The following is a 461,373-nucleotide window of genomic DNA, read 5'->3' on the forward strand; positions in this document are numbered from 1 at the left end:
AACACTTTGTTTTGACTTATCCATACCAAAGAGTCTATATTGTAATTATTTCCTTTAAAATCAAGGATAGAAATTATCATGAAACAAAGTCATTGGATGGTTTTGGCGTGTTGTTTAGTCCTTACTGCGTGCATGAGCAGTGGCACGAGTAGTAAGTACACTAAAAGTCTCGAAGAGCATGTCGCTCAAGGTCATGTTGGCCATGGTGGCGGTGGTGGTCGCTAACACTAAAATCTTTATTACTCAATCCTAAAGATTCATATGAGCGCTCATCCTATAAAGTCTAAGAACTATTAATCTATTCGGGCACTAAAAATTGAGATAAAATGATGCGCACCACATCATAGTGGACGGGCGAATGCAAAGGATGGCTGTCATGGCAGAACAATGGCACGAAAAAGCACCTGCAGATATGGTGTTGTTGTTTCAAACCGACTTATCTTTAGGACTATCTGAAAAAGTAGCAGAACAGCGGCTAAAAGAAGTAGGACCTAACCTGCTGAGTCAACAGAAAAAAACATCCCCTTTCGTCATTTTTTTGCAGCAATTTGCAAGTGTGGTGATTTGGGTACTTTTAGGTGCTGTTGTTGTGTCTTTTTTGTTGGATGAAAAAGCCGATGCCATTGCCATTTTGGCCATTGTCATTTTAAATGCCATCATCGGATTTTTTTTGGAATATCGCGCTGATAGGGCAATGCTTGCGCTTCAGCAAATGGCTGCTCCCAAAGCAACAGTGCTTCGCGATGGCCATGCGAAGGTGATAGCCGCTTCTGATATCGTACCAGGTGATATTCTTCTTTTTGAAAGCGGTGATTTAATCGCTGCCGATGCTCGCCTTTTTGAATTATCAGCGCTTAAGGTTAATGAGGCGCCACTCACGGGTGAGTCGATACCCGTTGCTAAAAATCTGGATGTTTGCACTGCCGAGACGCCTCTAGCCGATCGTAAAAACATGGTGTTTATGGGCACCTCTATAGCCGATGGCACCGGTCGCGCGCTTGTCGTGGCGACTGGTATGCAAACGGAAATGGGGCACATTGCCAAAATGCTGGGTGAAGCGTCTCGTGATGAAACGCCTTTGCAGAAAAAACTCAATCAAGTGGGTTCTCGTCTATTGTGGCTTTGCTTTTTCATTATCATTGCCATTTTTGGCTTAGGTCTTTTACGTAATATCTCTCTATTCAGCTTATTCATGAGTTCAGTCAGTCTTGCAGTGGCTGCAATTCCTGAAGGCTTGCCTGCCGTAGTAACGGTGGCTTTAGCACTCGGCGTGCAACGTATGGTACGGCGTGCCGTACTGGTAAGGCGATTATCGGCGGTTGAAACACTCGGCTGTTTACAAGTCATTTGCACGGATAAAACAGGAACATTAACCGTGGGTGAAATGACCGCACGTCAGCTTGTGACAGCAAGTGATGTTTATAGTATTCATGGAGAAGGCTATAACCTCTCGGGAGGATTTACTCTTCAAGGTCAAGAAATTAATGTGTCAGAAGACCCGTTGTTGCAAGCTACTTTGCATGCGATGGTGGCTTGCAATAACGCGAGTTTTGAGAGCCAAGATGGACAGGTAGCTACTGTGGGAGACCCAACTGAAGTGGCCCTTTTGGTTGCAGCAGCCAAAGGAGGCGTTTGGCAAGGGGAACTGCAAGCCTCTTATCCTCGCATCAAAGAGTTACCCTTTAGCTCCGAACGCAAACGCATGACGGTCGTGTGTCGACAAGACCATGAACACATCGCTTTTGTGAAGGGGGCACCAGAAATTATCTTGGAGCGCTGCACCCATATTTTAACCAAAACAGGCATTAAAAAAGTAACGCCGAATGATAAGGCGCGCATGAAACAATCCTGTGAACTCATGGCCAGCGAAGCATTGCGACTGTTAGCTTTTGCGAAGCGCCAATTAGAGCCTACAACTTTAGAAGAAGAGGAAGAGATTGAACATAACCTGGTGTTTTTAGGTCTTATTGGTCTTCAGGACCCACCTCATGCGAGTAGCAAGGAATCCATCAGTCGCTGTAAAAAGGCTGGTATTAAACCAGTGATGATTACAGGAGACCATCCTGATACGGCAAGAGCCATTGCCAAAGAGCTTGGCATTTTGGAGGCAGGTGACCGATTGCTCACTGGCAATGAACTTGAAAACATGTCGGAGGAAGAATTTAACCATTGCGTCAAAGACATTGCTGTCTATGCTCGTGTGACTGCGGAGCATAAATTAAAAATCGTACGGGCCTGGAAAAAACAACAAATGGTGGTGGCGATGACAGGCGATGGGGTGAATGATGCGCCTGCTTTAAGAGAAGCTTCGGTGGGCATTGCCATGGGGAAAACAGGGACTGCTGTAACTAAGGAAGCCTCTGACATCATCGTCATGGACAATAACTTCACCTCGATTGTGGCAGGTATTGAAGAAGGTCGCACGATTTACGATAACATTGCCAAAACGCTTGCCTATTTATTAGCAGGCAATAGTGGGGAGTTACTGGTTGTGTTTGTAGCACTTTTAATCGGCTGGCCATTGCCGTTGCTTCCTATCCAATTATTATGGATTAACTTAGTAACCGATGGTTTGCCGGCCATTGGCTTAGCTACCGATATGTCAGAGCCAGGGATTTTGAATCGTCCACCCAGAGCCACGCAAAAATCCATGATGGATATGGCGTTTTTCAAACGAGTAACCTTTGTGGGTTGTTTAAAGGCTTTAGTAATCCTTAGTGTGTTTGCTTATGAATATTTAATCGATAAGGATTTAATTCAAGCCCAAGATGCGGCCTTTTCTGTTTTAGTAACCGCCGAGCTTTTATGGGCCTTTGGAGCGCGAAGCGACACCAAAAATATTTGGCAAGTAGGATTGTTTTCCAATTTAAGACTCTTTTTTATTGTGAGCATCAGTTTTTCCCTGCAGGTCTTGATTCATCATATCCCGGTATTGCGCGAATTATTTGGGATACAACCGGTCTCATTCACCCAATGCCTGGTTTGGATTCTATTAGGCATGGTGCCTTTGTTAGTGATAGAAGCTCAGAAACGGCTAAGGAAGGCACCCAATGAAGCATTTTAGTGCTAAAAAAATGATTTGGACTATTCTCTTAGGTTTCTGTTGTTTTGCAGGGCCAGTATCTTATGCCAAGACACCGCCTGCTTTATCGCAGCTAATCAATGAGGCCACTCAAAACAACCCTCAAATTCGTGCGGCACGCGACCGACTACTGGCAGCAATCCATGTGATTCCACAGGCAAAAGCGTTACCCGATCCGAAGCTTAATGCAGGGTACATCAACATGTCTGAGAATATCCCTATGGATGTGGATCCAAGACGCGAGCAAATGTTGGGTGGCCAACAAGAAATTCCTTTTCCTGGCAAACTCATTGTGCGAGGAAGGATAGCAACGCTCGAGGCCAAAAGAGCGGAAGCAGAATACCAAGCCACTAGTTTCGCCGTCATTGCTGAATTAAAACGGCTCTATTACGATCTTTATTTTGTCAATAAATCCATCGAGATCGTACAAAGAAACCAGGAACTTCTTCATGAAATGGAAAAGAGTTCCGAAGCCAATTACAGTGTAGGGAAAACACCCCAACAAGATATTTATCGTGCCCAAACTGAGATTTCTCGTCTACTGATGCGTTTAGTCATCTTAAAGCAACAACGGGGATCCCTGCAGGCGGATATCAATCGCCTTTTAAATCGTTCCTTAGAAATTACAATCCATACACCAGCAGTGCTTCCTGTAACGCCAATGGGGCATAATTTAGAGTATTTTTACACGCTCGTTAAGAGCCGAGCACCGCAATTAATCATGCAGCAACGTGCTGTTCAAAAAGGACGACAAGCCATCCGCTTAAGTAAAATGGAGTATTTCCCGGATGTGGAAATCGAAGGGGGACGACTTCATGATACGGGAATGCACACCAAAGGCTATCAAGTGTTGTTAAAAGCAACGGTTCCACTTTATTTCATGCAAAAGCAAAATCATGCCGTGCGCGAATCACTTGCGCGGTATAATGCGGATATTGAGGATTTGCAGACCACCTATCGTATGCTTTCCTTTCAAGTGAAAAATGCCTATTTGTTGGCAGAGCGCTCGGCAAAACTCATTCATCTGATTCAACATACCATCATTCCACAAGCCACTTTAACATTTACTTCATCGCAAGCCACCTACGGCGTGGGTAAAGTGGATTTCTTAACGATGCTGAATAATTTATTGACGCTGCAAGAAAATGAATTGGAATGGCACGGTGAACTTGCTGAACATGAAAAAGCGATCGCGCAAATCGAAGAAAGCACAGGGACGTTCTTATGAATTTTAAGTTAATAATCAAGAGTGCGGTTATTTTGAGTTTACTTTCGTTGTTGCAGGTAACTCAGGCGCAACAGGCCATGGATAATCATGGCAAGATGGACATGAAACAGTCCACTCAAGGAAATGAGATTGTGATTGATCCGGCTCGTTTACAAGCCATTGGCATTACGTCAGAGCCGGTGCGTCGCCAAGTGGTTGAAAAAATAATCCGTACCGTGGGGCGTGTTGAAGCCGATGAGCGGCGTGTTGCCCATATTCATGTACGCTTTGATGGGTGGATTGAGAACTTATTCATTAATTTTACCGGAGAAAAAGTCAAAGCAGACCAAGCTCTTTTTACCGTTTACAGTCCTGAATTGGTCGCCACCCAGCAAGAATATTTGCTCGCCCTTAATGCCCAAAAAATATTAAGCAAAAATACGACATCGAGTGCGGCTCGTGGTGCGCAGTCTGCTTTTCAAGCAGCCCACCAAAGGTTGTTGCTGTGGGGGATTTCCGAAAAAGACATTGAGCAATTAAGACGTACGGGCAAAATCACTCGGACGATGACGATTCATTCCCCCATCCAAGGTACGGTTCTTAAAAAAATGGCGCTGGTGGGCATGCGCATTGAGCCAGGAGATGAACTCTATACCATTGCTGATTTATCACGCTTGTGGGTTTTAGGGGACATTTACGAATATGAGCTTCCTTATATTCGTCTTGGTCAAATGGCTGATTTGACCCTTACCTACTTGCCCAATGAATTATTTAAGGCCAAGCTTGATTTTATCTACCCTACGATTGACATGAAAACACGTACAGCCAAGGTTCGCTTTGAAGTGGACAACCAGAAGGAGCAATTAAAACCGGGCATGTATGTGAATCTGGAACTCAAAGTACCTTTGGGTGAACGTCTTGTGGTCCCTAAAAATGCTGTTCTACTCACAGGTGAGCGCGCAGTGGTGTTTATTTACCATGGCAATGGCAAAATTGAATGGCGGGACGTGACCTTAGGGGTTAGGGCAGGGGATTTGCTTGAGATAATCAAAGGGGTTAAAGAGGGCGATCAAATTATTACGTCTGCCAATTTCCTCATTGACTCAGAGAGCCAGTTGAAAGCGGCCATGGGAGGTATGCAACATCAATAGACTTTCTTACCGAGCCTCTACAATAGGAAAGAAGCTCTAATAAAGAGGCGTGATTTGGCCTTGGAATAAAGGGATTTTATGGTTGAACGGATTATTGAGTTTTGTGCACGCAATCGTTTTATTGTGTTGCTTTTTGTGCTCGGGTTTTCTTTCATGGGCTATATGGCCTTGAAGAATACCCGTATGGACGCATTGCCTGACATTTCAGACACTCAGGTCATTGTGTATACGACCTGGATGGGACGTTCGCCCGATCTCATCGAAGATCAAGTCACGTATCCTATTGTAACTGCATTGTTGTCAGCACCAAAAGTAGTAGCTGTGCGGGGATTTTCTGATTTTGGCTTTTCTTATGTCTACATCATTTTTGAGGATGGTACGGATATTTATTGGGCGCGAAGTCGGGTCTTGGAATACATGAGTCAGCTGTCTGGAAAATTGCCCGAAGGAGTGACTCCTCAATTGGGCCCTGATGCGACACCGGTGGGTTGGATTTATCAATACGGCTTGGTGGATGACAATGGCAAGCATAACCTGGCTGAGTTACGCACATTTCAGGATTGGTATTTGCGCTATTGGTTAAGAGCGGTTCCTGGGGTGTCTGAAGTAGCCAGTGTGGGAGGTTTTGTCAAGCAATACCAAGTCAATTTGGATCCAGTCAAAGTCCTTGCCTACAACCTATCGGTTCCTGAGATTGTTGAAAAAATTCGTATGAGTAATAACGACACCGGTGGTCGAGTCATTGAGTTTTCGGGCGTGGAGTACATGATTCGTGGTCGCGGATACATTAAGTCTACTGAGGATATTGAAAAAATTGCCGTGGGCACCAATGCCAATGGCACACCGATTTTATTACGTGATGTAGCGACTGTTCAGCTTGGCTCGGACATGCGCCGCGGGGTGGTCGATTTAAATGGCCAAGGCGAAGCCGTGGGTGGCATTGTCATCATGCGCTTTGGTGAAGACGTGCTGCAAGTGATTGGTCGCATCAAGGATAAATTGAAAGAATTAGCTTCGGCAATCCCGGAAGGGATAAAAATGGTTCCTGTGTATGACCGAAGTCATTTAATCCGGGAAGCGATTTCCACGGCCAATTGGAACTTGATTGAAGAACTGGTGGTGGTTGGGTTACTCATTATTGTGTTTTTAGGGCATTTTCGCTCGGCATTGATTCCTATTATTACTTTGCCGCTGGCGATTTTGATTTCGTTTATCCCCATTTATTTCTTACATGTCGGACTGAATATCATGTCCATCGGAGGCATTATTGTCGCCATTGGCGATATGGTCGATGCGGCCATCATCATGGTCGATAATGCCCATAAACGCTTAGCGGATTGGGAAGCAAAAGGAAGCCCAGGTGATCGCACCCAGGTGTTAATCGATTCGGCGAAAGAGGTGGGGCCTGCCATTTTTTCATCCCTTTTGGTCATTGCCATCTCCTTCATGCCCGTTTTTACCTTGGAAGCTCAAGAAGGGCGGCTGTTTTCGCCCTTGGCTTATACTAAGAATTTGGCCATTTTCATGAGTGCTTTACTTGCCATCACCTTAATTCCTGTCCTATTGCCTCTTTTGGTGCGTGGTCGAATTATCCCTGAACAAAAACATCCGATTACTCGCTTGATGCAAACCATGTACGCGCCCGTGTTGAAGCTTGCTTTGAGGTATCGCAAGTTCGTAATGGGAATTGCCATTGTATTGGCTATGGCCACCATTCCTCTTTATAAACTCATTGGCTCTGAATTCATGCCCCCTCTTTATGAAGGGACGATTTTGTATATGCCGGTTACTTTACCGGGTATTTCGGTGACGCAAGCGACGGCTTTGCTTCAAGAAATGGATAAGAAATTAAAAGCATTTCCAGAGGTGGCACACGTTTTTGGCAAGACGGGAAGAGCCGAAACGTCTACCGACCCTTCTCCATTTAATATGATGGAGGTGATTGTGGAGTTAAAGCCTAAAGAATTTTGGCGCAAAGGAGTGACTTATGAAAGCCTGGTGAAAGAGATGGATGAAGCGTTGCAATTCCCAGGTGTGAGTAATGCTTGGACCATGCCCATTAAAGCGCGTAATGACATGCTCACCACAGGAATTCGGACTGCTGTAGGAATAAAAATTTTTGGCCCCGACATTAAAAAAATTGAAGCCATTGGCAAAGAAATTGAAATGGTGGCCAAAGAAGTAAAGGGCACCAGTACGGTTTATGCCGAGCGGGTGGCTGGAGGCTACTTCCTTGATTTTCAAATTAATCGGGACCAGTTGGCTCGCTATGGTTTAACCATTATGGACGTTAATCGCATCATTGAATCGGCCGTGGGTGGTGAAAACATTGCCACCACGATCGAGGGGCGTGAGCGCTACCCAGTGAATGTGCGTTATTTGCGAGAATTGCGCGATGACCCCGACAAGCTCAATCGTATTTTAGTCAAAACACCCAGTGGTGCGGAGGTACCCATCGCGCAATTGGTGACGCTAACTTTTCGTTCAGGACCTGCCATGGTTCGCGATGAGAATGGCATGTTGGCGGGTTATGTCTTCATTGACATCAGCGGCCGAGACATTGGCGGCTATGTGGAGGAGCTAAAGCAAGCAGTCAAAGTCAAAGTGAAATTGCCTCCAGGTTATACATTGGCCTGGTCGGGACAATATGAGTTCATGCAACGGGTTTATGAGCGACTTAAAATTTTTGTGCCACTGACCTTAGCTATTATTTTTGTTTTATTTTACTTTACCTTCCGCACCATCACTGAGACTTTAATGGTGATGCTAGGCGTTCCCTTTGCTTTATTTGGCGGCTTTTTACTGCTTTATGTATTAGGGTATAACATGAGTATTGCGGTTTGGGTAGGGATGATAGCGCTTGCAGGAGTTGCTGCTGAAACCAGTGCTGTGATGCTCGCTTACCTTGATTCCGATTACCATGAACAAAAGGAAAAAGGGGGGCTCAGAACCTTGTCCGATTTGATTCAGATGGTGCAACAATGTGCAGTCTCCCGCATTCGTCCCATGGCTATGGCGGGTCTTGCTAACATCATTGGCCTATTACCGGTGATGTGGGCTACAGGCATTGGAGCCGATGTGATGAAGCGTCTTGCCGCTCCTATGGTCGGTGGGGTTTTTTCAGCGCTACTGCTGACCTTAATTGTGATTCCTGTGGTTTATGTGATGTGGCGGGGCCAAATGGATTTGAAAAAAACAGCAGACTTAACGGAGGCAAGATGAAATTAACTTTTTTAGGAGCAACTGAGACGGTTACTGGTTCTAAATATCTTTTGACCGTCGGTTCTAAAAAAATCCTGATTGATTGCGGTCTTTTTCAAGGCTATAAAGAATTACGATTACGCAACTGGGCTCCTTTACCTATTGACCCCCATGATATCGATGCGGTGATTATCACTCATGCGCATATTGACCATACGGGTTATCTTCCCTTGCTCGTCAAAAATGGATTCCAAGGCAAAATTTATGCAACACCGGGTACCAAAGCACTGTGTTCCATTTTGTTACCCGACAGTGGTCATCTGCAGGAAGAAGAAGCCCGCTTGGCCAATAAGTATGGATTCTCCAAACACCAACCTGCTCTTCCTCTTTATACTGAAAAAGAAGCTCATACTGCATTGCAGTATTTTGAAACCATTGATTTTGATACCCCGCATCAATTATTCCATGATTTCAGTTTTGTGTATCATCGTGCTGGTCACATTGTGGGTGCGGCCATGGTCAAAATAAAAACCCAAAAAGGTTCCATTGTATTTACTGGAGACATTGGCCGTCCTTATGATCCCGTTATGAAAGCCCCTGCCTTCATTCAAGAAACGGATTATCTGGTGATGGAGTCCACCTATGGTGACCGATTGCATGATGCCACAGATCCTTTGCCTCAAATGGCTCAGGTGATTAATCAAACCGTTAAACGAGGGGGCTCAGTCGTTATTCCTGCGTTTGCAGTAGGGCGTGCGCAAAGTCTTCTTTATTTTATTTATGAACTGAAACGACAAGGGCAAATTACCAAAGACCTTCCTGTCTTTTTAGACAGCCCCATGGCCATTGATGCCACTCATTTACTCTGCACTTATAAAGAAGACCACCATTTAACTGCAGAACAATGTCGTGGACTATGCCATGTTGCCACCTATGTGAACACACCTGAGGAGTCCAAGGAGATTGACCGTCATCACATGCCGCAAATCATCATAGCGGCCAGCGGCATGGCGCAAGGCGGCCGCATTCTGCATCATTTAAAAGCCTTTGCGCCTAATCCTAAAAATACCCTACTTTTTACTGGCTTTCAGGCGGGTGGCACTCGTGGTGCTCGAATTGTGAATGGGGAGAAGCAAGTCAAAATTCACGGGAGTTTTATTCCGATACAAGCTAAGGTCGTAGTCATGAGCAGTACATCGGCTCATGCCGACTACCCGGAATTGTTAGAATGGCTAACTCATTTGACTAATCCGCCTAAAAAGGTTTTTATCACCCATGGGGAGCCTCACAGCGCCCAATCGCTAAAACAGAAGATTGAGAAGCAATTAGGTTTTTCTTGCACCATTCCTTCTTATCTGCAAACGGAGGAATTGTGGTGAGTAAGCAAACCTCTCATGGGCTTCGGTTAAAACATTTAGGGATTAAAACCTATCACGAAGCTATTATTTACATGCGCGAGGATTGTCATGTTTGTCATTCGGAAGGATTCGAAGTACAGACCCGTATCCAAGTGACTTTAGGTCAGCGCTCTATTATAGCCACTCTTAATGTGGTGACCTCAGAGCTACTTCAGCCTGGTGAGGCTGGTTTGTCGGATTACGCCTGGGAGTCTTTACATGCCAAAGAAGGCGATGAAATTCAGGTCTCCCATCCAAAACCCTTGGAATCCTTAAGCTATGTGCATACCAAGATTTATGGCAAAGAACTGTCTTATGAACAAATGAAGGTCATCATTGATGATGTGTTAAGCGGTCGTCTTTCTGATGTACAAATCTCCGCTTTTCTAGCGGCAAGTGCCTCAGGACGTCTAACCAGTACGGAAGTGATGAAGCTCACCAAAGCCATGATTGATAGTGGTGATCGCTTATCTTGGCCTTCACCTCTGGTCGTTGATAAACATTGTGTGGGAGGATTGCCTGGAAATCGCACCACTCTGATTGTGGTTCCCATCGTGGCTGCCTTTGGGTTGATGATACCTAAAACGTCGTCGCGTGCCATTACATCACCTGCGGGGACTGCGGATACCATGGAGACTTTAGCTCCAGTCCACTTAAGTCCCCAAAAGATGCGCCAAGTGGTTGAACAAGAAAACGGCTGTATCGTATGGGGTGGGGCTGTGAGTTTAAGTCCTGCTGATGACGTGCTCATCCGTGTGGAACGAGCTATTGATTTAGATAGTGAAGGGCAATTAGTAGCTTCCATTCTTTCTAAAAAAATTGCAACAGGTGCTACACATGCGGTCATTGATATTCCCGTAGGACCTACTGCCAAAGTCAGGAATCAGTCTATGGCGCTCCTTCTGAAACAATTGCTTGAGGAGGTAGGTAACGAGTTAGGGCTTGTTGTCCATACTTTATTGACCGATGGTTCACAACCGGTAGGATATGGCATTGGCCCATCATTAGAAGCTCGCGATGTATTGGCGGTGTTGCAAGGATTGCCTGATGCACCCAATGATTTGCGTGAACGAGCGTTGACGCTTGCGGGTGCTGCGTTAGAGTGTTCTTCGAAAGTACAACCGGGTTTAGGGAAATCCATTGCGAAGCAATTATTGGAAAGTGGACAAGCCTTTAAGAAATTTCAGGCCATTTGTGAGGCTCAGGGTGGGATGAGGGAATTGACAAAGGCACGTTTTACTCATCCTGTTGTGGCTGCAAAGGCAGGAAAAGTCTCCCTCATTGATAATCGAAAGCTTGCAAAAATTGCCAAGCTTGCTGGTGCGCCAAAATCGAAATCGGCGGGTATTGACCTCCATGTCCATGTCGGCGAATCCGTTGAACAAGGTGAGCCTTTGTTTACAATTCATTCGGAGTCTTCAGGGGAGCTCCATTACGCCTGTGATGTTTTACGTGACAAACAAGACGTAATTCTTTTAGGAGAAAGCCCTTGAAGCCCTTATTATTTTCATTATTTGACTCATCAGAAATCGCCAGACGATTACAAGAAGTTCTGCAAGTGGACGTGGGGGATGTGACTTTTCATCGCTTTCCAGACACGGAGTGGTACTTAAAAATCAATTCAGAGGTTAATAATCGCAGTCTTATGGTGGTGGACAGCTTAAACGAGCCGGATGAAAAAATACTCCCTTTGTTGTTTTTTGCCAAAACGGCTAAAGAGTTAGGGGCTCGAAAAGTTGGCTTGATTGCTCCTTATCTTTCCTATCTACGTCAAGATAAACGCTTTCATCAGGGTGAGGGGATTACTTCACGTTATTTTGCACAGATGTTATCCAGTTCATTCGATTGGTTGATGAGCATTGATCCGCATTTACACCGTTATCACTCGTTAGATGAAATCTACTCGATCCCCACTTTTGTTTTGCATGCCACATCGATGATTGCTACATGGATTAAACATCATGTTCCTAAGCCAATTCTAATTGGTCCTGATATGGAAAGTGAACAGTGGGTTGCCGATATTGCAGAAAAAGGTCGTTTTCCCTATGTGATTTTGGAAAAGATTCGGCGTGGTGACAAAGAAGTGACTATTTCAGTACCCACTATTCCTGAACTCGAATCCTCGACACTCGTGCTTGTCGATGACATCATTTCCACCGCTAGAACCATGGTAGAGACGGTGAAGCAGTTACAACAAGCAGGGGGCAAGTCCATCGTTTGTATTGGTGTGCATGCGCTGTTTGCAGAAGATGCTTATTCTTTATTATCTGAGATGAAAGGGGTGCAAGTTATCACGTGTAATACCATTCATCATGTCACCAATGCGATTGATGTGAGTGATTTGGCTGTGGAAGTTCTAGTCAAAAACAAACTGGCCGCTTTAAAAAGTAAGCTAAATAAGTTGATTATTAACAAGGAGTAATCCATGTTTAAAGCCTTTAGAATGATTGCAGTGCTTATTGGGTTAATCGGAGGACTATTCTTTTTGAGTTCCTGCGATGGAGCAGTGAAGCATGGCTCCCAAGAGGTCGATGGCGGCTATGGAGGACACAGCGCGGGCGGGCATGGTGGTCATGGCGGCGCTGGCCATTAAGCCTGTTCGCTGTCTCGGTAAATCAAGTCAAAGCGTACTCACACATAACAGGTAGGGCAAACCATGAAACACGACCATCACCAAGGGCATACCCATACTGACAAAGAACCTGCTTGCTTTCACAAAGAGCATGGCCTCCACAAGCGGCAAGACACGGCTTCTAAAACCGATGGTGCCGTTATCTATACGTGTCCCATGCATCCAGAAATTCGCCAATCAAACCCTGGCATTTGCCCGATTTGTGGTATGACTTTAGAACCGGAATCGATAACTACTGAGGAGGGAGCGAGCCCTGAGTACCTCGACATGAGATGGCGATTTTGGGTAGGGTTGGTTCTTACTTTTCCTATTGTATTGTTGGAAATGGGAGCCCATGGATTTGGGCATTTCATCTCGGCCAATATCTCAAACTGGATTCAATTGCTATTAGCCACACCTGTGGTATTGTGGGGTGGTTGGCCTTTTTTTGTGCGTGGTTGGCACTCTCTAAAAACGCGCCAATTAAACATGTTTACTCTAATTGCCATGGGCATTGGGGTGGCTTGGGCTTATAGTGTAGTGGCTGTTCTGTTTCCTGGGATATTTCCCCTTGCCTTTCGCAGTCAATTCGGCACAGTGGCTGTTTATTTTGAGGCGGCGGCGGTGATTACGACTCTGGTCTTATTAGGGCAGGTGCTGGAATTAAAAGCACGAGAACAAACTGGCAGCGCCATCCGTGCCTTGCTGAAATTAGCTCCTGAAAGTGCCCATCGCATTAAAGAGGATGGCAGCGAAGAAGAGGTATCTCTTGATAAGGTGCACGTTGGCGATAAGCTTCGTGTTCGTCCTGGTGAAAAAATACCGGTGGATGGGGAAGTGCTGGAAGGACGAAGTTTTATCGATGAATCCATGGTGACCGGCGAGCCTATTCCTGTTACAAAAGAAGCGGGCGCCAAAGTGATTGGTGCAACAATCAATCAGACAGGCAGTTTTATCATGAAAGCCATGCATGTGGGCAGTGATACCATGCTGGCACGCATTGTCCAAATGGTCAGTGAGGCGCAACGAAGCCGTGCGCCGATTCAGCGATTGGCGGATACCGTCTCAGGTTGGTTTGTGCCGGCGGTGATTTTGGTTGCGGTGTTGTCTTTCATTCTGTGGGCACTGTTCGGCCCGCAGCCAGCCTTTAGCTATGGATTAATCGCTGCCGTTTCCGTACTCATCATTGCGTGTCCTTGCGCGTTAGGCTTAGCAACACCGATGTCCATCATGGTCGGAGTGGGAAAAGGCGCTCAGAGTGGCGTTTTGATTAAAAATGCTGAAAGCTTGGAGCGCATGGAAAAGGTCAATACGTTAGTGGTTGATAAAACAGGTACCCTAACGGAGGGGCGTCCTAAACTGACGCGTATTGTCACTGATGATGAGTTTGATGAAGAGGCCATTTTGACGTTTGCGGCGAGCATCGAACATCAAAGTGAGCATCCGCTCGCCACTGCCATTGTCATGGCAGCAAAAGAAAAACAATTGTCATTGGGGACGGTTGAAGATTTTGAAGCACCTACTGGAAAGGGAGTGATAGGTAAAGTAAATGGCCATCGTATTGCCGTTGGTAATGCACGATTAATGCAAGAGTATGGCAGTGATAAGCTTGCCCTTTTTGAAAAAGCCGATGAACTTCGCAGCAAAGGCGCATCAGTCATGTTCATGGCAGTGGATGGTAAAACGGTTGCTCTTTTGGTGGTGGAAGACCCCATTAAATCGACTACTCCTGAAACAATACGTGAGTTGCAGCAAAGCGGCATCGAAATGGTTATGCTCACCGGAGATAGTAAGAAAACAGCAGAAGCGGTGGCAGGTACCCTTGGTATTAAAAAAGTAGTGGCTGAAATCATGCCTGAAGATAAAAGCCGCATCGTGAGTGAATTAAGAGACAAAGGTTTAGTGGTTGCTATGGCGGGTGATGGGGTCAATGATGCCCCGGCCTTGGCAAAGGCGGACATTGGTATTGCCATGGGAACGGGTACTGATGTGGCCATCGAAAGCGCTGGTATTACCTTGTTACATGGGGATTTGCGTGGCATCGTTAAAGCGCGTCGTTTGTCAGAAATGACCATGAGCAACATTCGTCAAAATCTTTTCTTTGCATTTATTTATAATGTACTGGGTGTGCCCTTAGCTGCGGGGGTTTTATACCCACTAACTGGCTTACTCTTAAGTCCGATTATTGCAGCAGCAGCGATGGCACTGTCTTCTGTTTCGGTCATTGTTAATGCGCTGAGACTACGACGGATAAGGCTATGAACAAAAGATGAAAAAAACGGTTGTTAATAGAAAAAAAACAAAAGAGATCTATACTAATAGGAAGCAGTCGGTTGTTCATAAGGCAAAATCATGGTGTTCCCAGCTATTATGATTGTGGTTGGTATTGTCTTTCTAATCGGTGGTGCCTATTTAATTAAAAGCGTACTGCAACAAACGAGCCATTATCGTTGGCAGTGGCTCGTTTATCTTGTTTTTATTGGCGCATTTATTCTAAGTTATTCGGCCAGTATTTTTTATGGTCTCTTGGTTGATCCCCATTGTCTTAATTATTTTTATGGCAGTGTGTTTTTATTAGGCGCTACCTATGTTTATTTGTCTTGTCGTCTTATGACTAAGACCATTCAAAAGATGGAAGTAATGGATGATTTAAAAAATCGCTATGAACTATTAAGGCATCATGTCAAATACGATTCGCTGACTGGTTGCCATAACAGAGAGACTCTTTTTGAAATGTTGAACACACGGTTTCAGCAAATTAAGAGCAGTGATGGATGGGTTATTGTCCTTTTTATTGATATGGATAAATTTAAGGCGGTTAACGATCGTTATGGTCATGATGTGGGAGACAACACGTTGGCAGCATTTGGACAACTCCTAAGGCAGCGATTGCGAAAGGATGATATTGTGGCTCGTTATGGTGGTGATGAGTTCATCGCTGTGATGGAACACATCTCCTTGGATGAAGCGAAAAAGATTGCAGAAAATCTTATTACAGTAGCTAAGCAATCCTTCAAAAAAGGTATTTTATCGAAGCTTAATCTAGGCTGCTCCATTGGCATCACTCAGATGAATCCTCACTCGGCTTCAGTGAATAGCGTGATTAAAGAAGCGGATTTGGCGTGTTATGCGGCAAAGCAAAGAAAAATCAATGGTTCCGTTTGTGTCTATAATCCGATGCTTGCAACAAGGAACGATACGATTGATTTGGGTATTCATCAAATTGCCGAATAAAAAATGAAAACACACAAAACAGTCGTCTTACTGCAGTGCATTAAGCACGCTATTAGCGTGCTTTTCTGTTTTTTTGTTCTACCTCGTCAATTAATATACCACTCTTGTTTAATGGCATTGGGTGGGAGATACTAGAGAATAAAATAATAAAAAGAAGGGATTAATTCATGATTCATTTTCAGATGAAACGCACCATCCTATTGATGGTTTCTGTACTCCTTGTGGGCTGTTCTTATAATGCCAAGTTAACTCCTGAGGGAGAAAAAGTGACCCTTCTCCAATCAGGTAAGCCTTCCAAAGCCTGTGCTTTTTTAGGGGAAGTCAGAGCCTCCGATCGTAATGGCATGAGCCAATCCTATCAATCCCATGATCATTTGATTAAGGATGAATTAAATATCTTAAGAAATGAAGCAGCTCTATTAGGTGCTAACAGGGTTTTAGTGACTCAACATCAGCAAACTTATGAAGGCAATCCCAAAAATGATTTCGTAGCGGACCATTGGATGGTAGGTCGAGCATACCGATGTAAGACGAATTAAAAGTTATTTTGAATCTTATTATTTATGGAAATTAATTCTATGAAGTGGTTTTTTGGTTGGGTGATGCTTCTATTACTGTGTTCCTCTCTGGCTACAGCAGGCAACGTATTAACCCTTCAAGAAATAACTCAAATTGCTCTAGCGAACAACAAGGATTTAAAAGCAGCCCGTTATACTGTTTCTATCGCCAAGGCGCGTTTAATCCAAGCAGGTCTTTGGCCTAATCCAAGTCTTAATCTTTCCAATAACGACGATCGCTTATTTAATGACGAAGGGGAATATTCACGCAGTGCTGGTTTTAGCCAAGCATTTCCTATTTCAGGACGTATTGCAAAACAAAAGACAGTGGCGCGCTTGGATGTGTTAAAAGCCATGGCAGAAATTAGGGAAGCAGAGCGTCAATTAAGTAGCAAAGTAGCGAATGCGTATTATGCTGCTGTGATTACCGAGCGTCGCATGCAACAGGTGAATTACTTATTACGGATAAACCACGAGCTTGTTGATGTGATTCATAACCGTTATCACGCGGCTGAAATTTCAAAGCTGGATGACAATGCAGCACGCATTGAGTATCTGAGGATTGGACAAGAAAAACATCTTTTGCATAGTTTTAGTATCAGTCAATATGCCCTACTGAATCAATTGATGGGGCGGAAAGCCAATTCTCCTTTATCTCTTAAGAGGGATGTCATCACAGGTAAAAAACTTCCTGAGTTAGCCTTCTTAAAAACATTAGCCCTTAAAAATCGTCCTGATCGTCAGGCCATCGCTTTATCGATTCATCGTGCCAATGCCGACAGGCGTTTGGCAAAAGCCGAGCGTTTTGCGGATTGGACGGTAGGGCTTGGTGTTCAACAAGATAAAATTGTGGTGGAAGAGGGACCACCCCAACCCGCTGATCGCACCTTGGGGGTCACGCTTTCTGTGCCTCTTCCTCTTTTAAATCGTAATCAGGGGCGAATTTTAGAAGCCAGTCACACAGGAACTCAAGCGATGATGGCATTACGTGCCTTGGATTTAGTTATTGAAACTGAAATAGCCAGTAACTATGCCCAACTGAAAGCACTTCAAATGAGTCTTAGGGAAACGCAAACTGTTTCTCTTAAATTAGCAGTTGAGAATGTCAAACTGGCACGTGATTCTTATGAGAGCGGACAAATTTCTTTTTTGAATGTATTGCAAGTGCAAAAACAACAAAATGATTTGCAAACAACATATCTCAATACTTTAGAAAAGTATTTGCAAGTGTATGTGGCTTTATGTACGGCTATTGGTCCAGGTAAAACCAATGGGTTTTGCTCTTATTTAGCGTATCAAAGGAATGGGGATAGCAAATGAGATGGTGGCAGCAAATGAGAAGGATGGCATTAATTAGTCTGTTTCTTAGTCTACTCTTTCCTATTCAAGGGTGTTTTGCCCATGGAGAAGAAATTGAAGTGAGCGAGGGAGGAGCCAAAGGCCCCGTTCATTTAACACCAGCACAAACTAAAATGCTTGACATCAAGGTGGTGGAAGCAACCAATCGCCCCATGGCGCAAATGCTTGGTTTAAATGGCCAAATTCAATTGTTACCTGATGCCCAAGCCGATGTCAGTATTCGGATTAGTGGGAGCGTGACCGCCATTGATGTGAATTTAGGGGATAGCGTCAAGGCAGGGCAACGTTTGGCCACAGTACAGTCAAGGTTAGTAGGTAATCCTCCTCCAAGTGTCGCCGTCACAGCCCCCATTGCGGGTATTATTGATGCGAGAAATATCAATTTAGGTCAAGCGGTTGAGCCGAACACGGTTCTTTTTCACATCAGTAATCGCGATAAATTATTAGTCGTAGCCCAAGTGTATGAAGAAGATTTAGGTAAGGTTAAGGTAGGGCAAGAAGTGACTATTCATGCCTTAAGTTACCCAAAGAAGGTTTTTGCAGGACAAGTAACTTTAATTGAACCCAATCTTGACTCCTTAACTCGTACCGTGAATGTGCGCATCACCTTGGATAATGAAGAGAAACTCCTAAAGCCCGGGATGTTTGTACGCGCCAACGTCATTTTAGCTCGTAATGAGGCAGCACTTGCCGTACCTAACGCGGCTCTTTTACAGGCGGATAATCAGCAATTTGTTTTTGTGCAAAATGGGGATACTTACGAGCGAGTGGATGTTCAAGTCGGTGCTGTGGATGATGACTTCTCAGAAATTACCGATGGCTTGGTTCCTGGCGACCTCGTTGTCACTCAAGGCAATCGTGAGCTTTATACATTATGGCTTAGTGGTGGTAGTAAATTTCAATCCGGCAGTCATGAGGAGCCCCAATAAATGTTTACTCGCCTCATTGCCTGGTCTTTACATAATCGCCCTTTGATTTTGGCGTTAACGATTATTCTTTGTTTACTGGGTGGTTATACCCTAAAACGAATGCCGGTGGATGTTTTTCCTGAATTTGCACCACCGCAAGTGGTAGTTCAAACCCAAGCGCCTGGCATGGCAACCCAAGATGTGGAAACCCTGGTGACTTACCCTTTGGAAAGCGCTATTAATGGAACACCAGGGGTAGCTAGTGTTCGCTCAAAAACCTCCGTTGGATTATCGACGATTACCGTGGTATTTGATGATAAAACGGACATCTACCGCAATCGCCAACTGGTTAATGAACGTATTCAACAAGTAGTAAACCGCCTTCCTCCGGGGGTTTCATCACCGGTGATGCTGCCCGTCACCTCAGCGGTCGGGTGGTTGCTTAAATATGCTTTGGTGAGTGGCAGCGCAAGCCCAGAAACACTGCGAACCATTTCTGACTGGACTATTCGTCCGCGCCTCTTAGCTTTAGGCGGGGTGGCTTCTGTAGTTTCCTTAGGCGGGGAAGTCAAGCAATATCAAGTGCGGCTTATTCCTTCGCGCATGCTGGCCTATGGCATCACGGTTGAAGAAGTGCGCCAAGCGTTGACAACAGGAAATCAAAATGTGCCTGGTGCTTTTGTCCATCAAGCCGGTACTGAATTCGTAGTGAGCACCATTGGGCGGATTAAAACGCTTAAAGATATTAAAAAAACACTGATTGTAGTCCGTAATGGGGTTCCTATTACCATTGATAACGTGGCTGCAGTCGCTTTCGGTGGTGAAATTAAACGGGGTGATGCGTCTTATAATGCAGAACATGCGGTGATTGGTACTGTTTCTAAAATTTATGGCGCCGACACATTAACCACGACACATAAAGTGGAACAAGCTTTAGCGGATATCAAAAAATCGTTGCCAGCAGGGATTGAATTAATCACCGAGGTGTTTCGTCAAGCCAATTTTATTGAATCGGCTATTCATAACTTAACGAAAGCCCTGATTGAAGGAGCAATTATCGTCATTGCAGTATTGTTTCTTTTTTTAATGAATTGGCGAGCTTCTTTTATTACGTTTTTGTCCATGCCGGTTTCTTTTATTGTCGGCATCCTGGTGCTTCATTATTTTGGTTTTGGTATCAATTCGATGACCTTGGGTGGGATGGCGATTGCGATTGGGGAAGTGGTTGACGATGGCATCATCACCGTTGAAAACGTGGTCCATCGCTTAAGGCTTAATCGCATGAGCGATAAACCGTTACCCGCGATTGAAATTGTTTTTGATGCGGTTTTGGAAATTCGAAGTTCCGTAGTTTATGCGACCATTATTATTAGCCTCGTGTTTTTGCCCATTTTCTTTCTATCAGGAATCCCTGAGCGGATTTTTAGTCCTTTAGCCATTGCTTATATCGCATCAGTCTTAGGTTCTCTTGTTGTCTCTATTACTATGGTGCCGGCCCTTTGTTATCTCCTTTTAGTGCGAAAAAGTGAAAAACAGCAAGAGAATAAAGTGGTGATGCATGCTTTATCTCAAGAGGAACGTTATCATTTGACGGAAGAAGAAGCAGCCAAACAATCTCAAGCGGAAACTCGTTTTGTGATTTGGCTAAAAAAACATTTTTTAATGGGGTTAAATTGGTCATTGGACCATTGTAAAACGGTCGTGACTATCGCGATTGGCGCATTTGTTTTTGCTTTAGCTTTACTTCCTTTTTTTGGGACTTCCTTCTTACCTGAGTTTCATGAGGGCAATTTTATTATTGTGATGAGTACGTTGCCAGGAACTTCGCTGGATGAATCCATGCGCTTAGGCAATCAAGTCAGTAAAACCTTGTTGAAGTATCCGCAAGTGATTTCCATTGCTCAACGGGCAGGCCGCAGTGAATTGGACGAAGATGCCCTACCACCCAACATCAGTGAGTTCGATGTGCGCCTGGATTTTGGCAAAGACAAGAGCATATCTCCGGATGAATTATTGCAACGCATTCGAGCGGATTTGGCAAACATCCCAGGAGCGCTGTTTAATGTAGGTCAATTTATTGCCCATCGTATGGATGAAGTGCTGTCGGGGGTCAGAGCACAAGTCGCGGTAAAACTCTTTGGTGATAATCTTGCGACATTAAACGAACTGGGTCAATCAGTCGAAGCCCTATTAAAAACCGTACCAGGAATAGTGGATGTTAACAAAGAGCAACAAATTAATGTACCCCAGTTGGTCATTACCATTGACCGAGAAAAAGCCGCGCGTTATGGCATTAATGTGGGGCAAATTTCTGAGGATGTTCAAGTTCTTTTGAATGGCGTAACCGTGTCGAGTATTCTCGAAGGGCAGCGAACGTTTGATTTGTATTTGCGCATGAGTGAAACAGGACGAGATAGTGTTAAAGCCATTCAAAACATGCTGATTGACGCTCATGGAACGGAGAATCAGAAAACTAAAATTCCTTTGCGTGCGGTAGCTGATATTCGCCTAGAACCCCAGCCTTTTGCAATTAATCGGGAAAATGTGCAGCGTGTTTTGGTGATTGCTTTTAATGTGCAAGAGAGGGATTTAGGTAGTGTGATTCAAGAAGTGCAACAACGGGTTAAGGAAAAGGTGACCTTGCCCAGCGGTTATTTCATCCAATACGGCGGTCAGTTTGAAAGTCAGCAGCAAGCCTCTCGCGTGATTATTCTTTTTGGTGCACTTGCTGTTTTTATCATGTTAATCCTGCTTCATAAGGCTTTCGGAACATTTCGTGAGGCACTGCTTGTGATGTTCAATTTGCCTTTGGCTTTGATTGGTGGGGTCATTTCTTTGTTTCTTGCCGGTGCTAACATGAGTGTGGCGGCTATGATTGGTTTTATCACCTTATTTGGAATCGCGGCACGTAATGGGATTATTTTAGTGAGCCACTACAATCAATTGCGTGTCCAGGGACAACCACGTGAGCAAGTGGTCATTCAAGGAACCCTCGATCGCTTAGTGCCCGTACTCATGACCGCCGCAACAGCAGCGCTTGGCTTAATTCCTCTGTTATGGGGTTCGCCTGCAGGAAAGGAACTGGAGCGTCCTTTAGCTCAGGTGCTTTTGGGAGGATTATTTACTTCTACTGTACTCAATATGTTTGTAGTACCTACGGTGTATAATGCTATTGAAGTATGGCGAGAACAGCGGATGCAATTCAATAAAACGGAACAAGGAGAAACAACATGAAGCACGTTACTTTGAAACAAAAAAGTCATTTTTGGTTAGGGCTTATCACCAGTGTTTTGTTGGTTTGTGGGTATTCTCAAGCAATGGCTGATTCTACTGAAGAGTCAACACAATCCATTCCCAAAACGATTCCAGCCATTTGGGAGGCTGTAGATAAGCATGCGGCATCCATTAATCAAGTGCTTAGTAGTGATGATTTAACGACAATACACCAGCATGCATTTGCCATTCGTGATTTAGTCAACGCATTACCTGCATTAAGCAAAGATTTGTCAGAGGAGCAGAAAAAAACACTGCAGCAAAATCTAAGCTATGTCAGTCAATTGGCCACTCGTCTTGATAAATCAGGCGATGCCAATGATAAAAAAGGGACACAAGTCAACTGGCAAAAATTACAAAAAGTGTTGGCGCAGCTGCGTTCTTTGTATCCTTCGGATGCCCCTAATTAATTAAGGCATCGGTTGTAATATATCCTGTGATTCGCAGTTTATTACTGATTCACATTTGTCCTATATAGCCAAACAGGTGCAAATGCGTTTTGCCCAGAGGGATATTGCAGTTGCTAAAATGAGATCAGACTTGTCAAGTATCCGTTCCCCATTACTGAGGAGTGGTTACTTGACTAAATATATTGATGTAAAATAACGTGCGCGGCATATTTGTTTCGTCTCTTCTGCAAAGATAGCTAAAAAATAGGCTTATGCAAAACAATAAATTAGGATAAGCATACATGACTCAGGTGATGAAAGAGAACAATAGAGTTAACGCAAGTTTAACAGCGCTTTCCGTGATGAGCAGTTATATTCAATCTATAAATAAGCCATTAATACCTTCTGAATTTTATATCGAACTATGTTTAGCCCAACACATCATTTCATCAGTGGTTGATTTCGAATCTTATGGCTGCTCTTATGGAGATGAAAACAGTCTAAAAAAACTGTTACATTATTTACAACATAATTTTTTTAATAAAACAGTTACTCCTGGTTATCACTCCATGATATTAGCTAGAAAACTAATGCTGAAACACAAGGTAGAAATGGGTATTTTATCTAACGGTGTAAGACAAGTTATTTTTCTAGGTGGTGGCTATGATGTACGAGCGTTTATCTCATCAATAAAATTTCCAAACGTTCAGTTTTATGAATTGGATAGGGGACAAACTCGTCAAATAAAACTGAAAGCACTCTTGAATATTCCAAAGGAAATTGGAATCCGACAAACACCAGTTGATATAAGAATTAACCATACCCACATTTTTAATGAAAATTTCTTTTGTGTAGACTGTGATTTTTTAGAAGATAATTTAGAAGAAGTTCTGTGTGCTAATGGATTTAAGAAAGGAAGCAAAACATTAGTAATCGCAGAAGGTCTTACGATGTATTTAAATGAAAAGGGAGTAATGCAGTTATTAGCAGGGTTGGCTAATCTTCTTGAGGAGCATGATGAATTCATATTGAGTTTTATTCCTAAAATAATTAATTCTTTTTCAGAAGACATGCCAATTGAATCTAGAGAACTGCATTGTTTTTCTTTACCGCCTGACGAGGTTAGTCGATTTGTAACAGCTTATGGTTTTGAGGTGATTCATAAAAATTTATTTAAAGATCTTCTGATGCTCATGGGGGATATAAACAATGCGAAAAAACATGAAAACAACCTAATTTTAAAACAAGAGCATTATTATACATTGAGAAAATGCACTCATTTACTTAAAGCAAGCAGCAAGACGATTCATGAGATTCCTGATTATCAATTTTCAATTCCATTCAATTGCTGTGCATAAGTGACAATATTGGTAGGCAGTGTTTGCAAAATGGCATTAGGCCATATCAACTTCTTCCTCTAGTAGTTCGCCAAACCATTTTTTTACGGTTTCTTCTCCTAGATGGTCATAAATATAGAATAAATATCGACTGAAATCGACTTCAAATTCATTGTTAGGTATTGGCTCGTTGTCTGAAGCGGGTGTATGATGTACATACTTTCCAAAAAATTGATCACAAAAAGCCATATAATCCTTTGTAAAAAGAAGGAAAGTATGCCACATGTCATCAATATCCAACATGTCAGGGTATATTCCACAGGAGAACTTTAATTCGTCATTTTCTGGAAAATGACATAAATCTTCTTTATGTTTTTGAGAAATCCATAAGTATTTCAATAACTCTGGAAAGGCTTCTTCGGCTTTTAATTTATTATTGGGATAATCTTTTTTATACCTATTTAATACTTGTGTGTTTTTATATTCTAATAATTTATCAATTGGCGTTGTCATAACAATGACCTCTTAATAAGATAAATACCATTCACCTAAGTCATGAGGTGAATGGTATCTTTTTATAATACTGGTATTACCAACAACAAAGATTACGTCCTTTAGTATTTTTCATTTTTTTTGTAACAATTGTCCTTATGAGATCTGACTTATTCATTTTAGCTCCTTTTAAATGACATGAGATGGAATGATTTTTAACATTCCGACATTACAATATTATGCTAGCTAATTGAAGTCAAGTACGGTGCTTTTGTATAGTTAACGAGTCGAATGGTGCGATAAATGGTGTTAACAACCTTGATTTAGGGTTAATAGAAATACTAGGACAGGTTGATTTTTGTTGCGTAGCCTGCTTTGAAGTAATAGTGAGGTAGGGGAGAATCTCAGGTTCTCTATCTTATCACTCTAGCAGGTACTGTGATGGAGCCGGTGTATAAGTCTGATACTTGTCTGGATAGAAATGTTCTAAAAATCATCATAAACTTCTTTTCGATGTTTTATTGCAATAATAACGACGGTATTTGTTTCTGCTTCGATGCGGTAAACAATCCTATAATCACTAACTCGCAAACGTCTATGTCCTTTAAGGCTATATCGCAGTGGCTTACCGAAACCGATAGGATCAGCCATCAAACGCTCTTCGATGGCTTTTTTTATGAGCTTTTTGGCTGAAGTTGACAAACTAGGCATGTCGTTTTTAACAACATCTTCTATATATTCAATTTGATACAGTTTACTTCCAGGCGTCATCATGCTTCACTCTTTTTACTGTAGCATGATCACGAAATTCAGCAATGGCAGACAATACTTTATCTTCACGTCTTTCCAATGCCTCCATGATAAGTTCTTTAGCCAAGCCTGAAATCGATTTATGTTCTAGCTCTGCAAGGTAGGCAAGTAACCCTGCTGTTGATTCCTCAAAAGTAATATTTATTCTTGGATTTTTAGTAGGCATGATATTGCTCCTAAATTGGTGCCTAATATAAGTGTAACACTTTTGCATCACCTGTCAAATAGTAATACTAATAGAAACATTTGATTGAGTTACATATCATTCTATATAACTCGGGATAAATTTTTTAATCGAGAATCTACCACTATTTATTATGGAAATTGCTATCAAACTTCCTTCAACGTTAAGTTTTTTCTTTTATTACCTAACTCAAATTTTTTATTAGTATTTTTTTCGTTGCCACAAAAGATAAACCACTGGAATAACAATCAGAGTGAGTATGGTGGCACTAGCCATCCCGCCAACCATCGGTGCAGCAATACGTCGCATCACTTCAGAGCCCGTGCCGCTTAATAGCATAATCGGCAATAAACCTCCAATAATGGCAGTCACTGTCATGATTTTGGGCCGTAGGCGCAGGAGTGCTCCTTCGACTACGGCGGTATACACATTATCTTTGGTAAGAGCACGCTGCTCTTGCTTCGCTTGCCGCTGTTGCTTTTCCAAGGCTTGATTAAGAAATACCAGCATGATGACCCCTGTTTCAGCGGCAACGCCCGCCAAAGCAATAAAGCCAACTCCTACGGCAACGGATAAATGATATCCCAATAAATAAAGTAGCCAAATGCCGCCGATTAATGCCAAGGGCAGGGTTGCTAAAATAATGATGACTTCACCTAAGCGACGAAAATTAAGATACAATAGAAAGGCAATAATAGCTATTGTTAAAGGAACAACAAGGGATAAACGCTCTTTGGCACGCTCTAGGTATTCATATTGCCCGGACCATGCCAACGAATAACCTGCGGGTAATTTTACCTGTTGCCTAATAATATTCTGAGCTTCTTTCACATAAGAACCTAAATCGCGTCCTGCAATATCCACATAAACCCAACCATTGAGTCTGGCGTTCTCACTGCGAATCATATCAGGTCCTTCGGTAATCGTAACGGTGGCCACTTCACTTAAAGGAATAGTGGCTCCTGTTGGAGTGACAATAGGTAGTGAACGTAAGTTTTCCAAAGAATCGCGAATCTCACGAGGATAACGCAAGTTAACCGGATAACGTTCCCGCCCTTCAATCGTTTGTGTCACATTCATTCCACCCACGGCTGTTTCAACAATTTGCTGAATGTCTTCAATATTTAACCCATAACGTGCCGCTTTGACGCGGTTGATATCTACTGTCACATAACGGCTACTAGCTACTCGTTCAGCAAAAACAGACGTTGTGCCCGGTACTTTCTTCAATACAGTTTCAATTTGTTGACCAATAGATTGAATGGTTTTTAAATCAGGTCCTGCAACTTTAATCCCTACTGGCGTTTTAATCCCAGTTGCTAACATGTCAATGCGAGTTTTAATGGGCATCACCCACGCGTTGGAAAGCCCTGGCAACTTGAGACCTGACTCCAGTTCATCACGCAATTTATTCATAGTCATTCCGGGACGCCATTCATTTTTAGGTTTGAATTGGATGGTGGTTTCTATCATCGATAAGGGAGCCGGGTCCGTTGCTGTTTCAGCACGCCCAATCTTACCAAATACTGTTTTAACCTCAGGGACAGTTGCAATCAATTTATCAGTTTGTTGTAAAAGTTGCTGTGCTTTACCTGCCGAAATGCCTGGAAAAGTGGTTGGCATGTAGAGTAAGTCCCCCTCATCCAGTTCTGGCATAAATTCACCACCAAGATAAGAGACAGGCCAAAATCCAATAAGCATGATGAAGGCTGTGATTGTTAATGTTGTTTTGGGTGTTTTCAAACTCGCTTGTAGAATCGGTCGATAAACAGCCATTAAGGCACGATTGATTGGATTTTCTTGCTCCGCCTTTATTTTGCCACGGATAAGATAACCCATTAACACGGGTACTAAGGTAATTGAAAGTGCTGCAGCAGCTGCCATCGCATAGGTTTTGGTATATGCAAGCGGTGCAAACAACCGTCCTTCTTGAGCTTGTAAGGTAAAAACCGGTAAGAAACTCACGGTAATGATAAGTAAAGAGAAAAATAAAGGTGGCCCCACTTCAAGAGCTGCTTGTTGCATCATTGGCCAGCGATTTTCTGAAGTAATGGCATTATGCTCTATGTGCTTGTGGGCATTTTCAATCATGACAATGGCCGCATCCACCATGGCGCCAATGGCAATAGCAATACCCCCTAAGGACATAATATTGGCATTAATCCCTTGCACATGCATGATTATCAATGCGAGCAAAATAGCAATAGGTAAGCTAATCACAATGATTAATGAAGAGCGAAAATGGAATAAAAAAACCACACAAATTAGAGAAACAACAATAAATTCTTCAATTAACTTATCCCTTAAAGTATTAATCGCTCGTTGGATTAAACTTGAGCGATCATAGGTAGTAATGATTTCCACGCCTTTAGGAAGACTTGCTTGCAATTGATTGAGTTTTGCTCTGACACTGGCAATGGTTTGCATGGCATTTTGGCCTGAGCGCATGACAATAATGCCCCCCACTACTTCCCCTTCGCCATTTAATTCGGTCATACCGCGTCGTATTTGTGGACCTAGTTGTATATGAGCGATTTCTTTTAGCAAAATGGGTATGCCATTTTTACCTAAACCTACTGGAATTTGCTCAATGTCCTGAATGGATTGCAAATAGCCTTTGGCTCTTATCATGTATTCTGCTTCGCCCATTTCAATGGTGGCGCCTCCTGCTTCACGATTACCTCGCTGCACCGCTTGCTTGACCTGGTCGAGAGTCAAACCGTAGGCGCGTAATCGGTTGGGATCTAAAGTAATTTGATATTGCTTCACCATGCCACCTGCGGTAGCTACTTCAGCAACACCAGGTACTTTTTGTAATTCAAATTTGAGAACCCAGTTTTGTAAACTGGTGAGTTGCGACAAATCATGTTGGCCTGTGCGATCAACAAGCGCGTATTCATAGACCCATCCAACACCTGTTGCATCAGGCCCTAAAGCTACTTTTGCCCCAGGTGGTAATTGATTGGCAATTTGGCTTAAGTATTCCAGAACCCGGGAACGTGCCCAATACAGATCAACGCCATCTTTAAAAATGATATACACATAAGATACTCCAAAACCTGACTCACCTCTTACTGTAACAGCACCGGGTACTGCTAACATGGCGGTGGTTAAGGGATAAGTCACCTGATCTTCAACCACTTGTGGTGCTTGTCCGGGAAATTCTGTTTTAATAATCACTTGGACATCCGATAAATCGGGAATGGCATCAACAACGGTGTTATTGATGGTGTAGAGGCCTCCTACTATCATCATTACAGTGACGAGTATCACTAGAAAACGGTTGTTAATTGACCAACGAATGATGCTTGCAATCATGGTTTTTGTCCTTTGGGGTTCGTGGATTTCATCCCTGAGGATTTGGCTTTTTCATTTTCTTCAGGTGTTTCCAAGCGCTCCAAACCCGCTTTTAAATTCGACTCGGAATCAAGCAGAAATTGTCCGGAAACAACGACGTTTTCTCCTACCTTAAGGCCCGAAAGAATTTCGACTCGATCACCCGATTCCATACCTGCTTTGACTTGGCGAACTTGAAAACGTCCCTTGCCTAAGGCCACTATCACTCGATCACCTTGTGGACTTCGAATCAAAGCCTCAAGAGGAATACTCAGTACATTGGATTTCGGATTGACCAGGATAGAAATGCTGGCATACATATTAGGTTTTAATTGATTATCGGGATTATCAAAACGAAATCTTACTTTGACGGTGCGAGTCATGGGCTCTAATCGAGGGTAAATGTATTCTACCCTACCTTTCCATTGTTTTTGTGGGAACGCTGATATTCGAGCTTCGGCTTGGTCACCTATCTTGACCCAATTGGCTTGTTCTTCAAAAATTTGGGCAATCATCCAAACGTTGGCAAGATCAACTAAACTCATTATTTCCACATCCGGTGTAACTCGCATACCTTCCCGAATATTAAGAGCGGCAACAATGCCATCTTGTGGAGCATAAACAGCTACTAATTGATTCGATTGATGATTTTTTTTGATGTCTTCAATTTGTTGTTCAGAGATGTGTAAGGCTTGTAATCGTTTATAAGACGCTGTAATTAAGGATTGATTATTGCCTTCTAAGGCGATTAGATATTCTTCTTGGGCAGTTACTAATTGGGGTGAGTAATATTGCAACAGCAATTGGCCTTTTTTAACAGAATCACCTACTGCCTTGACCACCAGATTTTTCACCCAGCCATCAGCATAAGTATGAATATGACTGATTTGATTTTCATTAGGCTCTACAAACCCCACTGTGTCTATATGTCTTGCTAATGTTGTTTGTATCACTGGAACGGTACGTACACCAAGATTATTGACTACAGATGGTGAGATTTGAACTGTTGCTTTTTCACCTTTTTCTTGGTTGTCGTCTGGATAGACCGGAACAAGTTCCATGCCCATGCGCGATTTTCCGGGTCCTGGGTAATGAATCATTGGCTCCATGGGATCAATCCAATAGAGTGGTTTTTTGTTGGTTGCCTCTTGTGAAGCTTTTCCAGTAATGATGTTAGTTGTCCAACGCCCCAGGAACACTCCCAAAATAATGGAGATTACGATTATGAGTACTAATTTCTTGTTCATAGGGCAACTCCTTCTAAATACAGTAGTGTTGCACGGGATTTCAGGCGCTCAACTTGTATCTGTACTTGTTCCAGTTGAATGGTTAATTGGCTGCTGTAGGCGCGTAGCACGGTGGTTAATTCAGTGGTTGCACTTTGATAAGCCAATAAAGCCGCTTTGGCATTTTGTTTTGCTTCAGGAAGCAATTGCTTTTCATAGATGACCTCACGTTCTGAAAGACGCTGCCATGTCGCATATTGCGCACTGAGTGCCTGAAGCAAATCTCGATAATGTGTTTGTCTTTCAAAGTGGCTCGCATTGAGTCGGTTGTAACTGGCATTTAATTGCTTATCTTGTCGATTAGCAGTAAAAACAGGCAGATCCATTGTAACTTGAGCGGTCAACATATCCGAGCGAGGCATCCTGTCTGGCATGACTCCTTGCCTGAAGCCATAACTCACACCAAGTAACCAACCTGGTTTATATTGTTCTTTGGCATACGCGACCTCATAGCGGGAGGCTTTCACATTGGAGGCATCGGCTTGTAACAAAGGATGCTTTGGTAATCGGGCTTTTAACTGATTCAATGGTGGTGGCCGAGACCACGCAGGCATTGAAAGAGCTAATGGGCGATTGACAGGATTAATCCCAATCCATCGACCTAGTTGTGCGCGTAAAATATCAAGTTGCTGCTGAATTTGAATGGCCTGATCATTGAGTCGTGATAATTCCAATTCCACTTGAATCACATCGGATTGATTAATTTTACCGTTACTGTATTGAGATTGCGTGACCTTCAGTAAATCCTTATATAACAACCGATTGGCGTGAAGAACCTGCAAGGCTTTCGTCCAATAATACAGATCTAACCAAGTTTCTCGTACGTTACGTAACAAGGTGATGACTTGATCAAAGGCTTTTTTAAGCTCTACTTTCGCTAACGCTTGTGTTTGTTGGGATTTCATCTTTAAAGAGTGACCCCGTGGAAATTGCTGTTGCAAACCGACCTCTACCATGGTCATCATGTCTTGGGTAAAACTGAAGGTATCGGTAGGGACATTAATCGTACCTGCCAGTAATTGTGGGTCGGATAATTGGCCAACGGCGACGGCTTGCTGTTGTAACGCTCGACTGTTTGCTTGTAAACGTTTTAATTCAGGGGAGGTGGCAAGCGCTAAATGTTCTGCTTCGGTTAACGTCAGGGGTGTATTGGCAATTGCAAAGGCTAGCCCTCCCCAACATAGGCAAATCATGGTCATGATTCCTTGAAGAAAACAGGTTGTTTTCATACGATAACCTTTAAAAAATTAATGGAACTAAAGTTTGGTTCATCCAATGTCCATTTCGCATACTTAAGAATGAGAGACATCACAGTGCTTATCGATTGCGCTTGTTTGACTAATGAATCGGATAATCTAACCTATTGATTTATAGGATGCTCTTCTACCATTTTATATAAATATTAAATAGTATATTGTCGTAAATCCTTACTTATCACAATTTTTTATTGAGTTTTTTAATTTATTTTGTCGAGAAAGGGCAACCCGTACAATAAAAAATCAGCGGCAAACCCCTTGTGTTAGCTGTGAGAGAATTGGGTTTATTTATATTGCAAATAAAAAAGCAACAAGCAACATTTTTGGTTCTCATTTTCATTGGATAAAATTGGATTTTGTCCTATGTTGAGTGCAAACGGGCCAGGTAAAATGTTTATAAATTAATTTGGTTTTAAATCCAAAGTAATGACATCGTCTGCTTTCCCACTTTTGGGGATGATAGTCACTGTGCCTTTTGTAAAAGAGCCAACCTGGTAGCTTTCTTCTTCTAGGGTCACGGGGTTTCCTTTTTGATCCCGTGCGGAGGATAAATCCGCAACTTGTGCTAACTCTTCAAGACTAATCGAGGAGCCGCGATACAGGTGTTTCGTTTGGTTTGTAGTGTCAGTGGCTTCAGTGGTTCCATGACCCAAGGTCACAAAGGATATGGCGAGCATGGTTAATAAATACAATAGAAAATTGATTTTTTTCATGAGATTCATCCTAATCAAATGAGGTATTACCATAATAGATTATCTACGGCGCAACAACAAACGGTTACGACTGGATTATTTGTTATTTAATCTCCCTTAATCACTTCCTTGAGCAGTCGTTGACTTTAATAGGTCTTGTCCATATCAGTCATCCAATGGAGAGAAAATTTTTGTAAAAATCTTATCCCTAGTCCACAATAGATAAAGAGGTGGGTTATTCAGGATGGTGGTGATGCATGGGCAAGGAAAATACCGATTCGCCTTATCAAATGGGGCATGATTTTTTTTCTTATCAACTGGATTGTTGGCAGCGTTCTATTTTGTTTTGGAATACTTTGCGTGAACGCGCCAATAATATGATGGAGCACGAACAACAAGGGTTGCCACCACTGCTTAATTTCAAATATGAATTTGTTTTGGATGGGAAATCATTGGAGCCTAAAACGAATTATGCATTGGTTAAAATTCTTGAAGTCGGTGATGTGTGCTTTGAAGAATGTTTTGATCCTCATGCTCATCCAGTTATTATTGTGGATCCCAGATCAGGCCATGGGCCAGGGATTGGTGGTTTCAAACGGGACTCTGAAGTAGGCATCGCGTTACATAGTGGTCATCCTGTGTATTTTGTTATTTTTTATCCTAATCCGGTGTCTCATCAAACGCTCGCCGATGTCCTGATGACTTTGCGCCATTTTGTTGAAAAAGTCCAAGCCTGGCATGAAGGCAAAGCCCCCATTCTTTATGGCAATTGTCAAGCCGGTTGGATGCTGGCTTTATTGGTCTCTGATTGCGTGGGATCGGTTGGCTTGACGGTCATGAATGGCTCACCAGTTTCTTATTGGTCCAACAGCGAAGAAGAAGCCAATCCCATGCAGTTATTGGGTGGACTCTTGGGTGGTTCCTGGAGTGCCCGCTTCCTATCGGATTTAAAAGAAGGAATCTTTGATGGGGCCTGGTTGGTCTCTAATTTTGAGTTACTCAATCCCACCACGGCCATTTGGGATAAGTATTATGGCTTATTTGATGAAATTGATGGGGAGCGTGAGCGATTTTTGGAGTTTGAACGTTGGTGGAATGGTTTTTATCAATTCAGTCAAGAAGAGATAATGGCCACAGTGAATAATCTTTTTATTGGCAATCAACTAGAGCGTGGTGAAATGCGGATTCATAAAGGATGTGTTTACGATTTGAAACGCATTCAAAGCCCTCTTGTTCTCTTTGCTTCCCAAGGCGATCAAATTACCCCACCGAGGCAGGCTTTACATTGGATAAGAACCATTTATCCTACGACACAAGCCTTGAAGAAGGCCAAACAACGAGTGGTTTATCTGCTTCATCCTTCCGTTGGGCATTTAGGAATCTTTGTGTCGGCTAAGGTCGTTCGATTGCACCATCGTGCTATTTTAGAGCATAGTGATGCCATTGAGCAATTGCAGCCAGGGCTTTATGAAATGATAATCGTTAACCCAACGGGCGATCCCGATTGCAGTAAAGAACAATATCATGTGCGTTTTGAAGCGCGAGAACTTACAGAACTTTGCACAACGAGCTCCACGCAACCGTTTGACAAGGTTCGTCAAACATCCGAAGCCAATGACTCAATTTATCAAAAAGTTATCCAACCTTCTGTGCAGAGCTTAAGTAACCCTTTTTTATCCTGGTGGCTTGAGAAAACGCATCCCATGCGCCTAAGTCGCTATGTGTTTTCTGAAAAAGTGAATCCACTGATGAAAGCAATCGAACTATTAAGCCCACCCATTCAAGCCAATCGCCGCATGGCTACACAGAGCAATTGCTTTAAAAAAATAGAGCATGGTGTTGCGCAGATGATGAGGGATTCGTTGGAATCCTCCCGAATCATGCGTAATGAGGTGATGACCAATTGGTTTGAAGCCCTTTATAAGGATCCCGATTAACAGGCGAGGACGTTAATTCATAGAGCGTATGGCATCAAACTCCTCGTCAAGGTCCATTTCATTTTCTAAGTCCCTGGCTTCATGAACCTCTTTCTCATCAAAAAGAGATTTAGTTTCTCTAATTTTTTCTTCGTGGTCATTCTCTGCAAAACAATCCTTAGCGTTCATAACAATTCCTTCAAGATTATTGTTCTTGTTCTTGCCAACGACTAAAAACAACCCGGTTTATTGTTGCTATTTTTATCTCTGGCATTTAGCATAACGGATAACAATTCAATTGACAAAAATACTAAATAAGAAATAAAAAGGGGGTAACTGAATAGCCATTTGGCTATTTTTTTATAAGAAGAAACGAGGGAATAGGATGTTGGTTCCCCAAACTGGAATAAGAAACGCATCGACCATGATAGAAATTATCCCTAATTGGCACCCCATTTTTGTCCATTTTACCGTGGCCTTATTTTCTGTTTCGGTGATTCTTTATGCTTTAATCTATTTCGCCTCTAATACTCGATGGAAAATCAACCCGTTTATTGTCGAATTGGAAATCGTGGCGCGTTGGTGTTTATGGCTGGCCGCATTGAGCACGATTGCCACCGTGTCGGCTGGATTTTATGCCTTTTATACGGTAAAACATGGTGCTATGGTGCACGCCGTAAAAGTGATTCACCGCAACTGGGCACTAACTACCTCGAGTGCTATTGTACTTGTGGCTTTCTGGATGGTTTGGCGTTATATTAAACACCAAAAACCGACGCTGGTCTTCTTAATGGCGTTGCTCTTTGTCCAGGTGTTGCTGCTCACGACGGCTTGGTATGGAGCGGAATTAGTCTATCGGCATGGGTATGGTGTTCTGCCTGTCACAGCAGAAAAGACAGTATCACCGCATTAATACGATTTTTATGGAAGGATGGAAACATGTTACAAAAGGATTTGCGTTGTCTAATAAGGAATTATTGCTTTATTTTTTCCTTTTTACTGCTTAATTCTTCTGCTTTGTTTGCCCAGCATGAGCAACATGGTGCCTCAACACAACCGTTACCTTCTCCCAAGACTACATCGTCTCAATCGAAACCTGCACAATACAAAATGAAACAACCTATCGCTAAAAGCCAACCTGTTAGAACAGTGAAACCTCTCACTATGACAGGTGGAGCAAAGCGTACGGTTAATTTGGTGGTTGCTTATAAAACGGTGAATTTTGCAGGCAAACTAAGACGCGCTATTGCTGTTAATGGGCAAATTCCAGCACCGACGTTGCATTTTAAAGAAGGGGATGATGTCACCATCAATGTGTATAACCATTTGGATGAGGGAACGTCCATTCATTGGCATGGTCTTTTAGTCCCTTGGCAAATGGATGGGGTGGACGGGGTGAGTCAAAAACCAATTCCTCCGGGAGGCGTGTTCCATTATCGCTTTAAGCTTCACCAAAGGGGAACCTATTGGTACCACGCCCATGCCAAGGTTCAAGAACAAGAAGGGTTGTATGGTACTTTTATTATTGATCCACCCAATCCTCCAAGCTATCACTACACCAAAGATTATGTGGTGGTCTTATCCGATTGGAGCAACACTCGCGCCGAGCAAGTGCTTGCGAATTTAAAAAAAGACGGCGACTATTACGGTCCTCGATTTCCCCTACAACCCTCGCTTATGAAGTTTCTTCATGATTATCGTAAAGCTTCTCCTGAAGAGCGTAAAAAATTAATCGCTGATTATAAAATGATGCAACAAATGCGCATGAGTATCTATGATTTAAGTGACGTGGCTTATGATGCCTATTTATTAAATGGTCACCCAAAATCTCATCCTTGGACTGCCCCTGTGAAGGTAGGGGATAGGGTGCGACTGCGCTTCATTGGCGCAGGAGCAAGCACCATCTATCGTGTTAAAATTCCTGATGCCAAAGTGGAGATGGTGCACATTCAAGGAAATGATGTGAGCCCTTATCCCATTGAGGATTTTTGGATTGCACCAGGTGAAACCTATGATATCCTGGTGACCATTCAAAAAAACAAGCCTTACATTATTTATGCCGAGTCGATTGACACGCTGGGCAAAGCTTATGGGGCCTTAGTGACCCATCCTAATCAAGTCGTCAACTATCAGCACGTGACTCCTTTCCCTGAACCACTTCCTGTCACAAGAGAAATGATGGCCAACATGATGATGTCTATGAATGGCGGGGGAATGGGTGGAAATCAACAACACGCCTTGATGAACAAAAAAACATCATCAACGGCGATGAAACCCTCCATGACCATGCCTTCGCACTCTCAAGCAATGAGTTCGCAAAGTGCTAATCATTCGATGTCCTCTAAGACTATCCAAAAGAAAATGGACAAGGCATCCAATCATTCCGCTCACACCTCATCAATGAAGTCCAAATCCTCATCGACCTCGATGAACAAGAGTATGGACATGCCAGGTATGAATCATGGGGCAATGAGTCAGAATAAGACGTCTAACTCTGCTCAAATGAAATCTGACTCCTCGTCGACCTCAATGAACAAGAGCATGGCCATGCCAGGTATGAATCATGGGGCAATGAGTCAGAGTAAGACGTCTAACTCTGCTCAAATAAAATCTGACTCTTCGTCGACCTCAATGAACAAGAGCATGGCCATGCCGGACATGAATCATAGCGCAATGGGCCAGAATAAGACGTCTAACTCTGCTAATGACACGTCTATGAATAGGAACATGAAGTCTGACAGGCCTATGGAGCAGGGCATGTCGATGAATGGCTCCATGAACATGAAGATGCCCATTGAGCCGACCATCATAGGCGATAAAATAGAGCCACCTGATTCGGCAAAAGCCACCACCTTAGGAACCAAATACCAAGAGTTAAAAGGGGCAGTGAAAACCAATAATCCGAATAAACCAGTCGATGGGATTATTAAAATGGAATTGTTTGGCTACATGGACCGTTATATCTGGTTTATTAATGGTCTACCGGAATATAAGGCCAAACCGATTTTGATTGAGCCAGGAAAGCGTTATCGGATTATATTTACCAATAATTCGATGATGCGTCACCCCATGCATATTCACGGCCATTGGTTTATTTTACGCAATGGTCATGGGGCTTACGATCCGTTATTGCATACCATTGAAGTCCCTCCAGGAGCGACTGCCGTTGCCGATTTTGATACTGAAGCCAGCGGTCAATGGTTTTTCCATTGCCACCATCTTCTGCACATGACCGCGGGCATGGCGCGCGTATTTCAATACACCACCATCATTGAGATTGCCAACGGCACTCGAAAGCCAGACAATTACGCCTATCAGCAAGCCTACATCAATCGGCCGGTCGTACGAGAAGACGAAGTCATGCCACTGGATGCTTCTCTCATCAAACACCCTGCAGGACATCATCAAGGCTTCTATCGTTCAAGCTATATCGAGCTGGGCGAAGACCCTTTTCATAATGCTCAGGAAATGACGTTTAGAGGCCTCTATGGCCCAGATTACAATAAGCTCCAGTTGTATACTGAGGACGCTGAAATTTATAAAGGAACCGTTGAAAACGCAGACATCGATGTGTTCTATTGGCATTTGATTAGCCAATTTTGGGCGGTTAAAGGAGGAGTCAATTATTTTTATCGCCCGGGAGGCCCTTATTGGCAACCTGGTATTGGTATTGAAGGGTTAATGCCTTGGTATATTGATACCAACATTAGAACGTATTATCGTGATGGCAGTGTCAAGTTTGACATTCAGTTAGCACGGGCTAACCAGCTGACCAATAACTTCTTCTTCCTCACAGGAATTCGCAGCATTTTGGCCACTCATACCGTCGTCAAAAACGAGATTGGCAATGGCTTAAACCAAATGCGTTATATCCTGAGACCTTATTATCGTCTTAAGCCAGGACTTAATATTTTTTCAGAGTATGAGCATGATGTAGAGTATGGTGCTCTTAAGAGGATTCTTCGAAGTCAGGGAGAGCCTACCACTCAAGATACAATCACGTTAGGAGTTGCTGTTCTTTTTTAAAAAAGCCAAATATACATTGGAATTATTTTATGAATTCATAGGAATAAATAGTCACCTTCATGATATTAATCCATCCATGAGGAATATATCACCTATCAATGACCTTGTTCATTGGGGTGTTGAGCTTTCTCTTCCCAAGAAAATCCTTCCTCATGTCTTTAGGATGGGGACAATTTATCTGACAATACTGGGTTAAATTATCCTCAGTTTTGTAATTTAACCCAGGGTCCTGGATTTTTTAATGATTGATCTGCAGGTCATCATTTTCAAATAATGGAGTTTGCTTAATTTCTAAATTTCTTTGTTGTAATTGGTCAACTTTCACATGGGGACAGTAATAGGCATTAGCTATTACGGAATGGATATTAATAGTTGTTAAGTTTTTTGATCCCCTTACATATCTCTTATGAGCTTCACTTGGTGTATGGGTTACAAGAACGATAACATTTGCTCCTAACTTCGCACCTTCATTTTTTAAAAAATTATTATCATCTTTTTCTAGATCTTTTAAAGAGGTGCGGATATCCACAACTTCATGTACATTTGGGTTTTTAATAATCCCTAAGAAACGGCAATTTCCTGTAGGATAGGAAAAATATAAGTTAACATTTTTCGCATCTGCATTTACTTGACGTAATCCACCACAGCCCGAATTCAAAAGAAGAATCATAAAGCTAATTATTAAATAAACAATTTTCATATCTATAATTCCTTTTATTTAGCGTGCTTTTAACATACCCATATAAGACTATTACTTACTTTGATTATGAATAAAAGTATTAATTGTAAAAATATAAAATTAATGTCGCTTTCAATTGAGTAAAATAAATTTCGCCATTTTGTATAGTGATGGTTAAAATGCGTACCTGATTTGCGAGCTAAAGTCCCTTGTCACTTGCCATGATGTTTTCGGCTACTTCTTTCTCTTGTTTTTGATAGGTGGTAATAATCTGCTTAAAATAATTAATCCGCTGTTACTAATCATTGGTCGTTGTTGATGGGGCACAAGAGGCCAACAGAAGCATTTTGCTGAATAAGGCCATTACCCCAATAACGGCTTTAAAAAATCTCTGTTTTGGCATATATCCATGCTACTTGCAATGAAATAAAGTGATTGTGAAATCAATAGAAAAACAATCCATCTCATCTTATAAATCTTTCTTAATAATATAGCACCGTTTAGAAACAAGTAGTGTCAGTTATAACTACTTATTGAAAGAAAAATCAGCTGTCTTTAGGCATTTTAATTAATACGCCTAATCGAATCATTCGTCTCTATTAATTTTACCGGTATTGGCATCTACTCTTAATTTTACTATCGTATCTTCTTTGCCAAGGGCTTTCACTTCGTACTGGCTACCATGAGATTCTATTTTGTAAATAGAATGATAACCAGCCCCTTCAATTTTCTGGGCGGCTTCTAATAGGGATATTGGATATTTTTGAGTGTTTTGATTTTTGATGAGATCGCCCGTTTGTGGATTCATTCGTAATATTATCTGATTTCCTTGTTCATCAAGGGCTTCTACTTCATATAATCCGTCATCAAACTCAACTTCTTGTATAGTATGGTAACCCTTACTCAGCAAGTGTTGCAGGATTTGCGACATGGGCAATGACCGAGTTGGAATGTCATCAGCGATAGCAATTTGTGTCATACAGGATAAAATAAATCCACTGCAGACCGATGGAATAATCCGTTTTTTCATAGTTGCTCCTCCTTGATTAAAATGAGCGCAATGATGCTCGATGTGCTTTGATGACGCAAGTATCTCATGATTTAAGTTCTTCCGAGACCATTTTTTAGTCGAGTATATCTTAGCGATACCAGTAAAAAAACCATTATACTCAATAACTCGTATCAGTAATCTTTCCATTTGATGCCTCAGGATTTGGCTAAAAGCGTTTTAAATGCCACAATCAACAGACTGTCGCTTACTATTCAATAATCAAACTTAATAAAAAGGAAGAAAATACATGAAACACTTCACTTTAGTAAAAAAATTAATGGAAGTTCTTTTAGTTTGTTTATCCTTTTTATTGTTTTCCTGCAGCGCTTCCGTTTCTAAAGAGGACTCAAAAAGTAACACGCCGGTTAAGAAGCGATTTGGTGGCTATCATCCTCATGTCCATGGGCGTGGAACTCGTTAGAAAGGACCTAATTAACACTAATTAGTATAGACAATTAGTGCATGGGTATCGTATGAAAGTATTTGTTATACAAGGACAAGTAAATTCCATTTCTTTCAATTTGTTTTAGGGCTTGATTCATTTTGTTAATTAGCGCCATCGAATTTTTTTTAGCCATGATACCATAACCTATTCCAATCGGAATGGTGTCCCCAACTCCTTTAAATAACCGGTTGTTATTTGCTATCCAATAATCGGCAGAAAAATCATCCATAAGCAGAACATCCACTTCATATTGATTTAAGGCGGTTATTAATTTATCTGTCGAAGGGTATTCTTTAATCGAGTTGGATTTGAATTTCTGAGTAATTAATTGTTTAAAGAGAGAGTCCCTGATAATACCTGTTTTCTTATGGGTAAGCTTTTTAAGGCTCTTGAGCGAATTGTTTTTGGTGGTGACAAAACGTGCTTCACTGGCTAAATAGGGAAGACTAAAAAGAAAGGCTTGTTGTCGTTCGTCGGTAATAGTAATTGCTGCAATGGCGAGGTCAATTTTACCTGGCATTTAAGTCCGTAAACAGCGCGTTAAACAGCATGGGCTTGAAATTGACGCTGGATGTTGATTTGTTTGCACAATTCCGTCATGAGTTCGATATCAAATCCAAAAAAATGATTTTTATCTGCGCGTGAGTCGTTTGCTACAATCCCAATGGTTAATGATTGAGCCCTTAGTTCAGCGGTAACGAGTATTTATAAAATAAAGAATAATCGTATCACCATGGGATAAAATGACGAGGGACCATAAAACGCAGTGTATCTCAATTTGAGAAAAATTTCAGTGCATTAGCATCAGATTGTCTTGATTTTAGCAATAGGGTGTATCAAGACACGAAATCAAGGTACAATGAAACAATAAGGTTTGACATGGATTTTCTTAAAAGGTAAGGAATGCGTTATTTTTCACGTCTCGTCATTTTCATGATGATGTACTTCGTTGTTTGCGAAGTACTGGCGGCTACCCCCTTTACTTTTAAACAGGCTTTGGACACGGCTTATCGAAATAATCCTGAATTGCAAGCCGAAATGGACAAAGCAAGGGCCATGCGGGGTTACTTTATTCAAAGTGGCCTTTATCCCAATCCGCAACTGACTTTAACGGCGGAGAATTTCGGTGGCTCTGGCGCCTACTCCAGTTATGAATCTGCGGAAACCACGTTTTCAGTCACTCAACCGATTCCTTTAGGCCATCGACTTCAGTATTTGAAAAAAGCAACCTATGCAGACTATCTGGCGTCTCTTGCCAGCATCAGAGTTCAGCAAACAGCGCTGTATATGGCTGTGGGTGTGGCTTATGTGGATGCGCTATACGCCGGTCAATGGCATCAAGTGACCAAAAAACTGACTCGACTGAATCAGGATATTGTGGCGGCTATTGAGCGCCGGGTTAAGGCAGGTGCTGGGGCAGAGCTGGATTTGCGATTGGCGCAAGTACGATTGGGCGAGGCCAAAATCCAGGAAAATAAAGCAGCACGGGACGCTTTGTTGCAGCGAGCCAAGCTTGTGCGCTTGTTAGGTGATGGGTTAAGAGTGGATAGGCCTTTGGTGGATAAAGGGTTACCAGGTGTTTCAGTCAATTGGACTGAATTAGTAAAAAAATTACCGCAAAGCCCTCAGCTACTGCAAATGCAACTGCAATTGCAAGCCAAGCGCAAGACGATTACCGCCGTTAAAAAATCCGTTTGGCCGGATTTAAACATTCAATTGGGAGGTCGTCATTTTTCTGATGACGGCAGTAATGCGGCCGTTATGTCAGCTTTTGCAGAAGTGCCAGTATATAATCGAAATCAAGGCAAAATCATGACAGCAGAAGCGCAATACACCCAGACGGCCCATGAATTTCAAGGAACGCGTCTTGATGTGCGTCAAAGTGTCTATGCGGCCTTTTTACAAGCCCAGCAAAACCACTATGAAGCCAATTTGGTTACGGATTCCTTATTGCCTTTGGCACGTAAAGCGATAAAACTGGCTCAAGAGGGCTATCAAATGGGACGTTACACGTACATTGAATTATCAACCGCACTCAATTCTTTGTATGAAGAAGAGCGGCATTACCAGCAGGCTCATGCCGATTATCATAAAGCCTTAATTCAGATGACAGGACTTTTAGGACTGGATAATTCTAAGAAGGAGAGCAAATGACATTCCTAAAGCCATTTAAGCCATCCATTCTGCTTCTTATTCTTTGGTTTGTTATGGGGGTTTTTTCCTGGGCAGGGGAGGGCTCTCATGCTATGGAAGAAGGCAACCATCAAGAAATCATGGAAAAAGGCCCTCAAGGTGGTCGCTTATTCAAGGAAGGTGATGTAGCCCTTGAGCTTTTGATTTTTGAACGGGGTATGCCTCCTCATTTTCGTGGCTTTGTTTATGAGAAAGGTGAACTGATTATACCAACCAAGGCCCGTTTAGTTGTTTATCTCACCCGATTTAATGGTAAAAAAGAGACCATTACCTTCATTCCCGTTGAGAATTTTTTACAAAGTAATGAAGTGATTGGAGAACCCCACTCCTTTGATGTCACGATTCAATTGGAGCTAAAGGGCAAACGATTGTCCTGGCATTATTCCACCTATGAAGGACGAATCAAAATAGCACCGGCTATTTTAAAAGCGGCTGATATTCAAACTTCGGTTGCTGAAAGCCAAACGATTAAAACACAATTAAAAGTGGTCGGAAAGATTGCCCCCAATCGCGATACACTTGCTCCGATTTACCCTCGTTATTCTGGGATTATTAAAGCGTTGACTAAAAATTTAGGCGATGAGGTCACTAAGGGCGAAGTGTTGGTCACCATTGAAAGTAATGAAAGCCTGCAAAATTACAATATTACCGCACCCATAACGGGGACCATTGTACAAAAGTATGCTACCAATGGGGAGCAGGCGCAAAACACGAAACCCATTTATGAAGTGGCTAATTTAACTACTGTGTGGGCTGACTTTACCTTATACCGCAAAGAAACTCCTCGGGTAAAACAAGGAATGGAGGTTGTTGTGACAGGAGATGAGGGAAAACCAAAGTCCACCAGTGTCATTTCTTACATTGCGCCTTTGGGAATTGAAGACAGCCAAACCACTTTAGCACGTGCTGTACTTTCTAATGAAGAGCGTCTCTGGTTGCCAGGCATGTATGTGAATGGCGCGATTACCATTAAAGAAAAAACAGTTCCGGTTGCCGTTCTTCTTTCTGCAATACAGCGTTTGAATGATAAGGACATGATTTTTGTGCGGCAAGGTGATTATTTTGAAGCAACACCCGTCATTTTAGGCGAAAAGGATGAACAATGGGTGGAAGTGGTGTCAGGTCTTGATGTTGGTCAGCCTTATGTCAGCAAAAACAGCTTCTTTATGAAGGCAGAACTTGGCAAGGAAGGCGCAAGCCACGAGCACTAAGGATGGATGATGCTTGAGAAAATTATTCGTTTTTCCCTAAAACATCGTTGGTTTGTCTTATTATTTACGGCAGTGATTGCCGCTTTGGGTGTATACAATTTTCAGCGCTTGCCTATTGATGCGGTGCCTGATATCACCAACGTGCAAGTGCAAATTAATACCCAGGCTTCTGGCTACTCACCTTTTGAGGTGGAGCAGCGCATCACCTTTCCTATCGAGTTGGCGATGAGCGGCCTACCTAGTCTTGATTATACGCGTTCTTTATCGCGCTATGGCTTATCGCAAGTCACCGTGGTCTTTAAAGACGGCACTAACATTTATTTTGCAAGACAGCTCATTAATGAGCGTTTGCAGGAAGTAAAGGATAAATTACCTCCTGAGGCCGAAACAACGCTGGGGCCGATTTCAACAGGTCTCGGCGAGATTTTTATGTATACCGTGACGAATAAAACGAATGTGCCTGCCAGTCAACGCTACAATCCTATGGAGCTTCGCACCATTCAGGATTGGATAATTAAGCCACAACTGCGCAATGTCGAAGGTGTTGCGGAGGTCAATACCATTGGCGGCTATGAAAAACAATTCCACATCACACCTGATCCAATGAAACTCGTTCGATATCGTTTGAGTTTAAACGATATCGTGGAAGCATTAGAGCGCAATAATGCCAATGTCGGCGCGGGTTACATTGAATCCAATGGCGAACAACATTTAATCCGTGTTCCAGGACAGGTTAAAAACATCGCGGACATTGAAAATATTGTCATTGCCAGTTTTGAAGGAACGCCGGTTCGTATTCGGGATGTAGCAGAGGTGGCATTAGGTAAGGAATTGCGTACAGGGGCGGCTACTGAGAACAGTAAGGAAGTGGTTTTGGGTACGGTGTTTATGCTGATGGGGGAAAACAGCCGCACTGTGTCTGAGCGGGTGGCTGCCAAAATGAAAGAAATTAATAAAACACTGCCTGAAGGTGTTGAGGCAGTCACTGTGTATAATCGAACCTTGCTAGTGAATGCCACGATTAATACGGTAAAGAATAATCTGCTCGAAGGGGCGCTATTAGTTTGTGTCATTCTATTTTTGTTCTTAGGCAACGTTCGTGCCGCACTTATTACAGCCATGGTAATTCCCCTGTCCATGCTGTTGACCATTACCGGGATGGTCACTAATAAAATCAGTGCCAATTTGATGAGTTTGGGGGCCCTTGATTTTGGTTTGATTGTCGATGGCGCGGTCATTATCGTTGAAAACTGCATTAAACATTTAGGTGAACAGCAGCATGCATTATATCGTGTGTTAAATTTGGAAGAGCGTTTAAAGGTTATTGCGTATGCGACCACCGAAGTCATTAGGCCCAGTATTTTTGGAGTATTTATTATTACGGTGGTGTATTTACCAATTTTAACGCTCACCGGTGTGGAAGGAAAAATGTTTTTGCCTATGGCTGAAACAGTGATTATTGCGCTGCTCGCTTCCATGCTGTTTGCTTTGACGTTTGTTCCCGCAGCCGTCGCTATTTTTTTACGAGGTCGTGTGCAAGAAAAAGAAAACTGGTTAGTGCATTACCTCTCACTAGGTTATGCCAGAGTGTTGCGTCGCTGCTTTCACGCCCGTTTTCTTGTAATTAGTGCCGCGGTAGTTTTAGTGGTCGTTAGTCTTCTTGTTGCTTTTCGTTTAGGTGGGGAATTTATTCCGAGCCTTGATGAAGGGGATATTGCCATGCATGCGATGCGAATTCCTGGAACGAGCTTGACTCAAGCCATCACCATGCAGCATTTAGTGGAGGAGCGGGTAAGCCAATTTCCTGAAGTAAAGCGAGTCTTTGCAAAATTAGGGACAGCAGAAGTAGCCACCGACCCCATGCCACCTAATGTGGCTGATACGTTTATTATATTAAAACCTCGCAAGGATTGGCCTAATCCTAAAAAAACCAAACAAGAATTAGTGCAGGAAATGGAGCAAGCAGTAAAACAAATTCCTGGTAATAATTATGAGTTTACCCAGCCGATTCAAATGCGTTTTAATGAATTGATTTCAGGAGTACGCAGTGATGTGGCCGTCAAGGTATTCGGTGATAATATGGATACCTTACTGCAAGTGGCAGAGGCCATTAGTGCTCAATTAAAAAAAGTACCCGGGGCTGCTGATGTAAAAGTAGAGCAAGTCAGTGGCTTGCCGCTTCTGACCGTTGCGATTAATCGTGACGTTTTGGCGCGCTATGGGCTACAAATTGGTGCCGTACAAGATGCTATTGTCATTGCAACGGGTGGCAAAAGAGGTGGCGAGCTCTTTGAGGGCGATAAACGCTTTGATTTGGTAGTGCGATTGCCGGAGGCCTTGCGCTCAAACCCAAATGTGTTGCGCCAAGTCTTTATCCCTTTACCTCCTTCCAAAGACAACGAGCGGCATTTTATTCCTCTGAGTGAAGTGGCTACTTTAGTGCGCAGCGAAAGCCCCAATCAAATCAGTCGTGAAAGTGGCAAACGTCGTGTTGTAGTCAGTGCGAACGTACGAAATCGAGATTTAAGTTCTTTTGTGAATGAAGCAAAACAACGTATTGAACAAAACGTCAAAATTCCCACTGGCTATTGGGTGACTTGGGGTGGGCAATTTGAGCAGTTGCAATCGGCCTCCCAACGCTTGCAAATCGTAGTGCCTATCACTTTATTAGGCATTTTCCTGTTGCTGTTTATGAGTTTTGGCAGAGTAAGGGATGCTCTTTTGGTGTTTACTGGTATTCCTTTGGCATTAACTGGCGGAGTCTTTGCTTTGTGGTTCCGAGGCATTCCTTTGTCTATTTCAGCCGGTGTTGGGTTTATTGCTTTATCAGGGGTGGCTGTGTTAAATGGTCTTGTCATGATTACCTTTATTAATAAATTACGTGAGCAGAAACAAGTGTATTTGAAAGATGCGGTCTTACAAGGCTCGCTGGCGAGGCTTCGTCCTGTTTTAATGACGGCCTTGGTTGCCTCCTTAGGCTTTGTACCGATGGCCTTAGCGACAGGCACTGGTTCTGAGGTGCAGCGCCCTTTGGCGACCGTAGTGATTGGTGGAATCATCTCCTCTACTTTTCTCACTTTGTTAGTGTTGCCAGGTTTGTATTACGTCTTTCATGAGCGGCGTTACCGTAACAAATTACCTATTAAAAAAGCCGGCGAAGACACTTGATTAACATGGAGATGATCTCTATATTTTCTCGTTGGAATTAAGGCTTCCTGGGCAAGACATCCAGAAAGAGGACTATCACAAAGACCACTAAGGCCACAAAAGCAAGATAAAATCCTATGTTTGCAATGAGTTTCATGCGGTGAATAGAGCTTCCTTTGGCAAGAACTATCAAAACCAGTCCTATTGAAAAAATTATCCCCGCTGTAATAAGAAAATTATGGCTTGCCCAGTCGAGCATCGTTGTTTCTCACGATTTGATGGTATTTACTTAAGTATAGATGTCACTGGGTTCTTTTATGCAAGCAGTAATGAGTGGCTTCAGTGCTTATTGTTCTTTGACAATTCCTGCTAATGAACTATATTAACAGTTAAATACTTATCTAACTGTTTAATTATTAATTATGTTAACTCAAGACCAGATTATCAAGTTAAGTGACATTTTGCATTTAATGGGCGAAGTCAATCGCCTTAAACTTCTTATTGAGTGCTTAAAAGGGCCGAAATCGGTTTCGGATCTGGCAGAGCAATTGCAGCTCTCTGTCCCTTTAACCAGCCATCATTTGAGTCTGTTGCGCTCGGCACGGCTCTTGATGGCTAATCGCGAAGGCAAACACATTTATTACAGTATTTATGATGCGCATGTACGCTGTATTTTAGAGGACATGCTTAAACATTTTACTGAAGAGACGGAGAATTAACATGCGTTTGCTAAAACAAGAGGATTGGGGTCGTTATTCGGTGAGCCATGCTTCGATAGGAATGAATTGTCTGCGATGTCGAACTTCTCTTGCTCCGGGGGCATATTTTTACAGTCAATGTGGGAAATCATGATGACAGCTCCGCTCACCTTAACCACTTTTTTTGTTGCAGGACTTGATTGTCAGGCTGAAGAACAATTAATCAGGCGGCAATTGCAAGCTATCCCTGAAGTGGAAAAGATGGATTTTAATTTTATTGCTGAAGAAGTAACGGTTCATCATCGATTACCCACCATTGAACCTATACAACAGCAGATAGAAGCCTTAGGGATGAGCGTGCGCGCCAAACAAAGCACCCCTAGCGACAAGGTTCAGGAAAAACTTAAATTTGATGCCTCTTGGCAGATTCTTGCATTATCAGGTCTATTGGCTCTTTGCTCCGAAATAGCAGCTTATCTTTTGGCAACAGAGCAATCTCTATGGGCCATTATTCCTGCCTTACTGGCCATTATTCTCAGTGGACCTCCTACTTTTAAAAAAGGTTGGCTTGCTTTGCGCACAAAAGCCATGAACATTAACAGTCTAATGCTCATTGCCATAACAGGGGCTATCTTTATCGGTGATTGGCCTGAGGCGGCTATGGTTACTGTTTTGTTTGCATTGGCGGAACGAATAGAGCGTTATTCCTTAGACAAAGCACGTCTGGCTATTCGAAGCTTGATGCAGATTGTTCCTGATGTGGCTCAAGTGAAAACAGCTAATGGTCAATGGCAAACTTTACTGGTCGAGGAAGTGCCACTGGGTGCTGTTTTTAGAGTTAAGCCTGGTGAGCGTATTCCATTGGATGGTGAGGTGGTTTCAGGTCAAAGTACAGTCAACCAAGCTCCTATTACCGGGGAATCCATGCCAGTGAGTAAGCAGATAGGTGATTCTGTTTTTGCCGGCTCTTTAAATGAGCATGGGGCTTTTGAAGCGAAGGTGAGCAAAGCGTCAGGCGATACGCTGCTCGCTAAAATTGGTAAAGCGATTGAACAGGCGCAAGCTGAGCGGGCCCCAACGCAACGATTTGTTGACGAATTTGCAAGATACTATACGCCTATTATGGTATTGATTGCTGTTCTTGTCGCTTTAATTCCTCCTTTCGTGTTGGGATATTCTTTTTATGATTGGATCTATAAGGCGTTGACTTTATTAGTTATTGCCTGTCCTTGTGCCCTGGTCATTTCAACACCAGTAACAGTGGTGAGTGGCTTGGCTGCCTCTGCCAAACATGGGCTTCTCATCAAAGGAGGAAGCTATTTAGAGACGGGTTATCGCTTACAGTTAATTGCACTGGATAAAACTGGTACCTTAACAGAGGGCAAACCGGTGGTAACCGATTTTATTACTTATGATAAAAGTCAAACCAATGAACACTTGTTGTTGCTTGCTGCAAGTCTTGACAGCCACTCCGAGCACCCCGTAGCTCATGCCCTAGTGGCATATTGGCAGCAAGAGCATCCTGATAAATCATTGCTTTCAGTGGAACGGTTTTCAGCGCTTCCTGGGCGAGGCGTGAAAGGTGCCATCCAGGGGGAATTGTATTATGTAGGCAATCATCAATTAGCAGAAGACAACAAAGTCTGTTGTTTAGAGGTTGAGCAAGAATTGAAACGACTGGAAGAAGAAGGAAAAACTACTGTTATATTAAGCAATAGCACTACGGCCTTGGCTATTTTTGCAGTGGCAGATACGCTTCGAGCCAACAGTCGAGAGGCGATTGAATCATTGCATCGACAAAGGATAAAAACGGCGATGTTAACAGGTGATAATGCTCTAACCGCTCAAGCCATTGCCAAACAAGTCGGCATTGATGAAATCCAAGCTAATATATTACCAACAGAAAAAATGCAGGCTATCAATAAACTCTTAGAACAATATCAGGCTGTGGGCATGGTGGGAGATGGCATTAATGATGCACCTGCTTTAGCGAAAGCCACTATTAGCTTTGCGATGGGTAAGGGAACAGATACCGCTTTAGAGACAGCGGATGTGGTATTAATGAATGATAATTTAGCCATGCTTCCTCTGTACATTGACTTAAGCCGGAAGACAGTGCGAATTTTATGGCAAAACATTAGTCTATCCTTGGTTATTAAAACGGTGTTTTTTATTTTAGCACTTGGAGGAATGGCTACCCTTTGGATGGCGGTTTTTGCTGACATGGGGGCTAGTTTGATTGTGGTTATGAATGGGCTACGATTGTTGAATTCAAATAAAACGAAGAATCATTAATACAATCGCTTTGATTGCTTTTTCAATATGTTATGATGAGATAAACCACTGTTTTTGTATTTGTTGAAAGGGAGAGGTAGATGAATAATACTGGATTTAAGACAATTTCCTTTTTGATTGGAGTATTGTTTTAGGATGTAGCTTAATGTCCTGCACTAAAACCACCGCGACAGAAACGCATCCTGAAAGCGGTTACGAGGGAGGTTTTGGTGGTGATGGAGGGCATAGGCACCAAGAGCATTAAAACCTCTATAGTCAGATAAGGATAGATTATTATGGGAGTTAATACTTTGACTATAGTATTGCTATTGGCATTGATGGTATTATGCCTTGGCCTTCTTGCCTTTCTTTGGAAAAAAAAGAAAAATTTGCGCTTTGTTATAACCATATTAATCTTCCTTATCCTAGCTGCCATTTTTTTACATGGTGTTTCCTTCCAATTGCATTAGGTCTTTTTTATTCATTTTAGGAAATTATACGATGATAAAGATTAGTATAGGGGTTCTAAACGCTAACCGTCGAAATTTCCGTGCAATAATTAATCATCCCAAAATTCTTTAAATTTTACGGAAGCAATTTCTGTGTACCTTACGGTATGTTGAATATTTTTATGACCCAAATAATGTTGAATACTGCGAGTATCCCGACCGTCATTAGCTAGTTTGAAGCCTGTTGAGTGGCGAAGCATATGAGGGTATGTCGCCAAGCCAAGTTCTGCTTTTTCTCCTGCTCTTGCGATAATTTTTCTAAAAGTATCTGCAGTAATAGGTGCTTTACGCTCCGTCATAAAAACATAATCGGTTTCTGGGTAATCGCGTTTTAATTGACGCAGAGCCCGAATCTCTGGGCCAAAAAGAGGGTGACTGGCTGGGATTCCATTTTTTTTGCGAATCACATGAAGTAGACCTTGTTTTAAATCTATTTGAGACCAACGTAATGAGATCAATTCAGATACGCGTAGTTCATGTCGATAGGCAATTAAAATCATTGTAGAGTCACGTAAGCCATGCCGCCCCAATTGCTTTGCAGACGCAATAAGCTTATCCACCTCAGCTGGAGTAAGGTATTCTCGTGCTCTGCGCTCACTATTTTTTACTTTTTTAGGCGGTTTCATGATTCACTTTTATACACTTTCCCTAAAAGAGTTATTGGTGTCACTTCCAGGCATCCAAACAACATGTTTATTTATAAGACAATTCACGATTTAATTTTAGCAAACTTTCCGATAAAGGTATTCTTTAGGGAGAGTTTTTTAGTAACATATTGTCTCTTTTTTAATTAAGATTTTTTATCATGCGTGCAAGCAATGAAAGATTAACCATTTTATCTGAGGCAGAGCAAGCTGCTTTGTATGAGATCCCTGATTTTGATGATGTTCAGCGCTCGAACTATCTCAATCTCACCCCTGAAGAACAAATCTTGATGCGTAGCCGTGATAATTTATCAACTAAAGTCCATTGCGCTATTCAAATAGGTTACTTCAAGGCGAAACATCGGTTCTTTCCATTTAAGTGGGACGAGGTACAGGAAGATATTGATTTCATTATGCAGGAATATTTTCCTGAACAACAATTTCTTCCAACCCCTATCAGCAAACACCAATATTATGCACAATGCACTGCGATTACGACGCATTTTGGTTACCAGTCTTGGTCAAAAGAGTTTGAACCATTATTGACTGCCCAGGCACAACAGATTCTTCGCCGTGATGTTAGTCCACAATTTATCGTCATCGAATTACTAGCCTTTATGCAGAAAAAGAAAATCTTGCGTCCTGGATATACCACTTTGCAAACGATTGTGAGCAAAGTCTTAAATGCTGAACGCAATCGGCTAGAGGTAATTCTTAGAGAATCCCTGACGATAGATGATAAATCCGCTTTGCAAAAATTGTTGCTAGAAAAAGAAGCCCAAACGCTTTCTGGATTAGCAGATCTCAAGCAGGATACCAAGGATTTTAAAGCACGCATGATCAGTGCTGAGCGCGAAAAATCGATTTCGATAAAACCCCTGTATCAGTTAGCTAAATCGCTCTTGCCTACACTTAATCTTTCTCAGCAAAATATTCGCTACTACGCAAGTCTTGTTGATTATTATGATGTCTATGAATTACGGAAGAAATTAAAATCTGAGCAGACCTATCTTTATCTTCTGTGTTATCTCTCTTTACGATACCTTCAGTTGAATGATAATTTAATAGACGCTTTTTTCCTGAGCCTCAAGCAATTTGAAGCAGAGCTTAAAGAAAAAACAAAAGATGCCTATACGGACTACGCGGTAAGCAAACAAATTGATTCTTTTGTTATGCGTCGATTTGCACGGTTATTTATCAACCAAGAGCTACATGATCAACTCAGCTTTGGCGATGTACGCAAAAAAGCATTTGAAACCATTATCCCTGAAGAAGAGCTTCGCCATAAAATACCCGAAGAAAATGAGGAGGAGCTTAAGCCTATCGATTTTCAATGGAAACTGGTTGATACTTTATTTCATCGATGTCAGTTGCAGTTACGACCATTAATGATGGCCATTGATTTCTCAAGTACTGCAGATGAAAGTCCTTGGCTTAAGGCAATTACCTGGCTTAAGGAGCTATTTGGTGCCAACAAAACGATAAACCAATATCCAGTCACCGCAAACCCCGAAAAAACCAGGCAAAAACGCTTGGAAAAATACTTGTTTGATGCGAATGCCAAGGGTGAGAAAAAATTCCATGCCGATCGCTATGAATTTTGGATTTATCGTCAACTGAAGAAACGGCTTAAAGCAGGAGAATTCTATTTGGCAGACAGTGTACAGAATCGCTCGCTTTAACAAGAGCTTAATTCAGCCAATGACAAAGGGGCGCTAGTGGAACCCTTAGATATTCCAGCATTGAGAAAGCCTATTAAGGACTTACTAGACGAACGTTGTGCTGAATTGCGATCAGAATGGTTGAAATTTAATACTGATTTTACTCAAGGTAAGCTCAAGCATCTGTACCATGATGAACAAACTCAAACGCTCCATCTAAAAAAATCGAGTGATGACAAACGCGATGAAGATGCTCAACACCGTTTCTATGAACAATTGCCCTTGTGTGATATTACGGATGTACTTCGATTTGTTAATGAACGGAGTCGTTATTCATCTGCTTTTACCCTCATACAACCTCGCTATGTTAAATTGCTTGCCGATGAAAACACTCTGAATGCAGTGATTATCGCTCAAGCGTTGAATAACGGCAATCTTAATATGGCAGAAATTTCTGATATTCCTTATGCCAGTTTGTTGGACGTTTACCAATCCCGTGTGCGATTGCAAACATTAAAAAAAGCCAACGATATGATTGGGGATGATATTGCACAAATGCCTATTTTTCCTGATTACTCGTTGGATATGGCTATTCTTTATGGTGGTGTTGATGGCCAGAAATTTGAAGTGGCAAGACCTACACTGAAAGCAAGGCGTTCAAAAAAATATTTTAAAAAAGGGAAAGGCGTTGTGGCTTATACGCTGCTAGTCAACCATATCCCGCTGCAAACTGAACTGATTGGTGCTCATGAACATGAAAGTTATTTCACTTTTGACATTTGGTATAATAACACCAGCAGCGTCATACCTGATGCCATTACAGGTGATATGCATCTTATTAATAAAGCTAACTTTGCTGTGATGGACTGGTTTGGTGGTAAACTGTGCCTTAGATTTACCAATTTGCAAGCCCAGCTCAAGCATCTTTACTGTGATGATGATCTATCACAATATGCAGATTGGTTAATCAAGCCCGTAGACAAAATTGATCGCCAACTTATTGAGGATGAATGGCCTAATCTGGAACCGATTATCAAAGCGTTAGGCTGTAAAGAAATCACTCAAAGCATTCTGATTAAAAAATTATGCACGTACAGCGCCTCAAACAAAACCAGAAAGGCATTATTTGAATACGATAAATTGATCCGTAGCATCTATACCCTGAAATATTTGCAAAACAGAAAATTGCAACGAGACATACATCGTTCTCAAAATCGGGTAGAATCCTATCATCAACTACGTATGGCTATTGCAACCGCCTATGGTAAAAAGCAATTATCAGGCAGGGGAGATCGTGAAATTGAGATCAGCAACCAATGTGCCAGGCATTATTGCTAATGCCATTATTCATTATAATTCGGCAATTCTATCCAAGCTCAAACTCAAATATGAAGCTGAGGGAGATCATAAGGCATTAGCACTGTTGAAGAAAATTTCGCCTGTAGCTTGGCAACATATCCATTTTCAGGGACACTTTATTTTTTCTGGTGATAAAATCATTGATCTCGATGCAATAATAAACAAAGTTTTTTTGCATGGAGTAAAAAAGAAAAAAGTGGTTGAATTTAGTCCGGAAATTTCGACGGTTAGCGTTTAGAACCCCTTCAACGTCTTTAAAGTCCACATATTGCCGCTCCTTGTAAAAGAGCTGATTAAGCTACTCTAAATCCAATACTTATCTATTTAAGTATAGACAAGATAGCACTGAAGTTCATAAATTGATCAATTTATGAAATGATACCTGACTGGCGCAATCCTTTAGAAGGATGAACTATACTAATACAAATTACTGAGTCAAAGGAGTGCACATCATGTCGCCTGCATTTGGGCACCACCCGAAATCACCAAAACCACAAAAAGAGAAGGGCTTCTGGAGTTCTCCTTCCGGTCTAATGGCCATCATCATTATTGGGATTATTGGCTATTACTTGATTGTAGAGCATGGTGCTCACATAGCAAGCTTTTTAGGCGCTTCACCATTGGTGCTGTTAGTCTTACTCTGTCCATTGATGCATCTTTTTATGCATAGAGGACATGGGGGGCATGGAGAGAATCATCACCATAAATCGGATGACGAGGACAACGATTCTTCTGAGAATAAGGACTAATCGAAAATGGAACATACTTCTTATGCCTATGGTTTGTGGTTATTAGTCATTGTCAATTCGGCGATTTTCATTTTGTTTGCATACAGTTTTACCACCACGTTTAAAACAAGGCGAGATTGGCGCGCCTTTGGTGCATTTTCTGCGTTTGTTATCGCTTATTTTACCGAAATGTATGGTTTTCCTTTAACCATTTATTTGCTGTCAGGATGGCTTTCTAAATATTATCCTGGAATGGATTTATATGGTCATGACAGTGGCCATTTACTCCATACCTTGCTTGGCTTGAAAGGTGATCCCCATTTTGATGTCTTTCATATCTTAAGTTTTGTCTTCATTATCGGCGGTCTTTGGATGATTGCATCAGCCTGGGGTACTCTTTATCGTGCTCAAAAGGCGCATCAACTTGCAACCAGTGGGCTGTACGCCAAAATTCGTCATCCGCAATACGATGGGTTTATTCTGGTGATGATTGGTTTTTTATTGCAATGGCCAACCATTCTGACCTTAATCATGTTTCCTATATTAGTTTATATGTATGTTCGTCTCGCGCGTAGGGAAGAAAAAGAGGTTTTGGCGGAGTTTGGTGAGGAATATAAACACTATGCTGCAGTTACTCCTGGGTTTATACCTCGTATTAGTAAACAACAAGACAGCAAAGGAGGTGCACCATGATGTTTATGTTTCACAGTGCCGAGATGCTCGGCCTTATCGCAATAGCGCTTGGAATCATGTTGGTCGTCTGGGCATTACGTAATGAAGGAAAAAGTATTGGATTAGCCAAAATATTTGGATGGTTGATTGTCATTATCGGGATTCTAGGGGAGCTATGCAGTACTTATTATGCGATTAAATACTGGTATGCAGGCTATTTCCAGATGCCAATGATGTCAGGTGAAGCATTCTTATTTCATGTGGCTCAGATGTTGTCTCTTATTGCAATAGCATTGGGTATTATTTTGATAGCATGGGCGTCACATAACGAAGGACGTGGTATTTCGCTAGCAAAAGTCTTTGGTTGGTTCATCGTTCTCTTTGCGATTTTGGGCATGACTTGTAGTGCTTATTATGCCACTGTGTATTGGTATAAAGGATATATTCAAACACCTGCTGGTATGCCTATGTTGTTGCAACATCAAATACCGATGCAGAAACAGTCACCCAATCAATAGTCCTGGTAAGTGCCATAACAAATTGTTACGGCACCTATAAAATTTTCCGTTGTAGAGAAAGAGTCCCTCAATGATGCTTATAAAATCCAACTCCTTTAATATCAGTCCACAACGTGGTTTGGTGGCAAAGGAAACATTGATCGACACGGGCTTCATGCTCATGAGCCACTTTTTTTGAAATCATATTAAAATGTTCCATATAATGACTGGGTGGCGCTTGATGGCATTGAGCACAATCCATTGAACTCGGAGATGGGTGCCTAAATTCAGAGAGGCTCCAATGAGCCGTTTCATGACAAGCAGAACAATCGTCGCCAAATAACTTAAAGTGCTTGTCTTTGTTTTGATGGCAAGAGGCACAGCGTAAAGTCAGTTCTTGAGGTGATAAATGGGGGTTGACCAATACGGTTGGCCTATTGGATTCATTCTGCGCTAAAAAGAGCGTCACCTGATTAATAATCAACTGTTCTTCTTCATCATTTGCATTTGAAAAGGCACGAAGTTGCTGAAGTCCTAACGAAACCAAAGCATTGTGATCCATCTGCGTAATACGTGCCGTTCTGCCCTGGTGCTCTCTATGACATTCAACACAACTGCCTATGTTGGCATGAAAGGAGGTTGGCTGGCGTTTTAACAGAGATTCGTTGTTGGCATGGCAGACGATACAGTTCGCTGCCTCAACCCCTTTCACTGGAGTGTGACACGCAGTGCAGTTGTGACTTAAAAACGAGTGGGCTTTGGAAAGTTCTCCGGGGCTTGCCATTCTTTGCCACTCCGCCACGTTCGTCAAACTGCTCACCTCATCTCCATGAGAAGACAGATAATAGGCCATAAAAGACAGTGCCGCGATTACGGTAAGGGCAGCGAGGGTAGCCCATCTCAGCTTCATTGAAACCACCTTAATCCAAAATAAATTCCAGACCAAACGTGCAAACCCAGCAGAACATACAATACCAGTGCTGTAATAATGTGACAGGTTAACCATTTTTGAAACAGGCGCTTGAAGTGCTCGTGAAAACGTATGGCGTATTCCAGCTCAGAGATGGCATCTGCTAAACACAAAGCGCGTACTTCTGCCGACTTGATTAACTGACCATCCAGTGCGGTGTCTTCAAGCAGCCAGGAAAGAAAGCGAGCTGTCATAAGATGTAATTTCCCGATGTTTTGCTTGGAGCGTGCGCTTTCTTGTAATTCTTGAGCTACGATTTGGTATTGCTTTTGTAATCCCAAAAGGATAGTCTTTTTTTCATCGATTTCCTGAGTCATAAAGCCCATGAGATAACGGCCAATAAAACCACTGAGCGTGACAATGAGCGTCATAGCAGTCAAAGCAATACCTAAAGCGCTATTAAATTTATGCCCTGTATGAATCAAGACTAAAATCGAGCCGATAATACCTGTGTAAATATGCCACGACAACAGGGTATTCATGGACACATAGTGTGTTACCCAATTTTTCAAAAATGAAATACGTTTAATAAAGAGGTAGAGTAGCGGAATGAGCATCAATATCGAGCCACTCACGCCAAAAACGCCACCCCAAAAGCTCCCGGCAAAACGAGAAGATGTATGGACTGCAAAGCCTAGCCATGTGATAAGCATTAGAAGTACTAACCCCAAAACCATCATTCGTCCTTGCGCATTCATTAAGCATCCACCTCAATGTTTTGAGTCGCTTTGGCCTGACAGGCTAAGATAAGCCCCTGTTGTTTGTCTTCCTTTGAAAGCGCATCTTCACAAGCCATGGTCACTTCCCCTGACAGCAAGGTCACTTTACATAACCCGCATTGCCCGGTTCGGCACGCATTATCAATAGCAATCCCATTGGCTTCAGCGATTTCAAGAAGGGTACAGTCCGGCAGAATTGGAACCATTTTTTCAGATTTCCGAAAAGAAATCATCGCACGGGTTTCGGCTTTGATGGTGACTAAGTCTTCTTGAGCTATTTCTGGTTTCTTTTCTGGTCCAAATGCTTCTGTTAGAATCAAATCAGCGGGCACTTTAAGCTCTTTTAAGCTACCAAGGATGGCTTCCATCATCGCAGGAGGACCGCAAACGTGGATACGATGTGAGGCAATATCAGGGACAAGATGGCTGATAATATTCTTGGTAAATAGGCCTTGTAACCCCATCCAAATGGTTCCCTCTGAACGCAGCATCGACGCATACACATGGAGATTGAGGTATCTTTCTTGAAGTTGCTCTAATTCTTCGCGAAAGAGAAACTCACTGGTCGTGCGGCAACAGTACAGCAAATAAATGTCATTGTGCCATCCAATATCGGTGAGGTAGCGGATGATACTCATCATCGGGGTAATACCAACCCCGCCACAAATCAATACGATGCTCTTTGCCTCTTCACCAGTAAAAGTAAATTTACCATTAGGCCCCATCACCTCCAGTAAATCCCCTTCCTTAATTTCGTCATGCAAATAACGGGAAAACAAGCCTTGTTCTTCCCGCTTGACCGTAATGGCGCAATAATGCAATTGGGTTGGGGTGGAGGCCATGGTGTAACTGCGTCTTATCGTTTTACCATTAATTAAGGCGGTGAGCGTAATGAACTGGCCAGGATAATAGGTAAATGGCAAAGCCACCTCATGGGTTGATGCCAAATGATATGTTTTGATTCCTGGTGCTTCTTGAAAGATACGGCAAACACGAAGTTGTCCTTCCCATTTCTCTTCCGGTTCGGTGAGTGATCTCATGACCGGAAATTGCGGGACTGGACATTTATGAGCGGGGCAGGTAGGAGGCATAGTTGGGGCAGTTTCTGATGGCACTTTAGAAACTTGAGAGGATTTAATGGGCTCTACTGATGTTAAGGAAGGGGTTGGTTCAGGTGCTTTTGAGAATTGGGGTGGTGTCTGCGAAGATACAGCCGCATTTTGTTTGGTTAAGCGATCGAGCAGAGCAGCAGCTCTTCTCATTTTGAAAAAATACATCCAAATCATGACCAAAAAAAACAGACCAAATAGAGCGATAATCGTTAAATGAAAAAAAGGCCCACCTAAGACACTCTCGGCTTGCGGACTACTTGGAAGAAGATTCATTTCTCGTTTAAACCACTGCAAGGCGATGTCGCTTGGATTTTTTCCTTCAGACAGTGCGCGAAGTGCGGCCAGTGCACTCTCATATTGCGCAATCCCTTCCCGTAATTTCTCTAAAGCTTCTTGCATTTTAGCGTAATCGTTATTGTTGGATGCCAACAAAAGCTCGTTAAGTCCACCTTTCATGAGCGCCATGCCGGATGTGATGCGTTGATGTGCCTTTTGTTGAATTGCAAGGCGTTTTTCGGGGGATAATGTGGGTAAACTCATTAAAGAGGGGTAAAGTTCCTTAGAGGGAGTCCCTATATTTTTCATCATACCACTCATTCCCTCGCCTTCTTTTTCTCCTTGATGATGGGCAGCATGGTCTTGTGCTGTGAGTTGAGCAAAGGAAACAGAAGCCATCGCCAACAGGAAAGAAATAGATACTGCTTGAACCCATAGAAATAGGAAAAACTTTTTAATGTATTGAAACAGCATCCTTTCCCTCCAAAGCGCACTGAACAAGCTGAGATTATTTGTTTTCCTGCCTCTTATTAGTTTATCCCATATTCTGTAACAAATTTCCAATAACTTAAAAGGGTATGATTAGGAATTCATGCAGTCATTCATTCCATGGATTAGAAACTCAACCAAATCAGTACGTTATTTGCTCTATTTTGAGGTTCTGTCTATTCTATAATAGAAGCTTTTTTAAGAGATGTCCTATGTGGAATCTTAAAAAAGTGAAGGGACGGCACGCTTTGATACTTTACAGGGATCAATCGGTTAAGTGCTAATTCTGACATGGTAGTGAACATTATGATGCCAGGATGGAGGAATTTCCAATGGCGAAGCAGTGGATGGTTTTAATAGGGTGTGTGGTCTTGAGTTTATTGACGACTGCTTCGTTAGCACAATATCGAAATGGTGTTTTTTCAGTGGAGTACTCAAAGGCCTCCCCTATAAAAAATATCCCTCTTAAAAAAGCCACATTAATAATCAAAATCTACTATTATGGATATCCCAAAGGGCATTTCTCAGTGGTCACGGATGAAAAACAACATTTTATCATGGGTTATGATGATAAGTATCAAATCGCTCTCGAACTCATCGCCATTTCGGGACAGGAACAATATAAGGCCTTATGCCGTGGAGAATCGAAACCAGGGCAGTTGAAATTAATAGTCGTCTGTAACCCGTATAAGAAAAAGACCTTATAAAGAGGCGGTGTGACTTTTGCCTCATAGTGCTCTATGTGAACTCATGACCAATAATCGCTTGGGCGCTTTGCAAAATATTCTGAATTTCTTCCGTAATTTCTTCTTGGCGCATTAAATTAAGACGATGGTTTAATGCATTTTTTTTATTTTCTAACCGATCTAATGCCTGGTTTAAATGAAACAGTCTTTGATGATTCTCCGCAAAAAACGATTGATAAAAAATCGCATAACACATGGCCAGTAAATAATGCTCCACCAAGTCAGCGAAAAACTGGTCTTTGGAACCATTCAAAACAGGTGGCACAGAAAAAGGAGGCGCAGGACTTATATCCAACTCTTTAAAGGGCTGCCAGGTTTTTACTTGAATTTGATTGTGCTCTTCCTCATTGAAGAGAACAGTCCATTGCCAAGAGTGCCATGTCTTATTTCTTTGCAATAAGGCTCTTTCTAACGTGTGTAACACGTTTGAAATCACGGCTGGGATTTCTTCAATGGCATTGGGTCCATCGATTGTTGCCATGACACGAGAATCATTAGCCATTTTTAATGCTAGTTTATGCCCTACAAGAACGAGTGCTGGTTCCCATTCAGAATGTTGCTCGTTGTGCGCGTCTAACTGATGAAGTACATTATCATTAAAAGAACCACAAAAGCCGCGTTCTGAGCCAATAAGAATAGAAACTAAGGGAGGATTTTCTTGTTGATTCATGGGGGGCATGGGATAGAAACTTAAAAAATCATGGCTCACCTCACGAATGGTTTTAATGACGTTGTCCTGCATGGAAAGACATTGAGTGATTTTGCCCAGTTCAATGAAAGAAAGATTTTTCATGGCCGTCATAATGTGGCCAATTTCTTCTAAAGTATGAACATGTTCTTTGAGTTTGGTTCGTTTCGTCATGATACCATCCGGGTATTAAGTGATACTCATTGCTTTGGAGTGGATAATGAGTCCGTTCTATGCCATTAGCCATTCTTTTATCGCTTTTTTCCATTGTTCTCGTGGGCTTCCCAAGGATAAAGTGCTTTGTTTTATTTCTTCCTCTATTTTTTTGAGCATTTTGGGGATGTCTTCTAAATTCAATTCGTCAAAGAAACCCTCATTGTAAGCAATAAGCCATGCGAGTTGAAATTCAATGGGTAGTGGTGAAAAACGTTCTTGTTTTAGAATTTCTCTTAAAACTCGCCCTTTTTGAATCTGCTTTTGCATTTTGGCATCCAGTTTCGCCCCAAAGCGGGTGAACAGTTCCAAATCAAGAAATTGCAGGTAATCCAGTTTCATTCGACCGGATTCTTTTTTAATTTGCGGATGCTGCGCTTTACCACCGACTCGTGAGACCGATTTGGTGATATCAATGGCGGGAAGAAATCCAGAAGAGAATAAGGATTCATCAAAAAAGATTTGCCCATCAGTGATGGAGATGAGATTCGTTGGAATATAAGTGGCCATTTCACCTTCTTTGGTTTCGATAATAGGCAACGCCGTCATACTACCGCCGCCCAGAGCAGGGGAAAGACAGGTGGAGCGTTCTAATAAACGGGAATGCAGATAAAAAATGTCCGCAGGAAATGCCTCACGTCCAGGAGGTCTACGCAGTAAAAGGGACAGTTCACGATAACTATTGGCATGAGCACTCAAATCATCATAGATCACCAGGGCATCTAAGCCCTTTTTCATCCAGTGTTCGGCAATGGCGCACCCTGCAAAAGGAGCCAGATAAAGTAATCCTGGTAAGGCCGTCGCTTGGGCTACTACAACAGTCGTATAGTCCAATGCATTGGCTTCTTTTAATAATTGAATGGTAGAGCTTACCGTGGAACGTTTTTGGCCAATCAACACATAGACACAATACACTTTTTTATCTTTTTGATTCATCACAATGTCAAGGGCCAAAGCACTTTTACCAAGCCCATTATCCCCAATCAGTAACTCCCTTTGTCCTTTTCCAATGGGAATTAGATTATCAAGCATCTTATTTCCTGTGTACAATGGTCGATTCACAAAGTCACGGTGAAGAATAGGTGGGGACAGCCTATCCAGTAATCCTTGTTCTTCATGGGGCGGAATCTCACCGCCGTCTAATGGATGGCCTAGAGGATCAATCACTCGCCCAAGCAGTTTATCACCTACAGGAATACTCAATACGCGTTTCAGAGGAAAAATAGGGGTGCCTGCCTTTAATTTTTTGGTTTGTACCAGCATCACAGCGCCAACCAGCTCTTCGGTGAGGTGGAACACCATCGCGATACAGCACTCATCCTCTGAAATAAGAATTTCATCGATGGCAGCCCCTGGTAAGCCCTTAATCCAGATAATCCCATCTCCAACAGAAACCACCCGCCCTTGTTCGGATACCTTGATTTGAAATTGATAGCGCTCAAGGCGTTGTCGTTGCTTCTCAAGAAAAGAAGGGGTGTTAGACCAATTCATTTTTTGTCTCTATAAAGAATTTTAATTCATCACGAAGATTGGCTTGCAAGCACATGGGGCCCATTTGAAGGGTTAATCCCGCGAGAAGCTTTGGATTTTCCGTAAAAGAGACTGTAATTTTTTTAGGTGACAATTGTTCAATAACTTGCAAGAGATCCTGTTTCTGATGTTCTTGGATGGGGTAGGCCGTTTGTATTGAAACGGTTTCTTCTTCAGGCACAGTATGGAGCCATTGCCATTGTTCTGTCGGAATATGATGGAGCTCCTCAATGGTTTTTTTGATGATTTTCTCTTCAAGATGGGCATCCGCAAAAGGCATTAACAATTGTTCAGCAAATTTCCCAGCCAAAAGAAATGCTTCCTTGGCATTGTTTTCAATGATGGCTGCGGCTTTTTGCATTTCATGGGAAAAAATCTGCTCTTTTTCTTGATGCAATTGTTTTTCAAACTGGAGTCTTTCTTCTGATTTCCATCGTTCCATCGCCTCATGCCACTCGTTTTGTAGGGTCGCTTTCTCTTGTTGCCAATCGGCAAGACGATGTTCATAGGTTGTTTGCAATTGCGTTGCTTGCCTGTGCAGTGTTTGTGCAGTCTCTAATTGTTCTTGCACTCTTTTTTTTCGTTCTAATATGGTTTTTTGTATGGGCGCATAAAGAAAGCGTTTCAAAATCCAAATGAGAATAAGAAAATTAATGAGTTCTAATGAAAAAGTGGTCCAAGAGAGTTCCATTGGTTTTATCCCTGTTGCGTTACAAAATAAGACAATAATGGATTTCTAAAGAGGATAATCAAAACAATCACCAAACAATAAATGGCTAACGATTCGATCATGGCCAAACCAATAAATAAGGTTCTGGTGATGGATTTTTCGGCTTCAGGTTGCCTTGCCAAAGCATCTAAGGCGTGACTAATCGCGCGCCCCATGGCTAGAGCCGGCCCTATAGTTCCTATGGCAATGGCTATTGCTGCAATAACGGTTGACGCTAAACTAAACCAACTTATGTCATTCATAACGATTCTCCTTGGCTTTTAAGCTCATGGGCTTGAATGCCCCCAGCAATGTAAATTAAGGCCAGCATGCCAAAAATATACGCTTGGATGATGGCTTCAATAATATGTAAAATGAGTATTGGAATAGGGACTAAAAATCCGGCAATCATGAGGACAATCAGGGCGGTTAATTGCAAGCTCATGATATTACCAAACAAGCGGACGGCCAATGCTAAGGTTCGAGAGATTTCGCTGATTAAATGAAAAGGCAATAAAAAAGGAGTTGGCTTAATATAATGTTTCAAATACTCTCGCCACCCCTCGGCACGAATTCCAAACCAGTGTACCGATAAAAAAGTCATTATCGCAAGGGATGCCGTCACCGATAAATCCGCCGTTGGTGAATAAAATCCCGGAATAACACCAATTAAATTGGAAACAAGGATAAAAATCCACAAGGTGGCTACAAAAGGAAATATCAGCTCAACGTGGTCAGGCAATACTTCTTTTATCGCATCGTACATGGTGCTCAAAACACCCTCCCAAATGAGTTGGTACGTGCTTGGCTGTAGGAGAGAGCATTTGTAAGTGGTACTCCATGCCATGATGAATAAGGAGATCATAATGAACCACGTGGTTAAGACACTTTGTGTGATGGGTAATCCACCGATTGAAAAGGCAAAATGCGCTAAGAATCCTTCTTCTCCCACGGTTAGTCCTTAATTAAAAGATACACGTTAATGGCGCCAATAATCACCCCAAGGAGGATTAAATTGATGGTCCAACTCATGGAATACCCTTTTATTTTCTCATCGAGCCAAACCCCGAGATAGGCTCCTGCAATGATGGGTAACACAAAAACAAAGCCTAAAGTACCCAGGTAAACTGTTTGGGCTAATAACGTTGATTTTCCTTTTTTAGCTTTATTGATTTTGCGGACGTTTCGTTTCACTTGTTGTTCCAGTTCCTTGTTTGAATTTTTAAATTCCATAGCTGTTCTGCCGGTTTAATTCCCATAAACGCTTTAACATTTCTTCATCCAAACGATGCACGCTTTCTTTAGTGCGCAATAGGTTGTTTTCTTCCCAATGTAATTCTTCCTCCAGGACCCTTTGTATGGCTTGGTATTCTTGATGTCGCACATAATGTCTTGTCGCAATATGCAATTGATTGTCAATGAAATAAACCACGGCACCTGGTAAGGCTAAGTACTCCGTCTCTTGATTCTCATCACGAAACCAGGCCAAGCCGAATTTTAAGCACGTCATCATGCGGCTATGATGAGCTAAAATCCCAAATTGCCCAGAAGCATCCTCACCCACAAAACTGATGACCTTATCGATTTTTTCATATTGTGTGGCACTCTTAAGATGGATAGTAAAAAGCTCCATGTCCGTCGTTATCTCCCTTTATCCATGGCACCCCTCATGTAACACTCTTCTTCTGAAAATTCATCGTAATCGCCTCTTAGAAAGGATTCGCAATCAGTTAATGTGTGTTCTAATGAAACCGATTTCCCTTCCATTCCTGTTTGAAGCTTGGTGACATGAAAGGGTTGGCTAAGATAGCGTTGCAGTTTGCGTGCTCTTAACACAATAGCACGGTCTTTAGGAGAAAGCTCTTCAATCCCCATCATAGAAATCATGTCTTCTAATTCTTGATAACGTTCCAGGTGTTCTCGTACGGCTTGTGCAATGGAATAATGTCGCTCGCCCAATAGGATTTTATCCATAAATTGACTCTTGGAAGCTAAGGGATCCACGGCGGGATAAATGCCTTTGCCTGCTTGTGCGCGAGAGAGTACTATGATGGAATCCAAATGAGTAATAATCCCGGTCACCGCCGGATCGCTCATATCATCAGCCGGAACATAAACCGCTTGTACCGAAGTCACTGCTCCTTTTGCAGTCGATGTCATGCGCTCTTCAAGTTCCGCTATCTCAGTCATTAAGGTGGGTTGATAACCGACACTAGCCGGCATTCGGCCAAGTAACCCCGAAATTTCACTGCCGGCTTGCACAAAACGATAAATATTATCCACAAGAAAAAGAACCTCATGGCCCAACGTATCACGCAAATATTCCGCATAAGTTAATGCCGATAACCCTGTGCGAAAACGCACTCCCGGTGATTCGTCCATTTGACCAAACACCATGAGGGTTTTATCCATTACGCCTGCGGATTTCATCTCATGCCACAATTCATGTCCCTCCCGAATACGCTCACCAACACCAGCAAAGACGGAGGTTCCTTGATGCAATTGAATAATGGCATGCATCAATTCCATCAGGAGTACGGTTTTTCCAACTCCTGCACCACCAAACAATCCTGTTTTACATCCTCTGACGAAAGGGCAAAGTAAATCAATGACTTTAATTCCAGTCTCAAGAATGGTTTCTTGAGTGCTCGTCATTTCAAGTGGCGCGAAGTTGGCCAGAACATCACGATATTCATGGGTTTCTAATGGCGGGGCTCCGTCTAACGGCTCACCAAAAATATTTAAAAGGCGGCCCAAGCATTCTTTTGAAACGGGAATTCGTAAGGAAGTGCCTTGGTCATAAACTATTAAACCTCTTTGCAATCCTGAGGCACGGTGGAGCGTGATGGCTCTCACATGATGCTCATCAAGGTGCTGACACACTTCCAAAATGTATTCATCACTGTCCGTGTAAGTTTTAAGAGATTGATGCAAAGGAGGTAGTACATCACAATGTATCCGGACAACAGGGCCATTGATTTCGATTATCCTGCCGATGGGAGTTCCATGAGTTTGAGCAACAGCCGTGTTTTTATCCATCATTTTCCAATTGAATTCATGACCCATGAATTAGGTGTCGTCCTATTCTCTCTATTTTTACATCACTTTATGGAATTTTAATATAACAGAGTTTGAAAACAGATAGCAAAATGCTAATTAATAACAGCTCGCCTGAAAGTATCTAAAAAACAAACACTGTGTGAGATCTCATTAATCAGCTTCTACATAGGTCACTTTGCCACATGATACATCAAGCCACGCCTTTAAATAGAGTTCGACGAAATAGGTAGGTCCTGAATGGGGACAATCTTAATGAGCTACTGACCTATAATAGGGCTCATAGAAATCTCATAGAGCCCTGGTGATTGGTTTAAGTGCCCTAGCATAGGCCTCTTATAGAACATTTATTGGTTTTTCATCATGGGGCATCCCATCATTTGTCTATCCATCATCATCTGCATCATTTGCATCATCATTTGCATCATTTTCGTACGCTGCTCCATCGTTTCGGGTTGTTTAGCTGCATCATCCTGCATACTTTTCATCATCTTCATGCCTTTTTGCATCGCATGCATGCCTTCTTCCATCATGGGCATTTGTGTTTGCATCAACGATTTCTTTTCTTCCGTTGTTTTTGCATTCATAAGCTTATCATGCATCTCCTGCATTTGTTTTAGTGCTTCTTGCATTTGTTTCATTTCGTCTTGCAGTTGGGTTGACTGCTGATTAGAGCTTTGCATTCCCATGCTATTCGTATTATTCATTTGAGAACCAGAAGACATGTCTTCTGCAAAGAGTGGTGTGGCAACCAAACTGCAAGCAGTCAATAAAATGAATACATTCCGTTTTAACATAATGAAATCTCCTTATTATTTTTTCAATGAATTGTTTGGACTGAACATCCTACTATAGCACTACATGAACAGGGGATGAAAAGCAAAAAACATACCTGCTCAGGTTAGTGCCAACCTATTCCTCCCGTGTTGTGTCCTTCATAAGTATGAGAAACACGGTGTGAATTATTGGTCGTTGTTGATGGGGCGCAAGAGATCAACAAAAGTATCGCGCTCATTATCCCAATAACTGCTTTAATAAGCCTCTGCTTTGGCATATCCATGCTCCTTGCAATGAAATCATGTGATGGCTGAATCAATAGAAAAACAACTAACCTTATTTTATAAATCCTTTTTATAATATAGCACCGTTTAGAAATACGCAGTGCCAGTCATGACTACTTGTTGAAAAAATCAGTTGTCTTTCGGAATAGGGAATCTATACCTCGCCAAGCTTAATATAAGTTCAAATTATTATTTGAATTCACTGCCAAGGATGTGAATAGATGTTGGAGTTAAGGAATACGATAAGTAGGGTATTTAATTATTGCGAAGATTCTACCATTCTTTTATGAAGAAATTTTAAGATTATTCAAAAGGAAAAAATTTTTGGCTAAAAGTATTTTTAAATGCCACAATAAAAAAGACCATGTTCTTAACATCCAATAAATAAGCTCAAAAAGGGAAGAGAATAAGTATGAAGCATTCGACTTTAGTAAAAAAATCAATAGGGCTAATTTTCATTTGTTTGTTCTTTTTATTGTTTTCCTGCAGTTCCTACATTCCTAAAGAGGACTCAAAAGGTAACATGCCAGTTAAGAAGCGATTTGGTGGCTATCATGGCTATCATCACCACAGACATGGGCATTGACACCATTAGAAATGACCCAATGAACACTCATTATTAGTGATAATTAATGCCTGATATCGTATGAAAATATTGAGTATATGAAAACAAGTACTTTTGTTATAACTTTATTAATTTTCCTTATCCTGCAAGCATTTTTTACATGGGTTTTTATTTCAACGGCATTAAGAATTTCCCACTTCTTTATCAAGCATTAGATTAGCCCCTTACTCATTATGGTTTATGAGGCTGAGTTTTTAGTTATTTTCCTCTTGAAGCTCACATAAGTTGAGGGCGGGAACAACTCATTTGGTGTGACTTCTAATCCTTTAAGAATTTTTAGAAGATTTAAAATGGTTATATTGGCTTCGCCACGTTCCACAGTCCCGTAGTAACCCCGATTCATTTCGATGAAATTGGCAAAACCCTCTTGAGAAAAACCTTTCTCTTTTCTGATTTTGCGAATTTGTTTGCCTAGTACAATTAAGTCGGTTTGTTTTTTCATTCAAAAAGCATATGTGCTATGCTTCATATATAGCCACACGGTATGTCTATCATTTTTGAGTTTTGTTTAGGAAATGGTAAAAATAAAATCCTATTTTGTTATTTTTAACATTGTTAATTTTTAACACGGTAAATAATCGTTATTTGAACTATATTGATACGATTAGGAGAAGAAAATAATACCTGGCTCACTGGATAGTTATCAGGAATTAAAGTAGGTTAGAGTTCTTTAGTTAAATTGAGCGGACTCATGAGGAATTCATCTGTAGGTAAACCAATTTTAGTATTGAGAAATGACGTGCTACTTAATTAAAAGGGATTTAAAGATTTGTTTTATGCTGGAGACCATAGATGAAAGGTATCGTTTTTACCTCCTTAAATGACATGATTATAGAACAATTTGGCATAGAAACCTGGGACCAACTCGTATCCTCACTAGACCTTCCAAGTGGTGGAAGTTATACAGCAGGCGGCACTTACTCGGATACAGAATTTCAGCAATTGATTCAGGCCATTGCGAAGAGGACCAATCAGCACGCTTCTGTTTTTTTAGAGGCCTTTGGTGAATACATGTTTCCTATCTTATCAAGTAAGTACGCAATTTTTTTAAAAAAGGACATGACATTAAAAGAATTTTTAAAAAGTATTGATGGAACAATTCATGTGGAGGTAGAAAAGTTATACCCGGATGAAACGTTACCTACCATTAGTTATGAAGAGCCCACTGCAAACCAATTGGTTATGGTGTATCGATCGCATAGAAGACTCTGTCATTTTGCAATGGGGCTCATCCAGGGAGCAGCGCAACATTTTAAAAAGAAAATTACCATTAAGCAGACTCACTGCATGTTAAAAAAAGATGATCATTGTCGTTTGGAGATTACCTTTGAGTGATGAGAACAAAGCATTATTTGAGCGCTCTTATTATCGCGAAAGAAAAGCTCGCGAGGAAGCCGAATTATTATTGGAAAATAAGACAAGGGAACTTCATTTACTGAACCAGGATTTGGAAAAAAAGAATTCTGAACTGCTAAAAACGCTAAAAGACTTAGAAAGCGTACAAAAGAAATTATCGAAATTAGCCCATTTTGATGTATTAAGCCGATTACCCAATCGATTGCAGTTTGAACTGGATTTAAAACGTGAGATTGCTAGGTCAAAAAGATACGGTCGTCATCTGGCTCTGTTAAGCATCGATTTGGATTTTTTTTAAAAATGTGAATGATCGCTTTGGTCATGATGTCGGTGATGGTCTATTGCGTGAAGTAGCGAAGCGTCTTTGCTCAAGTCTTCGCGAAGAAGATTGTGTGGCTCGATTGGGAGGAGATGAGTTTGCAGTGATTCTGACAGAAATTAATAATCCACAACAGGCAAAATTAGTGGCCAATAATATGATTCAAACGATGGGTCAACCATTCCTTATTAAAGGCCATACCGTCATGATTGGACTAAGTATAGGAATTGCTTACTTTCCTGATGCTGGTGAGGAGGCAATAACCCTTCGTAAGAATGCCGATATTGCTTTATACAACGCCAAAGAATGTGGTCGAAATAATTGCCAAATCTTCACACCGTCTCTTAGAAAACAATATTCAAAACGCTTGGGAATAGGAACCGAGTTGCATCTTGCTTTGGAGCGACAAGAATTTTTTCTTGTTTATCAGCCCCGGGTTGACTTAAAAACGAATTCTATGGTTGGAATGGAGGTCTTATTACGTTGGCAACATCCCAAGCGGGGCGTTGTTTTTCCTGATGAATTCATTTCCGTTGCAGAGCATTTTAACTTGATTATTCCAATTGGTGAATGGGTCTTACGAACCGCGTGTAGGCAGTATGTGGATTGGAAAAAGAGTTACGCTCCTTTCAACTGCACCCTGGCGATTAATATTTCGCTTCATCAATTTCAACACAAAGGGTTTATTTCTTCTGTGAAGCACATTTTACAAGAATATCAAATGCCATCGGATTGGTTAGAGCTTGAAATTACGGAAGCAACGGCAGTCAATTTTTTGGGAAAGATTGAAGATACATTAAGTACGCTTCGCAATATGGGGGTAAAGCTTGCTTTTGATAATTTTGGCTCAGGCTATTCTTTTTTATCTCACTTAAAAAATTCACCAGTCCAATCCATCAAACTGAAACAAACCTTAATTGAAGATGCTCATCTCAGGGAAAATGATAATTTAATTATCAAATCGACGATTGCTTTGTCGCAAGAGTTAGGATTGAATGTGGTTGTGGGTGGTGTCGAAACAGAAGAACAACTCAATTTTTTACGGTCAAGTCACTGTTTCGAAGTGCAAGGCTATTACAGCAGTAAACCGTTAACAGTAGGACAGATGACGCAATTTATCGAGGAAAGGAACTCCAAAGGGCTGTAGCTTTATGTTGTTTCATTCCTATCAAAAAATAACACCAGTTAGGTTACCAAAAATAATTTAGCCTAAAATGGATAAGTTAATAAGCCCCGCTTTATTGACCAAAATCGATGGGTTAAATTTTGTGCTATGCTGTATTATATCGTGTTGATTATAGAGCATAATATCAGGGATGTCGGCCATGAAGGGACTAGAAAAACAATGCTGTCCTAAGAAAAGAATACTCACTCAGAGTCAAGAATTGCAAGAAGGGGTAGATTTCTCGTGTTGTGCACCGGCTGATAGAGGTACTTCCGATAACTTCTTTCCATTTTTCACTCGATTAGTGCAAGCCAACTTGGCTAAATGGACGGCAGGAATAAGTCCTGCTGCCATCGGTTCTTCTTATTCCACCTGGCTTTGGCAATTGGCCCAATCCCCTGGGGTTTTGTGGGAACTTGCTTTTTATCCGGTTTTTCATGCCAAGGATTGCATTAATAATATCGTTTGTGTTGAGCGTGCTGCGGATGGTAAAGACGTGCGTTTTAAAAAAGACAGTTGGCAGCCTATGCCTTGGCGTTTATTCGCCGAAGGGTTTTTGCAGATGGAAGATTGGTGGCGACGCGCCACAACGGACGTGCCAGGATTACCCAACCAAGTGGAACGTACTGTTTCATTCTGGGCGCGCCAATGCCTTGATGCCCTATCCCCTTCCAATTTTGTTTGGTCTAATCCTGATTTATTTCATGAAGCCATGCGCACTGGGGGACTTAATCTCATCCAAGGCGGCCAAATCGCGCTCGAAGATTGGTTAGAAAAGCTAACCGGTGCACCACCTACAGGTTCTGAACATTTTATCCCAGGGAAACAAGTAGCTATTACTCCAGGGCGGGTGGTCTTTCAAAATCATTTAATTGAGCTCATTCAATATGAAGCCCAAACGAAAACAGTCTATAAAGAGCCGATACTCATCTTACCAGCCTGGATTATGAAATATTATATTCTCGATTTATCATCACATAACTCCTTGGTGAAGTGGCTCGTAAGTCAGGGACACACCGTATTTATCATTTCTTGGCGAAATCCTGACAAAGAGGACCAGGATTTGGGGATGGATGATTATTATCGGCAAGGAGCTATGGCTGCATTTGATGCGGTATCGACTCTTTTTCCAGAAACTAAAATCAATCTGATGGGGTATTGTTTAGGAGGTACCTTGGCTATGATTACGGCAGCTGCGATGGGCAGAGACAAGGACGAGCGTTTAAACAGCTTGACACTCTTGGCAGCCCAAGGGGATTTTACTGAGGCTGGGGAATTAATGCTCTTTGTAACTGAAAGTCAAGTGGATTTTCTTAAAAGTATGATGCGGGAACAAGGGTATCTGGATACCAAGCAAATGGCTGGTTCTTTTCAGATGTTGCGTGCTTATGACTTAATTTGGTCCAAAATGGTTCAAGATTACATGCATGGAATGCGACGAGGGATGATTGATTTGACCGCTTGGAACGCAGATGCCACCCGGATGCCTTACAAAATGCACAGTGAATACCTTGAAAAACTCTTCTTAAGGAATGATTTTGCCGAAGGGCGTTATACAGTGGAAGGAAAGCCTGTGGCTGCTGAGAATATTAAGTTACCTGTTTTTGCGGTGAGCACTGAAAAAGACCATGTAGCACCCTGGCAATCCGTCTATAAAATCCATCTTATGACTGAAGGGGATGTGACCTTTGTTCTCACTGGTGGTGGGCATAATGCGGGCATCATCAGTGAGCCGGGTCACCCAGGACGCTCTTATCGTGTTCATGAGCAGAAACAAGGCGAGGCTTACTTAAATCCTGAGAGCTGGCTTGCGATGGCAGAGAGGCGGGAAGGTTCCTGGTGGCGAGAATGGAATGAGTGGCTAGTCCAGCAAAATACTAAAAAACGCATTGCATCATCGGTCATGAATCCCTCACTGCCAGAGGCACCAGGAACTTATGTGCTTCAGAAATAAAACGCTCTTCTTTGAACAATAGGAGCGCTGTATATTAGTAAGCGTCCGATCCAATAAAGCCGCATCCATTTGCTTAGCAAATCCTCTAGGTGGATGGCGGCCACCCTATCAATGTTTAAAATAACAGTGCTCAATGGACTTTTGAGTGAGTTACATGTATTGCCCACCATTAATATCAAAATTGGCACCAGTAATAAAACCACTTTGCTCCTCTGCAAGGAAGGCAACAACACGAGCAATTTCTTGGGGTTTGCCTAATCGTCCCACAGGAATTTGGGCAACAATCGCTTCTAAAATATCGTCCCTTAGAGAGGCGAGCATCTCAGTATTGATATAGCCAGGAGAGACGGTATTCACTGTAATGCCTTTTTTTGCGACTTCTTGTGCCAGACTTTTGGTAAAACCGTATAATGCGGATTTAGTGGCCGCGTAATTACACTGGCCGAATTGACCTTTGCGTCCATTCACAGAAGAAATGGTGATAATACGTCCATAACTATTATCCAACATATTGGATAACACGGTTTTCGTCATATTAAAGACACTATTCAAATTGGCATTGATGACATCCTGCCATTGTTCTTGAGTCATTTTTTTCAAAGTGGCATCGTGTGTCACACCGGCATTGTTCACTAGAATATCGATTTTGCCGTATTTTTCGATGACCAAGTCGGTCAGTTTCTCACAATCATTGAAGGAAGAAATATCGGCATAGACAATGTCGATATCAAATCCTTGCATGGCTTGTTTTTTCTGCCATTCTTTCGCTAAGTCATGATTGCCCTGTTTGAAATAACAGGCGATGACTTGATAATCTAACTTTTGCATTTCTTGGCAGATGGCAGTACCTATACCACCAGTACCACCTGTGACTAAAGCAACTCGTTGGTTCACTTCCTTCCTCCTTGATGGTTTTATGCAGAAAAAATAGTTTTATTGTTATTAGGATGGTATTAGCATAAGCCTAATGGCGTTATTTAATCACTTCTACTTCTTCAGCCTGAGGTCCTTTCTGTCCTTTTCCCATTTTAAAAAGAACGGTTGCCCCATCGGGAAGTGTTTTAAAGCCGTCACTTTGAATCGAACTAAAGTGGACAAAGTAGTCTTTGCCACTGCTTTCAATAAAACCAAAACCCTTGTCTTTATTAAACCATTTGACTTTACCACGAATTTTGTTAGTCATTTTTTGTTTATTTCCTTATAATCAAGTGGGTTATATAGTGTCATGCGACGCTGTTCTTTTTGTCAATACTTGCTAACCAGAAAGCTTTTAGTGGTTTAATGAGTGGAATCAGTGGCTTTTTCAGTGTTCCCCTCTACTTTTTTCAACGAAACCACTTTATCACATTGAATCTCAATGGTATTTGTTTTAGTAGCAGATACTCCCCAACATCGTATTCTTTTTCCCTCTTTCTCGATGAATAGCACGTGAATAACCAAATTTTTCCCATAAGTGTTGTCGATGGTGATGTCTTGAGTCTCATTCGTCTTTGTCAGGAGTCTTCCCAGTGAATTGCCATTCCGGTGGAACTCTATTAATACTTCAGTATTGGATAAGGATATATTATTTATTTTGGAGTTCTTGTGGTATTTGATGTGATAGGATTGCGTGCCGGCGCAGGCATTAAGTGTCGTGCACGAAAAAATTACCGCAAAAATAATTTTAAGAAGGACTATTTTTTTTATTTTAAATGACGTGATATCGTTCATGGGATTCCTATTCTTATTCTTGCTCATCTATTTTTACTATTTTGTCATAAAATTTTTACATGCCCAATCTTTAATAGCATAATTCCTTTTTGTCATAATAGAGCTCAGTCAACAGAATAACTTATTATGAGGTTGGAGACTCATTTTAGTTTTTATTAACGACTCTAACAAGGATTAGTTTAGTATGCGTTTACGTCTTGTCATCTTAGTTTTAGCCGCAATTATTATTGGTGTGGGAAGTTATTCTGGGATAGTGAATGTCATTAAAGAGCCCATAGAAAATGTGATAATAGGGTATAAAAGCCCATCAGCCTGGAATAATCGTGGTGTAGATTATGTGATTGGCAAAAGAGTAGCACAAAATGACTCTGAAGCTGTAAAATGGTTTTGCAAGGCAGCGAAACAAGGCGAAGTCATGGCCCAGCGCAACCTTGGCTTGATGTATGCTGCAGGCAAAGGGGTCCCTCAGGATAATGGCAAGGCTATGCAATGGTTTCGTAAAGCCGCTCTTCAAAATGATGCCGTGTCACAATTAAATCTTGGTGTCATGTATCAAAAAGGTATGGGTACTCAGCAAAACGATAGGGAAGCAATCAAGTGGATTCATAAAGCAGCCGCACAAGGATTTCCAGAGGCTGAACGTAGTCTTGGCATCCTATATTCCATTGCTGAAAATGGGCAACAAAATTATGTCGAAGCTTTTAAATGGCTTCACAAGGCAGCTGAGAAAGAAGATGCCATAGCCCAATATAATCTTGCAGTTATGTATGTCACAGGCAAGGGGGTTCGGCAAAATGATACGGAAGCAGTTAAGTGGTTTCGTAAAGCAGGCAAACATGGCGATCTCATGGCTCAACGAACACTTGGATTAATGTACGCAACGGGGAGCAATGTTCAACAGGATGATTTTCAAGCGATGAAATGGTTTCGTCTGGCCGCGAAACAAGGAGATGCTGTGGCTCAATATAATATAGGTATGGGCTTTCTTAACGGCAAAGGGGTGATTCGAAATCACACAAAAGCTCTGAAATGGTTTCATTTAGCTGCTAGTCAAGGATTGCCCCAAGCTCAATATGTGCTTGCTGCACTTTATCATGATGGAGTGAGTCTTCCTCAAAATAGCATGGAAGCAATAAAGTGGCTCCGAAAGGCTGCTGCGCAAGGTCACTTGCAAGCTCAAGAGCGCCTGCAGGCTCTGGTTAGACAGGATTAGCTGTGAGGCGGTTCCTCTTTCATTATCATACGAGTTAGTATTTATCCCCCTATGCTGAAAATAACGATTTGATTATTTCAATGAGAAATTATTTAAACATAATAATATTTTCGTTCACGATTTTGTAATGCTTATTTAATTGTAATGGGATAAGCACAGCTCGTCATTTCAGAGATTAACACCTTTACAGTCTGAGTTGTTATTTTCTATCTAGGTTCTAGATATAAGCCGTTTAAATTTCTGAAAATTCATTTAGGTTAAAATTGATACACCTAAAAGTTAGAATCTGCCTCATTTATTGGGAATATTTTTGCAACACTATCATTAAGTAATCTGAGCGGTACTTTTATCCGAAGCACATTGCCATGCGATGTTATTATTTTAGCCTTTAAGTGTCGTTAAAGAGCATCTCTTTTCAGGTTTTATGGTTCTGTAAATTATTATTATAAACATTGTTGCTATTAGCGTAAAAACTAAAATTGATGGTGACGATGCAACGCCGGTTTTTTTTACAAGTATCATAGAAAGTAATGGAGCGAGGCCAGCGGATAAACTTGCTGCAATGGAATATAGTATTGATAAAACACTACAACGTAATTTAATCGGGAACATTTCAGCTAACATTACTGGTACTGTTGCATAATATGCTCCTGCTGGAATAGCAATTAAAGCTTGACTCAAAATTAACTGATAAAATATTTTGTGCGATAAGAAGTTGAAAAAAGGTTGAGATAGAACTAGAAATCCTATACTTGCTGCAACTACGATTTTTTCTCTACTAATTTTATCAGATAGATTCCCAATCAGAGGAAATACTCCTAGAAGTACCATTAAAGAAATGATGTTGGAAATGATAATTTCATGGTTTTGAAAATTACCATATAAACGAGCTTGCATAGGACCATAAATGTAAATTTGAAATGTAGTTGTTACACCCAAACAACTTAAAATAAACACATAAAGAGATTGTATTTTATTGTTTTTGATATAGGTTACCGATTCAGAAAGTAAACTCTTAAATTTAGGCTTTGGTCTGTCTGCATAGTATACGATGTATTCCATACTCTCGGGGATACATAAACGGATGTATAAACCAATCGAAGATCCTAAAAGCGCAAGCACAAAAGGAACACGCCAGATCATCCAGTCCTGTTCAGGATAGTGACTGGTAAAATAAGTAACAATCAATACAACTAAAGACGCTATCAGCATCCCTGACATAGCGCCAAAGGATGCCCAGCTTCCTGAGTAGCCCTTTTTTGAGGCTTCGGCATTCTCAACTAGGTAAGCAGAGGAGTTTAAATATTCTGCACCACAGGAGAAGCTCTGAATAATTCTTAACACTAATAAGGTAATAGCAGAAAATGTACCTATAGTACTGTGAGGGGGGATAAACCCGATAAGGGTTGTTGATATGCCCATTGTTAGGATAGAACCTGCAAGGATAATTTTTCTGCCATAGATATCGGATAGTAAGCCCATTATCATAGCCCCAATAGGTCTGGCTAGGTATCCAGCAAAGAAAGTAAGAAAGACGAGAAACAAACCCTTGGAGACATCACCAATCAGGTATTTGGCAATGTAAACTGAGAGTAGGCCACAAATAGCCATGTCAAAGGATTCAATTAAATTACCCAGTGTACCTGCCAGAATGATTCGGGTTTGGTGCTTCATGCGATTATCCTTTACTTTGCATTGCCGATAGAGTGGTTAGTGAATCTTGATCTTCCACTCGGTCTAAAAATAAAAATCCATCCAGGTGATCAATTTCATGTTGAAGAATGCGGGCTTCTAAACCGGAAGCTTTTTTGGTAATTCTATTTCCATCTATGTCAAACCCTGAATATTCAATTTCCATGGCTCTTGGAACTTCACCCATTAATTCACCACAATTAAGGCAACCCTCGTAGCCAGTTTGAATTTCTTGAGATAGGATTTTTAATGAAGGATTAATTAAGGCTGTATCAGGAATTGGGTATTCTGGTTTTCTCCTTTTGGTGTAATCAGTACCAAATACAATAACTCGTTTGCTGATGCCAATTTGGGGGGCAGCTACGCCTACAGCCCCCTTGTCAGCCATTATGCCAAACATAGTCTTAATAAGCTCTTTTAACCAACTGCTACCAAATTCTGATTCAGAAATTGGATCAGCGGTTTGTCTTAAAATAGGGTTGTTTTTATCAAGGAGTGTGTTCATGGGGCACCTGATTGTTGATGATTAATGTCAGTTTGGGTTTTGTCGTCATGCAGGGCTGTTTGTCAGGGAAAATTAAATACTCTTGAATTCGCCTTAACGCAAATTTGCCCATGGCTAACAGTTTTTCGCAATGAATCGAGCTTTTGTTCTGGATATATGGATTTATCCGTTTTAATCCAAATGAAAAGATAGCTTTATAAGAATCATATTCAGTGGGGATGGAGATACCTGTTATAAGTCTAGGTTTTATTTGTTTGTATTTTACAATTGATTCTGTGCAGCCTATATGTGGTAGTTCGCTCCATAATTTCGGTTGATCCTGGCTGAGGAATTCTGGTTGATAGCAACCGTCAAATAGCCAGAGACTTTGCTCAATTAAATTTTGCTCTATGGCTGGGTTCGAGGATATGAAAAAGATCTGTCCTGCCTGGTTAATAAGGGCAATAGAAGCATAGTCAGTTTCTACTTGCCCTAGTACATCTGAAAACACCCTGCGTATTGTGACAAAGTGTTCAAACAGAAATTCCTTGGCTTTGGGGTGAAGCTTTACTTCCACAGCTGTTACATCCATATCTACAAGTTTTTTAAACTGCATGACTGTGCTTTTTTCTCTTTTCTTCATAAGAAGAAATTGAACCAATGGCCAAGTCAATGATTTTTAGTAAATTATTTTCCGAAGTGTCAATTGCTTTGACTTCTTTGATCAATCCTAACACAAAATCGGCGTAATCGTCATTACTTCCCTGAGAGATAGGGTATAAATGATGGCTTTGTTTCAAGATGTAATGAAGCAATTTTTCATCGACTTCATTCTTCTTCGTTGTTGCATTTTCGTCTTCCCCAAATAGTAACCAGCCTGGGTTTACTTGAAGATGGAAAGCCAGTTGTTTGACTTTTTCATAGTCTGGTAAAGCATCTCCTCGTATATAACGGCGGCAGATTTGTTCAGAGGCACCAGTAAACTCAGCCAGGGTTTTAATACAGATCCCATTTGGCGAGCGAGAGGCCGTATATCCTCTATCTTTGAGGGCGCTAATCAAGCGGTTAGCAAACGATTGATAGGGTCCCTTACTCATAAAATTATCCTTGTAATCGAACGTCATAAAAAATTATCATATAAAACGATATCATTCAATATCATATCGTATCTTAATATAAATTTCTTTAAAACACATATTGATAATAAAATTAATATTGTTTTAATATAAGTTTCGTCAAATGATTCTAAATGTTAATTTGACGTGAATTGGACTTTAGTACACATGATTTACAGGAGTATTTTTCATGTCCCATAATAATAAAATAGGTATTTACAAGGGGATTATCCAGTATTTGCTAGATGCAACTAACTATCCGTTGCAGCGAATTGCTAACTTATCTAACTCACCAATTGCATATTTGCAATTGATTTATCACCATAACCGATTGCTTCAAAATAGAAGTGTAGAGCTAAATTTGCTGAAATTATTCATTGTGTTTATCGATATGGAAATTAAACGAGAGCAGAAAGCTGAGAAGCTTTTTCCAGCTGACATGCATTAGGAGGCTTTAAGATGCAGTTTTCTGATAATAAAATGCCAAAACAGATTTTGTTTATTACTGATTTAGAGGAGCTTCTTGGTCGTAACCGTTTGACATTAAGGCGTTGGTGGACTAGCGGAAAATTTCCACAACCAGTTAAACTAAATGGCACAACACTGGCATGGCACTCTGAGACAGTTAATCATTGGATTCAACAAAACATGCGATTATCTTAGCATAATAGCCCATATTATGTGGGCTATTGAACTTCTTTCCACAATGGATGATCTAACCAGCTCCTTGGAATTCCCATGCTTTCATGCGCCCAATCATATTTTTCAATAATAGGCTGAATAAGTTTCTCGGATGATATTGCCCAATCTTTGCCATTACCCGCAGTGGTTAGTAATTTTCTGATGATCAACAAGATAATATATGAGCGATCATTTCTTGGTGTAATAGGAGGTAGCCAAAGTTCATTAATCGCATCAATTTTGGGTTTAATGGCTAAATCTTTATTCCAAAGGCGGCTATGATGAGCACATATATTTCTTACATAAGTTAGAAAGTATAGCCAATTGGCTAAAGTTTTTGGATGTAACTTATAACCCTCAGCAATTATCCTTTTGTCTTCATTTTTAAGCCCTTTAAATAAGACCGACAATGCACCAAAGGATAAAACCTCTATTGCCATCCATATTGGTAAGTTAGGATAGCCCAGATATTTATTTTTATAATGCTCAATAAAGTACTCTCTGGAACGCTCTATCTCGTTATTAATTTGTGCTAACCAGGTATTATGTTCAAATTGCTGATGGAAATTTTGAGGATTCGACAAAGCAAATGGTCCATAACTATGAGCAAGGTGATAAGCAATACTGGTTCTTACTGAAATTTCAATTCGCTCTAATCCATCCATTACTAACAATCTTAGTTTACGATCAAACTCATAGAGATCTATGACATTTTCAAATGTAACATTATCTTGAAATTGTTCGGTGATATTTCCTGTTGTATCTGAACGTTTAAAGGGTAAACAGTAGGCACTAAGCCGATAATAGTTGGTATTAGAAAGGCTTTGCAGGGCTGAAGGCCAATTATTTATAATAAGCCCTTTTGCTTGAAGTTTTTCCAGTTGATCTTGGAAACTCAGGGCTGGCTTTAGATATTTAATGAGAGGATTATTCATAGCAATACGCATAAAAAAACCGCCAAGGTTACGCAAGGACTAACATCCTCTAGGCGTGGCGGTTGTGTTAAGTTAATTATAGAGCAGTTCATATGATTTTTTCAATCCTTTGATGAGATTAATCTTGCAATATGGTTTGCCCAGGAATCCAATGCCTCTTTGCGTTGGGGTAGCATCTCATTTTTATTATAAGTAGCCATAATACGAGGCATTTTGTGGCCAAGACATTTTTCTATCACCACGGGATCAATATTTAGTGACTCACCCAATTGTGTCGCAAAGGTTCTTCTTAAGTCATGGGCAGTCCATTCAGGAATTCCCACCCGATTCTGAATTCTTTTAATTGCGCGTGGAAGGGCATCTTTGGACATAGGAACATCGATTGTTATGCCTGGAATTACAAAAGGGGAGACAGATTGTTCTTTAAACTGAAGTAGTAATTTTTTTGTAAGTTCACTCAAGTGTATTTTTACAGTTATTCCTCCTTTTGAATGCTCGGGAGGAATAGTCCATAAAGATTGCTCAAAATCAAATTGATGCCATTGTGCCAGTCGGATTTCACCTGTTCTAACACCAGTAAGTATAATAACTTTAATTGCTAACCTGGCTGATTCAGACATTTGGCTTTTATCGCTTTCAAGGAATTTCCATATTATTCTTATTTCTTCGGGCGATAGTACCCGCTCCCTGGGCTTTTCAATACCACCGATATCACGTGATCGTATATTGGTAGCTGGATTATATTGAATATAACCACGACTCACTGCATAGTTTAGAACTTGTTTAATAGTGCTGAGAATGCGATTCGCATGAATTGGCGCTCCTCGTTGTACTATTTTGTCAAGGGCGATTGTAATATCTTTGGTTTGTAACTTATCAAGTACAGTATCGCCTAGTAGAGGAATTATTTCTGAGTCAATCTGATATTTGATAGGGCGTGGTTGCTTTCTATTTTTAACGGCATAATTTTCGTACCAAGACTGTATTAATTTTGAAAAGGTATTGTCTTCTTTTAATTTTTCTAGCTTGGTATTTTCTATAGGATTTATACCTTGCTCTTTTAAACTTTGCGCTTTAGCAAGATATTCACGAGCCTGTTTTAGACTAATAGCTGGATATTTTCCTAAGGTCATTTTTTGACGTTTACCATTCATACTAAAACGGTAAAACCAAGATTTATTACCACTTGGCATTACTCTAATACCTAATCCAGAAGATTCTATTTTTTCAAACCAGGTGGTCTCTGGCGCGAGATTTTTAATATAGCTATCGATAAATTTCATCTACACAGTCCTTTTTATTTTGGTACCATTTTTGGTACCAAAATTTATGTATAGGTATATTATCAAATGATACTAATTGAATTGCTAAAACTCAATTATTTCTTATAAATAAAGGGTTTTTTGCTATTTTTGAAATTAAATGATATTGTTTGATATCGGTATAATAAAGTTTCGTAATCAATAGGTCCGCGGTTCGATTCCGCGCAACGGCATAGTAAAATCAATAGGTTATCGATATAAAAATTTAAAAAAATCTTTTTATGGGACACTAAAGGGACAGTAAGTGCCAGCTAAGCGTCTCCATCTTTCAGCTTTATAGGCTTCCAGTCTACAGCTTCATTTGAGTTAAAAATAAACAGCTCTCTTTCTTGAGCTGAATCATTTATATGAGCTAACTGTTTTATATTTTTTTTGAAATTCTCATTTGGCGCGCTGTAACACCCTACAAATATCCTCTTAATTTCTGATTCTTGTATGCTTTCAATGATGTGTTTATCTGACTTATCGTTTATGGAAAAACCAAGCAAGAAAAGATCACCCTTTAAATTTTTTAAGGCATCAAGACAATAGCGTAGATAGGAATGGCCACCAATTTTGTCAGCTTTGTGCGCAGAGCTACCTTCAAGAACGATTAATGGTTGCTGACCTGATATTAGCGAACTTTCTAATTGATCTAAAATATACCCTTCGTTGTTACTTTCAATTTTCAGATAAAAATCATCGATCTCAATAATGAATAAGCTTCCATGAAGATAGAATATTTGTTGTTCTCGATAGTTATGCTCAGGCTTCCATAGTAAAAGTCCATTTGTACTTTTACCTCGACTGAATCCATCATCAGTTGGTAACGTTGAAATATCAAAGTCTTTCAACTCAAATAAACTTAAAATTGGTGAGTTTCGCTCCATAATTATCCAGTAGAGAAGAAGATCATAATTAGTTGTAAAAATTTTACTGAATTTTGATAATAGCCTTAGGCATGAAACATAAGTTTGAAACTCAATAGAAGCTTTATATCTAGGATGTACAGAGCTAATAGTATTTAAGAATGAAGCAATTAAGTTTTTCCTGTCATTTTTGATTGTGGATAATAGTAATTTGCTGTTTGAATAATGTTTGGCAATTTCTATGGTAATATTTAAATGTGCTAACACCTTTTCAAAATCATCAGTATTGAGTGCGTCAAATATTTTTTTCATGTCATTACTTATTGGCTTGCCCTCTTTGCCTGATAACTCTTGCGATTTATTGTATAAGTTTTTGTAATTAAATTCCTCACATAAACTAATGCTAAAGCCATTGCCTAACAATATAGTTCTATTATTAGTTTTGTTTAATGCTTCCTCGAACGAAATAACTTTTAATTCGGCCATCCATTGCTCACCATAAATATGTTACATATGACTAATTATAGATCACATGGGTGGCATATATTTCATATTTATTTGGTAATTAAAGTTGGATTGTCCCTAATATGTCCCAACATTCTATAAAATTTTTATAACTATATGTATTTTAAATATAAAAAATATATGGCCAAATGATTTAGTATCAATGGTTGCTGTTTTTTATGCTTTGTTGTAGTCTCTGCGGGAAGGATGGATTGGTGGCGGCAACCACCAACCCTAATCAACATTAACCGTTACGGGGCTAATGGTGACTGATTACAACTATAGCATATCAGTTGCCGACCTCCATTAAGGAGTCAGCATGGCGACTATTGAAGAACGAACATCTAAAAGCGGTGAGAAAACATACCGTGTCAAAATCAGGCTTAAGGGCGAGAAGCCTCAGGAAGCTACATTTAAACGGAAATCTGACGCTAAAAAATGGGCTGGTAGCATCGAAGCAGCTATTAGAGAAGGCCGTCACTTTCGTTCTGTGGAGGCTAAACGCCGAACGTTATCCGAACTTATTGATAAGTATATCGATAATGTCCTGCCTCATAAGTCTGAATCAATGCAATCTGCTCAGAAGAACCAGCTGTTATGGTGGAAAGAAAAGGCTGGCTATTATTTGCTTGCTGATTTTACACCTCAAATTATTGGAACTCTGCGTGAAGAATTAGCGAAAGGCACAACAAATCGAGGTAAAAAGCGTACTACTGCGACCGTTAATCGTTACCTAGCTGCGCTGTCACACGTTTTAAGTACAGCAGTTAATGAATATGAATGGCTAGAAACAAATCCCCTGCTCAAAATTAAACGCCAGCCTGAAAGCCAAGGAAGGGTTCGCTACTTGGATGATGACGAGCGCAGCAGGCTTCTTTCAGCGTGCAAACAATCCAGCAATCAGCAGCTATATACCATTGTGGTACTTGCCTTATCTACAGGGATGCGCAAAGGAGAAATACTTAATTTAAAAAGGCGTGACGTATTTCTCAATGAAGGTTTTGTTGTTATTGATAAAACTAAAAACAAAGAGCGGAGGCGTGTGCCTATTATCAGCCATGCTTATGAGGTTTTATCTAATCAATTGAAAATTGTTCGACTGGATACTGATTATGTCTTTCCCAGCAAGGATGGCAAAAAGCCTATTGATATAAAACGACCTTGGGAGGTAGCCGTATCAGTCGCCAAGCTTGATGATTTTCGTTTTCATGATCTCCGTCATAGCTGTGCTAGTTATCTCGCCATGAATGGTGCTTCACAACGTGACTTAATGGAGGTGCTTGGGCATAAGACTGTTCAGATGACTAAACGATACTCACATCTCAGTGACAGCCATATTAGTTCTGTTGTTGGCAGTATGAATGAGAAAATATTTGGTGAGGTTGAACAATGAGGGGGCTTAAAAGCCGAGTAAAGGCTTTAGAAACGGATATCATGAGAAGAAAAATAGCAGTGCGTGCTAAACAGGTTATGGCACTTTATAGTCAAGTTTGTCTTGGTAATTCTTTCCAGATTAATGTGGCAAAAATAACAACGCCTGTTGAGCTAATAGATTTAGCCTGGGTTTTAGCAATTTGTTCTTTACGCACATTAAATTTTAAAAGCACAGCATTGATTGCTTTAAAAATAAATACATACAATAAATTAATGACTATGGTTAATGAGCTTCCATTAGAAAATAAACTGGAGCAGAAAATCGTTAATGAAGTTCAACTTCATGATAAAAATTCACTCCAAGAAATACGCAGTTACATCCTTCCTCCTGGGGCTGTCATTAAATTCTTGTCATTGGAGTCTGGTTTTATTGGTTTGTGTATTAACTTGGCATCAGAAAATACTTGCAAAGCATTAAAAGATGTAAAAGAAAAGACTTTGAACAGTAGCGTGACTAGTAAGCAGTTACCTGAAACTAACATTCAAACTAAAATATATGACGGCAGGCCATCTGACAAAAAAAGCTCAAAATGTGAATTTATAGTTAGAGAGCTTGAGGATATTGCAGAATCATTTGACATGAAAATTAATCGCGAAACCTTATGGAGTCAATTAAAAATAAAATGTAATGGTGAGTCAAGGTTTCAGATAGAGGGAAAAAAATATATCGTCGAAAAAGCGACTGAAAACAAATGGGATAGGGAAGGCTTAAAATACCATATGGATGATGTTATAGAATGGCACAAGCAGAATAATCCACAATTTTATTCATGAGCTGATTAAAAATTACCCGAAATATCAGAAAAGCTAGAAAAGTCAGAAATAATCCCCAATAAAAAACCCAAAAAAACATACTTCCTATCAGGCGACCGCGATAAAAAGCAGTCATTTTTAGTAACCAAACCTGAATGGTGAATTATGTTAAATCAAACTCAAATACCTTCTTTATCAACAGTCAAACAATTCTGCAATAAATACCCTGCGTTCACAGAAGGAGGACTCAGGGATCGGATTTTCTACGCTGATTCAAATGGCTTAAAAAAATCCGGCGCAATTTTGCGTAACGGTCGCCGTGTCTTAATTGATGAAGATAAGTTCTTCCAATGGTTACGGGGGAATCAAGCATGACTAATAAACATGTTGGAATAACATCCATGGTATTAAGGGCTTTGCTTGAAGGCCAAAGATTAAATCGAAAGGATTTTAATAATGGATCTTTGCATTCATGGATATCGACCATTCGAAACCAGAGGTATATACCTGTCGAGAGCATTGAAACAAGCGATCGTACTTTTGATTACTTCATGCTGTCAGAGGAAATTGAGCGCTACATTAATCCAGTCTTGCGTGAACAGCAGCGCAAAGAGATGAGGGAACATATATTCGGACGGAGACAACAACAGGCGAAGAAGAAGTTAGAGCAGACCAGTGTTGCTATCCAGACAGATAAAACTAAGGCCTGCAACGAGATTGTTAGTGAAGAGGTGGCAGCCTCAGAGCTAACAGGTGGTGGGTCTGATGAGTAATTTTATAACAATATTACATGCAATTGAAATCGCATCTTCTGTTCAGGGGGTGCGACAAACAGATCAATACACAAATATAAGCGGCGAGGACTTGTTAGCGAAGCTTTCATCGGTTGAGCATGGTGAAAAGGATGGAAGTCATTTTCTACGCACCGCTCTTGAGTATGATGATAATGGGCAGTGTATGCCTCGTGGTGATGGCAACACACATAGCTTGGCTAGGCTTCTCATTATCGATTGTGATAAACGAATAGATTGTAATGGGCAGGAACATGAGGGGGCGCCGGATCCATTACTTATTCATCAAGCTTTGAAGCGCAATAACATCGGACACATTATTTATGGGACGCATTCACATTACGCTGGTGGAAAAGGCAATCGATATCGCATTATATTGGGTACAGAGCAGCCATATGATAAGGAGCAATTGTCAGCCACATTAGAGGTGGTAATGCTGGTGATTAATAAAAACCTTGATAATGATTTGCTCGCACTAGCCAAAGAGAACAATACCTTTTCACAAGCTTGGTATTACCCACGAAAGCCGAGTGGCAGTGTGGTTTCTCCATTGTACTTTGAGTACCTAGAAGGCGATGTAGTCACAGTCTCTAATCCTCAAGAATTGCCACCAACAAGCCATGTAGTTCATTCTTGGAAGCAAGAGCAAGCTGATGAAATATCCCCAATAGCCGCATTTAATAAGCAAAATAAGCTGACCGATCTTTTGGTTCAATATGGCTATGTTCGCAAGTTAATAATCGGTGAACGTGAGAAATGGTTATCACCAAATTCATCGTCTGGAATTGCTGGTATCACCGTCAAAGCTGACAAATTTTTTAGTCATCACGATGATCAATTTAATAATGGCTATTGGCATGATGCGTTTGATTTAATGCGAGGTCATGAAGGGCTATCAGTCCATGATGCTGTTGCTAAGACTGCCCAGTCAATAACTGCGCCAGATGGGAGAACAATAGACCAGTACAACAAAAGCCTCTTTAAGCAAAAGGATAACAAGCCAGCAGCTAAGATTGAGTTTAATGAGTATCAGCCATTTAATGATGACTTATTACCAGTTGAAAGTGTGCCTTATGATGTTCTTCCTGAGGTTCTGGCTGATTTTATCAAAGATCAGTCTGATATTCGTGGGTGTCCTGATGATTTTATTTTGGTTTCGTTATTAGCAAGAATGGGTTGTGTTTTTTCTGGAAAAATCAGATTGGAGCTTACAAGAAATACGGGCTGGAGTGCCTCTCCAAATTTTTTTTGGGCGATGATTGGTGAACCTTCATCAGGTAAGTCCAACGCGCTAAGTGCTACCAGCAAGCCTATTCAGATACTTAGCGCAACTGCTAGGGACAATTATAGAAAAGAGTTAAAGACATACGCACAGCATAAGGAACTGCTTGAGAGTAAGATCTCTGCGGCTAAAAAAGGGATGGAACAAGAGGCTAAAAAACCAAAGCCTGATGGCTCGGTTGTTTCAAGGTTTGAGGAATCTTTTAAAGCATTACGAACAGAGCTAGATGAGCTTGAGGAGACCAAACCAACATTGAAAAGATACACCGTTACAAAAACCACGGTAGAAAAATTAATACTTATATTAGAAGAAAACCCTGATGGGGTAATGCTAGAAGTCGATGAGCTATCCTCTTCGTTTGTTAAGCTATCAAAGGATGAACACGCTGATGAGAGAGGTCTATATTTATCTGGTTTCACAGGCGATATTCAATACCCATATGACACGGTTAATCGAGGCACCGTATTTATTCCAAGGTTACTGCTGTCAATATTTGGCGGGATACAGCCAGCAAAGCTCAAACGCTTCCTTAACGATGCCAGAACAGGTTATCAAGATGATGGATTGATTCAGCGGTTTCAAGGGGTGGTTTATCCAGACAGAAAGGCTACATGCTTGAAGGACAAGGCGCCATCATCCCATTTAGTTAATGCCATTAATCAGATGTTTATTAATCTGGATAATATTCAAACAGGTGGTGTTCTTAGTTTTGATAATGATGCTCAGGTATTATTTGACGTATGGCGTACCAACATGACTGAAAGAGCACAAAATATGGGGCAGCCATTCGAAGCACACCTAGTTAAATCGTATGAATTTATAGCTTCATTATCAGTCTATCTTTATCTGGTTGAAAACAATGGCCAGTTAACGCAAGGGATGAAAATAACAGCAAAGCAAATCTTGAGTGCCATTAAGTTAGGAGAGTATTTTTTTAGTCATGCCAGACGGATGTATGGTTTGGTTTACAAAGACCACTTGCCAGCCCGTTCGCTATCAGAAAAGCTAGCCAAGCTTGTACTTTCTTCTACAAATACAGGGAACTTTGATCCTGTAATTGGACTTCACCATTTTACCCGCAGTCAAATTAGATCAAAGGGGTGGACTGATTTAACTACGAAGGAAGAAAGACGAGAAGCAGTTCAAGTATTGGTTAAGTACGGTCACATTTCAAAAGCACATGGGAATCGGCACTACCTAAATCCAAAGCTTTTGGAGGAGTGAATTTTAACAAATTTAAATAATTCAACCCTACATACCCTACAAATGAATAAAATATAGTCAAATGTAGGTTTTGTAGGTTTAGTTTTGGTGGATTAGGTTAATAACAACAAACTGAGGTGGTTATGAAAAATGTTACTTCGTCAAAAGCTGACCTTCAAGTTCCTAGCAACACGAATCATGGGGCAAATGAAAAATTTAACCAGCATATTGTTCATAGTAATGCCATTGCAACGAATGATATCAGGAAAGATACGTTTGATATGAACAAAGCTAAGGAGAAAAGTAAAGATGCTATGGTGGCTCTTGGAGCTGTTGGTGGTCTGCAATCAATGCTTACAGCTCAAATGCTTTCTATTCATGAGTTGCAACAAAGGACAATGGCCTATGCCAATGGTGTTGATCACCTTGAGTTGAAAAAATACTACACCAACGCAGCAGTTAAGTTGTCGAATTGCTTTGTTCAGCAGGCTAACGTCCTCGCAAAGTTACAAGGTGTGGGGGGGCAAAAAATAATTGTCGAGCACGTTGATGTACACCAAGGAGGTCAAGCAATTGTAGGTAATATTCAAGGGGGGCTGGGTAATAAGGAAAAAAAATGAAATCGACCTCAAGAACCGAGAAAAAACACTACGCTTTTGATAATGCCCCAAGATGTGGCGCAAGAACAAAATCGAATCATGGAAAACCTTGCCGATGTCCTGCAATTAAGGGCAAAGCCCGTTGTCGTGTTCATGGTGGCGCGAACGGCTCAGGAGCTAAGATAGGCAATATGAACTCATTGAAGCATGGTGAGTCGACTGCGGATGCCAAGGCGTTCAGGCGTGAGCTAAGGCAAGCTATACAATATAACAAGAAATTAATCCAAGAGCTTGACTAGTTGTTTCCGATTGAAAATATAGAAACCAAATCTCAATCTGGCTAAGGAGTGAGAGGGGGGGGGTGGGGTTTTGATGCTGTTAGCATAGTCCGGTGGCCCGTAACTTTCTGAGTAATCCTGCCAGTCCATTTGAATACAATAAAGTAATAACTAGATATGCCGACACAGTATTTATTAATTAACATATTGGCTTGTTTGTATGTGGAAATTTAAATGGATTTGGGTATTATTATTGTGTTTAGTAGGCTCAGGGATATTCATTGCAATTAAATATCAAATTAAAGGCAATGATTTAGTTGTAATGTTTTCATCATTTTCTGGTGCCTTATTGGCTTTTATTTTTAGTTATATCCTATATGGTATTAAAGCTGAATCGGAGAAAAAATTATCTGTACACAAAGCTAAATATCTAGTTGATAAAATTTCAAAATTCAACGTTCAGGTTTTGAAGCATATAAACAAACATATCGATCAAAGTCTCAAGGATTCAGATAAGCTAAAATGGGTTGAGATACCGCGCTATACAGATTTTTCCCCTCTACCAACCATTGATATGGTAAGCTTGATGTTTCTTGTTGATCAGAATGAACAGACATTAGATAAAATTCTTCTTGTAGATCTAGAGTATCAATCAATACTCCGTAATCTTGAGGATAGAAACAACCTTTGTTCATTATACCTTGGAAAAATTCAAGAATTTGAACAAAAAAATCTTCGAACATTAAGTACACAAGGCTCATTGAGTCCCTTGAAATTAAACACAGAACAATTAATTAGTATTGTTGGACCAAAATTATTTATGGAGGTGTTGAGTATTACTGAGTATCTAATAAGAAACGTAAATAATTTAGAAAAGGATAGCAAAGCAGCCTTAGCAGAAATAAATAAACTGTGACTTAGCAGTGGGACAATCAAGGGACACTTACCTACGAATAAAGCCAATTAATTACGAAAGTTGGCAACAAAGAAAAAACTACAATTCATTGATTTTATTATTGTTATTTGTCATGTATCATTGCCATTAATAGCGCGATCTGGGATTCGTAATCAAGAGGTCGGAGGTTCGACTCCTCTCAGCGGCATAGTAAAATCAATAAGTTACAAATTGCGATTTAAAAATTTAAAAAATTTGGTACCGTTTTTGCTACCATTTTTCAAATGTAATTGATAGACATTAATTGATATCAATACAACGGTTATTTTGGGGCATTCTCAAATATTAGTCGCATTTTATCAAGCCCAAAGTTTCTAAACACATAACCTCTTCGTTGAACGGGTCTTTCTAAATTTATTCGATCTAAATGAGAACAAAATATAATGTAAATAATCATTTTGTGAGTTTATTTGGATCATAGTGTAAAAAAATACTACTTAAGCCAATTGTTTTGGTGGAATAATAAAACTATAATCCGAAACTGTTATTCAAGGATATTAATAAGGAGATGTTATGAAAATATATAGTCATTTGAAATTTAATTGATCGTATTTAAAAGCAAAATCGACGGCCTCAGCAAGGGACGAAAATTGATGAATAAATTTTCTTATTTTGCTTTTAAGATTAGCCCAGATTTGCTCTATAGGATTGAAGTCTGGGGAGTAAGGCGGCAAGAATAATAGGGAACAACCAGCGTTTTTAATCAGTTCTTTTGCTTGTTCTGATTTATGAAAAGTAGCATTATCCATAATAATAATGTAGCCAGGACCGAGTGTTGGCAATAAAAAATTTGCTAGCCAAAAATTAAATAAATTAGTATGACAAGTACCTTGATAACACATGGGGGCAATAATTTTTTTGTTGACCAATGCGGCGACAAAACTTTCTCTAGCGTAGCGCTTGCCAGAGACTTCACCAAGAACTTTTTGTCCTCGAAGTCCCCAGCCGTACTGCCTTGAGATAAAGGTATCAATCCCGGATTCATCAACATACACAAGCTTCTCTGTGGAATACTGTTTTATTTCTTCAATGAAAATAGCCCTTTTTACTTCATCTCTTTCTGTATAGAGCGTGGACTTTTTTTTCGTGTGATTTTAAGGCGACTTAATGCTTTGGATATGCCTGAAGATGTAACGTTAAAGTGTGCAGCAATTTCATTGAGATAAGCATCAGGGTGCTGCCGAATATAGTTCTTTAGTTCATCATCATTAATTTTGTAGGGTGAATTTGGTCTTGGTTTACGCCCAACAGTACCCGTTGATTTTTTTGTATTTTTCCAGCGATAGATAGAGCAATGACTTATAGAAAATAGCTGACACGCCTCTTTTATTTTCCCGCCGAACTCTATAAAACTCAAAACTTTTTCACGAAAATCTGTTGAATAACTCATGAGGACAATGGAGATAGAATAAAATCAATATTATATCATTTAAATTTCAAATGACTATAATATCAAGGTGTCCCCTTTGTTCCACTTGTACCACTGAAATTAATTATGGGTTGCCCTCATTAAAGGTAAATGGAGTATAATTTAAATATGAAAACATCTTCAGAAACTAATTCTCTTTTTCAGGATAAAGAAAATCCCAATAATACAACCCTTGATGCTATAGAGGAGTTAGAAAGTGGTGGAGGAAAGAAGTTCTCATCTTTTAAATCAATGATTGATGATTTGGAAGATGATAATAATTGAATTGTTTGTGGATTAATCTAGATCTCGAATTAAATTAATAATTAACTGTATCATAATATCCTTCTGAGCTGGATCACTTTGTGCAACCAGCAGGGCAATAGCGACTAATGCATTGTCATTAATTTTAACATCTCCATTTCGTTTCAAATGATGTTGATTAAGCTGCAAGAACCAGACAAACATAAATGCACCAATTCTTTTGTTGCCATCGGAAAAAGGATGATTTTTTATAATAAAATACAATAAATGCGCAGCTTGCTCTTCAATGCTTGGGTATAAATACTCTCCGCCGAAACTTTGAACTATATTACCCAGAATACCTTCAAAGCTGTTGTCTTTAGGTTGACCAAATAATTCAGTTGCTTGTTGTTCTGATATTAAGTTCTTCTTTAAATCGTGGATTGCTTTTATTGCGGTAGGGTAATTTATTTCACAAGTTATATTGGTATTTAAATGACCCTCTGGAAAGTTACCAGTGTCATATTGATTTAGTAGAATGAAGCTATGATTGTAATTGGTTAATACAGCTAGTAATCCACTTGCCTCTGTTTGGTTCAGATCGGTTGATAATGCTTTTTGAAATAACGCTATTGTTTTCTCCAGCTCTTTGATTTGTTGCGTTTGCTTTTTTAATTTGTTTTGATTTAATGCATATCCTTTGAGAAGGTACTCTTTCAGTACTTTATTAGCCCAGATTCTAAATTGAGTCCCTTGTAGAGATTTCACCCGATATCCAACAGAAATAATGACATCTAGATTATAATGCTCAACATCACGTGATACCTTTCTTTTTCCTTCTTGTTGAACTATCCGGAATTTCCGGATGGTTGAACCTGATACAAGTTCATTTTCAAGAAATATATTTTGAATATGCTCGTTTATTGTACGTATGTCTTTTTTAAAAAGTTCAGACATCTGTCTTTGAGATAACCATACAGTTTCTTCTTCAAGAGGCACTTCAAATTGAAAACTGCCATCCTCTGCTTGGAATAGTAAAATTTCGCTCATAACCGCTTACTCTGAAATGAATAAAAAACTTTATCATGTTTAACTCACTAACCCAATTTATTTAAAAAAATTTAGTATTTATAAATCCCGAGAATTTTCTAAGGGCGCAATATACATTGCTCTGCAATGTATAAATATTGAACCATCTCCACATGAAAAAAATCCACTAAGCGTTATGCTATATTTATAAAATATTATGACACGGGGTAATCATGGATGATAAGTTTGTTAATTTATCCGTTGGATATTTATCGAATATTACAAAAATCAATTTACTTCTAGTTACTGCAAGCAGTATTTTTAGCCGTAACTTTGATTAAATAACTAAGTTATGCAATTGTTTGTTAATCAGAAACATAACGTTTTGCGTTATACTTGCTAATAATATGAATAAATTGGCATGGCAGAGTGATTAGCGATTTTAGCTGTAAGGAAACAAAAAAAATATATGATGGCACGGTGTCTTGAAAATTTCCGCAAGATATTCAACAACGTGCTAGAAGAAAGTTAAGAATGCTAAATAATGCCAAAGTTTTAGATGATTTAAGGATACCTCCAAGTAATCATCTTGAGAAATTAGTTGATGATCGGGCAGGGCAACATAGCATAAAGATAAACGATCAGTGGCGCATTTGTTTTGTTTGGCAAGATGGCATCGTAACTGAAGTTGAAATTGTTGACTACCATTAGGAGTATATGATGATGAAGTTACAAAATATCCATCCAGGTGAAATCTTATTAGAGGAATTTTTGCTACCAATGGGTATCAGCCAAAATAAGCTTGCTAATGATATTGGTGTTCCTCCAAGGCGTATTAATGAAATTGTTCATGGTAAGCGCTCTATCACAGCAGATACTGATTTAAGATTATCCCGTGCATTAGGAACGTCTGAAGGCTTTTGGTTGGGATTGCAAGCTGATTATGATTTAGAAGAAAAGAAAGCTAGTCTTAAAAGTAAGTTAGAAAAAATTAAGTCTTTGATTTCCTTTGAAGAGACTATTAGTAAATATGCTAGTTAACAAATAAAAACTTGAATTCATTTAGAGCACTCAACAAGTTAAGTGAATAAAAGTAGTTATTAAAAGGAAAGGGTTAAAATAAGCCGTAAGGTTTTGCATCCCAAAAACGGCGTGTTGTCTTTTCTATAACAACAGAAAGTCTATTGTTCTAGCTATGACGAAAGGTAGTTCTTTTCACCATCCCTAGGGCCAGATCTTGCTTTTTGTCAATTTTAAGACAGTAGGCAAAAAACAAGATTTGACCTCTAACTGCGATTTTTGAAGTTCCTGTTTGCAAGCAAACAGGCTGCCCTAGCTATGAAAATATTTTGATCAATGCTATTATCTGCTCATTTTTTAACCTTGAGTAGATAAAATAATGTTTATAATGATTCGAAAATTATTGATCATCCTTCTTAGTATGTCACTAACTGCATGTTCGGTGGTTATGGCAGCAAAAGGCAATGGTGTTAATCCGAAAGATTTGGGAAACTGCAAAACTCGTTCGTGTTTGATTGCTGCTGGAGCTATCCCAATTGATCATACCAAGGGTAAAAAAGGAAGACTCTCTTCTGAGAATTTTCGTGCAACTATGCCCACCGGATCGGCTGCTCGTGCAGCAATGCATGGTCTCCTTGATGTAGGTACATTAGGTCTTTGGGAAGTTGCAGGTACCCCAATTGAAGCTGTTAAAGGTAAAAAAACAGGCTATGTAGTTGCTGTTAAATATGATGAGGATGGTAGTACTATTAAACACATGTCTTTTCATTTCTAAGGGGTGACCCTTGAACGGCGAAAATGCTTAGGGTCAGATCTTGCTTTTTGCCAACTTCTAGTCAGAAGACAAAAAGCAAGGCCTGCCACGAGATATGCTCTTAATTCAGAATATGGAAATGCCAGGATGTTAGCCTTATTCAAAATTAGACAGTGATTAATAAAGCCATATTTTATTAATCATAATTATGCTATATTTTGATTAATAAAAAGAGAGGTTATTAATCATGAAATGGAATTGGCAGCTGGAGAATTGGCCTAATTTTACTTGGAACTCCGATAAATTAGTTGCGTATGAACAGTCTTTTACTGAGAGTGCGGGTATTATTATTGGCTCTTCCCAACATATATCTCAAGAAGGTAAGCAAAATTTATTTATTGATTTAATGTGTACTGATGCTTTGGATAGCTCTGAAATTGAAGGGGAGCATTTAAACAGAGACAGTGTTCAATCTTCTATTAAAAAAGAGTTAGGCTTGTCTACAGAAGCCCCTAGAGCCAGCTTGGCAGAGCGTGGGATCGCTAAAATGATGGTTAATTTATACCAAACGATTTCTAGTCCCCTAACACATCAGGTTTTATTTGAATGGCATCAATTTTTAATGGGTAATAGCCATCATTTGGAAAATATTGGTCAATATCGTAGCCATGAAGAAGCAATGCAAATTGTTTCTGGTCCTGATTATGATCGAAAAATCCATTTTGAAGCGCCTCCTTCAAAATGTGTTCCCGCTGAAATGGATCAATTTATTAATTGGTTCGAAAGGAGTTCTCCAACCAGTTCAGCGCCTTTACCCGCATTAACCCGAGCAGGAATAGCTCATTTATGGTTTGAGAGTATCCATCCTTTTGAAGATGGAAATGGAAGAATAGGGCGAGCTATAGCAGAAAAAGCTTTATCGCAAGGATTTTCAAAACCGATAATGACGGTATTGGCAAAAATATTATTAAAAAAGAGAAAGGAATATTATCAGCAATTAGGTTTGGCAAGTAAAACCTTAGACCTGACATCTTGGCTTTTATGGTTTGCTAACATTGCTCTGGAGGCGCAACAAAGCACTTATATGTATATTGATTTTCTTATTAAGAAATCTGTTATTTTAAGGGAAGCCGAAGGGAAAATTAATCCAAGGCAAGAAAAGGTGTTATTAAGATTATTTCATGCTGGGCCTGAGGGATTTGTAGGTGGTTTAAGTGCTAAAAATTATATGAGCATTACTGGTGCAACGATCGCTACAACAACCAGAGATCTAAATGACTTGGTTAAAAAAAATATTCTCAAAAGAACCGGTGAGCTTAAAGCGACTCGTTATTTTTTAAATCTCGAAAAGTTTTAAAAAGGATTTATTGAATTTGGTACGCAGTGCTTAACAAATCTAAAAATTACTATTATTAACAGCCGGTTTTTCTTAATTTAAACCTAATAAATCCATTCATAATGTCTTGGCATGAAATTTTTATATTTTTAATGAAGGATGTAGGACTGGAAATTTTACTTGCATTAGATGGTACGGAATATACAGAGGAAAATAGTTATTGGTATAAGATAGAAGTATTTTTAGTCGAGCCAACGGAAGAGAGGCCTCATGGTATTAGATATAATCTAACTCTTCATGATAATTACAATCAACGGATTCTGGAGTTTAATAATGCACATGGTATTAAAGTTAAAGGAAGTAGTCGATATTCGGGATGTATTATTAAGTATGATCACGTTCATACCTCAATAAATGATAAGGGAACTCCTTATGAGTTTGAAAGTGCTGAACAGCTTTTGAGAGATTTTTTTCAAGAAGTGAATTCCATTATTCAAAAATTGAATAATGGAGATAAAAAATGAAGACATTACAAGTTGGTATTATGTCACGAGATAAATTTCAAAGACGTGCTATTGAAATTGATTCTGGACACTATAAACCTAAGAAAAATGAACCTAAGATTTGGTTTAGTTCAATCAAATCATTATGTGAAGTATTAAATGAAAATAATATGAGGTTATTGAAAATAATCGATGAGAAAAAGCCTGAGTCAATTAAAGAGCTTGCTGCCTTAAGTAAACGTGAGCCTGGTAATTTGAGTCATACACTTAGCACAATGGCTCGCTACGGAATTATTGAAATGAAGAAAATTGGAAAAAATTCTAAACCAATTGCTAAGGCTTTAGATTTTAATATTCAATATAGTGCTGCTGGATAATATATATTCTTTAATTTTGAATTATCCAGAAGCTCAGGATATAACTACAACTATAAAGATATTTAATTATGACTACGAAAATAGCGTAAGCTCGAGTTTGTAGTAACCTGAAAGATGCTAGTGAAGAAAGCCTTAATCTGTTAGGTATAACTCCTTCTCAAACTATTAATGCATTGTATGAACAAATTGTTAAGTGTAACGGTTTGCTTTTTGAACTAAAACTGCCAAATAAATTATCTCGTGATGCAATTGAAGAGTTAGAAAAGGGTGGTGGCAAATCATTTTTATCTTTTAAATCAATGATTGAAGATATGAATGATAAGAATGCTTGAAATAGTTCTTCCAGAGCAGCTTAAATGATATCTTAAAAAATAATTAAATAAGCCAAAAGCAAGTGATATAAATTAAGAAACTCTATTTTTCTCTAAAGAAATTAATTCCCTTAATTGTTCAGGATGGTTTTTTAGTATGGTTAACAAAAGGCTAAAAGGTTTGGGAACAGGGTTAATTCCATTTTCATAGCGATTGAATGCATTTACCCCATCACCAAAAATATCGCTGGCTTCTTTTTGTTTTAATTTTAGTTTTTTACGTATTTGTTGAACCTCACCAGGGGTAAGGATACCGTCAATTTTGGCTTTATGGGTTTGGATTTCAGTCTGTACCGCTTTATTATCTTCTGGTGTTATGATGCCTTCACCACATGAATCACTCCCATACACTTCAAAACATCCTTAGTAACAACCTGCATCGGTTTTCGCAATCGCTCTAAGTCAACAATAGTATAGTCCGCAGTCATGTGTATTTAGGGGCAAGCACATAATACTTTTATTGCTCCAAAATAATCGATAAAGACATCTTGCTATTCATCTTCTTGATTTAAATGGATGAATTTGATTATAAATATACTAAAAAATAAAAACATGCTCATATTGGTATTATCTTGCCCATGTTTTGCTAAAATTACTTATATATGTCTTGAAAAACGCAATCACCAAGAGTCTATTCCATTGCTTCTAAAGCTATAGATGGAATCATAACAAAAAAACACTCAATAAGACCTAATAATTATTAATAGGAAATGTAATGAAAAAATATTTTATCTATACGAAACATCTTGGAATGCGATTTATCACAAAAAGAGATTCCAAGTATTTACAAATTATTGATAAGGATCCAGTGGTCAAAAAATTTTTTCCTGAAGGCACATTAACCGATGAAAAAATTAGTGAGTTCATCAATGAATGTATAGTTTCTTGCAAGAACGAACACTTGCCTTGTTTAGTCATTTTTCAGCTGAAAGATGATGACTTTGTTGGAGAAGCCTATTTTGGTCAGCTAGAAACAGGAGAGTTTAAAGTTGGTTATCTTCTTCATGAAAAATACTGGAATAAAGGTTACGCGACTGAAATATTGGAAGCGTTACTGACTTGGGCTAAAAATCATATCGATACAGAATATATTATTGCTTTTGCTGATATAGACAATACTGCTTCATTTCGTGTCATGGAAAAATGCGGAATGAAGTATTATAAAGATGGTCGTCATTTGAATATGGATTGTCATTATTATCGAATAAAAAATCGATAAATTTAAATCTTTTCATTAACCGTTAAATCTTCGCAGAAAAAAGTAATCACATTACGCAATACTTTTTCACAGATGTTGAGTTGCTCAATAGTGATAAATTCATTGGCACTATGCGCCTGTTCAATATTTCCAGGACCAAAAATAATTGTAGGAATTCGAGCATTTTGAAATATTCCTGCTTCTGTAGTATAAGAAACTTTAGACCGTTCCTCGATTCCAGTAACAACCCGCACTAACCTGGTAATTGATGATTCTTCTAATGCATTAAATCCTGGTGAATCTGAAATTTCATCAAAATAAATAGCTGCTTCTGAATAGGTTTCTCTCATTTCTAGTAATAAATCATTATTAATATAGTTTTCAATTTGGTTGCGAAAATTCTCAATCGGAAATTGGTCAATATAACGAAGCTCTAGAATAAATTCACACGTTCCTGGAACTATATTAGTTGCAGTTCCTCCACTTATTATGTTGGTAGTAATTGTAGTGAAAGGAAAATCGAAGTCATTATCAAATGGACCATTTTTTTCCATGTATTTTGCAAGCGTATTTATATAACAGATTAAACGACTCGCATATATAATCGCATTACACCCCTCGGAGGCAAGAGAAGAATGAACGGACTTTCCTTGTACTTGACAGTGATAAAGTCTTCTTCCTTTCTCACCAATGATTGGACGCAAATTAGATGGCTCCCCAACGATACACCCTTCAGGTCGGATTCCCATTTTTTGCAAATAATCCACTAAATAATCTACACCAATACACCCAATTTCTTCATCACAAGTAAAGGAAAAATGAATGGGTTTTAAGAGTTTTAATTTTTGCAAATCAGGGATAAAGGAGAGCAATACAGCTATAAATCCTTTCATATCACAAGTGCCACGCCCATAAATTTTACCGTCCTTTTCAGTAGCAACAAAAGGGTCTGTTTTCCATATTTGCCCTACAACAGGAACCACATCAGTATGACCTGTCAGTAAAATACCGCCTTCAGTACTTCCATTACTTGCGGGTATGGTGGCGAATAAATTAGCTTTTGATTTTACTTGTCCCGGAATAATTTTAGAATTAATATTATGTAATTTAAACCAATCCTCAATTGCCTTAATTAATTGCATATTTGAGTTGCTTGAAATGGTATTAAATGCTACGAGCTTCTCAAGCCATTGTAAGGTATTCATTTAATTCCACCATTTTCACCAATACATAGTAGTACGTTATCAATTAATAATAGATAGTATTAACCTAAGTTACAAATAAAGGCGGAGTAAAGGGGCAATTATAGGGAAATTTAAACCAGCGATTGTTAAGGAAATAAAATTGTGGATCAGTAAAAATTAAATCTCTAGTTTGAAATGCGTTTTGAAGTACTAGAAGTTATCTTATTGATTATTGCAACTGGTTTGACGATATCTTCCGGGAATGGCTTTGGAATAGTCGCTTTATTTGCAGTAGGTGTCGTCTTTTGTTTATGTAATAAATTTTGTTGTTACATTTGCTCATCAAAACAACTATCTTGCCCTGTTTGTGATATACCTCATTCTTATCACTCCGAAGAATCCATTCAAATACAGGAAAAGGAAGAAAATGAAGCAAAACAATTCATGAATAATGAAGGTGAAAATCAAACCAATAGGAAAAGATAGCCTATTCCTATATTAAAGAAAGTATTACATTCGATTGTCTAGTCTTTAATTTCGATTACTCATCAATTTGGGAGGGGACTCAAAAAAGCTACGTTCAAAAATTACAATTATCTAACAAACTAATTAGCCTCTGGTAGGGGGCATAAAATTAATGTATGGAATTAAGAATTTCATTTAACTTACGTAAGACATCTCTTATTGAGGAAAACCGGGTTTGTTTGGGGCTTGAGAAGGGTTTGCTGGCAAGTGTTCCACCTCTTCATAATTCTCCAAATACCTAATAATTTCTTGAAGAGATTCCCTTATTTGTTCATTTTCCATGATTTATCGACCATTACACCCATTCATTTAATTATAGATCAATAAAACAGCTTTTTGAACATAAATTAAGCTATAATTAAAGTATGAACTGTTTCTTTAAGGAAAGCCATCATGCTAGGAACAATTTTACTAATTCTGCTCATCCTGTTGCTTTTAGGTAGCGTACCGAGATGGGGATATAGCAGGAGCTGGGGATATACACCGATGGGTCTTATTGGACTTATACTGGTTATCTATCTGATACTTGTTCTACTAGGTAAAGTACCTATTGGGTTCTAATTGGAAATAGCCTTAAACAACCAGAATATGCCATATAATGAATAAATTTATAGGAAAGCAAAGTATCCAATAAGGAGAATAATGTGGTAAGGAGGTTGGGTTAAGCACAGATAATGAGGCTCTCATGTTTTTTGGTATTTTAAGCCTAACGCTTTGGGGATATGTTTTAGCAACTGTTGTTCTAACTCAAATCACTATTGCCGCGGTGACTCTTTATTTGCATCGTTATCAAACCCATCGTGCTTTAACCATGCATCCAATAGTAGTGATTTAGTGTCAGATCTTGCTTTTTGCTTTCTCTAAAATTCACCAAAACTACTTTTATAAGCACGAATTGTCAGTTGCAGATTAATATGATAACCCACTTAAAGAATGACTATAATTTAATTAATAAGTATGTATTAAAAATGAACGGAATTGTGAAAAAACAGATGAATAAAGACCTTCAGCGTCATATATACAAATATATTATGCCCAATAGATGGCGAAGTATAGCCGAAATTATGACAACCATCTTTTTACTCCTGTTAGGACTAACTGCTTTGAATTTTGCTATGCAAAACTCTATTTGGCTCTTATTCCTGATAATAGTCATACCCCTTGGCTTACTTTATTCCCGGCTTTTTATTTTGCAACATGATCTGGGGCATGGGAATCTTTTTAAAAAAAAGAAGTATAATGATGCAGTAGGTGTTTTCATCGGTATAGTGCTTCTTACACCTTATCATTTTTGGAAGAAAGCACATGCGATACATCATGTCAGCGGAGGAAATGCTGAAAGGCGTCCTTGGATTGGTGATATCGATTTATTAAGCGTCCAGGAATATAGAGAAAAAGTCCGGTGGGAAAAATTATTATACAGGCTATACCGCAACCCATTTATTATGTTTTTTTTGGGGAGTATATATGTTTTCATGATAGATCATCGTTTTTGCCGGAAAAGAAAAGGCTTTGGGAGAAAAGAGGCGCAAAGCGTTCTGACGACAAATATAGCTATTATTATTTTATATGGCTCAATAATTGCATTGATGGGGGTAAAATTTTATTTGTTAGCTATACTGCTACCACAATGGTTAGGCGGTGTTTTTGGTATTTATTTATTTTATATACAACATAATTTTAAAAACAGGTATTTTGTTTCTGCTAAATATTGGAATTTACAAGATTCAGCGTTGTTAGGAAGCACATTTTATGATTTCCCTCAGCCTATACGATGGTTGACAGCAAATATAGGTTATCACCATATTCATACGTTAATACCACGAATTCCATTTTACAGATTACCGCAATGCCACAAAGAAAACGTATTTTTTCATATCGTTCCTACGTTTCGATTAAAAGATATGACAAAAATGATTTCCTTAAAGCTCTATGATGAAAAAAAGAGCAAAATGATAACCTGGAAGGAATATAGAGAATTGAGGTGAATTTCTCATTATGATTCTGGTGCTATAAAATGTTAAATGAATATAGAAAAGTCATGCCCTAATATTGATAAATATGCATTCTTCTTTAATCAAAAGAATGCACATTAAATCAAAACTATTAATTACTTTTTGACTTCGCAAGTAATTTTGGTGCAATCACGACAATTTTCTGCAGCAAAAGAAAATGCTTTCGTTGCGGGGAGTGCAGTCGTTGACATTTGTTTGTCTGCAGCAATATCAGAGGCAACTTCACTGGTACTTGCATTAGTAGTACAAATCCAATTAGCTTCCATATCTGTTTTACTGGTCGCAAAACCATTAGCGGATACTATAATGAAACTACTACCAATTAAAGACAAGAGTATATTTTTCATTATTTATTCCTTTAAAAAAATTAGTTATTTTTTAATTTATCCTGGAGTTCCTTAATTATCTTTTCAGCTTCTTCTTTAGAATAGCCATAATACTGTTGCAACTTACCATAAATTTCCTGATGAGATCCTTCAATTTGTTTGAAATCATCATCAGTTAATTTACCCCATGTTTGTTTCATTTTTCCCTTTACTTCTTCCCACTTACCTTCAAAGATATCCTTATTCATTTTAAATCTCCATAATGAATTGAGAATGAAACTGTCCATTTGGAATATCAATTAAACATCCCAAAGTAACAATCCCTCATTTTTGTGAGCTAAAGAATCATTAACTTCAATTAACTGGCTTTTTTGTGTTAACTGGCTTTTTTGTGTTTAAGATAAAATTGTTCAATTGAAGTTGATACATTAGGTGAAGTGAAATTTGGCCAGTTGTCTTTATCAAATCCAGGAGCATCTTTTAGTCGCTCTTTATCCAAATCCAGAATAAAGCAATCTTCTTCTTCATTATAAGTAAACATACTCCAGGGAATTGCAAAAAACTTATTACCAAATCCCAAAAATCCGCCAAAATCTAAAACAAGGTAACTTACTTTACCCCGGGCTTTATCAATCACCACTTCATTGATTTTACCAAGATTTTCCCCAGCAAGGTTCTGGACATCAACTCCAGTCACTTCACTTGCCTTTACTACTTTTCTAAAAGTCATGATAATTCCTTTTAATAGCAATAAATAAATTATTTATTTATCTATTTAAGTATAGCCTATATTGTTCCAAAATGAACAATATTATTTCAATTTGTCGTAAATCCATTAAAGTGTCACATTAATTCAGCAAAACTACTTTTATAAGCACGAATTGTCAGTTGCAGATTAATATGATAACCCACTTAAAGAATGACTATGGAGTTGCCTCTATCAAACCGGACCAGAAAATTATCCCTAAGCAGCTTTTAAAAACTGCTTGGAGACATCATATTAAGCTCTTTATGAGGAGCATTTTCATTGTAATCGTGAAACCATTGAGGAAGTTGATGCATAAAATCAGAGGCATTTAGAGCATCATAAAAAGCAACGTAATTTCGTTTAAATGTTTTAACGAAAGCCTCAGCCATACCATTTAATTCAGGGCTACAGGGAGCGTTAACAGACATCAAAACCTAAATTTTTAGCAAATTCCGCAGTATCTTTGGCGACATAGCAGGGTCTGTTATCACTCTGCCATTGAATTTTGTGAGGCAGGCGATTAATCACCCCAAAGCGATACTCTACAGCTTCAAGCATTAAATCACGTATGGCTGCTCTATCAATGCTTACCGTAGAGGCGAGAAAACTTAAAGCTTCTCTGTCGCAAGTACCATACAAGAACGAGTAGAAGGACTTAGAATAGCTACCGACTTGATGGAGATGTGATCAAGAGACAGCCCAAATACAGGGCACTCATAATTAACAGCAGAATACCCTAACACGCGTTCTATAATTTTCAAAGTTTCTAAACCCATAAGCTCTTCGTTGTATTAATTTCATGTTTCGATGAAATCCGGGTCTTTTGAATCACTCATGATTTACATTTGGCGGGTTATGTATTTAAATATATGCCATCCAGATCGTTAATGTTGCAATATATGTTTTTTGATGACACTTATTTGGATTATAAAGCAAGAGTTAGTTACTCTGTGTTTTGCGCTAAAGATTTTAATGAAACAGCTGCTTTTATCAAGGCTAATCGAATTTTAATGACTAGCACCGAGTTAGCCGCTTATATGCTAAAACCAGAAAATTATAAATATTCCATTATTGCTAGAATAAAGAATAACATTGTGGGCATTGTCTTATTCACGGATTTTGAATCGGAAGTATTTATTAATCACCTCTTTGTAAGTCCTATACATCGTTTTAAAGGGATCGGCTCAAATTTATTGAAAGAATTAAAAGCTTTTATGGGACAAAGAACAGTCTCTTATATAGATACAAGTAACAACTATATGCCTTGGATGGAGGTTTTGGATGTTTCCAAGAAAGCTGCAGTTATTAATCAATTAGGCTCATTTTATAAATGTAGTAGGTGAAAGCTAAAGTAGTCTTACTGTCCCCTTATAAAAACGTATTCGACTTTACTATCAAGAGATTTAATGGTTTGTAAATTCATTTGTATAATGTTTTGGATGGCTATTCCAATTTCAAACTAAATTTCTTGCCTCAATTGAAGTTTTCTTTTGTAAGTTTTTTATGCTTTCTTAACTCATGTAAGAATCATTGTGTGTATTGAAGAGCAGTGGCTTGGCGTACATGTATCAACAGCAAAAATTGCCGGCATCAGTTAAAGCATCATTAGGTATTCGTGCACCACCAACCAAGGTAGTTAGCCAAATGACACTATAAGCAAAGAGTAAAGGGCCATGAAATCATTATGAGGCTTATTGTCGACCCTGATTTATAAATGGGCACAAATAGTGCATAAAAATAAAGTAGTGCGGGGATGGTATGGGACATTGCTCATGAAAATGGTCTGGGTGTTAATAAAAAATAATAGTTTTTTGCTACTATTTTAAGCTCTGTACTTTTGAAAAACAGGAAATAGGTGGTTTAAAAAATTCCTATGCCACTTTTGATTAAGCAGACCAATACAAGAAATTTTAAGAATACTTGTCTAAAATAAAATGTAATATGCCTTTTACAAAGGGTCCAGCATGAAAGTAATTTCTCTTGAGTAATTGTCAATTTATTTGTTTAACAATGTTAACCTACTGAGGCAGTTCATGATAGATACGATAATCTTTGATTTTGACGGTGTAATACTTAACAGTGAACCCATGCATTTTGAAGCGATAGTCCAAGTACTGAATCAATCAGGGATTAGTCTTGATTATGAAGAATATATGACCCATTACCTTGGATTAAGCGATATCAGTGTGTTTCCCAAAATACTGAATGATAAGGGTCTTGCATTCTCCTCAACTGAAATAGATCAACTTATAGAACGCAAGGTCAGAGTTTATAATGAGTTAATCGAGAACAGTGAGCAATTGCCTATGACACTGGATTTGGATTGGTTTTTAGTTCGAGTGGCGAAACAATATGGAAAAATCGGTATCTGCAGCGGATCCAATCGTCATTCAATAATAAAAATTCTTGAAAAAATTCATTGCGGTCGTTTGGCTTGCTATTTTAAAACCATTGTAAGTTCAGAAGATGTAAGTTTGGGTAAACCGTCTCCAGAAGGTTATTTGTTAGCAGCACGTCGTCTGCAATCGAATCCTGAAAACTGTTTGGTTATAGAGGACTCGGAACATGGTGTAGCAGCTGCCAAAGCGGGAGGAATGCAGGTTGTGGGTTTGTTGACGACGCTAAGCAAGGATCAGCTGGCCAATGCGGATATGATTGTACATGATTTTAAAGAGCTGGCTCATTTGTTGAACCCTGACTAAAAAGGTTACACTGATTTAGGATCAGATACTGAACGATCCCGTCAAATATTTGTGCAATCATATTCTTCCCAGTCCATAACTCCTTCTGTGATTGAGTCAAAGACATTAATAAACCCTTTTTTCCTAATTTGGTAATAATCCAAATTCCTTAAAATATGAATTTCCAAAAATGTGATACTCGCTACTGTTGTATCGCGCACTGTATTTGCTTGATATAGGTTGGGCTTTAGCCCGACAATCAATTTCTTTATCCTTAATATGTTTATGAATAAGGAAAAATGTTGGGCGATGCGCCTAACCTACGCTTGCTAAAGCTGTGAGCACTCGTCTTAAAAATCTACCTAATAATATTGATGAGTATTTATCAACTTTAGAAAACCAGGGTTTGACTTGGTTTACTTGATTTTGTTTTTCTGATAATCAACAAATGATCAAGAAAGTCAGAAAATGGATGACAAATGCTCAATGGACTCATGTATTTTTAATAGGGATATATTATGCTAGCGCCAAAAGCTACCAGAAAAGCTCCAACCCACTGGTATGGAGATATCTTTTCGCCAATAAAGTAAGCAAAGATTTGTGCAAAAACTACTGAGGTATTACGGAGAGTAAGGGCAAGTCCCGCTTCAGAATGACTCAAGCCGATTAAAAATAGTAAGAAGGATAATGCGCTTATCATTCCTCCTAGAGAAGTTATTTTCCAATTTGATTTGACTTGTTCTTTGAATACTTGCCTTTGTTTTTTCTTCATCAAAAGAAAAACACAAGGTAAACCTACCCATAAAGCCGCAGAAAAAAGTGCGGCTGGGTTTGCGCCATATGCCAAAGAACGACCGTAGCATAAATGATAACCCGCAATACATATACCACATAGAATGGGGAATAATAATTGCATTGATTCATCATTGTTAAAGGTTTGACTTGTAAGTATCAATCCAAAAAGGACAGAGGATACGCCCAGGATATTAAATAAATTTATATTTTCACCAAGGAAACATGCAGAGATAAACCAGACAATTATCATGGCGCTCCCTCGCATAATAATGTAGGCTTTTCCAAGTGAAGACTGACTAAGACTGATAGCTAATGTGATTATATAACCTCCTTCAAATAAACCAGAGGTTAGCGCCCATAAAAAGGAATCAGATGTTTCAAACAAAGGACCAGAGAAAAAGGGAATAAATAGAAGTGAAAATATAGTTGCAAAACTCATAATTCCCAATACTTCGTAGTAGGGTGTTGAGTTACGTTTGGCAAAGGTATTCCATGCTGCATGGAGTATTGCGGATAAAATTATAAATATACCAGAACTCATTTCAGTTCATTTTGAGTTAAATAATCGATTATTGTAACATTCAATCAATAGGCTATAGCATAATTTCTTTAAAACTAAGAGAAGATTAAAGTAGTAAAAAAGCCTCCAAAAAGAGCTGCCCCGAACTCGCGTGTGGCCCTCGTCCTGGTAAATGCTTGTCTATATGTTTAGTAAGAAAGCACTCAAAAATTTGACATATTCGAAAATATTCTTCAACACAAAGTTTTATCAAATTATAAGTTGCTATATGACCCAGGAGATTTTTTTTTGAAGTCAACTACAGATGGCACAATGCATTACAAAGTCTATACTTAATGTTATTAGAAAAATAATGAACTAAAAAACTCTGAGGATAAGAAGAACAAGATAATTTTTTTGTAAAACACTTATAAATTTTAATCAAAATGCAACAGGAGTTTTACGATGCTTGGTCAAGGAAGATTTAAGAAAGTTATTGCTTTAATGTTCTCGTTGGGCTCAATATTCATTTTGGCTTCTTGTACATTATCATCCAATGCAGGTAATGCTTTACAGGCTGATGGTCAATCGGCTGCACATGAACACCAAAAGCATAAAGGGCATGGGGGATATGGGGGTGGTCGTGGGGGTGGTGGTGTTGGAGGACGTTAGAAGCAACCGGGAATCAGTTTATTTGTCTTTAAGCTAAAAATTTATCCTGTTATATTATGGATGCTTATATTTTAAAATTTAAAAAGAGTAATTTTAGTTAACTGGGCATTTTATGGAAGGAACCTATGGAGCGTAGTTCGTATGATGAGAATAACAAATTATCTGTATTGGGTATAATTTGTTTGATTATATTTTTAGTTTTCTTGTTCTTTAGTATGTTTATAATGCCTTTTTTAATCTGGGAATTGCATTACAATGTCCCTGACTTTGTCAGCAACATGATAGCATACATGGAAGATGAGTATTATTATTCTTCACCTGTTAGTAAAACTCTTGTCTGGTTGGTTTTTTTTATACCTTGCTTAATTACAGGGTATTTTTCCTATTACATTTCTCGCAATATTGATAAGAAAAATTTGCTGAAAGACACCAATATTGATCAAGAACAATTAAAAGAAGCTTCTTCAGCGACCAATGAACAGATTAAGGAATCAGCAAGTTTGGGATTTAAAATTCTTATTCTAATGGTGGCTATTATTTTAATCATTTTCTTATTACAAGAATTCTTTAAGTTCACATCATAGCTTGAAGTATTCCGGTGTTTTCTGCAGACATAGAGAAAAGATGTGCTTGAAAAGTTCTTAAGGTAAAAATTTCCCTCAAACAGATGGTAAATTAACTATAAATATTTTGATTTGGATTTTTTATGGAAAAAAGCATTAAGCGCTCTTCTGATACCCTTTTAGAAATCGCAAGTCATCAGGAGTTAAAGGGGGAGGTCACTTATAAACGCATTTTGCAAGTGCTTGGAGAGCGTGCCTTTGGAATTGTGCTTTTATTTTTTGCGTTGCCCAGCGCGCTGCCTTTCTCATTTATTCCTGGTATCTCCCTGATTTTTAGTGTTCCAATATTGCTATTTGCATTTCAAATGGTTTTTGCTAGAAAAACAATGTGGCTACCCAAAATTATTGCAGAACGAACTATTCACCAGGAAACAATTACCAAGTTTATACATAAAACTGTTCCTTATTTGATTAAAGTTGAATATTTTTTAAAACCCAGATTGTTGTTTATGACTTCCCGCTTTATGGAAATAATCAATGGAATTGTTATTTTCTTCCTTGCTCTATTATTGATGTTACCAATTCCATTTAGTAATTTTATTTTTGCCACGTTGTTAATTATTATTAGCTTGGGATTGATAGAAAAAGATGGGCTATTTCTCATTATAGGGTATCTTGGGGTTATGATTTATGCAAATTTTGTCTATCTGTTTGTCTTGACAGCGATGAAACATTGGCTTGGTTGATTGATAGAAAGCTTATATTACTAATTATCTAATATAAAGGTGAGCTTATTCATGTTTGGAAAAAACTGTATCAGGGCTGCTCTTGTTGAGCTTCGACAGGCTTTAGCCAATTGAGATGAATTTAGTTATCAATTCTTTCAATGGGATACTTGGCCTTCCATGTCTTTGAAATGATGATGTAAAGCTTGCTTTATCACAAGCTCTCATCAATCGGTAACAGCACAATGATCCATAAATAAAAAATAATAGGCGTGCTATCGAAAAGACTTCTAATAAGTGTTTTTTAGATTCAAAATTCATATAGTTTTTAAAACAAAAATTCTTGAGCTTTAGATAGGCATGATCTTTGTCTGTTAGTGCGTGATGTTTTTTTATTTGTTGCAACCAATTTAGCAAAGAAAAAAATGGATGCGAAATCACTATTTCACCCAAATCAATGATTGTGATATCTTGCGATACCTCATCTATGAGTGTGTTATTGTCATTAAAATCAGGTTGAACAATTGTTTGTTTGATAGAATAGCCAGATAATTTTTTACACAAATTCAAAACCTTCGGAAGTAATGCTTCCAATTTGCCAATTTCTATTTCTGATAGTCCATCTGTTATTAATATGTCTTTTTGGGACAGCAGTTGCATGTATAAATCCGGTAATTTATCCAGGCGCCAGTCGGGAACTCCAATATCAATAAACACGTCCACATGATCTGCAACACTCAACTGAAGTAATGTAAATTGGTCAACAGCTTTGTGAAGCAATACCTCATCGAATTTCTTTTTTAGAATTTCTCTTAATGGTTTGCCTGCATCTTTCATTAAAAAACAATTTAATTCCGTGTTGTGTGCGATAATTTTGGGAACAGGGGCATGAAATTGATCTTGCAAAGTTTGGATAATGGTTGCCTCCAGTGCAAGCTGTTCTGGTGTATGTTTCAAATAAATGTAACCATCAGTTGTTGCAAAACGAGCGACATAAGACCAAGGCGTATCTTGCACAGTTTCTGGCAGATTGCTTTTTAGTATATAACCATGAGATGAAAGGAATTGGCAACCCCATTGGATAATTTCTCTATTCAGATGAATTGCCATAAATAACCTTTTTATCTAATTCTTACTTTCTATGTTTCTAATAGAACACTTGGTTATTCCCAATAGGAAAGATCCGTCTTATTTTAAAGAGTCTGGAATAATTCGCCAGCCATACATAATTAGAAAATTGTATCATTAGCAGTAAAGCAAGTAACCGCTTCATTTGATTCTTCTTATTAAACATGTAATTATCTGCATCTTTTTTAACGATGGTTATGAAAACAATGCGTTTATTGAAAGGGATTCTTTTTACATTTTGTGGGATTATTTTTTGCTTTAATTCTCATGCTGCTTTGGAGCATGACAAACTGGTTAATTATATTTCTCTTGGTGAATTCCCCAGGGAAACAGCAAAAATTACCTTAAAAAAAACGCCACCGTTAGAGACACTTTCAGTACATTATGATCTGCAATTATATAAAATTAATTATAAAACCCTGGCACCAGATGGAAGTTTGACTATTGCCTCAGGATTAGTTGCAATGCCCATTAATCCTATGGGGCAAGTGGGAGTTGTTAGCTATCAGCATGGCACCCGATTTGAACGCAATGATGTGCCTTCCAGAAATAATGAAAAAAACTATATATACCTTGCTGCCTATGGTAATAGCGCGGGATATATGACGGTGATGCCTGATTATCTTGGTTTGGGCGATAATGATTTAACACTTCATCCTTATGTTCAGGCAGAAACTCTTGCCAGCAGTAGCATTGACATGTTGCTTGCCGCTAAGGAGTTAGCAAACGGACTTCATTACCCAATAAGTGATAAGTTGTATCTGGCAGGCTATTCAGAAGGGGGATTCTCAACAATTGTTATGTTTGAAATGCTTGCAAAAGAGTATCCTGATTTACCTGTCACTGCGGTTGCCCCAGGTTCAGCTCCTTATGGTTGGGAAGAAACCATGCATTTTGTGATGTTGGAACCAGGACCTCGAGCTACAGCCTATCTGGCTTATTTCTTTTATGCGCTGCAAACTTATAAGAATTATTGGTCTAATTTTGATGAAATTTTTGTTCCACCTTACAATACGCTTATTCCAGAATTGATGGATGGATATCATACTGTCGCTGAAATTCTCCAAGCCTTGCCACAAAATCCCCTGCTTATTTTTCAACCTGATTTCTCTAATGGAATTATTAGCAAGTCAGATCCAAATACCGAGATTTTAAAAATTAATTTCAACCACTATGACTTTAAACCTACAGCTCCTTTGCTATTGGTAGGTACTAAAGGTGATCGTGATGTACCTTATGCCGGAGCTGAAATGGCTTATCATTCTTTTAGAAAATATAGTGATTTTGTGTGGATTAAATCCGTCAGTGACACATTGGATCATGTCCAGGCGCATCCTTTTGTACTTAAAGAACAGGTGGATTTTTTTAAACAATTTGAGTGTCAAGAGGCGATGAGTCAGTAAGATCACTTATAGCGAAACTCAGCGAACATAGCCTTGATGTAGCAGTCAAGCTTAATGAAAATGGTTTAAGAATGATCTTAGGCAGCCGACTATGGAGCCAGGGTGCTCCTGTTGTACGGTTAGTGATTGATCCATAGTTGCATCATAAATTCGCTTATAACTTAATGCCGCAAAAACACCATTGAGTTTGTTGGCAATTTTTAGCGCATCTAATAAAGCAGTTTCGTCATGTAGATCTAACCAACGAGTAATACATTGTCGTTGCAATGTTTCATATATTTTGTCGGTTTGTTTTATTTGATAAAAGTAAGTCATGTTCCACAAGCAACCATTTAAAGAAAAAAATGGGTGGGCGGTAACAGTTTCTCCCCAGTCAATGATGCTTATGGCTCCTGTCTTTTGATTAAGAACCATGTTGTTTTCATGAAAATCGCAATGATTAATCGTTTCTGGAATTTGGTATTTGGATAATGACTCACATAAATTAATGCAAATTTCATATGCTTTGTTTAAAAGTATAATTTCATCTGTTGATAGACCATCACTTATTAATAGCTCTTCTTGTTGTATCAGCTGGTAATAAAGTGAAGGAAATTTTTCAAGCCGCCAATCGGGAATACCCAATCTTATGAGTTGTGGTAGTTTGTTTTCTAATGTTCGTTGAATTTTAGTATAATTTAGAATCCCTGTCTTAAGCATTTCCAAATCAATTTTTTCTTTAAACAGATTTCGTAAGGTCTTCTCGCCACAAGACAGCATCAAAAAGCAATGTAAATGCTCGTTTTTAGCAATTATTGTTGGGATATGGCGGCATCGTTGTTCATGAAGACAGGTTATTGTTTGGGGTTCCAGGTACAACATTTCCGGTGTTTGTTTTAGATAATATACATTGTTTTTGGAAGTGGTAATTCTATGTACTGTTGAATAAGAGGTTTCAATAATTTTCTGTTGATTAATGATTTTAAATTCATCGCTTAGCTCCAGATGCTCAAGAGCCCATTTTAAGGCGAGTTCATTTTCTATTTGCTTTTGATTCACAGTTGGTTCGTAACTAATAGTCTTTAATATGAATTTAATGTATAAAATAGTCCAAGTTCAAGCATTATGCCTGTGTTATTCTTTGGGTACGAATATTAGTCGGATGCAAATGTAAATTTCTTACTCTCTTCGCCAATACGGTTGTGCTTGCTAAACTATAAATATAAGTGTTATTGATGTGGGCAAGATGAGTGGTAGAGGAGTTATGGTATGACGAAACTAATCGGCATTTTATTTTATCTGTTCATCATTACAAATGTGATGGCCTATACTTCTCAATTTAACAAATCAGAGCAGCTTAAGAAACTGACTCCATTGCAATATCAGGTAACCCAAAATGGGGCAACGGAAAAATCATTTGATAATGCTTACTGGAACAATAAGGAGGAAGGTATCTATGTTGATATAGTATCAGGAGAACCATTGTTTAGTTCTACTGATAAATACGATTCAGGAACAGGTTGGCCCAGTTTTACAAAGCCAATCGATACATCGTATTTGGTTTTTCACACCGACAGAAGCTATTTTTTTATTGTGCGTACGGAAGTTCGCTCTAAATATGCAAACTCTCACTTGGGTCATGTCTTTAAAGACGGGCCAGAACCAACCGGATTGCGATATTGTATGAATTCAGCTGCCTTGAAATTTATTCCAAAAAATGAAATGGGGCAAGCTGGGTATGGGCAGTACCTTTATCTATTCAATAAAAAATAATCTGCCCCTTTTTTCCAGCAAGTTAGCCTATAGAACCTTATTGAACTCAATGAAGGTTATTACTGAAATAGCCTAAATTTGCCTTATTATCCTCAAATTATAGCCTGGCTGAGGGTAATATACTTAATGATCCAATTTTAGTGTCAATTAAATCAATGAGATTAAACATCAATTGATTAGCTCTTTCGTTCTTATTGAGTAAAGTCCATTTATCCTCGGCCAAATGCCTCGATTCAGTGCGGTAGTAATCTGAGAGAAAGCCATTACCTATGTTTTCTTGCTTGATGCGTAAAAGAGCATATTTTTGAATCAGCGGATGATCACTCTTCGCTACCTTCTGACAAAAATCACGAAATGAAATGGACATCTTATCCTGATAATTTTCTATGTAGTCTTTCTGTATCATTTCAAAGAGAGAGGAGTGTCCAGTATCAAGCTTCGAATCTTCCTGTAGAGAGCGTAATATTCTTGTCAGCATTTCGTTGTATTGTGCCGGGCTTGCTTTTTGCAAGGAATTTTTTCCTTCCAGTAAATCTGTTTCATCCAACTCAACGGAACTCATCAAGAATTGAATGCATTCCATCGCTTCTTCATAGTGAATTGTGGTACCGTAACTTGAGCAAGCCAGTCTAAATGCCCGCACAGTCGGTTGAGCTCCCATCTTGTATAAGCGTAAAGCCAAATCTTCATGACCTAGCCGCAATAAAAATTCAGCCGGTCGCATCGCTTCGAATTCAAAATTATCTTGATTGTTGATAATTAATAATTGTTCATCGTGAGGGGGTTTATTTTCAATATAACTAATGAAGTCATGCAGTAAGTGGATAATTTCAGGATCACCTAAACTGGCTGCTATCAAACTTTTGAGAGGGTTATTGCCAGATTTGGGGTGTATTAAATTGAGGTAAGGAGATTGATCTATGGCGGTAAAATCGACCCCTTTAATCATTAACTCTCTAAACAAGGCAACCATTTGAGCAGAAGAAAAATTTAATTCATTGGTAGCAATGATATTTGCCAGGGTTGTCGTCAATTCAATGTCTTTATTTCCAGGATTTGGGTAACCATATTCTCGTTTGGTTGCGAAAGTTGTCCAATGGGGAGGAGTACGTTCCTCGCCTTCAATTATCGTGTGGCTTTTAACCCTGATTCTTTGATTTAAATAGTCACGACTGTGACTGCGAATGCAGGATATAAGCAGGTGATATTTCTCATCCTTGTCCACTGGGGCATTTAACAGGTCTAGTAATTCGCTATCTTTAATGATTAATGGGTCGTCTACCAATATTTGTGGTGAGTTGGCTTTGTTATCATGATGAAAAAAACTTGGAATCTTTTCTCCCATTTTATTATTTCGCATAGTTAAGAACCTATTTCAAAAAGTTTAAAAGCGATAGCTAATGCAACAAAAGCCTCGAACCAATGTTTATTTGTAACAATCAACAGATATATTTTTAGTCCTATTTTAGTCATGATGATTTTATATTGATTATATTGTTTATATTAGTCAAGAAGATTTTCATGCATCTGATCAGGACTTACAAAAAAACCAAGGTCAAAGCAAAAAATGTTTTTAAGCTAAATTATCGAATTAAAAACTTTCCTTATCAAAGAGCTTGGAGTTTTTCGTCCTGCTGATGAAAAATTGGGGGTTTAAAACCTGGTTAGAAATCCATGGAGTGTTTGACAGCAGGCATGGATAGTATGAGGTGAAAACTGCGGTTCAGTTGTTACAGTCCTATGCCTGTGAGTGGTTGATTTAATATCCAGTGCCAGGGTAATCATTCTATTGAAAATAAAATTAAGGCAGTCAGTGCGAAAACCATCCCTAATCCTTGTTTTATGCTTAATTCCTGTTTGAGAAAAATCATACAGAATATTAAAGTAATCATGGGATACATAGAGGTAACCAAAACTACCGGCATGGTGGGACCATTGCGTAATGCCAAAATAAAAAAAATACAGGCAATCCCGTTAGCCAGGCCATTGAGTAAACCATAAGTACTCCCTTTAACAGAAAGCTCGGGTTTAAAACCCAATAAAATCAAAGCAATAATTCCAGAAATTAAAACTCCTATACTTGAATAAAAAGTGATGGAAAGGGGATTAATAAAATTAGCAGCTCTTGTCCCCCAATATCCCCAGGCACCATAAAGAAATAATGCAGCCAAAGAAGGAAGGTACCAAGTACTAAAATTCATAATTATATCTTATCAAGCAATTTGTTTGAGGTTTGTTCAGGATAACTGTTCATTAGTGAAAATAATACTGTTTATTACTAAATTTTATTTATTATCATGATGAGCTGTGGTTTATAAAAACGCTCATTACCAATGTAGTTTATTTTTCTGAATAAATAATAACCAAAAAATCCATGAATGGACATTTATGGATTGAAAGGCTAGTCTGGCTCAGATTTTACAGAATAATAGTCTTCAATTAGTGTGAGTTCCCCTAATTTAGAAATTTTTACTTCTTCTTCTGCATGAGTGTCACAGTGATCAATATAATCGTGGAGTAAACTGGCAATATGTGCTACCAAACGATGAGAGGACATTATGGAAAGGTGGCCGTGGCGATCTAAAATATGTAGCGAGTCTGGGTATTTATCAACGTATTCTTTTATATACCCTGATTCTCCAGGTACAATCGCATCTTCCTTTGCAATAAAAAAATGGTACGCACTAATGGAGTGTTCTACTATCTCTTGTTTAAGTTGTGTAAGAAATTCACTATCAATTTCCATTTCTTTAACGGAATCAGAAAACCATGATAATGGTTGTACAGCAAGGTAAGAGCCATTAAATGGAGTCCCCACTGTAATCATCAGCAGGACTTCAATGCAGGCTTCTTTAGCTAAAAACTCTGCAAAATAAGACGCAACCAACCCACCTCTAGAGTGTGCTATTAAAATGATTCGTTGATGATGATTGGCCTTTATTTTGTTTTTGAGTTGTTCAGCAAAAAATTTGATACTTTTTCCCTGGTAACGTTGATCAAAGTCTAGTAAATTCAGAGAGCAAATTTCATCAGGAAGTCCGGCCTTGATCAAACGTTCAGCAATACGCTTAAATGCCGCAGGTTGATCAGCTGTACCATGAATAAAATAGATCGCTGCCCCTGTATTATTATCTTGTTCGTTTTTGTAATTAGGATTTTGATAGGACTGATCGCCAGAAGGAGAAGTTAACCAATAATAAGTATGAGCAAATATACCCGTGGTGGAAATGGGTTGTTTGGCTTTTGCAGTATTGAGAACGCGCTTCAACATAGTTAAATTCCTTTTTTATTGTGGAGCGTTGGGTTCCGAAAGTCGGAGACTGTTATTAATTTCTGATCAATATAGCTTAACATGGGGCAATTTTAAACCATGTTTTAATGAGTTATCAGAGTCAGTTATTCAATGAATGGGGATTGAGTTAAAAATTCATTCATATTCTCTATTGATTTGTTTTCATCGTTGTATTCCCAGTCAGGAGCAAAGATTGTTAATAAAAAAATAGATGTATCTTTTAAAGACTACAGGATGTTTTATAAGAATTTTCAAATGATTCTGCCAGGAGATGAGAAATGGCATGTCTATTCAGATCTCTGTCTCTTCTGTATTTTAAACTAACCGCAGGTTTTTCAAGCGATTGACTGAGGAATTTTTTTAAATCAGCGTTAAATTTCTCAAACAGGGATTTATTACTTGTCAATAAACCTTTTATTTGGCGTTCTAAAGCTAAGGCAAACCACGGAGTAGTGTGGGGAATGATCGCTTCGATAATTTTTTGCAGTCTTTCTTTATCAGCACTGCTGTCTTTTTTAATTTGAGTAATGATTACTGCAAAATCGGAATGTCTTTCGAGTGTGGCATTAGAAATGATTATTTCAAATTGTCTGGGGGATAATACTTTGGCGGCCATTTTACAATAAGGTTCTTGAGTATTTCTAAAAATATCCCAAAATTTGTTATCTTCTATGGAGCTTATTAGTTGAGGCTCCGATAAATTTTCTAAAATAATTTTTAGGCGATTTTTTCTGTTCTCTATGAAAGATTTATGATTTATTGTCTTGGATTCCATCATCCAAAAGTGTTTCAGCATATCCTTATAATCAGGTGAAGCAGCTCTTTCTACTATCATTTTAATTCTGTGATCTGGCAAACTATTCAACTCTTCAATTATCTTTTTCTCATTGATAATGTAGGTTGTAGCATTCAGCTCGCAAAGGAATGCTTCAAATGCTTCATCAGTCCAATTTTCTTTTACTGCAGCTATATTCGTAGATATAGGTTTGGGGATAGTGGGTACAGAAGACCATTTTGAGAGAGGGGGTTGCATGGGGGCTGTATTGGATGGCAGGGTAGGCATGGACTGGTAACGTTTTCTATATGCTTGAGTATTCATACCAATATGATGTTCCGCTAATTTCGTGAGTTTAATCTTAAAAGAAGCGGAATGAGGTAAATGAGCAATCTGGTCTATTAAGGCTATTTTAACTTTTGTGGTGGCATGAGGCATAATAGAAACAAGTTTACCTAACAAATAAGCGCTTGGTTTCAGTTTTTTTATCATTAAATTGAGAATGTCATGCCTTTTGATATTTGCAGCAAACGATGCCAATTGTTTCCGATTTAATGTGTTAGCTGCAGCCTCAATGTAGGAGTCTTTATTTAAAAGATTTAAAAAATCAGGTGAATCAAAAGAAGCTTTTAACTGTTCTTCTGAAAGGGCTTTCAGCATCACCGCAAATTTATCTTTTCTGTTTTCCCTTTTTGATGGCTCAAATTCAAAGCCACTAAAATAACGCCACAAATAATCCAGATCGCTTGAGCCAAACTTCCCTTTTTCTTTAATTGGACTGAGTCTACTGACAAATAATTTAATGTCTTTATGAGTCATCTGGTTCAGTCTGTTCCAAAATTCATGTTTTAATAATTCTGAGTTTTTCATTATCTCAATTAATTTTTCAATATCTTTTTCCTCTACAGGAGATAAGTTTTCATCCTCCCTTTCCGGGATAGCCAGTGCCTCGTCTTGTGCTATGAGCTCATTGATTTTTGCTGTAAATGCCATAAGTTTTTCAGAATTGTTGGAATCATAGGATTCAATTGTTTTAAATGATTTTGTTTTTAATTTCTCTTTAGGTTTTGTGAAAAAAGTATTCTGCGTATGAAGAGTATTGGGTTTGATAATTGGCTTGGTGTCGGTCGAACTATACGGTTCTTCTAACTCTTTTTTAAATAATGATTTTTGTTCAGTCGTTTCTTGTATCTTATGGGTCGCTTTTGTTATTTCTCTTCTAACGGGAATGATGTCAATTGAGCCTTTAAGGACAATTTTTATTCTATTAAATACAAAATTAAAAAGCTCTTTTCCGAAAATCATACTAGTGGCCAAATCAGCGACCGCTCTAAAACAAAATAACGAAAAGGTGAAGATAAACCTTACGCTGCTAATAAAATCAATGGTGATAGAGTCGAATTGAGCAGATGGGTTTCTTTTTTTTTGAGCTGAGACATGCTGGCGAGACTGTTTTAAAAAATATTTCATTATATTAACTAATATCCGTATGGTTAAATTTAATGTAAAAGCAACAGCTTACTCTATTAACTAAATCATCCTGAGAATTCGTTAATAGAATTGAACTCATGCAGAATATGTATATTGATGGATTTGTGTTAAAACATCAAGCACTCCATATTGACTTCTTTGAAGTCAATATGGTTTATTTTGTATAAAATACAGTTTCAAGCCAATTATTAATGGTGATTATTTTTTAGGTTTTCTTTGTGATTTTGGCTTGCTGTTTTCACCAACCGTTGTTCCAGGATGTTTCTTTGCAAACTCTTTGGTGACGTATCGTCCAGTTCCTGCATCTCTATATTTTGTCATTTTAAACTCCATTTTAATCTGTGCCAATGGAAGTATAGCAAATACAGTTAGCAAGAGTAGTTTTGGTGAAAAGAGGCTGTTCTACTTGCTCATCCCATACTAGTATGTAAACTAAAACCCTTATTGGATGTAAGGGATTAGACATGGTCAGATTTTTCAAAGACAGGGAAATTGAATTCAAAGATTCACCAGAGGAATATTACAAAAAACTGTGTAATGCTCTAAAAACCACTATGTCAGTTTGTATCGCCAGCACTTCTGCATTAGTTATTAATGAACTAAGCGCAAAAATCCATAAAAATAGAATGACTCAATATGAGGAAAATAGCTCTGTTGCTATTCATGGTATCGGTGAGATAAGAGTTTTCCTGCTCAGGATATTTAAACATCTTGAGGATAACAAGATTGATTTTCTGGATGGGAGGGCGGCAATAAAAAATACAATGTCAAAGGGGATGGCAGGAAATTGTGAACACCAGGCTTTTTATCTTGCTGCCTTGCTGAGACAACAAAATATCCCTGCGCTTATTTATGATATTGAAGACATTAATCATACTGTAGTTATCGCTGAAAATTATCTCCTTGATCCATGGATAGGTGAGATTTATGTGCTTGCCCATACGGATCTCAGGCAGTTTTACGGATCGTCACTGAACATGAAAGCCTCATGGCTAAATCGATTATTGAGTAATAAAAAATTCAGCTATCCTGAAGAGCTCACTCTCCAAACATTAAAAGAATATTTTGTACAACAAGAAGACCAATACAAAATCGGACTTAACATTTTAGATAATAAAATGGATATGGAGCATCAAATACCTTGTGAACTATCTTATTAAAAATTATGTGATTAAACCAGCGATGTCGGGCAAGGTGCCCGACACTTGCAACGGTTAGTAATACAGGTTGGGTTTAATGTGAGTGCCCAGGAGTATGATCATGCTCGCCTTCATTTTCCTGCCCAGGTTCATGGCCGTGATTCTCAGGTACCAGGAGTATGTTAAAAAATAATAATGTCATTTGTTGTTGATTATTATTATTCATGGGTGGTACCAAGGAAAACATCAGGAGAGGTAGCGGGATCGGCATTGCATTATCCTGTTGTTGACCAGGATTATTTCCATGTTGTCCAAAGAACAGCGGTTGATAAAAAAAGAGATGAGGATTTTGCCCTGCATGAGCAAACTCATCCTGTAGCACCTCTCGTGCCCAGTTTTCAGTTAACTCTCTCTTAACGGAATCACTAAATTGCTTGGGTTCAGTTTTATCAGGATCAATTGCAAAAAATTCTATTACCTGTTCTTTGCTTATGGGCTGATTGGTTAACTTATCCTCTTCAAAAAGGGACTTGTTACTCGAATGATCAATTAATGATTTGGCAGGGATTGGCCAGTATTTCTCCGCGTGGGTAGTTGGATCGCTGGGGAGATGTTCCAATCCTGATGAAATTGCTTTAACGCTGAATTTATTATCACCAATCCGAACCAAGTAAACGATCGTGTTTTCATCCAGCACAGTATCTTCTTGCATAATAGGATCAAAATAAGTTGGCATAATAATAGTCCTTTCGCTGTTATTTAATCTCAATAGTAACTTATAGGATCAAATTGGCTTTTGCAATACTTTTAATCCATTATTTGATCACATGAAAATAACAATTGCTTTGAATCAGGAGACAAAGTTATGTGTAAAACGAATATTTTTGAAAGACTATTTATTATTTTCAGAGTATCGAAAATATGGATTAATCGTGTTTTCTGGAAACCTGTTGATTAAGGTAAGGGCTGACAGTTTACTCTAAGTCAATTGCATTAAACGCATTTTAATAATAAATATTAATCTTTTAATAATTCTATCGACATCAATTGCCCCTCAGACAAAGGTTTTCCCTGTGTACCAGCACAAGAATCTATGGTTAAATTTTTTCCTGCTGTTGCAATGCAATAATACATGTATCCTGTTTTATCTACCATCAATATAGGTACTTTTTCTTTAGAGTTTTTTTCAGGGTTTTTAAATTTTATGCGTATTTGCAAATTTTGTAAGCTGTGTATTTTCTCAGCTTCTGTTTCAACACATGGGACATAGTTTCTAAGATCAGTGGTTTTGTCGTAACATTCCTCTAATACCTTAATAGCAGTATTCATAACTTGGTTAGCCATTAAAAATTTATAGGGGAAAATAATCAAATAAAAAGTAAAGATTAATCTTAATATCATTATAATTAACCTCTAAAATATTCCATATAGGTTAATTATAATGCAATATTTATAAAATGTGTCTCGTTTTACCTTGGTTTGCAAGTTATAGGTTTTATAGATGCTTAAAATTACCATTAATAAGTTCATTAATGGAAATTATTGGTCGTGCAAAAATATTACAAGATTAAATGAAGTTTTATTGTTTCATCATCATGGCTTGGCAATGTGCACTTATCTTCTGACCTATGAAAGTAACCAATTATTCGCTGAATTTAATTCAGGAAATCATGGCTGGCTTTTTGATAGGTATTCAAAAAATTATCCTGGACAACTACGGCTTTGTTATTGACAGCTTCAAGTGTTTGTGGTTTGTTAATCACCCCAGTTTTAAATTTCCAACCTTTGGGAAGCTGAAGTTTGGTGCCTAATTGTGTGAGGGTATTCATTGTTTGTGGATATTTTTGAACACTGTAGGATTGCATTACAAAAACTTGTCCAGTGGGATCAATCAATTCAAAAACAGGTTTGCCTGCTTGGTAGATCCATGTTGTTTTTCGTTCTACTTCATGGAATTGATATGGTTTGTTTTTAAATAAATCCATTAAACCAAGATGCAAGATGCCTGCTTCCCGCATGGGAATTCCGCTAATTGTTTTGATAGCAGGATTTATCAAAGTAGTGTTTTTGAATCCGTCAATTACCCAATATCGCGGACCATTAAGATGAACAAAAGAAGAACCGGTTTCTTTTTTTACCACAGACACAGAAACCTTGCTCCATAATTGCTCCGGGCAATCATTTAATCCCCAAGTGTTATAAACAGCATAACTTGATATGGTTTTTGAGAGGATGATTTCACAATATCGTTTGCCTCGCATTTTGGATGTTTCTGCTCCATAAGAAAGCAGGGGAACAAAGAACAAGAATAAGGGAATCCCTATAGAAAAAGAATACGAAAATTTTAGACTGCGCATGACTATCTCCTTGTCATTTGTTATCTCTATTTGCACTTTAATTAATAAAGACTATTCTGTCTATGGTTTGAGAAACGCCCAAATAGAGTATAGTTCAATACGATTCGATGGTTAGTATTGGCGTTGAAATTGGGGGTATCATTAACTCGACTTAGCTACTTTACCGAGAACTCATCGCCCCAGAGAAAACAATTAATACTTTGAGTTATCATTTCTCTTTGACCACCTAACTAGCCCTTCGAGATACATGCTCAGCAAGCTTCTATGGATGAACAGTTCTCGGTAAAGTGGCTAAAGTCGAGATCAAGAAAATCTTGGATGTATTCAGGCTTTTTGATTGAAATTCATTAGGTAATAATTTAAATGGTATTTGAATTAAAAATGAAATTCATTAACTCTTTCAAGAAGTTATCTCTTAAGCCATCAAAGCTTTCCAGTTGTTTGGCTGCTTGTTCTTTTTGCCCTGTTTGAATTAACTGAATGATTATATTTCCCACCTCATGTTCCTTGTGATGCAAATCACACACTTTTTTAAATTGCTTGTTTTCTTTAATTGTTGGTTGATTTTCAAGAAGCCACTGCTCTATTGGACATGCTTGAAGTGATAATTCAGGTTTTGGGGATTGATCATTTTCTAAATAAAGTCTGATTGATTGAAAGGTAAGATAGTGTTTTATAGAGATATTAACTAATTGATTTAATGCAGCATGCGAAAACCGATTTTCTCCCCATTCTGGACCAAGTTTCCAATTTTTTATCCATGCAATTAATTTCTTGGTAGGTATGGGTTTGGCAATAGCGTATCCCTGGATTAGACTGCAACCAAATAAGCTTAATAATTTCCCATGAGCTACTGTTTCAACCCCTTCTGCAACCAGGGCGCGACCAAGTACTCTGCAAAATTCTATCATTATTTTCAGGATGGCTAAATCTTTAGGATTATCAAAAATATTAATGATAAAACTTTGATCAATTTTGACTTCAAATGTATTAAATTCTTTTAGAAAGGTTAAAGAAGCATAGCCTGTCCCAAAGTCATCCAAAGAAAAATTAATTCCTTTAGTCTTGCACTCGGCTATTATCTGAGATACTAGCGTCAAATCTTCAATGGCTTCCGTTTCAAGGATTTCAAGCACGAGCAGGTGATGAGGAACGTTTGGGTATAGTGCCAATGTGTCAAACAGTTTTTTTACAAAATTGGGTTGCTGCAGTTGATAAGCACTCACATTAATGTTGATGGGGATTGTTATGTTGCATGCCATTAACTGTTCAATCTGCTGCAATACCTGATTAAGCACCCAATCACCAAGCTGTAGAGAAACAGGATGATTATTGAGGTCGGATAAAAATTGTTTGGGAAGCAATAAGCCTTTCTCTGGATGTTGCCAACGAAGCAGCGCTTCCAAACCAACCACTTGAGCTCTATTTAGTTCTACAATAGGTTGATAATAAACTTTCAGTTCATTTGACTGTATTGCTTTAGAAACAGATTCAATGCGTTTATTAAATTCTATAATTCGCTCTTCAACCTGCGGATCAAAAAACTCAAAAATATTGACACCGCTGATTTGAGCCTTACGGCGGGCAATTTCTGATTGCTGTAACAAATCCTCAGCACTGAATGCACTATTTTTATAATACGCGGTTAATCCAATGATCGTTTGCAAAATAATAGTTTGGTGATGGGTATAATAAGGACAAGAGAGTTTTTCTATCATTCTTTGCGCAACCGAAGCCATCACTTCAATTCTGCTTTTGATAAAATAAACAACAATAAATTCACTTAAACCAATGCGTGAGAAAAACATCTTTTTAGGTGAAGTGCGATCAATACGGTTAACTACTTCCAATATGATTTTATCGCGAATATTCGGGGGGAAATCTAGCAAAGAGTTTTTGCTGTTTGAGTCAAATACTCTAATATTGAAAACGATGAGTTCTTTATTTTCTTCAGACAATCCGCTGATAAGCGTCTGAAGTCGTTGGGTGAGTAAAAATTTATTTGGTAACCCGGTTAAATAATCATAATATTTGAAATTCTCAATTTGTTGTTCTTGTTTTTTTACTAGCGTTAGATCATGATAATAAGCTATGTAGTTTATTACGTCCCCATCGGTATTTTTAACCGATGAGATGGCTAAAAAGGCAGGAAATAACCTTTTGTTTTTCTTTTTAGCCAGGAGTTCGCCACTCCACTGCCCTGTTTCAGTCAGTGTTTTCCATAGCTCCTTGTAAAATTTCTCGTTTTGCTTTCTTGAATGCAAGATTACCGGTTTTTGGCCGATTACCTCCTTTTCTGTATATCCAGTCATTTTTATAAAAGCACTATTCGCTTGAAGTATATTGCCTTCCAGATCGGTGATGATAATGCCTTCAAAAGCCGAACTAATGCCCTTACTTGAAATTTTCAAAAGTTTTTCTTTTAATTTGAGCTCTGTAATATCAAAGAGAGAAATAATCCATACCAGGCGATTTTCCCAGATACTTTTCCTGACTGTCATATGTGCGGTCAAAACTTCATTGTTGAATTTTAAAATTTCAACTTCTTGTGTTTCATTTGCCGCCATCGGATATAAAAAATTAGTACCAACAAGTTCTGTACGGCTTACACCAAACATTTGCACTACATAATCATTCGCATAAAGAATTTGCCCTTCATTATTAATCACCAATATCCCAATTGCCATTTTTTCAACCAGCTGATACCAGAAGTTTTGATTATCTGTATGGTCGTTTGATATCACGATATCACCTAATCCATTTCCAGTACGGAAATAACCTTTTGTGAGTCGGATAAATCACCGATAATTCGGCGTTCAGGCAAAGGCTCTTTTTTGATTAATAGTGGAGTTGCCAGAATTTTTTCTTCTTCCGCTATCCCCTTGTTTTTACATAGATCCACCACATCAATATCACACAAATCAGCAAGCTTGGGATGTGAGCATATCGATTGCAAATTAATAATAGCACGTTTGGATATAGCACTATTGCCAATCACAAACAGTTTTAGCTTAATTTGAGTCATTCAATTACTCTCTTAGCAATTTATTGGATTCCATTCGCTTAATCAGCTCTTGTTCTTGAGCGAGTAAATCATTTTTTTTAGATATCAGTTCATTCTTTTTAGCCAAATAGTTTATTTTCTGTATTTTATATTGAGCACTTAGTTGTTCTTCAAGGCTATGAATTTCATGTTCAATGCGTTTAATTTCTTGTTTTCTATGGTTTAGTTCTTGTTTTTCTCTTAAGATACAGGCTGATTTTTGAGAGCCAAATATCATTTGGTTATCACCAATATAAGGTTCTTCAATGCGAATCCCTTTATCAGTGACATAAAATTCTTTGATTTGGTTGGATGTTTTTATACCTCGTGCCTTGGCAATGTGGAGCAACCTATTGAATTCCCCATTACTTTGCTCATTGGATAAGCGAATCCAGGTTTCTGTTAAGCTGGACAAACCCAGTATGGTTACCTCGTTGGAATAATCAGGTATCAGTTCAGTAAAAAAAAGGGTTTTATTGAGCGATTTCATATAAGAAATGAAACGTATGAATAATCTCTTGACTTCCATTGCATTACCCAAATCCAAAAGTGATGAGATGGGATCCAGTATCAGGACATCAAATTGCTTTTCCTCTGTTAATTCAATGATTGAAATAATATGATCTTCCAGTCCCATTTCCACAGAGCGCCTTGAATAGATTTGTAATTTTTTTTTGGTGATGTATTTCATTAAATCAATGTTGATAGATTGAGTATGATGAATTAAATCGCTGGGTGACTCTTCGAATGAAATGAATAATACTTTCTTTCCTTGTCGAGCGGCGGATTGGGCAAAACTTGCTGCAAAAAGTGTTTTTGCGGTTCCTGAGCGTCCGCTGATTATTACTTGCGATCCTGTTTGGTATCCTTTATCGCCTAACATCTTATCCAGGATTTTTATACCCGTTTTGAGATATTCACCAGAAATTGTTGTATTTAGTTTCGTGCTGGTTATAGGAAGCAATGAAATGCCATTATGAGTAATAGAAAAGGGATACTCATTAGTGCCATGAGATGAACCACGGTTTTTAATGATTCGCAAATAGCGCGTCATCAAATTGTTCTTTATTTTTTGTTTCAGTTCAATAGCACAATCAACCACATATTCATCATAGATATCTGTTTGTAAAATAGTTTGTGTTTCAGCCATTGTTGTGAGAACGGTAAGATTTTTTTGCCGTGTCCACTGAAACAACCTTAAAAGCTCATAGTTGGGATCATAGTTTTTAATGCCTAAAATAATGGATTGAAGTGAGTCGATAATTAAGGTGTTCGCTTTGATTTTCTGTTGTGCCTGCTCTATACGCAGGAGAAGGGCATTGATGTTGAATTCTCCAGCCACTTCATCTGTCAATACAGGTGTAAAATCAAGAATTAAAAACTTACCCTCTTGCAAAAATTTTTTACTTTCAATATTGAATCCATCCATATGAGAAATAATTTGCTCTGGCGATTCATCGCAGGTGACATAAATAACGCTGTTGTTTGATTTAAGTTGTTCGTGGGCGAAAAAAAGAGTGAAAATTGTTTTTCCTGTTCCAGGGCTGCCTTTGAGAAGGGTTGGTTTATTCTTTAAATAACCGCCATTTAAAATGGCATCTAATCCCTTAACTCCTGTGTTTGTTTTATTGGTATTCACATTTTATCCTTTTAACGAATGAGTATCTTATAATGCCGCAATTCATGCGCCAAACAAGATACTACTTGTTTAATTATAGTACTATATGTTGGTTTCATGGAGTTTTTTATTTGGTTGTATTTAGGTTGGATTGTTTGAATAAAGAATAAAAATTTTTGTTTTTCATTCAATGAAATACTATTTTTTGAAATGCCAAAATAATCCTTCGAATCAGTCACCTCAATTGGCAAGTAGTTGAATTATTTCATTTAGACTAAAAAATCAATTGTAAAAAAACTGACAATTTTCATATAGCTTATTGTTAAATAAAAAAAAATGATGGTAGATTAAATTTTTTTCAATTAAATAAGGGGGAATTGATGCGGTATTCATTATTGGTTTTAGGTATTTTAACTGTGATTACAGCAAGTTTTGGTGCCAATGCTTCTTTAAACCCATCTATAGCTCAACCCACAGCATGCATAAACTCGCAGTTTACTGCAACGGGAAATCAGCACTGGAAATCAATCGTTTTAAAATTAACCAATAATTGCAAGCAGGCAGTTGATTTTCAAAACTCAACGATCTCTTTTCAAACAACGAATGCTTTAAATACCTCCTTCTGGGGAGATTTCTCTCCTTTATCTTACCCGGATAATGCCTTAAATATTGCTTCTCAACCTCAATCTGGTGGAAACTATTTAGCCACTTTAAACCTGCATTTTCCCAGCTATCCAGGTGCTAATAGCAAGTTGCCTGTCGGAAATTCTATTTCCATTAAATATGGGGCAACCACTGATAGTCATATTGAAGGAACAGCAAATGTTTATTTAAGTACAACGGTTGAATCAGGAAGCATCCAATTGATTAATGCTGCTGTAAAACCAACAAACGTGTCACAAGGATATGCTTTAGTGCATGTCACCATGAATGGTCAATCAGTCAGTGATGTGCAATTACCATGGGAAACTTCAAAGACTCTATCTGGGCTTGCCGTAGGCAATTATACCATTTCTGCTGAAACGGTTACTGACAGTAATGGTAATCTTTATTTGGGGCAAGCCAATCCCAGCATGGTGAATGTGATTGCAAACCAAACAACGAGCTCGACTATTAATTATGCTCGGGTACAAGAGACAGGCAAGATCAAGATCCATGTGCAGAACCTCCCTGGCGAATTAAGTAACTACAATGAAAATCCAACTGTTCTCCTTACTCAGAGTCAATCTGGAAATTCACGCTCACAACCAGTTGTTTGGGGGAACACAACAACTGTTGCTGAGTTGAAAGAGGGGAGTAGTTATCAATTCTCAACTTCTGCAATTCAATATAACGATTACAATTGCTGGCCCACTTTCACACCATCTTCATTAGTGGCAGGTGCTAACAGTGTTCCAACTGCCAATTTAACCTATCAGTGTGCCCAGGTTGTTAAAGAGAACGTGACACTTAATGTCAGTGGCGCTCCATCCTCGCTAGCCTCATTGAAAATTATCTTAACCCCCAATGATAGTTCGCAAACAGTGGAACAAACAGTAGACCTGGTCAATGGTGTTGGTTCATCTGTCCTTCCTTTAACGGATGGGGTTATTTATACTCTTTCAAGTGAAGCTGTTCCCGGCTATACAGTACAATTCTCCCCCCAACCATTAACAGTTACAACAAACGCAGCAGTGAGTATTACTTTAACTCAGGTGACTACCGAAAAAGGACGTATTATTGGTTACATCCCTGGTTGGAAAACGCCACCCACTGCCCAGGAATTAGCGAACGCAGGCTATACTCATGTCATGATTGCTTTTGGCGTGTTTAGTACCAATACTCCGGGTGTTATTGTTCCTGCTTTTGAAACAATAACCAAAGAATATATTCAGTCTCTTCATCAAGCCGGGATTAAAGTTATTCTTTCTTTAGGTGGTGCGTTAACCAGTATTCCCAATACAACAGTAGATTTTCACCAGGTTTTAGCGGCCTCTTCTTCACCAGAGGTATTTAAACAAACATTTATCAACTCTTTAAAGGAGTTAATTTCTCAATATGGTTTTGATGGGTTTGATATAGATATTGAGCATGGTATTAACGCTGGCGGTTCCTTTTCTCAACCACAAGGTGACATTGCTGTCTTAGCAAGCATTATTAATACGATGTACAGTCAAAATCCTTCTCTGTTAATTACTCTAACACCTCAAGTGGCTAATATTGCTGCAACAAGCGGTTTCGACCAAACCTGGGGGAATTATGCCTCCTTAACTATGCAAACCCATCAGTCTTTAGCGTGGGTAGGTATCCAGCTTTACAATACAGGATGTGCTTTCGGAATTGATCAAGTATGCTATGGTCCTACACCAACTGATGCCCCTGATTTTTCGGTAGCTATGGCTACCGATTTATTGGAGAATTGGCCAGCAACGGTCAATGGACGTCCTACAGGATTTCAACCTTATATTAGCTATTTAAGACCTTCCCAAGTGGTAATCGGTTATCCTTCTTCAAATGCTAATGGTGGAAGCGACGGTTCACCGGTTACTCCGACAACTACAATCAAGCGGGCTATTCAATGCCTTAGCACAGGGATTGCCAGTAATATCAGTTGTGGGGCTTACATTCCGCCAAGAGCTTATGGGAATATCGGTGGCGTATTTAACTGGGAAGTGACTTATGACAAAAACAATCAATTCAAGTTTGCATCAGAATTGAAAAATTGTGTTATGAATAGTGTTTGTGAGTAATCAATTTGACGGGTCAGGCTCTTTGAGCCTGACACTTAAATCTTGAAATATTGTTTATCATGTATTAGGGCGTGTTGACAATTGGCTCCCAACGCCTACGTGCCGCGACTTGTTCGCGGCATCCAGGAGATGGTCAACTTGAAATCGGTCCTTCGAATAAGTGTGTAATTGATTGATAAATAAGAGTAAACTCGTATTATAACGGTTCTAACCCCAAGTACAAAACGAGCTTGCAATGCTTAGACTTATGCTCAATGATGAGCTTTGGTCGAAGCTGAGGGAGATCATGCTACAGCATAGGATTTATGACAAGCCCAACCTGCGTATGATAGTTGAGGCGATGTTATATCTTATGCGAGTTGGTTGCCCTTGGCGAGACCTCCCGGTAGATTTTGGATGGTGGAATTCAATTTATCAGCAATTTAATCGATGGTCATCGAAAAACAAATTGATGCGAATTTTCAAGACTCTTGTGCAAGAGCCTGACCTGGAATGGGAGTTTATAGACGGCAGTATTGTCAAAGCCCACCAACATTGCGCCGGTGCACCTAACAAAACAATTGAAGCCATTGGTAAATCGGTCGCTGGCAATACAACAAAGATCCATATGGCTGTGGATGCCTTTGGTTTTCCAATTTCATTTCAGTTGACTGGCGGTGAAGTACATGATGCTAAAGGTGCACCGGACTTAATCAGCTCTTTACCGATAGCAACTTATACTATTGCGGACAAAGGTTATGACAGCGAAGAAATTCGAGAACAAATTAAGCAAAAATCTTCCATTCCAATTATCCCCAGAAAGAAAAACTCTAAAACAGGTAATGCTGAAGTTGATTGGGGTTTATATAAATATCGTCACCTAGTTGAAAATATATTTGCCAGACTTAAACAGTTTCGTGCTATTGCAACAAGGTACGATAAGTTAAAACGGAATTATGCTTCAATGCTAGCAATGGCATGCTCATATATTTGGCTTCCTATGTAACCCACATAATTTGAATGATATTATCGAACCGAGTCCAAAACTCGATAACAAGGAAGAAAAATGAAATCATTTTATGCCTATATTAAGGCAAGTAAGCGCAATGGCACCCTATATGTTGGCTCAACATCTGATTTAATTAAGCGGGTCTGGGAGCACAAAAATAAAGTGATTCCAGGGTTTTCAGCACGGTATAATGTACATATCTTGGTCTATTATGAAGTGCATGAAACGTACATAGAAGCTGCTCGTCATGAGAAACGTTTCAAAAATTGGTGCAGACAGTGGAAGTTAAATTTAATTGAAGAGTTAAATCCAGAATGGCGCGATCTTTATGAAGAAATCTGCAGCTGATTAGATCTCATGGATGCCGCGAACAAGTCGCGGCACGTAGGCGTTGGAAGCCAATTGTCAACACACCCTATCTGTTTGATCCAATATATTTTAATTTTGTATAATCATTCTCTCAATGAGAGAGCTTAGCGCAGATTTTTTCCATATCGCGATCACGCAGGTGTCTATCTTGAGGAAATTTGTAATTGGCAACCAAACTTTCTTTAGAAATTTCAAATACTTTTCCATCAGCTAAATTAGTATTTAAAGTTTCTCCACCAAATAGGGTAATGCGTTTTCCATCAAAACGAGAATTGAAATATTTTTTCCAAAATACATCCGATCCTGGTTGAATCATCATATGAATGCCTTTATCCATTTTAAGAGCATATTTAATGGCTCTTGAGGCGAGTTCACTCCCCAATCCATGTCCTCTGGCATTATTGTCAACATAAAGCTGGTCTATTTCTAGCAAGTTTCTGCTTTCTAACCTGGCTGATGAGGCAATTTGAACATAGCCGTGTATCTCTCCTGTTGACTTGTGTTTTGCGGATATCTGTATATTGCCGTTTTGCATAGTTGAGATTTCAAATTTGTAAATAGCCATATTTTGCCCCCATAAAAGACCAGATAATTTTCACTTAGTATAACATATAATCTATTTTGCGGACTTCGATTAGATGAGTGCAGTTAAGCAGTTATTCAGAATTGTCAATCGCACTGAGAGTTTGAGATGCTATGTCTTTGATGATATCACTGTCAAAATAGTTAGTTAAAATAACAACAGTCAATTGCCGGTCTGGAAAATAGTAGTACTGGCCTTGATATCCTGAGCTTGCTCCATTATGGGACCAGGCTATCTCCCCATTAATTTCTTCACGTCCTATTCCAAAACCGTAATCATCTGGAAAGGTAAGCATCATTGTTAAATAGTTTGGAGATAAAAGTATTTTATCTTTCAACAACGCCTGGACAAAGATATTAATATCTTCAGCAGTACTAATTATTCCACCATCAGCCAAGCCGAAACCATCATCATAGTCTGTTACGTCAACCACTTTGCCATCTTCCAAGGTATAGCCATGTGTTGATAAATAATGGTGGTCGTCATCAAATTCTTGCTTTTCTATATATGTATTTTTTAAACGAATAGGTTTCAGGATGTATTTCTTAATTGATTCAGCATAGGATTCTCCGGTTAAGTTTTCGATAATTAATTGCAGCAACAAATAATTAGTATTGCTGTACTCATAAGCTGTTCCTGGCTTAAAGTCAGGTTTTTGATCGTAGACTAGTTTAATGCATTCTTCTGGTGTCCATTCCTTGTCTGCCATAGTATCAATGAGATCACTGTAAGAATCATAATCCGTATAATTAGGAATGCCGCTACGCATTTGCAGTAATTGTTGCACTGTTACCTCATCTCCATTCGGTATACGTTCAATATCTATACTATCTGGCAATAAGTCTGCAATATGATCATCAAGATTTAACTGTTTATCTGCTACCAGTTTTAAGACAGTTACAGCCAAAAATGTTTTACTCATGCTTGCAAGACGAAAACTGTCCGTAATATTCATTGAAATATCATTTTCCTTATCTGCCAACCCTGCCGCGACGGAAATTGTGCCCAAATCAGGACTTGATATCAGTAATACTGCTCCAGGGGTTAATGAGTCTGCAAGGTTGTCTTTTAAGATGGTATGTAATTGCTTGGTTAAGGAAGGGCTCGCAAAGGCAAGTGGACAGTTATTAAAGACAATAAAAATGAAAAACGTATAAATCAATTTCCACTTGCATACATAACGGCTCATTGCAACTCCAATGTGGCAAGGGTTTTCTCACCCACCAAATGAGCTATATCTTAATTCTAGTCGATTTCAGGATAATTTCTTTACTTCCTGTATAAAACAGATTTCTCCTCCAGGTTTCAAATGAATCAGGGAATACAAAAGCCGATGTCTTGATTTTTGTTTGTGTCTTCGTCATAGTGCGAAACCGAGATTAACCAACGGTGGCAAGATACAACAAGAATTTTTTACGAAGCCTCATGTTTACTTTAACTCAAGGAGTATGAATACATGGTCAACAAGATTTGCCTGAGTTTCGCACTATTAATTAGCGCACCCTCCATTTTATTAGCACAAGACAAACTTATTTTTGCTGTGGACATTATTCGTCATGGCGACAGAACGCCGATTGTTGCTTTGCCTACTGTAAATTACCAATGGCAAGAGGGGCTTGGCCAGCTTACGGCAGAAGGTATGCAACAAGAATACAAAATGGGTGTGGCCTTTCGCAAAAAATATATTGAAGAGTTGCATTTGTTACCTGAACACTATGAATACGGAACCATCTATGTCCGCTCTACGGATTATGCACGTACTCTGATGAGCGCCCAGTCATTGTTAATGGGGCTATATCCACCTGGAACTGGGCCATCAATTCCTGCAGGGACCTCCGCTTTACCTCATGCTTTTCAACCTATTCCCGTATTTAGCGCACCGTCTAAGTACGACGAGGTTATCATTCAGCAGGTAGATCGTAAGGAACGGAAAAAGCTAATGGAGCAATATGTTTTTTCTACCAGGGAGTGGCAACAAAAAAATAATGAATTGAAAGACAAATACCCATTATGGAGCCGTCTGACTGGCATTAATATTGATACTCTGGAGGATCTGGAAACAGTTGGTCATACCTTATATGTTCATCAAATCCATAATGCTCCTATGCCGGAAGGATTAGCTTCTAACGATATTGAAACAATTATCAATTCTGCTGAGTGGGCTTTTATGGCACAAGAAAAACCTCAACAAATAGCGAATGTTTATAGTTCAAAGCTGATGACTAACATAGCTGATTATCTGAATTCCGGAAGTATGAAAAAATCTAAACTGAAATATGTTTTGCTATCTGCTCATGATACTACAATAGCCAGTGTATTAAGTTTTTTAGGTGCTCCTTTGGAAAAATCCCCACCTTATGCCTCAAATGTTAATTTTTCTCTCTATGATAATGGAGCAAATTATTACACAGTAAAAATTACCTATAATGGTAATCCGGTACTTATTCCTGCTTGCGGTGGCTCAGTATGTGAGTTACAACAGCTTATAAATTTGGTACATGATTCTAAAAATTGAGTGTAATCACTCATCCTGGAGGCATTTGGCTTGGGTGAGTAATCCTAACCATCTCAAACTATCTGTTGTTGCAAAACAGCAATAGCAGATGGTTTAAAGTAATTCAAATAATCGATCAATTCCAAAAGATCTGGGCGCATGAATGGGATACTCTAATAATCAAAACTCTGTTCAAGATAAGATTTGTTGCGGTCGTGCTCGGAATGCAACCCTTGATAGAGTACACACAAATCTGGATGGAAAAATTTATAAATTAAATATGACCTGACAGATACCTTTGAATAGCTGGTAACTGTCAGATCAAGCGTGAATAACTACGTCTTATATTTAGCTAAGATTAGATTTTAGGTTTATTTTGTAGATCCGGTTCTTGATTTGGATTAATATTCACTGGTTTAGAAAATAAACCAAACCGGTATCTATTAATATCTATTCCTTGATTTAGAGGAATGTTTAATTCTTGATTTGCATCAATATTTAACTCTTGATTTAGATCAATATCTTGTGCATTAAAAAATAACCCAAACCTGAACAGTGCATCTACCTCGCGTAACTTCTCAGCAAGAGCTTTTTCGATACTAACACTATCTAGTTGAGTATATTTTTTTTGAGCTAATGCACGGTCCTTTATTTTTTGCAGTTCAGATATTACAGACTTTTTGTATTTATTAACTGATTCTATAGGGTCATCAAAATTCACAGATTCTATAGGGTATTGACTAATCTTATTCACGTAATATTTAGTTAAATCTAGATGTTCAATAACTGCAGGGCGAGCAGTTGGTGCTGAAGATAGGAATGATCTTATAAAATTGGTCGGTTTTGATTCTAGGTCAACACATGAAATCATTGTTTTTTGTTCGCTAAGGGATAAGGCAGCAAACAGATTGGAAAAACCACTAATCCTTTCATATAGTTTAACGCATTTGCCAATAGTTCTTAAATCTAATAATTTGCCATTTACTTCGCTCATTTTTCGTATCATCTGATACAGTTCAACATCGCCAAATACTTTTTGTCCTATTTTTTCATGGGCTTTTAATAGTTTTTTCTTAAGATCATGTTCATAAGGTTTGGTACTAAATACACCAAAGGAACAATCTCTTTGTTGGATTTCATTTAAACTATAAGTTTCTCGCTTCTGATTATCCCATGGATTGACCAATACAAAATCATACCCACCCGCACTTTTTGGATTAGGAATAATTCTATCAATCCTCAAAGCATGTCCGTCATGTGTTTCCCCATTAGCATCAATTTGACCATATTTCATAGAGATATAAATTGGCTCTAGTGGAGCTATGGTTTTTAATCGTATAATGTTAAGAGCATTCCTGGTATTGTAAGTCATAATACCTAATAAATTACCGACAAATGCTGATGAGCTCCCTTCATATCTTTTTTCTAATCTATTATTATGAGCAAGAATACTTGCCAACGGTAGTTTTTGGTTCCAATCCGATATAAAGTAATAAGAGCTTAAGCGTTCTAAAATTTTTATGGCCAAAGAATTACTTCTTACTCCGTAGGTAGTTTGGTCAATTTCTTGTATTTTCTTTTTGTCAATAAAAAACACGTCTTGATTATTGATCGGATCGTAATGATATTTGTATTTACCCTGCAATTTATCTTTTTGTAAATTTTTACTCAGATCACCAGATTTAAATCTTACTTCAATGCCTTCTTCTGTTTCTTTAAATAATGATTTGATGGTTGCATAACCTTCAGGCCCTGAATTTAGTATACAATCCAAAGCCGCCAAAAGATAACAGTCTCCAGTTTGACCTTGGCGTATAGTTACGAAACCGTCATTTTTTGGGAATAGTGGTGTTGTCATGATTTAATCTCCTAAAAATTTTAAGTTGAAAATTTAAGTTACTCGTATAAATTTTCTCGATTTAAACTCTATGATTACTTGTGCTATTACAGGACCGATGAATGTTCTTCATTTCGATGAGTTAATTGAATAATCAACTCACTTTCTTTCTAAAACAGCTAACCAACTATTCATAGATAATTGTATGATAATTAATCAATATTAACTAAATGTTTTCAAAAAGATCGCTTTTGCGACAAAATAATGCGGAATATAACTCTATTTAAGGTTTTGTGATCAAAAAAATACATAAATTTATCATTGTAGATGTTATCCGAATTTTCAGTACCAATAGATAAATCATGAACTCTGTTTAATTCAAAAAGGCAGAATCCCATAATACTCTGACTTATTAGGTTATGAATGGCATCAACCTCAAGAAGACAAAAGTCAAACCAATGGAACTTGAGAACACTTCCGTAAAACTATTTTACAAAAGCTCTATCAAGTACCATTCGGAAGGAAAATTTACGAATCGGGAAAATAGCCCATTTTTCATAAGTTAAGATTATCTTAATATTTTTGTTTTATAATTAATCACTGTTTAAAAAAATTATCACTAAATTGGGAATGGTTATGTCTAAATTAAGAGCATTGGAAAAAGAAGCGAATGAATTGGCTCTCATTCTTGATCAGGCGCTGTTGAGTCAGTCAACAGAAGTTAAAAGAAGAGCATTATCTCAATTTGAAAATTCAGAATTAATACAAAACAAAGATCAATTACGGATTTTTCTTGACCCAGAGCATCCTATTGTGAGCTTAATCAAACTTGCTACAAAGACTTTGCCAGAAAAAATAGAAAATCTGCAAAAAAAGGTGCGTTTGCTCGAGATCCAATTGACTGCTGAAAATGACGAAACCCTTGATGAATCCATTTCTGATTCTGAAAGTGTTGATTACGATAACGATATCGAAGAAGAGAATGTTGTTCCTGTTACTGTTACTCATCAAGAGCATGTCAGTGAGACCGACACAAGAGCTGTGGCTATTGCACGATTGAGAGAAGCGTTGAAACCTTATATCGATTCTACTCAAGAAAGGACATATGAACACTATTATGGAATGGCTGGAACACTGTTCAGTTTTTTTGGAGCAGCAGGTTACAGTAAGACTGACAAACTAAACGCTATCACCAAATTATTTCAAAATCTTGAAACAGAAGGCGCTGAGCCACTCAATGATACGGATAAAGATATACTAACTACAGGAGTACTTGGTACTACCTTGATGCCGTTGTTAGAAGATGAGCATATCGGTAGTGAATTGAAAGCTTTACTATCGATAAAAACCGATAACGTGAATACAATCTAAAAACTCATATTTGATCAGGAGCTTTCCTATTCATTCGATGTCGGATCAACGATCCGACATCTTAGGCGAAATTCCTGACATATGAAAATCTCTTAACGAGACTCGATTTTAAAGCGTACCTTTTTATCTGGGCTTTTAAATCATTGATTTTAGATCAAATAGTTAAGCCTACTTAAGGGTAAGAACAGACTGCTCAAGGCTATGTTCTGGATTTTCCTCGGAAAATGTTTTAGAGTTTGCATTTCGTGCAAAATGTAAAGCTAAATATCCACCTACCAAAGGTATCAAGTAGCTCAAAAGTCCTATCGAATGATATACCATAGTGTATAAATCAGTTTCAACTTCACATGCGTCAACGGTACCACCCCATCGAGGAGGATCTCCCCAGTAGTATTTATAGCAATCTGTCCTAAACGCATCCGGGTTCTTATCTAGACCTACCTCTCTGGGAAACCATTCAAAAAAAGTGCCCATAATTTCCAATCTCCTGAATAGATTAATTCTTATTATTCTTTGATGCTTGAAATACACAACCAGCCATCCCATTTCCGTATGAAAATAAGCACTTACCGCCCCGATAAAAATCAGTCTGTCATAAATAGTTGCTGGATGAGCCATCAGCATATACTGAAACAAATGTTAGAGCAATATCATAAGAAAACCGTTACATAGATAGGGTGTTAAATTTTCTCTATAGAGAAGATGATCACCGTTTCATTTCGTTAGAAAACGGGGATATATGAAATATCTATGACAAATTGCCAGGGCGTGTTTAAATAAAATATTTATAGATTCTCTAATTAATTTTATACTAAACAGCCACAACATAATTAAACAAAATTGGCCTAATCTGACATAATAAACCAATTGATGTCTTATTTTACCCAATAAAAAATTAGATAATAAATACAATTTGTGATAACTAATTAGTCATGCTTGATGTGATGGCTGAACTATCAATACCTAAATATCTCGCTGGATAAAGACGAAAATATGTATTTATTAAATTTGCAATATCATGGCCTTATGTTTCAGGAAGTGCTTTATACAAGATACCGAGAGGAGTATATTTTATTATAAGACCCTCTTCAGGGCTGTTTCAGGCGAATAGAAACAATGCATTATAAACGGACTCCAGAGAAGCTTTGTAGAGCAGGAATCGTAATTTGATTAAGATATTTATCGATAAAAAAATGCAGCTGCTATTCAGTTGCCTTATTTTTTTTATCTTCACTACTCATGCTAAAGCATTTGAAACACGTGATGTATGGGATGTTTTGCGCAATGAATTTAAGATGAATCATGAAATCCATCGCCCAGAGGTTCAAGATCAAATACGCTGGCTGCTGGATCATCCTGGCTTTGTGACCAAGGTCTGTAAACAAGCTGAACCCTATCTCTATCATGTAACTCGAGAAATACAAAGACGAAATTTACCAGGTGAGCTGGCATTACTCCCAATGATAGAAAGTGCTTACGACCCTTTTGCTTATTCAAAAGTTGGTGCTGCAGGTTTATGGCAAATAATGCCAGTGACGGGAAATCAATTAGGCTTAATACAGGATTGGTGGTTTGATGGAAGACGAAGCATTAATCATTCAACTGAGGCAGCTCTGACTCACTTGATGCATTTAAACAAAGTGTTTAACGGAAACTGGATACTCTCCATCGCAGCTTACGATGCTGGCGAAGGAGCCATAGGCAGAGCTGTAAAAGCAAATAACCCTAAGGGAGGTAGTGTCAGCTTTTGGAATCTGGATGTACCTAAAGAAACACAAGTTTATGTCCCTCGATTTTTAGCTCTGGCTGAAATCATGAGCAACCCTCGGGCTTATAAAATAAATCTGCCTGCAATGCCATTTCGACCTTATTTTGAAGAGGTGAATATTGGCAGTCAAATTGACTTGAATCATGCGGCCAGTTTAGCAGGCATTTCGGTTAATGAATTAACCAAATTAAATCCAGGCTATAATAGATGGGCTACAGCACCCTATAAGCCCTTCACTTTGCTTATTCCTATAGCAAAAGTGACTCAGTTTTATTTCAATTTATCCCATTCACCTGTCGATAAACGAGTGAGCTGGAGAAAACATCTCGTTCTTCCGAAGGATAGCTTACAAAGTATTGCCAGACAATATCATACGACCGCTTCATTAATAAAAAAATTAAATCGTCTGTCAGATGGCTCTATACGACCCAATCAAGTCTTGTTAATTCCGAGTAATAAGAATACTCCTGTATTACCTTTCCATGAAATTTCAAAGTCAAAATTCTTAAGGCAGACGCCAATAAAAGGTAAAGTGTACAGAGTCATACATATTGTCCAACCCGATGAAACGTATAATACACTCGAAAGGCTTTATAAAGTGGCAACTCAAGATATTATGAAATGGAATCATATTGGGGCGGGAGTGGCATTAGTAAAGGGTCAGCAGTTAATTATTTGGAAAAAATCAAGTAATCTTAAATAGAACAAGGCTTTAAAAAAAACCTGATTTTTGTGTTTTAATCGAAAATCTAAGTACCTATTATATATTTTTATACAGCAATTTTCACAATAACCAACTAATGATGCAGATTATATGCAGAGTTTGCACCAAAATATTCGTTGTAGATATGAAGGTAGGACCCATCTTTTTCCATCTCCAACAAAATGTGATTGATTTTATCAAGCAACGCCGATTTGTTTTTAAGGGCTATGATCCCATAGCCGCTTCCTATCGGTATTTTATCGCCAATCAATTTTAATTGCTTGTCTTCAGTCGGGTTTAGATTGTTCACGATGAATCGTGACGCTTGATAGTTGATTAAGATGGCATCAATTTCTTTTGCTGTTAGTGCATTTACTAATTCTGCAGGATCTGTAAACTCTATAAGAGTATTGGTGGTTTGGTATTTTTTTAAAAGTGGAGATTGCTGAAAATTAATCTTAAAGAAACCAATTTTTTTAAAATTGATATCATTCAAGGTATTAATCGAGTTGTTTTTTAATGTTAGAAACTGACCATCGCTGGTTAAGTACGGTAAGCTGTACCGATAGTTGTCAGGTAATGATGTCGTGATAGGGGTTGAGCTAAAAACAATATCAAAAGTACCTCGATCCAAGCCTTTTAACTCACCTTCTTTAGTAATAGGGATGTATTCGCATTTTTCTTGCAAACGGTTGCATATTATATTCATCAGGGCGACAACGAAACCATAATAGTGATTCGCTTTGTCTGATTTTGATGAAAAAGGCGGGGCAAATTGCAAAATACCCACCTTGAGTGATTCACTATGAACAAGAAAATTGCTTATAAACAACAGTATAAATACTATCCGTTTCATAAATTGGGTCTCTTGTAAATTAGTCCATTTTACTGAGAGGTTTATTCTTTTTTAAATTATAGGGCATTAGCGTTCATTTTGGATCTATTTTGCATAGCAATTCGAGTGGAATAAAATTTAAAATATTGTTAGTCACGCAATCAAGAGCCTTTCCGAGGCAGGACTTGAAAGGCATGGGGCAGTATCAAGTATAGGGATATGGTCAAATCCAGTGTTACAGCCCTTAACCGTGTTCCACAATCTATGAATTACAATAAGAAAAATCTTCTTCGTCTTTGTGATCTAATAAAAATGGCTGTATAACAATTTCACTAATCGTCTTTATATCATTCCACATGTTGGTTTCTGCACAGAAATTAATGGTGTAACTAATTAAAACCGCTGAATCCTTTTTGCTAAGCTTAGGATGATCCCCTTTTGAAATATCAGATATTAGAGTTGAAAATTTATGGCTTCCCCTGATCCTTCTTAAATTGTTTTCCGCTACCGGCTGATCTTCTTTAAGTTGCTCCTGGTAGTAGCCTAAAATGACTTGGAGGTATTCTTTCAATAAACAAACATCACCATATAAACAAGGATAAGGGCCATTATTTTGTACTGCCTGATTGAGGCGATTATAACGAGCATCGAGATCCTGAAGGAATTCTTTATTGTTACTTATCCTTGAGTTGAATTTGTGATGAGAACGAAGGATACTTCTTTCAACATCAAACAATTGTTGAAAATTAAATATAATCTTTGAAATTTTTTTAAGATAATCTGTTGTGCATAATATTTGATAAGCTTCCTGGCTGGTTAATGGAATTTTTTTAGAAAACATTTTCATACGCATGATGTGATCTCTGGTTAATTTAGATTTAATTTAAATCTAAATGATTAAAATTAGGCATTTTACAACATTGGATTAGATAAATAAATAAACATAATGATTTTTATATATTCTTTTTGACTTTTGTAGTTTTAGCTGTAGGTTACATAACCAATTTTGGCTATATTGCTCTAGTGAGCATGGACAAATTATTCAATTAAATCAATCGCGTACCAAATATTTGGCTGAATTTTTTTGTGTACTCTATACTTAATGAATCGATTCCAATAATAGTTATATCTATGATTCTAAAGCCGGGCAAATTATTGGTGGCTACTGCTTATCCAGATCCACCGTTTGATATTGAGCAAGGGGATGGTTTTGATGGTGATTTAATAAAAGAAATTTGTCGAATTTTAAATTTACAGCTAGTCCAGATCAAATATGAGGGAGAGAATTTTAATGATATTTTTTCAGGTTTGGCTAATAAAGAATACGATGTTGTAATTTCAGGAACGACCATTACACCAAACCGCTCAAAACAAGTACTTTTTTCGAACCCTTATTTAGAGTTTAATCAGGGTATCGCGGTTAATACTGAATTAAAGCCAAATGTTTCTTCTTTTGAGGACTTGAAAGGTTTGGTTGCTGGTATACAGAAAGGTAATACCTCAGACGAAGTAGCTAAGGATTTATTCCGTAAGAACATACTCAGTGATATTAAATATTATGCATACAATGAAATAGAATTGGCCATACAAGATCTGGCTGCTGGTAAAATTGGTCTAGTCATTAAATTATATCCTGTTATTTCCTGTTTAATTCAAAACTATCCAAACCTGGCCGTTCCTTTGCAGGCTGAAACACACGAAAAACTTGGTATCGCGTTTGCTAAAGATAATTTTAAACTCTGTGATAAAGTCAATATTATCCTGGCCGATCTTGTACAAAATGGTACTTTAAGTCGCTTGCAACATAAGTGGATACGTACCACCTAGGGCAAATTAAGCCAATGTCAGTTTCAACTCAGGAGATAACCTTATTTAAAGACAGGACTTACGATAAACTCCAATCTCTTTGTTAAAAAATGTTTTTAACTCGGTCATTTAGTTTATGTAAACTCCCTCATTAAAAACATTTTTTGCCTCGACCTTGGAGTTTTTCGTAAGTCCTGAAAGAATCTTATTTTTCTTGAATCGTGCTGCAAATATTTTTTTCAGATCCTCTTGAACTTTTATAGAGATAAGTTAATTATCAGGTTGAGCTCTAAAGATCCAATAAAGTGTTATTGGTGTACAAAAGGATTTATAAGATGAAAATATTGAAAACCACCGAAAAAAAATCGCGAAAACCCACTCCTAAAGAGAACAGAGCTTTAGCGCTTCAATTGGTACAAAATACTGAGCCGGACAGAACGTATTATCTGAGAAGCACAGTAGAAGGAATAGGGAATTTTCTTTCTACCCGCATCAGGGAACTTTATAACACTTTAGCCATGACTTTTTCTTTAGACTCTATGGATTGGAGCAGTTTTAAAAAATATATTTGGCCAACGATATCCTCTGGGGCAGCATTGCTTCTTGGGGATTATCTAACCCGATCCATGAGCGAATATCAAACGGGAAGTCCGGAATATGATTTTATTTTTAAATTTCTTTTTGGTACAGCGATATTAGGGTACTGTGCTTTAAACCGGATAACAGACAGGAAATTTAAATCCCAGGTTGAATTGTCTGCTGCTGTGGCCAGTGAAGTCATGGCAATAACCTACATGTACAGTTCGGTTTTTAAAGGAACCACCTATTTATTGAATGATAGTATTTCTGATGAATATTCATTAATTGCCGGGCTGGGAACCAGTGCCTTGGTGGTTCCCAGCGGGATCTCTTATCTAACACAAAAAATACAAGAGATTTTAGTGCGAATTCAATACAATCGCGGAGCACAGCGTTCGGATACTGCGGTGATTTCAAGCGGGCTTACACCGATATCCAATCTGTATTTTCAAATCAACCACTTTATCGCCAGCGAGCTTATGATAAGTTCACGGGCATTTCAATTGGGCCTCATTTCTCACAATATCCGTTATGCAGACAGAATAATGCAGAAATTCCGTAATTTGCCTGCATTATTAGCTGATTTGGCGCCATCGACTATAAAAAAGATGCGTATCCAGCAACAAAAGCTTGAGCATGATTACGAATACAATCATAAGTTACATCAAGTTTTACGCTTTACAGCAGATGGTCCAATGTTTATAAGTATCCCCAGGTATCGATTACGCACAAGGGATTTGGTTTATTGTGATAGCAGCATCGATTTGACTTGTGTACCTCTCTCTGGAGAATTGGTTGCCCTAAAGCGTGATTTGAAAGGGGAATTTACGCAAACGCTCGAGCAAAAAAAATTCAGCGTTAATCTTAAAGCACAAAATGGGGAAGATGTTTGGGTAGAACATGAAACCAAGCCTGATTTTACCTCACATTATAACAAAATAGATTTGCATGCAGTCAGAGATGGCAAACAGGCAGGAGTGTTGGTAGGTGATAAGTTAAACTTGTATGGTAATGACAATGTTTTTATTCAAATTAAACCTGAGAAAGAACTTTTATTAAGCAGTAACTATGAGAAAAAAGCGGTTATTAATGAGATTATTGCCGAACGAAAACAAAGAAGTGTTTTATATTCTATTTTAGGCTCCATCATTATGGCTGCTTTTTTACAAAGGGATATTACTGCAATGCCTGCAGAAACCTTAAGGCTTATGTTTACACTTTTTCAGACTATGATTCCCTTTTCTGAAGCCTTTTTACGTGAAACTGTGAATAGCCGTTTGATGAAAAAATTGAATAGCAACCTGGGGGAACAACCTTTTGGTACCATAGACGCTCTTCGTGTGGTTGATTTATGTAATGCTCTTGGTGGTTATTATCGTGACAGATTTCCCAATGGTGTTGCCATTATTTCGGATAAAACCGGAACTCTTACAACGACAAGGATGGATGTATTAGGGTTATGGACTAATGATATGGCGCCTGAGGTACAGAAGACATTAAAGGAAAAAGAAGGCTTGCTCCTGCCAGAAAAAACACAATGGCTGCAAACTTTTGAAGTATTTTGCAATGCGTTTACAAACAATAAAAAAGAATTGGAGCCTGAAGAGCATGCCATTTTGGAATTATTCAAATCTTTATTGAATAATCAGCAATGTTTGGAAGTTGCTATTCATGGCAATAATCATTTTAAAAAAGTGATTGCCACTCAGGAAACCAGGAAAGAAATTGAGACTTTTCATCTGGGTTTATATCGTACGTTTGGCGGGCGCTTTACTTTGGTCCAAGATGGTTCAAATTATTATCTGGCCTTTTGTGGGGTTCCTAAACAAGAGGCATTTAAAGAAACTCCTTTATTAAAAGCCTATACCACCATGCAAAGTCGCACGGGTGTATTATCTCGTGATTGGTGTTTGGCTCGAGGTAAGCTCAGTGAACGAGAGTTTGCAATTCTGAAAGAATTATTTGGTAAGGATGATAAAAAAGCGATTGAGCATTTTATTTTGGAAAATAGAGCCTTACTCGAAAATTTGGGGTATTACGGTACTTTTATTATTGATAATCCTGTAAAAAAAGGGGCAGAAAAATTTATTGCTCAATGTCGGGAAATATCCGTTCCAGTTTTTGTAGCGACAGGAGATACGACCAAAGCAGCAGAAAATATTGCCAAAGTATTGTGCCCGGCGAATGCAGGGAAAATTCTTACTCTGCGTGCTGATCAGGTTGATGAAAAAGGGGTTGAGCTTTTAAATGAAGAAAATTATCCATCTGATTCCACGGTCATATTTTCAGGTATCAATGAAGCGATATTGATAAGATTTCAAAAATTGATGGACAGGGAAGGGGGAAAACGCCCTGTCATTATTTTTGCTGAAATGAGCACTGAGGGAAAAGGTATTTTAGCTCGTTATCTTAAAGACCATCATTATTTTGTTGTTGCCAACGGCGATGGTACCAATGATGTCATGATGATGAAAAATTCGAATGTGGTGATAGCGCATCATTCAGATGATGGAACTTTTGCTCCAGGAGTGGATGGCTTATCCAATATCAGTGAGGAGCAGCTAAGACGGCTGTTTGGTTCGCAGAAAACTTTTTATGAACTGTTTGACATTAATCTACCCAAAAGTCTGTTTGTTCAAAAATTTGCTCCTCTAGCCAACTCGCAGGAAAAGCCAACCATGGCTCTGGCGCTCAAAAGTGGAAAAATGACGTTTGATTTGGCTAAAACAGTTGGAGCAGATGTCACAGAAATGAATCAGCAGCATTGGTATAGTGTCGTTTTTGACTTATTGTGGTTGTGGATTGCTTTTTATGAAATAAATGAAAGTTCCGATTTGCCAATGGATAATCGGAACATCAATGCTTCAAGATTGATTTCCAATACTATGGGGATTGCTTTGATAATCGCTGTTTTTCAATCCCTGGCTAATTATGCTCTGTTTAACGAATCTACGAACTTAACCAGTATGCTGCTTATGTTAACTTTTTTGCCTTTCATTCTTAAAAGTGTTTTTTCAGGCTTTAGAATGGTTCAGGACAGTTTATACCCAAAGGTGGAAATAACAGAAATTGAAGACGAGGAAGAGACAAGTTCTAATAGCTCCATTTTGAGTTATTTTGGAACTTTTTTTTCACGCAAGCCTGCAAAGCAATTGGAAGGTTTAAACTGTGCTCCAGCATTAAAATAGCTCCTTTGCATAACGGGGCTGTTTTATTTTGTCGCTCGGTCGTAAATATTTCTGTGATGCTTATTGACCTCATGCAAACTATGCTTTTTTTTAATTTTAAAGATAATCATACAATTTCTTATGATTAATTTTTCCACTGTTGGTCAAGGGCATCTCATCAATAAAGTAAATTTTTGCAGGTACTTTATATTGAGCAATTTGCTCAAATAAGAAAGAATACAATTCTTCTCTTATCAATTGACTCCCATTTTTCACGACTACAAAAGCAATTGGTATTTCTCCTTCCTCTTTGTCAGGCACACCAATCACAGCTGCTGCATTAATAGACGGATGTTTATAAATTGCTGCTTCCACTTCTCCCGGCATAATATTGGATGTATTGCGGATAATAATGTTTTTAATCCGACCTTTATAATAAAAATAACCTTGCTCGCCCTGTGCTCCGCAATCCCCTGTTTTAAACCAACCTTTTATGAATGCTTCGCAGGTTTTTTTAGCATTATTCCAATAACTATGCATCACCATATCGCCTTTTACCTGGATTTCTCCTGTTTCACCACAAGGTACTTCCTCTCCATTTGCGTCCACAAGACATAATGTGACTCCTGGTACTGGTTTGCCAATACAGGATTTTTGAGTCAAATCAGGGGTTCTGCAGACAGTTAACCAAATGGCTTCAGTCATTCCATAACCTACTTGAATTGCTTTACCAGAACAAGCCAGAAATTTGTCCTGAACTGCTACGGGTAGTGCATCCCCACCTGTATAAATTCCGCGAAATGATTTAAACGTTTCTGTATTACAGCGTCCAGAGTCTAATAATTTGATATAGGTATCAATGTGATGTACGGCGAGCGTTGGCTTTTCATGCTCGACGGTCGCAAGATACCAATCCATATCAAAACCATCATTAACTAATGCGGTGCCTCCTCGTGATAGTGCAGAGAATGTTTCAATAAATCCACTCACATGACATTGTGGTTCACAAATTATCATTTTGTCTTCAGCGGTAATGTTTTCCAGAGCTAATGATGTTGAGTCGAGCATTGCGTCAATGGAAGAAAGCGTGTGAACAACTCCTTTGGGTTCTCCTGTTGAGCCGGAGGTATAAAAAATCACTGCAGGCGCTTTATAATTTATGCGATGTTTTGGGCAATTCACTGGTTCACTTAATAATTCATTAAAAGATAAATAGGGATGATTATGAGTTTCACCCAGCACAAAAATTTTTTTAATTCCTGTCGCTGACCAATTGATTTTTTCTAACAAAAATAACTTGTTTGCTTCGATAATTAAATAAATTGGTTGGGCATCTTGCAATACCTTTTCCAACTCAGGTGGTGCATAGCGACGATTAACTGGCATGGCTATACATCCCGATTGAAAGCAGGCCAGATAAATGGCTATGATTTCAAGACTATTGGGCAACATAAAAGCGATTCGGTTTCCTGAGAGTGTTTCATTTTCAAAGTGAGTTGCAAGATGATTTACAGTATCAAACAATTTCTTATAGGATATGGGTTTGCCTGCAATAGCCATAGAATATTTTTTCATATCGCATGCGATCTCTGAAAAAATAAGCTGTTCTATTCCTCTTTTAGTCATGATGCTTGCCTGCTTGATTTGTTACTTTTTATATTATGGGTAATAATTAATAATTATGGGCTAAAAATGGGAAAAAATGGATTTTATAAAGCGCACTATCGAGCTAGCTCGAGAGAATGTGGAAAATGGTGGTAGGCCATTTGCTTGCCTTATAGTTCAGAATGGAAAAGTTCTTGCTGAGGCGACCAATACGGTGGTGCAAACCCATGATCCTACAGCTCATGCTGAAGTTAATGCAATACGCATTGCTACAGCGAAATTAGGCTGTGAGCATTTATACGATTGCGATTTTTATATACTTGCTCATCCTTGTCCTATGTGTCTGGCCGCAATGTATTATTGTAGTCCCAGGAAAGTGATTTTTATCACGACGAGAGATGAATATAAAACCTATTATGTTGATGATCGAAAATACTTCACTCTTGAAAATTTTTATCAAGAGATCAATAAGCCATGGAGAGAGCGTAAGATGCCTATGGAGCATAGACCAGACAAAGAGGCGATAGAAGTGTATAAATTGCACCATAGAAAAAGATCTTAGAACCAGCTAACGGTTTAATGTTTAAAATAGTTTGATTTTCAACCTTTAAAAAAATTTTTATTTTCAAAGTATCATATACTTGCTTAATCACTTTCACTACATCTTGTCTAGCTTAAGTAATTTCTTCCAGTACCTGTGGCACAGAGAAAGCGATCTCAGGAACGCAGGCACGAGTTCTTAAGTGATTCCACAAAAAATCCAGATGAGTATAAAACAGAAAAGGATAAAACGAATCTCCCTTGCGAAATCCAACCAAAGGAGGTTAGCTGGTAAGAGAAGTCTTGTTGGGTAATCCCCCGATTTTAATTAAATTAGTGGAAAAATTAACTCATTCTATTCGAAATGAAAATTTTGCGCCACGCATGGGTGGTGATGAGTTTATTGCTATTATTTCTGAAATTAAGAACTATGAAAGTGCAACAACAGCCACACAGAAAATCTTAAAACATTATAATTTATCTGGAAATAAAATTGAAGGTAGTATCCGTATAGGAATAACTGTTCCAAAAGACGGCAAAAAATAGATGACATTATCCATGTTGTCTTCTTAATGCCCTGTGCATTCATTCGGAGAAAAAATGGTAGCATAGTAATTGTTCTCATAACCCTAGGTAATTTTCTTTTCAAGGTGGTTGCGTGAATTATGCGTGGGATATAAGACACCTTCAGAATTATCAAACACTTGTTATTAATTTGATACCAGTAAAATATGACTCCATGGGAAGCTAAGTGCCATTAAAATTAACACCCTAATTTGTAATTTTGGTTCACTACTCTAAAATAATATTAGGAGCAAAAAATTCAAAGTGAACAATATTAAATGTTGTAAGGATATTTTGGATGTGCCCAAAACATCGATTATTGCAAGAGGACGTAATCCGTTTGGGGTTAATGACGCCTTACTCTGGAGTAGCAAGTATTTATGGCCAGGAAATTGCAATAGCAGCTAACATTGCCTGTTTAGAAATCAATAAAAAAGGTGGAATTCTTGGGAAACCACTTGAATTAATAATAAAAGATGATGGAAGTATGCCTGGACAAGCGGTTATTGCTGCCAGTTCTTTGGTTGATAATTATCACTGCCAAGCACTTATTGGTAATTTATTATCTAATTCTCGTCTCGCTGTAGCTTATAAGGTTTGTTTCCCCAGAAAAATCATTTATTTGAATTTTTCCTTTTATGAAGGAAGTATATTTAATCAATATTTTTTCAATTTTTCCGCACTACCTAATCAACAAATTACAAAAATGATCCCTTATCTTATAGAAAATTTCGGATATAAATTTTATTTCGCAGGCAGTAATTATGAATGGCCAAGAGGCTCAATTGCTGCAGCAAAAGAAATAATACTTAAAATGAAAGGAGAAATTATAGCTGAGGATTATTTTGATTTTGGTATGGCTAAACCATTTGAGATTGCATCAGCAGTAGTGAAATCTGGAGCAAATATTTTTATGCCCTTTTTTGCTGGTATTGATCAAATTGCCATGCTAAAAGCAATTGTTGATGAGGGATTGCGAGATAAAGTTACAGTAGCTATGAGCCATTATGATGAAACGATGATGTCCAGTATGCCTGAGCACTATCGACATGGATTTTATAGTTGTAATTCCTATTTTATGTCAGTTAAAACTTTTGAGAATGAGTTTTTTTTAAATGAACTGCTAAACTCACCAGGTATTACTGGATTATGGCCTAAAGGGAATGGAAAGATATCGAATTTTGGCGAAGGTGTTTATTTATGTATTAAAGCCTATGCCAATGCCATTAATCAAGCTAATTCTTTTGCTGAAAGCGATGTATTGAATTCTTTAAGCACAGTTCAATTAATGGCTCCACAAGGATTTGTTAAAATGGATGAAAGAACTCATCATGCTTATGTGAATTGCTACCTGAGTAAATCTAATAACGATGGAACTTTCTCAATAATAAAATCATTTGGGTTAATTGAACCGCAAATTCCAAAACGCTATCAGAACCTCCATATATCAACCAAGGAAGAAAGGAACCCCCATACTGAGAATCACTTCGCCCCTGATACCTCAATCCAGTTAAACATATTTAAAGAGATTGAAAGTATTCTTACCGATATTCCAACAAGCATTATAATAACCAATAGTCAGGGACAAATCATTTATGTAAACAAAATTACTACCGATAAATTTGGTTATAATGAAAATGAATTAATGGGCCAATCCTTATTCTTTTTATTTTCTCCCCAGGAAAGAGAATATTATAAAAACAATATCAATTCTTTTTTACTTTCAAAAGATCGATTTAATATTAAACTTGGTCATAAGGAAATGGTTATAGGCTATACAAAAGATGGTTGCTCAATTTTCCTTACAGGATCTGTTTCGAAAAGAAAATTAGATCAAGATATATATTTGTTTTTATCTTTAAATGATATAACCAAATCTCTAGAAGAAAAGGAAAAGTATTTATGGTCTGCTACACATGATCCTTTAACTAAATTAATCAATAAATCCTTAATGATTAGGAGAATTAATTCATCTATTCAACGCTCTAAGAAACAAACGCAACTCTTAGCGATTTTATACATAGATTTTCTTCATTTTCAGTTCATCAGTAATATCTTCGGTTACCAAACAAGAGAATTGTTAATTACAGAAATGGCAAACCGTATTTTAAAACAACTACGATCAGGAGATACTTTAGCGAGATTTGGAGAAGATCGATTTGTCATTCTTTGTGAACACATAAAAAGCCAAGATGAAATTCTGGATTTATCAGATTCAATTATCAACACTTTCAAGCATTTTATTACAATAAAAAAACAAAAAATTTTTATGGCTCTTAATATTGGCATTTGTTTTAAAACAAATGAAATCTCTGCAACAAATTTGTTAAGAAATGCAGAGTTCGCGCTTTATGAATCGAAACAGGGCGGAAAAAATAAAAAAGTTCTATTTAATGACGCAATTTATAAACAGTTGAAAAATGAGCTTGCTTTAACAACTGAATTGCAATTAGCAGTTCAGAATAAAGCATTATCTTTCAAAATACAACCTATTGTATTTGATGGAAAAGAGAGGATTATCGGTGGGGAGTTACTAATTCGATGGATATATAAAGGCAAATCCATACCTCCGGACTTATTTATACCGATTGCAGAACGTTCAGGTGTTATGCACGAAATTGGCTATTGGATATTAGAACAAGGCTGCTTAATTCAATCCCAATGGCAAAGGTATACACATTCAACTCAAACACCATATGTATCAATCAATCTTTCTAGTAAGCAATTAGAAGATTCCCTTTTTTGTCAAAGCGTAAAAAAAATTTTAAGGAGAACCTCCGCTAATCCCAAATGCATTATCTTGGAAATCACTGAATCTACATTGATGGAATATCCTCAAACAAAAGGAGTGATAAAACTGTTAATGGAAATGGGTTTTCAATTTGCGATTGACGACTTCGGTACAGGATATTCTTCTTTAAAGCAGCTAGTTTCTGTACCCATTAATATCCTAAAGATCGATAAATGTTTTGTTGATAATATTATTGTACATAACCAATCGTTATTACTTCTCAAATACATTATAAAAATGGCTCACTTATTTAATTCAAAAGTGATTATAGAAGGGATCGAATTAAAAAAACAACTGGAGCTCTTAAGAATACATAAACCAGATGGATATCAGGGATATTTATTTTATAAACCTTTATCTATTTTAGAATTCAATAGTAAATTTTTTACTTGATAACATTTTGTTTTTTGCAGAATGGTTATAAGAATTTAACTAACTACCTAATTGATAAAATTTTATCAATTATCATTGTTCTCTCCCGGAGAAAGTTTCTGCATCAGCATTTTTGTTAATCAAAATTTAGCCGTTACAAATTTCTTATGATCAAAATTTAGTATTATGAGGGTAAGTGTAGGAAATGAGTCTGGAACGGTCTATCCAAAAAGCTTTAAAAATTCCAGATCAGGATGAGAGAGATAGTCAATTTGCCTTGTTATGGTTCTTCCAATTTAACTCAAACTAACTTCTACATGATATTCTGGTGGCTATTACAACGCGCTTATTCTTATGTCGGATGTTAATTGTTTTTAGACTAAAAAATCATTAATCTTAAAGCGTATAAACTTTCACTTTATGAATTCTTCCTTTGATAGTGATTTCTCCTAACTCTATAAATTGAAACGAGGTAAGGTCTGTTGCAATATACGTGTATTCACTGATTAGGATATCTGTGTTGAGTTTTTTGGTGGCATTTTCTATTCGGGAAGCTAAATTGACAGTATCACCAATAGCTGTATATTCCATATGTATATCGGTTCCAATATTTCCAACGATGGCACTGCCTGTATTGATACCAATACCAATTTGTATTTCAGTACCTAATATTTTTGCCCAATCGGCATTGAGTGATTTCATCGCTTCTCGCATTTTTAATGCCGCATGAATAGCATGGTCTTCTTGATAGGCGTCATCATCAGGTGAGCCAAAGATCGCTAAAAAACCATCTCCAAGATATTTATCCAATATCCCATGTTGTGATGTAATGGCTTCTATCATTTTCTCAAAAAAATGATTTAAAAAATCGACTACCAATTCAGGTTTTATACGTTCTGAAATGGTTGTGAAATTGCGTATATCGCAGACCATGATAGTGACTTTACGCCTCTCGCTAAATACTTGCGGTAACTCACCGGATTTCACAATTTTTTCTGCTAAAGCATGAGAAATGAAACGTGTTAAGCTCACTTGCAACATGTTACGCTGTCTCAATCCTTCAGTCATTTCATTGATTACTCGACCCACTTCAGCAAATTCATCTTTTGTCTTAATGTCGAGATGTTGTTCAAGATCACCTTGAGCAATATTTTTGAGCGCCGTTGTTATTTTTAATAAGGGTTTATTGAACCACTGAAAAAGTAACCAACCTAAAAACATGGCAAATAAAAATGTTGAGATAAAGACGGCAATACCTGAGTAGAGCAAGAAATGAAATCTTTGGTTAACCGAATCGGCGTTTACATCTACTCGGATATTTCCAATGTATTTACCTTGTGCGTCTTTTATTGGGTATAAAGCGGTCAGCCATGTACCCCAGATGTCTTCAACAAATTCAGGCAGAACGATAGGGAGTTCATAATTTACATTAATTGTTTGCCCTGATTCAGTCTTAAGTTTCATGACTGTACCCAATTCAGTTTTATCTATAATGTTTTCTTCAGGATCTACAGCAAATCGAAGTACCTTGGGATTATTAGGGTCGGAAAATAAACTATATATGAAATTGACATAAACATCTTTACGGCGATTTGCGTTACGTACTTCAAGAAGTTTTTTTTCAAGATCTTTGTAAAGGGGTGAGTTTGCAGAGGTATCCAGATTAAATTTCTGAATATCCTCCGGATTCATCAGAACGGCTGTTGCCGCAGCTATCGATAAAGCTGATGAGCCTACTTCTTTGTATACTGTTTCTTTACCATATTGATAAGATAAAAACAGAAATATGCCGTTAGTGATGATTACAATCAGCAGCAAGCCAAGAAATAACTTAGTCCGAAATTTCATTATTTATCCACCATGAGCAGATTAATTATAAGTATTGGATAAAGGCCTTGAGAAGTAAAGATAACAGATTTCTGGAGATCTTTACCAATCTCCAGAATGACGTGGCTTTGGATAAAATAATACTTCTCAAAAATATAATTTATTTAAGACAGGATAATGATTATTTGGGGCCATTGGAGCCAGGAACAAGCCAATCATATATCGCAGCGGCGCCGGTCACTGTATTATTAAAAGCATTTTCGATTTCAGCCTCACTGGTTCCACGCTGCTGGAAGAGACCAAGTCGCGTCACTGAATTTTCAACTGGCCGTTTACTTTCCCCTACTTCGTGAGAGGCATAAAGTACTGCGGAAGTAGCGAATAGAGATGCAAACAATCCCCATCTCGAATCGGCATAATAAAATGGCCATAAAAGCAGATTTGTTATTCCTACCACTATACCTGCTTTTTTAAGCTCTTCTCCACTTGGTTCATTTTTTTTTGGCATATTAATTCCTTTTTAGACAAAATTTCAGTTCAAACTATATTCCAGATAATAAAAATTGCAAGTAAAATTAACGGAATAGATGAATAATCTTGCTAATTTCATGCAATAGAAAACTAGGTTTGCTGGTGAGAGTATTAGGATGCAGAATAAATCGTTTAAACCATTTATCTCGGTGCAGAGTAACCTCCGTGAATTCCCTTCTTGGAAAAAACAATTTGCCATAACTGCAACATTCTTGCATCAAAAGCGCCTGCACAAGAGAGTAAATAATAATTCCACATACGAAAGAACTTATCGTTATAGTGGGATTTAATTTGGTCCCATCCCTGGTTAAAATTTTCATGCCATGCCATTAAGGTTTTATAATAATCAGCTCCAAAATTATGCCAATCCTCCATAACGAATAATTTTTCGGAAGCTTCCCCTATTTGCATGATGGATGGAGTCATTCCGTTGGGAAAAATGTATTTTGAAATCCAGGGCGTGGCTTTTGTAACGCTTTCATTTGAGCCTATAGTGTGTAATAAGAACAAACCATCATCCTTTAAGCATTGATGAACAATCTCCATGTATTTTCGGTAATTCTTGTAACCAACATGTTCAAACATCCCTAAGGAAACTATACGGTCAAATTTTTCATTTAAATCCCTATAATCCTGGAATCGGATTTCAACCGGCAAATGGGCACAGCGTGTTTTAGCTAGCTCATATTGTTGCTGTGATATGGTTATGCCGACTACGGAGACTCCATAGTTTTCAGCAGCATATTTTGCCAGTCCTCCCCAACCGCACCCGATATCCAACAATTTCATATCGGGTTTAAGACAGAGCTTTCTGCAGGTTAGATCGAGTTTATCGAGTTGGGCTTGCTCCAAATTTTCAGCCTTTTTCCAATAACCACAAGTGTAGTTCATATTGCTATCCAGCATAACCTGAAACAGATCATTTCCTCTATCGTAATGATGTCTGCCAACTTGTAGGGAACGTTTTGGGGTTTGCAGGTTCAATATTTTGGATAAAAGGACTTTAAATGCCAGTTTAAAATTGACTTTAATTTTGGATTCAAGATTTGCATTAATCAGTTTTGAAATAAACAAATCAATTCGTTGACAATCCCACCAACCATCCATGTAGCTTTCACCTAAACCTAAATCGGCATCACGTAATATTCTGGAGTAGAACTCATCATTATAAATTTGTATATCCCATGGTGTCTGGCCATTTATATTGATATTGGCTAGCTGGAGCATATAATTGACAAACGTTTTGGCTTTGTTTTTTTCAATGTCCATATCAAACTCCCTTTTTCTAAAGGATATTTAAACACTCAAAGAACTTACGTAACATAATTAGCCACTCAAAGCGTCCATAATGGCCGTAACAAGATAATAAATAATAATCAGAACAAACAAGACGATCGAAATCAAGGGCAAAATAATGGTAAAGGTACGAATCAGTCCTGCTGAAATTTTATTTGAACAAAAATTAGCAGAGCCCCAAAATGCTTTGAGTAGCCAAATGTAAAAGACTATGCCATAGGAGAAGAGAGCCAAGGCTAATATATTATCCAGGGATAATGGTTTTGATGTCATTAACAAAATGGCAAATAAAATATAAAATCCAATGTAGGCTATGCCTCCTTCAAGCAAAAAATAATCGCCACCTGACGCAAACAGAACTTCAGAAAATTTAAGTTCTCCGTTCCAGCCCCGTTTAAAGTAACGAAACATATAGATCCTGTCATTTTATTTATAATTTTTATTATAAACCATGCTTAAAAAATGGATTAAAATACTTTGCAATGATTTGAGTTTCTTTTACTTCATTTCTGCCTCAATAACTAAAGTATTTATTAAGTCACCTGCCGACATATGCCTGCATAATTGAGCCGATTGTCCAGCCCATAATGACATAAAATCAATATTATCGTTTTCCTTTGCTTTTTGCCTCATTACCTGGGTTAATGCATTTTGAATGGGATAGTCGAGGATATTTATTTTCCGATTATCCATGCAAGTAATGAATTTATTTCGAATTCCACGAGCCAACTTTCCCGAAAAAGCACGTGTTAATACAGTATTGTCTTGTTGCTGTGATAATAGGCTTTGCTTGTATTGATGAGAGATGCCAGCTTCAAAACAGCTTAAAAAAGCGGTTCCCATTTGCACACCAGAGGCACCGGCATTCATGGCAGACATTATTCCTTTCCCATCCATGATTCCCCCAGCGGCTATCACTGGAATTTTTATTTTATCTATTATTTGGGGTATCAGATCAGATAGTTGAATCAAAGCATCTTCCGCATTACCGATGAAAGTGCCTCGATGCCCTCCTGCTTCACTTCCCTGTGCAACGATGGCATCAATACCGCTTTCTTCAAGTATTATTGCCTCGTGTATAGTGGTAGCTGTTCCTATTAAAAATGTCCCATTTTTCTTCAAGTGTTTTATCCACATGGGCTCTAGTATACCGAATGCATAGCTAAAAACAGGGATTTTTTCTTCAATCAGGATTTGCATTTGGTCAACAAAAGATTGGGAGTAGGGCCTACTCACGGGACTGATTTCAATGTTTAGCTCAGTGCAGCACAGATTAATATCATCACAAGCTTTTTGAATTTGTTCTCGTGTTGCATGATGAGCTTCGGGAATAAAAAGATTAACTGCAAAAGGTTTATTTGTTAATTGACGGATTTTTCTAATCACTTGTTTGATCTCATTGGGTTTCATATACCCCGCGCCCAGAGAGCCTAAACCACCACTGTTAGAAACTGCTGCAACTAACTCAGGAGTAGTGGCTCCTCCTGCCATAGGTGCTTGAATAATAGGAAATTGAAAACCAAGTTTTTCAGTTAATCCTGGATCGCGCATAGTAGGTAAACCCCAAAAAATTGGATAGAACGCTTGCAGTATTTAATTTATTTTCCAAAAAAATACGAGTTGCGAGATGTTCTTTGGAATTATCTAATAACCAATAACTAAAAGTGGATAGATAAATGATGGTCAATCCGGTTTCTTGTATGGCGCGTTGAGGGAAGGCCTCTCTAAGGCCAGCTGCTTCACGCCACCACTGAACAGTTTGGCTGATACGTTTGATGGCAGGCAATTGAAGATGAAGATGACCGGGCTCTAGCTTATGTAATATCATTTGCCGAATTACTTTTTGCTTCCCTTCGAAAGCACTTAGCCAATTCATTAATAAATCATACAGTTTTTCTTTGGCTGTCAGCAAATCAAATTTCGGTTTTAAGACAGCATTGAGCATGGTTTCGTCAGCACGATCAAAACAGGCATCAATAATTTGATCTTTTTCAGCAAAGAAATATCGTATTGTGTTTAAATCAATATTTAATGCTTTAGCGATATCAACCAATCTCACTTTTTCCCAAGAGCTATCCTGGGCAATATTTATTGCTGTATCGATGATTTCATTTTTTAGTGTAGGTGCTACTTTTTTCATGGAACACCTCCTTGTCTCTTATTAGTTCATTACTAATTTTATATCAAGTTTAACTATTTATAGTTTGGTAGTTGAAATAAAAAAATACTGTTGGTTATTTCAATTAGTCTATGCCACACTTATTTTTACAATATTGGAGTATTGAATTAAAAATGAAGAAAGTCATTTTATACTTGTTTGTCGCTGTAGGAGTTTATGCTGTCCTTCTATTTGCATACAACGTACTAATCAATCGAGCCGGACAAACACTATATAAGGGTGCTCCAGTAGTGGGGAGCGCTTATCCAACTGTTGAAAAAGTCAATGCGGTACCAGATGATTTTGGTGCTAGCAGCAGCAATTCCCCCGCTACAGATCAAGTCATGAGGGGAATGATAATCCGTAATGCGAATATCACTCTGCAGGTTAATGATCCAGCAAAAATTATTGATGCCATTATGCAGATAGCCGAGCGAGAAGGAGGATATGTGGTTAACTCCAACTTAAGACAGGATAGTTTCTATGTTGGTGGAAATGTAGCTCAAATCAGTATCAGAGTACCAAGTAATCGTTTAAACAATGTGTTGCAAAATTTAAAATCTTTGGCTGTTAAAGTCATTGAGGAATCGATTGCGAGTGAAGACATCACTCGGCAATACGTCGATCTTGAAAGTGAACTGAAAAATTACAGAGTCGCTAAAGATCAATTAAATAAAATTATGCAAGGTGCAAAAAATACTTCTGATGTACTTGCTGTCTATCAACAACTGAGTGAAACGCAGAGAAAAATTGATGTTATAGAAGGGCAGATTAAGTACTACAAGGAATCTATCGCCTATTCACTAGTTACAATTTACTTGCAGATTGATCCTGCGATAAAAAATGCACAAAATACTACATGGCAAATCTCTGAAGTTGTGATGAAATCTTACCAGGCTTTAATAGCTCAACTACGACAATTCACTTATGGATTTATTGAATTTGTTATTCTGTTTATCCCAATGATTTTATTATGGGGGATTGTTGCTTTATTAGTATTTTGGATAGGTAGGGCTGTTTATTCTCGTTTTAAACGATAGAATTTACTGTGTAACTCAGATGTTGATTTAAGAGAGAGATAAATACTCCCAACAGGATAGTTGGGAGCGAAAATAATCCTTTAGTTTAAACTTTAGGACGCATATAATTGTCATTAGCCAGATCAAGGCTTATTGGTTTGGAAGTTTCCTTGTCATATAGTCCATAATTTTTAGCTACTCTGTCCCAGAAATACATACCACCTAGGACCACCGTTGTTGTTGCTGTTACTCTCGCAGTATCAAGTGCCGCTGTCCTGGTTGCTCCGCCTAAGGTCTTTAACATACATTTCCCAAAAAATGATAACATATTTTCCGTCCTGATTAGTTAATAATAATCCTGTTAATTATTCATCATTCATTCTAAATGAATTTCTGCCTAATGCAATACATTCACCTGTTTTTATGGCTAAAATTAAATCAAAAAAATCTGTTTTAGTGTAATATTGATAAAATAAGTACAATTTATATTGTAAAACGTAATTTTGGCTATTAAGTCACAATGATGAAAAATAACATCCTTGTTACTCTTAATTATTTCTTGGTAGGAGATGGGGATGTATTCTCTGACTCAAGCTCTTCGACTCGTCCAGGCCAAATCTTTTTCAAAGGATCAGGACCCATATATTCATCCATACCAAAAATGAGGGCAAAAGTGATAGCTGCTTGAGGAGCTCTTACCGCCACCTGTTGCAAATAGTTAACTTTAAAAAAGGTCATGAAAGCGTCTTTAAGACCAACCGCTTTTACATGTGATTTCATTTGACCAAACATTGTATAGGGTGACACGGTAATTAAACGGTTATTTTCAGCTACTTTGGTTTGCAACAATTTATTATCAGCATAGGCGTTAGGGACGGTTGTAAACAATGTCGCAATGACACCAGAAGTAGCGCCTCCTAATATTTTGTTATACAAGTCCTTATCAAACTTATAAAATGAGCTGACATAATCTCCTGCAAATCCTATCAACGCGAAATTGACCCCACCAGCAAATGAGCGAGAACCCCAGTTGACTGTAGTTAATTTCCAAAAATTGGATAAGGACCATCTGAAGTTTTCAGCATTAATCACTCCAACATTTTGCAACCTTCCCTTGCCACTTAAACCATTACTGACCAGCAGATCAGCCTGAGAAAAGAATATTGTTCCCAACCAACGTTGACGGAATGGGGCTTCAAATTCTTCTTCTTCTGTTGCTTTGTTAGTTTGTTTATGGGTTACAGCCACAGCACCGCGTTTTTGGCCTGCAATAGCATAAGGCAGGAATCCACGGTACATGCCTCGGAAAAGTCCTCCACTCAATCCAGATGGGGTTCCAGTTTGTGAAAATTGCAATTTGTTTAGCAAGTATTGAAATGGTTGGGTTCCTGCGGAGACAGTAAAAGAAATAACTCCAGTTTTAAATACTAAATTGGCCATATCATATGGTGTAAATACATAGGATGCATTACCACTTTTTTTCTCTCTACGTTCTTGCATTGTAAATCCTCTCTGAATCACTTAAATCAATGTGCTGCAATGATAACAATTTATTATTAAGCAAATATTAACTGGTATGAATAAAAAAAATTAAGTGTGAAGATAATATGAAAAAAGTGATGTAAATAAGACCATAAAATGGATTAAATTTATACAAATTAAGCATAATTGTTTTCTTTTTGAGTATAAAATATTCAAATGGCTTTGCTTTCTAAATTTTAATTCATTGAGTTAATGAAGTACTTCATCTGGATATTTAGCACTACTTCACAATAGAAAACTAAAAAGCAAGTTTTAATTGTTCCCAATATTGATTATAAAGCGCCAGTGTTTCTTCGCCGATGTCGCGTTGAAAATAACCCTTCTTTAGTATTTTGTCTGGCGGATAAACCACTGGGTTATTTTTGATAACTAATGGCAATAAAGACCTTCCTGCTGCATTGGTAATTGCATGTCCTTCTTTTAGTGCAATTTGAGCGCTTGTCTCTGGTTTCAGAATATAATTAATGAATTGATACGCCTCTTTGAGGTGAGGTGGATTTTTAGGGATAGCCAAACAATCCACCCAAATCACAAAACCATCCTGAGGATAAATAAACTCAATGGCTTTATTTTCTGTATGTGCTTTGAAGGCATCGCCATTCCATGCTGATCCAAGGAAAGCATCTTCATCTATCATGATGGCTTGAATGCTATCACTGGCAAATAACTTAATATTAGGTATCAAGTGCAAGAGATGCTCATAGGCTGCTTTTATGTGGTTTGGATTGGTATCATTGGGATCAAACCCCAGGCTCATCAAAGCTATAGCAAATATTTCGCGTGAATCATCAAGTAACATTAACTGATTACGCCACTTTTTATCCCATAAGCCTTGCCAGGTTTTTGGCGGGTTCGCTACAGAATTATGATTAAAGAAAATACCGGTTGCTCCCCAGATGATGGGTATACTATAACGGTTGCCCGGATCATAATCATTCTTGACAAATTGTTCATCCAGATTATGAAGATTCGGAAGTTGTTTGTGATCGAGTAATTGCAACATACCTTGTTTTTGCATGCGCTCTACAAAATAGGCGGAGGGGAGGATGACATCGTAAATAGCCTTTTGACTGGCTCTTAACTTGGCGTACATGGTTTCATTGCTATCATAAGTCGAAAAATTAACTTTAATTCCTGACTCTTGTTCAAATTGTTGAATGACTTTTTTAGGGATTTCACCTCCCCAGGCATAGACATTGACGACAGGATTGGAGAATGCCCTAAATGTAAGAAGAGCAAGCAACAAAGTAATAATTTTCATATCAATTTACCTGACAGGCGATGAGAGATAATAACGAGAATCATTGATAAACCAAATGTAATAGAGCACAGTGCGTTGAGTTCAGGAGTGACTCCAGCACGGACTAAAGAGTAGATGGTCAAAGGCAGGATAGTAAAATCAGGGCCTGCCACAAAATAACTGATAATGACGTCATCAAATGACAAAGTGAAACTTAATAAAAAAGCGCTTAAAACGGCAGGCCACAATAAAGGGAGTAAGACTCGCGTTAAAGCATAATAACGACTGGCGCCAAGATCGAGGGCACCAAAATAAATATTGGGATTTAAAGTATTTATTCGCGAATTAATGGTTAGGATAACAAAAGGAATTGAGAAGGTAATATGCGCGGCCAAAAGACTCAAGAAGCCAAGGGGCACTTGGGTAATATTAAAGAAAATCAATAGGGCAACACCCAGGACTATGTCGGGAATAATAATAAGTAATAGTAATAAGGTGTATAGGATCTTACGGTGTTTTGTACGAAATAAAAATAAGTTGATCGAGGCCAATAGACCCATTGTTGTAGCGATTAGAGAGGATGTAAGACCCAGGATGATGGAATTGAAAACGGCAGACCACAAGCCGCGGTCATGAAATAGTTCTCTATACCATCGCAAAGAAAAACCATGCCATTGTAATGAAAATTTGGCATCGTTCACTGAATAGAGCACCAGTATGGCAATGGGGATATAAAGAAAAGTATAAACTAAAGAAAGAAACAGGCGTTGTGTCATTGTTTTCATCGAATGACCTCATTGTTCTGTCGCCGAAAAATGAACATTAAAATAAGCAGGACGGAAGTTAATAACACACTGGTAGCGGCTCCCTGCGGCCAATCGCTTAGGACAAGAAATTGATTTTGGATTAAATTACCTAATAAAATGGAACGAGCGCCGCCTAATACATTAGGAATGTAAAATAAAGTCATTGCTGGCAATAGGACCAGCAAGCAACCTGATAAGATTCCAGGGGCTGTGTTAGGCAAAAATACTCGAGTAAATATCGACCATTTGTTTGCCCCTAAATCTTTGGCTGCCTCGATTAACCTGAAATCGAAGCGTTCCATATTCGTAAAAATGGGTAGGACCATGAAAGGAAACAGATTGTAAACCAGGCCAATAATGACCGCAAAATTGGTATAGAGTAGTGACAAGGGAATATCAATCAAGTGTAATTTCAGCAATAGGGCATTTATTACGCCTTTGTATTTAAGGATAGCAATCAAAGCATAAGTTCTTATTAATGAGCTTGTCCAGAAAGGTATGATAATTAACAGTAATAAAACAGATTGATGCTTTGATTTAATCATTAAATAACTAAAGGGATAAGCGATAATCAGGCAAAGCAGGGTAGTGATAGTGGCTATCAGCAAGGATCGGAAAAGAATTTTTGCAAAAACAGGGGTGAACAAGTCAAAATAATTTTCCAATGTAAATGGCAAGGTAACGAGATGAATACTGTCTTTTGATAAAAAACTGGCAGCCAGCACCATCAACAAGGGAATGAAGCCAAAAATAATTAACCAAAGATACAATAAATACAATGCGAATGATTTAGCCTTCATAAGGCAATAAAACCTCCCAGCCAGGCAACCATTGTACCCAAACGGTTTCATGGAGAGTGTATTCCAGCTTATCATCGTCTTCGTCAAAAAACTCGGAAGCATTGATGATTTGGCCTGATGACAATTCCACTTTGAGATCAACCGTAGAGCCTTTATAAATGATATCAACAATGCGCCCAGGTAACATTCCCTCTGTCTTTTCGACTTCAGATAAGCTCCAAACTCGAATATCCTCTGGGCGAACGATCAAATGAAGTCGATCGTTAACTTGATAATTGCCAGTGTTTTTACAGAGTAGTTGTATTCCTTCAATGTTCGTTATGATGTCTTGATCTTTTACTGACTGAACCTGAATATCGAATATATTCGCTTCGCCAATAAACATGGCAACATGCAGGTTTGCAGGTGTTTCATAGACTGCTTTAGGTGTTCCAATTTGTTCAATGTGGCCGTGATTAAAGACGACAATACGGTCAGACATTGATAAGGCTTCTTCCTGATCATGTGTTACAAAAATAAACGTCATATTCAAAGTTTTTTGTAATTGCTTCAATTCGGATTGCATCGCCTTTCTAAGCCGATAGTCAAGGGAGCTTAATGGTTCATCCAACAACAGCACTTGAGGTCTGTTGATGATAGCTCGGGCAATGGCAACACGTTGTTGTTGGCCTCCACTTAATTGCTTCACATTTCTTTCTGCTAACAATTCAAGTCGCACAAGTTTTAATGCATCAAGGACGCGATCTTTGATTTCCTGGTTAGGAGTTTTTTTGCAGCGCAAGGCAAACGCGACATTTTCAAAAACGGACAAATGAGGGAAAAGTGCATAACTTTGAAAGACAGTGTGCACATCCCTTTTTTGAGGGGGTAACTGATTAACACATTGGCCATTAATAAAAATTTCACCTTGGGTTGGTTGCTCAAAACCGGATATAAGACGAAGAAGGGTTGTTTTTCCACAACCTGAAGGGCCAAGCAAGGTTAAAAATTCACCGTCATTGACGTTTAACGACACATTATTCAAAATCGGCGTATTGCCGTATGATTTATAGATCTGACGGATTTCAATGAGCGGTGTTGTCATCTGCTTTATTAAATAAAAAACTACAATTATGTGCGCTGCGACTTATATTGTCCAGTCAATCACAAACTTTGTGCCCAATATTAAAAAATTAGTCAATTATTGTCTATTTTTGCGCTCTGTGTATGAGCAAAAAAATCGGTCATATACCCTTGCGCGGGCATTACCGATTTTTTTGCTTATGCACAGAGATTTCGCGGCAGATATTGTGACTTAATCCAGTAGATCATTTAAATTTTCCAATCATCAGGATTGTCATGAGGTAAATTTCTGAAATGTTCCAGGAGTGCATTCATTCCCTCGCGCCCTGTTGTATCTTTTTTATTTTTTGCAACAAATTGCTTTCCAAAAAGATTGCTTTGATAACATAAATCAGGATTCTCCATGTCAATGACTTCTGCAAATACCTTGGCCACTTCGGCTGCAGTTTGAAAAACAGTATTCTGATGGAACCATAGGTAAGCTTGTTCCATAAAATTTTTATAGTATTTCTCAACAATATCAGTACGAGAGCCTTCAAATCGGGTCAATTCGGTTGCAATTGGTCCAGGTTGGAAATTAATTACTTTGATATTCCATGGAGCCAGCTCAATTGCTAAGGATTCTTGTAACCGTTCAAATGCTGCAAGTGCCGAAAAATAGATTGCAACCCCTGGAATATTAACGGGAACAGAGGTAAAAATCGTTGAGGTGGTTGTCAATAAGCCTTTTTTTCTTTCTCTCATTACAGGGATAAATCCCCTGATTAAAGCCAAGGGGCCAAATACTTTGGTTTGATAAGTTGTTAATACATCTTGTGTAGTTGCGCTCTCAACAGGGCCAATAACCACATTAGCAGCATTGTTAACTAATACGTCAATGTATTGATATTGAGTTAACACTTCTTCAATAAAACGGTCAATTGAAGTTTGATCGCAAAGATCCAATGTTTTTACATCGAAATTACTGGAGTTTGTGCTCTTTGCTTTGTTAATTTGGCTCGTTTGAAGATTCCTTACCGTTGCAATGACTTGATGCCCACGTTTTAGCATTTCACAAGCAAGATGATAGCCTACACCGGATGGTTTTGAACAACCTGTGATCACCACTATTTTTTTATCCACCTTACTCATGTTCCTATACTGATGTTTTTTCTTCAGCAATAACCTGATTATAGCCCTTTTATTTATTTTTGATTTTCCAAATCCTTAATTGAAAAAGCAAAGAAATATTGGTTTAGAAAATAAGGGGATAATCAGTTGACATGTGGTTTATTACCGAGATTGATTGTTCTTGCTTTGACAAGGATTGAAAGTGTTGGGGGCAGGGGATTTAAAAACAACCCTGTATTTACCTAAGGTAAATACAGGGTGTCCCTTGAAAAGAGGGTAGGCATATTACATTGTAAAACGGCTTGACTCTTCGTTTTCTTCTTCTTCCGTTTCTTCATGACTATGTTGATCTTCGTCTACTTTTTCTTCGCTCTCAGATTCAGAAGATGAAAATTGTGATTCTTCTGCTTTCTTCGCATCTGTTTCCGCTTCCAATTCGTCATCAACATTTAAGTTCATGCTTTGCATCAAGAATTGCAGTGCCAATAGACTCATTATTTCCGGGCTGCCATTCATAGTAGCAAATACTAATGTATCATCCGCCTGAATATCCATAACATGGAAGTGAGCGTGGCCATGAGGGCATGGCATGACCATGGCATTAGGAGTAAAACCAAAAAGAGTCAATATACTGCTTCTTGGTTGTTGATTTCCTTGCTGGTTTCCCTGTTGATTTGTTTGTTGATTATCTTCTTCAGAACGTCTTTCAGTTTTTGGTGAAGCGGTGGGGGTTAAAGGCATAATCATTACTCCTAAACTAAAATTAAATCCAAAAAATACTGCCCAAAAAAGATAATCTAAATTAAGAATCTATCTTTTCGCCGACAAGTTTACAATTAATTTACAGAGTTTGGTAGAGTAATTAAACAATTTTTTCGTATTGCAATAAAAGACAAAATTATTTTTACATTGAGTATGAAATCTTTAAAAAATGAATTAAAATGTTTCAATATGATGCTAAAAACAACAAAAAATCTCTGCTTAGTTATTTTTTATTATACTTAAAGATAATCATCAAGAGGAGATAACATTTTGGCTGATTCCAAATCATCAATTCAAAGTATTTTGGAAGTAGATAAACGATTTGATGAAAAATATTATAATTATTTAATTAATGATAATTATTTACCTCCAGCAGAGGCCGCAGTCATAGCCAATGGATTATCTATATTTAAAGAAGAGTTTGAGAGTGGAAACTTATTCAAACAGATAGAAGACAATGATGAGTCTTTTAATCATGAACAAATTCTTCAGTATTATTTAGAGTTAGCTCTTACTTGTGGGCGCCTTGATATCATTCAATACCTTATCGATGAACTACATGTTTCTTTATCCCAGGAAAAACTATTACATTTTTTATTTTTGCACAGTCCTTATGAAGGAAATAAATATTCTCAAAACATGGTAGAAATTTATAATTATTTGAAAAATAAGAAGGAAATTAAAGACAATAATCAGCTGTTAGAAGAGATTTTTTTAAGGGAAGCTAAAGAAGGTCATTTCAACGCAGTAAAAGCGATTATAGAACTTAATATTATACCTGATATCAATGTGACCGACTCTGATGGGCATACGGCATTTTTTTACTGTATTTTAGAAAGCAAGAAAAAGCGATTTCCCTTTAATCCTAAAGAATTAGGAGATGAGGATTTTGTTTTATCAGTTCGCGATAAAGAAATTCTTGAATTGATGAATCTGGTTGATGCAGCCATTTTGGCGATGGAAAATCGAGATGAAGAAAAACTGGTGAAAATCAGGAAAGTACTTGCCGATTCTATAAATAAAATTCCTGAGACATTGATAGAGGATTGTTTGTCGCGAGCAATTGAGTTGAGCGATGTCAAGATGATTCAACTTCTGTTACCTGTTTGTAATCCTGAGCTAAAGTTCTTGATGTTAGGTAAGGTTAACTCTATTGAAGTCGGTATGCTACTAATAGAGTATTTTATAAGAACCGGATTTGTTGTACCCGAAGCAAGAAGTTTGGAAGGTTATGCGCACAGGTTAGGGTTAAATGAATACACCGCCGGTGCTGAACAGACAAATAGATTTTTGCTCCATGCAGTCAGTAAATATGCCAATCAGACAGATAATAGTGAAGATTTCAAACCTATTTTAAGGGCACTACAAAAGACAGTGTTATTAAACGCTATTTTGAATGTGGAAGTAGTACGAAAAATTTTATATCAAACGTATTTGGAGGGCGAACCGTTATTGCTTACTGCAGGATGGACTCAACATGGTGTTGGTTTGTCCATATTTTTTGATAAAAATCTAAATAAAACTTATATTGTATTGTCTAACCGAGGACAAGGAGGAATAACTTCGTGTCTTACTGAACATGATTTAATTGAGAAAGAAGCTTCAAAAGCTGGTTCAGTTATCTATGAGATAAACGGTAAACTGGATGAAGAGTTTTTCTCTCATTTTGAAATAGGTGAAAATAAATTGGGTCTTTTTCGATATGGGAAGAAATCATTTGAAAAAGATATCAGGAAATGTCTTAAAGAAGCACGGATTTTACAACCTTTTATTTTTGCGTCCGCACAGAGCTACGCCACCTGCGGTTATGTTAATACGAAACAATCCATACGCGGTTTATTATGTGTTTTTGGTATGACAAGAGGCGATTCTTTTAGTGAAGAGTTAATTGATAAAATGAGTCGTCAATATAAAGAATTTACAACACATGATAGAAATGTAGCTTGTTCGGAGTTAATTGAAGATTTTCAGATGAAAATCAAGTTTGCTTCCAAGTATATTTTGAAAGAGTATCAAAATTTCATTGTCAAATTGATTTTATCGCATTGCACGTCCGACAAACCAGAAGACATGGAGCGAGCCAAACGATTGTTTGCAGTTTTACCAGAAGATATACAGGAAAAACTGGTTTACCTGATACCTTGCCATGTCGTAGCACACAAAGCGGATAAGTCATCAACCCTTCAAAACCTGAGCCTCTTCAAACATCACGAAGAATCTTCCTCCCAAAATGACTGTTTTTTATATAGACCGGTTACAGTAGTTGCTGATTCCGTGGATAACTTACTGAATAAATATCATGAGATGAATACACTGCTTAAATTTTTAGAGTCTCAGGGCTATACAGAAAAAGATATTCCCAAAATTGTTTTGGAAAATAATTCAGTACGTATTCATACAAAACCTGATAGAGATTTTAAATATAAAGTAAAAGATCTTTTTCCCAAAGATATCCAGGTTGTTAATGTACAAGGAAGATATGAATTTATTCTCAAGGATTTGCAAGAAGTAAATTGTGTGTTAAACAACTTAAAAAGCAAGACTTCCGATAACCAAACCGATTCAGATCTTCGGATCTAGGACTTGATAGAACATTTGTTTAACTGTTTTATTCTTCATGTGAATCTTTGATACAGCTCTTAAGTGCGACTAGGAAGCAATATTTTAAAGAATTACATAAGGATCCCTCATGAACCCCTACCAACAATTAGAACAACATTTTAAAAAATATTACGATTTTGAAAATTTAGCAGCGATTGTTTCCTGGGATGAGGCGACGATGATGCCAATAGGTGGTGGTCAGGCACGGGCGGAAGCTCTGGCAACCTTAAGTGCAGTGCAACATGAGTGGTTAACCAATAAAAAAGTAGGTGATTGGATAAAACAGGCAAAAGATTTACAAGGTTTAACAGTATGGCAGCAAAAGAATCTTTATTGGATTGAAAAACAGTATCAACAAGCAACCTGTATTCCCGCATTATTGATTGAAGAGTTTACGAATGAATCTTTGATATGTGTTCAGGCATGGCGAGAATTACGGGCTAAAAATGACTGGTGCTCATTTAAACCGTACTTAAAAAAGTTATTTGAAAAAGTAAAAATGATGGCTGATATTAAATCACAACGATTTAATAAGCCATGTCTGGATGTTTTAATTGATGAATATTCTCCTGATTTAGACTGTAAGACCATAACTCCTGTTTTTAATGCTCTGAAACAAGAAATACCTGCCTTTATTCCCAAGATTATCGAAAAGCAAAAAACACGGAGAATTAAAGCGATTTCAGGTGATTTTTCTGCTGAAAAACAAAAACAACTTGGAATTGAAATCATGTCCCGACTGGGGTTTGACTTTAATCATGGCCGATTAGATGTTAGTCATCATCCGTTTTGTGGGGGTATTTCAGATGATGTTAGAGTGACTACGCGTTATAACGAACAGGAATTTTTATCTTCCTTAATGGCAATTACCCATGAAACAGGTCATGCCCTGTATGAGCAAGGCTTGTTAAAAGAATGGAGTCGGCAACCTGTTGGCCATTCATTAGGGATGTCTGTGCATGAGAGTCAATCCTTGCTTATTGAAATGCAAATTTGTCGAAGTTTGGACTTTATAAATTTTTTGGCTCCTATTGCAAAAAAATACTTCAAAGAAGCTCAAAATATAACCGAAGAAAATCTTTATTTTCATTGTACGAAAGTACAACCTGATTTAATTCGTGTTGATGCAGATGAAGTGACTTATCCGCTGCATGTAATACTGCGTTACGAAATCGAGCAACTATTGTTTTCTTCGGAGATTACCATTGATGAGTTACCAGAGGTTTGGGATACCTTCATGAGAAAATATTTAGGCTTGTCAACCAAAGGGAATGACAAAAATGGTGTGATGCAAGATGTTCATTGGCCGTCTGGAAATTTTGGCTATTTTCCCGCTTATACTTTCGGTGCGTTAATTGCCGCTCAATTGTTTTCGGCGGCCAGAAAAGCTATCCCTGATATAAATGATCAAATCAAATTAGGTGACTTTAAATCGTTGTTAATTTGGCTTAGGGAAAATGTTCATCAAAAAGCAAAGTTATTTTCTTATCAAGAGTTATTGCGTCAAGCAACAGGCGAAGAGTTAAACCCGCAATATTATTTAGCGCACATTAGAGAAAGGTATTTATAGAACAGGGTAAAGTTAGATAAAATTTGTGGGTTGTGTCAATTTAATCAAGGGGTTGTCAGATGTTACTTTTTAGTTTAGCAATGTCCAAACACAAACTTACTTTTACTAAACTGTCTGAGTGTATGGAATATTTAGAACTTGCCGCAAAATGGGCAGAAGACGAATGGGGATATATTCGTAATAAAGGGGTAGAGTTTCGTAAAGAGGTTTTATCTGATTTAAAGGAGCATACCTATATAGGTACCTTTAATGGGAAACCCATTGCTATGTTTGTTTTGTTCGATAAAGACATGAGCCTGGAATTGAATACTGGAAAGTTTAAACCGCCGGTCGTGAGTGAGTTAATGTATGTCTATATTGATAAATCTTATCGAGGTCTGGGTTTTGGAAAGCAAATTATTGATGAAGCGAAACGGTTAGCTCAATATGCACAGTCGGAATACATTATGTTAGATACTTTAAAGCCTTGCTTGAACCGATTTTATGAAAAGAGTGGGGCAAAAGTGATTGCAGAAAATCAATTGTTTTCGCACCCAACTGATGTATTGACAATAAAGATATAAGCTGTGCTCTCTGTCGTGTTTAAGTAATGATCTTTTTATATGGACATGAGCATATTATTGTGCTTAAGTAATCTCATGCTCCATGAAGTAAAATAATTGGCCATTAGAGCGCCTTTCTTTTTGGTTAATTATTTCTCTTTCATTCTAAAGTCAAATGCATTGTCGAACCGCTTAAGGTGGAGTATACCCTATAAAGAAGGGGGAGGAGGCTGTATTTTTTCTTAATTGTTTTATATAGCACCTGTATAGGGATTTTTGGAGTGATGATATGGCATTAAGTAAAGAAATTCAGAGTAAAAGTTTAAGCTCATTAATCCAAAAATATGCCAAACAACTTAATGAAACAGACAAGAAACTCATAGAGCTTATCAATAATCTCGCTGCAACAGATGATATTCCTTTGTATGCCCAAAACCAAAATGTTATCGATTTGTTAATTAAAACCATTAAAGACAGCTATTCTGAACAAAATCCAGATTTGGAGGGAACTTCTTATTTCATTTATGGATTGATAACTAAAGAGATGGAGGCTCAATCTGAAATAAATCGCCAAAGACATCTTATGCAGGGACGTTTTGATGAAACAGCATTGCATTTAAGAACAGAGCGTGATCAAATGCAAGACCATGATATGACTCTTCTCATGCCAAAATCTCAAGGTCGTATCGTTGTGATGGCAGTTCTCAATCGTCATGATCCTCATTCCGCTAATGCGATTATAGACACTTTGGCAAGTGATGTATTCAATCCCGAAGTTCATCACATTATGATACCTGTTGGACCTGGACATTGGCGAGGGGTCTATTTAAGCAAATCGCGAAGGAGTATTAGCGATATAGTTTATGATCTTGAATTATTTGACCCTTATGGGCCTGGGGGTGCTGCTGTACTTGATGATTATGTACTGGATTTATTAAACCGATGTGGAATTCCCAAAGAGCTTGTGAACATCCGTCATACGGGCCCGAAACACCCACAAGGCGATGCTTACTCTTGTGGGGATTTTACTTGCGCCTATAGCCATAAGAAAATGAAAGAATTTGGAGCTCCAGAGGGTAGTTATAATCCAATTCTTATCGATACACTGGACAATTTAGGCAATGTAGATAATGTGCTTCGCATGGCAACACGTGAAGAAACGCGTGCTCTTGTTGAAAAAGACAGGGGAAGACAGCACATTCATCCTGCCGTTCAGTCTATGCGGGCTGCAGATAAAAAAGAGCCAATATCGTCTATTGACAAACTTAAAGCAGGAGGAAAAGGGATATCCTCCGAAATTGAAAATGCTAATAGATCAAAAAAAACAACTATTCGGCAAACTGTTAAAGATAAAGAAAGTCAATTATCACCGGCTATGCGAACAGGTCTTTTTATAGGTGGGGGTACATCCGCCTCAGGAGGAGTAGGGGCGATTGTTGGCGGACTCATAGGTTTTTTCCTTTTGCCAGGACTGGGTGTATTAATGGGAACGATAGCGGGAGCTTTTATTGGTGCAGGAGCAGGTTTGTTGATATCAGGTATTATAGCCAGTGTATTTTGGAATAGAACTCCATTAAATATTATAAAAAACCTTGAGAGTAACACCGAGATTCAAGGCATCGATTTAAAATCAGGCTCTGCGGGTAAACCTGATAAAGAATGCTCAGAAAAGGACGAGGAGCCTATGCACTGTCCCCCTTTATTTTCCACTCCCACTACGCAAGAGAGAGCTGCATATGATATGACCGATGAATTGAATTCAATCGGTCCTAAAACTTAGTAAAAACCAGTCAAACATTTATTCTATGGATACTGCTGTCAAGCAGAGGTGAGTGGCAGTGAGGATGAATTATTAGCACACCCTATAAAAGTTTCAATCCAGCATTTGTGGGCATTCTTTTAACTATAGGATTAACGTGCTAATATAAATCATTTAATATAAATTGTGCCCGAATTTCATGAAGCTGGAAAAATACTTCCCCTGGTTAAATGAGGCATGGCAATCTTACTCACTTTGCCGCTCTTCTCTGTGGTGGCCTTTAAGCTATCTTCTATTAACACCACTTGCTGTCTTTATTGTTTTTGGATTAATTATTCCATTAGGGTTAAATCAGTTGGGTTGGGTTAGTTTTGACCATGCGTTTATTAATTATCCTTATCTTTTGCTAGTAGCAGGGTTACTTTATTTGGCTTTTTTCCCCTTTCTCGATGGACTATACCAGATGATTAAAGCCCATCTGGATGGCAAGCCTATCAACATGAATACTGAGGATATCGATTTTATTAACCCTGGTACTTCCAAAGTAATGGGCATATCTATGGGCCCCATTTTATTAACTATTATTATCATGGAGAAAGTTGGTTCTGTCTTTAAACCTTTTCAAGCATTGGTGCTGTTAGCCTATGTATTGGCTATTTTTACGCCTATTTTAACTGTCAACAACCCGGAATCACCTTTGAAAAAGGGATTCGAATGCATGCAATTTGCTCTTGCCAATAAAAAATTGGTAAGTAAGGTTTTGGGATTACGTCTTTTGATTCTTCTATCCTTGTTCTTTCCCTGGATTATTATAGGGATTACTGGTGAGCATGTCATTTTAAAGGTTATTACCATCATGGCGGGAGTGCCTTTATTTTTTTATTCTTTAGCTAAATTATTGCCTTTTTACTTCTTTTATCCAGCCTATGTTTATCATCAGGCAAAACATCAAAACAGGTATGAGAATGTTTCTCATGGATAACTGGCTCCTTTTCTAATTTTAAAAATTCACTGTCTGATTTTCGGCTTCACCATTTTAAAGAAGATTTATAATAATTAGTAAGAAAGCTTGTCAGGAATGGTGATGTTTGAAATTAACGATCAAAGAAAAAAGGAATATTATACTGCTCTGTTGAGTAAAAATACCTACTATGAAGGAGTTTTTTATGTTGGAGTGAAAACAACAGGTGTTTTTTGTCGACCAACTTGTCCTGCAAGAAAACCAAAATTGGAAAATTGTGAATTTTTTCATACCGCTCAAGAGGCTCTATTAGCCTCTTACAGGCCCTGTAAACGTTGTCAACCTCTGTCACATCCAAATCAAGTTTCTGATTTGGTCAAACATTTAGTTGAAGCAGTTGAGGCTAATCCTGAAAAAAGATGGAAAGACAGTGATTTTGCAGCATTATCAGTTGATGTTGCAACAGCAAGGCGCCAATTTAAGAAAAGATTCGGAATGACATTTGTAGCTTATGCTCGTGCCAGAAGAATGGGTATGGCAATGAAACAAATCAGAGAAGGTGATTTAGTGATTAATGCGCAAATTGATGCTGGATATCACTCAGGAAGTGGTTTTAGAGATGCTTTTACGAAGATTCTGGGAGCTGCACCTTCTCATTTTAATGAACAGAACAAAGTTTTTAAGGCTTCCTGGTTAGATACACCTTTAGGCCCTATGCTTGCTGTTGCAGATGAAAGCGCTTTATATTTACTTGAATTCGTCGATAGAAGAGGATTGGAAAGAGAGATTGAAAGGCTGAGAAATAAAACCAAAGCAGTAATTATCCCGGGAGATTCCCCAATCTTAAAGGCTATACAAAAAGAGTTGGAGCTTTATTTTTCGGGAAAACTAAGGCAGTTTAATACGCCTATCCATTTAATTGGCAGCCCTTTTCAAAAAAAGGTATGGCTCGCATTAATCAATATTCCCTATGGAGAAACAAGAAGCTACCTGCAACAGGCACAAGTAATAGGTAATCCTTCAGCTTACAGAGCGGTAGCCAATGCTAATGGTGCCAATCAATTAGCTATAGTGGTTCCTTGTCATCGGATTATCAATACTAATGGTGAATTGGGGGGATATGGGGGTGGTATAAATCGTAAACAGTGGTTACTCGATCATGAAAAACGTCATAATAATGCTATTGAGGTTCAAGAAAATGGTATCGAATGAGTACGGACTTACGATCTCCCCCGATGAGGTTTTTCGCAAGTCCTGTAAGTATGGTCTACTTACCATAAACTTAATTTATTGTTTCATCCCTGGTTTGCTTAAGTTCAATAAATCGGCTTGTAAAATTTCAGGTAATTGATGTAAAAAATTCTCATTCTCTATTAAATAGGTACAAACTTTTCTCATGTTGGAAGACAAACGTATTAAATCTATTGACTGTAACAAAGATCTGGCTTTTATGGATTTTTCATTACTATAACTGATAAGGTGATGGGCCTCACCAAAATAGGCATGAAACTCTCGAATTTCTTCTTCACTAAAACCTAAAGTATCTTTTGCTTGCTCTGCAATTTTAGCAATTTCTCTAACGGTATGATATTGATACTTATATTGCATTAAAAATAGCAGACCATGATTAATAGCATTTTCCAGCGTATTATCACCTGAAGCCGCAACGAAATGTTGCGGTATGTCATAGAGCAATTGATAGTCAGTATCATTAAGCATAATACCAGTAATGATGGTCATTTGTTTACCTTCAGGATTTAGATTTATTTCTTCTTCAGTGGGTTTTTGACCAGCGTAGTTATAGATAGTAATTGAGCGGATACCTGAATTTGCAAAAACGTTATGCCAAGGGAAATGTTTGTCAAACAATAAATCAGTGAACTGTGAGTAGCGTCTCCCTGTGTCTTCATCATAATAATTTTTCTTAAATAGATTTTGATAATTGTTTAAATAAAAAATGAGATTTTTTCTTTCCGCATTTAATTTATGGTTGGTGGCAAAAATACTGATGAATCCAAATATTGTATCGATATCTTGAAGGTAACCAGGAATAAAATGATTATTTTGTAAAAAAACGTTTGTTGTTTCTTGTGAAATAGGCTCTTCATCAATTTGACCTAACAATATATGTTTAATTCTTTTATCACTGATTTGTTGCAAAGCTTCTCTGGCTTTTTGAGGAGAGTTAAATAATCCCCCAGTTAATTTTAATCCGGCTTTTCCTGCTCCCAGTCCCATTATATAGACGCGATCAGCTTGATATCTTGATTTATCAATACGTTTTTCAGGATCTGAAACAAGAGATGGTTTGTCATAAGTAGCGTACAAATCAATTTCGGCTATAGTGATTGTTGGTGGTTTGTCTTTGCAAAACTCCTGGATAACCAGTTTATAGGAGGTATTCAATGCAATATCAATGATTCCAATAGTATGCTGTAACTGTTTTCGTAATGGTCTATTTTTTTGAATTTCTTGTCGTAAATCCTCATGACCATTAATGGAGTCGTGGATCAGAATCTTGTGTGCGACATTCAAACTTTCCAACTGCTTTTCTATATACACAGATTGGGGATTGCCCGGCTTGTGACTGTTGATAACAATACAAATCAATTCGGTCTCTTTTAAAACCGGAGTGTTATTTAAAAAAAATACAAAATCAAGCAAATGCCTGAAATCACCAATCCCATCGTGATGCACATAATTAAGCAGAGTAAGGCTTGATTGTGCTTGTTGAGAAAAGAATGTTTTATCGTGTGCCATTATTCTGCACAAACAGTAATCATATAATAAATATAGCCAATATTAGTCAGTAAATATCAACTAATTTAAAATCTTTTGATCCTGTGCTTGAGAGTTTTGGTTATGAAATCTGAAGTGTTCTCTGATTATTTTGCCCCAAGCACAGGAAGACGTGGGTTCTTTTTAGCAGGAATCTCATAGTAATTCATAAAATTTTTGCGGTGAATTACTGCTGGATTGTTTTTTGCAATATGTTCTCTTGTTGGAATTCTTCTTTCTCAGGTTTTGAAGAAAAAAATCGGTTACGCACAAATTGATAGGACGATTGAGTTATTTTGCTGCTTAATACACTGGCTCCAATAGAACTTGCCATCATAAGGGATGTATTAAGTAAATTAAAAGGAGAGCTTAATATCCCCCAAGCTATAATTGAACCTGTTGTGAGATAATTGACATTCGTTTTATCAAATCCAAAATGCTCAGTCAGTAAATATGTGCTTATCGGTAATCCCAAAGCGATTCCTGGTGAAGTGCCAATAGCGATTAGAGTTAAAGCTCTAATGCCTTGAGAAATCCAGTAAATCTGTTGCGGTGAATAATGATGATTTTTTAGATAGTCACTTATTATTTCATCGGTGAGAGTAAGCAGGAACGAAACAAGAATGCCTTGCTTTGCAGCTTCCAGCATCATTTGATATAACTCATCAGGAATAAGTCCACTCCAATCATTAGAACTATTTTCTTTTTTTTCAGAATGTCTTGTCTCCCTATTTGTGAACGGTGTTTCGGTTTTAATGCTTTCTTCTGAAATTTTAAATACTTGTTCGTAAATCTCGGGATTCGCTGGGGTTGCTTTGAAATGCAATGAATCAGGCCTTGTATAGCCTTGAGCTGGAGCATAGGGGTTATTCAAAGAGCATTGATCTGCCGTACAAAAGTAGGTTTGAGTTTTAGGAGGAGCAAAACTGTTTGTTTGAGGGACAAATACGGTATTTTGGTTATCTTCTTGTTCTTCATCTTTATTAATTAGTAAATGATTACCTCTTTTGGCGTACATTACTTTCTCCAAAATCAAAAAGGGTTTATGAATTGACAGCTTTATCTTTTTCTCTATTTTTTCCAGAGTGTTTGATGCTGGCCAGTACTTCTTCTGCTGCGCGTATCCCCGATAGATAAGCGCCATGCACAGTACTGGGATCTGTGGTTGAGGTAGCTTCTCCAGCAAAATAGAGACGGTTAGCTACAGGTTGAGCGAGAGTGCCAATAACACTCTTATCAACGTTTACCGGCAAGTAAGAATAACTGCCACGTGTGAATGGATCACTGCCCCAATGAGTTTTTTTATTTTTAACTGGTTTCGGGATGTCGTTTCCATAAATTCGTCTTAAATGTTGCATCACCCATTCGGTTAAATGTTCTTTTTCCATATCACGCGCCAGTTTGCCACTTGTAAATACGATGAGTACAGGTTTTTTTGTGTATTTGTAATAATTAAAGATATTGAATGCTTCTTGTTTATCTTGGGGCAGCATGCCAATCCATTCGCTGTCTTTATCCCAAAAAACCTTGTCGAATAGCAAATACAATTTCTCATAACTTCCCATCCCTAACTTGGATATCGCTGTGCGCTTATCCTTGGGCAAGTCGGGATGAAATTTGATTGTATTGGCTTTGAGCACGCCTAATGGTACGGTAATAATGACTTGATTGGCATGGTACTTATCATGTTGGGTGATGATGTCGACACCATCAGGTCCGTAATTAATTTGGCTAACTACTTGGTTTAAATGAATAGGAATATGCTGAGTGAATCGGCGGAAAAGTTGAAAATAGCCTTCAGGTACAAGGGCATTTTTTCCAGAAGCGATGGATGCCTCGGATACTGAATGGACGTTGCGTGATAATTTAGTCAAATTATCAGCAAATTCGTAAGTATAGATGTTTTCCAAGGCATAACTCAGTAAGGCAAGTTGCTCCGAGGTAAGTTTTTTTTGTTTTGCAAAGGTAGTTAGGTTTTGCGCAAACGAGATCATTTCACTGCGAGTTTGGCAATATCTTAAGAACTCTCTGGTTAAACTTGAAAACAAGCGTCGTGTCTGTTTTGATACTGGTTTCCCTTCACTGTTATATAAAGCATAATTGGTCAGCATAGCTACTGGATCAGAGTTGCTATAACTATTGATAATAATCGACTGTTTGCCAATCAACGGCATTAATGGGTTATTTTCAATGGCATGAATCCAGGATGCTCCCAAATCAGTGGCGAAACCCCAATCATAGCTGGTATATACCCTGCCTCCAAGGCGGTTTTTTGCTTCAATAATAAGTACTTTTTGCTGTGCATTATGTAAATGATGCGCTGCGGTTAATCCGGATACTCCAGCACCAATAATTATTGTGTCATAATGATGATCGGCCCAAGACGATTTTATAATAGAGACTAATGTGAACGCGCAGATAATTTGTTTCTTTGCTAAAAGCAAACTGGCAAATTTTATTATTGATTTATAAGACTTTTTCTGTTTGCACAATTTTTTGATGCAAATAAACTGTAATAATTTGTTTTGCATGTTTTTCTTCCTACATCGCTATTTTAATTTATAGGTTTAGCCGGACAAATTGATTTGCCCAACCAAGCTTCGCATCTAACCTCGACTGGCTAGAATTTTGTATTTGCTTGGCTGCATGCGAGTGCACAAGATTGAATTATGACGATCAAGTCGAGAAAAAAGTCTGGTATGACACAGTAAATCCTTGTTATTGAATTGATGCATATTAAAAAAAGTATCAATATTTGTAAATAATAATCAGCATAGCAATTAACTTGTCTGTATGAAGCATCCAGTTATTTGGTTTTTATCTAAAAAATGATGTCTAGGCAGGATGAATTAATTTTGTTGATATACAATTAATGTAATTCTCGGATTTTTTTAATTTTAGAGCATAGTAGTCAAGAGTATAGAGTTCATGAAAAATAATAAATCCTCATGGTTAAAGTGGGTGTCAGAAATTCAGGCTATTGCACAAAATGGCTTAACTTACTGTGGAAATGAATTTGACAGGGAAAGATATATAAGGCTCAGAGAAATCGCTGCTGAAATTGCTGCTTTGAATTCGCAGAACTCTTTTCAGCAGATTAATGAAACTTTCTCAATAGAAAGAGGCTATGCAACTCCCAAGTTAGATGTTCGGGCATTTATTCTCAAAGAAAATAAACTATTATTAGTTCAGGAAAGAGCGGATTCTCTATGGACGCTTCCTGGAGGGTGGGTGGATATCAATGAATCACCCTCTGAGTCTGTTATAAGAGAAACAAAGGAAGAAACTGGGTTTGATATATCAGTGATCAGGTTATTGGCTCTCTGGGATAAACAAAAACATGATCATCCCCCGCAATGGCCGCATGCATATAAATTCTTTTTTCACTGTGAAATCATATCAGGAGAAGCAAAAGAAAACTTGGAAATTTCTAAAATTGATTTTTTCGAGGTCAGCAAGTTACCCCAATTATCAACTCATCGTGTTACAAAGAATCAGCTTGAGAGATTATATGAAATAATATTTTCTTCGGAAAAAACTTTGTTTGATTAATTAATCAAGGAGTTTTCCTGTGCTGGTGATAGGATTCTGTATGAATAAATGTGAGAGAAAAAATGCGTATAGCTGTGTCAGGAACACATTCAGTAGGTAAAAGTACTTTTGTTTGGGATTTTATAAAAGCGCACCCTGATTATATCAGAGAGGAAGAACCTTATCGGGCATTGCGTGCTAATTACAATATTAAATTTGGTAAGGATTCAACTCGGTTTTGTAACGGGATTCAGCTTTACCAAAATATCAGCAGGGTCAAACAGTATCCTAATTCCTCCAGTAAAGTCATATTTGATCGTTCGCCCGTTGATTATATTGCTTATTCCTTATATACCGAAAATTACCATAAAACGGACTTGGATATGGCATTTGTGGAAAGTTTAATTGAACCTGTAAAAGAATCATTGGAATTTATTGATCTTTTAATATTTGTTTCCATCAATGAAAAGCACCTTGTAGAAATTGAAGATGATGGTATTCGTCCACTTGATGAATCATATCGTTCTGAAGTAGATGCTTTTTTTAAACAAATCTATTTTGAAAATAGATATCAAATCATGCCAATAAAGAATACTCCCAAGCTTGTTGAGTTGTGGGGATCACGAGAAGAGCGAGTAGAAAAAATTTCTCAACTATTAAAATAGCTATAAAGTGGAAAATGTTATAGCTATTCTTCAGATTGTGTCTTTTGTCTCTCAGTTATTCATTATAAATTTATTTTAATGTTTGCTTTTTTAAAGATTGTTATGTACTGTAAAAAGACAGTATATGTTCTGACTTAGGCAGGGAGTTGGTTTTGAATATCTTCTGGATTGTAAGCTCCCACTAAGTAAGTTTAAGTGTCTTTATGGAAAAACAGACTCTTGATGCTTTGAGCAAGTACTGCGGTGACATAATGGCTATTAAGGGAGAAGAGCATGATGAGAATGTTTAGTACTCGTAGAAACCCTTCCACAATAATGCGCAAAGATCTTTCATTAACTTCCCGCCCCTTACTACAGGTACCTCTGCTTAAGAGTGCCGTTAACCCTCAAAGTACTTTGAAAAACAAAGAGTTATCGGAACGTAAATATACTGAAACTTTACCGGATTCAAGGTTTTTTTCAAAATTAAAATTGGCAGAACAGGATCAATTTAGTCACAGAAAACGTAAGCGATTTAATTATCAAAAGAATTTTAGTGCGGCACTTTCTTTGCCTTACTCAAGAAAAGAGTTAGATGTAAATCGGGATGAAAAAGATACACTACTGTCAATGGTGAAACAGTATGTCATTGAACATGCTAATCGACGTGTTGACTTATTTTTTTATACATTGATAGCTTATTATAATACAGAAATCGTTCCAACAAATGGTTATACCGACCTTCAACATGGTAGGGGGCGTAATACCAACAGAGGCAGAAGTATCACTGAGGCCTGCCATAGCAGTCTTATTCCATCATTACTTGATAGTACTATCTATCAAAATAAGGGAAGCTTAAAACATAAAAGTCTTCTTTCCGGAACTCACTTCCTGGACAGTTTGAATGCAACGGTAGAATTACCCCCCTTTGTAAATGATTTCGATGATATCCTGGAAAAAACTTGCAGGAAAAAATGCCTGAAAATCTTGCATGAAGTATCACTTGGAAAAATCAATCCGATAGAAGGTTTAACTCTTTTCCTAAAAATGATGCAGGATATTTTGAAAAAATTTAAACAGGAAGCAGAAAGTGAAAGTCAATCTGCACTGTTGCAGAGTTCTTTGATAAGGAAAAAATTCATAAGCCCGAACCTGATTGATTTGGTTATTGATGGCACATTATTAACCACATTTTCGGACAGCACACAGAGCGCTTCAGATGATTACATTCAACTTTTACTTAGAATGACATCAGAAGAAAAAACGTTTTGCGAAACGGATGAAAAGGGCAAAGTCGAATTGTATTTGGCAAAAATAATGGAAATACAAAATGAGATTTTGACATCGAAAAATGGTGAGTTTGTTCCTCGATATTAAGATGGAATATTTAAATTTTCATTTGAAATTTGATGCCAGGTGAACTCTTGTTTTAACAGATACTCACCTGCCAACTAGTGATTTCTGGCTGTGCTATAATTTAAAAAGTTCTTATTTAATAAGGGATTAACATGTGCTCAATTGGAGAGTATTTGGCAAAGCGGCTGGAGGAATTAAATATTTCTGAATATTTTGCTATACCGGGTGATTACAATCTTATTTTACTCGATGAAGTCCTGAAAAACGAAAAAATAAAAATGATTAATTGCTGTAACGAGTTGAATGCAGGATACGCTGCTGATGGCTATGCCCGGGTAAAAGGGGTCTCCGCTTTATTCGTTACTTATAGTGTGGGTGGACTTAGTGTTGTTAATGCGGTTGCAGGAGCGTATGCCGAAAATCTCCCCATTTTGGTTATATCGGGTGGCCCAAATACTAATTCCATACAGGATGCTGAAATTCTCCATCACACGCTGGCGACTGAAGATAATTTGTATGTAAGAGACATTTTTTCTCGAATTACTGCCCATGTCGTTTGTATTCGAAAGCCAGAGCAGGCTGCCATGCAGATAGACGAGGCTATAGCAATCGCAATCGCTAAAAAAAAGCCGGTCTATATTGAAATAGCGTGTAATATTGCTAACTATCCTATCTCCAAGCCTACTCAACGCGCATTTAACACCTATAAAATTAGCGACAGTTCGTCTCTGGCTGCAGCAGTAGAGCATGCTGCTGAAAAATTAAACTCCGCTCTAAAGCCCAGCTTGATTGTAGGTAGTAAGGTTAGGCATTGTAATGCAATCAATTCTGTCAGCGAGTTGGCAAAGTGTACTGGATATGCTATGGCGGCTATGCCCGATGCGAAAGGATTTATCTCAGAACAGCATCCTAACTTTATAGGTATCTATTGGGGACCAGTCAGCTCTTCTGGATGCGCCGAAATTATCGATTCCAGTGATGCCTATCTGCTTATTGGGCCTAATGAGAATGACTATACTACAGTTGGGTATGTATGGGGAATTAACCCCCACAAATCAATAAAGACCACCAAGGGAGGGGTTATTATTGGTGAAACAGTTTATACCAATATCTTCATGAATGATTTTCTCAGAGAATTAAGTAAAAAATTAAAATTTAATGATGCTTCATACAAAGCTTATAAACGAATTGCTGAAGAAACTGTCGTTTATCCAGAGTTAGATCAACCAGACGCTCCATTAAGCAGCCGTTATTTGTTTGGTCAAATTCAGAAAATGCTTTCTGACAAAAAAGCTTTGTTGGCTGAAACAGGGGACTCTTGGTTTAATTGTATGCGCCTGTCTTTGCCTGAAGGTTGTCCTTTCGAAATTCAAATGCAGTATGGTTCTATTGGTTGGTCAGTAGGTGCTTTGCTAGGCATGCAGGCTGCTTTGCATAATCAAAAAAGAGTGATTGCCTGCATAGGAGATGGTTCATTTCAAATGACTGCCCAGGAAATATCAACCATGATACGTTACGGGTATAAACCAATTATTTTTTTAATGAATAATGCTTGTTACACTATTGAAGTACAAATTCATGATGGTCCTTATAATGTCATTAATAATTGGCGTTACGCTGAACTGGTTAATGTATTCCGCGGGGAACAGAGTAATGCAAAATCTTTTATAGTTAAAACCAACAAGGAACTACTCACTGCAATTAAACAGGCAGAAAAAACAGAAGCGCTTTGTTTTATTGAAGTGTTCCTAGACAAGGATGATTGCAATAAAAACTTGTTGGAGTGGGGCTCAAGAGTGGCAAATTATAATAGCCGTCCTCCTCGTAGATAGATCTTGGGTAGGAATTATAAGAATTGCCTACCCTGATATTAATGATTTGACGTGTTTTTATTTGGAGCCCAGCTCTATTGAGAAGGCAATGGCCAGCTTTGAAAAGTTAGCTATATGTTCCAGATTCAAAAAGTCCATTGTATCTGAAGAGCTGCCGATATAGGGGTTAAGGTTTTTAAAGTCAGATTCAACTGCATAGGTTACGGGTATATTTTCTTGACTCCAAGAAATATGATCACCGCATTCGTAATTACACTGCGAAAAATTAACTGGTGTATGGATGTAATTTTTTATTAATTTTGCAATATATTGGTTCAGATCATGGTTTGTATTGTCGGTAAACACCCACATGGTTGAATCATCTGAGTTAGCGCGAAACCCTGTCTTGTTGAGTTGCAGTACGGCTTTAACAGGAATAGATTTTTCTTGAAAATATTGGACTACGTATTGAGACCCTGCCAAATTCCTGTCACTGGCAGCATACCAGATAATATAAATCGGATGCTTGAATTTCAGCTTGGAGGCTAACAAAACACGAGTGCTTTCCATAATGGCAGCAGCACCACTACCTTCGTCAGCACCAGGCATGTATCCATCTAAAGTATCCATTGGCGCACCAATGACTATAGCGGGTGTTTTCAGTTCTTTACCAATGACTGTCACCAGGGAAGGTTGTTTATACCAGCCGGCTTTAACAAAAAATGTGGCAGTATCGCTACGATTGTACTCCGTTATCATTGCATCAATCTGAGATTTTAACCAATTCGCTGCAGCCACTCCTGTGTCCTTGGTTGCAGAACGATTGCTGTAGGATGTCAAGTGGTTTAATGTCTGCCAAATGTTGTCAGCAACTATCTCTTTTATTACGGCATTTACTTCTTTTTGGTGTTTGATCTCATAGATGGTTTTGTTTTCTTGAGATTTTTTAAGGGCTTTTAATGCGCTGTTTTGCAGAATGTTCTCCGCTGATTTTCTTTTGGCGGTCAACAGGGTATCAGAGAACTTATCCGTTACGTCGATAAAATCACCACAATTTACTTGTTCTGCTAAAAGAGTCATATTTTCAATATCGTTGCCAGGCAGATCAATGATTTTGAATTGCTCATTTTCAGCCAAGACATCATGTGCAATAGTCATTTTTGCAGCAAGGCATTGAGGTACTTGTAATTGAGCATGAACTGGATGCGGTGTTCCGAAAATAGAATTACTCACTAATACAATATTTGCAGTAATCCATGTCAAGTATTCAAGCATTTACACTCCTAAACAGCTGTAGAATCTATATCGATTCATGGGTAAAACACATTATTTTAAGTATTAAAAAATAATTTTGGAGAGTTCGTTATTTTTTCTTCCCATTGTAAATGACTAATTCACTTGTCATGTGTTTTATCTCCAAAATGTTGTGGGCAAATATACTACAAAATTGGCAAAATTAACACCTTTATTCTTGAAAAATTTCTCAGTCTTTAGTTGGTGAATATGAAGTTTATTTTATCTGATGAGGCAATCATAAGCTCATTTGCTGGTTTTGCTTTCATCCTGAATAAGTTTGCACTTAACTCAATGCAATAATTGAATTGATATTCTTGATTAAAAATCATTTTAAGTTTATCTATAGAAAGAATAAATTAATCAAAACAATAGAGATAATAGTGGGTCATTCCATTATCAATAAAAGGCGAAGTATAAAAATAATTCTGATGATATTTTTTGGAATAGTTACATTTGCCAAGGCTTATGCTTATTCCCCAGATACCAGCAATCCAATACAGATAAATCGTTCTTCAGGTGAAATGAACTCCAGGCATCGTGGAGAGGTTATTGTACTAATTCATGGATTAATGCGTACCTACGTGAGTATGAAACCATTAAAATCATATCTGGAAGCTCGGGGATATCAGGTCTATTTGTACAAATACCCCTCCGCCAAATACAATATTCAAGAGCATGGAGTGTATTTAAATCAATTTATTGCATCAATACTCGAGAATAATCCGGCAATAAAAATTCATTTTGTTACTCATAGTCTTGGTGGCATTATTGTAAGGGAAGCGTTATCCAAATTGCCTCAGAAACAATTAAAACACGTAGGTTATCTCATTATGTTGGCTCCTCCTAATCAAGGCTCTAAGCTGGCAAAGTTATCCATTAAATTATTTCCGATGATTACCTACTTCATAAAACCTTTGGCTGAATTAAGTTCCGAGCAAACATCCTATGTGCACCGTGTTCCTGTACCTGATATCAAAATGGGGATAATCGCTGGGCGGTTTGATGCCAAAGTTCCGCCAGACTATGCTCGTTTGCAGGGACAAACAGAGCAAGTCATTATTAACAATACCCATACTTTTATTATGTATGATTCAAAAGTAAAAAAACTTGTTCTGAGTTTTTTAGAAAAAGGGAAGTTTGAATAGTATTTTTGGGTTTTAGTCAGGGGCTAATATTAGCTTATGAAGTATGCTATCTAGCTTTTGTAGTCTATTATCCAGTCATAAATATTGACATCATAATTAATTATTACTAGATTGTATATATATTATACAATATGATTGGTAATATATATGAAAGAATTAATGGCTTTTATTCATGATCTCTATGAGGATCGTACTGGGAAATCTGTGAAATTTGAATCCAAGAGGAGGGATCTCATTGTATCTCCTTTGATGAGTAAAGACGATGCCCAGGCATTATTTAAATCATTAAAACAAATACTCCCTGAAGAGGCACGATTAAAGGTACGTGAGTCAAAGCAAGAGCCAGGTCAGTTTCGTGTCGTTCTTTTTAATTCTGAAAAGATTTTTTCGTTTTATGCCAAGCGTGCTGCTGAACTGTTAAATCGATTTAGACCATTACCGATATCTACTTCGGAAGAGAAATATTACAAATGGGAATATAATCCTTCATCAAAGCTAATAGAATACCGTGTTACTTTTTCTGTTCTCGATCTTGATAAGAAAGAGAAAGCTACAGATACTGATGAGATAGCTAAAGAATTAAAAGTGGCAGATCAATATAATAAGAAACTGCAGTTAACCTATCCTGGACTCACAATTCTTGGATGTAATTCAGACGATGGAGGGGATGACAGGTTTTTCCTGGCCTTAAATTATTCGCATTATAAAGCGATTAATAATCCTCCCAGTTTGCGCGATATAGGGATTGAGTTTTTTAGAAAACATACCGAGCATTATACCACAGAAGTTTCTAAAAATTTGCCAAAAGAGGTTACCGATGAGTTGCCTGATGCTAAACCGTCTTCTGCTAAACCTTCTTCCACTGGTAGCTAATTGTTATTGAGTATATATGGTTACAGGCGGAGAGAGACAGATTTTTACATTAAGCTTGTTATAAAATAAACGTGGATTTAAACTATGTTATTTTATATTCATCTCGGTTACGTCAATTGATTGGATTGAAAGATAGAGCTGACATTTCCTTTTGCTCAATTCTATGAAATATTCGCTTAGCTTTGTATAGTAGAGTTACATTCTGGTAACTAAATAGCTTGATAAAAACTGATACTTAAATTACAGAGGAATCAAAGGAAGAGAACATGTTTTCACCCAGATATAAGGGAATATTGTATTTATCTTTAAGCTCTATCATATTAAGTGCAGCCAATCCGGTTATAGCAAAACTGATCATACTTGGTAATGAACATTTGGTGAATGGCCGTAATCCAATATCCTTTTGTAACGTGCTTTTTGCAGGAAACCTTGTTGCCTTACTCACTTTAATTGTAATTCATTTTAGAGATCTCAAGAATTTTAAACCAGAACATTTAACAGGAAAAAATTGGTGTTTGCTCTCGCTCGCGGCTTTATTTGCAGGTTTTTTAACCCCTACTTTATTTTTCTTTGGATTGATGTATGCCAGTGTGATTAATGTTATTCTTATTTCAAATTTGCAGATCCCCATGACTTTATTGGCTGGCTGGATCTTTTTTGGTGAGGTGCCTAATACTCGAGTTACTGTTGGGGCTTTTTTGGCCACTTTGGGTATATTCGCAATAGTTTTTCTGCAGTATTGGTTAACTGTTTCAGTTAACCATGCTCCAACCCCTGGAGTTAAAACAGGTCTTCTTTATCCCTTTTTTAGTTCTATTCCTCATGTAGGTGAAATTTGCATTTTTTTAGCCGTGATTTCGAGTACTTCTTCAACTATTATTGGCTTTCATGCGCTTAGAAGATTGCCTGATTATGTATTTGGTATACTTCGAATGTTGCTAGGAGTAGTTTTTTTCTTTTTTATCGCAATTATTTTGTTTGGGTGGAGCCACTTTTCGGACTTGTTCTCACCATTTTTATGGAAGTGGATGTTATTTTATGGAAGTGTTATTGTTGCTCTGCGATATTATTTTGATATGCTAGGCACGAAGTATGCGAGTATTGCCGAAATAGCGATTAGCTCATCATTAGTTCCCTTAATATCTATAATTTTTACCTATTTTATTCTGGGAGAAGTTCCAGGTATTTCTCAAATCATTGGGGGAGGTTTGATTTTATTCGGTATATATGTTGCATTAACCGGGAAATTACAATCCCTTAAGCAAACCAAAGTTTTAGAAAAACCTTCCGGTTTTTCTGGTGTTTAGAATGTCTATTTTACATAAAAGCCTTACTTTTGCTAATATCTTCATATAAGCAAGAAGTAAGGCTAATGTTTAACTGCGTTAATCAGTATCTATAGCAACGCAATTGTCCCCACATGTTACGCCAACAGCCTGGATGTGCAGGTGCCGGGGTTGCAAAGGCACCTGGATAGTTTAGAACACAAGTACCATTATGAATGGCCCTGTGATAACCTTCCCCGCATCCCTGAGCCGCATTTGCCACTGATGTAAAAGACACAGCCATAAAGAGAAGGCTTGTCACAGCAGCATAACGTAACACCCTCGAAAAACACATGGTATGCACATTCATTGTACTCTCCTTATATTGCTTCAATTATTTTTTAGCATACAGCATAAGTATAGAGTCAATTTTTAAATTATGCCTAAAATATGATCATAATTTTTGGTTGGTGATCTTTAGACTCTATAAATTAATCCATTCTTTATATTCCTTGATGCACTATTTTGATGTACACAGCTATTCACTTTATTTGAAATGGATTCAAATGATGAAATAGTGTACTGATAATTATTAGCTTAAATTCAGAGAAGATTAATCATTATAAATTCTTGCTGACAGCAGGATAATTTCCAGATCTGAACTACAATAAAAATAGCTGGACAGATAATTGAGTAGGAAAATGGATCGCTTTCAAGATCGTTATCAAGCTGGACAATTATTAGGAGAGAAGCTTAAGCCTTACGCGAACCGAAATGATGTCATAGTGCTTGCACTACCTCGTGGAGGAGTGCCTGTAGCTGCAATGATTTCAGAGGTAATAAATGCTCCATTGGATTTAATGATTGTTCGCAAACTTGGTGTTCCCGGGCATGAAGAATTAGCTTTTGGTGCTTTGGCCAGTAATAAAATAACAGTTTATAATGAAGAGTTGCTGCAGTATTTACAACTTTCTCAAAAAGACATCAATCAGGTCATTTCTCAAGAAGAAAACGAATTAGCAAGGCGGAATAGAATTTATCGTGGTGACAAACCTTTTCCCGATTTAAAAAATAAAATCGTAGTCCTGGTTGATGACGGTATTGCCACAGGAGCTAGTATGCGTGTTGCTGTTCTTGCTTTACGTAAGGAATCACCTAAAAAGATTATTGTGGCGGTTCCTGTAGCACCTGAGGATATGAACGACATAATGAAAAATGTTGCGGATGAATATGTTTGTCTTATATCCCCCCTGTCTTTTAACGCTGTGGGTCTTTGGTATGAGGATTTCTCCCAGACAGAGGATGAAGAGGTATTATATTTGCTTAATAAATCATACGGTAGGTCATTATAAAAATAACAAGTTCTGCTGTTTCAAAAATAGAACAGGACTTACGAAAAACCCCAATCTCTTTGTTAAAAAATGTTTTTAATTCGGTCATTTAGTGTATCTAAACTCTCTCATTAAAAACATTTTTTGCCTTGACCTTGGGGTTTTTCGTAAGTCCTGTAGAAATTACTTCCCATGCATATTTTAATGATTATGGGGTTAGTGAGTTTATTCATATGCTTTGTTTTTTGAGGTGTGAATTACGAGCATATTGTGAGGTCAAGGTGTTTTATCAAACTTCAAAAGTCTTAAGACTTTATATCCATTTGCAAACACCTGACTTCATAAAAAGGTTACAGATTTAAATAATATTGCATTAAGCAGTATATTGAACCCCAAACAAGATAGCATTCATCATGGGGTTTTCATCGTCAATGCTTAAACTGGATCTTAGTGTGTTAGGATTGAAAACTGCTGTTGTTCCTGGATTTGCGCCAAGAGCGAACAAATAAGAGCCAGTAATAGCCCAGTTGGAGTCAAAGTTATAAGCAACTCCCAGCTTCGCTGCTGGTAAGACAGCAGTCCTGTTCGTTTTCATATCGAAATTATCCACTATAGGGAATATTTGCGGAGTAAAAAAGGCACTTGTGTCTGTTTGCATATTTTGAATGAGCGCTCCTGCCTTGGCAGACCAACTAAAATAGTTTTGAAAATAGGTAATGCCGAGTAGGGCATCAAATCCACTCAAGGTATGCTTTATCGTTAAGGCTGCAGGTACCCGGCCTAAAGCTCCTGGAACACTTGGATTAATAGTAGTTCTACCATAGTAACCCCAGCCCACTTCGCCTGTGAATCCATATTGATCATCTATCATACTAAGCACACCGACAGCCAGGCGGCCACTATAGCCTTGTTTATCTTCTGTCGAGGTGAGCGTATTGTTGGTGCCAACTATAGTGAAATTGTATCCATCAATAGAACTCCAGGTGTACCCACCCTCAAGTGATGCAAAAGTAGAGCAACAAGAATTGGAATCACCCATACCACCAGCATGGACAAAAGTACTGGACAGGGCAGAAATTAAGGGGAACAGGATAAATTTTTTCATGATTTAGTAACTCATTCCATGTTTATTATTATAAAAGTGAATAATTTAAATCAGTTAGAAAGGAATTACCAGTAAAATTAATATTGATGTTGGCTTCCTATAAATCATGGCAATTTTTTTTGTATTCTACTAGTATGTGTTTTTCTCTAAATATATTCTTGTAAGGAAACATGAATACATCGAATACCTCTTTTAAAACTCTGGGAGCAATATGCATTGGCAATGCTATGGAATGGTATGATTTCATGATCTATAACTTCATGCTGCTTTTTATTGCTCAAGCTTTTTTTCCAAGTCATAATCGTGTGATTTCCCTATTAGCAACAATGGCAAGTTCTGGAGTAGCTCTGGTAATAAGGCCTCTGGGTGGTGTTTTTTTAGCAGTTTGGGCAGACAAACATGGGCATCATAAAGCCTTAATGCTGGTTTTTTATTTAATGGCTGCCGCAACCATGCTGATTACTTTTACACCCTCCTACGCCGCAATAGGTTTGTCGGCTACTTGTGTTATTGTCTTTGCACGATTGTTGCAAGGCCTTGCTACTGGAGGGGAATTTGGAATCTCCAGCTCTTTATTAGTTAGCTTATCCCCAAGCGATAAAAAAGGGTTTTACACTTCTTTACAAATGGTAGGCCAGCTCTTGGCAATATTAATGGGTTCTTCAGCGTGCCTTATGTTAACTCTCTATTGTTCCAATGAAACCTTATATCAATTTGCCTGGAGAATACCTTTTGCTTTAGGGCTTTTGATTCTACCTTTAGGATGGGTTTTAAGGCGTCGATTGCAACGAGAGTTCACATGGAAGAAAGAGCAAAAGGGGACAGGACAATTATTTACTTTGGTAAAGCAACAAAAACGTTCCTTGTTGATTGCTTTTAGCCTTGTAGCAGGGTGCACAGGCTCGATTTATACCTTATTCAGTTATATGCCTACCTATTGTAAATTGTATTTGAATTTATCGTTGACAGAGGCGTATTTAGGAACTGCAGTTGGAATTTTAGTCAGTATTCTTACTATTCCTTTTTTTGGATCACTGTCGGATAGAATAGGCAAAAAAATAATTATGTTATGTGCTTTGGTTTGTTATTTTGGATTAATTTATCCTTTGCTTTTCTTGCTGAACCAACATCCTGGTATAAATATTCTCATTTTGGTTGAAAGCATTTTAGGTTTGTGTATTGGTGCCTATTTTGGGGTGTTGACCATTACGGTGAGCTCTTTATTTCCACCATCAGTGCGATCTACCTGTTTAGCAGTCAGCTATAATTCAGCTGTCATGTTGTTTGGTGGTTTTGCTCCATTTATTATCACAGCATTCATTGAATATACTAAAAACCCTATGGTTTTTACTTATTATCAAATGACAACAGTCTCTATCAGTTTGATGGCAGCTCTTTCTTATAAGGAAGAGAGGGAGTTATCTGAGCATCACCCAGAACATCTCGTTGCAATTTAAAAGGTATGAATATGACGACTTTAGATTGGTTAAAACATCTCATTTCTTTTGATACTACTTCGCGAAACTCTAATCTATCACTGATTGAATATTTAGCGAACGGGTTAAATGATTTTAAAATTAATCCTGTCTTAATTCACGATAGTAAAGAGCAAAAAGCTAATCTATTAGCCACGTTACCAGGAAAACAGGGGTGTTTGGAGGGAGGAATCATTCTCTCTGGTCATACTGATGTTGTTCCTGTTGATGGTCAAACATGGGATAGCGATCCTTTTCAAGCCACTCTCAAAGATAACAAAGTGTATGGTCGTGGCGCGTGTGATATGAAAGGATTTATTGCGGTTGTGATGGCATTAGTCCCTCAGTTGAAAGAAATGAATCTGGATTTTCCAGTTCATTTTGCGTTTTCTTATGATGAGGAAATCGGTTGTCTTGGTGTACCTTCGCTGATCGATAAAATATTGGAACTCAATTATCAACCTCGTGCTTGTATTGTAGGTGAACCAACTTTAATGAAGCCTGTTGTGGGTCATAAAGGCAAATATTCTTATCGCTGTCAAATCCACGGTGTTGCGGCTCACTCTTCATTAACGAATCAAGGATGTAATGCTATCGAGCATGCTGCAGGTTTTATAAGCTACCTTCGCGGGATGGCTAATGAATTTAAACAACATGGAAATCGGGATTTTTCTTATGACGTTCCATACACCACGCTTACTACCAATCTGATCAAAGGCGGTAATGCTTATAACACTATTCCAAGTTTGTGTGAGTTTGTTTTTGAGTTTAGAAATTTGTCTGCTGATAGTTCTGAGGAATTAAACCAGAAAATTATGTCCTATGTTAAGGAAGAGCTTGTTCCTAACCTGCATAATGATCACCCTGAATCTAATGTTAATCTTGATACCATAGCAAAAGCTCCTGGTTTGGATACGCCGATTACAGATCCAGTAGTTAGAGCAGCTCAAACAGTTTGCCAGAGTGATAAACTGATGAAAGTAGCTTACGCTACAGAAGCTGGACTATTTCAACAGGCAGAAATTCCGACTATTGTATGTGGTCCTGGTAGTATCGAACAGGCCCATAGAGCCAATGAATATGTTGAGGTAGAGCAATTACGTTTATGTGAGGAATTTATAATCAATATGCTGCAATCTCATTTTTGAGCTCTTATCAGATTGGTAAGTAAAAAATCATCGTTATTTGATACTGATTTTACTAGAACTTTTACAAGGTATTCACAAAGATATACACAGATTTTGTGGATAACATGATTAGATGAAGTTTGCTTAGTTTTAAATAAAAACATATAATTATCATTTACTTATTGAAATAAGTGTTTTTTTATATTGTCATTTATCGCAATGATTTTATTTTATCTACAATCTTTAAAAGGCTAAGCTTTGAGGTAATTAACTTGCTTTGAGAGTTTATCTGAGTTGCCTTCAATCAGGATTAATTACAAAAGATGCTTCTATCGTAAGTTGTTACTCAATAATTATAATGCTTTTTTTATTGCGAGAGAAAATTACGTGTCCAAATTTATTTTTGTCATTGGAGGAACAGGGACCGGCAAAACGACTGTTTCAGAAGAAATTAAATCAATAGCAGAAGCGCAACATTTAACGGTTGCGATATTGAATCTGGATCATTATTACTTGCCCAAAAGTATGATATATCCGGATAAGCCAAAGAATTTTGATGTGCCTGAAGCCCTGGAACAAACGTTAATTCAACAGCATTTGCAGGATTTAGAGGCTGGTAAAACCATATTCAGACCAACCTATGATATGGCAAGTAGTGACAGGGTATTGAATGGGCAAATGAAGATTATTCCTGCTGATATCATTATTGTCGAAGGAATTTTTGCTGGTGAATATTTATCCTGTTTAAGGAATCAAACAGAAAAACTTAAAATTTATTTGCAATCCAACCAAATAAATGACAATTACACCAGAAAGGAAGACAGAGATATAGTTGACAGAAAAAGATCATCGACTCATGTCAATATTGCGAAAAAAAATCAAATGGCAGGATTTTTTAGATATGTCGCTACCCATATGATTTCTTCAAATATGGTCATTGATAATCCTTGGCTTCCTCAACAAAATATGACCAGTATCGAAAAAATTCCTTTGATTGCAGGCTGCAACTTAATAAAGTTAAATGAATTCTTATCCTCAACTGATTGTCAATTTTTATATAAAACATATAGTTAAGATAAAACTTATTGCCCCTGAGGTAGATTGAGGGCAATATGAAATATGATATTTAAAATGGAGTTAAAATTCCAGTGACTCCTTGTTGGGGTTACAATGCTCTTCATAGAGATCTTCTAATTCATGATAAGTATCTTGTAATGCTTCTACATCATAATGGTTTGATTTTGCTTTTTTTATTAAATTCTCATAATCTTGGATAATGAAATAATAGTCATCTGATAGATCAATCTCTTCTTGATGCTCGAAGCCTTTAAGTTCGGCTAATAGGTCTTCAAATTTTTCTTTTATATTATTGAACTCTTCTTCCGTGCCAGACACCGGTGCTTGAGCTTCCTTTTTATTCATCCATTGAATAACCAAATATAAGGCGATAACGCCGATGGGTATCAGTGCGATTAATCCCAAATAGCCTATAGAATTTTGTGTGGGTGAACTGGGCTGGGTTGTGCATTGATTATTATCAGGTGAACAAGGAGTAGTTGTATTGCCAGGCAGGGTGGCGAACAGAGGTTTGTAAGCATTGGGTGAGGGGGGGGCGGAAGTGAATAGATCAACTGTTGGTATAGGGCTAGGTACTAACTTGAGTGGCTCAGGTGGTTGAGGAAGTGGGAGTCCTTTCAATTCGTGTTGGATTTTCATCCAATCATGCATGGACAACATCAATTTATTAAGCGCTTGAGTTTGTCCGGCTATTGCTTCAAAGGATGTTTCTTTTAATTTAGGTTGATTTAAATGGCTAACGACTTCATTGACCCGGCTTTTTAAAGCCTTATTCGTTTTTTTGAGGTCAGAAGAGCTGGATGGAAATTGAGAGAGTGTGTCCTGATTTTTAATAAAAATCTTTAGTTTCTCTTTTTCATTAGTAAGCCAATTTTTCCAGAAGGATAAATTTTGTTCCTCTTGTATTGCTTTATGATAGGCTTGAGTGTTCGCATCAATTATTTCATCAATATGTTCTGACGATGAGTCAATAAAACTATCAATTTGTGTCAGAAGAGATTGCATTTGATGTTTGAATTGATGAACAGTATAGACTTCACCAGCCTGCCCCAGAAGATCCATGATTTCCTGGATGACCTTCTGAAATCGTTCCAACTCGTTAAGATCAGAGACTGCTTTGGCATAATGATCAAGGATCTCATCTTTCATGGTGATTAATTTGAAGTGAGGGCAATCACTTAATTGCTCTTTAGTCAAATGAAGTATTGGCAGGGGATCTGCAACTAATTCATTTGATTTTTGTGCACAATGTTTGGCTGCTTGGGTTGGATAGGAAGCGGAGTCACTGATTTTATCCAGTTCAAATTCATAGGAGTGGGGATTGACTGGATTGGCATTCAGAGCATAATGCAAGATTCTATTTCGTTCACTGGATAATTTTCTGATGTCTTTTGATAGCTCTCCCAGTTTATCTCTAAGAAGTTGTGTTTCCAGCATATGATCCAGATGTGGATGAATTTTATTATCCACTGCTTTGCGAAAATTGGCTAAAAATAATCGGTCCGATCCAACCAGAGGCGAAATATTTTTTTCAATAGTACGCAGGTAGCGAGTGACTGACTCAAGTTGATCTTTTACTTGTTGTATATTGTTGTTCTGACTTAGCCCTTTTAAGATATTGTTTACATCAAGAAGAACAAAATTCATGGGTTGGTTTAAATGTTCTGGAGGTAGCTCTCTATTCCTTAATAAAAGATAGTCACCCACTTTTTGCATTAAGTCATAAAGTTGTGGCCATTGGAGGCGCTGATTATCAATGGGTTGGACATGGAAATCATCGAGGCTTAACACATGTCTTGGCTTGTAGGCATTTGAATAAAACCAGGCATGTTCATAAAGATTAACCAATGCTTGATCGTCGCTGGCAAACCAGGAGCTGGGATTATTAAGATAATCCGGATGAATCCCTGAATTGGAACGAATTTTTAAAATCCACTCTCTGAAGTTTAACTCTTCCTCTGTGTAGCAACTTTCAGAATGAATCCAAAAGCGTCCTTTTTTAGGTAACGGTATATATGAAGCTTCAAGCTCTCTCTTTTCCTTTCCCATACTTCTCACTCCTTGAGAAAGCAAAAAAAAACTTAAGGTAATTCCAGATTAACACTAGATTAGCAATAGCTTTTTTTGCTGCCGATTAATAATATCCATAACCAACTGGGTAATTTTTCTTCCAATTTATTTGATAACACTGTTTAAGGAATTATGCAATAGTTAATCAATTGTTTTATTTTAAAACAACTTGAATTCTTGCAAGAAAGAAAATGGATGTGCCGTTTCTTTCACCTGCTCCTGTTTTTTGATAAATTACAATTTTAATTTTAACGGATTGTTTATGCCTTCTTTTGATATCGTTTCTAAAATGAATGAAGTGGATTTGCGTAATGCAGTAGATAATGCGGTTCGTGAAGTGAGCACAAGATTTGATTTTCGTGGAGTAGAGGCTACTATCGAGCTGAAAGATCTTACTGTTACTTTACGTTCTGAATCAGATTTTCAGGTGCGTCAGCTTGAAGATTTATTTAGGAATCATTGTTCCAAACGTAACGTCAGTACCTCAGGAGTGGATATAGAAGAGGAACCTGTTCATAGTGGAAAGTTCTATACTCTTACTATGACTTTTAAACAAGGCATTGACCAACCTACTGCTAAAGAGATAGTGAAGTACATTAAAGACACCAAAGCCAAAGTTCAAACCTCTATTCAGGGAGATAAAGTGAGAGTGAGTGGAAAAAAGCGAGATGATCTTCAGGAAACCATTGCTTTATTAAAAAAATCAAATATTGAATTGCCTTTGCAGTATGAAAATTTTCGTGATTAATAAATATGAATTCGATATAAAAGGCAAAGAAATGCCTTTTATATCTCTCAATGAACGATATCAAGTAAAATAAATGCATAGTGTTTATACGAAATTCACTCTCAAAGAGCCAGTACATGGTTCTAATCAAAGTCTGTTATTGTTGATTAATGAAATTGCTTTTGCGTTAGATTTGGTTTTCCCGAACTTGGTATAAGCCATTGAAGTGAACTCATCTGCAGTCAAGGGTTTGCTCAGGAGGAAACCTTGTCCAAAATGACATTTTCTTGACACAAGATATTTTAATTGAGGTATGGTTTCAATACCCTCAGCAACAATACTCATTCCCAACTCATTAGCTAATTTAATAATGATGTCTATGATGACTACTTTTTCATGTTCGTTATATATATCAGAGATAAAGGTTTTATCAATTTTTAAGCTGTCAATGGGGAGAGTTTTTAGTCTGTTAAGAGAGGAGTATTCTTTGCCAAAATCATCCAATGACAGCTTTATTCCCAAGCCAGAAATTACATGAAGCATTTCAGAGATTTCATCTTGATCACCCATTAAAGCATTTTCAGTAATTTCGAGTTCAAGATATTCTGCAGGGTATTGATATTCTTGTAATATTTTTTCAAGAATTTTAGGAAATTGTGGATTTGTTAATTGCACAGGAGAAATATTAATGGAAAAGGAAAGCATCTTGTTGTATTGATTAGCCCAGCGCATTAATTGTGCACAGGATTTTTGTAATACCCATTGACTCAGTTCTGTTATTAATCCCGTGTTTTCAGCTACAGGTATAAACTCATTTGGAGACACATTTCCCAAGGCTTCATTATTCCAGCGTAAAAGAATTTCTGCACCAATAATCTCCATATTAATCAGGTTAAACTTGGGTTGATAATACAGTTCAAATTCATCATTTTGTAACGCTTTTCGAAGATGAGATTCCAACTCGGATTCCCTATGTTGTGAGTAACCTAGTTGTTCAGTATAAAATTGATACGTATTTTTACCGGAGTTTTTTGCTTTATACATGGCCAAGTCCGCTTTTCTTAATAGATCTTCTGTAGTATTCCCATCGCCAGGAAAAATAGATATACCTATGCTGACTGTTACGGTGATCAATTTGCCATTGATAGTGTAGGGACTGTTTAATTCATTTAAAATTCGTTCTGCCAAATGGCGTGCACTTGAGGGCGACTCTATGTTTAGAGAGATCAAGGTAAATTCATCTCCACCTACCCGGGATAAAAGATCACCCTTTCGAACTAGTAAAACCAATCGATTGGCGAATTGTTTTAAAAGTTCATCGCCATGAAAATGACCAAATGTGTCATTTATTGCCTTGAAATTATCTAAATCAATGAGCAGTAAAGCCAGTGAAGAGTTGTTTCTTTGGGCATTGGCAATGGATTTATCAAGCAATTCTTCAAATTCCCTACGATTAAATAGATTGGTCAGAGGATCATGAGACGCCATATATTTTAATTCTTCTTGTTTTATTTTTAAGTTTTTTTGCCCTTCCAGTACTGCCGAATAAGAAAAAACGTAATTAATTACAAAACAGGTGCAAGGGATGAAATAAACAACCACTTTGAGAAAATAAGCGATATTAAAGGCACTGTCATAAGGAGTGGTTGATAATAACATGATGTAGATAGCCAATACGACTTGGGTAAGCGACATATAGAATACAGAATCAGATAAAATAGTCGGGTAAGACGCATAGGTCTTCGGGTAAACAATAATCATCAGCATAAGATAGATAAAGACAGATATGAGTTCAAAAGGCCTGGAAACATATGAATCATAAAGCCACATATCGGGAATTTGAATTATTACAGCGGCATAATAAATGACTGTGATAGCAGCTAATACCAAAAAAGTAGTCAGTAGAATAAAAGTCAGCAATCGTACGGGTTTATTATCGTTTGCATGGACCAGTAAAGAAAGTCCGATAATTAGAATTAAGCCACTAACACTGTTTGAAAAAACCCAAATTAAGGCATCCAGGTTATTCTTATCCGCTGCTTCCAAGGCTAAGCCATCAATAACCAAGGTATGAAGTGCTTCAATGGAGCCAGAGAATAGAATGGCAAGACCAATGATTAAAGCAATTTTATCATTACTCAATCGATATTGAGTAAATGCTAATAAGACAGTCACTGCAGCAAGAGAAAATCCTGACCATTGTAAGAGAGTTTGTCTGAAGTAACCTCGAATTTGAGACTCTATGAGTTGAGACCCGGCTATATTGCCATTATTTATTGTAATTGCCAAATTACTAAAATCTAAACCCCAGTTTAAACCTATGTAGGGTAGACCTAACAGTAAAATAATAATTAATACTAAAAAATGGGGCACACGTTTTAGAGTGGTTTCATTGAATACAAATGAATTATCCATTTTTTGTATCTCAAAATTCCTGTATTTTAAAACTAGCATAAAATATGCCTATTATTGGCAAAATTGCTAATTTTATGTCCTGTTAATGTGAGCCTGCTGGTCTCGTTAAAAATATTTTGAATCAGGGCTTTATAAAAATAATATTTTTGGCTGAATTTCTATTTGAGCATTGTAAATGAGTTTTTCACTTTATTATTTCTGTTGAATAGCGAAGAGCTCTCATTTCTGAAGACCAGAAATTTTCTGAAAGCCCCATTTTTAATTTTAAATGATTAATAAATTCATCCTTTGTTTTAATAGATTCCCATACGGATGGTAAAAATGTGGCTTGATAGGAACCATAAATTAACACTAAACCATCGATACCAATTTGCAATTGTGATTTGAGCTCTTCTTCACTGGTAAAGTGTAAAGGAGATAATGGTTTAATTAATGAAATAGTTAGTGACAGATCTTTTAGCTCGGATGGTTTAATTTGAGGGAAGCGTGGATCAGCAATTGCTGCCCGAATGGAATTGTAGACGACGTTATCAGCTAATGGCTCTTTAGCTAAGAGGCTTCCCATGCAACCTCTTAGCATGCCATTCTTTTTTATTGTAATGAAGGTGGGGATTCGTATCTGCAATAATTGATTATAATCATTGTAATTAATAGTTAATGCTTTATTTTCTTCTGTTTGTAATCGTATTGTTTCTTTCGCGATGTACTTCAATTCATCTGCGCAATGTTCTGAAAAATTAAGTTTTTGGTAGAAGTGATAAGCGGCATACCCTACTACTCGTTCTTTATCCCCAGCCGTATCGCCTGAGTTGCGTAAATCGAGCAGACGACTGTAAATATGATTTTGGCGAGCAAAATATAGGAAGCCACGCAGTGGAAAATAACCGCAAGCGGCATCGTGAAGTATTTCTTCACTATTTAAAGTATCTATGGAAAGACAAGTCTTTTTATCTTCTCTTTGAGCTATGTGGTAAGGAAGATAATGACTTAAATCAGAGCTGATAATCAGGAGGGTATCATCACCACCCCATATTCGCGCTATTAGACGAGCTACGTCTTGGGGATTTGATTCTCCAACAACTAAAGGAAGTATTTTAAATTTGGAGAATATCATTTGGCAGAAAGGCAATTGTACTTCCAGACAATGTTCGTTTTGGTGAGCTTCAGGGAGTGAATAGACATAGGGTAGATCTATAATTTGAGTTAGTAACTCTTTATCTTGTTCAATTTCTCCTAAAGGTGTAGCAAATTTATCGACAGGGTCATAGGCTATACCTTTGAAATACAATCTATGCGCAGGGCCTAATATTATAATTTTATTGATGGCATCTTTCTTATCGCGCAAAGAAGCATAAGCAGAAGCTGCTACAGGCCCTGAATAGACATAACCAGCGTGCGGAACCATTATGGCTTTTGGAGCAGGCTTGTGAATTGGCGCTTTGTCCAGCAAATTTAATACGGTTTGTTTTAAAATCAGGGGATCGTCGGGATAAAAATAGCCTGCTACGGCTGGTTGACGGACGCTCACAACAACACTCCGGAACAACTGCAGATACTATACTTATAAATATAGACCAAGAGTTGATTGTGAGCTATTTGATGTTTGATACTATTCCAACCAAATACTGGCATAAGCTGGAAGATGGGCGTATACAATGTGATGTTTGTCCTCGTAATTGTAAATTGCGTGAAGGGCAGCGAGGTTTGTGTTTTGTTCGTGCCAATCTTGATAATCAAATAAAATTGACTACCTATGGACGATCCAGTGGTTATTGCATAGATCCTATTGAAAAAAAGCCTTTGAATCACTTTTTGCCGGGTAGTCCTGTATTATCTTTCGGAACCGCAGGATGTAATCTGGCTTGTAAGTTTTGCCAGAATTGGGATATTAGCAAATCCAGGGATATTGATACATTGGCGGATACTGCCATGCCGGAAGATATTGCAAAGGCCGCTCAAAGTCTGGACTGCCTAAGTGTGGCATATACATATAATGATCCGGTAATTTTTATGGAATATGCTATTGATGTTGCAAAGGAATGTCATAAGCTTGGCATTTATTCTGTAGCGGTTTCTGCAGGGTATATTAACCCTGATCCGCGTAAGGAGCTTTATACTTACATGGATGCTGCCAACATCGATTTAAAATCCTTTAGTGAAGATTTTTATTATAAAATCACCGGTTCTCATTTACAACCTGTCCTGGATACGCTTGTCTATTTGAAGAAAGAAACCAGTGTATGGTTTGAAATTACTAATTTGGTGATTCCAGAAGAAAATGATTCGGATGCCGAGCTTGAGAGGATGTCTGAATGGATTATGACTAACCTGGGGCCTGATGTTCCTTTACACTTCACGGCGTTTCATCCAGATTGGAAAATGATGGATAAAGCTCCGACTCCATTTTCAACTTTACAAAGAGCCAGAGAAATCGCAATCAAGACAGGTTTACATTATGTATATACGGGAAATGTTCACGATACAACCGGCAGCAGCACTTATTGTCCTCATTGTAAATTACCCGTGATTGTAAGGGATTGGTATCGAATATTGGATTATCGGGTGGATGATACTGGACATTGCTTAAATTGTCGTACGCAAATTGCAGGAGTATTTAAGGGAGAAGTTGGTCATTGGGGCCCAAGAAGAGTAATGGTTAAATTAGGTTGCTCTTAATCTTCACATAATAAATTTTTAGTATTATATGCCATGTTTTTGTACATGGTGAATTAATATGAGATTTCAAGATTCTGACTTTGAAGAACGTTATAATACAATGTGGAATAAAATTGCAGTGTCTGCTGATGTTCAAATAAGGCAATTATTTGGCGCCAAAGGATTTTTTAGTGAACAGCAGCCCAATTACTATCAACTCCTTGTAAACTATGCTCAAGCGGCCAAAAATATTGTCGATAATTTAAATCGTCAATCTCCCATGTTTGATGACAAAGAATATGTTGAAGGCTATATGATTGCTACTCTCCAATCGGTATATAAAGATTTTTCTCAATATAAACCGAGAATTGCAGGGCGTTATGGAGAGCACTCAAGCTGTGTTGAACTGATTAACAAGACCTTGGATTGGGTACAATCCTTTGATTTAAAATTAGAAAACCTCTCTGAATCTGATGATGAGATGAAAATTACTTTCTAATTGCAAGCTATCCTGTATTACGAGAAGTCTGTAATGCGGGATAGCAACATTTCCTTATTACATCTTACTCCTAATAGATGCACTTTGCTTGTGTGGCACCAGAGCGTCAATGTTTATTCATCATCAATTGTGCTATAATTGAACAATTATTGCAGGGAGGTATGATGAAACAATTGGTTGTTGCAGGCTTTTTCTTATTACTTCTAACTTCCCCTTTATCAGCGCTGGATGTTGATACCTATCGTAGTTCACAAAAACAATTCAATACAGAGGATAAGGCGGAACAGGGTGATGCTCAAGCACAGTTTGAATTAGGGCTCAAATATGAAAAGGGCGATGGAGTAAATAAAGATTTAAAGAAAGCGATTTATTGGTATCAGAAAGCTGCAGATCAAGGACACGCTGAGGCACAAAATAATCTCGGTGTATTGTATCTTAAAGGAGAAGGGGTGCCCCAAAACAGTCAGCAAGCAATGCATTGGTTTAAGAAGGCTTCGGAACAGGGTTTGGCAATTGGTCAAAATAATATAGGAATTCTATATGAAAATGGCTTGGGTGTTAAAAAAGATCTGAACCAGGCTTTTCTCTGGTATCAAAAGGCTGCAGCAGGTGGAAATTCGGACGGACAATATAACCTTGCCGTTATGTACATGTATGGCAATGGTATACCAAAAGATATCAAGAAGGCGATTCACTGGTATATCAAAGCAGCAGAGCAAGGAGATCTTGATGCTCAAAATAATCTTGGTGTTCTTTATGAGCGAGGCGAAGAGGTTCCAAGAGATTTAAAAGCAGCTATTAGTTGGTATACCAGAGCAGCAAATGAAGGCTCACTGATTGCTCAAACTAACCTTGGTGTATTGTATATGACTGGTGATCCTTCCATTCAAGATGGCAAGAAAGCAATATATTGGTATGAAAAAGCAGCGGCACAAGGTGGGGAAAAAGCTCAAAATAATCTTGGGTATATTTATGAACAAGGAATTGGTACAGAAAAAGATATGAAAAAGGCTATTTATTGGTACGAAAAGGCTGCAGAGAGCGGGTTTACTCTGGCTCAAAATAATTTAGGTGTTCTGTATTCCAATGATGGCGATTTGCAAGACTACAAAAAGGCTTATTCATGGTTTAAAAAAGCGGCAGATCAAGGATTTGCCGAAGCCCAAAATAACCTGGGTTTAATGTATATGAAAGGTCATGGATTGCCAGTTAATTTTCATGAGGCAGTCTTGTGGTTCAAGAGAGCGGCAGAACAAGGATTGCCTTTGGCACAACATAATCTGGCTGTTATGTATATGAAGGGATTGGGAATAAAGAAAGACAATAAACAAGCCATTAAATGGTACCAAAAAGCAGCTGAAAAAGGATTGGATTTGGCACAAAACAATTTGGCAGTTATGTATATACGAGGCGAAGGAGTAAAAAGAGATTTTAAGAAGGCCATGTTTTGGTATCAAAAGGCCGCTGAACAGGGACTGGATTTGGCACAAATCAATCTGGGTATTATGTATCTTGATGGCATGGGTGTTAATAAAGATTTGGCTAAAGCAAAATACTGGATTGGAAAGGCCAAGGACAGTGGGTCTCAGGATGCACTAACCATATGGAATGAAAATAAATTATGGAAATATTAGTGAGCATTGCCAATGTGCCTTAGTTGAGGTATTGCGCAAAATGATCAAGTATGGGTATATAATTAAAATAAGCTGAATAATCTAATGGATTAGAAAAGGATGTCTGCTACTCGCCAAATCAATAATCCGAAAATAAGACAATGGCGAATATTGTTAGTTTATAATATTTACAGAATAGTAAGTATTTTTCTATTTTTAGGCATCTATTACTTTAGTTATATCAATAAGTATTATCCTTTATTATTTCTATGCATTGCTTTTTCCTATTTAATATTGGCATTAATTTTCCTTTATTTTGGACATAGAAAAATTTTAAGTTTTGATAAGCAGGTGTTTTTATCGGGTACGATTGATGTTATAGCCATTTCCAGCATGCTAGGTATCATTGGTAATTTGGAATCCGGTTATGGAATATTATTAAATGTAACTATTGCTGCTTTAAGTATTTTAGTTCCTGGCCGATTGGCCATCTATTTTGCATCACTAGCCAGTTGTTTATTGCTATGCGGCAATGTGTTGCAATTTTTTATTTATAATCAAAAAGACTTAAGCACTTTTTTTTATAGTGGAATCTATGGGGCTGGTTTTTTTGCTACCGCTATCACTGCTTGGTACTTATCCAATTGGGTCAGAATGTCGGAGAATCTGGCCAGACATCGTAGTCACGAATTAGCAGGAATGCAAAGACTTAATGAATATATTGTTGAACGATTGCATTCAGGCATTATTTATGTTGCTGAAGGGAAGCGGATTCGATTGATGAACACTGCTGCCCGCCAATTTTTTAATGTAAGTAAACATCATGCAATTCAAAAATTGGATCAGTTGTCTGATTCACTTGTATCCAAATTTGATGATTTTCTATTAAAAACAACGAAGAACGAACGTATGGCCCAAACTATTATTGAAGATCCTTATCTTAGGGTTCATTTTTTTTCTACCTCTGTCGGGAATAAGTCTGAAGTACTCATTATTCTGGAAGACATGACGGATATCGCTCAACAAGCACAACAACTCAAATTAGCTGCTTTAGGTCGTTTTTCGGCAAGTATCGCTCATGAATTGCGTAATCCCTTGGGGGCGATTGCTCATGCTATTCAATTGTTTGGAGATAATGAGAATTTAAACGAAGAGAATACTCGTTTAAAACAATTAATCATGAACAATTGTGAGCGAATGAACAGGGTGATTAAAAATGTATTGCAGCTTTCAAGGCGGCAGAAATCTCAACCACAGGTTAATGAACTTGTAACATTTTTAGAACATTTTAAACAGGATTTTACTCACAATAATCCCTGTAATCTTACAATAAAATTACCTGTCAATAAGCCGTTATCGGTTGTTTTTGATAAAAGTCAACTGGAGCAGATTTTAGTTATATTGTGCGAAAATGCTATTCAACATGGAAAAGATCATGAGGGTAATGTGAATATAGTCATTGCAGCCAAATCTTCTTCGAATAAAATAATTTTGACGGTATGCGATTCTGGACCGGGTGTACCTCCTGAGCACAGAGACAACATCTTTGAACCATTTTTTACCACCTTGCGAGGTGGCACTGGGATGGGGCTGTTTATTGCCAGAGATTTATGCGAAATTAATCAAGCCAGGCTAAATTTGATAAAATCAAATAAGGGAAGTTGTTTTGCGATCACTGTTAATCCATCGGATGAACTTTTAATATGACTAAAAGCAAAGTGCTCGTTATAGATGACGAACCAGACATAAGAGAGTTATTAACTCTTACTTTATCGCGCATGGGCTTAGCTTGCGATGCGGTGTCTGATTTTAAGCAGGGCTTAGAACATATAAAACAAAATTATTATTCTTTGGTTTTAACCGACATGCGTTTGCCTGATGGAGATGGTATAGAAATTGTTAAATTCATTCAGAAATACAAACCACAGTTGCCAGTTGCTGTCATTACCGCTTATGGAAATGTCGAGGGTGCGGTCAATACTTTAAAGGCTGGGGCATTTGATTATGTATCCAAACCCGTAGACTTAAAGATGCTTAGAGATCTAGTCAAGACCGCATTATCCATGCAAAATCCGTCTACCGAAAATCCTGATGAAGGTTTATTGGTTGGTGAGAGTTTGGTAATGCAACAACTTCGTGAAAGCATCCATAAATTAGCTCGCAGTCAGGCACCGGTTTTTATTCAAGGTGATTCAGGTGTTGGGAAAGAACTTGTTGCTCAGCTGATTCATGCTAATGGTCCCAGAAAAGATAAGCCATTTATTCCTGTAAATTGTGGTGCTATACCTGGTGAGTTGATGGAATCAGAGTTTTTTGGCCATAAAAAAGGGAGCTTTACAGGAGCGATTTCTGATAAAACAGGGTTATTTGTTGCGGCTCATGGTGGCACTTTGTTTCTTGATGAAATCGCCGAGCTTCCTCTCGCCATGCAGGTTAAATTACTACGTGCAATTCAAGAGAAGGCAATTAAACCAATAGGTGAGTTATATGAAATTCCGGTGGATGTACGCATTCTAAGTGCGAGCCATAAAAGTTTGATTGAGGAAATCAATGCAGGGAAGTTTCGTCAAGATTTGTATTATCGAATTAATGTGATTGAATTGCGTGTCCCAACTTTAATGGAAAGACTTTCTGATATTCCTTGCCTGACGGAGGCGATATTAAAAAAATTATCTAAAAATCAAAATAGAAGCCTGGTCAAAATCAATCCAGCCTGTTTTGAAATATTGAGTCATTATCATTTTCCAGGGAATGTCAGAGAATTGGAGAATATCCTCGAGCGTGCCATGGCTATGTGTGAGGAAGAGATCATAGAACCAGGCGATTTACATTTGCCTAGAACGACAATAACCCCAGTTGTTGCTGCATCCCCAGTGTCAACTAACTTAAATGGTTATCTTCAGGATCAGGAAAAGGAATTAATTCTAGATGCTCTTGAGAAAACAAAATGGAACAGGACAGCCGCTGCACAACTATTAGGTGTCAGCTTCCGCACTCTCCGTTATCGATTAAAAAAACTGGGCCTTGATTAGGTCTTAGCTATGAAGATTTTCAAGGGATAAAATAGACCTCTTGCATAAAACGTTTCTGCTTTGTTCACTTACAGCATGTAAACTCCGCTTCTTAAAACGTTTGCGCCTTGCCCTAAAACAAAATAATCAGGTTATGCAAGGTCTAATAGAATTGTTTTTCATCTGTGTTTGAAATCTGTCAATTCATGGTATAAATTTATATAACGCAATGAACTCTTGTTCAAAGCGAAAAAATATAATTGATTAAAATTAAGGAAGAAACAATGAACTCATGGAATAGTGTTGTTTTTTTAAAAACTAAAAATGCATGGTCAGATTCTGCTGCGATAGCAAAGATGAACGGTGTTCAAAGTCTTTGGTCTACCTCTGGGGACTGGGATTGGTGTATAAAACTTGACTCCAAGCATTCAAGCCCTGAGGAAACTGCTTTGTTTGTTAAAAATTTAAGAAATGCCGATTGGGTTGCAGAAACCAAAACCAGTTGGTGGAAAGAAGTTGCTGTAAAGTAATTTAATAAGACAGATCGATTGGGAAATTATAATGATATTTATTGTAATTTCCCATCTGGTCATGAGCTATTTCAAGTTAGATGTCACTAATACTCATTTCCATCTCATTCTCATTCTCATTCTCATTCTGACTAATTTTCAACCATAAATTTTATTTCATCAATTTTTGCTGAAATTCTTGCAGATAAATAAGCATCTTTTCTAGCCAGCTTCTGCGCTACTTTTAATTGGGCAATGGCTCCTCTTTTTTGTCCCTCAAGTAGTAAGCATTGTGCTTGAGTAAAATAGGCATAACTTTTCTGATGAGATTCCGCTTGAGCTCTTGCCAATTCCCGGCAAAGCGGCAAGTCTTCCTTGTATTGTCTACTGCCCTTAAGAAGAACGGCTGTAGCTTTTTCAGGTTTATTTGCGGTTAACAATCCTTGGGCATAAGCCATCAGAGCGGCATAATTGTCAGGAAAATTATTTTGTAATTCAGCAAGACGGGCCAGTGCAGATTGATATTGTGATAAACCTAATTCGGCCTGAGCCATAGCAATTTGAAAATTGAGATTACCATTATCCTGGAGCAGTAAAGAATTTAATTTTTCCGCTGCTTTCTGGAAGTTGTTATTATTTAACAAAGCGAGTACGTACCCATATTGGCAAGCAGTGGCAGGATTTTTTTTATGACAATGATGTTCATAATAATCAAGAATTTGTTTATTGTTCGATGCGACAGAAACCCTGATTAATTCTTTAAATAAGGCATAGTCCAAAGAATCAGTATAATGTTTTTTAGGCAAACGGCTGGTTCTGTTTTCAGCCTCGGCAATCCTGTCAGCATCCAAAGGGTGAGTTCGCAGTATCGCTGGAATATTGGCAGTGTAATAATAACGGGAATTTTCCTGCATTTTATTAAAAAATGCAGCCATGCCTTGAGGATTGAATCCTGCTTTAATAAGCATATCAATACCAATTCTGTCGGCTTCTTTTTCCTTTGAACGTGTAAAATTGATGTTATCCTGGGAAAATCCTGAAACGGATGCCATCATGGCCCCCATTCCAACCGTTGGATTCAAGACACCTAATGCCGCAGACGCCAGAATAGATGCTAATAATGGGACACGCATCTGTTTTTGATGCTCTATAATGCTGTAAAGATGATGTAAGCGAACATGGGCAATTTCGTGAGCCATTACTGCAGCCAGTTCACTTTCATTGCTGGTTGTTAAAATAAGTTGGGTATTAATGCCTATATAACCTCCTGGACCAGCAAAAGCATTGATTTCTTTGGATTTAACAATAAAGAAATAAGGTGTTTTGATACGGCCATAATGTGCCAGTTTTTTACCGATGTAGTTGATGTATTGACTAGCCAAAGGATTGCGCTCTACGCTGTCCGATTGATTAATAAGTTGAATAAATTCTTTTTCTAATTGCTCCAGTTCTTTGGTGGTATAGGGTGAAAGACTGCCGGCATGAGTTGTTGATGCTAAAAAAAAGAATATAACCACCAAGCCCCAGTGAAATAATTTAGGTAAGATGTTTTTCCTGGTTAACTTATAATTTAAATTCAATTTAATCATTAGGCTACTCAATAATTGAATAATTTGTTATCATTCGACCACATTAAGAAGGTGGTTAATCTATGCACGAACAGTTCCTGCTTGCAGCACTTGAACAAGCCAAACTGGGGAGAGGCTTTTGTGCCCCCAATCCCAGCGTTGGGGCGGTTGCTGTGCAAAATGGTAATATTATAGCACAGGCATGGCATAGAGGTGCAGGTACACCGCATGCAGAACAATTATTGTTATCACAAATTCCACCCAAAACACCAGGGGTGAAGCTCTATGTTACGCTGGAACCTTGTAATCACTGGGGTAAAACCCCCCCTTGTGTTGATGCTATTATTAGTCATGGTATAGAAGAAGTTATTTTTTCCTATTTTGATCCTAATCCCATTGTTGCCAAAAGTAATTCTTCTGCAAAATTACGAGAACATGGAATACAAGTCAGACATATCCCTATAACTGTAATCGATGAATTCTATAAAAGCTATGCCTATTGGACAGTGACTCATAAACCAAGAGTCACGGTTAAAATAGCACAAACTTTTGATGGTAAAATTGGAAGATCTAAGGGGGAGCGGCTGGTTTTGTCCAATGGATTATGCGAAAAATTCACTCATCAAATGCGTGCTGCCAGCGATGTAATATTAACAAGCGCCAAAACTGTTCAAATGGATAATCCAAGAATGAACGCCAGACTAGATAGTGGGGTGGTAGCAAAACCAGTTGCCATTATTGATCGCGATTTAAGTTTGTCCGATGACGCAATCATTTTTTCGACAGCAAAACATTGTCATATTTATCATCAAGCACAAGCAAATCAGGCGAAGACTTACCCTAACAGCACTCATTATGCGATGCCTTTGCATAATAGATTGATGGATTTGGACGCAATAATAACTCACCTTGGTCAACTGGGATACCATGACGTATGGGTTGAAGCGGGTGGGGCCATTTTTTCTGCGTTACATAGTAAGGGATTGGTGCATAGAACTTATTTGTATTTAGTTCCCCGCAGTTTAGGAGATCAGGCTATATCAGCTTATCAACAACAGGGGATTTTTGAAAAAGCTCATACGGTGAGTTGGAATGCTATGGGTGACAATATGATAGTATGTTTGGATTGGCAGGAGGATGAGTGTTTACCGGATTGATAGAAAATACAGGCAAAGTATTAGTGAACAGGCAAGGAGAAAATTCTAGTCGTTTAGTCGTTTCTTCAAGTTATCAGGATTTGAAACCCGGTGAGAGCATCGCTGTAAATGGAGTTTGTTTAACCCTGTTACCATCCGACTTGCCTGATTTGTGTTTTGATATTTCACCTGAAACCCTGCAGGTTACCACACTGTCAAAATTATCATCTGGCGACATTGTTAATCTTGAAAGAGCTATGCTGGCATCAACCCGCTTTGGCGGTCATTATGTATCGGGGCACGTAGATACCAAGGTTAAAGTTAAATCCATTCAGGCTGTTAATGAATTTATAGCAATGGATTTGGAGGGTTTTATTCCAGAACACAAGTGTTATCTGATACCCAAAGGTAGCATCACAGTAAATGGCGTAAGTTTGACTATTAATACTGTGTCAGAACAAACCATTGGACTTATGCTGGTACCACATACACTTTTAATGACTAATCTCGGTTCGTTAACAGTGGGACAGCAAGTCAATATTGAATTTGATTATCTTACCCGTATTGTGGCCCATCAGCTTCAAACCATCGGGAAATTGAACCATGAGGTAGTGTCATGAAACATTCATTAGCAACAATAGAAGAGGCAATAGCGACGCTTAAAGCCGGTAAAATGATTATTCTAATGGATGATGAAGATAGAGAAAATGAGGGTGACTTGGTCATTGCTGCTGAGCACGCCACTCCCGAAGCCATTAATTTTATGTCTCGTTTTGGTTGTGGTTTAATTTGTTTGCCTATGGCAGAAGAGTTGATAGACAAGCTCCAATTGCCTATGATGGCGCGGCATAACAAATCGCCATATGGAACTGCATTTACTGTTTCGATTGAGGCGGCTAACGGCGTTTCCACCGGTATCTCAGCAAGAGACAGAGCTCGAACAATCCAAGTGGCTATTGATCCACAAAGTGGACCATCTGATATCATTTCGCCTGGGCATGTTTTTCCTTTAAGAGCCAGAAAAAAGGGAGTTTTAGAAAGACCAGGCCAAACAGAAGGCAGTGTTGATTTGGTAAAACTTGCCGGATTGACCCCAGCCGCAGTGATTTGTGAAATCATTAATGAAGATGGAACAATGAGCAGACGCGATGAATTAGCTCTTTTTTCAAAAAAACATCAAATACCTTTGGTCACTATTAAAGATTTAATTCACTACCGAATTCGTCATGAAAATCTTGTTCATGCCGTTGCAACCACTCGGATTCCTTTGGAGGGAAATGGTGTTTTTACTATGACTGTTTTTGAGAATCAGATGGATTCTGCTGAACATTTTGCTTTGGTTAAACCGCCTTTGTATGGTAATCAAGTGCCATTAGTCCGCATTCATTCCGAGTGCATTACGGGTGATGTTTTTGGTTCCAGAAAATGTGATTGCGGAAAGCAACTGGAGCTGTCTTTATCCCAGATAGGAGCAGAGGGGGGCATATTAATTTATTTGCGTCAGGAAGGCCGTGGAATAGGTTTGGCAAACAAATTAAAAGCGTATGCTTTGCAAGAAGAGCAGGGGCTGGATACAGTTGAAGCCAATCTGAAATTAGGATTACCTGCTGATGATAGAGATTACGCTGTAGCTTACCAGATGCTGAAATATTTGGGGGTTGAAGCACTAAGGATGCTAACCAATAATCCTTTAAAAATCGCTTCTCTTGAGCGTTATGGAATGAAGATTACTCAACGTATTCCTTTAGAAATTGAGCCTTCCAGGGAAAATCATAGTTATTTAAAAACAAAAAAAATAAAGCTGGGGCATTTATTAGCCATTGATTAGGATAAAAATGAGAGAAATAAAAACAATTGTTAGTGATAATGTCACGTTTCCAATAGCAATAGTTGTAAGTACTTTTAATGAATTGATAACTTCTGCATTAAAACAAGGAGCGTTAGATAGATTGACTGAACTGGGCTTTAAATCGAATGACATTACTTTAGTTGAAGTTCCTGGCGCAGTCGAAATTCCTTTTGTTGCGCAATTACTAGCGAAAAAACTACAAGTGGAAGTCATAGTGGCACTTGGAGCAGTTATCCGTGGTGAAACTTCTCATTATGATTACGTCTGTGAGCAGGTCAGTCAGGGATGCCAAAGAGTTATGTTAGATTATAATATCCCGGTTATCTTTGGAGTATTGACTACTGAAAATGATGAACAAGCTCTGGAAAGAGTGGGGGGGACACACGGCCATAAGGGGAGAGAAGCGATAGATTGTGCGGTTTCTATGCGTTCAATTAAGCAACAATTGCAATAGTTCTATTAATTTTGCTCAAATTTCTGTTATTTATATTTTCATTTTGATAGAATTGAATCCCGTTTACATGCAAATTAAATTGAGCACCAAATTGGTGGATTCGGCATTTTGAGCGGGGTCAAAAAATGACAAAATATATTTTTATTACTGGCGGGGTTGTGTCTTCTTTAGGAAAAGGCATAGCAGCCGCATCTCTTGCAGCTATTCTTGAAGCTCGCGGTCTTCGCGTTACATTGATAAAGCTTGATCCCTACATTAACGTTGATCCTGGTACTATGAGTCCCTTTCAACATGGTGAGGTTTTTGTAACTAATGATGGAGCGGAAACTGATTTAGATTTGGGACATTATGAGCGTTTTGTTAAAACAACAATGACCAAGCGTAATAATTTCACATCGGGAAAAATTTACGAAAATGTAATTAAGAAAGAAAGACGGGGAGATTATTTAGGGGGAACGGTTCAGGTTATTCCTCATATTACTAATGAAATCAAGCGCTGTATCAAATTAGGCGCGGATGCCTTTGATGTGGCTATGGTTGAAATAGGGGGAACTGTTGGTGATATTGAATCGCTCCCTTTTCTTGAAGCAATTAGGCAGATGCGTATTGAGTTAGGTTCACAACGTGCAATTTTTATTCATCTTACTTTGGTTCCTTATATTGCTACTTCCGGGGAAACCAAAACCAAACCAACACAACATTCGGTAAAAGAATTGCGTTCTATTGGTATTCAACCAGATGTATTGATTTGTCGTTCAGAAAAACCATTATCTATGGCAGACAGGGCTAAAATCGCATTATTCACTAATGTTGAAAAAGAGGCCGTGATTTCTCTTGAAGATGCAAATAGTATTTATCAGATACCTATGATTTTACATGCACAGTATTTAGACGAAATTGTTGTTAAGAAATTAAGTTTGGAGGCTAAGCAGGCTGATTTGAGCGAGTGGCAACGAGTAGTTGATATGCAAGCTGTTCAAACGATGACAGTGAAAATCGCTATGGTGGGTAAATATACTGAATTGAATGATGCCTATAAGTCGATTAATGAAGCTTTATTACATGCGGGAATTCATACTGAAACAAAAGTAGAGATTATCTATTTTGATGCTGAGCTGATAGAAAAACATGGTGCTTTATTGCTTGAATCCGTTGATGCTATTCTGGTGCCTGGTGGTTTTGGTGAGAGAGGGGTGGAAGGCAAAATCAAGGCTATTCAATACGCTCGGGAACATAAAGTTCCTTTTTTAGGGATATGTCTGGGGATGCAAACAGCCGTTATTGAATTTGCCAGAAATGTAGTCGGTTTAACAGGAGCTAATTCGACTGAGTTTAATAAAGAAACGCTATATCCAGTACTTGGCTTAATTAGTGAGTGGATGGATGCTGATGGCAGCAAGCAGACCAGGGATGAAAATACTGATTTGGGTGGAACCATGCGTTTGGGTGGACAATACTGTCATCTTGCAGAAGGTACTCTGGCAAGAAAGGTTTATGGCAAACCACAAATTGTAGAGCGCCATAGACATCGATACGAAGTTAATAACAAGTATGTGGATAGTTTAGTAAAACACGGCTTAATTATTTCAGGACGATCGGCAGATAACTCACTGGTTGAGATGATAGAATTAGCGGATCACCCCTGGTTTTTAGCCTGTCAATTTCACCCTGAATTCACATCAAATCCAAGAGATAGCCATCCTTTGTTTAAGAAGTTTGTACTTGCAGCTCGTATTCATCATCAAGAAAAGGACAAAAAATGAGATTATGTGGTTTTGAAGTAGGATTGGATAAGCCTTTATTTTTGATTGCCGGTCCCTGTGTTATTGAAAGTGAAGAATTGGCTTTAGAGACCGCGGGTTACTTAAAGGAAATGTGCAGTCAATTGAATATCCCTTTCATTTATAAGTCCTCTTTTGATAAAGCAAACCGTTCATCTATTTCCAGTTACAGAGGACCAGGTTTTGAAAAAGGGTTGTCAATTCTTGAAAAGGTCAAATCGCAAATTGGTGTACCTGTTTTGACTGATGTTCATGAAGACACGCCCTTATTTGAAGTGTCCAGTGTCGTTGATGTGTTACAAACACCAGCTTTTTTATGCAGACAAACCAATTTTATCCAAAAAGTTGCTGCCATGAATAAGCCGGTTAATATTAAAAAAGGACAGTTTCTTGCTCCTTGGGAAATGAAACATGTTATTGCGAAGGCAAAGGCGCAAGGCAACGAGCAAATTATGGCGTGTGAACGGGGTGTCAGCTTCGGTTACAATAATTTGGTTTCTGATATGCGTTCCCTGGTTATCATGCGCGAAACAGGTTGCCCAGTTGTTTATGATGCAACCCATTCGGTTCAATTACCTGGAGGCAATAATGGTGTATCCGGAGGGCAGAGAGAGTTTATTCCGGCTCTTGCAAGAGCAGCCGTTGCTGTTGGTATTTCTGGGTTATTTATGGAAACTCACCCTGATCCGGACAAAGCATTAAGTGATGGCCCCAATAGTTGGCCTTTAGGCAAAATGAAACAGCTTTTGGAATCATTGAAGGCAACGGATGAAGTGTACAAAAAGTATAGAGATGACTTTTAAATTGAATAACATCCCGTGCAAAAATAAATACAACACGGGAGTACTCCTCGTTTCAACCCCTGAATTTATTTAATTAGTAATACTGGTTTTAATTTGATTTAAAAGAAATATGGCTGGCTTAAATAAAATCATGTTGCTCTTAATGTTTTCTTGATGGGTAAAATGTTATAATATTCACATTATGAAAATATTGGAGCCAGTTGTTATGCCCGGTATTAAAAAATTCAATTTAACTTATCAACAAGTACCTAAAGTATTTTCATTGCCTGAAAGTGTCTTTTTATCCAAAGATGTTGAATTAATTCCTGAAGAAGTATTGAAACAAACCAAAATACAAAAAAATGCTGTTACTAAAACAATTGGGCAAATTGATAAAGATCTTGATAGAACCTGTTACGTGGATTTTGATGGACTTACTGTTGCGCAATTAAAATTGGATTGGTTAACTATCAATCCTCAAGGTGAGTTGGTGCTATCAGAAGGTGTTTATCCATCCTTTTCTCAGGGAGACAATACAGGTGCGGTAATAGGAGAAATTCTTCAAACCAAACACTTTTCATTACCTTTGTCAGAAGATGATCCTGAAGCATTCATGGAAGTAACAAGAGACACATCAAGAATTTGTTTTTCTTATAAAAACTCTGCCGGACAACCCTCAGGATTTTCCTTAGTTGCTGCTCCAAATGGTGATAGTGAAGGAAAACATAAAGGCTGGATTATTTCAGTGATTCAAAATACCGTTGGGAATTACAAGAACAGGAAAGTAGCAGTTCTTGCTTCTCCAAACTATGTTAGGTCTGAAGCTCAAACTATAGTTGACATGGATAATCCTGATGCTATTGAAAAAGAATTAAAGACAATTATTAATAATGATAAAGTCGCCAGTTTAATAAAAGGTATTTTTAAGGAAGATGGAACACTCAATGCTGATTATATTCGACAGTTGGCTTCACGGATCAAAGCGAATCGAAATATAGACGATCGTGATCGAAAATCTGCACAATTCAATATCCTCATCGAATTGGCAGAACAATTGGATGATGAAAAATTAAGACACTATATCAATTCAATAAAAATTGATATGGCTGCAGATATTGAATTTTTCAAAGATGACATTTATGAGCAGCATCTAAGTGAGTTATCCAACAAGATTGCCTTATCGTTCAGTAAAATGCCTTCTGTAAATAAAAAAACTACTGAGATAAGCAGAATATTAAATAATATTTCCTCGCGTTATGCACAGATTAAAATGATCGAGGATGCTGAGAGAAAAAATCCTGAGTTAGCTCATATTTTTAAGGCACTGGCTCAAAAAATACAATCTGATTTGCATGGTATAAAATTTGATGGAACACGTCAGGATAATCGAAATATTTTGCTCTTAAGTCAATTTGAAGTCGCAAGTGTTGAACAGAGGATTAGAAAATACTATCAAACCAACCCTTTGATAAAACAGTATATTATAGATAGAGATAAAGCGAATCACGATTTAGTCATTGAATTATGCAAGTTATCTCCTCCAGGAAATGAGGGTTTTTTCACTAGAAATAGAGACTCATTTGGATTTGGTATCTTTATGGGTCTAATAGTTGGAGTCAGTGCGGCATTATTTTTGACTGGCGTTCTTGCCCCGATTGGAGTAGCTCTCATTGCTGTTGGGGTAGCCCTGGTTACTACAGGATTGGTAGGAGGGTTCGACATTTATATCAATGAGAAAGAGCGTGCTAAAGAAATATCGCGTTATTCTCATGAAGTAAAATGCTTAAGAACGGCTCATAAAGAGCATTTGGTTCGTTTAGAAAACAGTATACATGAGCAAATCAATCTTTCTGATTTCCTAAATCCTGATAAACCAGAGTTTTTATCAGGCGTCAAAGTCAATAAGAAAAAACCGCTGACTCCAGAGAAAGTGGCCCATGCTTTATGGCTACAGGATAAAAGTGCCCGAGATACTTCGGTAGCAAAAAATCGATTTTCAATATGGGCTGCCAAGCAGGAAAATCTGGATTTTGGTATAGAGGAAGTCGAAAGTGTAATCAAACAAAGATATGTAATGAAATCATAAAAAAATATTCAGAACGCAACGAAGCAAAAATTTATGATTCTTCTGCAAAACATAGCAAACGACTCAGCTGATTGGATAATAAGGTAAGAAAATATGCTGACTGATGCTCAAATGCAACAAGCTATTAATAATCTTAATGTTTTCATTGCAAACTATAACTTACCATTATCCTGCTTTTCTTTTGAAAATGAACGAGTAACAAGGAACTGGTTTTTCAAATCAGATGCAACGCATACTGTTGCTCTGAGTGCTTATTTAAAGAAAATTATCGATGAAGTTTCGAGCGATGAAGTAGATAAGACTAATCATTTGTATGCCAGCTTGTTTATTACCTTACAGAATTTTCTTCATTTACAACCGAACCGGATAATTGAAGATTTAAATTTGAATTTGGAGAATAAAAAATATCTCAAACGCAAAAACTTGATTATCAGTCGATTGAGTCATTTGCACGCCGAGAATCAATTCAAAGATGATCTGAGACAGCATCTTCTTCCTGAGATTCAATATGATATGCGAACCGGGCATTATACCTCGCCAGACGATGAAAAAGCACACCAACATGGCTCAGAAGCCCAGAGAATTTTCTTCTCTACTCAATGGGAAAGAGTTAAGGCCTTGTGCAATTGGTTATTGGCTAAAATGGGTATCCATGTTTTTGAAACTGCTCGTTATAAAGAACATGACTATTTGGATAGTGAGGTCTATGCCAATGATCCAGCGATTGAACCAGGGGTAAGTCAACAACAAACAGCGACTCATTACTGGATTGGTCATGCGTCAAATCTAATAACCATACCTGCTAATGAGTCACCATTGCATGTAGTCACTGATCCTGTTGAAGGTGATTTGGCTCCATTTCTATATCCGCGTATGACAGAGGAAGGTTGTTTAATTGATGGCACGGGCAGTAAAAAATTACCAAAAATTGATATCGTAGTGATTTCTCACAATCACCATGATCATGTCAGTAAGTCCACATTGAAGCGTCTTGTAAAACAGCAACCGAAGATGATAGTTCCGGAAGGTGATGAATCATTCTTTATAGGTATGGGATTTACGGATGTTGTAGGGCTGAAATGGTGGGAGCAAGCAAAGATCACAGATTTCCAAGGGAACGAATTATTAAGGGTAACTGCAGTCCCTGCCAGGCATTGGTCGGGTCGATCGCTGACTGATGCTCATCGCTCCGCATTTAATGGTTATGTGCTGCATGCAAATCAATTGGAAGGAGATATTTATTTCGCTGGTGATACAGCCTTAATGGATGACATGGTATCACAACCCATTTTTGAAAAATTCAATATCGTTACCTCTATTCAACCCGGTGGCCCCGATGAGCGGCGTGAAGATATGGAATCTACTCATCAATCTTCTGCTGATGCAATCCTTATGCATTTTAAAATATTGGCTGCACAATATCAAAAAATGAAAGAGAAGAATGACAATTTATCTCTTGATGAGTTTTTAATGAAAAACCAGCATCTTAAAACTCTGTATAACCATACGGCTACCTTCAAATTAGGAAATTTACGCCTGAAAGACACCTATTACAGTTATCAGAGAATGGTTGCTGCTTTCAGGGAGGACGCTCAATGGCGGGCTGATCATTTACCGAAACATGAGCAAAAGGTCTATGATTATATTCAATTTTTGATGAACAAGATGGTTTTCAAAAATAATCAACGGCTTAACAATCAGCAAATTGCTGATTTGATTTTAGGCAAGGTTGTGATTCCCAAAATTGGTCAAAGACAACCACTTTATTTTAACGAAAAACCAACAAAGGCAAGAGCATTTCAATACCGGGATCTGATTACCAATCGTCGTGCTTTACTTGAGTTTGACATGCTGCTGCAAGAATCGATAGATGAATCGAATAAACTCTTTAATGTAAAGCAACTTATTTTAAATCTATTGAGGGCATATCAGAGTCCCTGGCATGCCTTTTTTTCCAGAACGCATCTTGGAGTAGGGAACTACGAGCAGGATATCTGCAATTGCCAGAGTAATAGTGATTTACTCAATGTATTAAACCGTATAGAAAGAAATATGGGCAAAAAAAATCAGCATGGTCACATGCAGAGTCTAATTTATTATGCTAAATGGGTAATCGATTTTTCCAATCAACATCAACATGACACTTTAATGAAATTTAAAGAGTATTTTGCTTGCCAACGGGTAAGAAAATTGGCTGATCAAGAAATTCATCATACTGGGAGAATAATGGGTTTTGGGGATCGCCATACGAAGCAGCAGCAATTTAGAGTGCTTTCAAACCAATTGGCTGATTTGCCTGAAGATATTACAGAATACAGAGAAGCTGTTGATAATTGGCTTGCTAAACGAGTTAATGATAAGCAATCTACCCAACAATTGCTAAGTGAAAATCGGTCATCGATTTTTGCAAAAAAAGTAACCCATGGAGAAAATACCATGCTCCATATCAAAACAACTCTTGATATAGCCCTATCAAGTTAACAGATACATTATTAATCCTAGTCGTAACCGTTCGCGGGAAAGACAACTCAAATAAATAGGCTTTAAACAGAAAAATTTGCATACCCCGTGAACACTTACTCTTAGTCTTTTGTATTCAAGGTCTCAATGCTATGCATTTACTTTTTATGCTTAAATAATAGAAATAACCTCAAGGAAAAATAGTTTTTTGGGGATACCGGGGTAGTGTCGTTTGGCGGAGAGACAGGGATTCGAACCCTGGGAAGGTTGCCCTTCAACGGTTTTCAAGACCGCCGCAATCGACCGCTCTGCCATCTCTCCGGGCGAGAATACTATCTTAACGTCTATCATTTTGCAAATGTTTTTTAATAGATAAATAAAAGAATAATAGGTTGTTCGCAAATTAACTAGTCCTAGGTATAATGTCCCAAACTTTCCAGTTGCTGTTCTTGTAAATACAGCAGATATAATTGATAGGTGTGCTTTATGAAACGAATTCATGTGTTATTTCTTATTGGGTTAATTATTGGAATATCATCCTGTGCGAAATGGGGAAAAGAGGATGAAGATAATAGCCCCTATAAAGGCATGACGGCTAAACAGCTCTATACAGCAGCGCAAACCTCTTTAAAAAAGGAGGAATATGCTACCGCTGCCAAACAGCTGGAAGCTATGGAGTCTATGTATCCTTTTAGTGATTACACTGAAAGTTCTCAAATGCAACTTATTTATGCCTATTATAAAGACGAAGATTATCCTTCTGCTGCAGCAACAGCCGAGCGTTTTATTCATCTTTATCCACGTGCAAAAAACGTCGATTATGCCTATTATATGAGAGGCTTAGCTAACTTCCAGCAAACACGCGGTGTATTTGCCAAAATGCTTCCTATGGATGAATCCTGGAGAGACCCTGGAACACAGACTCAAGCGCTGGTTGATTTTGCTACTTTAATTCAGAAATTCCCCGACAGCAAATATAAGGCTAATGCCCTGCAACGTATGATTTATTTACGAAATATGTTTGCTCAGCACGAACTCAATGTCTCTCTTTACTACTTCAAACGAAAAATGTATGTGGCAGCCATTGAAAGGGCCAGTTATTTAGTGAAAAACTACCCTCAAGCCCCCAGCGCTCAAAAGGCTTTGGTTGTGATGTACGAATCCAATAAGGCTTTAGGGCTTAACAAGGCAGCAGAGGACGCTATGGCTGTTTACAAGGCTACTTATCATACTTCCAATATGGTCAGAATTAATTCTTGATGAGTATAAAACTTGATAGAGTCTATTTTCATTTAGTCTTTTTTTCTTGAATCCAGAGGGAGCCCTGTTAACAACAGAGTTCCCTCGATAGCTTCCAGGTTAAAATGATACCACTTTATACAGTGTAATCTTCGGCAACTTTTTCAATTTGAACCGACTGCATTTCAGTAGGATTAACAGTTTTAACAAATATCTTCATTAACCCGTTTATAAGCTCTCTTAATTCTCCACTTAATAAGGTCAACGCAGCATCTTGTCTCTGATATTCTTCTTCCAGTTGCCTGATCTCATTAAAGTCGTCGATCAGATAATCAAGGCTTTTCAGTTTTTTAAAAGTAAAATCATGCGTCAAGGTGAATTGAATGCGCTCTTTCCAGATTAATGAGATTTCTGCAGTCCCCATGCCTTGAGCTAATAGAGTCAGGATTTCTTCGGCAGGTAATTCGTAGCCTTTGCAATGGACTCGTTTTTTTTCATCTTCAAGAGAAAAGAGTAAACAATCGGACGCTAATTGAAAATCATCAGGGAGAGTTGCTGGCGAATGGATCCATTCTGCGAATCGCAAGGCAAGATTTTCAGTAAGATTTAATGGTTCTATCACAATACCAGGGATTGATTTACGCAAAAAAGCGGTTAACTGAGATGCCTGATTATTGCTTGAAGTATTAATCATTAATCTCTGACTGACACTATCAAGAATCGCTAAAAGTTTTTTTTGAACACAGAAGGATTTAGGCAATAGTTCAAATTCAAGATCCTCAGCCATTTGAGCCTTTTCTGCACGTTTTACCGGTCGACCTTGAGTTGTTTCTATTTGCTGAATTTTTTCCTTGAGCATTTTATTAATGACTCCTCGAGGGAGGATTCGCTCTTCTTTACCCAGGCAAATAAGCGTGCTGCCAGCTACTTCATGAACCATTTCTTGCTCAAATGCAGGGACCCAGCCATAGGTGAAGCGAGCATGAGGGGGGCAGGGTTTAAGAGCTTCTTCAGTCAAAGAATGGTTTAAGTCACACCCACCTTCGAGTTTGTATTGGAATATCAGTGCATTATTGAACCACATAATCAGTCCTTAAAATAAATTTGGGATGTTATCACGGATAAAATTTTACTGCGATGCTCAGAGGCTGTTGACATTTCTACTATCTTGGTCGAAAAGCCTTGATTTTCTGTGTTCCGTTACTCACATACTTCTATGTATGCTCCACTAAAGTGCTCGAAAATCAAGGCTTTTCGATTCAAGTGAGCGAAATGCCAACAGACCCTGGCCCTAAACTTATAAAATGCAATAGGTACCTATTGCTATAGTTCTATTGTAAGGTAATTTATAGAATTCAATATTTAAATTGGCTGAATAATTTCGCATCAAAAAGGCAAACAGTTTTTCTTGCCAATAAAAACTTAGTGATCTTTTTTCTTTTGAAGCCATAATATTGGGTATTTCAACCATAAACGTTGCGGTATCAACATCAAACTTAAAGGGAAGTAAATTTTTATTACAAGCTTTCTCCAGACTTCTGGGGATATTAATTGTTTCCATAAAACCATAATGTATTACTAATTTACATACTTTTTCGTCAAGGCAAACAATTTCATAGCGTTGGCTGTAATGCACATAAGGAATATTATCAACAATATAATTTACAATTAAAACATTTTCCGGTACTGAACGGTTTAGTTTAAGAAAATGGAGAAAACTACCCCCACTTTTATCATAAACATCGGTAATAAAAATCGCCGAAACGCCGGGCAGTTGATTTAAACTTTTATATTGTAATTGTTTTAAAATTTTAGAGATATCTTCTTTGTTCATATAAAAATTATCTCTTAAATACTCTAATCCATATCGCCAACTGTACATAATGAAGGCTATAAAGAATGCTAAAACAATTGGAACCCAGCCACCCGTAATGAATTTGTGGGTATTGGCTCCTAAAAAGGCTAAATCAATCAAAAGGAATATGCCAAAGAGGAACACAACATTAAATGTTGACCATCTCCATATTGAAACAGCGGCATAAGCAACCATAGCATCAACCAAAAGCATTTCAAGGTTTACTGCAATTCCATAAGCGTGAGCCAGGTTATCTGAGGTTTTGAAAGCCAGGCAAAATGCCATAGTACCTATAAATAAAATAAAATTGATTTGCGGAACATAGATTTGTCCTGAATGTAGCATGGATGTCTGCACAATTGGAATTTTGGGACATAAACCTAACAACACAGCTTGTTTGGTTAATGAAAAAGTTGCTGTAATCACTGCTTGAGATGCGATAACTGTCGCAACAGTTGCAATAATGATTAAAGGCAGAGAAAACCATGGTGGTGCAATCATGAAAAATGGATTGCTTATTTCTTCAGGGCGTACTATCAGGTTAGCGCCTTGGCCAAAATAATTTAATAGCAGACAGGGAAGCGCTATAAAAAACCAGCTGAATCGGATTGGGTTTTTACCAAAATGACCTATGTCTGCAAATAAGGCTTCTCCTCCTGTTACTACAAGGAAAATACCGCCCAGCAAAAAGTATCCTCGCAGTCCTTCATCAACCAAAAATGCAATGGCATAGTAGGGGTTGATCGCTTTCAAAACCGTTGGATGTTCAGCAATTTGCAATATTCCTAATATGGCAATGGTTATAAACCAAATAAGTATAAGCGGACCAAAAAGGTAGCCTATTCTTGCTGTGCCTTTGGCTTGTATAGTGAACAGTAAAATAAGGATTAAAGAAGCTATTGGAAGGACATAAGGGTAGAGCTTATCAGAAAGAGTTCCAAGACCTTCTACAGCACTAACAACGGAAATGGCCGGTGTTAGCATACCATCACCTAATAACAAACCAGCTCCGAATATGGCGACTATGTAAAATAGAGGTTGATATTTGGTACTCTTATGCTTCATTAAGGCAAGAAGTGCTAAAATTCCTCCTTCCCCATCGTTATCAGCCCTAAAAATAATCATTAGGTATTTAAAAGAAACAACGATAATTAATGACCAAAAAATGAGCGACAATACGCCTAATATATTGAATTGATTGATAGGAATGCCAGATAAGGTAACCTTTAAAGCATACAGTGGGCTAGTACCTATATCACCAAATACAACACCTAGAGCTCCAAGGGCAAGGCCATAAGTGAATCTGTTTTTTTTCATTTCATAAGAGGAATAACGCATTTGCTATCACCAAAAGGCATTAATCGCCAGTACATAGGTCATATAATGTGAAGTATTGATTCCACTCACGGGAAACCAAACCCCACCAATTACTCCAATGTTTTCATTGAAGTTGTATTCTATTGCCGGAGCTAGTGCTTCTTCTCTAAATGAGCCGTTGCCAATAACTACTGGGGCAGCATCCAAATCACTGACATTGACCGGAGGGCTTCCAATGCTGCTAAAATTTAAAATACCGTTAAACCGAGTGGCTTTACCAGTTGCAATATAACCTTCCATTACGGCAACCCAGTGTTGAGTAAGAGTAAATTCAAAGGCCAGGTCTAAGTTATTTTCAATGCCGGGTTTAACCGTCCCATGAGTATTTATTGAACCACCATAACTGCTTAGTCCATCAACATGAACATTGCTGGAAAAAAGACGTGATGCAATAAATCGTGTTCTTAGATAATGGGTTTTAAAAACTTGCAATAAATATTGAAAGTCTAAGCCCACTAACGTTTGGTAGCTTCCAAGACCAGTGGCATCAGTACCAAGTAAAGCCGGATTCAATTGGTCATAACGTCCAGTGGGTATTGTTTCCTGTAAAAGGACACGAAAATCGATTCTTTTAGGGGAACCCTTTTGCTCTAGAATTTGTATTCCCAATGCAGTTGAAACATCAGCCAAATGGTTCTCATGGACTCCGCGTGTCGAGTTGAATAAATAAGGCACGGTCAACTGCACATCCAGCCAGTCCGTAAAACCATGAGTAAGTATTGGGTTGGCGGCAAAGGTTTTAAACTTGGGTGTGGATATCCGTTGTCCAGATGCGTTGTATTGCCCATTAGTAAAGACATCAATGCCATAAACTTCGAGGTTAGTATGGCCCTTGGGGACGGTATGTCCTGCGGGCGCCAATAAAGGTCCGGTGAACCAGGGACCGGCATAGGTAACGCTCACTGAAGATGAAAATAGAAAAATGGTTAGGTATTTTGTAAATTGCCGCATATTTGTCCTTCTTTCCATTGCAAGTATAATTCTTGATAGTGTAGATTAACTGACTTTTAGGTTTTGGGAAATAGAGAATGAAAGCGAAAGTTATTTTAGTGAACGGAAAGCAAAACACTGTATTAAGAGGTCATCCCTGGATTTTCCCCAAAGCCATAGCTCAATATTCTGGCAAGCTAATTACAGGTGAATTGGTTGAGATAATTGGCTCTGAAGGTGAGAGTTTGGGTTTCGGAGCCTATAATGAGCACTCTTTATATAGAGTAAGGGTTCTTGCTCTCTCCAATGAACAGATAAATAGTTTGGATTACAAGTCTTTAATTACCCATAGAATCAAGCAGGCTAGTCTGGTTCGACAATGTCTTGATTTGCCAAATGCACAGACTAATGCTTATCGATTATTCAACAGTGAAGCGGATGGGCTCTCTGGTTTAACAATTGATTGCTTCAATAACTATTGTGTTATAGCAAGTTCTGCTTATTGGGTAGAATTGAATAAATCGATTATTGTGCAGGTAATGCAAGAGTTATTTCCGCATAATCACATCATTTGGCTTCCTCAAAACAAGCCATTATCTCAAGATGGCTGGAAAGAAATTCATACAGAGAAAAGCCAGGATAATACTCAGGTTTTGGAAGAAGGAGTTCTGTATCATGTTGAATTCGCGCAAACCCAAAAAACGGGATTGTTTCTTGACCAAAGAGAAAATCACAAGAGGATAGCAAAACTATCCAGAGGAAAAAGAGTCTTGGATCTTTATACTTTTACGGGAGGATTCGCTTTACACGCAGCAAAAGCGGGTGCTCTTCATGTTACTGCAGTTGATAGCTCGGCACAGGCAATAGAGCAAGCTAAAAATAATGCTGTTTTAAATCACTTAAATGCCATTGAATTTATTAAAGCAGATGCCAGAGAATATCTGAAAATGGCTGGTGAATATGATGTAGTGGTTCTTGACCCACCAAAACTGGTTCCTTCACAAAAACATTTACAGCAAGCTAAAAATTATTATCGATTTTTACATAGAGAGGCATTTAAATATATGAAACCTGGAACTTTGATGATGACTTGCAATTGTTCCTCAGCGCTTTCATCCCAGGATTTTTGTTCCTTAGTAAGTGCCCAAGCTGTTGCAATGGGAAAGCAAGCACGTGTTTTAGGTGTATACGGGCCGGCAAGCTGCCATCCTACCTTGGCAGCATTTCCAGAGGGAAATTATTTAACTGCTATTTTATTGGCATTGGTGTAAAGATCTTAATGCTGAAATCATAGATGTTGGTAGATTTGTTTTCTGTATAACATTTGATTAATTTGGGCTTAATATGTATAATGTGCGTTTATCGCAATAGAATAAATTAATCATCATCTAATGAATTCAGCATTGAAAACTAAGTCAATTATTTTATCTTTTTTTCTTATTTTGGTGACAACGGTAACTTGCGCCACGGAAGTGAGTTTAAGAGATAAAATTGGGCAGATGTTAATATTAGGATTTCAGGGCAAAGTGGTTGATGAGAAATCACCTATTGCTCAGGCAATTGAGAAGGACAATATTGGTGGTGTTATCCTTTTCGATTTTAATCAGCAGTCACAAACTTTTGATAAAAATATAGAAAGTCCAGAACAAGTCAACCAATTAAATAATCAGTTACAAATACTAACGCAAAAAGCCAATCGTAAATATCATAGAGATAATTTACCATTACTGGTTTCAGTTGATTACGAGGGGGGGAATGTTAATCGATTGCATCCGCGTTATGGATTCCCCGCAATGCCTTCGGCAAAAGACGTTGGTTCCATGTCTCTGGAAAGAGCTGATGCATCAGCAGAATTGATGGCAAATACTTTAAAATCAACAGGATTTAATTTGAATTTTTTCCCTGAATTAGATGTGAATATAAATCCTGATAATCCTATCATAGGTAAAAAAGGCAGGAGTTTCTCTTCGATACCGGAAATTGTCACTCAATATGCGCAACTCTATACAGAGCAATTTATAAAACATCAAATACATTGTTCTTATAAACATTTTCCGGGACATGGCAGTTCATTATCTGATTCACATTTGGGTTTTGTGGATGTGAGTGATACCTGGAGTGAGCAAGAATTAATTCCATTTTTGCAACTATTGTCTCAACCCAATCATTGCGATATGGTGATGATAGCTCATATTGTGAATAGAAAACTGGATATGACAGGACTTCCTGCCAGCCTTTCTTACCAGATCATTAACGGATTATTACGTCGTGATTTAAAATTTGACGGGGTTGTTATCACCGATGATATGCAAATGAAAGCAATAACGAATTATTATGGATTAGAGACTGCTGTGACTCTCTCAATTAATGCAGGAGCTGATATGTTAATATTTGGTAATCAATTGGTAGAAAAATTTCAAGACTCAAAGGAAATCATCGATATGATCGAGCAAAAGGTTCGCTCTGGAGAGATTTCTGAACAAAGGATTAATGAAGCTTATCAGCGAATTGTAAAAATGAAGAAGTCTTTTTAAGGTGGCATTGAATGAAAAAAGTGCTGAAAAAGGAAGAAGCAGCTAATAAAAAATTGGGGGTTTTGATTTATGAAAGCGTCCAGCCTATGGATGTTATTGGGCCATGGGAAGTTTTTGCAACCTGGAAAACTATTCTTGATGCCCCTATTGATATGTTTCTAGTGGCAGAAACCAGCAATGAAGTTTGTTGTGCAAATCAAATAAGCCTGAAACCTCATTGTGAATTTAATAATTCTCCACAATTTAATTATTTGCTGGTTCCGGGAGGATTTGGCAGACTAAAGCAAGTAAATAATCCAAGTTTGATTTCTTTTTTGAAAAATCAGGCTCAAAGCTGTGAATATTTGCTTTCTATTTGTACTGGAGCATTTTTATTGCATGCGGCAGGGCTATTGACTAATCATGAAGCAACAACTTATTGGCGTGCTATTCCTGAATTAAAATCTTTTGATGATGTCCAATTGGTTGAAAAACGTATCGTTAAGTCAGATAAAGTTTGGACTACTGGTGGAATTTCCAGTGGCATTGATATGGCATTTGAGTTTATTTCAACCATTGCCGGCAATGACGTCGCTGGAAAAGTACAGTTGCTTTTTGAATATTTCCCTCATAACAAGCTGTATTGTAAGCCTGCTATGGTGAGTGAGTTGCCTTCTTACTATACAGCTAAAAAGGAAGAGGCTGTGTCGGAAATGAATTTGCCTGAGTACATTAAAGAGTTCTTCAAGAAAAGTTAATTTCTTAATAGTAGTTTAAAAAATTAACTAGTCATGATTAATAATCACTGGAGATCCCGGTTATAGAGATCTTCCTTGGGATAGACAAACTACTTAAAATTTAAGTATGGACACTTCTGTCTCTTGCTTGCAAACACAGTAAAACATCATAAAAACTTAATTCACAAGCTTTTAAAAGCACTAATAAATGATAAATTAAATCGGCTGTTTCGTTGATAAGTTCTTCTTTATTGTTACTAACAGCAGCGATCACTGTTTCTACCGCCTCTTCTCCTAATTTTTGAGCGCATCTATCGGTTCCAGAATCCAAGAGTTGGGCTGTATAACTGTTTGGATTTTTTTCCTCAGCACGTTCATTAATTAATTCAATCAAACCATCAACAAAACCAAGAGTATAATTATTATGTGGTTGATAACAGGTTGAGTACCCTAAATGACAAGCAGGTCCTTTAGGAATGACCTGGATCAAAAGACTGTCATTGTCGCAATCGGCACTAATATGTTGCAGAGCCATACTATTGCCAGAAGATTCCCCCTTACGCCATAATCTTTTTCGACTTCTGCTGTATAAGGTCAGTTGCCCTGTAGTTAATGTGGCAATTAATGCTTCCTGATTCATATAACCCAGCATCAATACCTTGCCATTTTCTGCATTTTGGATTATTGCTGGTAATAGTCCATTCATCTTTTGCCAATCAAGAGAGTTAATGTCCAAGTCACTCATAGTCTTACCTCAATATTCTCTGTTCGTAATGCTAATTTTATGTCACTGATTACCAGTATTTTGTCATGAAAAACGCTTGCTGCCAAAGCCCCACTGACATCAGATTTCTTAAATACTTCAATAAAATCATCAATTTTTCCAGCACCGCCTGATGCGATAAGGGGAACCTGGCATAGGTTTATCATTTCAGATAGCTGCAAAATATCATATCCCATTCGCACACCATCGGATTGCATGCAATTAAGGACTATCTCGCCAGCACCGCGGTCTTGAATTTCAAGTATCCATTCTCGAGTTTTACGTTTTGAGTTGATACTTTTATTTTCATTACCGGTATACTGATAGACATAATAATCATCAACTATCCACTGACTATCAACCCCTACGACCACACATTGCTTTCCAAACTCTTTGCTCAATTCATTAATCAATGAAGGGTTTTCCAACGCAGGGCTGTTGATTGAGATTTTATCTGCTCCGGCATTTAATATTAATCTTGCTTGATGCAAGGTTCGGATGCCTCCAGCCACTGTAAATGGAATATTGATAGTAGCAGCTACTTTATTGACCCAATCAGGACAAACAGAACGGTCATCGCTACTTGCAGTAATATCATAAAATACTAATTCGTCGGCACCTGATGCTGAGTAGTGAGCAGCCAAAGGGAGTATGTCTCCAATTATTCTATGGTTGCGAAATTTTACTCCCTTGACAACCTGATTATCACGAACGTCAAGGCAGGGAATGATTCGCTTGGTTAACATAATAATTCCTCTAAATTCACATGATCTTGATAAAGCATTAAACCAAGGATTACGGCGGATATTCCTAATGAATCCAGAGTTGTAATGTCCTGCAAGTGGCGAATTCCTCCTGAGGCTTGCCAGGCAATCTGAGGAAAATATTCGACTGCTTGTTGGTACAAATCGAAATTAGGTCCATTCATCATGCCATCGCATGCGATATCTGTACAAAGTATGTGTTTTATCCCAAAGTTTTCGTAATAGGACACTAATTCCCAAAGACTGCTTGTACTATTATTTTGCCAGCCATTAATTGCAAGAAGTGGAACTTTTGTATCAACACGAACATCCAGAGCAAGAACAATATTTTCGGGTTTAATCTTTTCAATGATTTGTATTGTCAAATCAGGATTTGTAATAGCAATACTGCCAATAACCAATTGTGAAATTCCTGCATTAGTGCATGCCAAAGCCTGTTCTATACTCCTGATTCCACCTCCCGCTTGAATTGCTATCCCTGTATTTTGCATGGAACAAATGAGATCCAACTGTTGCATTTTCCCGCTACGCGCACCATCCAAGTCTACTACGTGAAGGCGTTTTGCGCCTAACCTGGCAAAATACAATGCCCTTTCTATGGGCAAAATATCAAATTGCGTAACTTGATCAAATCGTCCTTGTTTTAAGCGAACACACCGTCCAGATTGCAAATCAATAGCTGGAATAACTAACATGTAGACTCCAAAGATAAAAAATTATTTAGTAATACCATACCAACATCAGCTGATTTTTCTGGATGAAATTGCATGCCATAAAAATTATCTTTTTTTACGACGGCAGTGAACTCTTCATGATACTGACATCGAGCCAATGCATAATCTTCTGCTTTTAGAGCATAGCTATGCACAAAATAAACATAATCACTATTATTTAATCCTTGTTGTAATGAGGATATTTTTTGCCAATGAAGATTGTTCCATCCCATATGAGGAACAGGATGATTTCTTTCTGCTTTTAATAACTCTGCAACTCCAGGAATCAAACCTAGGCAAGGTACGTCGTCTTCCTCACTGAATTCAAGCAATAATTGCATTCCAAGACAGATTCCAAGAAGCGGTTGGGTTAAGGTTCTTAAAACGTCTATTAGCCCATTTTGCTGCAAAGCCTTCATACCAGAGCGCGCTGTTCCAACACCAGGTAAAATGACATGGCTTGCTTTTTGTATTTCTTCAGCATCATGGGTCAGCGCAAAATGGCACCCCAATCTAATCAAGGCATTTGTTAGAGAAGTTAAATTATTTCCACTGACATCAATTACAGCAATCATAATACACCCTTGGTTGAAGGTAGATAATCATTTGTTCTTGAGCATGCCTGGCGTAAGGCTCTGCCTAATACTTTGAAGCAAGCTTCAATCATGTGATGATGATTGGTGCCTGTTACCTGGATGTGTATTGTTGCCGCCAACGCACTGGATAGCGATTGGAAAAAGTGAGGAACCATTTCTGTTGCCATACCACCAACAAATTCACGGGTAAACTGGCCTTTGAAATCACAAAAGCTTCTGCCACTGATATCGATTGCAATGGTAGCTAATGATTCATCCATAGGAAGGGTATAACCATAACGATTAATCCCCCATTTGTCACCAAGCGCTGTTCTAATTGCTTCCCCCAACGCAATCGCTGTATCCTCAATTAAGTGGTGCTCATCCACCTCTAAATCTCCTGAAGCTTGCAATTGCAAATCAAAACCTCCGTGCTTTGCCACTTGCTCCAACATGTGAGTGAAGAAGGGAATAGGTGTGTCTATGACGCTGGTTTGATCGGTATCCAGTTGAACTGACAAATGTATTGCAGTTTCCTTTGTTTTTCTCTGCACAGAAGCTTTACGAGAATTGTAGATGATAGCTGAAGCCACCATTTCCCATGTATTTGTTTTTGAAATAGGCAAGAAATTAACGCCCAGATTATCAGCAAATTCTTTATCAGTATCTCGGTCGCCAATTACCCATGAATAATGTTTAGCAAATGCAGTCTCTTTTAGATAGCGTTCGAGCAGGCCAGTTTTAGGTTTTCTACAAATACAATTGTCTTCAGGGGTATGAGGGCATATAAAAATCTCATCAAAAATAATGCCTTGAGAGGAAAACAGATCGAGGATAAATTCATGGCAAACAGCAAAATCTTCTTCCGGAAAAGCCGCAGTTCCTATGCCGTTTTGATTGGATACCATAATGAATGTAAAGCCGGCTTTTTGTAATTGCAATAGGGCTGGTATTACACCAGAAGTTAATTTAATTTTATCCAGAGAATCGACTTGAAAATCAAAAGGTTCTTCAACTAAAGTACCATCGCGGTCAATAAATAAAATCTTTTTCATAATTTAATCCTGCTACATCGGCGTTAAATAAGGATAAGGCATCAATCAATAATTGATTTTGTTCATCGTTACCCACTGTAATACGAAGATGATCATGCAATAAAGACGATGAAGGAAAATCTCTTACTGCTATGCCATGATGGGCAAGCCAAGTGGTCAATTGTTTTGAATATCGGGTTTGAATGAGAATGAAATTGGTTTCCGTAGGATAAATTTTTTCGATGATTGGACTATCGGCGAATTTTTTTACAATCATGGCACGGGATGATTTGATTTGCTCAATAGTTTTTGTGAACCAATCGCTATTATTCAAAGCTCTTTTAGCCAGCTCCATACTAGGAGTGGCAATGGAATAGGGGGCAATGATTTTATTAAAAGCTTGAATAATAGGACTCTGGGCTATAATGCAGCCTAAACGTAATCCAGCCAGCCCAAAGGCTTTCGACAAGGTTCTTAAGACAATCAGATTTTCAAACTCTCCAATTAAGGACGTAGCGCTTGAAGCGTTTGCAAACTCTATATACGCTTCGTCCACAACAATGATCGACTGATTCGTATACAGTTCGCATGTCTTGGCAATTAGATTTAAATCCACCAAATTACCGGTCGGGTTATTAGGACTGCAAAACATGATAACCTTGCAGTTCGGTTTCCAGCTATTTTCAATTTGATCCAGGGTGAGGCGAAAATTAGTCCTTCTATCCAAAGGACATTCGATCAATTCTGCTTGTTGTAGCCGAACATAAAAAGCGTACATAGGAAAAGTAGGGGAAAATTGCATGAAAGCGTCTTTTCGTGCAGTTAAAAAAAGTTTGGTAACCAATTCAATGCCATCATCACTTCCTCTGGTGAGTACTATTTGATCGGAATTGATTTGATAACGTCTTGCTAATTGCTTTTGCAGATCCATTTGTAAACCGATGTTTGGATAATAATTTAAATTATGCCCATCCATAGTAACTGGGGCCCAAGGCAGTTCATTAGCATGTGATCGGTAGCGAGCATTCTCTCCACCTGGTATATAATTTTGGCCATTTAATAAATCTGGACGAACTAGATTAAGTATGGACATTTAAACCTCCAGAGCATTGAGTCTTACTTGAACGGCATTGGCATGAGCTTTCAAACCCTCAATTCCCGCCAACATCATTGCCGCTGGGCCTAAATTGCGGATACCCTCCTGATTTATAGATTGCACGGTAAATCGTGTCATAAAATCAAGGGTAGATAATCCGTTATGGTTTTTGGCAAAACCACTGGTAGGTAACACGTGATTGCTACCAGTAACATAGTCTCCCATTGTCTCTGCTGCCCAGGGGCCAAGAAATACTGTTCCGGCAGCCATAATTTTCTCAACCCAAGTTTCGGGTTTTTTACTGTTAATAATCAGGTGTTCCGGAGCATAGGAGTTAATAATATTCAACTGTTCCGATGGATTAGGACATATAATGATCATGCTATTGACGAGTGATTGTGTAATAAATTCTGTTCTTGACAAATAACTCATCTGAATTTCCAGCTGTTGGTTAACCTGATTGGCCAATTCACAATCATCGCAAATTAAAAAAACCTGTGAATCCGGACCATGCTCAGCTTGGGCTAATAAATCAGCGGCAATGAATGCCGGGTTTGCTTGATTATCTGCAAGAATCATGACTTCAGACGGTCCGGCTGGCATGTCAATCGCAGCCCCATTTGGGTCGATTGCGACTAAAGTTTTTGCCTGAGTGACGTAGTTATTGCCCGGCCCGAATATTTTATCTACTTTGAGTATACTTTCAGTGCCATAGGCCATAGCTGCTATGGCTTGAACTCCACCTACAGAATAAACCGTGTCGATACCACATAATCTTGCGGCTACCAGGATATGCTCGTTAATTTTCCCTTCCGCGTCAGGGGGAGTACAAAGCACTTTTGTTGGACAGCCCGCTACCTTTGCCGGTATGGCCTGCATGAGGAGTGATGAAATTAAAGGTGTTTTATTTCCTCCTGGCACATACAAGCCAACTCTTTGAATTGGTCTGTAGACATTGCGGATTGCAATTCCTGATGCAGTCGAAATCTCGGTATTTTCAGGTAACAAAGACTGGTGATATGATGAGATTGTTCCAATGGCTTGTTTTATAGCAGTGAGGGCACTTTGCGATATGCTTGCTTGTTCAATTTTTTCCTGCGGAACTTTTAAATATTGTAAATTGGCTCTATCAAACCGTTTGGTTAAATCATAAAGCGCTTTATCTCCTGATAATTGAACCTGATTTATAATTTCAAGCACATTTTCTTTTATTGCAGAATTTTGTCGTGGCCTTGAAAGGCACAGTTTTTTATCGTTTTCAGACAGTAATTGCCAGTTTTTAATCGTTAACATATGAATTACTCCAGCATTTTTTCAATGGGTAATACCAGGATGGAGCTTGCACCTAAATATTGAATTGTCTCTAAGGTATTCCAAAACACACCTTCACTGGAGACTACATGCACTGCAACTTTTTCATTGTTGCCCGGTAATGGAAGAATGGTTGGGGACTCAGCTCCTGGTAATTTCTGTGCAATTCGCTCAAGGGCGGATTTGGGTGCATGAAAAACTATATATTTTCTTTCTTGTGCTTGCTGGACAGCCTGAACTCTTCTGGCAAGCATAGCAAATAATTCTTGTATATCAGGTTCTAATTGCCTATGAGTTTGGATAAAGACAGCCTGACTGTTGAGTACAGTATCTACTTCTTTGAGTTTGTTATCTTCGAGTGTTTGGCCAGTAGATACCAAATCACATATCACGTCAGCCATTCCCATTCGTGGAGCCACTTCAACCGAGCCAGATAATGTCAGGATTTCCGCACTAATTTTTCGTTCAGCAAGATAATTGTTCAGTAAATTTGGATAGCTGGTTGCGATTCGTTTCCCATCCAGGCTTCCAGTACCTTGATAGTCGAATGCTTCAGGTACTGCTATCGATAAACGACAAGTACAACTGCCTAATGCCAATATTTTTTTAAAGGCTTTATCAGGTCTGTTAAGAGAAGCTTCCAGCAGCACATTCTCCCCCACTATGCCACCATCACATAAACTGTCGAATACCAGAGTAGGGATGTCATCATCGCGAACAAATAGTAAATCGATTGGAAAATTATCAACATGGGTTAATAATGCGTTTGGCTTAATACGAAACTTTAAACCACAACGTTGCAGGAGATTTAAAGATTCATCTGATAATCGGCCTTTTTTTTGTAAGGCCAGGCGTAAACGATTTTTCACAACTTCTCCAATCTTTCGGCTATTAAACGATAACCGCCTGTACCAAAACTTAAACAACGCGCAACTCGCGTGATGGTTGTTACACTGACCCCTGTTTCTTCATGAATCGTTCTGTATGGGATGCCCTGGCGTAGCAAAGGAACGACTTGCCATCGATCAGCCATAGATTCTAGTTCAGCAGGAGTACATAAGTCTGTAAAAAACTGCATGGCTTCGTCTTCGTTTTTAAGCAAGCTGATGGCTTGCATCAAATTAGGCAGCGCAGATTTATTAAAAGATCCATGTATTTTCATGTTAATGTATTAACGTATTGTAACATGTTGATGATGATAATGATTATCTTTAGCATTGTCAATAATTTAGTGAAAAAAAATTCTGGATGGGGTAGAGTATACAGGTCTCTTTCCGGGAAACTGGATTGACCGAAAATCAAAAGGCAGAAGTAAATATTTTTATCAGAGACTGTCGATATGATAAATCCTGAGGAAATGTCATGAAACCACTTACCAGAGATATTGTATTTACCCTTTCATTTAAAATGATATTGCTCGTTTTATTATGGTATTTCTGTGTCAGAGGAATGCATCCTGAGTTGTCTAGTAATAAAGAATGGTTGTTAGGAAAAGAAGAACAAACAGTACTTACCCCAAATAACAAGAGGTAGTTTTATGATTCCAGCTGCTGAAGTTGTTGATTTATCAAGGTTACAATTTGCATTAACCGCACTATATCATTTTCTATTTGTACCCCTTACGTTGGGGTTATCGGTTATGTTAGCTATCATGGAGACAGTTTATGTAATGACTGGCCGTGATCTCTGGAAGAAAATGGTCAAATACTGGGGTGTTTTGTTTGGGATTAATTTTGTTTTGGGAGTTGCAACCGGCCTGACTATGGAATTCCAGTTTGGTACTAACTGGGCTTACTATTCACATTATGTTGGAGATGTATTTGGTGCTCCATTGGCGATCGAAGGGCTAATGGCCTTTTTTCTCGAAGCTACCTTTGTGGGTTTATTTTTCTTTGGCTGGAACAGATTGTCAAAATTGCAGCATCTGACCTCAACATGGTTATTAGCTTTAGGCACTAATCTTTCAGCATTGTGGATTTTAATTGCTAATGGTTGGATGCAACATCCTGTAGGCGCCTATTTTGATTACCAAACGATGAGAATGGAGGTCAGCAGTTTCTACGAAATGCTGTTTAATCCTGTTGCTCAGGCCAAGTTTGTGCATACCATCAGTGCGGGATATGTGACAGGAGCCATGTTTGTCTTATCCATAAGCGCCTATTTTCTTTTGCGGGGACGAAATAAAGCGTTTGCCAAACGCTCAATGACGGTCGCAGTTTCTTTTGGTTTGGCTTCGGCATTGTCTGTTGTGGTACTGGGCGATGAGAGCGGTTATGTTGCCAATGAAAACCAAAAAATGAAGTTGGCTACTATGGAGGCGATGTGGCATACCGAGAAAGCTCCCGCCAATTTGACTGTTTTTGGAATACCAGATGAGAAGACTCTAACGACAAAATATGCAATAGATATTCCTTATGCCCTTGGTATTATTGCCACGCGTTCGTTCAATACTCCTTTACAAGGTATTATTGAATTAATTGAGGAAGGAAAATTAAAAATCAAAGATGGGATGATCGCATACGATGCATTGAAGGTTTTACAGAAAGATCCAAAGAATGAACAAGCTAAGGCTGTTTTTACAAAACATAGCGAAAATCTTGGTTATGCTTTATTGCTCAAGAAATATACTGAGAATGTGACGGATGCTACTGAGGAGCAAATAAATCAAGCAGCGCACGATCTCAAGCCTAAAGTCCTGCCGATGTTCTTTTCTTTCAGAATTATGGTCGCGTGTGGAATATATTTTATACTTCTTTTCGCAACCGGATTTTATTTATCGGTAAGACATCGGCTGGAAAAAACACTCTGGTACCATAGGGTTGCATTTTACTCTTTACCTTTACCTTGGGTAGCGGCTGAATTAGGTTGGATAGTAGCAGAATATGGTCGTCAACCCTGGGTTGTTGAGGGTATTTTACCTACTTTTATGGGAGCCTCCTCTTTAACATCAGGACAAGTAATGACATCAATCGCGGGCTTTGTATTATTTTATACTGTTCTTGCAATTGTTGAGATTTACTTGATGGTCAAATACATACGTCTTGGCCCAGATGGTATGAATCATCATTGATGAAAGGAGAATCAAATGCCTTTGGATTATGAAACACTTAGAATAATTTGGTGGTTGTTAATAGGTATTTTGCTTATTGGCTTCGCTATTATGGATGGATTTGACCTTGGTGTGGCAATGTGGCTTCCCTGGTTAGGCAGAACAGATATTGAGAGACGGATTTTAATTAACAGCATTGGCCCGACATGGGAGGGAAACCAGGTTTGGTTTATATTAGGTGGAGGCGCTATTTTTGCAGCTTGGCCCACTCTCTATGCCTTATCATTCTCGGGCTTTTACATTGCGATGCTGGTTGTTCTTTTAGCCTTGATTTTAAGACCCGTTGGTTTTAAATACAGGTCAAAGCTGGATAATCCCACATGGAGAGCATTTTGGGATTGGGCTTTGTTTGTCGGTGGATTTGTTCCGGCTTTAATCTTTGGGGTAGCGGTTGGAAATGTCATACAAGGTGTTCCATTTTATTTTGATGAGAGTTTAAGAGTATTCTATACGGGAAGCTTTTTTGAATTGCTCAATCCGTTTGCTTTAGGATGTGGATTATTATCTGTGCTCATGCTTGCCATGCATGGTGCTTTTTTTATTCAAGTAAAAACGGTAGGGACTTTGCAAAATAAAGCAAAAGATAGAGCTCGATGGAGTGCTATTTTAGTTATTCTGCTATTTATTGGATTAGGGATTTGGGCTTATTATGGTATTGATGGTTATGTTTTAAAAGGAACGGTTCCTCATGATGGGCCATCAAATCCTTCCTATAAGGATGTTAGTATTCAAGCTGGGGCATGGTTTAACAATTATAAAGATTATCCGCTGTCATTTTTAGTACCTGTTTTATGTGTAGTATCTGCTTTTTTAGCGATTATCTTTGCGAATAAAAGTGTGTTTGCTTTTGTGCTGAGCGGATTGAGTGTGGGTACTTTGATTGCAACGGTAGGGGTTAGTATGTTTCCTTTCATATTACCTTCTTCCTCAAATCCTAAATACAGTTTAATCGTTTGGGATAGCTCTTCTAGTCAGGTTACTTTGTTCATTATGTTGGTGGCAACGGTATTATTATTACCTGTTGTGCTTGCATACACAGCCTGGGTTTATCGAGTGTTACGAGGTAAGGTAACAGAAAGTTCTATTAAAGCAGAGCAAGATTCTGCATATTAGGAGGTTTTGCTATGTGGTATTTCTCCTGGATTTTAGGCACAGGACTGGCTTGTGTATTTGCGGTGCTTAACGCAGTATGGTTGGAACTTAGAGAAGAAGATGTGAAGCAGTAGACGAAGACAATCTAAGTGTTAAGTTGCTGAGTTTCATGGATAGCTCAGCAACTTAACACACAATGAATATGGCTTTTTTACTATTTTTTGAGGAAAATCTGTAATCCTCAGAACTTATGAAAAACTCTAAGGTCGAGGAAAAAAATGTTTTTAATGAGAGAGTTTAGATACACTAAATGACCGAATTAAAAACATTTTTTAACAAAGAGATTGGGGTTTTTCGTAAGTCCTGATCCTAATATGCACCATAACGCTCGTGATAGGACTCCAGTTTTTGTACCTGTTCGTATTGATTGTCATTTTTCAGAAATTCTATTAGATCAAACAAATTGATAATTGAATAGACTTCAATTCCTTGCTCCCTGATTTCTGTCAGGGTTGATTTCTCAGTTAATCCTCGTTCGCATCTGTCCAGAGCGATAATGACTCCACGAAGAATTCCTCCATTCTCTTTAATCAGGGTTTGTGATTCTCTGAATGCTGTGCCCGCTGTAATCACATCGTCAATGATCACTGTCCTTCCTGTTAGCGGTGAACCAATTAATTGACCGCCTTCTCCATGAGTTTTCATTTCTTTACGATTAAAAGTTACTGTGATGTTCCTGCCTAATTCAGCCAAGGCCACTGCAGTTGAGGTAGCGAGTGGTATACCTTTGTATGCTGGTCCAAACAAGTGTTCAAAAGAAACCTCTTGTTCTAAAAGGGTTCTTGCATAAAATTGACCTAACTGACGTAAGGAATCACCATGATAAAATAAACCAGCGTTAAAGAAATAGGGACTTATTCGTCCTGATTTTAAAGTAAATTCACCAAATTTAAGTACTTGACACTCCAGAGCTAATTTTATAAAAGATGATTTGGTATGATTCATTCTGGTTTCCTAATACAAAATTTTATTGAAAACAATCACATATTTTAAAAAAATCCTTAACAATCAACAAAAAACTGATATGCTAATCATAGTGCAGGATTTATCCTTGCATGGAAAAGGGTTTATTATAGCGTAAATTGCTAATTAAAGAGTGATTTATTTTTTCACTTTAAGTTGCGCTAAAGTGAACTTTTATTTATTTTAAATAACAATTTTGATGTATCTGTGTAAGTCAAAGGGGAAATGCGAATGTCGCAAAGAGAAACAGGCCATGTTAAATGGTTTAATGAAAAAAAAGGATTTGGTTTTATTGTTAATCAGAAAGGCGAAGATATTTTCGTGCACTACAAAGACATTCAGGGAGTTGGTTTTAAAACTCTGCATGAGAATGATCCAGTGACCTTTGAGCTTGATAGAGGACCTAAGGGTTTGAAAGCACAAAATGTTGTAGTGGCCAGCGAATCAGTACACACAGAAGAATAAGCCAGATGATTTTATCTGGTGAGGCTATGTTTTACTTTTTTAAAGCCTCGTTAAAGTACTTAAGAGGATGTTTATAGAAAACCTGAGAGTTTGACATAAAATCTGGTAATTTTATAGTCTACTACCGAGTCAAAAAGTACAGCCGTCCTACATCTAAAAATGAAGGGAGACGGAGGCTGTCTTGAGGACGAGTGAAAGTTAAGAGAATGGTCTGGGGCGATTCTGCTTCAGAGTGCAGCGTCGAACTCTTAGGCTTATCCACGTATACAATCAAAACATAAACCAGCAGTGACATGTTGTTATACGTTCATTAAGTTTCAGATAGGAAGTCTTCATTGATCAATTCAATTCATTTTTTTGATGTTATCTTTTAGTACCTGCTTTAATAATTTTATTTTTGTTGTTAATTCAATCGCTTATCATTTTTCTATTGAAAGCAACATTTTTTTTGTCTATAGATTAATAAATAAGATCTAAAATCATTCATTATCAAAATATAAGGGAGGTTAAAAATGTTACTTCCTATTCAGGTGACATTCAGAAATATGGATCCATCAAAAGCAGTTGAAAGCAGGGCTATAAAACTCGCTAAAAAGCTGGATTGCCTTTATGACAAGATAATGGGATGTAGAGTGGTTATTGAGTCTCCTCATCGCCATCATAATAAAGGAAAGCTTTATCATGTACGTATTGATCTTACAGTTCCTGATGCTGAGTTAGTTGTGAGTCGTGAATCATCAGACAAGCATGCGCATGAAGATGTTTATGTTTCGCTGAGAGACGCTTTTAATGCTATTGAGCGTCAGCTTAAGAGTTATGCAAATCAACGGCGAGGCCATATCAAGCGTCATGAGGATTCTATTCGTGGTGGGAGGGTTCTTGAGGTATGCCCGATAGCTGATTATGGCTACATAGAAACAATAGATGGGCGTTTGATACGATTTACAGGTCAAAGTGTCGTTGATTATGACATTAATAAATTAGAAGTTGGTGACCGAGTTCGATTTGTTGAAACTGTTAAAAACACACAGGAAGCTGCTGCAAGTACGGTTTACGTTGAGGGTAAACGCCATATTATGAATTAATAGGGATATCAGAGTCCTATTAATAATTTGCAGTTTACAGAGGGTAATTGTTTAAGTGAAGTGACTGCTTCCAAACAAATGATTCAAAATTTTAAATGAGAGTAATTGATAAAGATCATTTTGAAAGAATCAATTAGCATCGAAAAGGAGTTTGTTATGCCAGTTGCAAAGCTTAAACAATTTCTAGACAGCCATAAGATAAAATATTTGTCCATAGCTCATTCCCCAGCGTATACCGCACAAGAAATCGCTGCCTCTGCCCATGTTTCAGGAAAACAGTTGGCAAAAACAGTTATTATAAAAATGGATGGACGTTTAGCGATGGTAGTATTGCCTGCAAGTGACCATATTAAATTTATAAAACTTAAAGAAGTTATTGGTACTTCAGAACTTGAGCTTGCTACTGAATCAGAGTTTGAAGGACAATTTGCGGAATGTGATGTTGGCGCCATGCCCCCATTCGGTAATTTGTATGGTTTACCAGTATTAGTATCTACTAAACTAAGTGCACAGGACAATATCTTATTCAATGCTGGTTCTCATTCCGAATTGATACAGCTCTCTTTTCGTGATTTTGAAAAACTGGTAAAGCCCACATTGGTGACGCTATAGGCTATAGAATGAGGTAATTTGCAGTATCATTATAAATTATTCAGTTGGATTTCTTAAATTATCAAGAACGCGATGGGTTAGTTCTTGGAATGTTGTTTTTTCATCCTCTGAAAAACCAGCCAGAATCTCATGATTAAGTGTTATGGAACATTCCTCTAGTTTTTTTTGCAGAAGTCTGGCTTTTTCTGTAAGAAAAATATGAACGACTCTTCTATCTATTGAGCTTGGTTTTCGTGTAATAAATCCATCTCTTTCCATTCGATCCAAAGTTCTTACAAGGGTAGGTTGTTCCACTTCAATCAATTGAACTAATTCTGATTGGGTCAACCCATTTTCATTATACAGTTCCATCAATATATAAGTGTAGGCATGATTTATAGCATAAGGTTTAATTAATTCATTGGCTCGCTTGATTAACAAACGATGTGTTTTTTTGAGCAGAGAGGAAAGATGCATAAATTTCTCATAATTAAATAGCTTGCTATATAATAACAAGCTATGTTAATATTCGCAAGTTGTTTTAGGAGACCTCTATGAAAAGTTTACCAATCTATCAAGTGGATGCTTTTGCTTCAAATTTATTCAAAGGCAATCCTGCTGCTGTTTGTCCTTTAGATAAATGGTTAAGTGATGAGACTATGCAATCCATTGCCGCTGAAAATAATTTATCTGAAACAGCTTTTTTTGTTCCAGAAGACGAGGGGTACAGGATCCGGTGGTTTACCCCTAATGAAGAAGTAGCATTGTGTGGCCATGCCACTCTGGCCAGCTCTTATGTAATTTTTAATCAATTGGGATTTTCAGGGAAAGACATTTTATTTAATAGCTTGAGCGGTAAACTATGGGTTAAAAACACAGTTCAAGGATTGGTTATGGATTTCCCAGCTCTACCTTATGAAGAACTTGATTTCCGATCAGAACTACAGCATTTGAATTTAAAAAAGCCATTTAGGACACTGAAAAGCCAATTTGATTTGATGTTTGTGTACGAAAATGCAGAAGAAGTGAGTGAGGCAAAGCCTGATTTGAATGCAGTAGCTCATCTTGACTACAGGGGGTTGATTTTAACCGCCCCAGGAATATCAACAGATGTTTATTCCCGTTGTTTTTATCCTGGTTGTAATGTTCCTGAAGATCCAGTAACAGGGTCAGCTCATTGCGTTATTGCACCTTATTGGTGTCAACGGTTAAGAAAGAACCATATAACTGCTTTACAAGGAGGTCTAAGACAAGGTGATCTTTGTTGTGAAGTGAAGGAAAACAGAGTGTTACTCTATGGAAATTGCCATCTTTATTTAGAAGGAAGAATATATTTACCATGAAACATTTGACAACCTCAAGACTTTTGTTAAGAGCCTGGAATGAAGAAGATACTATGCCTTTCTACAGAATGTGTCAGGATCCTCAGGTCATGGAGTATTTCCCTGAATTGTGGCCTATGGACATGGTGAAAGATTTTATTATGAGAATGAATGAACAATTATCTCAAAAGGATTTTACTTTGTGGGCAGCTGAAGTGACGGACAGTAAGCGGTTTATTGGTTTCATAGGATTAAATTCTCCGACGTGGAATGCTCACTTTACTCCTTGTGTAGAGATAGGATGGCGTTTGGCAACTGAGTTTTGGGGGCAAGGCTATGCTACAGAAGGGGCAAAAGCAGCACTTGAATATGCTTTTCAGGATATGCGTATTCCCGAAATAGTTTCTTTTACTGTGCCTGATAATTTCCGTTCAAGGTGTGTTATGGAGCGGATTGGTATGACCAGAGACTGCACAGGAGATTTTTTACATCCTAAATTAGCCTCTGATCACAGGTTAGCGAAGCATGTTTTATACCGTATACAGAATCCTTTATAAAAGGTTGATGGATTTTAAATACATTCCTGACTGAGTATTAGACAAGTTGACTTAACAATAATTTTAATGCCAATGCAATTAAAATAGCGCCTGTAATCCGCTCAATCCAATAGCTAATTCTTTGAAATTTCGCACGCGTATTTTTTCCAGAAAGACTGAATGCAACAAAAGAGAACCATAATAATGTTTGCAGAAAGAGGATATTTGCCAAGAATAATTTGGTGGAGATTGAAATTTCTTTGGGCATAAGCACTGAAAACAAACTGATAAAAAAGAGCATGGCTTTGGGATTCAATAAATTCGTTATAAACCCATTGAAAAAAGCCTTGCTTGGTTTTAAATCGTTATAAGCTGAATAATCTCCCATTTTGTCTGCATTTGGCTGAGACCTTAAATTTTTAAGGCCGATATAAAAGAGGTATCCCGCGCCTAGATATTGGATGATATAGAGTAATATAGGGGTTTTGGTAATAAGCAGGCCTAATCCAAGAAGAGTGTAACTGATATGAACCAAACTGCCTAAAGCTATTCCTAAAGCGGTTAATAATCCGCTTCTTCTGGAATAAACCAGGCTATTTTTAACTGTAATCGCAAAATCGGGCCCAGGACTGATCAATGAAATAAAAACTAAAATAATTAAGGGTAGGAGTAAAGTAAATTGATGCCATTGTTCCATAGAGACTCCGAATTTTTATTAAGTTGTTTCAGCTAATATCCTAACTAATTTTTATTTAAATGCACTTTTTAATTTTATATTTGCTTAATGTAACACTGCTTATATCACTTAAATTTTCTAAATGTTTTCCTCCACTGGTTTAGAAAGAGGGCTATGCGAATTAAATGGATTTACTCACTTTCAAACCAAGTGATTTAATAAAAATATGCAAAATATGGAATTATTTTAATGTTAATTTATAATTAATGCAATTATCAATGTAATTTATATAGTGAGAGAGCCAAGATGATTAATGATCCAATTGATTTGCTTAGACAATATTCAAGAAAATTGGTACGGGAATTAGGCATGTTGCAATTAAATAAATTAGATGCAAAGGAGCAGCCTTCTTATTGGCATACTTTAATTGAAATAAATAAAGAACCAGATATTACTATTTCCAAATTAAGTCAATCGTTATTAATTTCATTACCTACTCTGTCGCGAATAGTGGCCTCTTTAATTAAAGATGAGTTGATAACGGTAAACGAGGGGCTGGATAAGCGAGAGCGCTTTTTAAGAAGCACTCACAAGGGTAAGGAAAAGGTAAATTATATTGATGAATATTCTAATACTAAAATTAAAAGAGCATTTCATTTTTTAACTGACGAAGAGAGGGAACAAATAATTACTGCAATAGGGAGATATGCTCAAGCTTTAGAGCAAAGTCGTTTAATTCGTGATCATATTAAGATTTTACGCTTATCGACTTCCAGAACTTTGCGTAAACAAATTGTTAATATGATTGAAAACATTCAAGTGAACGAATTTCACCTTTCGATTACTCCTGAAATCAATGCATCAATTCTAAAAGCCGAAGAGGAGTATTGCTATTATAACAGCTGTAATTTTTGGTATGCGGTGGATGAGCAAGGGGATATTATCGGTTGTATCGGCTTAAAGAAGTTAAATAATGTTGAAGGGGAAGTAAAAAAATTTTTTATTGCTTCGAAATACCGAGGGTTAGGCTTGGCTCAAAAATTAATGCTGACTTTAGTTAAAAATGCGATGAAACATGGATTTAAAAAGCTGTTTCTGGGAACAGTGGCTCAGCTAAACGCAGCAAGACGTTTTTACGAAAAAAATGGGTTTGCTCTCGTTAATAAGGAATTTTTACCTAAAGAGTTTAAATTGTGTCCTTTGGATACTCATTTTTATTATTGCGAAACAGATAAGCTGGATAAAAGCTTAAGAGACTTGATATGAATACACTAAAGGATTTGTAATTTAATATACGAACAATTTTTAAAGGTATGACATGTTATGGTAGTAGGCTCAAGGTTATGCGTTAATTTTTTTATATTTACAGGAGGGCCTGGTTCTGGCAAAACTGCTGTATTAAATGAGTTAAATACCCGGGGTTATTTAACTGTTGCTGAAGCAGCACGCTCTATTATTCAAAAACAGCAGGCTGACGGTGGTGATGCAATACATACCGGGAATAGAAAAGCATTTCGTGACTTGATGCTCGAGCAATCGATTGCTGATTATTGCAGGATGCAATCAGAGGAAAAAATTGTATTTTTCGACCGGGGAATCCCTGATTTGTATGCTTACACCAAAGCATTTTGTGAGGAGACAAGCAAAGAAGTGAATGATGCCGCTTTACGATTTCGCTATAATAAAACAGTCTTTATTTTTCCTCCCTGGCCTGAAATTTATGAAAATGACGTGGAACGTCAACAAGATTTTCACGAAGCATTGCAAACTTATTATGCTATAAAAGAGGGGTATGTTGATTGTGGGTACGCGTTAATAGAGGTGCCAAAACACCCTGTTAAAGATAGGGCTGATTTTATTTTTCAAACAATAAGTAAAATTAATTGGTTTGTACCTGATTGAATCATCCTCAGATTATCTCCAAGTATTATCTGATAGAACTTTAAGCGGACTAGGAGTAACAAATGTTTTAAATTCCATGTAGCAGTTTGGAGTGTTCACAAACAATTTTTTCGCAAATAACTACAAGAATATAATGAAAAATTTTCTATATAAAACAAAAAATCTAAGCTTACTTTTAGTTATCAGCGCATTACCAAAAATTGCAATTGGAGATGTCTCGTCTACAGCGCTACAAAATGAACCTCCAGATATTGGTAATTTTGCTTTACCTGCATCCCAGCAGCCTGGTCCTTTTCTTTCGTTTGGCCAATCTCTGATTGATAAAAACCAGGTACAATTTTACGTTTCACCGAACTATTTGCATTATAAAAAAGAACATTATCTGACTATATCTCCTTTCGTCGTGTATGGTGTATCTAATCAAGCCTCCTTTTTGGTTACAGAGCCAGTTGCAGCAAACTATGTTAATGAAACATCGCGTTCAAATGGCTTGGGGGATACCTACATTTTTCAAGTACGTTGATCAAATGACTTTTGTGGGGGCTTTGACGGCTCCAACCGGTTCAGCTAAGAAAGATCCATCGACCGGCTTTGGTTCGCTCAGCTATTTTTTAGGAGGTACTTATAATCGAATGTCTGTAGATTGGTTTGGTCTTGTTTCTTCTGGATTAAATGTCATAACAAAACACGATGGTATGAAATTAGGAAACCAATATTTGTATCAATTTGGTCTGGGGCGAAATATTAAAAGTGAAACTGGAAAATATATTTTTTTTGGTTTGGTTGAAGTGAACGGAGTCTATACTGGAAAAGATAAGTTCATAGGTGAAATTGATCCAAACTCAGGTGGCAATCTTGTGAGTATTATTCCTTCTTTGTGGTTCTCTACTAAAAAATTGTTTTTTCAGTTAGGAGTGGCTCTCCCCATTCTTCAAACTCCAAATGGGGAGCAGAATAAAATTCATTATAATACTGTTGCGACAGCAGGAATAACATTTAATTAAATGTTTTAATATTAAGCATTTAATAATTGAATTATAGAAGTATCAAACTCAGGGAAAACTCCAATTACAACAGCAGCAGCAAGCATCATGACACCCAAATAACGGAATATAGATTTGTTTAAATGCGAAATAAGGAGTCCAAGACCTACCCCAATGCTTAGTAAAACTAATGAAGAAATTAAGCAGCCTACTATAAAAAATGGTATATTTGATAAATTATGTTCGGTTACCATCGCATTTCCCTGGAAAATAGTGAAAAGGCCAATAAGCCCTACTGTCAACAATAAAGATACGCTAGGACGCCATGATAATAAGGCTGCACAAATTATAAGAGAAGCTAAAATACCATATTGTAGTAGTGGGATTGCGATGCCAGAAACGTTTAATATACCACCTAACACCATAGCTACAGCAAAAACCAAAGGAACGCTCCATAAGGCGCGACCTCCTATTTGTGCGGCGATAAGTCCTACTGCCAAGGAGAACAGCATGTGATCTATCCCGTGTATAGGCATGCTCAAACCTTGCAAAAAGGGATCATTTCTCATAAATTCAGCATGATGCGCAAATACAATAGACGGCATTAGAACAGTTGCTACTGCAACAAAAACTGTACGCAAGGAAACTTTAAACATGAGCTTTCTCCCTTTAAGTGCCTGGTATTGAATCAACTGTCCAGTCAATTCTTGGAATGGCAACTCCTATCATTGTATCTCTGGTTACAATGGTTGCAAGTTTTTCTTCACTCCAATCTTCTGTCCCTTCAGGGCGCATAGGTAAAATCATAAACCGTGTGCGTTGATTGGAGTCGTGAACTCGCACTTCCACATCAGGAGGGATGATAGTTCCAAATTCGGCTAATACTTGACGTGGCCATCTAACTAAACGACGTCTGTAATTAGGTCTTTCATACCAAGCTGGAGCTATGCCTAATAAAGGTCTTGGGTAGCATGAGCATAAAGTGCATACCATAGTGTTATGAAGCTTGGGTGTGTTTTCACAAACAATTAAATGAGTATAATCACTAGGGGTGCCTTCGCCTGTTGGTTTTAACCAGTCGATTCCCAGTTCTTTACAAGCTGCGACCCCATCAGCGAGCAAACGCTTCTTGAATTCAGGATCTACCCAGGCGCGAGCGACAACTCGGGAGCCTGAATAATAACCAAGGTTATCATACCATTCTGTAAAGCGACGGTGATCTTCACGTGAAAACAAGCCCTTTTCGATCGCAAGTTCACGAATGGCAGTTTCAAGAATAGTAAACTCTATCGCTTCATCATGTTCCTCTATGGGTTCATGTAAATGCTCCTCCTTCATTACTTTTTCTCCTTTTTCTCATTCTCTTTTGCTGGTTCAAGCCATCTCTCTGAGAATTCTGTCTCTAAGGTATCAATTGGGCTACCGCCATAATCTTCCCATAATTCATTTAACTTAAAACGAACCAAGTAAAATCTCTCACGGCGTCCTTCATATCGCCCCCACGCTTCATCTTCGGGAATAACCCATTCTGGCCGTAAAAGAACAATCTCTCCTGTATGTCCTCGGGTGTAACCTTGGGTTCTAGTATGAAACAAAGAAGGCAAATTACTCACCGTTACACGATCGCCTATTTTGTATTTATCCATCTAGATCTCCTCACGCTTTCTAACTTCTGCCATTTTGTTCATTAATTCATCCGGGGTGATATATCCTTTATCAAGCAGCATTTTAGCCATTGCGAGTAACCATCTTGCATAATAAGGTGTGCCAAAATAAATGGTTTCACCCAAATCGTTTTCTCGTCTTCGCCGTTCTTCTGCAACCCAATGACCGCGCCAAGCCAAGCATTCCGCTGTGCAATGAGTATTCTTTTCCCATAGAGTAGGCTTATGTGTTGATTTATCGAGAGGACCATCTGGTTGGCCGCCAACGTCATGAACTACGTGTAATACAGCTTCCGCATGCTTTTGCGTAATAGTAAGCGGTATATTCAGTTCATTATATCTAACTGGTGTATGTGATCTGATTATGTCTAATAGAGCTGAGTAATCATTAGCTGAGTTCTTGTTCATGATTGTTCCTAAGGATGCATTGATTTGTATTCGTACAAAAAATGTCCATATATATAAATATAGATCAATTGCAGGAATTTTTCCGAATTAGATAACAAATTAGATAACAAGACCCTTGGGGGTATTTACCTATAAGGCACTGGAATTAAGGGGCTGAGCACTCTCTTGTCAAGTCAGTTTCTATTTATATTGAGTGAATACAATTGATCGTTGCATGGATAATATTTTCTGAGTTTTCTCAGGTTATTGTCATTTACTTTCGATCGATACAGCAATATGCTTGTTTACTTTAATTTTAAAGCATGACTGGAATTTGAATGACAGCAGATTTTATTGGTCTTCTTGAACAAAGAAAATTTTTGCCCCTTTTTCTGACCCAATTTTTTGGTGCTTTTAACGATAATGCTTATAAGTTAGCGATGTTGACTATGATTAGCTATCATTTAAGCCATACACAAGAGCAGTCAGAATATTATCAGGCTATTGCTGGTGCTTTATTCATACTGCCTTTCTTTATCTTTTCTGCTACTTCCGGACAATTGGCTGACAAATATGATAAAGCTCTATTGACTCGCCTGGTTAAGGTGCTTGAAGTGTTATTAATGATTATTGGAGGCATTGCGTTATATAGTGGGAGTATTTTCTTGATGATGTGTACCTTAACTGGTATGGGGGCGCATTCTACCTTCTTTGGACCTATCAAATATGCAATTTTACCAGATCACTTGCCTAGGAAAAATTTATTGGCAGCTACGGGGTTAATAGAAGCCAGTACTTTTATTGCTATTTTATTAGGCACTACATTGGGTACTTTAACCGTAGGAGGGAAGGAGGCTACTCCTTATATCGCGATTATTATGACCTTAAGTGCTGCTTTTTCTGGCTTGGTTTCCAGCTTATTTATACCTCCGGCTCCATCAGCACTTCCTGAGTTAAAAGTCGATTTTAATTTATGGCGAGCTACAGTGAAGATGTTAAAGGAAGCGAAAAAAGAATATGGAATTTTTCTATCCATATTAACGATTTCATGGTTTTGGTTGATTGGCGCTGTCATGCTAACCAAATTACCTGATTACACCCATTATGTTTTGGGGGCCAGTGCTCATGTTTTTGCTCTATTTCTTGCCTTATTTTCAATAGGTATTGCTTTGGGATCGATTACAATAAATTGGTTATTGAAAGGACAAGTTAATCTTTCTGCTGTCCCAATGGCCATGCTTGCATTTACCTTTTTTGCTTTTGATTTGTATTGGGCATCTCCTGTAGATCATGATTTAAAGACCCCCTTATTTAACTTACTTAATTTTTTTACTTCTTTTAATCATTGGCGAATTGCTTTTGATTTATTTATGTTAGCATTTTGTGCAGGATTATTTGTGGTTCCATTATATACTTATTTACAAATTATAAGTCCAGTTGAGAACAGGGCTAGAACGATTGCAGCGAACAATATTTACAATGCGTTGTTTATGGTGATGGGAACTTTGTTAGTAATGCTTTTGTTGTTTTTTAATTTTTCAATTCCCCAGGTTTTTTTGATACTTTGTCTTTTAAATTTGGTTGCTGCATTGTTCTTGTTTCTTGGGTTAAGAACTTTGAGCAGAAATGCAGAGGAGCTGGTTTAACAATAGATCTCTTGCATAATCCGCCTCTTTCATTTTATTGCCGCGTTACAAACGTTTATATGGTGCTCATTTACCACATGTGTACTCTGCTACTTAACACGTTTGCGCCTTTGCCTAAAAACAAAATAATCAGTTCATGCACGAGCTCTAATCTGATAATCATACCGAGTAAGATGATTTTCTTATTTTGGCGCTTATCCTGCCAGGCAGGGGGAGAAGCGCGTCGTTTGTTTTTAAATTTGGTGTTTTATTCCTGTTTCAACCAATCTTTTGCAGGTAAAAAATCAGTGTATAATTTTTCTTCATCACTGCCTTTCTCAGGATGCCAATTGTATTCCCAATGGACAATAGGAGGAAGGGACATCAATATAGACTCTGTCCTTCCGCCGGATTGCAGGCCAAATAAAGTGCCTCGATCGTAGACTAAATTGAACTCTGCATAACGGCCTCTTCGGTAATTCTGAAACGCTTTTTCTCTATTACCAAAAGGAATATCTTTACGACGAGCCACTATGGGTTCATAGGCAAGAATAAAATGATCACCTATGCTACGCATGAGATCAAAGCTGTGAGCAAAACTGATTTCATTGTAATCATCAAAAAATAAGCCTCCAATACCACGTGCTTCATTCCTATGTTTAATAAAAAAGTAATCATCACACCAACGCTTGAATTTTGGGTAAATAGTTTCTCCAAAGGGTAAACAGGCGTTTAATGCCGTTTGATGCCAATGCTCACAGTCTTCAACAAACCCGTAATAAGGTGTTAAATCAAATCCTCCACCAAACCACCATACTGGTTCGGAATTCTCCTTTTCAGCAACAAAAAATCGAACATTGGCATGTGTTGTTGGCACATAGGGGTTCTCTGGATGAATGACCAGAGAAACCCCTAATGCGCTGAAATGCCTTCCTGCCAATTCCGGTCTTTGTGCGCTGGCTGATGCAGGTAATTGCTCACCTGACACATGTGAAAAGTTGACTCCGGCTTTTTCAAATACATGCCCATTAGCCATGACTCTGGTTTTTCCTCCACCTCCAGCAACTCGCTGCCATGAATCCTCATGAAATCTGGCTTTGCCATCCAGTGACTCCAGTGAGACACAAATTGTATTTTGGAGTTGAAGCAGATAAGATTTAATTTGTTCAATCGCATGAGAAGGAAGTGTCTTCGAGATTGACATGATGAGACTCCACATAGGGAATTACCACTTGGAGCCCTCATTTTCTCATTTTTTGGTTATTGGCACAATGTTTGCTTTGTTTAAATAGGGTTTTTATCATTTTTTATGTTTCTGTGAAGTTTGGAAACAAGTATGAAGCCATACATGGCTTTGGAAAATTGGCATAATGTCAAACGATGATTAGGACTTAAATAACAATAAGACAGGAGTAAATATGGCCATTAATCTTGATTCTTATTTTGGGATTCATGCCAAGGCATTGATTGCAAGAGATGAGAGAGCATCAGTTCTTGCTAATAACATAGCCAATGTTAATACACCGAATTTTAAAGCCAGGGATGTTGATTTTAAGGAGGTGCTGGCAGCCACTATGGGCGGTAATAGCCAGCAACTAAAGACTACTTCGGACCAGCATATTAATACCAATGCCGATTTTACGACACATTTGAAATATCGAATGACACATCACGCTTCTTTAGATGGCAATACTGTTGATAAAGATATGGAAACTACCGAGTTTGCTCGCAATGCGTTGAACTATCAAGCCAGCTTGAGTTTCCTAAATGGCAAAATCAAGTCCATGTTGACTGCATTGAAGGGGGAATAATCATGTCATTAAATACAATTTTTGACATTGCAGCTTCTGCAATGACCGCAGAAACAGTGCGTTTGACTACCAGTGCTGGCAATATGGGCAATGCGAATGTTGAAGCAAGCAGTCCAGAGGAAGTCTATCAAGCCAAATATCCTGTTTTCAAATCAGTTCAGGAGAACGCAAATCAATGGATGGGGGAACAAATTAAAGCTGGCGTTAAACTGGATGGGATTTATGAGAGTGACGCAGAACCGCACAGAAGATACGATCCAAATAGTCCAATAGCCGATAAAGACGGGTTTGTCTATACTTCAAATATCAATTATGTTGAGGAAATGGCAAATATTATTTCCGCTTCTCGCTCTTATCAAATGAATATTGAATTACTTAATACAACCAAACAACTTATGCAAAGGACGTTGCAATTAGGCGAATAAGGGGAAGGGAATGACTACCAATTCAGTAAATGGTTCCAATTCAGCAGGTGGTTTAGGTTTGAATCAAATTGATTCAGGACAAAGACAAAACTTGGGGCAGCAAGATTTTTTGCGTTTGATGGTGGCTCAAGTTCAAAATCAAGATCCTCTGCAACCACAGGTAAATGGGGAGTTTCTATCTCAACTGGCTCAATTTAGCACCAATGATGGAATCACAAAAATGCAAGAATCACTACAACAGCTGGCTTCTTCTCTACAATCTAATCAAGCGCTTCAAGCATCCGCTTTGGTTGGCCGCAAGGTGTTAGTAAACAGCAATACGCTGAACCTGGGTTCAGAAGGAGATGTAAAGGCTGCTATTGATATGGCACCTGGTGTATCCAATCTTCGTGCTGCAATCTACACGGAATCTGGCGAGTTGATAAAAACGATTCCCTTGGGGCAACCACAACCGGGGTTTTTCCAATTTAGTTGGGATGGTACTGACCAAAGTAACCAACGCTTGACCTCAGGAAAATATACAATAAAGGTCAGCGGTACTTATGGCGGGCAAGAAGTGGCATTGAAAACTATGACGTCAGCTAATGTCGATAGTGTCAGTCTCGGTCAATATGGTGAAGATCTGAAGCTTAATTTAGCAGGCGTAGGTTCAGTCTTTTTAAATGAGGTAAGGCAAATATCAGTATAAATCAAGATTTCAGTCAGCGTGGCCTTATCGTAGCGATGACTTAGGTCATAAGTGCATTGCTTATAAAGCGGTCAAGAGCAAATGCTAAAAAATTATAAAGCAGGAGGCTATTATGGTTTTTAATACAGCATTAAGTGGAATCCAGGCATCAACCAGAGATTTGGAAGTAATAGGTAATAACATAGCGAACTCTGCCACAATAGGATTTAAAGGCTCAAGAGCTGAGTTTGCAGACATTTATTCATCCAGCGCTTATGGCTCTGGCGGCAACGCAGTAGGCGGAGGTGTTAAACTGTCGCGTGTACACCAATCATTTGCTACAGGAACATTGAGTACTTCAAACAATACTCTTGATCTGGCTGTGAATGGTTCAGGTTTTTTTATATTGAGTGATCAAGGAGCCAAGATTTATACTCGAGCCGGGCAATTTAAGCTGAATAATGAGAACTATATAGTCAATGCAAATAATCAACGGTTGACTGGTTTACTCACTGATTCTAACGGTGCCATTACAGGAGCATCGGGTGATTTAAGAATAAACACTGCGAATATTACTCCCAGAGCCAGTTCAAATGTCTCTGTAGGTGTGAATATGAACTCTCAAAGCAAAGCGCCGAATGTGGATTGGGTTGGAGGGGCTAGTCCGGCAACCGATACTTATAACAATGTCACCTCGTCCACAATCTATGATAGTTTAGGAAATTCACATGTGTTGAGTATGTATTTTATTCATGCGGATTCTACAGCGTTAGCTGGTGCACCTAATGCTGCATCACCTGCTGGAACAGAAAATCAATGGTATGTAGCATTCCAGATAGACAATCAAAACGTTCCTGCTAACGTGGGAGCTCAAAATACCAATAATTTGTTCCGAGCTAACTTTAACTCTGATGGCTCGTTTGCGGGAGTATTCGATACTTCAAACGCCGCGTTACCCAATAATTTAATTCCTTTGTCATTCAATTTAAACAATGGATCCAGTCCTTTGAGTTTAAATATTGATTTATCGGATAGTACTCAATTTGGCAGCCCATTTGCCGTTCAATCGACTTATAATAATGGCTATACTACAGGAAGTCTTGCTGGGCTGGATATTGATGATTCAGGAATGATCTATGGCCGTTATACTAATGGACAATCCTTGGCAATGGGACAGATTCAGCTGGCTAATTTTGCAGATCCAGAAAGTTTACAAAATATAGGCAATACCAGCTGGGCTGAAACTACTTCTTCAGGACAGCCATTGGTTAGCGCTCCTGGGAGTGGCGGTTTGGGTTTAATTAATTCAGGAAGACTTGAAGAATCCAATGTGGACTTGACTGGTGAATTGGTCAAGTTAATTAGTGCCCAGCGCAATTTTCAGGCGAATGCTCAAACTATTCGTACTGGCGATGCGATTACTCAAACGATCATCAATATTCGTTAGGAGGTAATCCATGGAACCGATCCTTTATAATGCTATTTCTGGTGGTCGTTCAGATTTTAAAAGACAGGAAATAATCGCCAATAATTTGGCGAATATTAATACCCCTGGATTTAAGGCGGATTTATACCAGGCACAGACGATGTACATGAATAATGCGAATGGAAATAACCAATTCAATGCACATTCATTTATCACTCAAAATGCTAATGGAGTAGACACTTCTCCTGGAGAGATTATTACGACAGGCAGAGATTTGGATGTAGCTATTGATGGGGATGGGTGGATGGCCGTTCAAGATAGTAATGGTCGTGAAGCTTATACCAGAGGGGGCAGTTTGCGTTTGAATCCTAATGGACAGTTAATTACTGCCTCGGGTAAGGTGGTTTTAGGCGATGGAGGACCAATTTCTATCCCGCCTGCTCAATCCATAGAGATAGGTTCTGATGGAACCATATCGATTGTGCCTTTAGAAGGTGATGCCAAATCCCTGGCAATATTAGACAGGATTAAATTAGTGACGCTGGATAGAAATAATATCTATAAAAATGATGAGGGCTTGATACAGCTGAAATCAGGTGCTGCAGTTGCTAATAGTAACATTAAATTGCAAAGTGGTGCATTGGAGGGGAGTAATGTCAAAGCAATTGATCAAATGGTAGCTATGATCAGTGCTGGTCGGGAATTTGATGCCCAAATGAAGCTATTATCAACAGTTGATGATAATGGACAAAAATTGGCACAACTATTGCAAGAATAAACGTAATTAATTTAGTTATTGTTTCAGTCAGGCTAAGCCGCTTTCCAGTTGTTAGGAGTCACAGATGATTGTAAGAGCGGAAGATGTTATTTATGTATTTGCAAATCTGAAATGATAATTAAGGCCGAAATAATAACAAGAATAATAGCAGGAGGCCGTTATGGAACCAGCATTATGGGTCAGTAAATCAGGTTTGGAAGCCCAGGATAAGAATATTGCTACTATTGCGAATAATCTTGCTAACGTCAATACAACTGCTTTTAAAAAGGGTAGAGCTTTATTCGAGGATTTAATTTATCAAAATCTTCGCCAGGCCGGCGCACAATCTTCACAAAATTCACAAATTCCTACCGGTATAAACATGGGGACAGGAGTGCATCTGGTTGCAACAGAAAAAATATTTAGTCAGGGCAGTCTTCAGAACACGGAAAATGCTTTGGATGTCGCAATCGAAGGCCGAGGTTTTTTTACAGTGTTAATGCCAGATGGCACACAAGCCTATACACGTGATGGAAGCTTTAAAACGGATAGTACAGGTCAGATCGTTAATAGTAATGGGTATCCTCTTCAACCCAACATTACGATACCACCACAAACGACAAAAATTACTATTGGAACAGATGGCACAGTTAGTGCCTTAGTAGCGGGAAACAATGCGCCATCCGTTATAGGCAATATCCAATTAACCGATTTTATAAATCCCGCCGGATTGCAACCAATTGGACAGAATTTATATACCGAAACCGTAGCAAGTGGTACACCAATTACAGATAATCCTGGTAATTCTGGATTGGGTACTTTATTGCAAGGTTCATTAGAAGCTTCTAATGTCAATGTGGTTGAAGAATTGGTTAATATGATTCAGGCTCAAAGAAGCTATGAAATAACAGCAAAAAGCATTCAAACCGTTGACAGTATGTTGCAATATTTAACCCAAACTCTGTAAGTGAGATAGGTTATGAATCGATTTAATATCGCTACCACTTGCTTAGCTGCGACTTTGTTATTTGGGTGTGAAGCTTTACACCCGCCTGCGCCAGGCGATAATCCTGATTATGCTCCAACTTATCCTGTAACACCGGATCCCAAGGAGTTAAGGAAGGTAAGTGGTGCTATTTATAGTAGTGAAACAGCCCTCCCATTATTTGAAACGCCGAGGGCAAGGCATCCAGGTGATATATTAACAGTATATTTGATCGAAAAAACGGATGCTCAGAAAAATGCGACTACTACTCAGAGAAAAAATGATACGACAAAAATCACAAATAAACTCTTTTTGGGTAGACCCATCTCTTTGGGAAGTGGTTACAGCATGGATTTTGATTTGGATAACCAAAGGCAGTTTAACGGGGAAGGCAGGTCAATACAAAACAATAAATTAGCCGGCAGTATTTCAGTAACGGTAGCCAAAGTGTTGGCGAATGGCAATATGGTTGTTCAAGGCGAGAAGTGGGTGAGAATTAATCAGGGGAATGAGTTTGTTCGCCTTTCAGGGATAGTTCGTCCCCAGGATATAAAAGCAGATAATACCATTACTTCTGATAGGATTGCCAATGCGAGAATTTCTTATGGTGGAACTGGCCAAATTAACAATACGAATGCTCAAGGATGGTTATCAAGAATTTTATGGGGGCCTTTATTCCCGACGTAATTGGTAATTATCGAGATTACAACTGACAAGGAATTAAGATGCGGCGAATGTTGGTTATTGGATTGTTGTTGGCATTTCATTTGATTGTAGCTCAAGTTTTTGCTGAACGAATCAAAGATATCGCTACTTTGGCTGGTGTTCGTATTAACCAATTGGTTGGTTATGGATTGGTGGTCGGTTTAAGTGGTACTGGGGATAAAACTGGCACGAAATTTACTGAAGACAGCTTTGCTAACATGCTGACTCAACTGGGAATTAACATTCCTCCAGGAGTAAGACTCAATTCCAAAAACATTGCAGCAGTGATGGTCACTGCCAATTTATCCAGTTTTATGAAAAAAGGACAGACTATGGATGTCAACATTTCATCCATAGGCGATTCTAAAAGTTTGTTAGGTGGAACTTTATTACTTACCCCTTTGAAAGGCGCGGATGGACGTGTCTATGCCATGTCGCAGGGAAACGTTGTGGTATCTGGAATCAGTGCTTCGGGGAGCGATGGTTCGAGCGTTACTGTTAACGTACCCAGCGGGGGAAGGATTCCTAATGGCGCTACGATTGAAGCGGATATTCCTAATCCATTTTATTACTCAAACTCACTGACTTACAACCTGCATACACCGGACTTCACTACTGCAAAACGAATGAGCGATGCCATCAATGAGTTAATGGGGCCTGGCACGGCAAAAGCTATCGATGCCGGATCTGTTGTAGTAACAGCTCCTAAAAAATTATCCCAACGCGTAGACTATGTTTCAGTGCTTGAAAATATTGAATTTAAGCCAGGAGAAGCCATGGCAAAAATTATTATCAACGCCAGGACTGGAACAGTGGTTATTTCAAGCAATGTGATAGTTAAATCTGCTGCCGTTTCCCATGGTAATTTGGTCGTCAGCATTACAGAGACTCCTGTTATCAGTCAACCTAATGCCTTTGCTTCAGGGCGCACTGTGGCTACGCAGCAATCACAAGTCAATATTCAACAAAAAAATAACCGTGCCTTTATCCTACCCAAGGGCACCACTTTGAAAGATATAGTCAGAGGAATCAATGCTGTTGGTGCAACACCTGCTGATGTAATTTCCATACTGGAGGCGTTACAACAGGCAGGCGCGTTGAGTGCTACATTAATAGTCATATAAAGGTGATAGGTATGACCATACAAAGTATTGTTACGAGTGATTTTCAAGGGTTAAATGAATTAAAAACTCAGGCAAAAAACAATGCAAAAGAAGCTTTGCCTGAAGTAGCTAAACAGTTTGAAGGGATATTCTTGCAATCCATGTTAAAAAGCATGAGGATGGGACAGCATTTCCTTGATGAATCCAGTCCTTTTAGTGGTAAAAATGAAGCGACTTTTCAAGAGATGCTGGATGCACAATATGCTAGTACTATTGCCGAGTCTAAAGGGATAGGACTGGCAGCTCTACTGGCTAAACAACTGGAAAATTCAGTTGGAGAAAAAGCAAATAACCCGGTTAATTCCTCTAATGAGGTTAACAATACTAAAGATATTAATTCAGAAAAATCGCTATCCGTTATTGATGATTTCGTAAAATCAATATGGCCCACAGCAAAACAAGCCGCGTCTTTAATTGGATTGGATCCCAAACTATTAGTAGCCCAGGCAGCATTAGAAACGGGCTGGGGTAAATTTGTTACAAGAGATGTGGATGGCTCGAGCAGCAATAATTTATTTAATATAAAGATCGGGTCGAATAGCAATGCAGACTCAATTCAAGTTAAAACAACAGAATACATTGCCGATACACCCATTAAGATAAATGCATCCTTTAGAAAATATCCATCCATAGAGCATGGTTTTCATGATTATGTTTCGTTAATTAGAGGAAGTGAGCGTTACCAAACAGCATTGGCCAATGCAGCAAATCCTGAGCTTTATGTCAGTGAGCTAAATAAAGCAGGGTATGCTACTGACCCAAATTATAGCAATAAGATTTTATCTATCTATCATGGTGATGAATTGAATCAGGCAATACAACGATGTGAGTTATCCGAACAAACTTGATAGTTATGCACGAGCCAAAGAATAAATTAGTTCAGGGAGTGAGCAAAACATGTCTATACTTAATATTGCCTATTCAGGATTGAATGCTTTTCAGCGTGCCTTGGACGTTACTGGCAATAATATTGCTAATTTTAAAACGAGAGGGTATAGCAGACAATCTATCCAATTTACTCCTATACCCTCGAATCGCTATGCTGGTTCATACATAGGGGCAGGAGTATCTGTTTCATCGATTTATCGAAATGTTGATCAATTCGCCAATGCTCAGGTTCGAAATACCTTGAGTTATAGAACTCAGTATGATGCGTTTTATAATCAGGCAATTCAGATAGATAAACTGCTTTCACAAGATGGATCAAGTATTTCGGTTCCCTTGCAAACTTTTTTTGATTCAATAGGACAGTTGAATAATACGCCTGATAGTATAGCAACAAGAGGTGTTGTATTGAAACAGAGTCAGTTATTGGCTCAGCAATTTAATTCGCTACAACTAAAACTCGAAGAGTATGAGCGTAATTCAACATTGCAAGTAACAGAGTCAGTAAAAATAATTAATCAAATAACAAAAGAGTTGGCAGAGGTCAATGGAAAATTATTAGGGAATAACAATATACCTGAATTACTTGACCACAGAGACGAGCTACTTAAACAATTATCAGGTTATACCGATCTGAGTATTTTTGATCAGGGTGATGGCACGATTAGTGTTGGGATTGCCAGCGGGGATATGTTAGTAGCTGGAACCCAGCAACGCGATTTGGTAGTGGGTTCAGGTAATGATTCTATTTTTGGAACAAAGATCTTTTTAAGTAACGGGGGAAATAATCAAGTTGATATCACAGACAGGCTGACCACCGGTATGTTAGGCGGCCTCATAGATTATGAGAAAAATGTTCTGGGACAGGCCAGTCAATTAATTGGTCAAATGGCTATTGGTTTGGCTCAGACATTTAATGCCCAACATAAGCTGGGTATGGATATGAATAGCCAAATTGGTAAGGATTTTTTCACTGACTTTAATTCCCCCGGGCAAATGCTCAAAAGATCTATCGCTTCAGCTGATAATAGTGGAACTGCTGTCTTATCTGTCAATATCTCAGATATATCCCAAGTGAAATTAAGTGATTATGATCTGATAATTAGCGATACTGGAGCTAATGAATTACGATTGATACGGAAATCAGACGGTACTTCTACAACCTTAACCTGGTCAAGCTCGCCACCAACCCCACCCGCAGGGCAAGTAGTTATAGATGGAATGACAATTACAGTAAATGATTTATCGCAATTGGCAAATAATGATCGTTATACTTTGACCCCTACCAGGGGAGCTGCCAGAGATTTTGCTTTACAAATTAAAGACGCCTATGAAATCGCACTGGCTTCTCCGGTGAAAACAATGGCTTCATTAAATAATACCGGACAAGGTCAAATTATTTTAGGTTCGGTATTGAATACGGCTGTTGTTAACAAACAATTCAGAATTGATTTCATTTCGGATACTCAATACAACCTGGTTAATGTAACGGACAGTACAACAACCGGTCCGTTTGCTTTTGTACCAAATACGAACAATGTCATTCAAATTCCCGATGGAATAACTCCTTCTTACTCCGTTGTTTTATCTGGAATTCCTAAATCCGGAGACCAATTTACTACTGATTACAATGCGGGTGGATTCGGTGATAATCGCAATGGTTTAATCCTTAGCAGCATACAACAAAACAAGATTTTTTCAAATGGCAGTGAAAATTTATTTGACAGATATGGTAATTTGCTCGCTGAAGTAGGAAGTAGAACCAATCAAGCTAAAACCAGCTTTGAATCTGCCGATATACTTCATAAGCAGGCATTGGATTTTCAGGATAGCAAAAGCGGAGTCAATCTGGATGAGGAGGGAGCCAATTTGCTTATCTTTCAACAGGCATACCAGGCAGCGGGAAAGTTGATGGAAATATCCAATCAAATTATGAACTTGTTGTTCGATATCATGAGGTGATGAATGCGTATTTCAACCAATCAGATATATCAGCGAGGTTTAGACAATTTGTTGACCCAACAAGAGCGATTAGCAAGGCTTCAGGATCAACAAGCCAGCGGTATAAGAGTACGGACTCCATCTGATGATCCAGTGGCATCTGCACAAATTGAGCTGATTAAACAGCGAATTAACAACATAGAGCTATTCCAAAATAATCGTCAAGCAGCCGAGAGTGCGTTAAGTTTAGAGGAAGGGATATTATCCAACGCAGTCAATTCACTTCATCGCTTACGTGAAATACAAATTCAGTCTGGTAATCCCAGTCTTTCTGAAGAGGATAGAAAAACTCTCGCTGTTGAAGTCCAAGCCTTATTAAATCAATTACTTGATTATGCTAACACCAAGGATAGTAACGGAAGTTATATGTTCAGTGGTAGCAAGTCATTAACAAAGCCAGTCTCATTGAATTTATCAGGGGAATATGTTTATAACGGGGATAATACACAACGTTTTCAAGCGGTTACAACGAGTTTACTCGTAGCCGTTAATGACACAGGCGATAATGTGTTTATGCGTATCCCCAATGGAAATGGGAGTTTTACTATAAGAGAAACAGCAACTCCTAATACAGGAACAGCTTCTGTCAGTTCAGGCTCGGTAACGGATGAAGCGGCTTTTGTTCCTGATAATTATACAATGACTTTTGCTTTAAACTCTCAAAGCAATCTGGTAGTAATGGTGAGTGGCAGTCTTAGTGGTAATGTGATACCCCCAAGCGGTTTACCTGACGATGCGCCATTATACCAGGAGGGTAGCGCCATTAGTTTTAATGGGATGGAAATGGTGGTATCTGGCTTACCAAAAGCAGGGGATTCATTTTCAATTAGTCCTGCAAAAAATGAATCTATTTTCTCTACTGTACAGCGCATGATAAATAACTTGAATAAACCATATACCTCGTCTGTAGAAAAAGCAGCCACCCAAACTGAAAATAACCAATTATTAGCTCAGATTGATAATGCTTTGGTACATATTTTAAGTGTTCAGTCTGATTTGGGGGCAAGGCTCAATCAACTGGAAACCGCTGAAAAAGCGAATAATGATTATCTGGACATCAGTACTGCGACATTAAAAAAACTTAGAGAAATTGATCCTGTCGCTGTTGCAACGGAATTGAATTTACAACTAGTCAACCTGCAGGCAGCTCAGTTAAGTTTTACACGAATTCAAGGATTATCATTATTTAATTTTTTGTAAAAGTATATCAAAAATAGAGTTTCTCATCTTTTATACCGAACAATCTTATGCAGATTTAAACATCACTGTAAATCAACCTACATAACTATAAGTTATAACCTATAGAAAGAACTCATAAGCATGTCATATCCTCGTCATATTCACTTGTTATTATGTATTTTAAACACAATGAGCAAGGTGAAATTATGAAAACGTCAAATAGTCAAAATGATACATCAAAAGAGCCATCTGTAAATCTAGGAAAATTGAGTACTGCAAAAAATCTCGTATTCCGTGGAGGTGGATCTAAAGGAGTAGCTTATGTAGGCGCATTGCAATCCTTGTCAGAACAAGGGGTATTGGAAAACATTGAAAATGTTGCAGGAAGCTCTGCTGGTGCTATGACTGCGGCGATAGTGGCTTGCGGTGGATCTGCCGAGTTAATGGAATATTTTTGTAGTGCAAATAGTTTAGCGGATTTTGTTGATAACCGATTGACTAAAAAATTGCTTCCTAAAGGTGATAAGAGTCCACAAGCGGACTATTCTGCGGATTATTCTTCAATAAGTCATGAGCAAACGGGTGAACAGAAAAATACTGAATCCAGTCTTGCAGAGGCAAAACTGGTCACGAAACCCTCCAAGTTAACTGGCCTCATTGCTTCTAAAGGAACCAAGTTAGTTGAAGAGATGGAACATGTGATGAGAATAGCTATTTTCACGCATTTTCCTGAATCTCTGGATAATGAATTGAAAAGTCTTGGCGACAAGCTGAATACAATTGAGGACAAAGAGAGCGCTGAATATAGCAATCTTGCAAAAAGACAACAGATTTTGGAAGACACCCAAAAAATCATAAACGGATTGCATGATCCGAATTTTGATTTAACTTTTGGTCATTTACATACGCTACATCAATACGATCCTCAGCAATTCAAGGAATTGTACATTACCGGAACAGATGAGAATGGCGAGTTACGGATTTTTTCTCATGAGAATGACGCTGATATGCCTGTTTCCACAGCAGTTCGTATCTCTGCATCATTGCCAGGAGTGTTTGATCCGGTAATCTACGAAGGAAGAAAATACATTGATGGTGGTGCTGCTAATAATTTACCAGTCAATATCTTCTTTAATAAGGAAGAAGCTTATACTCCAGGTGTTGTGACTACAATTGGAGTTTCTTGTGAGAATCAATTGGACATTACAGAAAAGGAATTTAAAAATCCATCCTTTATGGAAAGGATTATGGGGTATTTAGGAGATTTTGTTAAAAAAATATTATGTAAACTTGATGTTGAGGGTGCTGTAAAAGAACAGAAAAGAGAGATGCTGAAATACATAGATAATGGAAATCTCTTTGTTATGGTGGCACCTCCAATTTCCATAACGACTGCTCAAATGCATATTGAGAAGGAAGAAAAAGAGGGCGTTATCAAGGTAGGTAAAGCATTTTGTGACATGCAATTGAAAAGCATGATTGATGCAGATTTTAAACCACAGCCATTTGATGAAAAAACAGCAAGAGTATTGGCAAACAGCGGTGAGCAACAAGAGCAATCAATACAAAAAACCATTGATTTTAAATCAAGATTGCAAAATTTTAAACAGTCAGACAGACCTTGGTCTCAGCACGTAGAAAAAACTATTGATAGACTAATGTTGGTCAAAGGAGCAGCTACTCAAGATCAAATAGATCTGTGTTTGCAATGGCAGGAAATAAAATCAGTACATACTAATCCTGCAGATAGATTGAGAGAATTTGCCTATGCTTTTCTTGCTTCTCCATTAGCAGAACCAGTCAGCAATCAGCAGGAGATTAATTTCAGTAAAGAAACAAGAAAAGAAATCAATCTATTAAAAAGTTTGCCCGGATTATATGACACTACTCCTGATTTTACAGAAGAGTTTAATAATCAGAGAACACCATCATTACAAAGAGCGTAAAAATTAATAGCCTGTAGAATGCAACTGAAAGCAAGGATGCTTTAGGTTTACAATATTTTTTAAAGCCCCAATTTATTGAACTATATAATTTGTAAGTTTCTTCGAAATGGACCATTGGCAACTGGCGTCCCGGGCAGGATTCGAACCTGCGACCTGCCCCTTAGGAGGGGGCTGCGCTATCCATCTGTGCCACCGGGACTTTGACTTTAGTAATCAAACGCAAGTCTACCCTTATAGCCGGAAAATGACAACGGGAAAGCAAATTTCTTATATGAAAATATAAATATTATCGATCGGGCTGGTTGGATTGTAATGTGTTCTTAACTATCCTGTCATTTCTCAATTCTGGACATTGATAAGTCAATTTTTATTAAACTTAGTGAAGGTTTTTGTGGTTGGCCAAGCTGATAGCAGCATGACATGAAAGAATAGACCTCTTGCCTAACCTGATTATTTTGTTTTAGGGCAAGGCGCAAACGTTTTGAGGAGAAAAGTTTACAGGCAGTACATGAGCACCGCAGAAACGTTTGCAACGCAGCAATAAAATGAAAGAGGCAGGTTATGCAAGAGGTCTAATATCTATTGACCAAATATTAGTAATTAAGCTAACTTGCGCTAGTTGATAATGGATTGCAAAATTTGAGTCATTAAAGGAGATGTTACACTATGAGAATTTTTAAAGGATTAATGAAAAGCACCGGTCTTAGGAAGCAGACTAGTGATCAAAGAATATATAACCCATCTCTTCAATTATCCTCTGCTTCTTTATCTGGCGATACCAGACAAGCTGGGTTTGATTTTTTTCCGATAAACAATACGAGCGCTATATTAAAAGACTCCTTGAGCAATCGTGTGCATTCAGAATTTCAGCCAATGATACTCAAGAGGGATATAAACTCAGTCCTGATTAGATTGCCAATTAAACATAGTGTTTATCGAAATCATGACAATAGTGATTTGTCGAGTGACTCAACATTAATAATTGACTCATCTAATCTACAAGATCATATTTCCTATTTACAGATTTGCTTTACTCATGAAGAAGGGAAATGGTATTTGTTTTTAAAGTGTTTCACTGCTTTGGGTGTTTTTAATTATGATTTTGCGCCATTATTGAAAATATTGCATAAGCCAGACATCAGAACTTATCCCATGAGTTTTGGTTACCCTGGTGTTATTGACAGGACAGAGCTCATTGACAAGGATAGAAAAACTTATGCCAGACAGTTTATTATACATGGCCCTGATGATGAAGCTAAAATCTTGCAAGATGTTCATGATTTCAATCTGAATTGCTTGAGGCGGTTTGAAGAGTTAACCTACGGTAGAGATTATAGTGCTTATAGAAACTCTCAAGCGCTAGGGAGAATTTTGCATAAAATTGTAACTGCTTATCAAGAAGTAACTGTAAATGAATTTGATATAGCATTGAACCGGCTTAAGATTGTGTTTCAAGATCATGTATTTCAAAATGATCCACAAATTTGTTTGTCTTTGACTCACATAGTCAATGCATTGGTTGTTTTAAGTCAAAAAAAGGAACTTAATAACAAGGGAATGGAAATTGATGAACACCAATTACATCTCATTTTAAAAGAACTTGCAAAACATGAAGGTAAAAAATTTAAAAATAATCTATGGTTTCCTATAGGGTCTGTTGAGGCAATTAGCCAAGAGGTAGAAGAACTGTTTGTTTTAAAGCAAACTACGCCTGCAGCATCTATAATGAATTAATAGTGATTTAAGCACTAACAGTTATAATTTAATTAAGGACGATAAAAATGAAACAAATTAAGGGAAGGCTATTATCAATAATCACTTTATTATTCTTGCCGTTTCTCGTGTTTGCTTCTGATGCATCGATTAGTCTGGTTGGTGTTCAAGGTTATGATTTGTTTTCTTATCATCAGAAAAATGGTCCTGTCCGTGGTAGCGGTAACCACACTGCCTATCATAATGGAGTAGCTTACCTATTTGCTACTGATGAAAACAAGAAAGCTTTTCAGGCTAATCCTGAAAAATATTTGCCAGCTTATGGTGGTTATTGTGCTTTTGCGGTTTCGGTAGGGCGGAAAGTAGTGAGTGATCCATTGGCGTGGAAAATTGTTGATGGCATTTTATATCTCAATCTTAATAAACAGGTACAAGAATTTTGGTCAAAAGATATTCCTGGGAACATAAAAAAGGGTAATATTCAATGGGAAAAAATTAAGGATATTGACCCGCAAAAAATTTAATGTGATTGGAATACAGAGTTTCTATCTATTCAAGATCCCTAGCCTGTACCATTGTGTTTTATCGATTATGGTACAGGTTTAATTCATATTAATTTCTATTTTTATAATGGCCATACCCATAAAATAGTTGGAATAGTAACGACTACAACAATGAGTTCTAATGGTAATCCCAGACGAAAATAATCAGAAAATCGGTATCTACCTGGTCCCATAACCATAGTGTTATTTTGATGGGCTATTGGAGTTAGGAATGAACAAGAAGCACCAATAGCAACTGCCATTAAGAAAGAATCCACATTAACATGCGCTGACTGAGCAATCTTGATTGCAATAGGAGCCATAATTAATGCCGTTGCTGCATTGTTTAATAAGTCGGATAAAATCATAGTTATAACCAGAATCACAAGCAAGGCAAAGATAGGAGAATATTGGCCGGCAATTTTCATAAACCCATTTGCGATCAAATCTGCCGCACCAGTCGTTTGCAAGGCTTCTCCAACGGGGATAAGAGCGGCTAGTAATAATAGTACTGACCAGTCAATAGTACGATAAAGATTATGTGTTGGTATTGCTTTTAACACAACAAGTGCGAGCACTGCTATCATAAAAGAAAAATCGAGTGGCAGTATTTGCAGAGATGCCAAAATGATGGATAGTGTAAAACAAATAATTGGCAAAAATTTTTTTTGAGTCAAATGGACATTAATATCTCTTTCTGCAAGGGGCAAGAATCCCAGGTCGACAATTGTTTCGCGAAGTGTTGCAGCATTTCCCTGAATTAGTACTACATCACCTGCTGCAAAACGAATATCAATTAATTTTTTTCTGAAAGATAATTCTTCTCTTGAAATGGCCAACAAATTAATCTTATAACGCGAACGAAATCTCATCATGGAAGCGGATTGCCCTTCAATACTGGAATCTGGTAATACAACGGCTTCCATGGTGATGATGTCACTGTCATAGAGCTCTTTTGAGGTTAATGGCTTGTTTCCAGCAAGGATAAGGCCATTTGAATCCAAAATATTTTTCAAATCTTCGGGAGATGCTTCAATAATTAAAATATCGTTACAATGAATGATGGTATCATCGGTGTATGCAAATTTCTTTTTACCTTCATGGACCACTGCAATCAATTCAAAATTAGCTTCAGTCATCTCAAGAAATTCTTTAACGGTCTTTTCACATAGAGAGGAGGTTTCAGGAATTTTTACTTCCGTCATGTAATCAGAAATCTGGAATGAATCTCCTGATTTACTGTATTTGGCCCGTACCGGAATTAATTTCCATCCAATCAATGAAATAAAGAGAACACCCATAACTGCTACTGGAAGTCCTACAGGTGTGAAATCGAACATATTATACGGAGTACCTAGGACTTGATTGCGGAAGTTGGAAATTAATAGATTGGGAGGGGTACCTATAGCTGTGATTACTCCTCCTAGTACTGAGCAAAAGGCAATAGGCATTAAGATGATAGATGGTGATTTTTTAATTTCCGTAAAGGAATGAATAGCGATGGGCATCATTATTCCTAACGCAGCCACATTATTCATAAAAGCAGACAGGAATGCGCTGATCCCGCAATAAAGACCGACTTGAAATGATATTTTTTTTGAAAATTGTCTTAATTTTATAAAAGGATTATTTAATACACCTGATTGGGTTATAGCATAAGTTAAGACCATGACACAGCCGACTGTGATTACTGCAGGGTTGCTGAATCCTGAAAATGCTTTGTCAAATGGAACAAGGCCTGTTAACACGGATATGGCTAGTGCAAACAGAGCAACGAAATCGTACCGCCAATAATTCCAAATAAATAAAACGAGAGAAACAATTAAAATGCCAAATAAAAGATAAGGTTGGTACATGCAATAATCCTTATTTTCATGTTCAAGATAATAAAATTCCTGCTTAACTACAGGACTCTAACCAAAAATACTATTTAAGTTGGATTGGTTACATTCCTGAGTAATTGGGTCCACCCCCACCCTCTGGTGCCTGCCAAACTATATTTTGACGAGGATCTTTAATATCGCAGGTTTTACAATGGATACAATTCTGGGCATTGATTTGTAATCGAGGTCCTTTTTCAACGTCTTCAATGATTTCATAAACAGCTGCCGGGCAATATCGACTCTCTGGAGAAGCATATTGGTTGAAATTAACTTCAATGGCCAGCTTGGGTTGTTTTAATTTGAGATGACAGGGTTGATTTTCTTCATGAAATGTATTTGATAAAAATACAGATGAGAGTTTATCAAACGTGAGCACGCCATCTGGTTTTGGGTAGTTAATTTTTTTAGTTTTATCTGCTGGATTTAAAGACTTATGGTCAGCATGATTTTTTAATGTCCATGGAGAATGCCCTCGAGTTACATAAGTTTCAAAGGCGGCATTAATTAGACCTGGAAATAATCCGTATTTGAATCCTGGTCGAATATTTCGCACTGTATAGAGCTCTTGTTTGAGCCAGGATTGATTGATTTTCTCAGGGTACGCACTTAGTTCAAATTGACCGCTCTTTTCCTCACTTAGCGTTTCAAAGCAAGTTTGTGCAGCAAGCATTCCAGATTGCATTGCCGTGTGAATTCCTTTGATTTTAGGCACATTTAGAAAACCGGCAGCATCTCCAATCAAGGCGCCGCCAGGAAAGGTCAATTTGGGAAGGGATTGCCATCCTCCCTCATTAAGTGCTCTGGCTCCATAACCAATGCGCTCTCCACCTGTTAGAACAGATTTAATAAGGGGATGGGTTTTAAATCGCTGAAACTCACCAAAAGGATTTAGCCATGGGTTCTTGTAGTCAAGTCCAACAACAAAACCTATTGCAACTCGTTGTTCTGAGAGATGATACAAAAAAGAGCCTCCATAAGTTGCATGATCAAGCGGCCAACCTACAGTATGGATGACTTTGCCTGGTTCATGGCGAGATGCATCAACTTGCCAGATTTCTTTAATCCCTATACCGTAAGTTTGTGGTTGTGAATGATCTCTTAAATGGTAGCGACTCATTAATACCTGACTTAATTGTCCACGGCATCCCTCAGCAAATAAAGTTTGCTTTGCTAATAAATGCATGCCGGGTTGATAGTTATCAGTTTTCTTTCCTTGTCTATCAATTCCTACATCGCCGGTAGCAACACCTATGACTTGATTTTTATCATTATAGAGAATTTCTGCTGCAGCAAAGCCAGGGTATATTTCACAGCCTAAAGCTTCAGCTTGTTCTGCAAGAAACTTACATAGTTCTCCTAAACTGATAATAAAATTTCCTTCATTATGCATAGGTTTTGGAGTAGGAAGCTTAAATGATTTATTTTGAGTCAAAAAATAAAAGAGATCTTTGTTAACCGGGGTATCTAGTGGAGCCTGCTGCCAATTTTCAGGTAGTAATTCTTTTAAGCTTCTGGGCTCTAAAACTGCACCAGAAAGAATATGAGCTCCAACCTGAGCTCCTTTTTCCAGTATACAAATAGTAATTTCTTTTTGAGAAGCCAAAGCCAGTTGCTTTAATTTGATTGCAGCGGATAATCCAGAAGGCCCTGCACCGACTATGATAACATCAAATTCCATCGTTTCGTGTTCCACACGTACTCCTCTAACTTACAAATTAAAAAATGATCGCTTTTATAAGGCTTAAGATCAAGATTAAATTTTATATTTTCAATTTTTGACGAGCTATTTTTATTTCATGGCAAGGCAAGTCTGAGAGAATAGCTGAATTGATAGAACATATAATTGTTTTTTAACAATAAATTCTCCAATTGACAAATATTAGGTTAGAATAATCAAACCTTGTCAAAATTCATTGAAGGTATGGTTTATGAATAGCGATAATAAAAAATCTGAAGAATTACCAAAAACACTGGGTCGATTTTTCTGGCATTTTATAAAGAAACAGCCCTTGGCTTTCACTGTGTTTTTTGTAGCGCCGATTGCAATGGTGCTTGAAAATAATGCTATTCCCTATTCTTTGAAAATGATCATTGATGCTCTTGGGATGCACTCCAGTGAAGAAAATATTTTTTCAGTAGTTGCTCCAGCTTTATGGTTAGGTGGCGGCGCCTGGTTCGCTTTAATTGTGATTTTACGTCTGCAAAATTGGTGGCAAGGTTATGTAATACCAAGATTTCAGGCTGATGTCAGAATGTCCATCATGGAGTATTTGAGTCGCCAGTCTTATCATTATTTTTCCAATCAAATGGCGGGTGGTTTAGCTAATAAAGTCAACGACTTGCCTCGTGCTCTGGACTCTATATTCAATATCATAACCTGGTATGCAATCGCCGCATTCGCTTCCATCGTTGTGGCATTAATTTTGATGTGTACCATTAACTATTGGTTTGCAGTCATTTTGTTAAGCTGGATTATTTTTCAACTTTTTATCAGTTATAGATTGTCTAGAAAAGTTGATCAGTATGCAAAAGAAAACGCAGAAGATAAAAGTCAGTTAAGCGGTAAAATAGTTGACAGTTTGAGTAATGCCAGTGTTGTGAAGCTTTTCGCCCGTTCTCGGGATGAGCTGGCTTATATTTCCGCAAGTCAGAATATGGAAGTACAAAGTAATAAAAAACTGACGATTTATATGAACATATTTCGTTTGTATCTGGATATTCCAGTTACAGTCATGTTGGTAGCCATGGTGTATTTCTTGTTGACTTTTTGGAATAAAAAACTCATCACAACAGGTGACTTGGTTTTTATATTCAATGTATCGTTTTCTATCATGACTCAGATTTGGTATTTGTGCCATGCTATTGCCGAATTCTTTCGAGAGATAGGCATAGCAAGGCAAGCTATTGCTTTACTCAGTGCACCAATAGAGGTACAAGATGCTCCTGATGCCAAGCAATTGATTGTTAAAGAAGGAAAAATAGAGTTTGATAATGTCACTTTTCATTATAATCAGGGTAAGAAAGTATTTGAAAATAAATCAGTGATCATTAAACCTAAACAGCGTGTTGGCTTGGTAGGGTTTTCGGGAAGTGGTAAAACGACGTTTATCCATTTGATTTTACGTTTATTCAATGTGGAGTCTGGAAAAATTTTGATTGATGGTCAGGATATTAGTCTGGTAACTCAAGATTCCTTGCGCTCAGCTATCAGCCTTATCCCTCAAGATACCACTTTGTTTCATAGGACTTTGATGGAAAACATTCGTTATGGTAATCCTGATGCTACTGATGATGAGGTTGTGATGGCATCCAAACAGGCATGCTGTGATGATTTTATTTCACTTTTACCTGATGGTTATAATACTTTGGTGGGTGAAAGAGGAATTAAATTATCAGGGGGACAAAGACAACGCGTTGCAATTGCTCGTGCTATTTTAAAAAATACGAAGATTTTGATATTAGATGAAGCCACTTCACAACTGGACTCCCTAACGGAAGAGGCCATACAAAATTCATTATGGCAACTCATGGAATCCAAGACTACAATTGTTATTGCACATCGGTTATCGACTCTATTGCATATGGATAGAATTTTAGTTTTTGAAGCAGGGAAAATAATTGAGGATGGATCTCATGAAGAATTATTAGCGAAGGATGGTTTATATAAATCCATGTGGGAAGCTCAAGTAGGTGGATTCTTGCCTGAATCCGATCGAGATAGAGATAATTGGGATGAATAATCAGATGCCAAGTGCTATGCTATAAAAATAGACTTTTTGAAAATTTTATTGCAAAGAGCAATGAGTTCTCAAGGGGCAGGGAATGATCCTACGGAATTGTTTATTGGCTATTATCTTTTTAATGATTGTATATCCCAATGCCTATGCAATGCGGTGTGGAGATAAATTGGTTTATGAAGGAGATAGTAAATACACTGTTCTATCTAAATGTGGTGAACCACTTGATAAATTGGTGTATGAGGAGAATGTGCCATTATATAACGCGGCTGGCTATCAGATAGGTTATGGTACTAATACAGTTGAAACCTGGATTTATCAAAAATCTCCTGTTGATTTTCAATATGAATTAATTTTTGATTATGGGAAATTAAAACAGATTAACGTAAATCGTAACCCATAATGGTAATAGCGTAAGAAGCTTTGTGAGGAAAAAAATATGAAAAAATTATTAAGCGGATTACTTATGGGTTTCTCCATTTTGGCCTATGCAAATAACGATGTAGTCATCAATGTGAGCTCAAAAGACCCCAGCTTTGTTGTCAGTCTTGCAGCTAACCCAACTACTGGTTATCAATGGTCTGTAGTAAAATTTGACAAAAATTTACTGACCTTAAGTAATAGTATTTATGAAAAGCCCAAAACTAATTTGATAGGTGCGGGCGGTAAAATGCTATTCATTTTTAACTTGAATAAAGGTAAAACCTATCCCGCACAAACCAAAATGGTCTTCAAGTATGCTCGTTCCTGGGAACCGGAGAGTGGAACTATAAAAAATGTAACGATTAATTTTGCTAACCCCTCAGACTAAGAATTAAGAAAATTTATTTTTCAATAATATAGTCATAGTGCTTTATTCTATTCATTAAATGCCCTTTTTTCTAAAAGGCAGATATCTAGGTTCCCAAAAGATCTCATCAATTAATCGAGGTAGCTCTTTGTCTTGATTTTTTTGAGCATAACCTGAGTCGATTGCACACTGAGCTACTGCAATAGCTATTTCCTTGGCTACAATTTGTGCATTGTCTAATGCGGGTAAGAGGGGCAAAAAGCTGTCTTTTTTACTTGGCGCAAATTTACTTAGTGTCTGAGCGGCAGCTAATATCATATCTTTGGTTAAACGAGAGGCACTTACCGCCAGAACACCTAATCCAATTCCCGGGAATACCAAGGCATTGTTGCATTGAGCTATTTGTACCATTCGGTTCTGATATTCAATGGGGGAAAATGCAGTTCCAGTAGCAATTAATGCCCGTCCTTTACTCCATGCCAATATATCTGAAGGCTGTGCTTCACATTTTTCATCAGGATTTGATAAAGGGAAAATGATTGGTCGCTCACAGGCTGTGGACATAGTTTCCACGATGTCTTGTGAGAAGGCACCCGTTTGAGCTGAACAGCCAATTAAAATGGTAGGTTTGACATGCCTGATAGTGTCAGTAAAAGAGGGATGTTGTTTATTATTGATTTCCCAGGATTGTATATCTACAGGATTACGTGCATAGGGTTTTTGAGCATCAGTCAGCTCCTGGTCAGTTGCAAGTAATAAACCTTGTCTGTCTATTAACCAGAATCTGTCATAAGCATCAGTAAGACTCAATCCATTTTTCACCATTGCATCAACAATTTGATCGCTAATGCCAGTACCTGCTGAGCCAGCTCCAAACACAACGATTCTATGTTCATGTAAGGGTAGTCCAGTCACATCACATGCCGCCAGAATTGCTGCCAGAGTTACTGCACCAGTCCCCTGTATATCATCATTAAAAGTACACAATTCATCTTGAAATTGATCCAGGATTCGTCGAGCATTGCCCCGACCAAAGTCTTCCCAATGTAAAAAAGCATTTGGAAATTGCTTATGAATTTTATTTACAAAAGTTTTGATAAAATCGTCGTATTCTGAGCTTTTTATTCTGGGGTGACGGCAACCGAGATACATAGGATCATTTAATAATTCCTGGTTGTTGGTTCCTACATCAAGAAATATAGGTAATGTGCGGGTTGGGTCAATTCCTCCACATAAGCTGTAAACCATTAGTTTAGCAACAGGTATATCCATTCCTCCTATCCCTTGATCTCCAATGCCTAAGACTCCTTCACCATCGGTCACTACGACAAGGTCAATTTCTGGATTCGAGCGATTATTAATTATTTCCTCAAGCTGGTTTTTATCTGAATGAGCAATATACAATCCCCGTGGTTGTCTGTATTCATGGCTGAATCTCTTGGCTGCGGTACCAACGATTGGTGTATAGATGATGGGAAGCATTTCCCCTAAATGACGACTTAGCAGTTTGTAAAATACTATTTGGTTTTTATCATGTAAATTATTTAAATAAATATGTTGCTGCAAACGTGTCGTGTAACTTGAATATTGAAGATAAGCACGTTTTACTTGTTCATCAAGAGTTTCAACGCGGTGTGGTAACTTGCCTAAAAGACCGAAATCTTTTCTTTCTTCCTGAGTAAATGCTGTTCCTTTGTTTAATTGCGGCGTAGTCAGTAAAGGCTTCCCACATAATGAGGTTTCTATGTATAACTCGCCCGTTTGGGGATCACGATTCAAACTAAAATCAAGCATATGGTATTCTCATAAGATAGCGTTACTTGCTGACTGGTGATAATATCGACTTTTTGTAGTTTACATCAAGAGGGTGAGTATGAATAAGTACTTAGTGATAATATTAATAATTTTGGGATTGGTTTCATGTCAGTTTAAAAAAGATGAATCCTATTATCGTTCCCACCCTTCTGAACTGCAAAATGCTTTAAAAATGTGCCCTAATACACAACCCGATGGATTAAGCTGTCAGCAACTTGAGGTAATTGGCAGGAGGATGAATAGTCTTGCTTATCAACTACAATACAATCCACAAGAGTTTGGCAACAAAATTTTGGCTTTGCAGCAAGTTATTGCCAATCAACAAAGGGAAATACAGAGTAAAAAGGATAACGCTGAATTACAAGATTCATTGAAAAGAAATCAAGATGATCTTGCTTACTATTTAGCAGTCGTAAAATGGTTAGAATCCCCTGAGAGTTAAATATGAAAATATTAGTAAGCAATGATGACGGAGTTTTGGCGCCCGGGATCAAAATTTTAGCTAATGAGCTGGCCACTTTAGGAGAAGTTCAAGTGGTTGCGCCTGATAGAAATAGAAGTGGTGCCAGCAATTCTTTGACTTTAACACAACCTTTAAGAGTTAAACAATTAGATAATGGTTACTATAGTGTGGATGGAACACCTACTGACTGCGTCCATCTGGCGTTAACTGGATTTTTAGAGCCTATAGCAGACATAGTTGTATCAGGCATTAATGAGGGGGCTAATTTAGGGGACGATGTACTTTACTCAGGCACGGTGGCAGCGGCTATGGAAGGTCGTTACTTAGGGTTGCCTGCTATTGCAGTCTCAATGGTAGGAGATAACATCCAACATTATGAAACAGCCGCAATTATCGCCAAAGAATTGGTTATGAAATTAAGTGTTAACAAATTACCTTCTCAAACCATATTAAATGTTAATGTTCCTGATTTACCTTTGAATCAAATAAAGGGATTGCAGGTCACCCGATTAGGAACTCGCCATAGTGCTGAGCCTATTATTAAAGAATATGATCCCAGAGGAAGACCAATTTATTGGGTTGGGCCACCAGGCATAGAAGCAGATGCTGGCGCTGGCACTGATTTTTTTGCAATTAAAACAGGTCATGTTTCCATAACACCGCTTCATTTAGACATGACTCATTATAAACTATTTGATCATTTATCTAACTTGCTTAACGAAATTTGCATGGAAAATTAATAAATTATAAATGAGATAATGATGCGCCTATTTCGCAAACAATTAATTTGTATTTTTTTTATCTTAAGTGTTGCTGGTTGTGGGACAAGAAGTGATTTGGCTCCTGTGACCGAATTAAAGTGGCAGCCCTATTCAAAATATCAGAAATTCCATACGGTTCGATCAGGTGAGACCCTTTATGCTATAGCATTTCGCTATGATACAGATTATAGAAGGCTTGCGACTATCAATCATTTAAGACCACCTTATTCCTTGCGAGTAGGGCAAGTTTTAAGTTTAAAAGGCATTGCGCCAAAATCAAATCACTTTAATTCAGTTCCCAGGGCTAATTTCTATACTCCCCATAAGCCAAAACAAAAAATCATTTATTCTCCAGCTTATAATGTACGTTCTTCCTCTGGTTGGTTGTGGCCAGTTACTGGTCGTGTTGTTACAACATTTATCCCTTCTCAGGGGAAAAAAGGCATAAACATTGCATGTAACAGAGGAGATAAAGTAAGAGCTTCAGCGAGTGGGGTTGTGGCTTATGCTGGCAGCGGTTTGGCTGGGTATGGTAATTTAATTATCATTAAACACAGTAATGAATATCTAACTGCATATGGTAACAATGCCAGAAATCTGGTGACAGAAGGACAGCGTGTTAATGCAGGGCAGGTAATAGCAGAAGCTGGTTTAATAGATAGATCATACTGGGGCGTGCATTTTGAAATTAGAAGAGCAGGAGTTCCAGTTAATCCATTGAATTATCTACAAAAAGGTTGACATATAACTTATAGTTATAGCAACAATAAGCTTGTTAAGAAGTAAAAAATTATTTCAAGGCATAGCTAAACATATAGGTGATACAATGCAAGATGAAGAAGAGCCAATTAAGGACAAGGAATTTAAAGAAGAGGAATGGTCTGAGCCAGATGATGATTCTCTGCTGTCAGAAGAAGATGTTGAACCAGATATCGAAAAAATTGAAGAAGAGCTTGATGAGTTTCCAGAGTTTGTTGATGAGGAAGCTTTTCCTTCATTCCAACGCGGGAAAAATATTGCCAAGGCTTTAGATGCTACTCAACTTTACCTGGGTGAAATTGGTTTTTCTCCATTGCTAACGGCTGAAGAAGAAATCCATTATGCGACTCTTGCTTTGAAAGGTGATATGGAAGCACGCAAGAAAATGATTGAGTCGAACTTGCGCCTGGTGGTTAAAATAGCCAGACGTTATCTTAATAGAGGATTACCTCTTCTTGATCTAATCGAAGAGGGAAACCTGGGTTTAATGAAATCTGTTGAGAAATTTGATCCCAAGCGAGGATTCCGTTTTTCAACTTATGCTACCTGGTGGATTAGGCAAACTATAGAACGTGCTATTATGAATCAAACGAGAACTATCCGTTTGCCTATTCATGTGGTGAAAGAACTCAATGTTTATCTTAGAGCAGCAAGACAATTAACGCAAAAACTGGATCATGAGCCCTCTCCTGAAGAAATAGCAGAAATGGTTGATAAACCTTTGGAGGATGTTCAAAAATTATTGGGCTTGAATGATAAAGTAGCTTCAGTTGATACGCCAATTGGATTTGATGAAACCAAATCTTTATTGGATACGATTGCTGATGAAAACAGTTTAAATCCTGCAGAACTATTAACCAATGAGAATTTAAGGCAACATATAGAATCTCTTTTGGATAAATTAACTGAGAATCAACAACAGGTTATCGCAAGACGCTTTGGGTTAAGAGGTTTTGAAAAAGCAACACTTGAGGATGTTGGTAAGGAAATTGATTTGACTCGTGAACGCGTTCGCCAGATTCAGGTTGAAGCTTTGAAGACACTAAGAACCTTGTTGGAGCGGGTTGGATTAACACAAGAGGATTTATTTTAATTTATTATCAGGTCAAGTGCAGGTGAGCGGCCAGGATTGTTTGTTTTGCCAGGTTAATTAATCCTATGTAAGTTGGGTCAAATTTGACCCAACTGAAACTAAATTAATTATCGTCAATTTTACATCTTAAAAAGCAGTCAATTTATTGACTAAACTCTATTTTAAAGCCTTGCCAACAATTAAGATAATCCATTTGTCTACTGGGATGCCGATAGGCTTGCTCAGTAACTTGCCAGTAGTCTTTAGTTTCAAACATAAAGGCCAGGGAGTTGGTGTAACTTGGTGTTAGCTCCTGCGATGCAGCAATTTCATAAGATTCGTAATCAGGGCCGTGCGGTGTCATGCAGTTATGGATGCTGATACCGCCCGGTATGAATCCTTCCTTCTTGGCATCGTATTCACCGTAGACAAGCCCCATTAATTCATTCATGTAGTTTCTGTGAAAATAAGGTGGTCTAAAAGTATGTTCGGCAACCATCCAGCGAGGTGGAAAAATAACAAAGTCCAAGTTAGACACTCCGGGTATTTCACTTTCTGAAGTTAATACTGTGAATATGGAAGGATCGGGGTGATCAAAACTTACCGTGTTAATTGTATTGAACAAACCAAGCTCATAACTATAAGGTGCATAATTGCCATGCCAGGCCACGACATTTAAAGGAGAGTGATTGCAAACCGCAAACCATAATTTTTTCTGGTTTTTACAAATTATCGTATGCTCGCCTTTTGATTCTTCAAATGCGGCCACTGGGTATTGAAAATGTCGGGGGTTTGCCAAACCATTGGCTCCAATGGGGCCTAATTGCGGTAAGGTTAGGGGATTTCCACTATTTTCACAAAGATAACCTTTTGCTTCCTTACTGATCACTTCCACTTTAAATTTAACGCCGCGCGGTATCACTGCGATCGAGCCGGAAGAGAGCATTAATTTGCCAAATTCAGTATGCAACTGGATCTCACCTGCATAGGGAACAAATAACAACTCGCCATCATTATCGGCAAAATATTTATCGCTCATGGAATGGTTGCAATAATATGTATAGGCATTAACTAACGGGCTACCGGCAATATGAAACAGGCCTTCAACAAAATCACATTTGATTTGAGAACTATTATAAAGAGGTGACCAACGCATGGCATTGGGTGACAACTCATCAACAAAAGGTTGCGTTATATTAATCTCATAAGGGTAATAGGTTCCCTGAGTAACAGTAGGAAGTATTCTATATAGCCAGCTTCGAAGATTATTATGTCGGGGACGGGTGAATGAGGTTCCACTTAATTGTTCTGCGTAAAGTCCCAAGTTGCAGCGTTGGGGTGAGTTTTGATTTGGAGGTAAGGCTCCTTTAACAGCTTCGCTGTGGTGATAGTTACCAAATCCTTGCAAATACACTGTTCAATCTCCTTCAAGATTTTTTTGATGGTGCTAGGATAGTCCAAAAAAGTTCAGATTGTCGAGAGCATCGATTACTTTAGTCATTCTTTTTGGTGATAGAGCGTTGTATAATCTTTCAATAAAAATTCATTTAGAGGTGATGTAATGGCAGGTCATAGTAAATGGGCTAATATCAAGTTCCGTAAAGGTGTTCAGGATGCCAAAAGAGGAAAAATATTTACTAAATTAATTCGTGAAATTACTGTAGCCGCGCGTATGGGTGGGGGAGACGAGTCAAGTAATCCACGTTTGAGAGATGCTGTTAAAAAAGCTCTGAACGCCAACATGAAGCGTGATACCATCGATAATGCTGTGAAGCGAGGGGTGGGGGGAGTTGATGGTGAGGCTATGATAGCCATGCGCTATGAGGGTTACGGACCAGGAGGCGTTGCTATACTGGTAGATTGTTTGTCTGACAATAAAAATCGAACAGTTTCGGAGGTTCGACATGCTTTTTCAAAACATGGAGGTAATTTAGGCACCGATGGTTCAGTATCCTACCTTTTCACTAATCAAGGTGAAATTCTGATGGCTTCTAATCAGCCGGAAGATAAGGTGATGGAGATTGCAATTGATGCTGGTGCTTCTGATGTTGCGGTAGAGGATGGTCAGATAGAGATCATCACTCCTGTGGAAGCTTACCATACTGTCTTAAATGCTTTGCAGGATGCTGGTTTAGAGGTTGAACAGTCTCATTTAACTATGCGTGCGCAAACTTTGGTTCCAATCAGTGATGAAACGGCTGAAAGTTTAATTAAACTGATTGATATGCTTGAAGATCTGGATGATGTCCAGGAAGTGTATAGCAATGCTGAATTCTCTGAAAAAATATTAGAATCAATGAATTAATGACGATTATATTAGGGATAGATCCAGGCTCACGGGTCACAGGATATGGATTGATTAAAGAATCTGGTCGTAAAATCGAGTACATCGATAGTGGCTGTATTCGCACATCAAATGATGCGGAATTAAGTCATAAGTTATTGCAAATATATGATGGAATATGCGAGCTAATGGATCACTATTCGCCAACTGAGGTTGCTATTGAGCAGATATTCATGCATAACAACCCTAATTCGGCTTTGAAATTAGGACATGCGCGTGGTGTTGCCATGGTAGCAGCAGTCTCGCACCGTGTGAAAATCTGTGAGTATTCAGCGAGAGAAATAAAGCAAGGTGTGGTTGGTTATGGTGCAGCTGAAAAAGATCAAGTGAGTCATATGGTTGTAGAGCTGCTTCAGCTCAATCGAGCCCCGCAAAAAGACGCCGCTGATGCTTTGGCAATAGCAATATGTCATAGCCATATGAGAAATGGCTTGTCAAAATTAATAGGTTCAAGAGGAATGAAACGAAGGAGAATGAGACTATGATAGGTTGGCTCCATGGTCAAATTGTAGATAGGCATCAGCCAGGAAAATTGGTTCTTGATGTCAATGGAGTGGGATATGATGTAGAAACCTCTTTGAATACTTTTTTCCAGATAGAAAATGATAATCAGCCTGTTGGATTACATATTCACACGATAGTTCGAGAAGATGCCTTATTATTGTATGGCTTCTTAGATAAAGAGGAGCGCTCGTTATTCAGAGCATTAATTAAAGTGAATGGGATCGGCCCCAAACTGGCTATGGCTATTTTATCAAGTATTTCTCCTAAGGAATTTATTCAGTGCATTCACCAGGAAAACGCTGCTTTGTTAACCAAGTTACCTGGTATAGGTAAGAAAACTGCAGAACGATTGGTAATTGAGATGAGAGACAGTATCAAGCAATTTGATGGAACGATTTCTGATACTCTCCAAAAACAGGCAGGTAGTGCTCATAGTCAAGAAGAGGCGATCAGCGCGTTGGAAGCATTAGGTTATAAGCCACAAGAGGCGTGGAAAGCTGTAAATAAAATTGATAATGGCAATAAGAGTTGTGAGCAGTTGATCCGTGAGGCTTTGCAAATTCTTTCTTCGCGATGAGATTGTAACTGTAGAGCTGATAAAAGGATATCAAACTCTCAATAATAAACAGGAGCATTTATGAAAAGAATGACCAGTTTTGCTGTAAGTGTGATGCTAAGCTTTGTTATCAATGCTGCTGATTCTCAAGTTAATACACATAAATATCAAACGGATAAAGATAAAGTGACTCTGGGTACGCCAATTCAGGGAAAAACCGAACAGTCTAAGCCTATTACTGCTGATGCAGCCTCTTCAAGTACCACACAAAAGGTTACTTCTCAACAGATGAAAGAGAATAAGAACAGTGTAAAGGAAGCGAGATATCATGCTCAAAAGAAAGAGGACGAAGCACAAACTAAGCCGACAGCTAAAAGCATGAAGTAGATGCTCCAAGCTAAAGGTGGTATTATTATATTATATATAGTTAGATTAAGTCGAAACTAATTCAGATGAACACTCTAGAAGTTTTCTTTAAATAGGAAATCTTCTGCCATCTCTGCTTTGCTCTTCCTCAATTTTATCAATTTTTTCAGTTTTCTCGCTAATTTGTGGCTTTATTTGAGGAGTATTTTTTTCTATTTCTGCTGACAAGCTCTGTGCTCTTTGTCTCTGAGGAGTAGGTTGTGGTGCTTTTTCACTAAGTGTATCCATGATATGGGTGTAGGAACATGGATAACACTTGGTTTCAAAAGCAATGCTCTTAAGTTTTTCTTTTGCATGTCTATCATTTAAGTAATAGGTTAAAAACACTTTAAAACTCTTATCGTCTTTAAACTGCATCCAACCTGCATTAGCATCAAAATAGTCGATAAGGAAACCTTGAGGTGTCGGTTTAGTTCGTTTGTGGATAGCAACAACATGTCCGGAATTGCTATTAGTATAACTAACAAAGGTAGCAGATTTACCATACTTGTTTAATTCAGACATTATTCGATCAGTGAATTCTTCAAAATGTTTTTCTGGTTCAGATCCCACTGTATCCTCATAATCCAGAAAGATATGTTCTTTTTGAGACTGTTGAGTTTCATAGATTTTAGGGTTAAGACGGACAAAATCATTAAAACTTGGTATTGCCTGTAGTATTTTATCCGTTGCTTTGTTTGGTTGAATAGATACTTCTTGATTACCTCGAAAGCCCATAAATCTGTCTTTCTTTATCACATCTTCTGCCCAATGCCTGGCTAAGCCGTGACACATCCCACTTTTTAAACCCATGCCTGGAAGCATTGCCTGACTACAATGGAGAACAATCCTACCACCTAGTTCACGACATTTATCTTGATGCCGATAGGCCTGCAAATTTGTACCATGCTGAACTATGATTTTCTGTAACTCCTTCGTTTTCGCAGCAGTTGTAGTGCATCCAATCGATAAATATTTTAACGCGCGAGCTAAGGGCTCCTGCCCATCAATAATGGCTATCATTCGTTGCTTTTCAATTTCTCCTTCCAATTGAAGCAAGGATACGTCTTGTGACAAGTTTGGAGTAACCACTGGATTTGGAGTATGTTCGACTTTTAATTTCATCAACAAAATCAATTGACTAAATTTTTGATAATATTTATCTTTACAATATGAGTATTCCAATTCTTGTTCAATTAGATACAAGATTGATGGATTATCTTGTTCTAAAAGACCGTGAATTTTTTTAAGAAAGTGGTCTTTGCTATCAGCCTCGTCTAAAAATTGTAAAAAAACCTTCTTCTGATTTTGATAATTCTTTTCAAAATTCCCGTTTATACAACTCTCTATAAGTTTTAAATCACTCTCAATTTTTTGAATCATTTCATGTCGACGTTTATCTTTGTCTTGTGCCATCTCTAAATTTATTTTTTTCAATGAAGCAGATAATTGTTCGAGTTGCTCTTTCATGGTTTTTACTGCTAACTCAAATGAGCGTGGTTGATGAGCTTTATATTGAGCATTTAAGAGTTTGTCAGAGTATTTATCAACAATCTCTTTCTGCTCAGGATTTAGTTTTACAAAGGCAGCTTCTACGACAGCCGCTATTGCATTTGGGATTTGAGGCATTTTGATGAAAATAAAATCTAATTATATATATTATATACTATATGTATTAATTTATATAGATTAAGGCTTACAGTGTCGTAACTCCATGAATCTGTCACATTCAGTTACCTTATAAGTTCGCGAAGAACAAAAAAGGAGACTGGTTGTATGGGAGTACTGATGATGAATAGGCAAGAGCGCCAAAGAAAGGCTGGAATACCAACGTCAAATTCAACATGATTGGACCTTTTATTTTCAAGGAACGTTGTATCAGGTAAAAAACATCAAGGCGACTGGATAAAGCCTAAGGTATCCGTATTGGTCAGGAAGCATTTAGATGGCTCTGTTATGATAACTCACCTTACTGCGTAAGGTGAGCTCATAACTAGTATTACCGAAAATGAAAAGTAAGAAGGGACAATTTTTATGGGGAAGTTATCAATTTGAGTTATGGTAAAAAGTTGTGTACGGTATTAATTGAAAAAAAAAGGGTGTGTAGTTATATTATTAACTGATGAGGGTTATGTTTGATTATTGAGTTTATTTTGGTTTTGTTTTGATGGGCAAATAAACTCTTACAATTAGGCCTGTGCCAATTTTAGGTGAATCAAGCACGACTCTTCCACCATGAAGTTCGCAAATTTGCTGCACAATAGCCAAACCCAGTCCGCTACCAGGGCTTTTATTTCCTAATACTCTAAAGAATCTTTCAAAAACTCGTTTTTGTAATTCAGGCGGGATCCCTGGACCATTGTCACATACTTCGAGTATGATTTCATTGTTATGTTTTAATAATCGAACAATGACTCTTCCGTTTTCCATGGAATATCGAATGGAGTTGTCAACCAAATTGCGTATTAATATTCCCAAAGCGGTTGGATTTCCATAAATTTTAGGTATTTTTTCATCGGTTTCAAATTCCAGTTCAATTTGTTTTTCGACTGCAGACGGAGCTAACATGGCTAAGATTTCACGAGTTAATTTGCTTAGATTGACTTCATCTTGCTCATGTAATTCTGTAGCTTCTGGTACCAGTTTACTCATGGTTAGTAACTGCTGCACTATATGTGTGCTTCGATTAACACTGGCAATTAATTTTTGTAAAGCCTGATTTTTTTCTTCTATATCATTGGAATTCAAAGCCACTTGAGCTTGGGCTTTAAGTGCTGCAAGGGGTGTCCTCAACTCATGCGCCGCATCGGCAGCAAATCGTTTTTCACGCTCAAAACCTTCCTTGAGCCGAAAAAACAATTTATTCAACTCATCAATTACAGGTTTAATTTCCTCAGGAACTTCTTGTAAATCAACGGGTTCCAGATGACTGGGGGCACGGTTAGCAACCTCTTCTGCTACCCTGTCCAGACTGTCTAATCCTCTTCCAATAATGATCCATATCAACAGCCCTGATAATGGAAAAGTGAGCAACATAATATAGAGATCATCTTGGGCAATTCTGTGACCCAGCTCATTTCTGGTATCATAACGTTCCGCCAGTACAGTACGAATCCCTGCTTTGTCATTATAAGTTGTGAATACCCTCCAATCCTGGTTAGAGATTCTTTTATCGCTGAAGCCATCTGTCTCTGCTGTTAATGGTATTTTAGGGGCGGTAGGTGAATGTAATAGTAATTTACCTCCATTCGTCCATACTTGAAAATTAAATTTATCCAAATAATTCTCTTGAGGCTCGTCATTTAAATATCTTTTTTGGTAATAAGTATTAATTTTTTGAGGAATGGATTCCAGGGCATTTTGAATTTTTGCAAGTGGTCTTTGATGAAGATCATCCCCTAATAAGGCTTGGTAAGACAGTGCAGAGATAGCCATCAAGGTATCAAGGTGGTCTTGAATATCTTTTTGGTCAAGATAATAGTTACCAATAGCAGTCAATGTTGTTGTAATAGTAATTGCAAGGAGCAGATTAATTAATAAAAATTTTCGAATAGACGATTTCACGATAGAAGTACACTGTCATTTTTTTCAGCCATATATCCCACACCACGAATAGTGCGGATAAAGTTTGCATTAAGTTTTTTACGTAAATTATGGATATGAACTTCAAGAGCATTGCTGTCCACGTCTTCTTCCCAGCCATAAATACTCTGCATTAATTGTTCTCGAGATAAAACTTGACCACTGTTTTCAAGTAATTTCTGCAATAGAGCAAATTCTCTTCTTGGAACGTTGACGAGAACATCATCCACGAATACAGAATGAGCGGCTGGATCAAGGGTAATATTTTTGTATTGCAATACTGAATCAGCTCTGCCCTGAGAGCGCCTTACCAAGGCTCTAATCCTTGCACTTAATTCGTTTAAATCAAAAGGTTTAATAAGATAATCGTCAGCGCCACTATCTAAACCTTTTACTCGATCTTCTATTGATTCCCGAGCTGTAAGAATAATGACAGGCGTGGAATTTCCATCATGTCTGATGTTTTGTAATAATGATAAACCGGATAATTTAGGTAATCCCAAGTCAAGAATAATTAATTCAAAAGACTCTGATTTGAGAGCCGCTCGCGCAGCTTCGCCATCTTTTAGCCAGTCAACAACATACCCAAATTGTGTCAGTCCGGCTTTTACTGCATCACCAAGCAGTTCATCGTCTTCAACAAGTAATAATCTCATCGGTGCTCCTACTTTTTCTCTTACCACAGTCTATATTTTTCTGCAGATAAAAAGATATTACTATTGCTTTTCAAAACCTTTTTCATCGGTGTGTTTTGTTAAATAAAAAGCTTGAATCAAAACAAAAAGTAAAGTAAACCCAACACCACCAAATAATTTAAAATTAACCCATACATCGGTATCATAATGATAGGCGACATATAGATTTAATGCTCCCATCACTATAAAAAATAATGTCCAAGCCAAATTAAGTCGATACCAGATTTTTGTTGTTAAATTGATGTTTGTTTCCATCATTTTTTGGATTAGTGGCTTAGAACCTATATAACTGGAACTAAAAAAGACAAGTGCGGATAACCAGTAGATACCTGTAGGCTTCCATTTGATAAACCAAGGGTTTTGAAAGAATAGCGTCGCTCCTCCCAAGATCATAATGATAGCCAGACTAAACAAATGCATTTTTTCATAATGCTGAAATTTTAACCTATAGAGCGCAACTTGACTTAATGAGGCTATCATAGCAACAGCAGTAGCTGTATAAATGCCAAAAAATTTATAGACTATAAAAAATAAAACGATAGGAAAAAAATCAAATAGTAATTTCATATATTGTTTAATTTATCAATTAATTATTATCATTATAACACAAGTTTTTTAACTCACCTGCAAGCTTCATACCGTATTAACAAAATAATTTGCACAATTTACATACTTATCACAGATTTCTTATTAAATAATCTTTAAGCGTTTAGCGACATACCGGTAGCTCGGATATTTCCTCAAGAACACGTTTCTGTTTTAATCAGATACATTAGTATATCCAGTTTACATTATGATAATGCACAGAATCTAGCCAATTAATATCTTTTGTCCCAAGCGAAGGAACGTTGATTTTTTAAGCCCTGGATTTAAGCTGATAATAGTATTAACTTTTGTTTGGTATTTTTTGGCAATAACGCTCAAGCTATCTCCTGATTTTACTATATATTCAATAGGTTGTTTGACTCTTTTCCATATTACCAACCGCTGGCCTTTACGTAATGGCGCATTGATTGCCAATTTATTCCAGTTTTGTATATCTTTAGCTGCAACCCCATAAGTTTTTTGAATTTTCTGATAGTTATCATTATTTTGTACGATGTGAATAATACGGATATTTTTCATTGGTACTGGTTGTTTGACAGCAGGTTTTTTTTCTTGTGGAGGTATTTTAGCTACGGCCGGGGAATTTTTGCTGCTAGGAATAAGTAAAGATTGATTAAGTTTCACTTTATTGCTTGTTAGTTGATTGAGTTGTTTTATCAGGTTGGCTGTTGTGTGATATCTCTTAGCAATAGCATCCAAACTATCACCTCTTTTTACTTGATGTTTAGTCCAGCTTACGCGCTTATCTTCAGGTATATTCGATAGATTCAAGTTAAATCTTTCGACTTTTTCAGCAGGTATTAATAACTTGAATGGCTTATAAGGTGCAGTTGTCCATCGGTTATAACCGGGATTTAATTTAATCAATTCCTTATAACTGATGCCAGCAAGTTTAGCGGCATGATTTAAGTCAATTTGACTGCCAATATTAACTTCTTCGAAATAGGGAAGATAGGGAATATTTGGAAGTGTTATTTTATACCGTTTTGGATTGTTAATAATTTCTGCCAAGGCTAATAAACGCGGTACATAGACTTTGGTTTCTCTGGGAACCGGCAGATTCCAGAATTGAACATAACGCCCGTTACGTGCAGTTGATTTGATTGCTCGTGAAATTGTTCCTTCCCCTGAGTCATAAGCAGCGATGGCTAAAATCCAGTTACCGCTAAAATATTTATTTAGATAGACGAGGTAATTCAAAGCTGCATCGGTTGAAGGGCCAATGCTACGTCTTCCGTCAAACCACCAGTCTTGCTTTAATCCCAGATCGCTTCCGGTACGAGGCATGAGTTGCCATATACCAGCAGCTCCTGCTCCTGAATAGGCGAAGGGATCGTACGCGCTTTCTATCATGGGGAGTAGTGCCAACTCTCCAGGTAGTTTTCTTTTCTTTATTTCTCCTAACACGTGGTAAATGTAAGGTTCGGATTGGCTACTTACTTTGTTAATATAGCTGGGGTGAGAAATTAGCCATCGGATTTGCTCTTGTACCTCTGGGCGGGTTACTTCATGGCTTAAGGTAAATTCACTACGTAATACATCCCATACATCTGGGGTTGTGCCAGAAATTGCACTGCTGGAAATACCAATAAAAATAAGGATGCAGAATAAAAATTTCTTTATAATCAATAAATTACAATTCAATGGTCTTACCTGTTATTATAATTGGCTAATCAGTTTACTAAAAATTAAAGAAGGATTAAACCCTTTTTGATTCAATTTAATACATGCGGTAACTAATTTAATCTTTTTGTTTTGTTATTTAAATAGATTTTTTTGATTTCTCAGTACCTTAAAAACATCCAGAGAGTCTGAAGAACGCGCACCATGTGAGAGGGCATACTGTTTCACTTGCTCTTCATCAGTGCGTAAAAAAGGATTAATTGATAATTCCAAATCTATAGTAGACGGGAGGGTACAAGGTGATGATTGTTTCATAATTTGTTGCATGTAATCGATGACTGATGAATTGCATGGTTCAACACTATGAGCAAATCTTAAATTTTGTAAGGTGTATTCGTGTGCACAAAAAACTTTAGTATTTCGCGGGAGTTTTTTAAATAGGAGCAGGGATTCATGCAATTCCTCTATGGTTCCATCAAACACTCTACCGCAACCAGCAGAAAATAAAGTATCTCCACAAAATAACCATCCTTGCTCTGGTTCATAATAGCTTATATGGGTAGAAGTATGCCCCGGATTAAATAAAACATGAAAGTTAAGACATCCTGTTTGAACGGATTGACCTTGTTTAACCGGCTTGGTTATATAATTAATACGTTCATCCATTGGGCCATAGACTTTGCAAGATGGCCATTGTTTAACTAGCGAATCAACGCCGCCTGTATGATCATAGTGGTGGTGAGTTAATAATATCGTTCGTAGAGTCAGTTGATTGGATTGGGCAAAACGTATTATTTGTGCCGCTTCTCCTGGGTCGACACAATCGAATGCACCAGCTATTTTATCAATAAAGACCCAAATATAATTGTCTGAAAAAGCTGAAATTGGCAAGACTGTCATGATTTATAACTCGTGGACTAGTTTTGAACCTGATTCAATAATATAGGAAGATGAGCCAGGGTTAAAATAGGTTTTTAAAGTCTCTAAAACGGCTTTGATTTCTGACGGAAAAGTATAGGGAGGATTAACTATCCAAAGACCACAACCAGTCATCCCTTCCTTTATGAGTGGATTTAAGTGAAACTCAACCCTTACTGAATTAGTGCTAATCTCTTTCATTTTTCTTAGGAATTGTTCAGTCCATGTTGTTTTTACAACGGGATACCAAACGCAATATACACCGGTAGAAAATTTTGAGTAAGCGTTTTTTATGGCGGTTGGAATTTCTTTGTATTCTTCTTTTCTTTCATACGAGGGATCAACAAAAATTACCCCACGCTTTTCTGGTGGTGGTAAAAGGGCTTTCAACATTGAAATTCCATCTGTGTGGCTAACATGAACTTTCTTATTAAGATGAGGGAGCTTTAATAAGGCACTATGTTCTGTTGGGTGTAATTCACATAAGTATAATCGGTCTTGTGAACGCAATTGGCTGATTGCGAAATAGGGCGAACCCGGATAATAACGTAATGTCTGGCTAAGATTTATTTGCTTAATTACACTAATATATTCGAGAAATAGGGAGGGTAGATTCTCTCTATTGAGCCATACTGGATTAATTCCTTCCTTATATTCCTCTGTTTTTAAAGACTGTTTGTCTTTTAAATCATATATCCCTCGCCCGGAGTGGGTTTCAAGATAGAATAAGGGCTTATCCTTGTGAGTCAGATAAACCAAAAGTCGAGTTAGGGTGATGTGCTTGATTACATCAGCAAAATTTCCGGCATGATAGCCATGTTGATAACTGAGCATGAAATAAGGCTTCGAAAGGTATTTTCCAAATTATATCAAAATAATGGTTTATACTGTAGCTGCATATTAGACCTCTTGCTAATCTGTCTCTTTTATTTTGCTGCTACGTTGCAAACGCTTCTGCGGTGCTCATTTATTGCATGTAAACTCCGCTCTTCAAAACGTTTACGCCTTGCCCTGAAACAAAAGAAGCAGGTTATTCAAGAGATCTATTTTACCTTCAGTTACTTTATTCCTTAATTTATGCACTATACTTTTTTTGAGGGGAGTAAATTGGGAGACTGAGATGGGTTTACATGAAGAATTTGAGGATCAATCATTTTCAGATTATAACTATGACGAGGAAATTGATGATCATATTGATGATTTAAATCAAAAAAAGAAAATCAGACGTATGCTTGAAGATAGACTTGAACGAAAGCGTCTAAAAGAGGAATTCAAAGACGACTTTGATGAACTAAGTGGCGAATTTGACTGGGACGAACTGGATAAATAATTTTCATTCCCTTAATTTTGCTGCTGACATCATAGTATTTTCAAGCAAAGTGACTATAGTCATTGGTCCAACCCCTCCGGGAACCGGTGTGATCCAGGCCACCTTTTCGACTGCCTTCTTAAAATCAACATCGCCTCTGATGCTGCCATCGGGCAAACGATGCATTCCTACATCAATCACTACCTGGTGCTCTTTGAGCCAGTCTGTGGCTATAACGTCCATTTTGCCAGTGGCAACTATTAGAAAATCAGCAATCTCAACAAATTTCTGTAATTGTTGGGTAAATTTGTGGCATATTGTTACAGTAGCACCAGCTAATAATAACTCAAGGCTCATTGGCCTTCCAACAATATTCGATGCCCCAATCACAACAGCATGTTTTCTTTTTACATTGAGATCATAGTGATGTAATAAATTCATAATCCCCAAAGGAGTACATGGCCTTAAAAAGGGATTTCGCTGAGCAAGTCGACCCAGGTTATAAGGATGAAATCCATCTACGTCTTTTTCAGGCTTTATGTGTTCTATTATGGTTCTTTCGTTAATATGTTTGGGCAAAGGTAATTGAATTAAAATACCGTCAATTTTATCCGATTGATTTAATTCATGGATCAGCTGAATTAATTCTTCTTGAGTTGTTTCAGCAGGTAAATCGTAAGAATGAGAGGTAATCCCTACATCTTCGCAGGCTTTTCGTTTATTACTGACATAAATCAATGAAGCGGGGTCATTGCCAATTAAAACAACTGCGAGCCCTGGTGCCCTTTGCCCTTGTTCCACATGATATTGTACTCTTTGTTTTAGTTCATTTCTGCGAAGGGCAGATATTTCTCTTCCATCAATTAGTGACGCAGACATTTTCTTCTCACAATTTTTATGGAGTACATTATGAATTACAGGTTGTTCTAATGCAATATGGTTCATGTGCAACAAGGAAAATACACTTATTCTTCCAGTTTTCTTAAGTAATTTTGAGCCAGTTGATAAGCTTGAGATAGATTGTGATGCACTTCAGGATGCATGTTCTGATCTTGAGCTTCCATTTCATTTTTACAATCCAGAAGAAAATCCTGTAACAATTTGCATTTTTCCTTTTTGCTGATATCCATTAGAAATATTTCGATAACTTCATTTTCTCTATTCATCGCTATGCCAAATTTAATTTTACTAATCCTCAATATAATTATAGTTGAAGGTCTATTGGAATTATGCATTTTGCCTGGTTGGGTTTTAAAAGGTCACAATTGATTTGGCTTGTTAAATTAGATGAAATGTGTGATGGAATTTTATACATTATCTTATGATTTTTAGTGAATAATTTCGTGTTTTCTTGAATAGACTAACGGATAATGATACTTTTTACTTAGGCAATTAAATCATCAACATCTTGTATCACAGGTGCATGGAGCTCTGATTGAAAAAAACTGTTCTGCATGCGGCTATATTCTCATTGACTATGCCAATATCTCTTTATGCACTTGGCTTAGGGGAAATGAAGGTACAGTCCTCATTGGATCAGCCTTTTTCAGCCGAAATCGAATTAATAGATGTAGGAGCAGATCCTCTTGCCAGTATCAAGGTGAATTTAGCTGATCCGGAGCAATTTGAACAAATTGGACTTGAGCGAGCTGCGGTCTTGTCTTTGCTACGGTTTCAGGTTGAGAGAAATCCAAAAGGTATTCCTGTTGTAAAAGTATCGTCTACAGAACGAATGACAGAACCTTATATGGAAATTGTAGTCGATCTCACCTGGCCAAAAGGTCAATTATACAAGGTTTATACCGTATTATTAGACCCGCCGGGATATCAATTGGGAATTACCACCGCTCAAAGCAGGCCAGTTTATTACAAGAAGAAATCTGCAAGTTACAGTAATGAGCCTGGCGTTATTGAAAAGACTGTGATTACTACCGTGGAGCATAGCCCTGTATCGAGAAATGATAGCAAAAAGAAAACCACTTATGGACCGACTGTAACTAATGAAAACGTATGGCAAATTGCCCAAAGATATAAAACTTCAAAATTGATTTTGCCTCAGGTTGTATTAGCTATAGTTGGTGCGAATCCTGAAGCATTTAAAGATGGAAACCTGAATGGCTTAAAAGTTGGCGTTCGGCTAGTTATTCCATCAACAGAAGAAATTGCCCAAGTGCCTTCTGATCTGGCTATTGAAGAGGTTATGGCTCATGACAAAGCCTGGAATGAACATACCTCTATTAATCATGTACTAGCTCCTCCATACATTAATAGTCCAATAGCGGATGGAACTCCTCAACAGAATAAAGTTTCCTCAATCCCCGTAATTCCAAAGTTTACTATTGGGGTGAATCCTAACACTCCGACACTTCAGCAATTAATTCCCAGCACCTCGGTTTCAATAGATGCGTCTAGCCAACAGCAACCTGTACAAAACAACAATAAAATACAGATAATGGAGCAAAATGAAAAAATTAAGGCAGAGATTTCAATTACAACAGCAGCAGTTGAATCAGTTCGGGAATCAAATGCGTTATTGATGGAACAATTACGTATTCTACAAGAGCAAAATAAAAAATTGCAGGAAAAGTTGGATAAGCGTGAGAAAGAAATAGAATTAATGCGTACGCAGGTACAAACTATGTTGAAAGAGCGGCAAGCTGTCGCGTCACAGGCCAGTTCACTTCCCTCTAATGCACAAGCAATGAGCCTTTGGCCGTATATCATTTTGTTGATACTTGCTGCAGGGGGAGCTGGATTTGCTTATTGGTACTTCAGACAACGTCAACAAAAAGAGGAGGCTTATTCTTTCAAAACAGATTCTGATTCAAGTTCCAAGCCATTTATACCCTTAGTTGAGCCAGTCAAATATGAACAAGACAGCCAGATAGATGATAAACAAACTTCTACATCCTCAATTCTGGAGCAAGTGTCTGATAATGAAAAACAAGCCGGAATTCCCGTTTCTAATGTTGATCAGAGTGAATTTCAGCCTAGAGAAAGTGATAAAACCCCAAAAACTGATACAGTTGAGCGGGTGACGAATCTTGGAGATATTGAACCGTCAATAGTAAAAGAAGATAAACAATTAGAGCAAGAAGTTCCGGCTAAACCAGAAGTTCCGGCCAAACCAGAAGCTCAGGCCAAACCAGAGGCTCAGGCCAAACCAGAAGCTCAGGCTAAACCAGAAGCTCAGGCTAAACCAGAAGTTCAGGCCAAACCAGAAGTTCAGGTTAAAGAAAATCAAATGATGCTTGAGCCTGTTATGGAGCCTGAACAATTAGAAATTAATAAGGAAGTTGGAGGTGATGATGCCGAGTCAGGTAAGGATGAAACTCAGCAAACTGAAGACTATCAAAATTTTGAGGTGATAGAGTTTGAATCTGGTTTACATGAATTAATTAAAGATAAGCCCAAAACTAAAATAATAGAATCAACAGATAAAGGAGATGATAGTGATAATGGAATAGATTTCATTCCTTTAACTATTAATGAGGAAAGCAACACATTTATGCATGAACAAGAAATTGAGAAATCAGACCAATATGAAGATAAAAAATCAAAAGAATCTGCTACAAAGGAAAATCAGTTTGATTTAGATAATTCAGATTTTGATATAGAAGACATTGAATCAGAACCTAACGTAAGCCAGGAGGAAAAGGAAGGTCGTGATTTAGAAAAAACAGAAAAGGGTATTTCTATATCTCAAGCTGTTGATGAAGCCACACCTACCAAGTCACCCAGTGAAAGCAATGAAACCTCTAATCCATTGAAGAGTAAAAAAGCACTAGATACTTTGTTGGATTTGGCAAAAACCTATATTAGTATGGGTGATATAGAAACAGCAAAAAGTTCTCTTGAAGAAGTGATCGAGCATGGAAGCGCTAACCAAAAAGAACAAGCCAGGCAGTTACTGGATCAATTAAAGTGACAATTAATGTTCATCTTTGTTATTTAAAAAGCAGGCTTATTGGTCATTAAATAAAATACTCCAATAAGACTTAAGAATGCTGGCCAACCCAGAATAAACCAATAGAGGAAATATCGATGATATTCATTTGGTAGGGTTGTATTATTTCTTACCGCCTCTATGGCTAAATTCCTCATTCTGATTTGCAGGTAGACCACAGGGAACCAACAACACGCCGCAATGACATATCCAAGAATTGATCCCAGTATCCAGAAAGAAGTCCAGGAAAATCCAGCAAGGTAAACCATGGCAAATCCTGTGAGTGGTTGCAGTATCCCAGATGTACCAGTGAATATCCAATCAGCAAAAACCACATATTTTGAAATGGCAGCAATAACTAGCGGATTTTTTGTTCTATGGCCATAAACCATCACACTGGCCGTTCCTATACCTGTACCAAAAAGTATCGTTGAACTGAGTATATGGATAAATTTTAAATAAAAATAGAGCATTATTTATCAGACTCCAACCCCAGACCTATTAAAATAGCTATTAATAAAGGAATATTCTTGGCTATGGGAGCAAATGGATCCAACCAAAGGTGAGGCAATTTCATGGTAATAATAACCATATATACCGAAATCGTAATCAGTTGCAATATACTGGTCAATTTAAATCGATAATTAAACAACATGGTTATACCTAAAAGGCCATCCCATAAAGCCAAAGTATAAAATAAGAGTGACTGCCAGAAGGATGAAAAGCCTATTTGAGCAAACAAAGATAATGAATTACTTTTTGGATAAAAAAACAAACAACATAAGGCTGTCCAAATCCAGACAAAGGATATTCCAAGTCTTAGGGGGAATTTAAGAAAATACAATTGCGCATGCCAATGGTCTTGTACTGAACTCGGTTGACTATAGAGGCCTTCTTCATAGTCTTTGGGGGTAAATTTTACATAATCAGCAAATCGCTGTGTTTCTTGCTGATTAGTAATATTGTCACTGGCAAGCATTTTATAAGAAACAGTATTAATACTTGAATAGGGGAGCAAATCACCAAATCGGGTCAATAAGCGAATAAATGACAAGGGAATAGGTATTATTCTGGTTTTGGTCAATCCAAGCCATGAACGCAGTTTTATTATTATTTCTTTTAATGTGATTATTTTTTTGCTTACCGCGTGCAAAATAATAGTTTCGGTTACAGGCGTACTCACTAATCGCACTATTGCTCGGGATAAGTCATTTAGAGAGATAGGTTGAAATTTTTGATTTCCCATCCCGGGTATGGCAGTAAAAAAAGGTGTTCCGGCAATTCCTCTAAACAGAGAGGATCCTCCATAAGAGCCTTTTCCATACACATAAGAAGGTCTTATTATAACTGATGGGATAGAGAGAGTCAGTAGATAATCATCTATTGCTTTTTTACTGGCAGCATAACTCACATCCACTTTATCAATTCCCAAAGCAGATATTTGAATAATCTTTTTTACCCCAGAACTGAGACACGCATCAAAAAGCGCTTTTGGAGTTTCATAATGAATTTTCCATACGATTTTATCATTAGGGTGGTATAAAATCCCTACACAATTTATGACCACATCAATTTCCTGCAATCTTTCTGCCCAGATTTCAGGTTTGGTATCATTTATAAAATCACAAAAGATAACTTTTGCTCCAGGAAAAATTCTTTGCGTATATTTGATATTCCGTACACAACAAATGACTTCATGTCCATCAATCATTAGATCGGTAACAAACTGTGAAGCGATAAAACCAGATGCGCCTGTTACCAAAATTTTCATAAGGATCTCTATTTTTGATTACATATTAATAGAGATACTATAACGAATTTAACTCCTACTATTCAAATTTCCTCATCAGGGTTAATTTGCATCTACATCAGTTTGCCATATTTAGGTTGAATGAAATAATATCAGTTAATAAAAAGGATAAAACCCATCCGGGCAAGGAGTTAATACTCTAAAAATTATAGACAAAATAAAGAGGGTGTTATAAATTGACCCTTTTATCAGGAAAATTGAATGCGTATTGCCTTAGTGGTTGAATACGATGGTAGCCAATATCACGGCTGGCAGGCTCAAACGGGTTTGCATACTATACAACAAGCTGTTGAATTTGCATTATCAAAAGTTGCAGATAGTTCTATTTCTGTTATCTGCGCAGGTAGAACGGATACTGGGGTCCATGCGACTAATCAGGTGATTCATTTTGATTGTGAGAAAGAGCGAAGCATACGAGCTTGGATACATGGTGCTAATACTTTTTTACCTAAAGACATCTGTGTCAAATGGGGTAAGGAAATGCCAGAAAATTTTCATGCCCGTTATTCTGCTATTAGTCGACGGTATCGCTATGTTATTTATAATGGAGCTATACGTCCAGGGTTATTACGCAGCAATGTGACATGGCAATATCGACAATTGGATCATCGTTTGATGCACCAGGGGGGACAATATCTTCTGGGGGAAAATGATTTTACTTCATTCCGTTCCATCGAATGTCAATCTAATACACCAATGCGTAATATTCATCAATTGCAAGTTACAAGACACGGTGATTTGGTTGTTCTTGACATTACAGCAAATGCCTTTTTACATCATATGGTAAGAAATATAGTCGGTGTATTGATTGCTGTTGGCTCGGGAAAACACCCTGTGAGTTGGGTTAAAGATGTCTTGAATGCAAAGGACAGAAAATTAGGCGCAGAAACCGCACCATCATATGGTCTATATTTGGTTCAGGTTAGTTACCCTAAGGAATTTGGATTGTTGCAAAATAGTCCTGGTCCTTTGTTTCTTTGGGAGAAATAATTGAACTCATCTCGTATAAGAATCAAAATGTGTGGAATGACGCGTTCAGAAGATATTGAATATGCCATTGATTTGGGAGTTGACGCCATTGGCTTAATATTCTATCCCAAAAGTCCGCGTAATATCTCACTGGAAAAAGCCAGGATAATAGTCAATAATATACCTCCATTTGTTGATATTGTTGCAGTTTTGGTAAATCCAGAACAATCTTTTATCCAACAGATAATTAATGAAATTCCTGTACAATTATTGCAATTTCATGGTGAGGAATCTTCAGAGTTTTGCAGACAATTTAACAAACCGTATATCAAAACTATTCATCCTAAGACAACAATGCAGATCCACAATGCTGTTGATGAGTTTTTTGATGCAAGCGCTGTATTATTGGATACGCCATCAGACAAAGAGCGAGGAGGAACAGGAGTAACTTTTGACTGGAATATAATTCCTGAAAATTTATCCAAGCCTTATATTTTGGCAGGTGGTTTGAATGAATCTAACATTTTAGAGGCAATAACCACATGTCATCCTTATGCAGTAGATGTATGCAGTAGTATAGAAGCTTTACCTGGAGTAAAAGATCATTTGAAAATGAGCCGATTTATAAAGGCAATATGGGGATAGTATGAGTAAAAAAGAGCTTCCAGATGAGTTTGGCCATTTTGGCCCCTATGGTGGTATGTTTGTAGCCGATACATTAGTTCATGCTTTAAAGCAATTAGAGCATGCCTATAACAAATATCGTAACGATCCGGATTTTCTGGCTGAATTACATACGGAATTAAAAGATTATGTGGGGCGGCCTAATCCTCTGTACCATGCAGTACACTTAAGTAAAAAGATAGGTGGCGCACAAATTTATCTCAAACGTGAAGATTTAAATCATACGGGTGCTCATAAAATAAACAATACTATTGGACAAGCTTTACTTGCCAAGCGTATGGGTAAAACTCGAGTGATCGCAGAAACGGGCGCTGGTCAACATGGTGTTGCCACTGCTACAGTTGCTGCTAAATTTGGGTTTCAATGCGTTGTGTACATGGGATCTGAGGATATCAAGCGGCAATCCAGTAATGTGTATAGAATGAAATTGTTAGGCGCTGAAGTGGTGCCTGTCACCTCAGGATCAAAGACTTTGAAAGATGCTTTAAATGAAGCATTGAGAGATTGGGTGAGCCATGTCGATGACACTTTTTATATTATAGGTACCGTTGCAGGTCCCCATCCTTACCCTCAAATGGTTAGAGATTTTCAAGCGATTATTGGCGTTGAAGCTCGAGCTCAGCATATCGAAAAAACAGGCCGTTTGCCAGATGCCCTGGTAGCTTGTGTTGGAGGTGGATCCAATGCAATAGGGTTATTTTATCCCTTTTTGAATGATCAATCTGTCATGATTTATGGTATTGAAGCTGGGGGTAAGGGCATAGAAACCGGGGAGCATTCTGCTTCTCTGATCGCTGGAAAACCTGGTGTGTTGCATGGTAATAGAACCTATTTACTGTGCGATGAGTATGGACAGGTCAAAGACACGCATTCAGTATCGGCCGGTCTGGATTATCCGGGGGTTGGGCCAGAACATGCTTATTTAAAAGATACCGGACGCGTCATTTATAAAGCAATAAACGATTTGGAGGCGCTGGATGCGTTTCGTCTGTTAACTCATACGGAAGGAATTATTCCAGCATTAGAATCTAGCCACGCAGTAGCCTATGCCATACAATTGGCTAAAACCATGCCAAGGGAAAAGAGTATCATAGTCAATCTATCTGGGCGTGGTGACAAGGATATGCATACAGTAGCTGCTATTGACGGTATAACAATTTAATTTTGATAAATTATTCAGGTACAACATGAACCGAATTGATAAAACTCTGGAAAATTTAAAAGCCAATAGAAAAAAAATGCTAAGCCCTTATATTACTGCAGGCGATCCACATCCTGAGTTAACAGTAAGTTTGATGCATCAATTGGTTAAAGCAGGAGCAGATATATTGGAGCTGGGAATACCATTTTCTGACCCTATGGCAGAAGGCCCTGTAATACAAAGAGCAATGGAGAGAGCTTTAGCACATTCCATTCACTGTGATGATGTATTAAATATGGTTAGGCAATTTCGTAAAAATGATACCGAGACGCCTGTGATTGTTATGGGATATTTGAATCCTATAGAACAGTATGGCTATGATCTTTTTGCTCAACAGGCAGTAGAAGCTGGCGTCGATGGTACAATATTAGTCGATTTGCCTCCTGAGGAAGCGGATGGGGTATCACGAGTTTGGCAAAAACACGGCTTGTACAGTATTTATTTATGTTCGCCAACTACTTCAGATGAAAGAATGAATTTTATAAATCAGCATGCCAATGGTTATCTGTATTATGTTTCATTGAAGGGGGTGACTGGTTCTGATGCACTTAAGTTGCCTGAATTAAAAGCCCAATATCTACAACGAAAGGCACAATCAAAATTACCGCTCATGGTTGGATTTGGAATAAAAACACCGGAAATGGCAGCACAAGTTGCTGAATTTGCCGATGGGGTCATTGTTGGGGCAGCACTAATAAATGAAATCATTGATGCTTATGAGACGAAGAAAGATCCGCTGCAAGCAAGCGGGGCTCTATTGAGTTCTATGAGGCAAGCAATCGATAATATTGGAAGTATGGTATGACAGAACAAACTGAAAAAAGAGCTCATTTTATCAGACAACTCATTATAGATGATTTGGCAAGTGGAAAACATCAAGACATCGTTACCCGTTTCCCTCCTGAGCCCAATGGCTATCTCCATGTTGGACATGCCAAGTCTATTTGTCTTAATTTTGGTTTGGCAGAAGAGTTTAAGGGAAAATGTTTTTTACGTTTTGATGACACTAATCCAATTAAAGAAGAGGAAGAATATGTAAACGCAATCATTGATGATGTTCGTTGGCTGGGATTTGAGTGGTGTGATATGACGCATTCATCCGACTACTACCATGAGTTGTATGAGTTAGCTATTTATCTTATTAAGAAAGATATGGCTTATGTCGATAGCTTGAGTATGGAAGAAATTCGTGCTTTTCGCGGTACTTTACAAGAACCAGGGCGTGAAAGTCCATATAGAAACAGAACAATCGAAGAGAATCTGGATTTATTTGCACGGATGAAAGCAGGTGAGTTTCCTGATGGAACTCATGTTTTAAGAGCAAAAATAGATATGAAATCAGGTAATCTGAATATGCGTGATCCAGTTTTATATCGTATTCGACATGCCCGGCATCAACGTACTGGAGATGAATGGTGCATTTATCCTATGTATGATTATGCTCATCCTATTTCTGATGCCTTGGAAAAAATTACGCATTCATTATGTACTTTGGAGTTTCAGGATCATAGACCTTTATATGATTGGCTGGTTGATAATTTACCTTTGCCTGCAAAACCGGTTCAAACTGAATTTGCCAGATTAAATTTATCCCATACTGTTACGAGCAAGCGAAAGTTACGTGAATTGGTTGAAAAAAAGATAGTTTCAGGATGGGATGACCCGCGATTGCCCACTTTACGAGGTATGCGCAAAAGAGGGTACCCGCCTGCTGCAATTCGACAATTTTGTGAAATGATTGGCATATCAAGAAGTGATTCAGTCATTGACATGACATTACTTGAGGAATGTGTGCGCGCTGAATTTAATAAAACTGCGAAACGGGCACTCTGTGTTATGGATCCCTTAAAAATAGTTATTGTAAATTATCCTGAAAATAAAGTAGAACAGCTTCAAGCGGCTTTCTATCCTCAAAATCCTGAGTCAGCAAGCAGGAATTTGCCTTTTTCCCGTGAAATTTATATTGAAAAGTCTGATTTTATGGAAAATCCGCCTAATAAATATTTCCGATTATCTCCCGGAGCAGAAGTACGTTTACGTCATGCCTATGTTATAAAGTGCCAGGAAGTTATCCGTAATGACCAAGGCGAAATAACAGAATTGCATTGCACTTATGATGAAAATACTCTCGGCAAAAATCCGGAGGATCGCAAGGTGAAGGGTGTCATTCATTGGGTGTCTTCATCACATGCCTATCCTGTCACTATTTATCAATACGACAGGTTATTTACAGATCCCAATCCTGCACGGGAAGAGGATTATTTTCAGTTTCTGAATCATAACTCTTTACAAACCCTCCAGGGATTTTGTGAGCCGGCAATGGCCGAGCAGGCAGAGGGAGATGTGTTTCAATTTGAGCGTTTAGGATATTATTGCGTCAATTCAGTGGCTGAGGGCTGTGTTCAAGCCTTTCATCGGGTAGTAGATTTGAAGGACACTTGGGGTAAAGTGAGCTGAGGGGCAGATATGTTGCATTTATATAATTCTTTGACCAGAAAAAAAGAACCATTTGTTTCCTTAAGGCCCGGAAAGATAGGTATGTATGTTTGCGGAATTACTGTTTATGACCACTGCCACTTAGGGCATGCCCGTTCAATGGTTGCCTTTGATGTAATGGTTCGTTATCTGCGCTCACAAGGATTCGATGTAACTTATGTACGCAATATAACTGATATAGATGATAAAATCATTGCAAGAGCCTCGGAGAGAGATGTATCTATTGATGAATTGACCGCACAATATATTGATGCAATGAATAATGATACTCATGCATTAAATATTTTGCCACCTGACCATGAGCCAAGGGCAACCGGGCACATTGAAACAATCATTCGCTTGATTCAACGTTTGCTTGAAAAAGGTAACGCGTATGTCAGTGAGAATGGCGATGTGTGCTATGAAGTAAATACCTTCCCTGAATATGGGAAATTATCGCATAAGGATATTGAAGGCTTGGTTTCGGGTTCTCGCGTAGAGATTGTAAAAGAGAAACGTTCACCGCTTGATTTTGTGCTATGGAAAAAAGCAAAACCGGGTGAACCCAGTTGGCCTTCACCGTGGGGGGAAGGGCGGCCTGGATGGCACATTGAGTGTTCAGCTATGGCTATGCATGAATTAGGTGAACAATTTGATATTCATGGAGGTGGATTGGATTTGCAATTCCCACATCATGAAAATGAAATTGCTCAAAGTGAAGCGGCTACGGGTAAACCTTTTGCTAATTATTGGCTGCATGTCGGAATGTTGCAGGTTAATGGCGAAAAAATGGCAAAATCAATAGGGAACTTTTACACTATTGCTGATGTTTTAAAAGAGCATCATCCGGAAGTCATCCGCTATTTTCTATTAAGTAGTCATTATCGCAGTCCTTTGAATTATTCAGAAGAAAATTTGTTAAATGCCAAAAAAGCCCTTATCAGGCTTTATCAAGCGGTTAAAGATGTTCCGCCACAAACTACAGATAGCAAACTGGATGAGTATTGGCAAGAGCAATTTAATCAGGCAATGAATGATGATTTCAATACTCCTGTTGCATTATCGGTTCTTTTCCAATTGGCTCATGAGGTAAACAAAAGTAATTCACCTGCATTGGCCCATACCCTGAAAAACCTTGCTGGTATTCTTGGATTTTTACAAAAAGATCCCGAATCATTCCTGCAATCCGGCTTGGCAGAGGAAGAAAAATTGGTTATAGAACAACTCATTGCAGAGCGTCTTAAGGCACGAGCAGAACGCAATTGGACAAAGGCAGATCAGATTAGAGCTGATTTATTGAGCAAAGGCATAGAGCTGGAAGATGGTGCAACAGGAACAACATGGCGGAGGATTGCTGAATAATTGTTCCTTCTATGCGCTTCTCTTGAAGCAGAATGGACTTCTATCTCATACTTAATATAGACTGCAATTACCTTTTCAGAAATTTTAAAACAGGTATATTGGCTACATTAATTGCTATTTATTGACTGGATTGTTCATTAAGATAAATTCGAAATTACATTTGAATTCGTAATGAATATAAAAACATATCTAAAAAAAAATGATTTAACCTTACGATTTGTTGGATGGTTCTTTTTAATAAACTCATTCATATTTTGGCTTGTTGGCTTGGGGTATTTAAAGTCCATTTTATTAAATGCCTCCCTGTTTAAAAATTATATCGCCGATTATTCAAGTCTATCAGGAAAAATTCTCATTCTGGTTTTCTCAGTTTTAAATTATTTTACTTATATGATGTTTTTAGCTTTTCTCCCTGCAATACCAATCATAATAATGGCATTTTTTTTACCTTATAAACGAATAATTTGGATTATCAGTGTTGTTGCAGCTACCACAAGTCTTATTTTTTTATTTGTTGATAGTCAAGTTTTTTCAATGTTTAAGTTTCATCTTAATAAAACAATATTATCGTTTGTTTTTAATTCAGATTGGAGTGTCATTTTCACTTTTTCCAGATATGAACTGATTTTGTCTTTTTTTATGATTGCCTTTATACTCTTTCTGGAGTCTATTGTTGCCTGGTTGGTATGGAAAAAAATAGTTTTAAAAGAACGTTTGAAAATTGGTAAAACCATTTCATTATTTTGGCTCGGTGGGGCATTAATAAGTTATTTTATATTGCTCTTATCGATAGCTCAAAATAATAATTTATTTGCTCAGCAAATACCTAATTTGCCCCTTTATAATCAACTCATTGCTTATACTATCCCTGATAAAAACGCGGATGATATATTACGCCGCTACAGTGAGCACCATTTTACACAGCCTCTTTTCCCCAATTATCCATTGCATTATCCCTTACATCCCATGCAATGTAAGATGCCTGAAAAACCTTATAACATTATCCTTATAATGGTAGATTCACTTCGCTATGATTCCCTAAAGGCAAAATATATGCCGAATACGGCACAATTTGCAAAAAGAAGTTGGCAATTTTCTCAGCATATGAGTGCTGGAAATGCCACACAACCAGGATTGTTTTCTTTATTTTATTCGATTCCCAGTAATTACTCGACGGCAGTCCTGGAGCAAAAAAAATCACCAGTTTTAGTTGATATATTATTACAACATGGTTATCAGACAAAAATTATTTGGTCTGGCTCTATGGCTCCACTACCATTAGATCAGACTATTTATAAAAAAATTGCCAATCTCAATACCAATGGAGCGCCAATAGATGATACCGGAGACAAGGACAGATATTCCACCAGAGAAGCTATCCAATTTTTAACAGATCCTAAAATAAATAACCCATTCTTTCTTCATATTTTTTACAATGCGCCACATGACTATTGTAGATATCAAAGTTTTCCGCAGTTATACAAACCTGCAATAGAAGAATGTGTACGAATTGGAATGACAAATCATGTTGATCCAGTGCCTTACTACAATCGTTATTTGAATGCAGTCACATTTATTGACCAGGAAATTTCGAAAGTATTAGGGGTTATCGAAAAAAAAGGTTATTTAAAAAACAGCATCATTATAATTACCTCTGATCATGGCCAAGAATTTAATGATAATCGTCAAAATTATTGGGGACATACCAGTAATTTTACCCCTATTCAACTACACGTTCCCTTGATCATTCATTGGCCAGGGGAGTTAGCTCGTCGTTTTAATTATCTCACCAGCAGCTATGATATTGTCCCTACAATATTACAGCGTTTATTTGCTTGCAAAAATCCTGTTTCTGACTACAGCATCGGGTATAACTTGCTAATTGAGGGCAATCGAGCCCCATTCCTATTGGTAGGAAGTTATATTAATATGGGAATTTTTGAAGCAGATCGCGCTACAGCATTAGAAACCTCCGGAAGAATTACAATTACTGGTATGAAGGCAGAGCCTCTTGACGATGCGGTACCCAGAATGGATGTTATTACCCAGGCATTGGATTTGATGCGCAAGTATTATGGGAAATAAAAGATTGTCTTTAAAAATAAATTAGCAATTAACCTTTTTATTCTCAATTTAGGCCATACAGCGGATATCTTTAAATTTCTAGGCAAAAATATGGCTATAATTATATATAATTTGCTTGGGAATTAAGTAATGGCAAACCAAACACGTGAAAATTTAATTAATAAGGCAAAGAACGGGTCCGAATCTATCGCGTTAATTTATTCTCCCATAGAACTTCATGAATATATTGTTGAAATTATTTCTAAAGATTCAGATCAATTTATTCATAAAGGAAAGGAAATATGTCATTTTAATTCGATTGATGAAGCAATGTCTCGTGCTACAGAATTAGGAGCAAAAGAATTTTTTCTTTGTGCAGATAATACGTATGATGAATGTGGTTCTTTTAATTCTGTGCAACATTTTGATTATATACCGATTTATTCCAAATTTAAGCGCACTTGAGATAGTTACGATTTCCTGGAATTGATATCAATAATGATGTTAATTTATAATTCGGATGTTGAATAATGTGCTTCTAATATTATTTGAGGTCAAGGATTTTACCAATATCATCTAACTTTAGTTTTTGTGTTGAGAAAATAATTAGTTTTGAGAGGTTACTCTTAAAATTTCAGCAAGTGACGTATCTCCACATAATACTCTTTTAAAACCATCTTCTCGTATACTTGGTGTGGATGGCCGCAAATAATTTTCCATGGTTTGAAGATTTTCATTACGATGGATCATTCCACGGAGAGTTTCATCTACGATAATTAATTCATAAATTCCGGTTCTGCCTTTATAACCCAAGTGGTTGCAATAGTCACATCCCTTAGGTTCAAAGACTTGTGAGACATCAGCATCCGGCTTAAGACCCATTAGCTCCTTTTCTTCCTCTCTTAATTGATGAGGTGTTTTACAATGAGAACATAATTTTCTTACCAGGCGTTGCGCGATGAGGCCAACTATACTGGATGACAATAAAAAGGACTCAACCCCCATATCATGTAAGCGGGTTAGCGCACCCAATGCAGTATTGGTATGAAGGGTTGATAGTACCAGATGTCCGGTTAAGCTGGCTTGAACCGCAATTTCAGCCGTTTCCAAATCACGGATCTCTCCTATCATGACAACATCTGGATCTTGACGCAATATAGCTCTTAATCCTTTGGCGAAAGTCATTTGAACTTTAGTATTAACTTGCGTTTGTCCTATACCAGGCAAATCATATTCAATGGGATCTTCAATGGTTAAAATATTACGAGTCACCTGATTTAATTCAGTCAGCATAGCATAGAGAGAGGTTGTTTTGCCTGAACCTGTAGGGCCTGTGACTAAAATGATGCCATGAGGTTCTGCAATCATTTGTCGTACTGTTTTTAGTGTATGTTTAGGCATACCCAAAAGATTTAAATCCAATTGAGCGGCTTGTTTATCCAATATCCTTAAAACCACTCGTTCGCCATGGTTTGATGGTAAAGTTGAAACCCTGACATCAATATTGTGCCCTCCTATACGCAATGAAATTCGCCCATCTTGGGGAATTCGCTTTTCTGCTATATCCAATTTGGCCATCACCTTGACTCTTGAAATGACTAAAGGGGCGATCGCTCGTTGAATTTCAAGGACTTCTTGTAGAACTCCGTCAATTCGGTTACGCACCAATACTCTGTCTTCATAAGTTTCAATGTGTATATCAGATGCTTTTTGTTTAATGGCTTGAGTGAATAGAGCATTGAGTAAACGGATAATTGGGGCATCATCCTGATTTTCCAATAAATCCTCACTGACGGGTAGTTGACTAGCCAATAAGGACAAATCCATGTCTTCTTCCATGCCTTCAGCAGCATCCAGTATAGATGATTTGGATTGGTAAATATTAGCCAAATGCTGCTGAAAAGTGGACTCATCGACTTTTCTTAAATCAAGTTCGCATTGCAATAATCGTTTTATCTCAGCGAAAGCTTGTAGAGATGTGTTAGGTAAATGATAGACAACAGCCAGATTTTCTTTGATTTCTCCCACAACAATTCCATTGCTTTTGGCAAAACCGTAAGGAATTTTAAGTGATTTTTCTTCATTTTCCATGATTTATTTTGTCATTTTTGATGAGTATTGAGGAGGATTACTAAAAGGTACTGGCAAATTACCTTGAGTTAATGGAGGCAACACCGTTTGATCATCTGTTTGTTCAAAAGCTTCTTGGGATCGAAGCCAATCCAGCTGATATTGACGGACATAATTGTATTTTTCACCAGTGACATGCAAGTTGTCTCTTTCATTGCGTAATATGATAGGTTTAATAAATACCATGAGCACTCGCTTGTCTCTGTTCCGGATGTTGCGTTGGAACAATCTGCCTATTCCAGGTATATCTCCTAAAATGGGTAACTTATTATTATCATTTCCAATACTGTCCTGAATTAATCCTCCAAGCACTACAATATCACCACTTTCAACATGAACTGATGTCACAATGCTGCTGATATTAAAAGTAGGGGTCGTTGTATTGTCTGTTGCGGCAGTTGCGGGATCCAAAGTATCATTCCCCTGGTCAATTTGTAATTGAATTCCTTGTCCACGAGTGATTTGCGGTCTTACATAGAGATGCAAGGCAACGTTAACCCTGTCAAAGGTTGTAAAAGGACTTGCTGTCGTAGTGCCACCTGCATTATTGGGGTAACTGGTTGTTGCTACTGAAACCTGCTTACCTATGAGTATTTTTGCCTGACGATTATCAAGGACTACTACGGAGGGGGTTGATAAAATATTTGCTCTTTGTTCTCTTGCCAAAGCATAAATTTGAGCCTGGAAATCATCTATTCTGGTTTTGCTGTTGATAATGGCAAAGCCTGGTCTGAAATCCTTGGGATTGCCTGTTTGTTGATTGGAACCCCACTCTATTCCCAGATTGTTAACGTCTTTTTCATCCACTTCAGCAACGAGTGCCTCAATTAATAGTTGAGCTGGTTTTATATCTAATTGAGAAATGACTGTTTTTAGAATACGGATGATTGAAGCAGGTGCATTAAGAATAATAGAGTTGGTATTCGGTTCTCCTATTATCTGTACCGTAGGCTTGGTAGATCCTTCATTTTGAGTGCTTGCTGACGTAGTGTTTGCTGTCGCTCCTGACGCATTTAAAGGGGCAGCGCCAGACGAAGATAAGTTTGATGTAGAGCTTTGACCATCAGCAGACGCATTGGCAAGGCTGGAAGCTGGATTGGTGCTGTCTAGTGCGGGTCTTGTAATGGTTCCAATTGTTGTTCCTACATTGCCACTGAAATTGGCTTGGGCTATTCCTGCCAATATGGGAACCAAATCTTCAGCCCTTAAGTAATTCAGGTAAACAACTTGTGTATTTGAATTGACTCCTGCTGAGCTTTCTTTATCCAGTTTCAAGATGAGCATTCGCAAACGAATCCTATCTGTTTTGCTTCCACTGACTAAAATTGAGTTGGAACGGTCATCTGCAGCAATAGTAATTTGTGTTCTGCTGCCAATACCAGGTTGAGTTTTAACTAAATCCTTTAAAGTATTTGCTACATCCATAGCCAAAGCATGATGTAAACGAACCATGTCTATGCCGTTCGCACTTGAACTATCCACTTGTTTAATAATTTCTGCAAGACTTTTAATATTATTTGCCCGGCCAGAAAGGATCAACATATTAGAAGGAGCATAAGCGGAAACGCTGCTCCATTGTGGCATTAATGGCCTTAGAACCGGTACCAGTTGTTCAGAGGGAACATAATGAACAGGTACTACAGCGACCATCATATCGTCACCTCGCGGAGGACTCTTCATTCCGCTGAGTAAATCAGGTGACTGTGTTTTTGCATCAATGTTGGGAATAATTTTGATAATTTCTCCATTTGGTATTGCGGCATAACCTGATACCTGCAGTACTGAGAGAAAGACTTGATATAGTTCGCGGTTGGATAATGGCGTTGATGAAACAATCGATACTTTTCCCTGTACTCTGGGGTCAATAACAAAATTTTTACCTGTAATTCGAGAGACTTCTGCGATTACGGCTCTAATATCTGCGTTGCGTAAGTTCCATAGTTTACTGCCTGGAGGAGACGTTTGCGATTGTTCCATATTTTTAGGCAGTTGGCTTACCCCAAGTGAAGAGGTTTGATTTTTATTAATTTGATTAAACTGTTTTTCTGTCTTTTGTGATAATTTCTCTTTGAGCTCTCTTGCCGTCTGGTAATCATCAATTGGACCAATTTGCACAAGATAAAGATGTTTGTCAGCAAGGTTTTTAATTTCAACTTTTTGATCGACTAATTGGGCAAGTTCATTTTGACGTATTTTGGCGTCTTTTTCGAGATTATAGGCACCTGCTTGAAGATAAAAAATTGTATTGCCATCTTTAGTTACGGTTGAAATATTGACATCATTAGCACGTACTAATGTACAACAAACGAAGGCTAAAAGTATAATTACTATCGAGCGCATTTAAAAACCGTAAAATAATGGATAATGACATAATAACCAAATTTGACTGCTTACCATAGCTTTTTTGATAACTTAGCGCAGGAAATTTAAGAAGTTTTTATTGGTATGGATTTACTCATATCATGTATGCGTTTTAATATGCAGTAAACAATTTTTTTCGGGAAGTAATTTATGGATAATACGTTGATAAAATGGGGAATTTTAGGAACAAGTTTTATCTCCGAAGTGATGGCTGATGCAATTCAGGAGTCCCAAACAGGTAAGCTTATTGCTATTGGGAGCCGATCAATTGAGGTGGCCAAACGATTTTCTGAAAAATTTACTATCCCAAAATTTTATGACGATTATCAATCACTAATTCACAATAATGATATAGATGCTGTTTACATAGGATTGCCGAATCATCTGCATAAAGAATGGATTATTCGTTGCGCACAGGCTGGAAAAAATATTCTGTGTGAAAAACCTTTTGTCATTGGTATAGAAGAAATCCATGAGGTGACTTCAGTTATTGAGAAAACAAATATTTTCTGTATGGAAGCTTTAATGTACCGATATCATCCCTTTATAAAAAAATTACAAGAGATCATTCAAAGCAACATAATAGGAAAGATAAAGTTATATAATGCGACCTACACAGCAAATATTGCAGAAATAGCAAACCCTGTTGCAGGGGGAAGTATTCGTAATCTCGGATGTTACCCAATATCCTTAGTCAGGTTGCTTGCTAACGCCGAACCTGTTGAAATCCGTGGTATAGGAAGAATGAACTGCAAGAACAATACTGATAGCCAAGCCAGTGTTCTTTTAAAATTTGCAGATGATTCAATTGCCGCAGTTTCTACTGCCGATGATATTGAAATGCATTGGCAATTCGAGGTTTATGGAACAAAAGGCTATCTGAAAACAGAAACGAATCCTTGGTTGCCTGACTGTGAGGATAACAAAATTTTTATCTACCTCAATAATGAATTAACACCCAAAGAGATATATGTAAATGCAGAAAAGTCACTTTATACTTACCAAATAGATTTTATCAATGAGCAAATATTGAATGGAGACTCCAAACAATTTAACAAGACGTCCTTATTAGATAGTATGGGAAATGCAATCGTTCTGGAAACCTGGCTAAAACAAATAAACTTTTTAAACACGCGACAGGAATTGTCCAGATTAAAAGATAGGTTGTCTCACATATAAACAGCATTATCCTGGTGATACTAGGTAAGTTTCCCCAAAATTGAGTAGTCTGTTTTTCCTTCGCGCCAGATACCATCCCAATTGACAGGTGGATTAGATGCTAATACTTTACAGCGTTCAATGTAAACGGAAGCTAATTGATCACCAGGATAGGCGGGAGTAAGCCTCGCAAAAGCCTTTATAGATTCTTTCCAGAAACCTTTTTGATACAGAGAAAATGCCTTTTGAAATTCTATTTTATGTTGCTCAAGATTTTCAAGATTTTGAGCTGTAATCAGTTCATAAATCTCGATGCTTTCACGTTTACCCCGGACAGCCACTTCGTCTAACAGCCGGAAAGGGAATTTTTCAGCTACTTGGGTGAATGTGGCGTGACTGACAATGATTTGAGTATGATAATTTTTATTAATTGACTCCAGGCGACTTGCCAGGTTGACTGAATCACCCAAGGCTGTATAACTTAGCCTGTCTTCTGAACCTACATTACCCACAACAGCATTTCCGGTATGAATACCAATTCTGATATTAAATTCGGGAAATCCCAGATGTTTATTTTTTTGGTTAAATAAGATAAGACGATCAATCATAATTTTGGCTGTCAGGCAGGCATGCAATGCATGGTCGGTATCTTTTGAAGGGGCATTCCAGAGTGCCATAATCGCATCGCCAATGTATTTATCCAAAGTACCTTCATATTGTATTACAATCTCGGTCATGGACTGGAAATAATCGGATAAATAGGTCATTAATTTTTGTGGTGAGGTGGATTCTGAAATACTTGTAAAATCTTTTATATCTGAAAATAAAATAGTAATCGTTTGGCTTTGTCCTCCAACTTGAGCAATTTTTCCACTACGCATCAATTTTTTGACTAAAGAACCGGGAACATAACGTTGAAATGAAGCTAAACTGGATCGCAGTGTTGATAGTGTTTTATCCATATAGCTAACTTCTTTAATCCTGGTCTTAAGAAGTGGTCTTGGTTTGAGGTTAAGCATAGTAATTTCTTTTGCTTCTTCTGTTAATTGAATAATAGGATTTGATATTCTTTGTGAAACGATACGAACTAACAATGTTCCAATTAGTAAGACTAATATAGTCAACAAAATATAGCGCGTGCTTAAATCTTTCAGGGGTTCTGTCACATCCGTTTCAGGAACAATAATAATAATATGCCACAGTGCTTTTTCATTCGTACTGGATATAGGTTGGTATGCTAAAAAATATTTTTGATTATTATGAGTATAAGATTTGATAATGGGTTTAAAACCATTAAAATCGAGTTTTTTAAGTGGGATGTTCAGCTTTTTTATCCATTCTGGAGTTAGTTTTTTTCCACGGATGTCCTCTTTATTTTGAGGGGTTCTGAAAGCAATGATATTGGATTCATTGTTGATCACGTAAACCATAGTATTTTTAGTTAATTCCAGTTCCCGGATAAAATGTTGTAAGCCATCAATAGTCAGGTCAAGAGCAATAACCCCCTTTAGTTGCTTCTTTTTATTATAGATTGGTGCAGCACCAGTAATTCCAGGGATCAGAAAGTCACTTTTATCAAATACGTAGAATGTATATACGTTCGTCCATATCGGTTTTTCTGCTTTTATAGCTTGTTGATACCATGGCCGAACTCTGGGATCATAATGGTGGGTCAGCAATTTTTTTTGGATTATTTCTCCTTGTTCGTTTAATTGATAACGAACATTGACAGGAGGTGAGACTGAATTAATCACATGAGTTAATCCTATTATTCCTTTTTGTTCTCTGTCTACTCCTATGAAATCACCATCTGTTGAACCATAGTAAACCATAAATATTTCAGGGTTGTATCGGATTGATTCAAAAAGGAATTTATCAAATTGTTTTGAATCATCAGGCTTAATAATGCCATTATTTATAGCATTTTTCATTTTAACTAAATCTTGATTTAAAGGATTTAAATAGATCTCAAACCTCTCTTTGACGAGTAATGATGTTTGTTCAATTGAGCTTTTAGCGCTACTGTTCAGAACACTATTGAAAGCAATATAGTTAATACCAATAATAGTGAACCCTACCAGGCTTAACAAAAGCACAAATAAGGTAATGATGCTGAGACGTATACTGATTTTAAAATTACTATCCATATTTTTTCCTTCTGATTGAAGGAATTACACAGGTTCTAAGTGAAATACAATTAAGAACTTATTTTAAATAAGCATAGTCTTCTTTAGGCAGAAATACACGCAAACGGTGTGTTTTTCTTGCCAAGACCAAAAATCCTGTTTTTTCAGCAGGATTCCATTCGTTGAAGTTTGAGAAGGGCAAGAAAGCTCAAAATACTTACCAAACTTAATAAGAACATAAAAGTTTCTACTTGCTGAATCCCTATCATACTGGTAATAAAACTAAAGAAAGCTGAACAGTTAAATTGACAAAATAAAGTGATAGCTAATGCAAGAGCCATTTGCTGAGGAAAAGGGCGAACGGCTGATGAGGTTGCTGATGCAACGATAAAGCCTGTTCCAAAATAATAAATCATCATGGGCACTATAAAAGTCAAATATATATTTTCAGCAGAAAAGACAAATAACCACATCAAGGAGGCTGCGAAAATAAAGAAACGTACTCCTAATTTTGTTAATTGGGTGTTGTGATAATATTTTGCTATTAAAGCACAACAAGCGGTACCTAATAAATGCATAATTGCCATGGTGGTCTTGATTGTACCATACTGAGCGCTGGTAAAATTTTCTCCTTTAATAAGAATAAACGAAGCGCTGGTATTGAACGCTGATTCTCCAGCCATCATCAAGGCAGAAATAAAGAGATAAGAAACAAAAAGAGGATGGTTAAAAACAAGCATAATACTATGACCTAGTCGTGGGAAACTGACATCATAGGGTTTGGTTTCTTTTAAACCTTGACATAAAGGTAATAAAAATAGGCCATAAGCAGCAATGATAAGAGAGGCAATTTGCCAATTCCAATAACTGTTTATCAAACCTCCAAAAAATGGAAGGAAGCAAATAAACAACCCGGCTAGAGTGAATAACCACGCAAAGTATTTTGTGGCATTTTGTTCATTATGGGTATCGTTAATCATTGCTCTACCCATTAGAAGGGTGGCACCTACGCTAATTCCCTGAAGAAATCGGCATGCTAAAAAGGGAAGGATAGAGTGATTTAGAACAATCAAAAAATTGCTCAGAATAAATAACAATAATCCTCCAATGAAGATTGGTTTTCTCCCATAACGCTCGGAAAGAAGACCCCATAAAATCATACTGAGTGCTTTCCCCAAAAGAAAAAGACTGATAGTTAGCTGAGCTGTATTGGGAGTTACCGAGAAGTAATCAACTAATGATGGTAAGGCTGGGGTAAGGAAATGTATATCCATATTTCCAAGAAACCAGGTGAATAATACCATAAGAAGAGCATTTTTTTTCATGATTTCACGTTAAAATAAGGTTTAGAAAAATCTGTCATTTGTCTAATATTTACCCGACCATACCCGTAAACAAAAATTGCAAAAAGGCTATAAATTCCGGCAATTATCATAAAAATTGCAGGGTATGGTAGATAAAATGCAAAAATACCACCCAATAGCAATCCAATTAGATTTCCCAGTTTTGCAAATGAATTAGCTAATCCCAAGGCATAACCGGGTAATAAATTCCGATCACTACACAAAGCAAATAATGCAGGTAATAGTGCTGCTAGTACGATTCCCCACAAAATGCGTATAAGTCCAAACAAATAGAAATTGTCCACATTGGCTTGAATTATCATGAGGACAGTACCAAATACACTATAGCGTATTAAATATTGATTAACCAAAGAAGGTTGACTGCGACAGTGGTCAAATTGCTTGCCACACCAGACCGAACTACATAGCATTCCAATTGATGGTAAAGAATAAAGAAATCCAATTAATACCAGATTATTGGAACAATACTTATTTACAAACAGGGTAAAACCAGGATCGGGTAAAAATTTGGCAATTTGGGCTAACATGATTAATACGCAAAGGAAGAAGAAAACGCTTTTTGAAGTGAGGGGATGATGTGATGTTTGTGAACTGTTCTTTATCTGGCGTTTTGTTGAAGAGGGTAATTTGTAGTGCATTGCTACAGTAGTGCCCAGGCATATCAAAGTTGCTAAACCAAATAATCCCTGGTAGTTAGTGAAGCTTAAAGCTAATCCTCCGATAAAACCAGCTGTAGAAGTGGCAATTGCCTTGGAAGACTGCAGGCGAGATAATTGTGTGCTTTTATTTTGCCATTCAGTAATACTTAAGGCATAAGTTTGCATTGCAACAAGAAAACCTGCGAAAGCTCCCTGTATTAATCGGATGATTAAAATCCAGAATACAGAATTTACAAAAATCATGCTGGCCTGGGTCAATACCAAAGCCCAGGACGCTCTCATTAGCATGGATTTATACCCATATCGATCAGCGGCCAAACCCCAGATTGGGGTTAATAGAATGTTAGCTACCATAGGCAAGATTAGACTTAACATGTTGTAAATCACTACCGATGGTATTGGAGTGTTGCTTTTCTGAGCGATTAATAGTGGCAGAAAAGGATTCGTCATTTCCAGGGCCAATATCATCAAAAATTGACCTGCCAACATCATTTTTTGTACGGACTTATTCATTATCTTCGCTCATGGGGTTATCAAGACTGAAAAATATCAAGTTATCCTGATTTTGATTAAGTCGCATGCTCAGCAAACTTTTATGTTGCCAGGGAAGAGAGAATAAATGTTGTTGGAAATTTTGATGTATTAATGGATTAATTTCTTTCCTGATATTTTGTAATAATTGATTTGCAATTTGCTTGAGCAGGATCCAAAGGTTTTTTTCAGGCAAGTTATAACTGATGTGCAAACAATTTATACAAAAAGTTAAGTTGGTTAGCAGGTTTCCATAAATGAAGGTATTAAAAAGATCACTCAGCTCATGGCATGTAATGGTAGAGTCTGGGTGAAGATTGGGTTTGGGTGTTTTATCATATAGCGAATTAAAACAGATCCTAATGCCACCAAGATCTCGAATAACTAATCCAACAGGCCGATTAGACTGAAAAATAACTAAAGTATTTTGTTGCTGGGCTTCCAGAGCAACGCCATAGTTTAATAGTAAATGAAATTGGCATTCGAGGATACATTGACAATATTCAATAAAATATAATTCGGGATCCATAGTACTTGCTTCAATAATTTCAATGAGTAAGGCACGTTGACTGACTGGAGAAAGAGCATAGAGTGCTGCTACAGGTACTAATGTTTGTGAAGCATCGAGCAATTCCAGTGGATTTTCACGTACTATCATAGCCAAATGCTTTTTGTCTTGTGGGGAAATGGATGGGTGTGTGGTGTTAATCCCCGCTAAATCCCTGGCTAAAAATAGTGGTTTTTCAAAGCCTTGATACTGAGCTAGTAATTGCTTAAGCCAATTGGAAAGTGGAGAGGAATTGCTTACTGATGCGGGAGATACAGTACGTAAAGCAGAGGTGGTATGGACTGCTGTGGCTAATTTTAAATGTGGACCTTTGTTATCTAAAGGCATCATCGTTCGAAACGACATGGACGGTTTGGTTTTTTGAAGAGTCTGAGTTAGTACTAATTGCTTTGAAGTGATTAAAGCAGAGGCAAGAATTTGTAATTTGTTACTCCATTGCCAGGGATGAACTGGAAGAGGCAAATACTGCTCTGGATCTAATTGTTGCTTCTGTATTGAATCATTCCACAATTGATATTCCTTAGAAAAATGTTGGGCAAACAATAAAGAATAGCTAGTCGCATCAATTGAAGTAAATGCAACGGAATGATGAATTGCTAGCCAGGGAATATCTACCTGTGCGTTAAATTCAGGGGAATATTGAATTACTTCTTCAGGAATAAACCCTTTTTTTACCCGGAAGTTAGGATGATAAGGATGCCCTATGCAACCCCATTGCTCTAAAAAAGTTAGAATTTGTTGTTTATTATGTTGCTCTGATAACCATGACCATAAGCTGGAATAGTTTTTCGCTTGTTGTTTTAGTGATTGTTGCCAACAATGATAATAAGCAAGAGCCAAGGCCTGATTGTTGATACTTTCATCAAGTTCTTCTTTTAGAAAAGGCCATCGATCAAATGTTTGCTCCAGTTTTTGTATTTTCTGCTGATGATAAAGTAAGTCAAGATAATCATGTATATGAAGACTTTTTATTTCCTTGTCTATTAATCCTTCACTAAATGCTGCATGTTGCAGTCGATCTAAACATTGCTGATGTGCAATGGATATGAAATGTTCCATTTCTGATTGTGAAATAAGAAGGTCTTTTTCAAGTAATAAACTGTGTAATGGATTATTTATTTTATAAGAATTATTTAAAACTGCTGCCATGACTATTTCCGTGAATAAGTAAGAAACGACAACACTATAAATGATAATGATTATCATTTGCAACAATATATTGTGATTTATTTACTTAAATAATAGAAAGATAGTTTTTTATTTTTGATTGAGTGCCTGAATTTAAAAATTCAGTATGGTTTGTAATGCCAAATTATTCATTTTTGTATTACGGCCATTTACAAAATGATTGATTCCCGAGGCTACGGCACTATTTCCATAACTATAGTCCCTGGAATACTGAAATTGAATACCAAGATAAGGAACAGGAGTCGCTGACAATCCCAGGCCTAGTCTTTGTTCCGGTATTCCAAGTGCCAGAGCTTGAAAAGTGTAGTCATAAAAACCAATGATTTTAAAAGAAAATTTTTTAATATTAACATCATAACTATTTTGTAGACTTAATGCTTTTGGTATAGCTCTTCTATTGTTATAGCTCATGTCTTCTAATGCAAAGGGGTTGATTGCAGTAACATAGGTAAGATAAGTGCTTATTTTTTTGTATTTTAAATTAAAATAGGTTGCAAATCCTGGAACCCTTGCTTTTAATGAGTATGATAAAAATCCACCAAAACCTTTGTTATATTGAAATAATTGACTTTCTGCTAATGAGTATAAATAACTGACTCCTACATCAATGGTTTGATTATGCACTCCTGTGTTCAGATTGTAATAAAGTGGAAGTGATGAAGTGCTTATGCGAGAATAAGGTTTAAAAAAAGAGGCGTTAGCATAATACAAGGAATCGTATCCAATAATAGCAGTAACTTCGTTTGTTTGCCCCAAGGCTTTTGTGAGTGGTTTATAAATCAAATCACTTTTATAATTTCCAAACGTGAGCCATTTTTTCCCAAATGCAAGGAAAATATTTGAAGGCTCTATTTTGAGTTCGTCATAAAATTGCTCAAAGTAAAATTGAGGAGCAACTGGGGTAGGTGAGGTGTTATAAATTAGCAATCCTTTCATTTTATTCCGATCAGTTAGCTGTAATTCAGAACCCATTTTGATATTGGACAGCTGTTGATTCAGTACATATTTTTCACCTTGCATTGCTGGATTGGTGGCATTAAAAAATAGATGTCCATCGTAGGTAAATTTTTCATTTTTAAATAAAAAGTCTCCCGCGTTAGCAAAAGCAAACACGGTAACAATCAGCATTAATATTCCAAAAATAATTCTTGTTTTAATGTAATTTCTTATATACAACATATTGTTTGATTTTAAATAAAAATGATAATCATTATCATTTAAAATCAAACAATATGGAATTATTTTTTTATTGACATAACGCCCCACGTAGCAATCTGTTTTTATCAGGACTTACAAAAAGACCAATCTATTCATTAAAAAATGTTGTCAATTCGGTTACTTAGCCTATACACAACTCCATGATTAAAAACATTTTTGCTTTGGCTTTGGAGTTTTACGTAAATTCAGATGATGTGATAAATTGATGAATTCAATTCATGGAAATTTAAGAGGTTAAACTATGGTTATTTATGAAGTGAACCTAGCCATTGATACGGAGATATATCCCCAATTTCGATCCTGGCTCAAGAAGCATGTTGCCGAAATAATCCAGTTTCCCGGATTTATCCAGGCCAGCATTTTAAAGCAGGAAAAACAAACAACTTTGGGGAAGATAAAATTAACAGTTCAATACCAGCTGGACAATAGAGATAACCTGGCAAGGTATTTGTGTGAGATGGCGCCTAAGATGCGTGAGGAAGGTATTCATTTGTTTCAAGATAAGTTTTCTGCTGACAGACGAATCTTTGAAGTTCAGGATGTTATATTAAAGTAATTGTTGTTCAAGTGTGCCAGTATTAACGATTCACTTCTTGTAACTATAAAATACGAAGCGTTAATACCAGCCATTTATTTTATCCGCGTCCCTCTTGTACTCCTGCTGGAAGCCCTGTGATACCTCCTGGACAGAACCTGATGGTATAGCTTGTGGAGTTAGGTTGTCCTGACAGGTTGTTAGTACAAGTAAATCCACTCGTTTTATCATCAAAAGGATAAATATAGGCAGAAGGGCAAGCTTGCTTCATCCATTGAATCATTGGCTGTACAAAAGAATTCCACTGGGCATTGGTTTGTGGTTGCAATGCGCCAGGCTGAGTACAACTTTCTGTATTCGGATTTGCTTGAATCACTACATTGCTGGTTTGAGCAGTATTCCACCAGTCTACACACCCACAACATTGGGCAATGTCGGTAGAGGAAGAGGAGGGATAGGCATTATAACATGTATTATACCTTGGGCCGGTAAATCCTGTGGGGACAGAGCAAAGCATCAAATTCGACAGGACGGCACCCGATGGGTAAAAAGGCGTTGTAGAGGTGGGAAGGGGTTGATTGCATTTAAAATAATTCTGTACTGCAGCAGGAACACTACTGGAACCACAGACTTGATCGGCAGACCAATATCCTAAAAAATTGCCACAAACCTGATTAAAATTGCTGTCTAATCCGCATAATGTCATCGCAGGGCAACCAGGATTTGCTGAGGTGATTGAGCAGCCTTGACCACCACCGGTTACCCAGTAAAATCCATTCCCTGGCACTTGATCAATAACTGGTACTGTGGCTGTATTCCAATTGCAAGCTCCAAATCCATTGGCAGTAGTGTCCTTACCGGGTTCTCCGCAATTGTAATTATTCGGGGTAGCAGCAATAGTCGTGACTCCTGATTGATAATAAATCGCTTGCATGGAAATTGGAATATGAAAACCATTGATGACTTCGACATCATAACTGTCAGAGGTGGTTAAATTCATCGTGATTTCAGCCTGGGTGGCAGGTTGTGTAAAACCAATGCCTGGCGCACAAGAGGTAGTACCGCCATTATTCCCGCAAGCCGCTTGTTGACAGGTTACACCGTTGCACAGAGTGCTTGCCGAAATATTTCCACTCCATTGAATATTGGGATCAGCATTCGTAACAGGAATGGTCACGTTATTCGTGCCACCAGCAGCGGTCAGTAAATAGGCCTGAGGGACAACCACCACATTGGGAGACGGATTGTTCCAAAAGCACTTGTTCGTACTGGTATTACAGCTTGTTCCATTTGGGCATGGCGTGCTTGGGCAGTTGGGTGAGCTAGCTAATTGGCTCCCATTAAGTGAAAACCACACATCAAAATCACACTCATTGATTAAAGTCACTGTTCTTTCTGTTGGTAATGTAGCAAGCACTGTACCGGAAGTGATGGCCGTTGCATCTGGCTGGGGATTTCCTCCAAAAGAGTAGGGAACTGTTGCGGTAAGAATGTAGGTAAGTGGGGGGGCAACTGCAGCAGGTGCTGTGAACGTAGCAGTCATTTGACAGGCCGCATTGGTCAATGTTTGCGGGGTGCAGCTGGAGCTGGTGATGTTTATAGTCCCGTTACAATTATTAATACCTTCCAAGCAGGTTATTGTGCCATTATTTGTAATATCCACAGTGCCACTGGCTGTAAATAAAAACTGGACTGTATATACGGTGTTTGCAATCATCAATGGGGGAAGATAATTCGGAGGTACTAAAGTGCCCACAAGCGGAGCCGCTGGATTGGCTATTTGTGCGCTTGCTCTGGCTGCCGCCGGGCTTCCAGACGGTCCTGAATAGGACAGACTTGCTATAACTTGTTGAATCGATGGGCTTGCCGAGGTTACTGTGTATGTGCCATCGACCTCACAAACTCCTCCGTTGGGAGGAAGTGTGTTATTACAAGTTGTAGTAAAATTGGGGGTGCCTAATGATTGTAAGACACTGACTGACAAATTGGTGGCGGGTATAGCACTATAATTGGTAAAGGTAAATTTATAACTGCTAGTGGTGCCTGTAGCAAATGGATTGGGGAAAGGGGTAATGACGAAGCTAACGATTGGAGTCAAAGACTGTCCTGTACTTAAGGTGCTCGTTTGAGGTAAAGGTACTCTATCCTTGCTATATCCTGCAATAGTCAACTGCAGTGTTTTAAGACCGATTACAAGTGGGTTTAATGCCACAACAACGGTACAGGATTCTCCGGAGCTCAACAGCCTACCTGAACATTGATCATTAAAATTGAATTCTGTGTTGGGACTGGCAGTTCGTTCTATAATCAAGGCCTTGGCTAATCGAAAGGGCAGTTGATTGGTAAAAGTATAAGTCACAGTATAAGTCTGACCAACGCTGCTTTGAGCAGGAAACACCCCGCTGACTCGCCAGCTTATGGGATCTTTTCCTGCGTAAGCCAACAAGGCAGATAACATAAGAATTGTGGTGATTATGATGCGAGTTGAGTATTTCATGATGGTCCTTTCACCCATTATTTTTATGAAGATTAAATCAGTCATCTTGGATAAATTACCGCTGGAAAGCCAAAGGTAATTTCTGGTTTCTCAATATTTGGAGTTTTAGCTTGCGCCTCATATTTGATTAACCATGGAACAAATAGGTAAAGCCTAATGTTCCTGCATTGCTTGTCAAATTTTTCGAGGACAATGTCTCTCTATTCCAGCTATCAGTACCATAACCAGAACGTACTTTGCCTAAATCGGAATATTCGTATCCCAAGGAAAGCAGCCATTGAGGCTTTATTTCCCAATCCAGACCAGCTCCCAGTTGGTAAGCAAACACAGTAGTCGTATGATTGGCAAAATTGGGGCTGATGCGAGGTGTGACATCGGGCAAGGCGCTTTCATAATATTGACTTCCTTTATTGGAGCTCACTCCAACGCCTCCTTGCACAAACGGCATTAAGTTTTTCCAACTAATAACATTGGCTTTTGCGGAAGCTAAAACCAAATCAGATTTTATTTTCCATTGATAATTATAATTGGTGAATTCGGGTAAACTGTACTGAATTACCTGTCCATTAATGTCCATATTAAAGAAATGGGAATAGTATATCCCAACCGAAAGCGCAGGGAGAATCATATTGGTAAATCGATAGCCTCCGCCAATACCTAACACTAAAGAGGAATCGGAACTGTTGGTATAAATATCCTTATCAAAAGGACTTGCAAAACCACTGTCATTATTTACGGTAAACTGATCATCCGGCGTTGTTTCTTGCCCTCCGATTTTAGCGGCTACATACCAACTTCCTTTCTTATCCACCATTTCTTTAGCTACAGAATGAGTTGGAAGAGGGCGAGAAGTTTTCTTAACAAGCATTTGCGGTTTTGACTTAATATTGAGTGTCTGCTTTGGTGATGAATAATGATTTATCTGAGCAAGATTTGAATTTTGTGAAAGTTTTATGCTGAGTTGATGGAGTTCTTGTGTATTGACAGGCCCTACACGCACTACAAAAGTATTGCCTGAATAGCTAATGATTACAGGATATTTTGTTTTCGCTTGAATTTTTCTTGCCAACTGCTGAGCATTGTTTTTTTGGGTAAAAGCGCCTAACTGAAGAATATAAATTTTTTTCAGACTTTTTCCGGTAATATGTGTAGCATTTTGTGTTCCATAAATTATCTGAGATGAAAAAGCAACGTTAATACAGTGTAAATTCAATGTGATTATAAACAGAAGTGCCACATATCGTTTTAAGTTAATCCTGAACAAAATAAAATCCGTATTATGAAATGTGATGAGAAACGATGCTACTATAGTTTCTTTTTGTGATGCAAGATGATTATCAAATATTATTTCTGAGTAGAGCCTGATTCGATTACAGTGCATATTAAGTTGTTTGAAGTGATAAAGGAATAGCAGAATGTGAAGAAGCGGGGATTGCTGACTGCAAGTGTTTGCCTAATCAGAATGTAAATGGTGGCTATGGGTGGACTCGAACCACCGACCTCAGCATTATGAGTGCCGCGCTCTAACCGGCTGAGCTACATAGCCACAAGAGGTCGTGATTTTGTCTTTTTCATGTGTTTATGTCAAGACTGTTTTCTGAGTTTTTTATAATTAATTTATATTCAATTTAATTTTCATTATTTTTGCAGTGGGGTAGGGTACTTGCCAGTAGTTCTATTTTCTATATCGAAAGAGGTCATTATGCCTGAGCAAGAGTTCGTTTGGGGAGAAATTGATACTCAGCATTAACAGAAGCAAAATAGTTCATCAAGATTTTAGCCCATCTCTATGAGATGGGCTAAAGAAAAGGTTTTTTATCAAAGCAAGACATCTATATGATTAGCAGGTAGAGCGCTCCAGCTCCTCTCAATACCTGGACTAATAACTGTTTCTTTTTCTCGTGTGCAACGGTTTGTAACGATTTAATGTCTTTAATCGGTGTTTTATTAGCAGAGATGATAATATCTCCTGGTCTTAAGCCAGCTCGCCAGCCTGCACTGGTTTCCGAAGCGCCTACGACTTGAACGCCAACAACATTACCATGAGGCGGGGATTCTTGTTCAAAATTACGTAAGGCTAATCCGTAGAGAAATGGATTATTGGATTGTAATTTTTGTTCATGTTTTTTGATGTCAGTGACTTCTACATCCAATGTAAGCGGCTTATTATCCCGTAAGATTTTAATTTTAGCAGTAGAGCCTGCTCGCAACAGGCTAATTGTTGTTTTTACCTGCGTTGCCTGGGTTATTTTTGTATCATTAATTTGTACAATGATGTCGCCTGATTTTAGACCGGCCAATTGGGCGGGTGAATTTTCATTGACTTGCGATACTAAAGCCCCTTGAAAATCTTCGGCGTATCCCATTGATTGGGCAAGCTCTGGTGTTAAATGCTGAACAAATATACCCATTAAACCACGATGGATGGAACCAAATTTAATGATTTGTTGCGCTACATCTTTCACCATATTAATTGGGATGGCAAAACCAATACCTACGTTACCACCATAGGGTGAAATAATGGCTGTATTAATGCCAATTAATTCGCCTTTTGCATTAACCAAAGCACCTCCTGAATTACCAGGGTTAATTGCTGCGTCAGTTTGAATAAAGTTTTCAACGCCTTCAATATTCAAATCGCTGCGTTTTAAGGCACTCACTATTCCAAACGTTGCAGATTGGCTATTTCCAAAGCTGTTTAATCCAAAGGGGTTTCCAATAGCAACAACATAATCACCGACTTCCAGTTTATCAGAATCACCAATTACCAAGGATTTCAAATTCTTAGCATCAATTTTTAAAACAGCCAAGTCTGTTTCGCTATCACCTCCAATCAGGCGAGCCTTTAATCTTCTGCCATCTTGAAGTGTTATAGTAATTAAATTAGCGTTACGGATAACATGGTCATTCGTTATAATAATTCCATTTTTAGGATCAATAATAACACCTGACCCAATGCTTTCAAATTTTCTGCCTTTTTCAGGTATTCTGGAAGGCTGCTTGTTGTTTTGTCCTTCATCATCTTCTGAGTTTCCAGAAGAGGACAGATCATTAGGCAAGTACCCTTGAACAGCCACGTTAACAATAGCGGGCATGGCATTTTTTAGAACAGGAGCTAGGCTGGGCATATTGGCGGCATCTTGCGCTGCATCAGCTATAGGGATGAAAAATACAAGCAGACTTGCTATGAATAATCTTATACGTGTAATCATATTATTAATCCTGATTTTACTCATTAATCCAGATGAAAGTGCCTATTCTACCTGTTTGTGATTCTCTGCGATAGGAATAGAACTCATTTTTTAACTCAAAAGTACACAAATTTGACTGAAACACCGATTTTACCCCTTCCAAATTAAGAACTATTTCAGCAATTTGGGGTAAATCAGCTAACCATTTGCTATGAACAGGCTCAAACGCTTTCCTGGTTAAGGGGTGTTTAGTGGTAAAAGATTGATAAACCTCCTCACCAACTTCATAGCATTTTTGACAGATAGCAGGGCCTATCCAGGCAATTATATCTGACATATTGCTGTTTAGCTTTTTTAGTGTATTTTCAATAATACCATTATACAGTCCTTTCCATCCAGCATGAATGGCGGCAATTTCAGTTCCTTCTCGATTGCATAGCAATATGGGTAGGCAATCTGCTGTCATAATGACTAAAGGGAGTTTAGGTAAACGTGTAATTGCAGCATCAGCATCTCTGGTTTTTTCAATCTCTGCCGTGATGCATTTTGTGCTATGCGTTTGCTCCAGCCAGACAGGCTCTGAAGGAAGATTGATAAGCTCAATGAGTTGTTGTCTGTTTTTGAGTACACGCTGTTCATTATCACCAACATGCAGCCCAAGGTTATTGCTTGTATAGGGTCCGTCACTGAAACCATACAAACGTGTAGTACTCAAAGCGGTAATATTTTTAGGAGCCGGCCAACTGGCAAATCTATTTTTCATCATGTTGATCCAGAGTGTTTAACAAGTGTTTGAAATCATCGGGTAATAACGCATTGAGTGTTATCTCTGTATTTTTTACAGGATGATAAAATGAAATGGAACAGGCATGAAGCGCTTGTCTTTTAAATTGTTTTAGTACCGAGAGTATTGTCTCATCGGTATTGGGCGGAAACTTCATTCTCCCACCATACAGTTGATCGCCTACAACCGGGTGGTTAATGTGGTTCATATGCACTCTTATCTGATGAGTGCGTCCTGTCATTAAGCTGACATTCAGTAAAGTAAAGCTATCGTAACGTTTATTGATATTATAATGGGTAATAGCTTGACGTCCGAAGTCAGTTACAGCCATCTTTAATCTATTTTTGGGATGCCTGCCAAATCCCGTATCTATTGTTCCACCGGAAATGACATAACCATGAACTAATGTCAGATAGTGACGTTTAATTTCGCGATTTTGCATTTGCCTGATGAGAGAAGTATGACTAATCAGGTTTTTAGCTACAATCAGCAGGCCAGTAGTATCTTTATCCAATCTATGAATAATTCCCGCACGAGGAAGTAGTTGCAGTCTGGGACAATGATGAAGCAGCGCATTAACGAGTGTATGTTCCTTGTTTCCCGCACCGGGGTGTACCACTAGACCGGCTGGCTTGTTAACAACAATTACTTCACTGTCTTCATAGATTATCTGAATTGGAATGTTCTCAGGTTTACAAAAGTTAAAATCTGTATTAACTATGGTATGGTCCACATTAATCGTAATTAAATCACCGCCCAGCGCTTTATCTTTGGGTTTGCAAGGCAGATTATTAAGGGTAACAGCACCTGTTTTAATCCAGTTACTTATAAGAGAGCGCGAATACTCAGGAAGCAGCCTGGCAATCACGCTATCTACTCGTTGGTTATGTAATTCGCGAGGTACAGATAATTGTTGTTGGATATGCTCAATCATTAGGCTGGTTGCATCTCCTTTTCAAGCAGCCTTCCTCGCAATGAATTAGGTAGTGCATCACTAATTTGAACATCTATAAATTGTCCAATTAAATGAGGTGGTCCATCAAAATTAACTACACGGTTACATTCAGTACGACCAGATAATTGCTGTGAACTTTTCTTGGAAAATCCAGTAACCAGAATTTTTTGCTTGCTGCCTATCATTGATTCACTGTAACGAGCGGCATTCATTAATAATCTGTTTTGCAAAATCTGTAAACGTTGCTTTTTTACCTCCATAGGCGTGTCATCAGGCAAATTTGCTGCAGGAGTTCCTGGCCTTGGGCTGTATATAAAACTGAAAGAGGTATCAAACCCTATTTCATGTACCAGATCCATGGTGTCTTGGAAATCTTTATCTGTTTCTCCAGGGAAACCTACAATAATGTCAGTAGATAAGCGTATGTCTGGTCGAATTTTCCTTAGTTTACGAATTTTGGATTTAAATTCCAAGGCTGTATACCCACGCTTCATTAAAGATAAAATGCGATCGGAGCCGCTTTGCACCGGAAGGTGTAAATGATTGGCAAGCTCAGGAACCTCGGCATAGGCATTGATTAGATTTTCTGAAAATGCCAAAGGATGTGAGGTTGTGAAACGTATTCTGCCTATTCCATCGATAGCGGCAATATAATGAATTAACAAGGCGAGATCGGCTATATCCCCATTATCCATAATGCCTCTATAGTCGTTCACATTTTGGCCTAGTAAATTAATCTCTCTGACGCCTTGAGTAGCCAATTGATAGCATTCTGCCAATACATCATCAAATGGCCTGCTGATTTCTTCGCCGCGCGTATAAGGCACTACACAGAAGCTGCAATATTTACTACAGCCTTCCATTATAGATACAAAAGCCGTAGGACCTTCTGCTCTTGGTGCGGGTAAATGATCAAATTTCTCTATTTCAGGAAAACTGATATCAACAACGGACTTATTTTTTTCAAGTCTTTCATTAAGCAGGGCAGGGAGTCTGTGCAATGTTTGTGGCCCAAATACGATATCAACAAACGGTGCTCTTTTTATGATATCTGAACCTTCCTGGCTTGCTACACATCCTCCCACTCCAATGAGTACATTAGGATTTTTAGCTTTATATTCCCGCCATTGACCCAGTTGAGAAAACACTTTTTCTTGAGCTTTTTCTCGAATTGAGCATGTGTTTAATAAAATAACATCGGCATCCTCGACTTGATCAGTTTTGACCAAACCGTGGGAAGCATAAAGTACTTCTGCCATTTTAGAAGAATCGTATTCATTCATTTGGCAGCCATTTGTTTTAATGTATAATTTCTTAACCATTTTCATTCTACAAGTTGAAATTGCGGTATTATTTCATTAATTGACACTTTGGCAATAGGTTTCTTTGATTTTTGGTAATATCAGCAGCGCAACTAACATGCCTATTGGAAGAATTGACAAAGCAGTGTAGTAAGCCTCCAAAGGATAAACTCTTACAGTCCCCATCATTTGGCCTTGCCACATTTTATCGAGAATATAACCAATCAGGGGTTGCGCCAATGCTATTCCAACCATATTCATCATATTCATGAAACTAAGCCCAGTTGCCACATATTTTTTATTACATAATTCTTTGGCTACTGAGAAAGCTGGCAAAAAGCCCGCAGAAAAGATACCAAAGGCAAACAGTAGAAGCTCCATAGTAATTGAAGAAGTTATGGGAGCAAAAATAAAGAGCAAAGAACAAATCATTGCCCCTACACATCCAATATACATAGGTGGCTTACGTAATCCAATACGGTTTGAAAACAAGCCCCATAAAGGACTGGCTATTGCCCAACCCACAAATACTAATGAGATAAAATTAGCGGCGGTTGATTTCGCAATTAGCATTTTATTCATCAGGAAAGGAACCCCCCAAAGCCCGCAAAATACAGGTGTTGCCATGTACATTAGCCCACCATAGGTAGCAACCAGCCATAGTTGTTTATTCTTTATTAATGTCAGTAGACTTGGGATTAAACGTTCTTCTTCGACAGGATGTTGATGGATAGAGGGAGAAAAGTTCTTGGGAGTATCTCTGGCAATTAAGATGAGCAAAGTTGCTAAAAGAAGCCCTACACTGCCCATGATAATCATGCTTTCTCGCCAGCCAAAATTATCAATTAGAAGAGCCAAAGGTGTTTCTCCACCTATTGCACCCATCATCCCTATGGTGACCATCAAACCTGTCAATAATGCGAATTTTTGGGCTGGAAACCAGTTAGCTGCCAATTTCATGGTGCCAACCGCAGCAAATGCAGAACCAAATCCAATCATCAGTCTCGCGACACAGGCCATGAAGAAATTATCAGTCATGCCGAAGGCAATAGTACTTACGGCACAAACTACTGTGGCAAGAGTTAATAAACGTTGTGGGCCAAAATAATCCATTAGAACACCGCCAGGAAGCTGCATGGCAGCATAGGAGTAGAAATAAATGCCCGACAGAATACCTAAAGTATGACTGGTTACCGAGAAATCTCTCATGAGTTCATTACTCATTACGCTTGGGGATACCTGTAGTAAACATTCATAAAAGTAGAATAAACAACCCAAGCCCCACACCATCCAGGGCATAATTAAGCTAACACTCGCTTTATTGAGCGATTCGGATTGTACATTGTAATGAGCCATTATTTAAAAATTCTCCAAATTTATCCAATCATTAGATTCTATGAAAGTTATTAGTCAAAAAAGAGGATATAGATGGTATTTCCATATATTCTAATCTTTGATTAAAAATGTACTTATTTTATTCACCAAGTGAATTGATACGTTAACACACCTCATGGCAAAATTCACCAAATAAAATATTATAAAATATTATCAGGTTGACTACTATTTGTCTATTGGGATGAGTTTTTTGATTGTGTTTTCAATATATTATTGTAGATTATCGGGATTATCTTGAGCATCTGGCGCATCAAGGATTACTCGTGTTCCTCTCATCCCTCCCCCAGGAAGGTCGATAAATTCCTCATTTAACCAACGTGCGTCTTCAATAAACATGCGTACACAACCGTGGCTGGCTCTGTATCCTGGAACTTCATAACTTCCATGCAGGGCATAACCTCTGAAAAAATGCATACAATAAGGCATCAGAGCACCACCGTGTTCGCCATTTGCTCTTCTTGGGAAAACAGTAGAAACACAATCAATATCTTGCTTGCGAATAATGCGAAATGATCCTGTAGGTGTAGAACAGCCTCCTATAACTTTACATTTGCCAACGCCTGATGATATTGGTCCCCACCAAAGCAATTCACCATCTTCATCATAAGCACCCCATGCCAATTTTTTTTGACTGACATAGATTGTTTTTTCACCACTTGGTTCAATATATCTTGGAAAAGGTGAGACGTCGTAGATGGTTAAGCGCTCTATATTTTTGGGAACGGCAATAATCATCCCAGGTTTGAGCCGAATATTCATACGATTAATTCGTCTGACAATATCTTGTTCTTCGATGTTAGGGAAAAGTCTATCCCAAGTGTCACCGCTTTTTATTTTCATGCAAAAATATTCAGGCAAATTGCAAAGAGTTTCTCCATATCGTTTTTGTGCCTGTACTGACTGCATGCTAAACAAGAGACAAATTATTATTAGTGATGATTTAAATATATTCATGGTGAAATCAATTTATTCATCATAACCTGTTTGGCGGCATATAATGGAAAAACTTTATATTTCAATTCGATAAATCTTTACAAATTTACCAAGATTAGAATCCTATTCTTTGTTCCCAAAGTGTACAAAATTTCATACAGGACTTCTAAATGGCTCCCATATCTTATTGATATTTAGAAACCTAAAACTATTTAAATTGGGAGGATGAGAATAGATGTCACAGGGGCAATCATTTTCTTATTATCAGCAAAGTCAAGAAAGCTCCTATTTTTGTTGCTATCAAGTTGTAAAAAGCAAACGCTAAATTATGAAGGCGCATTTCAAATATTAAATTTCTTTATCAGTATTGGAATTAATTGATTGCCAGGCTTGATGCACTTCAGCTAATAACATATTAGACTGAGCTAATAAATCTTCATCATTTTTTAAATTGGCTTTTAAAAGGATTTGTTGAATATAATCATATAACTGGAGTAAATTTTCGGCAATCTCACCACCTTTATCATGATTGAGACTCATTTTTAAACCTTCAATGATACTAATGGCCTTGCCAATGTGTTCTCCTTTTTCTTTAATTTGGTTACGCTGTATATTACCCTGAGCAGTAGCAATGTGTGATCTGGCTCCTTGAAGTAACAAATCTATAAGCTCATGTGGAGAGGCTGTTTCTATTCGAGTTTGTAGCTCTATGGTTTTGTATTGGCTGGAAATTTGTGAATATAGGTTTTTCATTCTCATTACCTCCTATTATTTCAATTTTAATTGGGGTAAATTGGCTAATTGTTGGGATAGAAAAACACTAGTGTTTTGTAGCTGGCTTAGCAAAGTGTCCAGAGCAGTGAATTGTTTTAAGTAGCGAGTTTCAATTGATTTACGTCTGATATCGATTTCATTCTGTATTTTAGTCAGCTGTTTAACCTGATTGTTGAGTTGGTCTTTTCTTTGATTCAAGTCGCCTTTCGTTTCAATATAAGTATCTAGCAACGAACTCAACTGGATTGCAATACCATCTGTAACAGTTATTTGTCCACGGGCTCCGGCAGATCCGGAAAATACGTTAATCGACAGACCACTCAAATAACCACTTCCTGTCAATGTAATACCATCAGATGATGTGGCGGATAAACCTCCTATCGTTCCCGACATGCTGACTCCAGGAGTGAATTCAGTCAATACCACATCATAGGTACCTGATTTTACAGTTGAATTGATAGATTTGATGTTTATGCCATTATCATTAGCTTTCGCGGTCTTTGCAAATAATGCGCCTATTTCTTTATAGTGATTATCGAGTACAGTTTTATACTTGTCTTGCTTGATTTCCAGTAACCCTTGCTTATTGGTGATTATTCCCAAATCAGCCAATGAGCGGATTGGGCCGTTTTGGTTAGCTAAAGGGGTAGTTGCCCACTTGTTTAAATTGAGTTTTAAATTGCGAAATTGTGGGTCGCCCTGAAATACTCCTCCTTGTTTGGTTTCACTGTTATAACCAGTTAAATTAGTTAAAAAAGTCATGGTATCATTGTATTGTTTTATGAATTCGTTGATTAAGCCAGTGAGTTGATCTTTGTTATCATCGATAGTTAAAGTAATAATTTTCCCAATCTCCGCTTTTTTTAAATCGATGGTGACGCCAGTTATTGCCTCATTCAATTGATTAGAACTTTGAACTAAAGTTAAACCATTAATTTTGACAGTACTATTTTGTGCCGCTACTGTTTCAGTTAATGAATTCACTCCCGTGGTAGGATCATAATTCAATGAGGTAACCCCTCCACTAATTTTCATGGCATAGTTTTCACCAGTTTGTGAAGAAGTAATGGTTAGTCTGGAGCCCTGGCTATCTTGAACTATGCTGGCTGTTATTCCTGAGTTAGTATTATTAATGGCATCTCGTACCGCAACAAGGCTATCATTTCCAGGAGCAATGGTTATGTTGACTGAAGTAGCCGAAGGGTTAGGTGTAAAAGTGGTTTTATCGTTGTTATAGGTTCCAAAATCTATTGTTATTGTTCCGCTCCCGGTATTCGTCATGTATGAACTTGCTAGGCTGTGTTGCTGGGCCAGTTTTTGTGTTTCAATTTGATAAGTATTTTTAGTCGCACTAGCTCCCAGAGTAACGGAAAAATAATTTGGATCACTAATGGTTGATTTCATAGTGTAAAGTTGACTGAGATTAGAAAGCTTGGTTAACGAAGCTTGTAAGTTAGTTAAATAATTTTTTAATTGGCCGAGTGCTGACAACTCTGTATTGACACTATTTAACTGTTTATCATGACGCACTTGTGATGGAGTTATTTCTGCGGTCACTATCGCATCGACAAGGGTTTTTACATCAAGCCCTGACCCTACGCCTGGTGAAGAGAGTTCCATAGAGTATCCCTTTTCTATGTTGTTATTATTTCAGTTAAATTTTTAATAAATATTTCAAATTATTAAACGTGCTTATCTATAGAACCACTAATAATATCATCAAGCAAGCTTAGTAATTGCAAATACTCATCAGAAGGCATTTTACGCAATACTTTATCTGATATTTTCTCTGTTATTATAGTTTGAAGCAAACCCGTTGCTTTATCCAGCGCCTGTTTTGTTTCGGCATCCAAAGCGGAATCATAAACCATATTTTTGATTTCTGGCCTAGAGGCTTCCTCAACTATCTTTATCTGATCGGTTTGAGCAGCCTTATTGACTGGTGGTACAGGTTCAATACTCATTTTTCATACTCCTTCTTATACCCATTAACCGGGGTATAAAGAAATCGAAGTGCAGCGAGCGCTGCACTTCGATTGTGACATCCTATCGACCTAACAACGATAATACAGATTGTGGTAAGCTATTAGCTTGTGCCAACATTGCTGTACCTGCTTGTTGCAGGATTTGGTTTTTGGTTAAACTAGCCATTTCAGCAGCGTAATCAGCATCTTGAATACGGCTTCTTGCAGCTGATAAGTTGTCTGAAACGTTTTGCAGGTTGGCTATAGTAGATTCAAAGCGGTTTTGCAAAGCACCCATATTAGCCCGATTAGAGTTTACGCTATTGAGTGCTGCGTCAATTCTCTTAATCGCTGTTTGAGCGCCTGCCACTGTACTTACATCCAGTGAATCCACACCTACTGTATCTTTAGAGATATTGGCACTTAAGCCAACGTTGGCGACAGTACCACCGATCGCGATAGTATCAACGGCACTGATTGATAAAGTACCGCGCAGCGCACCATCAAAGGCGCCACCAGTCACGGTTAAACCGTCAGTACCAGCGGTAAAACCTGTACCGCTTTCTGTTACCGTAATGTTTCTACCGTCAGCAGCAGTGAGTGTCATATTACCACCGTTAAGTGACGCAATAACTCCGGTTTGGTTACTGACGCCATTGATAGCATCTCGAAGATCGGAGTTAGTCAATGCTGTTGCTACGTTAAGGTTAGTGTATATAGCAACACCGTTAATGGTTAAGTTATAAGTATCACCGGCAGTTCCACCGATTGCGCCAACTGCTTGTGTGCCACTGGTAGAAGCGGTAACTGATAGTCCTCCTATTCCAGCATCGTTGATAGCGGCTGCTTTGGCATAGGCAGATGTAGCATCTTGCCCATTTAGTGATCCGGTAAAATTAGCAGAAGAATTAATGCTGGTGGCCGCTCCTCCTCCAATTGCGATAGTAATATCTGTTGCTGCAGCACCAGCAACTTCTGTTCCTGTAGCTGTGGCAATACCTCCAATAGAAGAGGCTTTTATGCTGCCGATACTGAAGTTGATTGTTTGGTTTGAATTCGCTCCAACCTGGAAGCTTGCGCCAGAGAAAGAACCGTCAAGAATTCTTTGGCCATTGAATTCAGTATTTTGAGCAATACGTTCTAACTCACTTTTTAATTGTGATATTTCGCTTTGGATTGAAGCGCGGTCAGATGAGTTATTGGTTGAGTTGGCAGCTTGAACTGAAAGTTCGCGCATACGTTGTAATATATTAGTTGTTTCCTGCATCGCTCCTTCAGCAACCTGAGCCAAAGAGATGCCATCGTTGGCATTTCTAACTGCTTGATTCATCCCGCGAATTTGTGCAGTCATACGTTGAGAAATGGCCAGTCCAGCCGCATCATCTTTGGCACTGTTAATCCTTAATCCCGATGATAAACGCTGGATCGATGTTTGCATCATGTTGCCCGAAACACCCAAATTGCGTTGGGCTGTAAGCGAAGCCACATTCGTGTTAATTACTTGAGCCATAATTTTAGTCTCCTCAGACCTGAATCCCTGGTATGGGACATTTGTAATTCAGTAAACTCGATTTATTATTGTGAATTTACTGTACCCGATTTAGTTATCGGAAATAGTGAGAAAAACTTTAGAGCCGAATGCGTTTTTTTGAAAAATTGCAAAAAATTATTGAATAAAATGAGGGTGTTAAATAAATAGAAAGATCGATAGTACTATAAACAATGTCTCTAAAATCATTTGGATAAACCGGAGTATTTTAAAGAGCAATAAGGGTTTCCAGCTAGATTGCGTTCTAATTGTCAAGCCAATTTAGTAAAATATCTTATTTTCCTATGTGGAGTTCACGTCCAATATAGGCATTTCAGATTATTTTTTTCTGTGTATAATAATCCGATTTGATAATATCTAGGTTCTAATTTATGAGCTGGCTTAAAAAACTGTTACCATCAAGAATAAGGACAGAGACCTCTCAAAAGAAGGGGGTTCCAGAAGGTTTATGGGTTAAATGTTCTGGTTGTAATGAGGTACTTTACAGTACCGAGTTAGCAAAAAATTTTATGGTTTGCCCATCTTGTAATTTTCATCATCGCATTTCTGCGCGCTTGAGAATTGCCCAATTTCTAGATGACTCAGGGCAGGAAGAAGTGGCCGCTGGGCTGGAGCCCCAAGACAGATTAAAATTCAGGGATTCCAAAAAATATAAGGATAGAATTTCTCAGGCGCAAAAAGCGACAGGAGAGAAAGAAGCATTAATTGTTGTTAAAGGTTCTTTAATGCAACAACCGGTGGTTGTCAGTGCCTTTGAGTTTAACTTTATGGGTGGCTCCATGGGAGCGACAGTTGGAGAAAAATTTGTAAGGGCAGTGAATGTTGCTGCAACAGAAAAGCGACCATATATTTGTTTTACGGCCAGTGGCGGTGCTCGTATGCAGGAGGGATTATTTTCTTTAATGCAGATGGCTAAAACATCAGCAGCGTTAGCAAAATTTGCTGAAACTGGACTGCCTTTTATTGTCGTGTTAACCGATCCAACGATGGGTGGCGTATCAGCGAGTTTTGGTAGTCTTGGTGATATAATCATCGCTGAACCCAATGCTTTAATTGGTTTTGCTGGGCCAAGAGTCATTGAGCAAACGGTAAGACAAACCTTACCAGAAGGTTTTCAGCGAAGTGAGTTTTTACTGGAACATGGGCATATTGATATGATAGTTGAGCGTAAACATCTCAGAGCAACTATATCCGAATTGGTTTCCAAATTGACTCATAAAGGAGCGGAGAGTTTTTTTGCGCACACCATGGAGTGAATGGGATTTAAATCACTGGTTGACTCACCTGGAAACCAGAAATACCCAGGAAATACAGCTTGGTTTGACGAGGGTTTTGACTGTAGCACAGAAATTAAATTTGCATCGACCAAATTGCAAGGTAATCACTGTTGCAGGAACAAATGGTAAAGGTTCTACAGTCACAGCACTTGAAACCATCTATCATCAATCGGGTTTTCGGGTCGGCTCTTATACTTCACCTCATCTTCTTGTGTTTAATGAACGAATTCGAATTAATCTAACACCAATTCAAGATAAGGATTTATGTAAGGCTTTTTCTGTTATTGAAGAAGTACGTCATCCTACCAATTTAACCTATTTTGAAATGGCAACTCTTGCCGCCTTATGGTATTTCAAACAACATGATCTGGATATCATAATTCTTGAAGTAGGCCTGGGCGGGCGACTGGATGCTACAAACATTGTTGATACTGATTTAGCGATTATCACTACTATCGACTTTGATCATCAGAGCTTTCTGGGTGAAACACTTGAATTGATAGGGTATGAGAAAGCCGGGATACTAAGGAAAAATAAACCTTTTATCTACGCAGATCTCTCTCCACCAAAAAGTATCATTGAGGTTGCGACTCAACTGGGAACATCATCCTATTTATATGGTAAAGACTATTTTTATCAGGAAGAAGCCAACCAATGGTGGCTTACTTGTCTGGGTGAGCACTTTGATCAATTGGCCAAGCCAAAAATTCAACTTCGGTCGGCAGCAGCAGCTATAATGGCTTGTCATTTATTGCGAAATGATTTGCCTGTATCCTATGATAGCCTGGAGAAGGCGATGGCGCTCATTTATATCCCAGGGCGATTGCAATTACAAAAAGGAAAGACTAATATTTTGTACGATGTATCTCATAATCCGCAGTCAGTTCGATTACTTGCAGATACTGTAAAAAAAATCAATACAAAAGGACAAGTTCATGCAGTTTTCTCTGCTTTAAAGGACAAGGATCTTTATGGATTGATTATGCCTTTAAAGGATTGTGTTAATCGATGGTATCCTGCACAATTACATAATAAGCGTGCGGTAAGTCAAGAGAAATTGCTTTCTATATTCAGGGAAGCAGAAATTTTTGCAGAAGTTTGTTATAATGACCCACTTACAGCGTTTAAAATGGCATTAAAGCAGGCGTCAGAGGAAGATTTAATTATTGTTTATGGTTCATTTTTTACGGTTAGTCATGTAATGGCTGCCCAACATAATCTTTTGGAGCAGAAGGAGAATCAATGAAACTGATAATGGATGAGAAAGTTAAACATCGCTTGGTAGGCTTGGCCGTTATTATTTCATTGGGGGCGATTTTTGCTCCTGCATTAATAAAAAAATCTAACCAAAACCCTGAAAGTAATTTTAGTGTTAATGTGAAATTACCACCAAAGCCATTGCCTCCTGATGTAGTGATTACCGATGAAAAGGAAGTCTTTAAAACTATAAAAGTAGCGAAAGCAGAAATACCACCAATTCCTGTTGAAAAACAATCAAAAAGCTTGGTAAAAGCCGAATCCATCACCACTGAAGAAGATGACCTCAGCAGAACATCTAAAATCGCGAAACTTGAAGCGGAAAGAGAGAATTCAATTAAATCAGAGCCAATTAAATTAGCAGTAAATAAAGCGGCGAATGCTACGGCAAAGAAAGTGATAACGCTAGCCGCAGCAAAACCACCTGTAAAAGTATCCCCAGTTGTTACAGCAAAGGTTAATACTAACAAAAAGGGTGGCCAAGTTGTTGCTGCCAGCAAACCTGTGCTTAAACGAGATATTTATGCTGTTCAGTTGGCTTCATTTACGCAAATAGCCAATGCTCAGGCTTTAGTTAATCGATTACGCAGTAAAGGCTATAAGGCCAACTATCTTAAGTCTAATAGCAGGAGTGGGGTGGTTTATAAAGTAGTTGTTGGTCATTCACCTGTCAAAAAAGATATAATTAAACTAAAAACTCAATTAGCTAGCGCCATGCAGTTAAATGGCTTTGTTGTGAATACTGGAGTTAGTTAGTTATGCAACTACAATGGGTTGATATAGCAATTGTTGCAATTATCGCTTTATCAGTATTGACCGGCTTGTTTCGTGGCTTTGTAAAGGAACTTGTTGCATTATGCGTATGGGTATTAGCTATTTGGCTAGGTTTTAATTATTCACAAAGCCTGGATCCTTGGTTAAGTTCTTATATACAGGAACAATCAGTACGAACAGTCATTGGATTTATTATTATTCTTTTTGCCACCCTCTTTGTCGGCGGAGTGGTGAATGCAATACTCAGTTTTATCCTAAAACGAGCTGGGTTAAGTGGCACTGATCGAACTTTAGGAATGGGTTTTGGCTTTTTACGCGGAGTTTTTATCGTTGCCCTGATTATGGTTGCAGTCAAAATGACTTCTTTGCCTTATCAGGAGTATTCACAAAAATCCAAACTTTACGCGCGATTTGATCCTGTTGTAGCTTTATTGTATAGCCATTTGCCTGAATTTATAAAGCAGGTTAAATCTGTTGATAAAACGGAAAACATCATTGATACAGTGCCTGCTTCTTAATGTAATTGTACACCGATTCTGGCAAGTCATTCTTCACATCTTTATGCTGCTTTAATTGTTCTCTGATTCTGGTTGAAGCTATATCATAGCGCCCTGCATTATATAAGCAAATAACACCAGCGTGATGATTTAGTAGTATATTTTTATCATCATTTCTATACTGGTTAAGAAGGGTTTGCACTGATTCTGCTAAAGGTTGCTGTGAGAACTCTTCCCTGTTAATAACCAGCAAATTGGCCAGAGATATTATTTTTTCCCATTGGTACCACTGCGGTAAATTTAAAAATGCATCGAATCCAATAATCAGAGTTAAGGATGAGTTGGGATATTCCAATCTGAAACTTTGCAAAGTGTATATCATATAGGAAGGGGTATCTCGCTCTAGCTCTCGGGTATCTATTTTAAAATATGGATAAGGTTTGAGCGCCAGATTTAGCATTTCGACTCTTTGTTCACTGCTGGCACAGGAAGGAGCTTTGAGTGTTGGGTTTTTACAAGGTAGAAAATAATAGGAATCAAAGCCAAAATTAGCTTGAATTGCCAAGCTGGTCTTGATATGGCCATTATGTACAGGGTCAAATGTTCCACCAAATATTGCTATACTATGCATGCATCACCTAATAATTGCCCTAAACATAAGGAAAGAGAAATGTTCTCTAAAGCATTCCATACTTGATTATTTGAGTTGGATTTGATTCTATCATCAATAGATTGGCAATAGTGATGTAGTTGTTGTAAAAGCAGGATATTTAATCGTTTAATGGCGGATTGATAATAATGAACTCTTTGATTCCAAATTTTTAATTGGCTGGATGCTGTCTTGATATCTATCTTTTGTTGCATTAAAAATAATAATTGTAATAGCGTTCTTATTTCTTGAGTAAGCATCCACAATACTAATGTAATTTCTGTTTTATTATTGGCTGCTTGCCTTAAAATATGAATTGCTTTATCACTATGACCAAGAAGACATGAATCAATCAGTTCAAAAAGAGAGAAATCACATTGATCTGATAAATGTTCAAGGGCCAGGTAAGGAGTAATTAGGCTGCCAGGTGTATTGCTCAAAGCAATTTTTTCAATTACCTGAGCAGTAGCTAGCATATTTCCTTTTGTGTATTGATAAATTAATTCAGGAACATATGGATCAAAAGAGATAGTATTTAATTTTAATTGTTCATTAATCCATCTCTTCATTGCGTCTGAGGTAAGTGGTTGTGCAATGACAACCAGTGTTTGTTCATCATTTGTTAACCACTGAAGTTGCTTTGCAGTGAGATTAGGGGCTCTGATGATAATATAATTATGAGAATTTACTGATTTGAGATAGTCACCAAGAATTTTTTTCCCTGCTGCATCTATCGTTTTTTTATCATAGAAAATGGTTAGAATCACTGTTGGATAAAACAGAGAGTAATTATTTGCCTCCTCCAGAACGACATGCCATTCTTCTGGTGATTGAATGGATAGAATTTTCTCATCGCACTCAGATGATTTTTTAAGCATTGATTTTATGTTATTGAGTGCTTCATCAATAAGATAATGTTCTTGCCCAATCAGGATGTTAAGCGGATATATTTTTTTTTTTAAAAGCTGAGTAAGAGCTTGTTGATTTATTTGCATATTATGGTCGGTTTAAACGATTAATGATTTGAATAACGGCATCTCGTCTCATTTCGCTGACTAAAAGAGCTTGTTCTTCATTTGACCCTAATATCCTGTCATTATTGACGGTGAGTTGACGGCTCACATTGATTTTTCTGGGTGTTTTAATAATTTGTCCCTTGGGGGTCTGCAACATAAACTCAATCGTTAAGATTAATTGATATTGTCTCGGATTAGTACTTGCACCAATGCTGACAATTTGCTGTTGTAAACGAGAGCTATTAATAATTAACCAGTATTTTGCGAGAGATGGATCAGAATTGACATCAATTTTATAGCCTTCCAGCTGAGATTTGAGTATAGAAACCAGTTCTTTATTTCCATCCCTGGAAACAATAGCTACGTTGTCAAGCCATTCAGGGACATCAATTGCCCCACGTAAATGAAAACCACAACCAGTTAGCAGCCAAATGAGTACAAGAGATGTTAAATACTTGTAGATCTGAGTCATTCTTCGTTTAACCTCTCATATTCGCAATTACAGGTAAGGTCACCTATGATTTGAGAAATTTTGTAAAATATTTAGAGATTGCTGGAGTGATCTATACATTTTTAACCAATGACCAAGTTGATTAGTTGTCTATGTGGGACAATAATTGCCTTTTTAATGGTATGGTTTACTATAAAGTTGTGAGCATGTTCCTTAGCTGCAGCAATTAACTCTTCTTCAGTAGCATCAGTACTTGCAGTAAATTGAGCTCTGAGCTTTCCATTAACCTGTACAACATAATCTACTTCATCAGTTTTTAGAGCACTTTTATCTACCCTTGGCCAAGGCGCATCTATTATTGCTTTATCAAACCCTAATTGCTGCCAAAGACAATGACAAATATGTGGAGTGATTGGAGCGAGTAGCCTTAGCAATATACTAATGCTTGAGTGTATAAAAAATTTATCATTTTCAGTTTCAATGGAATAATCAGATATTTCATTAAATAACTTCATACAACCAGAAACAACCGTGTTAAATTGATTCCGGTCATAGTCATGAGTTGCCTGAGCAAGTATTTGATGCACAATATGACGTGATTTTTTTAAGCGAGATTCTGCTTCTTTCCAATCGACATGACCATTTCCACTTAAAATACTATCATTAATGTCAATGAGCATGTCTCTATGCTGATGAGAAAAAGCCCAAACTCGTTTTAGAAAACGGTGCGCACCTTCGACGCCAGAATCTGACCATTCCAGTGATTGCTCGGGAGGGGATGCAAACATGACAAATAAGCGAGCGGTATCAGCTCCGTAGGTATTGATAAGATGGTTTGGATCAACCACATTACCTAATGATTTTGACATTTTATGTCCGTCTTTTAAAACCATACCCTGAGTTAATAAAGCTTTAAAAGGTTCATCGGAATTGACTAATCCTTCATCACGCATCAATTTATGAAAAAAACGAGCATACAGCAGATGCATCACAGCATGTTCAATTCCACCAATATATTGGTCTACTGGTGTCCAATATTTAGCTCGGTCATCAAGCATGGCATTTTCCTGACCTTTGCAAGCAAAGCGAGCATAGTACCATGAGGATTCAACAAAGGTATCAAACGTATCCGTTTCTCGGGTTGCATCCTGACCACATTTTGGACATGTTACATTAACAAATTCTTTGCAATGCGCAAGTGGTGAGCCGGTACCGGTAAAATCAACATTTTCTGGTAGAACAACAGGTAATTCTTCATCAGGGACTGGAACAATACCGCATTGTTCACAGATTATCATGGGGATAGGAGTTCCCCAATATCTTTGTCTGGAAACGCCCCAATCTCTTAAACGATAATTAATAGTAGCTTTGCCAGCATCATTTTCTTCCAGAAAGTTTGTGATAGCTTGAATCGCTTTGGTAGAGGGTAGATTATCAAACTGATCCGAGTTAATCAGTACACCTTCTTCAGTATAAGCTGATTGATTAAAATCATGCTCAATGTCTACAGGTTTGATTACTTGCTTGACAGGTAATTGGTATTTTTGTGCAAATTCCCAATCGCGCTGATCATGCGCAGGAACTGCCATGACTGCGCCAGAACCATATTGCATTAAAACAAAATTAGCTACCCATATGGGCAACTCTTTACCTGTTATAGGATGGATTGCAACCATTCCAGTATCAATCCCTCTTTTTTCCATAGTTGCCAGTTCTGCTTCAGCCATTTTAATTCCCTGACAACTATCGAGGAATTCCTGAACCTTTTTATTGTTGGAAGCAGCTTCTTTTGCTAATGGATGATCTGTTGCTACAGCAAGATAGGTTGCTCCCATCAACGTATCTGGGCGGGTAGTGTAAATTTTCAATCGTTTAGGATAATTATTTACATTGAAATAAATTTCTGTGCCTATGGATTTCCCAATCCAATTGCGTTGCATTTGTTTTACTTGCGCAGGCCATTCATCCAGGCTATCTAAAGAACTTAAAAGCTCATCAGCATAGGAGGTAATTTTAATAAACCACTGAGAAATTTCCTTGCGCTCAACCAACGCACCTGAACGCCACCCACGACCGTCAACTACCTGTTCATTAGCCAGTACTGTTTGATCAACAGGATCCCAGTTTACAACGGCGTTCTTCTTATAAACTAAGCCTTTTTCAAATAAACGAATAAAAAACCATTGCTCCCAGCGATAATATTCGGGGTCGCAGGTAGCAATTTCTCTTTTCCAGTCATAAGCATTTCCCAGACGTAGAAATTGTTCTTTCATGGCGGCAATATTTTTCCTGGTCCATTCTGCAGGAGGAATTTTATTCTTGATAGCGGCATTTTCGGCAGGCAATCCAAAAGCATCCCAGCCTATGGGTTGCAAGACATTTTTTCCCAATGCCCGCTGATATCGGGCTATGACATCACCGAGAGTGTAGTTTCTCACATGCCCCATATGCAACGTGCCACTGGGATAGGGAAACATGGATAAGCAATAAAACTTCTCTTTGTTTAAATCTTCAGTAACATTAAATGATTGCTTCTTATGCCAATATTGTTGTGCTTGTTCTTCAACTTCTTGGGGGTTATAGGTATTATCCATAGGCCAATAAATTTAATAACACGGAACTGCTAAGGATAACCCCTCTTGCCTTTGCCAGCAATAGATTATTTTTCTGTAAATTGCTTAATATTAAAAAATATAACAAAAAGAGCAAAAAATATGCAAAAAATAAGAGCAGGATAGTCACTCCAAATTATCCAGGGGGTGATACCATTTGCAGGAAAAATATCCGTTTGTAGTATTCCTGAATTAAAAGCGGGCAGCCCTTCAACGATGGTTCCATGATCGTTAATTACCGACGAAAGTCCATCATTATTCACAAGTATTTGGTATCGTCCAGTAAGCAAAGACAGCATTTGGGCCATTTGTAATTGCTGGTAGCTTGCCAGAGAATGGCCAAACCAGCCATTATCACTGATAGAGACTATCCATTGAGCTGCAGGCATTTGTGACCTCAAGATATTGGGGTAAGCAATTTCATAGCAAATTAGACTGGCAATGGGATGATTGGCAATATTAATTAATGGCTGATTCGATCTGCCGGGAATAACATTAGGCTCTGGAAGATTGAGCCAACGATTGATGGGTATAAAAGGTTTCGGTATATATTCACCAAACGGCACTAATTGGCGTTTTATATAGGCACCAGTTGCTTCTCCCAAGCTAATGATGGAATTGTAAAAATTGGTTTCATCATGATTTGTAGGTTGCAAGATTCCCAAAATTAAACTGCTTTTGGCTTTCAATGCCTTTTCATGCAGTTTCTGTAGGTAATCTTCAACATAACTTGCTGGCAAGGGTATAGCCGATTCAGGTAGAACAATTAAATTTTTTCCTAGCAGCTTATCTGTTTTATTTTCATAGTATTTTAATAAATTCCAAAAGAGAGTTTCGTCCCACTTGTCTCTCATTGAAAGATTGGGCTGGATTGCGCCAACGGAAATAGGTTCTTTCTTAATTTCTGTCCAATGTATGCTTTCACCCAGAGATGGAGTAATAAGTATCAATATAAAAATGCTAAGGTAGTAATAGCGTTTAATTGTATTATCTTTGATTATCAGAACCAGCAGAGTGCCCAAAAAAGAGCATAGTAATCCAAGTCCGTAAACACCAATTACTGGTGCGATATATCTCAATGGTGTATCGATTTGGGTTACACCAATTAATAACCAGGGGAATCCTGTAAAAAGCTTGGAACGTATGAACTCGCTCAGGCACCAAAGGGTACTAAACAAAAGCATACGTGTTAATAAATTGCACTTGGGTGAAAGTAATTTTAATAAATAACCTACTATTCCAGGAAATAGAGAAAGATACATGATAAACAATAAGGTGATGATACCAGCAAGAAAGTAATCAAGCTGTCCATAGTCGTGGATACTGATAATTACCCATGATACTCCCAAGCCAAAATATCCTAGCCCATAAAAGAAACCAAGAGTGAATCCTTGTTTAACAGTGCATTGAAGAACTTCAGAAAATAAAATGGCCAGGCTCACAATGGTTAATCCTGGCAGATGGAAAGGTGCAAACCCCAAAGGGGCTAATAAACCCGCTAAAAATACAACAACGAACTTTGAATATTGGTTTAGTGTTGAAGTGTGTATTATTGTGGAATGTGTCAAAGCAGCTTGCTTCATGTTGCAACTAAACTGATTAAAGTGGTCAAGATAAATGAGTAAGGCAAATAGGTCAAGTGATATCAAGAATTGCTGTATTGATCATGCTTTGGGTCTATCTAATCGCTGATAATTTGTGTAGGATTATCAAGTTTTACAAAGGAGAAGGATTGTATGTACAACGTAATGATTACTGGTGCTGGAAAAATAGGCAGCCTAATTGCATGTCTACTGGCCGATAGTGGGTCTTATCAGGTTCATTTAGCTGATCTGGAATTTAATGGTTCTGATGTGACAAGATTATTAACCGCACTGCCTGAGATTAAAACGGTTGCATTGGATGTTAAAGATGAACAATCGACTCAAGCCTATTTGCAAAAGCATAATATTATCGCAGTGATTTCGAGTCTTCCCTATTTTTTAAATACTCATGTTGCCAGAGCCGCAAAAGCTGCCAAAGCTCATTATTTTGATTTGACGGAAGATACCTCTGTAACAGAGGCTGTGAAAGCTATTGCTGAAAATGCTGAGACAGCTTTTGTTCCTCAATGTGGATTGGCTCCAGGTTTTATCAGTATTGCGGCCAATAGTTTAATGCAGGAATTTGAGCAGTGCCATCATGCCAGATTAAGGGTTGGAGCATTGCCTCAACGTGCTAATAATGCGCTTCATTATTCATTAACCTGGTCCACTGATGGGGTTATTAATGAATATGGTAATCCTTGTTATGGCATAGAAGGTGGGAAAGATGTGGTTATGGCTCCACTGGAAGGGTTGGAATCAATTCAAATTGATGGTTGTGAATATGAAGCGTTCAACACTTCTGGCGGTTTGGGAAGTTTGGCTGAACTTTATGCTGGAAAAGTGCAGTCCATGAATTACAAAACCATGCGTTATCCAGGACATTGTAAAAAAATGCGCTTTTTAATGAATGACTTACGATTAAATGAAGATCGAGGAACGTTAAAAAGAATACTGGAAAATGCTATTCCAAAAACATATCAGGATATCGTGATAGTTTATGTTACGGTTGAGGGTATTAAGCAGGGCGAGTTAACCGAAAAAAGTTATGTTAAGAAAATTTACCCTGAAGTAATTCGAGGTTTAGAGTGGTCAGCTATTCAGGTCAGTACAGCTTCGGGTGTATGCGCTGTTGTTGATTTGGTATTGGGACAGGGGAATGAGTATAAAGGGCTTATTTTGCAAGAAAAATTTAAATTGTCTCATGTGCTGGAAAATCGCTTCGGCAAATATTATGCCTAGGAGAATCTTATGGATTTATTGCAATGTTTAAATATTAAATCAGTAAACCCCGGAGCTTTTAGTGGACATGGTTGGCACAGTGACAACCATGCCCATACTCTGGAATCCTTCAATCCCAGTACTGGAAATAAGCTTGCTGAAATAGCTACTTGCACTATGGATGATTATGAGCAGGTTATGCGGCGAGCGGAGCAAGCAGCACAAGCCTGGAAAAAAGTGCCAGCTCCAAAGCGAGGTGAAATCATCAGGCAAATAGGACAGGCACTAAGAGAAAAAAAAGATAGTCTGGGAAGTCTTGTATCATTGGAAATGGGTAAGTCTAAACAGGAAGGTGATGGTGAAGTTCAGGAAATGATTGATATAGCAGATTTCGCTGTAGGACAATCACGTATGTTGTATGGCAATTCCATGCATTCCGAGCGACCTAATCACCGTATGTATGAGCAATGGCATCCATACGGAATTGTAGGGGTGATTTCAGCGTTTAATTTTCCTGTTGCTGTATGGTCCTGGAATGCTTTTTTATCTGCTATTTGCGGCAATGTTACCATATGGAAGCCGTCAGCAAAAACCCCACTCTGTGCTGTGGCAGTGCAACATATTTGTAACCAGGTATTGAAAGAAAATAATTGTCCTGAAATATTTGGCTTGGTCATCCCCAAAACTCATGATGTGGTTGAAGCCATGGTAGATGATAAGCGAATACAACTTATATCCTTTACAGGCTCCACCGCGGTTGGAAAGCAAGTAGCAGCAAAAGTTGCTGCCAGACTTGGCAAAAGTATTCTGGAGTTGGGAGGTAATAACGGCATCATCCTCGATGAGTCTGCTGATTTGAATTTGGCTATTCCTGCCATAGTATTCGGTGCTGTTGGTACTGCAGGCCAACGTTGCACAACAACGAGACGCCTGTTTGTCCATGAATCAAAATACCAGGATGTTATCAAAAGGTTAAGGCATGCTTATGAACAGATAACTATTGGAGACCCCCTCGATACACGAAATTTAATGGGTCCTTTGATTGACCAGCAAGCTGTTGAACAATTTAAAAAAGCAATAAGTAGAATTAAGGCAGCAGGAGGTCAAATTGTTTATGGTGGAGAAGTATTAAAACAAGCCGGCTCCTTTGTTCAGCCTACTTTAGTTTGTGATGTAAAAAACGATTGGGATATTGTGCAGGAAGAGACTTTTGCTCCTATTCTATATGTTATGTCCTATCGAACACTGGATCAGGCTATTGCTTTACATAATGGTGTTCCCCAAGGGCTTTCGTCAGCTTTATTCACCCAAAATTTAAAAAATGCAGAGCTCTTTCTCAGCGCCTGTGGAAGTGATTGCGGTATTGCCAATATTAATATTGGTACTTCAGGGGCTGAAATAGGAGGTGCTTTCGGAGGCGAAAAAGAAACTGGTGGTGGACGTGAATCAGGTTCAGATAGCTGGAAAGCTTATATGAGGCGACAAACCAATACAATTAATTGGGGAGATGAATTGCCCTTGGCGCAGGGTATTCGTTTTAATTTAAGTTAGGATGTAGAAAGGAGCAATAACATTAGGTTATTGCTCCTTTTAGCGAATGGTAAGTGCCTGTTACCTATAAATCTCACTCATAGAGGCATCAATCGATTATTAACAAGAGGATAATAACAATGCAGGAGCCTTTTTTCATTAAAAAAGTTGCGGTTTTAGGGGCTGGCGTTATGGGTGCTCAAATTGCAGCACACTGCGTTAATGCCGGAATAGAGACTTTACTGTTCGATTTAGCTGGCAAAGAAGGACCTAAAAATGGTTTGGTCGATAAAGCGATTGCCAATTTAGGTAAACTAAAACCAACTCCTCTTGCAACTTCACAAGCCAGTGAGTTATTACAAGCAAAAAATTATGCAGAAAATCTGGAAGAGTTATCTTCTTGTGATTTAGTCATAGAGGCGATAGCGGAACGTTTAGATTGGAAAGAGGACTTATACAAGCGAATTTCACCTCATTTATCTGATAAAACAATTTTAGTCAGCAATACATCAGGGCTAAGTATCAATAAGTTATGTGATGTATTGCCCGCTCAGCATAGATCCAGTTTTTGCGGGGTCCATTTTTTTAATCCACCGCGTTACATGCATTTGGCAGAACTAATTCCTGCCAATAGCACATCATCTAATTTGCTTGATTATTTGGAAACTTGGTTAACCGAGTATTTGGGTAAAGGAGTTGTAAGAGCTAAAGATACTCCCAATTTTATCGCGAATCGTGTAGGAGTCTTTTCGTTATTAACCACCTTGCATCACACTTTAGCTATGAATATGGGAATTGATGAAGTGGACGCCTTGACTGGTCCTTTATTAGGAAGACCAAAATCTGCAACTTTTCGTACCATGGATGTTGTTGGTTTGGATACCATGCAACACGTTATCAATACCATGCAGTCTCAATTAACTGACGATCCATGGCATAAAATGTTTAATCTGCCAGACTGGTTGAATAATTTAATTAAACAAGGTCATTTAGGGCAAAAATCCGGTCAAGGAATTTATCGAAAAATTGGTAAAGTAATAGAAGTTTATGATATCCAAACGGGTCAATATAGACCTTCTCAAGCAGAAGTAAGTGATGAACTGCAAGCTATCATGCGTATTATGGATCCTGAAGCTCGAATGAAGAGCTTAATGACATCAAGTAATAAGCAAGCTCAATTTTTAGCAGCCTGCTTTAGAGATTTATTCCATTACTGTGCGTATCATTTAGAAGAGATTGCTGACAATGTAAGGGATGTCGATCTGGCAATCCGTTGGGGATTCGGATGGTCACAAGGACCATTTGAAACCTGGCAGCTTTCTGAATTACACAGTGTGACTCGACAAATTGATCAATCAATACTGGACAATACGGCACTATCAAGCGCAAAACTACCTGAGTGGTTATATGAAATAAAGGAATTTTACACACGAGAAGGCGCTTTTTCGCCCAGTAAAAAGAATTACCAGGCCAGAAGTCATTTGCCTGTTTACCATAAACAATTTTTTCATGACAGGGTATTAAAGGAATCACACCATCCTGTTCATGTTCTTTATGAAAATGAGGGTGTTTGTTTATGGTACTTAAAAGATGATGTGGCTGTGGTTAGTTTTAAAAGCAAAGCCAATACAATTGGTCAATCAGTTCTCGATGGTATAGAGGCTGCCTTGGATATCGCAGAAAAGGATTACCAAGGATTAATTATTTATCAACAAGACGCATCCAATTTTAGTTCAGGAGCTGATTTACGTGGTGTTTCCAAATTATTAACAGATGGAACAATTCAAGCTCTTGAGCATATGGTAGAACAGTTCCAACGAGTGGCAATGCGCTTAAAATACAGCTCAATTCCAACAGTAGCTGCTTTAAGAGGTCGTGCATTAGGCGGTGGTTGTGAATTAATCATGCATTGTGATTCCATCGTTGCTGCTTTTGAATCGTATCCTGGTTTAGTTGAGGCTGGAGTAGGAGTTATACCTGCTGGTGGTGGTTGTAAAGAACTGGCTATGCGTTCGGCGCAACAAGCTCAACAAGCTGATTTATTGACTTTTATATCGCCAGTTTTTCAACAAATAGCAACCGCAAAAGTAGCTGCAAGTGCGGTGGAAGCTAGAAATATGGGGTATTTACGTGCGGCTGATGCCATTGTAATGCATGCTGATGAGGTTTTATATGCTTCTTTAGAAAAAATAAAAGCCATGCGAGCAGTTAATTATCTTCCTCCTATGAAAATACAACGATTTAAAGTGGCAGGTATTGAGGGGCATGCCCGATTGCTATCCGGTTTAGTGAATTGGTTGGAAGGTGGATTTATATCACAACATGATTATTTTCTAGCTAATGAGTTGGCGAAAGTGTTGTGTGGTGGGGACGTCAATCATGGAACCTTGGTAGATGAACAATGGATGCTAAAGTTGGAAAGAGAAGCATTCATAAAACTTGCCAATACACCATTAACCCAAGCCAGAATCAGTCATCTGTTAGAGACTGGTAAACCACTGCGCAATTAAGCAAGGAGAAATAGGATGACTGACGTATATATAGTTGACGTACTACGTACACCTGTAGGCAAAGCGCCAAGAGGTATTTTTAAAAACACATTACCTGATGATTTATTGGCTCATACTATAAAATGTTTAATTCATAGGCATCAAACCCTCGATTGGCAAGAGATAGCCGATGTAGTAATAGGTTGTGCAATGCCAGAAGCGGAACAAGGTATGAATGTAGCAAGAATTGCTTCTTTATTGGCTGATCTTCCACAATCTGTTCCAGCAATGACGATTAATCGCTTTTGTTCATCCGGTATACAAAGTATAGTTACTGCAGCGGATACTATCCGTAATCAAGAGGCTCATTTAGCATTAGGTGGTGGTGTTGAAAGTATGTCCATGGTACCTATGGGGGGAAACAAATATACTGCAAATCCATCCATTTTTAATGATGAACACGTTGCTATAGCTTATGGTATGGGTATTACAGCAGAAAATGTTGCCAAGCGTTGGGAAATTACTCGAGAGCAACAGGATGAATTTGCTATAGAAAGTCACAAAAAAGCAATTGCTGCGCAGGAGAGGCTGGATTTCAATGCTGAAATAAGTCCTATCGAAATATCATTAAGATATCCTGATCTGAAAACTTCAAAGGTTGAAATAAAGAAAAAATTGATAAATAAAGACGAAGGTCCCAGAGCGGATACTTCTTATGAAGCTATTTCTAAATTAAAGCCGGTATTTTCTTTAAAAGGGACAGTGACAGCAGGAAATAGTTCTCAGATGAGTGACGGAGCGGGAGTTGCATTATTAGCCAGTGAGAAGGCTTTAAAACAGTATGATTTAAAACCTTTAGGACGTTTAATGAGCTATGCTGTTGCGGGAGTACCGCCTGAAATTATGGGAATTGGACCTGTAAGGGCAATCCCTATCGCCCTAAAACGTGCTGGAATTACCTTAGATCAATTGGATTGGATTGAATTGAATGAGGCCTTTGCAGCTCAGGCTTTAGCTGTTATTAAAGACCTGGATTTACCCAGAGACAAAGTTAACCCATTAGGTGGAGCTATTGCCCTGGGACATCCTTTGGGAGCAACTGGAACCATAAGAACAGCTACTTTACTTCATGGATTGAGAAGAACAAAAGGACGCTACGGTATGGTAACCATGTGTATTGGAACCGGAATGGGAGCTGCTGCGATATTCGAAGCGCTATAATCATATAATACAGCTCTATATTTCATACACCATTGTCGTTTAAAGAATTGTAATGCTTGGCTCCCGTATTCTATTGGATAAATACGGGAAGAAAACTCTTCGCCAAAGGGGCTGCATTGATTCTTTTGAGACTTTTAAATGGGAATCTTTGCAGATTTTATTCTATTTATCCAAAAGTTTTTAACAAATCGTGAGTGTTATTATCTTAGATTCTGTTTAAAGAAAACGTTGTTAACTAACTTGGCTATTGTTTCTTCAGGATTAAGATTTTTTGTAAATTTTTCCATGCCTTAACCGAACAATTACTTGCTTTGTTGTTTCTTTATTCTACGCTTAAATTAAAAGGAAATAAAATGGAGCAAGTATGCGTGGTTCTTTGTTAGCTCTATTACTGGCAATTAATACTGTTCTTTGGGCTGATGAGTTGGTTGGTTTTGCAGCATTTGAAAATGGCGACTATACCACAGCCTACCCACATTTAATGCAAGCTGCCAAAGAAGGCAATGAGGAGGCTATGTATTTATTGGGACGCATGTATCAATATGGATATGGGGTGACAACTAACTATGAAGAGGCCAGAAATTGGTATCAAAAAGCAGCTGATAAAAATAATGCATTGGCTCAATTAAGCTTGGGATTTATGTACGATACAGGTAAGGGTATATCACAGGATTTTGCAGAAGCTTTCAAATGGTACATGAAGGCAGCAGAGCAAGGGAATCCCATTGCACAAAGAAATATTGGATTAATGTATGCTACAGGAGATGGTGTGGCTGCCAGTGATGACAAAGCATTTATCTGGTTTAAAAAGGCGGCGGAACAGGGCTATAGCAAGGCACAAGTGAATTTGGGCTATCAGTATATGATGGGTAAAGGAACTCCAAAAGATGTAAAAAAAGCATTTGAATGGTATCAAAAAGCCGCAGAGCAGGGAGATGAAAAGGGCGAGTACAGTCTGGGTTTATTGTATACAGGACAGGAGGGTGGAATTAGTGCGGATGATAAAGCTGCCTTTTATTGGTTTTCTCAAGCAGCCAATCATGGGCATGTTAATGCACAAACTTATTTGGCTTACTACTACCTTAAAGGGTATGGCGTAGATGCTGATCCTGTGAAAGCAGCTTATTGGTATCAATCCGCAGCAGAAAAGGGGCAACCAGAAGCACAAGCCCAATTAGGACAATTATTATTGACGGGTACAGGTGTTGATAAAGATTATCAACAGGCAGCTTATTGGTTTGGAAAGTCAGCACATCAGGGAAATCCTGTGGGTCAGGCCAAGCTGGGGTATATGTATTTAGCAGGATTAGGAGTCAACAAGAGTTTGGTTAAAGCTTATGCCTGGTTAAAAATTGCTGCTGAAAATAAAAATGAGGAAGCTGCGAAGCAACTTAAATCTTTGGAAGCCAAGTTGACTGAACAAGAAAAATTGGAAGCAGATAAAATGATAAAGGATTTGGGGCCATTGGAAAGCAAAGAGAACTATGAGGATTAGCCCATAGTGCTTCTACTTATAGTTAATAAAATAAGTAATAATTTTATGTTTTATTAATAAATTTTGAATGGTGGATTTTAGTTTTTTGCATTAATTTCACAAATTTATCAGCTTTAACAGGTAATCCATAAAGGAAACCTTGTACTTCATCACAACCATGTTGATGCATAAAAAACGCCTTATCAATCGTATCCACTCCTTCTGCCAATACTTTGAGTTCGAGGCTATGGGCCATGGCAATAATTGCTTCAACTATAGACGCATCATTTGGGTTAGTGGTGCAGTTTTGGATAAAGGAACGATCAATTTTAAGTTTATTGACAGGGAAAGTCTTTAAATAACTTAAGTTAGAGTAGCCTGTACCAAAATCATCAATTGCCATTTTAATGCCTAATTTGGAAATTTTTATTAAAGCCGAATCAATGGGCGTTGATTTTTGCATCATAGTGCTTTCTGTGAATTCAATTTCCAAATACTGAGGATCTAATCTGGATTCTTTTAATACAGATTCTGCAATCTCGATAAAATTACCATTTTTTAACTGCCTCCATGAGACATTAACGGAAATACTTATACGCGGTAACCCCATAAGTTGCCAGGTTTTATTTTGAATGCAGGCATGTCTTAACACCCACTCCCCAACCTGGTTAATTACCCCAGTTTCTTCAGCAATAGGAATAAATTCATCCGGAGAGAGGAGTCCTATACCAGGATGTCCCCAGCGTATCAGAGCTTCAGCACCCACTAATTCACCGCTGCGTAAATTATAGATGGGTTGATAAAGAATAAAAAATTCATTATTTTTAAGTGCATTGTGTATCTGTGTTTGTAATTCCAGGCGTTTGAGTGATTGTTGATCGATCGAATTATTATAAAATTGGAAATTATTGCGTCCTTCCTTTTTTGCCAGGTACATTGCAGTATCAGAGTTTTTGAGTAAGGTGCTTGCATCAAGCCCATCTTTAGGGAAAAGGCTAACCCCGATACTTGTCGTAACTATGACTTCTTGTGTAGGCAATTTGATAGGTTGCGCAACAGTTTTTAAAATGTTTTGCGCTACTAAAACAACATCTTTAGGTTCGGTGGTCATCAATAACAAGACAAACTCATCACCACCAAATCGAGCGACTGTATCGCTATGACGTATACATCCTTTAAGACGCATGGAAAATTCATACAATAATATATCACCGGCATCATGGCCTAAACTGTCATTAATTAACTTAAAATTATCAATATCCAGAAACAATACTGATAATGTGGTATTTAATCGTTTACAGTAATTAATCGCATGATCCAGACGATCGTAAAGGGCTGTACGATTAGGCAAACCAGTTAGAAAATCATGATTGGCTTGATAGGCTAATCTGGTCCTTAAGGTCACATCTCTAAAACTCCAAACACGCCCTACAATGTTATTGTCTAACCAATGGGGTTGTGAGTATCTTTCAAAAATTTTACCGTCTTTGAAGTGCAACTCATCAAAGCTTTCCTGGTGCGGCGTATTGTACAGTTCCTTAATTTTATTTAAGAATTCTTCTGGATTTTTAAGCTGATTCAATACATATTGAAGTGTTTCTGCATCATTATGGCTGTCAACAAAACCCGGTGGAATGCTCCACATCTTGAGAAATTGCTGATTGCAGAACTCAATATTCCCTTTGAGATCAACAACCAAAATGCCATCAGCAGTTGACTCTAAAATTGATTTGGTTAAAGCCAGGATCTTTTCTATTTCATTAGTTCGTTCATTTACCTTTTTTTCTAAAATATCTTTAATTGAGCTTAAATTAGTAATTTTAAAGCGCATCATTAAAGTATTAATCAAAACCTTGTTTGAGTAATATGAAATAAAGAGCATAATACCCATATAAATAATTCCACAAAAACCCAGTAATAAATAAACTTGACCTTGTGAAAATAACCATAAAGTGAAAGGGGCAAAAGAGGTAACCAGAAATAAAAAATAGGATAATCGCACTGGTGAATAGAGAGAGTTAGCTGCCGCAGTCACTCCTGTAATCATAAAGACAACAAAAATTTGATGTAATGTACTTGAGGTGGGAATCATTATTGAACTGGCAAATCCCCAGGCTAAGCCAGAGCTTATAACACCTAAGTTGAAAAGGAACAACCATTTTTTGGTTGAAAACAATGTTGGTTGTTTATTGTAATAGAATAGAAGAATACCCTTATAAAGATCTGAAAAAACATAAGTGAAAATCATCCAAACAATAAGTAATCCATGATTTGTAACAGACCATAATGCAATAGGTAAAATAGTTACTGCTAAAGCCTCACCTGATATAGCCATAGTAACTTGCTCAAAAAGCAGCTTGACCTGCTCCTTCTCAATTTCTGATTTCAATTTAGAGGAAGTATTATGGTTTTTCTTATTTCTGCTTTGAATAATATTAATCATAACAAGTAATTTGTAAAAAATTTGTACAGTTGTTTGTTAAAAATTGAAATAACTATCAATGCTGATTTTTTTTCTCGTAAGCAGTTAAAAAATAATATAAAGATCATACCAAGATAAAAATGTATAAAATTATACTTATTAGTATAGTAAACAATCTGTTTATATTAAAATAATTAGATTAATGCAGATGAAACTTTATAGGAGTTACATTTTCTAGAAACTAAAGGCACTCATTCCCGATAAAAATCAAAATTTGATGGCAAACTATTAATTAAAATGGAGATTATTATGTATTTATGCAGCTTGGAGTATTTGAGCTAAAGTCAGAAATTATTAATACTCTCTCTGATGACGCTTGTTAATAACTTACCTTTTCGGTCTCGACTGCGCTTTAACAAAGAATACACAACCAAACTAAATTCATCATTCTTAGCATAGGCTACGCTGAGATAATATTGACTTTCAATGGTTATTTGATCGCTGGGAATATTGAATTTTTTTAATAGCTCATTGATCTCTTTCAGATCAGTGATACCATGTTCCCCTCGGGCAGTTATTAATTCATTTGCTTGAGCGTCACTTAATCCATCGCCTAATGACATCAATATTTGTTTTGGGGCGGTATTAATATTAATGCTTGTTGATTCAGGCAAAGCGGTGATAAAAGGATCAAGGGCTAGATAAGCAGGTGCACTTACATCTTTTATTAATCGAAATTCAGATTTACTTTTTATAAGTTGATGACTTGGATAATAAGGAGGTTTCTGAGAGAGATAATAAGAGGTATAAATATCTTCTCCACGACTCAGATCATAAGCAAGCAACCAATGTTTTACTCCAAGGGCTATATTAGCTCGTTCCCGGCTTGTTGCTTTTGAGTAGGCGTGGCTTATGAGATGCATTAAAGTGGGAATGGATTTTTTCTCAACCAGGTTATTGAGATTGAATCGCGCTTGCAAATCAAAAAGGCCGCCACTTAATTGGACTTGATTATATATGAATTCCATATTCTTAGGGTATTGGGCTACCATCCCTAACTGATTGGTTTTTGTAAAGCGGTTATTTTTATCAAGTAATTCATTGAGAGCCCAGAAAGTAACTGCCTGAGAGGCAAGATACAGTCTATCTTGAGTAATAACTAATCTTGTTCTGTAAATATCCTGTTGCAATCGCGTACTCATAGCCGTAGCGACTATGGCAACCAATGTCATAATAAATAGAGCCGTTAAAAGAGCACTTCCTTGTATTTTTGAACTGGCAATGGATTTTGGAAGTGAGCTAATCATAAACATAGAGCGCTCCTGGTATGACAAAAAGCATGTTCATATCTCCCCAGTCCTTTAAGGTGAGATTCATTTGGATTGCTTTAGGCAGAGGTTCTCTTTGCTGATTTTGATTGACTGCCTGTTCTCGCCATTCAGAGAGAAGCTGCAAGTTTTGATTTAAATAGTTGAAATGACATTCAGACAAATTATCGAGTAGTACTTTATCTTTATAGATATTTCTGTCTACAGGATCTAAAGTACCCCATGTGCGACGCAGTAATTTGTTATCCTGGCAAACGAGCGCAATTCGTGCCAGGGTACTGCGTTTTTCAGCGCTGTTTGGGTTTACTACGCCATCTCTGGTTAGTTCAAGATATTGAGGCTGACCAACAAATATTGGAAATAGGCGCATTTCATTACCTCTTATAGCACGTTCCACTGTTTGGGAGGTATCTTGCTGAATGATACTTATTGCCAGTTGAAGTGCATTTAAACGTTCAGCCTGCTCGTTAACTCGAGCTCGAGTATTGAATGCATAGTATAAGGTTGAAGAGGTAATAGTAGCCAATATAGCAAAAACAGTAAGAGCAATTAATATCTCAATCAGTGTAAACCCTCTCTTTTTAATCATGGTATGTACCTGAATGCAATGAGTTCTTCTCGAAAGGGGCCTATTTGTTTGGAACTGACTGAAATGGTTATCTGTTGCATTCGTTTTATAGGTGTCGCGCTAATTTTAGCTCTCCAGTACCACTTTTGACCCAGCATGGTGGTTGCTTGCGTCGATTCTTGGCTTTGAGAAGTGCGTAGCAGATTTAACTGGATCATTGCGACACCCTGCATTGCTATCCAATGGCTAATCGTTTTTTCTTTGATTCTATGTGTGTTTTCTGTATTTTGAGCAGTTGCTTTTAAAAGCGCTGTTAAAGCAATTGCAATAACGGTAAGAGCCAATAGGACTTCTATCAAAGTAAATCCGGAGATTAATTTAGTTTTTGGCATCATTGAGATTTTGCCATGGTAAAATCCAAATCACCATTATGGCTGCCTGTCAGTTTGGCTATCCATTTTTCCTTATCTGTACCAAATTCTATCGTAAAAGGAGTCATGTCACCAGATGACGCTATAACGATTGCAGGGTTCCCCCGGGTATGTTTTTGATTCGTTTTAAGGTTAATCACAACGTTTTTGGGAAAATAACAGGGTTTAAAAATTCCTTTATTGGATATGGGATTCCATCCTGTCTTATCCTGAAATTTCAGAATTTGGTAACTGGTATTATCAATTTTTAACCCAAGGGTACTGGTTTCTAAAATGGCCTGTTGATGAGCCAGACTTAGAGTATTTGCCAATTGTTCAGCTGAAAATTGTATACGCCTGCTTTCCCCAAAATCACCAAAAGCAATTAAGGCAAACCCCAGGGTTATGCCTATAATTACTATAACAATAAGAATTTCTATCAGGGTAAAACCCTTATGAGTGGTCATCCCAGTTACCAATTTCTGCATTAATTCCTGTTCCACCAGGTTGTCCTGCTGCTCCATATGTAAATACATCGACGTCAGTATGTTGTCCTGGGTTTAAATAAAGGTATTCTCTGCCCCATGGATCTTTTGGTAATGATTTTAGATATTGTTTCCAATTAGTTGGAACAGGATTGCTGGTTGGTTTTTCTACGAGCGCCATTAGACCTTGATCGGTTGAGGGGTAAGAACCATTATCAAGTTTGTATAAATCAAGTGCATTTTGAATGGCTAGAACATCTTGTTTTGCTTTGACTTTACGGGCTTCATCGGGTCGTCCCATGATTTTGGGAACAACGATAGATGCCAATATACCTAAAATCACGACAACAACCATAATTTCGATCAAAGAGAAGCCTTTTTGCCGATTCATTTGTGTACCTCTTAAAACTAAATGTTAAATTATAACACAAATAATGAGGCCTATGAATAGATTTAAACTTTAAATGCACACTGATAATCCTTAACCTGCTTAATCAAGCAACCAATTGTTCCATTGAAAAAATAGGTAATAAGGTCGCAAGTACAATAAATAAAACAACAGCACCCATTAAAAGAATAACCATCGGCTCTAATAAAGTTAAGGATGTTTCAATCAGTCGATTTACCTCATTATCTAAATGAGAAGCAGATCGTTCCATCATATCGGAAAGTTGGCCACTCTTTTCACCACTAGCTATCAGGTGGATAGCCATAGGGCTAATAAATTTTGTTTCTTTGAGCGCTTCACTGATTCCACTTCCTTCGCGGACGCGCAGAGTAGCTAAATCGAAAGCTTGTCTCATGACGACATTGGTTACCAGACTTGAAGAAACACGCATAGTTTCAAGTACACTGACTCCTGCAGCAAATAGAATTCCAAAGGTGTGAATATATCGGGCAACATTAATTGTTTTCACCAGATAAGAAACGATAGGTAGTTTGAGCATGAATTGATGCCATGCTGTTTTAATTTTTATATTACTGAGGCTTTTTTTAAATCCAATCAGAGCCAGAATTATGGCCACCAGAGTATATAAACCATAAGATTTGATAAATTCGCTTAAGTTAATAAGTAATTGAGTCATTGGTGGTAGTGTTTGCCCACTTTCGGTGAACACATCAATAATTTTAGGAACGACAAAAGTAAGTAAAAAACTGATAATGGCAGTAGAAACGATGATCATGAGTAATGGGTAAATCAAGGCTTGCTGCACTTTTTGTCTAGTTTTCTGTTGCTTTTCAGTATAATCGGCTAATTTTTCTAAAACGACATCAAGACGTCCTGTCTGCTCGCCTGAGCCTACTGTTGCCCGGTATAGTTCTGGGAAGGCATTGGGATATTGAGCCATTGCCTGAGCTAAACCATATCCCTCCAATACCTTAGAGCGAACTCCGATGATAAGCTCTCTGACTTTGTCTTTTTCTGTTTGCTCACTGACTCCACGCAATGATTCTTCAACGGGGATACCTGCAGCCAGAAGTGTTGCCAGCTGTCTGGTCAGCAGAGCCAAATCAGCGGCAGTAATTTTACTTTTGCTGCTGGCAGCACGTTGCTGAGTTAAGGTTTGGACTTGAGTAGGAATTAGTCCTTGTTCTCGCAATAATTGACGCGCATGACGTTCAGAGTCAGCTTCTATCACGCCTTTACTGACATTGCCATTGACTTTTAGCGCTTGATATTGATAGGCGCCCATATTATTTTTGTTAAAATTAAAACTATAGAGTGTAATCTATTGGGATTAATAAGTCACTTAAGGTAAACTATACGCGGACTATCCTGGAGACAAAAGATGACAAAAAATGTAGTGCTTGATGCAATCAAAGAACATGACGCCAAATTTGTGGATTTAAGATTTACAGATATCCGTGGAAAAGAGCAACACATTACCATACCTGTTTCAGCGGTTGATGATGATTTCCTTGAGAATGGAAAAATGATCGATGGCTCATCTTTTAAAGGTTGGCAGAAAATTCATCAATCAGATTTGGCTTTAGTGCCTGATTTAACTTCAATTCAGCTGGATCCATTTTTTCAAGATAATACTTTGTTTATACGATGTAATGTAGTTGACCCACAGACTATGATGGGTTACGACAGATGTCCACGCTCAATTGCTCAACGTGCAGAAAACTATTTACAATCTACAGGGATTGCAGATGGTGTAAATTTTGGCCCGGAACCCGAGTTTTTTCTCTTTGATAACGTGCAATGGGAAACTACTATCAGCGGTTCATTTTATAAAATAGATTCAGATGAAGCACATTGGAACTCCGGTAAAGAAATGGAAGGCGGAAATATTGGACATAGACCACCATTGAAAGGCGGTTATTTCCCTGTTCCTCCAGTTGATTCATCTCATGATATTCGTTCTGCGATTTGTATTACATTGGAATCTTTAGGGATGGTCGTGGAAGCGCATCATCATGAAGTGGCTACAGCTAACCAGTGTGAAGTGGCTACACGGTTTAATACACTCACCAAAAAGGCGGACGAACTGCAAATTCTAAAATACGTGATACACAATGTTGCTCATAACTATGGAAAGACTGCTACCTTTATGCCAAAACCTTTGGTAGGAGATAATGGAAGCGGGATGCATTGTCATCAATCACTTTATAAAGATGGATATAATCTGTTTTCTGGTGATCAATATTCTGGACTTTCTGAAACAGCTTTATACTACATAGGTGGGATAATTAAGCATGCCAGGGCGTTGAACGCTTTTACCAATCCATCGACTAACAGTTATAAAAGATTGGTTCCTGGATTTGAAGCCCCAGTATTATTGGCTTATTCAGCGAGAAATCGTTCCGCAGCAATTCGCATTCCACATGTTAGTAATCCCAAGGCACGTCGAATCGAAGTACGTTTCCCTGATCCAACAGCCAACCCTTATCTTGCTTTCTCTGCAATGATGATGGCGGGTATAGACGGCATTCAGAAGAAAATCTATCCTGGCCAGCCAATGGATAAAGACCTTTACGATTTACCTCCCGAAGAGCTTGTTGATGTGCCCACTGTATGTTCTTCATTAGAGATGGCAATGGATCATTTGCGGGCTGATCATGAGTTTTTGTTACAGGGAGATGTGTTCAGTAGAGACTTTATTAATAACTATATTCAAATGAAAGAAGAGGAAATTACTAAAATCAGGAGCTTGACTCATCCGTATGAATTTGAGTTATATTATAGTCTCTAAGGAACTATATTCATGAATAAACTGGTACTATTCGTCTTTTTGATAATGACAGTTTGCCTTTCCAGTGCGCAAATTTACAAATGGACGGATAGCCAGGGTGTTGTTCATTTTAGTGACAAGCCTCATGAAGGTGCTGAAAAAATAAAAATTCCTGAAGCTCAAAGCTATACACCACCTGCAAATGAAACAGGTGGTTCTTCTGAGCAAGAACAAGAAAATGTGAAGCAGGAAGATCAGGAAAAATACACCAGGTTGGAAATTATTCAGCCACAAAATGAAGCAACAATTCGTAATAATCAGGGTTATGTTGTTGTTGCAGTCCAAATAGAACCTGATTTGTCTCCAGGGGATAATTTGCAGCTTATTTTTGATGGAGCACCTTTAGGGGAGCCACAGCCCAATTTGGTTTTTCAATTGAATGGTATTTATCGAGGATCTCATACTATTGCTGTTCAAGTTCTTAACGAAAAAGGGGATGTGCTTAAAGTCAGCGACAGTATTACAATCTTCATGCACAATCCTCGTGTAGGTATGGGCAAGGGTAGAAAGAAAAACATCATTTCTAATTAATAGAGCAGGTTATGTATGCTAACTTTGTTATCGCCAGCTAAGAAATTATTATCCATATCTAAACCTTATCCTAACGAAACGAGTAATCCTTTATTGCTCGATAAAGCGCTGCAATTGGTTAAAATAATGAAGTCTAAATCTGTGGAACAAATTGCAGATTTAATGGATTTATCAAGACAACTGGCTGAATTAAACTATGTGAGATATCAAGATTTTGATCTTAAAAATAACCCAATAAATCACTCTTATCCCGCTTTGTTTTTATTTCAGGGTGATGTGTATCAGGGACTGAATGCCACTTCATGGAAAGACGAAGAAATAGAATATGCTCAATCTCATTTGGGAATTTTATCAGGGCTGTATGGATTTTTAAGACCTTTGGACAGAATCCAACCTTACAGGCTGGAGATGGGAGTTAATTTAGAAAATCCGGTAGGCAAGACACTCTATGCTTTTTGGAGCGAAATTATTACTAATACTTTAAACCAAATACTGGCAGAGCAGAATAATCCTGTCCTTATTAACCTGGCTTCGACTGAGTATTTCAAAGTGGTGGATGAGAAAAGATTAAGTTATCCCATTGTGACCATCAATTTTTATGAACAAAAAAATAGTGAATTAAAAATGATTGGTATCCTTGCTAAAAAAGCAAGGGGAATGATGGCAAAGTATATAATGCAGAATAGAATAGACTTCCTGGAACAAATTAAAGAGTTTTCTGAGTCGGGTTATTTATTTGATAAAGAAACTTCCAATCCAAATTGTTTGAATTTTATTCGAATCCATTAAATTATTAAAAAGGTATTTGATGTGGAATTTGTCCAGTCGGGTGCATACTCTTAATCATTTTCCCAAGCAAGGTGTAGAGTGCTATGTTAAGAGGGATGATGAATTAGGTTGCGGCATAAGTGGAACAAAGATAAGAAAATACAGCAGCTTAATGCCGTTTCTAAAAATCAAGAGAATTCGCCATCTCATTATAATTGCGGGTGCTCAATCCAATAATTTATTAGCTGCTCTTCAGGTGGCAAGAGAATCTCAATTGAAAGTGACTGCCTTCCTAATAAAGCCCAAACATTTAAAAATCCAGGGTAATTTTAAATTAAGTCTCCTTTTTCTTCATCAAAATGAAATTATCTGGATAAATCGAGAGGAATGGCATCGAGTTAATGAATTCGCTGAGCATTATCTTAAGGGGCTAAGGGAAACCGCTTATATTTTATATGAAGGTGCCAGTGTTCCTGAGTCCATGGAGGGGGCAATGTCGCTTGCCAACGATATCAAGGAAAATGAAAAGGTTTTGGGATTTGCTTTTGATCATATCTTTATTGATGCTGGTACAGGTTTTTCAGCAATTGCTCTCATTAGAGGTTTTAATGAATTACAGCATAAAGGGATTATTCATGTGTTATTGTTAGCGGATAGTGAAGGGGTTTTTAAGAAAAAACTCATGTATTGGTCAGAGGTAAATCCTGATAACTATACTTGTTTTTACCCAACGACAGCGAAATCGTTTGGATCTGTAAATCAAACAATTAAAAAGGAAATCAAACGATTGGCTTACGAAGAAGGTATTCTGGCTGATCCAATTTACTCTGCAAAATTATTCTATGAAGCCAGAAAATATATAGAAAAATACCAATTAAAAGGGAAGGTATTAATTATACATTCTGGTGGAGTTTTAACTATGCCTGGCTTTGATTTTTAGAATAAGCCCATTTCTTGGCAAAAACATAATTTCTGAGTTATAGCGTTTTCCTGATTACAAAATTAAGTTAATCAAGAGTTTTCAGTATATATCAGAACATAATGCGATTTTTTGCTGAATATCTCTGTCTCGATTCTCTACTATACTTATCAATTATAAAAATAAAAACCGTTCTTTTTAAGAAAGTTATCTTATATGGGAGACGAGTATCATGAAAGCAAGAAGGGATCAACAACTCTCTAAATTGCGAATGAGATTTTTTTCAGCGCTCAATCACACATCAAAAATTGACTTACACATGCTTTTTAATGATTTGAAATCAATTCTCACCCTGGATAGTATTGAGCATCTCAAAGAAGGCTCTGTAACATATGCAATCATTCAAGAACTCTTGAAAGAGGATGATGCTCAAAATAAGATTCAATCCTTTTTACAAGGAGCGATCAAGAATGTTATTCATCCGAGTGTTATCAAAGGGCTTACCCCTGATGAAATTAACTGGAATGTTGCCAAAGCATACCCGAAATATTATGAGCATGAGGAATTTCCTGATGTGACTTTTGGTGGCTTTAAAGTACGTGATAGTAGTGAGTTTAAATTTAAGACGAACGTACAAACCTCAATATGGTTCAGCATCAAACCTGATCTTTTTATGCCTTCCAAACAACAGGAAGCTTTAAAAAGAAGAAGAGAACAGTATCCTGGTTGCGAAATTAGAGTAATTTATTCCAGTTCATTGCTAAATACGGAAGCCAACCGCCAGATGAAAGCATTTGCCAAGAAACAAAATATTTCATTAATTGATATCGATAGTGTTAAAACTGATTCACCATTATATCCATTACTAAAAGCCGAACTTGCACACCTTGGAAAGGGAGGAAATCCTGCCGCTGCCTCCGATCTGTGTCGCTGGATCCCTGAGTTATTCAATGAAGGATTTTATGTGGATATTGATCTCCCGGTTGATAGTTCAAAAATAGTAGAAGGGCATCAAATTACAGGAGGAGTTCCAATCATGCTCAATATGGGCTCCATTATCAGTGAACCCATAGCTCCGCATCATAGAAGGCAAGAAGCTGTTTGTATGAACACAGACATTATTGCTTATTCCAATGATAAAAGAACTCAAAAAATGATGGGTACGGTTGCCCGACATTTGAAAAATATATACGATGATCCATATACAGCATTAAAAGACACACCTCTTGCGCAAACGGCTTTTTTTAATAAGTGCCAAGAGGAAAGGAAAAGTATATTTGATTTAAGAAAAGGATTACAGGATGCATTTCGCTCCGATTCATTATTGCAATTATACGACTTTTTAGGGGCAGACAAATTTAAGGAAGTATTTAAATTAAAGGAAGCTCAAAGCAAATACATTAAGGAGCATATTGATGAATTTAGCGAGAAGGATCTGTTGTTAAATTTAATTTCTGATAAACCTTCTGAGATCAGTGAACATACACTTGATCTTGTCAAGGAGAAAGCGAAGTACATAGATATTGCCAAAGAGCACTATTCTGCATTCTATAAACCATTGGTTGAAGAGATTTCAGGTCCAGGTGCCATTTATAATGCTTTAGGCGGAGCGGGCAGTTTTACAACCACTTATAGGCGGCAGACAGGTCCTATGTTGCCAACTACTACATCACGTGTTTTACAGGTATTTTGTGATGCTCATGACAAGGGTCCTTTTGTTTCAGACAATATCGCGCGCTGGCAAACCAATATCAGAGATCTGGGAGTATTGAATCGAGAGGGTTTGAGTTGGTTGCCTTCAGTAGGGTAGTTTGCGCTTTGCTCGCCCGGCATTATCAGCATAGACACTCACCAATAGATAAGAGAACCTATTGGTGAGCAGGTTTTTGTTTTCTCCTTTTTTAGTGTCATCCCCTTGAAATTCAATAGATCAACCCTATATGAGAAGTTAATTATTCGAAACACAACTATTAACGGGGAGATTGTTTAATGGTTAGCAAGCAGCAAACTATGGGATTTCAAACAGAAGTAAAGCAAATGCTTCATTTGGTTGTGCATTCGCTATATAGCAACAAAGAGATTTTTCTTAGAGAATTAATTTCTAATGCTTCTGATGCCTTGGACAAGTTACGATTTTTAGCTTTGTCAAACGGCTCATTGTTTGAAAATGATTCTGATTTGAAAATTAGCATTCAAATTAATGAAAAGCTTCAAACCATTACAATCAGCGACAATGGGATTGGCTTAAGTTGGGAAGAGGCAGTAGAAAATTTGGGAACAATTGCAAAATCCGGAACAAAAGAATTTATTAGTCAATTAACTGGTGAACAGGCAAAAGATTCTCAACTCATAGGACAATTTGGAGTGGGTTTTTATTCCGCGTTTATCGTTGCTGATAAAGTAACAGTTAAAAGTCGCCGCGCCGGATTACAACCTGAAGATGGAATTGTATGGGAGTCTAATGGTGATGGTGAATTTACTATAGGATATGAAAAAAAATCAACTCGTGGTACGGAAATTACTTTGCACTTAAAACCAGAGAATGATGAGTTTTTAAGTGATTGGCGTATTCGTGGTATTATTAGCAAATACTCTGATCATATCTGTTGGCCTATTGTGATGAAAAAACCTTCAGAGGAAGGCAAAGAATCCAAAGAGTTTGAAACAGTAAATAAAGCGACAGCACTTTGGACACTACAGAAATCTGAAATTAGCGAAGAAGACTATAAGCAACTGTATAAACATATTTCTCATGATTACATGGATCCCTTAACCTGGTCTCATAACCATGTTGAAGGAAAACATGAGTACATTACTTTGCTTTACATACCAGCCCATGCTCCATTTGATTTATGGCAGCATGAAGTCAAACATGGACTGAAGCTTTATGTAAAACGTGTATTTATTATGGATGAAGCGACACAATTTTTACCCCGATATTTACGATTTGTAAAAGGGATTGTGGATGCCAGCGACTTGCCACTTAACATTTCTCGTGAAATTTTACAGGATAACAAACAAGTGGAATCTATCCGTGCGGCATGCACCAAGCGTGTTTTATCCATGCTTGAAAAAATGGCTTCCAATGATAATGAAACCTACCAGAAGTTTTGGAATGAATTTGGACTTGTATTAAAAGAGGGACCTATTGAGGATTTCGCTAATAAGGAAGCGATAGCCAAGTTGCTTCGTTTTTCTACTACAGCAAGCGGTAGTGAGAAACAAGAAGTATCGCTCGATGAATATGTTAGTCGTATGAAAGAAGGACAGGATAAAATTTATTATATTACCGCATCGAGCTACAATGCTGCTAAAAATAGTCCTCATTTGGAAATATTCAGGAAAAAAGGAATAGAGGTATTATTGCTCAGTGATAAAGTCGATGAATGGCTTGTTGGTTATATGAATGAATTCGCAGGCAAAAAACTGCAGTCTATTTCAAAAGGTAAGATTGAATTAGGAGATGAAACTTCCGAACAAATTAAAGAACAGGAAAAAACCCTCGAACCATTGATTAAGCACATTAAATCAGTTCTCAATGATCGAGTTAAAGATGTATTGTTAACTAATCGTCTTACTGATTCTCCTGCTTGTGTAGTCGCTGATGAGCAAGACATGGGATTGGAAATGCAAAGAATTTTGCAAGCTGCCGGTCAACAGATTCCAGTGAGCAAACCTATTTTTGAAATTAATCCAGATCATGCCTTGATTAAGCGTTTACACGATATTCAGGATGACAACCAATTTGAATTATGGGTCACTATGCTGTTTGAACAAGCCGTGCTGGCAGAAGGGGGACAATTGGATAATCCCGCTGATTTTGTGAATCGGGTGAACAGACTCCTGGTTTCTTCCTAGATTTCTATAGGACTGGCAAGCAATCCCGGATTAGATAAAGTCATTATCCGGGATGAGTTGAACATAAAATAAAAAGGCTCATTTTGAGCCTTTTTATTTTTAAATTTCCCTTACTCTTCAGTTAAGCGAAAATATTTGGTACCGAAATATCTTTGTAGTTTCTTTCTGATTGTACCACGACTAATACCCAACATCTTGGCTGCTTGTAATTGATTTCCACGACGTTTTTCCATTACTGCTTGTAATAGAGGTGGCTCAACTTCTGACAGTATCATATCATAGAGGTCATTAATTGATTTGGATTTGTTTTCAGCAAGAAAGCGGGTAACCAAACTGTAAACTAAATCCTGTAAACCTTGTTCTTGTTTAGTGGATTGAGTTGTAGCTTGTGTATCAATGACATTCATCTTAACTTCCTTATTATTTAATTAAATCATACAGTCCAATTGCTTACACATGTAAATGAAAGCAAAATTAATTGTACATGAAGGCTAAATGATAATCTAGATTTTCATATCAAAACTATGCATTTTTTTCGGGCAATTCCGCCACTACAAGATCAAAGAGAGAGCAGTCAGACTGACTGGAAGACAGAGATTCCTTTAACTTTGCCAGTTGATTAATCATCGACTGAGGCTGGTTAGGATCATTATGAAAATTTGAAATATATCTTGATAATTCAATTGCATTGCAATCATATTGCAAAAATTCAGGTACCATCATTTTATTGGCTAATAGATTACATAAGCCCAAAAATTTAACTTTAATAAAATACATAGCCACTACATAAGTAAGAAAGGACGATTTGTAAATAATGCACATAGGTTTTTCCAATAAGGCACATTCCAATGAGGCAGTACCTGAAGCCACAATGACGAAGTCAGCGGCAGACATGCATTCTATTGCCTGTCCCTGTATAAAAGTAACAGCAAGATTCTGATTGCTAAAATAAGCTTTTACTTTATCAGAATTGATAGTTCCAGCTATCGGGACTATAAATTGTAGTTTGGGGTTGTTTTGAGTCAGCAATTTTGCTGTATTGACTAATATGGGCATATGGCGTTCAATTTCAGAATTACGACTCCCTGGAAGCAATGCAATAATTGGCTCGTTTAAGGGTAATCCCAGGGAAGTTCTGCTCGAATGTTTATCCTTGGCAGATGCTATTTTTTTTACTAAAGGATGCCCTACAAAACTGACAGGAACACCTGCATTTTCATAGATAGTCTTTTCAAATGGGAAGATGACAGCCATTCTGTCGATGCAATCTTTAATAAGATGGATACGTTTGCCTTTCCATGCCCATATTTGAGGGCTGATATAATAGAGAATTTTGAGTCCCAGTTTTTTCTTTGCATACTTGGCCAATCTCAAATTGAAAGCAGGGTAATCTACCAAAATCAGCAAATCAGGTTTTTGTTCGCTTAGATGCTGTTTGATATCCTGAAAGGCTTTTCGGAATATTTTCAGAAAAGGAATTATTTCAGTCAAACCAGTTACAGCATAACGCGTTAAATCTGAAATTAAATGAACCCCAGAGGCCCTTAAGTGTTTTCCACCAATTCCACTGATTTCCAGATTCGGATAAACTGCTTTTAATTGCTTTACCAGCTCGGCAGCATGGTGGTCGCCAGATTCTTCACCTGCCACTATGACAACACGACTAGCATTCAGCATAGCGTTCTACAAGGTTATTATTAATTAGAGCAGTGATTTGTTCGGCCGTTTTCAGGGCATCTCTTCCTTCCTCACCTGTAACAAGAGGCATGCTATCATTTTCTATGCAATTCAAGAACGCTTTGATTTCCTCCAGTAATGCATCTCCTTTTTCAAATTCCCTTTGATCTCTAGTGATATCAGGTATTCCTGGAAACATTTCTCCCGTGCCCTTTTTAAATACAGCAAGCTGTTTATTTTGATAATCAATGGAAATATAAGAATTCTCTTGAAAGATTCTTGTTTTTCGTTCCGTTTTAAAACTGATTCTACTCGCTGTCACATTCGCCACGCAGTGATTAGCAAAGGTTATGCGTGCATTGGCTATATCAATTGCTTTTGTTAATACCGGTGCTCCTTGAGCCATAATGGATTTAATAGGGCTCTGAACTATATTTTGAATGATGTCTATGTCGTGAATCATCAAATCCAGTATTACGTTTACATCAGTTCCACGGGGGTTAAATGGGGCAAGCCTTTGAGACTCTATAAATAATGGTAATTCCAGATATTCGTCCAAGGCAAGGCGAGCGGAATTAAAGCGCTCTAAATGGCCTACTTGCAACTTCACTTGATGTTGTTTTGCAAGTCGAATCAATTCCTCAGCCTGAGACACTGTCTCAGTAATCGGTTTTTCTATCAGGACATGTATCCCATGCTGTAAACAGAGTTTCGCGATTTCAAAATGCTTGTTGGTAGTCGCTGCAATACTGACAGCATCAACTTTGCCAAGCAAGTCATGGTAATTGATGTATGCTGGAACATTTAACTCACTGGAAACCGCTTCACAAACTGTAGAATTTACATCACATACTGCAACTAACTCTGCGTTAGGAATTAGTTGATATTTTTGGGCATGAAATCTGCCAAGATAACCAACACCAATAACTGCACAACGAATTTTCTTCATCTGATCATCAATTGATAATTATTTGTACTTATGATCGCATTTCCTTAGTGATAAATCAATTGTATTTCCTATGGTTATCATGCCAGGCAAGTAGTAATTGAGACATTTTAAACTCTAATCAAACTCTTCAGACTGGTTTAAATCCAAGAAGTCGATTCTTGACTTGCACTTACATTCAATCGATATTATCTTACGCTTAATTCTTTGCAGAGAGCAATTGTATGAATTCAGAGCTAAAAATATTGATAGCTGGGGTTGATGAGGTGGGGAGAGGGCCACTTGCAGGCCCGGTTGTCACTGCAGCCGTAATTTTAAAAAAACCTATAGATGGGCTTGCCGATTCAAAAAAATTAAGCCCAAAACAAAGAAATTTATTAGCAATTAAAATAAAGGAAGAAGCGCTAGCTTTCGCATATGGGCGATCAGAAGTAGAGGAAATAGATCAATTAAATATTCACCATGCTACTTTATTAGCTATGCGAAGGGCAGTAGAGGCTTTAACCATTCAGCCAGATAGTGTCGTTGTCGATGGAGCCTTTACTCCTCAATTGAATATACCATGCAAGGCTATTGTCCAGGGAGATAGCTTGATACCAGAAATTAGTGCGGCATCAATACTTGCCAAAGTATTGCGTGACGAAGAAATGATAGAATTTGATAAAATATATCCAGGCTATGGTTTTGCAGAACATAAAGGGTATGCAACTCCTGTTCATAAAGAAGCTCTAGTGCGTTTGGGGCCATGTAGAATTCATAGAAGAAGTTACTCGCCTGTTGCCGATTTGATTTCAAAATGAAACTGGACTTAGGACTCCCGCAATCTCTTTGTTAAAAAATGTTTTTAATTCAGTCTTTTAGTTTATCCAAACTCCCTCATTAAAAACATTTTTGCTTTGACCTTGGGGTTTTTCGTCCAGTGAAATTCTGATTAGTATTAATTTGGGAAAATACCGCTCAAATAAAAATACATAAGAAATAGCTTTTAAACTTTAATAATACGATTTATGTAAATCAGGGCATAAAAATTAAATTAATTTAAGCTATTAAATAATATTCTGTGTGAGCTTATCGACATTAAAATTCCAAAGCTTGCCAGGAAAGTTACCATAGCTGTACCACCATAGCTGACAAGAGGGAGTGGTATACCTACAACCGGAATAATCCCCATAACCATACCAATATTGACAAATGCAGACAGGAAAAAGGTCATGGCAAGGCTGGCTGAAAGAAGGCGAGTATAAGTGGTTTGTGCATTATTGGCGATATTTAAACTGCGTAAGGAAATTAAGACTATCAGTGCAATAATAGCAAAGCCGCCTGCAAATCCAAATTCTTCCCCACTTACTGCAAAAATGAAATCAGTAGCATGCTCTGGTAAGAAATTAAGGTGTGATTGGCTACCCTTTAACCACCCTTTGCCCATTAGTCCTCCCGAGCCAATGGCAATTTTGGATTGAATAATATGATAGCCAGCTCCTAGTGGATCCTGTTCAGGATCAATTAAGGTATACACCCTTTGTTTTTGGTAGTCATGCATCAAATTCCAGACCACAGGAATTGCAGAGCACATCAGCAAGGCAATTAATAATATGATTTTAAAACGTATTCCTGCCAAAAATACTACACATAAACCGGCAACAGTAACCATAATTGCAGTGCCTAAATCGGGTTGTTTTGCAATAAGAAGAGCCGGAATAAAAATAATCAGAGAAGCAATACCAATTGAGCGTAGACTGCTTGGATGGGATTGTCGGTCGAAAAACCAGGCTGCCATCATAGGTACAGCCAGCTTCATAATCTCGGAAGGTTGAAAACGAAATAAGCCCAGTTCTAACCAACGTTGAGCTCCTTTACCAATTTTACCCATTAGCATGACTGCAATTAACAGGCTTAACCCAACCCCATAAATCCATGGAGTCCAAATTTTATATTTGTGGGGCGGGATAAATCCCAGTACAAACATGATTAAAAAAGCAAAGAGCAGCCTCATGGATTGGCGCATGATCATGCCCATATTGGCATTGGAAGCGCTATATAGTATCAAGAGTCCGAAGGCAATAAGAGTAAGTATTAATCCAAGTAATGGAAAATCCAGGTGAAGGGACTTTGCTGTAAAACGATATACGGGCTTAGTCGTTTGTCTACTCATGGTGTTTTCTTAATAGGATAAAGTTCATAATAAGTGTCAAGTACTTTGCGTGCTACAGTGGAAGCGATGGTATCATTTTCAACTACCACGGCAATGGCAATTTCCGGTTTTTCTACAGGAGTAAATGCAATAAATAACGAATTATCCCTCAAATGCTCAGGTATGTCTTCGTATTTTGCCTTTTCATACTGTCTACCACTGTATACTTGTGCTGTACCTGTTTTTCCTGCTACCGGGTAGGGAGGATTTCTGCCAAAACGATAACCGGTACCTTCATTACTCGTGAGTACGCTATGCATCGCATCAATAACAACATCCCAATTTGCTTCATCTCTCAGGGAAACCGGATATTCTTCAAAAGGTTTGTATTCTTCTGTCTCATTGGTGTCGCTGTTTACTGTTTTTATCAGTAGATGAGGTCTAAATCGTTGTCCATGCTGACTTAGGGAGGCTGTGGCATTGGCTATTTGCAAAGGAGTCGCCAGCATAAATCCTTGTCCTATTGCAGAAATAAGAGTATCTCCAGGGTACCATGATACACCTTTTGTTTGTCTTTTCCAGCGAGCGCTAGGTATTACTCCATTAGCTTCTTCGTGAAGATCAACATGAGTTAATTGTCCCAAACCAAATTTGACAAGCATGTCTTCAATGTTAGAGATTCCCATTTTATTACCTAACTGGTAAAAGAAAGTGTCACAAGAAACGGTAATCGCTCGTTTGAAATTAATGACCCCATGACCTGTTTTTTTCCAGTCGCGGTAAATATGACTGGAAGTAGGAAGTTTGTATTTACCAGGGTCATATATTTCAGTGGTCGTGGTAATGAAGCCTTTATCCAAACCAGCCAGCCCAACAAACGGTTTGATTGTTGATGCAGGCGGGTACACACCTCGAACTGCCCGATTAAAAAGAGGGCGTTGGAGGGCATTGGATAACACTTTATAATCTGTTTTACTGACTCCACTGACAAAGATATTGGGATCAAAACTTGGAGAACTCACCATCGTAAGTATTTCACCATTCCGGGAGTTTATGACTACTACTGCACCGCGTTTGTCTTTCAAGGCATTATAAGCCGCTTCCTGAAGTCGGGCATCAATGCTTAAATACAGTTTTGCTCCTGAATGGGGATTGACTTTATTTATTATTCTTAAAGTGCGGCCACTAACATCAGTTTCTACCATTTGATAACCCACTTTACCATGGAGAATGTCCTCATAGTACTTTTCAACACCGGCCTTACCAATAAAATTGGTAGCGCGATAATTAGTAGAGTTTACTTGTTTTAATTCCTGAATATTAATTCTTCCAACATATCCCAAAGCATGGGCAGTGATCTCACCAAGAGGATAATGACGCATCAATCTGGCTTTAATGCTAACTCCTGGAAAATGATACTGATTGCTGGCGAAGGTTGCTACTTCCTCCTGGCTTAATTTTAATTTGACAGGTATGGGGACAAAAGAACGATTTTGTAATCTGGTTTTATTGAAATTATCGATGTCTTCGTCTGTGATTGAAGGAAGTAACTCTCGAAGTTTAGTCAAAGTTTGTTTCATGTCTTTAACACGTTCGGGAGTGATTTCAAGGACATACACAGGTATGTTTTCAGCGAGTAATACTCCATTCCTATCTAAAATAACTCCTCTTGGGGGAGCAATGGGTATCACACTCATTTGATTTTTTAAAGACAAGGTCTGATATCGTTTAAACTCTGATATTTGGAGGAAGGCCAATCTTAAAATCAGTATTAAAGATAAAATAATCAGAATGGCAATTAATAGATTAAGTCTAAATCGTTGATGTTGGGATTCAGCGCGATAGTTTTTAAATGATTGATTCCGATACATCGCAGAAAATGTTGTCTGACAAAACAAAAGTAGGAATAGTAACTGAAATTACAGATTTTTACCAATTATAAAATGCTTATTCAGCCTGTTATTTCTATTTTTGAGATTAGGGTTGTGTTTTTCTATGTATGCAGAAGCAGTGTTATAAAAGACTGTGTGCACCCTATTTATGATAGGGATGGTTGTTAATGATAGACCATGCTCTATAGAGGGATTCCAGTAAAATAATACGAACCAGGGGGTGGGGAAGGGTTAGTTTCGATAATGACCAGCGTTCATCGCAAAGAGTCAGTATTTCATTGGACAATCCTTCTGGACCACCTATTATAAAACAAAGATGACTTGAAATTTGTTGTAATTGCGTCAACTTAAGTGCCAACTCCTCGCTACTAAAGGATTTTCCCAGCATGTCCAGGGCTATAAGGCGAGCATTGGCAGGAAGCGCATCTTTAATGAAAGCACTTTCCTTTTCCAGTATTCTTGCTAAATCCGAGGATTTATTACGACGCAGCAAAGGGATTTCGGTGAGCTTTATCTGAATTCCATCATGAAATCTCTTTGCATATTCATTAACTCCTGAACTAACCCAGTCGGGCATTTTATTGCCGAGAGTGACAATGGTAATTTTTAGCATAGTTAATATCAGGGCTTACTTGGGTGTTCTTCCCATAATCCTTCAAGGTTATAAAAATGTCTGTATTCTGGTTGCATGACATGCAATATGATGTCCCCAAAATCAATTAAAGCCCAATCACCATTTTCTATTCCAGTAGAACTCAAGCAAGGCAGACCAGCAACTTTCATATCTTCAAGAACTTTTTGAGCTATGGATTTAACATGTCTGGATGAACGGCCTGAGGTGATGACCATAAAATCAGTGATTGTTGTTTGTTTATGCACATCAATGATCTTGATGTCTATCGCCTGGATGTCTTCAAGAGATTTTAACAGTTTTTCTAGCGTAGGATTCTTTTCAAGCATAACTAAGTTATATTCCGTCAAAAGGGTTGAATAATATCAACAATTGATTTGTATAAAAAGAGTTTTAGTTTTCCAGTCTTGGAAACTAAAACGTAAAAATCTAATCATTGTTTTTCACATATCTGAATGTGAGTTAGTAAAAATTTAATCACAGCAAACAATACTAGGCAGCCTAAAGTAGCAATGAACAATATACTGAGTTGTTGAGTAAATGCTGTAGCGTAGAGTGTTTTTAGAACAATTACATTGGTCTCTCCAGTAGGAATGGCGGTTAGGTCGGCTAATTTTCCCGAAAGGAATCCTCCTATTCCTAATGAAACGAAAAAGATGCCCATCATGGTGCTTACCTTATTTTTGTCAGCGAGTACAGTTATTGCTGACAATCCTACCGGGGAAAGCAGTAATTCAGCCAAAGAGATCATCAGATAGGCAGGGATGATAAGAAGAGGTGAAATCAAAATGGATTTATCAACCGCACTACTTACAAATGCAATAATTGAATAGGCGATGGTCATGAATACCATGGCAAGCACAAATTTTTTCCCGGTACTTAAGCCTCTTTCAATCATTGTAAGATTATTATGTTTTTTAGCAAGAAAATAACCAATAATTAACATGCCAATACTTTGTACAGTGATGTAATAAGGTGGTGGGAAATCGATACCTAAAAAGCTTGGCTCGACCACTCGCGCAATAAATAATGTTAAAGACATGAACATCTGAAAATAAAATGCCCAGAAAATAACGGAGATGATGCATAATAAGCCGATAACTAATGTTTGTCTGGATTGATTTGCACTTTCACGATTTACTGAATATAAAATGTAACTGGCTGAGAAAAGGACCACAAGTCCAAACATAATATTTGCCAGCTGAGGTGAACTTAAAATATAAAATGATAAAGCCCATAACATAACCAATAACACAAAAGCTGAAATGATTTTACCTGGATGGAAAATAAATGGGTTATAATCCTTAATTTTGTACTGATGTATTCCAAATAAAAATACTGCAAACGCAATGATTAGCCCGATTGATGCACTGGTGAAGGAAGCAGACCAGCCAAAATGCTCGTTAAATTTGCTTGGCAGTGTTGTTCCAAGGATTATTCCTGTCGTAATGCCCATATAAAAAATAGTAAAACCACTTTCTCTTTTTGTTGAGCCTACTGGATATTCATTACCTAGTAATGAAGAAATGTTAGGTTTTAATAAACCTGTTCCTACAGCGACTCCTGCAAGTGAAGATGTTAATGCTAGAGAATTATCTATCAACGACAACATGCAGTAACTTAAAAACAGGACAATAGCACCCAACAATATAGCGCGTTTTTGACCTATTAACTTATCAGCAATCCAGCCACCTACTAATGGTGAGAGATAGGTGAGCGCTGTGAATGATCCTACTAAAGAATAGATTTCTTTGTCAGGCCATTTAAAATGTAAAGCCAAATAAAGTGCTAATAAGGATTGAACTGCGTAAAAACCATAACGTTCCCACATTTCAGTTGTAAAGTAGATGCGCAGAGATTTTGGATGTTTTTCCATATTTTAAGTGACTACGATCAAATTAATTTATTAAATAAAAATTATATCATATAAAAAACACTATGAATATTGATTAATCATTTCATCCGGTTTTTCTCAACTCATTTGATTATCTCATTCCAGCAAGTAGTTGACTGGTGTATGATGCTAAAAATTTTTTAAATCGCTATTTGAAGAGAAATAATAACTGAGGTTTTCATAGCAAGAAGGAGTATTCTTGATGAACAAGGACAAGAATAAACGTGTTATTTCTGCCCCTAGAGGTACCGAAATTCAAGCTAAAAGTTGGTTAACTGAAGCGGCATTAAGGATGATTTGCAATAATTTGGATCCCAATGTTGCAGAGGATCCTGATTCTTTGATTGTTTATGGTGGTTTGGGCAAGGCTGCCAGAAACTGGGAATGTTTTGATGAAATTGTTCATGTATTGAAATTACTAAATAATGATCAGACTTTGCTCATTCAGTCCGGAAAACCTGTTGGAGTATTTACTACCCATGAAGAGGCTCCCAGAATACTAATTGCCAACTCCAATTTGGTACCACGCTGGGCTACCTGGGAGCATTTTAATGAACTGGATAAGAAAGGCTTGATGATGTATGGTCAGATGACTGCGGGCAGCTGGATTTACATCGGTTCTCAAGGCATTGTACAAGGGACTTATGAGACATTCGTTGCAGCAGCTAAAAAACACTATCAGGGCGATTTGTCCGGGCGTTGGATTTTAACAGCGGGTTTAGGGGGAATGGGTGGGGCCCAACCCCTAGCTGGAACTATGGCTGGTGCCAGTGTTCTGGCTGTAGAATGTGACAGGCAAAGGATTGAGAAACGTTTACAGACAAAGTATCTGGATCGGTACACTGATAATTTAAGTGAGGCATTAGACTGGATTAATGAATCCTCTCGCTGTAAAAAGCCAGTTTCAGTAGCTGTTTTGGGAAATGCTGCTGAAATATTTCCTCAACTGGTTAAGTTGGGAGCTCAGCCTTCCCTGGTTACCGATCAAACCAGCGCTCATGATCCGCTCAATGGCTATTTGCCATTAGGATGGACATTGGAACAAGCTATTGAAATGAGAAAAAAATCACCTGAAGAGGTTGTTGATGCAGCCAAGAAATCGATGGCTGTTCAGGTGCATGCAATGCTTGAGTTTCATAATAGAGGTATTCCTGTCTTTGATTATGGCAATAACATTAGGCAAATGGCATTTGAAGCAGGGGAAAAAGAGGCTTTTTCCTTTGAGGGATTTGTACCTGCTTATATCAGGCCATTATTTTGTGAAGGGATTGGACCATTTCGATGGGTTGCATTGTCAGGTGATCCAGAAGATATTTATGTAACGGATGAGAGAGTAAAACAGTTAATTCCTGATAATCCTCATTTGCATCATTGGCTAGATATGGCTAAGGAAAAAATTTCATTTCAAGGATTACCAGCAAGAATATGTTGGGTGGGGTTAAAAGACAGAGCACGGCTTGCCTTGGCTTTCAATGAGATGGTTAAAAATAAACAAGTTAAAGCACCTATTGTCATTGGGCGTGACCATTTGGATTCTGGTTCTGTGGCCAGTCCCAATCGCGAAACAGAAGGTATGCTGGATGGCAGTGATGCTGTTTCCGATTGGCCTTTGCTTAATGCACTATTAAATTGCGCCAGTGGAGCTACCTGGGTCAGCATTCATCATGGAGGAGGGGTAGGAATGGGCTTTTCACAACATGCTGGTGTCGTGATTGTTGCTGATGGGACAGAAAATGCGGCTAAACGATTGGCTCGTGTGCTACACAATGATCCAGCGACAGGGGTAATGAGACATGCGGATGCAGGTTATCAACTTGCCAAGCAATGTGCCAAAGAGAATTCGCTTTGGTTACCCATGGAATCTTAAAAGGAGCCTGTTTATGTCAGAACGTTTTATATTGCAGCCTGGGCAATTATCGCTACTTTCTATTAAGCAAATTCTAGATGAGGGTCAATCTTGCGTTCTCGCTGAGAGCGCTTTTGAATTAATAAGTGCTTCTCATCAAACTGTTAAAAAAGTAATTGATGAAAAGAAAACGGTATATGGAATCAATACAGGTTTTGGTTCTCTGGCGAATCAGAGAATTTCCGCAGATTCTTTGAAGGAGTTGCAGCGTAATATTGTACTTTCTCATGCTTGCGGAACAGGTAAGTTGTTGCCGGATGAAGTGGTTGCCTTGATTTTACTTTTGAAAATTAATAACTTGGCTCAAGGGTATTCCGGGGTTAGGTTGGAATTAATCAATGCCTTGATTGCGTTGTTTAATCATAAAATATATCCATGCATCCCTTCTAAGGGTTCGGTTGGTGCGTCTGGAGATTTAGTTCCGCTTGCACATTTGTCTTTACCTTTGTTAGGGGAGGGTGAAGTAAGACATCAAGGACAAGTTATCAGTGCTGAGGAAGGATTAAAACGGGCTGGATTGAAGCCGCTTGAATTGGAAGCCAAAGAAGGATTAGCACTTCTTAATGGGTTACAGGTATCTACCGCTTTAGCATTGTCTGCCCTGTTTATTAGTGAGACATTGTTTGAAACAGCTATTATTTCCGGCAGTTTATCAGTAGATGCTGCTAGTGGAAGCGATGTGCCCTTTGATGACAGAATACATCAAATTCGCGGACATCAAGCTCAAATTTCTACTGCTGGTATGTACAGAAATCTATTAGCAGGCAGTCAAATTCGAGAGTCACATAGGCATTGTCATCGTGTCCAGGACCCTTATTCTTTAAGATGTCAGCCGCAAATTATGGGCGCAGTTCTTCATCAGATGGAGTTTGTTGGACAAACTCTTCAAGTAGAGGCTAATGCAATTTCCGATAATCCTCTCGTTTTTGCAGAGCAGGGTGACATTTTGTCTGGGGGAAATTTTCATGGTGAAATCATTGCCATGGCTGCTGACAATTTGGCATTGGCATTGTCTGAGATAGGTGGTAGTGCAGAACGCCGAATTGCTTTATTAATTGATAAAAATTTTAGTGGATTACCCGCCTTCCTGGTTAGAGAAAGCGGCTTAAATTCCGGCTTTATGATTGCACATGTAACTGCTGCTTCTTGCGCCAGCGATAACAAAGCGCTTGCTCATCCACACTCTGTAGATAGTTTGCCTACCTCGGCAAATCAGGAAGATCATGTTTCTATGGCAACTAGTGCCGCACGTCGATTACATGAGATGATTGATAATACTTCAACTATTCTTGCTATTGAATTATTGGCAGCTTGTCAAGGGTTAGAGTTTCATAAGCCTTTAAAGACATCGCCGCAATTGGATAAAATTTATCGAAGCGTAAGAAGTGTGGTTAAAGAATATGATAAAGATCGCTACTTTGCGCCTGATATAGAAAAAATAAAACAGAAGATTTTAAATAAGGATTTTTCGTTACTCACGTTAACGAGTGAATAGCAGGAAAGCACAATGGAATTAATGGCAGAATATCAATCTTTGCATCAACAATTTAAAAGTAATCCTTATCCTTCTTTGTCTGAAAGAAAAGAACTGTTGATTGCAATAAAAAAAATTTTGCAGACAGAAGCTTGCACTTTGGCAGAAGCAATCAATAAGGATTTTACTCATCGTCCTGTTGAAGAAACCTTATTTTTGGAAATTTTTCCAACGATAAAAGCCATTAATTTTTGTTTAAAAAAAATGAAGAAATGGATGAAGAAGAGCCGCAGAAATGTGTCTTGGTTATTTATTCCTGCAAAAGCCTATGTTATTCCGCAACCCCTTGGGGTGGTCGGTATCATGGTTCCCTGGAATTATCCTGTTTATCTGGCTTTAGTTCCTGCTATTTATGCCTTGGCGGCTGGAAATAAAGTAATGATAAAAATGTCTGAGTTATCTCCACATATTGGCGATACTTTACTAAAATTGATGCACGCGGCTGGATTAAACCATTCTATCAGCATCATTAACGGTGATATTGAGCTATCAAAGCAGTTTGCTTCGCTTCCTTTTGGACATCTTATGTTCACCGGCTCAACTAATGTAGGAAAGCTGGTGATGAAGGCTGCCAGTGATAACCTGACTCCAGTGACACTGGAGTTAGGTGGCAAATCTCCGGCAATATTATCTCCCACCATGAACCCAGCTTATTTTAAGCGCTTGTTTATGGGCAAATTATTCAATGCTGCTCAAACTTGTATTGCGCCAGATTATTTATTGATTCCTAAAGGATGGGAAGACAGAGTCGAAAGAGAATTTAGTAAGTTTATTAATACTTTTTACCCAGATTTAATGAGTAATGAGCAGTATTCCAGTATTATTTCAGAGAGACATAAAAAGCATTTATTTGATCTGGTCGAGGATGCACGAAGCAAAGGGGCTCGTATTGTTGAGTTTGGTCATTCAATTCCGAATAGCTCAAAGTTACCTGTATTTCTATTATTTGGTATAACTGATGATATGCTTGTTATGAAGGAAGAAATTTTTGGTCCTATATTGCCTGTATTGACTTATAATTCGATCAATAATGCAGTAGATTTCATCAACTCTTATCCCAGTCCGCTTGCGTTGTATTATTTTGGAGAAGACAAGAGTGAAATAAAAATCATACAAACAAAAACATTATCTGGTGCTTTGACAATCAATGAAACCTTAATGCATATTGCAATCGATGATTTACCTTTTGGGGGCGTTGGACATAGTGGTATGGGACATTATCATGGAAAGGAAGGATTTGATACCTTTTCAAAATTAAAACCCGTATTTGTGCAGGGATTTATATCTACGGTTAGCTGGTTGTATCCACCCTATGGTGCTTTAATGCGTATGTTTTTAGCCTGGATTGGCGGTATAAAACTAAGGGAGAAATCATGAGTAAAGTCATTTTTATTACAGGCGGCAGCCGAGGGATTGGCAGAGAAATTGCTTTAAAATTTGCTGCAAAAGACAAAGCAAGTATTGTTATTGCAGCCAAAACAGCAGAGCCTCATCCTAAACTGGAAGGAACTATTTATTCTGTTGCAAACGAAATTGAAGAACTGGGGGGGAAAGCTCTGCCTTTAATGGTTGATGTCAGAGATGAGCAACAGATCCAAAATGCGATAACTAAAAGCATAGAAACCTTTGGACGATTGGATGTATTAGTCAATAACGCGAGCGCAATCAATTTGACTGATACGTTAAATACTCCAATGAAGCGTTATGATTTGATGCAGAGTGTTAATGCCAGAGCAACATTTGCATGTTCTCAAGCAGCTATTCCCTATCTTTTAAACAGCGAGAACCCGCATATTCTGACTTTATCTCCACCATTAAATATGGATAAAACCTGGTTTGCGCCACATCTGGCCTATACTATCAGTAAATACGGTATGAGTATGTGTACATTAGGCCTTGCTGAAGAATTCAAAGAAGCAGGAATTGCTGTAAATTCTTTATGGCCGAAAACTACCATAGCTACTGATGCCATACGAGTTCATTTTCCCAGTGCAATGTATATGGCAAGCCGCAAGCCACAAATTATGGCTGATGCTGCTTATTGGATTATCAACCAATCAGCAAGATCAACTACTGGAAATTTTTTTATTGATGAAGACGTACTAAGAAATAGTGGTGTCACTGATTTTTCTTGTTATGCTATGAATCCTAAAGCCCAACTTTGTCCTGATTTATTTTTATGAAGGTAGAAATCTATACTGACGGTGCATGTAAAGGAAACCCCGGACCTGGTGGCTGGGGGGTGTTACTTCGATATAATGGCAGAGAAAAGACACTTCATGGAGGAGAAGCTCATACGACCAATAACCGCATGGAATTAATGGCCGCAATTAAGGGTCTGGAAGCATTAAAACGTCCCTGTGAGGTGGATTTGTATACCGACTCCCAATATTTACAGCAAGGAATGAAAGAATGGATCAAGACATGGAAAAAAAACGGTTGGCGTAACTCCAAGAAAGAATTGGTTAAAAATGCTGAATTATGGCAATCACTGGATAATCTTGCTTCTATTCATAATATTCATTGGCACTGGGTTAAAGGACACTCAGGCCATTTGGAAAATGATTTGGTTGATGCTTTGGCAAATTTAGGTATTGAGGAGTTATCATAGAGCTATGAGGCAAATTATATTAGATACCGAAACGACTGGTATAGGACCTGAACAAGGTCATAGAGTAATAGAAATAGGTTGTATCGAGCTCATCGATAGAAAATTAACTGGGAAGCACTTTCATGTCTATCTTAATCCACAGCGTGAAGTGGATGAGGGAGCCTTTAGAGTTCACGGCATTAGTACCGAATTTTTACAAGATAAACCTTTATTCCAGGATATCGTGACTGAATTTTTACAATTTGTGGAAGGTTCAGAATTAATTATTCACAATGCGCCATTTGATGTTGGATTTCTAAATTCTGAATTAAACCATGTGAAATGGAATAAGACATTAGAAGATTATTGCCAAATTCTTGATACCTTGGTTTTAGCCAGAGAAAAACATCCTGGGCAGCGTAACAGTTTGGATGCTTTATGTAAACGTTATGAAATAGATCATTTTAATCGTGAACTGCACGGTGCTTTGCTAGACGCTGAAATATTGGCTTATGTGTATTTGGCTATGACAGGTGGCCAAAGCAGTTTATTTACTGAAGTTGAATCCAGTTTGAGACATTCAAAAATAAAAACCCAAGAAATTAAGCCATTAAGTTTAAAAAATCCTGTAATAATGAAGGCAAATGAAGTGGAGTTAATTCAGCACCAAAGTTTCATTGAGTTTATATCTAAAAAATCCGGTATCAATCATTGGGAAGAAGTGTAGTTCTCATAATTATAAATAATTATTCGGTTTCGCGTCTGCCAATTCTTAACCTTATAAAATAACAAGATTGCTCAGGTAGCTTATTCCTGTCATTAGCTGCCCTCAAGAAAACAATCCAGTTTGATTGGCTATGGCAGAGGCGAAGCCTAATAATCATGTCAAACAAATAATTTTTTTATTGTCTATTTTGGAATTAGATGCTTTTCAGCAAAATCTTTTCCGATACACTCTCCTAATGATCTTCCCCATGTACCAGCTGTTTCACTATTGATTTTATCTGGCATGCTGGCATACAGTTCATCTTGGCATTTTTTAGTGCTTTCAGGAATTAAAGTCACACATTGCTCATAAGTCATTTTTATTTCATCAAATCGTTTTTTAAGATCAGGATCTTGAATAAATCCTTTGCAGATAAGATCCGGTAATAAGGGAGTCATAGAATTTAACCAGGCATCCTTAGTCATCTCACTAGGATTTGCTGTGTCTTCAGCATTGGATATTAATGGAAATAATGAAGTGCTTAGCACGAGCGTGGTAGCAATAAGTAATTTCCTTGACATGATTTATTGTCCTTATTTTAGAGTCTCATATATATAGTAGGACAAAAAATATAATTTTTCCTTCATTAAGCAATTTAAAGCACTTGAGCTCTAAATGACTGATTCATGGAGTTACGACAAACTGCTGATTAACATTTGAATTGTTCAAAAATTAAACTAAAATAATAAAGTGACGGAAAAAAATAGGTTAAATCATGGAAAAGTCCAATTTTCGCTTAAATTTTTTGTCTCAATTTTTGATCTACATTTTAGGCGCATTTCTATTCTGTAATGGGTATGCAGCAGGCAATACCTTTATTTTTAATCCTAATACATTAACCTGGAAAGCTATCAGCGCTAATGGCAAAGTGATACGTACAGGGCGCGGATCAGGTGGAAAACACTACTGTTCTGATGTTCGCCGATCATGCAAAACACCGTCTGGCGTTTTTAGAGTGATTAGCAAAGGTGGTCCAGGATGCCGCTCCAGTCGTTATCCGTTGGGTAAAGGTGGAGCGCCAATGCCATATTGCATGTTTTTTAGCAAGTTGTATGCAATACATGGTTCTCCAGATGTACCAAATTATAACGCGAGTCATGGCTGTGTCAGAGTGAAACCACATGATGCAAGATGGTTAAGCCAAAATTTCATTAAAATTGGAACGAAAGTAATTATTAAATCCTATTGATAACTTAATTAATGCACCATAATTGAGGATTATGTTGTATAATTGAATTTAATGACAAATAAATAATCATTTAGTCATTTGTACCCATTAATCTGAGAAGAAGTATCGTTATGATTGAAGTGAATATTTGGTTATCAACCGCTTTTTTGTTTAAGAAACGAATTAAGCACAAATTTTTTGGCCCGCTTTTAGCTTCAGAGGATAAAGGGGAAAATGTAGGGCATGTCAATTTTACTATAGAAATTGATGAGCGCACAAAAAATAGTTTTGATTTTATTGAGCAACATGGGCCAGAGATGGGGGCTAAAAAAACATTGCGTGCTGTCCCAACTCAAGCGACTATTCCTTCTCCTCCAAACATAGAATCATCTCATTTGAAGCCAACTATGGTAAAGAGTGATGTGGTTTCTCACAGTTTCTGGCCAGAAGGGAGACCCACTAAATCTGAAACTATAAAAGGTAAAGGAGTCAAACCTAAATTTAAAACTCATGAAGACGATATGATTGCTGAAGATTCGGTAACGGCAATTGATATAACACATCGCAAATCTGCTTTAGATGAGATTGATAAGGAAAAGAAGAAAAATCTTGATTTGCTTGTTGAAATTTCAGATTTGGAAGTCAACATGGAGCAAAGAATACTTTTTATGGATGATCTTAAGAAATTACATATAGAAAAGGATGTATTGATTAAGCAACAAAAGCAATTAACTATCTCTCATGAAACCCAAAATAAAGAGCTGAAAAAGCAATTAGCCAAGCTTGAATTTGATTTGGACAAAATAAATAGCCAAATTACAGCTACAGAGAGAACTTTAAGCTATTTAAATAAATTGCAAAATCCTGATCCTAAAACCAGAGCACAATTGCTTGAGCTTAATGACAAATTAGTTAAATTGAAAAAGGAGCGCGAAACGACAACAAGCTATCGACACGAGATAAGCGAATTGATGTCAAAATCTGAACTGACTTATCATCAAGGCATGCAAAAAATTGAAAAAAATCTTCAACAGGTTGAGCTTGCAATTAGCCACCGTGAAGAAAATCTAAGACAATTGGAAATTAAAATCAATGGCAGGGATGAAAATGATTTAAAGGAATTACAAGAAGAGGCTCGTCATCGCAAAGAATATACTTCTCGTAAAGAACAATTCGTCAAGAGTCGAGATTTTACCAAAGGTAGACATCCTGATTACAGCGTCACTTTACCTACTGCAGAAAGTGGCTTCGCTTATTATGTTGATGAAGTCAAAGTACTGAAAGCTATGCAAGAAGAGCGCAGCCAAAACTATTCATTTCTTTTTAATAACTGTGCCAGTAGTGCTAAACGTTGTTTGCTAGCAGGAATAGATGAAAAATTGCGAGCCAAATTAAAAGAAACTGGTTTAGATAGCAAGTTTTTTGAAATTAGCAAAGTGGAAACATGCAAGTCATTACGTGACTGGGCAAGAACTCTTGATAGTAAATTAACGGAACTTAATTTTCTATCACCTGAACCTACCCGAGGTGTTTAAGAATAATAAGCAGATCGTCCGTAAAAAACTAAGATCACTGCCATGAATTTTAGGCAGTGATTTTTTTATAAATCATCTTCATCCCCAATACTAAACGAAGAGCCACAACCACAAGTCGTTTTTGCATTAGGGTTGCGTATGACAAATTGCTCTCCTTGAATTCCTTTAATGTAATCAATTTCTGCATCATGTAAATATTGGTAACTCATTGAATCAATTAGCAATTTGACAGAAGATTTTCCATCGGAACATTGTTGTATCACAATAGTGTCGTCATCATTGATTTGTTCATCAAAGCTAAATCCGTATTGAAATCCAGAACAACCGCCACCTGTAATTGAAACTCGTAAATTCAAATTGAAATTATCTTCTTCTTTGATTAGTTCTGCGACTTTATCTGCTGCACTGACAGAAAAATGTATATCTGAAGTATTTTGGGATACGTCAACACTGGCCATACTAAACTCCAAAATAATTACTACTATTACTATTTATTATATCAATAATGCGAGTTGTTTCGTAGCCTCAATCCATAAATTAGCATGAGTAACTAGATAAAACTACAATATCCGTTAAAAGTTTGGTTCCCTGCCTAGCGGATAATCTGTTCTATGGTAGCTCCACCAATGCATTGATTTTTTTCATAAAAGACGATGAATTGCCCCGGAGTAATCGCACGTTGGGGGCTTGAAAACATCACATAGTGCTGATTGTTATCAGGAGGAGAAATCATGCAGGCTTGATCGGTTTGCCTATATCTGGTTTTGGCAAAGCAGGTTAGTGGTAAATGATTCTGATAGTCTGCCAGCCAATGAATAGGACCACATATCAAACCTTGGGAATAGAGCATCGGATGTTGACTGCCCTGTGCCACATAAAGAGTGTTACTGGTTATGTCTTTATCTACGACATACCATGGTTCATCTGTCGAATTTTGTAATCCTCCAATCCCCAAACCCTGGCGCTGTCCTAATGTATAAAACATTAAACCATCATGTTGACCAAGTGTTTTTCCTTCAGTACTTTTTATTTCTCCCGGTTTGGCAAGTATGAATTCATTAAGGAAGGTTTTGAATCTTTTTTCACCTATAAAGCAAATTCCTGTAGAATCCTTTTTGGCATGAGTGACAAGGCCAAGTTCTTTAGCGAACTCTCTAATTTGTGGCTTGGTAAAATCACCTATTGGAAAAATGGATTTGGCCAATGCCTCTGGTTCAACAGCATGAAGGAAATACGTTTGATCCTTTTCCCTGTCTTTTGCTTTAAATAAATAGCCAATGCATCCTTCTATTGTATTTTTGGCATAGTGACCAGTGGCTATATAATCTGCTCCCAGGGTTAAAGCATGATTTAGAAAGGCATTGAATTTGATTTCTTTATTACATAACACGTCAGGGTTTGGCGTTCTGCCTTTTTCATATTCATTCAGAAAATAAGCAAATACTCTATCCCAGTATTCTTTTGAAAAATTTACAGTATGCAGTGGTATACGCAATTGATTACAGACGGCTTGAGCATCGGCCAAATCTTTTGCGGCAGGGCAATAATCATTGTGATCGTCCTGTTCCCAGTTTTTCATGAATAGACCTTCCACCTGGTATCCTTGTTCTTTCAATAGCCAGGCGGCTACAGAAGAGTCTACCCCTCCGGACATACCAACAATAACTTTAGCTTTCATAAATGGTTTATACCGCTCTCTTTTGAATCACACTAAAATTGGAATATGCGATTTTAACAAATTAATTACACTGTAGAAAAGTATAATTTAATCTCAGCTCAACATAAGTATTCCCAAATTTTCATTAAGCGAATGAATTTTTAGTGAAGGCTTATGTCGGGTTAGTTTGGTATTGGGATTTCAAGAGATTTAGCTTGGGTATCCTCAGAAGGGAATAATAAATACCTCACTGTTATGCAATTTAGAGCTATTCAGTGAGGTGGAAGAAAACATATTGGCCTAATTATTGCGATTGTCACTTCGTTTGCAACTGTCTGTTACGCTCAAATCGCATCCCCCATAAGGACTTAAACGATATAGTTGCTTTATTTCTAGTAGAGTTAAGGAACGATTATATAATTGTATTTTATTCATATCGCCAAAATAATTGAATGCATTATGGATAGAGGAGCCTAGCAATAAATCATCGTTATTCATATTAAGGACTCCGCTAGCACTTCTACTGGTAGCAAGGTTTGTGTCAATATAAAGAGACATCTTTGAACCATCATAAGTCCCTGTAAATAAATGCCACCCATTATTTAATACAGCATTACTGTATAGTGAGTAATATCCATTTGAGGTACCTATATTGAAATTTGGACCTAGAGTTCTTCCGCTGTTATTGTCAGAGCTGAAATTGCGATTGAATGAAAATGCGTAATTATCATTCGATGAGGTATCAAAGCGGGTAATAATCGCTCTATAAGCAGAACCGTTTCCTACTGGAATATAAAAATATCGATTATCAAAAGTTACGCTTAATAAATTACCTTGGGTATTATTAAATTCAAGTTGACTCCATGAAGAGGATTCTAAATAGGGTTTTGTTGTGTCATAACGTAGAATTCTGCCTCCAAACCGCTCTTCAACTCGTGGGATATTATATTCTTTGTATCTATAGGGAAAATAATAAACGTATCTCCCATCAAAACCCATTCCACTATAGGATTTTAACCTAAATTTGCCTGAAGATATTGGCTCCTTTACGCTATAAGTCAACCAAGCTGAAGGATTATTAAACTCTTGTTGGGTATCGTAACGCAGCATACTTTCAGCGTAAGCGCCCGATCCTGGACTAAAATAGATGTACCTACCATCGAAGGCACCACCAATATAGTTGATACTTGAATTGCTTCCATTGGTATTTGCTGCATTATAATAAGTCCAGCTGGTGGGCTTATTAAAAGGTTTGGTGATATCGTAGCGGACAAACATCCCATCACTAGGAATGAAGTACAGATAGTTTCCAGCTAATACAGTGGAATTGTAAACAGTATTGCCTACATTAGGTAGAATAAGGTTAATAGCTTGATAGGTCCATGAGTTTGGGTCATCAAAATTGAGCGAGGTATCGTACCGAGCTATCTTTTGTCCAATTGATTTTTTAACGCCCCCTCCAGTAAAGTAAACGTATTTACCATCAAACGCACCATCTCTAAAGCGCACAAGATCGCTCATTCCATCAAGTGTTTTTATATCAAAACTTTTCCATGATGAAGTATGGTCCAAAGCTCCATGTGTGTCGTAACGTAGAGCAAATCCATGATTAGGCTCATAGGAATAGCTTGTGGGTACTAGATAAATATATCTTCCATCAAATGTTAAACTGTTATATCCAGAATACCAATGTCTATCATCGGGTTGTTTTTTTAATTTTAGCATAGTAAATGTGTTCCACGCTGAAGGATCGGTGAAGTTTGACCGAGTATCGTAGCGAAGTATTTTAGACGCACTTCCTATTGGTGGTATTGAGACACTATAAATATAACGACCATCAAAAACTGTTTTCGAATAATTCCCACGTGAAGCACTTGTTCCTTCAATGTCGGTTGCGTCGTAAGACAGGAGATCAGTGCTATGCATATTCTCATTACGCTGGACTTTACTCACAAGCGTTTGATATGTTGAGCTATTATGTGAGTTGATTTTAACCCAGGTACTTATTGTAAATGAATCCATTGGATTAAGACTTGGGCTATCAGGAATACGTATGTGGCCTGCATTGAAATTAAAAATTTCTCCATTTCCATCCCATTGGCTTACAACATTATATAAGCTGCCCGTGTTAATCTTCAAGGAGTCCAATACACGATCGCCTTCCGTATGCATTGCATTCCATTCACTCACGATTCCGCTAGGGTAAAAATTGCTTGCATTGTTTGGAATAGGAAAGAATATAGAAAAAACGACGGGTACTGATAAAATAATATTTTTCATTTTGCAATATCCTATAGCAAAAAGGGATATTTATTATCCTGCTGCTTTATAATTTAAAACAACCGTAGATTTTTACGGTTGCGGATGAGTTTAGAAGTTGGGAAGATTCCGAATTATTAAAATCGATTTATTCCGTTACAAAGTCTAATGAGAAAAAACTCCATGTCCTCTATGCATATGTTGAAGAATGTCAAGAGAATTTTTCATGCGCAGGATCTGATATAGTTTATCCAATAAGTTGATATTTTTTACATATAATTGGATAATACTCTGTTTTAGTTGTTAGTTATCATTTTAGTCTTTTTACGCTAGTAAGCCTTAAACGGTTAATAAGTGCTTGTACACAACTTGAAAGACTGAAAAGTAACGCATTCCATATTTTGGATAATTATCTATGATTCATTTACAAGAGATGGCAAAGCATGGCCAGCAAGAAAAGGAAGTGATTTTAAACGAGCGTTTGCCCGCATTTGTTAGTCCTGGATGCCATTTGCATGCGTCTTATCATATAGAGGCAAAAGATGATTTTTATCTTATTCATCTTAGAGTGCAAGGCAACTTAAACAATGTATGTCAGCGATGTATGGAAAACTTCACTGTATGCTATAATAACTCGACCGTTATTGCTGTTTGCCGAAATGATGAGAGAGCTGAGCAACTTTTGAGTCAATATGAATGCTTGGTTTCTTCAAACTGGCAAGTTGATTTAAATGATTTAATTATTGATGAACTGCATTTGTATGCACCACAAGTTCATCCTGATATTAATGAATGTGCTAACGAAATCAATGAAATTTTAACTGGGAAAAAAGAAACTTCTTGATATTTTGATAATTAATACTTGGATTGAAGTTAAAATATCGGTAATATTCCCGCTTTATGAATGCAATTTGTTTAGGAGTAATACAATGGCCGTACAACAAAATAAAAAATCACGCTCACGTCGTGATATGAGGCGTTCTCATGATGCATTAACCAAGCCTACTCTATCAGTAGATCCAACAACTGGTGAAACCCATCTTCGTCATCACATGACTCCGGATGGATATTACAGAGGCAAAAAAATTATTGACGCTGAAACCGCTTACGAACAAGAGTAACTTTCTTGAAGAATATCACCATTGCAATTGACGCGATGGGTGGGGATCACGGCCTGGATATTGTGATTCCTGCCTGTATTCGTGCTATTAAAAACAACCCTGATTTGAAACTATTGCTTGTAGGAGTTCAAGACAAGATCAGTGCTTCTTTGAAAAAATATGGCATGTTGTCCTGTCAGCAATTTACTATCATCCATGCATCAGAAGTTGTTACGATGGATGAATTGCCATCTCATGCATTGCGAAATAAAAAAGATTCTTCCATGCGAATAGCAATTAACCTGGTTAAGGAAGGTAGAGCGCAGGCTTGTGTCAGTGCAGGCAATACAGGTGCTTTAATGGCTACCGCTCGATATGTCTTAAAGACTTTACCGGGGATTGATCGTCCAGCAATAGTGTCTGAGTTACCTACCATGGGTGGAAAAACAAGAGTCATTGATTTGGGAGCTAATGTTGATTCTTGCGCGGAGCATTTGTTTCAGTTTGCTGTGATGGGTTCTGCATTAATACAGGCAATAGAAAATAAACCCAAACCTAAAATCGGTTTGCTTAATATTGGCGTTGAAGAAATTAAGGGTAACGATCAGGTTAAGCGTACCGCACATATGTTAGCAGAATGTTCTGTTATGAATTATGTGGGATACGTTGAGGGTGATTATTTTTACAGTGGTGATGTTGATTTAGTGGTCTGTGACGGATTTGTTGGAAATGTGGCATTAAAAGCTAGTGAGGGCTTGGCAAAACTTTTATTAACTGTCCTTAAGGAATCATTTAACAGAAACTGGTTAACAAAAATTGCTGGTTTTATTGCTTTACCTGCTTTAAAACACTTAAAAAATCGTCTGGATCCATCGCGATATAATGGTGCTAGTCTGCTTGGACTGAATGGTATTGTTGTCAAAAGTCATGGTGGGGCCAATGAAGTAGGTTTTCAACATGCTATCGAACAGGCTGTTCTCGAAGTAAAAAATAATGTTGTTGATTTAGTGCGTGATCAAATAAATGATTTTATAAATCAAGGATTGTTGTTATGAAGAATGCTGTTATTAATGGCACTGGAAGTTACTCTCCAGAGCGACAAATGACTAATGCCGAGCTGGAAACCATGCTCGATACGAGCGATGAGTGGATAGTTACCAGAACTGGTATTAGTAGTCGTAGTGTTGCTCAAGAACACGAAACAACATCTTATATGGCCTCCAAAGCAGCAGAACAAGCTCTGGCGGCATCAGGCCTTGATGCTGAAGATATTGATTTGATATTAGTAGCAACATGCACTCCAGATTATTTTTTCCCTAGTGTTGCCTGTCATGTACAACATGCTTTAGGAATCAAAAGACCAATTCCAGCTTTTGACATTGGTGCTGCGTGCAGTGGTTTTGTGTATGCGATGGATGTAGCAAAACAATATATTACTACAGGGGCTGCCAAACATGTTCTTGTCGTAGGCAGCGAAAGTATGTCAAGAGCGGTAGATTGGACTGATCGTTCGATTTGTGTCCTATTCGGAGATGGGGCAGGTGCTGTTGTTTTAAGCGCAAGTGATCGCCAGGGTATTATGGGGAGTGTTTTACATTCTGCCTATGACTCTGATAAGTTATTAGTTCTTCGTAATTCAACTTTTGAACAAGATCGCGCAACGATTGGAATGCGAGGTAACGAGGTATTTAAAATTGCTGTTAATATCATGGGTAATATTGTTGATGAAGTGTTAGAAGTAAGTCATTTAAAAAAATCCGATATTGATTGGCTGATACCTCATCAAGCCAATATACGCATCATACAAGCCATAGCTAAGAAATTATCTCTTCCTATGTCACATGTTATTGTTACAATTGGCAACCAAGGTAACACGTCGGCAGCTTCTATTCCTTTGGCCCTTGATTATTCTATTAAAAATAATCAAATTAAAAGGGATGAAATATTATTAATTGAATCCTTTGGTGGTGGAATGACCTGGGGCGCTATGGTTATTCGTTACTAAATTAATTAATAAGGATTAATTCTATTATGGTAAAAACAGCATTTGTATTCCCTGGACAGGGATCACAGTCTATAGGCATGTTGTCTGACTTTATGCCACAGTATACTGTCATCACCGATGTTTTTGCAGAGGCTTCAGATGCCTTGGGTTATGATTTGTGGGATTTGGTTCAAAATGGTCCTGAAACAAAACTAAACCAGACTGAATATACGCAGGCAGCTATGTTAACTGCTGATGTTGCAATTTATCGTTTATTAATACAATTAGGTGTACCCCAGCCTCAAGTAATGGCTGGTCATAGTTTGGGAGAATACGCTGCTTTGGTTTGCGCTAATTCTTTATCTTTAAAGGAAGCTGCTCGGTTAGTTGCTCGCAGAGGACAGGTGATGCAAAATGCCATCCCTCTGGGAGAGGGGGCTATGGCCGCCATAGTAGGCTTGTCTGATGAACAGGTTCGTTCGTTATGTGAGCAGGCCAGCACAGCTAATCATCTTGTTACCCCAGCGAATTATAATGCTCTGGGTCAAATTGTTGTTGCTGGACATCGAACAGCCGTTGATAAACTAATCCAATTGGCTGAAGATGCAGGTGCCAGATTAGCGATGATAATTCCTGTCAGTGTGCCTTGTCATTGCCCTTTATTAAAAGATGCTGCAGAACTGTTTGCTGAAAACTTGGCTCAAGTAAAATTCCAGGTTCCTTCAGTCGATGTAGTAAGCAATGTTGATTTAAGTATTTATCATTCCACTCAACATATAAGAGATAAACTTAAAGAACAGTTATACAGCCCTGTACGTTGGGTTGAAACGGTTCAGTTAATTCAACAGCGTGGAATTGAACTCGTTGTCGAATGTGGGCCAGGAAAGGTTCTCAATGGTTTGATAAAAAGAATTGAAAGAAATTTAACTACGATTAGCGTTTATGACACCATTAGTCTTGATCAAGTCATAGAGCGTTTACATATCCCAGTTTGAGAGGAAACTAAATGATCAATTTAGAAGGTAAAATTGCATTAGTTACTGGTGCCAGCCGTGGTATCGGTCGTGCTGTTGCCGAGAAATTGGCAAGAAATGGTGCCTTTGTTTTTGGAACAGCAACCACTGAACAGGGTGCTGCTTCCATTAATTCTTTTTTTGAGAAAGAAAAATTGGCTGGTAAAGGAATCGTTTTGGATGTAACCAGCACTGAGCAAGTAGAAAATTTGATGTCTACCTTGTCTGATAATGATCAGTGCCCTTCCATTCTTGTTAATAATGCCGGCATTACAGCGGATAACCTGTTATTACGTATGGATGATGAGGAATGGTACAAAGTAATAGAAACAAATTTAAATTCTATTTATAGGATGACCAAAGCTTGTTTAAAACCTATGTTCAGAGCACGTTGGGGAAGAATAATTTCTATAGGTTCTGTTGTAGGCGCTAGTGGCAATTCTGGACAGGTAAACTATACTGCGGCCAAGGCTGGAGTTATTGGTTTTTCCAAGTCTTTAGCACAGGAAATTGGCAGTAGAGGAATAACTGTAAACGTGGTAGCCCCCGGGTTTATCGACACAGATATGACTACCGCATTGCCTGATATGGTGAAAGAAGAAATGTTAAAAAGAATTCCCATGCGTAAGCTGGGCCAGCCAGAAGATGTTGCTGATGCTGTAGCTTTTCTTGCATCAGACAGCGCAAAATATATCACAGGTGAAACAATTCATGTCAATGGCGGTATGTATATGAGTTAAATGCACTTGCGTTATCTGTATAATTGAATAAACTAGCCGTCAGTATTTAATAATTTCTATCAACCGAAAGAGGAAAATTACGTTATGAGTACAGTTGAAGAGCGTGTTCGCAAAATTGTTGTTGAACAATTGGGTGTTAAAGAAGAAGAATTAAAGAATGATGCATCCTTTGTTGATGATTTAGGTGCTGATTCCCTGGATACAGTGGAATTGGTTATGGCTCTTGAAGAAGAATTTGAAACAGAAATTCCTGATGAAAAAGCTGAGAAAATTACAACAATTCAAGAAGCAATTGATTATATTGAATCTAACTTAAATAAAGAAGAAGCTTAATTTTTTTAAGGAGCTCTCATTGAATAGTCGGCGTGTGGTTATTACCGGCATGGGTATGCTTACTCCTGTCGGACTTAATGTAGAAGAAACTTGGCGAAATATTTTAGCTGGGGTTAGTGGGGTAGGTTTGGTAGAGGATTTTGATACTACTGAATACCCAACTAAGATTTGGGCTAAAGTCAAGAATTTTAATGTTGAGAATCACATGCCAATTAAAGACGCCCGTAAAATGGATGTCTTTACACAATATGGTATGGCTGCTGCTGATGAAGCGATGCTTGACTCTGGTTTAAAAATAGATGAGGCCTTATCTCGTCGAATTGGGGTCGCAGTGGGGGCAGGCATTGGTGGTATTCAAACAATTACAAATAACCAGGATAAACTGGTTGCAGGTGGACCGCGTAAGGTTTCACCATTTTTTATTCCGGCAGGTATTATTAACATGGTTGCCGGACAGATTTCTATTAAGCATAATTTAAAAGGACCTAATATTTCGGTTGTGACCGCCTGTACTACCGGAACGCATAATATCGGGCTTGCTGGACGTATCATTGCTTATGGCGATGCTGATGTCATGATTTGTGGTGGCGCCGAGATGACTACAACACCACTATGTCTCGCTGGATTTTCAGCAGTAAGATCTTTATCCAAGAGGAATGATGAGCCTGAAAAAGCTTCAAGGCCTTGGGATAAGGATAGAGACGGTTTTGTTATGGGTGAAGGTGCCGGTATTTTGGTGTTAGAAGAATATGAACATGCTAAAGCCCGTGGAGCTAAAATTTATGCTGAACTGGTAGGTTTTGGTATGTCAGGAGATGCTTATCATATTACAGCACCTGATGAAGATGCCGATGGAGCTTCACGAGCTATGGAAGCAGCTATCCAGGATGCAGGTGTCGATCCCAGACAGGTTGATTATATTAATGCTCATGGTACCTCGACTTATTTAAACGATTTAAATGAAACGAAAGCTATTAAACGTGTTTTCCAGAATCATGCTTACGATTTAGCAGTTAGCTCAACTAAATCCATGACAGGCCATTTGCTTGGGGCTGCAGGTGCTGTAGAGGCAATTATCAGTATTTTAGCTATAAGAGATCAGGTAGCTCCACCTACAATTAATTTGGATAATCCTGATGAAGGCTGTGATTTGAATTATGTAGCACACGTACCACAAAGCAGAACAATTAATTATGTTCTAAGTAATTCTCTTGGTTTTGGTGGGACAAACGGTAGCTTACTGTTCAAGCGAATCTAAATGCAATTTTCTAGACATAAAAAACTGGTTATTTTTGTTTTATCTTTGTTTTTTATGTCTTTTTTATTTTTATTTTGGAATGTATATCGTTTATTGTATACGCCAATAATTCCGAAAAGTGCTGTTCCAATGATTATAACCTTGGATAGAGCAGCGTCTGCTTATCAATTTGCCTATATCTTGCAAGATAAAAAATTAATAAGTTCCGCAAAATTTTTTCTATTGATTATTCGTTTTGAAGGATTATCACATCAATTAAAGGCAGGTGTGTACCAAATTGCCCCTGGCGAAACTGCAATGAAACTGCTAAAGCGAGTAGTAGCTGGTGATGTAATTACGCAAAATTTTACGATTATCGAAGGATCTACACAGCAGAGAGTAGATTATGACTTAAGACAAGCTAATTATTTGAAATACAATCCAGAGGATTGGTCAATAGTAAAAGAAAATTATCCAAGTGCAGAAGGATTACTGCTTGCAGACACTTATCAATATCAGGGTGGGAGTAGTAGTAAGGCATTATTACAACAAGCTCATCGAAATTTATTAAATTATTTGAATGTCAGTTGGATAAACAGAGCACCAAATTTGCCTTATAAGACTCCTTATGAGCTGTTGATTGCTGCGTCAATTATTGAAAAAGAAACTGCAATTGCCCAAGAAAGAAAGTTAATCTCTGGTGTAATGGTAAACAGGCTAAAGAAAAAAATGCCATTACAAATGGATCCCACTGTTATTTATGGGCTTGGAAGTCAATATACAGGAAAATTAACACATAATGATTTGCTAATTGAATCACCATATAATTCTTATTTGAACAGAGGATTACCTCCTACCCCAATAGCAATGGTCGGTAAAGAGGCAATAGATGCTGCTGCACATCCACAATTATCCAATTATTTGTATTTTGTTGCGAAAGGGGATGGTACTCACCAATTCTCTGAAACCTATGAGCAACAAAGACAAGCAATTAACCAATATAGACGCAAGGATTATTAATGTCATCGTTAACCGGGAAGTTGATAGTTATTGAAGGTTTGGAAGGAGCAGGGAAATCTACAGCTGTCAATTTGGTTGTTGAACTGTTATCCCAAAAAAAAATCAGTACTATCACAACCAGAGAGCCTGGAGGAACAATAATAGGTGAAATTTTAAGAAGTATTATCAAAAATCCAGAGTACAATAATGTTCTGGATGATAGAAGTGAATTATTACTCCTGTACGCTGCAAGAATACAATTGATTGAGCAAGTGATAAAACCCGCTTTAAGTCAGGGACAGTGGGTTATTGCTGATCGATTTGAGCTTTCTACTTTAGCTTATCAGGGAGGTGGTCGCAAAATGGATATGCGGATTATTAATGAGCTATCGAATTTTTGTTTAAAGGGATTCAAACCCGATCTCACTTTATACTTGGACATTAATCCTGAGCTTGGTATGGAAAGAGCAAAATCAAGGGGGAAATTTGACAGGATTGAGCAGGAATCTATCGAATTTTTTCATAGAATACATAATACATATCATATTCTTGTCAAAAAAAATCCTGAAATTATCATGATTGATGCTAACAGACCTTTAGAGGAGGTTCAATACTCCATACAATCAGTAATCGAGGAGTTTATAGAGCATAGCATATGATTACTTATGAAGAACAATGGCAGAAAATGCAAATGGCATTGGCGATAGGGCGAATTCCTCAAGCCATGCTATTTTTAGGTTCTTTACATGGTGGTCTTATAGAATTTACTACTCAAGCGATCAAATTACTCTTGTGTAAAATAAAGCAGAATGAACCTTGTTTGACTTGCATGGATTGTCAAATGATAGGGCGTTTTGAGCATCCAGATGTAGAATGGATTAAGCCTGAAAAAAGTGGTGGAATTATTAAAATTGATCAAATTAGGGGATTGCAGAACACGGCGTTTCTAACACCACAAAGGACTAATCATAAACTAATCATTATCGAATCTGCTGAATCAATGAATATTGCCGCATCAAATGCCCTATTGAAAATTCTGGAAGAGCCAGCGAAACATACAATCTTTATTTTGTTAGCACAGCAAATTAATAATATACCGCCGACTGTATTAAGCCGATGCCAAATGACACAATTTTCTGTTTTTGATGAATTGTCTTGTAATAATTTATTGGCTTTAGGGGAGTACTATACACAGGAATCAAATAGTACAATGCTCCTCAAGCATTCAGAATCCATTTTAGAAGGCTTGATTGCAATCGTTGAATTAAGAGAGCATCCATGTGCTTTGGCTGCGCAATGGATTCAATATGAATTAAGTACTTTTTTGTGGTTTTTATATTTGGTCTATTCTCAAATACAGTATATGCATTTGTTTCAAGTAGTTTATTCTGGTACGTTAGCAAAACAATTAAATAAGCTCTCCTCATTACTCAATCCGGTAATGATTTTTGCTCAAATAGATAAAATCAACACTTTGTTAAGAAAATTAAGCCATAATATGAATATAAATCATACATTGGTTTTAGAAGATTTATTATTTTCTTTGATTGTTGATTATTAATTGAGTTTAAAGGAATTAAACCATTGCTTGTAAACTGAGTTTTTTATTAAGTAGAGCGAAGTGAGCAAGATGATGAGTTAAAATAGGACTATTCATGGAGGATGCCTGTTGATTAAACGGAGGAGTTATGACCGAAAAACCACAGCTTATAAACTGCTCATTTCCCAATGAAGCAACTTTATATATAGCTTATATGCCTTTTGTGAAAGGTGGCGGTCTTTTTATAAGAACTCAACACGTTTATCCTTTAGGACAATCACTTGAATTATCGGTTAAGTTACTCAATGAAAATGAACCTTATTTGGTCGCTGGTAAAGTAGTCTGGATTACTCCTAAAGGTGCGCAAGGTAATAAGCCTCCGGGAGTTGGTGTTCAATTTACTGGAGAAAATAGTCGTTATTTATGTAATAAGATAGAAACCTATTTGGCGGGAATGTTAAAATCATGTCAGGTTACAGATACTATCTAGAATTATAATTTATTAATTAACAACCTATTTATTGATATTCTTTTGAGGTATAAATGTGCTAGTAGACTCTCATTGTCATTTAAATTTTATCGATTTAACTTATTTTAATCATGATCTTGCTCAAGTAATCAATCAGGCTCGCGAGAATGGGGTAGAGCATTTCTTATCTGTTTGTGTTGAGTTGAGCGATTATCCTCAATTAGAGCATTTGGCTAAAGATTATCCTGATATTAGCATTTCTGTTGGAGTACATCCGAATAGTGAAATGAATTATCCTGTTACTGCACAGATGTTATGTGAATTGGCTCAAAATCCTGCCTGTATTGCTATAGGAGAAACAGGACTTGATTACTATCGTAATCCAACTGAAGAAGCTCAATCTTTACAAAGGGATCGCTTCAGAGAACATATCAAGGCCGCACTTATAACTGCCAAGCCGTTAATTATTCATACCCGGCAAGCAGCTGAAGATACTTTGCTGATGATGGCTGAGGAAGGGGCTAGTCAGATAGGTGGCGTCATGCATTGTTTTGCTGAAGACTTGGAGATTGCTCAAAGAGCAATTGATTTGAATTTTTATATATCATTCTCCGGAATAGTTACTTTTAAAAATGCTCTTTCCTTGCAAGAAGTAGCCACACAGATACCTTTAGAGAGAATATTGATAGAGACAGACTCTCCTTATTTGGCCCCAGTTCCACACAGGGGAAAGCAAAATCATCCCGCCTTAGTGAAGCATGTTGCAGAAACTATCGCACAACTCAGAGGAATGGACTTCCAAGAGATAGCAGAAATTACTACAAACAATTTCTACAATTGTTTTAATATCAAACGACAAGCATAAATAACTGGTAAATGGTAACTCTCATCTGAACTTATTATTTTTCAAAGTAGAAATAGTAATTTTTTTGCCTGTGAAGAAAGGTTTTAGTAGTATTTATGAATCCTATTTCAAATTTAGAGTAATTAATGAGCTTATATGTCGGTTTGATGTCAGGTACCAGTATGGATGGCATAGATGCTGCTTTGCTTGAGCTTCCGTCCAATCAATTAATTCACGGAATTACTAAACAATATAGTAATGACGTCAGGAAAAACCTTGATGATTTAATCTTGGGTAAGTATTTAACACTGGCTTCGATTTGCCAACTGAATACTCTAATTGGCAGGGAGTTTGCAGAAGCAGTTCGTCAACTCTTGATTGAAATAAAAGTACATCCAAAAGAAATTCAGGCTATTGGCAGTCATGGCCAAACAGTCTGCCATGACACAAGTGGAAATATTCCATATACTTTGCAGCTGGGTTGTGGACATACTATTTCTTCTTTAACTGGCATTACCGTTGTAGCTGACTTTAGAACAAGGGATTTGGTAAATGGAGGTCAAGGAGCGCCTTTTGCTCCCCTTTATCATCAACAGATATTTTCCAGAGTAAATGAGCCTGTTGCAATTGTTAACATTGGTGGTATTGCTAATGTTACTTTCATTGCAAAGAACCAATTGACTACAGGTTGGGATATAGGACCAGGCAATTGCCTGATGGATGCATGGATATATAAGAACAAAGGAGCTCTCTATGATAAAAGCGGTGCATGGGGCAGCCAGGGTGAAGTGATTCGTCCTCTACTTGAACACTTGTTACAAGATTCATTTTTCCATTTGGATTCGCCTAAAAGTATAGGAAAAGAATATTTTTCTTTATCCTGGCTACAAAAACATTTAAAACCGGATTATACACCAGTAAATATTCAGGCTACCTTATTGGCGCTTACAGCCCATGCTATAGCAGAAACGATATTAAATACATCTAATGAAGTGAAACAATTATATCTCTGTGGAGGAGGGGCCCATAATACGCATTTGAAAGAGACTTTAGCAGGTCTATTGCCTGGGATGGCAGTGAAAAGCATAGCAGAGTTAGGGTTTAGTCCTGATTATCTCGAAGCAATGATGTTTGCATGGTTAGCGGCACAGACTATTAACCAAATCCCTGTCGACTTAACATCAATAACAGGAGCTAAAGGTATTGCAATTTTGGGTGCAGTGTATCCTATAATAAAATCATATTGACAAACTAAAGAAGCATAAGGTTTAATTTGATAAAAATTAACAGAGTGATTTTAAATTGACCGCACATTACAACGTCGCTTCAGCTAGTGGAGCAAAAAATACACTTGCAACGTCATATTTTATTTTTTTTCTGGCTGCTTCATTCTATTTGTATGAATTTATATTACAAGTAGCGCCAAGCGTTATGGCAGAGTCGATGATGAAAACTTTTGGGGTGACTGGTCAAGGCTTTGGTGTGATTTCAGCTTTTTATTTTTATGCTTATGCCCCTACACAATTGCCAGCAGGAGTTTTATATGATCGTTATGGTCCGCGCAAGCTAATGACTTTTGCAATTGTTTTGTGCGCATTCGGTTCTGCCTTTTTTGCTTCCACAGACAGTGTATTTACGGCTTGCATAGGTAGGTTTTTGATAGGAATAGGCTCTGCATTTTCTTTTATTGGTGTTTTGGTACTTATTTCACGCTGGTTCCCTCCTTATTATTTTGCAATTCTAGCAGGAGTAGCGCAGTTGATGAGTTCAGTAGGCGCTATGTTTGGGGAAATGCCATTGGCAGCTTTGATTGATTTGGTTGGATGGAGAAGTGCAAGTTTTATTTTAGCGGGTGTTGGATTTCTCTTGGCTATTTTATTTTGGGTATTTATTCGTGATTATCCTCATCAGCAAAATCAGACAATACCCTCTCATTATTTAAGAGATGAATGGAAGCGCTTAGTGGCTGTATGTAAACATGCTTATACCTGGATCATTGGCGGTTATGCTTTTGCAATTTGGACCCCTATTGCTGTATTTGCCGCACTTTGGGGAGTTCCCTTTTTGCAGGAAAAATTTCAAGTGAGTGTGGTGGCTGCCTCAGGCTTATGCAGTATGATTTGGCTAGGCATTGGTGTTGGTAGTCCATTATTAGGTTGGTTGAGTGACAAATTGGAGAGTCGTCGTATTGCATTGATTATCAGTGCGGTTTTGGGGTTGATTGCAACTCTGATCATCCTTTATTGGTCTGAACTATCTTATAATTGGGCTTATGTTGTGTTGTTCGTTTTAGGATTAGGTGCTGGAGGACAGACGGTAAGTTTTGCAGTAGTTAAAGAAAATAATACACCTGAGTTAGTTGGCACAGCATCTGGATTTAATAATTTGTCAGTACTAATTGGTGGTGCCATTTTCCAGCCTCTCGTTGGTTATATCTTGCAACAGACGGGATCCTGGCGAATTGTCAATGGTGCTCATGTATACAGCATATCGAGTTATCAGACCGCATTGTTAGTTATGCCTGTATGTTTCCTTGCCAGTTTGCTTATTGCCATTTTTTTGCTTAAGGAATCTCATCCTGCGCGCAGAATTTAATAGTAGTATTAATCAATACCTTACTCACGTTATCTCCTGATAAGGCTTTAATAGTATAACGTGAGTGATGGATAAGATCAGTCGTTATCTCAAGCCGCGCGGGGTGAGGAGGCATTTATGCCGTCAAGAAGCCTTATATGGGACTTCAGCTTTTTTTCCAAGGCTTCGAGACGATGCTTACGCATCTCCTCAGCCCGAACGGATCCTGGATATCGGCGGGTTTCTATGTAATCTTTCTCTATAAAACTCACGTTAATACAAATGAAGTCGATATCGTAGCGATTAGATAAAGTGAGTTGAGAAAATATCCAACTAAAATTTGCTGTAATCTAGTGATAATTCAGAGACGTAAATTCTTATATTAGACTTTTTGCAAGAGCTGTCTCTTTAGTCCTGGTCTAGCATTGCAAATGTTCTAGTATGACTCAATTTAATGCACGTTAACTCTACTCCATGTCAATGTTTTCGTCATTTCCCTAAAACAAAGCAATCAGGTTATGCAAATGAGGGCTGCTCTTAAGAGTTAGATATATTACTACTTGCTTCATCATGAATTTCAGATTTTTTGGGAGCACCTTTAAAAAAGGTTAAACCTATAAAGATTAAAAATAATAATCCAACAACATTACAATAGATGGCAAAATGCAAATTATTGTGATGTTCATAAAACAGGTTAGCTATTTCTATTCCAATAGCCCCGATGATCATAATGCTTAGGCTGATTAATGCAGATGCTGTTCCCTTGCTTACCGAAGTCACAAATAAACAATACCTGTTCAAGGGGGCATTAATCACACTCAATGAGAAGAAGTAAACTATGATTCCTGGTATCAAATACAAATAATTATTGCCATAGAAATAAGGGAGGAGAGCTGTCAGAGCAAGCCCCACTACCATTATGATACAACCTATAAAAATAATTCGCTCGATTTTATATTTATAAGTTAAATGATGTAAGCACCAGTTTCCCAAAATTGTTGCTCCAAAGATGGGTAGTTGCCATAGACCATATTGAATTACAGTCAATTTTGCTTCGGCAATTAATATGATTGGTGCCAGAGCAATCCAGGCGATACAGGGGATCCCTACAAGACCTTCTGCTATTGCACTAAAACAAAAGGCAGGATTAGATAATAATGCTTTATAATTTTGAATTATGGAGTTCAGTGAGAACGGTGTTTTAGGTATAATCTGACCGTCTTTTTTTATCTCTCCTATCGGTTCTGGCATAAATCGCCATAATCCCCAATAGGCTAAAAGAGCCCCCAAAGCGATAATAATAAAAATTAAACGCCAGGATGCATAATGAATGATTATGGCTCCCAATAGTGGCCCTAACAATGGAGCTAATATTGCGGCATTAGCCATGATTGCAATTAATCGAATAGCGTCCATTTCCTCAAATATTTCTTGAATGGTTGCATAACCTATTACACCGATGAAGCACAACCCCATTCCTTGGAAAAATCGGGCGATTAAAAATTGATTCATGGAGTGTGAGCTTGCAATTAAAAGAGTGAATAGAAAAAACAAGCACGATCCTATTAACATCATAGGTCTTCTGCCATAAGCATCTGATAGTGGACCAAGTATAAGCTGCAAACTGGCTCCTCCCAGTACATAGACAGTTAGAGAAGTGGCAACAATACTTTCGGGCGCGTTGAATGATTTAACAACATTGATCATACCTGGCATGATCATGTCATTGGCTATGTAAGTCAAAAACTCATATAAAACTAAGAAGCAAGCAAAGATAATGGCCTGTCTGTATGAAATTTTAATTAGTGGTTCAGACATAGCATTAACCCTGAATCAATTGTTTCTAAAAGGCGGTCTAACAGTATATACGTTTATTTCATAATTTGGTAGAAAATCTGATAAATTTTTCTGTAAGTAATATAGAACTTGCAATATACAGAGAATAAATCTGTACAATAGTAACTGCAACTTAAAGTTTGTTTACGGCAAGTCTACCATTTGATAAGATTTGCTTACTTCTATAATCTGCTTCTTATGATCTGATCAGTATGCCCAACAAAGAAAAAGTCGTTGTTATTATCCCTACCTACAATGAAGAAGATAATATTTCTAATACGATTGATTTGATTCTTAAGGAGACTTGTTCATTAACAGATTATCAGGTTCATATTCTTGTATTTGATAGTCACTCCACAGATTCAACAGCCCATATAGTCCAAGAGCTTGCCTATATCTCTCAACGTGTGCATTTTGCACAAGAACCACAGAAAACTGGACTTGGTTCCGCTTACCTGCAAGCCATGCGAATTGCAATAGACAAGTTGAATGCAGATATTGTATTTGAGTTTGATGCAGACGGTTCTCATCAACCTTGTTATATTGCTCCGATGTTAGAGTTACTTAAACAACATGATGTAGTAGTGGGGAGCCGATATATTTCAGGAGGAAATATTCCTTCAAACTGGGCATTCCATCGTAAATTATTATCTGTAGGAGGTAATTGGATTGCTCGTATGTTATTAACTGGAAAATATAAAGATCTTACTTCTGGTTTAAGGGCAACGCGTACTAATCTGTTAAAGAAACTATTGCCTTCAAACTTTCTATCCAATAACTACGCGTATAAACTTGAATTATACTGGCTTTTACATAAGGCAAAAGCCAGGATCATTGAGTTTCCTATTCAATTTATTGATAGAGAAAAAGGGAAAAGCAAATTACCTAAGAACAGTATGATTGATACCTTGCGTATTCTTCTTACCCTTCGCTTGAGAGAGTTGCGCCAGTACCTTACCATGTGCTGTGTGGGATCCCTTGGAGCATTGATTCAATTTAGCCTATACAATTGGTTGCGGAGTTCGAACCATTCTGCTCTGGTGTCCAGTCAAGTTGCTATCAGTGCTGCTATTGTATCCAATTTTATATTTCACCATTCCATTACTTTCAAACAAAAAACAGATTTCCATATAGCTAAAACATCCATGCTTAGCCGTTTTACACAATTTATTATTTATTCCACCTTTATGGTTTATTTCCAAAGCCTATGGGTTCATATTTTTGTTCATTACTTTGGGCAAGGTATTTTGAAAGAAAATATCATTGTAGCCTCAGGTCTGGGTATTGGATCTATTATCAATTACCTGTTTTATTCAAATATTATTTGGTCATCAAAAGGTACTCGTTCTCTTAATTCAAACCCTTCTAAAGAAACTCAAGTTTGAAAACAAAAGTGTAATGAGTTTAGATAAACTAAATTCCCTCATAAAGAACATTTTTTAACTAAGGGATTATGTTTTTCGCAAATCTCGTTTCTTTAAGTATCTAGCTTATTACTGCAACGATAGGCGTAAATGATTGGCTTACCTTTTTCATCAAAGATTGCTGGTAAATTCAATGATTGACACTGAGTAAAGTATTTTTTAACACATGATAATCTATCAAATGTATCAATATATAATACTTCGTCAAGGGTATTCAGATTAGGTGACCAATACTTGTATTGATTTTGCATTGAACCACAGTCAAAGGTAAAAATTGTTGGTTTATTTTTAAGAAAGAACAGCATGCGTGCCTCAAACCATCCTGGGGTTATGACTATACCCGGGAGTTTTTCATCAGAATGATTGAGTAGTTGTATCGATTGATAATAAGCCAGTTTTTTTGAATATCCAAAACTGAAAAGCGTGGTATTGTTCATCAAAATAATTCCACTGGTCAGAACGTAGAATACAATTAATAAATAAGTGGAGTTACGATAAGCCCATTCTTGATAGCAATAACCGGCTAATAAGCTGGCAGTAATTATATATTGGCTCAGCCAATATCCTCTTATCGTAGCTTTGCCGGCAACAAATAAATAGAAAAGAACAAATGTTATGCAAATAATAAGGCACAAATAAAATACAGGGGATTTTCTAGGAACACTTTTGGATAGATATAACGTAGGGGGAATGAATAAAAAATTAATGGCAGGGAGGAATATATTAAAAAAGGTATGCAAGATACTCCCCATCGTATTATGAGCATTTTGCGTTTGGTGTGTACTTAACTGGTAGCGAATGGATACCCAATCATGTTGAGCATTCCATAGAATAACCGGGCTGAAGACAATGATTGCCAGGGTTAATGCCAAATAAAAATGCCTGGATTTAAAAAGTCGTCTATAGGGTGTTGCAACCAAAAAAATAAGTAAAGCCAGCACGAGAACAATACCAGAGTATTTGGATAACAGCATAAGGCCTATACTCAAACCTGTGTAATACAAATCCTGATTTCGATTAAACTGGATATACCTTATTGTAAAATAAAGGGTTAATGCCCAAAAAAGAGTTAACGGTGTGTCATAGGTAGTTTGATTGATTAAATCCAAAGTGACTAATGGTGAAAATAGCCAAATTAAGACGCTAACATAACTGGCTTCCTTGTTAAGGCATAGTCTCGCTGTTTTATAAATTATAAAACTGGTCAAGGCAGTAGAAACTATAGTAACCAGGTTTAAAGCAAAGAGAGTATCTCCAAATAAAAGTGTGGCTATTCGGATAAAATAGGCAATCATGGGAGAACCATCATAGTAGGATAGAGCCAGATGCCTGCTCCAATCCCAGTAATAATAACTATCTAATCCAAGGAGGTGAAATGGTGCAATTAATAGAATGAGCAGAAAATAGAGGCTAATGTAGCGATTCATGTGCAAAAACATTCAGTATTCCCAGGAAAGTAATGATGAATTATATGTTATTTTATTATCAGTTTTTATATAATGCATTCAGTTTTGTCATTAATTAATAAAGACGTTTATGAAATTATACTTTTTTGGCGATGATAATAATAAACCCAAATTAAGCGAACATTTAATCACTTACATACTCAGTTTACTAGACCCCAAGTCTCAGTCTGTGGCTTCTTTAGTGAATAAAGATTGGTCTCGACTTGTCCAATTGACCCGACAATACCTATCTATCCTACCAGTGATTCATCGAATACCGCTATTTGCGAATCTGGGTCTTGACGTTTTGAAATTAAAATTAATGACAGGTGGTATGACGAATTCCACATTTAGGCTAAGAATCAAAAATGCACCTGAGAAATGGGTTATGCGGATTCCTGGGAAAGGATCTTCAGCATTTATAACCAGAAGAGATGAAGCTCATAATGCTAAACAAGCTGAGCAACTTGGACTGAATGTTCCGATAGCGTTTTTTGATCCAGAAGATGGGTTGCAAGTAACGCGCTTTATAGAGGGAGTGCATGCGCTGGATGATAAAGCGTTGGCCAGAAAGGAAATTCTGTGTGAGGTAGCGACTATGATGAGAAGACTTCATAAGTCTTCTTCTTTTGATAATGATACTCATTTTTTTGAGCGAAATGAAGATCTGTTGGATTTATTAAAACGAAAACGCTTTAATTTCCCTGGGGAAATAGATTTCATTGAGCAACAGATGAAGAAGCTACAGGGGATTTTTTCTTCTTATCATATTCTGCAATTTCCTTGCCATAATGATACAACGCCACTTAATTTTATCTTGTCGGAAAATCCAGAAATCAAGAGTTCAGAAAAGATTCATCAGATTGATTGGGAATATTCCAGTAATAATGATTTTATTTGGGATTTAGTTTATTTTATGGTTGAGGCCAAGCTAAACCGAGAACAACAGCTTATTCTGTTGCAAGCTTACTTTAATACAGAGGAACTGAGTGACTCTCTTTTGGCATGGATAGAAGTTTATAAACCCATCATTGAATGGTGGATAACGATTTGGTCATGGACTCAATTGGCAAATGGAGCCAATGCAGTTGATTTGAGCTCTTACGAGCAGCTAGGGCTTGAACGGTATCATAGCACCTTAAGTCATTTGAAAAGTAATGACTTCGTCAAAGCCTTGGAAGTTATTGAAGCAGATAGTCATAGCCTGACTTTTACGGGGCAGAGACCTTTTTAGAGCCAGGCCCTGTCAGGATAGGGCAGTTAGTTTACATAGATGATTTAGATATTCAAGGCATTCTTTTGAGAAATTCTTGTAAATGCATCTTATCTTGCTCGGTACCTAAATAGTTTTTGAGTTCTTCCATTTTTCTGTCATAACCTTCCTGACTAATTGTGCCACGCATCAGCTCAAATCTTAAATACACACAATAGGTGTTGAGTACGTCTGTCTCACAATAATCTCTTATTTCTTTTAATTGGCCTGCCTGGTATTGTTCCCAAACTTTTGAGCCACTCATTCCCATTTTTCCAGGGAAACCTAACATGGTTGAAATATCATCAAGGGGAGCAAAAGCTTTGTTCTGATATCCTGCAAGGACGTCCATTAGATCAATATGTCGATAGTGAAAACGGCTTAGATAATTATTCCATTTAAAGGTTTGCTGATTTTCCCCTGTTTCCCAATAAGTGGGCGCACTAATTCTATGGAGTAGAGAACGGTAATGCAGTACAGGAAGATCAAAACCACTGCCATTCCAGCTCACCAAGGTGGGTGTATGTTTGTCAATTCCAGCAAAAAAACGGGTTATTAATTCTTTTTCATCAGAATGTTCATCGCCAAGAGACCATACTTTTATTTGAGTTCCATGACTGATTACTAAAGATATAGCGCAGATTTTTTGTAAGTAATGAGGCAAAAAATCATTGCCTGCTTTCTCACGCCTTAAGGCAAACATAGCATATGCTGTATCTTCATCGGATAAGCCATCTAGTGCAAAAAGCCTTCGCCCTGACTCAATATCTGGAATTGTTTCAATATCAAAAACAAGTATTGTCATAATTTACTAATCCAATTCGGTATTAATTCTTATTTTGTAAATTGGCTTGAAACGATCAATAAGTCTTGGGATTTGTAAAATACTCCAGATCTATCAATCTTACAATTTAGATGTGAGATTGATTGTATCATGTGAAGAAATAGAAGTAACTTTAAATGACATAGATTGTAAGTAGTATATTTGATACAATATTTTTTAAATTAATATCTTATATCGTAGTATTGATATTCAATATTGCAGGATGAGTTTTTTATCATTAAATCATGAAGATTAGATTTACTTTACTTTGTTTTAGCATTTTACTCGCAGGCTGTGTCAGCAAACCTCCAGCAGACATTAATAATATTTGTAATATATTTAAACAATATCCGAAGTGGTATGTGGATTCGAAGGATGTTGAGCGGCGTTGGAAGGTTCCGGTTCCGGTCCAAATGGCAATTATTCATCAGGAATCAAAATTTAATGCCAGAGCCAGGCCACCAAGAACCAAACTGTTATGGATAATTCCATGGACAAGACCCTCAACTGCTTACGGATATACTCAAGCGTTGCGTTCGACTTGGGACAATTATAAACGTACTAATGGATGGTTTTGGTCATCACGCGACGATTTTGGAGATGGCGTTGATTTTATAGGTTGGTATGCTAATCAGGCTAATATTAAAGCAGGTATTCCTCGAGCAGATGCTTACTCACTTTATTTGGCTTATCATGAAGGAATTGGCGGTTATCAAAGAAAAACCTATTTGAAAAAACCATGGTTGATTTCTGTAGCACGTAAGGTGAAAGCTAAATCTCAACTTTATGGTATGCAGCTCAATTCTTGCCAAGGCTCGTTAAAGTCACGTTCCTGGTGGTAATAACATGACCTGATTGTGGACTTACCGATAGCAATGAAGTCAGACTTGGAACGTATAGGATTTTTTGTATTTAAAATAATCACCATAATTTGAGGTTAATCGTAAGTAAGTATAAATTTCTATTCTCAAATAGAAAATCAGGTAACATCCGGTTTATTCTTAATGGAATAAACTTTGAAAAATAAGGTGACGATGGCTAGCTTATAATGTACTAACTCAATCCGTATAGTTTTTTAAGACTATGCATGGCCAAAATTATTTGTCAACATGCGCTAAATAATTATAAAATTTTATAGTGCTAATATGTTACTATATTTGAAGTATATAATGATTACGAATTATTTAAGGAGTTTTGGATGCGATTAATGCTTTTAGGTGGACCGGGAGCCGGCAAAGGAACCCAAGCTTCACTTTTAATTAACCGTTATAAAATTCCTCAAATTTCTACCGGTGATATGTTGCGTGCTGCTATAGCAAAAGGTACGTCTTTAGGATTAAGTGCCAAAAAAATTATGGAATCAGGTGGGTTGGTGTCTGATGATATTATTATCGGGTTAGTGAAGGAAAGACTAAAAAATTCTGATTGTGACAGAGGATTCCTGTTTGATGGTTTTCCAAGAACCTTGGTTCAGGCTGAAGCTTTAAAAGATGCAGGAATCCACTTGGATCATGTAATAGAAATAGCCGTCGATGATGAGGAAATAATTGAACGCATCAGTGGACGCCGTATTCACCAGCCTTCGGGAAGGGTTTACCATGTTGTGAATCAATCGCCGAAAAATCCGGGCATAGATGACATTACAGGCGAACCCCTGATTCAACGTGATGATGATAAAGAGGAAACAATACGCAAACGTTTACAGGTTTACCATAGCCAAACAGCGCCATTGGTGCAATATTATAAGGAGTGGGCTGAATCTGGTTCTAAAGAAGCTCCAAAATTTCATACTATTAGTGGTACAGGTACAGTAGAGCAAATATTTGATAACATCGTAACGATACTCGAAACTTAGGAGCTAACATGCCGACCCAGACTATAACTAGTGCCGAATTTGAATCATTAATTAATGACAATGAGATAGTTTTTATTGATTTCTGGGCTGAGTGGTGTGCTCCCTGTAAGCAATTTTCAAAAGTATATGAACAAGTTTCGGATCAGTTTCCAGCTATTAAATTTGTTAAAGTGAACATTGAAGAGCAACAAGAGTTGGCAGATTTTTTCGAGATTCGTTCCATACCTCATCTTATGGTTTTTAAAGACAGCATTGTTATATATTCTGATGCTGGAAGCATACCCGAGTCCACTTTAAAAGAGTTGGCGCAACAAGCACTTGATGCGGATGTTAGTGAAATACGAGCTCAGCTTGAGCAGAAGGATATGTAGAAATACTGGCCAGATAATCCGCAAGTTCTTTTTTACTAGAATTATCCATAGTAAGACCGAGCTTGGTACGACGGTTTAGTATGTCATCACAATAATTCGCCCATTCTTCTAAAACAAGATAATCTACTTCCACCTGATAGAGTGAAGAGCCATATTTTTTCCCCATTGCTTCCATATTGTTACATTGAGAAAGAAAAATTTCAGTATAACAACCATATGTATTGAGGTAGCGATTTAACAATGCGTTATCCAGCCAATGATATTTGGTTTTGGCGTAATTAACATATTGTGTAAAACTCATATCCGCTAAAGTAGCTCCCGGTAAAGGAGTATGCTTTGTTTTCGATGGCTTTATTCCTGGGAATATAGAGGAAAGTTGATTTATTACTTCTTCGGCCAATTGCCTGTATGTGGTTATTTTCCCACCAAAAATTGTAATAACGGGCGCAGGCGAGTTATAAAATTCATAGGAATAATCGCGACTTAATGACTTTAATTCCTTACTATCATCAGCTAATAGAGGTCTTATACCACTCCATGAATGGACTACGTCTCTTTTTGTTATTTTAAATTTAAAGTAAGCATTCACTAATTCAATTAAATAATCTGTTTCTTCTTCACTGATCTCTATGTGGTTAAGATCTCCACTATAGTGGATATCGGTAGTTCCAATCATGCTAAAGCCGTGGTAGGGGATGACAAAAATAACCCGCTGGTCATTATGTTGTAAGAAATAGGCATGATTTCCCTCAAAAAGTTTAGGTACGATAATATGACTACCTTTAACAAGGGTAATATCTTTCTGGATAGGTGTTTGAGTTAATTGGGCAATTGATTGAACCCACGGCCCTGCGGCATTAATGATAGTTTTAGCATATGCTTTGTAACATTGTCCTTTGGTAGGCTGAATAGTTAAATGCCATACGTTATTTATTACCTCAGCGTGGATTACTTTGGCATGTGGTCTTATGCTTGCGCCATGATTTTTAGCTTGTATGGCATTGAGAATGGTTAATCGAGCATCATCTGTGGTGGCATCATAGAAAAGAAAACCACGATTTAACTCCTCTTTTAGGGGAGTGAAATAATTATTCTTATTATTTCTGTGAATCGATTTGGATTTTGGTAAATGATTTTTTCGGCTGAGATGATCATAAAAAAATAAACCTAATCTCAGTAACCATGAGGGGCGCATATGTTTTAAGTAGGGCAAAACAAAAGATTGGGAGTGGACTAAATGGGGAGCCAAATTGAGAAGCGTTTGACGTTCCTGGAGTGCTTTTTTGACTAAACCAAATTCATAATGCTCTAAATACCTTAAACCACCGTGAATCAATTTTGTGCTACTTGATGAAGTTTTTGAAGCCAGATCGTCTTGCTCGAAGAGTACCACAGACAGTCCTCTTAATGCCGCATCTGCAGCGCAGCCGCAGCCATTGATGCCTCCACCAATAATTGCAACATCAAAAACCTGATCCATGTTTTTATCTCCGAAAAAAGATTACACTCAATATAATAATTATAGAGAGGGACTTAATAATAATGAACTATATACTAGCCATTGACCAGGGAACAAGTAGCACTCGTGCCATGATCTACACGCTTAAGGGTGATTTAATCGCAAACAGCCAGTACCCCCTTACCCAATATTACCCCAATTTGGGTTGGGTAGAACATGATCCTGAGGAAATATGGCAAAAAACTCTGAATGCGATGAGGGATGTTGTATCTCAAGTTCAGGGAAAAGCAATTTTATGCTGTGGTCTTACCAATCAACGAGAAACTACTCTTATTTGGAACAAAAAAACAGGAGAATGTCTTGCACCAGCTATTGTATGGCAGGATAGACGTACAGAAGAATTTTGTTTTTCCCTGTCTGAATGCTCCTCAATGATACAAGAGAAAACTGGACTACTTCCTGACCCCTATTTTTCAGCAAGCAAATTAAACTGGTTACTAAAGAATAACTCTCAAGCACAATCACTAGTTCACCAGGGAGATTTGGCATTTGGGACAATAGACAGTTTTTTAATATGGCGAATGACTAAAGGTGCCAGGCATGTGACCGATATAACCAACGCATCCAGGACTATGCTATTTAACATTCATCATGAAACATGGGATAAACAGTTGCTTGAATTGTTTTCCATTCCTGAATCAATATTGCCAGAGGTTCACTCCAGTGATAGTCATTTTGGAGTGATAGATAAAGAATGGCTTGGAGTAGAAATTCCAATTACAGGTATGACTGGTGATCAACAAGCGGCTTTAATTGGACAAGGCTGTTTCGATAGAGGAATGGTTAAGGCTACTTTTGGTACTGGAGGATTTTTATTGCTCAACACAGGGGATAAACCTGTTTTCTCAAAGCACAAATTATTAACTACTATTGCTTATAAAATTAAAGAAAAAACAATATATGGTTTGGAAGGCAGTATTTATCATGCCGGAACAACTGTTAAATGGTTACGGGATGAAATGAAATTGATATCCCATTCTGGTGAAACCGAAACATTAGCACAAAGTCTCGATAGCAATAACGGTGTATATCTTGTTTCATCTTTTACTGGTCTTGGAGCACCTCACTGGTTATCAATATCAGGTTCGGCTATTGTAGGGGTATCTCGCTCAACTAACAGGGCACATTTTGCCAGAGCAGCTTTGGAAGGGGTTTGTTATCAAACACGTGATGTATTAACGTGCATGAGAGAGGATAGTCAACAGGATTTGACTTTATTAAGAGCCGATGGGGGTATGGCAGTAAACCAATGGTTTCTACAATTCCTGGCGGATCAGTGTCAACTAACAATTCAAAAGCCCAAAGACATTGAAACGACCGCCAAAGGGGCAGCAGTATTAGCTGCAGTAGGTTATGGACTATTTGATTCAATTTCTTCAGTAAATAAGATATGGGATGTCGAGTGCGAATTTCAGCCTTCCAGAGAAAGAGAGGTGGTTGAAAAAGATTTTCGTGGTTGGCTCGAGGCGTTGGCAATGGTTAAATCAAGGCAAGCATAGGCTGATCTGATAATGCTTTCATTGATGAGGTTCGAATTATATTGCAGTAGCTCGTATCATAGTCTAATACAAGCTACTGAGATTAATATCCTGGATTTTTTATTTTACGTCGCGGATTTTTTCACCGGTATATAATTGGCGAGGCCTGCCAATACGTGACTTAGTGGCTACCATTTCCATCCAGTGACTCATCCATCCAACAGTGCGAGCCAGAGCAAATATCACTGTGAACATATTAGTTGGTATTCCAATAGCACTTAAAGTCAGTCCTGAGTAAAAGTCTACATTGGGGTAGAGTTTTTTCTCAATGAAATATTCATCTTCAAGAGCTATACGTTCAAGTTCCATTGCCAATTTGAATAAAGGTGCGTCTTTGGCTCCCACCGCTTCTAGCACATCATAACAGGTCTTACGCATTACTTTAGCTCTTGGATCATAGCTTTTATAGACCCTGTGCCCAAATCCCATCAAGCGGAATGGATCATTTTTATCTTTAGCTCGTTTAATGTAGTGATCGATACGACTCACATCACCTATTTCCTTTAGCATATTTAAACAGGCTTCATTCGCTCCACCGTGAGCGGGTCCCCATAAAGCTCCTATACCGGCTGAAATGCATGCAAAGGGATTAGCCCCGGTAGAACCGGCCAGACGTACCGTCGATGTAGAAGCATTTTGTTCATGATCGGCATGGAGAATAAAAATAGTATCCATAGCCCTTACCAGTACAGGATCTGGCGTAGTATCTTCAGATGGAACACCAAACATCATATGGAGAAAGTTCTCTGCATAAGACATTTTATTTTTAGGATACATATAAGGCATGCCAATGGAGTATTTATAACTCATCGCAGCTAAAGTAGGCATTTTAGCAACTAGTCTGATTGCGGAAATAAAACGGTCTTGTGCATTGTTCAAATCCATGGATTCATGATAAAAAGCTGACAAGGCACCTACTATTCCAACCATAATGGCCATTGGGTGAGCATCACGCCGGAATCCATTCAAAAACTGGTACATTTGCTGATGAACCATAGTATGATTGTTAATTAGACTGACAAAAGCTTTCTTTTCTTCCTTGTTGGGTAGCTCTCCATTGAGTAATAAATAACTTACATCGAGGAAGTCTTTTTTCTCTGCCAATTGTTCTATAGGATAACCCCTATACAACAAAATGCCTTTATCCCCATCAATATAGGTGATTTTTGATTCACAGGAGGCAGTTGATAAAAAACCTTGATCAAAGGTAAAGACGCCATGTGAACCAAGCTGGGTAATATCAATCACATCATTACCTAGGGTGGGAGTATAGATTGGTAAATCAATCGTCTCTTGCCCATCAATGCTGAGTTTCGCTGTCTTTTGAGTCATTGCTTCTCCTGATTGTTTACATGCTTAAAGCATTCATACTTGCGTTAGTGCGCGGAACTATATAAAAATGACAACATACAGTCAAATTAAACATAATTTTGGTCATTAAAAATGCTAGCCCAATAGAGTTAAAGATTCAAATAACTTAGATCGTTTGCAACCGTATACATAGATTATATATTATGGTTTACAAATTTGAGGAATAATAGAAAAAAAATGATAACTCCGGCAGAATTACCTATTAATCATCGTGGTGCGGTATATCATCTTGATTTAAGAGCAGAAGAAATAGCTGATCTTATCATTACGGTAGGAGATCCGGGGCGAGTGAGCCTGGTTAGTCAATATTTTGATAAAATTGAAGTACAACGTTCTCATCGAGAGTTTGTTACGCATACAGGTTATCTCGGAACTAATAGAATTACAGTACTCTCAACTGGTATTGGTATGCCAAACATAGATATTGTGATGAATGAACTGGATGCTTTGGCAAACATTGATTTATCTACAAGAACAGTGAATAACAATAAAAAGAGTTTAACCATAATTCGATTAGGCACGACAGGAGGTTTGACTGCGAATTGTTTACCAGGAGATATAGCCATTAGTCGATATGCAATTGGTTTTGATAGTTTGATTGATTATTATCAATATCAGCCACTGGGAGTGCTTGAAACAATCAAGGATGAGTTATCTCAATATCTAAAGGGAGAAAGTGGCCCGTTTTACATTTCTGAATCTTGCTCTCAATTAGCTGAGCAGTTCAGCTCCTTGGGACATACAGGAATTACTGTTACTTGTGGTGGTTTTTATGGGCCGCAAGGTCGTAGGTTAAGATTGCCCCTTCATTATCCCAATCTTGTTAATCAGTTAGGAGCATTTTGCGCTCAGAATTATTCAGTAATTAATCTTGAAATGGAAACTGCTGCTATCTATGCTCTTGGCAGTATGCTTGGGCATAAATGCTTATCCTTAAGTGCGGTGATTAACAACAGGATACATGGAAGTTTTGTCACTGATGTCAAATCTTGCCTGGATTCCCTAATTACAAAATCACTCACAACTATTAAAAGTATCCTTGAGCCATCTGATGCTTAAGGTGATTTAATTAAGACGCCCAGTGTGGTATCCTTTTGCATTAAAATAATCTTAATTTATTGTCTAAAGGATACATCCAAATCATGGTATACCTAGCCAAAGAAGTCTTACCAGTCAACATAGAAGACGAATTGAAGCAATCCTATTTGGATTATGCTATGAGTGTCATTGTAGGTCGAGCATTGCCTGATGTACGTGATGGTTTAAAGCCAGTACACAGGCGAGTTCTTTTTGCGATGAGTGAGTTAGGTAATGATTGGAATAAACCGTATAAAAAATCTGCTCGTGTAGTAGGGGATGTCATCGGTAAATATCATCCTCACGGGGATACAGCTGTTTATGACACTATTGTTCGTATGGCTCAGCCTTTTTCCATGCGTTATATGCTGATTGATGGGCAGGGTAATTTTGGTTCTGTAGACGGAGATGCTCCAGCTGCCATGCGTTACACTGAAGTACGAATGTCCAAGGTGGCGCATGCTTTACTGGCTGATTTGGATAAGGAAACAGTTGACTTTAGTCCCAACTACGATGAAACAGAATTTGCCCCAGTAGTATTGCCATCAAGAATTCCCAATTTGTTAATTAATGGTTCCTCCGGTATTGCAGTAGGGATGGCTACTAATATACCACCACATAATCTTACCGAAGTGATTAATGCATGCATTGCCTTGGTGGATGAACCTGATACAAGTCTTGAAGATTTAATGGAAATTATTCCTGGCCCTGATTTCCCCACAGCAGCAATTATCAATGGTCGGGCTGGAATTATTGAAGGTTATCGTACTGGAAAAGGACGGGTTGTTATTCGGGCGCGCACAGAAGTTGAAACGGACGAAAGTTCAGGACGCCAATCAATTATTATCCAGGAATTACCTTATCAGGTAAATAAAGCACGTTTGATCGAGCGTATTGCTGAATTGGTAAGGGATAAGAAAATTGAGGGAATTTCCGGTCTGAGGGATGAGTCAGACAAACAGGGAATGCGAGTAGTCATTGAATTAAAACGCAATGAAGTAGCAGATGTGGTATTGAATAACCTGTTTGCTCATACCCAAATGCAAAATGTATTTGGGATTAATATGGTTGCTTTGGTAGATGGACAGCCGCGTACTTTGAATTTAAAGCAAATACTGGAATATTTTATAAAACATCGAAGAGAGGTTGTAACCAGACGAACAATATTTGAATTGAAAAAGGCTAGAAGTCGAGCCCATTTATTGGAAGGTTTGGGAATTGCCTTGGCTAATATTGATGAAATGATCGCGTTAATTAAGCAATCACCTACTCCCCAAGACGCAAAAAATGCTTTATTAGGCAGAATATGGCAACCAGGTTTGGTAAAGGCTATGTTGGAAAAAGCTGGCTCAAATGCGTCAAGGCCTGATGATTTAACGGAAGAGTACGGTTTGCATGAGAATGGATATAAATTATCTGAAGCACAGGCACAGGCTATACTAGAATTAAGATTGCATAGGTTAACTGCTCTTGAACAAGATAAAATTATTAATGAGTTTGAAGATCTATTGAATTTAATTAAGGAATTACTTGATATATTGGCTTCTCCTGAAAGACTTATGCAAGTCATTCGTGATGAATTGATAGAGGTTAAATCTCAATTTGGTGATGAGAGACGAACGGAAATTACAGCCTCACAAGAGGATTTGACTATTGAAGATTTAATTACCGAAGAAGACGTTGTTGTCACTTTATCTCATCAAGGTTATGTAAAATATCAGCCCATTACTGCATATCAGGCTCAACGTCGAGGTGGCAAAGGCAAATCAGCAACTCATGTCAAAGATGAGGATTTCGTTGAGCGTCTAGTGATTGCAAGTACTCATGATACCTTATTATGTTTCTCCAATCATGGCAAATTATACTGGTTAAAAGCGTATCAATTGCCTCAGGCAAGCCGCACTTCCAGAGGAAGGCCGATAATTAATATTCTTCCTTTGGCAGAAGGAGAAGAAATTAATGCTATGCTCCCTGTTCGTGAGTATAAAGATGGCAGCTATGTGTTTATGGCAACCAAGAATGGAACAGTTAAAAAAGTACCTTTAAACGCTTTTAGCAGGCCGCGATCCAATGGGATCATTGCAGTGGATCTGGATGAAGATGACAGCCTTGTTGGAGTTGATATTACTGACGGTACTCGCGATATTATGTTGTTTACTGATGCTGGCAAGGTGATCCGCTTTGATGAAAATAAGGTACGGCCTATGGGGCGCACGGCTCGAGGGGTTCGTGGAATTCGGGTAGAAAAAGATCAGGCGGTTAAATCTCTGGTGGTAGTCGACCCAAATGGAGGAACCATTTTGACAGCAACTGAAAACGGCTACGGTAAGAGAACCCATATCGATGAATACCGAGTTTCAGGAAGAGGAGGACAAGGTGTTATTTCTATTCAGGTTACTGAACGAAATGGTAAAGTTGTCCGATCCTTGCAGGTTACCGATAATGACGAAGCCATGTTAATTACAGATAAAGGAACTTTGGTTCGTTTTAAAGTCAATGAATTATCTGTGATAGGCCGAAATACACAAGGAGTTCGTCTGATTAATGTCAGTTCTGGTGAGACAGTTGTTGGAATGCAAAAAATTGTAGATCTTGGAGAAGAATTAGAAGAGGCAGAAGATTCATCAATTAATACTGAAGACAGCACTGATGAATAGTAGGGTTTTCAATTTTGGAGCTGGCCCTGCCATGATGCCTGAGGAGATATTAAAAGAGGCTCAGGAGGAATTTCTTAATTGGCATAATACTGGAATGTCCATACTTGAAATAGGCCATAGAACAACTGAGATCAGTAATCTTTTAAGTACTGCAGAGCTATCATTAAGAGAGCTGTTAAATATCCCCCAAAATTATCATGTGTTGTTTTTAGGAGGAGCAGCTCGAACACAATTTGCCATGATTCCTATGAATTTATTACGGCCAGGAGATGAAGCGGCTTATTTTATTACGGGAATCTGGTCTAAGATGGCTTATCATGAAGCGAATCTTCTAAAAAAAGCGTATTACATTAGCAATGAAGAAAAAGATGGATTTGTATCGATTCCTGATTATCAAAAGTGGGAATTAAAAAGCAATACAGCTTATATCTATTATACCCCAAATGAAACAATTAATGGAGTCAGATTTCCTTATATTCCTAAAACAGGGGATGTTCCTTTAGTTGCGGATATGACTTCTTGCTTACTGAGTGAGCCCATAAATATTAAACAATATGGTTTGATTTTTGCAGGTGCGCAGAAGAACATTGCCAATGCAGGTTTAACAGTAGTTATCATTCATGAGGATTTACTAAAAAATCAACCTGAGCCAGCGATTCCTACCATGTTGAATTATAAAAATCATGCTGAACATCGCTCCTTATATGCCACACCTCCTGTATTTAATTGTTATTTGGCAAGTAAGATGTTTGAGTGGATAAAAACCCAGGGAGGTATAGAAGAATTATTTAAAAGGAATTGTCTGAAAGCCGCGAAACTATATCAATATCTCGATTCAACTGATTTTTATTTAACTCCAGTATCCAAAGAAGCTCGTTCTATAATGAATATTTGCTTTTCGCTGTACTATCCTGATTTGGAACAAAAATTCCTTGATATGGCTAGTGAGCGTGGGTTAAAGGCCTTAAAGGGTCATCGTTTCGCTGGGGGATTACGTGCCAGTTTGTACAATGCTATGTCTATGGCTGGAGTGGATGCTCTCATTGAATTTATGTCTGAATTTGCAAAAGAAAATGGTTAATAAGCATGTTGAATTTTATAAGTAAGCCAGTTGACTATCTTAAGGGTGAAATCACAGTACCTGGAGATAAATCCATTTCTCATCGTTCTATTATTTTTGGTGCGATTGCCATTGGAACTTCAGTAATTGATGGTTTTTTGGATGGTGAAGATTGCATAGCTACTCTTAAAGCATTCCAAGCGATGGGAGTTAAGATAGAAGGACCCGAGAAGCAACGTGTTATTATTCACGGAGTTGGGAAATATGGTTTAAAACAACCAAAAAATATTATTGATTGTGGCAACTCTGGTACCAGTATGCGCTTGTTGGCTGGATTGCTTGCAGCACAACAATTTGATAGCCAGTTAACTGGAGATGACAGTTTACTTAAGCGCCCCATGCTAAGAATCAGCAAGCCTTTAAGTCAAATGGGGTCAGATGTTACTACTCAGGATGGGAAGCCACCTATTGTAATCAAAGGTGGAAAAAAATTAAATGGAATACATTATGTCATGCCAGAAGCCAGTGCTCAGGTAAAGTCGTGCCTGTTATTAGCTGGTCTATATGCTGAAGGGCAAACAAAAATAACTGAAAATGCGGTCAGTCGGGATCATACAGAAAGAATGTTAAAAACATTTTCTTATCCAATTCAGATGGCAGATGGTACTATCGTCATTGATAGTAATGGAGAGTGCCATGGAACTCATCTGAATATCCCGGGAGACATTTCGTCTGCTGCATTTTTTATAGTTGCTGCTTCGATTACCCCTGGTTCTGATGTTTTAATTCGCAATGTAGGTGTTAATCCTACTCGTACTGGTATTATTCATATTTTAACTGAAATGGGAGCTGACATTACAGTTTTGAATCAACGTGCCTATGGCGAGGAGCCAGTTGCTGATTTGCATATCAGATATTCCCAATTAAAAGGAATTGATATTCCCGCCTCTATGGTGCCATTGGCGATTGATGAGTTCCCGGTTATTTTTATTGCAGCAGTTTGTGCAAAAGGGAAAACAACTCTTCGTGGAGCTAAAGAGCTGCGTTTGAAGGAAAGCGATCGTATTGGCGCTATGGTGGATGGCTTAAGTCAATTAGGAGTTTATGTCGAAGGTTTTGATGATGGGATATTGATAGAGGGTGGATGTATACACGGCGGTGAGGTGAATAGTCGAGGAGATCACAGGATTGCCATGTCATTTGCTATTGCTGGAGCTGTCGCCAGTGGCCCTGTAACGATTAAAAACTGTGCTAATGTTGCAACTTCATTCCCCTCTTTTGTTACTACCGCCAACGTACTTCGTTTTCAAATAGAGGAATGCAGCTGATGGTTTTTAATAAAGAGGTTCCTGTCATTACATTGGATGGTCCAAGCGGAACAGGAAAGGGGACAATTTGTCATTTAATAGCAAAGAAACTGCGTTGGAATATGCTTGACAGTGGGGCTATTTATCGTGTTCTAGCTTACGCTGCTCGAAAAAATAATATCGAACCAAATGAAATCAAAAAATTGACTGATTTGGCCCGCTCCTTGAATTTACGTTTTGAATCGTCTACAGATAACGAAACAAAAGTAATACTTGATGATGAAAATGTTAGTCAACAAATTCGTAGTGAACAATGTGGTCAGGATGCCTCGCAAATTGCCGTGATTCCTGAAGTAAGAACAGCATTGCTCGAGCGCCAGAGAAACTTTGCTCAATTTCCTGGTTTGGTGACAGATGGGCGAGATATGGGTACGGTGGTCTTTCCAAATGCTATTTTGAAGGTTTATTTATATGCAAGTGCAGAGGAAAGAGCAAATAGACGATATTTACAGTTGCAAGATAGTGGAATTAATGTTAGCCTCGCCCAGGTTGTTGAAGAACTGGCTAAACGGGATGCAAGGGATACAGCTCGTACACATGCGCCATTGAAGCCAGCTGAAGATGCTGTCTTGATCGATACAACCGGACTAACAATTGTACAAGTGTTCAATATTGTATTAAAATTAATTGATGAACGTTTGAATAATTTGTAGTTTTAAATTGGGGGGAAGGTGAGTGGAACTCATTCTTCCATTTTTTTACTAAAGAGTTTATTAACATGTCTGAAAGTTTCAAAGAATTATTTGAGCAAAGTATTGCCGGAGCTCAATTTTATCCTGGTGCCATTATTACTGCTAAAGTCATCGATATTGATGATGATTTTGTTACTTTAAATGCGGGATTAAAGTCAGAAGGTATTGTTGCCGTAGAAGAATTCTACGATAAAAATGGCGAACTGGAAGTTAAAGTAGGCGATACTGTCGAAGTGGCCCTGGATTCAGTAGAAGATGGTCACGGTGAAACGCTCCTTTCAAGAGAAAAAGCGAAACGCCAGGAAGCATGGCGCAAGTTATCGAAATGTCACGAAAATAATGAAACAGTTACCGGTTTGATTTCTGGAAAAGTCAAAGGTGGTTTTACTGTGGAAATCGGCTCAATCAGAGCATTTTTACCAGGTTCTCTTGTTGATGTGAGACCGGTAAGAGATCCATCTTATCTCGAAGGTAAAGAACTTGAATTTAAAGTCATCAAGATGGATTTGAAGCGTAATAATATTGTTGTTTCTCGTCGTGCTGTAGTTGAAGAAGAAAGCAGTGCTGACAGACAGGCACTCCTGGAGTCTTTACATGATGGCCAAGAGCTTCATGGTATTGTTAAAAACCTCACCGACTATGGTGCTTTCATTGATCTTGGCGGCATAGATGGTTTGTTGCATATCACTGATATTTCCTGGAAGCGAGTTAAGCATCCAAGTGAAGTGTTATCAGTAGGTCAGGATGTTAAAGTCAAAGTACTAAGCTTTGATAGTGAAAGAAACCGCGTTTCCTTGGGTATGAAGCAGTTAGGAAATGATCCTTGGGTTGATTTGGTTGAACGTTACCCAATAGGCAAGAGATTACAAGGTAAAGTAACCAACATCACTGATTATGGTTGTTTTGTCGAAATTGAAGAAGGTGTAGAAGGGTTAGTCCATATGTCAGAAATGGATTGGACTAATAAAAATGTTCACCCAAGCAAAGTGGTATCTCTGGGAGATGTAGTCGATGTTATGGTTCTTGAAATTGATGAAGAACGACGACGTATTTCTTTAGGTATGAAACAGTGTGTGGGTAATCCATGGCAGCAATTCGCATCTACTCATAATAAAGGCGAAAAAGTAAAAGGCAAGATCCGCTCTATTACTGACTTTGGAATCTTTATAGGTCTTGATGGTGATATTGATGGATTGGTTCATTTATCTGATATTTCCTGGACTGTTCCTGGTGAAGAAGCGGTAAAGCAATTTAAAAAGGGTCAAGAGTTGGAAGCTGTTATTTTAGCAATCGATCCAGAGAGGGAGCGTATTTCTTTAGGGTTGAAGCAGTTGGAGGGTGATAGTTTTGCCAGCTTTGCTGAAACTTACACGAAAGGCTCTATTGTTAAAGGTACAGTTACAGCAGTAGAACCTAAAACTGTAACCGTTGCTTTAGCAGAAGATGTTTCTGGTACAATTCGTGTTGGTGAATTATCTGATGAACGTGTTGATGATGCTACCACTGTCGTAAAAGTTGGTGATGAGGTTGAAGCAAAAATCACTAATATTGATAGGAAAAATCGCACCATTTCACTTTCTGTCAAGGCAAAAGATGCCCAGGATGAAGCGGATGCGATTAAGAAATACTCCAGAACAGAGGCTGCATCAACTACTCTCGGAGATTTATTGAAAGAAAAAATGGCTAGCAAAGAAGGTGAATAACCTTTTTAAGTCAAAACTAAAAAAGCGTAGAACTATCTACGCTTTTTTTTTATTTTGAGAAAAAGATTATGGTATCATGGGCGTTTTAGCTTAAGGATAAAAGGAAATATTCAATGCGCATATTAATGCTGGTAACTTATCTACTGCTTATTATTATTGGTGTTAGTTTTGCGGCTCTAAATGCCTCGTCGGTTCAAGTTAATTTCTATTTTAAAACAGTGTCTATGCCTATCTCTGTTCTTATGACTATCATGCTTGGAGTTGGCGTTTTTATTGGTTTTATTCTCTTTATTACACGATATTGGCGTTTAAAAATTGAATGTCGTAAAATGAAAAACCAATTAAAATTAACTGAAAAGGAAATAAAGAATTTGCGTTCAATACCTTTACAAGATCAGCATTAATTTTATTATTATTTGGGGAAACTCGATATACAGAGAGGGAAATTAATAGATGATTAATTTATGGCCACTGTTGTTACCTGCTGCCGCATGGTCTGGCTGGTGGCTGGCAAATCGTAGTAATTCCAATAAAGATGCTCATGTTCATAATCGATTATCACGAGAATATGTAGTTGGACTTAATTATTTATTAAATGAACAATCTGATAAAGCAGTTGACGTATTTATCAAACTTCTGGAAGTTGATAGTGATACAGTAGAAACACATCTTGCATTAGGTAGCTTGTTTAGGCGTAGAGGGGAAGTAGACAGGGCTATTCGTATTCATCAAAATTTAATAGCTAGACCTCAATTAAGTATTCAGCAACGCAAAGAAGCCCTAATGGCTCTAGGGCAAGATTATATGAGTGCTGGAGTATTTGACAGAGCGGAACGCATCTTCCTTGAAGTTGTTGAGTTAGGTGGAAGCAGAGATACGAGCAGTCTTCAAGGGTTATTGGCAATTTACCAACAAGAAAAAGCCTGGGAAAAAGCTTTAGATATTATTAAGAAGTTGGAAATTTCTACCGGAGCCAGTTTCCACAATCAAGCAGCTCATTATTATTGTGAAATGGCTAGTCAAGCACTTAAAATCAATGCAATGGATAGAGCCATTTACTGTATTAAACAAGCAATGAATGTTGATCCGGAATCAGTAAGAGCCAGTTTGATGAATGCCACAATTGAAATGAAAGAGGGTCGTTATAAGCAGGCGATTCGATCTTTAAAGCGAGTGCCACAACAGGACGCTGAATTTTTAACTGAAATTATAGAACCATTAGTTTTTTGTCATAAAGAGTTGGATTCCATGCCAGATTGCATTCACTATCTTGAGCAAACTTTAGAAAAACATCCGCGAGCCTCTGTGATTTTTGTTATTGCTGATTATTTGCGACAAAATAAAGGTATGGATATTGCAATTGACTTTGTAGCTGATAATTTAAGCAAACATCCATCAATAAGAGGTTTAAATCGTTTGATATATTGGCATTTGGAATCAGCGCATGGGAAAGTACGTGAAAAACTGCAAATGCTTTATGATATTACTAGTAAATTTTTAGATAATAAGCCCATATATCGATGTGGGCATTGTGGTTTTGGTGGTAAACATTTACATTGGCATTGCCCAAGTTGTAAACAGTGGGGTAGAATGAAGCCTATTCATGGGTTGGAAGGGGATTAACCTGAGACATACTCTCAGAAAGTTAATGAAGAGTTGTATGCTAGCTTAGTATAGCAATTGGAGTTTTTCATTGCGAATTAAGTAAAACAATTCGAATGAAAAATTTAATCTGATTCGTATCAGCGTTTGCCAAGGCAGTTTGCGTTCAAATCAGTTTATTGCAACTTTATATTTTTATTAAGTTTATTCCTTAACTTCATGGTATTGGTCTTAGGTATAGCTAAACAATTTATATACTAATTATGAGATTATATAATGCAATTTATCGACTTAAAAACACAATATTCTTTAATTGAGAATGATATTTTAAACAGCATTAAAAGGGTATTAAATCACGGCCAATACATTATGGGGCCTGAAATTGCAGAACTTGAAAAACAGTTAGCCACTTTTGTTGGAGTGAAGCATGCGATTGTGAATTCAAGTGGAACAGATGCTTTATTAATGGCCTTGATGGCTCTGGATATTCAGCCAGGGGATGAAGTGATTACAAGCCCATTCAGTTTTTTTGCAACAGCTGAAGTGATTAGCCTTTGTCATGCAACGCCAGTTTTTGTTGATATAGATCCTTTAACTTATAATTTGGATCCTGAACAATTAGAACGAGCAATTACTAAGAAAACCAAGGCTATTATGCCAGTTGATTTATATGGGCAATGTGCGGATTATGATGCGATTAATGCTATTGCAAGTAAATACGGCATTCCTGTTATTGAAGATGCCGCTCAGAGTTTTGGAGCTACTTACAAAGGCAAATATTCTTGTTCTCTGTCAACTATTGGATGTACCAGCTTTTTTCCATCAAAGCCCCTAGGAGGTTATGGTGATTCGGGAGCTTGTTTTACTAATGACGATATTTTAGCCAAGAAATTAACTGAAATTAGAATTCATGGTCAAAATGCTCGCTATTGCCATCACCGGGTAGGGATTAATGGTCGAATGGATACCATCCAGGCAGCGATACTACTTGAGAAACTGAAAATATTTTCTAATGAGATTTTATTGAGACAAAAAGTAGCAAAACGTTATGATCAAATGCTTTCCAAGTTAGTGAAAACTCCTTATATCCCTCAATACAATGCGAGTGTATATGCTCAGTATACTATTGAGGTTGAGAATAGAGATGCGTTTGCGAAGTCAATGCAAGCTTCAGGGATCCCAACAGCTGTTCATTATCCAATAGCTATGCATCAACAGCAGGCACTTGGTTATTTAAATTACAAACTTGGAGATTTTCCAAACTCCGAAAAAGCAAGTCAACATGTTATTAGTTTGCCTATGCATCCTTATTTACAAGAAGATGAGCAATTGAAAATAGTTGCAGCAGTTAGAAAGGCTTTACTTTTGATGAATGAAGAGGCCATGGCATAAATGACACCCAAATTAATCGTCGCGTTGGATTTTGATAATCATGATAACGCTTTACAGTTGGTTGACAAACTTGACCCTAGTCATTGTGCACTTAAGGTTGGGAGTGAACTTTTTACTTTGCTAGGGCCTCAGTTTGTAAAGGAACTAGTAAGAAGAGAGTTTAAAGTATTTTTAGATTTAAAATTTCACGATATCCCTAATACTGTTGCTAAAGCTTGCCATTCAGCAGCAGAATTAGGGGTATGGATGATAAATGTCCATGCAATCGGTGGCTTAAAAATGCTGCAAGCTGCGAAGGAATCTTTAAAAACGTATGGTCAAGACAAGCCTTTGTTGATTGCAGTGACTGTGCTAACCAGTTTTGAAGAAGCGGAGTTGGCCAGTGTTGGTATTAGCAATTCATTGCCTGAGCAGGCAACTCATTTGGCTATGCTTGCCAGAGAAGCTGGGCTTGATGGTGTGGTGAGCTCTGCACATGAAGTCAAAATTATAAAACAGAAATGTGGCGAGAATTTTATTACCGTCACTCCTGGCATAAGACTGCCAAATAATCTAAAAGATGATCAATCGCGAGTTATGACTCCACAACAGGCCATCAGAGAAGGTAGTGATTTTCTGGTTATTGGAAGACCAATTACGCAAGCAAGCAATCCCTATGAGGTTGTTTCCGCCATATTGCGTGATCTTTGATGGAACATATTTTAAAGAAAATATACATATGGTATAATTTTGTTCACTTTTGAATTAGTTGTACCATTCCTATTTTATTCTATAGAAATTTATGATAATTGTTATAAAGATAATTAATAAATATTTAAAAATAACTCAAATTATTTCAGATATTTATTCTATGGACTACCCAGACGTAAGGATTTACTGATGACCCCACAGCACGTCATAAGTCAACTGCTGGAATCTGACACTAAATACCCTCAGAACTTAGATTTATTAAAAAAAATAATCATATCTGCTTACTTGGGACGCCTCAGAATTAATGGATTACCTCCAGATAACAAGATCGCACTTGGAAATTATCTTTTTGATGACGAACGTATGATTTTTGATTTCACTCGATTGAGTGATTCAAAAAGAGCTTTATTTATTGAATGGTTGCTTGAGTCTCATCAAAAAGATAAAGAGCATGGTTTTTTAAGTGGCGTTTATGTGAATGAATATCGAGGTTTCACTGCAGAGGTCGCATTAAGCTGGTGGGGTATCTTAAAAAACTGGTTATTTAATAATAAATCTGAGCATTGGAAGATAGCGGATTTGGGACTTTCTGTCAATTATCAGCTGACTGGTATTGAGATGTGCCATGGAAAGCAGGGTATCTTAATTGGATTTAACCAATTTTTAGTACCACCTTCAGGTACTAAATATAGAGATCCCAATGATAGCCAAAGTGAACCATTGGGTAATGTTAAAAGAGTATTTATTACTGATAAACTGGTTGACGAACTTGTTGGGCTCAATTATAAAAATCTTAATTATGAGTCTGTCTGTAAAAGCCCCCATCCTCAATCTATTGATGTAACTGATCCAGAGGCCCGTCATAAAGACATGTATGACTACAGAAAAATGCAACGCTTTAATGGTGTGAAGCCTTGGTATATCAGACTTTGGAGATGGATATCTAAAATATTTTTTGGTAATACAGACGAAACTAAAAAAATAAGTTCTTCAGACGACAATCTGGAATTACTTTATAAAACGAAAACTGTCAAAATTTATCAGCGTTCCAAATCAAAAGAGATCCTGGTCACAGAGACGCGGCCTGATATTACTAATCTGGTTTTTTGTGGAGGCGGAGCAAAAATTTTTGCTCATGTGGGAGTTTGGAAGGCTCTCAATGAAGCAGGGATCAGGCCAACCAAATTTGCCGGAAGCTCTGCTGGTGCAATCATGTCTTTGATGTGCTATCTAGGTTATACTGCTGATGAAATTACTGAACTTTTTAAACATTTTAAACAAGAACATTTAGTTCAATTTGATATAGACAGAAATGGATTATCTGACACTCATTCTCTAAAGACCGCCTTGGATTATGCTATCGCAAATAAAGTAAGGCAAATAGTTAATAAATATAAAATTCCATATCCTAAGGGAAAAATAACTTTTAGTACTTTAGCTTCTTTAAGAGAGCAATTCCCTGATTGTGGAATAGGTAAAGAATTAATTGTTACCGCAACCAATAAACGCTCAGGAAAAACTATTTATTTGTCAGCAAATCGTTATCCATTATTGGAAGTCAGTGAAGCAGTTAAAATTTCTGCGAGCTTTCCGATCTTATATAGAGATACTCTACTGGATGGCGAGGAACATAATGACGGAGGAATATTAAGTAATTTTCCAACTGAGATTTTTTTTGATGACCATTCAACGCTGCTGGAGTCTGAATTTGGTAATAATTTAAAAGTATTGGCAGTTCAATTTGATAATGGCATTGAAAGAAATGTCATTGATAGAATAATGGACAAAGTTTATCGAGAGAATTTTATACTTAACTGGATTTATAGCTTACTAACTGGAGTCAGTGATCCTGCAAGTGGATGGGAAAGAGACCGCCTTAAATTAAGACAGTACGCTCTTCAAACGATAATCCCTGAAACAGGGAAAGTATCTACAACAGGATTTAACGTAGAAAGACAGAGTCAGGAGGAATTGATCCAAAATGGTTATCGGTCAACTCTGGATTATCTTAATGTAAGATATACTAAAAAAAACAACATCTATGTCAATAAGGAAATGATGTACTCCACTTTCAATTCTTTGGGAGATTTACTTGCTTACTGTTGTTACAGGGGAGATGAGCAATGGTTTAATGTTGTTAATAATCTAATTGTGCAATCTACCTTGCCTAACCGCACTGCTTTAATGAAACAATCTCTGGAGCTTAGAAAACTATATTTTAATACGTCTCTACCCTCTAATCCTGAAAAGGATAAAACAGTTTCTAACGAAAGCAATACTTTAACTTTTTTTGGTAATGCTGTCTGCCAGCATCATAATCACAGTCAAGAATTTGAAAATGGAAACCATGATGTCTTACTGGCGCTCTACCCAATTTTTTTAAAACTATCTACTGATTTATTAACAAGTAAAATTGATAAGAATCTATTAGATCGTGCACGTCACTCACTAAATATACACTCTCCTTTTGATTGTCTTGAGCACTTTGACAAAATTTCAGGAGATGCTCATGTCATTATTCATATTATTGTTAAATTGATAAAAGAGCTTAAAGAAGGATCATGTCAACAAATTTATGATCTATTAAAAGAGCTTAGGCACTTATTGTATAGTGACATTAATCTTTTAAAAGCAAACTATTTTGGTAAATGGGATTTAAGTCTTCCTCAATGTATACGGATCTTGAGTTTGTTTAAGCAGGAAAAGCATGACGATGCATCTAAGTTATTGGATGGTCTACGTAACAAAAAGGAGCCTGTGCAAACAGCAAAAGGAGGAGCGCATCATGATGACCTTAGTAACGGGGGCCTCGAGAGGTATAGGTTTGGCCTTGGCGCATGAGTTTGCAGCACATGGCCATGATTTAATACTTGTTGGTAGAGACTCTGAACAGCTGGAGCAAATTTCAAAGCAATTAAATGCACAATATCAAGTTAAGGCTGAATATAAAGTACAAGACTTAAGTAAACCAGGAAGCGCATTTAAGTTGTATACTGATTTAAAGGAACAGGGTGTAGAAGTCAATTGTCTGGTGAATAACGCAGGCGTAGGCTATATGGGTTCATTTGTTGAGATGGGCATGAGCAAGCTTGATGATTTACTGAACATAAACATGGTTTCCTTAAGTGAATTAACACTATGTTACCTTCATGATTTTGTAGCTCGAAATGAAGGCAGTATTTTACAGGTGTCTTCAACAGCAGCATTTCAACCGGGCCCTTTTATGGCAGCCTACTATGCAAGTAAAGCGTATGTGGCTATGCTCTCTCATGCTATTGCTTATGAGCTCAAAGGTACTAATGTATCTATGTCTATTCTTTGTCCTGGAGCAACAAAAACCAATTTTTTCCATGCGTCTGGAATGGAAAGCTCTATGTTGGAGAGAGGATACATTGGAATGATGACCCCGGAAAAGGTCGCTAAAATTGCCTATAATGGGTTAAAAAAAGGAAAGTTGTATATTATTCCGGGGCTGAGAAATAAAATTTTAGCCTATGCCGCAGCCGTATCTCCTAAAGCGATTGCTATTAGAATTGCATCTTATCTTCACCACAAAATTTTATAGATGGCATGCGATTTCAATTCATGAAAATAAGAGGATTTACTCTACTTGAAGTGATGCTTGCATTAGCCTTGCTTGTGGGATTACTGCTTTTAAGTTCATGGCCATTTTTTTCACTGATACAAAAAAATGAGAGAGAAACCCTAATCAATAATATAAAAACTGCCGTACAATACTCTAAAATAGAGGCTATTCATTTCGGGCATCCGATTTATCTTATTCCTTTAGGCTCTAATGAAAATTGGTCCAAGGGGATGGTGCTTGCTCAATTCGACCAAAAATCCAATAAAATTGAGCTGATTCACCAATGGCACTGGAGTTCTAATTCCTGGAACATTAATTGGAGAGGAGTGGATTCCACCAATAGAATTATTATATCCAATACCCCTTATCGTGCGATGAGTAATGGTAAATTTATTTTGGATAATAGGCGAACTAATGAAAGAGTTGAGGTTACTTTAAATAGGCTTGGCAGGGTTAAGGTAGGGAATTTAATTAACACAAAATCAAAATAAAATGACTTTGTTCTCATCTTAAATATAAGCAATGGTTGTTCATAAAGAGGTAATTTTGTAATATCTTATGAAATTTTTTCCCAAATTATTATGTATGTCTATTAATTATCAATCCCTTCTGATTGCCGATGCCAAGGGCCCAGGGTTACTCAAAGATTGGCTGGAATACCAAGATTCTTTAACAGATAAATTAAAAGCAATGACCGGGAATGCGGAGTTGGAACGTTTATCTCAAAACTGGGCTATTCCAAATTGGTGGGATAGGTATGTTCTAGGTATACAAAACAATAGTATTTTTCAACGAGAAATTGTTATGAAAAATCAAGGGATTGTATATTGGTATGCACGGTCGGTTATTCCACAATCATGCTATGCTCTTAAACCAGAATTTTTCAACCGTTTGGAAAATGAATCAATACGAAATTTAATTTTTGATGAAAGCAGTGTAAGACGGTTACCGATACTTTGTTATCCAGTAGATCAATTAAATCTTGAGTTTCATTGGGTAAATAAATACATTCGTTCTGAATACTCTCAGATGTGGGTCAGGCTTACGGAGCTAGTATTTCAGGAAAAAAGTTCTTTTTATTTGGTTGAAATCTTGTTACCGGAGTTGGAAAACTTATTATGATTCCCTGGAATGCCTATGTCAGATTATTACGCTTAAATAAACCAATAGGAATTTTATTACTTTGGTATCCCACCGCATGGGCACTCTGGATAGCAAATCAGGGCTTTCCTTCGATTGATTTATTTATGATTTTTTTATTAGGTACAGTATTCATGCGTTCCGCTGGTTGTGTTATTAATGACATTGCTGACAGACATATTGATAAGCACGTAGCCCGAACCCAATTTCGCCCTTTGACTTCTGGAGAGGTCAGTTTGTCTGAGGCATTTATTTTATTGTTTATGTTACTTTGTGCCTCATTGCTTTTATTATTAAAACTTCCAATCAATTGTTTTTATTTTGCTGTTATTTCCGTACTAATTACTTTTTTATACCCATTTTGCAAACGATTTTTGAATGCTCCACAAATGATATTAGGTTTGGCTTTCTCCATGGGTATTCCTATGGCATTTATTGCTTCGGGAGAAAATTTAAATAGCGATTTTATTTTATTGTTTTTAATTAATTTCTCATGGATTATCGCTTATGACACGATGTATGCGATGACTGACAAAGCGGATGATTTAAAAATAGGCGTCAAGTCGACGGCAATTTATTTTGCAAATTATGATAGATTAATTATTGCCTTGTTACTGGCTTTTCTACACTCTTTATGGTTGATTTGGGCAATAAATAATAAAGTAGAATGGTGTTTCTATTTCCTATGGTGTATAGCCGCTGGAATATTGATTTATCAACAAAAATTAATTTATGCAAGACTACCTAAAAATTGTTTTAAAGCATTTTTAGTGAGTGGTTATTATGGATTAGTAATGTGGTTTGCCGTTGGATTAGCATTGATTTAAATAATATGTCCTCAACCCTAATAGAAAATTTGTTGTACCAAGAGATTATGGGTGTCGGAAATTCCTTCATAAGACAGGCTTTAGAAGAAAAAATCCAACACCAACCCATATTTTGAAGCAGGAAGGCTAATTAATATACATCGCTTCCATTATCAGCTACAACTCGAGTATGTCTTCCATAAATTACCAGAATTTTTTGCTTGTTCTTTAATTTCAAGTCTTCTGCTTGTACCACTGAAATAATGGTGCCAGAGTTTAACTTAATGACGTATTCGACACCATGTGTTCTATTATAACCACCATCTATCAAATTAGAATCAGCACCACCTTTTACATGCAGATTGGCATCAGCGTTTTGACGATGTAAATTAACTGGTCGTTTGGAAATAATCACACCCGGAATAACCTTTTTTATTTTGCCTATTTCATTCGCATCATATTCGCCGGGAGGAAGCTCATTGCTACAACTTACAAGCAGCAAACCCAATAGTAATGATGAAATGGATTTAAATATGATTTTAGTCTTCATGATAATTTAAACTCCAATGCTAATTAATTCACTATGACTCGTTATTCTAACTGAGATTCTCAAAATTATTAATTAATTTTTATTCACTTCCAACACAATGGTGGCAATTAAACAGATTTTCAGGATCATAATGGTGTTTAATTTGTAATAATTTCTTATAATTGGATCCCCATAAAGCCCTTTGCCAATTTTTTAAATGGTAATCGGCCTCATTCCCATAAGTACCCGCATCAGGATTCAGATCAGATATTAGCTTCATCGCTTTTTTTGCCTGTTTAGCTGAAAATATTGCTTTATCTAAATCAGGTTTGTACCCACGCAACTTGGGAAAGACATATTGTTGCCCCCCACTTATCGTTACCAAGGCTGCTGCATCCAATACGGAAGGGTTCATTGATGTTTTTCTTTGTCTTTCGATGGCTTGCTGAGAAGCTCCGGACAAGCCTTTGTTGAAATGTAAAGATAGTTTGGTCAGACGTGATGCTTCAAACAAAGCGTTAGATAGTGTATTCGAAAATTTTTCTTGAAAGAGGGTATAGGGCAAATAACCCGATTGGTAGTGAGTTAAATAGATAGAAACTTCTGACTGATTACCAGCCCACCAAAACTCTGGATAAGGGATATTTTTTCGCTTATCAATTACAATATGATCAGGTAGATTTTTGCGTAGATAATCGTAATCCCAGAATTTTCTTGCAGGTAGTACCAGACTGTTTATTGTAAATTGATAATGTTCAGGTTTTTGGGATAGCCAAGTTTTAAATGGTTGCCATAATCTATCAACCTGAGTTTTGCTCATCCCTTGAAAAACCAATGCCAGCTCCATTTTGTTATCAGGGCCTAATATGACTTGTTCTCCCCAATGCTCATTATGAAGTTTTTCCCTGTAAAAAGTAATAAAATAATCTATGAGGTTTTTAAAATCCTGATCTGTTTTTGCTGTAATGGTTCCTGTTAATGCTCCAAATGTTGCGGGCAATTCATGCGTTTCCAAAGTAATTTTACTCACAATACCATAGGTTCCACCGCCACCTCCTTTTAATGCCCAGTACAAGTCCTGGTTTTGGCATTCATTGGCGATCAAAATCGAACCATTAGCGGTAATAACTTCTGCTTCTAAAATTCCTCCTGCACCAGTTCCATATTTTTTAGAAAAACTCCCAAACCCGCCACCTTGAATAAACCCACCGGCAACTCCGACAGAAGTACAACCCCCACCCTGGACATAGCGTCCCTGATTTACAGTAACCTCTTTATAGGCCTCTATCCACCTTGTACCTGCTTCAGCAGTTACTGCGGGAACGCTTTTGTAGTTTGCAGGACAACCCTGTGGGACGAAATGATTTTGGAACTGTATTCCTCTCATATGATGCGTCCAAATCAATAAAGAATCAGGGGCATTGGATCTTCCAAGATAGTCATGACCAGTGCCTTTAACCACTATTTTGATATGATGTTTTCGAGCAAAGTTTACTGCATGAGCTATTTCCCGGGCTGTTTTTGCTGCAACTATGTATGGGCTTACTTCAGAGCTCCATGCATTAAACCAGCCAGTGGATTGAGTTGCGGTAGGTTGTGTTTCCAAATAAAAGGGATTTTTTATTTCTTCCAAGATATTTTTACAAGTATTGCTTTTGGGCTCTTTAATGCAAGATGATAGATAATTTCTGGCTTTTATTAAATGGCCATTAACTTGCTTGTTTAGCAATTCCCATTCGGATGGGGCTGGCCAGCATGGTTGATTAAGAAGGCAATATGATGATTTATTCTTATTTATAATCCCTTTTGCATGCGAGAATGTTGCTAAAAAAATAACAATAAAGCAGTTAAATAGCATTATCCATAATTTCATTGCAAGAACACCCCCTGTTTGCATTGTGACATATTAGCATAAGAATATTTTGTTTATCACAATAACTTCTCTAGTAGAGTACTGGCTCCAATACGAAACCAATCTTTATAAATTGGTTTGCCCATGAGTAGTTGAACCAATTGAGCATATTGTTGAGCCTGAAGAGGGGTTTTAATCCCTCCAGAAACCTTGATGCCACATGAAGAAGCATAAGATGAATCCTTAATAGCGCATGCCATTGCAAATACTGCTGCCAGAGTGGCACCCTGGGGGATTTTTCCAGTTGAGGTTTTGAGAAAATACCCACCAAGAGCAATGATTTCTGAACTAAGCTGATAAATGCTCTCCATATCTGGAAAAGCGCCAGTTTCTAAAATTATTTTTAAGGTGAGTTGATGTTTTTTGCAGGTTTGAATAATAACATCACAGTGATTTAACGCTTTTTGTTTGTTTCCTCTTAAATAATGCTGATAAGGTATTACATAATCTATCTCATTAGCACCTAGCTGAATGGCATTATCTATATCGGCCAGGGAAGCCAGTAAATCATCATTTCCTTGAGGAAAATTGATTACAGTTGCTAATTTAATTTTAGCATCAGGCTTAAAGGCATGTAGATGTTTGGGCAGGACACAAATAGCTGCAACATCATTTTGACAGGCTTGGTTTTGTAATTGATACAATGCTTCAGAGGAAGCGTCTGTCTCCAAAAAAGTCAAATCAATACAATGTATCAACTGAGTATTCGAAATAGGTATGATATCCTGGTTTGACAGGAGCTTGCCCAGGACATCATTAAAATGCTTATCCAAACTCACGATAATTCCAGAATATACTGTTTAATCAAAGTATTAAGTTTTTCAGCGGCAATAGATGCCATTTTGACAACAGATTCATGGCTATGGCTGGTTTTTGCGAGACCGGTTGCATAATTTGTTATAGTAGCAATGACGGCTACATGTAAACCACAATGATTAGCGACTAGAACTTCAGGAACTGTAGACATCCCTACCGCATCGGCTCCCAGCAATTTAAAGGCTCGAATTTCAGCAGCTGTTTCATAGTTTGGCCCCAAGACAGAGATATAAACCCCTTGGTGTAGATTAATCGAGTTTCTTTTGGCAATATCCAGTAATGCATTACGCATGGTAATGTCGTAAGCATTATCTAAAGGATAAAACCTGGGTCCAAACTCATCATCATTTGGACCAACCAGGGGATTTCCGGGTTGAAAATTGATGTGGTCGGTAATTAGCATTAATTCACCTGGCCCAACTTCTTCTCTAAGTGAGCCAGAAGCATTTGTTGCAATAAAATACTGGCAACCTAATAGTTTTAAAGTTCTTACATAGGTTTTTACAGCGTCATGATTTTCCATGCTTTCGTAAGTATGAGCTCTGCCTTGCAAGCAAATAACAGCAGTAGATCCATGATATCCTAAAATTAATTTCCCTCCATGTCCCTGTACTGTAATTTTGGGGAAGCCAGGAAGTTTTTCGTATTCAATAGATACAGCATCCTCTAACTCTTCGGCAAATTGACCTAGACCTGAACCTAATACTACACCCACTTTTGGTTTAAATGATGGATATAATTTTTGAATATATTCTGCTGCTAAATGTGGGTAACTGATAGTAGAAGTTGAAGTCGTCATAAAATCATCCGATTAAGGGTTAAAATCAAAAGCTAAGGGTAGTAATTCATAAATGGTAATACTATGAAATATTGTGTCTTTATTACAGAGATGTACCATGGTATCAGAGGAAGAAAATTCATGAATCCTTTGTCGGCATGCACCACAGGGAGAGCACAGCAAATTATTTGCAGCTAATACCACAACGCTTTTAATTTTTCGCTCACCTGCAGTAACCATATTACAAATCGCTGAAACTTCAGCGCAAGTTGTTAACCCATAAGAAATATTTTCTACATTCACTCCTGTATAAAAGTTATTTTTATCAGTGCATATACAGGCTGCTACTGAAAATTTGGAATAGGGAGCATAAGCATTGACTAGTGCCCTATGTGCTTCGCTAATCATTTTCGAAGTTAATTTATCCATTATCACCCTCATCATTGGCGTGCAGAATATACTAAATTAATGCTGTGATTTACAAGTATGAGAGGATAAATCCATTTCAAGGTCTGGAGACGGCGGTTCTCTCATTTTTACATCATGCTGCGCTGAGTATAGCGGCTTGGTTCCATGATAAGGTTCTGGGGTAGGATTGGGCTTCAAATTAATTTTTTTCCCAAAATTATTGGTCATTTGTTTATAGCTTTCATCCGTAGAGATATCAGGTTGATAGTCCCCAAATTTCGATTCGAGCCAATATTCCAGTGCTAATGCTCCTACCCCAATACATACAATAGTTGTAATTATAAGTAAGGGTATAGTCATTACTGGAATAAAAAAAGCTGCAGTAGTTGAGACAGCTGTAATGAATCCTATTACACTCATGGATAAAGCATAAGACACGTAGGCATTTTGACGGTCTTTGGAAAAATTTTCTTCAGAGCTGGGCGGATTATTTAATTTGTTGTATTCACCAATAGTCCAAATAATATTGCTGCCAAAGAACAGCCATACTGAAAGAAGAAGCATTATTGGAGAAAAGATTGCCATCATACTGATAGTTGTGGCTATGAGTCCTAGAGCGGCAGCGTAAAGATACTGTTCTTTAAATTGAGCAAACTCATACCATTCTTGGTTCTTTTTAGCTTGACCGGGATAAAAGTGACTTGCAATAAACCATAGACCATAGCCAATCAGATAAAATAAAAGTGAAATCAGATTCAAAGCGGAAGAAACCAAGGCAATGGGTAGGTATTTGATTTTTGAGATTATAAATCCAGATATAAAGAAATAACTACTTGCGTTACTTAATTTTGTAACATTGCTCACAAAATGGTATTCCAATTATTTTTTAGGTTCATTCTACTTAAAAATATAGGTTTTATCTAGTAAACTGGGATTATGAACAAAATGTGTAGTTATATGAGTGTAAAAGGGATTACATAATTTAAAATACAAGTCAAAATTCTATTGATAGTTAAAAAGGAGGAAACTGGATATAGAGATTTTATATACCATCAGCAGGTAAAATGATACGAACGAGCAAACCGCCTTGCTCTCTATTTTTAGCAATAATTTCTCCTTGGTGTAAAGCTACAGCTCTGGATGCAATTGCCAATCCCAACCCATAACCACCTGTTTTTTTGGTTCTGGAGGTATCCACTCGGTAGAAAGGATTAAATATTTTTTCCAGTTGATCTTCAGGAACTCCGGGTCCTTTATCACTAATATCAATATAAAATTGATCTTTGTTTTCATTATAGCTTGATGAAATAATGACTTTTTCATCTGGAGGGGAATAGTGTGATGCATTACGGACAATATTTTCAATGGCTCTGTGTATTAAGCGTTGATCAATGTTTAATTCACAAGGTGTAATTATTCCAGCTTGTATTCTTATAGAATGATGACTGAATTCATAATTTGCATCACTTATAACTTGCGCAAGCAAATCAGCAATATTTGTTTGAGATAAATGAAGCTCAGTTGTCGATTTCTCTAAACGAGCAAAGTCGAGAATTTCACCTATTAAATCATTAAGTCTGGATGTTTCGATTTCCATGCGGGCAAATTCATTATCAGCCAAATGCTTGGTTTTCTTTTTCCCTAATTCTATGGCAATTTTAAGTCGGGCTAATGGAGAACGTAATTCATGGGAAATATCCTGTATTAATCGCTCCTTGGAATGAACAAGTGCTTCTAATTGCTCAGCCATTCGATCGAATTCATTGCTTAACTCGGCAATCTCATCTTTACTATGACCTCTGAAGCGGCCAACACGAGTATTTAAATTGCCTTTAGCAATGGATTTTGCTGCCATGCCTAATGAGCGTAAAGGCTGAGTTAAATATCGTGAGAGTAAATAGCAGATAAGTCCACTAATGAATATGGCCAGAGTTAAACGTATAGTCAGGCCAGCCCAAGGGATTTGCACAAAATAAGAGATTGGTTTTTCACTGACAGCTGCAAGCCGGTAATATTTTCCAGAAGTTGATATGATCTCATGACTAACAACCAATTTTCCTGTCTTAAATATGCCATCGCTGGGGAGTTCATCATTTATTAAATTTTCTGAAATTTTTTTTACGTTTTCAGGTGGTTTCTGTGCACCAATGATTTCGCCTGTGCTGGTTAGTAAATAAAGTGTCATATGACGAGAAAGGCCTATTTTATCAAGCCATTTCAAAAGTGCTGATTGTTGGCCTGACTCATAGGTAGCAACAGCTGCGTTGGCGTAACTGTCCATGAACATTTCTTCTCGAGCTGGTTGTGATGATTTTTGTGCGATTTGGCTGGTAACCCATGCTGTAGTAAAAATAATTAAAATGGTGGCAAGCCAGAAAGAAACAAATATTTTCCAGTACAAGCTACGCATTAAACATGTATCCAAATCCTCGGACAGTTTTGACTAAAGGTTCACCTTGAGGATTATCACCCAATTTATTTCGCAAGTTACTGATGTGAACATCAATGCTGCGGTCATATGCGGTGTATTTCCTTCCCAAAGCATATTCGGTGAGTTCCTCTTTAGAAAATGCTTGTCCTGGTGATTTGATTAACATTTCCAAAATATTAAACTCTGCATTGGTTAATTCAAGAAATTTTCCTCCCATAGTCACGTGACGTTTGGAGCAATCAACGATGATATTGTGCTGTTCAATAATTGGTTTGGGAGTTGGGATTTTTTGAGTGCGTCTTAAAATAGCTCGCAGACGTGCGACTAACTCTCGTGGATTGCAGGGTTTGGGCAAATAATCATCTGCGCCAATTTCTAATCCAACGATGCGATCGATATCATCGCCACGAGCAGTTAACATCAATACAGGTGTTTCCAAATGCTCTCTTATTGCTTTTAATACTTCAAAACCATTCAGTTTAGGCAGCATGACATCCAGTATGATGGCATCAAATACTTGATTTAAAGCTTTTTTAACACCATTTTCTCCATCATGTACGCATACTACATTGAAGCCTTCGGGCTCCAAATATTGGGTTAATAAGTCTGTTAGTTCTGTGTCATCATCAATAATGAGAATAGAGCTGCTCATGAATTATTTATCCTTCAACAGTAGAATTTGGTTTCTCGGAAATTCTTTTATCGAGACATTCTAATAACTTTATTCTTCTCGAATCGGCATTAAGAACTTTGAATTCAAAATCATCTATGGTTATTACTTCACCTCGTTGAGGTAAATAACCGAATTTGTTTAATACTATGCCCCCAATTGTATCATAGGTTTCATCACTAAAATCAGCTTGGAGCTGTTCGTTGAATTCTTCTATTGGAGTATGAGCTTTGATTATATAGCAGTGGCCTTCATGGGCTTTGATATAGGCGTCTTCATCAATATCAAACTCATCTTCTATGTCGCCGATTATTTGTTCAATGATATCTTCAATGGTAACGAAGCCTGATACCTCTCCATATTCATCGACAACAATAGCCATATGGTTTCTATTACTTCGAAACTCGCTAAGCAGACTATCAAGGCGCCTGCTTTCAGGTACAAACGTTACCTGGCGGCAGATATCCAATAAATCAAACGATCCCATGTTTTCTGGCTGATATCTTAACAAATCTTTCGCGTGCAAAATACCAACAATTTCATCAGGATTTTCACCAGTTACGGGAAAGCGTGAATGTCCGGTTTGAGTTACAATGGATATAATATGTTTAAAATCATCGTCTTTATTAATACAGACCATTTGATTTTTAGGCAGCATGATATCTCGAACACGCATTTTTGAGAAAAGCATAGCTCCTTCAACCATTGCGAGGGTCTCTGAACTAATCAAGGAGCGTATTTGCGCATCTCTTAATAAACTGACCAGTTCTTCCTGATTTTGTGGCTCTCCTTGTAAGAACTGTTTTAAACGAGAAAACCACGACCCACCATCTTCCAATTTATTCAAGTTCATTTTCCTCGACTTCATATGGATTAGCATAACCTAATTCAGCCAGTAACTTGGCTTCGAGCATTTGCATAATAGAGGCTTCTTCATCTTTTATATGATCATACCCTAATAAATGCAACACCCCATGAATCAGGATTAAAGACCAATGTTCATGTAGTGATTTATTGAATTGAGCGCTTTCTGCAAGTAACACTTGAGGGCAAATAACGACATCACCTAAAAGAGGACATTCCAATTCAATGTTCGCAGGTAGGGAGGATGGAAATGCAAGAACATTGGTTGGTTTGTTCTTCTTTCTATAAGTATGGTTAAGATAAGTCATTTCTTCAATATCAACCAGACGGATTGTTAGCTCAGCATCCTGTTTATGATCTCTTATAGCCAGTGATGCTAGTTTGGTGATTTCATCTTCACTCAAGGGCAATAATTTCCCTGTAGCATTTTGTATGTCAATGTGATAGGTCATTTTTTATTCCTTTCTATCTCATTATCATAGCAATCTACGATTTTTGAAACCAAAGGATGTCTGACGACTTCACGACTGGTAAACGTATGAATGCTAATATCGGGAAAGTGCCTAAATAATTGAATGGCATGCGCAAGGCCAGAGTCAATGCCTTTAGGTAAGTCCACTTGAGTAATGTCACCTGTAATGACTGTTTTAGAGCCAAAACCCATGCGTGTCAGAAACATTTTCATTTGCATAATGGTGGTATTTTGAGCCTCATCCAGGATAATAAAAGATTCATTTAAAGTCCTGCCTCTCATGAAAGCTAATGGAAGAATTTCAATGATGTCAGTTTGAATTAGCTTTTGAGTTTCTTTAAAGCCTATCATTTCATACAATGCATCATAAATAGGCCTTAAGTAAGGCAAGACTTTTTCTACCAGATCACCTGGAAGAAAACCGAGTTTTTCACCCGCCTCTACAGCAGGCCTTACAAAAATAAGTCTTTGCACCTCGCCTTTTTCAAAATATTCTATTGCTTTGGAAACAGCCAGGTAAGTTTTACCAGTCCCAGCTGGCCCTACTGCAAAAGTAATATCATGTTTATTAATAGAGTCCAGATATGCGGCTTGCTTGCTATTACGTGCAGAAATTGATTTTCGGGATAATCTGATATGGTGAGTCATTGCTGTTTGATAATCCTCATTGATTAAGACTCGTAGTGTTTTAGCATCTATAGGTTCGGCAGTTAAAGGATACAATAACTTTAATACTTTTTTTATCTCTTCAAAATGGTCACCTGATTGGCCACATATTAGCATATTATGATTTTTGAGTTTTATTGAAACCTTGAAGTGCTGTTCTAAAATTTTTAAGTTACTATGCAAAACTCCACACAGGTTTGCGAGTTCCCTGGTATTAAGAGGTGGTAATTTGATTATTTCACTGTTTAATGTACTACTCAAAGTTTTTATAAAGATTAATGACCATACTTAAAGAATAGTGCAAAAGTACTATGTTGTGCAAGTTGTTCAAAGAAAAGGATAGTTTAGTCTTTACAACATCTTATTTTTATCTGTTTTTGATAATAATTATCGTGCGTTTAGCGACATAAAAGTCATAAAAGCCTTTTATGTCGAACTCACGTTAATTATGCTATACTTCGATTTTTTTAAATTAGCTGCAATTTATGATCGATCTTCATTGTCATAGTTCTTTTTCTGATGGCGCACTAACTCCAGAAGAACTAATAAAAAGAGCGAATACTTTACAAGTGCAATGCTTATCTCTTACTGATCATGATACTGTTGCCGGATACGACTCTTTATATAGTGCTGCAATGCATACAAACATTGAAATAGTCAGAGGGATAGAACTCAGTACTCGTTGGAAGAAATATGACATTCATATACTTGGTTATCAAATTAAGCACACATCAGAATTACAAGAGCTGATCGCGCATCAAAATAAAAGCCGAATAGAACGCGCCGAGAAAATTGGAGAATCCTTGCATTTGGTTGGTATTGACAATGCTTATGAAAAAGCCTGTTATTTGGCAGGCCATGAGCGGGTAGGTAGACCTCATTTTGCCCAAGTACTGATTAATGAGGGAAAGGCAAAAGATATGAAGTCAGCTTTTAAAAAGTATCTCGGGAGAGGCAAATGTGCCTATATTCCTACCTTATGGATTAGTATGCACGATGCGGTCAAAGGCATATTGTATTCTGGGGGTCAGGCTGTGATAGCTCATCCACTTAAATATGGATTGACGCGTTCAAAATTGCGTGAGTTAATCGTGGAGTTTAAAGAGGCTGGCGGTGTTGGTATGGAAGTGGTTTCTGGGGAAATGACCACTGTCCAAGTTCAGGAAATGGCCGGGATATGTGAGCGATTTCATTTGCTCGCCTCATCAGGATCAGATTACCATAGTGACGTTCAATCTTGTATAAGTCTGGGGCGTCAGCGACAATTACCAATAACATGTACGCCTATTTGGCAAGAATGGAATATTAAACAGGGGACTTTATGAGTCAGTTTTTTGCTTTACATCCAGATAACCCTCAAGCACGCTTGTTGAGAAAAGCAGTTTCAATCATTGAGGAAGGGGGATTGATCGTTTACCCGACGGATTCTGGCTATGCTTTGGGCTGTAGTTTGGGCAATAAATCGGCGCTGGAGCGGATCCGTCGCTTACGTCAATTAGATAAGAATCATAATATGACTCTGGTTTGTCGTGACTTATCCCAGTTAGGTACTTATGCCAAGGTTTCTAATCCTATTTTTAGATTATTGAAGGCTTTCACTCCAGGCTCCTACACCTTTATTCTTAATGCTACACATGAAGTGCCTCGCTTGATGCTTCATCCAAAACGAAGAACGTTGGGGTTAAGAGTACCCGATAACACGATTACTTTGTCTTTATTGGAGTGTCTGGAAGCTCCTTTAATGAGTACTACCTTAATTTTACCAGGAGCTGAAGCTCCATTAAGTGAACCTGAAGCAATTAAGGATTTATTAGGTAACCAAATTGATTTAATTATTGATGGTGGAAATTGTGGTCATGAACCTACTACAGTTGTTGATTTAACTGGAGATTATCCAGTAATTATAAGGGAAGGAAAAGGAGACCCTGAACCCTTCAGGTAATGGAATATAACCAAGGGTTTGTTAGTATTTAGTGAAAGAGAATTTTGTGTTACCCCTACCAGGCTTGAGTTGACATAATTGAATGTCATTTTGTCCGGTTAGCTCTTGATATGAATCTCATGTCTCTAATCTTGATAAAATTTAGATAAAATGTGTTTCACGCAAGCATGCGGTTAGAAAGTCACGAGACAAAGAGATTTTTGTATTTAAAATAGTTGATTAATTTATAACAAGAAGAGGAAATTGATGTCAGCATTGTTTACTTCCAATAAGCGAGTCGTTTCTGGAATGAGGGTCAGTGGAAGATTGCATTTAGGTCATTATCATGGTGTTTTAAAAAATTGGATAAAATTACAACATCAATACGATTGCTTCTTTTTTGCAGCGGATTGGCATGGCCTGACAACACAATATGAAGAGCCTAATTTTATTGAAAAACACCTATGGGATATGATCATTGATTGGTTAGCTTGTGGGGTTAATCCTGGCTTATGCAAGATATTTATTCAATCCTGGGTTCCAGAGCATGCTGAATTACATTTGCTTTTATCCATGATCACTCCTTTAGGATGGCTGGAGCGAGTTCCCAGTTACAAAGATCAACAGGAGAAATTAAAAGAAAAAGATTTATCGACCTATGGTTTTTTGGGATATCCTTTACTCCAAAGTGCCGATGTACTTTTATACCATGCTGATTATGTTCCAGTAGGTGAAGACCAGGTAGCTCATATTGAGTTAACTCGAGAAATAGCTCGTCGATTTAATTATCTTTATGGTAGAGAACCCAATTTTGAGGAGTTAGCTGCTGCAGCCATCAAAAAAATGGGTAAAAAGAATGGGAAAATTTATACCGAATTACGCAGGCAATTTCAGGAGCATGGCATCCACGAATCCATACAAACAGCGCAGGCACTTTTAGAGGATCAACCTAATTTATCGATTGGAGACAAAGAGCGATTATTGGGATATTTGGAAGGAAGTGGGAAAATTATATTAAGCGAACCACAACCTTTGTTGACAGAGACCGCAAAAATGCCTGGCCTTGATGGACAAAAAATGTCCAAATCCTACCATAATACGATCATGTTAAGAGATGAACCGGCTCTAGTTGAAAAGAAAATTTTGACTATGCCCACGGATCCGGCACGCGTTAAACGTACAGATCCAGGAGAGCCGGAAAAATGCCCTGTTTGGCAATTCCATAAAATATATTCTAATGAGGAAGTAAAAGATTGGGTGCAAAAAGGCTGTCGAACTGCTGGGATAGGCTGTATCGACTGTAAAAGACCAGTGATCGATGCTATCCAACAAGAAATTAAACCAATACAGGAAGCAATTACAGATTATGAGGCTGATTTAGGATCAGTAAAGCGTATCGTAGCAGAAGGAAGTGAGGCAGCCAGAGAAGAAGGAAACAAGACTTTAAATACAGTCAGAGAAGTGATGGGGCTTGATTACTAATGAATGTGGAGTTGCAGCCTGCGCCTATAGTGAAAGCGGTGATAGATGGTAAAGAAATTACTCAGTTTCCAGATGATTTGTATATTCCTCCTGATGCATTAGAGGTATTACTGGATTCTTTTACTGGGCCATTAGATTTATTGCTGTATTTAATCCGCAAGCAAAATATTGATATTCTTGATATTCCCATGACGAGCATAACCAACCAGTATTTACAGTATATCCAACTTATGGAAAATCGAAGAATGGAATTGGCTGCTGAATATTTATTAATGGCAGCCATGTTAGCTGAAATTAAGTCTCGTTTATTATTGCCGGTTATCCCAGATGCAGAGGAGGAAGAAGAAGATCCTCGTATGACTCTGGTTAGACAATTGCAGGCTTATGAGCAAATAAAACAAGCGGCTGAATTATTGGATGGATTGCCAAGACAAGACAGAGATAATTTCACAATTCAGGTTAATCCCAATGAGGTTGAAACAATTAAAGTTTATCCTGAAGTTGAGTTGTCTGATTTAGTTGAGGCTATGAAAGTTTTGCTGAAACGTGAAGAGCATTATTCTAAACATCAAGTTTCCCGAGAGTTGATGTCCGTTCGTGAGCGAATGAGTCATATTTTGTTTCAATTACAACATCAAAAAATTTTGGAATTTAGTCAATTATATACACTGGAAGAGGGCAGGATGGGTTTGGTTGTGAATTTTTTAGCCATTCTTGAATTGGCCAAGCAGTCTTTATTAATCATTACACAAACTCAGCCATTTTCACCTATACATTTGCAGGCTGCATGAAATGATTGACAATGAATTAATAAATATTGTTGAAGCTTTGGTATTATCCAGTAATGAACCTCTTGCTTTAGAAAAAATCCAAGAGACCTTTGATGAGTGGCAAAGACCAACATTAGAAGATTTGCAGGCTATAATAGAGAGCTTAAAAGCGGATTATTCTTCTCGTGCTTTTGAGCTTATCCAGGTTGCAGGTGGTTTTAAGGTACAAACCAAATCGAAATATGCTACCTGGGTTGCCCGTCTCCAAATCGAGAAGCCAGCAAAGTATTCGCGGGCACTGCTTGAAACTTTGGCAATAATTGCATATAAGCAACCTGTTACGCGGGCTGATATTGAAGAAATTAGAGGAGTTGCCGTTAACAGTCAGATCATGAAAACGTTAATGGAGAGAGAGTGGATTCGTATAGCAGGCTATAAGGATGTAGTGGGAAAACCAGCTGTTTATACGACGACAAAAGAATTTTTAAATTACTTTAACTTAAATTACCTAAGTGAACTTCCTCCCTTACCTGAAATAATGGATACATTAACCCTGCACGAGGCAACCCAATCTATAGAAGAGTGTACGCAAAATGAGTAGTGAAAGATTACAGAAAATATTAAGTCAGGCTGGCCTCGGATCTCGTCGTGAAATGGAGCGGTGGATTGATAATGGTTGGGTGCAGATTAATGGTAAACCAGCCAAGCTGGGAGACTCCGCTGGACCTCATGATAAAATTAGCGTCAAAGGAAAGTTGATTCCCAATCCCTTAAAGATCAAGCAAAATATCCGAGTTCTTCTTTACCATAAACCCGTCGGTGAGGTCTCCAGTCGACATGATCCAAAGTTTGAAAAAACAGTATTTGACAATTTACCGCATCTTAGACAGGGGCGGTGGGTGCAAGTGGGGCGCCTGGATTTAAATACTTCCGGGTTACTCATTTTTACTAATAATGGCGAATTGGCAAATCAACTCATGCATCCAAAATATGGTTTGGAAAGAGAGTATGCCGTACGGGTTCATGGTCAAGTCAGCCAGGAAGCTTTAAATAGCTTATTGAAAGGAGTTCTGTTGGATGACGGTTTGGCAAAGTTTACCAAAATCCAATTTCGTGGAGGAGAAGGAACTAATTCCTGGTATCATGTGACCATTAATGAAGGAAGAAATAGAGAAGTACGTCGGTTGTGGGAGTCTCAGGGCGTTGAGGTTAGTCGATTAATAAGAATCCGTTATGGTATGCTTACTATGCCCAGATTTTTATCCAGAGGGCAGTTTTATGAGCTTACCCCAAAAGAAGTTACCGAGTTTCTTGATTCTTTACCCAAAGAATTATCTTAAATGATTTAAAATCGGATGTTGGATTTCACTGTGCTCAATGGCAATCTGATGCTCTATTTACTGTCTTGAAAGAAATTATGGCTTTCTGCACAGTTGTTTTTGACTAATCCTATTTTCTTTTTGAGATAAGATAACAAACCTTGCTAATTTTTGTTTCCAAGACTCGTTTGTTTGGTAATTTCAGTGTCGACCATATCATTGACTTCCTTTTCTGAAAAGAAAGGGCGAGTCCCGGTAAAATGAACAGCTTGTTTAAAAATATCTTTGGGAAGCATACTTAAATAACTTTTTCTATCTAAATAAGCACTGACAAAACCTTTTAACATGGGAGTCATTTCTTTGTTTAGAGGAGGATATTTTGCAACCAATTCCCGCAGAGAAATCAGGTGACTGGTATCTTGACTTAGAATTTCTTTTAACATTTTTTTTGTGTGTGAAGTAATCGAATCGGAGGCAAGAATTTTTCTGTAATCGTTGTCGATAACTCTGATTTCTCTGAACGATTCGAGTCTTGAGTTTTGAGTCCCTCCTGTTAATAAGTAAATGAGTAAACATCCTGTTAAGAATGATGAATTATTATCAAATTGGTTTGATTCATTACAATCATCAACAAGACCAATACAACCTAATTCAGGATATATTTGTATTCGAGCCAGTGGGGGTTGAGTAGAGTATAAAGAACTTCGAGAAAACTTTATCTCAAATGTTTGGGGGTTAATGTAAAGATCGCTAATATCAAACAGTGGAGCCTTTCTATTATCTTTTTCATTAAGGCTTCCATTTTGGCTCAAATTCAACAAGCATGTGATGATTTTTTGCAAAATACATAGAGCATCTTTCTCTGACATGAGAAATTCTTGTTTTTCCTTTTCAGAAAATTTTATAGCCAAATTTTCTACATATTTTTTTAAAGAAATGAAGGCTGGTAGATATTCTTCTACAACTACCAGACATTCATTACCATTTGATTGAAAGATTTCATGTATTTTAACAGTTGAATCTGAACTATCATTGAACTGAGCTTTAAGGTCCTCTATGAATTGGTGGGCATTATTAACATCATGTAAATCAATAATTTTAAGTACTACTTCTGTATTATTATCATCTGCAAGAAAACATATGATTCCATTGTAATTTTCATCAGCATTCAATCTTCTGGTAATTCTATAGTTGTTAAATATTATTGGGTACAATGGACTGTATTTTTTAAACCAGCCATAAAATTCTGTAGCAGAATGAAACACGTAATTCTCTCGGTTGTTTTTATGGTGGTATTGTACTTAATTTAATCCAGTTAGAAAATAATTACTACATTACAAATAAATTTAAAACTTCGAATAAAGAAATCTTTTCTTTCATGTTAAAATGTATAAGCTTAAAGACATATTTTCTACCTTGTGTTTATTATGAGGCCAATAATTTGAAGAAGCAGGATATACATTGAACTTTATTTGCCCTAAAAACCACACCAAAATTTGGTTCAAATCATTCAATATTAGAAAACCTGCCCCAGATTATTTGCCTCATGAGTTTGAAGAGAGTTTTAATGCCTAATTCATCAGATGTTTTAAGGCGTGTCGAAAATCACCTTGCATTGACTACGTGTGAAGATATAAAAAATGTCATGCAACCTTTGCTCACAAAACACGGCATGACAGTCTTTAATTATTATCTAATCTATTTTGATAACTCTGTCATCAGACTTTCTACAGATCAAAAATGGACTGAACATTATTTTAAAATGAACTACCTGGAAACGCTGACTATTCCGGAATCCTATTTAAAAAAACCGTTGAATTATTATTTATGGCTACTAGATGACTGTCCTTTGATGCTCCAGGATGCCGCAATAAATTTCGACATGGCCAATGGAATATCTATTGCTAAAATAAACCATGATTCTATAGAGTATTTTTGTTTTGCAAGCAGACGTGATAATACAAGTATTGTCAATAACTTTTATCTCAATAACTTAGATGTACTAGAACAATATAGTCTTTACTTTAAAGATCAATTTAATTCAATAATAAGTCAATTCGAAAAAAATAAAATAATACTCCCCTCTAATGCCAGTTGTTGCCACCGCAACAAAATCAATAAAGAACTAAAAAAATCCCTTCTTTCTCCTCGGCAAAAGGATTGTGCAAAGCTCTTGTTGCAAGGAATGAGTTATAAAGAAATTGGGAAAATACTCCAATTATCAGCAAGAACTGTTGAAACCCATGTTAATCAATTAAAAACAAAGTTGGAATGTGATAATAAAGCTGAGTTGATTATTCAATTGAACGGAATCATTACAAGATAAATAACCATTTTATCCGTGATTTTACGGATATTCTCCAAATGTTGTTTTAAGTATTCTTTATGTTTTTAAACAAGAGAGTATTTCAATGCAGAATAAGGCCGGACTCCAAATTCTTTTTCCCGATTGGATAGCGCAATCGCTTCTAGTCTCAACGTAAAGCGTTACGAACAAGCAGGGAATAATCCCTAAACAAAAATAGCTTAATCACATTTGCCTATAAATGCGGTTTGAGGGATATCCGAATACAGCAAGACCTGATTTTTTTTTCTTTTTTATGATCATAATTTATAAAATTTTAGAGTATTGGTTTCAAATTGAACAAAATATGCAAGAAAAATCAAGGGTGAAATTACGATAATGCGTTAAAAAAGAGAATGTTGTAAATGAAAGAAAAAATGATATTAGATAAGTCAAATATTGCAAATGCTATTTTTAGAAATCTTTCGGCAGATGAAATCAGGAGAGTCAAAGGTGTATCGCATATTTTTTATGAGCGAGCCACTGAGTATTTGGTAGGTAATCTTAAGAATGAAAATTTTCACCTTGATAGGGTTGTTCCACCTTCTGATGCGATACAAAGAGAGCAAAAAATTGAATTTTGTGCCAAAGCCTTACAAACACTTATTTGTAGTATATCTGAAGGAGAAGAGGGAAAGTCTGAGAAATTGCATAAATTTAATAATATGATGGAAAAAATACGCCGTGCTGTACAATCTAACCTGGGTCTAAGTCGTGTTCAAAGAGAAATATATGAAACTTTCCATCCCATTTATGTCAAACTCGGAGCGCCTGTTTTCCCAATTACTGATGAGGGGCAACTTGATCCAGGCAGCATCGTTTATCGAACTGAGCATGTTAAAGGGAGCGATGAACGGAAAGCATCATGGGTTATATTATTAAAAGATGACTCAAAAGAAGATGGGCTTTCCATTTGTTTTGATACCAAGTTTCGTAAATATCTTCTACATATAGATGGTTCAGGCCACGTTACTTCTCAATTAACACTTAGATGGGCTGCTATTTATGACGATTTATTGCCGGATAAGGTCGCACAGCAACCCCTTAGAGCCTTTACTCCTTGGCAGAGGCATGCTGAGGCAAATTTTTTTAATGGACGTTCGACCAATAAAATATTGGGATTATTAACAAAGAATTATCCCGAAATATTCAACTATGATCCTACCTCTTACTTTAAAGAAGAACCTGTCTTTAGTGTTGCATTAAATAGAAATGCACCACAGAAGCTGTTAACAGATAAAAAAAATATTTATTTAACTTTAGATGAATCTTTTTTTAAAAAGCCAGATGGTTTTGAAGCTGGTTTAAACAGGCAGCCAATATTGGCTGTTATAAAAACAAGTTCCCCACTAAGAGGAGATTGTTTTTCTGTGGTGCCAGCCATTTACGAAAAACAGCGGCTTCATATTCTAATTAAGGGACATCAACAACACACTCGAGTTGTTGATGTTTTTCATGCAAATTTTAAAACGGGAGAACTTCAATCTTGGGAGTTGCTTGATGATGTTTCGATTTTCGGAAAATCCTCAAGCGAGTACAAACCTGAATTAATTGATTTAAATCTTTTATCCAATCAACAATCGGAGTTAATGTCTCATGTTTCAACAGCGCCGATGGTCAGAGGGAGTGGACCTGGTGCCCGTCAATATTGGTTGAGTGGGTTTTTCAAAAGCACAGTTTATAGTGAAATGATTGTAATTGCAGAAATTTTCAATAGCCGGTTTATGAGCACTCCGTTAGCATCTTTGGAACAAACACTTCATCATTCAGATGCAACAAAAAGCTTTTATCGTTTGCAATTTAGTCGTCAGGAATTAGAAAAAGCTAAAGAGTTTGTTTTTCAGTTGGCTATCCCTAATGAATTTTCCAAGCAAGAAGATTTTGACTTTTTTTATGGTGAAAATGGCAATAAATTAGAAGAAACAACAAAGCTTGCTATTCTCATGTTAAAAAGAATGGTGCCCAAAGAATTCCATCATAAAATTCGTATTGGCATTAATATGTGCTGTCCTGCTGCATCAGTGGAAACCATTGGATCAGGATTTGGTTTACGTAATAAGCCTGATTTTATAGAGCGCATTGTTAAAGCGATAAAGGATACTGATTCAAACCTGAAAGTTGAATTTAAAACTTTAATGTTATCACATGAAGATGGCTATGGTGATGGTAATCAAACATCTTGTAGCACAAAAAATATCTCGGAAGTTCAAAATGAACGTCTCACACGACTAGTTTCCAAAACGAAGGCGGATAGATTCGTATATCAAGGAAAGCCACGCAATATTGAAACTTATAGCGTAGATGCAGTGTCATGCATTATCAGAGAAGCTAAGACCCCAAAGGAATTCCAGTTTGGGTATAGCGGGATGGTTGCTACTATTACAAATCATGACATATATCAATTAGGTTATACGAATGTCGGTGAGCCACATTACAGCGTGCAAAGTATTCTTGAAAAAATTAAAAAGCAATTAGGAACAGTGCCAGTTGAATTTGAAGTGATGTTAGGTCGAGTTTTGCTGGGTTCTGCATGGGTTTTACAAGGACGATATGCCACTGATGCAGAAATTCTTTTACATACTTTGCTTCAGGCAGCGATTGAGCAAGAATGGGCCGAAGGAATGGGACGATATGGTATGGATATATATCAAATTCAAATTCTCTATAATATAAGGCATATTACCAATGATAATTATAGGAATTATCTAATTAATAAAGTACTTAATGCTGAATCTACACAAAAAATAATGGATGGGATATTTGAACAATACCTAAGCATTAAGAAAAAAGGGGAATGCAATGTTTTACAGCTTCACAGACTTGAGCAAGCGGTGTTTGCAGCAATACCTCATAACAAGGTTCTTCAACAATATAAATCAATTACAGAGACTAAATCGAAATTGAGGACAGGTTTTCAATTTTTCTCAAATCAACAAGATGAAAAGCAAAAATTCGAGGAAAAGTCTGTCATTGCTCCTTAGTATAGTATTGCACATTAAAGTATGGTTGATATGGATAGTTATATTGAAATAGCTACTCATAGTTTAAAAATTAAATATAAACTTATAATTCTTTATAGGAAATAACGAGAAAGATGAAAAATAATAAGCCTGTAATCACTGTTGATTTAAATGATCCGGTTAAGAGTCTGGAAAATCTTGAAAAGGCGTTCCAAATTGGTACTTTTATTCTAAAAAATTCACCGGTGAATTTCAGAAGATTATCGAAGGTTTTATCTAATCTGGATACATTTTACAATTTAGATTTTAAAACCAAAATAGATATTTCTGGACAAATTTCAGGTAGTGGTGCAACTAGAGGCTATTTTCCACTCGGTATAGAAAGTGGTCTTGTTGGGGTGTTTGAAAAAAAAGAATCTTACTCATTTGGGTGGCCTGATAATGAAATCCCGGATTCAGATGCCTCCAATTTATCATTAGTCGCCCCCAATATCTATCCTGATCATGGTTATATCAACCCGGATGATATTAATGGATTGATAAAAGATTTTGCCAATACAGCAAAAAAATTGTCCAGGTTAATTGAAATCATCCTCTTCGATGGAAAAACTGTCTTACCGATTGATGAATCTTCAGATTTTCAATCGTTGTTACGAAGCTTCAGGTATTACAAAAAGACAGAATTTGACCCTCCTAATACAGGAGCAAACTCGCTTCACACAGATTGGAATTTGATTACTTTGGTATATGCAGATGCTGATGGGTACCAATATAGAGATAGTGAGGGCAACTTTCAAAACATAATCCCTGAAACAGATGATTGCCTTATAGTTAATTTTGGAGATTTTTTATCAGCTTGGACTGGTGGAAAAATTATTAGTCCTTGGCATCAGGTAGTTGAGGCAAAGAAAAAAGATGTAAGAAATTCTTTAGTCTTCTTCTATTATCCAGCGGCCTCTAGCTCAGCTGTTAAAAATCCTATATATAATCAAGGTGAACCTCTAAGTTTGTTTGTTGATCAGTCTGATCCTTTAAATAGGTTATGGGATTTTTCTAAAATAAGAACTATGAATGAAATGTATGCAGAAAAATGGAAACAAGTGAGTAGAAGATAGGGTTCTATTTAAGACACTAAACAATGTTTATTATAATAAAAAAACTCTTGGCTGATATAATTTTTTATTTCCTAGTAATATGTATATGCTGCTATTAGGAATCATTGTTCTCTTCTAATCCCAATAGGGATTAGAGTTTAGTATATTTACATATGAGCTCACTTGTCTCAAGAATATGACCTTGCATAGCATATTCAACGTCTTTCTTTGTTGCTTTTTCATCCAGAGATAAAAAAGTATCCAAAGCATATAACCTAAAATAATATCGATGTGTTCCGCTTGGTGGGCATGGTCCGCCGTAACCTGTTTTGCCCCAACTATTCTTGACGCTTATCGCTGAGTCGGGTAAATCTATAGCTGCATCCAGCTCGTTATAACTTGCCGGTATATTGAATAAAACCCAGTGAACCCATAATCCTCCTAACGCATCCGGATCATCCATAATTAATACATAGGATTGGGTATTTGGTGGAGCGTTTTCCCACTCAAGCGGTGGAGGATAATCCAATCCATGGCAAGTAAATTCATCAGGAATAAAATCGTTATGTTCAAATGCCGGGCTTGTTAGTAATAAACTCAAAATACTCTCCTTATCTCTCTAGGATACAGCATTGTGAATCTTAATCTTTTGTTATTTTTCCCTACTACCCTTAAATTATATTAGCATGGTAATTTTGGAACTGCCATTCATCAAAGTCATCAAGAAATTGAAAATATTATTCTCTTCATTGACTCTTGCTCCTCCTAATCATTAGTATATAAACCTATTAAATATTTGCTCAACTGGAGAGTTTTAATGAAGGATTTATTGGTCTATATTTTATTTTTTATTTTTTCTTCATTAATTAATGTAGCTTGGGCTGATAGTAATTTGTGTATTGCTATCAATAATTTTGGTACAGTGCCAATTAATGTTTCCGGCGTTAATTCATTAGAAGAACACATAGTTAAACCTCGAGAAACAGTAATTTTGCCTGAAAAAGAGGTTTCTGCTTCTTGTTTTCCTGATTGGGGCTGTGACGTCATTATTGTTCCAATCGAGCAAAATGCTAAAGGATTATATCTTAAACAGCTTCCTAAAGGATCTCGTATTATTTATAGTCAGACCGATCTCTATTATGTGAATCGAACTGCCAATGTTCCATGCATACCAGATCTCTGATTCTTTATATTATCCAATGTAAATAAGAAGGTATCTATCTTGACATCTTACCAAGAAAGACAAGTTAAAATCCCGGGTTTTACTATTGCCCTTAAAATTTGGAATTCAGAAAATCCTAATCCAGTATTGTGTTTGCACGGTAAAATGGATAACGCAGCCAGTTTTGATTTGCTCGCGCCTTTGTTATCGGACAGGCAACTGGTTGCAGTGGATTATCCTGGAACAGGACTGTCAAGTCACTATCCTGAGGGTGTTGTTCCTCATTGGAAAAATGATGCTTTTCTAATGTGCCATGTTATCAAGGCATTGGGATGGAAGAGTTTTGATATTATTGCTCATTCATTAGGTTCATTTTTGGCAACTGTTTTAGCCATTGCACAGCCTAAACAAGTCAATAAACTGGTGTTTTTAGATATTTTAGGACCAACGGTTCATATTATCGAGAACAGTATGGCTTATTTACCCCTAAATATCGAAAGCTATTTAATATCGGGGAAACAACCAAGAACTGTATTTGCAAGTCGGGATGCTGCGATAAAAGATCGTATGAATATTGGTAATATAAGCTATCAAGCAGCTCAAGCCTTAGTTCAAAGGGGCACAAAACAAGATAAAGAAGGTTGGGTTTGGACATTTGATCCTCGATTACGTTGCATTAGCTCGACTATTCCCCATGAAGATGAAATTCGAGCTATGTTTCGTGCTATTGACGCGCCAGTTTGTCTTATTCTCTCTAACCAAGGTGTATCTTATCCCGACTCTGTTTTTAAAGGTCGTTCCCAAGCAATAAAAAATTTAACCATTCATAGAGTACAGGGAGGACATCATGTGCACATGGATGATCCTGCTCCTGTCTCGGAAATTATTTCTCAATATTTAAGTTCTAAATAAAATTGGTTTACTAAAAAATAAGCCGTATAAATGGGCACTTGTTCTTAATTTGATGTGTGAATGATTGATAATGAATGATCTTATGCTGTATAATTGTTCAATCTATTTAATTGTGGAGCATTGATATGCCTAGATGGTTTAGAAGAATAGTAGATGAGGGAGAAAGGCTGTTTGTTGAAGTAACTGATGAATTGCGAGATGAAAGTGAAGTGCATAAAGCCGTAAGTCAGTTACACTTACGTGTTGGACAAATTTTAAATGCCAATCGATCAAGGCTTGAAAAACCGGTTATTGAAGCAGCTGAAGGCTTTCTTCATGATCTAGGGGTCATCCTGGAAGAAGATTCCAGGTTGAGATTTCCTCATGCACCAATAAACCAATATCTACTCGCAGATAAGTGTACTGATATTATATACAGCTATAAGCCTTCTTTGGAGTCAGACCCAGGGATTTGGAATCAGATCAAGGCTCATATCAATAACTTTATTGAAATAATCTTCGGTTTAGAGAATGTTTTACCAACGGCTCAGACTATGTTTGCAAAAGATGTGAATTTCACCATGTGCAAAAGAAATCTTTCCAGGTTAAAGGAGTCACTTGAAAGTGATGCACCTAGTCTGTTGTCTGTGCTGGTCAGTTGTTAAATCGTCTTTGGATTTAATTAATTTGCATACACATTAAATTTTTCTTGAATGACCAGATACTGTATAGATATGCATTGTCTTGGTCATCCTTGTGTCTGGCTGACAGTGATATAACTGAGACAAACCTAGGTGGGTGACTCAATTAGTTCTTTTCCATCCTCTTTTTTTAAGCTAGTAAATATCAATCCTGAAAGAATTGTAAGTATCCCTAAAGCAAAAAAGGTTAGATGAAAAATCTTAACTGTTAAAACAAAATGCTGCGAAATCTGAACTGTGAATAAACTGACCAGTAGGGCAGAAATTGCTACCCCAAAACTTTGGGATAACTGTTGGACCGTGCTCATAATGCTCGTTGCATAACTCATATCATTATCATCAATATTCGCATACGCAAGGGAATTCATCCCTGTGTATTGTAACGCAATGAAAAATCCATAAAGAAATGTTAAAACACCAATGTAGATGACAGAAGTGCTTTGATTGATGGTGGCAAAGGACCAGAGAGAAAAACAGACTAAAACTGTATTTAAAATGAGTAATTTTTTATAACCCAATTTTCGTAAGATAGAGAATGATAATGGTTTAACCAGGAATACGCCCAATGCTACTGGAGTAAGTAGCAATCCTGACAACTGTGGAGAATACTCTAAAATAATTTGAAATAGTAATGGCAATAAAAAGGGGATTCCACCGAAGCTTAAACGAGTTAATAAATTCCCAAGTACCGCAATACGAAATGTTCTTATATTTAATAAAGTAACTTTTATTATAGGATTACTCTTGTTACGAGAATGTTTGGTATATCCAATTAACAGCAAGGCAGATAAAAGGATAATTGAAACCGAGTAGCTGATATCCGCTTTAGTCTCACTAAACAAAGACAAACCTAAAGTTAAGAAGGCAAGGCCTGCTCCGAACATTATAAATCCTAGTTTATCCAAAGGCGGAACTGTTCTGGGCTGGATAGTTGGAAGCAGTTTGTGAGATAAAAGTATAGCGATTATGCCAACCGGGATGTTGACCCAAAATATCCAGCGCCATGAAAAATAATTAGTAATAATACCGCCCAGCAAGGGACCAAGTAGCATGCCTACCGAGGCAATCATGACGACAATACTCATTTTTGTGATTAATTCGTGGCGTTTACAAGTTCTCAGAATAATTAAACGTCCAACAGGCACAGTTAGTGAGCCGCCTAAACCTTGTATAATTCTAGCCAATACTAACTCCCAAAGACTTTGAGTGAATCCACACCATAACGAACTTAAGGTAAAGACACCAATAGCTGCTATAAATACCTTTTTTACACCATATTTATCAGCAATCCATCCACTTATAGGAATAAAGATTGCCAAACTTAAAAGATAGCTAATGAGAGCAAGTTTGAGATCAATGGGATTGACTTCTAAACTATGAGCCATAACCGGGATTGCTGTGTTGAGAATAGTTGTATCAATAGCCTCCATAAACATGGCGCATGATACAATGAACATAATAATATTTTTCTTCATAATGCTTGTTTTATAAGAGTGAGAAAGGTTAATTTTTACTAATTTGAAACTCTATTAAGGTTACAAGTCCACTCCAGTATTTTGTCCAATGATGATCATAATGATCTTTGTTGTTCACACGCTTTAGCAAAACACCATTTTCGACTTTAAATAATGGAGCTGTATCATTTATCTGTTCAATTTTAGAGTAGTCGGGGAATACGTCCATCTCTGGATAGTATTCAGGGATGACTCCATTCATAAAAGTGCTATGGATACTATCTGCAGAACGTTGCATGGCATCCAGTATGACCATTCTCTGTAATTCAGCTTCAGGTTTATATAAATAGCCATCGCCATAGGCAACCCAACTTATTCCTTCATGGTTCACTACATTTAATCCATGTTGATTATCTTCATTATGCATCAAATTGGCGATAAGAAGATTTAAAACAGAAGGCAGTAAAATATCATGTCCTATGGCTCGTCTTGGGGTACGCATATGTCCTGCAGAAAAAGAATCAGTTAAGTAATGATTTGCAAAGGCGTTTTGAGCGTAGGCTAATTCAAGGAGTTTGCGAGCTTCATCAACAAATCCCTGCTGCTTTTTCTCATAAGCTTTTAATGCTGTTTCCAAAGCAAATCTATGCCCTGTTTTATAAGCTACAAGTGAATCAGGGACAAAGTGATCATAGTTGACTTCAGCTAATTTAATATAATTACCAAAGGGTATAAAACTACTGATGACACTTCCACCACAAGTCAGTTTGTTTAATTCCTTACTAATAGCCGTGTCGTGCTGATTATAATAATCCCAATCGTTTGTTCCGTTTTGTTTTGATTTTTCGAGTTCGCTAGCTAGACTGACAAAGAATTGATTAAGATGAGTTATCTGATTAAGGGGATTAGAGCAACGTTTGTCTTGCTTGTTACCTAAAGTCCCAAGAGCGTCAAACTGCGCCTGGAAACAAGCTAACCTGTTTTTCTCGGAGCAATTTGATATGGGTTTTGCTGGATTTCCAAACATATCACCACCGTACATCACGATCTCGCCATAACTTAGTTTACTCCCGTTGGGTAATGTCAGTTTTAC

At 37.9% G+C, this 461,373-nt stretch carries 424 protein-coding genes, 3 tRNA genes and 5 pseudogenes (1 of these 432 cut by a window edge); 238 read left to right on the top strand and 194 right to left on the bottom strand.

Annotated elements, in window-relative coordinates; translation table 11 throughout:
• Window positions 1-78: 78 nt before the first annotated feature.
• The 17 genes from EL201_RS15635 (at window position 79) to EL201_RS05355 (ending at window position 23,727) form a co-directional block, all read left to right on the top strand.
• The gene (locus tag EL201_RS15635) at window positions 79-225 is read left to right on the top strand and encodes a hypothetical protein (protein WP_016356828.1); all 147 of its coding nucleotides are present in this window, start codon (window positions 79-81) and stop codon (window positions 223-225) included.
• 151 nt (window positions 226-376) lie between these two features.
• Window positions 377-3,064, top strand: coding sequence for a cation-translocating P-type ATPase (locus tag EL201_RS05285; protein WP_027219596.1), 2,688 nt, complete (start codon window positions 377-379; stop codon window positions 3,062-3,064).
• Window positions 3,051-4,310 carry a TolC family protein gene (locus EL201_RS05290; protein WP_027219595.1) on the top strand — a complete coding sequence of 420 codons (1,260 nt, stop codon included), beginning with the start codon at window positions 3,051-3,053 and terminating at the stop codon, window positions 4,308-4,310. The genes EL201_RS05285 and EL201_RS05290 overlap by 14 nt, the downstream gene beginning before the upstream one ends.
• Entirely contained in the window at window positions 4,307-5,440 is a 1,134-nt protein-coding gene (locus EL201_RS05295; RefSeq protein WP_014843648.1) for an efflux RND transporter periplasmic adaptor subunit, read from the top strand. The genes EL201_RS05290 and EL201_RS05295 overlap by 4 nt, the downstream gene beginning before the upstream one ends.
• 78 nt (window positions 5,441-5,518) lie before the next feature.
• A complete protein-coding gene (locus tag EL201_RS05300) occupies window positions 5,519-8,662 on the top strand; it encodes an efflux RND transporter permease subunit (RefSeq protein WP_014843649.1) in 3,144 nt (1,047 codons plus the stop codon).
• Window positions 8,659-10,020 carry an MBL fold metallo-hydrolase RNA specificity domain-containing protein gene (locus EL201_RS05305; protein WP_014843650.1) on the top strand — a complete coding sequence of 454 codons (1,362 nt, stop codon included), beginning with the start codon at window positions 8,659-8,661 and terminating at the stop codon, window positions 10,018-10,020. Before EL201_RS05300 ends, EL201_RS05305 begins: the two co-directional genes overlap by 4 nt.
• Entirely contained in the window at window positions 10,017-11,531 is a 1,515-nt protein-coding gene (locus EL201_RS05310) for a thymidine phosphorylase family protein (RefSeq protein ID WP_014843651.1), read from the top strand. The genes EL201_RS05305 and EL201_RS05310 overlap by 4 nt, the downstream gene beginning before the upstream one ends.
• Window positions 11,528-12,460: a ribose-phosphate pyrophosphokinase gene (locus EL201_RS05315; RefSeq protein WP_014843652.1), complete on the top strand. Its 933-nt coding sequence runs from the start codon at window positions 11,528-11,530 to the stop codon at window positions 12,458-12,460. The genes EL201_RS05310 and EL201_RS05315 overlap by 4 nt, the downstream gene beginning before the upstream one ends.
• A gap of 21 nt (window positions 12,461-12,481) precedes the next feature.
• A complete protein-coding gene (locus tag EL201_RS15640; RefSeq protein WP_162492797.1) occupies window positions 12,482-12,631 on the top strand; it encodes a hypothetical protein in 150 nt (49 codons plus the stop codon).
• Window positions 12,632-12,694: 63 nt separating this feature from the next.
• The gene (locus EL201_RS05320; protein ID WP_014843654.1) at window positions 12,695-14,911 is read left to right on the top strand and encodes a copper-transporting P-type ATPase; all 2,217 of its coding nucleotides are present in this window, start codon (window positions 12,695-12,697) and stop codon (window positions 14,909-14,911) included.
• Window positions 14,912-15,001: 90 nt separating this feature from the next.
• Window positions 15,002-15,883 carry a GGDEF domain-containing protein gene (locus EL201_RS05325; protein WP_014843655.1) on the top strand — a complete coding sequence of 294 codons (882 nt, stop codon included), beginning with the start codon at window positions 15,002-15,004 and terminating at the stop codon, window positions 15,881-15,883.
• A 167-nt stretch (window positions 15,884-16,050) separates the two neighbouring features.
• Window positions 16,051-16,422, top strand: coding sequence for a DUF4156 domain-containing protein (locus tag EL201_RS05330; RefSeq protein ID WP_013101324.1), 372 nt, complete (start codon window positions 16,051-16,053; stop codon window positions 16,420-16,422).
• Window positions 16,423-16,461: 39 nt separating this feature from the next.
• Window positions 16,462-17,760, top strand: a complete 1,299-nt coding sequence (locus tag EL201_RS05335) for a TolC family protein (RefSeq protein ID WP_013101325.1) — start codon at window positions 16,462-16,464, stop codon at window positions 17,758-17,760.
• A complete protein-coding gene (locus EL201_RS05340) occupies window positions 17,757-18,728 on the top strand; it encodes an efflux RND transporter periplasmic adaptor subunit (RefSeq protein ID WP_014843656.1) in 972 nt (323 codons plus the stop codon). Before EL201_RS05335 ends, EL201_RS05340 begins: the two co-directional genes overlap by 4 nt.
• Window positions 18,729-21,941 (top strand): efflux RND transporter permease subunit, encoded by a 3,213-nt coding sequence (locus EL201_RS05345; protein ID WP_013101327.1) that lies wholly within the window; start codon window positions 18,729-18,731, stop codon window positions 21,939-21,941.
• Window positions 21,938-22,390: a hypothetical protein gene (locus EL201_RS05350; protein ID WP_013101328.1), complete on the top strand. Its 453-nt coding sequence runs from the start codon at window positions 21,938-21,940 to the stop codon at window positions 22,388-22,390. The genes EL201_RS05345 and EL201_RS05350 overlap by 4 nt, the downstream gene beginning before the upstream one ends.
• A 281-nt stretch (window positions 22,391-22,671) precedes the next feature.
• The gene (locus EL201_RS05355) at window positions 22,672-23,727 is read left to right on the top strand and encodes a class I SAM-dependent methyltransferase (RefSeq protein ID WP_013101329.1); all 1,056 of its coding nucleotides are present in this window, start codon (window positions 22,672-22,674) and stop codon (window positions 23,725-23,727) included.
• Between the two features lie 36 nt (window positions 23,728-23,763).
• On the opposite strand, the gene EL201_RS05360 is transcribed toward EL201_RS05355, so the two are convergent.
• The 7 genes from EL201_RS05360 to EL201_RS05390 all read right to left on the bottom strand — a co-directional run bounded on the left by EL201_RS05360 (window position 23,764) and on the right by EL201_RS05390 (window position 31,783).
• Window positions 23,764-24,219 carry a UCP032817 domain-containing protein gene (locus EL201_RS05360; protein WP_013101330.1) on the bottom strand — a complete coding sequence of 152 codons (456 nt, stop codon included), beginning with the start codon at window positions 24,217-24,219 and terminating at the stop codon, window positions 23,764-23,766.
• Window positions 24,220-24,684: 465 nt separating this feature from the next.
• Complete coding sequence (locus tag EL201_RS05365) at window positions 24,685-24,972, bottom strand: type II toxin-antitoxin system RelE family toxin (RefSeq protein ID WP_011946126.1); 288 nt, start codon at window positions 24,970-24,972, stop codon at window positions 24,685-24,687.
• Window positions 24,953-25,174 carry a hypothetical protein gene (locus EL201_RS05370; RefSeq protein WP_011946127.1) on the bottom strand — a complete coding sequence of 74 codons (222 nt, stop codon included), beginning with the start codon at window positions 25,172-25,174 and terminating at the stop codon, window positions 24,953-24,955. Before EL201_RS05370 ends, EL201_RS05365 begins: the two co-directional genes overlap by 20 nt.
• 219 nt (window positions 25,175-25,393) lie before the next feature.
• A complete protein-coding gene (locus EL201_RS05375; RefSeq protein WP_013101332.1) occupies window positions 25,394-28,510 on the bottom strand; it encodes an efflux RND transporter permease subunit in 3,117 nt (1,038 codons plus the stop codon).
• Window positions 28,507-29,775, bottom strand: a complete 1,269-nt coding sequence (locus EL201_RS05380) for an efflux RND transporter periplasmic adaptor subunit (RefSeq protein WP_013101333.1) — start codon at window positions 29,773-29,775, stop codon at window positions 28,507-28,509. Before EL201_RS05380 ends, EL201_RS05375 begins: the two co-directional genes overlap by 4 nt.
• Complete coding sequence (locus EL201_RS05385; protein WP_013101334.1) at window positions 29,772-31,043, bottom strand: TolC family protein; 1,272 nt, start codon at window positions 31,041-31,043, stop codon at window positions 29,772-29,774. Before EL201_RS05385 ends, EL201_RS05380 begins: the two co-directional genes overlap by 4 nt.
• Window positions 31,044-31,471: 428 nt before the next feature.
• Complete coding sequence (locus EL201_RS05390; RefSeq protein ID WP_013101335.1) at window positions 31,472-31,783, bottom strand: hypothetical protein; 312 nt, start codon at window positions 31,781-31,783, stop codon at window positions 31,472-31,474.
• A gap of 236 nt (window positions 31,784-32,019) precedes the next feature.
• Here EL201_RS05390 and EL201_RS05395 point away from each other — a divergent pair, with 236 nt between their 5' ends.
• Window positions 32,020-33,699, top strand: coding sequence for a DUF3141 domain-containing protein (locus EL201_RS05395; RefSeq protein WP_013101336.1), 1,680 nt, complete (start codon window positions 32,020-32,022; stop codon window positions 33,697-33,699).
• A gap of 12 nt (window positions 33,700-33,711) precedes the next feature.
• On the opposite strand, the gene EL201_RS05400 is transcribed toward EL201_RS05395, so the two are convergent.
• Window positions 33,712-33,867, bottom strand: a complete 156-nt coding sequence (locus tag EL201_RS05400) for a hypothetical protein (protein WP_013101337.1) — start codon at window positions 33,865-33,867, stop codon at window positions 33,712-33,714.
• A 196-nt stretch (window positions 33,868-34,063) separates the two neighbouring features.
• On the opposite strand from EL201_RS05400, the gene EL201_RS05405 reads away from it, so the two are divergent.
• Both EL201_RS05405 and EL201_RS05410 read left to right on the top strand, forming a co-directional pair.
• Window positions 34,064-34,591 (top strand): DUF2231 domain-containing protein, encoded by a 528-nt coding sequence (locus EL201_RS05405; RefSeq protein ID WP_013101339.1) that lies wholly within the window; start codon window positions 34,064-34,066, stop codon window positions 34,589-34,591.
• A gap of 26 nt (window positions 34,592-34,617) precedes the next feature.
• On the top strand, window positions 34,618-37,704 hold the full coding sequence (locus EL201_RS05410; protein ID WP_013101340.1) for a multicopper oxidase domain-containing protein: 3,087 nt from the start codon (window positions 34,618-34,620) through the stop codon (window positions 37,702-37,704).
• 238 nt (window positions 37,705-37,942) lie between these two features.
• Here the strand turns inward: EL201_RS05410 and EL201_RS05415 are convergent, their stop codons facing one another.
• Window positions 37,943-38,404: a DUF4156 domain-containing protein gene (locus EL201_RS05415; RefSeq protein WP_013101341.1), complete on the bottom strand. Its 462-nt coding sequence runs from the start codon at window positions 38,402-38,404 to the stop codon at window positions 37,943-37,945.
• Window positions 38,405-38,969: 565 nt separating this feature from the next.
• The gene (locus tag EL201_RS05420; RefSeq protein WP_013101342.1) at window positions 38,970-39,413 is read right to left on the bottom strand and encodes a PepSY domain-containing protein; all 444 of its coding nucleotides are present in this window, start codon (window positions 39,411-39,413) and stop codon (window positions 38,970-38,972) included.
• Window positions 39,414-39,681: 268 nt separating this feature from the next.
• Between EL201_RS05420 and EL201_RS15645 the strand changes: the two genes are divergently transcribed.
• Complete coding sequence (locus tag EL201_RS15645; RefSeq protein ID WP_013101343.1) at window positions 39,682-39,855, top strand: hypothetical protein; 174 nt, start codon at window positions 39,682-39,684, stop codon at window positions 39,853-39,855.
• Window positions 39,856-39,889: 34 nt separating this feature from the next.
• Here EL201_RS15645 and EL201_RS05425 read toward each other — a convergent pair whose 3' ends face one another.
• Window positions 39,890-40,399, bottom strand: a complete 510-nt coding sequence (locus tag EL201_RS05425; RefSeq protein ID WP_013101344.1) for a transporter substrate-binding domain-containing protein — start codon at window positions 40,397-40,399, stop codon at window positions 39,890-39,892.
• 383 nt (window positions 40,400-40,782) lie between these two features.
• Between EL201_RS05425 and EL201_RS05430 the strand changes: the two genes are divergently transcribed.
• From EL201_RS05430 to EL201_RS05440, 3 genes are read left to right on the top strand one after another with little or no spacing between them, the layout of a single operon-like run.
• Window positions 40,783-42,033 carry a TolC family protein gene (locus EL201_RS05430; protein WP_013101345.1) on the top strand — a complete coding sequence of 417 codons (1,251 nt, stop codon included), beginning with the start codon at window positions 40,783-40,785 and terminating at the stop codon, window positions 42,031-42,033.
• A complete protein-coding gene (locus EL201_RS05435) occupies window positions 42,030-43,283 on the top strand; it encodes an efflux RND transporter periplasmic adaptor subunit (RefSeq protein ID WP_013101346.1) in 1,254 nt (417 codons plus the stop codon). The genes EL201_RS05430 and EL201_RS05435 overlap by 4 nt, the downstream gene beginning before the upstream one ends.
• Before the next feature lie 9 nt (window positions 43,284-43,292).
• Entirely contained in the window at window positions 43,293-46,451 is a 3,159-nt protein-coding gene (locus EL201_RS05440; RefSeq protein ID WP_013101347.1) for a CusA/CzcA family heavy metal efflux RND transporter, read from the top strand.
• A 37-nt stretch (window positions 46,452-46,488) separates the two neighbouring features.
• On the opposite strand, the gene EL201_RS05445 is transcribed toward EL201_RS05440, so the two are convergent.
• The gene (locus EL201_RS05445) at window positions 46,489-46,689 is read right to left on the bottom strand and encodes a hypothetical protein (RefSeq protein ID WP_013101348.1); all 201 of its coding nucleotides are present in this window, start codon (window positions 46,687-46,689) and stop codon (window positions 46,489-46,491) included.
• Window positions 46,690-46,852: 163 nt separating this feature from the next.
• Between EL201_RS05445 and EL201_RS05450 the strand changes: the two genes are divergently transcribed.
• Entirely contained in the window at window positions 46,853-47,149 is a 297-nt protein-coding gene (locus EL201_RS05450) for an ArsR/SmtB family transcription factor (protein WP_013101349.1), read from the top strand.
• A gap of 132 nt (window positions 47,150-47,281) precedes the next feature.
• Window positions 47,282-49,423, top strand: coding sequence for a heavy metal translocating P-type ATPase (locus EL201_RS05455; protein WP_013101350.1), 2,142 nt, complete (start codon window positions 47,282-47,284; stop codon window positions 49,421-49,423).
• 142 nt (window positions 49,424-49,565) lie between these two features.
• On the opposite strand, the gene EL201_RS05460 is transcribed toward EL201_RS05455, so the two are convergent.
• Window positions 49,566-49,811: a hypothetical protein gene (locus EL201_RS05460; protein WP_165481401.1), complete on the bottom strand. Its 246-nt coding sequence runs from the start codon at window positions 49,809-49,811 to the stop codon at window positions 49,566-49,568.
• Between the two features lie 150 nt (window positions 49,812-49,961).
• On the bottom strand, window positions 49,962-50,537 hold the full coding sequence (locus EL201_RS05465) for a tyrosine-type recombinase/integrase (RefSeq protein ID WP_013101352.1): 576 nt from the start codon (window positions 50,535-50,537) through the stop codon (window positions 49,962-49,964).
• Window positions 50,538-50,716: 179 nt separating this feature from the next.
• On the opposite strand from EL201_RS05465, the pseudogene EL201_RS05470 reads away from it, so the two are divergent.
• The 4 genes and pseudogenes from EL201_RS05470 to EL201_RS05485 all read left to right on the top strand — a co-directional run.
• Window positions 50,717-53,735: pseudogene (locus EL201_RS05470) on the top strand (Tn3 family transposase); the annotation flags it as partial.
• A gap of 292 nt (window positions 53,736-54,027) precedes the next feature.
• Window positions 54,028-54,324 (top strand): DUF2933 domain-containing protein, encoded by a 297-nt coding sequence (locus tag EL201_RS05475; RefSeq protein WP_013101356.1) that lies wholly within the window; start codon window positions 54,028-54,030, stop codon window positions 54,322-54,324.
• A gap of 6 nt (window positions 54,325-54,330) precedes the next feature.
• The gene (locus EL201_RS05480) at window positions 54,331-54,996 is read left to right on the top strand and encodes a methyltransferase family protein (RefSeq protein WP_013101357.1); all 666 of its coding nucleotides are present in this window, start codon (window positions 54,331-54,333) and stop codon (window positions 54,994-54,996) included.
• On the top strand, window positions 54,993-55,493 hold the full coding sequence (locus EL201_RS05485; protein WP_016356848.1) for a hypothetical protein: 501 nt from the start codon (window positions 54,993-54,995) through the stop codon (window positions 55,491-55,493). The genes EL201_RS05480 and EL201_RS05485 overlap by 4 nt, the downstream gene beginning before the upstream one ends.
• 67 nt (window positions 55,494-55,560) lie before the next feature.
• Here EL201_RS05485 and EL201_RS05490 read toward each other — a convergent pair whose 3' ends face one another.
• From EL201_RS05490 to EL201_RS05500, 3 genes are read right to left on the bottom strand one after another with little or no spacing between them, the layout of a single operon-like run.
• The gene (locus tag EL201_RS05490; protein WP_013101359.1) at window positions 55,561-56,382 is read right to left on the bottom strand and encodes a cytochrome c3 family protein; all 822 of its coding nucleotides are present in this window, start codon (window positions 56,380-56,382) and stop codon (window positions 55,561-55,563) included.
• The gene (locus EL201_RS05495) at window positions 56,379-57,140 is read right to left on the bottom strand and encodes a hypothetical protein (RefSeq protein WP_013101360.1); all 762 of its coding nucleotides are present in this window, start codon (window positions 57,138-57,140) and stop codon (window positions 56,379-56,381) included. Before EL201_RS05495 ends, EL201_RS05490 begins: the two co-directional genes overlap by 4 nt.
• A complete protein-coding gene (locus tag EL201_RS05500) occupies window positions 57,140-59,023 on the bottom strand; it encodes a 2Fe-2S iron-sulfur cluster-binding protein (protein ID WP_013101361.1) in 1,884 nt (627 codons plus the stop codon). The genes EL201_RS05495 and EL201_RS05500 overlap by 1 nt, the downstream gene beginning before the upstream one ends.
• A 347-nt stretch (window positions 59,024-59,370) precedes the next feature.
• On the opposite strand from EL201_RS05500, the gene EL201_RS05510 reads away from it, so the two are divergent.
• On the top strand, window positions 59,371-59,745 hold the full coding sequence (locus tag EL201_RS05510; RefSeq protein ID WP_013101362.1) for a hypothetical protein: 375 nt from the start codon (window positions 59,371-59,373) through the stop codon (window positions 59,743-59,745).
• 31 nt (window positions 59,746-59,776) lie between these two features.
• Here EL201_RS05510 and EL201_RS05515 read toward each other — a convergent pair whose 3' ends face one another.
• The 11 genes from EL201_RS05515 to EL201_RS05560 all read right to left on the bottom strand — a co-directional run bounded on the left by EL201_RS05515 (window position 59,777) and on the right by EL201_RS05560 (window position 68,109).
• A complete protein-coding gene (locus EL201_RS05515; RefSeq protein WP_013101363.1) occupies window positions 59,777-60,646 on the bottom strand; it encodes a F0F1 ATP synthase subunit gamma in 870 nt (289 codons plus the stop codon).
• 57 nt (window positions 60,647-60,703) lie between these two features.
• Window positions 60,704-62,176 (bottom strand): F0F1 ATP synthase subunit alpha, encoded by a 1,473-nt coding sequence (locus tag EL201_RS05520; protein ID WP_010946783.1) that lies wholly within the window; start codon window positions 62,174-62,176, stop codon window positions 60,704-60,706.
• Complete coding sequence (locus tag EL201_RS05525; protein ID WP_013101364.1) at window positions 62,163-62,906, bottom strand: F0F1 ATP synthase subunit delta; 744 nt, start codon at window positions 62,904-62,906, stop codon at window positions 62,163-62,165. Before EL201_RS05525 ends, EL201_RS05520 begins: the two co-directional genes overlap by 14 nt.
• A gap of 5 nt (window positions 62,907-62,911) precedes the next feature.
• Window positions 62,912-63,187, bottom strand: a complete 276-nt coding sequence (locus EL201_RS05530; protein WP_011946148.1) for a F0F1 ATP synthase subunit C — start codon at window positions 63,185-63,187, stop codon at window positions 62,912-62,914.
• Window positions 63,184-63,837, bottom strand: a complete 654-nt coding sequence (locus tag EL201_RS05535) for a F0F1 ATP synthase subunit A (protein ID WP_224750874.1) — start codon at window positions 63,835-63,837, stop codon at window positions 63,184-63,186. Before EL201_RS05535 ends, EL201_RS05530 begins: the two co-directional genes overlap by 4 nt.
• Window positions 63,838-63,878: 41 nt before the next feature.
• Complete coding sequence (locus tag EL201_RS05540) at window positions 63,879-64,157, bottom strand: AtpZ/AtpI family protein (protein ID WP_011946150.1); 279 nt, start codon at window positions 64,155-64,157, stop codon at window positions 63,879-63,881.
• Window positions 64,147-64,557, bottom strand: a complete 411-nt coding sequence (locus tag EL201_RS05545) for a F0F1 ATP synthase subunit delta/epsilon (RefSeq protein ID WP_011946151.1) — start codon at window positions 64,555-64,557, stop codon at window positions 64,147-64,149. The genes EL201_RS05540 and EL201_RS05545 overlap by 11 nt, the downstream gene beginning before the upstream one ends.
• 8 nt (window positions 64,558-64,565) lie before the next feature.
• Window positions 64,566-65,963: a F0F1 ATP synthase subunit beta gene (atpD, locus tag EL201_RS05550; protein WP_013101366.1), complete on the bottom strand. Its 1,398-nt coding sequence runs from the start codon at window positions 65,961-65,963 to the stop codon at window positions 64,566-64,568.
• Between the two features lie 365 nt (window positions 65,964-66,328).
• Window positions 66,329-66,778, bottom strand: coding sequence for a hypothetical protein (locus tag EL201_RS05555; protein ID WP_013101367.1), 450 nt, complete (start codon window positions 66,776-66,778; stop codon window positions 66,329-66,331).
• 104 nt (window positions 66,779-66,882) lie between these two features.
• On the bottom strand, window positions 66,883-67,035 hold the full coding sequence (locus tag EL201_RS15650; protein WP_165481402.1) for a hypothetical protein: 153 nt from the start codon (window positions 67,033-67,035) through the stop codon (window positions 66,883-66,885).
• 810 nt (window positions 67,036-67,845) lie between these two features.
• Entirely contained in the window at window positions 67,846-68,109 is a 264-nt protein-coding gene (locus tag EL201_RS05560; protein WP_013101369.1) for a helix-turn-helix domain-containing protein, read from the bottom strand.
• 350 nt (window positions 68,110-68,459) lie between these two features.
• Between EL201_RS05560 and EL201_RS05565 the strand changes: the two genes are divergently transcribed.
• The 3 genes and pseudogenes from EL201_RS05565 to EL201_RS05575 all read left to right on the top strand — a co-directional run bounded on the left by EL201_RS05565 (window position 68,460) and on the right by EL201_RS05575 (window position 72,461).
• Window positions 68,460-69,002, top strand: a complete 543-nt coding sequence (locus EL201_RS05565) for a heme NO-binding domain-containing protein (protein ID WP_013101370.1) — start codon at window positions 68,460-68,462, stop codon at window positions 69,000-69,002.
• Window positions 68,968-70,489: pseudogene (locus tag EL201_RS15920) on the top strand (putative bifunctional diguanylate cyclase/phosphodiesterase). Before EL201_RS05565 ends, EL201_RS15920 begins: the two are co-directional and overlap by 35 nt.
• A 178-nt stretch (window positions 70,490-70,667) precedes the next feature.
• Window positions 70,668-72,461, top strand: coding sequence for a PHA/PHB synthase family protein (locus EL201_RS05575; protein WP_013101373.1), 1,794 nt, complete (start codon window positions 70,668-70,670; stop codon window positions 72,459-72,461).
• Between the two features lie 150 nt (window positions 72,462-72,611).
• On the opposite strand, the gene phbB is transcribed toward EL201_RS05575, so the two are convergent.
• From phbB to EL201_RS05590, 3 genes are all read right to left on the bottom strand, one after another.
• Entirely contained in the window at window positions 72,612-73,355 is a 744-nt protein-coding gene (gene phbB, locus EL201_RS05580) for an acetoacetyl-CoA reductase (RefSeq protein ID WP_011215167.1), read from the bottom strand.
• A gap of 79 nt (window positions 73,356-73,434) precedes the next feature.
• Entirely contained in the window at window positions 73,435-73,644 is a 210-nt protein-coding gene (locus EL201_RS05585) for a cold-shock protein (protein WP_013101374.1), read from the bottom strand.
• A 95-nt stretch (window positions 73,645-73,739) separates the two neighbouring features.
• Window positions 73,740-74,171, bottom strand: coding sequence for a hypothetical protein (locus EL201_RS05590; RefSeq protein ID WP_013101375.1), 432 nt, complete (start codon window positions 74,169-74,171; stop codon window positions 73,740-73,742).
• A 184-nt stretch (window positions 74,172-74,355) separates the two neighbouring features.
• Between EL201_RS05590 and EL201_RS05595 the strand changes: the two genes are divergently transcribed.
• Window positions 74,356-75,384: a tetratricopeptide repeat protein gene (locus EL201_RS05595; protein WP_013101376.1), complete on the top strand. Its 1,029-nt coding sequence runs from the start codon at window positions 74,356-74,358 to the stop codon at window positions 75,382-75,384.
• 381 nt (window positions 75,385-75,765) lie between these two features.
• Here EL201_RS05595 and EL201_RS05600 read toward each other — a convergent pair whose 3' ends face one another.
• Genes EL201_RS05600 through EL201_RS05615 form a run of 4 tightly spaced genes read right to left on the bottom strand, consistent with a single transcriptional unit; the run spans window position 75,766 to window position 78,657 of the window.
• Window positions 75,766-77,058: an MFS transporter gene (locus EL201_RS05600; protein ID WP_010946798.1), complete on the bottom strand. Its 1,293-nt coding sequence runs from the start codon at window positions 77,056-77,058 to the stop codon at window positions 75,766-75,768.
• A gap of 4 nt (window positions 77,059-77,062) precedes the next feature.
• Entirely contained in the window at window positions 77,063-77,581 is a 519-nt protein-coding gene (gene def / locus EL201_RS05605) for a peptide deformylase (RefSeq protein ID WP_010946799.1), read from the bottom strand.
• Window positions 77,565-78,176 (bottom strand): hypothetical protein, encoded by a 612-nt coding sequence (locus tag EL201_RS05610; protein ID WP_011946159.1) that lies wholly within the window; start codon window positions 78,174-78,176, stop codon window positions 77,565-77,567. Before EL201_RS05610 ends, def begins: the two co-directional genes overlap by 17 nt.
• On the bottom strand, window positions 78,166-78,657 hold the full coding sequence (locus EL201_RS05615) for a helix-turn-helix domain-containing protein (RefSeq protein ID WP_013101377.1): 492 nt from the start codon (window positions 78,655-78,657) through the stop codon (window positions 78,166-78,168). Before EL201_RS05615 ends, EL201_RS05610 begins: the two co-directional genes overlap by 11 nt.
• Window positions 78,658-78,865: 208 nt before the next feature.
• On the opposite strand from EL201_RS05615, the gene EL201_RS05620 reads away from it, so the two are divergent.
• Both EL201_RS05620 and EL201_RS05625 read left to right on the top strand, forming a co-directional pair.
• A complete protein-coding gene (locus tag EL201_RS05620; protein ID WP_013101378.1) occupies window positions 78,866-79,123 on the top strand; it encodes a hypothetical protein in 258 nt (85 codons plus the stop codon).
• 11 nt (window positions 79,124-79,134) lie between these two features.
• A complete protein-coding gene (locus EL201_RS05625) occupies window positions 79,135-79,338 on the top strand; it encodes a helix-turn-helix transcriptional regulator (protein WP_010946803.1) in 204 nt (67 codons plus the stop codon).
• Window positions 79,339-79,361: 23 nt separating this feature from the next.
• Here EL201_RS05625 and EL201_RS05630 read toward each other — a convergent pair whose 3' ends face one another.
• From EL201_RS05630 to EL201_RS05640, 3 genes are all read right to left on the bottom strand, one after another.
• The gene (locus tag EL201_RS05630) at window positions 79,362-80,303 is read right to left on the bottom strand and encodes an Abi family protein (RefSeq protein WP_016356862.1); all 942 of its coding nucleotides are present in this window, start codon (window positions 80,301-80,303) and stop codon (window positions 79,362-79,364) included.
• An 89-nt stretch (window positions 80,304-80,392) separates the two neighbouring features.
• A complete protein-coding gene (locus EL201_RS05635; RefSeq protein ID WP_010946805.1) occupies window positions 80,393-81,574 on the bottom strand; it encodes a tyrosine-type recombinase/integrase in 1,182 nt (393 codons plus the stop codon).
• Window positions 81,575-81,864: 290 nt separating this feature from the next.
• A complete protein-coding gene (locus EL201_RS05640) occupies window positions 81,865-82,947 on the bottom strand; it encodes a DUF4917 family protein (RefSeq protein ID WP_027221310.1) in 1,083 nt (360 codons plus the stop codon).
• 337 nt (window positions 82,948-83,284) lie between these two features.
• On the opposite strand from EL201_RS05640, the gene EL201_RS05645 reads away from it, so the two are divergent.
• From EL201_RS05645 to EL201_RS05680, 8 genes are all read left to right on the top strand, one after another.
• Window positions 83,285-84,358 (top strand): tyrosine-type recombinase/integrase, encoded by a 1,074-nt coding sequence (locus tag EL201_RS05645; RefSeq protein ID WP_027221311.1) that lies wholly within the window; start codon window positions 83,285-83,287, stop codon window positions 84,356-84,358.
• 41 nt (window positions 84,359-84,399) lie between these two features.
• Entirely contained in the window at window positions 84,400-85,173 is a 774-nt protein-coding gene (locus tag EL201_RS05650; RefSeq protein WP_126299545.1) for a hypothetical protein, read from the top strand.
• Window positions 85,174-85,317: 144 nt separating this feature from the next.
• Entirely contained in the window at window positions 85,318-85,527 is a 210-nt protein-coding gene (locus EL201_RS05655) for a hypothetical protein (RefSeq protein WP_027221313.1), read from the top strand.
• Entirely contained in the window at window positions 85,524-85,925 is a 402-nt protein-coding gene (locus EL201_RS05660) for a hypothetical protein (RefSeq protein ID WP_027221314.1), read from the top strand. Before EL201_RS05655 ends, EL201_RS05660 begins: the two co-directional genes overlap by 4 nt.
• Window positions 85,918-88,449: a DUF3987 domain-containing protein gene (locus EL201_RS05665; protein ID WP_027221315.1), complete on the top strand. Its 2,532-nt coding sequence runs from the start codon at window positions 85,918-85,920 to the stop codon at window positions 88,447-88,449. Before EL201_RS05660 ends, EL201_RS05665 begins: the two co-directional genes overlap by 8 nt.
• A gap of 122 nt (window positions 88,450-88,571) precedes the next feature.
• A complete protein-coding gene (locus tag EL201_RS05670; protein WP_231955160.1) occupies window positions 88,572-89,048 on the top strand; it encodes a hypothetical protein in 477 nt (158 codons plus the stop codon).
• A complete protein-coding gene (locus EL201_RS05675; protein WP_027221316.1) occupies window positions 89,045-89,326 on the top strand; it encodes an HGGxSTG domain-containing protein in 282 nt (93 codons plus the stop codon). Before EL201_RS05670 ends, EL201_RS05675 begins: the two co-directional genes overlap by 4 nt.
• A 199-nt stretch (window positions 89,327-89,525) precedes the next feature.
• On the top strand, window positions 89,526-90,221 hold the full coding sequence (locus EL201_RS05680; RefSeq protein WP_027221317.1) for a hypothetical protein: 696 nt from the start codon (window positions 89,526-89,528) through the stop codon (window positions 90,219-90,221).
• A gap of 566 nt (window positions 90,222-90,787) precedes the next feature.
• On the opposite strand, the gene EL201_RS05685 is transcribed toward EL201_RS05680, so the two are convergent.
• Both EL201_RS05685 and EL201_RS05690 read right to left on the bottom strand, forming a co-directional pair.
• Entirely contained in the window at window positions 90,788-91,297 is a 510-nt protein-coding gene (locus tag EL201_RS05685) for an IS630 family transposase (protein ID WP_080272886.1), read from the bottom strand.
• Between the two features lie 8 nt (window positions 91,298-91,305).
• Window positions 91,306-91,650 carry an IS630 transposase-related protein gene (locus EL201_RS05690; protein WP_027221318.1) on the bottom strand — a complete coding sequence of 115 codons (345 nt, stop codon included), beginning with the start codon at window positions 91,648-91,650 and terminating at the stop codon, window positions 91,306-91,308.
• Between the two features lie 147 nt (window positions 91,651-91,797).
• On the opposite strand from EL201_RS05690, the gene EL201_RS15655 reads away from it, so the two are divergent.
• Complete coding sequence (locus EL201_RS15655) at window positions 91,798-91,953, top strand: hypothetical protein (protein WP_080272887.1); 156 nt, start codon at window positions 91,798-91,800, stop codon at window positions 91,951-91,953.
• Between the two features lie 12 nt (window positions 91,954-91,965).
• On the opposite strand, the gene rhuM is transcribed toward EL201_RS15655, so the two are convergent.
• Entirely contained in the window at window positions 91,966-92,961 is a 996-nt protein-coding gene (gene rhuM / locus EL201_RS05695) for a virulence RhuM family protein/type II toxin-antitoxin system death-on-curing family toxin (RefSeq protein ID WP_027221319.1), read from the bottom strand.
• A 483-nt stretch (window positions 92,962-93,444) separates the two neighbouring features.
• On the opposite strand from rhuM, the gene EL201_RS15750 reads away from it, so the two are divergent.
• The 7 genes and pseudogenes from EL201_RS15750 to EL201_RS05730 form a co-directional block, all read left to right on the top strand.
• Complete coding sequence (locus tag EL201_RS15750) at window positions 93,445-93,651, top strand: type II toxin-antitoxin system RelE/ParE family toxin (RefSeq protein ID WP_256365508.1); 207 nt, start codon at window positions 93,445-93,447, stop codon at window positions 93,649-93,651.
• Window positions 93,652-93,657: 6 nt separating this feature from the next.
• Window positions 93,658-93,981 (top strand): HigA family addiction module antitoxin, encoded by a 324-nt coding sequence (locus EL201_RS05705; RefSeq protein WP_197712601.1) that lies wholly within the window; start codon window positions 93,658-93,660, stop codon window positions 93,979-93,981.
• Between the two features lie 400 nt (window positions 93,982-94,381).
• Window positions 94,382-94,735: a hypothetical protein gene (locus EL201_RS05710; RefSeq protein ID WP_231955162.1), complete on the top strand. Its 354-nt coding sequence runs from the start codon at window positions 94,382-94,384 to the stop codon at window positions 94,733-94,735.
• 226 nt (window positions 94,736-94,961) lie between these two features.
• Complete coding sequence (locus tag EL201_RS05715; RefSeq protein ID WP_027221322.1) at window positions 94,962-96,071, top strand: Fic family protein; 1,110 nt, start codon at window positions 94,962-94,964, stop codon at window positions 96,069-96,071.
• A 101-nt stretch (window positions 96,072-96,172) separates the two neighbouring features.
• A complete protein-coding gene (locus tag EL201_RS05720; protein ID WP_231955164.1) occupies window positions 96,173-96,574 on the top strand; it encodes a toxin-antitoxin system TumE family protein in 402 nt (133 codons plus the stop codon).
• Window positions 96,571-96,930, top strand: coding sequence for an HVO_A0114 family putative DNA-binding protein (locus tag EL201_RS05725; RefSeq protein WP_027221324.1), 360 nt, complete (start codon window positions 96,571-96,573; stop codon window positions 96,928-96,930). The genes EL201_RS05720 and EL201_RS05725 overlap by 4 nt, the downstream gene beginning before the upstream one ends.
• 101 nt (window positions 96,931-97,031) lie before the next feature.
• A pseudogene (locus tag EL201_RS05730) lies at window positions 97,032-97,262 on the top strand (type II toxin-antitoxin system RelB/DinJ family antitoxin); the annotation flags it as partial.
• A gap of 72 nt (window positions 97,263-97,334) precedes the next feature.
• Here EL201_RS05730 and EL201_RS05735 read toward each other — a convergent pair.
• Entirely contained in the window at window positions 97,335-97,652 is a 318-nt protein-coding gene (locus EL201_RS05735) for a type II toxin-antitoxin system MqsA family antitoxin (RefSeq protein WP_050598262.1), read from the bottom strand.
• A gap of 364 nt (window positions 97,653-98,016) precedes the next feature.
• Between EL201_RS05735 and EL201_RS05740 the strand changes: the two genes are divergently transcribed.
• Window positions 98,017-98,520 (top strand): GNAT family N-acetyltransferase, encoded by a 504-nt coding sequence (locus EL201_RS05740; RefSeq protein ID WP_027221326.1) that lies wholly within the window; start codon window positions 98,017-98,019, stop codon window positions 98,518-98,520.
• A 2-nt stretch (window positions 98,521-98,522) separates the two neighbouring features.
• Here EL201_RS05740 and argE (EL201_RS05745) read toward each other — a convergent pair whose 3' ends face one another.
• Window positions 98,523-99,704: an acetylornithine deacetylase gene (argE, locus tag EL201_RS05745; protein WP_027221327.1), complete on the bottom strand. Its 1,182-nt coding sequence runs from the start codon at window positions 99,702-99,704 to the stop codon at window positions 98,523-98,525.
• A gap of 174 nt (window positions 99,705-99,878) precedes the next feature.
• Here argE (EL201_RS05745) and EL201_RS05750 point away from each other — a divergent pair, with 174 nt between their 5' ends.
• From EL201_RS05750 to EL201_RS05765, 4 genes and pseudogenes are all read left to right on the top strand, one after another.
• Window positions 99,879-100,169 (top strand): hypothetical protein, encoded by a 291-nt coding sequence (locus EL201_RS05750; protein WP_050598263.1) that lies wholly within the window; start codon window positions 99,879-99,881, stop codon window positions 100,167-100,169.
• A 432-nt stretch (window positions 100,170-100,601) separates the two neighbouring features.
• Window positions 100,602-100,769: a DUF3309 family protein gene (locus EL201_RS05755; RefSeq protein WP_011214444.1), complete on the top strand. Its 168-nt coding sequence runs from the start codon at window positions 100,602-100,604 to the stop codon at window positions 100,767-100,769.
• Window positions 100,770-100,893: 124 nt separating this feature from the next.
• Window positions 100,894-101,034, top strand: a pseudogene (locus EL201_RS05760) (DesA family fatty acid desaturase); the annotation flags it as partial.
• 166 nt (window positions 101,035-101,200) lie between these two features.
• Window positions 101,201-102,196: a fatty acid desaturase family protein gene (locus tag EL201_RS05765; protein ID WP_158511023.1), complete on the top strand. Its 996-nt coding sequence runs from the start codon at window positions 101,201-101,203 to the stop codon at window positions 102,194-102,196.
• 122 nt (window positions 102,197-102,318) lie between these two features.
• Here EL201_RS05765 and EL201_RS05770 read toward each other — a convergent pair whose 3' ends face one another.
• From EL201_RS05770 to EL201_RS15985, 5 genes and pseudogenes are all read right to left on the bottom strand, one after another.
• Window positions 102,319-102,570: a hypothetical protein gene (locus EL201_RS05770; protein WP_027221328.1), complete on the bottom strand. Its 252-nt coding sequence runs from the start codon at window positions 102,568-102,570 to the stop codon at window positions 102,319-102,321.
• Between the two features lie 20 nt (window positions 102,571-102,590).
• Window positions 102,591-102,797 carry a CsbD family protein gene (locus EL201_RS05775; RefSeq protein WP_027221329.1) on the bottom strand — a complete coding sequence of 69 codons (207 nt, stop codon included), beginning with the start codon at window positions 102,795-102,797 and terminating at the stop codon, window positions 102,591-102,593.
• A gap of 128 nt (window positions 102,798-102,925) precedes the next feature.
• Window positions 102,926-103,279 carry a PRC-barrel domain-containing protein gene (locus EL201_RS05780; RefSeq protein WP_027221330.1) on the bottom strand — a complete coding sequence of 118 codons (354 nt, stop codon included), beginning with the start codon at window positions 103,277-103,279 and terminating at the stop codon, window positions 102,926-102,928.
• Window positions 103,280-103,524: 245 nt separating this feature from the next.
• Window positions 103,525-103,725: an integrase core domain-containing protein gene (locus tag EL201_RS05785; protein WP_027221331.1), complete on the bottom strand. Its 201-nt coding sequence runs from the start codon at window positions 103,723-103,725 to the stop codon at window positions 103,525-103,527.
• A gap of 292 nt (window positions 103,726-104,017) precedes the next feature.
• Window positions 104,018-104,113 (bottom strand): annotated as a pseudogene (locus EL201_RS15985) (transposase); the annotation flags it as partial.
• Between the two features lie 83 nt (window positions 104,114-104,196).
• Here EL201_RS15985 and EL201_RS05795 point away from each other — a divergent pair.
• Window positions 104,197-104,640, top strand: a complete 444-nt coding sequence (locus EL201_RS05795) for a GNAT family N-acetyltransferase (protein ID WP_027221332.1) — start codon at window positions 104,197-104,199, stop codon at window positions 104,638-104,640.
• A 690-nt stretch (window positions 104,641-105,330) separates the two neighbouring features.
• Complete coding sequence (locus EL201_RS05800) at window positions 105,331-105,999, top strand: HAD family hydrolase (protein ID WP_027221333.1); 669 nt, start codon at window positions 105,331-105,333, stop codon at window positions 105,997-105,999.
• Between the two features lie 481 nt (window positions 106,000-106,480).
• On the opposite strand, the gene EL201_RS05805 is transcribed toward EL201_RS05800, so the two are convergent.
• Complete coding sequence (locus tag EL201_RS05805; RefSeq protein WP_027221335.1) at window positions 106,481-107,314, bottom strand: DMT family transporter; 834 nt, start codon at window positions 107,312-107,314, stop codon at window positions 106,481-106,483.
• A gap of 423 nt (window positions 107,315-107,737) precedes the next feature.
• Here EL201_RS05805 and EL201_RS05810 point away from each other — a divergent pair, with 423 nt between their 5' ends.
• From EL201_RS05810 to EL201_RS05820, 3 genes are all read left to right on the top strand, one after another.
• The gene (locus tag EL201_RS05810; RefSeq protein WP_027221336.1) at window positions 107,738-107,944 is read left to right on the top strand and encodes a hypothetical protein; all 207 of its coding nucleotides are present in this window, start codon (window positions 107,738-107,740) and stop codon (window positions 107,942-107,944) included.
• Between the two features lie 224 nt (window positions 107,945-108,168).
• On the top strand, window positions 108,169-108,528 hold the full coding sequence (locus EL201_RS05815; protein ID WP_231955171.1) for a hypothetical protein: 360 nt from the start codon (window positions 108,169-108,171) through the stop codon (window positions 108,526-108,528).
• Window positions 108,529-108,650: 122 nt separating this feature from the next.
• Window positions 108,651-109,253, top strand: coding sequence for an exopolysaccharide biosynthesis protein (locus tag EL201_RS05820; protein WP_027221338.1), 603 nt, complete (start codon window positions 108,651-108,653; stop codon window positions 109,251-109,253).
• Window positions 109,254-109,355: 102 nt separating this feature from the next.
• On the opposite strand, the gene EL201_RS05825 is transcribed toward EL201_RS05820, so the two are convergent.
• Window positions 109,356-110,342 (bottom strand): aminoglycoside phosphotransferase family protein, encoded by a 987-nt coding sequence (locus EL201_RS05825; RefSeq protein WP_032828811.1) that lies wholly within the window; start codon window positions 110,340-110,342, stop codon window positions 109,356-109,358.
• A 209-nt stretch (window positions 110,343-110,551) separates the two neighbouring features.
• Between EL201_RS05825 and EL201_RS05830 the strand changes: the two genes are divergently transcribed.
• Window positions 110,552-111,763: an alpha/beta hydrolase family protein gene (locus tag EL201_RS05830; protein WP_027221340.1), complete on the top strand. Its 1,212-nt coding sequence runs from the start codon at window positions 110,552-110,554 to the stop codon at window positions 111,761-111,763.
• Between the two features lie 51 nt (window positions 111,764-111,814).
• On the opposite strand, the gene EL201_RS05835 is transcribed toward EL201_RS05830, so the two are convergent.
• The gene (locus tag EL201_RS05835; protein WP_027221341.1) at window positions 111,815-112,801 is read right to left on the bottom strand and encodes a phosphotransferase; all 987 of its coding nucleotides are present in this window, start codon (window positions 112,799-112,801) and stop codon (window positions 111,815-111,817) included.
• Window positions 112,802-113,011: 210 nt separating this feature from the next.
• On the opposite strand from EL201_RS05835, the gene msrB reads away from it, so the two are divergent.
• Window positions 113,012-113,515, top strand: coding sequence for a peptide-methionine (R)-S-oxide reductase MsrB (gene msrB, locus EL201_RS05840; RefSeq protein WP_027221342.1), 504 nt, complete (start codon window positions 113,012-113,014; stop codon window positions 113,513-113,515).
• A gap of 97 nt (window positions 113,516-113,612) precedes the next feature.
• On the opposite strand, the gene EL201_RS05845 is transcribed toward msrB, so the two are convergent.
• The 5 genes from EL201_RS05845 to EL201_RS05865 form a co-directional block, all read right to left on the bottom strand.
• A complete protein-coding gene (locus tag EL201_RS05845; protein ID WP_027221343.1) occupies window positions 113,613-114,875 on the bottom strand; it encodes a hypothetical protein in 1,263 nt (420 codons plus the stop codon).
• Between the two features lie 421 nt (window positions 114,876-115,296).
• On the bottom strand, window positions 115,297-115,716 hold the full coding sequence (locus EL201_RS05850) for an EamA family transporter (RefSeq protein WP_027221344.1): 420 nt from the start codon (window positions 115,714-115,716) through the stop codon (window positions 115,297-115,299).
• Between the two features lie 200 nt (window positions 115,717-115,916).
• Window positions 115,917-116,786, bottom strand: coding sequence for an esterase/lipase family protein (locus tag EL201_RS05855; protein WP_027221345.1), 870 nt, complete (start codon window positions 116,784-116,786; stop codon window positions 115,917-115,919).
• A gap of 241 nt (window positions 116,787-117,027) precedes the next feature.
• A complete protein-coding gene (locus tag EL201_RS05860) occupies window positions 117,028-119,052 on the bottom strand; it encodes a hypothetical protein (protein WP_027221346.1) in 2,025 nt (674 codons plus the stop codon).
• A 219-nt stretch (window positions 119,053-119,271) separates the two neighbouring features.
• Window positions 119,272-119,394 carry a multidrug transporter gene (locus EL201_RS05865; RefSeq protein WP_229309785.1) on the bottom strand — a complete coding sequence of 41 codons (123 nt, stop codon included), beginning with the start codon at window positions 119,392-119,394 and terminating at the stop codon, window positions 119,272-119,274.
• A 143-nt stretch (window positions 119,395-119,537) separates the two neighbouring features.
• Here EL201_RS05865 and EL201_RS05870 point away from each other — a divergent pair, with 143 nt between their 5' ends.
• Window positions 119,538-120,233 carry a hypothetical protein gene (locus EL201_RS05870; RefSeq protein ID WP_027221348.1) on the top strand — a complete coding sequence of 232 codons (696 nt, stop codon included), beginning with the start codon at window positions 119,538-119,540 and terminating at the stop codon, window positions 120,231-120,233.
• A gap of 73 nt (window positions 120,234-120,306) precedes the next feature.
• Here the strand turns inward: EL201_RS05870 and EL201_RS05875 are convergent, their stop codons facing one another.
• The 6 genes from EL201_RS05875 to kaiC form a co-directional block, all read right to left on the bottom strand.
• A complete protein-coding gene (locus EL201_RS05875) occupies window positions 120,307-120,948 on the bottom strand; it encodes a hypothetical protein (protein WP_027221349.1) in 642 nt (213 codons plus the stop codon).
• A 281-nt stretch (window positions 120,949-121,229) separates the two neighbouring features.
• Window positions 121,230-121,613: a hypothetical protein gene (locus EL201_RS05880; RefSeq protein ID WP_027221350.1), complete on the bottom strand. Its 384-nt coding sequence runs from the start codon at window positions 121,611-121,613 to the stop codon at window positions 121,230-121,232.
• Between the two features lie 254 nt (window positions 121,614-121,867).
• Entirely contained in the window at window positions 121,868-122,569 is a 702-nt protein-coding gene (locus tag EL201_RS05885) for a hypothetical protein (protein WP_027221351.1), read from the bottom strand.
• Between the two features lie 359 nt (window positions 122,570-122,928).
• Window positions 122,929-125,313, bottom strand: a complete 2,385-nt coding sequence (locus EL201_RS05890) for an EAL domain-containing protein (RefSeq protein WP_027221352.1) — start codon at window positions 125,311-125,313, stop codon at window positions 122,929-122,931.
• An 8-nt stretch (window positions 125,314-125,321) separates the two neighbouring features.
• Window positions 125,322-125,594, bottom strand: coding sequence for a circadian clock KaiB family protein (locus tag EL201_RS05895; protein WP_027221353.1), 273 nt, complete (start codon window positions 125,592-125,594; stop codon window positions 125,322-125,324).
• 4 nt (window positions 125,595-125,598) lie between these two features.
• Window positions 125,599-127,251, bottom strand: a complete 1,653-nt coding sequence (gene kaiC, locus EL201_RS05900) for a circadian clock protein KaiC (protein ID WP_027221354.1) — start codon at window positions 127,249-127,251, stop codon at window positions 125,599-125,601.
• A gap of 359 nt (window positions 127,252-127,610) precedes the next feature.
• Here kaiC and EL201_RS05905 point away from each other — a divergent pair, with 359 nt between their 5' ends.
• The 3 genes from EL201_RS05905 to EL201_RS05915 all read left to right on the top strand — a co-directional run bounded on the left by EL201_RS05905 (window position 127,611) and on the right by EL201_RS05915 (window position 131,295).
• A complete protein-coding gene (locus tag EL201_RS05905) occupies window positions 127,611-129,959 on the top strand; it encodes a glycosyl hydrolase family 18 protein (protein WP_027221355.1) in 2,349 nt (782 codons plus the stop codon).
• A 235-nt stretch (window positions 129,960-130,194) separates the two neighbouring features.
• Entirely contained in the window at window positions 130,195-130,944 is a 750-nt protein-coding gene (locus EL201_RS05910; protein WP_027221356.1) for an IS5 family transposase, read from the top strand.
• 60 nt (window positions 130,945-131,004) lie between these two features.
• Window positions 131,005-131,295, top strand: coding sequence for a GIY-YIG nuclease family protein (locus EL201_RS05915; RefSeq protein ID WP_027221357.1), 291 nt, complete (start codon window positions 131,005-131,007; stop codon window positions 131,293-131,295).
• A 112-nt stretch (window positions 131,296-131,407) separates the two neighbouring features.
• Here the strand turns inward: EL201_RS05915 and EL201_RS05920 are convergent, their stop codons facing one another.
• The gene (locus tag EL201_RS05920) at window positions 131,408-131,881 is read right to left on the bottom strand and encodes a GNAT family N-acetyltransferase (protein WP_027220996.1); all 474 of its coding nucleotides are present in this window, start codon (window positions 131,879-131,881) and stop codon (window positions 131,408-131,410) included.
• Between the two features lie 91 nt (window positions 131,882-131,972).
• On the bottom strand, window positions 131,973-133,088 hold the full coding sequence (locus EL201_RS05925) for a serine hydrolase domain-containing protein (RefSeq protein ID WP_027221358.1): 1,116 nt from the start codon (window positions 133,086-133,088) through the stop codon (window positions 131,973-131,975).
• A gap of 267 nt (window positions 133,089-133,355) precedes the next feature.
• On the opposite strand from EL201_RS05925, the gene EL201_RS05930 reads away from it, so the two are divergent.
• On the top strand, window positions 133,356-134,414 hold the full coding sequence (locus tag EL201_RS05930) for a histidine phosphatase family protein (RefSeq protein WP_027221359.1): 1,059 nt from the start codon (window positions 133,356-133,358) through the stop codon (window positions 134,412-134,414).
• Between the two features lie 337 nt (window positions 134,415-134,751).
• Here the strand turns inward: EL201_RS05930 and EL201_RS05935 are convergent, their stop codons facing one another.
• The gene (locus EL201_RS05935; RefSeq protein WP_027221360.1) at window positions 134,752-136,251 is read right to left on the bottom strand and encodes a hypothetical protein; all 1,500 of its coding nucleotides are present in this window, start codon (window positions 136,249-136,251) and stop codon (window positions 134,752-134,754) included.
• A 579-nt stretch (window positions 136,252-136,830) separates the two neighbouring features.
• Between EL201_RS05935 and ceg19 the strand changes: the two genes are divergently transcribed.
• Window positions 136,831-137,601, top strand: a complete 771-nt coding sequence (ceg19, locus tag EL201_RS05940) for a Dot/Icm T4SS effector Ceg19 (protein WP_080272891.1) — start codon at window positions 136,831-136,833, stop codon at window positions 137,599-137,601.
• Window positions 137,602-137,769: 168 nt separating this feature from the next.
• On the opposite strand, the gene EL201_RS05945 is transcribed toward ceg19, so the two are convergent.
• Entirely contained in the window at window positions 137,770-138,219 is a 450-nt protein-coding gene (locus EL201_RS05945; protein ID WP_231955173.1) for a hypothetical protein, read from the bottom strand.
• A gap of 548 nt (window positions 138,220-138,767) precedes the next feature.
• Between EL201_RS05945 and EL201_RS05950 the strand changes: the two genes are divergently transcribed.
• The gene (locus EL201_RS05950; RefSeq protein ID WP_027221363.1) at window positions 138,768-140,072 is read left to right on the top strand and encodes a transglycosylase SLT domain-containing protein; all 1,305 of its coding nucleotides are present in this window, start codon (window positions 138,768-138,770) and stop codon (window positions 140,070-140,072) included.
• A gap of 94 nt (window positions 140,073-140,166) precedes the next feature.
• Here EL201_RS05950 and EL201_RS05955 read toward each other — a convergent pair whose 3' ends face one another.
• Both EL201_RS05955 and EL201_RS05960 read right to left on the bottom strand, forming a co-directional pair.
• Window positions 140,167-140,928: a transporter substrate-binding domain-containing protein gene (locus EL201_RS05955; RefSeq protein ID WP_027221364.1), complete on the bottom strand. Its 762-nt coding sequence runs from the start codon at window positions 140,926-140,928 to the stop codon at window positions 140,167-140,169.
• A gap of 241 nt (window positions 140,929-141,169) precedes the next feature.
• A complete protein-coding gene (locus EL201_RS05960) occupies window positions 141,170-141,748 on the bottom strand; it encodes a hypothetical protein (protein WP_269456674.1) in 579 nt (192 codons plus the stop codon).
• Window positions 141,749-142,038: 290 nt separating this feature from the next.
• Between EL201_RS05960 and EL201_RS05965 the strand changes: the two genes are divergently transcribed.
• Both EL201_RS05965 and EL201_RS05970 read left to right on the top strand, forming a co-directional pair.
• The gene (locus tag EL201_RS05965; protein ID WP_027221366.1) at window positions 142,039-142,734 is read left to right on the top strand and encodes an ABC transporter substrate-binding protein; all 696 of its coding nucleotides are present in this window, start codon (window positions 142,039-142,041) and stop codon (window positions 142,732-142,734) included.
• A 314-nt stretch (window positions 142,735-143,048) separates the two neighbouring features.
• A complete protein-coding gene (locus EL201_RS05970) occupies window positions 143,049-146,480 on the top strand; it encodes a cation-translocating P-type ATPase (protein WP_027221367.1) in 3,432 nt (1,143 codons plus the stop codon).
• A 96-nt stretch (window positions 146,481-146,576) separates the two neighbouring features.
• Here the strand turns inward: EL201_RS05970 and EL201_RS05975 are convergent, their stop codons facing one another.
• Window positions 146,577-148,085 carry a class I adenylate-forming enzyme family protein gene (locus EL201_RS05975; protein ID WP_027221368.1) on the bottom strand — a complete coding sequence of 503 codons (1,509 nt, stop codon included), beginning with the start codon at window positions 148,083-148,085 and terminating at the stop codon, window positions 146,577-146,579.
• A 76-nt stretch (window positions 148,086-148,161) separates the two neighbouring features.
• On the opposite strand from EL201_RS05975, the gene EL201_RS05980 reads away from it, so the two are divergent.
• The 4 genes from EL201_RS05980 (at window position 148,162) to EL201_RS05990 (ending at window position 152,352) form a co-directional block, all read left to right on the top strand.
• Window positions 148,162-148,626 (top strand): nucleoside deaminase, encoded by a 465-nt coding sequence (locus tag EL201_RS05980; RefSeq protein ID WP_027221369.1) that lies wholly within the window; start codon window positions 148,162-148,164, stop codon window positions 148,624-148,626.
• Window positions 148,627-148,907: 281 nt separating this feature from the next.
• A complete protein-coding gene (locus tag EL201_RS05985) occupies window positions 148,908-149,150 on the top strand; it encodes a diguanylate cyclase domain-containing protein (protein WP_027221370.1) in 243 nt (80 codons plus the stop codon).
• Between the two features lie 282 nt (window positions 149,151-149,432).
• A complete protein-coding gene (locus EL201_RS15825) occupies window positions 149,433-149,576 on the top strand; it encodes a hypothetical protein (RefSeq protein WP_231955230.1) in 144 nt (47 codons plus the stop codon).
• A complete protein-coding gene (locus EL201_RS05990) occupies window positions 149,518-152,352 on the top strand; it encodes an EAL domain-containing protein (RefSeq protein ID WP_231955205.1) in 2,835 nt (944 codons plus the stop codon). Before EL201_RS15825 ends, EL201_RS05990 begins: the two co-directional genes overlap by 59 nt.
• A 375-nt stretch (window positions 152,353-152,727) precedes the next feature.
• Here EL201_RS05990 and EL201_RS05995 read toward each other — a convergent pair whose 3' ends face one another.
• From EL201_RS05995 to EL201_RS06020, 6 genes are all read right to left on the bottom strand, one after another.
• Complete coding sequence (locus EL201_RS05995; RefSeq protein WP_027221371.1) at window positions 152,728-154,179, bottom strand: adenylate/guanylate cyclase domain-containing protein; 1,452 nt, start codon at window positions 154,177-154,179, stop codon at window positions 152,728-152,730.
• 160 nt (window positions 154,180-154,339) lie between these two features.
• Complete coding sequence (locus EL201_RS06000) at window positions 154,340-154,666, bottom strand: hypothetical protein (protein WP_027221372.1); 327 nt, start codon at window positions 154,664-154,666, stop codon at window positions 154,340-154,342.
• A gap of 164 nt (window positions 154,667-154,830) precedes the next feature.
• Window positions 154,831-155,958 carry a cyclopropane fatty acyl phospholipid synthase gene (gene cfa, locus EL201_RS06005; protein ID WP_027221373.1) on the bottom strand — a complete coding sequence of 376 codons (1,128 nt, stop codon included), beginning with the start codon at window positions 155,956-155,958 and terminating at the stop codon, window positions 154,831-154,833.
• A gap of 57 nt (window positions 155,959-156,015) precedes the next feature.
• Window positions 156,016-156,396, bottom strand: a complete 381-nt coding sequence (locus EL201_RS06010; protein ID WP_027221374.1) for a hypothetical protein — start codon at window positions 156,394-156,396, stop codon at window positions 156,016-156,018.
• 87 nt (window positions 156,397-156,483) lie between these two features.
• The gene (locus tag EL201_RS06015) at window positions 156,484-157,536 is read right to left on the bottom strand and encodes an NAD(P)H-dependent flavin oxidoreductase (protein WP_027221375.1); all 1,053 of its coding nucleotides are present in this window, start codon (window positions 157,534-157,536) and stop codon (window positions 156,484-156,486) included.
• Window positions 157,514-158,125, bottom strand: a complete 612-nt coding sequence (locus EL201_RS06020) for a TetR/AcrR family transcriptional regulator (RefSeq protein ID WP_027221376.1) — start codon at window positions 158,123-158,125, stop codon at window positions 157,514-157,516. The genes EL201_RS06015 and EL201_RS06020 overlap by 23 nt, the downstream gene beginning before the upstream one ends.
• Window positions 158,126-158,277: 152 nt before the next feature.
• Between EL201_RS06020 and EL201_RS06025 the strand changes: the two genes are divergently transcribed.
• A complete protein-coding gene (locus EL201_RS06025; RefSeq protein ID WP_027221377.1) occupies window positions 158,278-159,183 on the top strand; it encodes a DUF4349 domain-containing protein in 906 nt (301 codons plus the stop codon).
• Window positions 159,184-159,268: 85 nt separating this feature from the next.
• Here the strand turns inward: EL201_RS06025 and EL201_RS06030 are convergent, their stop codons facing one another.
• The 8 genes from EL201_RS06030 to EL201_RS06065 form a co-directional block, all read right to left on the bottom strand.
• Window positions 159,269-159,466, bottom strand: a complete 198-nt coding sequence (locus tag EL201_RS06030) for a hypothetical protein (protein WP_027221378.1) — start codon at window positions 159,464-159,466, stop codon at window positions 159,269-159,271.
• A gap of 248 nt (window positions 159,467-159,714) precedes the next feature.
• Window positions 159,715-160,683, bottom strand: coding sequence for a hypothetical protein (locus EL201_RS06035; protein ID WP_080272894.1), 969 nt, complete (start codon window positions 160,681-160,683; stop codon window positions 159,715-159,717).
• Window positions 160,684-160,942: 259 nt separating this feature from the next.
• Window positions 160,943-161,965: an ABC transporter substrate-binding protein gene (locus EL201_RS06040; protein WP_027221380.1), complete on the bottom strand. Its 1,023-nt coding sequence runs from the start codon at window positions 161,963-161,965 to the stop codon at window positions 160,943-160,945.
• Window positions 161,962-162,729 (bottom strand): ABC transporter permease subunit, encoded by a 768-nt coding sequence (locus EL201_RS06045; RefSeq protein WP_027221381.1) that lies wholly within the window; start codon window positions 162,727-162,729, stop codon window positions 161,962-161,964. Before EL201_RS06045 ends, EL201_RS06040 begins: the two co-directional genes overlap by 4 nt.
• Window positions 162,726-163,550, bottom strand: coding sequence for an ABC transporter permease (locus tag EL201_RS06050; protein WP_027221382.1), 825 nt, complete (start codon window positions 163,548-163,550; stop codon window positions 162,726-162,728). Before EL201_RS06050 ends, EL201_RS06045 begins: the two co-directional genes overlap by 4 nt.
• Entirely contained in the window at window positions 163,540-164,634 is a 1,095-nt protein-coding gene (potA, locus tag EL201_RS06055; RefSeq protein ID WP_032828814.1) for a spermidine/putrescine ABC transporter ATP-binding protein PotA, read from the bottom strand. The genes EL201_RS06050 and potA overlap by 11 nt, the downstream gene beginning before the upstream one ends.
• A gap of 227 nt (window positions 164,635-164,861) precedes the next feature.
• On the bottom strand, window positions 164,862-165,743 hold the full coding sequence (locus tag EL201_RS06060; RefSeq protein WP_027221384.1) for an SDR family oxidoreductase: 882 nt from the start codon (window positions 165,741-165,743) through the stop codon (window positions 164,862-164,864).
• 264 nt (window positions 165,744-166,007) lie between these two features.
• A complete protein-coding gene (locus tag EL201_RS06065) occupies window positions 166,008-166,463 on the bottom strand; it encodes a hypothetical protein (RefSeq protein WP_027221385.1) in 456 nt (151 codons plus the stop codon).
• 291 nt (window positions 166,464-166,754) lie between these two features.
• On the opposite strand from EL201_RS06065, the gene EL201_RS06070 reads away from it, so the two are divergent.
• The 6 genes from EL201_RS06070 to EL201_RS06095 all read left to right on the top strand — a co-directional run bounded on the left by EL201_RS06070 (window position 166,755) and on the right by EL201_RS06095 (window position 175,129).
• Window positions 166,755-169,064 (top strand): hypothetical protein, encoded by a 2,310-nt coding sequence (locus EL201_RS06070; RefSeq protein ID WP_027221386.1) that lies wholly within the window; start codon window positions 166,755-166,757, stop codon window positions 169,062-169,064.
• A gap of 109 nt (window positions 169,065-169,173) precedes the next feature.
• The gene (locus tag EL201_RS06075; RefSeq protein ID WP_027221387.1) at window positions 169,174-170,655 is read left to right on the top strand and encodes a carboxypeptidase M32; all 1,482 of its coding nucleotides are present in this window, start codon (window positions 169,174-169,176) and stop codon (window positions 170,653-170,655) included.
• Window positions 170,656-170,714: 59 nt separating this feature from the next.
• Complete coding sequence (locus EL201_RS06080) at window positions 170,715-171,218, top strand: GNAT family N-acetyltransferase (protein WP_027221388.1); 504 nt, start codon at window positions 170,715-170,717, stop codon at window positions 171,216-171,218.
• 241 nt (window positions 171,219-171,459) lie between these two features.
• Window positions 171,460-172,977 carry a DUF456 domain-containing protein gene (locus EL201_RS06085; protein ID WP_080272895.1) on the top strand — a complete coding sequence of 506 codons (1,518 nt, stop codon included), beginning with the start codon at window positions 171,460-171,462 and terminating at the stop codon, window positions 172,975-172,977.
• 178 nt (window positions 172,978-173,155) lie between these two features.
• Window positions 173,156-173,938 (top strand): hypothetical protein, encoded by a 783-nt coding sequence (locus EL201_RS06090; RefSeq protein WP_027221390.1) that lies wholly within the window; start codon window positions 173,156-173,158, stop codon window positions 173,936-173,938.
• 102 nt (window positions 173,939-174,040) lie between these two features.
• Entirely contained in the window at window positions 174,041-175,129 is a 1,089-nt protein-coding gene (locus EL201_RS06095; protein WP_032828816.1) for a bifunctional transcriptional activator/DNA repair enzyme AdaA, read from the top strand.
• Window positions 175,130-175,204: 75 nt separating this feature from the next.
• Here EL201_RS06095 and EL201_RS06100 read toward each other — a convergent pair whose 3' ends face one another.
• From EL201_RS06100 to EL201_RS06110, 3 genes are all read right to left on the bottom strand, one after another.
• The gene (locus EL201_RS06100) at window positions 175,205-176,677 is read right to left on the bottom strand and encodes a hypothetical protein (protein WP_027221391.1); all 1,473 of its coding nucleotides are present in this window, start codon (window positions 176,675-176,677) and stop codon (window positions 175,205-175,207) included.
• A 205-nt stretch (window positions 176,678-176,882) separates the two neighbouring features.
• Window positions 176,883-177,839, bottom strand: a complete 957-nt coding sequence (locus EL201_RS06105) for a hypothetical protein (protein ID WP_080272897.1) — start codon at window positions 177,837-177,839, stop codon at window positions 176,883-176,885.
• Window positions 177,739-179,226, bottom strand: coding sequence for an FAD-dependent oxidoreductase (locus EL201_RS06110; RefSeq protein ID WP_027221393.1), 1,488 nt, complete (start codon window positions 179,224-179,226; stop codon window positions 177,739-177,741). Before EL201_RS06110 ends, EL201_RS06105 begins: the two co-directional genes overlap by 101 nt.
• Window positions 179,227-179,623: 397 nt before the next feature.
• On the opposite strand from EL201_RS06110, the gene EL201_RS06115 reads away from it, so the two are divergent.
• The 4 genes from EL201_RS06115 (at window position 179,624) to EL201_RS06130 (ending at window position 184,058) form a co-directional block, all read left to right on the top strand.
• Window positions 179,624-180,247 (top strand): NUDIX hydrolase, encoded by a 624-nt coding sequence (locus EL201_RS06115; RefSeq protein WP_027221394.1) that lies wholly within the window; start codon window positions 179,624-179,626, stop codon window positions 180,245-180,247.
• A gap of 62 nt (window positions 180,248-180,309) precedes the next feature.
• Window positions 180,310-180,891, top strand: a complete 582-nt coding sequence (locus EL201_RS06120) for an AAA family ATPase (protein ID WP_027221395.1) — start codon at window positions 180,310-180,312, stop codon at window positions 180,889-180,891.
• A 273-nt stretch (window positions 180,892-181,164) separates the two neighbouring features.
• Entirely contained in the window at window positions 181,165-182,247 is a 1,083-nt protein-coding gene (locus EL201_RS06125) for a hypothetical protein (protein ID WP_027221396.1), read from the top strand.
• Window positions 182,248-182,378: 131 nt separating this feature from the next.
• A complete protein-coding gene (locus EL201_RS06130; RefSeq protein WP_027221397.1) occupies window positions 182,379-184,058 on the top strand; it encodes a thiamine pyrophosphate-binding protein in 1,680 nt (559 codons plus the stop codon).
• A gap of 57 nt (window positions 184,059-184,115) precedes the next feature.
• Here the strand turns inward: EL201_RS06130 and lapA are convergent, their stop codons facing one another.
• Window positions 184,116-185,312 carry an aminopeptidase LapA gene (gene lapA, locus EL201_RS06135; RefSeq protein WP_027221398.1) on the bottom strand — a complete coding sequence of 399 codons (1,197 nt, stop codon included), beginning with the start codon at window positions 185,310-185,312 and terminating at the stop codon, window positions 184,116-184,118.
• A 401-nt stretch (window positions 185,313-185,713) separates the two neighbouring features.
• Between lapA and EL201_RS06140 the strand changes: the two genes are divergently transcribed.
• The 3 genes from EL201_RS06140 (at window position 185,714) to EL201_RS06150 (ending at window position 188,658) form a co-directional block, all read left to right on the top strand.
• Entirely contained in the window at window positions 185,714-186,478 is a 765-nt protein-coding gene (locus EL201_RS06140; protein WP_027221399.1) for an esterase/lipase family protein, read from the top strand.
• Between the two features lie 147 nt (window positions 186,479-186,625).
• Window positions 186,626-187,351, top strand: coding sequence for a hypothetical protein (locus EL201_RS06145; protein WP_027221400.1), 726 nt, complete (start codon window positions 186,626-186,628; stop codon window positions 187,349-187,351).
• A 266-nt stretch (window positions 187,352-187,617) separates the two neighbouring features.
• The gene (locus tag EL201_RS06150) at window positions 187,618-188,658 is read left to right on the top strand and encodes a DMT family transporter (RefSeq protein WP_027221401.1); all 1,041 of its coding nucleotides are present in this window, start codon (window positions 187,618-187,620) and stop codon (window positions 188,656-188,658) included.
• Between the two features lie 82 nt (window positions 188,659-188,740).
• Here the strand turns inward: EL201_RS06150 and EL201_RS06155 are convergent, their stop codons facing one another.
• On the bottom strand, window positions 188,741-188,986 hold the full coding sequence (locus EL201_RS06155; protein ID WP_027221402.1) for a hypothetical protein: 246 nt from the start codon (window positions 188,984-188,986) through the stop codon (window positions 188,741-188,743).
• Between the two features lie 331 nt (window positions 188,987-189,317).
• On the opposite strand from EL201_RS06155, the gene EL201_RS06160 reads away from it, so the two are divergent.
• Window positions 189,318-189,968 (top strand): phosphoribosyltransferase, encoded by a 651-nt coding sequence (locus EL201_RS06160; RefSeq protein WP_027221403.1) that lies wholly within the window; start codon window positions 189,318-189,320, stop codon window positions 189,966-189,968.
• Between the two features lie 352 nt (window positions 189,969-190,320).
• Here the strand turns inward: EL201_RS06160 and EL201_RS06165 are convergent, their stop codons facing one another.
• Window positions 190,321-191,052 carry an outer membrane beta-barrel protein gene (locus tag EL201_RS06165; protein ID WP_027221404.1) on the bottom strand — a complete coding sequence of 244 codons (732 nt, stop codon included), beginning with the start codon at window positions 191,050-191,052 and terminating at the stop codon, window positions 190,321-190,323.
• Between the two features lie 170 nt (window positions 191,053-191,222).
• Here EL201_RS06165 and EL201_RS06170 point away from each other — a divergent pair, with 170 nt between their 5' ends.
• The 3 genes from EL201_RS06170 (at window position 191,223) to EL201_RS06180 (ending at window position 194,728) form a co-directional block, all read left to right on the top strand.
• On the top strand, window positions 191,223-192,509 hold the full coding sequence (locus EL201_RS06170) for an MFS transporter (RefSeq protein ID WP_027221405.1): 1,287 nt from the start codon (window positions 191,223-191,225) through the stop codon (window positions 192,507-192,509).
• An 11-nt stretch (window positions 192,510-192,520) separates the two neighbouring features.
• On the top strand, window positions 192,521-193,675 hold the full coding sequence (argE, locus tag EL201_RS06175; RefSeq protein WP_027221406.1) for an acetylornithine deacetylase: 1,155 nt from the start codon (window positions 192,521-192,523) through the stop codon (window positions 193,673-193,675).
• 366 nt (window positions 193,676-194,041) lie between these two features.
• Entirely contained in the window at window positions 194,042-194,728 is a 687-nt protein-coding gene (locus EL201_RS06180) for a nucleoside/nucleotide kinase family protein (protein WP_027221407.1), read from the top strand.
• A gap of 63 nt (window positions 194,729-194,791) precedes the next feature.
• Here EL201_RS06180 and EL201_RS06185 read toward each other — a convergent pair whose 3' ends face one another.
• On the bottom strand, window positions 194,792-196,804 hold the full coding sequence (locus tag EL201_RS06185) for a spectrin repeat-containing protein (RefSeq protein WP_080272899.1): 2,013 nt from the start codon (window positions 196,802-196,804) through the stop codon (window positions 194,792-194,794).
• Window positions 196,805-197,063: 259 nt separating this feature from the next.
• Here EL201_RS06185 and EL201_RS06190 point away from each other — a divergent pair, with 259 nt between their 5' ends.
• Window positions 197,064-197,549: a YajQ family cyclic di-GMP-binding protein gene (locus EL201_RS06190; RefSeq protein ID WP_027221409.1), complete on the top strand. Its 486-nt coding sequence runs from the start codon at window positions 197,064-197,066 to the stop codon at window positions 197,547-197,549.
• Window positions 197,550-197,675: 126 nt separating this feature from the next.
• On the opposite strand, the gene EL201_RS06195 is transcribed toward EL201_RS06190, so the two are convergent.
• Both EL201_RS06195 and amrB read right to left on the bottom strand, forming a co-directional pair.
• Window positions 197,676-199,943 carry a putative bifunctional diguanylate cyclase/phosphodiesterase gene (locus EL201_RS06195; RefSeq protein ID WP_032828891.1) on the bottom strand — a complete coding sequence of 756 codons (2,268 nt, stop codon included), beginning with the start codon at window positions 199,941-199,943 and terminating at the stop codon, window positions 197,676-197,678.
• A 184-nt stretch (window positions 199,944-200,127) separates the two neighbouring features.
• On the bottom strand, window positions 200,128-201,471 hold the full coding sequence (gene amrB, locus EL201_RS06200; RefSeq protein ID WP_027221411.1) for an AmmeMemoRadiSam system protein B: 1,344 nt from the start codon (window positions 201,469-201,471) through the stop codon (window positions 200,128-200,130).
• A 71-nt stretch (window positions 201,472-201,542) separates the two neighbouring features.
• On the opposite strand from amrB, the gene amrS reads away from it, so the two are divergent.
• The 6 genes from amrS (at window position 201,543) to EL201_RS06230 (ending at window position 208,251) form a co-directional block, all read left to right on the top strand.
• On the top strand, window positions 201,543-202,619 hold the full coding sequence (gene amrS, locus EL201_RS06205; protein WP_027221412.1) for an AmmeMemoRadiSam system radical SAM enzyme: 1,077 nt from the start codon (window positions 201,543-201,545) through the stop codon (window positions 202,617-202,619).
• A gap of 58 nt (window positions 202,620-202,677) precedes the next feature.
• On the top strand, window positions 202,678-203,097 hold the full coding sequence (locus tag EL201_RS06210) for a lpg1171 family Dot/Icm T4SS effector (protein WP_027221413.1): 420 nt from the start codon (window positions 202,678-202,680) through the stop codon (window positions 203,095-203,097).
• Between the two features lie 149 nt (window positions 203,098-203,246).
• Window positions 203,247-204,731, top strand: a complete 1,485-nt coding sequence (gene lidL, locus EL201_RS06215; RefSeq protein ID WP_080273046.1) for a Dot/Icm type IV secretion system effector LidL — start codon at window positions 203,247-203,249, stop codon at window positions 204,729-204,731.
• A gap of 99 nt (window positions 204,732-204,830) precedes the next feature.
• The gene (locus tag EL201_RS06220; protein ID WP_027221415.1) at window positions 204,831-206,417 is read left to right on the top strand and encodes a sensor histidine kinase; all 1,587 of its coding nucleotides are present in this window, start codon (window positions 204,831-204,833) and stop codon (window positions 206,415-206,417) included.
• On the top strand, window positions 206,414-207,742 hold the full coding sequence (locus EL201_RS06225) for a sigma-54-dependent transcriptional regulator (protein ID WP_027221416.1): 1,329 nt from the start codon (window positions 206,414-206,416) through the stop codon (window positions 207,740-207,742). Before EL201_RS06220 ends, EL201_RS06225 begins: the two co-directional genes overlap by 4 nt.
• 263 nt (window positions 207,743-208,005) lie before the next feature.
• Window positions 208,006-208,251, top strand: coding sequence for a hypothetical protein (locus EL201_RS06230; RefSeq protein ID WP_011213531.1), 246 nt, complete (start codon window positions 208,006-208,008; stop codon window positions 208,249-208,251).
• Between the two features lie 131 nt (window positions 208,252-208,382).
• Here EL201_RS06230 and EL201_RS06235 read toward each other — a convergent pair whose 3' ends face one another.
• Window positions 208,383-209,819, bottom strand: coding sequence for a M48 family metalloprotease (locus EL201_RS06235; protein WP_027221417.1), 1,437 nt, complete (start codon window positions 209,817-209,819; stop codon window positions 208,383-208,385).
• Window positions 209,820-209,881: 62 nt separating this feature from the next.
• On the opposite strand from EL201_RS06235, the gene ribD reads away from it, so the two are divergent.
• The 8 genes from ribD (at window position 209,882) to EL201_RS06275 (ending at window position 220,367) form a co-directional block, all read left to right on the top strand.
• Complete coding sequence (gene ribD, locus EL201_RS06240; protein WP_027221418.1) at window positions 209,882-210,955, top strand: bifunctional diaminohydroxyphosphoribosylaminopyrimidine deaminase/5-amino-6-(5-phosphoribosylamino)uracil reductase RibD; 1,074 nt, start codon at window positions 209,882-209,884, stop codon at window positions 210,953-210,955.
• A complete protein-coding gene (locus EL201_RS06245) occupies window positions 210,940-211,554 on the top strand; it encodes a riboflavin synthase (protein ID WP_027221419.1) in 615 nt (204 codons plus the stop codon). Before ribD ends, EL201_RS06245 begins: the two co-directional genes overlap by 16 nt.
• A complete protein-coding gene (locus EL201_RS06250) occupies window positions 211,551-212,762 on the top strand; it encodes a bifunctional 3,4-dihydroxy-2-butanone-4-phosphate synthase/GTP cyclohydrolase II (protein WP_027221420.1) in 1,212 nt (403 codons plus the stop codon). The genes EL201_RS06245 and EL201_RS06250 overlap by 4 nt, the downstream gene beginning before the upstream one ends.
• 7 nt (window positions 212,763-212,769) lie before the next feature.
• Entirely contained in the window at window positions 212,770-213,237 is a 468-nt protein-coding gene (gene ribH, locus EL201_RS06255) for a 6,7-dimethyl-8-ribityllumazine synthase (RefSeq protein WP_050598266.1), read from the top strand.
• Window positions 213,238-213,362: 125 nt separating this feature from the next.
• A complete protein-coding gene (locus EL201_RS06260; RefSeq protein ID WP_027221422.1) occupies window positions 213,363-215,000 on the top strand; it encodes a CTP synthase in 1,638 nt (545 codons plus the stop codon).
• Window positions 214,997-215,821, top strand: a complete 825-nt coding sequence (gene kdsA / locus EL201_RS06265; protein ID WP_027221423.1) for a 3-deoxy-8-phosphooctulonate synthase — start codon at window positions 214,997-214,999, stop codon at window positions 215,819-215,821. Before EL201_RS06260 ends, kdsA begins: the two co-directional genes overlap by 4 nt.
• A gap of 172 nt (window positions 215,822-215,993) precedes the next feature.
• Complete coding sequence (locus EL201_RS06270; RefSeq protein ID WP_080272903.1) at window positions 215,994-217,886, top strand: adenosylcobinamide-GDP ribazoletransferase; 1,893 nt, start codon at window positions 215,994-215,996, stop codon at window positions 217,884-217,886.
• A 93-nt stretch (window positions 217,887-217,979) separates the two neighbouring features.
• Complete coding sequence (locus EL201_RS06275; protein ID WP_027221425.1) at window positions 217,980-220,367, top strand: MBL fold metallo-hydrolase; 2,388 nt, start codon at window positions 217,980-217,982, stop codon at window positions 220,365-220,367.
• A 212-nt stretch (window positions 220,368-220,579) separates the two neighbouring features.
• On the opposite strand, the gene EL201_RS06280 is transcribed toward EL201_RS06275, so the two are convergent.
• A tRNA-Ser gene (locus tag EL201_RS06280) sits at window positions 220,580-220,667 on the bottom strand.
• Between the two features lie 165 nt (window positions 220,668-220,832).
• Between EL201_RS06280 and EL201_RS06285 the strand changes: the two genes are divergently transcribed.
• Window positions 220,833-221,606 carry an outer membrane protein assembly factor BamD gene (locus EL201_RS06285; RefSeq protein WP_027221426.1) on the top strand — a complete coding sequence of 258 codons (774 nt, stop codon included), beginning with the start codon at window positions 220,833-220,835 and terminating at the stop codon, window positions 221,604-221,606.
• Between the two features lie 115 nt (window positions 221,607-221,721).
• Here EL201_RS06285 and EL201_RS06290 read toward each other — a convergent pair whose 3' ends face one another.
• The 3 genes from EL201_RS06290 to EL201_RS06300 all read right to left on the bottom strand — a co-directional run bounded on the left by EL201_RS06290 (window position 221,722) and on the right by EL201_RS06300 (window position 225,768).
• Window positions 221,722-222,669 carry a recombination-associated protein RdgC gene (locus EL201_RS06290; RefSeq protein ID WP_027221427.1) on the bottom strand — a complete coding sequence of 316 codons (948 nt, stop codon included), beginning with the start codon at window positions 222,667-222,669 and terminating at the stop codon, window positions 221,722-221,724.
• A gap of 213 nt (window positions 222,670-222,882) precedes the next feature.
• Entirely contained in the window at window positions 222,883-224,757 is a 1,875-nt protein-coding gene (locus EL201_RS06295; RefSeq protein ID WP_050598282.1) for a potassium transporter Kup, read from the bottom strand.
• A 27-nt stretch (window positions 224,758-224,784) separates the two neighbouring features.
• A complete protein-coding gene (locus EL201_RS06300) occupies window positions 224,785-225,768 on the bottom strand; it encodes a hypothetical protein (protein ID WP_027221429.1) in 984 nt (327 codons plus the stop codon).
• A 77-nt stretch (window positions 225,769-225,845) separates the two neighbouring features.
• Between EL201_RS06300 and EL201_RS06305 the strand changes: the two genes are divergently transcribed.
• From EL201_RS06305 to EL201_RS06315, 3 genes are all read left to right on the top strand, one after another.
• Window positions 225,846-227,018 (top strand): class I SAM-dependent rRNA methyltransferase, encoded by a 1,173-nt coding sequence (locus EL201_RS06305; protein ID WP_027221430.1) that lies wholly within the window; start codon window positions 225,846-225,848, stop codon window positions 227,016-227,018.
• A 120-nt stretch (window positions 227,019-227,138) separates the two neighbouring features.
• Window positions 227,139-228,281 (top strand): glycoside hydrolase family 3 protein, encoded by a 1,143-nt coding sequence (locus EL201_RS06310; protein WP_027221431.1) that lies wholly within the window; start codon window positions 227,139-227,141, stop codon window positions 228,279-228,281.
• 11 nt (window positions 228,282-228,292) lie between these two features.
• Window positions 228,293-229,018, top strand: coding sequence for a DJ-1/PfpI family protein (locus EL201_RS06315; protein WP_027221432.1), 726 nt, complete (start codon window positions 228,293-228,295; stop codon window positions 229,016-229,018).
• A 100-nt stretch (window positions 229,019-229,118) separates the two neighbouring features.
• Here EL201_RS06315 and hisIE read toward each other — a convergent pair whose 3' ends face one another.
• From hisIE to EL201_RS06360, 9 genes are read right to left on the bottom strand one after another with little or no spacing between them, the layout of a single operon-like run.
• Window positions 229,119-229,742, bottom strand: coding sequence for a bifunctional phosphoribosyl-AMP cyclohydrolase/phosphoribosyl-ATP diphosphatase HisIE (gene hisIE / locus EL201_RS06320; protein WP_027221433.1), 624 nt, complete (start codon window positions 229,740-229,742; stop codon window positions 229,119-229,121).
• Entirely contained in the window at window positions 229,739-230,506 is a 768-nt protein-coding gene (hisF, locus tag EL201_RS06325; protein ID WP_027221434.1) for an imidazole glycerol phosphate synthase subunit HisF, read from the bottom strand. Before hisF ends, hisIE begins: the two co-directional genes overlap by 4 nt.
• A complete protein-coding gene (locus EL201_RS06330) occupies window positions 230,500-231,219 on the bottom strand; it encodes a 1-(5-phosphoribosyl)-5-[(5-phosphoribosylamino)methylideneamino] imidazole-4-carboxamide isomerase (RefSeq protein WP_027221435.1) in 720 nt (239 codons plus the stop codon). The genes hisF and EL201_RS06330 overlap by 7 nt, the downstream gene beginning before the upstream one ends.
• Window positions 231,213-231,812, bottom strand: coding sequence for an imidazole glycerol phosphate synthase subunit HisH (gene hisH / locus EL201_RS06335; RefSeq protein WP_027221436.1), 600 nt, complete (start codon window positions 231,810-231,812; stop codon window positions 231,213-231,215). Before hisH ends, EL201_RS06330 begins: the two co-directional genes overlap by 7 nt.
• A complete protein-coding gene (gene hisB / locus EL201_RS06340) occupies window positions 231,809-232,867 on the bottom strand; it encodes a bifunctional histidinol-phosphatase/imidazoleglycerol-phosphate dehydratase HisB (RefSeq protein ID WP_027221437.1) in 1,059 nt (352 codons plus the stop codon). Before hisB ends, hisH begins: the two co-directional genes overlap by 4 nt.
• Window positions 232,845-233,939: a histidinol-phosphate transaminase gene (gene hisC / locus EL201_RS06345; protein ID WP_027221438.1), complete on the bottom strand. Its 1,095-nt coding sequence runs from the start codon at window positions 233,937-233,939 to the stop codon at window positions 232,845-232,847. Before hisC ends, hisB begins: the two co-directional genes overlap by 23 nt.
• Entirely contained in the window at window positions 233,940-235,235 is a 1,296-nt protein-coding gene (hisD, locus tag EL201_RS06350; RefSeq protein WP_027221439.1) for a histidinol dehydrogenase, read from the bottom strand. It lies immediately after the preceding gene.
• Window positions 235,236-235,240: 5 nt separating this feature from the next.
• Window positions 235,241-236,122, bottom strand: a complete 882-nt coding sequence (hisG, locus tag EL201_RS06355) for an ATP phosphoribosyltransferase (RefSeq protein WP_027221440.1) — start codon at window positions 236,120-236,122, stop codon at window positions 235,241-235,243.
• A complete protein-coding gene (locus EL201_RS06360; protein WP_027221441.1) occupies window positions 236,119-236,415 on the bottom strand; it encodes a YerC/YecD family TrpR-related protein in 297 nt (98 codons plus the stop codon). Before EL201_RS06360 ends, hisG begins: the two co-directional genes overlap by 4 nt.
• A gap of 200 nt (window positions 236,416-236,615) precedes the next feature.
• Between EL201_RS06360 and cydP the strand changes: the two genes are divergently transcribed.
• The 4 genes from cydP to cydX are packed head-to-tail and all read left to right on the top strand — an operon-like array spanning window position 236,616 to window position 239,588.
• Complete coding sequence (cydP, locus tag EL201_RS15660) at window positions 236,616-236,786, top strand: cytochrome oxidase putative small subunit CydP (protein WP_015444582.1); 171 nt, start codon at window positions 236,616-236,618, stop codon at window positions 236,784-236,786.
• A 4-nt stretch (window positions 236,787-236,790) separates the two neighbouring features.
• Window positions 236,791-238,323, top strand: coding sequence for a cytochrome ubiquinol oxidase subunit I (locus EL201_RS06365; protein ID WP_027221442.1), 1,533 nt, complete (start codon window positions 236,791-236,793; stop codon window positions 238,321-238,323).
• Window positions 238,324-238,338: 15 nt separating this feature from the next.
• Entirely contained in the window at window positions 238,339-239,475 is a 1,137-nt protein-coding gene (cydB, locus tag EL201_RS06370) for a cytochrome d ubiquinol oxidase subunit II (RefSeq protein ID WP_027221443.1), read from the top strand.
• A gap of 11 nt (window positions 239,476-239,486) precedes the next feature.
• Window positions 239,487-239,588: a cytochrome bd-I oxidase subunit CydX gene (cydX, locus tag EL201_RS06375; protein ID WP_016356871.1), complete on the top strand. Its 102-nt coding sequence runs from the start codon at window positions 239,487-239,489 to the stop codon at window positions 239,586-239,588.
• Between the two features lie 235 nt (window positions 239,589-239,823).
• Here the strand turns inward: cydX and pyrE are convergent, their stop codons facing one another.
• The gene (gene pyrE / locus EL201_RS06380) at window positions 239,824-240,459 is read right to left on the bottom strand and encodes an orotate phosphoribosyltransferase (protein ID WP_027221444.1); all 636 of its coding nucleotides are present in this window, start codon (window positions 240,457-240,459) and stop codon (window positions 239,824-239,826) included.
• A gap of 249 nt (window positions 240,460-240,708) precedes the next feature.
• On the opposite strand from pyrE, the gene EL201_RS06385 reads away from it, so the two are divergent.
• The 3 genes from EL201_RS06385 (at window position 240,709) to EL201_RS06395 (ending at window position 242,639) form a co-directional block, all read left to right on the top strand.
• Window positions 240,709-240,942 (top strand): cold-shock protein, encoded by a 234-nt coding sequence (locus tag EL201_RS06385; protein WP_011213557.1) that lies wholly within the window; start codon window positions 240,709-240,711, stop codon window positions 240,940-240,942.
• A gap of 512 nt (window positions 240,943-241,454) precedes the next feature.
• Complete coding sequence (locus EL201_RS06390; RefSeq protein WP_027221445.1) at window positions 241,455-242,027, top strand: HPF/RaiA family ribosome-associated protein; 573 nt, start codon at window positions 241,455-241,457, stop codon at window positions 242,025-242,027.
• Between the two features lie 156 nt (window positions 242,028-242,183).
• Complete coding sequence (locus EL201_RS06395; protein WP_027221446.1) at window positions 242,184-242,639, top strand: aminoacyl-tRNA deacylase; 456 nt, start codon at window positions 242,184-242,186, stop codon at window positions 242,637-242,639.
• Between the two features lie 36 nt (window positions 242,640-242,675).
• Here EL201_RS06395 and EL201_RS06400 read toward each other — a convergent pair whose 3' ends face one another.
• Window positions 242,676-243,095, bottom strand: coding sequence for a MarR family winged helix-turn-helix transcriptional regulator (locus EL201_RS06400; RefSeq protein ID WP_027221447.1), 420 nt, complete (start codon window positions 243,093-243,095; stop codon window positions 242,676-242,678).
• Between the two features lie 77 nt (window positions 243,096-243,172).
• Between EL201_RS06400 and EL201_RS06405 the strand changes: the two genes are divergently transcribed.
• Both EL201_RS06405 and EL201_RS06410 read left to right on the top strand, forming a co-directional pair.
• The gene (locus EL201_RS06405; RefSeq protein ID WP_027221448.1) at window positions 243,173-243,961 is read left to right on the top strand and encodes a PhzF family phenazine biosynthesis protein; all 789 of its coding nucleotides are present in this window, start codon (window positions 243,173-243,175) and stop codon (window positions 243,959-243,961) included.
• Window positions 243,958-244,497 carry a GNAT family N-acetyltransferase gene (locus EL201_RS06410; protein ID WP_027221449.1) on the top strand — a complete coding sequence of 180 codons (540 nt, stop codon included), beginning with the start codon at window positions 243,958-243,960 and terminating at the stop codon, window positions 244,495-244,497. Before EL201_RS06405 ends, EL201_RS06410 begins: the two co-directional genes overlap by 4 nt.
• Window positions 244,498-244,534: 37 nt before the next feature.
• Here EL201_RS06410 and EL201_RS06415 read toward each other — a convergent pair whose 3' ends face one another.
• Window positions 244,535-245,173 (bottom strand): LysE family translocator, encoded by a 639-nt coding sequence (locus EL201_RS06415; RefSeq protein ID WP_027221450.1) that lies wholly within the window; start codon window positions 245,171-245,173, stop codon window positions 244,535-244,537.
• Between the two features lie 285 nt (window positions 245,174-245,458).
• Between EL201_RS06415 and EL201_RS06420 the strand changes: the two genes are divergently transcribed.
• The 4 genes from EL201_RS06420 to EL201_RS06430 all read left to right on the top strand — a co-directional run bounded on the left by EL201_RS06420 (window position 245,459) and on the right by EL201_RS06430 (window position 248,058).
• Window positions 245,459-246,418 (top strand): bifunctional helix-turn-helix transcriptional regulator/GNAT family N-acetyltransferase, encoded by a 960-nt coding sequence (locus EL201_RS06420; protein WP_027221451.1) that lies wholly within the window; start codon window positions 245,459-245,461, stop codon window positions 246,416-246,418.
• 57 nt (window positions 246,419-246,475) lie between these two features.
• A complete protein-coding gene (locus tag EL201_RS06425; protein ID WP_027221452.1) occupies window positions 246,476-247,054 on the top strand; it encodes an AAA family ATPase in 579 nt (192 codons plus the stop codon).
• 133 nt (window positions 247,055-247,187) lie between these two features.
• Window positions 247,188-247,577 carry a hypothetical protein gene (locus EL201_RS15830; protein WP_231955178.1) on the top strand — a complete coding sequence of 130 codons (390 nt, stop codon included), beginning with the start codon at window positions 247,188-247,190 and terminating at the stop codon, window positions 247,575-247,577.
• On the top strand, window positions 247,516-248,058 hold the full coding sequence (locus EL201_RS06430) for a hypothetical protein (RefSeq protein ID WP_231955180.1): 543 nt from the start codon (window positions 247,516-247,518) through the stop codon (window positions 248,056-248,058). The genes EL201_RS15830 and EL201_RS06430 overlap by 62 nt, the downstream gene beginning before the upstream one ends.
• An 11-nt stretch (window positions 248,059-248,069) precedes the next feature.
• On the opposite strand, the gene EL201_RS06435 is transcribed toward EL201_RS06430, so the two are convergent.
• Genes EL201_RS06435 through EL201_RS15960 form a run of 4 tightly spaced genes read right to left on the bottom strand, consistent with a single transcriptional unit; the run spans window position 248,070 to window position 250,109 of the window.
• Window positions 248,070-248,693 (bottom strand): HupE/UreJ family protein, encoded by a 624-nt coding sequence (locus tag EL201_RS06435; protein WP_027221453.1) that lies wholly within the window; start codon window positions 248,691-248,693, stop codon window positions 248,070-248,072.
• A gap of 13 nt (window positions 248,694-248,706) precedes the next feature.
• Window positions 248,707-249,375 (bottom strand): thiocyanate hydrolase subunit gamma, encoded by a 669-nt coding sequence (scnC, locus tag EL201_RS06440; RefSeq protein ID WP_027221454.1) that lies wholly within the window; start codon window positions 249,373-249,375, stop codon window positions 248,707-248,709.
• A complete protein-coding gene (locus EL201_RS15955) occupies window positions 249,375-249,683 on the bottom strand; it encodes an SH3-like domain-containing protein (RefSeq protein ID WP_027221455.1) in 309 nt (102 codons plus the stop codon). Before EL201_RS15955 ends, scnC begins: the two co-directional genes overlap by 1 nt.
• A complete protein-coding gene (locus tag EL201_RS15960) occupies window positions 249,684-250,109 on the bottom strand; it encodes an SH3-like domain-containing protein (protein ID WP_027221456.1) in 426 nt (141 codons plus the stop codon).
• Between the two features lie 317 nt (window positions 250,110-250,426).
• Between EL201_RS15960 and EL201_RS06455 the strand changes: the two genes are divergently transcribed.
• Window positions 250,427-251,734 carry an MFS transporter gene (locus tag EL201_RS06455; RefSeq protein ID WP_027221457.1) on the top strand — a complete coding sequence of 436 codons (1,308 nt, stop codon included), beginning with the start codon at window positions 250,427-250,429 and terminating at the stop codon, window positions 251,732-251,734.
• A gap of 247 nt (window positions 251,735-251,981) precedes the next feature.
• On the opposite strand, the gene hemF is transcribed toward EL201_RS06455, so the two are convergent.
• Entirely contained in the window at window positions 251,982-252,917 is a 936-nt protein-coding gene (gene hemF / locus EL201_RS06460; RefSeq protein ID WP_027221458.1) for an oxygen-dependent coproporphyrinogen oxidase, read from the bottom strand.
• Window positions 252,918-253,131: 214 nt separating this feature from the next.
• Here hemF and flgB point away from each other — a divergent pair, with 214 nt between their 5' ends.
• The 12 genes from flgB to EL201_RS06520 all read left to right on the top strand — a co-directional run bounded on the left by flgB (window position 253,132) and on the right by EL201_RS06520 (window position 265,663).
• A complete protein-coding gene (gene flgB / locus EL201_RS06465) occupies window positions 253,132-253,524 on the top strand; it encodes a flagellar basal body rod protein FlgB (protein WP_027221459.1) in 393 nt (130 codons plus the stop codon).
• A gap of 2 nt (window positions 253,525-253,526) precedes the next feature.
• Window positions 253,527-253,949 (top strand): flagellar basal body rod protein FlgC, encoded by a 423-nt coding sequence (flgC, locus tag EL201_RS06470; protein WP_027221460.1) that lies wholly within the window; start codon window positions 253,527-253,529, stop codon window positions 253,947-253,949.
• Between the two features lie 10 nt (window positions 253,950-253,959).
• The gene (locus EL201_RS06475) at window positions 253,960-254,637 is read left to right on the top strand and encodes a flagellar hook assembly protein FlgD (RefSeq protein ID WP_027221461.1); all 678 of its coding nucleotides are present in this window, start codon (window positions 253,960-253,962) and stop codon (window positions 254,635-254,637) included.
• A 112-nt stretch (window positions 254,638-254,749) separates the two neighbouring features.
• Complete coding sequence (gene flgE, locus EL201_RS06480) at window positions 254,750-256,063, top strand: flagellar hook protein FlgE (RefSeq protein WP_027221462.1); 1,314 nt, start codon at window positions 254,750-254,752, stop codon at window positions 256,061-256,063.
• Between the two features lie 10 nt (window positions 256,064-256,073).
• Window positions 256,074-256,820, top strand: coding sequence for a flagellar basal-body rod protein FlgF (gene flgF, locus EL201_RS06485; RefSeq protein ID WP_027221463.1), 747 nt, complete (start codon window positions 256,074-256,076; stop codon window positions 256,818-256,820).
• 160 nt (window positions 256,821-256,980) lie between these two features.
• Window positions 256,981-257,766: a flagellar basal-body rod protein FlgG gene (flgG, locus tag EL201_RS06490; protein ID WP_027221464.1), complete on the top strand. Its 786-nt coding sequence runs from the start codon at window positions 256,981-256,983 to the stop codon at window positions 257,764-257,766.
• Between the two features lie 12 nt (window positions 257,767-257,778).
• Window positions 257,779-258,471 carry a flagellar basal body L-ring protein FlgH gene (locus tag EL201_RS06495; RefSeq protein WP_027221465.1) on the top strand — a complete coding sequence of 231 codons (693 nt, stop codon included), beginning with the start codon at window positions 257,779-257,781 and terminating at the stop codon, window positions 258,469-258,471.
• A 38-nt stretch (window positions 258,472-258,509) separates the two neighbouring features.
• A complete protein-coding gene (locus EL201_RS06500) occupies window positions 258,510-259,613 on the top strand; it encodes a flagellar basal body P-ring protein FlgI (RefSeq protein ID WP_032828817.1) in 1,104 nt (367 codons plus the stop codon).
• An 11-nt stretch (window positions 259,614-259,624) separates the two neighbouring features.
• A complete protein-coding gene (locus EL201_RS06505; RefSeq protein WP_027221467.1) occupies window positions 259,625-260,500 on the top strand; it encodes a glucosaminidase domain-containing protein in 876 nt (291 codons plus the stop codon).
• 49 nt (window positions 260,501-260,549) lie between these two features.
• Entirely contained in the window at window positions 260,550-262,499 is a 1,950-nt protein-coding gene (flgK, locus tag EL201_RS06510) for a flagellar hook-associated protein FlgK (RefSeq protein WP_027221468.1), read from the top strand.
• Window positions 262,500-262,502: 3 nt separating this feature from the next.
• Window positions 262,503-263,738, top strand: a complete 1,236-nt coding sequence (gene flgL, locus EL201_RS06515) for a flagellar hook-associated protein FlgL (RefSeq protein WP_027221469.1) — start codon at window positions 262,503-262,505, stop codon at window positions 263,736-263,738.
• A 185-nt stretch (window positions 263,739-263,923) separates the two neighbouring features.
• Window positions 263,924-265,663: a patatin-like phospholipase family protein gene (locus EL201_RS06520; protein ID WP_027221470.1), complete on the top strand. Its 1,740-nt coding sequence runs from the start codon at window positions 263,924-263,926 to the stop codon at window positions 265,661-265,663.
• Window positions 265,664-265,785: 122 nt separating this feature from the next.
• Here EL201_RS06520 and EL201_RS06525 read toward each other — a convergent pair.
• Window positions 265,786-265,862, bottom strand: a tRNA-Arg gene (locus EL201_RS06525).
• A 467-nt stretch (window positions 265,863-266,329) separates the two neighbouring features.
• On the opposite strand from EL201_RS06525, the gene EL201_RS06530 reads away from it, so the two are divergent.
• Complete coding sequence (locus EL201_RS06530; RefSeq protein ID WP_027221471.1) at window positions 266,330-267,397, top strand: hypothetical protein; 1,068 nt, start codon at window positions 266,330-266,332, stop codon at window positions 267,395-267,397.
• Between the two features lie 47 nt (window positions 267,398-267,444).
• The gene (locus EL201_RS06535; protein ID WP_027221472.1) at window positions 267,445-267,900 is read left to right on the top strand and encodes a YHS domain-containing (seleno)protein; all 456 of its coding nucleotides are present in this window, start codon (window positions 267,445-267,447) and stop codon (window positions 267,898-267,900) included.
• 101 nt (window positions 267,901-268,001) lie between these two features.
• Here EL201_RS06535 and EL201_RS06540 read toward each other — a convergent pair whose 3' ends face one another.
• Window positions 268,002-269,774, bottom strand: a complete 1,773-nt coding sequence (locus tag EL201_RS06540; RefSeq protein WP_027221473.1) for an SLC13 family permease — start codon at window positions 269,772-269,774, stop codon at window positions 268,002-268,004.
• Window positions 269,775-269,862: 88 nt separating this feature from the next.
• Window positions 269,863-271,494, bottom strand: coding sequence for an electron transfer flavoprotein-ubiquinone oxidoreductase (locus tag EL201_RS06545; RefSeq protein WP_027221474.1), 1,632 nt, complete (start codon window positions 271,492-271,494; stop codon window positions 269,863-269,865).
• A 235-nt stretch (window positions 271,495-271,729) separates the two neighbouring features.
• Here EL201_RS06545 and EL201_RS06550 point away from each other — a divergent pair, with 235 nt between their 5' ends.
• The 3 genes from EL201_RS06550 to EL201_RS06560 all read left to right on the top strand — a co-directional run bounded on the left by EL201_RS06550 (window position 271,730) and on the right by EL201_RS06560 (window position 274,349).
• The gene (locus tag EL201_RS06550) at window positions 271,730-273,541 is read left to right on the top strand and encodes an ABC transporter ATP-binding protein (protein ID WP_027221475.1); all 1,812 of its coding nucleotides are present in this window, start codon (window positions 271,730-271,732) and stop codon (window positions 273,539-273,541) included.
• An 82-nt stretch (window positions 273,542-273,623) separates the two neighbouring features.
• A complete protein-coding gene (locus EL201_RS06555; protein ID WP_027221476.1) occupies window positions 273,624-273,941 on the top strand; it encodes a DUF2845 domain-containing protein in 318 nt (105 codons plus the stop codon).
• 36 nt (window positions 273,942-273,977) lie between these two features.
• Window positions 273,978-274,349 carry a protease inhibitor I42 family protein gene (locus EL201_RS06560; protein WP_027221477.1) on the top strand — a complete coding sequence of 124 codons (372 nt, stop codon included), beginning with the start codon at window positions 273,978-273,980 and terminating at the stop codon, window positions 274,347-274,349.
• A gap of 54 nt (window positions 274,350-274,403) precedes the next feature.
• Here EL201_RS06560 and EL201_RS06565 read toward each other — a convergent pair whose 3' ends face one another.
• Window positions 274,404-276,122 (bottom strand): NAD-dependent malic enzyme, encoded by a 1,719-nt coding sequence (locus EL201_RS06565; protein ID WP_027221478.1) that lies wholly within the window; start codon window positions 276,120-276,122, stop codon window positions 274,404-274,406.
• A gap of 79 nt (window positions 276,123-276,201) precedes the next feature.
• Here EL201_RS06565 and EL201_RS06570 point away from each other — a divergent pair, with 79 nt between their 5' ends.
• From EL201_RS06570 to rpoS, 4 genes are all read left to right on the top strand, one after another.
• On the top strand, window positions 276,202-276,585 hold the full coding sequence (locus tag EL201_RS06570) for a hypothetical protein (protein WP_027221479.1): 384 nt from the start codon (window positions 276,202-276,204) through the stop codon (window positions 276,583-276,585).
• A 2-nt stretch (window positions 276,586-276,587) separates the two neighbouring features.
• A complete protein-coding gene (surE, locus tag EL201_RS06575) occupies window positions 276,588-277,346 on the top strand; it encodes a 5'/3'-nucleotidase SurE (protein ID WP_027221480.1) in 759 nt (252 codons plus the stop codon).
• Window positions 277,347-277,364: 18 nt separating this feature from the next.
• On the top strand, window positions 277,365-278,108 hold the full coding sequence (locus EL201_RS06580; protein ID WP_027221481.1) for a peptidoglycan DD-metalloendopeptidase family protein: 744 nt from the start codon (window positions 277,365-277,367) through the stop codon (window positions 278,106-278,108).
• 85 nt (window positions 278,109-278,193) lie between these two features.
• Entirely contained in the window at window positions 278,194-279,219 is a 1,026-nt protein-coding gene (rpoS, locus tag EL201_RS06585) for an RNA polymerase sigma factor RpoS (RefSeq protein ID WP_027221482.1), read from the top strand.
• Between the two features lie 142 nt (window positions 279,220-279,361).
• Here rpoS and hmgA read toward each other — a convergent pair whose 3' ends face one another.
• On the bottom strand, window positions 279,362-280,612 hold the full coding sequence (gene hmgA, locus EL201_RS06590) for a homogentisate 1,2-dioxygenase (RefSeq protein ID WP_027221483.1): 1,251 nt from the start codon (window positions 280,610-280,612) through the stop codon (window positions 279,362-279,364).
• A gap of 147 nt (window positions 280,613-280,759) precedes the next feature.
• On the opposite strand from hmgA, the gene EL201_RS06595 reads away from it, so the two are divergent.
• From EL201_RS06595 to EL201_RS06610, 4 genes are read left to right on the top strand one after another with little or no spacing between them, the layout of a single operon-like run.
• A complete protein-coding gene (locus EL201_RS06595; RefSeq protein ID WP_027221484.1) occupies window positions 280,760-281,503 on the top strand; it encodes a YebC/PmpR family DNA-binding transcriptional regulator in 744 nt (247 codons plus the stop codon).
• Complete coding sequence (gene ruvC, locus EL201_RS06600; protein ID WP_027221485.1) at window positions 281,503-282,027, top strand: crossover junction endodeoxyribonuclease RuvC; 525 nt, start codon at window positions 281,503-281,505, stop codon at window positions 282,025-282,027. Before EL201_RS06595 ends, ruvC begins: the two co-directional genes overlap by 1 nt.
• Entirely contained in the window at window positions 282,024-282,623 is a 600-nt protein-coding gene (gene ruvA / locus EL201_RS06605; protein ID WP_027221486.1) for a Holliday junction branch migration protein RuvA, read from the top strand. Before ruvC ends, ruvA begins: the two co-directional genes overlap by 4 nt.
• A gap of 60 nt (window positions 282,624-282,683) precedes the next feature.
• A complete protein-coding gene (locus EL201_RS06610) occupies window positions 282,684-282,989 on the top strand; it encodes a hypothetical protein (protein ID WP_231955182.1) in 306 nt (101 codons plus the stop codon).
• Between the two features lie 87 nt (window positions 282,990-283,076).
• Here the strand turns inward: EL201_RS06610 and lem8 are convergent, their stop codons facing one another.
• From lem8 to EL201_RS06645, 7 genes are all read right to left on the bottom strand, one after another.
• Window positions 283,077-284,636, bottom strand: a complete 1,560-nt coding sequence (gene lem8 / locus EL201_RS06615) for a Dot/Icm T4SS effector Lem8 (RefSeq protein WP_027221487.1) — start codon at window positions 284,634-284,636, stop codon at window positions 283,077-283,079.
• A 519-nt stretch (window positions 284,637-285,155) separates the two neighbouring features.
• Window positions 285,156-286,571, bottom strand: coding sequence for an ATP-binding protein (locus EL201_RS06620; RefSeq protein ID WP_027221488.1), 1,416 nt, complete (start codon window positions 286,569-286,571; stop codon window positions 285,156-285,158).
• Window positions 286,568-287,245 (bottom strand): response regulator, encoded by a 678-nt coding sequence (locus tag EL201_RS06625; RefSeq protein ID WP_011213604.1) that lies wholly within the window; start codon window positions 287,243-287,245, stop codon window positions 286,568-286,570. The genes EL201_RS06620 and EL201_RS06625 overlap by 4 nt, the downstream gene beginning before the upstream one ends.
• Window positions 287,246-287,305: 60 nt before the next feature.
• Window positions 287,306-287,851, bottom strand: a complete 546-nt coding sequence (locus tag EL201_RS06630) for a septation protein A (RefSeq protein WP_027221489.1) — start codon at window positions 287,849-287,851, stop codon at window positions 287,306-287,308.
• 243 nt (window positions 287,852-288,094) lie between these two features.
• A complete protein-coding gene (locus EL201_RS06635) occupies window positions 288,095-289,534 on the bottom strand; it encodes a lytic transglycosylase (protein WP_027221490.1) in 1,440 nt (479 codons plus the stop codon).
• 114 nt (window positions 289,535-289,648) lie between these two features.
• Window positions 289,649-290,413, bottom strand: a complete 765-nt coding sequence (gene gloB / locus EL201_RS06640; RefSeq protein ID WP_027221491.1) for a hydroxyacylglutathione hydrolase — start codon at window positions 290,411-290,413, stop codon at window positions 289,649-289,651.
• 3 nt (window positions 290,414-290,416) lie between these two features.
• Complete coding sequence (locus EL201_RS06645) at window positions 290,417-291,265, bottom strand: 23S rRNA (adenine(2030)-N(6))-methyltransferase RlmJ (protein ID WP_027221492.1); 849 nt, start codon at window positions 291,263-291,265, stop codon at window positions 290,417-290,419.
• Between the two features lie 286 nt (window positions 291,266-291,551).
• Between EL201_RS06645 and EL201_RS06650 the strand changes: the two genes are divergently transcribed.
• The gene (locus tag EL201_RS06650; RefSeq protein ID WP_011213609.1) at window positions 291,552-291,761 is read left to right on the top strand and encodes a hypothetical protein; all 210 of its coding nucleotides are present in this window, start codon (window positions 291,552-291,554) and stop codon (window positions 291,759-291,761) included.
• Window positions 291,762-291,764: 3 nt separating this feature from the next.
• On the opposite strand, the gene folD is transcribed toward EL201_RS06650, so the two are convergent.
• Window positions 291,765-292,619 carry a bifunctional methylenetetrahydrofolate dehydrogenase/methenyltetrahydrofolate cyclohydrolase FolD gene (gene folD / locus EL201_RS06655; RefSeq protein WP_027221493.1) on the bottom strand — a complete coding sequence of 285 codons (855 nt, stop codon included), beginning with the start codon at window positions 292,617-292,619 and terminating at the stop codon, window positions 291,765-291,767.
• 86 nt (window positions 292,620-292,705) lie between these two features.
• Window positions 292,706-292,906 (bottom strand): hypothetical protein, encoded by a 201-nt coding sequence (locus EL201_RS06660; RefSeq protein ID WP_027221494.1) that lies wholly within the window; start codon window positions 292,904-292,906, stop codon window positions 292,706-292,708.
• 269 nt (window positions 292,907-293,175) lie between these two features.
• On the opposite strand from EL201_RS06660, the gene EL201_RS06665 reads away from it, so the two are divergent.
• Complete coding sequence (locus EL201_RS06665) at window positions 293,176-295,668, top strand: motility hub landmark protein FimV (RefSeq protein WP_027221495.1); 2,493 nt, start codon at window positions 293,176-293,178, stop codon at window positions 295,666-295,668.
• A 23-nt stretch (window positions 295,669-295,691) separates the two neighbouring features.
• Here EL201_RS06665 and EL201_RS06670 read toward each other — a convergent pair whose 3' ends face one another.
• Both EL201_RS06670 and EL201_RS06675 read right to left on the bottom strand, forming a co-directional pair.
• Entirely contained in the window at window positions 295,692-296,159 is a 468-nt protein-coding gene (locus EL201_RS06670; protein ID WP_027221496.1) for a DUF2269 family protein, read from the bottom strand.
• Entirely contained in the window at window positions 296,159-297,457 is a 1,299-nt protein-coding gene (locus EL201_RS06675; RefSeq protein WP_027221497.1) for an NAD(P)H-binding protein, read from the bottom strand. The genes EL201_RS06670 and EL201_RS06675 overlap by 1 nt, the downstream gene beginning before the upstream one ends.
• 240 nt (window positions 297,458-297,697) lie before the next feature.
• On the opposite strand from EL201_RS06675, the gene truA reads away from it, so the two are divergent.
• From truA to EL201_RS06715, 8 genes are all read left to right on the top strand, one after another.
• Window positions 297,698-298,486 carry a tRNA pseudouridine(38-40) synthase TruA gene (gene truA / locus EL201_RS06680; protein WP_027221498.1) on the top strand — a complete coding sequence of 263 codons (789 nt, stop codon included), beginning with the start codon at window positions 297,698-297,700 and terminating at the stop codon, window positions 298,484-298,486.
• Complete coding sequence (locus EL201_RS06685) at window positions 298,487-299,110, top strand: phosphoribosylanthranilate isomerase (RefSeq protein WP_027221499.1); 624 nt, start codon at window positions 298,487-298,489, stop codon at window positions 299,108-299,110.
• A 1-nt stretch (window position 299,111) separates the two neighbouring features.
• Window positions 299,112-300,311, top strand: a complete 1,200-nt coding sequence (gene trpB, locus EL201_RS06690) for a tryptophan synthase subunit beta (protein ID WP_027221500.1) — start codon at window positions 299,112-299,114, stop codon at window positions 300,309-300,311.
• Between the two features lie 25 nt (window positions 300,312-300,336).
• Entirely contained in the window at window positions 300,337-301,155 is an 819-nt protein-coding gene (trpA, locus tag EL201_RS06695) for a tryptophan synthase subunit alpha (protein ID WP_027221501.1), read from the top strand.
• Entirely contained in the window at window positions 301,152-302,807 is a 1,656-nt protein-coding gene (locus EL201_RS06700; protein WP_027221502.1) for a glutamine--tRNA ligase/YqeY domain fusion protein, read from the top strand. The genes trpA and EL201_RS06700 overlap by 4 nt, the downstream gene beginning before the upstream one ends.
• A 9-nt stretch (window positions 302,808-302,816) precedes the next feature.
• Window positions 302,817-304,187: a cysteine--tRNA ligase gene (cysS, locus tag EL201_RS06705; RefSeq protein ID WP_027221503.1), complete on the top strand. Its 1,371-nt coding sequence runs from the start codon at window positions 302,817-302,819 to the stop codon at window positions 304,185-304,187.
• A 171-nt stretch (window positions 304,188-304,358) separates the two neighbouring features.
• Window positions 304,359-306,272, top strand: coding sequence for a DUF3413 domain-containing protein (locus EL201_RS06710; protein WP_027221504.1), 1,914 nt, complete (start codon window positions 304,359-304,361; stop codon window positions 306,270-306,272).
• A gap of 129 nt (window positions 306,273-306,401) precedes the next feature.
• Window positions 306,402-306,716, top strand: coding sequence for a DUF6482 family protein (locus tag EL201_RS06715; RefSeq protein ID WP_027221505.1), 315 nt, complete (start codon window positions 306,402-306,404; stop codon window positions 306,714-306,716).
• A 141-nt stretch (window positions 306,717-306,857) separates the two neighbouring features.
• Here EL201_RS06715 and lspE read toward each other — a convergent pair whose 3' ends face one another.
• On the bottom strand, window positions 306,858-308,342 hold the full coding sequence (lspE, locus tag EL201_RS06720) for a GspE family T2SS ATPase variant LspE (RefSeq protein ID WP_027221506.1): 1,485 nt from the start codon (window positions 308,340-308,342) through the stop codon (window positions 306,858-306,860).
• A gap of 3 nt (window positions 308,343-308,345) precedes the next feature.
• Window positions 308,346-310,721, bottom strand: a complete 2,376-nt coding sequence (gene lspD / locus EL201_RS06725) for a GspD family T2SS secretin variant LspD (RefSeq protein WP_027221507.1) — start codon at window positions 310,719-310,721, stop codon at window positions 308,346-308,348.
• Window positions 310,722-310,892: 171 nt separating this feature from the next.
• Between lspD and EL201_RS06730 the strand changes: the two genes are divergently transcribed.
• A complete protein-coding gene (locus EL201_RS06730) occupies window positions 310,893-311,921 on the top strand; it encodes a Gfo/Idh/MocA family protein (RefSeq protein ID WP_027221508.1) in 1,029 nt (342 codons plus the stop codon).
• 20 nt (window positions 311,922-311,941) lie between these two features.
• On the opposite strand, the gene EL201_RS06735 is transcribed toward EL201_RS06730, so the two are convergent.
• The 5 genes from EL201_RS06735 to EL201_RS06755 all read right to left on the bottom strand — a co-directional run bounded on the left by EL201_RS06735 (window position 311,942) and on the right by EL201_RS06755 (window position 319,515).
• Window positions 311,942-314,047, bottom strand: coding sequence for an adenylate/guanylate cyclase domain-containing protein (locus tag EL201_RS06735; protein WP_027221509.1), 2,106 nt, complete (start codon window positions 314,045-314,047; stop codon window positions 311,942-311,944).
• A gap of 143 nt (window positions 314,048-314,190) precedes the next feature.
• Window positions 314,191-315,351: a legiobactin import MFS transporter LbtC gene (gene lbtC, locus EL201_RS06740; RefSeq protein WP_027221510.1), complete on the bottom strand. Its 1,161-nt coding sequence runs from the start codon at window positions 315,349-315,351 to the stop codon at window positions 314,191-314,193.
• Window positions 315,348-316,562: an MFS transporter gene (locus EL201_RS06745; protein ID WP_027221511.1), complete on the bottom strand. Its 1,215-nt coding sequence runs from the start codon at window positions 316,560-316,562 to the stop codon at window positions 315,348-315,350. Before EL201_RS06745 ends, lbtC begins: the two co-directional genes overlap by 4 nt.
• Entirely contained in the window at window positions 316,555-318,297 is a 1,743-nt protein-coding gene (locus EL201_RS06750; RefSeq protein WP_027221512.1) for an IucA/IucC family protein, read from the bottom strand. Before EL201_RS06750 ends, EL201_RS06745 begins: the two co-directional genes overlap by 8 nt.
• Before the next feature lie 132 nt (window positions 318,298-318,429).
• The gene (locus tag EL201_RS06755; RefSeq protein WP_080273047.1) at window positions 318,430-319,515 is read right to left on the bottom strand and encodes an LbtU family siderophore porin; all 1,086 of its coding nucleotides are present in this window, start codon (window positions 319,513-319,515) and stop codon (window positions 318,430-318,432) included.
• Window positions 319,516-319,795: 280 nt separating this feature from the next.
• Between EL201_RS06755 and EL201_RS06760 the strand changes: the two genes are divergently transcribed.
• A complete protein-coding gene (locus tag EL201_RS06760) occupies window positions 319,796-320,110 on the top strand; it encodes a DUF4286 family protein (RefSeq protein ID WP_027221514.1) in 315 nt (104 codons plus the stop codon).
• A 79-nt stretch (window positions 320,111-320,189) separates the two neighbouring features.
• Here the strand turns inward: EL201_RS06760 and legT are convergent, their stop codons facing one another.
• The 13 genes from legT to EL201_RS06825 form a co-directional block, all read right to left on the bottom strand.
• Entirely contained in the window at window positions 320,190-322,631 is a 2,442-nt protein-coding gene (gene legT / locus EL201_RS06765; protein WP_080272913.1) for a Dot/Icm T4SS effector LegT, read from the bottom strand.
• An 82-nt stretch (window positions 322,632-322,713) separates the two neighbouring features.
• On the bottom strand, window positions 322,714-323,850 hold the full coding sequence (locus tag EL201_RS06770) for an SPOR domain-containing protein (RefSeq protein WP_027221516.1): 1,137 nt from the start codon (window positions 323,848-323,850) through the stop codon (window positions 322,714-322,716).
• Between the two features lie 205 nt (window positions 323,851-324,055).
• Window positions 324,056-324,132: transfer RNA gene (locus EL201_RS06775), tRNA-Met, on the bottom strand.
• 286 nt (window positions 324,133-324,418) lie between these two features.
• The gene (locus EL201_RS06780) at window positions 324,419-325,798 is read right to left on the bottom strand and encodes a Do family serine endopeptidase (RefSeq protein ID WP_027221517.1); all 1,380 of its coding nucleotides are present in this window, start codon (window positions 325,796-325,798) and stop codon (window positions 324,419-324,421) included.
• Between the two features lie 16 nt (window positions 325,799-325,814).
• The gene (gene pgeF / locus EL201_RS06785) at window positions 325,815-326,540 is read right to left on the bottom strand and encodes a peptidoglycan editing factor PgeF (protein ID WP_027221518.1); all 726 of its coding nucleotides are present in this window, start codon (window positions 326,538-326,540) and stop codon (window positions 325,815-325,817) included.
• Window positions 326,530-327,495 carry a 23S rRNA pseudouridine(1911/1915/1917) synthase RluD gene (rluD, locus tag EL201_RS06790; RefSeq protein WP_027221519.1) on the bottom strand — a complete coding sequence of 322 codons (966 nt, stop codon included), beginning with the start codon at window positions 327,493-327,495 and terminating at the stop codon, window positions 326,530-326,532. Before rluD ends, pgeF begins: the two co-directional genes overlap by 11 nt.
• Complete coding sequence (miaB, locus tag EL201_RS06795) at window positions 327,495-328,838, bottom strand: tRNA (N6-isopentenyl adenosine(37)-C2)-methylthiotransferase MiaB (protein ID WP_027221520.1); 1,344 nt, start codon at window positions 328,836-328,838, stop codon at window positions 327,495-327,497. The genes rluD and miaB overlap by 1 nt, the downstream gene beginning before the upstream one ends.
• 36 nt (window positions 328,839-328,874) lie before the next feature.
• On the bottom strand, window positions 328,875-330,173 hold the full coding sequence (locus EL201_RS06800; RefSeq protein WP_027221521.1) for an MFS transporter: 1,299 nt from the start codon (window positions 330,171-330,173) through the stop codon (window positions 328,875-328,877).
• A gap of 249 nt (window positions 330,174-330,422) precedes the next feature.
• A complete protein-coding gene (locus EL201_RS06805; RefSeq protein WP_027221522.1) occupies window positions 330,423-331,166 on the bottom strand; it encodes a L,D-transpeptidase in 744 nt (247 codons plus the stop codon).
• A gap of 327 nt (window positions 331,167-331,493) precedes the next feature.
• Window positions 331,494-331,904 (bottom strand): flagellar export chaperone FliS, encoded by a 411-nt coding sequence (gene fliS / locus EL201_RS06810; RefSeq protein WP_027221523.1) that lies wholly within the window; start codon window positions 331,902-331,904, stop codon window positions 331,494-331,496.
• A gap of 9 nt (window positions 331,905-331,913) precedes the next feature.
• On the bottom strand, window positions 331,914-333,539 hold the full coding sequence (gene fliD / locus EL201_RS06815; RefSeq protein ID WP_027221524.1) for a flagellar filament capping protein FliD: 1,626 nt from the start codon (window positions 333,537-333,539) through the stop codon (window positions 331,914-331,916).
• Window positions 333,540-333,601: 62 nt separating this feature from the next.
• Window positions 333,602-333,883: a hypothetical protein gene (locus EL201_RS06820; protein ID WP_027221525.1), complete on the bottom strand. Its 282-nt coding sequence runs from the start codon at window positions 333,881-333,883 to the stop codon at window positions 333,602-333,604.
• An 82-nt stretch (window positions 333,884-333,965) separates the two neighbouring features.
• Window positions 333,966-335,393 carry a flagellin N-terminal helical domain-containing protein gene (locus EL201_RS06825; RefSeq protein WP_027221526.1) on the bottom strand — a complete coding sequence of 476 codons (1,428 nt, stop codon included), beginning with the start codon at window positions 335,391-335,393 and terminating at the stop codon, window positions 333,966-333,968.
• A gap of 410 nt (window positions 335,394-335,803) precedes the next feature.
• On the opposite strand from EL201_RS06825, the gene accD reads away from it, so the two are divergent.
• From accD to EL201_RS06845, 4 genes are read left to right on the top strand one after another with little or no spacing between them, the layout of a single operon-like run.
• Entirely contained in the window at window positions 335,804-336,688 is an 885-nt protein-coding gene (gene accD / locus EL201_RS06830; protein ID WP_027221527.1) for an acetyl-CoA carboxylase, carboxyltransferase subunit beta, read from the top strand.
• The gene (gene folC / locus EL201_RS06835) at window positions 336,669-337,955 is read left to right on the top strand and encodes a bifunctional tetrahydrofolate synthase/dihydrofolate synthase (RefSeq protein WP_027221528.1); all 1,287 of its coding nucleotides are present in this window, start codon (window positions 336,669-336,671) and stop codon (window positions 337,953-337,955) included. Before accD ends, folC begins: the two co-directional genes overlap by 20 nt.
• Window positions 337,952-338,722 (top strand): SPOR domain-containing protein, encoded by a 771-nt coding sequence (locus tag EL201_RS06840; RefSeq protein ID WP_027221529.1) that lies wholly within the window; start codon window positions 337,952-337,954, stop codon window positions 338,720-338,722. The genes folC and EL201_RS06840 overlap by 4 nt, the downstream gene beginning before the upstream one ends.
• A 2-nt stretch (window positions 338,723-338,724) precedes the next feature.
• Window positions 338,725-339,258, top strand: a complete 534-nt coding sequence (locus tag EL201_RS06845; protein ID WP_027221530.1) for a CvpA family protein — start codon at window positions 338,725-338,727, stop codon at window positions 339,256-339,258.
• Here EL201_RS06845 and nadD read toward each other — a convergent pair.
• The 5 genes from nadD to lnt form a co-directional block, all read right to left on the bottom strand.
• Window positions 339,233-339,868 carry a nicotinate-nucleotide adenylyltransferase gene (gene nadD, locus EL201_RS06850; protein WP_027221531.1) on the bottom strand — a complete coding sequence of 212 codons (636 nt, stop codon included), beginning with the start codon at window positions 339,866-339,868 and terminating at the stop codon, window positions 339,233-339,235. The two genes, EL201_RS06845 and nadD, sit on opposite strands and share 26 nt — an antisense overlap.
• Window positions 339,856-340,881, bottom strand: coding sequence for a DNA polymerase III subunit delta (gene holA / locus EL201_RS06855; protein ID WP_027221532.1), 1,026 nt, complete (start codon window positions 340,879-340,881; stop codon window positions 339,856-339,858). Before holA ends, nadD begins: the two co-directional genes overlap by 13 nt.
• A gap of 1 nt (window position 340,882) precedes the next feature.
• Complete coding sequence (locus tag EL201_RS06860; protein WP_027221533.1) at window positions 340,883-341,374, bottom strand: LPS-assembly lipoprotein LptE; 492 nt, start codon at window positions 341,372-341,374, stop codon at window positions 340,883-340,885.
• Between the two features lie 101 nt (window positions 341,375-341,475).
• Window positions 341,476-343,947 carry a leucine--tRNA ligase gene (gene leuS, locus EL201_RS06865; protein ID WP_027221534.1) on the bottom strand — a complete coding sequence of 824 codons (2,472 nt, stop codon included), beginning with the start codon at window positions 343,945-343,947 and terminating at the stop codon, window positions 341,476-341,478.
• Window positions 343,948-344,012: 65 nt separating this feature from the next.
• Window positions 344,013-345,548 carry an apolipoprotein N-acyltransferase gene (gene lnt, locus EL201_RS06870; protein WP_027221535.1) on the bottom strand — a complete coding sequence of 512 codons (1,536 nt, stop codon included), beginning with the start codon at window positions 345,546-345,548 and terminating at the stop codon, window positions 344,013-344,015.
• A 153-nt stretch (window positions 345,549-345,701) separates the two neighbouring features.
• Here lnt and EL201_RS06875 point away from each other — a divergent pair, with 153 nt between their 5' ends.
• From EL201_RS06875 to EL201_RS06895, 5 genes are all read left to right on the top strand, one after another.
• Window positions 345,702-346,790 carry a saccharopine dehydrogenase family protein gene (locus tag EL201_RS06875; protein ID WP_027221536.1) on the top strand — a complete coding sequence of 363 codons (1,089 nt, stop codon included), beginning with the start codon at window positions 345,702-345,704 and terminating at the stop codon, window positions 346,788-346,790.
• A gap of 9 nt (window positions 346,791-346,799) precedes the next feature.
• Window positions 346,800-348,320, top strand: a complete 1,521-nt coding sequence (gene amaB / locus EL201_RS06880; protein WP_027221537.1) for an L-piperidine-6-carboxylate dehydrogenase — start codon at window positions 346,800-346,802, stop codon at window positions 348,318-348,320.
• Window positions 348,321-348,439: 119 nt separating this feature from the next.
• Window positions 348,440-350,809, top strand: a complete 2,370-nt coding sequence (locus tag EL201_RS06885) for a 3-hydroxyacyl-CoA dehydrogenase/enoyl-CoA hydratase family protein (RefSeq protein ID WP_027221538.1) — start codon at window positions 348,440-348,442, stop codon at window positions 350,807-350,809.
• Between the two features lie 15 nt (window positions 350,810-350,824).
• The gene (locus EL201_RS06890; RefSeq protein ID WP_027221539.1) at window positions 350,825-352,009 is read left to right on the top strand and encodes an acetyl-CoA C-acyltransferase; all 1,185 of its coding nucleotides are present in this window, start codon (window positions 350,825-350,827) and stop codon (window positions 352,007-352,009) included.
• Between the two features lie 364 nt (window positions 352,010-352,373).
• A complete protein-coding gene (locus EL201_RS06895; protein ID WP_027221540.1) occupies window positions 352,374-353,504 on the top strand; it encodes a tetratricopeptide repeat protein in 1,131 nt (376 codons plus the stop codon).
• A gap of 43 nt (window positions 353,505-353,547) precedes the next feature.
• Here the strand turns inward: EL201_RS06895 and EL201_RS06900 are convergent, their stop codons facing one another.
• From EL201_RS06900 to lspF, 7 genes are all read right to left on the bottom strand, one after another.
• The gene (locus EL201_RS06900; RefSeq protein WP_027221541.1) at window positions 353,548-355,926 is read right to left on the bottom strand and encodes a bifunctional diguanylate cyclase/phosphodiesterase; all 2,379 of its coding nucleotides are present in this window, start codon (window positions 355,924-355,926) and stop codon (window positions 353,548-353,550) included.
• Between the two features lie 323 nt (window positions 355,927-356,249).
• Window positions 356,250-357,218, bottom strand: a complete 969-nt coding sequence (gene lspK, locus EL201_RS06905) for a GspK family T2SS minor pseudopilin variant LspK (protein ID WP_027221542.1) — start codon at window positions 357,216-357,218, stop codon at window positions 356,250-356,252.
• Window positions 357,205-357,822 (bottom strand): GspJ family T2SS minor pseudopilin variant LspJ, encoded by a 618-nt coding sequence (gene lspJ, locus EL201_RS06910; protein ID WP_027221543.1) that lies wholly within the window; start codon window positions 357,820-357,822, stop codon window positions 357,205-357,207. Before lspJ ends, lspK begins: the two co-directional genes overlap by 14 nt.
• Window positions 357,819-358,196 carry a GspI family T2SS minor pseudopilin variant LspI gene (gene lspI, locus EL201_RS06915; RefSeq protein ID WP_027221544.1) on the bottom strand — a complete coding sequence of 126 codons (378 nt, stop codon included), beginning with the start codon at window positions 358,194-358,196 and terminating at the stop codon, window positions 357,819-357,821. The genes lspJ and lspI overlap by 4 nt, the downstream gene beginning before the upstream one ends.
• Window positions 358,193-358,678, bottom strand: coding sequence for a GspH family T2SS minor pseudopilin variant LspH (gene lspH / locus EL201_RS06920; RefSeq protein WP_027221545.1), 486 nt, complete (start codon window positions 358,676-358,678; stop codon window positions 358,193-358,195). Before lspH ends, lspI begins: the two co-directional genes overlap by 4 nt.
• On the bottom strand, window positions 358,665-359,087 hold the full coding sequence (lspG, locus tag EL201_RS06925) for a GspG family T2SS major pseudopilin variant LspG (protein WP_027221546.1): 423 nt from the start codon (window positions 359,085-359,087) through the stop codon (window positions 358,665-358,667). The genes lspH and lspG overlap by 14 nt, the downstream gene beginning before the upstream one ends.
• 103 nt (window positions 359,088-359,190) lie before the next feature.
• Window positions 359,191-360,390 (bottom strand): GspF family T2SS innner membrane protein variant LspF, encoded by a 1,200-nt coding sequence (lspF, locus tag EL201_RS06930; protein WP_027221547.1) that lies wholly within the window; start codon window positions 360,388-360,390, stop codon window positions 359,191-359,193.
• 96 nt (window positions 360,391-360,486) lie between these two features.
• On the opposite strand from lspF, the gene glnA reads away from it, so the two are divergent.
• The 6 genes from glnA (at window position 360,487) to htpG (ending at window position 368,011) form a co-directional block, all read left to right on the top strand.
• Complete coding sequence (gene glnA / locus EL201_RS06935; RefSeq protein WP_027221548.1) at window positions 360,487-361,896, top strand: type I glutamate--ammonia ligase; 1,410 nt, start codon at window positions 360,487-360,489, stop codon at window positions 361,894-361,896.
• Between the two features lie 12 nt (window positions 361,897-361,908).
• Entirely contained in the window at window positions 361,909-362,466 is a 558-nt protein-coding gene (locus tag EL201_RS06940; protein WP_027221549.1) for a DUF4124 domain-containing protein, read from the top strand.
• 15 nt (window positions 362,467-362,481) lie between these two features.
• Window positions 362,482-363,255 (top strand): peroxide stress protein YaaA, encoded by a 774-nt coding sequence (gene yaaA, locus EL201_RS06945; protein ID WP_027221550.1) that lies wholly within the window; start codon window positions 362,482-362,484, stop codon window positions 363,253-363,255.
• A 19-nt stretch (window positions 363,256-363,274) separates the two neighbouring features.
• On the top strand, window positions 363,275-364,174 hold the full coding sequence (locus tag EL201_RS06950) for a pyridoxal-phosphate dependent enzyme (protein WP_027221551.1): 900 nt from the start codon (window positions 363,275-363,277) through the stop codon (window positions 364,172-364,174).
• A gap of 211 nt (window positions 364,175-364,385) precedes the next feature.
• A complete protein-coding gene (locus EL201_RS06955; RefSeq protein ID WP_027221552.1) occupies window positions 364,386-365,963 on the top strand; it encodes a glycosyltransferase family 88 protein in 1,578 nt (525 codons plus the stop codon).
• 179 nt (window positions 365,964-366,142) lie between these two features.
• On the top strand, window positions 366,143-368,011 hold the full coding sequence (htpG, locus tag EL201_RS06960; protein ID WP_027221553.1) for a molecular chaperone HtpG: 1,869 nt from the start codon (window positions 366,143-366,145) through the stop codon (window positions 368,009-368,011).
• A gap of 110 nt (window positions 368,012-368,121) precedes the next feature.
• Here htpG and EL201_RS06965 read toward each other — a convergent pair whose 3' ends face one another.
• The 3 genes from EL201_RS06965 to EL201_RS06975 all read right to left on the bottom strand — a co-directional run bounded on the left by EL201_RS06965 (window position 368,122) and on the right by EL201_RS06975 (window position 370,637).
• Window positions 368,122-368,418 carry a helix-turn-helix domain-containing protein gene (locus EL201_RS06965; RefSeq protein WP_010947100.1) on the bottom strand — a complete coding sequence of 99 codons (297 nt, stop codon included), beginning with the start codon at window positions 368,416-368,418 and terminating at the stop codon, window positions 368,122-368,124.
• Window positions 368,419-368,533: 115 nt separating this feature from the next.
• Window positions 368,534-369,688, bottom strand: a complete 1,155-nt coding sequence (lpxB, locus tag EL201_RS06970; RefSeq protein WP_027221554.1) for a lipid-A-disaccharide synthase — start codon at window positions 369,686-369,688, stop codon at window positions 368,534-368,536.
• Complete coding sequence (locus tag EL201_RS06975) at window positions 369,675-370,637, bottom strand: Gfo/Idh/MocA family protein (protein ID WP_027221555.1); 963 nt, start codon at window positions 370,635-370,637, stop codon at window positions 369,675-369,677. The genes lpxB and EL201_RS06975 overlap by 14 nt, the downstream gene beginning before the upstream one ends.
• A gap of 221 nt (window positions 370,638-370,858) precedes the next feature.
• Between EL201_RS06975 and rnhB the strand changes: the two genes are divergently transcribed.
• Entirely contained in the window at window positions 370,859-371,434 is a 576-nt protein-coding gene (rnhB, locus tag EL201_RS06980) for a ribonuclease HII (protein ID WP_027221556.1), read from the top strand.
• A 233-nt stretch (window positions 371,435-371,667) separates the two neighbouring features.
• Here the strand turns inward: rnhB and rodA are convergent, their stop codons facing one another.
• The 5 genes from rodA to EL201_RS07005 all read right to left on the bottom strand — a co-directional run bounded on the left by rodA (window position 371,668) and on the right by EL201_RS07005 (window position 377,164).
• Window positions 371,668-372,786 (bottom strand): rod shape-determining protein RodA, encoded by a 1,119-nt coding sequence (gene rodA / locus EL201_RS06985; protein ID WP_027221557.1) that lies wholly within the window; start codon window positions 372,784-372,786, stop codon window positions 371,668-371,670.
• Window positions 372,783-374,636 (bottom strand): penicillin-binding protein 2, encoded by a 1,854-nt coding sequence (mrdA, locus tag EL201_RS06990; RefSeq protein ID WP_027221558.1) that lies wholly within the window; start codon window positions 374,634-374,636, stop codon window positions 372,783-372,785. Before mrdA ends, rodA begins: the two co-directional genes overlap by 4 nt.
• A 163-nt stretch (window positions 374,637-374,799) precedes the next feature.
• Complete coding sequence (gene rlmH, locus EL201_RS06995) at window positions 374,800-375,270, bottom strand: 23S rRNA (pseudouridine(1915)-N(3))-methyltransferase RlmH (RefSeq protein ID WP_027221559.1); 471 nt, start codon at window positions 375,268-375,270, stop codon at window positions 374,800-374,802.
• 8 nt (window positions 375,271-375,278) lie between these two features.
• On the bottom strand, window positions 375,279-375,617 hold the full coding sequence (rsfS, locus tag EL201_RS07000; protein ID WP_027221560.1) for a ribosome silencing factor: 339 nt from the start codon (window positions 375,615-375,617) through the stop codon (window positions 375,279-375,281).
• A 104-nt stretch (window positions 375,618-375,721) separates the two neighbouring features.
• Window positions 375,722-377,164 (bottom strand): peptide MFS transporter, encoded by a 1,443-nt coding sequence (locus EL201_RS07005; RefSeq protein ID WP_027221561.1) that lies wholly within the window; start codon window positions 377,162-377,164, stop codon window positions 375,722-375,724.
• 220 nt (window positions 377,165-377,384) lie between these two features.
• Here EL201_RS07005 and hutU point away from each other — a divergent pair, with 220 nt between their 5' ends.
• From hutU to dnaQ, 6 genes are read left to right on the top strand one after another with little or no spacing between them, the layout of a single operon-like run.
• On the top strand, window positions 377,385-379,049 hold the full coding sequence (hutU, locus tag EL201_RS07010) for a urocanate hydratase (RefSeq protein ID WP_027221562.1): 1,665 nt from the start codon (window positions 377,385-377,387) through the stop codon (window positions 379,047-379,049).
• A gap of 13 nt (window positions 379,050-379,062) precedes the next feature.
• Window positions 379,063-380,583, top strand: a complete 1,521-nt coding sequence (hutH, locus tag EL201_RS07015) for a histidine ammonia-lyase (protein WP_027221563.1) — start codon at window positions 379,063-379,065, stop codon at window positions 380,581-380,583.
• A 12-nt stretch (window positions 380,584-380,595) separates the two neighbouring features.
• On the top strand, window positions 380,596-381,999 hold the full coding sequence (locus tag EL201_RS07020) for a coniferyl aldehyde dehydrogenase (RefSeq protein WP_027221564.1): 1,404 nt from the start codon (window positions 380,596-380,598) through the stop codon (window positions 381,997-381,999).
• Window positions 381,996-382,805 carry an SDR family oxidoreductase gene (locus EL201_RS07025; RefSeq protein WP_027221565.1) on the top strand — a complete coding sequence of 270 codons (810 nt, stop codon included), beginning with the start codon at window positions 381,996-381,998 and terminating at the stop codon, window positions 382,803-382,805. Before EL201_RS07020 ends, EL201_RS07025 begins: the two co-directional genes overlap by 4 nt.
• Window positions 382,802-383,233 (top strand): ribonuclease HI, encoded by a 432-nt coding sequence (gene rnhA / locus EL201_RS07030; protein ID WP_027221566.1) that lies wholly within the window; start codon window positions 382,802-382,804, stop codon window positions 383,231-383,233. The genes EL201_RS07025 and rnhA overlap by 4 nt, the downstream gene beginning before the upstream one ends.
• Window positions 383,234-383,237: 4 nt before the next feature.
• The gene (gene dnaQ / locus EL201_RS07035; RefSeq protein WP_027221567.1) at window positions 383,238-383,939 is read left to right on the top strand and encodes a DNA polymerase III subunit epsilon; all 702 of its coding nucleotides are present in this window, start codon (window positions 383,238-383,240) and stop codon (window positions 383,937-383,939) included.
• 182 nt (window positions 383,940-384,121) lie between these two features.
• Here the strand turns inward: dnaQ and EL201_RS07040 are convergent, their stop codons facing one another.
• Window positions 384,122-384,499 carry a hypothetical protein gene (locus tag EL201_RS07040; protein ID WP_027221568.1) on the bottom strand — a complete coding sequence of 126 codons (378 nt, stop codon included), beginning with the start codon at window positions 384,497-384,499 and terminating at the stop codon, window positions 384,122-384,124.
• A gap of 194 nt (window positions 384,500-384,693) precedes the next feature.
• On the opposite strand from EL201_RS07040, the gene EL201_RS07045 reads away from it, so the two are divergent.
• Both EL201_RS07045 and EL201_RS07050 read left to right on the top strand, forming a co-directional pair.
• Window positions 384,694-385,167, top strand: coding sequence for a L,D-transpeptidase (locus EL201_RS07045; protein WP_027221569.1), 474 nt, complete (start codon window positions 384,694-384,696; stop codon window positions 385,165-385,167).
• A gap of 110 nt (window positions 385,168-385,277) precedes the next feature.
• Window positions 385,278-386,681, top strand: coding sequence for a coiled-coil domain-containing protein (locus EL201_RS07050; protein WP_027221570.1), 1,404 nt, complete (start codon window positions 385,278-385,280; stop codon window positions 386,679-386,681).
• A 65-nt stretch (window positions 386,682-386,746) separates the two neighbouring features.
• On the opposite strand, the gene erpA is transcribed toward EL201_RS07050, so the two are convergent.
• The 3 genes from erpA to EL201_RS07065 form a co-directional block, all read right to left on the bottom strand.
• On the bottom strand, window positions 386,747-387,139 hold the full coding sequence (gene erpA, locus EL201_RS07055) for an iron-sulfur cluster insertion protein ErpA (protein WP_027221571.1): 393 nt from the start codon (window positions 387,137-387,139) through the stop codon (window positions 386,747-386,749).
• A gap of 134 nt (window positions 387,140-387,273) precedes the next feature.
• Complete coding sequence (gene mnmA, locus EL201_RS07060; RefSeq protein ID WP_027221572.1) at window positions 387,274-388,359, bottom strand: tRNA 2-thiouridine(34) synthase MnmA; 1,086 nt, start codon at window positions 388,357-388,359, stop codon at window positions 387,274-387,276.
• Window positions 388,360-388,638: 279 nt separating this feature from the next.
• The gene (locus tag EL201_RS07065) at window positions 388,639-390,618 is read right to left on the bottom strand and encodes a LamG-like jellyroll fold domain-containing protein (protein WP_027221573.1); all 1,980 of its coding nucleotides are present in this window, start codon (window positions 390,616-390,618) and stop codon (window positions 388,639-388,641) included.
• A 394-nt stretch (window positions 390,619-391,012) separates the two neighbouring features.
• Between EL201_RS07065 and EL201_RS07070 the strand changes: the two genes are divergently transcribed.
• The 15 genes from EL201_RS07070 to EL201_RS07140 all read left to right on the top strand — a co-directional run bounded on the left by EL201_RS07070 (window position 391,013) and on the right by EL201_RS07140 (window position 403,451).
• Window positions 391,013-391,441: a YceD family protein gene (locus tag EL201_RS07070; RefSeq protein WP_027221574.1), complete on the top strand. Its 429-nt coding sequence runs from the start codon at window positions 391,013-391,015 to the stop codon at window positions 391,439-391,441.
• 85 nt (window positions 391,442-391,526) lie between these two features.
• Entirely contained in the window at window positions 391,527-391,718 is a 192-nt protein-coding gene (gene rpmF, locus EL201_RS07075; RefSeq protein WP_010947121.1) for a 50S ribosomal protein L32, read from the top strand.
• A 5-nt stretch (window positions 391,719-391,723) separates the two neighbouring features.
• Window positions 391,724-392,752, top strand: coding sequence for a phosphate acyltransferase PlsX (gene plsX, locus EL201_RS07080; RefSeq protein ID WP_027221575.1), 1,029 nt, complete (start codon window positions 391,724-391,726; stop codon window positions 392,750-392,752).
• On the top strand, window positions 392,749-393,702 hold the full coding sequence (locus EL201_RS07085) for a beta-ketoacyl-ACP synthase III (protein WP_027221576.1): 954 nt from the start codon (window positions 392,749-392,751) through the stop codon (window positions 393,700-393,702). The genes plsX and EL201_RS07085 overlap by 4 nt, the downstream gene beginning before the upstream one ends.
• A 26-nt stretch (window positions 393,703-393,728) precedes the next feature.
• Entirely contained in the window at window positions 393,729-394,676 is a 948-nt protein-coding gene (gene fabD / locus EL201_RS07090; protein WP_027221577.1) for an ACP S-malonyltransferase, read from the top strand.
• A gap of 11 nt (window positions 394,677-394,687) precedes the next feature.
• A complete protein-coding gene (gene fabG, locus EL201_RS07095; protein ID WP_011213688.1) occupies window positions 394,688-395,434 on the top strand; it encodes a 3-oxoacyl-ACP reductase FabG in 747 nt (248 codons plus the stop codon).
• 84 nt (window positions 395,435-395,518) lie between these two features.
• Window positions 395,519-395,767 (top strand): acyl carrier protein, encoded by a 249-nt coding sequence (gene acpP / locus EL201_RS07100; protein ID WP_003631752.1) that lies wholly within the window; start codon window positions 395,519-395,521, stop codon window positions 395,765-395,767.
• A gap of 19 nt (window positions 395,768-395,786) precedes the next feature.
• Window positions 395,787-397,025 (top strand): beta-ketoacyl-ACP synthase II, encoded by a 1,239-nt coding sequence (gene fabF / locus EL201_RS07105; protein WP_027221578.1) that lies wholly within the window; start codon window positions 395,787-395,789, stop codon window positions 397,023-397,025.
• Window positions 397,026-398,024: an endolytic transglycosylase MltG gene (gene mltG, locus EL201_RS07110; protein WP_027221579.1), complete on the top strand. Its 999-nt coding sequence runs from the start codon at window positions 397,026-397,028 to the stop codon at window positions 398,022-398,024.
• Window positions 398,024-398,662, top strand: a complete 639-nt coding sequence (gene tmk, locus EL201_RS07115) for a dTMP kinase (RefSeq protein WP_027221580.1) — start codon at window positions 398,024-398,026, stop codon at window positions 398,660-398,662. The genes mltG and tmk overlap by 1 nt, the downstream gene beginning before the upstream one ends.
• Window positions 398,659-399,564, top strand: a complete 906-nt coding sequence (locus EL201_RS07120; RefSeq protein WP_027221581.1) for a DNA polymerase III delta subunit-related protein — start codon at window positions 398,659-398,661, stop codon at window positions 399,562-399,564. Before tmk ends, EL201_RS07120 begins: the two co-directional genes overlap by 4 nt.
• Before the next feature lie 127 nt (window positions 399,565-399,691).
• Complete coding sequence (locus EL201_RS07125; protein ID WP_027221582.1) at window positions 399,692-400,033, top strand: PilZ domain-containing protein; 342 nt, start codon at window positions 399,692-399,694, stop codon at window positions 400,031-400,033.
• Between the two features lie 55 nt (window positions 400,034-400,088).
• Complete coding sequence (locus tag EL201_RS07130) at window positions 400,089-400,877, top strand: TatD family hydrolase (RefSeq protein ID WP_027221583.1); 789 nt, start codon at window positions 400,089-400,091, stop codon at window positions 400,875-400,877.
• 125 nt (window positions 400,878-401,002) lie between these two features.
• Window positions 401,003-402,103: an anhydro-N-acetylmuramic acid kinase gene (locus tag EL201_RS07135; protein ID WP_027221584.1), complete on the top strand. Its 1,101-nt coding sequence runs from the start codon at window positions 401,003-401,005 to the stop codon at window positions 402,101-402,103.
• A 55-nt stretch (window positions 402,104-402,158) separates the two neighbouring features.
• On the top strand, window positions 402,159-403,451 hold the full coding sequence (locus EL201_RS07140) for an MFS transporter (protein ID WP_027221585.1): 1,293 nt from the start codon (window positions 402,159-402,161) through the stop codon (window positions 403,449-403,451).
• 516 nt (window positions 403,452-403,967) lie between these two features.
• Here EL201_RS07140 and EL201_RS07145 read toward each other — a convergent pair.
• Window positions 403,968-405,248 carry an MFS transporter gene (locus EL201_RS07145; protein WP_027221586.1) on the bottom strand — a complete coding sequence of 427 codons (1,281 nt, stop codon included), beginning with the start codon at window positions 405,246-405,248 and terminating at the stop codon, window positions 403,968-403,970.
• A gap of 230 nt (window positions 405,249-405,478) precedes the next feature.
• Here EL201_RS07145 and EL201_RS07150 point away from each other — a divergent pair, with 230 nt between their 5' ends.
• Complete coding sequence (locus EL201_RS07150; protein WP_027221587.1) at window positions 405,479-406,651, top strand: glycosyltransferase family 2 protein; 1,173 nt, start codon at window positions 405,479-405,481, stop codon at window positions 406,649-406,651.
• A 92-nt stretch (window positions 406,652-406,743) separates the two neighbouring features.
• Here EL201_RS07150 and EL201_RS07155 read toward each other — a convergent pair whose 3' ends face one another.
• On the bottom strand, window positions 406,744-408,129 hold the full coding sequence (locus EL201_RS07155) for a glycosyltransferase family 39 protein (RefSeq protein WP_027221588.1): 1,386 nt from the start codon (window positions 408,127-408,129) through the stop codon (window positions 406,744-406,746).
• A gap of 97 nt (window positions 408,130-408,226) precedes the next feature.
• Here EL201_RS07155 and EL201_RS07160 point away from each other — a divergent pair, with 97 nt between their 5' ends.
• A complete protein-coding gene (locus EL201_RS07160) occupies window positions 408,227-409,369 on the top strand; it encodes a phosphotransferase family protein (protein ID WP_027221589.1) in 1,143 nt (380 codons plus the stop codon).
• A 52-nt stretch (window positions 409,370-409,421) separates the two neighbouring features.
• Here the strand turns inward: EL201_RS07160 and EL201_RS07165 are convergent, their stop codons facing one another.
• On the bottom strand, window positions 409,422-410,192 hold the full coding sequence (locus EL201_RS07165; RefSeq protein WP_027221590.1) for a 3'-5' exonuclease: 771 nt from the start codon (window positions 410,190-410,192) through the stop codon (window positions 409,422-409,424).
• A gap of 263 nt (window positions 410,193-410,455) precedes the next feature.
• On the opposite strand from EL201_RS07165, the gene EL201_RS07170 reads away from it, so the two are divergent.
• The 3 genes from EL201_RS07170 (at window position 410,456) to EL201_RS07180 (ending at window position 412,436) form a co-directional block, all read left to right on the top strand.
• A complete protein-coding gene (locus EL201_RS07170; protein WP_027221591.1) occupies window positions 410,456-411,052 on the top strand; it encodes a transglycosylase SLT domain-containing protein in 597 nt (198 codons plus the stop codon).
• A 356-nt stretch (window positions 411,053-411,408) separates the two neighbouring features.
• Window positions 411,409-412,065, top strand: a complete 657-nt coding sequence (gene adk / locus EL201_RS07175) for an adenylate kinase (protein WP_027221592.1) — start codon at window positions 411,409-411,411, stop codon at window positions 412,063-412,065.
• An 8-nt stretch (window positions 412,066-412,073) separates the two neighbouring features.
• Window positions 412,074-412,436: a thioredoxin family protein gene (locus EL201_RS07180; protein ID WP_027221593.1), complete on the top strand. Its 363-nt coding sequence runs from the start codon at window positions 412,074-412,076 to the stop codon at window positions 412,434-412,436.
• On the opposite strand, the gene glpD is transcribed toward EL201_RS07180, so the two are convergent.
• Complete coding sequence (glpD, locus tag EL201_RS07185) at window positions 412,396-413,916, bottom strand: glycerol-3-phosphate dehydrogenase (RefSeq protein WP_027221594.1); 1,521 nt, start codon at window positions 413,914-413,916, stop codon at window positions 412,396-412,398. The genes EL201_RS07180 and glpD overlap by 41 nt on opposite strands.
• Window positions 413,917-413,978: 62 nt before the next feature.
• On the opposite strand from glpD, the gene glpK reads away from it, so the two are divergent.
• A complete protein-coding gene (gene glpK, locus EL201_RS07190) occupies window positions 413,979-415,454 on the top strand; it encodes a glycerol kinase GlpK (protein ID WP_027221595.1) in 1,476 nt (491 codons plus the stop codon).
• 99 nt (window positions 415,455-415,553) lie between these two features.
• On the opposite strand, the gene gltA is transcribed toward glpK, so the two are convergent.
• Window positions 415,554-416,825, bottom strand: a complete 1,272-nt coding sequence (gltA, locus tag EL201_RS07195; RefSeq protein WP_010947144.1) for a citrate synthase — start codon at window positions 416,823-416,825, stop codon at window positions 415,554-415,556.
• Between the two features lie 216 nt (window positions 416,826-417,041).
• Between gltA and EL201_RS07200 the strand changes: the two genes are divergently transcribed.
• From EL201_RS07200 to ubiA, 15 genes are all read left to right on the top strand, one after another.
• On the top strand, window positions 417,042-417,923 hold the full coding sequence (locus EL201_RS07200) for a nucleoside phosphorylase (RefSeq protein WP_027221596.1): 882 nt from the start codon (window positions 417,042-417,044) through the stop codon (window positions 417,921-417,923).
• 83 nt (window positions 417,924-418,006) lie between these two features.
• Entirely contained in the window at window positions 418,007-420,598 is a 2,592-nt protein-coding gene (gene gyrA / locus EL201_RS07205; protein WP_027221597.1) for a DNA gyrase subunit A, read from the top strand.
• Entirely contained in the window at window positions 420,591-421,679 is a 1,089-nt protein-coding gene (gene serC / locus EL201_RS07210) for a 3-phosphoserine/phosphohydroxythreonine transaminase (RefSeq protein WP_027221598.1), read from the top strand. The genes gyrA and serC overlap by 8 nt, the downstream gene beginning before the upstream one ends.
• Window positions 421,680-421,684: 5 nt before the next feature.
• A complete protein-coding gene (gene aroA, locus EL201_RS07215) occupies window positions 421,685-422,986 on the top strand; it encodes a 3-phosphoshikimate 1-carboxyvinyltransferase (protein WP_027221599.1) in 1,302 nt (433 codons plus the stop codon).
• Window positions 422,986-423,678, top strand: a complete 693-nt coding sequence (cmk, locus tag EL201_RS07220) for a (d)CMP kinase (RefSeq protein WP_027221600.1) — start codon at window positions 422,986-422,988, stop codon at window positions 423,676-423,678. The genes aroA and cmk overlap by 1 nt, the downstream gene beginning before the upstream one ends.
• 65 nt (window positions 423,679-423,743) lie before the next feature.
• Window positions 423,744-425,420, top strand: coding sequence for a 30S ribosomal protein S1 (rpsA, locus tag EL201_RS07225; RefSeq protein ID WP_027221601.1), 1,677 nt, complete (start codon window positions 423,744-423,746; stop codon window positions 425,418-425,420).
• Window positions 425,421-425,533: 113 nt separating this feature from the next.
• Window positions 425,534-425,824, top strand: coding sequence for a LapA family protein (locus EL201_RS07230; RefSeq protein WP_027221602.1), 291 nt, complete (start codon window positions 425,534-425,536; stop codon window positions 425,822-425,824).
• Window positions 425,825-425,873: 49 nt separating this feature from the next.
• On the top strand, window positions 425,874-427,043 hold the full coding sequence (gene lapB / locus EL201_RS07235; protein ID WP_027221603.1) for a lipopolysaccharide assembly protein LapB: 1,170 nt from the start codon (window positions 425,874-425,876) through the stop codon (window positions 427,041-427,043).
• Between the two features lie 255 nt (window positions 427,044-427,298).
• Complete coding sequence (locus EL201_RS07240) at window positions 427,299-428,414, top strand: DegT/DnrJ/EryC1/StrS family aminotransferase (RefSeq protein WP_027221604.1); 1,116 nt, start codon at window positions 427,299-427,301, stop codon at window positions 428,412-428,414.
• The gene (gene pyrF / locus EL201_RS07245; protein ID WP_027221605.1) at window positions 428,415-429,104 is read left to right on the top strand and encodes an orotidine-5'-phosphate decarboxylase; all 690 of its coding nucleotides are present in this window, start codon (window positions 428,415-428,417) and stop codon (window positions 429,102-429,104) included. It abuts the gene before it with no gap.
• Window positions 429,105-429,290: 186 nt separating this feature from the next.
• The gene (gene vpdC / locus EL201_RS07250) at window positions 429,291-431,945 is read left to right on the top strand and encodes a Dot/Icm T4SS effector VpdC (RefSeq protein ID WP_080272925.1); all 2,655 of its coding nucleotides are present in this window, start codon (window positions 429,291-429,293) and stop codon (window positions 431,943-431,945) included.
• On the top strand, window positions 431,890-432,669 hold the full coding sequence (locus tag EL201_RS07255) for an SDR family NAD(P)-dependent oxidoreductase (RefSeq protein WP_027221607.1): 780 nt from the start codon (window positions 431,890-431,892) through the stop codon (window positions 432,667-432,669). The genes vpdC and EL201_RS07255 overlap by 56 nt, the downstream gene beginning before the upstream one ends.
• Before the next feature lie 5 nt (window positions 432,670-432,674).
• On the top strand, window positions 432,675-433,181 hold the full coding sequence (locus tag EL201_RS07260) for a GspH/FimT family pseudopilin (protein WP_027221608.1): 507 nt from the start codon (window positions 432,675-432,677) through the stop codon (window positions 433,179-433,181).
• Window positions 433,182-433,275: 94 nt separating this feature from the next.
• On the top strand, window positions 433,276-433,812 hold the full coding sequence (locus EL201_RS07265; RefSeq protein WP_027221609.1) for a chorismate--pyruvate lyase family protein: 537 nt from the start codon (window positions 433,276-433,278) through the stop codon (window positions 433,810-433,812).
• A complete protein-coding gene (ubiA, locus tag EL201_RS07270) occupies window positions 433,809-434,657 on the top strand; it encodes a 4-hydroxybenzoate octaprenyltransferase (RefSeq protein ID WP_027221610.1) in 849 nt (282 codons plus the stop codon). Before EL201_RS07265 ends, ubiA begins: the two co-directional genes overlap by 4 nt.
• 130 nt (window positions 434,658-434,787) lie before the next feature.
• Here the strand turns inward: ubiA and EL201_RS07275 are convergent, their stop codons facing one another.
• From EL201_RS07275 to EL201_RS07325, 11 genes are all read right to left on the bottom strand, one after another.
• Window positions 434,788-435,186 (bottom strand): hypothetical protein, encoded by a 399-nt coding sequence (locus EL201_RS07275; protein ID WP_010947160.1) that lies wholly within the window; start codon window positions 435,184-435,186, stop codon window positions 434,788-434,790.
• A gap of 79 nt (window positions 435,187-435,265) precedes the next feature.
• Window positions 435,266-437,038, bottom strand: a complete 1,773-nt coding sequence (locus EL201_RS07280; protein ID WP_027221611.1) for an FAD-dependent oxidoreductase — start codon at window positions 437,036-437,038, stop codon at window positions 435,266-435,268.
• A 56-nt stretch (window positions 437,039-437,094) separates the two neighbouring features.
• Complete coding sequence (deoC, locus tag EL201_RS07285) at window positions 437,095-437,856, bottom strand: deoxyribose-phosphate aldolase (protein WP_027221612.1); 762 nt, start codon at window positions 437,854-437,856, stop codon at window positions 437,095-437,097.
• Window positions 437,853-438,692 carry a purine-nucleoside phosphorylase gene (locus EL201_RS07290; RefSeq protein WP_027221613.1) on the bottom strand — a complete coding sequence of 280 codons (840 nt, stop codon included), beginning with the start codon at window positions 438,690-438,692 and terminating at the stop codon, window positions 437,853-437,855. The genes deoC and EL201_RS07290 overlap by 4 nt, the downstream gene beginning before the upstream one ends.
• A gap of 12 nt (window positions 438,693-438,704) precedes the next feature.
• Entirely contained in the window at window positions 438,705-439,100 is a 396-nt protein-coding gene (cdd, locus tag EL201_RS07295; protein WP_027221614.1) for a cytidine deaminase, read from the bottom strand.
• Window positions 439,101-439,136: 36 nt separating this feature from the next.
• Complete coding sequence (locus tag EL201_RS07300) at window positions 439,137-439,943, bottom strand: hypothetical protein (RefSeq protein WP_027221615.1); 807 nt, start codon at window positions 439,941-439,943, stop codon at window positions 439,137-439,139.
• A 178-nt stretch (window positions 439,944-440,121) separates the two neighbouring features.
• A complete protein-coding gene (gene cpxA / locus EL201_RS07305) occupies window positions 440,122-441,489 on the bottom strand; it encodes a two-component system sensor histidine kinase CpxA (protein ID WP_027221616.1) in 1,368 nt (455 codons plus the stop codon).
• The gene (gene cpxR / locus EL201_RS07310) at window positions 441,482-442,162 is read right to left on the bottom strand and encodes a two-component system response regulator CpxR (RefSeq protein WP_011213724.1); all 681 of its coding nucleotides are present in this window, start codon (window positions 442,160-442,162) and stop codon (window positions 441,482-441,484) included. The genes cpxA and cpxR overlap by 8 nt, the downstream gene beginning before the upstream one ends.
• A gap of 7 nt (window positions 442,163-442,169) precedes the next feature.
• Window positions 442,170-443,060 (bottom strand): CorC family transporter, encoded by an 891-nt coding sequence (locus EL201_RS07315; RefSeq protein WP_032828821.1) that lies wholly within the window; start codon window positions 443,058-443,060, stop codon window positions 442,170-442,172.
• A complete protein-coding gene (gene ybeY, locus EL201_RS07320; protein ID WP_027221618.1) occupies window positions 443,020-443,496 on the bottom strand; it encodes an rRNA maturation RNase YbeY in 477 nt (158 codons plus the stop codon). Before ybeY ends, EL201_RS07315 begins: the two co-directional genes overlap by 41 nt.
• Window positions 443,493-444,299: a PhoH family protein gene (locus EL201_RS07325; RefSeq protein ID WP_027221619.1), complete on the bottom strand. Its 807-nt coding sequence runs from the start codon at window positions 444,297-444,299 to the stop codon at window positions 443,493-443,495. Before EL201_RS07325 ends, ybeY begins: the two co-directional genes overlap by 4 nt.
• Window positions 444,300-444,667: 368 nt before the next feature.
• Here EL201_RS07325 and EL201_RS07330 point away from each other — a divergent pair, with 368 nt between their 5' ends.
• From EL201_RS07330 to rluB, 6 genes are all read left to right on the top strand, one after another.
• Window positions 444,668-445,507: a PHP domain-containing protein gene (locus EL201_RS07330; RefSeq protein WP_027221620.1), complete on the top strand. Its 840-nt coding sequence runs from the start codon at window positions 444,668-444,670 to the stop codon at window positions 445,505-445,507.
• Window positions 445,504-446,124 carry an L-threonylcarbamoyladenylate synthase gene (locus EL201_RS07335; RefSeq protein ID WP_027221621.1) on the top strand — a complete coding sequence of 207 codons (621 nt, stop codon included), beginning with the start codon at window positions 445,504-445,506 and terminating at the stop codon, window positions 446,122-446,124. The genes EL201_RS07330 and EL201_RS07335 overlap by 4 nt, the downstream gene beginning before the upstream one ends.
• Window positions 446,125-446,370: 246 nt before the next feature.
• Window positions 446,371-447,585 (top strand): tryptophan--tRNA ligase, encoded by a 1,215-nt coding sequence (locus EL201_RS07340; protein WP_027221622.1) that lies wholly within the window; start codon window positions 446,371-446,373, stop codon window positions 447,583-447,585.
• Complete coding sequence (locus EL201_RS07345; protein ID WP_027221623.1) at window positions 447,585-448,376, top strand: segregation and condensation protein A; 792 nt, start codon at window positions 447,585-447,587, stop codon at window positions 448,374-448,376. The genes EL201_RS07340 and EL201_RS07345 overlap by 1 nt, the downstream gene beginning before the upstream one ends.
• A 1-nt stretch (window position 448,377) precedes the next feature.
• Window positions 448,378-448,956 carry an SMC-Scp complex subunit ScpB gene (gene scpB / locus EL201_RS07350; protein WP_027221624.1) on the top strand — a complete coding sequence of 193 codons (579 nt, stop codon included), beginning with the start codon at window positions 448,378-448,380 and terminating at the stop codon, window positions 448,954-448,956.
• Complete coding sequence (rluB, locus tag EL201_RS07355; protein WP_027221625.1) at window positions 448,949-449,695, top strand: 23S rRNA pseudouridine(2605) synthase RluB; 747 nt, start codon at window positions 448,949-448,951, stop codon at window positions 449,693-449,695. The genes scpB and rluB overlap by 8 nt, the downstream gene beginning before the upstream one ends.
• Before the next feature lie 143 nt (window positions 449,696-449,838).
• On the opposite strand, the gene EL201_RS07360 is transcribed toward rluB, so the two are convergent.
• Complete coding sequence (locus EL201_RS07360; RefSeq protein ID WP_027221626.1) at window positions 449,839-450,939, bottom strand: hypothetical protein; 1,101 nt, start codon at window positions 450,937-450,939, stop codon at window positions 449,839-449,841.
• A 302-nt stretch (window positions 450,940-451,241) separates the two neighbouring features.
• On the opposite strand from EL201_RS07360, the gene EL201_RS07365 reads away from it, so the two are divergent.
• From EL201_RS07365 to EL201_RS07375, 3 genes are all read left to right on the top strand, one after another.
• Complete coding sequence (locus tag EL201_RS07365) at window positions 451,242-452,000, top strand: LuxR family transcriptional regulator (protein ID WP_027221627.1); 759 nt, start codon at window positions 451,242-451,244, stop codon at window positions 451,998-452,000.
• A 383-nt stretch (window positions 452,001-452,383) separates the two neighbouring features.
• On the top strand, window positions 452,384-454,999 hold the full coding sequence (locus EL201_RS07370; protein WP_027221628.1) for a lpg1449 family Dot/Icm T4SS effector: 2,616 nt from the start codon (window positions 452,384-452,386) through the stop codon (window positions 454,997-454,999).
• A 113-nt stretch (window positions 455,000-455,112) separates the two neighbouring features.
• On the top strand, window positions 455,113-456,093 hold the full coding sequence (locus EL201_RS07375) for a 2OG-Fe(II) oxygenase family protein (RefSeq protein ID WP_027221629.1): 981 nt from the start codon (window positions 455,113-455,115) through the stop codon (window positions 456,091-456,093).
• 130 nt (window positions 456,094-456,223) lie between these two features.
• Here the strand turns inward: EL201_RS07375 and EL201_RS07380 are convergent, their stop codons facing one another.
• The gene (locus EL201_RS07380) at window positions 456,224-456,673 is read right to left on the bottom strand and encodes a YbhB/YbcL family Raf kinase inhibitor-like protein (protein WP_027221630.1); all 450 of its coding nucleotides are present in this window, start codon (window positions 456,671-456,673) and stop codon (window positions 456,224-456,226) included.
• Between the two features lie 216 nt (window positions 456,674-456,889).
• Between EL201_RS07380 and EL201_RS07385 the strand changes: the two genes are divergently transcribed.
• The 3 genes from EL201_RS07385 to EL201_RS07395 all read left to right on the top strand — a co-directional run bounded on the left by EL201_RS07385 (window position 456,890) and on the right by EL201_RS07395 (window position 458,790).
• Window positions 456,890-457,255, top strand: a complete 366-nt coding sequence (locus EL201_RS07385; protein WP_027221631.1) for a hypothetical protein — start codon at window positions 456,890-456,892, stop codon at window positions 457,253-457,255.
• A 39-nt stretch (window positions 457,256-457,294) separates the two neighbouring features.
• Window positions 457,295-458,146 (top strand): alpha/beta fold hydrolase, encoded by an 852-nt coding sequence (locus tag EL201_RS07390; protein WP_027221632.1) that lies wholly within the window; start codon window positions 457,295-457,297, stop codon window positions 458,144-458,146.
• A 125-nt stretch (window positions 458,147-458,271) separates the two neighbouring features.
• Window positions 458,272-458,790, top strand: coding sequence for a hypothetical protein (locus EL201_RS07395; RefSeq protein WP_027221633.1), 519 nt, complete (start codon window positions 458,272-458,274; stop codon window positions 458,788-458,790).
• A gap of 125 nt (window positions 458,791-458,915) precedes the next feature.
• On the opposite strand, the gene EL201_RS07400 is transcribed toward EL201_RS07395, so the two are convergent.
• Entirely contained in the window at window positions 458,916-460,301 is a 1,386-nt protein-coding gene (locus EL201_RS07400) for an MFS transporter (protein WP_027221634.1), read from the bottom strand.
• Between the two features lie 28 nt (window positions 460,302-460,329).
• A protein-coding gene (locus EL201_RS07405; protein ID WP_027221635.1) for a hypothetical protein crosses the window boundary here: on the bottom strand, window positions 460,330-461,373 show its 3' portion. The gene runs 213 nt beyond the window's last position; only the last 1,044 of its 1,257 coding nucleotides appear in the window; its start codon lies off the right edge, out of view; its stop codon occupies window positions 460,330-460,332.

Source organism: Legionella pneumophila subsp. pascullei (genome assembly GCF_900637585.1).
In the GTDB taxonomy this organism is placed as follows: domain Bacteria; phylum Pseudomonadota; class Gammaproteobacteria; order Legionellales; family Legionellaceae; genus Legionella; species Legionella pascullei.

What these genes read in the sequence shown, in the direction of transcription:
- EL201_RS15635 (WP_016356828.1), top strand. Translation starts at nt 79, where the DNA reads ATGAAACAAAGTCATTGGATGGTTTTGGCGTGTTGTTTAGTCCTTACT.
- EL201_RS05285 (WP_027219596.1), top strand. Translation starts at nt 377, where the DNA reads ATGGCAGAACAATGGCACGAAAAAGCACCTGCAGATATGGTGTTGTTG.
- EL201_RS05290 (WP_027219595.1), top strand. Translation starts at nt 3,051, where the DNA reads ATGAAGCATTTTAGTGCTAAAAAAATGATTTGGACTATTCTCTTAGGT.
- EL201_RS05295 (WP_014843648.1), top strand. Translation starts at nt 4,307, where the DNA reads ATGAATTTTAAGTTAATAATCAAGAGTGCGGTTATTTTGAGTTTACTT.
- EL201_RS05300 (WP_014843649.1), top strand. Translation starts at nt 5,519, where the DNA reads ATGGTTGAACGGATTATTGAGTTTTGTGCACGCAATCGTTTTATTGTG.
- EL201_RS05305 (WP_014843650.1), top strand. Translation starts at nt 8,659, where the DNA reads ATGAAATTAACTTTTTTAGGAGCAACTGAGACGGTTACTGGTTCTAAA.
- EL201_RS15640 (WP_162492797.1), top strand. Translation starts at nt 12,482, where the DNA reads ATGATTGCAGTGCTTATTGGGTTAATCGGAGGACTATTCTTTTTGAGT.
- EL201_RS05320 (WP_014843654.1), top strand. Translation starts at nt 12,695, where the DNA reads ATGAAACACGACCATCACCAAGGGCATACCCATACTGACAAAGAACCT.
- EL201_RS05325 (WP_014843655.1), top strand. Translation starts at nt 15,002, where the DNA reads ATGGTGTTCCCAGCTATTATGATTGTGGTTGGTATTGTCTTTCTAATC.
- EL201_RS05330 (WP_013101324.1), top strand. Translation starts at nt 16,051, where the DNA reads ATGATTCATTTTCAGATGAAACGCACCATCCTATTGATGGTTTCTGTA.
- EL201_RS05335 (WP_013101325.1), top strand. Translation starts at nt 16,462, where the DNA reads ATGAAGTGGTTTTTTGGTTGGGTGATGCTTCTATTACTGTGTTCCTCT.
- EL201_RS05340 (WP_014843656.1), top strand. Translation starts at nt 17,757, where the DNA reads ATGAGATGGTGGCAGCAAATGAGAAGGATGGCATTAATTAGTCTGTTT.
- EL201_RS05345 (WP_013101327.1), top strand. Translation starts at nt 18,729, where the DNA reads ATGTTTACTCGCCTCATTGCCTGGTCTTTACATAATCGCCCTTTGATT.
- EL201_RS05350 (WP_013101328.1), top strand. Translation starts at nt 21,938, where the DNA reads ATGAAGCACGTTACTTTGAAACAAAAAAGTCATTTTTGGTTAGGGCTT.
- EL201_RS05355 (WP_013101329.1), top strand. Translation starts at nt 22,672, where the DNA reads ATGACTCAGGTGATGAAAGAGAACAATAGAGTTAACGCAAGTTTAACA.
- EL201_RS05360 (WP_013101330.1), bottom strand. Translation starts at nt 24,219, where the DNA reads ATGACAACGCCAATTGATAAATTATTAGAATATAAAAACACACAAGTA.
- EL201_RS05365 (WP_011946126.1), bottom strand. Translation starts at nt 24,972, where the DNA reads ATGATGACGCCTGGAAGTAAACTGTATCAAATTGAATATATAGAAGAT.
- EL201_RS05370 (WP_011946127.1), bottom strand. Translation starts at nt 25,174, where the DNA reads ATGCCTACTAAAAATCCAAGAATAAATATTACTTTTGAGGAATCAACA.
- EL201_RS05375 (WP_013101332.1), bottom strand. Translation starts at nt 28,510, where the DNA reads ATGATTGCAAGCATCATTCGTTGGTCAATTAACAACCGTTTTCTAGTG.
- EL201_RS05380 (WP_013101333.1), bottom strand. Translation starts at nt 29,775, where the DNA reads ATGAACAAGAAATTAGTACTCATAATCGTAATCTCCATTATTTTGGGA.
- EL201_RS05385 (WP_013101334.1), bottom strand. Translation starts at nt 31,043, where the DNA reads ATGAAAACAACCTGTTTTCTTCAAGGAATCATGACCATGATTTGCCTA.
- EL201_RS05390 (WP_013101335.1), bottom strand. Translation starts at nt 31,783, where the DNA reads ATGAAAAAAATCAATTTTCTATTGTATTTATTAACCATGCTCGCCATA.
- EL201_RS05395 (WP_013101336.1), top strand. Translation starts at nt 32,020, where the DNA reads ATGGGCAAGGAAAATACCGATTCGCCTTATCAAATGGGGCATGATTTT.
- EL201_RS05400 (WP_013101337.1), bottom strand. Translation starts at nt 33,867, where the DNA reads ATGAACGCTAAGGATTGTTTTGCAGAGAATGACCACGAAGAAAAAATT.
- EL201_RS05405 (WP_013101339.1), top strand. Translation starts at nt 34,064, where the DNA reads ATGTTGGTTCCCCAAACTGGAATAAGAAACGCATCGACCATGATAGAA.
- EL201_RS05410 (WP_013101340.1), top strand. Translation starts at nt 34,618, where the DNA reads ATGTTACAAAAGGATTTGCGTTGTCTAATAAGGAATTATTGCTTTATT.
- EL201_RS05415 (WP_013101341.1), bottom strand. Translation starts at nt 38,404, where the DNA reads ATGAAAATTGTTTATTTAATAATTAGCTTTATGATTCTTCTTTTGAAT.
- EL201_RS05420 (WP_013101342.1), bottom strand. Translation starts at nt 39,413, where the DNA reads ATGAAAAAACGGATTATTCCATCGGTCTGCAGTGGATTTATTTTATCC.
- EL201_RS15645 (WP_013101343.1), top strand. Translation starts at nt 39,682, where the DNA reads ATGAAACACTTCACTTTAGTAAAAAAATTAATGGAAGTTCTTTTAGTT.
- EL201_RS05425 (WP_013101344.1), bottom strand. Translation starts at nt 40,399, where the DNA reads ATGCCAGGTAAAATTGACCTCGCCATTGCAGCAATTACTATTACCGAC.
- EL201_RS05430 (WP_013101345.1), top strand. Translation starts at nt 40,783, where the DNA reads ATGCGTTATTTTTCACGTCTCGTCATTTTCATGATGATGTACTTCGTT.
- EL201_RS05435 (WP_013101346.1), top strand. Translation starts at nt 42,030, where the DNA reads ATGACATTCCTAAAGCCATTTAAGCCATCCATTCTGCTTCTTATTCTT.
- EL201_RS05440 (WP_013101347.1), top strand. Translation starts at nt 43,293, where the DNA reads ATGCTTGAGAAAATTATTCGTTTTTCCCTAAAACATCGTTGGTTTGTC.
- EL201_RS05445 (WP_013101348.1), bottom strand. Translation starts at nt 46,689, where the DNA reads ATGCTCGACTGGGCAAGCCATAATTTTCTTATTACAGCGGGGATAATT.
- EL201_RS05450 (WP_013101349.1), top strand. Translation starts at nt 46,853, where the DNA reads ATGTTAACTCAAGACCAGATTATCAAGTTAAGTGACATTTTGCATTTA.
- EL201_RS05455 (WP_013101350.1), top strand. Translation starts at nt 47,282, where the DNA reads ATGACAGCTCCGCTCACCTTAACCACTTTTTTTGTTGCAGGACTTGAT.
- EL201_RS05460 (WP_165481401.1), bottom strand. Translation starts at nt 49,811, where the DNA reads ATGGTTATAACAAAGCGCAAATTTTTCTTTTTTTTCCAAAGAAAGGCA.
- EL201_RS05465 (WP_013101352.1), bottom strand. Translation starts at nt 50,537, where the DNA reads ATGAAACCGCCTAAAAAAGTAAAAAATAGTGAGCGCAGAGCACGAGAA.
- EL201_RS05475 (WP_013101356.1), top strand. Translation starts at nt 54,028, where the DNA reads ATGTCGCCTGCATTTGGGCACCACCCGAAATCACCAAAACCACAAAAA.
- EL201_RS05480 (WP_013101357.1), top strand. Translation starts at nt 54,331, where the DNA reads ATGGAACATACTTCTTATGCCTATGGTTTGTGGTTATTAGTCATTGTC.
- EL201_RS05485 (WP_016356848.1), top strand. Translation starts at nt 54,993, where the DNA reads ATGATGTTTATGTTTCACAGTGCCGAGATGCTCGGCCTTATCGCAATA.
- EL201_RS05490 (WP_013101359.1), bottom strand. Translation starts at nt 56,382, where the DNA reads ATGAAGCTGAGATGGGCTACCCTCGCTGCCCTTACCGTAATCGCGGCA.
- EL201_RS05495 (WP_013101360.1), bottom strand. Translation starts at nt 57,140, where the DNA reads ATGAATGCGCAAGGACGAATGATGGTTTTGGGGTTAGTACTTCTAATG.
- EL201_RS05500 (WP_013101361.1), bottom strand. Translation starts at nt 59,023, where the DNA reads ATGCTGTTTCAATACATTAAAAAGTTTTTCCTATTTCTATGGGTTCAA.
- EL201_RS05510 (WP_013101362.1), top strand. Translation starts at nt 59,371, where the DNA reads ATGGCGAAGCAGTGGATGGTTTTAATAGGGTGTGTGGTCTTGAGTTTA.
- EL201_RS05515 (WP_013101363.1), bottom strand. Translation starts at nt 60,646, where the DNA reads ATGACGAAACGAACCAAACTCAAAGAACATGTTCATACTTTAGAAGAA.
- EL201_RS05520 (WP_010946783.1), bottom strand. Translation starts at nt 62,176, where the DNA reads ATGAATTGGTCTAACACCCCTTCTTTTCTTGAGAAGCAACGACAACGC.
- EL201_RS05525 (WP_013101364.1), bottom strand. Translation starts at nt 62,906, where the DNA reads ATGGAACTCTCTTGGACCACTTTTTCATTAGAACTCATTAATTTTCTT.
- EL201_RS05530 (WP_011946148.1), bottom strand. Translation starts at nt 63,187, where the DNA reads ATGAATGACATAAGTTGGTTTAGTTTAGCGTCAACCGTTATTGCAGCA.
- EL201_RS05540 (WP_011946150.1), bottom strand. Translation starts at nt 64,157, where the DNA reads ATGGAATTTAAAAATTCAAACAAGGAACTGGAACAACAAGTGAAACGA.
- EL201_RS05545 (WP_011946151.1), bottom strand. Translation starts at nt 64,557, where the DNA reads ATGGAGCTTTTTACTATCCATCTTAAGAGTGCCACACAATATGAAAAA.
- atpD (WP_013101366.1), bottom strand. Translation starts at nt 65,963, where the DNA reads ATGGATAAAAACACGGCTGTTGCTCAAACTCATGGAACTCCCATCGGC.
- EL201_RS05555 (WP_013101367.1), bottom strand. Translation starts at nt 66,778, where the DNA reads ATGTTAAAACGGAATGTATTCATTTTATTGACTGCTTGCAGTTTGGTT.
- EL201_RS15650 (WP_165481402.1), bottom strand. Translation starts at nt 67,035, where the DNA reads ATGCCAAAGCAGAGGCTTATTAAAGCAGTTATTGGGATAATGAGCGCG.
- EL201_RS05560 (WP_013101369.1), bottom strand. Translation starts at nt 68,109, where the DNA reads ATGAAAAAACAAACCGACTTAATTGTACTAGGCAAACAAATTCGCAAA.
- EL201_RS05565 (WP_013101370.1), top strand. Translation starts at nt 68,460, where the DNA reads ATGAAAGGTATCGTTTTTACCTCCTTAAATGACATGATTATAGAACAA.
- EL201_RS05575 (WP_013101373.1), top strand. Translation starts at nt 70,668, where the DNA reads ATGAAGGGACTAGAAAAACAATGCTGTCCTAAGAAAAGAATACTCACT.
- EL201_RS05585 (WP_013101374.1), bottom strand. Translation starts at nt 73,644, where the DNA reads ATGACTAACAAAATTCGTGGTAAAGTCAAATGGTTTAATAAAGACAAG.
- EL201_RS05590 (WP_013101375.1), bottom strand. Translation starts at nt 74,171, where the DNA reads ATGAACGATATCACGTCATTTAAAATAAAAAAAATAGTCCTTCTTAAA.
- EL201_RS05595 (WP_013101376.1), top strand. Translation starts at nt 74,356, where the DNA reads ATGCGTTTACGTCTTGTCATCTTAGTTTTAGCCGCAATTATTATTGGT.
- EL201_RS05600 (WP_010946798.1), bottom strand. Translation starts at nt 77,058, where the DNA reads ATGAAGCACCAAACCCGAATCATTCTGGCAGGTACACTGGGTAATTTA.
- def (WP_010946799.1), bottom strand. Translation starts at nt 77,581, where the DNA reads ATGAACACACTCCTTGATAAAAACAACCCTATTTTAAGACAAACCGCT.
- EL201_RS05610 (WP_011946159.1), bottom strand. Translation starts at nt 78,176, where the DNA reads ATGCAGTTTAAAAAACTTGTAGATATGGATGTAACAGCTGTGGAAGTA.
- EL201_RS05615 (WP_013101377.1), bottom strand. Translation starts at nt 78,657, where the DNA reads ATGAGTAAGGGACCCTATCAATCGTTTGCTAACCGCTTGATTAGCGCC.
- EL201_RS05620 (WP_013101378.1), top strand. Translation starts at nt 78,866, where the DNA reads ATGTCCCATAATAATAAAATAGGTATTTACAAGGGGATTATCCAGTAT.
- EL201_RS05625 (WP_010946803.1), top strand. Translation starts at nt 79,135, where the DNA reads ATGCAGTTTTCTGATAATAAAATGCCAAAACAGATTTTGTTTATTACT.
- EL201_RS05630 (WP_016356862.1), bottom strand. Translation starts at nt 80,303, where the DNA reads ATGCGTATTGCTATGAATAATCCTCTCATTAAATATCTAAAGCCAGCC.
- EL201_RS05635 (WP_010946805.1), bottom strand. Translation starts at nt 81,574, where the DNA reads ATGAAATTTATCGATAGCTATATTAAAAATCTCGCGCCAGAGACCACC.
- EL201_RS05640 (WP_027221310.1), bottom strand. Translation starts at nt 82,947, where the DNA reads ATGGCCGAATTAAAAGTTATTTCGTTCGAGGAAGCATTAAACAAAACT.
- EL201_RS05645 (WP_027221311.1), top strand. Translation starts at nt 83,285, where the DNA reads ATGGCGACTATTGAAGAACGAACATCTAAAAGCGGTGAGAAAACATAC.
- EL201_RS05650 (WP_126299545.1), top strand. Translation starts at nt 84,400, where the DNA reads ATGAGAAGAAAAATAGCAGTGCGTGCTAAACAGGTTATGGCACTTTAT.
- EL201_RS05655 (WP_027221313.1), top strand. Translation starts at nt 85,318, where the DNA reads ATGTTAAATCAAACTCAAATACCTTCTTTATCAACAGTCAAACAATTC.
- EL201_RS05660 (WP_027221314.1), top strand. Translation starts at nt 85,524, where the DNA reads ATGACTAATAAACATGTTGGAATAACATCCATGGTATTAAGGGCTTTG.
- EL201_RS05665 (WP_027221315.1), top strand. Translation starts at nt 85,918, where the DNA reads ATGAGTAATTTTATAACAATATTACATGCAATTGAAATCGCATCTTCT.
- EL201_RS05670 (WP_231955160.1), top strand. Translation starts at nt 88,572, where the DNA reads ATGAAAAATGTTACTTCGTCAAAAGCTGACCTTCAAGTTCCTAGCAAC.
- EL201_RS05675 (WP_027221316.1), top strand. Translation starts at nt 89,045, where the DNA reads ATGAAATCGACCTCAAGAACCGAGAAAAAACACTACGCTTTTGATAAT.
- EL201_RS05680 (WP_027221317.1), top strand. Translation starts at nt 89,526, where the DNA reads ATGTGGAAATTTAAATGGATTTGGGTATTATTATTGTGTTTAGTAGGC.
- EL201_RS05690 (WP_027221318.1), bottom strand. Translation starts at nt 91,650, where the DNA reads ATGAGTTATTCAACAGATTTTCGTGAAAAAGTTTTGAGTTTTATAGAG.
- EL201_RS15655 (WP_080272887.1), top strand. Translation starts at nt 91,798, where the DNA reads ATGAAAACATCTTCAGAAACTAATTCTCTTTTTCAGGATAAAGAAAAT.
- rhuM (WP_027221319.1), bottom strand. Translation starts at nt 92,961, where the DNA reads ATGAGCGAAATTTTACTATTCCAAGCAGAGGATGGCAGTTTTCAATTT.
- EL201_RS05705 (WP_197712601.1), top strand. Translation starts at nt 93,658, where the DNA reads ATGATGATGAAGTTACAAAATATCCATCCAGGTGAAATCTTATTAGAG.
- EL201_RS05710 (WP_231955162.1), top strand. Translation starts at nt 94,382, where the DNA reads ATGTCACTAACTGCATGTTCGGTGGTTATGGCAGCAAAAGGCAATGGT.
- EL201_RS05715 (WP_027221322.1), top strand. Translation starts at nt 94,962, where the DNA reads ATGAAATGGAATTGGCAGCTGGAGAATTGGCCTAATTTTACTTGGAAC.
- EL201_RS05720 (WP_231955164.1), top strand. Translation starts at nt 96,173, where the DNA reads ATGTCTTGGCATGAAATTTTTATATTTTTAATGAAGGATGTAGGACTG.
- EL201_RS05725 (WP_027221324.1), top strand. Translation starts at nt 96,571, where the DNA reads ATGAAGACATTACAAGTTGGTATTATGTCACGAGATAAATTTCAAAGA.
- EL201_RS05740 (WP_027221326.1), top strand. Translation starts at nt 98,017, where the DNA reads ATGAAAAAATATTTTATCTATACGAAACATCTTGGAATGCGATTTATC.
- argE (WP_027221327.1), bottom strand. Translation starts at nt 99,704, where the DNA reads ATGAATACCTTACAATGGCTTGAGAAGCTCGTAGCATTTAATACCATT.
- EL201_RS05750 (WP_050598263.1), top strand. Translation starts at nt 99,879, where the DNA reads ATGCGTTTTGAAGTACTAGAAGTTATCTTATTGATTATTGCAACTGGT.
- EL201_RS05755 (WP_011214444.1), top strand. Translation starts at nt 100,602, where the DNA reads ATGCTAGGAACAATTTTACTAATTCTGCTCATCCTGTTGCTTTTAGGT.
- EL201_RS05765 (WP_158511023.1), top strand. Translation starts at nt 101,201, where the DNA reads ATGAATAAAGACCTTCAGCGTCATATATACAAATATATTATGCCCAAT.
- EL201_RS05770 (WP_027221328.1), bottom strand. Translation starts at nt 102,570, where the DNA reads ATGAAAAATATACTCTTGTCTTTAATTGGTAGTAGTTTCATTATAGTA.
- EL201_RS05775 (WP_027221329.1), bottom strand. Translation starts at nt 102,797, where the DNA reads ATGAATAAGGATATCTTTGAAGGTAAGTGGGAAGAAGTAAAGGGAAAA.
- EL201_RS05780 (WP_027221330.1), bottom strand. Translation starts at nt 103,279, where the DNA reads ATGACTTTTAGAAAAGTAGTAAAGGCAAGTGAAGTGACTGGAGTTGAT.
- EL201_RS05785 (WP_027221331.1), bottom strand. Translation starts at nt 103,725, where the DNA reads ATGTCTGTTAACGCTCCCTGTAGCCCTGAATTAAATGGTATGGCTGAG.
- EL201_RS05795 (WP_027221332.1), top strand. Translation starts at nt 104,197, where the DNA reads ATGTTTTTTGATGACACTTATTTGGATTATAAAGCAAGAGTTAGTTAC.
- EL201_RS05800 (WP_027221333.1), top strand. Translation starts at nt 105,331, where the DNA reads ATGATAGATACGATAATCTTTGATTTTGACGGTGTAATACTTAACAGT.
- EL201_RS05805 (WP_027221335.1), bottom strand. Translation starts at nt 107,314, where the DNA reads ATGAGTTCTGGTATATTTATAATTTTATCCGCAATACTCCATGCAGCA.
- EL201_RS05810 (WP_027221336.1), top strand. Translation starts at nt 107,738, where the DNA reads ATGCTTGGTCAAGGAAGATTTAAGAAAGTTATTGCTTTAATGTTCTCG.
- EL201_RS05815 (WP_231955171.1), top strand. Translation starts at nt 108,169, where the DNA reads ATGCCTTTTTTAATCTGGGAATTGCATTACAATGTCCCTGACTTTGTC.
- EL201_RS05820 (WP_027221338.1), top strand. Translation starts at nt 108,651, where the DNA reads ATGGAAAAAAGCATTAAGCGCTCTTCTGATACCCTTTTAGAAATCGCA.
- EL201_RS05825 (WP_032828811.1), bottom strand. Translation starts at nt 110,342, where the DNA reads ATGGCAATTCATCTGAATAGAGAAATTATCCAATGGGGTTGCCAATTC.
- EL201_RS05830 (WP_027221340.1), top strand. Translation starts at nt 110,552, where the DNA reads ATGGTTATGAAAACAATGCGTTTATTGAAAGGGATTCTTTTTACATTT.
- msrB (WP_027221342.1), top strand. Translation starts at nt 113,012, where the DNA reads ATGACGAAACTAATCGGCATTTTATTTTATCTGTTCATCATTACAAAT.
- EL201_RS05845 (WP_027221343.1), bottom strand. Translation starts at nt 114,875, where the DNA reads ATGCGAAATAATAAAATGGGAGAAAAGATTCCAAGTTTTTTTCATCAT.
- EL201_RS05850 (WP_027221344.1), bottom strand. Translation starts at nt 115,716, where the DNA reads ATGAATTTTAGTACTTGGTACCTTCCTTCTTTGGCTGCATTATTTCTT.
- EL201_RS05855 (WP_027221345.1), bottom strand. Translation starts at nt 116,786, where the DNA reads ATGTTGAAGCGCGTTCTCAATACTGCAAAAGCCAAACAACCCATTTCC.
- EL201_RS05860 (WP_027221346.1), bottom strand. Translation starts at nt 119,052, where the DNA reads ATGAAATATTTTTTAAAACAGTCTCGCCAGCATGTCTCAGCTCAAAAA.
- EL201_RS05865 (WP_229309785.1), bottom strand. Translation starts at nt 119,394, where the DNA reads ATGACAAAATATAGAGATGCAGGAACTGGACGATACGTCACCAAAGAG.
- EL201_RS05870 (WP_027221348.1), top strand. Translation starts at nt 119,538, where the DNA reads ATGGTCAGATTTTTCAAAGACAGGGAAATTGAATTCAAAGATTCACCA.
- EL201_RS05875 (WP_027221349.1), bottom strand. Translation starts at nt 120,948, where the DNA reads ATGCCAACTTATTTTGATCCTATTATGCAAGAAGATACTGTGCTGGAT.
- EL201_RS05880 (WP_027221350.1), bottom strand. Translation starts at nt 121,613, where the DNA reads ATGATATTAAGATTAATCTTTACTTTTTATTTGATTATTTTCCCCTAT.
- EL201_RS05885 (WP_027221351.1), bottom strand. Translation starts at nt 122,569, where the DNA reads ATGCGCAGTCTAAAATTTTCGTATTCTTTTTCTATAGGGATTCCCTTA.
- EL201_RS05895 (WP_027221353.1), bottom strand. Translation starts at nt 125,594, where the DNA reads ATGACTCAAATTAAGCTAAAACTGTTTGTGATTGGCAATAGTGCTATA.
- EL201_RS05905 (WP_027221355.1), top strand. Translation starts at nt 127,611, where the DNA reads ATGCGGTATTCATTATTGGTTTTAGGTATTTTAACTGTGATTACAGCA.
- EL201_RS05910 (WP_027221356.1), top strand. Translation starts at nt 130,195, where the DNA reads ATGCTTAGACTTATGCTCAATGATGAGCTTTGGTCGAAGCTGAGGGAG.
- EL201_RS05915 (WP_027221357.1), top strand. Translation starts at nt 131,005, where the DNA reads ATGAAATCATTTTATGCCTATATTAAGGCAAGTAAGCGCAATGGCACC.
- EL201_RS05920 (WP_027220996.1), bottom strand. Translation starts at nt 131,881, where the DNA reads ATGGCTATTTACAAATTTGAAATCTCAACTATGCAAAACGGCAATATA.
- EL201_RS05925 (WP_027221358.1), bottom strand. Translation starts at nt 133,088, where the DNA reads ATGAGCCGTTATGTATGCAAGTGGAAATTGATTTATACGTTTTTCATT.
- EL201_RS05930 (WP_027221359.1), top strand. Translation starts at nt 133,356, where the DNA reads ATGGTCAACAAGATTTGCCTGAGTTTCGCACTATTAATTAGCGCACCC.
- EL201_RS05935 (WP_027221360.1), bottom strand. Translation starts at nt 136,251, where the DNA reads ATGACAACACCACTATTCCCAAAAAATGACGGTTTCGTAACTATACGC.
- EL201_RS05945 (WP_231955173.1), bottom strand. Translation starts at nt 138,219, where the DNA reads ATGGCTCATCCAGCAACTATTTATGACAGACTGATTTTTATCGGGGCG.
- EL201_RS05955 (WP_027221364.1), bottom strand. Translation starts at nt 140,928, where the DNA reads ATGAAACGGATAGTATTTATACTGTTGTTTATAAGCAATTTTCTTGTT.
- EL201_RS05960 (WP_269456674.1), bottom strand. Translation starts at nt 141,748, where the DNA reads ATGTTTTCTAAAAAAATTCCATTAACCAGCCAGGAAGCTTATCAAATA.
- EL201_RS05965 (WP_027221366.1), top strand. Translation starts at nt 142,039, where the DNA reads ATGATTCTAAAGCCGGGCAAATTATTGGTGGCTACTGCTTATCCAGAT.
- EL201_RS05970 (WP_027221367.1), top strand. Translation starts at nt 143,049, where the DNA reads ATGAAAATATTGAAAACCACCGAAAAAAAATCGCGAAAACCCACTCCT.
- EL201_RS05975 (WP_027221368.1), bottom strand. Translation starts at nt 148,085, where the DNA reads ATGACTAAAAGAGGAATAGAACAGCTTATTTTTTCAGAGATCGCATGC.
- EL201_RS05980 (WP_027221369.1), top strand. Translation starts at nt 148,162, where the DNA reads ATGGATTTTATAAAGCGCACTATCGAGCTAGCTCGAGAGAATGTGGAA.
- EL201_RS05990 (WP_231955205.1), top strand. Translation starts at nt 149,518, where the DNA reads ATGACGCCTTACTCTGGAGTAGCAAGTATTTATGGCCAGGAAATTGCA.
- EL201_RS05995 (WP_027221371.1), bottom strand. Translation starts at nt 154,179, where the DNA reads ATGAAATTTCGGACTAAGTTATTTCTTGGCTTGCTGCTGATTGTAATC.
- EL201_RS06000 (WP_027221372.1), bottom strand. Translation starts at nt 154,666, where the DNA reads ATGCCAAAAAAAAATGAACCAAGTGGAGAAGAGCTTAAAAAAGCAGGT.
- cfa (WP_027221373.1), bottom strand. Translation starts at nt 155,958, where the DNA reads ATGGACATTGAAAAAAACAAAGCCAAAACGTTTGTCAATTATATGCTC.
- EL201_RS06010 (WP_027221374.1), bottom strand. Translation starts at nt 156,396, where the DNA reads ATGTTTCGTTACTTTAAACGGGGCTGGAACGGAGAACTTAAATTTTCT.
- EL201_RS06015 (WP_027221375.1), bottom strand. Translation starts at nt 157,536, where the DNA reads ATGCGCGATCCAGGATTAACTGAAAAACTTGGTTTTCAATTTCCTATT.
- EL201_RS06020 (WP_027221376.1), bottom strand. Translation starts at nt 158,125, where the DNA reads ATGAAAAAAGTAGCACCTACACTAAAAAATGAAATCATCGATACAGCA.
- EL201_RS06025 (WP_027221377.1), top strand. Translation starts at nt 158,278, where the DNA reads ATGAAGAAAGTCATTTTATACTTGTTTGTCGCTGTAGGAGTTTATGCT.
- EL201_RS06030 (WP_027221378.1), bottom strand. Translation starts at nt 159,466, where the DNA reads ATGTTAAAGACCTTAGGCGGAGCAACCAGGACAGCGGCACTTGATACT.
- EL201_RS06040 (WP_027221380.1), bottom strand. Translation starts at nt 161,965, where the DNA reads ATGAAAATTATTACTTTGTTGCTTGCTCTTCTTACATTTAGGGCATTC.
- EL201_RS06045 (WP_027221381.1), bottom strand. Translation starts at nt 162,729, where the DNA reads ATGAAAACAATGACACAACGCCTGTTTCTTTCTTTAGTTTATACTTTT.
- EL201_RS06050 (WP_027221382.1), bottom strand. Translation starts at nt 163,550, where the DNA reads ATGAAGGCTAAATCATTCGCATTGTATTTATTGTATCTTTGGTTAATT.
- potA (WP_032828814.1), bottom strand. Translation starts at nt 164,634, where the DNA reads ATGACAACACCGCTCATTGAAATCCGTCAGATCTATAAATCATACGGC.
- EL201_RS06060 (WP_027221384.1), bottom strand. Translation starts at nt 165,743, where the DNA reads ATGAGTAAGGTGGATAAAAAAATAGTGGTGATCACAGGTTGTTCAAAA.
- EL201_RS06065 (WP_027221385.1), bottom strand. Translation starts at nt 166,463, where the DNA reads ATGCCTTTAACCCCCACCGCTTCACCAAAAACTGAAAGACGTTCTGAA.
- EL201_RS06075 (WP_027221387.1), top strand. Translation starts at nt 169,174, where the DNA reads ATGAACCCCTACCAACAATTAGAACAACATTTTAAAAAATATTACGAT.
- EL201_RS06080 (WP_027221388.1), top strand. Translation starts at nt 170,715, where the DNA reads ATGTTACTTTTTAGTTTAGCAATGTCCAAACACAAACTTACTTTTACT.
- EL201_RS06090 (WP_027221390.1), top strand. Translation starts at nt 173,156, where the DNA reads ATGAAGCTGGAAAAATACTTCCCCTGGTTAAATGAGGCATGGCAATCT.
- EL201_RS06095 (WP_032828816.1), top strand. Translation starts at nt 174,041, where the DNA reads ATGTTTGAAATTAACGATCAAAGAAAAAAGGAATATTATACTGCTCTG.
- EL201_RS06100 (WP_027221391.1), bottom strand. Translation starts at nt 176,677, where the DNA reads ATGGCACACGATAAAACATTCTTTTCTCAACAAGCACAATCAAGCCTT.
- EL201_RS06105 (WP_080272897.1), bottom strand. Translation starts at nt 177,839, where the DNA reads ATGGCGCTTATCTATCGGGGATACGCGCAGCAGAAGAAGTACTGGCCA.
- EL201_RS06110 (WP_027221393.1), bottom strand. Translation starts at nt 179,226, where the DNA reads ATGCAAAACAAATTATTACAGTTTATTTGCATCAAAAAATTGTGCAAA.
- EL201_RS06115 (WP_027221394.1), top strand. Translation starts at nt 179,624, where the DNA reads ATGAAAAATAATAAATCCTCATGGTTAAAGTGGGTGTCAGAAATTCAG.
- EL201_RS06120 (WP_027221395.1), top strand. Translation starts at nt 180,310, where the DNA reads ATGCGTATAGCTGTGTCAGGAACACATTCAGTAGGTAAAAGTACTTTT.
- EL201_RS06125 (WP_027221396.1), top strand. Translation starts at nt 181,165, where the DNA reads ATGATGAGAATGTTTAGTACTCGTAGAAACCCTTCCACAATAATGCGC.
- EL201_RS06130 (WP_027221397.1), top strand. Translation starts at nt 182,379, where the DNA reads ATGTGCTCAATTGGAGAGTATTTGGCAAAGCGGCTGGAGGAATTAAAT.
- lapA (WP_027221398.1), bottom strand. Translation starts at nt 185,312, where the DNA reads ATGCTTGAATACTTGACATGGATTACTGCAAATATTGTATTAGTGAGT.
- EL201_RS06145 (WP_027221400.1), top strand. Translation starts at nt 186,626, where the DNA reads ATGAAAGAATTAATGGCTTTTATTCATGATCTCTATGAGGATCGTACT.
- EL201_RS06150 (WP_027221401.1), top strand. Translation starts at nt 187,618, where the DNA reads ATGTTTTCACCCAGATATAAGGGAATATTGTATTTATCTTTAAGCTCT.
- EL201_RS06155 (WP_027221402.1), bottom strand. Translation starts at nt 188,986, where the DNA reads ATGAATGTGCATACCATGTGTTTTTCGAGGGTGTTACGTTATGCTGCT.
- EL201_RS06160 (WP_027221403.1), top strand. Translation starts at nt 189,318, where the DNA reads ATGGATCGCTTTCAAGATCGTTATCAAGCTGGACAATTATTAGGAGAG.
- EL201_RS06165 (WP_027221404.1), bottom strand. Translation starts at nt 191,052, where the DNA reads ATGAAAAAATTTATCCTGTTCCCCTTAATTTCTGCCCTGTCCAGTACT.
- EL201_RS06170 (WP_027221405.1), top strand. Translation starts at nt 191,223, where the DNA reads ATGAATACATCGAATACCTCTTTTAAAACTCTGGGAGCAATATGCATT.
- argE (WP_027221406.1), top strand. Translation starts at nt 192,521, where the DNA reads ATGACGACTTTAGATTGGTTAAAACATCTCATTTCTTTTGATACTACT.
- EL201_RS06190 (WP_027221409.1), top strand. Translation starts at nt 197,064, where the DNA reads ATGCCTTCTTTTGATATCGTTTCTAAAATGAATGAAGTGGATTTGCGT.
- EL201_RS06195 (WP_032828891.1), bottom strand. Translation starts at nt 199,943, where the DNA reads ATGGATAATTCATTTGTATTCAATGAAACCACTCTAAAACGTGTGCCC.
- amrS (WP_027221412.1), top strand. Translation starts at nt 201,543, where the DNA reads ATGTTTGATACTATTCCAACCAAATACTGGCATAAGCTGGAAGATGGG.
- EL201_RS06210 (WP_027221413.1), top strand. Translation starts at nt 202,678, where the DNA reads ATGAGATTTCAAGATTCTGACTTTGAAGAACGTTATAATACAATGTGG.
- EL201_RS06220 (WP_027221415.1), top strand. Translation starts at nt 204,831, where the DNA reads ATGTCTGCTACTCGCCAAATCAATAATCCGAAAATAAGACAATGGCGA.
- EL201_RS06225 (WP_027221416.1), top strand. Translation starts at nt 206,414, where the DNA reads ATGACTAAAAGCAAAGTGCTCGTTATAGATGACGAACCAGACATAAGA.
- EL201_RS06230 (WP_011213531.1), top strand. Translation starts at nt 208,006, where the DNA reads ATGAACTCATGGAATAGTGTTGTTTTTTTAAAAACTAAAAATGCATGG.
- EL201_RS06235 (WP_027221417.1), bottom strand. Translation starts at nt 209,819, where the DNA reads ATGATTAAATTGAATTTAAATTATAAGTTAACCAGGAAAAACATCTTA.
- ribD (WP_027221418.1), top strand. Translation starts at nt 209,882, where the DNA reads ATGCACGAACAGTTCCTGCTTGCAGCACTTGAACAAGCCAAACTGGGG.
- EL201_RS06250 (WP_027221420.1), top strand. Translation starts at nt 211,551, where the DNA reads ATGAAACATTCATTAGCAACAATAGAAGAGGCAATAGCGACGCTTAAA.
- ribH (WP_050598266.1), top strand. Translation starts at nt 212,770, where the DNA reads ATGAGAGAAATAAAAACAATTGTTAGTGATAATGTCACGTTTCCAATA.
- EL201_RS06260 (WP_027221422.1), top strand. Translation starts at nt 213,363, where the DNA reads ATGACAAAATATATTTTTATTACTGGCGGGGTTGTGTCTTCTTTAGGA.
- kdsA (WP_027221423.1), top strand. Translation starts at nt 214,997, where the DNA reads ATGAGATTATGTGGTTTTGAAGTAGGATTGGATAAGCCTTTATTTTTG.
- EL201_RS06275 (WP_027221425.1), top strand. Translation starts at nt 217,980, where the DNA reads ATGCTGACTGATGCTCAAATGCAACAAGCTATTAATAATCTTAATGTT.
- EL201_RS06285 (WP_027221426.1), top strand. Translation starts at nt 220,833, where the DNA reads ATGAAACGAATTCATGTGTTATTTCTTATTGGGTTAATTATTGGAATA.
- EL201_RS06290 (WP_027221427.1), bottom strand. Translation starts at nt 222,669, where the DNA reads ATGTGGTTCAATAATGCACTGATATTCCAATACAAACTCGAAGGTGGG.
- EL201_RS06295 (WP_050598282.1), bottom strand. Translation starts at nt 224,757, where the DNA reads ATGAAAAAAAACAGATTCACTTATGGCCTTGCCCTTGGAGCTCTAGGT.
- EL201_RS06300 (WP_027221429.1), bottom strand. Translation starts at nt 225,768, where the DNA reads ATGCGGCAATTTACAAAATACCTAACCATTTTTCTATTTTCATCTTCA.
- EL201_RS06305 (WP_027221430.1), top strand. Translation starts at nt 225,846, where the DNA reads ATGAAAGCGAAAGTTATTTTAGTGAACGGAAAGCAAAACACTGTATTA.
- EL201_RS06310 (WP_027221431.1), top strand. Translation starts at nt 227,139, where the DNA reads ATGAATTCAGCATTGAAAACTAAGTCAATTATTTTATCTTTTTTTCTT.
- EL201_RS06315 (WP_027221432.1), top strand. Translation starts at nt 228,293, where the DNA reads ATGAAAAAAGTGCTGAAAAAGGAAGAAGCAGCTAATAAAAAATTGGGG.
- hisIE (WP_027221433.1), bottom strand. Translation starts at nt 229,742, where the DNA reads ATGAGTGACTTGGACATTAACTCTCTTGATTGGCAAAAGATGAATGGA.
- hisF (WP_027221434.1), bottom strand. Translation starts at nt 230,506, where the DNA reads ATGTTAACCAAGCGAATCATTCCCTGCCTTGACGTTCGTGATAATCAG.
- EL201_RS06330 (WP_027221435.1), bottom strand. Translation starts at nt 231,219, where the DNA reads ATGTTAGTTATTCCAGCTATTGATTTGCAATCTGGACGGTGTGTTCGC.
- hisH (WP_027221436.1), bottom strand. Translation starts at nt 231,812, where the DNA reads ATGATTGCTGTAATTGATGTCAGTGGAAATAATTTAACTTCTCTAACA.
- hisB (WP_027221437.1), bottom strand. Translation starts at nt 232,867, where the DNA reads ATGAAAAAGATTTTATTTATTGACCGCGATGGTACTTTAGTTGAAGAA.
- hisC (WP_027221438.1), bottom strand. Translation starts at nt 233,939, where the DNA reads ATGTCCATACTTAATCTAGTTCGTCCAGATTTATTAAATGGCCAAAAT.
- hisD (WP_027221439.1), bottom strand. Translation starts at nt 235,235, where the DNA reads ATGTTAACGATTAAAAACTGGCAATTACTGTCTGAAAACGATAAAAAA.
- EL201_RS06360 (WP_027221441.1), bottom strand. Translation starts at nt 236,415, where the DNA reads ATGAAAATACATGGATCTTTTAATAAATCTGCGCTGCCTAATTTGATG.
- cydP (WP_015444582.1), top strand. Translation starts at nt 236,616, where the DNA reads ATGAAACCACTTACCAGAGATATTGTATTTACCCTTTCATTTAAAATG.
- EL201_RS06365 (WP_027221442.1), top strand. Translation starts at nt 236,791, where the DNA reads ATGATTCCAGCTGCTGAAGTTGTTGATTTATCAAGGTTACAATTTGCA.
- cydB (WP_027221443.1), top strand. Translation starts at nt 238,339, where the DNA reads ATGCCTTTGGATTATGAAACACTTAGAATAATTTGGTGGTTGTTAATA.
- cydX (WP_016356871.1), top strand. Translation starts at nt 239,487, where the DNA reads ATGTGGTATTTCTCCTGGATTTTAGGCACAGGACTGGCTTGTGTATTT.
- pyrE (WP_027221444.1), bottom strand. Translation starts at nt 240,459, where the DNA reads ATGAATCATACCAAATCATCTTTTATAAAATTAGCTCTGGAGTGTCAA.
- EL201_RS06385 (WP_011213557.1), top strand. Translation starts at nt 240,709, where the DNA reads ATGTCGCAAAGAGAAACAGGCCATGTTAAATGGTTTAATGAAAAAAAA.
- EL201_RS06390 (WP_027221445.1), top strand. Translation starts at nt 241,455, where the DNA reads ATGTTACTTCCTATTCAGGTGACATTCAGAAATATGGATCCATCAAAA.
- EL201_RS06395 (WP_027221446.1), top strand. Translation starts at nt 242,184, where the DNA reads ATGCCAGTTGCAAAGCTTAAACAATTTCTAGACAGCCATAAGATAAAA.
- EL201_RS06400 (WP_027221447.1), bottom strand. Translation starts at nt 243,095, where the DNA reads ATGCATCTTTCCTCTCTGCTCAAAAAAACACATCGTTTGTTAATCAAG.
- EL201_RS06405 (WP_027221448.1), top strand. Translation starts at nt 243,173, where the DNA reads ATGAAAAGTTTACCAATCTATCAAGTGGATGCTTTTGCTTCAAATTTA.
- EL201_RS06410 (WP_027221449.1), top strand. Translation starts at nt 243,958, where the DNA reads ATGAAACATTTGACAACCTCAAGACTTTTGTTAAGAGCCTGGAATGAA.
- EL201_RS06415 (WP_027221450.1), bottom strand. Translation starts at nt 245,173, where the DNA reads ATGGAACAATGGCATCAATTTACTTTACTCCTACCCTTAATTATTTTA.
- EL201_RS06420 (WP_027221451.1), top strand. Translation starts at nt 245,459, where the DNA reads ATGATTAATGATCCAATTGATTTGCTTAGACAATATTCAAGAAAATTG.
- EL201_RS06425 (WP_027221452.1), top strand. Translation starts at nt 246,476, where the DNA reads ATGGTAGTAGGCTCAAGGTTATGCGTTAATTTTTTTATATTTACAGGA.
- EL201_RS15830 (WP_231955178.1), top strand. Translation starts at nt 247,188, where the DNA reads ATGAAAAATTTTCTATATAAAACAAAAAATCTAAGCTTACTTTTAGTT.
- EL201_RS06430 (WP_231955180.1), top strand. Translation starts at nt 247,516, where the DNA reads ATGTTAATGAAACATCGCGTTCAAATGGCTTGGGGGATACCTACATTT.
- EL201_RS06435 (WP_027221453.1), bottom strand. Translation starts at nt 248,693, where the DNA reads ATGTTTAAAGTTTCCTTGCGTACAGTTTTTGTTGCAGTAGCAACTGTT.
- scnC (WP_027221454.1), bottom strand. Translation starts at nt 249,375, where the DNA reads ATGAAGGAGGAGCATTTACATGAACCCATAGAGGAACATGATGAAGCG.
- EL201_RS15955 (WP_027221455.1), bottom strand. Translation starts at nt 249,683, where the DNA reads ATGGATAAATACAAAATAGGCGATCGTGTAACGGTGAGTAATTTGCCT.
- EL201_RS15960 (WP_027221456.1), bottom strand. Translation starts at nt 250,109, where the DNA reads ATGAACAAGAACTCAGCTAATGATTACTCAGCTCTATTAGACATAATC.
- EL201_RS06455 (WP_027221457.1), top strand. Translation starts at nt 250,427, where the DNA reads ATGACAGCAGATTTTATTGGTCTTCTTGAACAAAGAAAATTTTTGCCC.
- hemF (WP_027221458.1), bottom strand. Translation starts at nt 252,917, where the DNA reads ATGTCAATCTCGAAGACACTTCCTTCTCATGCGATTGAACAAATTAAA.
- flgB (WP_027221459.1), top strand. Translation starts at nt 253,132, where the DNA reads ATGGCCATTAATCTTGATTCTTATTTTGGGATTCATGCCAAGGCATTG.
- flgC (WP_027221460.1), top strand. Translation starts at nt 253,527, where the DNA reads ATGTCATTAAATACAATTTTTGACATTGCAGCTTCTGCAATGACCGCA.
- EL201_RS06475 (WP_027221461.1), top strand. Translation starts at nt 253,960, where the DNA reads ATGACTACCAATTCAGTAAATGGTTCCAATTCAGCAGGTGGTTTAGGT.
- flgE (WP_027221462.1), top strand. Translation starts at nt 254,750, where the DNA reads ATGGTTTTTAATACAGCATTAAGTGGAATCCAGGCATCAACCAGAGAT.
- flgF (WP_027221463.1), top strand. Translation starts at nt 256,074, where the DNA reads ATGGAACCGATCCTTTATAATGCTATTTCTGGTGGTCGTTCAGATTTT.
- flgG (WP_027221464.1), top strand. Translation starts at nt 256,981, where the DNA reads ATGGAACCAGCATTATGGGTCAGTAAATCAGGTTTGGAAGCCCAGGAT.
- EL201_RS06495 (WP_027221465.1), top strand. Translation starts at nt 257,779, where the DNA reads ATGAATCGATTTAATATCGCTACCACTTGCTTAGCTGCGACTTTGTTA.
- EL201_RS06500 (WP_032828817.1), top strand. Translation starts at nt 258,510, where the DNA reads ATGCGGCGAATGTTGGTTATTGGATTGTTGTTGGCATTTCATTTGATT.
- EL201_RS06505 (WP_027221467.1), top strand. Translation starts at nt 259,625, where the DNA reads ATGACCATACAAAGTATTGTTACGAGTGATTTTCAAGGGTTAAATGAA.
- flgK (WP_027221468.1), top strand. Translation starts at nt 260,550, where the DNA reads ATGTCTATACTTAATATTGCCTATTCAGGATTGAATGCTTTTCAGCGT.
- flgL (WP_027221469.1), top strand. Translation starts at nt 262,503, where the DNA reads ATGCGTATTTCAACCAATCAGATATATCAGCGAGGTTTAGACAATTTG.
- EL201_RS06520 (WP_027221470.1), top strand. Translation starts at nt 263,924, where the DNA reads ATGAAAACGTCAAATAGTCAAAATGATACATCAAAAGAGCCATCTGTA.
- EL201_RS06530 (WP_027221471.1), top strand. Translation starts at nt 266,330, where the DNA reads ATGAGAATTTTTAAAGGATTAATGAAAAGCACCGGTCTTAGGAAGCAG.
- EL201_RS06535 (WP_027221472.1), top strand. Translation starts at nt 267,445, where the DNA reads ATGAAACAAATTAAGGGAAGGCTATTATCAATAATCACTTTATTATTC.
- EL201_RS06540 (WP_027221473.1), bottom strand. Translation starts at nt 269,774, where the DNA reads ATGTACCAACCTTATCTTTTATTTGGCATTTTAATTGTTTCTCTCGTT.
- EL201_RS06550 (WP_027221475.1), top strand. Translation starts at nt 271,730, where the DNA reads ATGAATAGCGATAATAAAAAATCTGAAGAATTACCAAAAACACTGGGT.
- EL201_RS06555 (WP_027221476.1), top strand. Translation starts at nt 273,624, where the DNA reads ATGATCCTACGGAATTGTTTATTGGCTATTATCTTTTTAATGATTGTA.
- EL201_RS06560 (WP_027221477.1), top strand. Translation starts at nt 273,978, where the DNA reads ATGAAAAAATTATTAAGCGGATTACTTATGGGTTTCTCCATTTTGGCC.
- EL201_RS06565 (WP_027221478.1), bottom strand. Translation starts at nt 276,122, where the DNA reads ATGCTTGATTTTAGTTTGAATCGTGATCCCCAAACGGGCGAGTTATAC.
- EL201_RS06570 (WP_027221479.1), top strand. Translation starts at nt 276,202, where the DNA reads ATGAATAAGTACTTAGTGATAATATTAATAATTTTGGGATTGGTTTCA.
- surE (WP_027221480.1), top strand. Translation starts at nt 276,588, where the DNA reads ATGAAAATATTAGTAAGCAATGATGACGGAGTTTTGGCGCCCGGGATC.
- EL201_RS06580 (WP_027221481.1), top strand. Translation starts at nt 277,365, where the DNA reads ATGATGCGCCTATTTCGCAAACAATTAATTTGTATTTTTTTTATCTTA.
- rpoS (WP_027221482.1), top strand. Translation starts at nt 278,194, where the DNA reads ATGCAAGATGAAGAAGAGCCAATTAAGGACAAGGAATTTAAAGAAGAG.
- EL201_RS06595 (WP_027221484.1), top strand. Translation starts at nt 280,760, where the DNA reads ATGGCAGGTCATAGTAAATGGGCTAATATCAAGTTCCGTAAAGGTGTT.
- ruvC (WP_027221485.1), top strand. Translation starts at nt 281,503, where the DNA reads ATGACGATTATATTAGGGATAGATCCAGGCTCACGGGTCACAGGATAT.
- ruvA (WP_027221486.1), top strand. Translation starts at nt 282,024, where the DNA reads ATGATAGGTTGGCTCCATGGTCAAATTGTAGATAGGCATCAGCCAGGA.
- EL201_RS06610 (WP_231955182.1), top strand. Translation starts at nt 282,684, where the DNA reads ATGAAAAGAATGACCAGTTTTGCTGTAAGTGTGATGCTAAGCTTTGTT.
- lem8 (WP_027221487.1), bottom strand. Translation starts at nt 284,636, where the DNA reads ATGCCTCAAATCCCAAATGCAATAGCGGCTGTCGTAGAAGCTGCCTTT.
- EL201_RS06625 (WP_011213604.1), bottom strand. Translation starts at nt 287,245, where the DNA reads ATGAGATTATTACTTGTTGAAGACGATGAACTGCTTGGTGATGCAGTA.
- EL201_RS06630 (WP_027221489.1), bottom strand. Translation starts at nt 287,851, where the DNA reads ATGAAATTACTATTTGATTTTTTTCCTATCGTTTTATTTTTTATAGTC.
- gloB (WP_027221491.1), bottom strand. Translation starts at nt 290,413, where the DNA reads ATGACAGTCTTGCCAATTTCAGCTTTTTCAGACAATTATATTTGGGTC.
- EL201_RS06645 (WP_027221492.1), bottom strand. Translation starts at nt 291,265, where the DNA reads ATGCTCAGTTATCAACATGGCTATCATGCCGGAAATTTTGCTGATGTA.
- EL201_RS06650 (WP_011213609.1), top strand. Translation starts at nt 291,552, where the DNA reads ATGGGTTTACATGAAGAATTTGAGGATCAATCATTTTCAGATTATAAC.
- folD (WP_027221493.1), bottom strand. Translation starts at nt 292,619, where the DNA reads ATGTCTGCGTCACTAATTGATGGAAGAGAAATATCTGCCCTTCGCAGA.
- EL201_RS06660 (WP_027221494.1), bottom strand. Translation starts at nt 292,906, where the DNA reads ATGAATAGAGAAAATGAAGTTATCGAAATATTTCTAATGGATATCAGC.
- EL201_RS06670 (WP_027221496.1), bottom strand. Translation starts at nt 296,159, where the DNA reads ATGCTCTATTTTTATTTAAAATTTATCCATATACTCAGTTCAACGATA.
- EL201_RS06675 (WP_027221497.1), bottom strand. Translation starts at nt 297,457, where the DNA reads ATGAAAATTTTGGTAACAGGCGCATCTGGTTTTATCGCTTCACAGTTT.
- truA (WP_027221498.1), top strand. Translation starts at nt 297,698, where the DNA reads ATGCGTATTGCCTTAGTGGTTGAATACGATGGTAGCCAATATCACGGC.
- trpB (WP_027221500.1), top strand. Translation starts at nt 299,112, where the DNA reads ATGAGTAAAAAAGAGCTTCCAGATGAGTTTGGCCATTTTGGCCCCTAT.
- trpA (WP_027221501.1), top strand. Translation starts at nt 300,337, where the DNA reads ATGAACCGAATTGATAAAACTCTGGAAAATTTAAAAGCCAATAGAAAA.
- EL201_RS06700 (WP_027221502.1), top strand. Translation starts at nt 301,152, where the DNA reads ATGACAGAACAAACTGAAAAAAGAGCTCATTTTATCAGACAACTCATT.
- cysS (WP_027221503.1), top strand. Translation starts at nt 302,817, where the DNA reads ATGTTGCATTTATATAATTCTTTGACCAGAAAAAAAGAACCATTTGTT.
- EL201_RS06710 (WP_027221504.1), top strand. Translation starts at nt 304,359, where the DNA reads ATGAATATAAAAACATATCTAAAAAAAAATGATTTAACCTTACGATTT.
- EL201_RS06715 (WP_027221505.1), top strand. Translation starts at nt 306,402, where the DNA reads ATGGCAAACCAAACACGTGAAAATTTAATTAATAAGGCAAAGAACGGG.
- lspE (WP_027221506.1), bottom strand. Translation starts at nt 308,342, where the DNA reads ATGGAAAATGAAGAAAAATCACTTAAAATTCCTTACGGTTTTGCCAAA.
- lspD (WP_027221507.1), bottom strand. Translation starts at nt 310,721, where the DNA reads ATGCGCTCGATAGTAATTATACTTTTAGCCTTCGTTTGTTGTACATTA.
- EL201_RS06730 (WP_027221508.1), top strand. Translation starts at nt 310,893, where the DNA reads ATGGATAATACGTTGATAAAATGGGGAATTTTAGGAACAAGTTTTATC.
- EL201_RS06735 (WP_027221509.1), bottom strand. Translation starts at nt 314,047, where the DNA reads ATGGATAGTAATTTTAAAATCAGTATACGTCTCAGCATCATTACCTTA.
- lbtC (WP_027221510.1), bottom strand. Translation starts at nt 315,351, where the DNA reads ATGAAAAAAAATGCTCTTCTTATGGTATTATTCACCTGGTTTCTTGGA.
- EL201_RS06745 (WP_027221511.1), bottom strand. Translation starts at nt 316,562, where the DNA reads ATGAATAAGTCCGTACAAAAAATGATGTTGGCAGGTCAATTTTTGATG.
- EL201_RS06750 (WP_027221512.1), bottom strand. Translation starts at nt 318,297, where the DNA reads ATGGCAGCAGTTTTAAATAATTCTTATAAAATAAATAATCCATTACAC.
- EL201_RS06755 (WP_080273047.1), bottom strand. Translation starts at nt 319,515, where the DNA reads ATGTTGTATATAAGAAATTACATTAAAACAAGAATTATTTTTGGAATA.
- EL201_RS06760 (WP_027221514.1), top strand. Translation starts at nt 319,796, where the DNA reads ATGGTTATTTATGAAGTGAACCTAGCCATTGATACGGAGATATATCCC.
- legT (WP_080272913.1), bottom strand. Translation starts at nt 322,631, where the DNA reads ATGACTGATTTAATCTTCATAAAAATAATGGGTGAAAGGACCATCATG.
- EL201_RS06780 (WP_027221517.1), bottom strand. Translation starts at nt 325,798, where the DNA reads ATGATTACACGTATAAGATTATTCATAGCAAGTCTGCTTGTATTTTTC.
- pgeF (WP_027221518.1), bottom strand. Translation starts at nt 326,540, where the DNA reads ATGAAAAATAGATTTGCCAGTTGGCCGGCTCCTAAAAATATTACCGCT.
- rluD (WP_027221519.1), bottom strand. Translation starts at nt 327,495, where the DNA reads ATGATTGAGCATATCCAACAACAATTATCTGTACCTCGCGAATTACAT.
- miaB (WP_027221520.1), bottom strand. Translation starts at nt 328,838, where the DNA reads ATGGTTAAGAAATTATACATTAAAACAAATGGCTGCCAAATGAATGAA.
- EL201_RS06800 (WP_027221521.1), bottom strand. Translation starts at nt 330,173, where the DNA reads ATGGCTCATTACAATGTACAATCCGAATCGCTCAATAAAGCGAGTGTT.
- EL201_RS06805 (WP_027221522.1), bottom strand. Translation starts at nt 331,166, where the DNA reads ATGAATATATTTAAATCATCACTAATAATAATTTGTCTCTTGTTTAGC.
- fliS (WP_027221523.1), bottom strand. Translation starts at nt 331,904, where the DNA reads ATGAGAATGAAAAACCTATATTCACAAATTTCCAGCCAATACAAAACC.
- fliD (WP_027221524.1), bottom strand. Translation starts at nt 333,539, where the DNA reads ATGGAACTCTCTTCACCAGGCGTAGGGTCAGGGCTTGATGTAAAAACC.
- EL201_RS06820 (WP_027221525.1), bottom strand. Translation starts at nt 333,883, where the DNA reads ATGAGTATTGAACCTGTACCACCAGTCAATAAGGCTGCTCAAACCGAT.
- EL201_RS06825 (WP_027221526.1), bottom strand. Translation starts at nt 335,393, where the DNA reads ATGGCTCAAGTAATTAACACGAATGTGGCTTCGCTTACAGCCCAACGC.
- accD (WP_027221527.1), top strand. Translation starts at nt 335,804, where the DNA reads ATGAGCTGGCTTAAAAAACTGTTACCATCAAGAATAAGGACAGAGACC.
- EL201_RS06840 (WP_027221529.1), top strand. Translation starts at nt 337,952, where the DNA reads ATGAAACTGATAATGGATGAGAAAGTTAAACATCGCTTGGTAGGCTTG.
- EL201_RS06845 (WP_027221530.1), top strand. Translation starts at nt 338,725, where the DNA reads ATGCAACTACAATGGGTTGATATAGCAATTGTTGCAATTATCGCTTTA.
- nadD (WP_027221531.1), bottom strand. Translation starts at nt 339,868, where the DNA reads ATGCATAGTATAGCAATATTTGGTGGAACATTTGACCCTGTACATAAT.
- holA (WP_027221532.1), bottom strand. Translation starts at nt 340,881, where the DNA reads ATGCAAATAAATCAACAAGCTCTTACTCAGCTTTTAAAAAAAAAAATA.
- EL201_RS06860 (WP_027221533.1), bottom strand. Translation starts at nt 341,374, where the DNA reads ATGACTCAGATCTACAAGTATTTAACATCTCTTGTACTCATTTGGCTG.
- leuS (WP_027221534.1), bottom strand. Translation starts at nt 343,947, where the DNA reads ATGGATAATACCTATAACCCCCAAGAAGTTGAAGAACAAGCACAACAA.
- lnt (WP_027221535.1), bottom strand. Translation starts at nt 345,548, where the DNA reads ATGAAGCAAGCTGCTTTGACACATTCCACAATAATACACACTTCAACA.
- EL201_RS06875 (WP_027221536.1), top strand. Translation starts at nt 345,702, where the DNA reads ATGTACAACGTAATGATTACTGGTGCTGGAAAAATAGGCAGCCTAATT.
- amaB (WP_027221537.1), top strand. Translation starts at nt 346,800, where the DNA reads ATGGATTTATTGCAATGTTTAAATATTAAATCAGTAAACCCCGGAGCT.
- EL201_RS06885 (WP_027221538.1), top strand. Translation starts at nt 348,440, where the DNA reads ATGCAGGAGCCTTTTTTCATTAAAAAAGTTGCGGTTTTAGGGGCTGGC.
- EL201_RS06890 (WP_027221539.1), top strand. Translation starts at nt 350,825, where the DNA reads ATGACTGACGTATATATAGTTGACGTACTACGTACACCTGTAGGCAAA.
- EL201_RS06895 (WP_027221540.1), top strand. Translation starts at nt 352,374, where the DNA reads ATGCGTGGTTCTTTGTTAGCTCTATTACTGGCAATTAATACTGTTCTT.
- EL201_RS06900 (WP_027221541.1), bottom strand. Translation starts at nt 355,926, where the DNA reads ATGATTAATATTATTCAAAGCAGAAATAAGAAAAACCATAATACTTCC.
- lspK (WP_027221542.1), bottom strand. Translation starts at nt 357,218, where the DNA reads ATGTTTATGATTAGCTCACTTCCAAAATCCATTGCCAGTTCAAAAATA.
- lspJ (WP_027221543.1), bottom strand. Translation starts at nt 357,822, where the DNA reads ATGATTAAAAAGAGAGGGTTTACACTGATTGAGATATTAATTGCTCTT.
- lspI (WP_027221544.1), bottom strand. Translation starts at nt 358,196, where the DNA reads ATGATGCCAAAAACTAAATTAATCTCCGGATTTACTTTGATAGAAGTC.
- lspH (WP_027221545.1), bottom strand. Translation starts at nt 358,678, where the DNA reads ATGACCACTCATAAGGGTTTTACCCTGATAGAAATTCTTATTGTTATA.
- lspG (WP_027221546.1), bottom strand. Translation starts at nt 359,087, where the DNA reads ATGAATCGGCAAAAAGGCTTCTCTTTGATCGAAATTATGGTTGTTGTC.
- lspF (WP_027221547.1), bottom strand. Translation starts at nt 360,390, where the DNA reads ATGGGCGCCTATCAATATCAAGCGCTAAAAGTCAATGGCAATGTCAGT.
- glnA (WP_027221548.1), top strand. Translation starts at nt 360,487, where the DNA reads ATGACAAAAAATGTAGTGCTTGATGCAATCAAAGAACATGACGCCAAA.
- EL201_RS06940 (WP_027221549.1), top strand. Translation starts at nt 361,909, where the DNA reads ATGAATAAACTGGTACTATTCGTCTTTTTGATAATGACAGTTTGCCTT.
- yaaA (WP_027221550.1), top strand. Translation starts at nt 362,482, where the DNA reads ATGCTAACTTTGTTATCGCCAGCTAAGAAATTATTATCCATATCTAAA.
- EL201_RS06950 (WP_027221551.1), top strand. Translation starts at nt 363,275, where the DNA reads ATGTGGAATTTGTCCAGTCGGGTGCATACTCTTAATCATTTTCCCAAG.
- EL201_RS06955 (WP_027221552.1), top strand. Translation starts at nt 364,386, where the DNA reads ATGAAAGCAAGAAGGGATCAACAACTCTCTAAATTGCGAATGAGATTT.
- htpG (WP_027221553.1), top strand. Translation starts at nt 366,143, where the DNA reads ATGGTTAGCAAGCAGCAAACTATGGGATTTCAAACAGAAGTAAAGCAA.
- EL201_RS06965 (WP_010947100.1), bottom strand. Translation starts at nt 368,418, where the DNA reads ATGAATGTCATTGATACACAAGCTACAACTCAATCCACTAAACAAGAA.
- lpxB (WP_027221554.1), bottom strand. Translation starts at nt 369,688, where the DNA reads ATGCTGAATGCTAGTCGTGTTGTCATAGTGGCAGGTGAAGAATCTGGC.
- EL201_RS06975 (WP_027221555.1), bottom strand. Translation starts at nt 370,637, where the DNA reads ATGAAGAAAATTCGTTGTGCAGTTATTGGTGTTGGTTATCTTGGCAGA.
- rnhB (WP_027221556.1), top strand. Translation starts at nt 370,859, where the DNA reads ATGAATTCAGAGCTAAAAATATTGATAGCTGGGGTTGATGAGGTGGGG.
- rodA (WP_027221557.1), bottom strand. Translation starts at nt 372,786, where the DNA reads ATGAGTAGACAAACGACTAAGCCCGTATATCGTTTTACAGCAAAGTCC.
- mrdA (WP_027221558.1), bottom strand. Translation starts at nt 374,636, where the DNA reads ATGTATCGGAATCAATCATTTAAAAACTATCGCGCTGAATCCCAACAT.
- rlmH (WP_027221559.1), bottom strand. Translation starts at nt 375,270, where the DNA reads ATGCTAAAAATTACCATTGTCACTCTCGGCAATAAAATGCCCGACTGG.
- rsfS (WP_027221560.1), bottom strand. Translation starts at nt 375,617, where the DNA reads ATGCTTGAAAAGAATCCTACGCTAGAAAAACTGTTAAAATCTCTTGAA.
- EL201_RS07005 (WP_027221561.1), bottom strand. Translation starts at nt 377,164, where the DNA reads ATGGAAAAACATCCAAAATCTCTGCGCATCTACTTTACAACTGAAATG.
- hutU (WP_027221562.1), top strand. Translation starts at nt 377,385, where the DNA reads ATGAACAAGGACAAGAATAAACGTGTTATTTCTGCCCCTAGAGGTACC.
- hutH (WP_027221563.1), top strand. Translation starts at nt 379,063, where the DNA reads ATGTCAGAACGTTTTATATTGCAGCCTGGGCAATTATCGCTACTTTCT.
- EL201_RS07020 (WP_027221564.1), top strand. Translation starts at nt 380,596, where the DNA reads ATGGAATTAATGGCAGAATATCAATCTTTGCATCAACAATTTAAAAGT.
- EL201_RS07025 (WP_027221565.1), top strand. Translation starts at nt 381,996, where the DNA reads ATGAGTAAAGTCATTTTTATTACAGGCGGCAGCCGAGGGATTGGCAGA.
- rnhA (WP_027221566.1), top strand. Translation starts at nt 382,802, where the DNA reads ATGAAGGTAGAAATCTATACTGACGGTGCATGTAAAGGAAACCCCGGA.
- dnaQ (WP_027221567.1), top strand. Translation starts at nt 383,238, where the DNA reads ATGAGGCAAATTATATTAGATACCGAAACGACTGGTATAGGACCTGAA.
- EL201_RS07040 (WP_027221568.1), bottom strand. Translation starts at nt 384,499, where the DNA reads ATGTCAAGGAAATTACTTATTGCTACCACGCTCGTGCTAAGCACTTCA.
- EL201_RS07045 (WP_027221569.1), top strand. Translation starts at nt 384,694, where the DNA reads ATGGAAAAGTCCAATTTTCGCTTAAATTTTTTGTCTCAATTTTTGATC.
- EL201_RS07050 (WP_027221570.1), top strand. Translation starts at nt 385,278, where the DNA reads ATGATTGAAGTGAATATTTGGTTATCAACCGCTTTTTTGTTTAAGAAA.
- erpA (WP_027221571.1), bottom strand. Translation starts at nt 387,139, where the DNA reads ATGGCCAGTGTTGACGTATCCCAAAATACTTCAGATATACATTTTTCT.
- mnmA (WP_027221572.1), bottom strand. Translation starts at nt 388,359, where the DNA reads ATGAAAGCTAAAGTTATTGTTGGTATGTCCGGAGGGGTAGACTCTTCT.
- EL201_RS07065 (WP_027221573.1), bottom strand. Translation starts at nt 390,618, where the DNA reads ATGAAAAATATTATTTTATCAGTACCCGTCGTTTTTTCTATATTCTTT.
- EL201_RS07070 (WP_027221574.1), top strand. Translation starts at nt 391,013, where the DNA reads ATGATTCATTTACAAGAGATGGCAAAGCATGGCCAGCAAGAAAAGGAA.
- rpmF (WP_010947121.1), top strand. Translation starts at nt 391,527, where the DNA reads ATGGCCGTACAACAAAATAAAAAATCACGCTCACGTCGTGATATGAGG.
- EL201_RS07085 (WP_027221576.1), top strand. Translation starts at nt 392,749, where the DNA reads ATGAAGAATGCTGTTATTAATGGCACTGGAAGTTACTCTCCAGAGCGA.
- fabD (WP_027221577.1), top strand. Translation starts at nt 393,729, where the DNA reads ATGGTAAAAACAGCATTTGTATTCCCTGGACAGGGATCACAGTCTATA.
- fabG (WP_011213688.1), top strand. Translation starts at nt 394,688, where the DNA reads ATGATCAATTTAGAAGGTAAAATTGCATTAGTTACTGGTGCCAGCCGT.
- acpP (WP_003631752.1), top strand. Translation starts at nt 395,519, where the DNA reads ATGAGTACAGTTGAAGAGCGTGTTCGCAAAATTGTTGTTGAACAATTG.
- mltG (WP_027221579.1), top strand. Translation starts at nt 397,026, where the DNA reads ATGCAATTTTCTAGACATAAAAAACTGGTTATTTTTGTTTTATCTTTG.
- tmk (WP_027221580.1), top strand. Translation starts at nt 398,024, where the DNA reads ATGTCATCGTTAACCGGGAAGTTGATAGTTATTGAAGGTTTGGAAGGA.
- EL201_RS07120 (WP_027221581.1), top strand. Translation starts at nt 398,659, where the DNA reads ATGATTACTTATGAAGAACAATGGCAGAAAATGCAAATGGCATTGGCG.
- EL201_RS07125 (WP_027221582.1), top strand. Translation starts at nt 399,692, where the DNA reads ATGACCGAAAAACCACAGCTTATAAACTGCTCATTTCCCAATGAAGCA.
- EL201_RS07135 (WP_027221584.1), top strand. Translation starts at nt 401,003, where the DNA reads ATGAGCTTATATGTCGGTTTGATGTCAGGTACCAGTATGGATGGCATA.
- EL201_RS07145 (WP_027221586.1), bottom strand. Translation starts at nt 405,248, where the DNA reads ATGTCTGAACCACTAATTAAAATTTCATACAGACAGGCCATTATCTTT.
- EL201_RS07150 (WP_027221587.1), top strand. Translation starts at nt 405,479, where the DNA reads ATGCCCAACAAAGAAAAAGTCGTTGTTATTATCCCTACCTACAATGAA.
- EL201_RS07155 (WP_027221588.1), bottom strand. Translation starts at nt 408,129, where the DNA reads ATGTTTTTGCACATGAATCGCTACATTAGCCTCTATTTTCTGCTCATT.
- EL201_RS07160 (WP_027221589.1), top strand. Translation starts at nt 408,227, where the DNA reads ATGAAATTATACTTTTTTGGCGATGATAATAATAAACCCAAATTAAGC.
- EL201_RS07165 (WP_027221590.1), bottom strand. Translation starts at nt 410,192, where the DNA reads ATGACAATACTTGTTTTTGATATTGAAACAATTCCAGATATTGAGTCA.
- EL201_RS07170 (WP_027221591.1), top strand. Translation starts at nt 410,456, where the DNA reads ATGAAGATTAGATTTACTTTACTTTGTTTTAGCATTTTACTCGCAGGC.
- adk (WP_027221592.1), top strand. Translation starts at nt 411,409, where the DNA reads ATGCGATTAATGCTTTTAGGTGGACCGGGAGCCGGCAAAGGAACCCAA.
- EL201_RS07180 (WP_027221593.1), top strand. Translation starts at nt 412,074, where the DNA reads ATGCCGACCCAGACTATAACTAGTGCCGAATTTGAATCATTAATTAAT.
- glpD (WP_027221594.1), bottom strand. Translation starts at nt 413,916, where the DNA reads ATGGATCAGGTTTTTGATGTTGCAATTATTGGTGGAGGCATCAATGGC.
- glpK (WP_027221595.1), top strand. Translation starts at nt 413,979, where the DNA reads ATGAACTATATACTAGCCATTGACCAGGGAACAAGTAGCACTCGTGCC.
- gltA (WP_010947144.1), bottom strand. Translation starts at nt 416,825, where the DNA reads ATGACTCAAAAGACAGCGAAACTCAGCATTGATGGGCAAGAGACGATT.
- EL201_RS07200 (WP_027221596.1), top strand. Translation starts at nt 417,042, where the DNA reads ATGATAACTCCGGCAGAATTACCTATTAATCATCGTGGTGCGGTATAT.
- gyrA (WP_027221597.1), top strand. Translation starts at nt 418,007, where the DNA reads ATGGTATACCTAGCCAAAGAAGTCTTACCAGTCAACATAGAAGACGAA.
- serC (WP_027221598.1), top strand. Translation starts at nt 420,591, where the DNA reads ATGAATAGTAGGGTTTTCAATTTTGGAGCTGGCCCTGCCATGATGCCT.
- aroA (WP_027221599.1), top strand. Translation starts at nt 421,685, where the DNA reads ATGTTGAATTTTATAAGTAAGCCAGTTGACTATCTTAAGGGTGAAATC.
- cmk (WP_027221600.1), top strand. Translation starts at nt 422,986, where the DNA reads ATGGTTTTTAATAAAGAGGTTCCTGTCATTACATTGGATGGTCCAAGC.
- rpsA (WP_027221601.1), top strand. Translation starts at nt 423,744, where the DNA reads ATGTCTGAAAGTTTCAAAGAATTATTTGAGCAAAGTATTGCCGGAGCT.
- EL201_RS07230 (WP_027221602.1), top strand. Translation starts at nt 425,534, where the DNA reads ATGCGCATATTAATGCTGGTAACTTATCTACTGCTTATTATTATTGGT.
- lapB (WP_027221603.1), top strand. Translation starts at nt 425,874, where the DNA reads ATGATTAATTTATGGCCACTGTTGTTACCTGCTGCCGCATGGTCTGGC.
- EL201_RS07240 (WP_027221604.1), top strand. Translation starts at nt 427,299, where the DNA reads ATGCAATTTATCGACTTAAAAACACAATATTCTTTAATTGAGAATGAT.
- pyrF (WP_027221605.1), top strand. Translation starts at nt 428,415, where the DNA reads ATGACACCCAAATTAATCGTCGCGTTGGATTTTGATAATCATGATAAC.
- EL201_RS07255 (WP_027221607.1), top strand. Translation starts at nt 431,890, where the DNA reads ATGATGACCTTAGTAACGGGGGCCTCGAGAGGTATAGGTTTGGCCTTG.
- EL201_RS07260 (WP_027221608.1), top strand. Translation starts at nt 432,675, where the DNA reads ATGCGATTTCAATTCATGAAAATAAGAGGATTTACTCTACTTGAAGTG.
- EL201_RS07265 (WP_027221609.1), top strand. Translation starts at nt 433,276, where the DNA reads ATGTCTATTAATTATCAATCCCTTCTGATTGCCGATGCCAAGGGCCCA.
- ubiA (WP_027221610.1), top strand. Translation starts at nt 433,809, where the DNA reads ATGATTCCCTGGAATGCCTATGTCAGATTATTACGCTTAAATAAACCA.
- EL201_RS07275 (WP_010947160.1), bottom strand. Translation starts at nt 435,186, where the DNA reads ATGAAGACTAAAATCATATTTAAATCCATTTCATCATTACTATTGGGT.
- EL201_RS07280 (WP_027221611.1), bottom strand. Translation starts at nt 437,038, where the DNA reads ATGAAATTATGGATAATGCTATTTAACTGCTTTATTGTTATTTTTTTA.
- EL201_RS07290 (WP_027221613.1), bottom strand. Translation starts at nt 438,692, where the DNA reads ATGACGACTTCAACTTCTACTATCAGTTACCCACATTTAGCAGCAGAA.
- cdd (WP_027221614.1), bottom strand. Translation starts at nt 439,100, where the DNA reads ATGGATAAATTAACTTCGAAAATGATTAGCGAAGCACATAGGGCACTA.
- cpxA (WP_027221616.1), bottom strand. Translation starts at nt 441,489, where the DNA reads ATGCGTAGCTTGTACTGGAAAATATTTGTTTCTTTCTGGCTTGCCACC.
- cpxR (WP_011213724.1), bottom strand. Translation starts at nt 442,162, where the DNA reads ATGAGCAGCTCTATTCTCATTATTGATGATGACACAGAACTAACAGAC.
- EL201_RS07315 (WP_032828821.1), bottom strand. Translation starts at nt 443,060, where the DNA reads ATGCTAATCCATATGAAGTCGAGGAAAATGAACTTGAATAAATTGGAA.
- ybeY (WP_027221618.1), bottom strand. Translation starts at nt 443,496, where the DNA reads ATGACCTATCACATTGACATACAAAATGCTACAGGGAAATTATTGCCC.
- EL201_RS07325 (WP_027221619.1), bottom strand. Translation starts at nt 444,299, where the DNA reads ATGCTAATATGTGGCCAATCAGGTGACCATTTTGAAGAGATAAAAAAA.
- EL201_RS07330 (WP_027221620.1), top strand. Translation starts at nt 444,668, where the DNA reads ATGATCGATCTTCATTGTCATAGTTCTTTTTCTGATGGCGCACTAACT.
- EL201_RS07335 (WP_027221621.1), top strand. Translation starts at nt 445,504, where the DNA reads ATGAGTCAGTTTTTTGCTTTACATCCAGATAACCCTCAAGCACGCTTG.
- EL201_RS07340 (WP_027221622.1), top strand. Translation starts at nt 446,371, where the DNA reads ATGTCAGCATTGTTTACTTCCAATAAGCGAGTCGTTTCTGGAATGAGG.
- EL201_RS07345 (WP_027221623.1), top strand. Translation starts at nt 447,585, where the DNA reads ATGAATGTGGAGTTGCAGCCTGCGCCTATAGTGAAAGCGGTGATAGAT.
- scpB (WP_027221624.1), top strand. Translation starts at nt 448,378, where the DNA reads ATGATTGACAATGAATTAATAAATATTGTTGAAGCTTTGGTATTATCC.
- rluB (WP_027221625.1), top strand. Translation starts at nt 448,949, where the DNA reads ATGAGTAGTGAAAGATTACAGAAAATATTAAGTCAGGCTGGCCTCGGA.
- EL201_RS07365 (WP_027221627.1), top strand. Translation starts at nt 451,242, where the DNA reads ATGCCTAATTCATCAGATGTTTTAAGGCGTGTCGAAAATCACCTTGCA.
- EL201_RS07370 (WP_027221628.1), top strand. Translation starts at nt 452,384, where the DNA reads ATGAAAGAAAAAATGATATTAGATAAGTCAAATATTGCAAATGCTATT.
- EL201_RS07375 (WP_027221629.1), top strand. Translation starts at nt 455,113, where the DNA reads ATGAAAAATAATAAGCCTGTAATCACTGTTGATTTAAATGATCCGGTT.
- EL201_RS07385 (WP_027221631.1), top strand. Translation starts at nt 456,890, where the DNA reads ATGAAGGATTTATTGGTCTATATTTTATTTTTTATTTTTTCTTCATTA.
- EL201_RS07395 (WP_027221633.1), top strand. Translation starts at nt 458,272, where the DNA reads ATGCCTAGATGGTTTAGAAGAATAGTAGATGAGGGAGAAAGGCTGTTT.
- EL201_RS07400 (WP_027221634.1), bottom strand. Translation starts at nt 460,301, where the DNA reads ATGAAGAAAAATATTATTATGTTCATTGTATCATGCGCCATGTTTATG.